This window comes from Arabiibacter massiliensis, from assembly GCF_902386925.1.
Lineage (GTDB): Bacteria > Actinomycetota > Coriobacteriia > Coriobacteriales > Eggerthellaceae > Arabiibacter > Arabiibacter massiliensis.
Genome location: NZ_LR698996.1, coordinates 2560165 through 3020095, shown reverse-complemented (window position 1 = coordinate 3020095; position 459931 = coordinate 2560165). Strand labels below are relative to the sequence as shown.

Here is a 459931-nt window from a genome sequence, read left to right as displayed (position 1 = left end):
GGGCACGATCGCCCCGCCTCGACCACCACCCCGTCGGCGGGCGCGAGCACCGGCAAGCCGTAGCAGTAGTACGAAGTTGGATCGGCCGGGTCGGCGTCGGACGGGCAGCTGCGCCCTTCGTCGTCGAGCACCACGAAGTCGTAGGCGTAGCGCTGGGTGAGCACGTCCCACGAATGCGACGTCTTCTCATCCACGCCGCCGTTGAGCACCGTCCACACTCCTTCAAACGGTAATGCGTACTCGACAAGCGAGGCCCCGGTACGCTTGTCCGGCTCCTTGCCGTCATAGCGCACCGCCATGACCATGAGCCCGCCGATTTGCTTAGCCATCTGGCGATACAGCGCGCCTTTGCCCACGACGCCCCTTTCTCGGCCGCCCTACCGCGGACGGTAGACGGCGCAGTTGTTCGGCGTCTCGTACATCTCCACCTGGGACACGGGCAGCCCCTGCTCCACCAGGCAGTCGCAGAAGTAGCGCGCCAGGTTCTCCGCCGTGGTGCGGAAGGGCAGGTTGAACAGGCTGAATCCCTCGGACTCAAGGGCCGCCAGCGTCGCCGGGGCGAGCGAGCCCTCCTCCACGAGGAATGTGTGGTCCAGCGCCTCGGCCAGATCGCGCACCGCGCGCTTGAACACACCGAAGTCGAGCACCATGTCGCGCATCGTGCCCTCGGCCTGCAGGTCGTCCACCGCGAGGTGCACCACCACGCGCCAGCGGTGCCCGTGCAGGTTCTCGCACTTGCCGTAATAGTCGGTCAGGAAATGGGCCGAGTCGAAGCTGGCCTCGGTTTTCAGTCCGTACATGATGCGCTCCTTCGCCATGCCGTGTTGTTCGCCATCATGATAACACGGGAGCTGCTGCCTCTATCCGCTCGCGGCAATCCTCGCCGCCGCTAGGCCATGGTACCCAGGGGGCATTACTGCGACAACGCAAAGCACCACCGGGTATTTTAGGACGTAGCATGTGTATTACATGCATATATCAACTTTGCTCGAAAAGCGCGCTATACTGCTACCAGCACATCGGAGACGCTGAAGGCTTGCACAGCATCGAAGGCGGCGTCCCGCATTTCCCTTACGTTTCGGCATACCTTCCCCTCGCCGCCCGTCCATCCATCAGGCAGGAAAGGGAAGAAAATGACCGAAGAAAGCAATCTCGAAAGATCCGGCAACTTGGTCGATCCTGCGTTCTATGCGCAGATCGGCGAGATCATGGCGAGCGCCCGCAAACACGCGTACTCAGCGGCGAACTTCGCCATGGTGCAGGCGTACTGGCACATCGGCGAAAGCATCGTGGCCAAGCAGAAGGGGCTCACGCGCGCCGAGTACGGCGCGAAGCTCATCCAGCAGCTGTCGAAGCGCATGACCACCGACTTCGGCAAGGGGTTCACAACCACGAATCTCAAGAACATGCGCCGGTTCTACCTAGCATTCCCAATTGGTCAGACACTGTCTGACCAATTGAGTTGGAGCCACTACTGCGAGCTCATGCGCGTTTCCAAAGAGGACGCCCGCCAGTTCTACCTGGACGAATGCATCAAGGAGAGTTGGAGCGTACGCGAGCTCAAACGTCAGATAAGCTCCTTCGCCTACGAGCGACTCCTCGGCAAGCCGACCCTCGTCGCGCCGCCCGAGGGCGAACGCCAGATATTCGTGTCGAAGTGCCTGCCCAACCTCCCCTCGGAGGAGGAGTTGCGCGTGGAGATCAAGCGCCAGTATGACGCCCTCGAAGGAACGATCGACCCGGACGAGACCGCCTAACCCGCCGCAGCGTCGCCCGCCGTCGAGGTCGAGGACGTTTCGGGCTCGGCGACAGGCGCGACCGCGGAGAGGCGGTTGTACCGGGCAACGTCGGTGCGACGATCCATCATGACGGAGTACACGACCAGCGCCGCCGCCAAGCCGAAACATCCGAACATCGTTACTGCCGAGAAGGCGAACTGGCTGAAAAGCCCGGAGATCAAGCTCGGGACGATCAAGCCTGCCGCCACGAGCAGGACGGCACCGACGACGACGCCTCCTTTCGCGTTGCGCGCCTCGGCTTTCTGGTCGGCAGTGTAGAAGTCATCGACATGAGGATGCTCCTGCCGAAACGCCCGATGTGCCGCGCGCGCCGGCTCCACGAAGAAGAGCGCCACTGCAACCCCGATCGCGAAGCAGATGATGAACGGCAGCGGCGAGGCACCCGGCCCGGTGTACGTGAAGTTGACGCCCACGCCGAAACCTGTGAAAACCGCGGCAACGCCGGCCGCGTAGTCCCATGCGCGGCGACGCATGTGGTCGTCGTAGCCGCATGCGTCGACCTCCGCCAGCCCTTCGGAGACAGCCGGCTCTTCGAGGGTCGCCAACTCCGTGGAATCCGGGGCGGCAAGATCGCCCCGCACGAGGTCGTCGAGCGAGCAGTCGAACAGGTCGCAGATCTTGATGAGCTTGTCCATCTCAGGGTAGCTCTTCTCGGCCTCCCACTTCGCCACCGACTGGCGGCTCACGCCAAGCTGTTGCGCCAGGTCGGCCTGGCTCATGTCCTGCGTGTCGCGCAGATGCTGGAGGTTGTCTCGGAAGCTCATGGGCGTCTCCTCTCGCTTGCGAAGCACCGCTTTCTCGCCTCGCATCATGCACCGAAACCGAGGTTACCTCAACCAACTTCCGGATGCTTTTCGCGCACGTCCGACAACTGGCGGTTGTCATCGCAGGTCGAACGCCTATTTCCCCTTGCGAGCCTTCACTGCGCCGGCGGCCTTCTTGGTCGCGGCGACGGCCCCCTTTCCCGCCGCCTTCACGATGGGGGCCGTTTTCTTCGCGACGAACACGGCGCCCTTGGCGACGCCCTTCACTACCGGCACGGCCTTCTTCGCCACAGTGGCCGTGCCCCGGGCTACGGCCTTCGCCTTCGGAGCAGCAGCCTGCACCGCGTGCGCCACCTTGGGAACCGCTGCCTTCGCCGCGCCGACTGCCTTCGGAGCCGCCTCGCGCACCTGGTCGACGGCCTCTTTCGCGACGCCCTTCGCCGCGCCCTTGGCCCACGGCTCGGCCTCCTGCCGCTTCGCCTCAAGTGTGCTCGAGCTGGAGACGGGCTCGATTTCGATGTACTGCTTTTCCATGGCGCCCTCGCTCTCGATCAACAGACGAGCTCCTCCCGCCCATTATACGGACCTGCGCGGCCTTTGGCGATCTTTAGCATTCGGGCGCATCCACCGGCAACTTGTGACGGTTTTGCGCAGGATTTTGTTGCATTTCCAACAATTATTTGGAGCGGCCAAACATTGCGATCCCCCTGGAGAAGCGCGACCTGGGCAAATGCAACCGTCATTGTCACCCGCTGCAGAAAAGCCCGCGCAGAACCGTCGCAACTTGCATCTTCCAGAGGATTCGGTGGCGCTGCGGGTCGCGACCTCTTATTCGAAGTCGAACATCGCCGTGGTCAGGTAGCGCTCGCCGGTGTCGGGGAGGATGGTCACGATGGTCTTGCCCGCATTCTCCGGACGCTCGGCCAGCTGGCGGGCGGCGGCCACGGCGGCTCCCGACGAGATGCCCACGAGCAGGCCCTCCTTCGTCGCCAGCTCGCGACCGGCTGCGAACGCGTCCTCGTCGGCCACGGCGATCACCTCGTCGTACACCTCGGCATCCAGCGTCTCGGGCACGAAGCCCGCGCCGATGCCCTGGATCTTGTGCGCGCCCGCACGTCCCTCGGAGAGCACCGGCGACGTCTCCGGCTCCACGGCCACCACGCGCACCTGCGGGTTCATGCGCTTGAGGTAGCGCCCCGTGCCGCTCAGCGTGCCGCCCGTGCCCACGCCGGCCACGAACACGTCCACCTCGCCGCCGGCGGCCTCCCAGATCTCGGGGCCCGTGGTGGCCTCGTGCACGGCCGGGTTCGCCGGGTTCGTGAACTGTCCGACGATGAACGAGCCCGGAATCTCGGCCGCCAGCTCTTCCGCGCGCGCGATGGCGCCCGCCATGCCCTTCGCGCCGTCGGTCAGCACGAGCTCGGCCCCGTAGGCGCGCATGAGGTTGCGCCGCTCCACCGACATCGTCTCGGGCATGGCGATGATCAGCCGCATTCCGCGCGCGGCCGCGATGGCCGCGAGGCCGATTCCGGTGTTGCCGGACGTGGGCTCGATGAGCACGGCGCCCTCGTCAATGACGCCGCGGGCCAGCGCGTCGTCGATCATCGCCTTCGCGATGCGGTCCTTCACCGATCCGGCCGGGTTGAACGACTCCACCTTGCCCACGATGCGGGCCTTGAGGCCGTGGTTCTTCTCGTAGTTCGCCAGCTCGACGAGCGGGGTGTTGCCGATCAGCTCGGACACGCTTGCGTGGATGGTCATGGTTCGCCTGCTTTCTCGTCCGCGGCCGCGCACGGGCCGCCTCCCCTGCCGGGGCTCCTGTGTGTTGCGCTAAATCATACTGTTTCGCTATGGTTTGGTCAAGCGTCGGCCGCCCGAGGGAGCGCCCTACGCCCTACGCCGCGATCTCGAAGCCTTCGGCGTCGAGCTCCGGCGCGCCCTCGGCCCGGCGGCGTTCCACCAGGCGGCGCGCGGCGGGGATGGACGCCAGCAGCGCCGCGCCCATGACCACGCTCGCCACGATCACCATGATCCACACCGGCGCGAACGACAGGTACGCGTCGAACATCACGCCCGACGCCACCGCGCCCACGGCCGCGCCCAGCAGCTCGAACGCCGTCACGATGCCCGTCACGGTGCCGAGGTCCTTCTTGCCGTACTCCTTCACCACCATGATGGGCGGCGCCACCGTGCCCATGCACGTGGCGAAGCCGAAGAATAGGCAGGCCAGGATGGGGCCCCAGTCCGTCGCGGGGAACAGCAGCATGACGCCAGCCAGCACCGACGTGATCGTGCCCAGGATGGTGCCCGTCCGCATGCCCCAGCGGTCGTAGATGGCCCCGAGCGCCACCTTCGCCACGATGACCACGGCCAGGTAGAACGACCACACCGAGCCCGCCCACAGCGTGGAATGCCCGCCGGTCACCACCTCGGTGCCGCCCACGGTGACGCTCGTCATGTTGGCGATGGAGTTCGTGATGATGCAGCCGTTCGTGATGCCCATGGCGACGAAGCCCACCACCAAAAGCCAGAACGACATGCTCTTGCGCAGCGCCTTCCATCCCACCGCCACCGTGACCGGCTTGTCGGGCGAGCGGTCGTCCTTCGCCTGCTCGACCTGGCCCGCGCCGTAGGGCTCGAGGCCCTTCTCGCTCGGGCGCGTGCGGAACGCCACCACCGCGAGCGGCAGCGCGGCCACCAGGCACACCACGGCCAGCAGCAGGAACGCCGAGCGCCAGCCGGACGCCTCGATCATGGCGCTCGTGGCCGGCGAGAGGATCACGCCGCCGATGCCCGAGCCCGAAAGCGCGATGGACACTGCCAGCCCGCGCTTCAGCGTGAACCAGTTCGCGATGATCACCGACACCAGAAGGCGCGTGCCGGCGACCACCACCATGCCCGCCACCACGCACAGCGCGTACAGCTGCCACACGGCCGTGATCTGCGACAACCCCACCAGCACCACCGAGCTCGTGAGCACCGTCACCGCGCCCAGCACGCGCGCGGAGCACTTGTCCGTGAGCCGCCCGATCACGAGCGACGCGAACACCGCCACCACCGTGGTGATGGACACGCCCGTGTTGAACTGCCCCACGGTGAGGCCCAGGTCCTCCACGATGTGCGTCTGGAACAGCGGGATGCAGTTCACGAACACCGTGTAGCACGTGGCCATGATCAGCAGGCCGCCGATCACGATCCACCACCCGTAGAAGAACCTCCCCCGCCGCGCCGGCGCCTTCCCCTCAGCCATGCTGCCTCACTTCCCCAACCGGTCGAGATGACGGATGAATCCCACGTAGAACCCCACGCCGCGCTTGAACGCCTCCACGTCCAGCCGCTCGTCGCGCCCGTGGATGCGCGAGCGCGCGTCGCCCGCGAACAGGAAGCCGGCGAAGCGGTACGTGCGCGGGCACACGCGATGGAAGTGCCGCGCGTCGCTGCAGCTCGTCTGCACGTAGGGCGCGATGCCGGCCTCGGGATACGCGCTCGCGATGACGCGGCGCAGGTAGTCGAACGCCGGGTCGCCGTCGAACGGCGCGATGGGCGACGGCTCGCTCACCTCGAACAGCTCGAAGGAGGTGGCGTCGTCGAAGCGCTCCTTGATGCGCGCGAAGGCCGCGCCCACGTCCTCGCCCGGGTCGACACGCACGTTCACCGTGGCCTTGGCCTGGCGCGGGATGACGTTGTGCGCGGGGCTGCCTTCAAGCTGCGTGAGCGCGTAGGTGGTGCGCACCATGGCGGCCGTCTCCGAGCCGCCCTGCATGATGCGCGCGACGAGCGGCCGGAAGAGCCACAGGTTGCCGAACACGAGGCGCAGCCCGAAGCCGCCGCGCGCCGCCAGCTCGCGCAGCATGGCCGCAACCGGCGCGGAGAGCTTCGAGGCCGGCGGGTTCTTCTGCAGCGCGTCGAGGCCGGACACGAGCTTGGCCGTGGCGTCCTGAAGCGAGGGCGTCGCCGCGTGGCCGCCCTCGGCGCTCGTGGCGATGCGCGCGTTGAAGATGCCCTTCTCTGCCACGCCCACCACCGCGAACTGGCCCTTCACGCCGAGCGGCGGGTTGTCGATGACCGCCCCGCCCTCGTCGAGCACCATGTACGGCACGCGGCCGCGCTCCACGAGGCGCTCCACCATATGAGGCGTCGTGTCGCCGCCGTCCTCCTCGGTGTTCGACGAGAACAGGTACACGTCGCGCGGCGGCACGAAGCCCTCGGCCAGCAGCCGCTCGGCCGCCTCGAGGAGCCCCGCCCAGATGCACTTGGTGTCCACCGCGCCGCGCGCGTGCACGTAGCCGTCGGCGATGTCGGCGGCGAAGGGGTCGTGCTCCCATTCCTCGGCGTTCGCGCCCACCACGTCGTGGTGCGCCATGAGCACCACCGGCGCGAGCTCGCGGTCGGCGCCCTTCCACAGAAGCGAGATGCCGTAGCCGTCCACCAGCTCGAGTTCCAGCTCGGCGAACACCCGCGGGTACAGGCGGCGCAGCAGAGGCACGAACTCGTCGAAGGCCGAGCGGTCGGCATCGGGGTTGCGCAGGTCCCACACCGTGGGCACGCGCAGCATCGCGCGGAAGCGCTCGACCGCCGCGTCGTCGCCCATCTCGTCGGAGGGCGGCAGCGGGTCGGACACGGGCGTCGGCTTGAGCCGGACGGCGTTCGCCACGAGCACGGCGGCGAGCGCGGCCACGACGGCGAGGACGATTGCGAGCGCGAGCATGGAAAGCTCCTTTCACGGCGGAAAACCCCGATGCATGCGGCCATTATAGACGTTTCCGCCGCTGCACGGCCGCTCCGGGGAAAAACGCCGGCCGGCAAGGCCCCGCGCTTGCTATCATGCTCGAAAGCAACCGGAGGGAAGGGGAACCCATGACCGCAGAGCACGCGCCCATCGACCGCGAGGCGCTCGCCGCGCGCGCCATAGAGCTGCGCTACCGCAACTTCAACTGCGCCCAGGCGGTGGCCTGCGCGCTCGCGCCGCTCGTCGGAGCCGACGAGGACGTCTGCTTCCGCGCGTCGGAGGCCTTCGGCGGCGGCATGGGCGGGCACACCGAAACCTGCGGCGCCATCTCGGGCGGCGCGCTGGCGCTCGGCCTGGCCAACAGCAACGGCATGGCCGACCCCTCCAGCAAACAGGCCACCTATGCGCTCGTCGCGCGCCTGGTCGCGCGCTTCCGCGAGCAGAACGGCTCCACCATCTGCGCCGACCTGCGCGGCGAGCCCGCCGGAACCCCGCTGCGCAGCTGCGACGGCTGCATCGAGGACGCGCTTGTGTGGACGCTCGACCTCATCGAGGAGCTGCGCGCGAACCCGCGATGAGCTTGTGATAGGATGGAGGCCGAGGCGGCGCCCCTGAGCGCCGCGCGGCAGACCGGGCCCCGCATCGGCTCCGCCCCTCGCGAAAGGACGGCATGCCATGCCCATCAACAAAGCGGTGCTCGCCGCGTTCATGAAGGCCGCCACCCGGCTGCGGCCCGACATCAAGGAATTCTACGAGGCCCAGCGCGTGGCCGAGGACGTGCTCGCTAAGCTCGCCGTGCCCGACCCGCGCTGCCGCATCGACGACGCCGTCGCCCCTATGCCCGACGGCAGCGAGGTGGCCCTGCGCGTGTTCACCCCGCTCGACATCGACTTCTCGCTGGCCGAGGGCCTGAAGGTCACCGAGGACTCGCGCGGCACCATCCTGTTCTTCCACGGCGGCGGCTGGGTGAACGGCACCGTCGACTTCTACGTGGACGCCTGCGCCACCATCGCGCTCAAGCTCGAGCGGCGCGTCGTGTCGGTGGACTACCGGCGCGCGCCGGAGCATCGCTTCCCCACGGCCCCCGAGGACTGCTACGAGGTGGCGCGCCAGCTGTTCGCGGGCGAGCTGCTCGACGACGTGGACCCGGACAACATCGTGCTATTCGGCGACAGCGCGGGCGGCAACCTGGCCGCCGTCGTGTCGCTCATGGCGCGCGATCGCGGGACGTTCCAGCCGCGCACGCAGATGCTCCTCTACCCCGTCACGTACAACGACCACAACCCGCTCACCTCATGGTTCGACTCGGTGCGCGACAACGGCGAGGACTACCTGCTCACCTCACGCGACATCCGCGGCTACATGGAGCTCTACGCCTCCTCTCCCGCCGATCTGGACAACCCCTACTTCGCGCCGCTGCTCATGGACGACCTCTCCCGCCAGCCCCGCACGCTCGTGGTCACCGCCGAATACTGCCCGCTGCGCGACGAGGGCGAGGCGTTCGCCGCCCGGTTGGAGCTGGAAGGCGGCGACGTGCAGTGCTATCGTGTTCTCGACGCCGTGCACGGGTACCTGCTGTACCCCACGGTGTTCAACATTGTGAAGGACACGTACCGCATCTTCAGGCATTTCCTCGATGGAGAGGAGCTGGAGCAGGAAGGCGAACCGGCGTGGCTCGGACTACTTGGTACCGACTAGACAACGTCGGGAAGTTCTACTCGTCGCAGGCGGGAAGCTCCGTCCAGACGGTGTTCCGCTACGCGGCCACGCTTGTCGACGAGGTGGATCCCGAGGCGCTGCAGCGCGCGCTCGAGCGGGCGGCGGAAGCGTTCCCCGGCTTCAACGTGTGCCTGAGAAGCGGCATGTTCTGGCACTACCTCGAGCCGGCGGGCAAGCCCCCCGTCGCCACCCCGGAGAACCTGCCCATCTGCTTCGGGCTGCACGTGCATGCGAAAAGCGTGCTCTTCCGCGTGAGCTTTTACCGCGACCGCGTGAACCTCGAGGTGTCGCACATGGTGTCCGACGGCCGCGGGGCCCTGAGCTTCTTCAAGGCGCTCCTGTACGCCTACGCCCGCGAGCGCTACGGCGTGGAGGGCGTGCCGCTCGAATACGACGGCTCCGACCTGCAGAAATCCGAGGATAGCTTCGACAAATACTACGAGCGCGCCCTGGCCGCCCCCACGAAGGCGCCCGCCGTGTACCGGCTCAAAGGCTGGAAGGACGAGGCCGACCCCACGTTCATGGAGTACCATCTGCCGGTGAGCCGCGCCGTCGAGCTGGCGCGGTCGTGGGAAGTGAGCCTCACCTCGCTCGCGATCACGGCCGTCGTGTGCGCCATCCGCGCCGAGATGCCGCGGCGCGACCGCGGGCGCGCCATCCGCATGGACGTGCCGGTGGATCTGCGCCAGATGTTCCGCTCGAGCACGGTGAAGAACTTCTTCGGGCTCGCGTTCGTGTCCTACGTGCCCGGCGAGGCCGACCTGCCCGCCGACGAGGTGGCCCGCCTTATCCACGCCCAGCTCAAGGAGGCCGTCAAGCCCGAGAATCTCAAGCCCCGCATGAACCGCATGATCGCGCTCGAGAAGAACCCGCTTCTGCGCCTGGCACCGCTGTTCGTGAAGGACGCCATCCTCGAGCTGGCCGACCGCATCTCCGCGCGCGAGACCACCACCACGGTTTCGAACCTCGGCCGCATCGAGCTCGACGGGCGCATCGCCCCCTACGTGCGCGACATGAACCTGCTCACGTCCACCACCGGCCTCAACTTCCTTCTGTGCTCCTACGGCGACGACCTGAGCATCGGCATCTCCACCGTGTTCGCGAACCCCGACGTGGTGAAGAACTTCTGCCGATTCTTCTCCGACCAGGGCATCGAGGGGCGCATCAACATCAACAAGACGAGCGAGGAGGTGGCCGAGGACAGGCTCGAGGCGAAGCTCGAGTCCTCGGTGCGCCGCCTCGGCGGGCAGGCGCCCGTGAGGGACGAGGATGACGGCCGATGAAGCGCTGCGAGAAATGCCGCATCGAGTTCTCGGGCGACCTCGACCGCTGCCCCTTGTGCCAGGCAGAGCTCGCGGGCCGCGCCGAGCCGGCCGTGTTCCCGCGCAACGAGGTACGCAAGTCCGGCACGGTGGCGCTCGCCGTGCTCGCGTTCGCCACGGGGGCCTGCGCGCTCGTCATGCTGTTCGTAGGGAGGATGCTCTCGCTGCCCGGCGACATCGTGGTGGCCACCTGCGCCGCCCTCATCGTGAACTACCTGTTCGTGCGCAACATCCTCACGCACAGCCCCGACTTCTTGCGCGTGGTGGTGCGCTACTTCCTCATCCTGCTCGGCATCGCGGCGGTGTGGTTCGTCGTGACGGGCAACCTGGCCGTCACGACGTTCGTCATCCCCGGCATCTGCCTCGTGGCCATCGTGTTCGACGCGGTGCTCCTGGCGGTGTTCCGCGGCACCTTCGTCACCGGGTACGCGAAGTATCTGCTGTTCGACGTGCTGCTGGGCCTGGCTCCGCTCGCGCTGGCTGCGTTCGGGCTGGTCACCTGGGACGTGCCCGCGCTGGCGAGCGCCCTTGCGGCCAGCGTGTTCCTGCTCGGGCTGCTCGTGTTCACCCGCAAGCAGTTGGTGGCGGAGCTGCGCAAGCTATTCTCAGCGTAGGCCGGAGAGCGGAGCGGCTACAGCACCTCCCAGTAGCCGGTCTTGTCCGAACCGACGCGACGAAGCAGGCCTTTGCCTTTGAGGCCGGCGAGGGCACGCTTTATCGTCCCATCGCCCTTCCCCAACATCTGGCACAGGTCCCTTCTCGTGAGCGATCCGTCGCTGAGCAAGGCGTCACGCACGGATTGCTCGACAGCGCTGAGATTTACTGGGCCATTTACTGGGCCATTTACTGGGCCATTTACTGGGCCATTTACCGGGCCATTTACCGGGCCATCCGCACTCTGTACTGCGCTTTTTTCTGGCCCGAAACGCGACCAGTCCGGGCGGTAGAACGACACCGTCACTCCCTTGCGATGGCTCGCGTACCTCACCTCCACGCCCGCCGCATCGCACTGCTCTTTGATGCGCGGCATGCCCGTGCCGTACTTCTCAATGTCCTTCGCACGGAAGAGCGCCTCGGCGAGCAGCTTGTTGCGACTCTCCGAAAAGGCTATCCTGCCCGAAAGGCAGTCCTCGGGATCCACCCCTTCTGGAAACCGGCCGGGGCTGAACACATCGACGCGATCCGCGAAGATGTCCACCTGCACATCGAGCGCGGAGGTGTAGTCGCGATGGCAGAACGCATTGATGAGCGCTTCGCGCACGGCGTCGGTCGGGATCTCGGGTATCTCGATGCGCTCGGGCGAGCCGTCGAACTCGAACCGCCATTTAATGTTCTTTGCCACGTACAGCATGGCGAAGTCGAGCAGATCGTACAGCGACCCCGCCTCCTGCCGTATGTCGAGGATGGTCGTGCGGGTGGGCGTCGCGAAGATGCCGCACTTGAACATGAAGTGGTCAGACATGCAGAACAGCACGGCCGCCGCATTGGTCAACCGGCCGTCGCGAGCCAGCCCCATGCGCTCGAGCGCATCGCGCTTCCCCTCGTACGCGAACGATATCCGACCCGCAGCGCGCCCCTTCGCCAGATAGCGCTCGAACGTCTTGTCGTCGACATCGTCCAGCGTCTTGGACGAAAGCCGCGCATCCCAAGGATCCTCCCGTTGCAGCCGCTCATTAAAAAACGCCCTCAGCTGGTCGGTCGTCATTCTGCGGTCCTCGTCGGCCACACGCATGCGGTACAGGCCCCCGCTCGCGTAGGGCACATCCCTCCCAGAGAACGTCACTCGGATGCAATCGCGACCGTCGATAACGACCTTGTCCACATCCGGGAAGATGGCGGGCTCGATACGCCGGGCAACGGCTTGGCTGACCTTGCGCAACGTCTCCTCGGTCACTACCTGGCCCACCGCCTCGCCGTTCGCCTTGACGCCGAAGTACAGCGTGCCAGCCCGATGCTTGTTGAGGATAGCGGCGATGGAGTCGGCGGCTGCGTCGAGCTCCGCAGTCGACTTCTTGAATTCGACGCGCTCGGTCTCCAGTCCCAAGTCAGATGGTTTTACATGTCGTTCCATGAACAGCCCCTTCCTTCGAAAGCGGCTGTCCTCCAATCGCTTGGAGTTAGGAACGGTATCCAGCCATACCGAACATTTGTATCTATTTTAACATGCTTGGACAAAGAACGCTAGGGGGAAAATGAGAAAGAATCGCCGACTCGCGCCGTCGTCGGCCCGCAGATTCTCCGACAAGCGCGCAATCGGAACCGAGCATGTCGTACAATTCGGGGAAACGGATTTCGGCCGCACGACGGAAAGAGGATGACATGGCGCACACGGACGACGGCATCACGCTGGGCTTCATCGGATTCGGGAACATGGCTCGCGCCATGGCGCAGGGGCTCGTGAAGTCGGGCGCGTTGCCGGGCGAGCGCATCTGCGCGTGCGCCGCGCACTTCGACAAGCTGCAGGCGAACGCGGAGGCGCTGGGCGTGCGGGCCTGCGAGACGCCGCAGGACGTGGTGGCGAAAAGCGACCTCGTGGTGGTAGCCGTGAAGCCGCATCTCGTGGCGCAGGTGCTCGAGCCGGTGCGCGACGCGCTGGCCGCGCCGGGCAAGGCCGTGATCTCGGTGGCCGCCGGCTGCGGGTTCGACTTCTACGAGGGGGTGCTCGCGCCCGGCACGCATCACCTGAGCACCATCCCCAACACGCCCATCGCCGTGGGCGCAGGCGTCGTGGCCTGCGAGCAGCGCCACTCGCTCTCCGAGGACGAGCTTGCGGCGTTCGAGGACTTGTTCGGCCAGGTGGCGCTCATCGAATGGGTGGACGGCAAGCTGCTGTCCACCGCCAGCTCCGTAGCGGGCTGCGGCCCCGCCTTCGCGGCCATGTTCCTGGAGGCGCTCGGCGATGCGGGCGTGAAGCACGGCCTGCCGCGCGCCACGGCGTACCGCCTGGCCGCCCAGATGATGATGGGCACGGCGAAGCTGCACCTGGAAACGGGCACGCACCCCGGCGCCATGAAGGACGCCGTGTGCTCGCCGGGCGGCACCACCATCAAGGGCGTCGCCTCGCTGGAGAAGGACGCGTTCCGCGGCGCCGTCATCAATGCCATCGACGCCATCCAGGGCTAAACGGCCGACGGCATGGGAGAGCTCGCGCGCATCCTCGTCATCGAGGATGATACCGACATCAATGACGTGGTGGCCACCTCGCTCACGAAGGCGGGCTACGCTTGCACGCAGGCGTTCTCCGGCAGCGAGGCGCGCCTTCTGCTTGCGAACGGCGCCGCTGCGGGCGGGGCGCCGTTCGACCTGGTGATCACCGACCTCATGCTGCCGGGTGCGTCGGGCGAGGACCTCGTGCGCGAGATACGCGCGCGCAGCGACGCGCCCATCATCGTGGTGTCGGCGCGCACCGCGCCGGGCGACAAGGTGGAGCTGCTGAAGCTAGGTGCCGACGACTACCTGGCCAAACCCTTCGACCTGGACGAATTGCATGCGCGCGTGGCCGTGCAGCTGCGCCACGCAGCCCGCGGCACGTCGCGCACCACGGCCACGCTGCGGTTCAAGGACTGGGTGCTCGATACCGAGGCGCGCACGCTTGTGGCCGCCGGAACGCCCGTCAAGCTCACGCGCCTGGAATACGGCATCGTGGAGGCGCTCGTGCGCCGCCCCAAGAAGGTGTTCACGAAGCAGGAGCTGTTCCAGGCCGCATGGAACGAAGAGTGCGTCGTGGAGGAGAAGGCCGTGAACGTGCACATGAGCAACATCCGCGGCAAGCTCAAGCCCACCGGCACCGACGGCTACCTTGAGACGGTGTGGGGCATCGGTTTCAAGCTGGCAGAATGAGTCTAGGTTGTCATCCTGAGCGGAGCGAACGAAGTGAGCGCAGTCGAAGGATCCCGTGCGGTGCAACCGTGAGACTTCCAGCTAACGCCGCGCGGGATCCTTCGACTCCGGCCTGCGGGTCTCCGCTCAGGATGACAACCGGGACGAACTTATCGATTTCTTAACGTTTGCAAGGCGAATTGCTGAACATCCTTTCCGTATCGTGGAGGGCGTGAAGGAAACCACAAGAAGCAACTGCGGAAAGGAGCAAGGACGTGAACGTAGTCGAAGCCTGCGGGCTTACGAAGACCTTCGGCAGCAAGAGAGCCGTCGACCAGTTCGACATGCACGTCGGCCAGGGCGACATCTACGGATTCGTCGGCCGCAACGGAGCCGGCAAGACCACGGTGATGAGGATGCTGGCGGGACTGGCCGCGCCCACCGGCGGCGAGGTGCGCGTGTTCGGCACGTCGCCCCGTGAGGCGGGAACGAGCCAGCGCATCGGCGTGCTCATCGAAGCGCCGGGGCTCTACGGCACCATGAGCGCCGCCGACAACCTCATGATGAAGGCGCTCGCGCTCGGCCTCGTCGACCCCAAGGCCAAGGTGCGCGACCTGCTTTCGTTCGTCGGCCTAAAGGGCGTCGGCTCCAAGAAGACGAAGAACTTCTCCATGGGCATGAAGCAGCGCCTGGGCCTCGCCCTCGCGCTTCTGGGCGACCCCGACCTGCTGCTGCTCGACGAACCGCTCAACGGCCTCGATCCCGAGGGCGCCCGCGAGATTCGCCAGCTCATCGTGCGCCTCGCCGACGAGCGCGGCATCACCGTGGTGGCAAGCTCGCACGTGCTGGAGCAGCTGGGGAAGATGGCCACGCGCTACGGCGTCATCCGCGAGGGCCGCATGGTGCGCGAGATGTCGGCCGCCGAAGTGGAGCAGGAGTGCAGCGACTTCTTGCAGCTGGAAGCCGCGAACCCCACGCTCGCCCTGGCCGTGCTGCAGGAGCGCTTCGCCGGCTTGCGCTTCCAAGCGCTGCCCGACGGCGCTATCCGCATCCACGGCGGCGCAGACGCGGGAGCGGTGGGCGCGGCCCTGAACGAGCAGGGCATCGCCATCCGCAGCCTGTACGCGCACCGGCGCGACTTGGAGGAGTTCTTCGTTGAGATGATGGGGGCTGAGTACCGTGGCTAATATCTTGAGAATGGATCTGTATCGGCTCGTCCACGGCAAATCGCTGTGGATATTCCTCGCCGTCATCGTGGTTTTGGCCGCCGCGGGCGCCGGCACGATGGCCGTGGTCACCGACCCGGCGTTCATCGACTCGCTCAAAGTTGCCTACACCAATAGCGCGCCCGCGAGCGTGAATATCGGCTTCTCCTCCCCCAGCCCGAGCGCGAGCGACCTGGCCGAAGCGGATGCCGCCGTCGCGCTGCTCGCGCAGGGCATGACGGCGGAAGCCCTCATCGGCAACGTGTTCCTGGGAGGCGGCGGCCTATCCTGCCTGTTCGCCGTCTTCGTCGCCATCTTCCTGGCGGCCGAGTTTGAGAGCGGCTTCAGCAAGAACGTGTTCACCGTGCAGCCGAACCGCTTTACGTACCTGGCGGCGCGCACCATCGAGATCCTCATACTGGCCGTGCTGTTCACGGTGCTCATGATCGCGGCAACGTTTGCTACAGCCGCAGTCACCGGGCTTGAGATTGTCTCCACCCCGGCGGGCGACCTCGCTCTCTGGACAGCCCTCGTCACGCTGGCGGCCGCAGGCTTCGGTATGATCACCGCGCTGGCCGTGTGGATCACGCGCAAGATGGCGGCGGGCATCGTCATCGGTATCGTGGTGGGCGCAGGGCTCGTCGGCCTTGCCCTCAAAACCGTACTGGTGCTGTTCCCGAGCGCCCCGCCCCTCACCGACTACACGCTCAGCTCCTGCATGTCCTCGCTCGCCCTCGGCCTCGCCGGCCCTCTGGGCGCGCCGCACATCGCGCTCGTGAGCGTGGCGTTCATCGCCGTCGCCGCCGTGGCGAGCGCCGTCGTGCTGCAGAGGAAGGACATCTAGAACATGGAGATCGCGGTCGCTCTGCTCGTCGTCGCCCTCATCGCCGTCGCCGCGCTGGTCGTGCAGCTGGTTCGCTCGGAGCTGCAGCTGTGCGCCATCGCGAAGTTCCTGGTGAGCCGGGAGTCGGCGAGCAACGCCCGCGTCACCGTGTCTGTGCGCACTCGCGGCTTTGTGCGACTCGCGCAGGCCGTGAACCGCCAGATCGACCGCCACCAGGGCGAGCGCATCGCCGCCGAGGAGGGCAGGCGCGAGCTGCGCCGCGGGCTCACCTACCTCTCGCACGACATCCGCACCCCGCTCGCGGGCGCGCAGGGCTACGCACAGCTGTTGGCTGCGGAGGAGGACGAGGCCGAGCGCGCCCGTTACCTGGACGTGGTGCGCCGCCGCCTGGACGACGTGGAGAGCCTGCTCGACCAGCTGTACGCCTACGCCCAGGTGCAGGACCCCGACCACCGCGTGGAGCGAGAACCCGTGGACGTGAGCCAGGTGCTCGTCGAAGCGCTCGCCTCGCTGTACGGCCAGTTCAAGGAGCGCGGATGGCAGCCTGACATCCAGCTTCTCGACGAGCCTTTCGTGGTCGACTCGAACGCCGACGCGCTCGCCCGCATCTTCCGCAACCTCGCCGTGAACGCGCTGCGCTACGGCTGCGCGCCCCCGCGCATCGTGCAGGAGGGCCGCACGGTCGTGTTCGCGAACCGCGTGGCCGACCCCGAGGGCGTGGACGCCGAGCGCCTGTTCGAGCGCTTCTACCAGGGAGACGCCGCGCGAGGCGGCGGGGGCAGCGGTCTGGGCCTCGCCATCGTCGCCCAGCTGGCCCGCGCCCTGCGCATCGACGTGACCGCCCGCCTCGACGGCGATGTGCTGGCGATAACGCTGCAGTTCCCCTCATGAGGCCGATGGGCCCGCCTCGGAGCCCGACCCGTCGGCCTCGACGCCCTCCTCGAGCAGCCTGACAAGCTCCTCCCTGCTGGGGAGCACCGTTTGATACCTGCTCGCGAACACCTGCTCGTTGTCCTCGGGCAGCGTCATCCGCACGACGGACTGGTTCTTCTCCTTGCACAGCACGATGCCGACCGTCGGCCCCTCCTCGGCGAGCTTGACCCGCCTGTCGTAATAGTTCACATACATCTGCATCTGGCCTATATCCTGATGCGTCAACCTGCCTATCTTCAGATCCACGAGCACGAAGCAACGAAGAATGCGATTGAAGAAGACCAGGTCGACCCAGAAGTGATCGTTTTCGAGCGTGATGCGCACCTGCCTTCCCACGAAAGCGAAGCCCGTGCCCATCTCTAAAAGGAACGCCTGGAGGTTGTCGATGATGCGAGCCTCAAGCTCCTTCTCGGAGTAGGAGGCATGCTCCGGGAATCCGAGGAATTCAAGCACGAACGGATCCTTGACCAGATCACGAGCCGTCCGAACAGACGGTTCGCCTTTCGCAAGCTCCGGGATGCCCCCTTCTCCCCGACTCAGGGCGAAGCGCTCGTACAGGGCGCTATCGAGCTGCCTGCCGAGCTCCGCCAAGCTCCAATTGTTCCGTGCGGCTTCGACCTCGTAGAAATGGCGCTCGTTCAAGTCACCGATGCGCATGAGCTTGAGATAGTGCGACCAGCTGAGGCGGAACACCCGGCCGGTACTTGAGAGGGGAAGGTTTCCGAATTGGCTAAACAGTGTTTCGCCAATTTGATCCTTGGAGTAGACTTGATAAAACTGCCGTATGAGCTTGAGGTTCGGAACGGAGAACCCTCGCCCGAACTCCTTCGTCAGACGTTTCGACAACCCTTCCAGCACGCGCTTCCCATAAGCTGCGCGTCCCTCGCCATGCTGCTCCTCCTCGATGATCATGCGGCCTATCTCGAAATAGGTGTAGACCATCGAGACGTTCACCGCAGCCCGAGCCCGTTCGCGCGCACGAGCAAGCAAATCGGCCACGTCATCGTAAAAGCGATCAAGATTGGCTTCGGCTCCCATGACAGCCCCTTTCTCCAAGAAGCGGCTGTCCTTCGCAAGGCAAAGTTAGGGGAGTCTCCCAACCATATTACCAAACATTTGTTTGTATTATAGGCGTATAGCACTGCAAAAGCAAGCGAAGATTCCGACTTTCTGCCCGTCGTGCTAGCTTGACGAATCGGCCTCCCCCGCGCGCTGCTCGGCCAGCAGGAGGTCGACCATGCGGCCGTAGCTTTGCATGCCGTCGGTCTGGTTGTTGGCTTTGAGGTACGCATCGTTCGCGGCATTGGAGGCCTCTTGCACCGGGCCCTCGTACTGCGCCCAGTGCGCGGTGCGCTCGGCCAGGTCGCGCTGCACGGCGGGCGTGAGGGAGGCCGCTATCTGGGCCGCCGCCTCCGCGTCCGCCTTCCGCAGCGCGCCCAGGGCGTTGTCGTAGGCCAGCAAGAGGCCGCTGTAGCGCATGAGCGCGTCGTCGGATTCCCGGCACGCCAGATACGCGATGAAGTTGGCTTCGTCCTCGCGCATGAAGCCGCACTGGTGCGCCAGCTCGTGCGCCATCGTCCACGGCTCCACGAAGAACGGGTTGTCCACGTTGATGTTCGACTCCATGGTGAAGGGGAAGAACATGCCGCTAATGTTGGCGTACGACATCAGCTTGGAGGCAAGCACCAGCTTGGGCGGCGAGTACAGCGGCCGCTCGAGCACCGGGTAGCGCTCCGCGAGCTTTCGCATGGCCGCCACCGACTCCTGTGCGTAGCGCTCGAACTCCCCCGGCTCGGCGGCGAACAGGTCGGCGTCCTCGCCCAGCAGCGCACGTGCCTCCCCCAGCCCCTCGGCGAGCGTCGCCGTCAGGCGCACGAGCTCCTCCTGCTGCTCGGCCGGATTGGCGCCGGCCTCCGACAAGTCGTAGCCGGTGTAGTGCGTGAAGGTGTAGCGGTAGTAGTTCAGCCCGCAAAGGAACGTGAAAGCGAAGTACACCGTGCAGATGATCGCCACCGCGCCCATGACCCCGCGGTACGCCGCCATGCCGCGCTCGCCCTTGCTCGCGGCCACCTTCCACACGCAGTACGCGACGTATCCCAAACAGAGCAGCACGAACAGCGCCGCCACCCATTCGGCCACCGAGAAGCCCACAAGCGACGGCAGGAACCCCACGACGGATGACACGGCGGGATACACGGCCTGTGCGTACCACTCGGCCACGTCCGGGTTCTGCCGCGCATACATCGTGCACGCGAGCGCGACCAATCCCAAGGGGATGAACAGCATCCGTTTGAGCAAGAGCTTCCTCATGGCCCTCCCTGCGGCCGCGTCGTGCACGAGGCCCCATTATAGCCGAAGCCGAAAGGCGAGCAGCGCGCATCCCGCGAGCCGCCGCCGCGACCCTCGCCGCGCAAGAATGCGAAAGCGGGCAAAGATGGCGCGTCTGCCGAATCGCCCGCCTCGAAGCCCGCTACCGCGCAGGCACCGCCGTGCTGTTCTCCAGCGAGCGCGCGACAGCATACAGCGCGTCCTCCGAGTTCAGCTGAGCCACCGCTCGCGCAGGAAACGCCGCAGCCGCAAGCAGCCCCGCGTCGGCAAGCCCCACCGCCACGCGGGCGAGCAGAGCCGCCGTCTCGAACGGGGGCCCGATGGAGATGCCGGCCGCATGCAGCGTGTCCTCCGCCGCATCGATAGACGGTCGCTCGCGCACTCCCATCTGCGCCATGAGCTCGGCGATCTCCTTCTCCGCCTGCGGCGCCATCTCGCCGTTCTCGGCCGCCACCACCGCATAGCACGCAAGCGCCAGATCCAGCTGCCCCTGCTTCCACAGCGCAAAGGCCAGCCGATAGCGCAGGTAGCTGCACTCCCGACGGTCGACGGCTACGCGCAGGGCCCGGCGCAGCAGCGTCTCCGCTTCGGCAAAGCGATCCTCTTCCATATGCACGACCACCGCGCTCAGATAGCCTGGCTGCGAGGTGGGCGCCATCACTATGCTCGCCTCGGCAGCCGTGAGGGCACGCGGGGCGTCTCCCACCTGCAAGTACAGGCGCGAGAGCGAGTTTTGCGCCGCAAAAGCGGCATCGGACGCCTTGCGGTAACGCGTCTTCGCATCGCCCCCGGTTAGCCCCACCAGCATACGCACGATGGGGTTCGCGCAGTACAGCGGCACGAGCCCGGCCGCGGGGCCGTCGTCGGCCGCGAGGACGTCGGCAGCCGCGGGGCCGTCGGCAGCCGCACGCTGCCGCTCGCGCTCGTCGGCCTGGGCCGCGATGTCCTCCAAAAGCACGATGGACGACAGCGGCGAAGACTCCGCGTCCTTGAGCGCCTCGGGCACGCGCGCAGTCAGATCGGCATCCTCGTCGTGAAGCACGTCCAGCTCGCACGCAAGGTCGGCCCGCAGCTCCTCTGCCAGCGGCGCGGGCAGCGAGCGCTTGTCCTCCCAGAGCGCCAGGCGCCTGTCCCCCAGGCCCGCGTCAAGCGGCGTCGCGGTGCCGAAGAACCCGTTCTCCAGAAACGCCGCCGACCGGTCGGCCGGACTCAGAAGCGCCAGCACCGCCGCCGGGTCGCAGGCCATGGCTTCGGCATCGAGCGCGCCTTCCGCAATGCGGGGCAGCACATCGGCCGCGAACGCAATGCGGTCGAACAGAAGCGACATGCCCGCCGGCTCGTCCAGGCCGCCCGGCCGCACCGTCACATACGCCCGCGCGATGCCGATGCCCGCGCCGAAAGCCGCAGCTGCAAGCGCCGCCGAAAGCCGCAGAGCGTAGGCCGATGCCGCCCAGCCCCGCAGCACGCGCATATCTGTCCATGTGCCCCGCGCAGCATCCCAGCGCACCGCGGGAAACGCCTCAGGCAGCGGTGCGGAGCATTCCACCGAAAGCGTCCCGGCCGCCGCGTCGGCGTCGAAGCGGTACTCCATCCGAAACGGCAGCCGCAGAGCCTCGCACGCCTGCGCGAATCGCGTGCGCACGTCCCATTCCCCGCCGCGTGACCCCTGCGCGCCATACACCTCTCGCAGGGGGTTCTCGCGCTCGCAGCCCCGCATCAGGTCGACCGCCCCCGAGGCGACGTAGCACAGGCACCGCCAGTCCTGCTGCGAGCAGAAAGCCTCGTCGCAGCCAGCGTACAGCGCACCCACCCCGTCGAGCACCTCCATGGCCTCCTGCACGAATATGAGCCGGTTGAGTGCGCTTTCCACCGCAAGCACACACTGACGCTCTTCGGCATCAACCACAGCTTCATCGAAGCGCAGCCACACGAGTCCCGTGGACGACAGCCGCACCACCTCCACACCGGTGCGCGACGCCAGGGAGCGCAGGCGCGCGGAACCTGCCTCCTCCAGCAGGCGCGCGGCGTAGAGCTCGAAGCCCGATACGCCCCCGGGCGCTGCCGAGCGCACGCGGCGCACCAGTATGTCGAGGGAATCGGGCAACGGCGGCCTCAGCAGGCTATCGATCACGTCGGCCGCGCGACCGCCCACGGCCGGCGCGCCCATCGTTTGAGGGATATGGACGAACGCGAGGAACCCCACCGCCATGAACGTGCGCATATCAAGGCTCGCGCCCGCGTAGGGGCCCACATCGCGCGCCGGCTGCTCGAACGTGAAGGTGCCGGTGTGCGGCGAGCGAACGAAGCGCGACACCATGCGCAGCGGAAGGCCCACGCCGCGCGCCTCCACCTGCCCGACGTTCTCGTTATCGGGAAGATGCGAGGCGAGCACCTGCGGCTCACCATCAGGGACAAAGGCGAGCGGCCCGTCGCACGCGTATGCCGCGCCAGCCGCCGTGAGCCACGCCAGGATGCGCCCCGCGCGTCGGCCGGTGAACTCGAACACGTAGCCCCACCCTTCGCCCGGCTGGCGGCACGCGTCCCAGATCACGCCGTACTCCCGGCGCGGGTCCTGTCCGGGAAGGGGCTTCAGCTTCAAGGATTTGCCCAGCAGAGGCAGTTTGAACTCGGCTTGCTCAACCACAGCGTGCTCCCTCCCACAACGGTGCGCGGCACGCCAACGGGCCCCGCGCGTTAGAGAGAAGGATAGCAGAAGCGCCGCCGACGCGAAACGCGCGAAGCACCATCGCAAAGCACCCGCCCGCGGAGTGCGCGCTGCGAGCAGCAGCGAGGCGCCCGCGCGCCCTACAGCCGCGCGAGCACGACGGCCAGCACGGCGGCGAACGCGCCCACCGCAGCCAGCGGCGCGGCGCCGTCGATGAACGAGGGCATCGGTGGCAAGTTGAAATACAGCACGTAGCACACGAGGTTCGCCGCCGTGATGAGCGCTATCACACCCACGATCAGCCAGAACGCCCCGCCGGATACCAGCCCCGCGCCCAGAAGCGCATTCGCCACGGCCAGCTCCAGCGCCGCCCACAGTACGAACAGCAGAAGCTCCGTGGTGACGGGCCGCTGGAAGAAGCGCGCGGTGAGGTAGGCCAGCGCCAGGTAGGCAACGACGCCGCCCACGGCGAACGCCCATCCCGGCGCCGCCCCGCCGACTTGCGGCGCCCCCGCAAGCGCGCCGAGCCCCATCGCCATCAGCGCGATGGCCGCGATACCGAACGCCACCGCGCCCACGATGAAGCCCACGCCCACCGCGTACAGCGCGCCGGTCGCCTTCGGCATGCTCGGGTTGAAGAACACCCACCACCAGGCCAAGTACAGCGCCGCGCACACCGCGAGCGCCGCATGCCCCCACACGAGGGCACCGGGCACCGTTGTCTCCATCGGGGCCATGGCATCGTCCTTCCTCGTCGCGCGCCGGCCGCGCCCTCACCCGGCGCGATCAGGTGCGGCTGCCTTTCCCGCCAGTATACACCGGCAGCCCGGCGGCGACCGACGGGTCCCGCGCGGCCGTTGCCCATCCGGCACCGGCACGCCGCCTGAAGCGCGCTCAGACACCGACGGGCACGAGCATGCGAACGTGCGGCGGCCCCGGGGTCGCCGGGGCCGCCGCACGTCATCGGGAGCAGGGTGGCTGCGCCAAGCCCTACAGCTTGCCCACCAGGTCGATGCCCGGATGCAGCACCTCGGAGCCCGGCACCCAGCGCGCGGGGCACACCGAGTCGCCATGCTCGGCCACGAACTGGCTCGCCTGCACGCGGCGCAAGAGCTCGGCGGCATTGCGGCCGATGTTGCCGGCGTTCACCTCGTAGCATACGATGCGGCCCTCGGGGTTCACCACGAAGCTGCCGCGCTCGGCCACGCCCTCGTCCTCGATGTACACGTCGAAGATGTCGGCCAGCCTATGCGTGGGGTCGGCGAGCATCGGGTACGGCAGGCTCTTGATGTTCTCGGAGGCGTCGTGCCAGGCCTTGTGCGCGAAATGCGTGTCGCACGACACGGAGTAGATCTCGCAGTCGGCGGCTTTGAACTGGTCGTATAGCGCGGCCAGGTCCTCCAGCTCCGTCGGGCACACGAACGTGAAGTCCGCTGGGTAGAAGAAGAACACGCTCCAGTGGCCCAGCACGTCATCCTTCGTAACGGTGGTGAAGCCGTCGTCGTGGAACGCCTGGACGGAGAACTCGTCGATTTCCCTGTTGATCATGGACATGGCGTCGCTCCTTCGCATCGTCGGCGGATGGGAGACCCCTCCGTCTCACTTGTTTTCCGTGGCTTACTTTCTCATATTTGCTACCCTTTGAGTATCATTATTGAACGTCTTCCGATAATCTCCATGGCAGAATCGAGGCGCGGTTCTCCCCTTTTCCACCGCAGGGCAAGAAAGCGCCGTGGACGACCTGGTCACCTTTCGCGCCCCTCTCACCTGGGGTGTAAGATCCGCGCTTGATTTCTGCTAGGTTTCCGCTTGATTCTTGCTGGATCCGCGCTGGAATTCCGCTTGATCCGCACTTGAAACGCGCAAGATTCACGCTGGATCCATGCAAGGTCTGCGAGACAAATCCCCAGGTCAAACATGCTACACTCGGTGAACTTGACTATCCTCTATTTTAGTAATACTATATAGTATTACTAAAGGAAGGACGGGCATGGACGAGATCATCGTGCACCCGCACTCCCTCAAGCACGGGCTCAGCGAAGAAGAGGTCGTGTACGCGTGGAACAACTTCGCAAGAAGAAGGCCCCGCGGCGACGATTACGTGGTGGCCTTGGGCTTCGACAGCAAGGGTCGAGAAGTCGAGCTCGTGGCTGCGGTGTTGGCCGACGGCTCCCTGCTCGTGTTCCACGCGAAGTCGCCCGCGACGAAGAAGTTCAAGGAAGAGCTCGGCTATGCAAGGAGGTAGCGCCATGGAGTACACGCTGAAAAGCGGCGCGACGGTCACCGACGAGGATCTCGAGCACATCGCCGAAGCATTCGGACGCGGCGAGTTCCCGGGGAAACCGGGCAAGCTCGTGGTCGGACGGCCGCGTCTCTCTCCGGAGCCGCTCGAAGTGTTCTCGTTCAAAATCCCGCGCTCCATGGCCCAAACCATCAACCGCGCCGCCGAAGCGGCCGGCAAGAGCCGCTCCAGCTTCCTCCGCGACGCCGCCATGGAAAAAGCCGAGCGCATCCTCGCCGCAAGCTGAGCGAAGCATGCACCCCACGGCATCGAAGGGATTGTACTGAAAACCCTGGGTGAGCGCGACTTCCCCGAGGTCGAAGTGCTCGTCTAGCCCCTCGGCACGCGCAGGACGAACGCGAGCCACGGCGCGCCGTCGCGCTCCTCCGCGCGCGCCTCCAACGTGGCGCCCATGCGCTCCGCCAGATGGCGGGCGATAGTCAGCCCGAGCCCCGAGCTCTCCTGCGTGCGCGCGGCATCCCCCGTATAGTGCGGCTCGAACAGGCGCTCCACCTCAAGCTGCCCTGCATCGTCGACGTCGTTCGCGAAGACGACCGCCACCTCGGCCTCCCCCTCCTCGACCGTCGCCTCGAAGCGCGACCGCGCGTACTTCGCCGCGTTGTGGAGCAGGTTCGCCAGCACCCGCTCCACGGCGTCCGCGTTCGCGCGCGCCTCCACGGCGTGCCGGGGCGCATCCACGCGCACGTCCAGGCCCCGCCCCTCCAGCAGCCGGTACTGCTCGGCCACCTGCTCGCGCACGAGCCGCCCCACATCCACCCGCGCAAGCTCCAGCCGGAAATCCTCGGCCTCGAAGCGCGACAGGTCGTAGAACTGCGCGATGAGCCTCTGCAGCGCATCCGCCTTGCGCCTGATCGTGGCGAGCGAGGCGCGGGCGTCCGCGTCCAGCGCGCCCACGTCCACGAGCGCAAGGTAGCCCTGGATGGAGGTGAGCGGCGTGCGCAGGTCGTGGCTAATGCGCTCCACCTGCGCCTTCAGCTCGGCTTCACGCCGCTCGTACAGCACGGCCTGCCGACGGATGCCCGCAAGCGACGAGTTCACCGTAGCAAGCAGCGCCTCCAAATCGGCGTCGGGACTCGGCAGCCGCACGATGCGGTTCTCCTCCAGACGCTCCACGATCTCGCGCAGCTCGGCGTCGGCTCGGCGAAGCGACCGCTTGAGCAGGAGGTAGCGCACGGCGAGCCAGGCCGCAGCCGCGAGCGCGGCGACCAAGGCAACCGACATCAGCGCGTACGCCACCCCTCCCCCTCTCCTACAGCTCGATCTTGCGGGCGCGCCACACGCCCACGGCCGAAAACGCCGCCAGCCCGACGAACCCCGCGATCAGGCATTTCGCCAAGCCGGCAGGCTCGTTCCACAGAAGCGACGAGCCGGACATGCTCACCACCGCCTCGGTGGCGAAGAAGTTCGGCGGCAGCCAGCCGGCCACGGCGGCGACAGGCTCCACCAGCAAGCCCACCATCCGCAGCGTGTAGGGGATGACAAATAGGACGACCACCCACACCACCAGCGCCGACGACGTGCTCTTGCAGTGGGCGAGCACCGCCGCCATGAGGGCCACCGCAGCCAGCGTGGACGGCAGAGCCGCCGCGACGCCCGCGAGCAGGTCCACGACCGGCGGCAGCGCCGGGCCCTCGAGCAAAAGCACGGCGCTGCCCACGTAGGCGACCAGCACCACGGCCAGGCACACGAGCCCGGCAAGCGACGACACGATGCACCTCCCCGCGAACACCGCCGCGCGCGAGCAGCCGTACGAAAGCGCGTTCTTGAGCGTGCCGTTCTTCCGATCCTCGGCGTAGAGGAACCACACCAGCATCCCGGCAATCAGGAACAGCGAGCTCAGCGACGAGGTCACGATCCCCAAGTTGAAGCGCACCGTGGCGTAGGGGAAGTCGGGGTCGACGAAAGTCATCGCGAACTCAAGCGCGTTCGCCGCGATCGCAAGCAGTGACAAGATGCCCGCGACCAGGTAGACCTCCTTGCCGCGCATGATGCGGTACCACTCGCCTTTCATGTAGTTCAGCATCACGCGGCCCCCTTCTCTCTCATGTCCAGATAATACTGCTCAAGCGACATCGTGCGGCGCTCGAGCCGGCAGACGTCCATGCCATGAGCGCTGGCAAGCCCGCTGTAGGCCTCCGCGCCCGCCTGCGGGTCGAGGATGCGCACGGCGCCGTCAGGGAGCACCTGATAGCGCTCGCCGGGCCGCTCCCGCTCCAAGAGCACGGTGTAGCCAGCGGGATCAGACACGGCGATGTCGATGCAGTCCGCGCATCGCGCGCGCAGCTGCTCGGCGCTCACCTGCTCCATGAGCCGCCCCCGGTTCAAAAACGCGTACACGGTGGCCATCTGCTCGAGCTCGGCCAGATGATGGCTCGATACCACCACGGTGATGCCCTTCTCGCGGTTGAGGCGCAGAAGCAGCGCGCGCATCTCCACGATGCCGCTCGGGTCGAGGCCGCTCGTCGGCTCGTCCAGGATGAGCAGCTCCGGCTCGCCGATGAGCGCCATCGCGAGCCCCAGGCGCTGCCTCATGCCCATCGACAGCTCCTTGCCAAGGCGATCCTTTGCCCAGTCCAGGCCCACTTCCTCGAGCAGCCGGCCCACCGCTTCCCTGCCTGGCACACCCTTTTGGATGCGGCAGCACTCCAGGTTGCGCTCCACGCTCAGGCTCGGATAGAAGCCGGGGCTCTCGATGATGGCGCCCACGCGCGCCCGCTGCCGCTCCAAATCGCGCGGCGTATGCACGCCGAAGAGGCGCATCTCGCCCGCCGAGGGGAACGCCAGCCCGCACAACAGCTTGAACAGGGTGGTCTTGCCCGCGCCGTTGTCGCCCACCAATCCGAAGATATCGCCGCGCCGCACCGTCACGCCCACGTCGTCCAAGGCCGCCACGGATCCGTAGCGCTTCGTCAGCCCGCTCGTCTCGATCACGTTTTCCATCGGGTTCTTCCTCTCTCTCGCCCGATCCTTCGAGACGAACTTTACCCCGCCGACTCGAAATAAGTCCTCAAGAAAGATTAAGGAAAGTATAAAGGTGCGGGAGCCGCATCGAAGCGAAACGCGTCAGCCGTATGACAAGGTACCCGTCCTCTTGTCATGTCATCCTGAGCGGAGCGACCGAAGGGAGCGTAGTCGAAGGATCCCGCGCGGCGTCAGCTGTAAGACGTCCGGCTATCGCCGCACGGGATCCTTCGACTCCGGCCTTCGGCCTCCGCTCAGGATGACAAAGGGACGCACCCTCATGCCAGCTTGAAGCCGATGCCCCAGACGGTCTTGATGTACTCCTCCTCGGCACCCGCCGCAGCCAGCTTCTTGCGGATGTTGCTCACGTGCACGTTCACCGCGTTGTCCTCGCCGTAGTAGCCGCCCTTCCACACCAGCTCGTAAAGGCGCTCGCGCGAGAACACCTTCCCCGGCACCTCCATGAGCGTGCGCAGGATGTCGAACTCGTGCGCCGTGAGCGCCACCTCCGCGCCGTCGAGCGTCACGCTGCGCGAGTCTACGTCCAGCACGAGGCCCCGATGCCGCAGCGGCGCCTCCCCCGCACCGTCCGCGCCGCCTCCACCGCTGCGCCGCAGCACGGCCTCCACGCGCGCGGCCACCTCGTCGGGCTCGAAGGGCTTCACGATGTAGTCGTCGGCCCCCGCCGCCAGCAGGTCCACCTTGTCGGCCAGGCCCGCCTTCGCCGACACCACGATCACCGGCACGTCCAGCCCCCGCTCGCCGCGCATGCGCGCGAGCAGCTCCGGCCCGTCCACCCCCGGCAGCATCAGGTCGAGCAGCACCAGATCGGGCGTCGAGGCCTCCAGCCGCAGCAGCGCCTCCGACCCGGAGAACGCCTGCGCCGCGCGATGCCCCGCGCGCTCCACGATGGCGCGCAGCAGGTTGTTGATGTCCGGGTCGTCCTCGACGACGAGTATCTCGCACATGCCCATGGCCTCCCCTTCCCGCGGGCTACGGACGGTTCGCGTCCGCCGCCTCTTCGTCCGCCTGCGCGTCGGCCGCCTCGACGCGCCCGCACGTCCCCGCGCTCGCGCACCCCGCGCACGCGCCGTCGCATGCCGCCGCCACGCCGCCGCGCCGCCGCACGCGCCGCACGGCGAGGGCCGCCAGCACGATCACCGCAGCCGCCACCGCCAGGCTGGCCGCGCCCGCCGGCCCCGCGCCCAGGGCGAGTCCCGCCCCGCGCACCGCAAGCGCCGCGACCCACGCGACGCCCAACTGCCCGAACGCCATGCCGAGCGCCCACTTCCCGCCCAGCTCGCGCCGCACCGACGCGATGGCCGCGATGCACGGCGTATACAGCAGGCAGAACACCAGCAGGCACAGGGCCGCGAGCGGCGTCAACGCGGCCACGAGGGCCTCGGTCGACCCGAACAGGATGGACAGCGTCGACACCACGCTCTCCTTCGCCATCACGCCCGTCACCAGCGCCGTCGACACGCGCCAATCGCCGAACCCGAGCGGCGCGAACACCGGCGCCACCCATCCGGCCACCACGGCCAGCATGCTGTCGGCCGAGTCGGCCACGACGTTCAGCCCGAAGTCGAACGTCTGCAAGAACCAGATGACGATCGTCGCCAAGAAGATCACCGTGAACGCGCGCTCGAGGAAGTCCTTCGCCTTCTCCCACAGAAGCTGGCCCACGCTGCGCGGGCTCGGCAGGCGGTAGTTCGGCAGCTCCATCACGAACGGCACCGCCTCGCCCGAGAACATCGTCCGGCGCATCAGAAGCGCCACGATCACGCCGGCCACGATGCCCCCGAAGTACAGCCCCACCATCACGAGCGCCCCGCTCTCCGGGAAGAACGCCGCCGTGAAGAACGCGTAGATGGGCAGCTTCGCCGAGCAGCTCATGAACGGCGTGAGCAGGATGGTCATCTTGCGGTCGCGCTCCGAGGGCAGCGTGCGCGACGCCATCACCGCCGGCACCGTGCACCCGAAGCCCACGAGCATCGGCACGATGGAGCGGCCCGACAGCCCGATGCGCCGCAGCAGCCTGTCCATCACGAACGCCACGCGCGCCATGTAACCCGAGTCCTCCAGCAGCGACAGAAAGAAGAACAGCGTCACGATGATGGGCAGAAAGCCCACCACGCTGCCCACGCCGTTGAACACGCCGTCGATCACGAGCGATCGCAGCACCTCGTTCACGTGCGCGGCGGCAAGCGCCCCCGACACCGCGTCGGTGAGCGCGCCTATCCCTAAGTCCAGCATCTCCGAGAGCCACGCGCCCACCACGTTGAACGTCAGCCAGAACACGAGCGCCATGATGGCCACGAACGCCGGGATGGCCGTGAGCGGCCCGGTGAGCACACGGTCGAGCGCCATGCTGCGCGCGTGCTCGCGGCTCTCGCGGGGCTTCACCACCGTGCGCGAGCACACCTTGCCGATGAAGCTGAATCGCATGTCGGCGATGGCGGCGGCGCGGTCGAGCCCTCGCTCGGCCTCCATCTGGCACACGATGTGCTCAAGCGCCTCCTTCTCGTTCTGATCGAGGTCGAGCCGCTCGAGCACCAGCGCGTCGCCTTCGGCCAGCTTGCTCGCGGCGAATCGCGCGGGGATGCCGGCGCGCTCGGCGTGATCCTCGATGAGCGCCATGATGCTGTGCAGGCAGCGGTGCACCGCGCCGCCGTGCTCGTCGGGCGCGCAGAAGTCCTGGCGCACCGGCGGCTCCTGGAAACGCGCCACGTGCAGCGCGTGGTCCACCAGCTCCGCGATGCCCTCGCCCTTCACGGCCGAGATGGGCACCACGGGGATGCCGAGCAGCTTCTCCATCTCGTTCACGTCGATGGTGCCGCCGTTGCCCTCCACCTCGTCCATCATGTTGAGGGCGAGCACCATCGGCATGCCCAGCTCCATGAGCTGCATCGTGAGGTAGAGGTTGCGCTCCACGTTGGTGGCGTCCACGATGTCGATGATGCCGCGCGGCCGCTCGCCCAAGAGGAACCGGCGCGTCACCACCTCCTCGCTCGAGTACGGCGACATGGAGTAGATACCCGGCAGGTCGGTCACCCGCGCCTCGGGATGCCCGCGCACCGTGCCGTCCTTGCGGTCCACCGTGACGCCGGGAAAGTTGCCCACATGCTGGTTCGAGCCGGTGAGCTGGTTGAACAGCGTGGTCTTGCCGCAGTTCTGGTTGCCCACGAGCGCGAAGGTGACGGGCTCGCCCTCGGGCAGCGGGTTCTCCTCGTCCTTGTCGTGGAACTTGCCGCCCTCGCCGAGGCCCGGGTGCGGCACCGGCTTGCGCGACTGCGGGTCGTCGCGCTCCTCCGACGCGTCGCGCACGTCGTCCACCTCGATCTTGCGCGCGTCGGCCACGCGCAGCGTCAGCTCGTAGCCGTGGACGCGCACCTCCACCGGGTCGCCCATGGGCGCGTGCTTCACCATGGTCACCGCAGCGGAGGGGATGATGCCCATGTCAAGGAAGTGCTGGCGCAGCGACCCCTCGCCGCCCACCGAGGTCACCGTGGCAGTCTTGCCGATAGGCAGGTTGTCAAGCGTCGTCAATGCGCATCTCCTCGAGCCTTCGGGCCGGCCCCTCGGCCGCCCGCGCGTCTCGCGTTCCGTTTGTTTCGCCCCTATGGTACCGCGAAACCGCGCCTTTGGCACGAAAAAGTTTCCCAAGGCAAACCTTCTCGAAGGAACCTGCATAAACGCCCCTGCCGAAGTCCGCCCAGGCCGGCACCCTGGGCGAAGGCGGCACCAGCCAAGGGAAAGGGTGTGCACGCGAATCAAGCCCTCGCGACACGAAAACCCTCGTCGTGAAAGGATTTCGGCGATCCGCGCGTGCGCCGGGTTTACGCGAACTGGGAAAACGCCGAGCGCTACTGTTCCGGGAAGCCCGCAGCTGCCCTTTTCCGCCTCCCGAGCCTTTCACGTCGAGGATTTTCGTGTCAGGCAGTCCCGATTCGCGTGCAGGAGGAAGCGGTCGCCGGATTGTACGTCAAGCGGGGAGTCAAAACGGATGTTTTGCGTGAAGCATCCGCAGTGCCCGACTTGAGCGCCGAACCCGCAACAGGGGACACGCTCACAAACAAAGCGGCCGGCCGGGCTCCCCCGACCGGCCGCTTATCGCGAGCCGCCTATTCGGCGTAGTCGTGGATGACCGCCTCGATGTTGTTGCCCTCGGCGTCCAGCACGAACGCGGCGTAGTAGCCCGGATGGTACTCGCGCGGCCCCGGCGCACCGTTGTCCGCACCGCCTGCAGCGAGCGCGGCTTCGTAGAACGCCTGCACCTGCTCGGGCCCGTCCGCGCGCAGCGCCAGATGCGTCGGCACGGCCTCGGCCCCCTCGGGCAGCGGGCTCACCCACACGTCGCCCGGCTCGCCTTCCACGAGCAGCTGCAGGCCGCCGGGGTACTCGATGCCCTTCGCGTAGCCGAGCGGCGTGAGGGCCGCCGCGTAGAACGCCTTCGCGCCTTCGAAGTCCTTCACCTTGATGCTCACGTGGTCGATCACGCCAAGCTCCTTTCCGGGATCCTACCCCTTCTGCGCCTCCAGCTCCTCGAACTCCTCGAGGTTGCCCTCAAGCGGCAGCGGCCCCTCGGCCTCGGCCTCGCCCTCGGACGCCTCGCCGAACACGTACTCGTGCCCCGGCAGCACCATGTTCAGCACGATGCCCACCACCGAGCCCACGGCCAGGCCCGAAAGCGAGATGGTGATGCCGCCCATCGGCACCACGATGGCGCCCGCCGCGCTGTACGCGATGCCCAGCGACAGCACCAGGATGAGCGCCGTGATCAGCACGTTGCGGCTCTTCATGAAGTCGACGTGGTTCTCCACCAGGTTGCGGATGCCCACCGCCGAGATCATGCCGTACAGCACGAGCGACACGCCGCCGATCACGCACGCCGGCATGGCCGCGATGACCGCCGCGAACTTCGGGCAGAACGAGAACGCGATGGCGAAGAGGGCCGCGATGCGGATGACGCGCGGATCGAACACGCGGGTGAGCGCGAGCACGCCCGTGTTCTCGCCGTAGGTGGTGTTGGCCGGCGCGCCGAAGAGCGACGCCAAGATGGTGGCCAAACCGTCGCCCAGCAGCGTGCGATGCAGGCCCGGCTCGGCGATGAAGTTGCGGTTGCACGTGGAGCTGATGGCGGACACGTCGCCGATGTGCTCGATCATCGTGGCGAACGCGAGCGGCATGATGGTGATGATGGCCGTGATGGCCAGCCCCGCGTCGAAGCTCGCCCCGAAGAGGGAGAACGCCGTGTCGCCCCAGGCGAAGGGCAGCCCGATCCACGCCGCCTCGGCCACGCCGGTGAAGTCCACCTGGCCGGTCAGCGCCGCCACGAGGTACGCGCCGATCACGCCCAGGAGGATGGGGATGATCCGCACCATGCCCTTGCCCCAGATGTTAGCCACCACGATGATGGCGATGGCCACGATGGCGATAAGCCAGTTGGTGGACGCGTTGCCGATGGCCGAGCTCGCCAGGATGAGCCCGATGGAGATAACGATGGGCCCGGTCACCACGGGCGGGAAGAAGCGCATGACGCGCGTCGGCCCGAACACGCGGAACAGCGCCGAGAGCACCAGGTACAGAAGCCCCGCGCACGCCACGCCCAGGCAGGCGTAGGGCAGAAGGTCGGCCTCGCCGTTCGGCGCGATGGCCGCGTAGCCCGCGATGAACGCGAACGACGAGCCGAGGAACGCCGGCACCTTGCCCTTCGAGACGAAGTGGAACAGCAGCGTGCCCAGTCCGGCGAACAGAAGCGTCGCCGACACGGACAGGCCGGTCAGCGTCGGCACCAGGATGGTGGCGCCGAACATGGCGAACATGTGCTGCAGGCCGAACACCGCCATCTTGGGCGCGCCGAGCTTGCGGGCGTCGTAGATGGCGTCGGGGCTGTCCTCAGCCCCCATGGTAGGTGTGGTCTTGATCTCGCTCACGTTGGGAATCCCCTTCTCTGTCGAGTCTTGTCGCGGCCCGGCCGCCCGACTCCCAGAGAACCCGGGCAGACCGTTTGTATTGTGCCACAACACGCGCCCGACCGCGCCGTCAATCCCGACGACGCGCCTTCGTTTTCCCCGAACGCCCCTTCGCGGGGCCCTTCGTCGGCGGCCTCCCCTTCGGACCCGCGCCCGCGCCGCCCTCCTTGGCCGGCCGCACGAGGCACTTCGGCCCGTACCCCACCAAGTCCATGCGGCCCGCCCGCCGCAGCGCCTCCAGCACGAGCGCGCGGTTCTTCGGGTCGCGGTACTGGATGAGCGCCCGCTGCAGCGCCTTCTCGTGCGGCGACTTCGGCACGTAGATGGGCTCCATGGTGCGCGGGTCGACGCCGGTTGCGTACATCGCGGTGGACATGCTGCCGGGCGTCGGGTAGAAATCCTGCACCTGCTCGGGGTTGTAGCCGAGGTCTCGGCAGTATTCGGCCAGCTCAACCGCCTCGTCCAGCGTCGAGCCCGGATGCGACGACATCAGGTAGGGCACGAGGAACTGCTTCTTGCCCAGCCGCTCGTTCACGCGCGCGTAGCGCTCGGCGAAGCGCGCGAACACCTGGTTGCGCGGCTTGCCCATCACGGCCAGCACGGCGTCCGACACGTGCTCGGGCGCTACCTTCAGCTGGCCCGACACATGGTGCTCGCACAGCTCGCGCAAGAACTCGTCGCCGTGCGCCTTGTCGGCCAGCACGTAGTCGAAGCGGATGCCCGAGCGCACGAACACCTTCTTCACGCCGGGCAGCTTCCGTAGGCGGCGCAGCAGCGCCAGGTAGTCCGCATGGTCGGCCTCCAGGCGCCGGCAGGGCTCGGGCGCGAGGCAGCGCTTCCCCGGGCACGCGCCGTGCTCCGCCTGCTTGGCGCAGGCGGGCGCGCGGAAGTTCGCCGTCGGGCCGCCCACGTCGTGGATGTAGCCCTTGAACTCGGGATCCTCCGTCACGAGCCGCGCCTCCTCCACGAGCGAGTCGTGGCTGCGCGCCTGCACGATGCGCCCCTGGTGGAACGTGAGCGCGCAGAACGAGCACTCGCCGAAGCAGCCGCGGTTGCTCGTCAGGCTGAACTTGACCTCTTTGATGGCCGGCACGCCGCCGGCACGCTCGTACTTCGGATGGTACGTGCGCATGAACGGCAGCCGGTACACCGCGTCCATCTCGGCCTGGGTAAGCGGGGCGGCCGGCGGGTTCTGCACGATGAACTCATGGTCGGAGTACGGCTCCACCAAACGCTTGCCGGTGAAGGGATCGCTGTTGGCGTACTGCACGGCGAAGCTGCGCGCGTAGGCCAGCCGGTCGGCCTGCAGCTCGGCGAACGAGGGCAGCTCCACGGCGTCGTAGACGTGCTCGAGCGAGCGGGCGCGGTACACGGTGCCGTCGATGAACGTGAGGTCCTCGATGGAGAGCCCCGCATCCAGCGCGTCGGCGATCTCCACGATGGAATGCTCCCCCATGCCGTAGCTCACCAGGTCGGCGCCCGAATCCAGCAGGATGGAGCGCTTGATCTTGTCCGACCAGTAGTCGTAGTGCGCAAGCCGCCGCAGGCTCGCCTCGATGCCGCCGAGCACGATGGGGGCATCCTTGAACGTGCGGCGGATCAGGTTCGAGTACACGACGGCCGCATGGTTCGGCCGCAGCCCCGCCTCGCCGCCGGGCGAGTACGCGTCGGTGCGGCGGCGCTTCTTGGCCACGGTGTAGTGGTTCACCATCGAGTCCATATTGCCGGCCGACACGAGGAACGCGAGCCGCGGCTCGCCGAACACGGCGACGCTCTCCGGGTCGTTCCAATCCGGCTGCGCGATCACGCCCACGCGGTAGCCGTGCGCCTCCAAAAGTCGCGTGATGATGGCAGCCCCGAACGAGGGATGGTCGACGTAGGCGTCCCCCGACACGTACGCGAAGTCGACGCGGTCCCAGCCGCGCGCCAGCATCTCCTCCCGGTCGGTGGGCAGAAACCCGTTCGCCACGCCCGCAGTTCCCCTTCCCACGATCAGCGCTGCACGGGCGGCTGGCCCGGCGGCGGAACCTGCCCGCCGTACATCCCGCCTGCCAGCTCGAAGGGCATCGGATCGTCCTGGCCGCGCCATGACGGCACGCCGAATTGGCGCGTCCAGTATCCCAGGGCGCGCGCAACCATGGCCAGCACGAACACCGACAGCGCCGTCATGAATGCGCCGTATACGGCGACGAGCGAGAACACGATCCCCATGACGGACATCGCCATCATCCAGACGCCCGCGCCCGAGTGGGATCCGCCGACATCGAGGTTGCCGCCCGTCACGATCATGCCCACGACGAGCCCCACGAACACGAGCACCATCACGAGCAGCCACGCCACCAGCCCCGCGCCGACAGCGAGAAGCACCGCCATGCCGAGGATGCGCAGAAGGCCTTGGAAATCATGGCGCATCATGGCCCAGATCCTGCCGAACTGCAGCCCCGGCGCCAGGCGGCCGTAGATGCTCGTGCGCATGGCCCCCACCCAGGAGAACAGGGTGGCCAGAAATATCGCAGCCATGATGAGCAGCGAGAACACCGGCGTCGCCAGGCCCAGCATCGACATGCCGTACCCGTGGTCCGACCAGAACGTGCCGAAGCCCGTCAGCATGCCCCACACCATCTCGAGCGCCCAGGGGATGAGCAGGCAGATGGTCGTGATCAGCAGGGCGAAGAACCCGCGGCTGTACAGCTTGCCGTCCTCGTTGCCGAAGATGCGCGCCGGCAGGGGCGAATGCGCGTCCCACGCGATGTCGCGCGCCCAGCCGAACAGGTAGCCGTACACCACGATCCATCCGAAGATGGGGATGAGGCTCACGAGCGCCAGGATGACGAGCTTGCCCAGCCAGCCGGGCGATCCCTTGATATCGTGCCAAGCGGCGGCGAAGTACCCTGATTGCATGACGACCTTCTTCTCCCGGTTCCTGTGCGTCCACTATATACGCATCCCGCCCGCCCCGCGCCGTTTCGTTGCCGACTCGTCAGGGTGACGTGAAAGGGCCCGCTGCATCCGCAGCGGGCCCCATGCGAAGTTCTTAAAGAACCGCGAGCTACTTGAGGGTGACGGCCGCGCCGGCTTCCTCGAGCTTGGCCTTGATCTCCTCGGCCTTGTCCTTGGCGACGCCCTCCTGGATGGCCTTCGGGGCGCTCTCCACGAGCTCCTTGGCCTCCTTCAGGCCCAGGCTCGTGATCTCGCGGACAACCTTGATGACGGCGATCTTGTTGTCGCCGAAGCCCTCGAGCACCACGTCGAAGTCGGTCTTCTCCTCGGCAGCGGCGCCACCCTCGGCAGGGGCGGCAGCGGCGACGGCCACGGGGGCGGCGGCGGACACGCCGAACGTCTCCTCGATATCCTTCACGAGCTCAGACGCCTCGAGCAGGGACATCTCCTTCAGGGCCTCGATGATCTCTTCGCGGGTAACAGCCATGTTCGTTTCCTTTCAAAGCGGCCGGGGTCTCATCCCAACCTGTTCCTGTTTTCGTTTTCATGCGGCATATCTCATGCCGCGGCGCTGCGGTTTAAGCAGCTTCCTTCTGCTCGGCCACGGCCTTCGTAGCCTGGGCAAGGCCTCTCGGCACGCCGTTGAGGGCGACAGCCAGGCCGCGAGCGACACCGGAGATGGCGCCGGCGATCTGGGCGATGAGCTCCTCGCGCGACGGCAGCGACGCGATGGCCTCCACCTCGGCGGCGGAAACCTGCGAGCCTTCCATCAGGCCGCCCTTGATCTCGAGGTTCTGGTTGGTCTTCGCGAACGTCTTCACGGCCTTCGCGGCAGCGGCGACGTCCTCGCCGGCGAACACGAACGCGCTGGGGCCTTCCAGGATCTCGTCGAGCGTCGGCAGCTCGGACTCCTCGAGCGCGATGTGCATGAGGGTGTTCTTGTACACCTTCAGCGACGCGCCCGCCTCGCGAATATCGTTGCGCAGGTTCTGGATCTCCTTCACCGTCAGGCCGCAGTAGTCCACGACCCACACGGCCGACACGCCGGCCAGATCCTCCTTGATCTTGGCAAGCGTCTCTTGGTTCTTCATGTTGGGCATTTGGTACACCTCCTTTTTCTCAAACTCGGGTTCCGCCCCCTCGTCTGGGATCGTCGCCTGAGAAAAGGAAACGACCCCCGCAGTCCAAGGACAGCGGGGGTCGTCTAAGCGCGAACTTAACAACCACCTCGGCGGGCCGCATCGCTGCGATTAAACCTCATCGGTACCTGCTGTCTTGGGCAGCGGAACTAACTTGCGTCAAACGCCGCCTCTTCCGAAACAGCCTTTACAGTTTAGTGCCGCCGCGCCTGTTGTCAACCGTCTCGCTCAAGAAAACACGCGTTACGCGGCGTTTCCGGCGGCATCGCCCGTCGAATCGGCCGCCTTCGCCGCCTCTTCGGGCGTCGCCTTCGCATCGGCCGACGTCGCGCCGTCGGGGCCCTCCTTCGCCGCGCCGGCCGCCGGAGCCGGCCCCGACAGGATCTCCTGCACGGGGTTCGTCGGCTCGGCCTCCACGTACGTGAACGAGATGGGATCGCCCTCGCGGTATCCGACGATCTCGATGAGGCCCGGCAGCGCGAAGTCGTAGATGCCGCCCGTCTCGGAGAGCGTCACGTAGAAGTGCGAGTTGCCCTCCACCACCGCCTGCGCGATGCTGCGGATCGTGCCCTGCTGCTCGAGCATGCCCACCGGCTCGGAGCCCTCGGCGGCCACGCCGTTGGTGGCCAGAAGCGCCTGGTAGTTCTTCTGGCACTCGGCCACCGTGTTGCCGATGGCCACGTTCTGGTAGCGCTGGATGTCGATCATGGCGAACTGCTTCACCAGGCCCGCGTCGTCTTTCAGGGCCATGAAGTACGTCGGCTGGTTCGACACGTTGATGAGCAGCGGGAACGTGGCCTGGTAGCGCAGGTTCTGCACCTGGCCCTCGGCCGACTGCATGGCCGAGGCCTCGGTGGCGCCGGCCACCGGGTAGAAGTGCGACTCGGCCGTGCGCTGGTTGATGAGCACGAAGCCCACGATGGAGTTGTCCGCCGTGGCCGAGGTCACGCCCGTGTACACCCACACGTCGTCGTCCTTGGCGATGTAGTTGTACCCCAGGTTGCCGTCGGTGCCCGGCGTGGTCTGCACCACGTTGCGCTGCCCGAACACGCTGTTCAGCCAGCCGTCCTTGTACTTGCCCGACCAGTTGTACTGCTCCAGCAGAAGCTCGGTGGGATAGGCGTGGTCAACCCACTGCGGCACGTCCTCGATGGCCAGGTCCTGCGTCTCGCCCGTAGTGGCGTCCACCATCACCACGCGCTGGATGGTGGTGCCGCCGAATAGGCCGATGGTGCGCGACTGCACGGGGCAGATCCACCACGGATGCCCCTCGTCGTCCACCTCGAACGACTTCTGATCGAACATGTAGAACGGGTAGGACAGCTGCACGTGGCGGTCGATGTTGCGCACGAGCGGCTCGGACTCCGAATAGTGGATGGGGCTGTCGCCCAGCTTCACGATCTCGGCGTCCTGCGTGGTCATGTTCACCATCGCGTACGCCGGGATGCCCGCCTCGCGGTTCGTGAACCACTTGAACAGGTCGGCGTAGCCGAGCGGGCTCACGCGCACCGGAGCACTCTGGTAGTTGATCTGGCTGTACAGCGGCGAGATCTCGAACTGGCTCACGAACTCGGGGATCGATCCCATCTCGCGGTTGCCCAGCAGGATGGCCGAGCTGCGGTCGATGACGGGGATCTCGGAGTAGTTCACCTCTTTGATGTCCTCGGCGAAGTTGTCCTCGGTGGTCTGCAGGACGTTGGCGTACTTCTCGGCGTTGCCCGGGAAGATGGACAGCGACATGAGCGCACCGATCACGCCGAGCACGGCCACGGCCACCGGCACGTAGCTCGCGAACTTGAACGCCTTGGCCTTGCCGGCGTTGGGCTCGACCTTGTCCGTGCCCTCCTTGTAGCTGTGCGAGCGGCTCCAGAATACGAGGAACAACGGCAGCAGGATGAAGACGGCCACGAACATCCAGGTGTCGGTGGAGTGGATGTTGATGGGCGGATGGAACCACCAGTACGCCGCCAAGCCGACGACGATGATGACGATGGCGGCCACGATGAGGGCCTTCTTGCCCCATGCCGCCATGCGGTCGGCGAAGGGGATCTCCACGTTCACGTGCGGCGGCTGCTCTCCGCCCCCGCCGCCCTGACGGCCCGCGCCGTCGTGCGGCGCCTCGCGATCGGCGTCGAACCGACCGTCCACGTTGACCCCTGACTGTTTGAGCGCTTCGATCAGCGCATCGAATCCGGATGTCTGTTTCACGGCATCCCTTCCCAAGCGTGCCAATAGTTAAAGTACCCAGTATACGGCAAAGCGCCCGGCTGCTCATCGCAACCGGGCGCCGACGTTACCTCTTCTTTACAAAAGGCCTCGCAGCACGTACGGCAAAATGCCGCCGTGGCGGTAGTACGCGCCTTCCGTGGGGGTGTCCACGCGCACCACGGCCTTGAACGCCACGGTCGAGCCGTCGGCGCGCTCCGCAGTCACGTCCACCTCGCGCGGCTCGGGCAGCCCCGCCGAGAAGTCGATGGGCGCCACCGTGTAGCGCTCGGATCCATCGAGCCCGAGCGTCTCGGCGCTCTCGCCCTCGGCGAACTGCAGCGGCAGGATGCCCATGCCGATGAGGTTGGAGCGATGGATGCGCTCGAAGCTCTCCGCGAACGCAGCGCGAATGCCCAGCAGCGCCGGGCCCTTCGCCGCCCAGTCGCGCGATGAGCCGCTGCCGTACATCTTGCCGGCCACCACCACCAGCGGCACGCCCGCGGCCCCGTAGCCCATGGCCGCGTCGAACAGCGGCCGCACCTCGCCCGTGAGGAAGTCGCGCGTCCAGCCGCCCTTCTTCCCCTCGGCCAGCAGGTTTTGCAGCTTCACGTTGGCGAAGGTGCCGCGCATCATCACTTCGTGGTTGCCGCGACGCGCGCCGTAGGTGTTGAAGTCGGATGGCGCCACGCCGCGCTCCTCCAGATAGCGCGCCGCCGGGGAGTCCGCCGCGATGGAGCCAGCCGGCGAGATGTGGTCGGTGGTGATGAAGTCGCCGAGGCGCGCGAGCGCGCGGGCGCCCTCCACCGGCGCGGGCGCGATGGGCTCGCGCTCCATGCCGTCGAAGTACGGCGCGCGGCGCACGTAGGTGGACGCATCGTCCCAGGCGAACGTGTCGGTGGGCTCGCTGCCGAGCGCCTGCCACGCGGCGTCGCCGTCGTAGAGCCCGCGCGAGCCCTCCGCGTACAGCTCCTCGTTCACGCAGGAGGCCACGAGCGCGTCGATCTCGGCGTCGGTCGGCCAGATGTCGGCCAGATGCACCGGCTCGCCATTCGCATCCGTGCCCAACGCGTCGTGCGTCAGATCCACGTCCATCGTACCCGCCAGCGCGTAGGCCACCACCGTGGCCGGCGCGGCCAGGTAGTTCTGCGACACGTCGGGCGAGATGCGCCCCTCGAAGTTGCGGTTGCCGGAAAGCACGCTCGCCAACTCGATGTCGTCGGCCACGTCGTGCAGCGCGCCCGCGATGGGGCCCGAGTTTCCGATGCAGCTCATGCAGCCGAACCCGCAGGTGTAGAAGCCCAGTTGGCGCAGGCCGTCCAGAAGCCCCGCACGCTCGAGCAGAAGCTCGGTGGCCTTGCTGCCCGGCGCGAGGACGGTCTTCACCCACGGCTTGGGAGAGAGCCCTGCCGCCGCGGCCTTCTTGGCCACCAGGCCGCAGGCCAGCATCATGCGCGGGTCGGTGGCCGTGGTGCAGCTGGTCACCGCCGCGATGGCGAGCGCCCCGTGCGAAAGCGCGTGCGCCTCGCCGCCCAGCTCCACGTCCACCGTCTTCGCGCGGTCGAGCCCGCGCTCGTCGCACACGGCGCGGAAGCGCTCCTGCGCGCCAGCAAGCGGGATGCGGTCATGCGGGCGCGACGGGCCGGCAAGCGAGCGCTCCACCGTACCCAGATCGAGCTCGATCACCTCGGCGTACGTGCGCGCCGGCGCCTCCGGGTCGTGCCAGAAGCCCTGGGCCTTCGCGTACGCCTCCACGAGCGCCACCTGCTCGGCCGAACGCCCGGTCAGACGCAGGTAGGCGAGCGTCGCCTCGTCCACCGGGAACAGCGTGCACGTGCTGCCGTACTCCGGCGTCATGTTGGAGATGCAGGCGCGCTGCGTGGCGTTCAGGCTGGCGAGCCCCGGCCCGAAGCACTCCACGAACGAGCCCACCACGCCCTTCGCGCGCAGCATCTGCGCGAACGTGAGCGCCACGTCCATGGCCGCCACTCCCTCGGCCAGCTCGCCGGTCAGGCGCACGCCCACCACGCGCGGCACGAGCGTGGTGATGGGCTGCCCGAGCGCCGCGGCCTCGGCCTCGATGCCGCCCACGCCCCAGCCCAGAACGCCGATGCCGTTGGCCGTGGGCGTGTGGCTGTCGGTGCCCACGAGCGTGTCGAAGTACGCCACGGGCCGCTCGCCCTCGGCGCGCTCCACGCCCGCCGCGTCGGAGGTCATCGCCACGTGGGCGAACTCCTCGATGTTCAGCTGGTGGCAGATGCCCGCCCCCGGCGGCACGATGCGCACGTTGTCGAAGGACTGCTGCGCCCACTTCAGAAAGTCGTAGCGCTCGCGGTTGCGCGAGAATTCCAGCTCCATGTTGCGCGCGAGCGCGCCGGCGCATCCCGCCTCGTCGGCGATGACCGAGTGGTCGATCACCAGATCGCACGGTATCTGCGGGTTGATCTTGGCCGGGTCGCCGCCGAGCTCGGCACACGCCTCGCGCATCACCGCGAAGTCCACGAACACCGGCACGCCCGTGAAGTCCTGGAACAGCACGCGCGCCGGCGAGAACTCTATCTCGCTGCCCACCTCGCCCGCGTTGCCGGCCTTCACGATGCGCGCCGCCAGCTCCTCGGCCGCCGCTTCGTCGGCCACGTTGCGCAGCACGTTCTCCAACAGCACCGTCAGCGCGTAGGGCAGCGTATCGGACCCCGCCACCGTCGAGACGGGATAATAGGTATAGGCCTTGCCGCCCACCTCGAGCATGTCGGCGAAACGGCTCTCTTCGTTCGTCATCGATACCCCCTAGTTCGTCTTCTCAAGTTCAGCCACAAGCGCGTCGGTGAACGCCGTGCAGCTCGCCGCAGGCGCCGTCGATCCCGTGGCCCTGCGGATGTCGCCCGTCAAACGTGAGCCGTCGGCGTACACGGCACGCACGGCGCGGCGGATGCGCGCGGCGGCCTCAGGCTCCCCCACATGGTCGAGCATCATGGCCGCCGACAGGATCTGCGCCGTCGGATTCGCCTTGTCCTGCCCGGCGATGTCCGGCGCCGAGCCGTGCACGGCCTCGAACACCGCATGCTCCTCGCCGATGTTCGCGCCCGGCGCGATGCCGAGCCCGCCCACGAGGCCGGCCGCCAAATCGCTCGAGATGTCGCCGTACAGGTTCGGGAACACCACGACGTCGAACTGGGCCGGATCGACCACCATGTTCATGCAGAACGCGTCGACGATGCGGTCGTCGAAGCCGACGCGCCCCTCGTACTCCTGGGCGACCTCCCGCGCGACGCGTAGGAACAGGCCGTCGGAGTGCTTCATGATATTCGCCTTGTGCACCGCCGTCACCTTCGATCGGCCGTGCTTCACCGCGTAGTCGAATGCGAAGCGCGCGATGCGCCGCGACCCGGTGATCGACACCGGCTTGATGGAGATGCCCGAGTCGGGGCGCATGGTCCCCGCGCCTTCCGCCTCGCAGAACTCGATGAGCTTGCGCGCGGCCTCCGAGCCCTCGGCGAACTCGATGCCCGCGTACAGATCCTCGGAATTCTCGCGCACGATGACGAGGTCGACATCGTCGTAGCGCCCTCCCGCCCCCGGCAGCGAGATCACGGGGCGCAGGCATGCGTACAGGTCGAGCTGCTGGCGAAGCGCCACGTTCACGCTGCGAAAGCCCGTGCCCACCGGCGTGGTGATGGGGCCCTTGATGGCCACCTTCGTGCGCCTGACCGCCTCGACCGTCGATTCCGGCAGCGGCGTCCCCTGCTCCTCGATGCAGGCGGCTCCGGCCTCGGCCACCACCCAGTCGATGTCGGCGCCCGCGGCAGCGACGACGCGCTGCATGGCAGCGGACGTCTCGATGCCGATGCCGTCGCCGGGAATGAGCGTCACGGTATGCTGTGCCATGCTCCTCCTTCTACCGAAAAAGCGGGCCCGAGGCCCGCGATTCGCTTCCCTTTTACTGCGCCTGCACGTTGTCGAGGATCTGCTGGGCGCGCCGCTTGAGCGCTCCCCTCCCGTTCGAGGCATCGAACGCCATGCGCGCGGCCAGCTCGCTCTTCACCCGAGGCGCCAGCTTCCCCGTGGAGAAATCCACGACCGCTGCCAGCATGTCCTGGAATTCGAGGTCGCCGTGATAGCATTGGATGCCCTCGTCGATGAGAGGCCAGGTCCGCTCGGAGCGGTTCTCGGTCGTCGAGCCCAGCTTGCAGAGGAAGCGCATGGCGGCGAGGCGCACCGGGCCGCTCTCCTCGTCGAAGAGCGCCGTCTCGGCACCGGGAATCGCCTTGTCGCAGGCACGCGAGTCGCTCTCGACGAGCGCGGTCAGGATATCGAGGCATTCCCACCGCGTCTGCGCCTCGGGGCGGTTGAGCGCGTCGATGACGGCAGATGCCTGAGGCACCAGCAGCTCGGGATGGTCTTTCGCGAGGAAGGCGAGCGCGGATGCGGCATTCTGGCGATCGCGCCTCGACGGCCCCGAGAGGGCATCCACCAGCTCCTTGAACTTGCGCTCGTTGCCGAACGCCTCTTCGGCAACGCCCCGTGCTCCCTGCGTCTTCTCGCTCACCAGACCGTTCCTCCGTACTCATGTGGGGAAATGCAGAAAATCTGCTGGGATTATTATACCCTTCGCCCCAGACGCCCCCATGAAGCGCCGCAGAATCAACATGAGGGCCCGAAAGCCCCCTAAACGCGCGAAAGGCCCCCGGGCTCTCTCGAGCCGGGGGCCTCCCTGGCGTTGCATGTAGAAAACGCCCTCCGCGAGCGCGACGCCCTATCCTCCCACGGACTGACTCCGCAGTACTTTCGGCGATGGCGGGCTTAACTTCCGGGTTCGGAATGGGACCGGGTGATCCCCGCCTCCATGGTCGCGCTCGCGGGGGGCGTTCCCCCGCGGCCTCTCTGGGCCGCTCGGGCGGATGCGGGTCCCCCCGCGCCACCCTGGCGGTTGCACAGCGCTTCGACGAGCGATCGCGACGGACCGATATGTAAAAGAATGAATCCAAGAAGAGCTCGGGCTATTAGTACCGCTCGGCTGAGGCGATCGCTCGCCTTGCACCTGCGGCCTATCGACCAGGTGTTCTGCCTGGGCCCTTACCAAAAAGAGGACTCATCTTGGAGACGGCTTCCCACTTAGATGCTTTCAGCGGTTATCCGTGCCGGACGTAGCTAGGCAGCCGTGCCGTTGGTCGACAACTGCTGCACCAGAGGTCCGTCCACCCCGGTCCTCTCGTACTAGGGGCAGACCTCCTCAATCCTCTTGCGCCTGCGGAGGATAGGGACCGAACTGTCTCACGACGTTCTGAACCCAGCTCGCGTACCGCTTTAAATGGCGAACAGCCATACCCTTGGGACCGACTTCAGCCCCAGGATGCGATGAGCCGACATCGAGGTGCCAAACCTTGCCGTCGATGTGGACTCTTGGGCAAGATCAGCCTGTTATCCCCGGAGTACCTTTTATCCGTTGAGCGACGGCCATTCCACTCTGAGCCGCCGGATCACTAGAACCGACTTTCGTCTCTGCTCGGCTTGTGGGCCTCGCAGTCAAGCCCGCTTACACTCTTGCGCTCTCGGGACGATTGCCAACCGTCCTGAGCGGACCTTTGCGCGCCTCCGTTACGTTTTGGGAGGTGAGCGCCCCAGTCAAGCTACCCGCCTGACACGGTCCTCCCGCCGGATCACGGCCGGGAGTTAGATCGCCGGAACGAGGAGCGCGGTATTCCAAGGCCGGCTCCACGGGAACTCGCGCGCCCGCTTCGAGGCCCCCTGCCTATCCTCTACGCGCCGAGCCAACGATCAATGTCAAGCTGCAGTAAAGGTTCACGGGGTCTTTCCGTCCTTCCGCAGGTAATTCGCATCTTCACGAATAATACAATTTCACCGGGTCCATGGTTGAGACAGCGCCCAAATCGTTACGCCATTCGTGCAGGTCGGAACTTACCCGACAAGGAATTTCGCTACCTTAGGACCGTTATAGTTACGGCCGCCGTTTACCGGGGCTTAGTTTCAGAGCTTCGCGTTTCCGCTGACCCATCCACGTAACCTTCCGGCACCGGGCAGGCGTCAGACCCTATACTTCGCCTTGCGGCTTGGCAGAGTCCTGTGTTTTTGATAAACAGTCGCTTGGGCCGTTTCGCTGCGACCCCCGGCCGCTCCGGACGCGAGGTCCTTCACCGCCAGGGGCACTCCTTCTCCCGAAGTTACGGAGTCAATATGCCGAGTTCCTTAACCATGGTTCTCCCGATCGCCTCGGTATGCTCTACCCGCCCACCTGTGTCGGTTTTGGTACGGGCGCCGATGTCGCTCCCTAGAGGTTTTTCTCGGAAGCATGGGCTCGACGGCTTCGGCTGATGCCTTCGTCTCGCGTCTCGGGCTTATGTGCGGAGCTGATTTCCATGCTCCGCGCCCTACGCGCTTTCACGGGGACGTCCAGAACCCCGCCCGTCTACCCTTCTCCGTCACCCCGTCGGTGATGACGCTCCATCGGCGGTACAGGAATGTCCGCCTGTTGTGCATCGGCTACGCCTCTCGGCCTCGCCTTAGCTCCCGACTGACCCTGGGAGGATTAGCCTTGCCCAGGAACCCTTAGGCTTACGGCGGCGGCGTTTCTCGCGCCGCTCTCGTTACTCATGCCAGCATTCTCACTTCCCCGCGCTCCACGGTCGGTCGCCCTTCCGCTTCGCCGCGAGGGGAAAGCTCCCCTACCACTAGAAATCTAGTCCGCCGCTTCGGTACCATGCTTAGCCCCGTGAATTGTCGGCGCATGTCCACTTGACCAGTGAGCTGTTACGCACTCTTTAAATGCATGGCTGCTTCTAAGCCAACATCCTGGTTGTCTAGGCAAACGCACATCCTTTGCCACTCAGCATGGATTTAGGGACCTTAGCGGGCGGTCTGGGCTGTTTCCCTTTCGAGCACACAGCTTAGCCCACATGCTCTGACTCCCGGACTCTGATCCGACGGCATTCGGAGTTTGGTTCGCGTCGGTAGGCGGTGAAGCCCCCTCGACGATCCAGTGCTCTACCGCCGTCGGAGAACGTCCGAGGCTAGCCCTAAAGCTATTTCGGGGAGAACGAGATATCTCCGGGTTTGATTGGCCTTTCACCCCTATCCACGGGTCATCCCCTCCGTTTTCAACCGAAGTGGGTTCGGCCCTCCACGGGGTCTTACCCCCGCTTCAGCCTGCCCATGGATAGCTCACCCGGCTTCGCGTCTGCGGCAAGCGACTCATTCGCCATCTTAAAGGCTCGCTTTCACTGCGGCTCGGTTCAAACCTTAACCTCGCCGCTTACCGCAACTCGCTGGCTCATTCTACAAAAGGCACGCCGTCACCCCGCTGGGGGGCTCCGACTGCTTGTAGGCGCACGGTTTCAGGTACTGTTTCACTCCCCTCTCGGGGTGCTTTTCACCTTTCCCTCACGGTACTGGTTCGCTATCGGTCACAGGAGAGTGTTCAGCCTTGGAGGGTGGTCCCCCCTGCTTCGCACCGGGTTTCACGTGCCCGGCGCTACTCGGGTGCCGTCCTCGGGGTCCGCGCGGTTCAACGTACGGGGCTCTCACCCTGTTCCGCCGGCCTTCCCAGGCCGTTCCGCTACCGCGCGGATTTGTAACCCCGTCCATGGTCTGAGGCCCATGGAGGAGACGGTCCCACAACCCCTCATGCAGCAACGCCCTCAAGCTTACACATGCATGGGTTTGGGCTGGTGCGCTTTCGCTCGCCGCTACTCGCGCAATCTCGGTTGATTTCTCTTCCTCCGGGTACTTAGATGTTTCAGTTCCCCGGGTTGCCTCCTCGCATCCTATTCTATTCAGATGCGGGTGACTGGGCATGACCCCAGCCGGGTTCCCCCATTCGGAGACCTGCGGATCAAAGGGTGTTTGCCCCTCCCCGCAGCTTATCGCAGCTTGCCGCGTCCTTCGTCGACTTCCTGTGCCAAGGCATCCGCCGTGCGCCCTTAACATCTTCTTGGACAGATGTTCTCGGGTATATCCATATCGATGATATCGCGATCGTTTCAGATGCCCCCTCCCCCGAAGGGGAGGGGAGATAGATCTGTTTTCTCGTTGATAACGCTATGCAACTGTCAAGGTGCGCGGCGGGGCGCCTATGCGCCCGCGCCCGGGGCGGGAGCCCCGGGAGCCGGATGCTGAGAGAGCAAGCAGGCCAAGCCTGCCGATGTCGACGGCGGCTTTTCATAAGAATTGGTCTTCTTCCAGGCGAGGGAGCTTCTCGCTCGACCTCGTCGGACACTCATGTGTCTCCCTAGAAAGGAGGTGATCCAGCCGCACCTTCCGGTACGGCTACCTTGTTACGACTTCACCCCCCTTACCCTCCACACCTTCGACGCCTCCGCCCCTTGCGGGTTCGGCCGGCGGCTTCGGGTGCAGACGACTCGGGTGGTGTGACGGGCGGTGTGTACAAGGCCCGGGAACGTATTCACCGCGGCATGCTGATCCGCGATTACTAGCAACTCCGACTTCACGGAGGCGGGTTGCAGCCTCCGATCCGAACTGGGGCCGGCTTTGAGGGATTCGCTTCCTGTCGCCAGGTCGCAGCCCGTTGTACCGGCCATTGTAGCACGTGTGCAGCCCAGGGCATAAAGGGCATGATGACTTGACGTCGTCCCCACCTTCCTCCGGCTTGACGCCGGCAGTCTCCTGTGAGTCCCCAACCTAATGCTGGCAACACAGGACAGGGGTTGCGCTCGTTGCGGGACTTAACCCAACATCTCACGACACGAGCTGACGACAGCCATGCACCACCTGCGCTGGCTCCTCTCGGCCACGGCGTTTCCGCCGCTTCACCAGCATGTCAAGCCCTGGTAAGGTTCTTCGCGTTGCTTCGAATTAAGCCACATGCTCCGCTGCTTGTGCGGGCCCCCGTCAATTCCTTTGAGTTTTAGCCTTGCGGCCGTACTCCCCAGGCGGGATGCTTAATGCGTTAGCTGCGGCACGGAGGGTGCATCCCCCCACACCTAGCATCCATCGTTTACGGCTGGGACTACCAGGGTATCTAATCCTGTTCGCTCCCCCAGCTTTCGCGCCTCAGCGTCAGTTGCGGCCCAGAGGACTGCCTTCGCCATCGGTGTTCTTCCCGATATCTGCGCATTCCACCGCTACACCGGGAATTCCATCCTCCTCTACCGAACTCGAGCCCCCCAGTTCGGAACCCGGCTCCGGGTTGAGCCCGGAGGTTAGAGGTTCCGCTTGAGGGGCCGCCTACGCGCTCTTTACGCCCAATGAATCCGGATAACGCTCGCTCCCTACGTATTACCGCGGCTGCTGGCACGTAGTTAGCCGGAGCTTCTTCTGCAGGTACCGTCGCTATCTTCCCTGCTGAAAGCGGTTTACAACCCGAAGGCCTTCATCCCGCACGCGGCGTTGCTGCGTCAGGGTTGCCCCCATTGCGCAAAATTCCCCACTGCTGCCTCCCGTAGGAGTCTGGGCCGTATCTCAGTCCCAATGTGGCCGGTCGGTCTCTCAACCCGGCTACCCGTCGTCAGCACGGTGGGCCGCTACCCCGCCGTCTACCTGATGGGCCGCGACCCCATCCCCTACCGCCTGGGCTTTCCCGGGCGCCCCATGCGGGGCTCCCGGAGCATCCGGTATTAGCCTCGGTTTCCCAAGGTTGTCCCGGAGTAAGGGGCAGGTTGGTCACGTGTTACTCACCCGTTCGCCACTCTATGTCCATCCGAAGATGGTTTAATCGTTCGACTTGCATGTGTTAGGCACGCCGCCAGCGTTCATCCTGAGCCAGGATCAAACTCTCCGTTGAAAGAGATGCGGCATCTCTGCCGCGCCTGATCTTGGTTTTCCCGCCGGCCGCCGCATACCCTTCAGGTGGGCGCGGCCCCGGCGGATCCGTCATCGAAATCGACGTCTCGCTTGGCTTATTCCTTGCTTCTCAGTATCCGGTTCTCAAGGTTCCCGCGGGGCCCCTCGGGGCCCCTCCGCGGCCGGCCGGAGCCGAACGCGCAAGGAGATATATTACCCTTCCGTTCCCCCGCCGTCAAGAACTTTTTTCAGATTCTTGGAAGGTTTTTTCGGAAGGCTTTCGTCTTCCGCGTCCACTTCTCAGGGAATCGCTTCCCTTTTCGCGAGGTACGGGCCGCGCTCTCCTCAAACGCGGGTTTTGTATATTACCCGTAAGGTGGACGGAGCGCAAGAGTCAATTTTGGAAAAGGACGATCTTTTTTGTCATGAGCCGCGAATGCCCTGGTCGCGCCCTTTATGGGGCGGCGAGTTGTGAAGAGGTGCACGCAGTTGGCCCGCGCGCACCGTAAGAAGCGGGTAAGGCGGGGCTACTGCATGCCGCGCCCGCGACCCGCGCCGTGGCCCTCGCCATGGCCTCGGCCGGAGCCGTGCCCCGCTCCGGCTCCTCCCCCGGATCCCTGCCCGAACGACGGCTCGCCGGAAGCGGCGGCGATGCGGTCGCGCAGCTCGCGCATGGACATCGTTTCGCATTCCTCGAGCGTCACCTCGGGATCGAGCTCCATGAGCTCGAGGGCGGCGCGATAGCGTCCGACGCCCATGCCGGCGGCGTTGGCGGCCTGCCACGTCTCCTCGTCCACCGCATGGCACGACCCGCGGCACGGAAGCTGCTTGAGGCAAGCGTCGCTCTGGGAACGGAGTTCCTCGGCCTGGCGCTCGTCGTCCGACGCCACGTTGATCTCGACGAAGGAACCCTCCTGCGCGTAGGGGGCGAAGGCATCGCTTTGGGTGAGAGCGGCGAGCGCCTCGGCGTACCCGAGGCCCTCGAGGCTCACGCCCTCGAGAAGGGCGCGGCCGTCGTCGTTGAGCGCGCGCGTCTCCACGACGAGGCCGAAGCGGTTCACGCAGAGCTCGACGGAAGGGTTGACGTCGATGCCCACGTACGCCGTGGGCTGCGCGTACGCGGTGAAGCCGCCGATCCCGAGGGCCGCGACGACGAGGCACGCCGCTGCGGCCGCGACCGCCTTCCTGAACGTGAAGGCGCGAAACGCGCCCGAACGGCGGCGGGCGGGATGCTCGGATGCGGCGGGCGGGACGGGCTCTGCCGATTCCTGGGCGGCGGATTCGAGCTGGGCCGCGCGGCAGGCGAGGTAGGCGAGCGTCTCGCGCTTCACCGACTCGGGGGCGACCACCTCGTCGAAGGCCTGGCAGACGCGCTGTTCGAGATCGGTCATGACAGGGCCTCCTTCAGCTGCTTCTTGCCGCGCGCGAGCCATGAGTACACGGTGTTGACGGGTGCCTCCACCATGTCGGCTATCTCGACGGCGCTGTATCCTTCATATAAAGAGAGGTAGAGCGGGGTGCGCGGGGGATCGTCGAGCGCGCGCATGGCGTCGACGACCTCGCTCGAAAAAGACGCCGGCTGGGCTTCCGGGTCGCTTGAGGCGAGGCGCTCGCATCCCGCCTCGTCGAGGGGAGCCGCCTTGCGCGAGGAGGCCTTCAGCATGTCCTTGCACACGTTCGCCGTCACGCGGATGAGCCACGCCTTGCGGTGCTCGTCGTCGTTGAACGTCGTGGAGTCGGCGAGCGCGTACTTGAGGAAGGCATCCTGGAACGCGTCCTGCGCGTCGGCGTGGGAGCGGAAGTACAGTGCGCAGACGCGCCAGACGGCATCTGCGCACCGCTCCATCGTCTCTTCGATATCCTCCGCCGCCCGCATGTTCCCCTCGAAGTCCGGTGATCAGCGGTTCATGCAGCCGTGGCCGCGCCCGTGTCCGTGGCCCATGCCGTTGCCGTTGCCGTATCCGTTGCCCTGCCCGTAGCCGTTGCCGCTGCCGTAGTTGTCGCACACGCCGTTGCCGTCGGCATCCACGTAACCGGGGCACGATCCCGAGGCGTTGCCGCACGCGTCGCACACGCCGTTGCCGTCGGCATCCACGTAACCGGCGCAGCCCTGGCCGCTGCCGTTGCCCGCACCGTTGCCCTGGCCCTGGCCGTAGTTGTCGCACACGCCGTCGTTGTCGGCGTCCACGTAGCCCTGGCCCTGGCCGCCGGGGCAGGCGCCGTTCTCGTAGGAGTCGCACACGCCGTTGCCGTCGGCATCCACGTAGCCGATGCACGCGCCTGCAGCGGCCTTCGCGTACGCGGCCGTCGTATCGCCCACCATTTCCTGCACGCGCGCGCCGTCCATCTGCGGCCCGAAGCTCGAGGAGCCCGCAGCGAACGCGAGCGCCGGCACGGCGACAAGCGCGAGCACCGAGGCAAGCGCGATGGCGATGTACTTCTTCTTCTTCATGGTGGTCCTCCTAGGATCCGTTCGTTTGCTCTTTCACCTTGAACACGAGCGAGCGGGGCGGATCCTTGCAACGATTTCAAAAACTTTTCGATTCGAGCCCGGAAAGGCGTCAGGCGACCCTGCGCGGGCCGCCTGACGGATGCGGCCCGACGTTACACGAGCCTCACGAACTTGCGCTTGCCCACTTGGAGCGTGGCACCTGCGAGCAGCGCCGGATCCACGTTGTAGGACTTCGCGGGAAGCGCCTCGCCGTTCACCTTCACACCACCGCCGTCGATGAGGCGGCGCGCCTCGCCGGCGCTTCCGGCCAGACCCGCGTCGGCGATGAGCTTGGCGAGGTACACCTTGCCCTCGTCGTTGGGCGTGAGGTCGGCCTTGAAGTCGGGGATGTCGCTGGGCGCGGCGTGCTCTTTGAACACGCGGTCGAACTCGGCCTCCGCCGCGGCTGCGGCGGCGTCGCCGTGGTAGGCGGCCACGATGTTTCGCGCCAACGCCCGCTTCACCTTGTTGGGATGCAGCTCGTCGGCGGCCAAGCCGTTCTCGATGGCGTCGATCTCGTCCACCGACAGCGTGGAGGCCAGGCGGTGGTACTTCACCATGAGCTCATCGGGGATGGACATGACCTTGCCGAACATGTCGGCCGGCTCGTCGGTGAGGCCGATGTAGTTGCCGTAGCTCTTCGACATCTTCTGCACGCCGTCGGTGCCTTCGAGCAGGGGAAGCGTGAGGCACACCTGCGGCTCCATGCCCATCTTCTCCATGAGCTCGCGACCGGCCAGCAGGTTGAACAGCTGGTCGGTGCCGCCCAACTCCACGTCGGCCTTGATGACCACCGAGTCGTAGGCCTGCATGACCGGGTAGAGGAACTCGTGCAGGCTGATGGACTGGTTGTTGGCGTAGCGGTTGTGGAAGTCGTCGCGCTCGAGGATGCGGGCCACGGTGAAGTTGCTGGCCACCTTCAGCAGCCCCTCCATGTTGAGGGACAGCAGCCATTCCGAGTTGTAGCGCAGCGTGGTCTTGGCGGGATCGAGGATCTTGAAGGCCTGGTCGACGTAGGTCTGCGCGTTCGCCTTGATCTGCTCGCTCGTGAGCTGCGGGCGCGTTGAGTTGCGGCCGGACGGGTCGCCGATGAGCGCGGTGCCGTCGCCGATGATGAGCGTGACGCCGTGGCCGAGGTCCTGGAACTGGCGCAGCTTGCGCAGCGGCACGGCATGCCCGAGGTGAATGTCGGGGGCCGTGGGGTCCACGCCGAGCTTGATGTTCAGGGGCTCGCCGCGCTTGAGCTTCTCGAGGAGGGCGGCCTCGGGCACGATCTGCGCCGCGCCGGAGGCGATGGTGTGCAGTTGTTCTTCAGGGGACAGCATCGATCTCTCTTTCCTTACTATATATAGTGTAGGGAATTCTACCATAGGAGGCTGTGGCGTGACGGCGTGACGCCCCCTTCGTGACAGAGGGACGGGGTAATTGCCACGCGCTCACTGCACGCCGCGGTAGAGGTGGCCGCTGGTGGTGCCGGGGGTCTTCGCGATGGCGTTGCCGTCGGCGTGGGCGACGTTGCGCGCGCGGACGGCGCGCCGCACGGCCTCGGTCGTCTCCTCCACGTTCATGAGCGTGGTGTCCACCATGAGCATGGTCACGCCGGCGTGCACGAGGTCGGGCATCGCGTGGGCCACGTCGAGCTGCACGCCGTTGTACAGGTGGCTGCGGCCCAGGGCGTCGGTGACGACGGGGAACTCGTAGTCCTTGCGGTCGCGCAGGTAATGCGGGCTCTTGCGGCGCGGGCACGCATCGCAGTTCTCGTCGCAGGGGCCCTGGCTCATAAGCAGGCAGTGCTCGGTGACCATGAGCTCCTGCGCGCCGATGATGGTAAGGCCGAGCTCGACCGGGGAATCCTCGGCGAGGTCGGCGATCTGGCCCAAGGTGAGCTCGGGCGAGAGCCACACGCGCGTCGCGCCCAGCTCGGCTGCAGCCGCGAGGGCGAGCGGATTCGTCACGGGCACATGCGGGCCGAGCTCCGCTTCGCAGCCCATCTCGGCCGCGCGCGCGAGCGCTCCGAGGTTCTCGACGAGCACGGGCTTGCCGGGTCTGACGAAGCGCCACGGATCGAAGTCGAGCGCCTCCTCGCGCGTGCCGGGCACCGGGTCGTGCTCGATCGTGGGCAGCGCGATGACCGCCTGCTTGGGATAGCCGGCCTGCTCGGCGGTGGACGTGCGCTGGCCCGCGATGACGGCCTCGCCCCGCTTGTAGTTGAGCGCGGGCACGTAGATCACGTCCGCCCCGGCGCGCTTCGCGGCGCGGGCGCAGGCGGGGTTCGTGGCCCAAGCGGCTATGCGGCAACCGCGCGGGCGGGCGGGTTGGAGCCTGTCCCTTATAAAACATAGACGCAGAGGCCTTCGTCGGCAGCGTCAGTGGTGTATAAGAGACAGGGCGGGCGGGTTGGAGCTGCGGGCGGGCGGGGACGCGCGGCAGCGCGCGGTTGCGCGCGGGCGCGAGCAGCTTCGCCTCCAGATCGTCGAGCGCGGCGGCGCGCACGCGGTGCAGCTGGGAGAAGCCGATGCCCACGCCCTCGTCGAGCTCGATGTCCAGGCTGGCGAGCTCGAAAGACGTCTGACCGAGGCGATCGATGTGCGCCCGCACGTCCTCGGCCGACACCGGCTTGGTGCGTGCGGCTTCGACGACGTCGCCCTCGGCCGCGCCCGTGACGCCCTGGCGGGAGAACTCGATGCGCAGAGGCTCGCCGATGCGCAGCGTCGCGCGCCCCTTTACGGAAACGCGCGGCAGCCGGGGGTCGTCCTGGAAGGCCGCCTCGGCGCTGCGCACGCGGAACACGCGGTCGCCCTTCCCCACCGGGCGGTCGGGCGAGACGCGCACGTTGCCGTCGCGGTCGCGCGCCGCGTCGGCGAGCGCACAGGCGAAATGGCCCTTGTTCGTCCAGAACTCGAGCACGTCGCCGCTTGCAAGCTCGCGCTCGGGCGCAATGGCGGCCACGCCGTCCTTGACCCATGCGACGCGGCCCACCAGCACGCCCCGGTTGTTCGGCCGGCCGTAGCTCATGATGCCGTTGCCGCGCTCGCCTTCGAGGTAGGCGGTGGTGAAGCCGCGCGAGAACGCCTCGGCCAGGACGCGGCGCTCCTCGTCGGTGGCGCGCACGGAGGCGTCGCGCGTCCAGGCGTCGCCGCCCGCGGCGCGCGCCGCAAGGACGCGGTCGAGCACGGCGCGGTAGACGCCCGTGACGGCGAACACGTACTCGGGCGACTTCATGCGGCCTTCTATCTTGAGCGAAGCCGCGCCCGCTTCCACGAGCTCGGCCACCAAGTCGATGGCGCAGAGGTCCTGCGGAGAGAGCAGGTGGTCGCCCGGCGAGGGCAGGTTCTTGCGCAGCGCCTTGTTGTGCAGCGTGTAGGGCAGCCGGCACGCCTGGGCGCACAGGCCCCGGTTGGCCGAGCGCCCGCCGATGAGCGACGACATGAAGCACTGCCCCGAGTAGCACACGCACAGCGCCCCATGGGCGAACGCCTCCACCTCCATGCCGAGCTCGCCGGCCGTCTGCGCGAGGTGCGCGATCTCGGCGAGGGACAGCTCGCGCGCGAACGTGACGCGGCGCGCGCCGAGCCGGGACGCGGCTTCGATGCCGGCGGCGTTATGGGTGTTCATCTGGGTGGAGATGTGCAGGCGCGCCTCGGGCAGGGCGCGCGAGAGCTCTGCGGCCACGCCGATGTCCTGCACGATGAACGCGTCGGCACCGGCGCGGTAGGCCTGGCGCGCGGTCTCGAGCGCGCGCTCGAGCTCGGAGGGCAGCACGGCCGTGTTGAGCGTCACGTACACGCGCGCGCCGCGCAGATGCGCGTAGTCGCACGCCTCGGCGAGCGTGGCCAGCGTGAAGTTGTCGGCGCCGCGGCGGGCGTTGAACGACTCGAGGCCCAGGTATACCGCGTCGGCACCGGCGCGCACGGCGGCGCGGAGGGCCTCGGCGTTGCCGGCGGGCGCGAGGAGTTCGACATCGTGGGACATGGGGTTAATCACCTCTGTGATGGGAAGACTTTTAACTATGGGCGGATTCCAGGGCTTTTGGGGTTCCTTGTGTACTCCGCCAAGGCAACGATTCGGTTGCAGCGGTATGCTAGTATAATCGAACCATGAAGAATCGGAGAAAACAGCGCGAAAAGCGCACTCACGCAACCAAATGGGCCCTCCTCATCGCCGTGGGGGCACTCTGCTTCGTCGGCTACTGGGGAGTGCAGGGCGTCCTGCACGTCATGGAGGGCTGGACGGAGGACCTGCCGGCCATCGAGGATGTGAACTTCACGAACGACTCACAGGAGTCGGTGATGTACGCCGGCGACGAGTCCACCCTGCTCGCGCAGTTCCAGCTGGAGAAGCGCGAGCCCCTGACCGGCGTCGACCAGGTGAGCGACTACGCGCTCAAGGGCACCGTGGACACCGAGGACGTGCGCTTCTACGAGCACAACGGCGTTGACATCCCCGGCATCGCGCGCGCGGTGGTCAACAACCTGACCGGCGGCGACCTCGAGGGCGCGTCCACCATCACCCAGCAGCTCGTCCGCAACACCATCCTCACCGAGGAGGCCACCGAGATCTCCATCGAGCGCAAGATCCGCGAGGCCGAGCTGGCCATGGAGATGGAGAAGCGGTTCAGCAAGGACGAGATCCTGCTCATGTACATCAACACCATCAACTACGGAGACGGCTGCTACGGCATCGAGGCGGCGGCGCAGAACTACTTCCAAGTGCCGGCGTCCGACCTCACGCTCACGCAGGCGGCCACGCTCGTGGGCATTCCGCAGTCGCCCACCTACCTCAACCCCAAGGAGTATCCCGAGGCCGCCCTCAAGCGCCGCAACACCGTACTCGACCGCATGCTGTCGGCCGGCGATATCACGCAGGAGGAGCACGACGCCGCCCGGGCCGAAGAACTCAACCTGAACCCCGCCGCCGCCGCGCCGGAGGACGGCATCTACGCGTACCCGTACTTCACGAGCCACGCGCAAAAGCTCCTCGCCACCGATCCCGAGAAGTACAACATCTCTGAGAAGAGCCTGTTCGAGGGCGGCTACACCATCTACACCTCGCTCGACGTCTCGATGCAGGTGATGGCGGAGGAAGCGTGCGCCGCCCAGAACGAGCGCATGGTGGGCATGGGCGAGAATCTGGAATCGGCGCTCGTGGCCATGGATCCCTCGACGGGCTTGGTGAAGGCTATCGTCGGCGGCTCCGACTATTACGACGGCGGCCAGTGGAACATCGCCACCCAAGGCGGGCAGCCCTCCGGCTCGACGTTCAAGGCATTCACCCTGGCGGCGGCCATCGAGCAGGGCATCAGCCCCGAGACGAAGATCGACTGCTCCTCCCCCATGGACCGCCCCGGCGCCGAGCCTCTTGAGAACTTCAACGGCAACGACTACGGCATCCAGTCCATCAAGGACGCCACGGCGCTCTCGTCGAACACCGGCTACTACCGCTTGGCCGAACAGGTGACACCGGCCGCAATGAACGAGATGGCCCTGCGGCTGGGCGTGGGCGAGGAGTTCAATCCCAAAAACATCCCCACTGCCACCCTCGGCACGGAGAACACCACGCCCCTCAGCATGGCGGTGGCCTACTCCACTTTGGCCACCGGCGGCATGAAGCACGATCCCATCGTTATCACGAAGATCGTCGACAAGGACGGCACCGTGGTGTACGAGCCCGCCGACACGAGCGAGCGCGTGCTCTCCGAGGAGGTGGCGGGCGCCGTGACGAAGGTGCTGCGCAGCGTGTTCGAGTCAAGCAAGGGCACCGCGAACGGCTTCGGCCCCTCGAACGGGCAGCCTGTAGCCGGTAAGACCGGAACTGTGCAAGCTTTTTGTGGCCATTGGCTCGTGGGATACGCGCCGCAGCTCACCTGCTCGGTATGGCTCGGCAACCGGCAATTCACGCCGAGCGACCCCACCCTGACCGCCAACCAGCTGTGGCAGGACTTCATGTCGCGGGCGCTTGAGGGGACGGAGATCGTCGACTTCCCCGAGACGAAGGATCCTCCGTACAACAACGACTTCAACAAGAAGCAGAGCTCGAAGTACAACAAGGAGGAGAAGAAGGAGCCCTCGGACGCCCCCAACGTCGTGGGCAAGACGCTGAGCGAGGCGCAGAGCATGCTCGGCGGGTTCAAGGCGTCGATGGTCGAGGTGTACTCCGACACCGTGCCCGCCGGAACGGTTGTCAGCCAGAGCGTCTCGGGCGACACGATCATCCTCACCGTGTCGAAGGGCAAGGAGCCCGCGCCCGAGCCCACGCCGACTCCGGAGCCCACGCCCGAGCCGACGCCCGAGCCCACACCGGATCCAAAACCCGAGCCCGAGCCGGAACCCGAGCCGACACCCGATCCCCCGCCTGAGCCGCAGCCGGATCCGGCGACCTGATCGCAGCCTTAAAAAGGGGCGGCGCCATAAACGGCACCGCCCCTTTTTCATCGGGTGGTCGAGGGATCCGGGGAGGGGAATGGGACGATTACCCCGTCCCTTTGTCTCCCTTTGTCTCACTCGTTCTTCTCGACGGCCTTGGCGTCGCCGTCCTTGAGCTTGGCGATGCCGTCGTCGTACTGCTTCTGGATGTCGCCGACGCGCTGGTCGTAGGTGGCCCAGTCGAAGGGCTGGTCGTCGGTGGCGCTGTCGATTTCGGTGTAGAGGTCGACGTAGGCGTTGAGCGCATCCTTGAGCTCGCCCGTGCCGTCAGCGTAATCCTGCTGGATCTCCTTCAGCTCGTCGGGCACCTCGAGCTTGCCCAGCTCGTCGATGGACTTGACGGCGTTGTCAGCCTGCGTGCGCATGCCCACCACGTCGCCGCGCGACACCGCGTCGCTGAAGCTGTCCAGCTTGCCCTGCAAGTCCTCCATGACCTGGTTCACCTGCGTCATGTACTGGCGGTTCGCGGATTGCTGCTGCGAGGCCGCCGAACCCTGCTGCGCGCAGCCGCCCAGCGCCGCCGCCATCAGGACGCCGGCGCACAGCGCCACGGCCATCTTGGCGAATCTCGTATGTTTCATACACGTGCTCCTACCATCGTATCGGTGCGTTCATTTCCATGTTAAGCGGCGCGCGCGGCCCAGGGGGACTGCAACGGCTGACGGCTCCAAAGATCCAGGGAAACGGCATTTGCCGCAGGGGCTCCGCCCCCGCCGGGCGTCTCGGTGCCGCCACCGCCGCCTCCGCCGGGGGTCTCGGTTCCGCCGCCCCCGCCCGGGGTCTCGGTGCCGCCGCCGCCTCCGCCGGGCGTCTCGGTGCCGCCGCCGCCTCCGCCGGGGGTCTCGGTTCCGCCGCCCCCGCCGGGGGTCTCGGTGCCGCCGCCTCCGCCGCCGGGCGTCTCGGTGCCCGTGCCCCCGCCGGGGGTCTCGGTACCGGTGCCGGTGCCGGGGGTCGTGCCGCCGGTGGTTCCGCCCTCGGCGGGCTTCTCCTCGGCGTCATCGTCTTTCGGACTGGATCCCGAATTCGAGCTCGAGCCCGAATTCGAGGAGTTGGACGACCCCGACCAGCCGTACCCGCCGATATGGTACTCGGAGTTGGAGTACTGCTTGTTGTACGAAGGCTCGGCGGCGTACGGGAAGTCCTCCGTCGGCTGGTCGCCGAACACGGCGCCCATGAAGTCGCTGAACGCGCTCGCCACCGTCACGTACGTGGGAAGCGACTGACAGGTGTCGTCGCCGTTGTAGTCGCGGCGGTCGCCCAGCCACAGCGCCACCGACATCTGGGGCGTGATGCCGCAGAACCAGCTGTCCTTGTAATCCTCGGAGGTGCCCGTCTTGGCGGCGACCACTTGGCCGTTCGCGAGCCGCGCATCCTGGCCCGTGCCCTCGGAGCTCTGCACGACGCCCTTCATCACCTCGACGGCGGCGTGCGCCACCTCGGGCGAGACCACCTGCTCGCCCTCCGGATTCGTGTGGTCGACCTCCACCTCGCCGGCGCTGTTGTACACCATCAGGATGGGGGTGGCCTCGTAGTGCATCCCGCCGCTGGCCAGCGTCGCGTACGCCTCGGACATCTCGAGCGGCGTGACCGCCTCAGAGCCGAGCGCGAGCGTGGACTGCGGCTGCAGGTCGCTCTTGATGCCCATGCGGTGCGCCGTCTCGATGACCGTCTCGGGCGTCAGGGCCAAGAACAGGCGCGCGAAACCGGTGTTCGACGAGACGGCGAACGCGCGGGCGATGGAGCGCGTGCCGTAGTTCGTCTTATTGATGTTCTCGACCGACCAGCCGGGGAACTGGGCGGTGGCCGAGCAGTCGACCATCGTCTGGGGCGAGATGCCCTGCTCGATGGACGACACCAGCGTGAACGTCTTGAACGACGATCCGGGCATACGGCCCAGGCCGCCCGTGCCGGTTGCCATGTTCACCTGGTTCGCCTCGTAGTCCTTGCCGCCCACGAGCGCCTTGATGTAGCCCGTACCCGGCTCGACCGCGGCCAGGGCGACCTCGAACACGTCGTCCACCTGGCTCTCCTTATTGGCTGCGGCGGCCTCGGCGGCCTCCTGCATGGCCGGATCGAGGGTGGTGATGATCTTCAGGCCGCCCTGGAGGATCTCGGCCTCGGACACGCCGTAGTCCCGCAGCTTCTCGCGCGCGTAGCTGCTGAAGTAGGGGTACTGCAGGATGCCGTCGTTGGTGGGGATGTTCTCGACGAGCACGAGTTCCTCGGCGTCGGCCGCGTCGTGCTCCTCCTGCGTGATGTAGCCGTTCTCCAGCATGCGGTTGAGCACGAGGGTGCGGCGCGCGAGGCAGTTCTCCATGCTGACGAGCGGGTTGTTGTTGGACGGCGACTGGGGGATGCCCACCAGGGCGGCCGCCTCGCCGAGCGTCAGCTCCGTGGCGTCCTTCGAGAAGTAGCGCTGCGACGCCGCCTGGATGCCGTACGTCGCGTTGCCGTAGTTGATGGTGTTGAGGTACATGCGCAGGATCTCGTCTTTGGAATACTTCTCCTCCAGCTTGACGGAGAGGTAGATCTCACGGAGCTTGCGCTTGATGGAGATGTCGTTCATCTCGTCGGCGAGGATGGTGTTGCGCACGAACTGCTGCGTGATGGTGGACGCGCCCTCGCGGCCCTGGCCGGTGAGCGTGACCACCGCGGCGCGCATGATGCCCCAGAGGTCGTAGCCCCCGTGCTCGTAGAAGCGCTCGTCCTCGGTGGCAACCGTGCCTTCGAGGACGTAGGGGCTCATCTGCTCCAACTCGACCGGCTCGCGGTTCTCCAGCTGGAATTTGGCCAAGAGCGTCGCCTCGTCGTTGGCGTACATCTCGGAGGGCAGCGACGTGTTGAACGCGTCGGCGCCTTCGTAGTCGGGCAGGTCCTGCAGCCACGACGATCCGAGGGCGTAGACGCCCACGACGCCGGAGACGATGACGGCGACGAAGACGGCGAGCACGACGAGAAGCCCGATCTTCGGATGCTTCTTCTTGGCGCTCGGCCTATTTTTTATCGAACGTGAAGCCACGTGACACCTCCAAAAACTTGGCTCATTGTATCATCGGGGGTAAGGCCCTCATGAATCAACATAAGTTTGTTGGAAAATGGTCAAGATGGCAAAAGCCCCGGTCGCAGCCTCAATCGTTCATTGGGGCGGGACCGTGGCAGGGGGCGTCCCCTGCCACGGTCCCTCGCCCTAGAGCGCGGCCTCGTCGGCGGCGAGGCCGGCTTTCGCGAGGGCCAGCTGCTCGGCCACGGCGGCGTTGCCCGTGCCGCCCTCGGTGGTGCGGGCGGCCACGATGGCGCCGAGGTCGAGCGCGGAGGTGATGTCGGCCTCGAAGAGGTCGCTCTCGGCCTGGAAGTCCGCGAGCGCGAGGTCGTCCAGATCGCAGCCGCGCTGCTCGCACAGAAGCACGAGGTGCCCCACCACCTCGTGGGCGCGGCGGAACGGCATGCCCTTCTTCGCCAGGTAGTCGGCCACGTCGGTGGCGGCGAGGTAGCCCTTCTTCGCCTGCTTGAGCATGGCCTCGGGCTTCACCGCCATCGTCTCGATCATGCCGGCGGCGCACACGAGGCAGTCCTCGAGCGTCTTGGCGGCGTCGATGGCGCCCTCCTTGTCCTCCTGGAGGTCCTTGTTGTACGCGAGCGGCAGCGCCTTCATGGTGACGAGCAGCGCCACGAGGTCGCCCACCACGCGCCCGGTCTTTCCGCGGATGAGCTCGGCGAAGTCGGGGTTCTTCTTCTGCGGCATGATGGACGAGCCCGTGGAGAACGCGTCGGAGAGCTCGATGAAGCCGAACTCGGACGAGGACCACAGCACGATCTCCTCGCACAGGCGCGACAGGTGCATGCACGACACGCTGCACGCGTAGGACAGATCGAGCAAAAAGTCGCGGTCGGACACGGCGTCGAGCGAGTTAGGGATCACGCGCGAGAACCCGAGCGCGTCCGCCGTCATCTGGCGATCGAGCGGGTACGTAGTGCCCGCGAGCGCCGCCGAGCCGAGCGGGCTCGCGTCGGCGGCGCGGCGGGCGGCGGCCAGGCGCTCGAAGTCGCGCGCGAGCATCCACACGTAGGCGAGCATATGGTGCGAGAACAGCACCGGCTGGGCGTGCTGCATATGGGTGTAGCCCGGCAGAATGACGTCGAAGTGCGCCTCGGCCTGCTTGATCAGGGCCTCCCGCAGCGCCACGTTCGCGGCCATGAGGTCGGCGCAGCGCTGCTTGGCGAACAGGCGCGTGTCGGTGGCCACCTGGTCGTTGCGGCTGCGGCCCGTGTGCAGGCGCGCCCCGGCATCGCCGATATCGGCGATGAGCGCGCGCTCCACGGACATGTGGATGTCCTCGTCGTTCACATCGAAGGCGAACTCCCCCGCCTCGATGCGCGCCTTGATGCGCTCGAGGCCGCCCACGATGGCGTCGGCATCCGCCGGCGGGATGACGCCCTGCGCCGCCAGCATGCGCGCGTGCGCCTGCGAGCCCGCGATGTCCTGCGCGAAGAGCGCCTTGTCCACCGGCAGCGACGCGCCGAAGCGCTGCGTGAACTCGCTCACGCCCTCGGTGAACCTGCCTGACCAGAGTGCCATGGGGTTTCCTTTCGCTTACGCCAAGACGGCTTCGGCCTCGGCCACCACCTGCTGGCCGAGGGGCGTGACGCCCTCGTACTTGCCCCTCTTGAGCGGGCCCTCCTGCTTCTCCGCGTCGAAGAGCTCGGCCGGCGCGCCTTCCTGCCGGCGGTTCGAGGCCCACGTCTTGCCGGAGAGCGTCTGCAGCTTGATGAAGCCCTTGGCGGCCGTGTGGTCGAACGCGTCGTCCTTGTCGTAGGTGGCCAGCGCGTAGTCGTAGAGCGAGTAGGCGCTCTTCCGGCCCACCACCGTGCACGAGCCCTTGTAGAACTTGAGCCTCACCGTGCCGGACAAGCAGCGCTGCGTGCTCTGCAGGAAGGCGTCGATGGCCTCCTTAAGCGGCGAGAACCACTGGCCGTTGTACACGCACTTCGCCCAGGTCTGCTCCATGTCCAGCTTGCAGTGCAGCACCTCCCGCTCGAGCACGAGGTCCTCGAGCGCCTTGTGCGCCTGGATGAGCGCGAGCGCGCCGGGCGCCTCGTAGCATTCGCGGCTCTTCACACCCACGAGCCGGTTCTCGATCATGTCGATGCGGCCGAAGCCGTGCGTGCCCGCGATCTCGTTCAGGGCGTAGATGATGCCGAGGAAGCTCTTCTGGTTGCCGTCGATCATGTAGGGCAGGCCCCGCGCGAACGTGAGCTCGACGTACTGCGGCTGGTCAGGCGCCTGCATGGGGTCGCTCGTCATCGTGTAGATGTCCGCCGGCGGCTCGGCCCACGGGTCTTCCAGCACGCCGCATTCGATGGCCCGGCCCCACAGGTTGTCGTCGATGGAGTACGGGGACTTCTTGGTGGTGGGCACCTCGATGCCGTGGGCCTGGGCCCATTCCATCTCCTCGGACCGGGTCTTGAGGTCCCATTCGCGCACCGGGGCGAGGATCTCGATCTCGGGATCGAGCATCGTGATGCTGGCCTCGAAGCGCACCTGGTCGTTGCCTTTGCCCGTGCAGCCGTGAGCGATGTACTTCGCGCCGAACTTGTGCGCGGCGTCCACGAGGTGCTTGGAGATGAGCGGCCGCGAGAGCGCGGAGACGAGCGGGTACTTGTTCTCGTACATGGCGTTGGCCGCGAGCGCCTTGGACAGGTACTCCTTGGCGAACGTGTCCCGCATGTCCACGACGATGCAGTCGAGCGCGCCGGACTTGAGCGCCTTCTGCTTGATCTTCTCGAGGCCCTCGTGCTCCTGCCCCACGTCGCCCACCACGGCGATGACGTCGAGGTTCTTCTCCACCTGGAGCCACTTGATGCACACGGAGGTGTCGAGGCCGCCCGAGTACGCGAGGACTGCTTTGTCTTTTTGCTGAGCCATGATGATGGTCCTTCCTTGTTCTGGCTTTTCTCTATGGTTGTGCCCGGGTCTGCGATGCGGGATACGGGTGGGCCTTGGCACCGCACGTCCGGCTGGCGGTATGCGGGTACACGGGTTCCCGTGCGCATCGCGGCTTTTCGCGATGGCGTGAGCGCCGGGCGGCCCTCACGGCTTCATGCTGCGTGGCAGCGTTGGGGGAAAGGAGGGAGAAAAGCGTCCCTCGCGCTAAAATAGACGACTAACGTCGTCGCAGTCGGTCGATGGCGCGCTCAACTTCGACGGCAGCCTCAGGGCTCTCCGCCGCGATCATGATCGTGTTGTCGCCTGCCACCGTGCCGAGCGCTCCGCGCAGGCTGGCCTTATCGAGCGCAGCGGAAACGCCGGCGGCTCCGCCGGAAAACGTCTTCACTACGACCATGTTGCCTGCCACGTGCACCTCTTCGACCAGTTCCGAAACCATGCGCTGCAACCGCATCTCCTCGGGGAGGACGTAGTAGCCCTCGCGCGATTTCACCAGGCCCATGTCCATGATGTCGCGGGAGATCGTGGCTTGAGTGCACTCGTACCCAGCGGCTTGCAGCTGATTTGCGAGATCGCGCTGCGTCTTGACATTGTGCTCGCGAATGATGTCGCGAATGATGTCATGCCGTTGTTGACGTTTCCTCATGCCTCGATACTCTCTGCTCCTCAAGGGAACGATCGCATACGGTTCCGGTCACATCCGCTCGCGTGGCGTATGCAGAATAGCGCAAACACCCCGCGAAAATATGCACTAAATAGTACCTCATGGAACAGCGTTTGCGCACCAGAATTTGGAAAACAACGAAAAGAATTCCGATGAGCGCCCGCGAACGGAAGGCCGACGGGCCCCCAACCTGGGCGAACGGCAGAGGGGTGGAGGGGGCGTGACGAAGGGACGGGGGGTAATGTCACCGATGACGCAGGACGGGGATGATGTCATCAGTGACATCATCCCCGTCCTGCGTCACGCCCCCCACTATGCGGTCAGGATGCGGGATAGGCGGTCGATGAGGGCGTCGACGTGGGATTCCTCGCAGACGAGGGGCGGCAGGAAGCGCAGCGTATGCGGGCCGGTGAAGTTGAGCAGCAGGCCCTCCTCAAGGCCGGCGAGCACGACATCCGGAGCGCTCGCGGACTCGTCGAGCTCGGCCGCCACCATGAGCCCGAGGCCGCGCACCTCCGCCACGTGCGGCAGCTCAGCCAGACGTTCGCGCAGGTAAGCGCCCACGCGCTCGACGCTCTCGGCGTACCCGCCCTGCGAAAGCTCGCGCACCGTCGCCTCGGCCGCGGCAACCGCCAGGCAGCTGCCGCCGAACGTGGAGCCGTGGTCGCCCGGGCCGAACGACGCGGCCACCTCGGCGCGCGCGGCGCACATGCCCATGGGAAATCCCGAGGCGATGCCCTTGGCGATGGTCACCACGTCGGGCGCGATGCCGAAGTGCTGGAAGCCGAAGGGATGCGTGCCGCAGCGGAACATGCCGCACTGGATCTCGTCGCACATGAGCAGCGCCCCGCGCTCGGCGGTGAGGCGGCGGGCGGCCTGCAGGAACTCAGGCAGGCAGGGATGCACGCCGCTCTCGCCCTGCACGCACTCCACCATGACGGCGCACACATCGTCGCCCTGGGTCGCGAACAGCGCCTCGAGCGCCGCGACGTCGTTCAGGGGCGTGCGCACGAAGCCGTCGGGCAAGGGCTGGAAGGCTTCCTGCTTGGCCGGCTGGGCCGTAGCCGCCAGCGTGGCGAGCGTGCGGCCGTGGAAGCTCTTGTCGAGCGTGACGATGACGCGCGGGGCGGCCGCCATCGCGGCGCGCACGGCCGCCTCATCGGCCCCTGCCTCCTCGGCGCGGGCGGCGGCGCGCTTCTTCGCATGCAGGCGGGCCAGCTTGAAGGCGCACTCGTTGGCCTCGGCGCCCGAATTGGCGAAGAAGCTCTGCCACGGCGCGCGCTCCCCTTCCGGCACGCAGGCGTTCAGCAGGTCGGACACCGCGCGGGCCACCTCGCCGCGATGCTCTATATAATAGTAGTTGCTCACGTGCACGAGCGTGCGCGCCTGCTCCTCGAGGGCCGCGACGAGGACGGGATGGCAGTGGCCGAGGCTCGCCGCGCCCACGCCCGATACGAAGTCGAGGTACGTGCGGCCCGCGTCGTCTTCCACCTCCATGCCGCGGCCGCGCACGAGCTCCACGGGCTTGCGCGCGTAGGTTCCCATGAGGTAGGTTGACTCGAGCTCTCGCTGCTCTGCGTAGGACATGGTTCCTCTTTCCTTCTCCGTTTCGATGGCGGGCTACTTGCCGACGAGCCCCATGCCGCTGGCGATGCTGTGCTGGCGGTTCTCCAGAAGCTTCGACGCGAAGTTGCCCAGGGGGTGGGCGTCGAACTTGCACGCCTCGTCCGTGGAGTGCATCGTGGTGCCCACGCCGGTGCTGGTGAGCAGCTCGAGCAGAAGCGAATGCGGCGTGATGCCGTTGATGACGTGCGCGCGGAACACGCCAGCGTCCAGCGCGAGGATGCACGACTTGAGCTTGGGGATCATGCCGGTTGACACGATGTTGTTCTCCACCATGTACTGCGCCTCGAACACCGTGAGGTTGGAGATGAGCGAGTCCTTGTTCTCGAAGTTCTCGTAGAGGCCGTCCACGTCGGTGAGGAACACCACCTTGTGCGCGCCGATGGCCGCGGCGATGTGGCCGGCCACCATGTCGGCGTTCACGTTGTAGAAGCCGCCGTCCTCGCCGAGCGCCACCGACGCCACCACGGGGATGTAGTCGGCGTTCACGAGGTCGTCGAGCAGCGGGCGGTTGATGCGCGTGATGCGGCCCACGCGCCCGAGCTCGGGCGAGGCCTGCTCGGCCACGATGACGCCCGCGTCGGCGCCGGAGACGCCCACGGCGAAGTTGCCGTGCTCGTTCAGGGCCTCCACGAGCTCCTGGTTCACCTTGCCCATGAGCACGGTGCGCACGAGGTCCATGGCCTCGGGCGTGGTGACGCGCTGGCCGTCCCGGAACTCCACGGGCAGCTGCATGTGCTCCATGGCCTCGGTGATGGCCTTGCCGCCGCCGTGCACGATGACGGGGTTCACGCCGACGATCTTGAGCAGCACGATGTCGGCCATGACGTCGGCGCGCAGCTCCTCGTCCACCATGGCCGAGCCGCCGTACTTGATGACGACCGTCTTGCCGGTGATGTTCTTGATCCAGGGAAGCGCTTCGACGAGTATCTCCGCCGCTTTGTGCGAGGCGCCGTTGGGGCGCGTGTCCTTCGCGTATTTCATGATCGATAGTCTCCGTTGATCGTGATGTACTCGTGCGTGAAGTCGCACGTCCATACCGTGGTGGCGGCGTCGCCCGCGCCGAGGTCGATGTCGAGGACGATCTCCGGCCGCTCGAAGCGGCGCAGGGCCTCGTCCTCGTCGAAGGGCACCGTGAGCCCGCCGCGGCACACGGGCAGGCCCATGATGTCGATGGCGGCGTCCCCCTGGCGGAAGGCCGCGCCCGACTTGCCGATGGCCGCCGCGATGCGGCCCCAGTTGGCATCGCGGCCGCAGATGGCGGTCTTGACCAGGGGCGAGTTGGCGACGGCGCGGGCCGCTAGGTCGGCGTCGGCCGGCGTGGCGGCGCCGCTCACGCGCACGGTGACGAGCCGCGTGGCGCCCTCGCCATCGGCGGCCATCTGGCGCGCGAGGTTCTGGCACACGGTGGAAAGCGCCTGCTCGAAGCGCTCGAAGGCGGGCGTGCCGGGCGCGAAGGGGGCCGTGCCGGCGGGCGCGGCGGCGCCGTTCGCGAAGAGGAAGCAGGAGTCGTTCGTGGAGGTGTCGGAGTCCACCGTGACCTTGTTGAAGCTCGCATTCGCCGCGCGAACGAGGGCTTCGTGCAGGTCGTGGGGCAGCACGGGGGCGTCGGTGGCGAGGACGGCGATCATCGTGGCCATGTTCGGCATGATCATGCCCGAGCCCTTGGACATGCCGCCCACCGTGAACGTGCAGCCGTCGCAGCCGATGCCGTCGCCGGAGAACGAGACGGCGGCCTCCTTCGGGCGCGTATCGGTGGTCATGATGGCGCGCGCCGCGTTCGCGCCGCCCTCGGGGGAGAGCGCGGCGACGGCTGCCGGCAGACCCGCCAGGAAGGGATCGAGCGGCAGGTGGACGCCGATGACGCCGGTGGAGGCCACCAGCATCTCCTCGGCGGGGCAGCCCACGGCGTCGGCTGCCAGGCGAGCCGACTCGCGCGCCGCCTCGAGGCCGGGGACGCCCGTGGCCGCGTTCGCGTTGCCGGAGTTCACGATGACCGCGCGCGCGGTGCCGAAGCCCTGGCCGTCCAAGTGCTCGCGCGACACGGTGACGGGCGCGGAGCAGAACACGTTCTGCGTGAACACGGCCGCACACGCGCACGGCTCGTCGGCCGCAACGAGCGCGAAGTCGAGGCGCTGGGGGTCGCGGCGGAAGCCCGCGTGCACGCCGGCGGCCCTGAAGCCGCGCGGGGCGGTCACACCGCCCGGCGCCGGGTCGAGACCGGGGACGCGCTCTTCGGCCTGCGGATCCCGCAGGGGGGCGACCTCGGCTTGAGGCTGCGCTTCGTTCGTCTTGCTTTCGCTCATGGCTGCTTCTTTCTGACTGTTCGCGCGGGCCTACACGGGGACCGCGACGGGATCGAGGCCGGCGGCCTGGGGAAGCCCCCACACCGCGTTCGCGCACTGCACGGCCTGGCTGGCCGCGCCTTTGCCCAGGTTGTCGATCGCGCATACGGCGATGAGCATGCGGGCGCGCTCGTTCACGGCGAGCCCGACGTGCGCGCAGTTCGTGCCGGCCACCGAGGAGGTCTTCGGCATCGCGCCGCCCTCGAGCACGTGCACGAAGGGGGCGTCCTGGTAGAACGCGCGGTAGCGCTCGCGGACGGCGTCCGCGTCGAGGGGCGCGCCAGGGGCGAGCGGGAGGTTCACGGTGGAGAGCAGGCCGCGGTTGAGGGGGGCCAGGTGCGGCGTGAACACGAGGCGGCCCTCGTCCAGGCCGAGGATCTGCGCGATCTCGGGCGTGTGGCGGTGGGTGGCCACGCCGTAGGCCTCGAGGTTCTCGTCGGCGAAGCAGAAGTGCGTGCGCGACGAGGCCTTCTTGCCCGCGCCCGTGACACCCGAGATGGCGTCGACGACGACGGGGGCGTCCGGGTTCACGAGCCCCGCGCGGATGGCGGGCGCGGAGGCGAGCGAGGTGGCAGTAGGATAGCAGCCGGCGCAGGCCACGAGCGCGCCCTCCCCCGCCGCATGGGCGGCGGCCGCGCGGGCGAGGTCGTCGGGGAAGAGCTCGGGCAGGCCGAACGAGGCGCGCGCGAGCAGGTCGGTTGCGGTATGGGGCGTGGCGTACCAGCGCTCGTAGACGGCCGGGTCCTTGAGGCGGAAGTCGGCCGAGAGGTCCACGACCACGGCGCCGCGCGCGACGAGGGGCGGGGCCATCTTGAGGGCCGCCGTATGCGGCACGGCGAGGAAGACGAGGTCGCAGGCGTCGAGCGCCGGGTCGTCGTGCGCGCTGAACGCGAGGTCGGTGGCCCCGGTGAAGCCGGGGTACTCGTCGGCCACGCGGGTGCCGGCCAGCTCGTTGGACGTGACGACCGAGAGCTCCAGGTCGGGATGGCGCAGAGCCAGCCTGGTCAGCTCGATGCCGGCGAATCCAGCCGCGCCGACGATGCCCGTCGTGATGGCCATGCCGATCCCCTCCGTCCAGCCGGCCCTGCAAGGTCGGCGTGCTCGCCTTCGGTTCCACCGCGATTTGTGCGTGCGCACAAATTTATGGCGTTGTTGATGCTGCCGTCCATCCTAATAAAAGCGCGCATGGTTTGACAAGGTCGGATACGAAATAGTTACACGAGGAACAGAGGGCGGGAGGAACCGAGGGGCGAAAGCTACTCGAATCGCTTTTGCCGGACCTTCTTCAAGTAATTCCCCTTGAACGTGCCGATCATGCCGAAGACCTTGTCATCCGTCGGAGTGATCTCTTTCGCCTCGTATTTCAAAGCCGTCAACTCGATGGCGCAAATGAAATCAGCTACCTGGGAAAGCCGGTAGTCCGTCGGACTGCTTTTGCGAAACAGGACTGAGTCCTTCGACAGGGCATAGCCAACGGCATCGCGAAGCGTGCTTGACACGACCTTCTGACCGTCGTCGTAGTAAATTTTCACCACCGCGAACTGCTGAAACGACTCCAAGTGATCGAAGAGGAACGTCACGACGTCCCTGCGCATTCTCGCAGCAAGAGATCCGGGGGTTGCAAACTCCTTTTTCACATAAGCGAACGTTTTGTACTTGATGGGAAGCTTTCTTGCGAAAACGAAGAAAGCAGCCAGCATCCGCTTCCGCTCGTCGAGCTCTATGCCGGCATACTCGTCGTTTCCATTCATAAGCGGGGATGCGTGAAATGGGATGTTCGGCAAACCCCTGTCGGCGAGAACTCGCTCGTACGATTTGATGTGCTGCTCGATGTCGTCGGCTTGATCGTGGAAGACCAGCGTGAGCAGATAATATTTCGAGCCCTTCCCTTCGGTTCCGGACTCGTCGACGAAGAGCGACAGTTCACGCATTCGAACCCCTGAAATAAGTGTGCCGAGGGATAGCCCTCGGCGCTTGGAAGCCCCATTCGATGAATGCGACCATATACTTTATAGCATGTTTCTCAGAATGGGACAACCCCGTGCCCGCGTGGAAACGGGATGTGGTTTCGCGGGGGCGGCGCTTAAGGCGACTGGAAGAGTAGCGTATAAGCGCTATCCTATGCACGAAACGCAACGAAACCGCCTCATACGGCTTCGCACAACCCAGGAGATGCCCATGAACCCCAGCACCGCCGCCGCGAGCGGACAGCCCGCGCGCGAGAGCAACATCGACGCCATCGTCTCGTACTTCGAAGGCGGCATCAAGCCGGCGGGCGGGCCGGGCGAGCTCGGCATCGAGCTGGAGCATATCATCGTGCACGACGATATGAGCCCCGTCTCCTACAGCGGCGAGCGCGGGGTGGCCTGGCTGCTCGACCAGCTGAAAGACGAGTACCCGCACCTCACGCGCGACGTGCACGGCGACCTTTTGGGTGTCTCGCGCCCCGGCGAAGCCGTGACCATCGAGCCCGCCGCGCAGCTGGAGCTGTCCGCCGGGCCGTTCGTGGACCTGAGCACGGCGCGCGCGACGTTCGACGCGTTCGAACAGCGCGTCGGCGAGCTGCTCGAGCCCGCAGGCGAGCGCCTGCTCACGCTGGGCTACCACCCCACGGCGGCCGCACGCGACCTCGAGCTCATCCCGAAGCGCCGCTACCAATTCATGAACCTCTACCTGGGCGAGAAGGACACGTGCGGCCCGTGCATGATGCGCGGCAGCGCGTCTACCCAGGTGTCGATCGACTACACGAGCACGGCCGACTGCCTGCGCAAGCTGCGCCTGGCGTTCGCGCTCGTGCCGGTGCTGTCGCTCATGTGCGACAACTCGCCGGTGTTCGAGGGCAAGCCGCGCAAGCACGAGCTGGTGCGCACGGAGATCTGGCAGCACATGGACAACGACCGCTGCGGGCTGGTGCCGGGCGTGCTGGACCCGCCCTTCGACCTGCGGCGTTACGCCGAGTACATCCTGGACACGGTGGCCATCCTCATCCCGTGCAAGAAGGAGCAGTGGTGCTACTCCGACCGCACGTTCGGCGACATCTACGCCGAGCGCACGATGACGCGCGCGGAGGTGGAGCACGCGCTGTCGATGTTCTTCAACGACGTGCGGCTGAAGACCTACGTGGAGATCCGGCCGGCCGACGCGATGCCCGTGCCGTACGTGATAGCGTACGCGGCGCTGGTGAGAGGGCTGTTCTACGACGCGGCCAGCCTGGACGCGCTCGACGAGCTGTTCGCGGGGGTGGACGAGGCCGCCTACGGCGCCGCCAAGGAGGCGCTCATGGCGCGCGGGTACGACGCGGAGGTGTACGGGCAGCCCGTCGCCGAGCTGTGCGACGCGGTGGTGGCCATCGCCGAGCGCGGCCTGAGCGAGGCGGACCGGCCCTACCTGGAGCCTCTCGCGCGCCTGGTGGCCGAGCGCACGACGCTGGCCACGCTGGCCGAGCGCTCAGGCGCGGTGGCCGGGCGGTAGCGAGCCATGGCCGCGCGCAACGAGGGCCGCATGGTGAAGGTGGCGTACCGCGGGCTCTTCGACGATGGGAGCGTGTTCATCGAGCAGGTGGAACCCCCGATCGAGTTCCCGTGCCTGGACGGATGGATGCCGCCGGCGTTCGTGGAGACGGTGCGCGACATGGCCGTAGGCGAGACGCGTCGCGTGCGCGTGGGCGCCGATGCGGCCTACGAGGCGCGCACCGAGGAGCGCGTGATGGAGGTGGAGCGGGCGAAGATCCCCGCGAGCGTGCCATTGGAAGTGGGCACCGTGATGCACCTGGAGGCGCCCGACGGGCGGACGTGCCCCGCGCGGCTCGTGGAGCTGGACGAGGAGCGAGCGGTGTTCGACCTGAACCACGAGGCCGTGGGGCGGGCGCTGAACTTCGAGATCACGCTGCTGGACGTGAGCGACCTGCCGGGCCGGACGTGTGGTTGACGGACTTGTGGCGACTTGGAGCAAGTTGGCCGCGAGCGAGCGGGCGGGCGGGGCGCTCGGGTAGACTGGGGGCATCGTTTTCCCAATGAAAAGGAGCTCCTCAATGAGCAACGAAGGCAAGAAGGTCAAGGTCCACTACACGGGAACGCTTGACGACGGCTCGAAGTTCGACTCCTCGGTCGACCGCGGCGAGCCCATCGAGTTCACGTGCATGGCCGGCCAGATGATCCCCGGCTTCGACAACGCCGTGAAGGACATGGCGCAGGGCGAGACGAAGACCGTGCGCATCCCCGCCGCCGAGGCCTACGGCGAGCGCGATGAGGGCATGGTGCAGAAGGTGCCGGTGGACCAGATCCCCAACGGCGACCAGCTTCCCGTGGGGCAGACCATCTACATGATGGGCCAGGGCGGCCAGCCCTTCCCCGTGTTCGTGCGCTCCATCGAGGACGGCGTCGCGACGTTCGACATGAACCACGAACTGGCGGGCCAGGATTTGACGTTCGAGATCACGCTGGTCGAGGTTGCGGGCTAGCGAGCGCGAGCTTGCCGCATGTTGAGAGCCGCCCCCGGGGAGCGCCGGGGGCGGCTTTTTTGTTGCAATGGCCTTTCGTGATCATGTCAAATATTATATACTAGTTACAGATATGGTAACTAACTATGGACATATGACACGAAATATCTCGACGCGAATGGCACCCGTGCTCGAACGCCTTGAGCTTGAACGCCCGGAGCTCGTGACCGCCTCCTATCTCGCCTCCATTCTGGAGGAGGCGGGCATCAAATCGCCGGCCAAGGTGGTGGCGGCAAGGCTCCGCGACAGAGGATGGCTCCTCGAGACCGGGCAGCGGGGCGTTTGGGAGTTCGCTCCCGCAGAGGTCGCGGGGCCCTACTCGAGCTTCGATCCACTCTTGCCGTTCGCATCGATGAAAGCCGCGCACCCTGAGGCCGAATGCGCGCTCACCATGCAGACCGCAGCTTGGGCGCTCGGGGTGGCCGACCGCGTTCCCGCACGCATCGAGGCCGCCTTCGCCGACGGCATCCCTACATGGAAAACGCCCAGCGGGGTTCGCGCCCTGTCGTTTCGCTCCAACCTGCCCCTCGCAACGGCCAAAGGATCTCCCTGCCTCGCCCCTGAGGCCATCGTCGTCCACATGGCAGCAAAACCCAGCGCCGTGAGGTCGTGGAGCGGCGCGCTTGAATGGCTTCCCGACGTGACCTGCGAAATGAACGTCGACAAGGCGATCGAGGAGCTCGGAGGACGCCCCTCCTCCGTCGCAGCTCGCACCGGCTACCTTCTGCAGGGTATGAGGCCGGACATCGCGGAGGCCATCCGCAAGGCATATCCCCCGTCGGCGAAAAACCGCTTCGGCCCGCGAGGCGCCGCAGTGCGAAACGACGAGCGGTGGAAGATATCGGACACGCTGCTCCCCTTCGACCCGGCAGAATTGGAGGATGCGAGATGACCGCGAACATCCGGATAGGACACGTCGCGCGACATACGCCGGCGAATGCGGGAGCACAGGGCAGGGAGGCAGCCGTCGTGGACATCGCGCAGGATCTTCTGCTGCGCCACCTGCACTCTTGCGGCTTGCTGGACAGCCTCGCCATAAAAGGCGGAACGGCTATCAGAAAGCTCTACGCGGGACGCGAGGGCCGATTCTCCCTCGATCTCGACTTCGCCGTTGCAGACGCGAGCATCGATCCTGACGAGGCTGCGCTCGCCTTCGTGACAGAGGTCGACGGCCTCGAGATCGAACCATTCAAATATGGGGTGAGCGAGCGGCGCGGCAAATGGTCGGTAACGTTCGCCAGCCCATTTGTCGATGCACCAACCCTCGCAACGAAGCTCGACTTCTCACCGTCTCCGTGGATCTTGCCTGCTGAAAGGGATTGGGTTCCCTTGCCTATCCATGCACAATACGGAGAAGATCCGTTGCCGAGAATCAAGACCCTGCGGCTCGAAGAGAACATTTCTGAAAAGATCGCGCGTCTTAATCGGACGACAACGGCACGCGACCTATACGACCTCAGGTGGATCGCATCCACTCCGAGCGTCGAACGCTTCCTGGACAAGGCGCTTATCCGCAAGCTCTCTGTGCTGAAGATATGGGTAGACACCAACGGTATGCATGCGGGCGCAACGCACTGGAAGCCGGGGCATGCTGGGTCGGTTTTCAAACCCGGTCGATGGCTGCGCGATCGATCGGGGGACGACTTCGACGCGGAGGATATCGGCGCATTGGCGGTTCCCGCTCCCTCCGCGAAAGAACTCTCCGACGCCGTGATGACGGCTTATGCCTTCCTTTCTGACCTCGATGATGATGAAGCCGTCGTTGCCAAGTCTGACGCGAGGGATCGGAGCTTGGTCATACGCATGATATCCGAGTTGCCGAGCCCCGCATTCGATCCAAGAACCCTCTTTTAACCGACCCGAACTCGCGAAAGGCACACCATGATCGAACGACGAGAGTTTTTGGCGTGCCACTGGGAGCCGTATCTTCTTTGCGAGCGCGAGTTCCTGACCCTGCTGGATTACGTCGCCTTAAGGCGATCGAACTTCGGAACATGCTCTGAGAAGATCATTCGCCAGCTCCTCATGACATGCGAGTTGTTCGAGTCGATTGCGAAGGCGATGTACGTCTATCCAGAAGAGCCGAGATTCCCCAACTATGCGAGCAGCCTGATTTCCGACAGCTTGTTCGACTCGGAGGCGGTGATCGAAGTCGTTCGCGGAGCGGAGGCGATCGAGCTGAAGCCGTTCTCCGGAATGACGCCGAGCAGCGCTCCGAAGTGGTGGAGCGACCACAACAAGGTCAAACACGATCGCGCTGCGAATTTCGAGTTTGGCTGTTTCGAGAATGCGCTTAAGGCGCTCGCCGGGTTGTATTACGTGAACCTGCTTTTCGCTAAGCGTATCGGAGACTATTGGCATGGCCAGCTGGCAGACCACTCGGATCCGAATTGCCGCGACGTGCCCAACGACATTTCGAAGCTTTTCGAGACTGGCTCTATTACGACAAGACACGATGTTTGCGGATTCGAAAGCTATGCGATGACTGTCGAAGATGTCGATGCCATGTTTCAATAGACGCTCCACATGCGGATCATTGGCCGCATCCCGCTTCTCAAAGGCACGGTGAGCTATGGTAAGATTTCCGCTTACTGGAGACCTTCGGATTGGACGGGGTGTTGATGGACGAATTCGACTACGAAGAGTACGAGCGACGGTGCGAGGTGCGCAGGCAGGAGAACGCGCGCTACCTCGCTTGGTTCGAGGAGTCGCTTGAGAACGCGGGGCTGGCGGAGAAGACTGTCCGCCGACACCTGGAGAACGTCGAGTTCTACCTGAACGTGTTCCTGCTGAGGTGCGAGCCGCTTGAGATGGAGCAGGGCTGCTTCATGGCGGACGAGTTCCTCGGGGACTTCTTCATCCGCAAGTGCATGTGGTCGACGCCGAGCTCAATCAGGTCGAACGCCGCGAGCTTCAAGAAGTTCTACAAGTGCATGCTCGGACACGGCGCCGTCGAGAAGGAGTCTTACGACTGCCTGATCGAGACGATCCGCGAGGACATGGAGTTCTGGACGGAGGACTGCGGGCAGTTCAACTCGGGCGGGGTAAATCCTTTTTGGTAGGATGACGGAAGAAGCGCGGCCCGTCAGGCAGACGGCCGATCCGACTCCGCCTCCTCCCCGCTCGGAACTGGTTCGTCGTGGCTTTTGCCGTTCTTCGATTCGGCGAACATTTTCGCCTGAGGCTCTCCCATAAACCAGACGAGAAACGCATAGGACGCGCCTTTCGCGCGCTTCATGAGATCTTTGACAGCATCCGCCATCTCCCCGTAGTTCATGTTCCTGAACGCAACGAACACGAGCGTGTATGCCTTCTTCAACTTCAACCCGAGCGATTTTGTCGAACACGCCGATCTCGTCCGAAAACACTGCGAGCAAAAGCTCCCCTTTATCTACGTTGAACAGCCGGTACTTGCGCGTCTCGGCGTCAATCACGCCGCTGCAAAACGACAGCCCGCACAGTATGCCGACACAGGACAGACGCTACGATCCACGCCGTCCCTAGCTGTATCGATTCAGGTGCCATAATCCCTCATCACCAGATCAGAACAAGCCTGTCGTCTTCGAAACTGCACGCTGCTAAATCTACGTTCAACGATGCTCCGGATCCGCCAGACCCCGCCTGGGTCACATCTTTACACCCTTCTGAAGCGCAATGCAAAAAAGCCCGTCTCGACTTCGAACGCGTCAGGTTTCGTCAATCCCTCTTGAACAGATCCCGCGTGTACACCTTGTCCGCCACGTCCGCGAGCTCGTCGCTCCAGCGGTTGGCGACTATCACGCCGCAGCGCTCCTTGAAGGACGCGAGGTCGTGCGTCACCTCGGAGCCGAAGAAATCGGGGGCTTCGAGCGTGGGCTCGTAGACCAGCACGGGCACGCCCTTGGCCTTCACGCGCTTCATGACGCCCTGCACCGAACTCGCGCGGAAGTTGTCCGAACCGGTCTTCATGGTGAGGCGGTAGATGCCCACGAGCGGCTCGTCCAGCGCCGAGGCGCGCTCGAGCACCTGGTCGGCCACGAAGTCCTTGCGGGTGCGGTTGGCCTCCACGACCGCCCCCATGATGTTCTGGGGCACGTCGGCGTAGTTCGCGAGCAGCTGCTTGGTATCCTTGGGCAGACAGTAGCCGCCGTAGCCGAAGGAGGGGTTGTTGTAGTGGGAGCCTACGCGGGGGTCCAGGCACACGCCCTCGATGACGCGCGCGGCGTCCAGGCCCCGCGAGCACGCGTAGGTGTCGAGCTCGTTGAAGTAGGCGACCCTCAGCGCGAGGAAGGTGTTGGCGAAGAGCTTCACGGCCTCGGCCTCGGTGGAGCCCATGACGAGGACCGGGGCGTCGTCCTCGGCCCCCTCGGCGAGGAGCCCCGCGAAGCGCCGGGCGGCTTCCATGGACTCGGGGTCCGACTCGTCGGCGCCCACGATGATGCGGGAGGGGTGGAGGTTGTCGTAGAGCGCGCGGCCCTCGCGCAGGAACTCGGGGCTGAACAGGATGCGGGGATCTCCCAGACGCTCGCGCAGCTGCGAGGTGTAGCCCACGGGGACGGTCGACTTGACGACGATCCACGCCCCCGGGCTCGCGGCGCGGATGGCGGCCACGGCCGCCTCCACGCTCGAGGTGTCGAAGAAGTTCCTCGCCGGGTCGTAGTCGGTGGGGGTGGCCACGACGGCGAAGTCGACGCCCGCGTAGCCCGCCTTGGCGTCGAGCGTCGCCGAGAGCGCGAGCGGGCGCTCCCCCGAGGCAGCCTCGGCGAGCGCCTCCTCGATCTCGGCGTCCCTGATGGGGCTCTCCCATCTGGCGAGCGCCTCGACCTTCGCGGGGACGACGTCCACCGCCACGACCTCGTTGCGCCGAGCCAAGAGCACCGCCAGCGACAGCCCCACGTACCCGGTGCCCGCGACCGCTATCCTCATCATCCTTACCTCTTCCGTTATCAAAGTGCTTACTCAAGACCGAGCTAGACGGTCCTGTTGATGTATCCCTCCGTCGCATTCGCCCTCGGAATGATCTTGCAGGGGCTTCCCAAGACGATGCTGTGCGATGGGACGTCGCAGTTCACATAGCTGTTAGGAGCGATCAGCACGTCCGTCCCGATGCTGACGCTACCGACCACCGTGCTGTTCGCGCCTATCCATACACGGTCCCCAATGCGCGGCGCCCCTTTCCTCTTGCCGCGGTTCTCCTGGCCGATGGTCACGCCCTTATGCAGGTTGCAGTTCCTGCCGATGATCGCCGCAGGGTTGACGGTGATGTTGTAGGCGTGGCCGAGATACAGCCCGCCTCCAATGGTCGCAGAGGCGGGGATCTCCAGCCCGTATTTCCGAAGCATGCGCCTGTGTGCGAGCTTCAGCAAGACGCCCCCACCGTCTTGCAGTCTGCGAAGAATCCAGAGAAAGCGAAGCTCATAGCAAGTCAGCACCCCCCCCCCGTCGCCATATCGCCGCCTGTCCTCGCGGAACGTTCCACTCATGCCTCGCCCCGCTTCCCGCGATACCCCTTGTACCAGCAAGCGAACTCGCGCAGCCCGTCCCCGAGGCGCGTCGAGGGCCTGAAGCCGAAGTCCCGCTCGAGCGCCGAGGTGTCCGCGTACGTCACGGGCACGTCGCCCGGCTGCATGGGGACGAGCTCGCGATGAGCCTCGAAGTCGTAATCCTCAGGCAGGATTCCTTCCTCCACCAGCACGCGCTGCAGCGTGTCCACGAAGTTCAGGAGGCTCTCGGGGCTCGAGTTGCCCACGTTGTACACGCGGTGCGCGGCCAGGGGCAGCCCGTCCACGCCCGTCTTCACCTCGGGCGGGTTCTCCATGACGCGCGCCACGGCCTCCACGACGTCCTCGACGTAGGTGAAGTCCCGCATGCAGTCGCCCATGTTGAAGATCTTGATGGACTCGCCGCGCACGAGCTTCTCGGTGAAGCCGAAGTAGGCCATGTCGGGGCGGCCCATGGGGCCGTAGACCGTGAAGAAGCGAAGCCCCGTCGCGGGGATGGAGTAGAGCTTGGAGTAGGCATGGGCCATGAGCTCGTTGGACTTCTTGGTGGCCGCGTAGAGGGACACCGGCGAGTCCACGCGGTCCTCCTCGGAGAAGGGCACCTTCTCGTTGCCGCCGTAGACGGAGGAGGAGGATGCGTACACGAGGTGCTCGACCGGATGGTGCCTACACGCCTCAAGCACGTTGAAGAACCCGACGAGGTTGGAGTCGACGTAGGCGCGCGGGTTCTCGATGGAGTAGCGCACCCCCGCCTGCGCCGCGAGGTTCACGACGACGTCGGGCCGGACCCGCTCGAAGAGCGCCTCGACTGCGGCCTCGTCGGCGAGGTCGCCCCGCACGAACTCGAACCGCCCGCGGGAAAAGCCGTCGGCTCTCGCATCCTCCGCGCTCCCGCCCGCCGCCTCGGCAAGCATCCGCAGCCGCTCCTCCTTTATGGCGACGTCGTAGTAGTCGTTCACGTTGTCGAGCCCGACCACGCGCGCGTCGGTCTTCTCGAGCAGCCGTTTGCACAGGAACGCGCCGATGAAGCCGGCGGCACCGGTCACAAGAACAGCCCCGCACGTCATTTTTTTCAACGTCTCGCCTTCTTTCTCATATCCACGGAAGCTCATTCAATGTATCCCCCGTTCGCCTTTGCCCAGACACGGTAGCCTACGCCACTGATGTGATAGCCGTCCGACGCGAACAACTCGGTATCGGGCACCCCGTCCGCATCGCAGAAGAGGGGATGCAGGTCGACGAACCCGACCCCCTCGCGCCTGTCGCAGATTTGGCGATAAGCCTTGTTCAGCTCCTGTATTTGCTCCGAATACTTCGATGTTCGCGGGAGCACGCTCTCCAGATAGATTTCCGCCTCCGGCAAGTCATCCACGAGCCTCGAGATGACTTCCTCGACGTTTCCAGCTATGGGATTAACGTCATGACCCCTTGCTATATCGTTCGTTCCGATCATGATGAAAACCTTATCCGGATTAGTCGAGGTCACTGTATCAAGCCTGTTGAGAACACCTTCGGACACGTCGCTGCCGATACCGCGGTTGAGGATACGAGCGTCGGGAAAGAGCTCGCCCCATAGGCCGTACATCGTCAGGGAATCGCCCAGCATGACAACGTCCGACTCCTCAACCAGACTCAGATCGCGGGCTTGCGACACGAACGGCTCAAACCAGGTGTTCTCGTCATGTGAAGCCCCCCCCCCGAGCACAGTTCTGATATCGGTGAACTTGTACACGCCGCAAGCCGCCACAACCAGAACCAGAACCGTGTTCAGCACAAGCGAAACGCGAAGGGCCACGCTCTTCGAACCTTCAAGCCGACCTTCTCCGCATCTCCCATTCGCATGCCTCATCGAACCATTCCTTTCTTGGCGCTTTCGCCATCGCGCCTTCCGAGAGTCCTTTCCGCCAAAAACGCCAGCGGCAGATAGACGATCGAACCGACAAGCACCCTGAAGACCACGTCCCCAAGCGGATCTCCAACGCTCGGCACAAAGGCCAGGACAGCCCCCATCGCGGCCCCGATCAACAGGAACACGGAGGCATGCAAGAGATAGCGCGCAAGGGGTATCTCCCCCTTCACCCTCACCACCTGGTAGATCAGCACGGCAGACTCCGCTCCCACGGAGGCGCACGCAGAGCCCACCGCACCGAAGTCGGGTATCAGCAACAGGTTGAGAGCGACGCTCGCCACAGCTCCGCAGACGGCCGACCACAGGAAGACCGAGTCTCGGGCATTCGGGATAAGATACTGGGTTCTGAGAACGTTACCGAAACCGAGCAGCGGGACGGTGGCCGCAAGGATCGCGAGAACGCGAGCGGATTCCTCGAAGCCGGGGCCGTAGAACACCTGCGTGAACGGCGAGGCGATGGCGGGTATGCCGAACGCGGCGAGCGAAGTGAACACCATAACGCCGCGCAACGTTTTATCGGTATGCGAGCTGGCCCTGTCGGCCTCTCCTTTCGATATCAATGCACTCGCCCTTGGCAGCATAACCGTACCGACGGCCCCCACCAGGGCCACCGGGACCGCCGCTATCTTCGCCGCGTTCTCAAAGAAGCCCACCGCCTCGGCACCGGCCATCGAGCCAAGCATGATCTTGCTCAACACATTGTAAGCGCTGATGGCGATGACGGAAACGAAGAGGATCGCATTCGGCCTCAAATGCGGGGTTATCTCCGAAAACCTCGGGAGGTAAAAGTCGACGAAGCGCCTAAGGAACGGCCAAAGCGCCAGCTGCGACACGAGAGACCCACCGCCTATGATGCCGACATACGTATCCACATCGCCCGAGTCTTTGACGAACACAAAAATGAGCACCGTGGTTGCGACCTTCACCACCGTGTTGCGAACCACCGTGAGCCGGAACCTCTCCATTCCGAAGAAAAACCAGTTGATATCGAACAGAGCGGACAGCACGTAGAGACCTTGAAGCAAAGCGACGGTCGCATCGCCTGCAAAGAGGAGGGAGTACCCCAGGTAGCATCCCCCGGCGACCGCGAAACATGCGGCCTGCATCGCGAAAATGGACCAGAAGGCGCGCGACCGCTCGACCCTGTTATCTTGGCAAGCCGCTATGGTGCGGTTGCCGTAGCTATTGAGGCCGAGCATGACGAAATAGACGAAGTACGTGGCAACCGCGTAAGAGTACGAGTAGACCCCGACCCCCTCCGCGCCCACCACACGCGCAAGATAAGGAGCGGTGATCAACGGCAACAGCAGGATCAGCAGCTGATAGGCGAAGTTGTAAGCGATGTTTGTTTTGAGTTTCGTCAATTTTGCTATTGAACCGATCAGTGCAGTTCGTCGTCAGAGGGTGCTCTCATCCTGATCACCCTTGCAGGTATCCCCCCGACTACAGCATTCTCGGGCACGTCGCTCACGACCACCGAATTAGCGCCGATTATCGCCCCATCCCCGATATGAACGCCGCCGATAATCTTAGCGCCTGCGTATATGATCACGCCGTCACCGACGGTAGGAAACTCGTTGCGATTCTGACCCAACGTGACATTTTGGTAAATCGTGCAGTCATCGCCCAGCGTAACCCCAGCGCCGACGACAACTCCGATATAGTGGGGTATCCGAAGGTTCTTTCCAACGCGAGCCCTCGACGCAAACAGAATGGGATACTTTTTCAAGAGTCGTCTGTGCAGCCATAAAGAGTATTGACCGGTGGTTGCTACGATGTGCCTGACCTTGACAAGAACCTTGAATTCAGGGTCTACAGCATACCGGATCAAGGCCTTTGCTGCAGATTTAAAACTAAAGCAATTCTCAAAAAGGACGCTCAAGAACATTCGTTCCTCCTTGCAGCCTCTTCCGAGTAGACAAATAGATGGGTTGCGAGGCGCAGCCCAAGCCTCTTATTGAAGCTATACGCCATAGCATTCGCTTTTTTCACGAATTCCCCAATTGATGGAATTGACACAATGGGCGTGAAGTATCCTCGCCCCGACACCGCTGCGGAACGCTATTCTTTGAGGAAGGAGGAAAGACATCTGCCCAACGTGAAAATGAGCCAGTCTGTACGGGTTGCTCTTAAAACGACTCAAGGCGTCGTGCGGAACCAAAGAAGTCTTTTCGCTCAACAGGCACTCGGTATATTTTTACCCCCGTACGACAGGATCTCGTCATCACAAAAGCACTTCTCTTGAGTTTCGTGCAAAAATTGCAAGGTCTATCCACTCGCCCAGCTCACACTCTGCCGCGAATGGCTGAAACTGAGCAAATCCTCCCCATGGAAAGAACGTGAGCTCCCCCACTAGAACGATGTCATGACTGATAAAGAGATCCACCCTGAGAAACGGAATGCCCTTGCTCAATTCTTTTGCAATGAGGAGCATTTCATCTAGCTGCTTGGGCTTGCGATGAACGCTCTCGCAAGCCTCGTAACCGCATGTGATTTCAAGGGGATCCCAGCTGCAGCTATAATAATCATTGCAGCGCTTGGAAGGATCGGTCTTGTCCCCATGACAAAAAGCAATGAGCTTGGGCTCACCGTTGAAGCAGAGGAAATCGTACTCGTCAATACCCTCCCACCCATCTGCCGAATCATCAATTTTTGAATCAAAATCGTCGAGAAACTTTTCAGCAAAAACCAACGGCTTCACATCCCTATAGGGCCATTCCCTACCTCCATAGTAATAGTTTTTGGCGAGATGCCTTCCGAGCTCCACCTTTGCGCTCTCTAAATCGAAAGTCGCCTTGTCGGTGCAGATGACTACTCCGCCGCAGTCATGGTTTGTCTTCAGCACGAACTTGTCTGGCAAGCCGAGAAGATCTATACACTCAGGCGAATCCCAAACAGCCAGGTTGGGTACGACGTGCTCGAAACCTACTTTTGAAGCAATAAACTCTTTGGCACGATACTTGTCCACCATTAAGGTATAGAGAGGATTGCGATTATGAAGCTTGAGCCATTGGAGCTTCTCGCTAAAAGTTCGAGGATTGTCAAGATCGAGTTTCCTCCCGAAAATGATGCGGTAACTCAACTGCAGGTGAATTCCGTCAGGAACAAAGCGAGTAAAGCCCTTTGAGGTAGCAAGCAGATATATCTGCGAAGGCTTACAGATGTATTTCAATAATTTGCTGGCAATTTCTTTGATTGTCAAAATGCCCCTCATCTAGCGTATGTGGAAATCTCAAATACTTTTCGAACAATTACTATCCATGTTTCTTTCTATAACCCTTACCATCTCGCCAAATACCAAGTCAGGAGTATAGTTTCGAGAACGATTAAGGCAGTTCATTCTCATTGCCTCAATTTCCACCTCTCCGAACAAAAGCTTCTCCAATGTCTCGAGAAGCAACTCTGGTTTATCGATATCGTAACCAAAACCAGTAACACCGTCCTCAAGCATCTCCGAGTAATGAAGCCATTTACTAGCAACAATCGGCACGCCCGCCGAAAGGGCGTCGATTATCGTGCCCGGCATGCCCTCTCTAGCCCATTTAGTGGGAAAAAGCAGCGCATAATAATCCTTGATCACCTCGACGGATGACTCTGGAGCAACGACTCCCTTGTATTTGGCATAGGGGCAACTTTTTAACGCAAACTCGAACTCATCTTTATAAGCATCGTCAATAGGCCCATAAATATCTAGAGTTGCGAAAGCGGAATCGGATGCGCCGGAAGAACCGTCATGCCGTAAGGAGAATCCCGCTTTTTCATTAAGCTGCGTTATGGCCAACAACGCTTCGCTGATTCCTTTTTTCTCTGTTACTCGACTAAAAGTGCACATTCGATAGGGAGGATGCTCGCTGAACTCCATTTGTTTCACTTCATTCAAACTAACAGGGTGCAGTGTTTTGAAGTTCGGTAGATATTTTGCGTTTGCCAATCCGAGACGAGTCAAGCGTTCTTCTAGCTTTCGGCTTTCAACCCAGTTAACTGCAAAAGAATTCAGATACCTCACATATCGGGGATTTCGCTCGAGCTCGTCAGCGAGCCTGCCTCCAATGAGATTATGGTAGATTCTCTTTTTCATGGTTCTCGCAGCAACGCTCAGGACGGGAAAGAAAACCTTTCGTCCATTCGAAGAAAGGAGGACGATCATATCATCGCAGGCAAAAAGGCAGGAAATGAGATCGGCAATTACCGAAAAGGGCCTCAGCCTGTACTGCCTGGTATCAACACACTTAACAGCCGATGCCCCATACCTGTCTACAAGCAACTTGTAAATGGTTCGCGTCTTAATCGTCTGGCCGTCAAATAGCGTTTCCTCAGGGTCGATGCAACCAATCAATCCTATTGTCATCCTCTTGCTCACTTTCTCAGCTCACCAAAGACGAAATGACAAGTTTTTCCCCTTGTTCTTTTAGAAATTCATCCGTAAAGTACGGCAGAACACCTGAAGCGGGAGTGAAAGTCAATTCTCCAAAATATACGCGCCCCCGAGTTTCGTATAAATCAACCCTTACGAAGTCGAAATCCTCGCTTAGCTTTCTCGATATGCGAACCATCTCATCCAGATTTTCAGGCTTATCAACTTCTGCGGTTAAAGTTCCAGAGGCCAATCCGTCGATTTTTCGCCAATTCAAATCATATAGACCGAGCTTTAATTCCGTAGAGCGATCACAGCACGTTAAAATGAATTCCGGGCTACCATTTATGCAATGTATTTTGTAGTCGACTATTTCGTCTGGCGGGGCTATCAAGTTTTCGCAAATAACACCGCGTTTGATTTTGCGATAATGAGGCTCGAAATATGCACCAACATAGTCTGAGCATAACCAAGTTTTTGCAAGCGAGAAAAGCTCTTCGTTTTTCGTATTGGCCATATCAAGACAAATATGGTTCATTTTGCAACCATGTGTCGCTTTCATTATGAATTGATTTGGGAGACCATCAAAGCTAATATCCGCCTCAGAAAACCACGGATCCGCGCATAGAGGAATCAAGTACTGTCCCATCTCTTTAATCTTGAGATAGTCTCTAACTAGATACTTGTCAGTGCAATCAACTTTAAGACTACTTTGCTCATTGAGCTCAAGCCAGGTGATTTTATCCGCCAAAGATACCGGACGATCCAAATTGAGCCTCCTGCCAAAACGAATTCGAGCATCCATTCGTTTTGCATATGCTTCACCATTTTTAGCGCATACATACTGATAGAAGCAGCAATAGAGTTTTTCAAATACCTCAGTCATGTCTTAGCATCCATATACTAGAAATTGTTCCCATGTGTTCAATATCTCAAGCTGGTGTTTTTCGCAAGCAATGCTTTTTCCTTCGCATGAGAGCGCCTCTGCAAGTTTTCGATCAACTGCTACCGCCATCATCGCTTCCGCTAACGCCCTTCGATTTCCACGCTCAACAAGCAGTCCGCGTCTCCCTTCTCCTGTTAGCAACCTAGCTCCCCCACCAAGGCAGTCGGTTGCAACGCAAGGGATCCCCATCGCCATTGCCTCCATAAGCGAATTTTGCATTCCTTCAAAATCAGAAGAGCTCACAAACATGGCCGCATCGCGTATTTCCGAATGAACATCATCGGAGTATGGATGCAACTTGACTTTGTCCTCCAGCTGCAAGGAATTGATATGCTGCTGCAGCTCAAAGCGCAGCGAGCCATCTCCGAATATGTCCAAACAATAGCCTGGCACTTTTTCGTGAAAAAGATTGAATGCGTCAATAAGGAGCCTCAGATTCTTTTGCGGCTCGAGACGCGCTGCGGTGACTATTCTTTTACTGCAAGGGCCACCATATTCCGGCAACGCAGTCACCAGAGGATTCGGTATAACTTTAGATTTACTTACGATATCAGTCGGGAAAAGCTGTTGAACTTCTTCGGTTTGGAACACTACCCGCGATGCTCGCTCATAATTCTTAACGCACTTTCGAAATTCTCTTTCAGAATAAATACAAGGCGGATAATTCCGCTCGGATGCAACGGTTTGGACTTGCATTCCGCGAGTAACCGCCAGTACGTATTTCATGGGGCGGCCAAGAGCAACAACTATGTCGGGATCAAACTCCGATAGAGCTTTTTTAATCAAATGTAGCCTTTTAAGTATATTGATATGCTTTTGGCCGCATGGCTGGCAACCGTACATCTTTACGCCCTGGCTCAATTCATAAGAACAATGATCTTCGTCTATAGACACGGCGCCCGAACGGTAGCCTTTAGCGTAGAAGTGGTTGCAGAGAATAGACGTAACCCTCTCCGCACCGCCACCTCCAAATTTATTAGCTACGAATAATATTTTCATTGGCATTCAGATTGGCATTCATAGAGCTAAAAAATCGGTCCAAATATTGAAATGTACGGATCGAGAATTGTTCCATATATCTGGTACGCAAGGAAAGGCAAAAGTAAGCAGATCGCACCCATTTTGCCTAAAACAGCTATTCGTGGATCAACCTGCCTTAAACAGACTGGAATAAGAAGGCTGACAAATATCCAAAGATATTCATCAGCTCGCGCCAGAACTTCATTATTTAGCGACACCGAGCAAAAGAGGAGACTTGCAGCTACTCCACACAATGAAAGGTTCGCATTAAATTCTTCAGCCATTTTATCTACATCGAACAGAAGCAGGATCGCAACGAAGATCACTATATGCAAAGTGATGAGATTGCTCCATGAGAAGCTTAATGTAAGCCCCGCTTTTCCAAATACGCCGAGAATCATTTTCAGAACTTCTGGCAGCACAAAAGCGGAAAGCGCACATAACACAACGAACGCAACAAAAATATACGTGAGCTTCCTCTTTGTCATTTTGATCCTAGAAAGCGGATAAAGCAAAGCCGCCAATAGAACGGCCCTATGAAACATCATCGCCAAAAGTATAACCAACATGAATTTGATGGGTTTTCGCTTGACGATATAGACGATGCCGAATAGAAAAATCGATAAAGCGAGCGTCTGTCTTAATATTGAAATCGAGTACCAAAGAAAATTCATGGTACTCAAAATGAACAGAGTAAACCAAGGCGTATCAGAATAACGCAAAGAAAAGTAGCAGAACGAGAACGATGTAACTGCCGCTAGAAGTACAATTAATCCGTGATAGCTAAATCCAAAAGAAGCAAATAGCCAATTTAAAACGACCCATCCGTTTTCGAAGTCGTATGGGTATATCAAATTCGCGTTGTCGAAAATATTGGGATTAAGAGCACCCAGCATTTGAGAAAAAGTGAGGCTTGAGATATATCTGTATCCCGCAGCATAAATCTCAAAGTCGGGCCCATACGATTCGCTTCGAAGGGCAAGAAGCAAAAACAGCTGAATGCCGATAAGCGTTACGCAAACCTTCTTGCTTTTGCTTGATACAATAGGGCCGTAGATTGCAATCAGAGCAGCGTTTATAAGCAGAACATACATTGTCTAATCAACTTTCAATGCGCCACTTTTATTGAAATTCAATTCGAGCAGCTTGTCCACGCCATAACCAACGGATTTGGTTAGTGCCCAAATGACAAAGGCCATTGCCGCTGACGCAATGGAAAGATGCTCTATTTCTCGATAGAGATGCCACTGCCATTTTGGAAGATTGCGTTTGCCGGACGATAGACTACCCTCGCGCACCCGATAATTGGCAACAACTTCCCGAAGACCGTAAACCCTTACGTCATTATCCCGAAGGATGCTTAACCATAATGCGTAATCATTTCGCTTCTTAATGCTGGGTGCGTAGCATTTCCCAAGCATCCGCTGACTATAAATGGCCGTGGAATTCCCTATCGAATCTCCTAGATATAGCAGTCTATGGTACCCAACGCTTCTCGGCGGCCTCTTTACGACACCTTTGCTTGCCCCATCTTCAGAAATAACCGCATACGACGCACAGCTGAATGCGCAGGAATTCTCTTTCATAAATTGAACCTGCATTGAAAGCTTTTCGGGAAGCCAAATGTCATCGCTATCAAGAAATGCAATGTATTCCCCCTGCGCAAGGGAAATCCCCTTATTCCTTGCGTTGCTTGCTCCTGTGTTTTCGGCTAACTCTACTAGACGGATTTTCGAACTCGCGGAACAAAAAGTTTTGGCAATCTCTGCCGAGTTATCGGATGAGCAATCATCGACAACTATCAATTCCCAATTCGGATAGCTTTGCGATAGCACGGATTCAATTGATTCGCTGATATAGGCTTCGCAGTTGTAATTAGGCATAATCACTGAAACAAGGTCGGCGATAGTGTTCATTTTGAATCCCTATCAACGCCCCGCCGGCTCACCACAACGGCCAGCGTCCGGAAGAACACCCGCGCGTCGAAGGCCAGGCTCATGTTGGCCACGTACTCGCCGTCCAGGAACGCCTTCTCCTCGTCGGTGACCAGGTTGCGGCCATTGACCTGGGCCCATCCCGTGAGGCCCGGGCGCACGGCCTCGGCGTTGAGCGGGATGCGCAGATCGATCAGGCGCCGCTCGCGGATGATCACGGGGCGCGGCCCGACCACCGACATGTCGCCCTTGAGGATGTTCGCGAGCTGCGGCAGCTCGTCCAAGGACCACCGCCTGAGGAAGTCGCCCACGGGCGTCATGAACGCGGCCTTGTCCTCGAAGTCCTGAGCGGGCATGTCCGGCGGGGTTTCCAAGAGCATCGTGCGGAACTTCCAGCACTCGAAGCGCCCTCCCGCGCGCCCCCACCGCTCCTGGCGGAAGAGCACGGGCCCCGGCGAGGTGGCCTTCACCGCGACGGCGCAGGCCAGAAGGACGGGCGAGAGCGCGACGATGGCGAGCGCCGCGCAGGCTATGTCGAGCACGCGCTTCGCATGGGCGTAGGACCTGCTCGGGATGCGCGAGAGGGGGAGCCGCACCGACATGCCGGGATGCAGACGCTCTGCGAGCTGCGCCCACTCGCTCTGCGCTTCGGAGCGCACGTGCTCAGATGTCACAGCGGCTTCGACGACAAAGGCCTCGTCCCCGTCGACCGTCATTGCGTTCTCTTCGACGGTCATGCGGCTGCCCTCTTTTGGCGAGGTTTGCGGCGGTTGGGGCGCACGGTTACTCCGTCGGGCTCGACGGAGCGGGCTGGGACGTGCGAGAGGCTGCGATCAACGCCCCCCCCCCCCGTCGGCAGCGTATGCCGGGAGGTTTGTGGCTGACGCCATGCGGGATCCTTCGACTCCGCGCTGTGCGCTCCGCTCAGGATGACAAGGGGGAGCGCTTATCGCTCGCTCAGGATGACAGAGGGGGAGCTTCACCCCTCTCAGGATGACATCCCATGAGAGGCTTCTATTCTTTTTCTGGCCTTCGGCCGACAACGGCTAGTCCTATCTCTACGTTGATGGTTCTGCCGAACATGTCCGTCTCGATGCGCGCGGTTCCCTTGCGGCGGTTGACCTCGGTGATCCAGCCTTCGCGGCCGATCATGGGGCCTTCGGTGACCACCACGTCGTCGCCTACGATCACCGCCTTCGACAGGCTCACCACGCGGTGCTTCTCGGTAGTGAAGGCGTTGATGAGGGCCTTCTCGGTCCGATCGAGGGGAATGAAAGACTTCTCGCTGCCGAGCATGCGGGTGAACGTCGGGATCCTGCCCAAACGCTCGTTCAGCTCGCCCACGCGGCTGGTGACGGCTATCACGTAGCCGGGGAACAGGTTGCGCGTGAGGGTGCGGTACTGCCCGTGGAACTTGCGTTCCACCTGGTAGCGTGGCACGAAGCACTCTTTGAGGACGGGTTTGCCGTCCTGGGAGCGCTCGCCGGCGATCTGGGAGTTGATGAGCTCGCACGCCTTGCCCTCCTGTCCGGAAAGGACCTGGATCACGTACCACATGGAGGACCTCCTCGTTCTTGGGCGGATACGGCTTCGCCATTCGGGCCCTGCGGCCTGCGGCATCGAGAGTATTCATTCCCCTGGTTCCGCTCGGCCCGCCGATGGCACCGCCCGCGCTTCTCAGGATATGTTCGTCGCGGTTCCCCGCCGGCAGCCCAAATACGCCTCTCGCTTTGGGCTGCCGGCGGGGAACCGGGTCGTGCTAGTTCTTCACCGGGACGTTCAGGGCGGCCTGCAGCACGCAGTCGCCCTCGCCCCCTTCGTCGAAACGGAGATACGCCATCCGCTTGTGACGGTTGATCTTTCGCACGCGGCCCTCGCAGCCGCGCAGCGGGCCCCGCTCCACTTGCAGGACGCCGCCCTCGATGCGGCCCTCGCTCGCGCGCAGCACGTGCGCGTCGTCGAGCGCCGACTCGAGCCACGCCTGCACGTTCGGCGAGAGCGGCGCGTAGGTGCGCCCCCGCCTGCCCACGAGCGGCGCCGGGAACGACAGCTGCCCGAGCGCCTTCGACAGCGCTCGCACATCGCGCGTAGCCACGAACACGTACTCGCTGAACATGGGGTGCACGACGATGCGCCAGGCGCCCTCGCGCTTCATGTAGCGCTCGTACTTGGGAACGAAGCAGTCTTCCACCAGGTCGGAGCCGAGGAGCTGACGGCACTTGCCCGCCACCGCGTCCTCGCGCCCCTCGGGCACGTGGATGGCGTACCAGCGAAGGTCGCCGTCCCGCAACGGGCCGTCCGACAGAAAACCCGTCGGCAAGCCCTCGCGCTGCCGTGCCTCCGTTGCCATTACGTCCTCTCTCATGCTCGCTCGCACGCCCGGATGCCGCGACCGCCGGCGCGAACCGCGCCGGCGGTGAAGTGAAAACGTAGACTTTTTGATGCGGATGCCCGATAATCCCGTGTAGGAAAGAAACGGCAGTTCGGATGCAGACATTGAGAGATTCGCGAACGATATCGACGCGAGTCAAAAAGTCTACATTTTGGTGACGAAAATCATACGGATGAGCTCTTCGGCGCGTTTATTGTCATGAACGACGGTCTGCGGTTCGCTCGGCGTCCCTTTTGAGCCATCGATCGAAGGTGCTCACGCACACGTCCAGGTGCCGTGCCGCCTCCTTGCGGGTGATCCGGCCCGACAGGTACGCCTCCTTCACGGGCCGATAGGTGCTGGGGAGCTCGATGGCGGGGCGGCCGAAGCGCACGCCGCGCGCGCGAGCTGCGGCGATGCCCTCCGCCTGACGCTGGCGGATGTTCTCGCGCTCCACTTGGGCCACGTAGCTGAGCAGCTGCAGCATCAGGTCGGCCAGGAAGACGCCCGTGATGCCGTTCTGCTCGTTGCGCGTGTCGAGAAGCGGCATGTCGAGCACGACGACGTGCGCCTCCTTCTCCTTCGTGAGGACGCGCCATTGCTCGAGTATCTCGTTGTAGTTGCGCCCCAGGCGGTCGATGCTCTTCACCACCAGCACATCGCCGGCCCTCAGCCGCGCGAGCAGCCGGCGGTACTGGGGCCGCTCGAAGTCCTTCCCGCTCGATTTGTCGGCGAAAATGCGCGCCTTCTCCACGGGGAAGGCGGCCAGGGCGTCCATCTGCCTCCCGAGGCTCTGGTCCTTCGCCGACACGCGCGCGTATCCGTATACGATTCCTTTTCGCTCCATCGCTCACCCCATCGTTCCTGTCGAGGCAGGCCCTTTCCGGGGCCGCCTCGCCATCGGCTGCCAAAAGAAAGCCGTCGCGGCGCGGAGGCCTGACGGCATGGGGTTAATTATCGCTTGAAGCGCGCGCCGCCAGCTGAGGCTGTGCCGGGCGACGCCGCACGGGATCCATCGACGCGCATTCCGCGTTTGCCTACAGGCGTGGCGATCCCTTCATTCTTCGCAAGTGTTTCATCTTCCAGAGCGCCTCAGGGCTTTTAGACGCGGCATCCGAGCGCGCCGATATAGGAGACGTCGATGTCAACCGAAAGCCGAGGAATCTCAAGCATGAAGAGGTTGATGGCCGTGCCGCCGTGGAGAGCGAGCTTGCCGCGCAAATCGGGGTGGCGATCCATCTCCTCGAGCAAGTCGAAGAGCCGCTCGACTTTGTCTACGACCCTTGGCTGGAACTCGCCAGCATCTAGAGAATCCAAGACTTCACCTCCTCCACGCTCTCCGGAAGCCTCATATTCCACTTTCGGGACCAACCTCTCGTGGCGGTCGAGCCCTTGTCGAGTTTCGACACCACTCCCCTGCTTGCAGCCAGCAGCCTTTCCAGCACCTCGGGACGGACCCTCCATTGCTCGGATTTCGCGTCAAGCAGCCATCCGACCCGTGCCGCCATCGACGCGCTATCCTCTTCGGCGAGCTTCGCAATAAGCGCAACGTCGATATAGGACAGCGCGGAGAGCGAACGCACTGCTTCTTCGATGCCACCCGACCACTCCGGATGCTTAAGACAGTCGAAGATAGTCTGCTCCCTGCTCGTGACGAGCGCGCTGCCGAAAGCGCTTGCCCTTATCCTCCGCGTCAAAACGCCTGCTTCCGCAGCATGCGGAATGTACCTGACGTTTTTGTAGGAGAAGGCGGTCTTTGCCGCATCCGTCCTGAACCGGCATTCGAATCCCACATTGTGGGCAATGCCATGCGCCTCCAAAGCGGAATGATACGAAAGCACGGCGTCGGGGTCGAGAGCGGTCACGACCTCGTATGGGTCGACCCCTGCGCCCTCGAACCTGCCCGCATGCGAAACGAAGAGCCCCCTGCGCACCCGCTCGATCGATCCAGATGCGAGCGCAAGCTTGAGCTGCTGCTTGGCAGACGCCTGTGAATCGGCGCTTCGAAGCAAGTCCTCCATCGTGAACGCATGATGCTCCGATATGTATTCTTTGAACTTCATACTTACAGAGTATAGGGGTAAAGGTAATAAAATACTACCTTTACTAGTTAAATTTGTAAGTAAACTGCAAGTAAGAAGCATGGCGGGCGTCACCAAGCTCCCCTCCTTTTCATGCGGGATCCACCGTATCGCGAGCGCCGCGCCGCCGAAGCCGCCATCAGGCTGCCTCGGCGGGCGGGACTACGGCCAGGAAGCGTCGCCAGAAGTCGCGGCGGGCTTCCTCGTTCAGGGCGCCCACGCGGCGGGCGAGCGCGTCGAAGCGCTCCCCGTCGAAGCGATCGGGCACCTCGAGGCCGAAGGAGCGGGCGCGCAGGGCGCGGTCCTCGGACACGGTGGCCCCCACCGCCTCGGCGTGGGCCGGCGGCGCGTCGTCCTCCGCCAGCAGGAGCGCGGCCCTCCGCTGCGCCTGGCACGCCGTCGCGCGGTCGTATTCGAAGCCGAAGAACGTGAGCTCCCAGAACGCGCTCGCGAGCACCTGGTAGCGTTCCCGGGCGCACCAGGGTCCCGCGAGCTGCACGCGGTACGCGAGCGCCTCCTCCCACGGCGCGAGCGTGTAGGGGCGCTCCTCAGGCAGGGGGCCGCGCCCGCCCGCGAGCGCACGGCGCGCGGCCGAAGCGTCCTCCCCGCTGGCGAGCGCCGCCGACACGCGCCGCTCGATGAGGCCCGAGCCGGCATGCAGCACGAACGCCTCCTCCGGCAGGAGCGCCGACGTGCGGCTCGCCTTCCCCGCCCGCACGTCGCGCATGCAGGAGAGCGCCCGCCAAAGCCGCTTCTCCACCTGCCTGCGGCGCTTCGGCGGCAAACCGGCGAGCTCCCCCGCCATATGCTCCTCCTCGATGACGCGCACGAGCAGGCCGCCGTCGCAGCAGCGCAGAAGCTCCTGCAGCGTGGGCAGCCGCTTCAACGAGAGGTCCTCCCGAGCCCAAAAATCAGAGCAGCACATGGCCCGCCTCCTTCAAAAGCGCGAGCGCCTCGTCGCACGAGAGCGCGGCGATGCAGCGCACGGGGCGGCCGGCGCGCACGTCGAGCGGATCGCACGGGGCGGCGAGCGACTCCGCCGCGGAAAGCGCGACGCGGGCGCCCTCGGGCGAATCGACGGCGCACAGCGGCACGACGTCGATGACGACGAGCGCCTCGGGATGGGAGCAGCAGGGAACGGCGGCAAGCGAGTCAATCATGGCACGACACCTCTTCACAAGGCGTTCCAAAGCTTTGAGGATCTTGCAAGCGTGGTACGGGCGACGTGGAACACCGCCGCCATCTATGGGCTGCCCGACCGCGGATGCGGCGGGATTCAGCGCTTGCACTGGCTCATATGTTTGCGATTAGTATAGCACAGAAGCAGAACGTTTGTTTGGTTTTATTCGAAAAGTTCCAACTTTTCTACGAGCTCGTCGCGCGAGTGCACGTCGAGCTTGCGGTAGATGTGCCTGATGTGCGTCTTCGCCGTGCCGTTGGCGATGAATAGCTCGCGCTCGATGGAGCCCACCGTCTTGTGCTGCGCGAGCAACAGCAGCACCTCTTCCTCACGCGGCGACAGGCCGTGCTGCTTGGCCAGGTCGCTGCAGCGGCTCGCCAGCTCCTGGCGCTTCACTACGGCCGTGTTCGCCGGCGTGTCCGCGCCGCCCAGAAACGCCACGCCCCAGCGGCTCGAAAGCTCGCGCTCCGAGAACAGGATCATCGTGGCGGCCACCACCATCACCACCACGAGCCCGCTCACCACCGCGTCCGACGCCTCGAGCCCCACCGTCGACGAGTTCAAAAACGCCTCCACCTGCCGTCCGACGAGCGAGAACAGCGCCCGCACGCCGCGCTCGAGGCCGAACAGCCACACCGCCGACATGCCCCAGCGATAGCACAGGTTGGCCATGATGAGCATGATGAGGATGGAGAACGCCGTGTACGACGCGCTCGTGCAGAAGTCCGACGCTGCCTGCGTGAGCACGCCGACGTTGGGCAGGATGAGGAACGCCGCCACCATGAGCGGCAGCGCGATGCGGTAGATGAAGGCGAAGTCGAACTTGCCGCCGCGCGCGATGACGCCGAAGAACACGACGGCCGCCACCGCCACCGTGCCGAACGCGGAGTGCGGCCCGAACGTCGACTGGTACATCGACGACTCCTTCAGCCCGTAGGCGAAGGCGTATACGGCCATGAGCAGCACGATCTTCCACGGAAAGGAGAAGCGCGTGGGGTGCGTGCTCGGCAGCTCGTCGCCCGGCAGCGCGCGGAACCCGGCCGCCACCGCGGCGAGCGATGCCACGGGCAGCACGGCCACCACCGCGCCGAGCCACGTCACGGCCATCCCCCGGCACACGTAGATGACGAGCGCCGCCACGATCATGGACGCCGAGTAGTACAGCGCCACGCGGAACGGGTTGAGGCACCCGTACAGCTCCGACCACAGAAGGATGACGATGGCAATGCCCCATCCGCCGAGCGCGACCGCCGGCACCGCGAGCGCGAAGGCGAGCTCGGGCCAGGCGATGGAGGCGAACATGCAGCACGTCGACGCGACGAGCGCCGCACCCGCACCGCCATATAAAGGCTTGCGCGCGAAGTAGGGCCCCGTGCGCTTCGCGAGCGCGGCGCACACGAGCATCGTGGCTATCATGACGAGGTCGAACGCGTCGTGGCCGGCGACGCCCGCTGCGGGGAACTTCACGAACGAGCCCACGAACACGATCTCGATCCAGGCGCGGTAGACGCCCAGCCCCAGAAACGCGAGCGGGATGGCCGGCAGCCACGGGAACAGCGGCCCGGGAGGCCTGGGGCCCTCGTCCTCCGTGCGCGCGGGCTCGGGCGGCGGCGCGTCCTGGACGTCGTGCGGCTCCCGACCCTCTTCCCCTTGCTTCATGCGGGCGATCCCTCCTTGATCGTTTCCGGCGGTTTCATTGTAGCGGAAACGCCTCGCCGCGCAAGGAGCGCGTGGGCGGCCCTTCGCCACGGAACCGTCGTTTCCCCAGCTCACCGATAGGGTGATGCGCGCGGATGATGCAAATCATCCCCCGTTTCGACTCGATGGACGAAAGACAGGCGGCACCGGCGGCGCTAAGGTGCGCTTCGAGGGATCAATAGAAACCGGATCGAAGGAGGACATCATGGGAAAGCATTCCGAAGGCACCGGCATCAGCCGTCGCGACCTGTTCAAGTTCGGAGGCATCGCCGCCGCAGGCGCCGTGGGAGCGGGCGCGCTCGCCTCGTGCGCGCCGCAGGCCGCTTCAGGCGCGGGCGGCTCGGCTGCGGGCGCGCCGGCCGCGGGCGGCGAGACGGGCACGGCGGCGGGGCATCTGCGCGGCGGCCTGCCGAGCTTCCTCGTCAAGCCAGAGCCCATCACCGACATCAAGGAGACGAAGGACTACGACGTGGTGGTCATCGGCGCGGGCGCGTCGGGCGTGCCGGCGGCGCTGTCAGCCTGCGAGGCCGGCGCGAAGGTGGCGCTTCTGCAGAAGGAGAGCCAGGCCATCAGCCAGGGCAACTCCGGCAGCGGCATCGACCTGGCCACGAGCGACCCCGCCGACATCGCGAACCTCGTGTCGCAGCTCATCGTGGACAGCCAGCACCGCCCGGACCGCGAGCTCGTGGAACTGTGGGCGCAGAACTCCGGCGAGGCCGTGAAGTGGGTCATCGAGAAGTCGGCCGAAAGCGGCGCGCCGGTCATCGACCAGGGCAACCAGCAGCACATGCCCCTCATCAACAAGAAGGGCTACCAGATCAACTTCATCACGTCGTTCTTCGGCCCGAAGCCCCTCAACACCGGCGACGGCATGCGCGCGCTGGCCGCCACCGCCGAGAAGGAGGGCGTCGAGATCTTCTACTCCACCCCCGCCGAGCAGCTCGTCACCGACGAGTCCGGCAAGGTGACGGGCGTGGTCGCGAAGGGCGACGGCGGCTACGTGCAGTTCAACGCGTCGAAGGGCGTGATCGTGGCCTGCGGCGACTACCAGAACGACGAGGAGATGCTCTACTACTACCAGCCCGACATGACCAACCTCGAGCCCAAGCAGACCAACAAGACCGGCGACGGCCACAAGATGGTGGTGTGGGCCGGCGGCAAGATCGAGGACCTCGCGCACACCAAGATGCTCCACGACTTCGACGCGGGCCCGGCCTCCATGTGCGACATGCCGTTTCTGGCCGTGAAGAACGCCACGGGCAAGCGCTTCGTGAACGAGACGGTGGAGATGTCGCTCATGAACTGCTACCTGCGCAGCGCCGAGGACGCGGGCCACTACTGCCAGGTGTTCGATAGCAACTACATGACCGCGGCCGCCGAATGGCCCGGCAAGCTGGTGGACCCCGAGGGCCTGAAGGTGTACATGCCCGAGGAGGACGTGAAGCGCGAGGGCGTGTTCGAGGGCCAGATCAACACGTTCAAGGCCGACACGCTGGAAGAGCTGGCCGACAAGCTGGAGATAGCCGACAAGGCCGCGTTCGTGGAAACCGTCAAGCGCTACAACGAGCTGGTGGCCGCCGGCAAGGACGAGGACTTCGGCAAGCCCGCGCAGTACCTCGTGCCCGTGGACACCCCGCCCTTCTACGGCATCCACCGCCACGTGCGCATGAGCGCCATCTGCTCGGGCGTGGACGTGAACGCCAAGCACGAGTGCCTCACGCCGGAAGGCGAGGTCATCGAGAACCTCTACGCCGTGGGCAACTGCTCGGGGCGTTTCTACGGCGGCATCGACTACCCGCTTACCGTGTTCGGCCTGAGCCTGGGCCGCTGCTACACCGAAGGCTACGTGATCGGCAAGATGGTGGCCGAGAAGTAGTCCCTGGCAAAAGCCCCCTCCCTCCCCGGAAACGCCCGGCCCGCAGATCGCGGCGCCGGGCGTTTCGCAAAGCCTTTCCGTGCGCATCTTCGCTCCAAAAACACGCGTCAGCGCGCGAGGCGTGTTTTTGGAGCGAAGATGCGCACCTGGAGGCTTGTCTACCAGCTGAGGAGCTCGTAGCCGTCGTCGGTGACGAGCACTTGCACCTCCCACTGGGCGGTGTCGGAGCCGTCGGCGGTGCGCACGGTCCAGCCGTTGGGGTCGCTCATATCGATGGGCTGGCCGCCGGCGTTCACCATGGGCTCGATGGTGAACACGAGGCCCGGCACGAGCACCATGCCGGTGCCCGCCTCGGCCACGTGGCTCACGAACGGATCCTCGTGGAAGTCGAGGCCGATGCCGTGGCCGCCGAACTCGCGCACCACCGTGAAGCCGCAGCTCTGCGCGTAGGCGTTCACCGCCGCGCCCACATCGCCCAGAAGCCCCCACGGCTTGATGGCGGCGAGGCCGGCTTCCATGGCCTTCTTCGTCTCCTCCACGAGGCGCCGGCGCTCGGGCGACACCTCGCCGATGCAGAACATGCGCGACGAGTCCGAGTAGTAGCCGTCCAGGATGGTGGAGCAGTCCACGTTCACGATGTCGCCCTCGGCGAGCACGTGGTCGTCCGACGGGATGCCGTGGCACACCACCTCGTTCACGGAGGTGCACACGCTGTTGGGGAAGCCCTCGTAGCCCAGGTCGGCGGGGATGCCGCCGTGCTCGACGGTGTAGTCGTGCACCCAGCGGTCCACCTCGCCGGTGGTCGTGCCGACCCCGATGCGCTCGGCCACGTAGTCGAGCACGCCGATGTTGATGGCCGCGCTTTTCTTGATGCCCTCGACGTCGGCCGGCGTCTTCAGCAGGCTGCGCGCGGGCACCTCGAATCCCTGGTCGTAGAGGCCCTGTAGGCGCTCGTCGAAGTCGCGGTGGCACTTCTTGTACTTCTTGCCGCTGCCGCACCAGCATTCGTCGTTGCGGCCGGGGGTGGGTAGTCCGTCGTACATAATAGTATGCTTCCTTTCGCTCGCGGGCTATTGTACCGCGAACTCACGCGTTGTCGTCGGGCTTTCGCGCGGATCGGCGCCGGGCACCATGGTAGACGAGCATCCCCGCGAGCACGAGCGCAGCCGTGACGGCGAACACGATAGCCGTGGCCCGCCAGTCCCCCGCCGCCGCGTAGGACGAGGCGAGCGTGGCGGCCACGACCGATGGCAGCCGCCCCACCGTGGTGACCGCCACGAGGTGCGCAGGGCCCATGCCGGCAAGCGCGGCGAAGTACGCCATGACGTCCTTCGGCAGACCGGGGATGAAGAAGGCCACGAGGATGGCCAGGTCGAAGCGCTGCGACCGCTCGAGGCGCGCGAGCTGAGCGCGCCGCTTCGGCGAGAGGAAGAGCTTGAGCACCTTATCGCCCCAGCGCCGCACGATGAGGATGATGGCGATGCAGCCCACGACGCTGGCCGCGAGGTAGACGAGCGCGCCCTCCCAGAATCCGAACGCGTAGCCCGCCGCCAGCTCGAGCGGCTCGCTCGGCACGATGATCGTGACCTCCTGCAGCACCACGAGCGCTCCCAGCGCGACGGGCGCGAGCGGACCCAGGCGTTCCACCTGCTGCTGGACGAGATGCCCGTCCGTGAGGAAGGCGAGCGCTTCGCGACCGTGCAGCGCGAGCAGGACGACGACGGCAGCGAGGACGGCCGCGAGCACCGCGATGACGACGATGCGCTCCCGCCGCAGCCGCTTCTCGTCGTCCATCGCCCGCCGCCTTTCTTCGCCATGTCGAACCCTGACCCCCGATTGTCATACGAAGCGCGTATGCGAAGGTGGGTATCTGGCAACAAGTGGGCAAGCAAGAGGAAACAAGCGGGTCGGTCAGGGTGCCTGAGCTGAAACCGGTTGGGCAATCCGTTTAGCTCCCCACGCAGAACGCCGCATACAGCGGCACGCTCTTGATCCCGTTTGCAAACCCGAAGTTCTTCGTAGACAGCCTTATAGCCAGCGAAGGTTGATACTTTCTGCGATATGATTCCAAACTGCGCGCGGATACATTGCCTCCCGACTTCACCTCCACCGGTACCGCACCCCCTTCAAGCTGCACCACGAAATCAACCTCGCTCTTGCTCGCTGTCCCCCAATAAAACGGCTCGAGCCCCGCCGCCAGAAACTGCTGCATGACGTAGTTTTCGGCGACCCCCCCTCTGAAACGCGAGCCTTTATCCGAAGCGGGCGCAAGATCTTCCGCATCCAGACCCTGCAACGTCGAGAGAAGCCCCACATCAAGCAAGTAAAGTTTGAAGAAATCATGCTTTGTATACGCCTTCAACGGCTTCTTCCCTTCGCTTACGCGATAGCAAAACGAGACCAATCCCGCCGCATGAAGCCAGTTGATGGGGGCTTCATACTGAAAAGCGCGCGCCGAGGAGGCAATGGTGGCATACTGGAACTTGTGGTTCTCCTTCGCAAGCTGCTCGGGAACGCTGCGCCATACATTGAGTATCTTGGCCGAATCCAGCGGACTTGCATACTTCGTCATATCTGCCAGGTACGCGTCGGCTATCCCCTGCTGAATCGCGCGCACCGCAAGAAGGGAGAACTCCTCGACATAAGACCGCACCGCCTCCGGCAAACCGCCGACCAGCACATACTCACGGTAGCGAGCGAGAGCTTCATCGTGCAGCCCCAAAAGGGCATCCTCGCGATAGGCGCCCCTGATAAGGCCCGCCAGCCGCTCCTCGCCTGCGGCCCAGAGAAACTCCTCGAAATCAAGGGGATGGAGAGGCAGCTGGTCCACTTTCCCCACCGGGAACGAATACTCGTCTCTGCCCAACGCCACGCCAAGCAAGCTCCCTGCCGCAACCACGCAATACTGCGGAGCTCGCTCGCAGAAGTATTTGAGCGAGGTTAAAGCTCGGGGGCAAGCCTGGATTTCGTCGAAGAAGATAAGGGTTGAGCGAGGGTCGATCTCCTTTTTGCCCACAGCTTCAAGCTGGGGAAGAAGCGTCTCGGGAGTAATGTCGCCGTCGAACAAGGCGCACATATTCTTTTGCGCAGAGAAATCGATATACAGGGTGCTTGCGAACTCTTGTCTAGCGAAAGCAAGTACGGAATAGGTCTTACCCACTTGCCGTGCGCCGCTTATGACGAGCGGCTTTCTTGTCGCAGACTCTTTCCAGGCACGCAGCTTCGCGTCTATCTTACGCTTCATGGCACCTCCCCGTCACACAATGCAGATGCACTAAATCGAAAAATCGTTACTATTGTAACGTTTTTTCCGGAAATTTCGTTAAAGTTGCAACGAAATTTCCATTTCTGCACAGAGAAGCGTTCTCTCGGCAGTTTGAGAAGTTGGTCAGCGGGCGGGTTTGGCGAACGCCGGCTCAGCCCTGGCGTTTGGCGCAGCCGATGCCGAGGGCACCGGGGCCCACGTGGCAGGCGATGCTCAGAGGCAGCCGGTCCACGTACACGTCGTCTGTGCCGAAGGCCTCGCGCATCTCGTCGGCGAGGGCGAGCGCGTCGGCCTCGCGGTTGGTGTGCGCCACGTAGAGGTGCACGTTCTCTACGCCGCCGAAGCGCTCGTCCACGTCGCGCGCGAGCGCCTTGATCATGGTGCGCTTCGCGGCCTTCACCGACTTGGCGACGGAGAACGCGTCGAGCTTCTCGCCCTGGATCTGCAGCACGGGCTTGATCTTGAGCACCGAGCCCACAGCCGCGGCCGCCGGCGTGATGCGGCCGCTCTTGCGCAGGTGATCCATCGTGTCCACCATGAGGTAGATGCTGGCGTCGAGCCGCGTCTCCTCGAGCCGCGCGCGGATCTCCTCGGCGGAGCGCCCCTCGCGCGCCCACCGAAGCGCGTCGAGCGCGGCCTCGCGCTGCGTCACCGATATGCGCTGGTTGTCCGCCACCTGCACGCGGCCCTCGAAGTGCTCGGCCAGGCCGCGCGCCGTCTCGCAGGAGCCCGACAGCCCGCTTGACATGGGGATATACACCACCGCGTCGTGCGTTTCCAGCAGGTCGCGCCACCTCACGCCCAGATCGACGATGGAGGGCTGCGAGGTGACGATATTCGCGCCGGCCTCCTGGAGCTCGTAGAAGCGCGCGGCGTCGAGGCTCACGCCCTCGAAGCACTCCTCGCCGTCCACGACGAAGGGCATGGGCACCACGTGCACGCCCAGCCGCGCGGCCTCGTCCGCCATGATGCCGCTGTTCGTGTCCGTTGCGATGGCGATGCGCTCGCTCATGTCCTCCCCCGCTCTCCGCATGAGAAAGCGGCGGGATCCTTCCCACCGCCCGTCCGCGGAGCCGTTGACGCTCCGCACGTTTTCGTCACTCCATTATGACCGAGTGCCGACCCCCGGCATGACGCAGGCTCACGCCGCCCACACCATCTTCACGGACGGGACCCTACTCCACGTACTCGTAGCGTCGCGTTCGGCTTTTCGCGGGCCCGGTGGGCGTCAACCTGCCTTCTTTCACAAGCTCGTTTATGCGCTTGACCACCGTGGCCCTCGAAAGCTTCGTCGCCTCCTGCGCCTCGCGTGCGCTGATAGAACCGTTTTTCCGCGCCAGCTCGAGGATCGACCGCACCGGTTCCGTCAGCGCATCTTCGCTTGCCGCTCGAGCGCGTTTCCCCTCGTTTCGATGCATCGTGAGCGTGAAATAGCCAGGGCGGTCCTCGGGGTCGGGGGGCTCCATTCCGTTGGCTGCAAGCTTCCGCTCGATTTCAAGATACCCGGTTCCCTTGTTTTCCACGACGTACTGAGCCTCTCCGAGCGGGCGGGGATAGGGCGTACTTGCGAGCAGACGCGAGAGGAACTCGTTGCGGCTTGACGACACGCCCAGCGTTCCCAACGTCTCCACCGTCACCGCGCCGTACAGCCCGCCCGGATTGAACACCTCCAGCCGATCGGCGAACATGTTGACCTGGATCTGCGTTCCCCAGGCTTCCGGAGAGTAATCGCGGTGCATGAGCGCGTTCGCAACCGCCTCGCGGACCGCCTCCAAAGGATAATCGGGGACATCGCGCCGGAAGGCCCCTTCTATGACGGCGCCCGTTCGCATGTTGCGCTGCACGGCCGCCACCGCTTCGGCGACCATCACGGGTATGGGACCTATTATCTCGGAGGCGTCGAGGAAGCGCTGGCCCGATTCAGACACTTCTGCCTTTTTCGTTCCAGGATAGAATGCGAAAGAGACGTTGAGCCGCGGGAAGTATTTTTGCGGAAACGTCCCCAGCGCCATCAGGCCGGCAACGGTAGGCCGCAGGGCGCCTTGCCCATCGGGAGCCAGCGCGCGTAGACCGACAAGAGCATCTTCGTCATCAAACTTGCCGAAAACGGCAGGGTGCAGGGCCCTTTCACGTGCAAGAAGCTTCGAGGCCAATTCCGTATCAAGATCGGACGCTTCCGCTTCTTCAACCACAAGGATATCATGCCGCGGCTGTCTGCGCTCTTCAAGCAATCGGTTTATCTCGTAGTGGGTGAGCTTGCGATCACCGTCGCCCGTCCTGATAAATGAGCCGTCGTAGAGACCACGCGCCTTCACATAGCAGGGCTTGTCGAAAGGCGGCAGCTCTTCGACGACCGCCATCACGACGGGAGCCCCATCGCATGAGACGATTTCGATATCCGGACGAAGAGCGGGGACGAGCTTCTCATTGCAAAGGTTGGCAAGAGCGTCTTGGATGCGCTTCGCGTCGAATCCTTGAGCGGGATGAAAGCCCTCTTCTTCCGAAACGCCGAGGATCAGCACGCCGCCTGAGCCGTTGGCAAAAGCCGAAAGCGTTTCGACCGCATCTTTCGGCAACCCGCCAACGGCGCCTTTCACTTCGCAGCGCTGCGTATCCGTACCCGATGCCCTGCAAAGCGCGAGGACCTCGCGGAGTTCGCTCGATTCGTCCATGACTGCCTCTCTTTATCGCCTTAGTGTGGCATGTGAGCAAGAATACTATAAAGATAGAAAGATATCTATAATGATGCAAAGAAAACTATAATGATAGGTAGCATGAAAAATAGAGAAAGCGATACCGTCTTCGCGGCCGCTCGCTAAGGACGCAGGCAGGTGATGAGCACGACCAGAAAGCCGTCGTCGCGGCGGTACGCGTAGCCACCGGGCGTGATGACGGCGCAGAAGGACGGAGGCCCCATGATGCCCTCGTCGATTTTGCTCAAAAGCTTGAGAATGTTCGCAGCTGCCTCGTCGACGAGGCTTGCGCTCATCTTCACCTCAAGCAGGGCGCAGCGACCGTCGTCCAACGCGATGACGCAATCGCAGCCACGACCATCTCCTTGCAACGACTTCAACCCACTGTTTGCAACGTTTTTGACCCACTGTTTGCAATTTTATGAGAGGGTGACAAAAAAGGCCCGCGCTCTTGCGAGGCGCGGGCCCCTGGGGCTCATGCGTTCGAACGGCCTACGCTAGCCGCGCACCTCGGCGCCGGTGGCGGCGCTTACCTTCTGCACGAGGCGGGCGTGCGCCTTGTCCACCTCCTCGCTCGTGAGCGTGCGGTCGGCGGCGCGATACGCCAGCGCGAAGGCCATGGACTTCTTGCCCTTGCCCACGCGCTCCTCGTCGCGATAGACGTCGAACAGGCGCGCCTCCTCCAAGAGCTTGCCGCCCGCCGAGCTCATGCACTGCATGAGCTTCTCGCAGGTCACGCTCTCGTCCACCACGAACGCCACGTCCATGGACACCGCCGGGAACGTGGGCACGTCCACGTACTCGCGCGCGGGGCGGGCGGCGCGCACGAGCGCCTCCACGTCCAGCTCGAACGCCACCACCGGCGCCTGCGCGTCGAAGGCCTCTACGGCCAGCGGGTGCAGCTCGCCCAGCCAGCCGAGCTCGGTGCCGCCCGAGAGCACCGCCGCCGCGCGGCCGGGCTGCAGGTGCGGGGCCTCGTCGGCCGAGAGCGCCTTGAAGCGCAGCTTCGGCAGCGCCAGCTCGCGCGCGAGGTTCTCCACCACGCCCTTGCCGTCGAAGAAGTCGAACGCGGCGGGCGCGACGCTCCACCCCGCGTCACCCATGGCACCAGCCAGCACGCCGGCCAGGCGGCGGCGCTCCTTGGGCTGCTTCTTGCCCTCGTGCGCGAAGAACACGACGCCCTCCTCGTAGAGCTGGACGTTCTTCACGCCGCGGCTCTGGTTGTACGCCACGCTGCGCAGGAGGCCGGGGATGATGCTCTGGCGCATGATGGACTGGTCGGCGTTGAGCGGGTTGATGAGCTCCACCGGCTCGCCCAGGCCCTCGGCCGGCATGCGCAGACGCTCGAGGTCGCCCGGCTCGGCGAACGAGTAGGTCATCGTCTCGTTGAGGCCGCTGGCGCGCATCGTGTCGTTCACGACGTCCTTCACGTGCTCGGCCCGCGTGCGGGTGCCGAAGCGGCCGCGGCCGCCGGGCAGCGTGGCCGGGATGCGGTCCATGCCCCACAGGCGCAGCACCTCCTCGTACAGGTCGATCTCACGCACGAGGTCGGGGCGGAACGTGGGCGCGGTCACAGCCAGCACGTCGGCATCGGCGGTGCCGGCCACCTCGCAGCCGAGGCGCGCGAGGATGTCAGCGACGAAGTCGCGCGGGATGTCGGCGCCCATCATGGCGCAGAAGCGCGGGATACGGAACTCAAGCTCCACCGGCGCGGACGGCAGCGGCCACTCGTCCACGATGCCCGCGTCGTCGCCCGCGGCGGCGCTCACCGTGCCGCCGGCCACCTCAACCATGAGCGCCGCGGCGGCGGCCGAGCGCGCCTCGATACCGTGGTCGTCCACGCCTCGCTCGTAGCGCAGCGAGCTCTCGGAGATGAGGCCCAGGTTGCGGCTCGTGCGGCTCGTGCGCCCGGCTTCGAACGTGGCGGCCTCCAAGAGAATGTTCGTCGTGGCCTCGGTGACCTCGGTGTCCAGACCGCCCATGACGCCCGCGAGCGCCACCGCGCCGAGCTCCGGCGTGGAGATGACGGTCATGTCGGACGTGAGCGCGCGCTTTTCGCCGTCGAGGGTGGTCAGCTGCTCGCCATCGGCGGCCGCGCGGACCACGACGTGCGCGAGGCCATCCGCGTTCGTGAGCTTGTCCAGGTCGAAGGCGTGCAACGGCTGGCCGAACAAAAACAGGATATAGTTCGTCACGTCCACGATGCTGTTGATGGAGCGCTGGCCGATGGCCGCAAGGCGCTCGACCATCCAGTCGGGGCTCGGCCCCACCTTCACGCCGCGGATGACGCGCGCGGTGTAGCGCGGGCAGCGCGCCGGCTCATCGATGGTCACGCGCACGGCCTGGTCCACCGGCACGGCGCTGGTATCGAGCACAAGTTTCGCCGCCATATCGGCGAGCGGGTCGGTCCAGTCGCGCTGGTACATCGCGCCCACTTCGCGCGCGAAGCCGGCCACGGAAAGACAGTCGGGGCGGTTCGGCGTGATCTCCAGGTCGAGCACCGTGTCGGACATCTTGGCGTAGTCGGCGATGGGCATGCCCACCGGCGCGTCCTCGGGCAGCACCCAGATGCCCGCGTGGTCGCCGCCCATGCCCAGCTCGCGCTGCGAGCAGCACATGCCGCTGCTGGCCTGCCCACGCAGCTTCGACTTCTTGATCTTGAAGTCGCCCGGCAGCACCGCGCCCACGGTTGCCACCGGCACCTTGATGCCGGCCGCGATGTTCGGCGCGCCGCACACGATCTGCACCGGCTCGCCCGCGCCCACGTCCACCGACACCACGTGCATATGGTCGCTATCGGGGTGCGGCTCGCACGTGAGCACGTGCCCCACCACCACGCCGTCGAGCGCCGCGCCCGTCTTCTCCACGCCTTCCACGCCCGTCCCCGTCAAATCGAGCCGGTCGCAGAACGCCTTCATGTCCGAGGGGACGTCCACGTACTCGCTCAACCACTTCAAAGAAACTTTCATATCAATTCCTATTCTCTATGCGCGCAGAGCGCATGCTGTTCCAAAACCACTGTCGCGCCTTCGGCGCTTCTTTAGAAGGATCCTTCGACTCGCTCCGCTCGCTCAGGATGACAAGGGCAGTAGCTCCGCTCCGCTCAGGATGACAAGGGCTCGCAGGCTCACCCTCTCCACCAAACCCACGTCTGCCTGAAGCACTCCCAGCAAGCACGTCCTCCCAGGTCGTACCGCGCAACCGCGTCAACCGTGCGAAGGGACGCTTGGCGACGCCCACCAAGCGAGTTCCGCAGCGCAGCGAGGACTGTCCGAGCGACTGGGCGTCGCCAAGCGTCCCGCCCAGCAACCCTAAAACTGCCGCAAAAACCGCATGTCGCCCTCAACCAGCATGCGCAAATCCGGCACGTTGTACTTCAGGCAGGCGATGCGCTCCACCCCCATGCCGAACGCGAACCCGGAATACTCCTCCGGGTCGATGCCCGACATCGAAAGCACGTTGGGATCCACCATGCCGCAGCCGAGGATCTCGGTCCAGCCCGTTCCCTTGCAGAAGCGGCAGCCCTCGCCGTGGCAGATGCCGCAACTCACGTCCACCTCGGCCGACGGCTCCGTGAACGGGAAGAAGTGCGCGCGGAACCGCGTCTTACGCTCGAATCCGAATATCTGCTTGCACAGATAGTCGAGCGTGCCCTTCAGGTCGCCGAACGTGATACCCTTGTCCACCACCAGGCCCTCGATCTGCGTGAACTGCGGCAGGTGCGACGGGTCGGCCACGTCGCGGCGATACACCTTGCCCGGCGCGATCACGTAGATGGGCAGCTCCTGGTCTTCCATCGCGTGCACCTGCACGCCGGAGGTCTGCGTGCGCAGAAGCACGTCGGACTCGCCGCGCACGGCCGCCTTCTCGCCGGAGCGGTCCACCACGTAGAACGTGTCGGCCAGGCTGCGGCTCGGGTGGTCGGCCGGGGCGTTCAGCGCCTCGAAGTTGTAGTAGCACGTCTCCACCTCGGGGCCGGTGGCCACCGAGTAGCCCAGGCCGAGGAAGATCTCGGAGATCTCGTCGGTGATGGCGTTGATGAGGTGGCGCGTGCCCATCTGCTGAGCGCGGCCGGGCAGCGTCACGTCCACGGCCGCTGCGTCGATGGCGGCCTCCAGCTCGGCGGACTCGAGGGCGGCCTTGCGCTCGGCGAGCGCGGCCTCCACCTCCACGCGCACCTCGTTCACCGTCTTGCCCACGGCCGCGCGCTCCTCCTTGGGCACCTGCCCCATGCTGCGCAGGTAGCCCGTGAGCGTGCCGGCCTTGCCAAGCACGGCCACGCGCACCTGGTCGAGCGCAGCGGTGTCGGCCGCCTGTGCTACCGCGGCCAGCGTCTGCTCGCGCAGCGCCGCCAGTTCCTCCACAATTGCCATGTTCGCTTCCGTCCCTTTCGTTCGCCCTTATACGAAAAAGAGCCCTCTCTCGCCCCTGACCTGCGGGATTCGCATCCCTAAGATCCAAGGACGAGAGAAGGCTCTCGCGGTACCACCCTGGTTGACGGCCGCGCGCACGCGGTCCGCCCGCTCGTTTCGCCCTATGACGGGAGCAACCCGGCACGGCCTACTGCACGTCCGCGCTCGCGCGCCCCGCGTTCAACCCTGCTGCTCGGAAGGGAATCGCCGCGCCCGTCGCCCGGGTGCTTTCAGCCGGTGGCACCCGTCTCTGCTGGCGACCGCTCGTCGCGGCGCTGTCTTCGTCATCGCATGTAACGATGCAGTTTAGCACAAAGGACGAGACGAAGACGGTTCTCTTGTCTCGACAAGGCAGGATTTTCGCTCCAAAACCACGCCTCGTCCGCTGAGGCGTGTTTTTGAAGCGAAAATGACGCAGCAGGCCACCCCTCACAGGAAGCGGTAGTTCACGGTGCGCAGGCCCCAGTCGGTGCACGAGGAGTAGCCGAAGGCCTTCCACACGCCGGGCTGCAGGTCGAGCGAGCGGCTGCCGCCGCCCATGCCGCCGCAGTCGTTCACCGTGGCGAACACGGTCATGCCGTTGTAGGAGATCTCCACCGTGCGGCCGTAGTACTGCCAGTACCGCGGCCACGCCATGGGCACGGCCACGCCCATCGAGTTGTCGTCGCACACCGCGCCGGTAGCCGTGGTGCCGGGGTTGGGCGTGTAGGGGTCGGTGGATCCGCCGTAGGCCGACGCGATGCCCGTGGACCAGCCGACGCCGCCCGCGTCGGACGACCCGCCCCCGTCGGGCGCGGGCTCGGGCTTGACCTCCGTCTGCTGGTCGCCGGGGCGCGCCGTGTTGGTGTTCGACTCCTCCACGGCCACCGGCTCGGCCGCCTCGCCCGCCGCAGCCGCCTCCTCGGCCTTGCGGATGAGCTCCTCGAGGCGCGAGGACTGCTCAGCGTGCTCGCCCTGCGCGCTCTCGAGCGAGGTGGATGCCGCCGCCACCGCCTGGTCGGCCTCGGCCTTCTTGGCCTCGAGCTCCTGCAGCTTCTCGTCCTGCGCGTCCTTCTGCGCGTTGAGGTCGGCCACGAGGGCGTCGAAGCGCTCGGTGCGCGCCTTCTGGGCCTCAACTTCGTCAGCTTGGTAGCGCGCCACGGCGTCGAGGTAGGCGAGGTCGCGCAGCAGGTCGCTCAGGCTCTCGGATTCCAGCAGAAGCGCGATCAGGGATTGCACGGAGTCGCCTTTGAGGTACTGGTAGGAGACGCTCCGCGCGAGCGAGGTGCGGCCCTCCAGAACCTCGGCCTGGGCATCCATCGCCTGGGCGGTCGTCTCGTCGATGCGCGCCTGCAGTTCGTCGATCTCCTGCTTGAGCGCCTCGTAATCGGAAGCGGCCGCTCCCGCCTGCGCTTTCGCCCCCTCGAGCTCGGACTGCGCGCCCTCCACGGCGGCCTGGGCCTCCTCGACGGCCGATTGCGCCTCGTCGGCGGCGGCCTGCGCGTCCTCGGCTTCGTCAGCCCAGGCAAGGGGGGCGGCCCCTGCGGCGGGGGCCAAGGCCAGGGCCAGGGCAAGCGCGAGCATGCCGGCCAGAAGCGCCGCCGCAGCCGCGCGCATCGTTCGTTTCGTGCTCATCGACGACGTCATGAGCCCTCGCTTTCCGTTAAAAGCCGATCGCGGGCCGCGCCGAGGGCGGCCGCCAGATCCACGATGAGCTGCCCGTTTTCAGTAAGGTACTCGTCGTCGTAATCGGCGTCGGACATGATGGCCACCACGTACGCGCCGGTGCCGTCGAAGACGACGCCGGCGTCGTTGAGCGCGGCCGTGCTGTATCCGGGCATATCGATCTCGTAGCCGGGCTTCGCGAGCACCTCACGGCCCTCCCCGCCTAGCGCCTCGCGCAGAAACGAGTTCTGCGTGCGCAGAAGCGCGTCCTTGAACCAGGCGGCGTTCGGCGCGTCGCCGGCCAGGTAGGCGCCGGTGTTGAGCCAGAGCTTCGCCAGATCGCGCGGGGTGCACGAAGGGTACCACTCGCCCTCCCAGGCGGCCGCGTCCACATCGGCCTCGGCGCACCACGCCTCGAAGCCCTCGCGGTCGAAGCGCTCGCGCAGAAGCGCATAACCGGTGTTGTCCGAGTGGACGAGGACGTTCTCGATCACCGTGCGCAGATCGTAGAAGCCCAGGTCGTCGAACGCCATGACGCCCGTGCCCTCCATCAGCACGTCCTCGGCGATCTCCTCGTCGAGCGATGCCTCGCCGGCATCGACGGCACCCTGCACCACATAGGAGGCGAACGGCGCCTTGACGGTGCTCGCCGAGAAGAACGCCCCGTCGGCGTTACGGGCGATCCCGCGCTGCGAGGCCAGGTCGTATACCACGAACCCCACCTGGCAGCCCGCCTCGTCGAACGCGGCGACGGCACGTGCGATCTCGGGCGCCTCGTCCTTTGCGAGAACGCGCTCGGTGCCGGCCGCGGCGTCGAATAGGTTGACCTCGTCGGTGGCAGAGGCCCCGTCCAGCGCCGAGCGGGCCTCGTCGGCCACGGTGCGCGGATCGAGCGCGGACAGGCCGGGGCTTTCGGGTTCAGGCTCGGGCTCGACGGGCACGGCGGCCTCGGCGGCGACGGAGGGCTCCTCCGGCGCGGCAGGGCTCAGGACGACCGCGCCACCCAAGGCGAGGGCCACGAGCGCGCAGACGACGGCAGCCGTCGCGGCCGCGGTCTTGGTGGATGCAGGGGCGTTCTTCGCCCTCATCCGTAGTGCGTCCCAGCTCATCGTCATGCCGTCCCCCGGGCGCATGCGCGCCGTACTGTAGATGCTCGCGCGGGCGCGAGCGCGCCTGCCTCTGGGAAAGTATTCCGCATCGGGCGCGCAGCGGCAAGTCCGCGCCGGGGAATCAACATAGGAGAGCCACGGGTCCACACGTGGAGGGCGCGCGGGAGGGCGGGCGCTTCAACGCGTGCTATACTCGATGGATTCCCAGAACGGCGCGACGAGGCGGCGGAAGGAGCAGAACATGGGCGATCCAGCGATACGGGTGCGATGGGCCGAGGTGCGCGACGCCGAGGCGATTTTGCGCGTGTACGCTCCTTATGTGGAGACGCCCGTCACCTTCGAGACGCGGGTCCCCCGCTTGGACGAGTTCGAGGATCGCATGAAGGGCATCGTGCTGGATTACCCCTACCTGGTGGCCGAGGATCACGGCGAGATCGTCGGGTTCGCCTACGCGCACCGCATCGGCGAGCGCGACGCCTACGCATGGAACGCCGAGCTGTCCGTGTACCTGGATCGTGCCCACTGCAAGCGCGGCTGGGGGCGGGCGCTCTCGCAGGCCGTGATAGACCTGCTGGCGCTCCAGGGCGTGCGCAACGTGTTCAGCCTGATAACCGTGCCGAACGCGGCCAGTGTCAAGATGCACGAGAGGCTGGGGTTCACGCACATGGGCACGCAGAGGCGGGCGGGGTACAAATGCGGGGGCTGGCACGACGTCGCCTGGATGCAGAAGCAGCTGGGCGGCTTCGAGGGGGAGCCCCGCAGGCGCTCGACGGTTCAGGAGATCGACTGGACGAAGCGCCAAGCTGCCCTCTTGGAGGCCGAGCGCGCGATAGGCGGCACGGGCGAGCCCATCATGCCGAAGATTAGGGGCCGCAGGGCCCACGCGGGCAGCTAGGCCGGCCATGCAGTCGCAGCGCCTGTTCGAGATCGTATTCCTGCTGATGGAGCGCTCGCCGCGGGCGGCGGGCGAGCTGGCGGCGCGCCTCGAGGTGTCCGAGCGCACGGTGCGCCGCGACGTGGAGGCGCTCTCGGCGGCGGGCGTGCCGGTGTACATGGCGCGCGGCAAGGGCGGCGGCGTGCACCTCATGGACGGCTACGTGCTGGACCGCTCGCTCGTATCCGAGGCGGAGCAGGACGAGATCCTGGCCGCGCTCTCCGCGCTGCGCTCCACCGGCGCGGCCGACGGCGCGCTGCCCGAGCGCATCGCGCGCCTGTTCCAGCGCGAGGGCGCCGACTGGCTGGACATCGACTTCTCGTTTTGGGGAGCGCCGCCCGACTACAAGGAGGCGTTCGGCCTCATGCGCCGCGCCATCGTGGAGCGCCATCCGCTGCGCTTCCGCTACCGCGACGCGGTGGACCGCGCGAGCGAGCGCGTGGTGGAGCCCGCGAAGCTCGTGTTCAAGGAGCGGTCGTGGTACCTGCGCGCGTGGTGCCGCATGCGCGAGGACTGGCGCACGTTCAAGCTCATCCGCATCGTGTGGGAGTCGGTTGAGATGCTGCCCGGCACGTTCGCGCCGCGGCCGCTGCCGCCCGAGATGCCAGAGGGCTTCACCAGCCATGCGCCCGAGCGCCTGGTCATGCTCATCGACGCCGCCGAGGAGGCCCGCGTGCGCGAGGAGTTCGCGCCCAGCACCATAGGCCGCGCACCCGATGGCCGCTTCCGCGTGGAGCTGACCAGCGACCTCACCGACCGCGCGCTGCACTACCTGCTGTCGTTCGGCCCCAGCCTGGAGGTTGTCGAGCCCGCCCGGGCCCGTGAATGGTTGCGAGTCCGCGCCCAGGAGATCGCCCGCGTGTACGACGAGGGCTGAGGGCAGGACCCTACCGAGGCCCCCTCACGCGTTGCGGGGTGTCCTCGTCGGCGCGCAGGCGGCCGATGGGAGTGTTGAGCGGATCGGTGGCCGCCTCGACCGAGGCCAGCAGGCCGAGGATGCGCGCCGTGCGCAGGAAGTTCTCCAGGCTGCCCCGGCCTTCCTTCAGAAGCTTGCGCATCGTGGGCACGGCTATGTCGGCCCGCTCGGCCAGCAGCTCGACGGTGATCCGCTGCTGCCGCCGGGCGAGGTCGAGGTTGGCGGCGATGGTGCGCATCGCGCGGGCCACCGGTATGGGCGCTCTGGAAGCCATAGCTCCTCCGTTTCTTTAACAGAAAGAATTATAGCAGTTAACATACTTAAATGAAAAATTTGTTTTGGTTATGTGCGCGCGGTGCGAGGACCATCTCACTCCTGCGGAAGGAAGCCGCTGCCCAGGGGGTCGTCCGCGTCGATGAGGCAGGTGCCGACGCCGGTGATGAACGCGCGGCCCGAGATGCGCGGGACGATGGCGGGGATGCCGCCCACAGCCGTCTCGCGCTCGACGACGCCGGTGAAGCGCGTGCCGATGAAGCTCTCGCACACGAGCGGCTGGCCGAGGGCTATCTGGCTGCGGCGATGAAGCGCGGCCAGCTTGGCGCTGAGCCCCGTGCCGCAGGGCGAGCGATCCACGGACCCGGCGCCGAACACCACGATGTGCCGCAGGTCGGCGACGGCGGGGTCGGGCGCGGGCTGGGAGAACTCCACGAGGTCAACCGTCGTGATGTCCAGCTCGGGGTGCTTGAGGGGAACCTGCGCGTTCACCGCCTGCCGCACGCGCGCACCCAGCCGCGCGTAGGCGGCCGACGTCGCGGGACCGATGGCGCCGAGCCCCGTATCCGCCGCGTCCACGAGCGCGAAGAAACTGCCACCGAACGCGATGTCGAGCGGCAGGGTGCGCCCATCCACATTCACCTCCACATGCTCGTGGCACAGAAACGACGGCACGTTCTCCAGCGAAACGGATTCCACCTTGCCGCCGCGCACGTGGGCCTGCGCGCGGATGATCCCGGCGGATGCGTCGAGCACCACCTCGCTCGTGCCTTCGCGCGCGGGCATGAGCCCAGCCTCGATGGCCGCCGTGACTACCGCCATGGTGCCGTGACCGCACATGTTCAGGTAGCCGCCCGTGTCCATGAACACGACGCCCACCTGGGCTTCGGGGTGCACCGGCCGGCAAAGGAGAGCGCCGAACATATTGCCATGCCCGCGCGGCTCCAGCATGAGCGCGCGCCGCAGACCGTCGGCATGGGCCTCCATCCAGCGGCGCCTCTCTATCATCGTGGCGCCTTGCGGTTCCGGAAAGCCGCCCACCGCCACACGGCACGGCTCGCCCGCCGCATGCAGGTCCACCACCCGCACCGCCGCCTCGAACCGCCCGAAGTCTATGCTCGCCGTAAAGCCCATCGCGCCCCTCCGTCCGCTCCCCTTGCTCAATGCAGCCTCCGACGATATGCGACGAAGGCGAGCGCCGCCGCTGCTGCGGTGGCAGCAAGGGCGAAGGCGGGCGCGTGGCCGACAGGATCGCCGCTTGCCGGCAAGGCCGTGCCTTTATCGCAAGGAGGCCGGTCGAAGCCAGCTTCTTGGTTTTCAGCAGAAGACGTCCTCACCTCGATGCGCACAGGCGAACCGGCCAGGTAATCGTCGTTTTCGGCCGAACGGGCAAACACCTGGTAGACCGAATCAGGTTGCAGACCCGCGAGCAAGGGGAAGGCCTTCCATTCCTCTATATCCTCCTCGCCACCTGCCGAAATAGCGTATTCGACCGTCTGTGCCGTTCCGGATTCAATCACGGCAGGTGAAAGCTCGACGCTCGTTGAGGACGTGCGCGCAACTTCGAGCTCGCCCACGATGGAGGCGCCATCGCCCTTGCCGACCACCCCAGCTTCTAACGTGCCTGCGACTGGAATATCACTCGCCCCATTCGCGATGTTGGCAAAGCCGATCGCCCTCGGTGCGGAAAGCGTCGTTTTCTCGCTACCCGCCTTGGTGGGCGTTCCTGAGAGCGGAACCGTGACCACGGCGTCGCCCGTGCGCACCGCCTTGCCTGCCTCGATGCCGGACGGCAGGTTGCCAACCTCGAAGCTATCGTCGACAAGACGGTCGGCGTACGCTCCGGCGTCCAGCTCGAATTCGATACGCGCATCGGAGGGAAGCGGTTTTCCCACCTTCGGCGATCCGAGACCGAACGCCGTTGCCTCGATCGACGCCTCTTCGGCTCTGACGCCCGTCGCATGAGAAGGCATGGCGAACTCGTTGCCAACGATAGCCAGGGGCCCTCCCTCGATCGCAATCCAATACAAACCGGCCCCCTCGCGGGGGATGAGGGTCACCTCTGTGCTATCTTTCACGATTCCATCTTGCCAATAGCCCGGATTGTCGAAGCTCGCCTGACCGCCGAGGACGGACAGCCTCGAATAGACGCCGTCAACCGCAGAGCCTTTCCAGAAGGCGTTCGCAATCGTGCAAGGCCCCAGCTCGAGGACGGCGGCTCCGATATCGGCCCCGGAACAGTCGAGGGACGTTGCGCCTTGGACGAGGAGGGAGCCGGTATGGCGTTTGCCCTCGGCTCCGCCTATGGCCGCGCCGCCCTCGCTGGAGGCGCTCACCTGCCCACCTTCGAAGACGACAGTGGCGCCCTCGCCGCTACCCTCTTGGCCCGGGGCGCCGCCGATGCCCGACGCGGCGCCGATACCCGATGTTGCGTCGGTGCCGTGGGCGATCACCGTTCCGCCTGCGACGGTTAACGTCCCGCCCGCGCCGCCTGGAGCCTTATGGTCCCCATCTCCCACGCCCCCGCCGATGCCCGCTCCGCCGTCGACGCCTCCGCTTGCCGTTACCGTCGCCTCGCCGATGTAGACGCTTGCTCCGGCACCGCCGATGCCGCCTCCGCCGATGCCCGCGCCGTATCCTCCTCCGGTCGCGGTCACCCGACCGCCCTCGATGCGCACCGTTCCGCCGTCGCCCCACACACCTCCGCCGATGCCCGCGCCGTCAAGGCCGCCGATTGCGCTCACCTCACCGCCCGTGACGGTCAGGCTGCCTCCGTCGCCGCCGAATCGGCCGTTATTGGGCATTCCTCCGCCGATGCCCGCGCCCATGCCGCCGCCCGTCGCATGCACCGTCCCCCCGGTGATGGTGACCGACCCGCTCGTGCCTTCGGAGTCGAACCCGACGTCTCCCCCACTGCCGATGCCCGCGCCTACGTCCAACGAATCCGGACCGGAGCCCTCGCCTCCGATCGCGGTCACCTTACCGCCGCCGATAAACACCCTTCCCCCGAAGCCGTCGCCGTCTCCGATGTCGAAACCGCCGCCGATGCCGGCGCCGAAATCACGCGCGTCAGCGGTGATGTCGCCGCCGTCGATACGCACCGTTCCGCAGCCACGGCTCTCGCCACCGCCGATCCCCGCGCCGTAGAAGCTTCCGGTTGCCGACAGCGTGCCCACGGCGCCGTTCGTGCCATCTTGACCATGGATGAAGAGGGTCGCGTTCGTCGTGACGCCGATACCGGCATCCCATTTCTGCGCCCTGATCGTGAGCGAGGAGCCGTCGCACAGGATGAGATGCGCGCCCTGCTCGCCATCGGCCACGGTAAGAGCGTGATCCATGGCCACATCGCCTTCGACGTAGTACCAGGCGCCATTCTCAAGCACCGTCGTGCTCTCGACGATCTTCTCGGCGTCCTGCACGGAGATCCGAGCGCCGTCAGCGTCCACGTAATAGCATGCGCCCGCTTCGAGCGCATAGGCCTTCGACAGGCTAGGGGACGCGTACCCGATGGCGAGGAGGATCGCGAGGAAGAGCGCCGCGGCTAGAGGCACGGCCGGGAGACTGCGCAGGAGGGCTCTCGCGTTCATGGGATGCTCCGATTTTCCTTTCGGTTATTGAAACCACCATAGCGCGCGAGAACCTTGCGCACAAGGAAAACCTCGCGCCGGCTCCAGCTGCATTGGCGCTACGGAGGCATTATCTACGTGGAGGATTCGGGGCCCAGTGTAGCTCCCGTGAGCTCAACGCCGAAAGCAAGACCGCTTGCTACTCTGCAAGCGACACCGAAGCTTGGACCCCGACCGCCGCTTTCGCATGCAATCCGAGCAGCGCCCCCGCTGCACGTAAATCCGGGCCACCTGACACGAAAACCTCCGACGTGAAAGGTCTGGAGGCGGAAAGGGGCGGTATCGACTCTCCGAAGTGGCGACCATTCAGCGTTTTCCCAGGTCGCGAAAAATTGACGCCCGCACGACTCGCTGGGATCCTTTCACGTCGGGGATTTTCGTGTAAGCACAGCCGATTTCGCGTGCAGCACCTCCCGAGGTCGGGCGATTGCGCGTCGTAGGGGTTGGTTCAAAAACCTACCGCGAAGTTTCTTCTCAAAACCGGACGTACCTTGTCCGGTTCTGTTCGGTATCGTGGGGTCCGGCCTTGGAAAACCGAGCGAGAGGAACATCATGGAATACGAGATTGTTGAGCTTCCGGCGCGGCGCATCGCGGGCGTTACCGTACGCACGGCCAACGACGCACCCGACTGCGTGGCCAAGATAGGCCAGCTGTGGGCGCGGTTCATGGGCGCGGGCGAGATCGCGCGCGTGCCCCAGCCCGTGAGCGAGCCCTACACGTGCTTCGGCGCGTACTACGGCTACGACATGGCGGGCGGCGGCTATGGCGTCATGGTGGGCTGCGAAACCGCCGGCGACGAGGTGCCCGAGGGCATGGAAGCGCTGGAGGTGGCCGCCGGGCGCTTCGCGAAGTTCGCCATCCGCGGCGGCGACCGCGTGGGCAGCGTGCAGGAGGTATGGAACGCCATCTGGGCCGATGCCGACCTTACCGCACAGCGCGCCTTCACGACGGACTTCGAGGCGTACCTCCCCGGCGAGGACGCCGCCAACGCCGACATCGACATCTTCGTAGCGCTCGCCTAAAGAGGGATACGCGCCGCAAGCAGACAGGCCTGCGGCGCGTATCCCGCCCGCCAGGGCAACAGCCGGTTGCTTGACGGGGCCGGGCGCGCGTGGTTCCATGGAGGGAATCGCCGAATCAACGAGGAAAGGACCTTCCATGGCCATCCAGGAAATGCTCACCGAGCTGCGCGAGCGCAGCGGACTCACGCAAAGCGAGATGGCCGAGCGCCTGCACGTCACCCGCCAGGCCGTCTCGCGCTGGGAGTGCGGCGAGACGCAGCCCGGCATCGACACGCTCAAGCTCATCGCCACCGAATTCAGCGTGCCGGTGGAGGCGCTGCTGGACATGCCGATGCAGAACGTGTGCCAGAGCTGCGGCATGCCGCTTTCCGACCCCGGCCTGCTGGGCACGGAGGCCGACGGAACGCGCAGCGAGCATCACTGCAAGTGGTGCTACGGCAACGGCGCCTACCTGGGGGAATGCACGATGGACGAGATGGTGGAGATCTGCGTGAAGAACATGGCCGGCCCCGACACCCCCTTCACCGAGGACGAGGCGCGCGCCTACATGCAGGGGTTGCTGCCCCAGCTCGACCGCTGGAAAGACGCCGCGAGCGCGTAAGGGGGCGCCATGGGCACCGAGTGGATCGACGCGTACCTGCGCGCAAAGCCCGGATGCGCAAAGGACTGGAAGGCCGAATGGGAATGGTGGCGCTACCAGGTGGGCGGCAGGATGTTCGCCGCCACGCTGCGCCCCGGCTCGGAGTTCGACCCGCTGTACGCGGGCCGCTCGCTGCTCACGCTGAAGTGCGACCCGGTGCTCTCCGAGCGTCTGCGCGCCGACCATGCGGACATCCTGCCGGGCTTCTACGCGGACAAGCGCCTGTGGATCTCGGTCGATCTCGAAGGAGAGGTGCCCGACGACCTGCTGCGCGAGCTCATGGACCACTCGTACAACCTCGTGTTCGCCAAGCTGACGAAGAAGCTGCAGCGCGAGATAGCCGGCGAAGAGGCCTGATGGCAAAGGCTGCGGAAGGAAAGGGGCGCGACGTGGACATCGACGAGCAGCTGGCCCGTACGTGCGAGCAGGCGCAACCCGAGCAGCACGAGTAAGGAGAGCCCCATGGCGTTCGACTTCAAGAAGGAATACAAGGACCTCTACCTGCCCAAAGCGACGCCCACGCTCATCGACGTGCCGCCGATGACGTTCGTCGCCGTATCCGGCTCGGGCAACCCGAACGAGGAGAATGGCGACTACGCCGAGGCGCTCGGGCTTCTGTACGCCTTCTCGTTCACCGTGAAGATGTCGAAGATGGGCAACTGGCAGCCGGAGGGCTACTTCGACTACACGGTGCCGCCGCTCGAGGGCCTGTGGTGGGGCGGCGGCTTCAACGGCGGGCGCATCGAGGACAAGGACGCGCTCAACTGGGTGTCGATGATCCGCCAGCCCGACTTCGTCACGCCAGAGGTGTATCGCTGGGCGGCCGAGCAGGTGGCGGCGAAGAAGCCGGAGCTCGACGTGGGCCGCGCGCGGCTCGTGCGGTTCGCGGAAGGGCCGTGCGCGCAGATCATGCACAAGGGGCCCTACGACGACGAGCCTGCCACGGTGGCGGCGCTGGAGGAGTTCGTGGGCGCGTCGGGGCATGTGAGCGATATCGTCGACCCGGCGAGCGCCGGGGCGCTGATGGACGCGCTCGACGCAGACGGCGGCGTGCCGGCGGTGCGGCTGCACCACGAGATCTACCTGGGCGACCCGCGCCACACAAAGCCGGAGAATCTGAAGACCGTGCTGCGCCACCCCGTGAGGCGCGTGTGAGCAGGGGCGACGCACCCTCCTGCCCCACCGTTCGCGCGCGCTCCATTCTGCAGAAGGTGCGATACGACGGCAATGAGTGGTTCGGCATCGACTACAGCATGAACCTCTACCGCGGCTGCTGCCACGGGTGCATCTACTGCGACAGCCGAAGCGAGTGCTACCGCATTGGCGACTTCGACCGCGTGCACGTGAAGTTCGACGCGCTCGCCATCCTGCGCCGCGAGCTGCGCAGCCGCCGCGTGCGCGGCATCGTGGGCATCGGGGCGATGTCGGACACGTACAACCCCAACGAGCGCAAACTCTGCGTGACGCGCGGGGCGCTCGAGCTTTTGGCGGCATACGGCTTCGGCGTGTCGGTGGACACGAAGAGCACGCTTGTCACGCGCGACATCGACGTGCTGCGCGAGATCGGTGCGGCGGGCGGCGCCGTCGTGAAGATCACCATCACCACGGCCGACGACGAGCTGGCCCGCATCATCGAGCCGCACGCGCCCCTGCCGAGCGAGCGCTTCGCCGCGCTGGCCGAGCTGGCAGCCGCCGGCATCTTCTGCGGCGTGCTGTTCACGCCCACGCTGCCCTGGGTGACCGATGACGATGCCACCGTGCGCGCCGTGGTGGAAAGCGCTGCGGCGGCCGGCGCGCGCTTCGTCCACCACATGACCGGCGTCACCATGCGCGACCGCCAGCGCGACCACTTCCTCGAGCGCATCGCCGCCGTGGATCCCGCGCTGCCCGACCGCTACCGCACCGAATTCGGCGACCGCTACTTCTGTAACTCCCCGCGCGCGGCCGAGAACCGCGCCCTGTTCCGCGCCCTCTGCAAGCAGCACGGCCTCCTCTGGCGCATGAGCGACATCATCAAAGCCTACAAACCCGAACAACTTTTGAGAACGCAGGCAAGCTTGTTCTAGCGCGCGGCATAGTCCCGTAGGGCAAGGGCTCTGCCCTTGCCGCCACTTCAGTGTCCGAGGTGCTTTTGCTTGCGTTTCTGCTGTTTGAGGGCGTATTGGCGCTCGGCTTCGGCTTCGCGGGCGTCTCGGGCACCCGCCTTGCGCTCCTGCTTGCGTTCCTCATAGGCGGCGCTCATGGCCTGCTGCGCCTTCGTGCCGAGGCCCGCGCGCTCCACCTGGCGGCGCGCCTCGCGCTGGCGGCGCTTGGGGTTCGCATGCGACGGTGCCGCACCGGCCTCTTCGGCCTCTACCTGCGCGAACGGAAGCGACGCCCAACGCGCACAGACGAACGCGAGCATCTCCGTATCGGCGGGTTCGACAGCCCCGAACACCACGCGGCAGGCGCCGTAGCGTCCCTCTTCCGCGTCGGTATGCTCGCAGATGCCCACCCAGAATTGGCCGTCGTGAAGCACGGTCAGCGTGGACGACGTGATGACCTGCATGATTGTCCTCCTTGTATGTAGCCGTCACACGGAAATCGGACAACCAAGGAGGCAGGTTACTGACGAAGCGGGCGGCGCGCAGGATGCGCGACGGCGGCTTCGCGCCCGGACTACCGACCGGGCCGTGTTTTCATTTCCGCAGGCCTATGATAGCACGTCGCCTGTGCGATTTTCGAGGGCCGATTTCTGGGGCATGATCGCATTCCTCAGCTCGAAGCGGCGCGACATCCAGTCGGCCCGCGATATCCTCAGGCGCTTGCCCAAACGCTTCGCCAGCACCCGAGCCACCTCGTCGAGTTCCCGCGCGTCGCGCACCTGCGCCCACGTGACCGTAACCACCGTGTACCCCGCGCGGGCGAGCGCGGCGCGGCGCTTCGAATCGCGGGCGATGTCCGTCTCCCCGCCATGGAACGCGTCGCTTTCGTACTCCACCGCAAGCTTCGCCTCAGGCCAGCACAGATCGCAGAAGCAGCGCGCCCGACCCGTCGCCCGGCGTACGTCGTCGGGCATCCTGACCAGGTAGTTGAGCAGCGGCAGCGCGAGGCCGTATCCGCCAAGCACGGTGGAGAGGCACAGCAGCATGGTCAGCACCGACTCCATGGGCGATGCTGAGCCATCCGCCACGAACCGCAAGGCCTCCAGCGCCTGCCTGCTGCCTTTCATCCCGGCGGCCTTCTGCACGTACCGCCGCAAGGCCGCTGCGCTGGTCAGGGGTTTCTCACGTTTTCTGAACCCGTTCGGATGGCTCGCATCAAGCACGTACGTGCCGCACAGCTCGTAGCCCAGAAGGATCAGCTGCACGGACGAAAGCCGCGTAGCCATCTGGAGAAAGCACGCCTCCGTGCGGCTCGCGAAGAGTCCTTCTCCCACGCGCACGAACGACTGCGTGCCGACGGGCGCGTTCCACACATGGCATTCGAGCCCTTGTGACTTCCCGCGCGAAGCAGCATCAGGCACGACGAGCGCCAAGGGCCGCCCGTTGACGCCCGCTGCATCGAGATCGGCCGCGCGCACGTCCTTCCCCGTCGGAACGCGACCCGCGTGCGGGTTCGCACGACAGGCAACGGCGCGCTCAGGGAAGCCTTCGGCGCGAAGGCATTCCAAAGCGGACTCATATCCGATGAAAATGCTCATGGTTAGAGCATATACCGTGCGCTCTACCGCGTCCAGTGAACGTCAGTGCACTTTTTTCAACCCGAAATGGCAATTTGGAGCGCATATGCACCCGAATACTCTCGCCGAGCGGAGCCTGTGAAAAACGATCGACACAAAGCACCTAATGAGAAGCTTGCGGTCTTTTGGAGCTCGTCAAGGCAAGCGAAAATCGAGTGCATATTCGCTCCGTTTTGCCAACCGGGGCGCTTTTTCGTGCACGGAGGCCGAAAAACGCACAACACACGACACGCGATGGCACCGCGCGCGGCGGAACCATCGCCCTCCCCTACACGCCGACGCTCACGGATTCGGGCAGGGTGGAGCCGCCGTCGATGACCACCTGGGTGCCGGTGAGGTAGGAGGACTCGTCGCTGCCGAGGAACGCGGCCAGCTCGCCCACCTCCTCGGGGCGCGCGAGGCGACGCAGCGGGATGGCCTTCGCCATCTCGGTGAGCACGCTTTCGGGGTCGTCGGGGTTCGACTGCACGGCGATGGCCTCGGCCATGGGCGTCACCACGTAGCCGGGCTGGAAGCAGTTCACGCGGATGTTGCGGTCGGCGAACTCCACGGCGAGCGCCTTCGTGAAGCCCACGAGCGCCGCCTTCGAGAGCGCATAGGCGCACTCGCCCGGGTCGGCCACGATGTCGCCCGTCACCGACGAGGTGATGACCACGCTGCCGCCGCCGGCCTCGATCAGGCGCGGCAGCGCCGCGCGCACGGTGTTCCACGCGCCCTTGATGTTGACGTCGATGTGGAAGTCGCGGTCGGCGTCGCTCATGTCCAGGAAGTTGCCCAGCCGGCACACGCCCGCGTTCGCGCACACCACGTGCAGGCCGCCGAACGCGCGCGCCGTCTCGGCCACGGCCGCCTCGAGCGCAGCCGCATCGGTCACGTCGAGCGTGAACGCGAGCGCCTCGGCTCCCGCTTCGCGCAGTTCGGCCGCCACATCCTGCACGCCCGGCGCGATGTCCACAAGCGCCACCTTCGCGCCGTGCTTCGCATACACCCGCGCGATTCCCTCGCCGATGCCCTGCGAGGCCCCGGTGATGAACGCCACCTTGCCGTCGAGCTTGCCCATGGAAATCACCCTTTCGCGATTGGGAACTGGCTTTTCTCGCCGCCATTCTACCATGGAGACGCACAGGAGAGCCGCACTGCGATGCAACATGCGCGCGCCTCAGTGCAACTCGTGCGGGGCCGCCTTGTGCGCCCCCGCACGGTCGGGCATACTGACGGCGTTGGCCAACCGAACCAGCCCCCGACCAAGAAGGCACACCCATGAACGTGACCATCACCGAGAACCCCGCGCTCGACGACATCGAAGTGGCCGTCGCCTGCCCGCGCATCGACGAGCGCGTGCAGCGCATCGTGGCCCTGCTGGGCGCGTTCGACCGCACGCTCACGGGCGAGCGCGACGGTGCGACGTACCGCCTCGACGTCGACGACGTCTGCTACGCCGAAACCGTGGACGGACGCACCTTCCTTTATACAAAGGATGCGGTTTTCGAAACGCCGCTCAAGCTCTACGAGCTGGAGGACAAGCTGGCGGGCACCGAATTCGTCCGCGCGTCGAAGCAGATGCTCGTGAACTTCGACCACGTGGAGGCCATCCGCCCCCCCCTGAACGCACGGCTCCAACTGCTGCTCGACAACGGCGAGTCGGCCGTCGTGTCGCGCCAGTACGCGCCCGCCATCAAACGCAAGCTGGGGCTGTGAGCCGGCGCGCGAGACGCTGGCTCCATCCCTTTACCTTATATTAAGGAGATACCCATGAAGAAGATCGTCGCTCAGGTCGCCGCCACCGCGTGCATTATGTTCACCATCGTCATGCTGTGGTTCACCGCCATGGGCTACCTGTTCGCCGGGCCGAGCTACGGGCTCAACCTGACGCTGAGCGTGTTCGGCGCCGCCTTCGGGATGGCCGCACTCCAAGCGCTCTGGTTCTCCGGCGCCGTGTTCAAGAAGCTCGCCTATCCGGCGCGCATCGCCGGCTTCGGCGCGTGCGGCCTGTCCGTGCTCGCGCTCTGCGCCTGGGGCGGGCAGTGGTTCCCCACCGACAACCCTGGCGCATGGGTCATGTTCGCGATCATGTACCTGTTCATCCTCGCAGGCATCACGGCCGGCTACGGCGTGTACTTCAAGAAGGCGGCCGGCAGCTACGACGAGGCCCTCGAGCGCTACCGCAAGCAGAACCGCCGCTAACCCGCCCTCTCCCCCGAAAGGAACATACTAATGAAAGAGAAGCTCGCCTTCGGCGCGAAGGTCACGGTCGCGCACGTCCTCACCTACACGCTGTGCGGCATGCTGGCCATGACGCTGTTCGACTACCAAAGCACGATCGAGTCCATCGGGATGCGCGGCACCGGCGACCTCATGGTGCAGCTGGCTCCCGTGTTCCAGATCGCGCGCGGCGCGCTGTTCGCCGTCGTGCTGTGGCTCATCCGCCCCGCGTTCATGGAGTGCAGACACGGCTGGCTCGTCGTGTGGGCGGTCGTCGCCATCGTCGGCATCTTCAACACGCCGGCCACCTCGCCCGGCTCCATCGAGGCGTTCATCTACCTCCAGCCTGCGGGCGAGCCCCTGAACACGAGCATCGGCGGCACGCTTGAAATCCTCACGCAGACGCTCCTGTTCAGCCTAGCCGCCACCTGGTGGGTCAAGCGCCCGGCACGGCGAAATCCTCCGACCCGAAGTTCTGATAGTACCGCCCCGTCTCGGCCGTGAAGCGCAGCACGCAGTAGTCGGGGTCGGTCACGCCGAGCGGGTAGTACGTCGTGTCGCCCTCCTGCCAGATGAGCTCCTTCGCCCACGCATCCTCGAGCACCTCCATCGTGCCTTTGAGCATGACACCGCGGAAGAACCGCCGGTCCATGAAGTAGATGCACGCCTGCGGGTGCGCGCGGTAGTGCCGCACCCTCATCGACGAGGTGTTCGTGGTGAAGTAGAACGTGCGGATGCCCTCGCGCCGGCGCGGCGGCAGCATCGCCTTGATCTCGGGGAAGCCCTCCTCGTCAACCGACCCCACGAACGAGGCATTCTGATGGTCGATGAGGTTGCCGATGGTCTGTTCCGGGTCGCGCATCATGAGCGTCCTTCTTTCGGTGCGACGCGCAGCAGCATGAGCGCCTCAGCGTCGCGCAGGATGTCCTCGCTCGTCACATCGATCATGAGCCACCGCCCGAAGCTTCCCTCGGCCGAGCGCTCGTACAAGTCGCGCACGTACGGGTCGCACGCGGACAGCAGCGCCTCGGCCTCGGGCTTCTCTTTCGCACCCACCGATACCATGCACGTGAAGAACCCTTCGCGCGGATACACCGTGCAGAGCGCCCGTCCGCGCGCCTTGTACTTCACGTTCCAGCCCGGTGCGCCGCCGCAGCGGCTGTGCTCGATGCGGGGCGCGGCACCCCAGGTCTCAGCCGTGAACGCCTTGAACACGTCCCAGAGCGGACTCGCGATGTGCGCGTCGATATCGTCCATCGACGGCTCGCGGTCAATGGGGAACAGCTCGTGCCAGTCCATGGGAGTGCACCTTTCCATCGAGGGCCATTGCCGGAAGTATAGCACATCGTAAGCAACGCGAACAGTATAAAAAGAACTGATGTTCTTATGCTCTTTTGATGCACGTTCAAGGGGCTTCGGCAGGCTACACCTCCGACGTGAAACCAGCGGAGGCGCGCCGGCGCGCCCGAGGGCTTTCAGGGACCGCAGCCTATACGAAAACCTCCCTCGTGCGAGAGCCGGGACGGCAAGAGGCGGGCTCCGGCCCCCCTGGGCAGCTCTACCGGAATCCAGGGGGTCGAATGCAGCAAAATCACCGCTCTGAAGCTTTTCGGCGCACCCCCGGGCCTCGCAGGGTCGAATCGCGCGAGGACTGGCGACGTTTTCCCTGGTCGGCGTGTGCTGGCGCTCCCCCGTCGGCCCGCATGAGCTTCAGGGCGGTGATTTTGCTGCATTCGAGGGGCGCAAACGGCGAAGAACCCCGTGCACGCGATTCGGATGCCATGCGGCTGACGCCGCAGGGGACCCAACGAACACGCTCCGCTCGTCGGGATGGCGACCCGAGCGCGCGGCCGCGCTCAGCCGTTTACCGGCGGTTTCGGCACAATGTTTCCGAACTGTCAACCTTTGGCGAGCGACGGGGCACCCTTTTGCCGATGATCTCTGGCGCAGCCGCCGCCGCTCCCGTAGGATAACTTGAACTTCGCAGCCCTCAATCGACCGCATACGAGCCGCGCCCGCGCGGCTAGCCGCGTTCGACGAGGCCGCGAGGCGTCCTGCCCGTCCCAGAACCGCTTCGAGGGGAGTGAGATCGACGATGAACGCTCCATCCGTGCTCTCGCGATTCCGCCGCATGAGAGGCGCCGCCGTCCCCCACCATAAGGACACGGCGGAGCTCGAGACTATCGTCATGCCGCTGCCGAGCGAGATCGTGCTGCCCATGCAGCAGCATATCGGTGCCCTGTGCGAGCCGGTGGTGAAGAAAGGCGACCACGTCGACGTGGGCAGCCTCGTCGGACACGCGCCGCGCGGCCTGTCCGCCGATATCTTCTCCGGCGTCTCGGGCACGGTGAAGGCCATCCAGCCCGTGTACTACTCCTCGGGCAAGACCGACACCACCGTGATCATCGAGACGGACGGCCAGCAGACCGTGGCCGACACCGTCAAGCCGCCCGAGGTGACCGACCGCGCGTCGTTCCTCGCCGCCGTCAAGAAGAGCGGCCTGGTGGGCCTCGGCGGCGCGGGCTTCCCCACCGACATCAAGCTGGCACCGCCCAACCTCGACGAGATCGACCTCTACGTGGTCAACGGCACCGAGTGCGAGCCGTACCTGTCCACCGACTACCGCGAGATGATGGAGAACGCCGAGGACCTGCTGTTCGGCATCCGCGAGACGTGCCGATACCTCGACATCCCCAACGCGCTGATCTGCATCGAGGACAACAAGCCCAAGGCCATCGCCCACCTGCGCGAGCTCACGAAGAACGACCCCGCCATCAAGGTGAAGTCGCTGCCGAGCCGCTACCCGCAGGGCGCGGAGAACGTGCTCGTGTACAACGCCACCGGCCGCGTCGTGCCGCGCGGCAAGCGCCAGACCGACGTGGGCGTCATGCTGAACAACGTGACCACCATGGCCTCCATCGGCCGCTTCCTCAAAACCGGCATGCCGCTGGTGAAGCGCCGCTTCACCGTGTCGGGCGACGCCGTGGAGCGCCCCTGCAACGTGGAGATCGTCATCGGCACGCGCCTGCGCGACGTGATGGAGTTCGCGGGCCTCAAGAAGGAGCCGCGCAAGGTGGTGCTCGGCGGCCCCATGATGGGCAACGCCCAGATCGACATGGACTACCCGGTGATCCGCCAGAACAACGGCGTGCTCGTGTTCAGCGAGGAGGGCATGGCCCAGCCGCCCACCACCGCGTGCATCCGCTGCGGCCGGTGCGCGAACTCCTGCCCCATGCAGCTCTCGCCCATCGGGATCAAGAAGGCCTACACGGTCCAGGACGTCGACAAGCTCGAGTCCCTCATGGCGGACCTCTGCATGGGCTGCGGCACCTGCTCGTTCGTGTGCCCGGCCAAGCAGCCGCTCGCCCAGACGAGCAAGCTCGCGCGCGACTTCATGCGCGCCGAGATGGCGAGGAGGAGATAGATGGAAAAGATGAACCGGCCGCTCGTCCTGTCGTCGGCTCCGCACGTGTTCGACGGCATCTCCACCCAGAAGGTGATGCTGAACGTGCTGATCGCGCTCGTTCCCACGCTCGTCGCCTCGATCGTCATCTTCGGCGTGGACGCGCTTCTGGTGACCGCGGTGACCACGCTCGCGTGCGTGCTGTTCGAGTACCTGTGGTGCCTCCTGCGCAAGGCCCCCCAGACCGTCGGCGACCTGTCCGCCGTGGTCACAGGTCTCTTGCTGGCGTTCAACCTGCCCTCCACCATACCTTTGTATATGGCGGTCATCGGCTCGTTCGTGGCCATCGTGGTGGTGAAGGAGCTGTTCGGCGGCATCGGGCGCAACTTCGTGAACCCCGCCATCGTCGCCCGCATCGTGCTGTCGGTGTCGTTCACCGCGGCCATGACCAACTACGCCGCCCCCAACCCGCTGCTGCCCGGCGCGGCCGCGGTGGACGCCGTGAGCTCGGCGACCCCGCTCGCCACCGGTGCGGCGCAGCTGCCGTTCATGGACCTCTTGTTCGGCGTGCATCCGGGCGTGCTCGGCGAGACGTGCGGGGCGGCCATCCTGCTCGGCCTCATCTGGCTTCTGGCCACGCGCACCATCACGTTCACCATCCCGGGCGTGTACGTGGGCACCGTCATCGTGTGCAGCCTGCTCACCGGCCACGACGTGGCTACGCAGGTGTTCGGCGGCGGCCTTTTGCTGGGCGCCGTGTTCATGGCGACCGACTACGTGGGCTCCCCCACCACGTTCAGGGGGCAGGTCATCTTCGCGGTGGGGCTCGGGCTCATCACCTGCCTCATCCGCTTCTGGGGCAACATGAACGAGGGCGTGGCGTACTCCATCCTGCTCATGAACCTCGTGGTGCCCTACATCGACTCGCTCACGGCCACCACGCCGCTCGGCGGGACGAAGAAGCGCCGCTTCGCACGCGCGAGGAAAGAAGGAGGCGAATAATGGCGACGACGGAGAACACCGCTGCCCGCACCGAGACCGCGTGGACGGGCCTGGCGAAACCGGCCCTCGTCCTGGTGCTGATCTGCGCCATCGTGGGATTTCTGCTGGGAACCGTGGACAACCTCACGCTTCCCACCATCTTGGCCAACCGCGAGGCGCGCGCCCAGGCCACCTACTCGGCCCTCATCCCCGAGGCCGAGGGCTTCGAGGCGCTGCCGTGCGACGTGCCCGGCGTGACCGCGTGCATGGAGGCCGCGGGCGGAGAAGGCTACGCCATCATCGCCCAGTCGAAGGGCTACTCGAGCCAGGTGCCGATGGCCGTTGCCTTCGATGACGCGGGCACCATCACCAGCGTCATCGGCATGAGCAACACCGAGACGCCGGGCCTCGGCACGAAGGTGCAGCTGCCCGACTTCACCGACCAGTTCGTCGGCCGCGCCGCCGAGCCGATGACCATCGACGACATCGACGCCATCACCGGCGCCACCATCTCGTCGAAGGCCGCGCTCGCCGCCATCAACGAGGCCGTCGAGGCCTACCAGACCACGGCCGGCGAGGCGTCCGCGCCCGCCGCCGAACCCGCGACGGAGAAGGGAGCACTCTGATGGCCGACGTCAACGAAAAGCCCTCCATGCTCTCCGTGTTCAGCAAGGGCATCCTCGTGGAGAATCCCTCGCTGCGCCAAATGCTGGGACTCTGCCCCACCCTCGCCGTGACCACCGCCGTCACCAACGGCATCGGCATGGGAGTGGCCACCACGTTCGTGCTCGTGTGCTCGGGCATCGTGGTGTCGCTTCTGCGCAACATCATCCCCACCACCATGCGCCTGCCCGCCTTCATCACGGTGATCGCCGGCTTCGTGACCATCACGATGATGCTGGTGGAAGCGTACTTCCCCGATCTCAACCAGGCGCTCGGCATCTTCCTGCCGCTCATTGTGGTGAACTGCATCGTGCTCGGACGCGCCGAGGTGTTCGCCTCGAAGCACCCGGTGAAGGACGCCGCGCTCGACGGCCTGGGGATGGGCGTGGGCTTCACCATCACGCTCGTCATCATGTCGGCCATCCGCGAGCTTCTGGGCGCGGGCACGCTGCTCGGCTTCCCCATCCTGCTGGGCATCATGGAGCCCATGAGCGTGTTCATCATGCCCCCGGGCGGCTTCGCCGTGCTCGGCGTGCTGGTGGCCATCTCCGTGACCATCGAGATGCGCCGCAAGCGCCGCGTCGGCGAGCCGGAGGAGGAGGCCATCGCGTCGCAGGACGCCGCGTGCGCCGCCTGCCAGATGTGCGACTTGAGCGTGAAGGAGCGTGAGGCATGATGGCCGAGTTCGCCGCAATACTCTTCAGCATGATCCTCGTCAACAACTACGTGCTGGTGAAGTTCCTGGGCATCTGCCCGTTCCTCGGCGTGTCGAAGAAGCTGGACTCGGCCGTGGGCATGGGCTGCGCGGTGACCGTGGTCATGGTGCTGGCCACCGCCGTCACCTGGCCCCTGCAGCAGCTTTTGAACACCCTCGGGCTCGGGTACCTCCAAACGATCGCGTTCATCCTCGTCATCGCCGTGCTCGTACAGGCGCTCGAGATCGTGATCAAGCGCTTCCTCCCCGCGCTGCACGAGGCGCTGGGCGTGTACCTGCCGCTCATCACCACCAACTGCGCGGTGCTCGGCGTCACCATCCTCGCCGTGGACGAGGGCTACAACTACCCGCAGGCGCTCGTGGCGGCGCTCGGCGCGGGCCTCGGATTCTTGCTGGCCATGTGGCTGTTCAGCGGCGTGCGCCGCCGCGTGGACGAGGCCGAGCCGCCCAAGGCGTTCAAGGGCATGCCCATCACGCTCGTGTCCGCGGCGTTCGTGTCTTTGAGCTTCATGTGCTTCGCGGGCGTGGTGGACAACCTGTTCGGCGTGCTGTAGAAAGGGAGGGAAGAGCATGGACACCGTTATCTGGACCGTTCTTCTCATGGCCGCCGTGGGCCTCATCGGCTCGGTGCTGCTGTTGATCGTGTCGAAGAAGCTGGCCATCGGCGAGGACGAGCGCCTCACCTACCTGGCCAGCATCCTGCCGGGCGTGAACTGCGGCGCCTGCGGCTACCCGGGCTGCGAGCAGTACGCCAAGGCGATGCTCGCCGGCGCGCCGCCCAACGCCTGCACCACCGGCGGCAACCGCGTGGCCGAGGCGCTGGCGGCGTTTCTGGGCGTGGAGTCCACGGGCGTCGTGCAGAAGGAGGCGTTCGTCGCGTGCAGGGGCTCGCTCGACCACATCGACCCCCACCTGGAGTTTCAGGGCGTGCCGAGCTGCCGCGTGTACAGCACGCTGTTCTACACGAGCCTATCGTGCCCCTTCGGCTGCCTCGGTTTCGGCGACTGCGCCGACGCGTGCCCCTTCGACGCCATCGTCATGGACAACGGCGTGGCGCGCGTGGACACGGCGGCCTGCACCGGGTGCGGCACGTGCGAGAGCGTCTGCCCGCGCGGCGTCATCTCGCTGATCGGCCAGGGGGATTCCCCTACGGCCGCCATCGTGACCTGCAAGAACACCATGCCGGGCGCGAAGACGCGCAAGGTATGCAACGTGGGCTGCATCGGCTGCCAGAAGTGCGTGAAGGCGTGCCCCACCTCCTCGGTCACCGTGGAGAACAACGTCGCCCGCGTGGAGCCGTCCACGTGCATCGGCTGCGACGCGTGCGCGGAGGCGTGCCCCACCGGCGCGATCTCGAAACTCGTCTTCAGGTGATATGATGGCGTCATGACGCCGACCCTCCGACAGAGACGCAACCTGCGCCCGTCCCGCCCCGCCTGGGCAGGACGGGCGTTTCGCGCGCTCGCGGCATGCGGGCTGGCCGCGGCACTCGCGGGATGCACGGGTCCGGGCGCGTCGGGGGGCGCGGGCGACGCGACGGCGACGAGGACGTTCACGGCGATGGACACGGCGATGACCGTGACGGTGAGCGCCGACGGGCAGGCCGCGGCCGACGAGGCGCTTGCCGCCTGCGTCGCGCGCGTGGAGGAGCTGGACGCGCTTTTGGCGCCCGCCGGCGGCGAAAGCGAGCTCGCGCGACTCAACGCCGCAGGGGGAGCCCCGCAGAACGTAGGCGATGATGTGCGTGCGCTCGTGGAGACCGCGCTCGCCGCCGCGCGCGAGACGGACGGGGCGTTCGACCCCACCGTGTACCCGCTGACCGACGCCTGGGGCTTCACCGACGGCGAGCACCGCACGCCCTCCCCCGACGAGATCGCGGCGCTGCTGCCGCGCGTGGGCTACGGGGCTGCGGCGGTGGACGACGCGGCGGGGACCGTGGCGCTCTCGGGCGGGGCGCAGATCGATGTGGGCGGCGTGGCCAAGGGCTTCGCGGCCGATGAGCTGCGCGCCATCCTCGCCGAGCGCGGGGCTTCCTCGGCCCTGCTCGATTTGGGCGGCAACGTGACGGCGCTCGGCGCGAAGGGCGACGGCAGCCCGTGGCGGGTGGGCGTCGCCGACCCCGCCGCGCCCGACCAGCTGGCCGGGGCGATCGAGCTCGCCGCGGGCGCTACCGTGTCCACTTCGGGCCCCTACCAGCGCTTCTTCACCGACGACGAGGGCGTGGTGCGCCACCACCTCATCGACCCTGCCACCGGCTACCCCGCCGACTCCGACCTCGCATCGGCGAGCGTCATCGGGCCGGACGGGGCGCGCTGCGACGCGCTGTCGACGGCGCTGTTCGTGATGGGCCTCGACGACGCGCTCGCGTTCTGGCGCGCATGCGACGCGCAAGGCGGCGACGCGGCGTTCGAGGCCGTGCTCATCGGCAAGGACGGCTCCGTGCACGTGACCGCGGGGCTCGCCGACGCGTTCGAGCCGGCCGGGGCGTACGCCGACGCGACGACGGTGGAACGATGAGCGCGCAGGCGGATCGCGTGCGGAGGCGGGCGCACCGGGCCGAGGCGGCGTTCGCGGTCGCGGTGGTGCTTGCGGCCGCCGCGCTGTTCGCCGTGCAGGCGGGCACCCTCGTCCAGACGGGGGGAGGCCATCCGACGGCCGTCATCGCGCGCGACGGCGAGGTGATGCAGACCATCGACCTCGCGGCGGTGGAGGAGCCCTTCGAGCTGCGCTTCGAAGATGCGCGCGGGGTCAACGTCGTGCAGGTGGAACCCGGCCGCATCCGCATCGCCGAGGCGGACTGCCCCGATGGCGTGTGCGTGCGCGCGGGCTGGATCGACGCCCCCGGCAAGGTGGCGGCGTGCGTCCCCCATGGGCTCACCATCACGGTGGACGGCCAGGCGGCCGGCGGGGACGGGGAGGAGGCCGAGGGTGGCATCGACGCCGTCACGCGCTGAGCGCAGGGCCGCCCTCCGGGTGAGCCGCTGCGCGCTTTTGGCCGCGCTCGCGCTGGCCATCGCCGCGCTCGAGTCGATGCTGCCCATTCCCGCACCGGTGCCCGGCATGAAGCTGGGGCTCTCGAACATCGTCACCATCCTGGCGGCGTTCTGGCTGGGACCCGTGGAGGCCGTCATCGTGTTCCTCGTGCGCGTCGTGCTGGCCGCCGCGCTCACCGGCCAGCTCGCCGCGCTGCCGTTCAGCCTTGCCGGGGGCGCGCTCGCGCTCGCCGTGACGCTCGCGTTCGCGCGCCTCGCCCCGCCGGCCTACATCCGGCTGTGCTCGATGGCCGCCGCCGTGGCCCACAACGCGGGGCAGATCGGCGTGGCCGTGCTGCTCACCGCCACGCCCGAGATCGCCCTCTACCTGCCCATCCTGATGGTCGCGGGCCTCGCGACGGGATTCGTCACCGGCACCGTCGCCGACGCCGTATTCGCACGCTTGCCGATGGGCGTGACGAAGGGACGGCGTGACGAAGGGACGGGGATATTGTCACGCTCACCGAAGCGATAGGGCCCCGCGAGGCTTTTGAGAGCGTGACGCCGTCCCGTCCCTTTGTCACGCCCTGTCACGTCCATCCCCTTTGCGCCATTCGCCGAAGCAGAACCGCCATGCGCGACGCATCGCCCGCCGCCGACCGCCCTGCCGAACACGGCGGCATCGGCCGTGCTATCATCGGAAATGTAATAGTACCGCGTATCGATAAGGCTTGCCTGGCAAGCTGGCATGAAAGGACGGTCCATGGGCATCTACGTCATCACGGGCGCTTCGAGCGGCATCGGCGCGAAGACGGCCGAGATCCTGCGCGAGCGGGGCCACGAGGTGGTCAACATCGACCTCAAGGACGGCGACATCGAGGCCAACCTGGCCACGAAGGAAGGCCGCGCGGGCGCCATCGCCGAGCTGCACGAGCGCTACCCCGAGGGCATCGACGCCATGATCTGCAACGCGGGCGTGTCGGGCGGCAAGGTGCCCATCTCGCTCATCATCTCGCTCAACTACTTCGGTGCCACCGAGATGGCCAAGGGCGTGCGCGACCTGCTGGAGAAGAAGGGCGGCAGCTGCGTCATCACGTCGTCGAACTCCATCGCGCAGGGCGCGGCCCGCATGGACGTGGCCGGCATGTTGAACAACCACGCCGACGAGGATCGCATTCTTGAACTGGTGAAAGACATCGACCCGGCCGTGGGGCACGTGTACTACGCGTCCACGAAGTATGCGCTGGCCCGTTGGGTGCGCCGCATGAGCTCGGATTGGGGTTCGCGCGGGGTGCGTCTGAACGCCGTGGCCCCCGGCAACGTGCGCACGCCCATGACCGGCAACATGCTGCCCGAGCAGCGCGCCGCCATGGAGGCCATCCCCGTGCCCACGCACTTCGGCGAGGAGCCGCTCATGGACCCGGAGGAGATAGCCAACGTGATGGCGTTCGTGGCCAGCCCCGAGGCCAGCGGCATCAACGGCGTGGTCCTGTTCGTGGACGGCGGCACCGACGCCCTGCTCAATTCCGAGAAAGTCTACTAGGAGGCGACCATGGTCATCAACGATTTCGTCACCGCGATGCAGAGCAAGGACCACAAGGCGCTGGCCGCCTGCTTCGCCGAGGATTGCCGGCTGGTGGATTACTGCCCCTCCAACGCCAAGCGCCAGAACTCGTTTCTGTACGGCCGCAACGCCATCGAGATGTACTACCACAACAAGTTCATGTTCGGCGGCTACGGCATGCTCGACCCGCGCGTGGTGGACGAGCGCACGGTGAACTTCTACGCCGACTACAACGGCATCATCATCCACGCGCTCGCCCAGATCGAGAACTGCAACGACGGCGTGTGCAGCCTCGACGACAGCCTCATCAAGGAGCTGGTCATCCGCCCGGCATAGGAGCTCGCCTTCCCCATCGTATAGCGAAAAGCGCCCTGAGCTTCGAGCTTTGGGCGCTTCCCTTTTGCCGATCGGTCGCTTCACCCGGATCGTGACCGTTCGGTAACGGCGGGGGAACCGGGGGGCGTCGCAGCTCGAAACGCCGTATCGTATACGGACGCGTCCTTCGGATGGAAACTCGGACCGAAGGGCGCACTCTGAGGGCAACCGGCGGGAGGCGCGACGCATGAAGTCGTTTCTGCAGAACATGATGATGAACCTGGCGCGGTGGATGCAGGGGCGCTACGGCAACGACAGCCTCTCGAACGGGCTGGTCGCGCTTGGCATCATCGCCCTCCTGCTGTCGATCATCCCCGGACTCGACCTGCTTTCCTGGCTCTCGTTCGCCTGCCTGGCCGTGGCCATCTTCCGCAGCCTGTCCAAGAACTTCGCCCAACGCCGCAAGGAAAACGAGGCCTACGAGCGCATCATGAAGGGCCCGAAGCGCACGTATGCGCTGGCCAAGAAGGCGTGGACGAACCGCAAAACCACCCGCTACTTCAAGTGCAAGGGTTGCGGCACCGTGCTGTCCGTCCCCCGCGGCAAGGGCACCCTGCGCGTCGTCTGCCCCAAGTGCAAGAAAGAGACGACGCGGAAGTCGTAGGGCGGCGAGCGGGCTTCGACTCTGGCGTCCCTCCTACCCGAACGCGACGAAGGCGACGAGGAACGCGGCCGAGGCAACCCACATGAGGGGCTTCACGTCGCGTGCCTGGCCGCGCACTATCTTGACCAGGCAGTACGAGATGAAGCCGAAGCCGATGCCGTTGGCGATGGAGTATGTGAACGGGATGCCCACGATGGTGACGAACGCCGGGAAGGCCGCGGCGGCGTCGGACCAGTCGATATCGCCGATCTCGCGGATCATCAGGTAGCCCACCACCACGAGCGCGCCGCAGGTGGCCGAGGCGCCCACCATGCCCACGATGGGCGCGAGGAACGCGCAAGCCAGAAACGCCACGCCCACCACCAGGTTCGAGAGTCCCGTGCGCGCACCCGCCGCCGCGCCGGAGGTGGACTCCGCGTAGCAGGTGATGGAGCTGGCGCCGATGAAGCCGCCCGCCGCCGCGGCTGCCGAGTCGACGGCCAGGATGGGGCGCACGTCCTCGATGTCGCCCTGCTCGTCGACGAAGCCCGCCTTGGCGCCCACCGCCATCACGATGCCCATGGTGTCGAAGAAGTCGCTCATGAGCAGGCTGAACACGAACATCAGCAGCACCGGCTGCGCGAGCACCTGCACGATGGCCAGCCCGCCGCCGTCGGGCAGCGCCTGGAACGGCGCCGCGAACGCCGCGAAGTCCAGCGAGAAGTCGAAGCTGGTGGGCAGCGTGGTCACGCCGAGGGGAATGCCCACGACCACGGCACCGGCGATGGAGATGAGCAGCGCCCCCTTCGACCCGCGCACCGTGAGGCCCACCGCCAGCACGATGGACACGATGGCCACCGCCGCGTGCGGCGAGGTGAGGTCGCCCATGGCGATGAGCGTGGAGGGGTCGTCGGCCACGAGACCGCCGCCCTTGAGCCCGATGAACGCCACGAACAGGCCGATGCCGATGCCGATGGCCCGGCGCAGCGCCACGGGAATGGCGTTCATCACGGCCTCGCGCAGACCGCACATGACCAGCACGAAGATGAACACGCCCTCGAGGAAGACGACGCCCATGGCCACGCGCCAGTCGAGCCCCATGCTGCCGCACAGCGTGTAGGCCACGATGGCGTTAATGCCCATGCCCGACGCAAGCGCGATGGGCCGGTTCGCGATCACGCCCATGGCCACGGTCATCACGGCCGCGCCCAGGCACGTGGCCGTGAGCGCCGCATTGAACGGCATGCCGGCCGCCTCCATCATGGCCGGGTTCACCGCCACGATGTAGGCCATGGTCAGAAACGTGGTGAGGCCGCCGACCACCTCGGTGCCTAATGTGCTGCCGCGCTTTTCCACCTTGAAGATGCGCTCGATCGCCTGTCGCATGGAGCCCCTTCGCCTCGTCGATCACGTCTCTCGCAGAGTAGCACAACCAGCGGGGGCGTCGCCATGTTCAACCGGAAGGGAACGGCTAGGCGATCGTGCTGAACCGGGGGGTTTGGCGAAAAATTCAGGTCCTTTGATGGCGCAGCGACTCGCGCAGCTCCCGCTTGAGAAACGCCGGCAACTCGCTTCGCCCTTCCACGCCCAGTTTCGCGCACATGTTGTGGACGTGCGTCTTCACCGTGCCCACCGAGATGAACTCGCGCTCGCTGATCTCGCGGTTGCTCAGGCCCTCGGCGAGCAGCCCCAGCACCTGGGCCTCGCGCTTCGTCAGACCGTAGGTCAGAGCGATCGTTGGCACAAGCTGGGCGCGCGCCGCCCGTTTGCGATCAAGCTTCCCCATCAGCAGATACATCACGCCGAGCAGCATGCAGAAGCACCCGAGCACTTCCATCGGGAGCCTACGTAGAGGAAAGCTCATCTGCAGGATGTCGTGCACGGTCATGACGGTCTCGACCGCCTCGCACGACGCGAACACGACGACGAACGCGACGGTCGCCACGACGGTGCGCCGCCCGAGCGAGCCCCTCCCCTTCGCCAGCCCCCAGAGCGCGAATCCAACGACCCACAACCTCAGCACCGTGGCGAACACGAGCTCCACGGCGATAGACGCCCCGTCGTCGGGCACGAACCAGCTGCAGAACGCTCCGACGCAGCACACGATCCACAGCGGCACCTCTCGCGTGGTGAACGGCCGGCCCACGGCCTCGCCCACGAGCAGGCGGTACAGCACGAGCATGGCGAAGCTGAGCGACGAGTACGCGTACGGCGCGGCGGCGCGCAGGGCGCGGAACGCCTCCTCGAACTCGGGGATGAAGTCGTACATGTAGAGCACCATGATGTCGAGGAAGTACACCCCGAAGAGTAGCGATGCGAACAGGAGGGCGCGCTCGCCGCGCATGCGGTACCGGGACGCGAACGCCCAGCACAAGCACAGGCTCGCGAAGCTGATCGCGATGTTGTAGAAGAACAGAACGTACGCCACGCAGCACCCTTTCCGGTTTCGCATTATACCCGCCCGTTCGACCGGCAAGGCCCTCAACGAGGCTCAAAGGCGGGTTGAGAAAAAATCAACCGCTTGTAATCCACCCTTTACCTGGGATTCTTCCATCAGCCATCGTATAGTCGCACCACGTTGAGCAGGGCGCCGCAAAAGGGCGCCCGCTACGAGGAAGGGAGAACGGACATGGGAACGCAAGGCAATACGCTTTTGACGAGGCGCTCGTTCGTGGCAGGATCGGCCATCGCGGCCCTCGGGCTCATGACGGGCGGACTGGCGGGATGCTCTACGGGCGAGGCCGCGCCGGAACCGGCATCCGCGGAGTCGGCCGCCTCAAGCGAGGCCGCCGACCTCGTATTTAAGAACGGCCACGTGCAGACGATGGTGAGCGAGTCCGACGTCGCTCAGGCGGTGGCCGTGCGCGGCAACACCATCGTGTACGTGGGCGACGACGCGGGCATCGAGGCGCTCATCGGCGACGCGACGAAGGTGATCGACCTCGATGGCGGGTTCCTCTCGCCCGGATTCATGGACGGCCACATCCACGCACCGGCCACCTGGCTCGACCAGCTGTTCAACATCTACCTGGAGGGCCAAACCACTAACGAGGAGTACCTGGCCACCATCGAGAAGTTCGTCAAGGAGCATCCCGACCAGGACGCGTACTTCGGCCGCCCCTTCATGCTGAACGCCTACCAGCTGCCCGACGGCTCCAACCCCGGCCCGAGCAAGGCCGACCTCGACGCCATCTGCCCCGACAAGCCCGTCATGATCACGGACGTGTCCGGCCACTCGGCCTGGGTCAACTCCAAGGCCTTCGAGATGGCAGGCATCGACGCCTCCACGCCCAACCCCGAGGGCGGCGTCATCTACCGCGACGCTGAGGGCAACCCGTCCGGCTGCGTGACCGACACCGCCTACGACCTGGTGCAGGCGGCGGTGCCGGCGACCACCTCTTTCGAGCAGATGGAGCAGGGTCTCGAGAAGTTCATGCACGAGGCCAACTCCTACGGCATCACGGGCATCACCAACATCACGCGCGGCGGCCTGGACATCAACGAGCTGTACCACCGCCTGGACGAGGAGGGCAAGCTCAAGCTGCGCATGCGCATCGTGACCACGATGGATCCCGCCTACACCTACGACGAGGTGCTGGCCGCCATCAAGGGCAGCGCCGGCTACGACTCCGAGATGGTGAGCACCAATACGGTGAAGATCTTCTACGACGGAGTGACCGAGAGCGGCACGGCGGTCATGATCGAGCCCTACCTGGAAGCCGCGGGGCTCGGCGCCGCGTGGCACGGCTCGCCCATCTGGTCGGACGAGGACTTCAACCGCATGGTGAAGGACTTCGACGCCGAGGGGTTGCAGGTGCACGTCCACGCCATCGGCGACGGCGCAGTGAACGGCACCATCAATGCCTACGAGGCAGCGCTCAAGGCGAACGGCGAGCGCGACGCGCGCCACACTATCACGCACGTGTGCGCCATCCAGCACGACGACATCAAGCGCATGGCCGACCTGGGCATCATCGGCGCGCTGCAGTTCCTCTGGATGTACGGCGACCCGCTCTACGAGCTGGAGGCGGCCTACATCGGCGAGGAGCGCGCGCTGGCCATGTACCCGACGAAGGACATGGTGGAGGCCGGCGTGCTCGTGTCCGGCGCCTCCGACGCGCCCGTGACCCCCTACGTGGTGCTCGACGAGATCGAGGTGGGCGTCACGCGCAACAGCCCCTTCCCCGGCGAGGAGGACACCGACATGCACCGCTGGGCCGAGCAGGCGCTCACGCCCTACCAGATGCTTGAGGCCTACACGAAGAACGTGGCGTACCAGAACTTCATGGAGGACCTCATCGGCACCGTGGAGGTAGGCAAGCGCGCCGACCTGGTGGTGCTCGACCAGAACATCCTCGAGGTGGACCCCAAGATGATCTCCCAGTCCACCGTGCTCTATACCGTGTCCGACGGCCGCATCGTCTACGAAGGCTAGCCCCTCCCCCGCGCCCCCGGCGGCCCGCAACGCGCCGCCGGGGGCGTTCTGCACACGTTCGAGCGTTTTCGACACAAAATGCCCCCTCGTGCGAGTCGAGTAAGCCTCTCGAACCACATCGGAAGCGTGCACCTGAAAGGCCCGCTCTACCGACCTGGCCTTTCAGGTGCACAAGCGTCGTGGACCTTCAGAATCCCCTAGACCAGAATTCGCACGAAGGAGCTTTTTGTGCCATTTGGGGAGAATCCGCTGTTAAACCACCATTGACATATACCCGTACCTCTCGCCGATCGTCCACCTGTTGGCGCAGCTCATGAACGGGCGGCTCTCCAGGTGGGTCAGCTGCCGCGTGCAGACGTAGCGCCCCGCCGCCTCGTGGCCGTACAGGAGCTCCCTGCGATCCCTCGCGCTGAAGCGGAACTGCTCGCGCCAGCAGAACCAGTCGAGGTAGCGCTGGAGCCGGCGGTTGGACACGCCGTTGAACCGGCCGACGAAGGACTTGAGCCTCGAGTGCAGGGAGTTGACCATCTCGAGCTCCTTGCTTCCGCGCACCTCGTGGGGCCTGCCCTCGAGCGTCCGGGCGTTGTAGGCCTTCCACCCGTCGGTCACGACCCCGCACGAGGCGGGCAGGCGCGCGCCGAGCACGACCATCACGCTCGCGGAGTCCTCGGCTCCGTCGATGATCTCGCAGAAGCAGTCGCCCAGCTCGCTCGCCCCGCACAGCACGCAGGTTCCCTTGTCGGCCTCGTGCCCGGTGCGGTGGGGCTCCCGCCCCAGCTGAAACCATCCGCTGCGCGAGTGGTCGCCCGGCAGGGACTCGTGAAGATATGTGCCGTCGACCTCGAAGGACTCCCCCCGCAGGGGCAGCAGCCTGCGCCCCATGACCTCGCAGACGCGCATCCTCATGAACCAGGCGGTGTAGAGCGAGGTGCCGACCCTCCTCGCAGTCTCGCGCAGGGGGAGGGCGTCGGCCATGCACGCCGCGAACTCCATCCACGCCGAGGCGGGCAGCTTGGAGCGGCCCAGCAGGGACAGGGTCTTCGCCCCGAAGGTGCGCCCGCACCCCCGGCACAGCCAGCGCTGGCCGGACGAGTCGCTGCCCTTCCTCACGAAGGCGGGGCAGCCGCACCTCGGGCAGCGGTCGGGCTCGAGGCGGTAGCGTGCGGCGAGGTCCTCCGCGATGGCCCTCCTGAGCGCCTCGGCCAGCTCGCGCTTCTCGGCGAGCGGCATCGTCGCGACTTGGTCTATAATCCCCATGGCGGGTCCTTTCCCTCGTGCTTTTTCGACGATCGCATCGTAGGGCAAGGGACCCGCTTCGCATGTCCCGGGAAAGGGACTATGTCAATATTGGTTTAACAGCGGAGGGGAGAATCACGTGCACCAGAGATCGTCATACCCTATCGGAAGCCCAAGCTGCCGCCTGAGTTTGAGCTTCCTCTCGTGATAATGAGACACCCTCACCGGGGAACGCTTCCCAAGGTGCTTCCGGATCGTCTCGGCAATCGCGTCGGTGGCGACCACGCTGTTCAGCTCGTCGTTCGTGATGCCGATGACCGTCCACCCCATAGAGAGAAGGGCGTTCGTCCTCCTCGAGTCCGAAATGCGCTTCTCCTCCCCTTCGTGGCATTCCCGGCTTTGGTACTCCACGTCGAGCTTCGCCTCGGGCCAGCACAGATCGCAGCGAAAGCTCGACTTGCCGGTGAGCGCCCGCGCGGCAGGGCTCGCCAGCACCTCGTAGTTCATGTGCGGGATTCCCGTCCCCAACCCACCGTGCATCATAGGCAGGCCGAAGACGAGGGCGTTTTTGGTCTCGCGACTGGAAGCCGAGCCGTCGGCCGCATAGCGCAAAGCGTGAGCCAGCCTCTTCGCTCCGCGCAACGTCGGATTGCGCGCCGCGAAGTCGGCAAGCGTCCGAACGGAAGCGAGGGACTTCACCTGATAAGCGGGAGGAACGCCGGTGCGACGAGTTTGATACGTGCCGCACGCCTCATAGACGAGCTGCAAAAGCGCCACCATATCATCTGCTTGACCTGCGGAAAGCGCAAGAGCGAGAGCCGCAGCGCTCACGGACGCGCCTCCGCCGAGGCGCAACAGCGACCGGCCATGAAGCTGTGCCGAACACACATGGGTCTCGCATGCACGCGAGGGGTGCCGTCCGGCAGCGTCGGACACCAAGAGGTGCACGGGGCTCTCGATGAGGATGCCGGGATGGGCTGCCTGGAGCTGCTCAACGACTCGTTCGAGCTCGTCAGCGTACGGCGCTTTCCCGGGAAGCGCGCACGCATTGCCTCGCAAGACGGAAAATGCGGCGGGATCCGTCGTGCGCAGGATTTGAAAAGCAGTTCGATGCCCGAAACACACCGACGGGGCGCTCATGCGAACCGCCTCCAGCTTCGCGTGGATTTCGATTGGAAGATGGACGAAGGCATACGACCCCCTTTGAGCCCTGGGCTTCAGAGGATCTTGCGAACGTGGGAGGGGAAACGCGGGCACGGTTTCCGCAATGGGCCGCTTCGAGGAGAAGGGCGTCCGCACTGGCTCTTCGTTGCGGCTATTCTAGCATGCGAAAGCGCCCCGGCGACACAAAATCCCCCTTCGTGACAAAGCTATCGGAGCAGGCTTTCGAGAACGCAGCGACCGCCCTAATGTTTCCCCTGTTCAAGAAGAAGGCTGTGGTGATCGAATGCGCTACGGCTCCCTGATTTCCTCCAAGCCGTTCACACGAGGGGGATTTTTGTGTCGCGCAGGCCGAAAACCGTGCACGCGCCCCTGCTCGGGCGGCGAAACCGGGCGGGGCGCGGGCGCGAATGGCGCTACTCGCCTGCGGGCTGCTGCTGGGTCATGCAGTGGAAGCAGCCGCCGCCCATGAGGATGGCGCGGCCCGGCAGGCCGATGACCTCTCGGTCGGGGAAGACCTCCTGGAGCGTTCTCACCGCCATCGCGTCATGCACCTCGTCGCCGAACTGCGGCACCACGACGCAGCCGTTGCCCAGGAAGTAGTTGATGTAGCTCGCGCCTATGCGGTCGCCCTCTGCGAAAGCGGTGGTGTCCTCCGCCGTGTCGAACGACGCAACCTCCTCGGCGGTGAAGAACAGCGGGTCGGGCAGGTGCAGCTTCGTCACCTTCAACGCACGGCCCCGCGCGTCGGCCTCGCGCGCGAGGATCTCCAAATTCTCGCGCATGAGCCGGTAGTTCTCGTCGGCCTCGTTGTCCGTCCAAGCCAGCAGCACCTCACCCGGACGCACGAAGGAGCACACAAGGTCCACATGTCCCCACACGCTGTCGTAAGCCACGCCGTTCTTGAGCCAGATGACCTTCTCGGCGCCGAGGTACTCCTTGAGGTGTCCCTCCAGCTCGTCCTTGCCCATCTTGTTCTGATTGTGCACCAGCTCCGAGGACTCGGTCACGAGCACCGTACCCTCGCCGTCGCCGAAGATGGCTCCGCCTTCCAGGATGATGGGCGCGCGGTAGCGGTCGACGTTCTCGATTTCGCACACCTTGCGCGCTGCCAGGTCGTCCTGGTCCCAAGGGAAGTAGAATCCCTCCTCAAGGCCGCCCCACGCTTGGAAGAGCCAGTCCACGGCCCTGATCTCGCCGACAGCGTTGCGCAGGAAGGTGGGGCCGATGTCGCGCAGCCAACCGTCGTCACAGGACATCTCGATCACCTTGATGTTGCGATGCTCGGGGATAGCGCAGCGCGCGGTCTTGTACTGCTCGCGCGGCACGCACACGTTCACCTCCTCGAAGCGCGCGATGGCCTTGATGACCTCGACCATGGCGCGCTGCGCGGGCTTGGCGCCGCCGGGCCACACGTCGGTGCGGAACGGCCAGCCGATCCAGCATTTCGTCTGCTTCTCCCACTCGCCGGGAAAGTAGAACCCGTCCTGCTTCGGAGTTGAATCTGCAATGGTGATTGCCACGATGGTTTCCTTCCTGATAGTCTAGATCGCTTCGGCGGCCTCGTCCGGCCCCTGCTCGACCCTCGCGCGCTTCCGCACGAGTCGGCGCTGCATGAGCTCCCCAATGCCCAGTGTCAGCGCCAGCCCGACGAGGATGGGCACGCCGTACGCGGCATCGAAGGGCTGCCCGGGCACCCACACGAACAGCACCATGGCCGCGATTAGCACGATCGTGCACACCACGGAGAGCACCACGCCGCAGGGAGCTTTGAAGGGCCGCTCGACGTCCGGGTCGGCCTTCTTCAGGCGGATGTAGGCGGCGAACATGATGACGTAGGGCATGAAGAAGATGATGGAGCTGAATGCGAGCAGCGTGAAGAACAGGTCGGACGCCGACTCCGCCATGAACCCGTACACCACGATGGTCACCGTGGACACGATGCCCGAGATGACCAGCGCTCCCACGGGCATGCCGCCGCGCTTCGTCTCGCGGCCGAACACGGCGGGAAGCTCGCCGGCCTGCCCCGCCTCGGCGGCGCCGCGGCTGCCCGCGATGCTCCAGGTGATCATCTGCACGAACACGCCGAACAGCAAAAGCACCAGCACGACGTTTGACACCAGCTGTGAGCCGAAGGCCACGCTCGCCACCGTCCCGATGCCGGTGACCAGGTCGAGTTCCTCAAGCGGCACGGTCTGCAGCACGCCCCACGAGGCGAACACGTTCATGGCGATGGCAAGGATCACCACGCCGATCACGGCCTTCGGCAGGTCCCTGCTGGGGTTCTTCATCTCGTGCGCGCTCATGGCCAGCACCTCTAGGCCGCAGCAGCAGTACACGATGACCGGCAGGTACTGAAGCCCCTGGTCGAGCGTGGGCATCATGGTGGCGGCGCTCAACTCGTTGGCGGGCGGGTTGCCCTGGAGCGCCATGGCGACGCCGCACGCGCCCACGGCCAGGAAGATGAGCACCTTGGCCACGCCTCCCAGGTTGACGATCCACTTGCTCTCCGTCATGGGCATCGACGCCACGAACACCGTGATCCACGTGATGCCGATGGACACGGCCACCTGCGCGAGGTAGCCCATCTCCGGGAAGAACGCCCCGCACAGGGCGCCGCTGAACCAGATGAACCCCGACGGCATCCACAGCGCGCAGTTGATCCAGTACAACCACGACAGCCGCCCCGCCCAGCGCGAGCCGAACGCCTTGTCCACCCACCCGTAGATGCCGCCCTTCTCGGGATAGGCACCCGTGAGCTCGGCGGTCACCAGGCCGTTGGGGATGAAGAACACCACGCCGATGATGAGCCACCACACGATGACCGACGGCCCCACCGACGTGTTCGAGATGAGGACGTCGGCGAACAGGATGGCGCAGATGATGCCGCATACGATGTCGAGCCGACCGAGCCCTTTCTCCTTTTCCATGGCGCTGCCCTCCTTACAGGTTCTCGGCTATCCAGGTTTCGATGAGGGCCTTCTGCTGGGCCTTCACCTCGGCCGACGCATGCGGCAGACGCCCGCGCATGAGCTTGACCAGGATGGCCATCTCGCCGTACAGGCGGTTCTCCGCGCCGTCCCACAGAAGCGAGCGCTCGTGGTCCATCACGGCGTCGGTCATCTCGAAGCCGCGCTGGGCGGGCAGGTAGTGCATGAACTCGGCGTGGGCGGGCGCGCAGGCGATGAGATCCTCATTGATCTGGTAGTCGGGGAGGAAGTCGCGCATGCGCTTCTCGCGGTCGGCGTCGAACCCGTCGTACCACATGACCGACGAGTAGATGTAGTCGGCGTCGCGCACGGCCTGCTTGGGGTCGTGCACGATCTCGAACGTGCCGCCGCCTTCCTCGCACGCGCGGCGCGCCGGCGCGTAGAATGCCTCGTCGGCCACGTAGCCCTCCGGGGCGCAGTACACGAAATGCGCGCCGAGGCGCGGCAGGATGTGCGACAGCGCGGTGCCGACGTTCTCGTAGACGGTGGCGTCGCCCACGAACACGAGCGTGACGTCGGAGAGCGCCTTGCCCGTCGGCAGATGCTCGGACATCGTCATCAGGTCGCAGAGGCACTGGCAGGGGTGCAGGTACGTGCCCATGCCGTTGATGACGGGGATGCTCGCATGCTCGGCCAGGCCGGCGATTTCGTCGTCGGCGCACGAGCGGATCTCGATGGCGTCCAAAAGGCGGGACATGACAAGTGCCGTGTCCTTCACCGTCTCCGACTTGCCCAGGTGGATCTCGCCGGGGCGCAGGTACAGGGCATGGCCGCCCAGTTTCGTCATGGCCACCTCGAACGAGATGCGCGTGCGGGTGGACGGCTCGTCGAAGATCATGCCCAGGCTTGCGCCGTCCAGCAGGTGCGGGCACGCGCCCAGCTTGTCGGCGCGCTTGAGCATGCGCCCCAGTTCGATGAGCTCGTACACCTCGTCGTTGGTGAAATCCATCAGGTCCAGGAAGTGCTTCGTCATGGAATCCTCCTTCGTCATGCGGTCTGCGCCCTCGCGCCGACCTCTTTGCTCCGACTGTTCTTCAGCGCGGGCCTCGCTGGTTGTATGGTAGGTTCTGAAGGAACTCGAAGAGCAAGCCCGAATTTTCGCGCGAGCCGAGGGGGCACCACCTGCTACACTTCCGAGTATCCGGCACGCGGAGGGCCGCTTGATGCGCGTGCGAAGTTCAAGTAGGTTGAGGTTTCGGCCCGCCTCCAAGACCGGGAGGGAAAGCCGCCATGAGCGAGTCGAAGGACGAGGGCTACTGGGATTCCCTGAGCATCTCCGAGATAGCCAGGCTGCTGCACGTGCCGCAGTCCACGCTGCGCTACTACGAGGACGAGGGCCTCGTCACACCCGTGCGCACCGAGAGCGGCGGCTGGCGGCAGTACTCGCTGCTGTCGCTGGTGGAGCTGGGCGACATCCTGTTCTACCGCAGCATCGGCATCCCGGTGAAGGACATCAAGGGCCTGATGGAGTCGCCCGTCAAGGAGACGGCGAGCGCCGTGGATCGCGCGATCGCCGACACCGTCGAGCAGATGCAGGGCCTGGGCAAGACGCTTGAGCGCCTTTCGCTCTACAACCGCCGCATTCGCGAGTTCTACATGGTGCAGGCGCGCGGCAGCCGCCTGGTGGACAAGCCCGAGGTTGACGTGCTGTACCCGTTCGGCATGAAGGAGGAATCGTCGCTGCAGGCGTACCTGGACGACCTCGCCACCAGCTACTGCTTTTTCATCGAGGACGCCTCGTCGCCGGACGCGTACGTCGACTGCGCCTCGAAGCCCACCGAGGCGACGGAGTCCGAGCCGGTATGGAAGTCGGGTGGTCACGAGGGACGCTACTACGAGTGCCTCGTGCGCACCGACTACTGCTACGCGCAGAGAAACGACGTCGCGCGCCACGTCGAGCGCATCCGGGCGCTGGGGCTGGAGCCCGGCGCGGTGATCGCGCAGTACCTGACGTTCGACTACTCGGAAGAGGAAGGGAAGCGCTACGACTACTACCACGCCTGGATCGAGGTGCGGTGAGCGACGAAGCCGACATCTTGACGCCCTTCTCTTCGCCTTCCTGCATCGAATTCGACCCGAATGACTCAAAAACCTCCCTCGTGCGAATCCTCCGAGAGGGTCGCAAGGGACTCGTTGACTCAATTTTGCGAAAACCCCAGGTCGCAAATGCTCGCAGCGTGCGGAGATCGTCCGAGGAAAGCTCCATGGTTCGCACGAGGGAGATTTCTGCGTCCGAAACGCAAGAACGCGTGCAGACGCCCCGCCCCGTCGCCCCCAATCGAACGCGACGAAGACGACGAGGAACGCGGCCAAGGCGGCCCACATGCGGATTCGCCTTTTGCATCATCTCGCGATCAGCCTGGCATTTCGGGTACAAGATAACCATGCGCTCGTCGCAGGACAGCTCGCTCTCAAACAGGCCCGCCCACATGTCACGAATGCCGCCAACGACGGAGCCGGAACCCGGCTGGACGCTTTCCCCGGCAGCACTGGAAGTCTTCCGTGTGGTCAAAGCAGAATCCGACTTGACCGTGGCGCAGATTTCCGAACGCACAAGCAGGTCGATCCGAACAGTCGAACGATCGCTCAAAGAGCTTCGAGACGCGGGCTTCATCGCCAGAAGAGGCTCGAACAAAACCGGTAGCTGGATGGTTTTAAGCGATGCGGATGACGGAATAAAATCCTTCATAAGGCCTGATAGATGGAACTTGAAGATAAATGGCGGGATAAATGGCGGGATAAACGAACATCAATACGCAGACGCGGACGGAGCGTCAGCAATGCACGCAGATATTCTACTTGCAACGTATTTGCGTGCACCATAAGCGGCCAGCTCGGGAGGCGCGTGCAAGAGGAACGGCCTTTCGTGGCAGGAATCGACGGAAAATGATCATTCGAGGAGCCCTTGTCGGCCTGCGCCGAGGCGAGCGATTCTGCTTTCCCGCATAGTGCCTGTTCAGGAAGCCGATACATTTTGGCATGTGAAAACAGCCTTGTGCCGATGATCATTTTCCGTCGATTTCTGCCACGAACGAGGGGTTTTCACGCACTGGGGGGGCCGGCACGAACCCAGATGTAAAAGCGCCCCGCCAGCCGAAGCCGGGCGGGGCGCTTGGGGGCGCTCGGAGCTCGCGGCGGCCTTACGCCGTGATGACCGTGCCGGTCTCGCCGCGCAGGCCCGCCGCGGCGCACTCGAGGCTCGTGATGAGGGCCTTGCCGGCCGGGTACTGCTCGACGTACTCGATGCAGGCCTCCACCTTGGGCAGCATCGAGCCGGGGGCGAACTGGCCCTGGGCGATGTACTCCTCGGCCTCGGCGACCGTCATCTCGGAGATCTCGGCCTGGTCGGGCTTGTTGAAGTTCACGCACACCTTCTCCACCGCGGTGAGGATGATGAGCATGTCGGCCTTGAGCTTGCGGGCGAGAAGCGCGCTCGAGCGGTCCTTGTCGATGACCGCCGGCACGCCCTCGTAGGCGCCGTCGACCTCGAACACCGGCACGCCGCCGCCCGTGGAGATGACCACGTAGCCGTCGTTCACCAGGTCGCGCACCGCGTCGAACTCGACGATGCGCACGGGCTTCGGGGAGGCCACGACCTGGCGCCAGCCGCGGCCGGCGTCCTCCTTGTAGGTCCAGCCGGTCTCGGCGGCCTTGGCCTTGGCCTCCTCCTCGGAGAGGAACGCGCCCACGGGCTTGGTGGGGTTCTGGAACGCCGGGTCGTCGGGGTCCACCACGGTCTGCGTGATGACGTTGGCCGTGGAGCGCAGGATGTTTCTGGCCTTGAGCTCGTTCAGGATGGCCTGGGAGAGCTGGTAGCCGATGTAGCCCTGGCTCATGGCGCCGGCCTCGGGGAAGGGCATCTCGGGCGTCTTGCCGTCGTTGGCGCTCGCGTAGGCGAACGCGTTGTTGATCATGCCGACCTGCGGGCCGTTGCCGTGGGAGACCACGACGTTGGTGCCGTCCTCGATCATGTCGACGATGTGCGTCGCCGTGTTCTTCACGAGCTCCAGCTGCTCCTGGGGGGTGTTGCCCAGGGCGTTGCCGCCGAGGGCGATGACGACGGTCTTGCCGTCTCCGAGGGTGTAGGGCATGATGGTCCTCCTTCTGTCGGGGGGGGTGGGATCGAAAAAGGACGGCCCCTGGCGTTCCAGATGGCCGCCGCCTTGGCCCCTCTAGACGAGCCGCTGCGCAGCGGCTCGTCTAGAGGGGCCAAGGCGGCGGCCATCTGGAAAATGCCGAGATGGAGCCGGGTGTCAAGGCCGGTCGAGTTCATCCGGCAAGGGGAAAGCTTCTGGCTGCGGCGCCGGCCGGTCCGGCTGGCGCCGCGCGGGATCCTTCGACTTCGGCCTTCGGCCTCCGCTCAGGATGACAACCTGCAAGCTACTTGCCCGCGGGCTCCTGCTGGGTGATGCAGTGGATGTTGCCGCCGCCGAAGACCACCTGGTCGGTGCGCACGCCCACGGCCTTGTAGGCGCCCTCGCCCCAGGCCTCGTCGAACGCGGCCTGGATCTGCTGCACGGCCAGCGCGTCGTTCTCGTCGCCGTACTGCGGCACGATAACGCCGCCGTTCACGATCAGGAAGTTCATGTAGGACGCGATGAGCGGCTCGTCGGCCACGCGGGGCTCGGCGTACTCCTCGGTGTCGATGGAGTCGCAGGACGCCTGGTCCATGTAGAGCGGCTTCACCGGCATGCAGAGCTTGGTCACCTCGAGCTTGCGGCCCTTGGCGTCCGTCGCGTTGGACAGCGTCTCGTAGGCGGCATGGCACTCGTTGTAGAACGGGTAGTCCGGGTCGTCCGACCAGATGCACATCACCTTGCCGGGCGCGACGATCTGCGCGACGTCGTCGATGTGGCCGTTGGTCTCCTCGGGGTCGATGCCGTCCTTCACCCAGATGACCTTCTCCACGCCCAGGTACTTCTTCAGCTGCTCGTCGCAGTACGCGCGCAGCTCCTCGCTCCACGGCTCGTAATCGGTGGCCGACGCGTTGCGGCCGGGGTCGAGCAGGCACATGTCGGTGGTGATGACCGTGCCCTCGCCGTCCACGTGGATGGAGCCGCCCTCGAGGATGAAGCTCTCGGGGCGGTAGCGGCGGCAGCCGCTCATCTCGGCCATCTTGAGCGCGATCTGCTCGTCCTTGTCCCACGGGAAGTACAGGCCGTTCTCGAACCCGCCGTAGGCGTTGAAGTGCCAGTGCACGGCGCGCTTGTCGCCCTCGCCGTTGACGACCCAGGTGGCGCCGGTGTCGCGCACCCACGCGTCGTCGGTGGTCATCTCGATCACGGTGACGTTCTCGTCGTCCTCGAACACGGCCTTGGCGTTGGCGTAGTCGGCCTGGTTCACGCACATGGTGACGGGCTCGAACTCGGCGATGGCGCGGGCCACGGCGGCGTACTGCTTCTGGGCCGGCTTGGCACCCCACGCCCAGGTGTCGGTGCGGTGCGGCCACGCCATCCAGATGCGGGTCTGCGGCTCGAACTCGCCGGGCATGCGGTAGCCGTCGGCCTTCGGGGTGGACTCGGACTCGTGAATCGTCTTCATGATGCACACCTTTCTGTTTTTGGTTAGCAGTGCACAAATAAGGTTGGAGCAGACAGTGCTTGTTGGAACGATGGTCGCTGGCGCCGCGCGGGATCCTTCGACTCCGCGCCTTCGGCGCTCCGCTCAGGATGACAATCCGGGCGGCGCCAACGCGACAGTGCTTTCTTGCCGTTACGCTACCGGTTGGGGCTCGGGCTCCTCGGCGGCGGGGCTTGCAGCAGCCTCGGCCTCCTCGCCTTCGCCAGCCTCTTCGGCAGCGGCTTCCTCAGCTAGGCGGGCCGTAGCCATCTCAGGCGTCAGACCCCTGTACTCGTCGGTGCGGCCGCGCTTCGACCACAGGCGCACGACCTCGCCCAGCACCACGAACACCAGCACGCCGATGAGCATGGGGATCTTCGACAGCTCCTCCTCCGTGCCGTTGAGCGGCACGATGGTGGCCACGATGGCCAGCACCAGCTCGACGGCGGGGATGATCAGCATCACGTACATGAGGCCGCCCTTGAAGGGGAAGCGGAAGATGCGCTTGCGATCCGGGTCAACCTTGCGCAGCTTCAGGAACGCCGGGAACATGGGGATGTAGCTGATGAGCAGGAACACCACGTTCATGGAGAACAGCATCCAGAAGATACCGTCGGAGATGGCCGGGATGGGGATGAGCTGCAGCATGAGCGCGAGCGACGCCACGATGCCGTTCACGATGGCCGCGCCGGTGGGCATCTCGGTCTTCTTGTTCTCATGCGAGAACACCTTGGGCATATTGCCGTGCTTGGCGGCGTAGTCGGCCACGAAGTTCACGCCGAACGACCAGGAGGCCATGTTGGCGAACAGGGTGACCAGGAAGATGATGCAGATGATCATGAAGATGGGGGACATCTCGCCCACCATGGTGGCCACGGCGTAGATCATGCCGAAGTCGGGGTCGATCTGGTCGGCCGGGATGGCCGCGCCGATGCCGAAGCTGGCGAACAGGTAGATGGCGCCGATGGCCAGGCCGCCCAGCACGATGGCCTTGGGGATGTCGCGCTCGGGGTTCTTCATGGCGCCGGCGAAGGTGCAGATGACCTCGAAGCCCATGAAGTTGAACAGGATGATGGACAGGTACGTGAGCGCGTTGGTGTTGCCCAGGTCGGGCAGGAACGTGGCCGGCGACATGTCGCTCGCGAACCCGTGCGTCACGGCGTACCAGATGCCCAGGCCGCCAACAGCAACGGCGATGAGCACCTTCAGCACGGCGCCGCCGTTGAGGATCCACGCGGAATCGGACACCTTGGAGAAGCTCATGAACACGACGATCCACACGAACGCCAGCTCGATGAGCAGCACCGGCGCCAGCTCGAACTCAACGCCGAACACCATCCCTAAGATGTCCGGGAACAGCGTGGCCAGAGAGGCGATCCACAGCGGGAAGTTGATCCAGTAGTACCAGGCCACGCGGCTGCCCCAGCGGTCGCCGAACGCCTCGCGGATCCAGTCGTACAGACCGCCGTCGGAGTCGTACGTGGTGCCCAGCTCGGCCACCACCATGCCGTAGGGCAGCAGGAACGTGATGATGAGGAAGATCCACCAGAAGAACTGCTGGTTGCCGATAGCGGCGGCGGGGGCCGCGGCCTCGGCCACGAACACGACGCAGATCACGGACAGGATGACGCTGATGAAAGAGAACTTCTTGACTTTATTACCCATTGGTCTCCCCTTCCAGGGGGTCAGCCCCACCGGGTCGCGTCAGCTTGTCGGCGCGGGCCCGGCCCGGTGGGGCGCTTATCGGAAAACGGATCCGGCGGCACAGGGCCGCCGGAGCGGAACCCGTTTTACTTGGCGATCTTGGAGAGCACGGCGTTCATGCGGGCCTCGGCCTCGTCGGCCACGGCGGCGTTCTCCTTGGTCTTGGGGCACAGGTACGCGAGGATGGCGCGGATGGAGTGCTTGCGGTTCTCGGCCTCCACCCAGCACAGCGACCGCTCGGGGTCGTCCATGACCTCGTCCACCACTTCCTCGCCGCGGGTGGCGGGCAGGCAGTGCATGAACTTGGAGTTCGGGCCGGCGAAGTTCATCATGTCCATGGTCACCTGGTACTTGGGGTAGAAGACGTCCATGTAGGACTCGCCGCCCTCTTCCTCGTCGTAGAGGCCGTACCACACGTCGGTGTAGATGAAGTCGGCGCCCTTGATGCTCTCGATGTCGTCGGACACCGTGATGGTGCCGCCGGACACCTTGCAGTTCTCCTCGGCGATGGCCATGATGTCCACCGTCTTGTCGACCACGAGGCCGCCGTCGGTCACCTGATGGCCCTTGGGGCCGAAGTGCACGAAGTCCATGCCCATCTTGGAGGCGATGAACATGAGCGACACGCACACCTGCGTGGCGTCGCCGATGAAGGCCAGCTTGCAGTCCTCGATCTTCTTGCCCTCGGGCAGGTTCTCGATCATGGTGAGCAGGTCGCCGAGCTCCTGGGTGGGGTGGTTGTAGTCGGACATGCCGTTGATGACGGGGGCGGCGGAGTTCGCGGCCAGGCCCACCACGTCGGGATGGCGGTTCACGCGGGCCATGAGAATGTCCACGAGCGAGCCCATGACGCGCGCGGTGTCCTCGAGCGTCTCGTGGCCGCCGAGCTGGATGGTGCCCGGGCCGAAGAACTGCGCGTGGCCGCCGAGGTCGGTCATGGCCGTCTCGAAGGAGATGCGCGTGCGGGTGGACACCTGCTGGAAGATCATGCCGAGCGTCTGGTTCTTGAGGATGAGCGGATAGCGGCCGCCTTCCTTGATCATAGCCTTCATGGAGCGGGCCAGCTCGATCATGTCGAGCAGCTCTTCCTTGGTGAAGTCGTTGGTGTCGATGTAGTCCTTCACAGCCATGCGATTCCTCCTTAACGGATTGTCCGCGGCCGCTTTCCTTTTCACGGCCGCATCTCTTGGGGCACAGCATGCGGCCATAACGGACGCCTGTGAAGGAATAATGAAGATTATTTTGCGGTGAAAAAACCTATACCCGAAATAATCCGGTGTGTTTAGCCTTCCGATCTGGTATTCTTCAAAGGCACGACAAGTTGTTTCCAACCCCGTAACAAGCGCATAATCTCAGAGATAGAATAGCTTCCGACCGACACGGCGGGCCCTGCTGCGAGAAAGCGAGGGGATCTAAACCATGGAGATAGGCTTCTACTTCTACACCATCCTCGTGATGCTCGCCTGCATCGTCGCGGGAGCCGTCTCCCTTTCCGCCTACTTCGTGTCGCGCAAACGCAGCCTCCTTTATATGGTGGCGTTCTTTTTCTTCTACTTCCTCGACATCGCGCTCATCTTCCAGAACGAGTACCTGGGCCAGAACACCGACTTCCCGCTCGACGCGTTCTACGCCATCGACCAGCCGGGGCTGCGGATATTCTTCGCCCTGGGCACCATCGAGGCCATGTGGCTGGTGACGTGCGAGTTCTTCGACGAGAAACGGCTGGCGATGCGCCTCGCGCCGGCCGTGGCGTTCGTGGCGCTCAGCGTGAGCATCGTGGCCTTCATGCCCGAGGGGCAGTACAAGCAGTTCCTGTTCTACACCATGCGCCAGCTGTTCATCTTCTGGTGCCTGAGCTACGCGCTTTTGCGCTACCGCACGGCCACGGACGAGATCGAGAAGACGCGGATGCGCCGCCAGGAGCCCTTGTTCCTGATCACGCTCGTGCTCACGCTGTGCATCGTCGTCGAGGACGTGTTCATGATGCTGGTATGGGACCCCGACCCGGCCTCGTCCACTATGCTGCCCCTCTACCTCTCCGAGCGCAACTTCTCCGAGAACTTCCTGATGCTGGCGTTCGCGTTCTTCAGCCTGCGCGAGTCGGCCGCCACGCTGCGGCTGCGCTTCAAGGAGCCGCCCGTGTCCGAGAACCCCGTGGTGCGCCAGCACATCGACGATTTGCTGCCCGCGTTCTGCGCGCGCCACAAGCTGACGGCGCGCGAACGCGAGATCCTGGAGCTCGTGCTGCTGGGCAAGGACAACCAGAACATCGCGAGCGAGCTGCAGCTGGCCCTGGGCACCGTGAAGGCCCACGTGCACAACATCCTCAAGAAGACCGGCCACCCCAGCCGCCAAGAACTCATCCAGGACTTCTGGAAGGAGTGAGATGGCGTGAGCGAGATCTGGTTCTGCTACACGATGCTGTTCATACTCATGTGCCTGTTCTCGGCGAGTCAGGCGCTGTCGGCCTACTTCGTGTCGCGGCGCGGGTTCTACCTGGGGGTCATGGCGTTCTTTCTCGCGTTCTGCCTGGACACGTCCCTCATCTTCCTGGACGAATACTCGTATCTGAAGCCCGCCACCGCGGAGGGCGTGCTCACGTTCCCCTTCCTGCATCCGTGGATCAAGCTGGCGTTCTCGCTTCTGTTCATCGGCAGCGTGTGGTGGCTCGTGCTGGAGATCGTCGAGCGGCGCACCTGGCGGCGCATCATCGTGCCGTGCGCCGTGTGCGGCGTCGTGCAGGCGGCCGCCGTGCTGTTCGTGCCCGATACGCGCCTGAGCCAGTGGCTGTTCTACAGCGTGCGCGATCTGTGCGTGCTTGCGTCGCTCGGCTACGCGCTCTGGGCGTACCGGCGCCATGCCGACGACGCGCTACGCCGCCACCTCGGACGCTACCGGCGGGCGTATCTGGCATTCGTCGTGCTGGTGGTGCTCGTGTTCGCCGAGGATTCGCTCATGATGTACTGGCTCGCGCCGCTTATTCCCAACGAGACGTTCCTCTACCACCTGAGCGAGCGCAACATCTGCGAGAACGTCGCCGTCATCTTCTGCGCCGTGCTGGCCATCCGCTCGACGGCCGGCGCGCTCGCCGTGCGCTTCCACGAGCCGCCCACGGCCACGAGCACCAACGTCGAACGGCGTGCCCACACCCAGCTCGCGCGCTACGCCGACCGCTGCGGGCTCACCCCGCGCGAGCGCGACGTGCTGGCGCTCATGCTGGAGGGCAAGGACAACCAGAACATCGCGAGCGCGCTCACGCTGTCGCTCGGCACCGTGAAGGCCCACGTGCACAACATCTACCGCAAGGCCGACGTGAGCTCCCGCCAGCAACTCCTCCAAAGCTTCTGGAAAGAAGACTAGAGGGCGGAGAGGGCGAGCCGCCCGAGTGCGACGCCCCATTCCGCTCCCATCCCCCTCTTGCCCTTCGAAACCGGAGGGGCTTACCGCCGCCACGCTCCCTCGTGCAGCTGATTCGCGAATTTCTGTGCAGAAATTGCGGTAAAGGATCAACGCCGCCTCGCGAAGCAGATGCGCTCTGCCATTTTCCCTGTTCGCACGCTTGTTGCACGAGGCGATGCGCGCCTTTTTCCCGCATCTGGGTGCGGGATCGGCCCCGAAATGATCCTTTACCGCAATTTCTGCTCAAAAAACGGCGAATCGACCGCACGGGCTTGGGAGCTGCAAGCCGGCCAACGCAGAGGGCACGATCCGCGCAATGGCCGCCGAAGCTGCTTCACCTCGCTGTCGCGCCTGATCACAAGCCTGCTAACCCTTTCTAACCCCGGTCGGGGCGCTTCCAAACCCTTCTAAACTTGCCCCCTTGCTCGCCCGGCGCGTATGGTCGCGGCAAGGAGGAAACGGCATGGGGCCGTTTCGGAGAAAGGAGGGCAGCGCCAATGGCTGAGGAGGATCGCGAGCTCGCAACCAAGCCGGTGCACGGGCTGTTCGTCAAGTACTCTCTTATCACGCTCATCGGCATGGCCGCTCAGGCCGTCATGGTTATCTTGGAGGGGGTGATCATCGGCAACGGGCTGGGGTCGTTCGGGCTGGCCGTCGTGGGCATCATCATGCCGCTCGAGCTGCTGAACCTGGCGCTGGGCGGCTCGCTCGGCATGGGCGTGGCCACCGTGGCGGGCAACCGCCTGGGCGCGGGCGACGCCGCCGGGGCGCGCAAGGCGTTCTCGCAGGGATTCTGGCTCTCGACGTTCATCATCCTGGCCATCAGCGTGCTCATCTTCATCTTCGCGCCGCAGCTCGCGCTCATGCTGGGCGCGACGCCCGACCTCGTGGACGGCGTGGTCACGTTCATGCGCATCTTCGTGTGCTTCTATCCGTTCTGCATCCTCGGCCAGATGATGTCGTCGGTGCTGCGCGTGGACGAGAAGCCGGCGCTGGCCACCGCCGCCATGTTCGGCTCGGCCGTGCTGGCCGTCGTGTGGCTGTACTGCTCCATCTTCCTGGCAAACATAGGCGTGGCCGGCGCCGCCGTGTACTACGGCATCTCGATCGGCCTGTGGTTCGTCGTGGTGTTCTACTTCCTGTTCAGCAAGAACACGAAGTTCAAGATCAAGCTCGCCGACATGAAGCTTGAGGGCAAGCTCTGCAAGGAGATCCTCGTCATCGGCCTGCCCACGTTCCTCGTGCAGGCGGCGAGCCTCGTGTACACCACCGTCATCAACAACTACCTGGGCGTGCTGGGCGGCGACCTGGAAATCGGCGCGTTCGCCATCCTCAACGGGTACCTCGTGTACATCCTCAATATGATGTGGCTCTGCTCCACCTACGGCGTGCAGCCGCTGGCCAGCGTGAACCACGGCGCGAAGCGTCCCGACCGCCTGAAGACGCTCATCCGCGCCTCCATCGTGGACACCGCCGCGGCCATCGCCGTGATCGCCGGCCTGTTCATCGCGTTCGCCGTGCCCATCTGCACCATCTTCTGCGGCGACGAGCCCGACCTCATCGCGCTGGCCTCGGCCAACACCCTGCCGCTGTGCGTGCTCGCGTGCCTGGGCGCCGCGTCCAACGTGATGTCCGCGTACTTCCAGGCCGTCGACAAGGTGGTCATCGCCACCGTCCTCGGCATGAGCCGCTATCTTATCTTCACCGTTCCCTGTATCATCGTGATGTCGTCGTTCATGGGCATCACGGGCGTGTGGTGGGCACAGCCCGTCGCCGACGTGCTGTGCTTCGCGTTCACCATGGTGTTCGTCGTGCGCGAGGTGCGCCGCCTGAACGGCCTGGCGGCCGAGCCCGCGCAGGCAGCCCCCGTCGAGGAAGGAGCCGTCGCATGAAACCGGCCGATCTCGTCATAAAGAGCACGCGCATCTTTACCGCTACCCCGGGGCAGGACGAGCCCCTGACAGGCGCGGTCGCCGTGGCCGACGGGCGCATCGTGTTCGTGGGCCCCGCCGACGAGGCGCAGGCGTACGCCGGACCCGGCACCGTTGTGGAGGATTGGGGCGATGCGTTCGTATGCCCCGGCTTCCACGACTCCCACCTGCACTTCTTCCCGTCGGCCATGGACCGCTCGCCCTACGTGGTGTTCTGCGAGGGCACCTGCCCCGAGGACTGCGTGGAGGCGCTCAAAGCCGTGGAGGACGCCCGGCCGCGCGGCGAGTTCATGCTGTCGTACGGCTGGTACCACCCGCTGTGGGACAACCCGGTGCTGCCGACGAAGGACATTCTGGACGCAGCCTACCCCGACCGCCCCGTGTGCCTGCAGTCGGGCGATTCCCACACGCTGTGGACGAACTCGAAGGGCCTGGAGAAGTTCGGCATCACGAAGGATTCGGTGCCGCCCGCCGGAGGCATTTACCAGAAGGATGAGAACGGCGAGCTGACCGGCATCATCCAGGAGATGGCGGCCACGAAGCTCATTCCTGCGATGCTCCAGTTCAACGAAGAAGAGACGGCCGCCGGCATCAAGCAGTTCCTGGCCGATCTCAACGCCGAGGGCATCACCAGCGTGTGCGACGTGTCGCTTCTAGCCGTGCCCGGCGGCGACTTCGTGCGCGACGATGTGTACCGCGACCTGCGCGATCGCGGCGAGCTGACCGTGCGCATCAACATGTTCCCCACCGCGCTGGAAGATCTGACGCGCGCCCGGAAGCTGCGCGACGAGTTCGCGGGCGACGACATGCTGCGCTCGCCCGGCCTCAAGCAGTTCTTCGACGGCGTGTCGTCCACGCACACCGCGTGGCTCACCGAGCCGTACGCGAACGCCTACTTCGAGGGCGACTGCGGCGCACCGGTCACCGACCCCGAGCGCATGCGGCGCATCGTGCTGGGCGCGGCCGAGGAGGGCTTCGCCGTGCGCATCCACACCATCGGCGACCGCGCCATCCACGTGGCGCTCGACATCTTCGAGGAGGCGCGCGAGAAGTTCGGCGCGCCGAAGGGCCAAAACGGCCTGGAGCATCTGGAGAACTTCCTGCCCGAGGACATCGCGCGGCTGGCCGAGCTGGACGTGTGCGCCAACTGCCAGCCGCCGCACACGGTGCTCGACCCCAACGGCATCGAGCGCGACCTGGGGCCCGAGCGCGCGCAGTGGATGTGGCCCTACCGCACCTACCTCGAGCGCGGCGTGAAGTTCTCGTTCGGCACCGACTCGCCGGTGGTGGACATCAACTCGCGCGAGGTGATCTACGACGCCGTCACGCGGCAGAGCCCGGCCACGGGCGAGCCGGCGGGCGGCTGGCAGCCCCAGGAGAGGATCTCCGCCGCCGACGCCGTGCGCGCCTACACCCGCGGCAGCGCCATCGCCGCCGGGCGCGGCGACGAGGTGGGCACGCTTGAGCCCGGCAAGCTGGCCGACATGGCCGTGCTGGACGCCGACCTCGTCTCCTGCGCGCCCGAGGACATCCTGAAGGCGCGCGTCCTGGCCACCTACCTGGGCGGACGCAAGGTGCACGAAGCGTAAGCGAGACCCCTCCCCTTCCTTTCAGGCTCCCCCGGCCGGAACCCGGGGGAGCCGCAACGCTCGGGATAAACCTATTTATACCCAACAGGCGCGCTCCCCTTACCCATTTAATCCCCTGCGGCGGGCCGCGGTGCGGTATGGTGCGGGCAGTGAACGCCCCGAGGCGAGGAGGCCGACGGCATGGACGAGCTGCTCATCGAACCGGAACCGACCGAACGCGAGCTGGGAACCGCCCCCATCAAACCGCTCTTCGCCCGCTACGCGGCCATCACCTTCGCGGGCATGCTGGCGCAGATGGTGATGGTGGTGCTTGAGGGGCTCATCATCGGCAACGGCTTGGGACCGCTCGGGCTGGCGGCCGTCACCGTCATCCTGCCGCTCGAGCTTTTGAACCTGGCGCTCGGCGGCGCGCTCGGCATGGGCACAGCGGCCGTCGCCGGGCAGCGCCTCGGCGCGGGCGACGCGGCGGGCGCGCAGAAGGCGTTCAACCAGGGCTTTTGGCTCTCGACGTACGTGCTGGTGGCGCTCTCGGCGGCCATCGCGCTCTTCGCTCCGCAGATAGCGACGCTCCTGGGCGCCACGGCCGACATCCACGATCAGGTGGTCGGCTTCATCCGGCTGCTCATGTGCTTCTACCCGTTCTGCACGCTCGGCCAGCTGCTGTGCGCGCTGCTGCGCACCGACGAGAAGCCCTCGCTGTCGTCGGCCCTGGCCATCATCGCGTCGGCCGTGTCGCTTCTGTGGCTGTACCTGTGCGTGTACGTGCTGCAGCTCGGGTTCGCCGCGGCGGGTGCCTACTACGGCATGAGCACGGGGCTGTGGTTCTTCGCCATCCTGTACTTCCAGTTCAGCAAGAAGTCGGCCTTCAAGGTGAGGCTCCACGGCATGAAGCTGGACCTGCGGCTGTGCCGCGACATCCTGTGGCAGGGCCTGCCGCTGTTCCTCGTGCAGGCCGCGAGCCTCGTGTACACCATCGTCATCAACAACTACCTGGGCTCGCTCGGTGGCGACGGCGACCTGGCGGCGTTCTCCGTCATCAACGGCTACGTCATCTACCTTCTGGACATGCTGTGCCTGAGCGCCACGTACGGCCTGCAGCCCATCGCCAGCTACAACTGCGGCGCGCGGCGCTTCGACCGCCTGCGCGAGCTGGTGAAGGTGAGCCTGGGCGGCACGGTGGCCGTCATGGCGGCGGTGTGCGCGCTGGTCATCGTGTTCGCGGTCCCCATCTCGGCGTTCTTCATCGGCGGGGACGACGCGGGGCTCGTGGAGCTCACGGCGTCGCACTTCCTGCCGCTGCTCGTGTGCGCGCCGCTCGGCTTCATGGCACAGGTGGCCTCGGCGTACTTCCAGGCCGTCGGCCGCGAGCGCGCCTCCATCGTGCTGGGCGTGTGCCGCTACCTCATCTTCGCCATCCCGCTCATCGTGGTGATGGCCGCCGCGTTCGGCCTCACGGGCGTGTGGTGGTCGCAGCCGCCCGCGGACTTCCTGGCCGCCGCCCTGGCCATGGCCCTCGCCTTCCGCGAGACCCGCCGCCTCAAGCGCGCGCAGGCGGAGGAGGTTGCCGCCGCGCCAGCTTAACAATGATCGGCGGCATCATGGACAAAATCGGCCTTCGGGACTGATTTTCCGCTCGAAACCCCTGGGCCGGCTTGTTGCGACCAGGGGTTTCTTCGTTCTTCAGCGGCATCTCCGCGGGAAAATCAGTCCCGAAGGCCGATTTTGTCCATGAGCTTCAACTGCCCCGCGCCGCGGGACGCATCTTCGCTCCAAAAACACGCCTCAGCGCACGAGGCGTGTTTTTGGAGCGAAGATCGGGGGGGATGGGCGGAACGCGGCACGAAGGGGCCGCGACGCACGTCGGCACCGCGGCCCGTCCATCGCGGCGGCTACCCCGCGCTCGGGACCTGCTGGGTGATGCAGTGCACCGACCCGCCGCCCAGCGCGATGGCGTGCGCCGGCACCGGGATGACGCGGTAGCGGTCGCCGACGATCTCGCGCATGCGCGCCGCGGCCTCCTCGTCGGTGTCCAGGTCGTACACCGGGAAGATGATCGCGCCGTTCGTGATGAGGAAGTTCGCGTAGCTCGGCACGGCGAAGTCGCCCTCGCAGCGCCACGTGCCGTCGGGATCCTCCGCCATGCCCTGGGCAGGCGCCAGGTTCTCGGCCTCCTCCTTCGAGAAGCGGAAGGGGTTCGCCGCGGTCAGCTTGTGCACGGTGAGCGGGCGGCCCTGCGCGTCGGTCTGACCGCACAGCGTCTCGTAGCACTCCTTGAACACCTCGTAGTACTCGTTGTCCTCGTCCTCGGCGTAGCAGCACACCACCTCGGCGGGCCCGATGAACGCGCACACGTCGTCCACGTGGCCGTCGGTCTCGCCGTCCTCGCAATCCACGCCCGAGCGCAGCCAGATGACCTTCTGGAAGCCCAGGTAGTCGCGCAGCATGCCCTCGATCTCCTCGCGGGAGAGGTCGGGGTTGCGGTTGGGGTTCAAAAGGCAGCTCTCCGTGGTGATGACCGTGCCCTCGCCGTCGGTGGTGATGGAGCCGCCCTCCAGCACGAACGGCGTGCGGTAGCGATCGTGCCCGGTGGCCTGCAGCATCTTGCGCGCCACCAGGTCGTCCGCGCCGTAGTCGAGCATGCAGCCGTGACAACCGCGCTGCTCGCCGCCCCAGGAGTTGAACTTGAAGTCCACGCCGCGCACCTCGCCCGTGGCGCGGTTCTTCACGTAGATGGCGCCGGTGTCGCGCGCCCAGCAGTCGTTCGAGGACATCTCGTACAGCGTCACGTCCATGTCGGAGAACAGGTCCTCCGCCACCAGGAAGGTGCGCGCGCTCGCCGCCAGGTTCACGTGCGTGCCGGCCTCGTTGATGGCCCGCACGATCTTGCGCTGCGAGGCGCGGGCGGGGAAGCCCCCGTTGTACCAGCTGGTCAGATCCTCGGCCAGGACGAGCCACACGCCGTCCTGCGGCTCGTACTCGGCCGGCATGACGAAGCCGTCTTCGAGGGGGAGCGTCTCCAAAAGTTGTGAGGTCATGATTCGTTCCGTCCGGCGCGCCGGACTTCTCCTTTCTGCGCGAAGCGAAACAAAGCCGGTTAGCAGTGGGTGTAGTCGGAGCCGTGGCGCTTGCGCATCGCCTTGATGGCGTCGACGATCGCCTGCTCCCCGTCGGTGCCGTAGACGGGCGCGTAACCGTCGACGTCGCCCATGAGGTAGGCCAGAAGCCCGCGCTGGGTGTGCAGCCGGTTCTCGGCCTGCTTCCACAGAAGCGAGCCCTCGAAGTCCATGGCGTAGTCGGTCATCTCCTTGCCGCGCAGCGCCGGCAGGTAATGCATGGTCTTCGCGCCCGGGCAGTGCGCCAGCAGCTCCTCGCTCACCTGGAAGCCCTTCTCCACGAACGCGCGCTGGAAGTATTCGAACTCGCTTTCGGACTCCATGCCCTCGTAGCAGAAGCAGCCGGTGTACACGAAGTCGGCGTCCCGCACGGCCTCGGCGGGGTCGTGCGTCTCGATGATGCGCCCGCCGCCCTCCTCGCAGGCTTGGGCGCGCTGGCGACGCGTGAGCTCCAGAAGCTCGGGCGTGTTGGCGGGCTCGTTCACGTTGTACTCCTCGTCGAACGCATGGCCCTCGGGCGTGCCGAGCGCCACGGTGGCCCCGAAGCGCGGCAGGAGCTTCGCCAGGTCGCCTGCGCTCGACTCGTTGAGGTCGTCGGTGCCGATGAATGCTAGCTTGACGTCTTTGAGCTCTTTGCCCTCGGGAAGGTTCTCGATGATGGTGGTGAGGTCGCAGAGGGTCTGCGTGGGGTGGTGCATGTAGTCCATCATGTTGAACACCGGCACCGAACAGTTCGCGGCGAACTCGCCTATCTCGGCGAGGTCCTGCCAGCGGATGGCGACGCCCTCCACCATGCTGGACACCACGCGCGCCGTGTCGCCCACGGTCTCGCGCTTGCCCAGGTGGAGCTCGCCGTGCTCGCCGCCGGTGAGGTAGAGTGCGAATCCGCCGAGCTGCTGCGTCGCCACCTCGAACGAGACGCGGGTGCGGGTGGAGTTGCCGTTGAAGATCATCGCGAGCGACTGGTCGGCCAAAAGCTTCGGCACCTGGCGCTTGCGCGCCGCATCCTTGAGCTGGCGGATGAGGTCCACCATATCGAGCAGCTCGTCGGTCGAGTAGTCCCAGCAGTCCATGAAATTCTTCGTGCGGTCGGTCATCGGTCGTTCCTTTCTTTCGCTTCAGCTTTCGTATGGGGGCCGTTCCGTCACTCCTCCGAAGGGGCCTTGTCCTTGAACATCTTGGGGAACACGAAGTACATCGCGCAGCCCACCAGGATGCACGCGCCTCCGGCCGCCAGGCTCACGAGGTCGGTCGTGACGATGGCGTAGAGGGCCAGCAGGATGGGCACCGCCCCCAGCGCGGCGAACGCCTTGTTGCCCAGCTTGAGGCGGAACGCGTCGCCCCAGTCGCGGCCGGCGTCGCGGAAGCGCAGCACGATGCCGCTCAGGAGGATCAAGACGATAGGCACGAGCAGCAGGATCACGTCGATGATGATGAGATCGGCGAACGATCCGTAGCTCAGGATGCCGGTGATGACGGCCACCGCGATGATGGCGACGTAGGGCGTGTTGTACTTCTTGCTCACCTTCTCGAAACCCTTGAAGAACAGCTTGTCCTCGGCCATGTCGGCCGCGACGCGCGCGCCGAAGCCCACGTAGCTGCCGTAGAGCCCCAGGTTGCCGATGAACCCGGCCACCAGGAACAGCACCATGAGGAAGTTGCCGCCCACGAGGAAGCCCATCTCGACGAAGCTGATGGGGCCCGACGACGACCAGTCCTGCCAGTTGCCCGTCACGGCGAGGCCCATGAACGTGGGCAGGATGTAGGTGATGGCGGCGATGGGCACGGCCCACATGAACGCCTTCGAGATGAGCGGGCCGGCGCCCTCCACCTCGTCGCTGAACGAGTGGATGGACTCATAGCCCATGAACATCCACAGTCCTATCATGAGCGCCGTGTTGATGTCGCCCAGCTCGCCGGGCAGGCCGGCGTCGGCATTGGCGAAGACGGGCACGAAGGGATTGTGCGTCATCTGCGGGATGGCGAAGATCACCGTGAGCACGAACGGCAGCAGGATCATGATGGCCGAGATAGTGGACGAGAACGTGAGCGCCTCGATGCCGCGCAGGTTGAGGATGCAGAACGCCACGACGAACACCAGGCCCAAGAGCCAGCGCTGCTCGGGCGTCAGCATGATGCCGAACGCGATGTTGAGCGCGGCGTTCAGATACTCGATGGAGAGCACCAGGTACACGGCCGTGTCGACGAAGTTCGCCAACGTCATCGACCACCCGGACACGAACGCGGGGAACTTGCCCAGCGCGCGCCTCACCCAGCCGTAGAAGCCGGATTCCTCGGTGTACTTCGCGCCGAGCTCCGTGCAGATGAGCCCGTAGGGATAGGCCCAGATGACCGGGAGGATCAACAGGATGATCAGCGAGATGCCCGGCCCCGCCCCGCCGATCATGTCCTCAAGACCCCAGCTTCCTCCCGATATGAACATGTACATGAGGAAGATCACCGGAAGAAGCCTGATCTTCTTTTTCTTCGGCACTGCTGCCACATCGTCCATACTCCCACCTCTCTTCGATAGCGTCCAAGGCTTTCAACGTGGTGAGACTATAGAGCGCGCCTGCTACTTCCTACCATTACGCGGATGTATGATTTATACTGCTACTCCGATCGAAGTAGATTAGATCACCGAGAAAAGAGCCGCCATGTTCGACGCCATCGCCGCATCCGAGTGGGCCCGCCTGAATGAGATCGTGAAGACCATCTACACGACCAGGCTCGATGCGCTCCTGCCCGCGTTCGTCGAGCAGGCGAAGGAGCTCATCGGCTGCTCGCATTCCATGCACCACTGCTCGATCATGGTGAACGGGTCGCTCGACGCATTCGACTACGCCAGCATCGACCTGCCGCGGAAGGCCCTCGAGGAGTACCAGAACGAGTACGAATCGATCGACTACATCAACTGGTTCGCCGACGAGCCGTCGCCGCGCGTGTTCCGCGACACCGACCTCGTGCCCAACGACTTCCGCGAGAACTCCGAGTTCATGCTGAAGTGGATGGAGCCCTACGGCCTGTTCTACTCCGTCGGGATGACCATCGCGTCGAACGGCAACCCCTACGCGAACGTGTACCTGTTCCGCTCGCGCGAGGAGGGGGATTTCACGCCGAAGGACGTTGAGCTGCTCACCGTGCTCAACGAGCACCTGTGCCTGCGGTTCGGACGCGAGCTGCCGCACGGACACGCGGACAAGCTGGTGGCGGGCGCGTCCGACCCCATCGCGCGCAAGTACCGCCTCACGCAGAAGGAAAGCGACGTGTTGGCCTGCATCGCCGAGGGGCGGCTGCGCTCCACCATCCCCGAGCACCTGTTCATCTCCGAGAACACCTTCAAGAAGCACCTGGCCAACATCTACAAGAAGACGGGCCTCGCGCGCTACGAGGACCTCGTGCTGCTCGTCAGCCGGGACGCGGCTTCGATATGAAGGCTGCGCTCCCCGTCGCGGACGCATCTTCGCTCCAAAAACACGCCTCGTGCGCTGAGGCGTGTTTTTGGAGCGAAGATCGGGGAGACGGGCGGGCCCCGGCGTGCTGTGCGCCGGGGCCCGGTGACGCCTACGCGCGGGCGGGTTCCTGCTGGGTGATGCAGTGGATGTTGCCGCCGCCGTAGGCGACCTCGCGGGTGGAGACGCCCACGACCTCGCGGTCGGGGAACATCTCTCGCACCTGTTCGAGGGCGCGTTCGTCGTACTCGTCGTCGTACTGCGGCACGATGACGCCGCCGTTGACGATGAGGAAGTTCATGTAGCTGGCGATGGCGTAGTCCTCGGTCGTGCGGGGCAGCGTGCCCTCCACCACGTCGACGGCGTCCACCTCCTCCTGCGTCATGAACGTGAGCTCCTTGGGCATGACCAGCTTGTGCACCTTGAGCTGGCGGCCCTTCGCGTCGGTGGCGTTCGACAGCGTGTTGTAGGCGGCGCGGGCGGCCTCGTAGAAGGGGCTCTGTTCGTCGTCGGTCCAGATGCAAGCCACCTCGCCGGGCGCCACGAAGCACGCCACGTCGTCGATGTGGCCGTTCGTCTCGTCGGGGTCGATGCCGTCCTTGATCCAGATGACTTTCTCCACGTTCAGGTACTCGCGCAGGTAGCCCTCGATGTCCTCCTTGGTCAGCTCCGGGTTGCGGCCGGGCGACAGGAGGCACATCTCGGTGGTGATGACCGTGCCCTCGCCGTCCACGTGGATGGAGCCGCCCTCGAGCACGAACGTGTCGGGGCGGTAGCGGTCGGCGCGCGCCAGGTCGGCCACCTTCATGCCGATGAGCGCGTCCTGGTCCCAGGGGAAGTACAGGCCGTCGTACAGCCCGCCCCAGGCGTTGAAGTGCCAGTGCACCGCGCGCACGTCGCCCTCGTCGTTCACCACGAACGTGGGGCCGCAGTCGCGGATCCACGCGTCGTCGGACTCCATCTCGATGACCAGGACATTCTCGTCCTCGGACATCTCGAAGCGCGCGGCCTCGTAGTCCTCCGGCTTCGCGCCAATGATCACGGGCTCGAACTTCGCGATGGCGCGCGCCACGTTGGCGTAGGCCTTCTGCGCGGGCTTCGCGCCGTCACGCCAGTTGTCGGGGCGGTGCGGCCACAGCATCCAGATGCGCTTCTGCGGCTCGAACTCGCCCGGCATGCGGTAGCCGTCGGCGCGCGGGGTGGACTGCTCTTCGTAAATGGTTTCCATGGATGGGTCCTTTCTCGTAGTTTGTCATCCTGAGCGACCGAAGGGTGGCGCGACGCGAAGCTAGTCCCTTTAGGGAAAGGATCCCGTTTGGCGCCAGCCGAAAACGTCACTGCTCGCGCCGCACGGGATCCTTCGACTCCGGCGGCTTCGCCGCCTCCGCTCAGGATGACAGAGGGGCGTCTACACCAAATCCCTCGGCTCGCGGCCGATGAGCTCGGACTCCTCGATCTCGATGCGCTCGGATTCGGGCATCTCCTCGTAGCCGTGCGCGATGTCGAAGGCGTGCGGGTCGCCATGGCTTCCCATGCCGCCGTAGTCGTCCTTGCGACCGCGCGACGACCACACGCGCACGATCTCGCCGAGGATGACGAACGCGATCACGCCGATGAGCATGGGGATCTTGCCCATCTCCTCCTCCGAGCCGTTGAGCGGCACGATGGTGGCGATGATGGCCAGCACGAGCAGCACCACGGGCAGCCACGCCACCACGAGCGCGACGCCCCGGCCGCCCGGCACGCGGAACACGCGCTTGGCGTTCGGGTCGACACGGCGCAGCTTCAGAAACGCCGGGAACATGGGTATGTAGCTGATCAGCAGAAACACGATGTTCATGCTGAAGAAGATCCAGAAGAACCCGTCGAGCCCCGCCATCTCCATGACCGGCGACAGCAGCACGAGCGCGCTCGCCACGATGCCGTTGACGATAGCAGCGCCGGTGGGCATCTGGTTCTTGGCGCTCTCGTGCGCGAACACGCGCGGCATGTTCTTCTTGCGCGCCGCGTGCTCGGCCACGAAGTTCACGCCGAACGACCAGCTGACCATGTTGCCGAACAGCGTGATGAGGAACACCACGGCCACCACGACGAACAGCACGCTGCCGAAGCCCGCCATGATGCCCACGGCGTCCATGATGCCGGAGTCGAGCGAGATGTCGAGCACGGGGATGGCCGCGCCGATTCCGAACGAGCTGAACAGGTACAGCGCCGCGATGGCGATGCCGCCGGCGATGATGGCCTTGGGGATCTCACGCTCAGGATCGCGCATGGAGCCGGCGTAGGTGGTGATCACCTCAAAGCCCATGAAGTTGAACAGGATGATGGACAGATACGTCAGGCTGTTCGTATCGAGCGCCGGCAGGAACGTCTCGGGCGCCATGTCGTTGGCGAAGCCGAAGTTCACGGCGTACCAGATGCCGAGGCCGCCCACCACGAGCGCGATGCCCACTTTGAGCACGGCCGCCAGGTTGAGGATCCACGCCGAGTCCGACACCTTCGAGAAGCTGAGGAACACGACGATCCAGATGAACGCGAGCTCGATGGCGAGCGACGGCAGTAGCCCCAGCTCGAAGCCCGTGATCATGGCGATGGTCTCGGGGAACAAGAACGCGAGCGACGCCATCCACAAGGGGAAGTTGATCCAGTAGTACCAGCTCACGCGGCTGCCCCATTTGTCGCCGAACGCGCGGCGCACCCAGTCGTACAGGCCGCCCTCGTCGTCGTAGGTGGTGCCGAGCTCGCTCACCACCAGACCGTACGGCAACAGAAACGCGATGATGAGGAAGATCCACCAGAAGAACTGGGAGTTGCCGATGGCGGCAGCCGGCGCCGCCGCCTCGGCCACGAACACCACCGTGATGACCGACAGAATGGCGTCGATCAACCGGAAGCGCTTTTGCTTGGTTTCATCCATGAGTTCGCTCCTTATCGTCTTGACGTGCCCGTAGGGCGAGGGCTCTGCCCTCGCCGCCAACCCGCAGCGTCGTGCTTGTTGGGCGGCAAGGGCAGAGCCCTTGCCCTACGGTTCAACGCCTGCTACTCCACCGGCTGCTTGCCGAGGCCTTCCAGCAGGTAGTTCAGCTGGTCGCGGGCGTCGCCGGCTTCCTGTTCGTCCACCTGCGCCTGCGGGCAGAACCACGCGAGCAGGCCGCGGATGGAGTGCTTGCGGTTCTCGGCCTCGTCCCAGCAGATGGACTTCGGGCCGTCGATGACCGCGTCCACCACTTCCTCGCCGCGCGAGGCGGGCAGGCAGTGCATGAACTTGGCGTGCGGGGCGGCCATGTCCATGAGCTCGGGCGTGACCTGGTACGTCGGATAGAAGATGGCCATGCGCTCTTCCTTCGACAGCTCCTTGTCGTAGAGGCCGTACCACACGTCGGTGTACACGAAGTCGGCGTCGCGCATCGCTTCCTCGCGGTTGTCGGTGACGGTCACGGTGCCGCCGGACTCCTCGCAGTTCTTGCGGCCGATGGCCAGCAGGTCCTCGCGGATCTGGTGTCCCTCGGGCCCGTACTGCACGAAGTCCATGCCCATCTTCGAGCAGATGAACATCTCGGACACGCACACCTGGGTGGCGTCGCCCACGAACACCGTCTTGCAGTTCTCGATGCGCTTGCCCTCGGGCAGGTGCTCGATCATGGTGAGGAGGTCGCCCATCTCCTGCGTGGGATGGTTGTAGTCGGACATGCCGTTGATCACGGGCACCTGCGAGTATTTCGCCAGCTCGACAAGGTCCTCGTGGCGGTCGACGCGCGCCATGATGACGTCGAGAAGGCGCCCCATCACGCGCGCGGAGTCCTCGATGCTCTCGTGCCCGCCCAGCTGGATGGTGCCGGGCGCGTAGAACTGCGCGTCGCCGCCGAGGTCGGCCATGGCGCCCTCGAACGACAGGCGCGTGCGGGTGGACACCTGCTGGAAGATCATGCCGAGCGCGCGGTGGCGCAGCAGCTCCGGGTAGTAGCCGGCCTTCACGCAGCGCTTGAGCACGCGCGAGAGCTCGATCATGTCGAGCAGCTGGTCCTTGGTGAAATCGTTGGTGTCGAGAAAATCCTTGGCAGTCATCGCGACAGGCCTCCTTCGAGCCGAATGGTTGATACGAACTGGAACGATTCTGCCGGATGACGCTCTGCCCGCCAGGGAGACGTCCCCGTTTGCAACACCGCCGTTGCCGCGCAATCAACCAAACGTTGCACGACCGGCGTTGGCGTGGGCGACGTGAAAACCTCGCAAAACAACGATTTCAACATTTTGCGAGGTTTACCTGTCAAATTGTCAATTTCAACATTTTGCGAGGTTTGAAGCAAAAGCGCGCTATACTTGTCCCATTCGAGCGGGAAAGGAGCCCTGCAATGTTCGAACGCGATTTCGTGAACACCCTCGCCCAACGGCTAGAAGAACCGCGTCGATTCATCCAAATGGTGATGGGCCCGCGCCAAACGGGTAAATCGACGGCCGCCTCGCAAGCTCTCGCCCGCTTCGATTGCCCCATTGTGGAATTCGCTTTCGATCGTCCGCGCGACAGGCGCCTGCGCAAGCTCGAGGAAGTCTGGGGCGATGCCCGAAAAGTGGCGGAATCGCACGGGGTTGCCATCCTCTCCCTTGACGAAGTCCAGAAAATCCCTCAATGGTCGAGCGGGGTGAAGGCGCTTTGGGACGAGGACACGAGGCACGGCCGGAACATCAAAGTCGTCGTCACCGGCTCCTCTTCTCTCATGCTGCAAAGCGGTTTGAGCGAATCGCTTATGGGGAGGTTCGAAGTTATCCGATCCACTCATTGGAATCTCTGGGAATGCATGCAGGCTTTCGGCTATACGCTGGATGATTTCCTGGCTTTCGGCGGGTATCCCGGCGCAGCCGCTTTGACAGGAGACTCCGTCCGATGGTTCGATTACCTGCATGCGGCGATCATCAATCCGACCATCGAGCAAGACATTTTGGAAATGGAGAACGTACGAAAACCAGCGCTGATGAGGGCCCTGTTCGAAGTGGGGGCCGCGTACTCCGGGCAGGAGATCTCCTATCGCAAGATACTCGGCCAGCTCGACGACCAGGGAAACACCGACACCATCGCGCATTACCTCGAACTCCTTTCGACAGCGGGGCTGCTCACCGGCCTGAAAAAATACTCGGACAAGATCCTGACATCTCGAACAAGCTCGCCGCGCATGCTCGTGCACGACACCTCCCTCATGGTGGCCGCATCGGGAACCCAGGGCGAGACGCTCCTCAGCGAACCCGACAAGCGCGGGCATCTTGTCGAAAGCGCAGTGGGCGCCTACCTTTTGCAGCGCGGGGAGAAGGAGCACTTCGAAGTATTCTGGTGGCGCGAGCGCGATGCCGAAGTCGACTTCGTGATCCAGCAGGGACGCAAGCGAACCGCGATAGAAGTGAAGAGCGGCAGGGCGAAAAGCACGAAGGGGCTCGGTGAGTTCGTAAGAGAATATCCGGGCACCTACAGTTTGATCGTCGGATCGGATGCCTATCCCCTTGAGGACTTCCTTCTTGGGAAAATCCCTTTGTTCCAAGACGCTTAGCCTCCGAAAAAACCGGCGCGGCCGGATTGCAGTACGGCCGCGCCTTGGGCAGCAGTATGGAGGCGGTGCGCGGCGCGGCTCGACAGCGGCGGGAAGTCGTGCGAGAATCGAGAGCGAACCGAAAACGAACCGCGACGAAGGAACTCCCATGAACCTGCCCGGCCTCATCACCGTGCGACCCGATCAAACCGACGAGCTGGACGCCCTCGCAGCCATGGTGGGCGCGTGCTTCCGCGAGGAGATGTGGTACGCCACCTGGCTCGACGTTCCCAGCGTCTCCGAGGAGCGCAAGCTGGCCATCACGCAGGCCGTCATCCGCGCCGACTACGCCGTGACGTCCCCTTACGGCTGCGTGTTCACGCTCGATGATCGCGCGGGGGCCGCGAACGTGTTTCTGCGCAGCGAGCTGCCCGAAGGCGGCTGGGAGCGCTTGGAGGAGAAGTCGGCGCGGTGCATGGCCGCCATGCTCACGCCGGAGGAGGAGGCGGTCCTCGGACCGCGCGCCGAGGCGATGGATCCGCTCTCGGACACGAACTGGCCGCTGGCCCTGGCCGGAGACGACGAGGACTTCATCTACTTCATCTCGGCCGGCGTGGACGCGTCCCGTCGCGGCACGGGCGCGTTCCGTCGCCTGTTCACGCCGTTTCTGGACGAGGCCGACCGGCGCGGGCTGCGCTGCTTCCTCGATTGCTATGCCGACCGGCTGGAGGGGCTCTACGGCCACTACGGCTTCCGCACGGTGGAACGCAAGGGCGCGCCCGGGTTCGACCTGGTGGAGCGCCTCATGGTGCGCGAGCCGCGCGTGTAGGGAGGCCCCATGAAGTCAAGCGAGATCGCGAAGATAGCCGGCTGCACCGTGCGCACGCTGCGCCACTACCACGCTATCGGCCTGCTGCCCGAGCCGCCGCGCGGCGAGAACGGCTACCGCGACTACGGTGCCGAGGACCTCGCGCGCGTGCTGCGGGTGAAGCGGCTCGCGTCGCTCGGGTTCTCGCTCGACCGTATCGGCGAGGTGATCGAGCAGATGGACGCAAGCCCGGCCCACTCGGCCGGGGCGGGAGCCGACGATGCCCTCGATGAGCTCGACCGCGAGCTGGCCGCCCAGATCGAGCGCCTGGAAGAGCAGCGCCGCACCATCGCCCAGCTGAAAGCCGAGCGCCTCGACCCCGACCTGCCCGTGCGGTTCGCGCAAGCGGTGCGGACGCTCATCGACTACAAAGAAGGCGCCATCACCAGCGGCGAGCGCGAAGCGCTGCTTATCACGAGCCACCTCTACACCGAGTCCGACACCGCCGAGCTCGAACGCGTGATGGAGAAAATCAACCAACTCGGCTTGTTCGGGGAGATGAAGGCGATGAGCGATCGGTTCGACGCCTTGCCCGCCGACACGCCGCGCGAGGAGCTGGACCTGCTCGTCGAGGAGGCGCTGGATATGATCGGCCCGCTCATCGACTGCTTCAACTCCGCCAACTGGGAAGACGTGACGAATCCGGAAGACATCGAGCTGGAGCGCTATGTCGACGAGCTGATGCGCAAGGGCTTGAACCCCGCCCAGCTCTACGCGGAAGACCGCCTGGAAGCCGAGATGAAAGCCCGCATCCTCGCCCGCCGGAAGGCCGAATAAAACAGGTTGTCATTCTGAGCGCAGCGACCGAAGGGAGCGGAGTCGAAGGATCCCGTGCGGTGCCAGCAGTGACGCTTCCAGCTATCGCCGCGCGGGATCCTTCGACTCCGCGCCTGACGGCGCTTCGCTCAGGATGACAACAGGCTGTTGCGCGCTCAAAGTGACCTCATCCCCACAATTCCGTCACACTCCCCTTGACCCGGACGTTGCGTCGTAGTTTTTACTTCCTTTCTGACGGAACAGAAAGGAACCTCCCATGCACACGAACACGCGCCCGGCCCGCATCGCGCCGCGCTTCCTCGCCTCGAGCATGCTCTCGCTCCTCGGCAACTCCATCGCAGCCGTGGCGCTGCCCCTCGTCCTTTTGGCCACCACCGGCGACGCGCTGGCCGCCGGCACGCTCGCGCTCATCTGCGCCGTCCCCCAGATGGTCATCGGCGTGGTGGGCGGCGCGGCCCTCGATCGCTTCAACCGCCGCGACATCTCCATCCTCTCCGACCTCGTGTCGGCGGCGAGCGTCGCGCTCATCCCCCTCGTCGACCTGCTGTGGGAGCTCAACTTCGGCTGGTTCGTGGCGCTCGGCCTGCTGGGATCCATCGGCGACATCCCCGGCATGACGGCGCGCGACGCCCTGCTGCCGGCCGTGGTCGCCCGTGACAAGGCCGACCTGCAGCGTTTCATGGGTCTCACGCAGTCGCTCGACTCGCTCACCGCCATCGTGGGGCCGGCCGTCGCCGCGTTCCTCATCGGCACGATGGGCGGCGTGCCGTCGCTGTGGTTCACGGCGGCGTTCTCGTTCGCTGCGGCCATAGTCACCTGCACGGTGCCGCGCTCGGTGGGCGCGGAGGGCCTGCGCCGCGCCGACGGCGGCAAAGCGGACGAGCGCAGCGCCATCGCATCCGCGTTCGGCGCCCTGCGCACCGGCGCGCGCGTGCTCTTCCGCACCGACGGCGTGCTCACAGCCTCCACGCTGCTCTCCTTCGGCATCATCATGGTGATGGGATCGTTCCAGGGGCTTGTGCTGCCGGTGCACTTCACCCTGATCGGCCGGCCGGAGCTGCTGGGCTACGTGCTCTCGGCCATGTCGCTCGGGCTCCTGATCAGCTCGCTCGGCTACGCCGCCCTCGCGCCGCGCCTCTCGCGCCGCACGTGGTACCTGCTCTCGCTTACCGGGATGGCGGCGGGCGTCGCGGTGCTCGGCACGCTGCCGGAGCTCCCCGTCATGCTGCTCGGCGCGGTGCTGCTGGGCGTGAGCGCGGGCCCGGCCTCGGCGCTCCTCGGATTCTTCATGCTCGACCGCATCCCCGAGCAGGACCGCGGCAGCGCGCTCGGCACGCAGAACTCCCTCGTGATGCTGGCCGCGCCGGCGGCCGTATTCGTCACCTCGGCCGGCGTGGCGGCCTTCGGCGAGTCGCCCACGGCATACGTCCTGGTGGCGTGCTGGATCGTCATCACCGTGCTCGCCATGGGCGCGAAGGCGATGCGCCGCCTCGACGACGCCGAGCATGCCATCGTCTCGAGCGAGCGAGGCGAGTCGGCCGACCCCGTGCGTCAATAGCAGGAAGCGCCACGGCTGTCGCCAAACGGGATCCTTCGACTCCGCGGCTTCGCCGCTCCGCTCAGGATGACATGATGCGCGGTTTTCGCCGCTCCGCTCAGGATGACATGATGCGCGGTTTTCGTCGCTCCGCTCAGGATGACGTGATGCGCGGTTTCAGCCCGATGGCGGGCCGGTCGCGCCTTTCCAACGGACGCGAAGGCCCCGGAAAGCCCCGGCGAGGCCCCTCCTATCATGCGGGGGAAACGCCGGGGCGCCGCGTGCGCCCCTTAACCCGAAAGGAGCGCCCTCATGGCTCAAACCGCTTTGGTAACCGGTGCGACAAGCGGCATCGGCGAGGCCCTCTGCCTGCTGTTCGCAAGCGACGGATACGACCTGGTCACCGTGGCCCGCGACAAGGATTCCCTCGAGAAGCAGGCCCGCGACCTTCGCCTGCTTAACATCGACGTGCTACCTGTGGCCTGCGATCTGTCCGACCCCGACGCCGCCCGCACCATCTTCAAGAAGGTCCAGGAGGCCGGCAAGGAAGTCGAGATCCTCGTGAACGACGCGGGCTACTCCCCCGCCGGCCGCTTCGACGAGCTCTCCGTGGCCGACGTCCGCGCGATGATCCAGGTGAGCGTCACGAGCCTCGCCGAGCTGACGAACGTGTTCATGCAGCCCATGCTCGAGCGCGGGCACGGCCGCATCCTCAACATGAGCTCGATGATGGCGAAGACCCCCTGCCCGTACAACGCGCTCTACGGCGCGGCGAAGGTGTTCGTGCTGTCGTTCTCCACCGCGCTCGCCTACGAGCTGAAGGGCACCGGCGTGAGCGTGACCACCGTCTGCCCCGGCGCCACGCGCACGAACTTCCCCAAGAACGCCGGCATCGAGGGCGCGCCCGCGTGGAAGTACTTCTCCATGAGCACCGATGAGACGGCCATCCGCGTCTACCGCGCCCTCATGCGCGGCGAGCTGTGCGCCGTGACCGGCTGGGTGAACAAGGTGGGCGCGCTCTCCGTGCGGTTCATGCCGATGGGCTTCCAGCTGATGGCAGGCGAATGGCTGCTGGGCACGCGCAAGCACCCGCTCGACCGTGAGGGCACCGACGAGGGCGCAAGCGAGCACGAGCACGGCCACGAGGGCAAGGGCGCCGGCAAGAAGAGCGCCTCGCAGTGCTCGATCGGCTGGATGCCCTGGTAGGAGCGGTTGGTTAACTTGACGCGCTATGCCGCCCGTCGCACCTCCCCTACGTGACGGGTGGCATCAAGCGCCCTCTCCCAGCAGCCAGGAAACGACGTTGAGCCCTTGCACGCCATTTCTCGAGACCGGGAAATCGTCAAGCGACAATACATACTTCGGATAATTGTCGCGAATCCCTTCAAGAGCCCTAAACTCCCTATCCCGGACACGATCGTCGGCAAGCAGATAGGTTACCTGATAATACTCAAGCTCTCCTTCTCGACGAGCAATGAAGTCGATTTCCAATTCGCCGACCTTGCCAATAGTGATATCGTACCCACGTCGCTTCAATTCCATATACACGATATTCTCAAGCACTTGATCGATCGCTTCGGAATTACGGTTTCCGATAGCCTGACGCAGACCCTGGTCGACTACATAGTATTTTTCATTGAACTTAAGCGTTCGCTTCCCCACCGCATCCTCACGCGATACACGATAGATCAAGCAAGCCTCTTCAGCGGCGCGCAAGTAACTATAGACAGTGTCAATCGACACCGAACGGCGCTCGCTTTTCAAATAATCGGAAATGCTTTTGGCCGAAAACGAATGCCCGATCTCTTGCAAAACATAGCGCACGATACGCTCCAGCTGATCTGCGTCGCGAAACTCGTTCTTCTGAACGACGTCCTTGAGCAGGATCGTTGAGAACACATCTTGGAGGTATTGAAGCGTTGGTTCTCGCTCGAACGCCAAATCCACTTGAAACGGGAAACCTCCTTGGTCGACGAAGCGAGCGAAAGAAATCTTCTCGTCAATCGGCTCACCCAGCTTTCCATACGCTTCCCTGCATTCGGCGAACGAGAAGGGAAAGACCGGCACGCAAACATAGCGCCCGGTGATATACGTAGCCAGGTCGCTTGAAAGCAGGCGGGCGTTCGACCCAGTGACGTACATGTCAACGTTAAAATCGACCATAAACGACCGGAGCGCTTTTTCCCAACCAGCCACTTCTTGAATCTCATCAAAAAACAAATACTGCTTGCGATCAGGATCAATGTGCGCACTCACATATGAAATCAGCGCCTCAGCGTCCATGAGGGACGCGAATTGCGACGATTCGAAATTGACAGTCAGCATATTCGCCTCAGACACACCACGGAGAGCAAGTTCTTGTTTTATAAGCTTGAGCAGCGTGGATTTGCCCGAGCGCCTTACGCCCACAAGCACTTTGATGATGTTCTTACCAATAAAAGGCTCAATACGCTTCATATACAACGATCTGCTGATCATGGCGATCACCTCACAGTTTCGACTATAGTCGTGACTATACTACACGGAAGCAGTAGTTTCGACTGTAATCGAAAGTTTCACTTATCAGACTAAAAGTTTCGACTGCAATCGAAGTCATGACCGCCAGGCCGTGGAGCCTATCTCGTGCAGCATGAAGTCCTCGCCGTCGAAGCCGATGCGCGTGACGCTCACGTTGGGGATCTTCACCGGGTCGTTCACGCGGTCGGGCTCGAGCAGGTACACGAGCGTGCGCACCACGAACGAGTGCGTCACCACCAGCACGTTGCCGCCGCCCTCCGCGCGAAGGTCGCGGCCCACGCCGCCAAGGAAGCTGCGCAGGCGGGCCTCGATGGCGTCGAAGCGCTCCGCGCGGCCCGAGGTGTCGGCATCCGCGATGACGTCGGCCACCTCGGGCAGCCGGCGGTTGTGCTCCTCGAACGAGAGCGGCGCGCCGAAACCGGAGTCCAGCACGGCATGCAGAAGCGCGCCCGACTCGCCCTCGAAGTCGCCGTAGCACCACTCGCGCAGGCGCGGGTCGAACACCGTGACGAACGGCAGCGTGTCGAACGCCTCGGGCCGCGCGCCGCCGTCGTGGAGCGACGCGAAGCGCGCCAGATCGTCGGACAGCTCGCCGCGAGCGAGGGCGCGGGCTTCCAGGAGGGCGTTCATCGTCTGCACCGCGCGGCCGCTGTCGCTGGAAAACGCGGCCGCGAACTCCACGTCCGCGAGGCCCCGCCCGAGCGCCTCGGCCCCGGCCACGCCCTCGGCCGTGAGCGGCGTGTCGCACCAGCCCTGCACCTTGTTCATGACGTTGAACAGCGTCTGGCCGTGGCGCACCACGTAGAACGTCACTTCGCCGGGACGCGCCTCCGCGGCGCTCATGGGAGCACCTTGCACACGTCCACCCAGGTGCAGGGCGCGGCGCACCGCTCAAGCTCGTCGGGGGTGAGGCGCACCGCGCTCGCCGCGTTGCCGGCGGCCGGGTACACCGCGTCGAAGCGGCGCAGCGACTCGTCCAGGAACACGTCCACTCCGTCGTTGAGCCCGAACGGGCACACGCCGCCGACCGCGTGGCCGATGAGGGGCTCGGCCTCGTCGGCGGAGAGCATCTTCGCCTTGCAGCCGAACTGGGCTTTGAACTTGGGATTGTCGATGCGGGCGTCGCCGGCTGCCACCACGAGCGCCACCCGGTCGCCCACGTGGAACGACAGCGTCTTCGCGATGCGCGCGGGCTCGCAGCCCACTGCCGCAGCCGCTAGCTCCACCGTGGCGCTCGACGCGTCGAACTCGAGCACGCGGTCTTCCATGCCCAGGGCGCGCAGATGCGCCTTCGCCTTGTCGATCGCCACGTCGGCCTCCTTCTGTCACCTGTTCGCTCACCTTAGTATAGCAAACGGGGACGATAAGGCCGGAGGTTGTCATCCTTATATGACCCGAACCGTGTCAAGAGGCAATAAAGGACCGGTCCTTTCCCGTCGGATAAGGATCGGCCCTTCTCTATGAACATCTCCCTGCAAAGCCCGCCGAGCATATGCGCCGTCTTCTTACACGGCGCTTTCTCATACCTTAAATCCGCGGACACCGCGGCAGATCATGCGGCCCGCACTCCAATTGTCCTTTGTTCGGGCTATCCGCCTATGAGAGAGAAAACTAGTCTGAGTACGCGCACGCCACACGACCTTTGGTGCGCAAGGATGACGCGCGGGCTCCCGAACGGACTTAGACGGCGGGCTTGCCAGGGGGGATGCCTCTGTCAGCTCTCCTGCGCCTGGCTGGCGGCCGCCTGAGCCCTCTGGGCGGCACGTCCCACGGCCCACACCTGTCGGGCGAGCTCGGCGGCAGCTGCCACCTTGGCCTTGTTGGAGCCCTTCTTCGCCTCGCAGGTGAGATGGTGGAAGCGCTCGAGCACCCGGCGCGAGGCCTTGCGCGCGCAGGCGAGCACGCCCGGATCGACCTTTTGATCCTTGCGCAGGGCCTTGAAGGCTTCGGTTTGGTGCGAGAGCGTCTGGGTCGCTTCGACGAGGGCGGCCCGGACGTAGTTGTCCCCCGCCTTGTCGATGCGCCCGCGGCTCACCGAATCGTCGCTCGAGGACTCGCAGGGGGTGAGCCCCGCCCACTTGACGACGGCGCCCCCGCCGCCGAAGCGCTCGAAATCGCCGTACTCGGCTGCGAGTGAAAAGGCGCTCTGCACGTCGATCCCCTTCATGGCCGAGAGCGCATCAACCACGGGCTTCCACCTCGGGGTCTGGGCGAGGGCAAGCGTCTGCTTCGAGATGCGCGCAAGGCGCGCCTGCGCCTCGTCCGCACACAAGACCAGGAAGGCAAGCGCGTCTTGTGCCCCGGTTCCTTCCAGACGCACCTTCGAGAGCCACTCGCGCCACTCGCGCGTCCAGGTCGCCTTGAGGTTTCCCGCAGGAGTCCTCTCGTTCCAGATAGCGCCGTGGGTGAGCAAAAGCGAGGTGACGCGCTGCTTGGCGGCTTTGGCGTCGCGCGCGGCGCCAAAGCGCGCCCGGGCGAGGTTGCGCGCGGCCTCGCACTCCGGATCCGGGCACCACACCGCCGAGAGCGTGGAGACGGGGTTCAAAAGCTCGAAGAGCAGCCTTGCGGCGTCACGCCGGTCGTTTTTGTGCAGCTTGTCGTCGGTCGAGCGCGCGATGGACGAGACGGCGATCACGTCGCAGGCGGCGCCGAGTGCGCGCAGCTCCCGGCACAGATGAAAGCCGGTGCACCCCGACTCGTAGGCGGCGTAGAAGGGCTCCTCGAAGTTCGCGCGCATCCAGCCGATTACCTCGGCGGGAGCCGGGCAGCCGCCGAGCTTGGCTATCTTGGTGCGCCCGGTCGCGCAGTCGAAGCCCTTGATGGTGATGGAGCGTGCGTGCACATCCATCCCGAAGATCGAGCGGTACTTGGTGTTGATGGTATACTGCGCCATGAGAAGACCCCTTCCAATGCTTGTGGTACGCCCTTGCGCACCGATGGCCAGATACCTGCAAGTGTAGCGGGGAATAACCCACGATAGAGCCTTCAAGGCCGTCAGTATCTTCGGGGTCTTCTCTCTTTTTCACTCGCAGGTGCATCGGTTCGGGTCATATTGTCTGAGCGGAGCGCGCCGTTTGCCATCCTGAGCGAAGGATGACAACCTGTGCGCTAGTCCTCCCCGAATTTCGCCAGGAAGGCTTGGGTGCGTTGGTGCTGGGGGTGGTTGATCACCTGGTCGGCGGGGCCCTCCTCCACGATCACGCCGCCGTCCATGAACACGATGTGATCCGCCACGTCGCGCGCGAAGCTCATCTCGTGCGTCACGATCACCATGGTCATGTGCTCGGCGGCCAAATCGCGGATGACCTTGAGCACGTCCTTCGTGAGCTCGGGGTCGAGCGCGCTGGTGGGCTCGTCGAAGAATAGCACGTCGGGATCGAGGGCGAGCGCGCGGGCGATGGCCACGCGCTGCTGCATGCCGCCCGACAGCTCGCAGGGCACCATGTCCTCGGTCTCGGAAAGGCCCATCTTCGCCAGCAGGCCGCGCGCCTTCTCCATCGCCTCGTCCTTCGGGCGCTTCTGCACGTGGATGGGCGCGTCGGTGACGTTCTTGAGCACCGTGTAGTGCGGGAACAGGTTGAAGTTCTGGAACACCAGGCCGAAGCGCGTCTTGGCCTCCTTGAGCACGGCCTTGCCCGCGTAGGCGGCGCGGCCGTCGGGCCCGTCCTCGGCCACCACGAGGTCGCCGTAGGCGAGCCGGCCCGCGTCGAGCGTCTCGAGCAGCGTGCAGCAGCGCAGAAGCGTCGACTTGCCGCCGCCGGACGGCCCGATGACGGCCACGACCTCGCCCGGACGCACCGCGAGCGAGATGTCCTTGAGCACCGGGGTGCCGCCGAAGCTCTTCTGCGCGTGCTCCAAGAGCACGACGGGCTGTTGGTTGGTCATGGCGTTCAGCTCCTAGTCGTGGTAGTAATTGAGGCGCTTCTCGATGCGGGTGAGGACGATCTCCACGATGAAGTTGAACACCCAGTAGATCGCGCCGGCCACCACGTAGGGGATCATGCTCACCTGCGAGGCGGCGATGGCCTTGGCCTGGCTGAACATCTCCATGATGCCGAGCACGAACGCAAGCGAAGTGTCCTTCACCAGCGTGATGATCTCGTTGCTCATGGCCGGCAGGATGCGCTTGACCACCTGCGGCAGCACGATCTTCATGAACGTCTGCGCGCGCGAGTAGCCCAGCACCTCGGCCGCCTCGTACTGCCCGCGCGGGATGGACTGGATGCCGCCGCGGTAGATCTCGCCGAAGTAGGCCGCGTAGTTGATGATGAAGCCGATGGAGCACGCCCAATACTTCCAGTCGTTGCCCAGCTGCAAGCCGAACAGGTAGTACGGCCCGAACGAGAGCGCCATGAGCTGCAGCATGAGCGGCGTACCGCGCATGACCGAGATGTAGAACCTCGTGACGAGCGCGACGGGCTTGAACCTGCTCATGCGGCCGAACGCCACCAGCACCCCCAACGGCAGCGAGCCGACGAGCGTGATGAGGAAGATCTGGACGGTGAACACCAGTCCCGACCCCAAAAGCTCCATCATAGTGGCGAATTCCATGGTGCCCCTTCCGCCGTTCTGCCGAACGGCGGAACGGATCGACGCTGCGAAGCGCTGACTTACTACGCCAACCTGCGAAGCCTTAGAGTACCCAGTTGTCGTAGGTGATGCCCTGGTCCTCGTACTTCGCGCAGAGCTCCTTGACGAAGCCTTCCTCGTTGAGCTGCTTGAGGGCGTCGGTCACCTGCTTGGCAAGTTCCGTGTCGCCCTTCTTGAAGCCGACGGCGTAGTTCTCGGGGGCGAGCACGCCCAGCTTCACGTAGGCGTCGGGCTTGGCGGCCATCTGGTAGCTTGCGATGGACAGATCGCACGCCACGGCGTCCACCATGCCGGACTCGAGCTGCATGAACGCGTTATTGTAGTCGCCGATGGTCTGGAGTTCCTTGAACGTGCCGGCGAGCTCCGCCTGCCCCTCGGGATCCTCGAGCACCCCGAGCGCCGCCGAGTCCACCTGCGTGAGCACGATCTTACCGGCGAGGTCCTCGAGCTTCTTGGCGCCAGCGTCCTTCTTTACCACGACCACCTGCTCGTTGTACATATACGGCTCGGAGAACGTGTAGTCGTCCTCGCGGCCCTCCATGGTGAAGCCGTTCCAGATGCAGTTGATGGCGCCGCTGCCGATGAGCGCGTCCTTCGCGTCCCAATCAATAGGCTCGAGCTTGAGGTTCCAACCCATCTTCTCGCAGACGGCCTTCGCCAGCTCCAGGTCGAAGCCCGTGAACTCGCCGTCGTCGCCCACATAGCCGTAGGGCGGATAGCCCTGGTCGAAGCCCACCGTGAGAGTGAAGCCGTCCACGTCGCCGGCGTTGCCGGAGTTCGCAGGCTGGTCGCCGCCGGAGCAGCCGGCCAGCAGCACGGCGGAAAGCGCGAGCATGGCCGCAGCGGCCGCGATCGCGAGCACCTTCTTCTTCATCGTGTCTCCCATCGTCCCTCGCGTCGGCCGCAGGTCCTTCCCGGGAACCGCCGGCCGCTTTTCTACTTTACTGCGCTAAAGCGCCCGCGCCAGTATAGCACAGGATGCCGCCGGCGGGCGACACCTCCCGCGACGGTCGTTCGCGCACGGCGGAAGGCCGGCGTGGCGCTCGCCCGCGCCGATACCTCCCTTCGCTTTCCGCATTGTCGACCGAAACACACGGAAAATGGCGCTGTGGCGTGTGTTTCGGTCGACAATTGCACCCGGAAGGCGGCTATCCGCGCGCGAAAAGGACCCGTGCGCGGGAGGGAGGGCGCACGGGTCGTGGGAGGGAGGAACGGCTGACAGACGGGGCGCTAGCTCTTGGCGATGAGCTCGCGGGCGGCGATGCGGCCGAACACCATGCACTCGGTGATGTTGCCGCTGCCCTGGTACTTCGCGGCCCAGATGGAGCCGAACTCGCCCGACGAGTACAGGTTGGGGATGGGCTCGCCGTCCACGTCGAGGATCTGCGCCTTCTCGTTGCGACGCGGGCCGCCGTCGGTGTTGAGGACCTCGGGGATGCACGGGATGGCATAGAACGGCGGCGTGCTCACCGGGGCCAGCTGGTCGGACGGGCGGTGGAACTGCTCGTCCTTGCCGTTGGCGCACGAGGCGTTCCACACGTTCACGGTGTTCACCAGCTCGTCGGCCGGCACCTCCATGAGCGCGGCCAGCTCCTCGATGGTGTCGGCCGTCAGCGCGTAGCCGTCGGCCACCGCGTCGATCGTCGGGTCGATCTCGGTCTTCTCGGTCTGGTTCTGCAGCGTGTTGTTGGCCACGTCCTTGCCCATGTAGGCGCCGAAGCGCTTGCCCTCGGAGTCGTACACGAACCACTGCTTGTCGGGCAGGGGCAGCATCTTCCACTCGCCGCCGAAGTTCTGATGGCCGTGGCGGCAGCCGTAGTGCAGCGACAGCGGGCCCTCCTCGCCCTTCGTGAACATGGTGGTGCCTTCCCATTCCTGGTAGAAACGGCGGCCGTTCACGCCCACGACGATGCCGAGGGCCTTCTTCAGGCTGCGATACGGCATGGTCTTCTGCCCGTCCAGGCTGATGCCGTTGGACCACGCGCCCGCGAAGCTGTTCATGTGCCACATGCTAGCGCCCAGCTTCGCGCAGATGCGGTGGCCGTCGCCGGTGTTGGTGGACGCGCCCGCCGCGTGCATGCGCTCGAAGGACAGGTAGTCTTGCAGCATCTCGGGGTCGTTCTCGAAGCCGCCGCAGGTCATGACCACGCCCTTGCGCGCCTTGACGTACACCTCCTTGCCCTTGTCGTCGTACACGCCGCCCAGCACGGCCTTCGTGTTTGGATCCTGCACCAGCGCGGTGAGCGGGGCGTTCGTTTTGCGCGTCACCTGGTCGGGGTACTGATCGAGCACCGCGCTCAGGAACTTGCTGATGTGCGTGCGGTCGTCGTCAGCGTTATCCTTCTTGAACTGGCACTTGGAGAACGAACCCGAGTTCTCCAGCTCGAACCACTCGGCCTTGCCGTCGCCCTGGGGCGTGACCTTGACGTCGTCCTCCTTCATGCCCAGAGCGGCAAGCCACTCCCAGTTCTCGGCCGCACCCTGCGCGTAGGTGTCGTAGACGATGGCGGGCGTGGCCGTCATGCCGCCGAGCATGGCTTTCATGTACACGGCGAAAGCATCCGGGTCGTCGGTGATGTGGAACGAGCCGCTGCACACCGGCGAGTTACCGGTGCCGATGGGGATGCCGCCCTTCTCCAGCAGAAGCGTGGTGGCGTCGCCGCCCTCGGTGGCCATCGCGACCGCCGTGGCAAGGCCCGCGGCGCCCGCGCCCACCACCACGACGTCGAACTCCTCGTCCCACTCTATCTGGTCCACCGACAGCGCCTGCGCGTTGGCCTCGTTCTTGGCCTGGGGCGCGCACCCGCCGAGCCCCATGATGGCCGCAGCGCCCAACATGGCCGCGCCGCTCGTCTTGATGAAGTTCCTCCTGGAAAGCTGTTCCCTCGTCGCCATCACAATCCTCCTTATGATCGTTGATCCGGTTGCCGCCCCCGACACCTCCTGTGGGCCGGGGCTGTGCGATGAGCTCAGGTTACGCCGCCACAGACCGGGCGGCCCAGACCCCAACCGGGGCAAAAACGCTGGTGGGGCCCTCGCCCGATTCGGGCGAAATCGCCGGGAGCGCCCTGTTGGCGTCGCGCGCGGGCCCCGTTCGTGCGATAATGGCCGGGCCGGGAGAAGGGATGGAGCATGGACGCGAAGCGGAACAAGGAGGACGTCGGCGGGCGCTCGGTCGCCGGCATGGACATCGCGGCCATGGCCGTGGGGTTCTGCGCCTGGTACACATGCTCGAACTGGGTGAGCGCGCTCACGTACGGGTTCGCGTTCGACCACTGGTGGCTCAACCGCTCGGGCGCCATCATCGCGGCAACCCTCGTGCTCTGCCCGCTTCTGTGGCGCTTCGGCATGCCGCGCAGCGCCCGCGTGCTCGACTGGGCCGCGGCGGCGCTCTACGCGGGAGCCATGTTCGCCCTCTCCGCGCTGCGCGAGGGCGCGGCGCCGGTGGCGGCCGTGGTGGCCGCGCTCGCCGCGTTCGCCGTGGCGCAAACGTGGATGGTGGCCCGGTGGAGCGGCCGCTACGCCTCAGCCACCACGTCCGACGTGGCCAAGGCGCTGATCGCGGCCATCGCGCTGGTGGCGGTGCTGAAGGCCGTCACCACGCTGCTGCCCGAGGCGGCCACCATGACGCTCATGCTGCTGCTCCCCTTCCTGTCGGCCGGCATGCTCGTGTTCCACCACGACGAGGACGCGCGGCGCTCGGACGACGTGTGGTTCTCAAGCCGCTCGTTCGCGCCGTTCGCGCGCATCGTCGCGGCCATGGCGGTGTTCTTCTTCCTGTGGTCCATCCTCAACATGGCGCTCAAGCACGGCACGGGCCACTACAGCTTCGGCTCCGCGGCGACACCCCTCTACACCCTGGCGTCGCAGGCCATCGTACTCGTGTTCTGCCTGGTGGTGTACGCGTGGGTGTTCGTGCGGCGCGGGCGGCTCGACCTCACCACCGTGTGGAAGTTCGCATACGTGCTGATGGCCGTATCGCTGTTCATGTTGGTGGTGCTGGGGATGGCCCAGTTCATCCAGGCGTTCACGGGGGCCGCCGTGGTCATCGCGAAGATGTTTCTGTGGCTGGCGCTGGCCAACGTGGCGCGGCACAGCGCGTTCAAGCCGTTCATGGTGTTCTGCCTGGGCGTGCTGGTGTACTCGGTGCCGGACTGGCTCGGGCGTTGCACCGCGTCGTTTTTGGCGCTGGACTCGCTCGATCCCGTGGTGTCCACCGCCGTGCTCGTGCTTATCGTGATCATGGTGACGTTCTTCCTGCCCGTGCGCTCGCCCGACGTGCAGCACCTGCTGGCCGATCTCAACGGCACCCCTGCGGCCGGCGGGCAGGCGGGCGACCTCCTGGATGCGCGCTGCGCCGTGCTCGGCCGCGCCCACGGCCTGTCGAAGCGCGAGGTAGAGATACTCCAGTACCTGTGCAAAGGCCGGTCGCGCCCCTACATCGCCGAGACGCTGTACCTCTCCGAGAACACCGTGCGCACCCACTCCAAGAACATCTACGTGAAGCTGGGCGTCCACAACCGCCAAGAGCTGCTGGACCTGGCGAGCGAGGGGTGACGGCGGGGGCACGAAACCTCCCATTTCGTGATTACAGAAGCCCCACAAACCTCCCATTTCGTGATTTTGAAGGCATTTTACACTTCCCATTTCGTGATTATTGACTTATTCTATACTTCCCATTTCGTGATCGACACTCACTGCGGAGGTGAAGGATGCTTTTCAAGCGCAAGGCATACGACGACCTGCTCGCCTGGAAACAGGGAAACGGGGAATCGGCCATCCTTATCGAGGGAGCTCGGCGCACCGGCAAAAGCACCCTCGCGGAGCGGTTCGCCCAAGCTGAGTACGAATCGTACCTGCTCATCAACTTCGAAACCGCTCCGCAAGAGGTAAGGGACATCTTCAACGACTACCGCGACAACGTCGACACGTTCTTCAAGTACCTTCTCGCCTATTACGGCGTGCGCCTTGAACGCCGCCGATCGCTGATAATCTTCGACGAGGTGCAGCGGTTTCCCATCGCCCGCAGCTACATCAAGCACCTCGTCGCCGACGGCCGGTTCGACTACATGGAGACCGGCTCGCTCATCTCGATCAAGAAGAACGTCGAGGACATCCTTATCCCCTCCGAGGAAGACAAGATCGACCTTGGCCCCCTCGATTTCGAGGAATTCCTCTGGGCTACGGGCAACACCGCCTTGGCCGACCTGATAGCCGAGTCGTTCGAGTCCGGCCGCGCGCTCCCGAGCCCCCTCCACCGCAAGGCGAGCCAGCTGTGGCGCGAGTATCTGCTGGTTGGAGGCATGCCGCAATCCGTGGCCGCCTACCTCGAGACAGACGATTTCGCGCAGGCGGACAGGGCGAAGCGGCGCATCCTCAACCTCTATCGGGAGGACATCATGAAATTCGGCGGCGAGGACGCCTCCCGCGCCACGGCCGTGTTCGACGCCGTACCGGGTCAGCTTGCCAAGCACGAGAAGAAGTTCACGCTCGCCTCGGCCCGCCCGGGAGCCCGGTACCGCGAGTACGCCGGCGCGTTCTTCTGGCTCGAGGACGCGCGCATGGTGAACCTCTGCCTCAACGTGACCGACCCCAACGTCGGACTCGATCTGTCGGCTGAGCGGTCGAACTTCAAATGCTATCTCGGCGACACGGGGCTACTCTCGACGCTCGCCTTCGGAGACAGGAAGGAGACCCTCGACAGCCTCTACCGCAACGTGCTGTTCGGGAAGATCAGCGTGAACGAGGGGATGCTCGTGGAGAACGCCGTCGCCCAACAGCTCCGCGCCAACGGCCACAAGCTGCGCTTCTACTCCCATCGCAACGACGCCAAAGCCGCCGACACCATGGAAATCGACTTCCTCATAGTCCGGGAATACGCCAATGCAGGGCTCAAGCCTCGCCTCAGCCCGTTGGAGGTGAAGTCGTCGAATCGCTTCAGCACCAGATCACTCGACAAGTTCAAGGCGAAATTCGGGAAGCGCGTGGGGACGGAGCTCGTTTTGATCCCCAAACCTTTCAGCATCGAGGGCGATCGCATGCAGCTTCCCCTTTACATGGGTTTCTGCCTGTAGGAAATATCGAGAGCAGACCGGACACCCCACGCCCTAGAACAGGCAGGACTCGATGATCTCCTTGCGGGAAGGCGGCCCGGTTGGAAGCCGCCTTCCCGTGCGTCTCTTTGAGGTGTTCGTCAGCCGATGAGGCTCATCACCGTCTCGGCCACCACGTCGGCGTGGATGCCGGCGGCCAGGATGAGGAAGCGCAGCTCGCAGCCGCCGATGAGCGCCCCTGCGGCACCGAGGGCCATGAGCGGCGCCAGGCTCTGACCGGCCCCGCCCCGTTTGGCGCTGCGACGGTGCAGCACGAGGCCAGCCACGGCCATGGCCAGCGGAAGCGCCAGCCCGCACGCCACCACCATGCCCCAGAAGCACCCTGCGAGGCCTCCCGGCCTGTCGAAGCGCGAGGTGGAGATACTCCAATACCTGTGCAAGGGCCGGTCGCGCCCCTACATCGCCGAGACGCTGTACCTTTCCGAGAACACCGTGCGCACCCATTCCAAGAACATCTACGTGAAGCTGGGCGTCCACAACCGCCAGGAGCTGCTGGATCTGGCGAGCGAGGGGTGAGGTACCGTGCAAATCGAAGAGTGCGAGCCCGACAAAATCAAGAGTAGATCGGCGGCAAAACGAAGGGTATAATGGCGGCAAAACGAAGGGTAACAAAGCGGAATTTTTTAGACTGAATGGAGGGCTCCTTTATGTACGGAGCTTTGAAGAGCGGCGATTATCGGCCCCGCCTGCTGGATACCCGCATTTCGGAAGACATCGAGCTCTTCGGCGCCGTGTGCATCCAAGGCCCGAAGTACTGTGGGAAAACGTGGACAGGGCGCAGCTTCGCCAATAGCGAAATCTGCATCATGGATCCCGCCGGAGGGTTCCAAAACCGCGAGATGGCAGAACTCTCCCCAAGCCTGGCGCTCGAAGGCGATTCTCCGCGCCTTGTCGACGAGTGGCAGGAGGTGCCTGCCCTGTGGGACGCCGTGCGCGACGAGGTCGATCGAACCAACAAGAAGCGCACGTTCATTCTCACCGGATCGGCCGTCCCTCGCAACCACAAGCCGCGTCACAGCGGCGTCGGACGCATAGAAAAGCTCCGTATGCGCCCCATGTCCCTTCAAGAATCGGGCGATTCCACGGCCGCCGTCTCTCTGTCCCGCCTATTCGAGGGAGAGGCACCGACCGTGAAAGCCCCCGAGACGTCCTTGGAGCTTATCGCCTCGCTCATCGTGCGAGGCGGCTGGCCAGCCTCCATCGGCGCGCCGGACAGGCTCGCCCAGCGCATGCCGAGAAACTACGTCGATACCGTGGCCGAAGATGACCTCTCGCGAGTCGACGAGGTGAAGCGCGATCCTGCGAAGGTGAGAAGACTGCTCCACTCCCTCTCGCGTACCATGGAGCAGGCGACGACGACCAAGACGCTCATCCGGGATATGACCGCCGATGCGGCAAGCGCGCCGCTCTCCTCAGAAACCGTGGACGACTACCTCGGAGCGCTAAAGAAGATATTCATCCTCGAAGAGATTCCAGGCTGGTCCCCGAACCTGAGATCCCCCGCGCGCATCAACAAGAAGCCGAAATACCACTTCATCGACCCCTCCCTTCCGGCAGCGGTGTTGGGCGCGACGTGCAAGGCTCTCGTAGCGGATCTTCGCACATTCGGCTTCCTCTTCGAATCGCTGTGCGTGCGCGACCTCCTCATATACGCGCAGGCTCTTGAGGCGAACGTCTTTTATTACCGCGACAGGGACGGGCTCGAGGCCGACGCCGTCATCGAGATGCCCGACGGGTCATGGGCTGGGATCGAGATAAAGCTCGGGCACAACCAAGCAGACGAGGCGGCCGCCAGCCTACTGCGCGTCAAGAACAAGATCCTGGGAGCGGGCGGCAAGGAGCCGGTATTCCTTGCCGTGGTCGAAGGGCTCGGATCCTTTGCCGGCAAGCGGGACGACGGGGTTCTGGTCGTGCCCATCCGAACGCTCGGAGCCTAGAACAGACAGGACTCGATGATCTCCTTGCCACGGAGCGTCTCTATCCACGTTGCCGGGATGGCGTCGAAGCCATAGACGATGCCGGCGAGCGCGCCCGACACCGCTCCCACCGTGTCGGTGTCGTTGCCGAGGTTGACCGCCGCCAACGTGCACTCTTCGAAGGACGACGTGGTCGCAAGGGCCCACAGCGCCGCCTCGAGCGTGTCGATGACGTAGCCGGTGGAGCGCACGTCCTCGCGCGGCACCTGGTCCATGCGCGGAAGCCGTTCGAAGGGCTCGGCGGCGGGAAGGCTGCGTAGGGCGTCGAGCACGGGACGGCCGGCGGCCAGCTCCTGCGCGAGCCGGACGTAGACGACGCACGCGCGCCGGGAGCGTTCGTGGGCGTGCGTGATGGCGCTCGCCGCTTCGATCTGCTCGTCCGTGACACCGTCGACGAAGGCAAGCGGGACGATGCGCATGAGCGAGCCGTTGCCGTTGTCGCGCTCCCCGTCCAAACCGCGCCCCAGCGAGAGGGAGCGCGAGACGGTCATGCCCACGTCGAACACGTCCCCGTCGACCGCGTAGTCGCCGTTGCGCAACCACGCGCGGAAGCGCTCGCGCATGTCATCGACGTCGACGCCGCCGCACGCGCGGATGCTGTCGCAGGTTGCGAGCGTCATGCTGGTGTCGTCGCTGAACGTGCCCGCCGGCTTGCCGTGCGCCCCGCCGCCGACCATCCCGCCGATGCGGTACGAGTCACGGCCCTGGAACTCCCCCGGCACGCCGAGCGCGTCCCCCACTGCCAGCCCGTAGATTGCGTCCCTCAGCAAGCTTTTCATCGCCACACCTCCTCATCGTGCTATTTCGACCATTGTAGCGCTTGCTGAAAGGGAAATTCTACGCCGCAATCCGCAATGAGCGATTCGCACGAAGGGGCTTTTCGTGCTTCAGAGGCTTTTTCAACTGTGAGCAAGCCAGAGAAACACGGGAAGGCGGCCCGTTGCAGGCCGCCTTCCCTTGCGTTTCTTCTCGAGCGTCTAGCCGATGAGGCTCATCACCGTTTCGGCCACCACGTCGGCGTGGATGCCGGCGGCCAGAATGAGGAAGCGCAGCTCGCACCCTCCGATGAGCGCTCCGGCGGCGCCGAGGGCCATGAGCGGTGCCAGGCCGTGGCCGGTCCCGCCGCCCCGCTTGACGCTGCGGCGGTGCATCGCGAGGCCCGCCACGGCCATGACCAGCGGAAGCGCCAACCCGCACGCCACCACCATGCCCCAGAAGCACCCCGCGAGGCCGCCCGTGGTGAGCAGCTCAGCCGACGCCGCGCCGGTCGCGCCCACGGCCGAGCCCGCATCGCCACCCAGCATGCTGGCCAAAAACGCCGTCAGCACCGCCACCTCCACCACCACGAGCACCACTACGACGCACTCCATGAGCGTACCGGCACGCGGCGCGAGCGGGTCTTTCTTCGCCAGCGCCACCGCCAGAAGCTCCACCAGCGCCACGCCCGTGTCGAACGCCGACACCGTGAACAGCGCAGGCAGCAGCGGCGTGTTCCACAAAGGAACGCTTCCGGCACTCATGAGCAGCATGCCCGTGTACACCGCCACGAACGCACCCAGCGCGATGCCGAGCACCGCCAGCACGCGGCGCAGGGCGATGCCGCGGCGCGCGAACCACTTCCACTTCTTCGCCAGCCACACGCCCACCGGCCGCGTGGCCAAAAGCGCCGACACCGCGAACACCGCCATGGCCGCGAACGCGCCCCACGCGCCGTACGTCATCCACGAAGTGAAATGCCCAAAGCTCTGCCACATGAGTAGGCCGCGCGCCGGCGTGATGAGCTCGGCCAGCAACAGCAGCAGGCCCGCGGCCAGGCTGGCGAGCGCCGCCCACATGGACACGCACACGATGAGGCGGTGCTTGGTGCGGTCGATCAAAAACAGCACCGCCGCCATGATGAACGCGCCCGCGCCCATGCCGCCCAAGAACAGGTAGAGGGCCGGCTGCCAGCTCCACGTCAATTGCAGCATCGCGCTCACCTCCTCTCGCCCAGAACCAGGCACGACGGCCCGTTCGCCTCGGCGATGGGAACCGCCGCGCCGCCCGCCTCGACGGCCAGCTGGTCAAGCGGTCCGTAGCGCAGCGCGTCGAACTTGCACGCCTGCACGCAGTACGGTATCTCGCCCACGGCCACCTCCGCGCCCAGGCAGCAGTCGCATTTGTCCATGGCCACGGAGTCGTAGCGAGGCACCTCGTACGGGCACGCCTGGAAGCAGTACTTGCACCCGATGCAGCGTTCCTTATCCACCGACACGACGCCGCCCTCGCCCTTCGAGATGGCCCCCGCCGGACACACCGCCGCGCAACTGGGCTCGGCGCAGTGCATGCAGGAAGTGGATACGTACGCGTTCATCCCGTATTTGTCCAGGTAGGCGCTCACGCGACGGCGGTCGGACGCGTCGTCGCCCAATTGGTTGCCCGCGCGGCACGCGTCCACGCACAGCTCGCAACCAACGCACCTGGTCATATCCGTCAGGAAGCCGTACTGCACGCCCGCGTTCGAGCCCGCGCTCTCGGCGAAGGCCGGAGCAGGCGCGCCCGCGACCGACCCGGCCATGAGCGCCGAGGCCCCCAGCGCGGCGGTTCCTTGCAGCAGAGTCCGCCGCGTCACCAGCGTTTTCGCATTCATGCTCCCCCCTTTCAATCGATCTCCAACTCAACATGGGCCGCCTTGGGGCTCGCCTCGCCCCGGTCGTTCACGGCCCGGATGCGCATCCGGTAGAAGCCCGGCTGCGGAGGCGTGAATTCGAACGCCCAGGTGAGGTTCTGGTAGTCGGTCGTGCGCTCGGTCGCATACTCCGTCCAATGCTTGCCCTCGTCGAGCGAGAACTGGATGGCGGAGATCGCGTGCCCGAAGTCGTACGCGCATCCCTCGAGCCTCACCGGCTGACCGGACCGTCCGTACACGCGGGGGATCATGCCACTTCGCCGCCCAGAAGCACGCCGACGTTCGGCAGGTTGGCGTACGCCGAGCGCGCCTCTTCGCTGTTCGGGGCGGGAGGCGGCGTCTCGCGCTCCTCCAGCGTGATGACCGCGACGTCGCGAGCGAAGTAGTTCGCCGACGTGGCGCCCAGCCACAGCTGGTTCACGCCGCCGACGCTCTCCGCGAGCGGCGCGCCGTTGATGTCGAACACGAGGGGGCAGTAGCGGCGCTCGAGGTACGACAGCGGCAACGCCACTTCGTAGCCGTCGGCCGACGTGAACACCACGGTGTTGGCACCTTCGGCCGGCTGCGCCATACCGATCATCGCAAGCACCGAGATGCCCGTGACCTCGGCGTTCGCACTCGCCTTGCCGTCGGCGGGGTTGCCTGCGCAAGCGCAGCCCATCAGCACCGACTGCACCTCATCGGTGGCGGCGAGCTCGGAGAACGTGGCGGCGTAGGGGTTCGCCACCGCGCCGACCACCGACACCTCCCAATCCTCAGCCGCGATCGCCGGAGCCACGCCTGTCGGCCGCGCGCCGCACAGGTACTTCGCCGCGCCGAGCGCTGCCTTCAGCTCCTCGTTCGACGACGCTTCGGCCTGCGTGAAGGCGAACTCGCCCTCCACCACGTCCATCGTCACGACGTCGGTCTTCGCGTATGCGGTGCCCGCTTCCTGGCTGGCCGCCTGCTGACTGCCCTGTTGCCCGCTCGCGTCGATGGCAAGCGCCACTCCACCGCCCACGCCCGCCAGCGCCAGCACCGAGCTGGTTCCCACGACCAGCGTCTTCTTCAACGTGCTCATCTGCGCACCTCCTCTGAAAGCGCGCCCGCCTCGCATGCCGCAGCGGGCGCGGCTCGATCGTCTCGTCGTTACTTCGCGTTGAACATGACCTTGATCGGATACGGCGACACCTTCCCCGTATCGGTGACGGCCCGAACCGAGAACACGTAAGAGCCCGCATCCTCCGGCGTGTAGGAGAGCGTCCACCACACGACCTTCGTCTCGTCGGAGCCGGACGTGTCGAACGTGGTCCAGGTCTCGCCGTTGTCGAGGGAGAACTCCACAGCGGTGATCTGCTCGTCGAACGCCTGGGCATAGCCGGTGAATTCGAAAGGCTTGCCCGCCTCGATGATCTGGCCATCATGGAAATTCGTGACGCCGGCGTTCGGCTTGTCGAAGAAGTTCCCCTCGCGATCGGGCATGCCGCTGTAGAAATGCACTTCCTCCTCGGGCACGTTCGCGACGACGATCTCGCTCACGAAGCGCGTGTGGTTGCCGAGGCACCTCAGGTCGGTGTCCCACACCATGACGGGCGCGCCTTCCTGATAAGAAAGGTACTCGCCGTTCATCTTATATACAAGGTATATCTCGCCCTTCCGCGCCCCCTCGACGGGCAAAGCCTGCGTGTAGCCCGACGGAGCCGTGGGATAAATGACGTTCGCGCCCTCCTTCATGCCCGCCTTGTCGAGCACGTAGCTCATCGGGATGCCCGTGATTTCCATGTTGGCGACGAGCTCGCCGCCCGCAGGATTGATGACGCACTGCGCACCCGTGATGAACGTCTCGCTGGGAGCCTCGTCGATCAGCTCGCCCAGGTTAATGGTGACGGGCTTCTCGACTTCGCCGCTCACCGTGATGTCCCATTCGTCGATCAGCCTTTCAGAATCGGGAGTCTCGCCGTTCGAGTCCTTCACCAGGCTTTTCACCTCATCGTCTTCGAGCGTCGCCAGCATCCAGTCGATTTCGGGAAGCTCGGTGAGCGTCTCCTGCTCGTACGAGAAACCGCCCTGCACGTTCTCCACGGAGGTGAACCCGCGCAGCACGTCGTACTTCGCCTCTTCCCACAAACGCATGGTGCCGTTGTCCGTCGCATCATGGCACGACAGGCACGTGCCCTTGAACGAGTCGCGGCTGTGCATGCCGTGGATCAAGCTGCCGAACGAATCGTACAGGTTGCTGTACCCGTCTTCCGAATGGCAGTGGGCGCACTGCATCGGCGTCACATCGGCGCCCAGGTCGTTCGTGATCTTGAGGTGGGGATAGTCCATCTGGTTGTTCACGAGATCCGCCAGACCGTCCTGATGGCACGAGACGCAGCCTCGGTTGTCGGCGTTGAGGTACTGCGTGTTGTACGCCGCAGGCGCGCCGTTCAAGTGGTTGAGCCCGAACTGGTTCGGCGCGGCATCGGGCGTAAGCTGGATGCTCGTGCCGTCTTCGAGCGTGCGAACCTCAGGTGCATACGACTCCACGTCGGACTGGATTTTGTCGATACGCTCCTGGAGCGTGGCGTCGTCGGGCAGATCGCTTTGCGCAACGGCGTTCGGCTGCCCGTTCCCCTCCCCTTCAACGTCCGGAACGCACGCCGCCAGCGACAACCCCATCGCGCAGCACAGCGCCGTCGTCCATATCGCGCGCTTTCGCATTGCCTTCTCCTCTCTCCTTGTTCGTGCACATCCCTTCTGACCGCATAGTATCATATATCATATAGATTTACGATACTTGTCTCACGGTTGTATGATTCTTTTTTGGGAATAGAAGGAGCGGGCATGGCTGGAACCGATCCTTTGAGAAATCTCCATCGTTTGTTCGATTGCGCTGCATGAACCAAACCGTTTAGCATGTACTTATTCGGGCTGGTCGAAAGATCTGGGCCTGACAGGAAGGCGGAGGTATTTCTCCGCCACATTTTTTGTCCTCATTCAGCCCCCCCCAGCGGCGACCCCGCAAGTCACCCAGCAAGTCACCCTGCAAGTGAGAAATCGCTAGAGCGCTGCCAAGGAGCACTCCGAGCGCGCGAAAATGGGAGGTTCGTGGCAGAAAACGCCGTTAGTTGATCATTGCTTTTCGGCTTCTTGACGAGGCTTTGATGTGACGCTTCACTGACCAGGGACGATGCGAGAACGTTGGGAGGGCGCAATCGTGAGAGGGCTGATGCGCGCCCTGCAAATGATCAACTAACGTCAAAAACTGCCACGAGAGAGGGATTCTGGCGCGCGGGCAGCTTTCGGCTGGCGTCGTGCGGGATCCTTAGATTCCACTCGCTGCGCTCGTTTCGCTCTGACAAGAAGCCCCTATCCTTTCGCGAGCTTCTCCAAACCCTCGAAGGCCTCGGACAACGCGCTCGGCACCACCACGAGGCCGCCCTTCTCCTTCACGCTGTCGGAGACGAAGCTCATCGCGCGCAGCTGCAGGGCGGCATCCTCGCGGCCGTAGGTGCGCGCGGCGTCCACGAACATCTCGGAGATTTCCTTTTCCACCTCGGCCAGGATGACGCGCGCGTTGTACTCGCGCTCGGCCCGCGCCTCGGCGGACAGCGCCTCCTGCAAATCGTCGGGTATCTCGATATCGCGGATTTCCACCGACACCACGGTGATGCCCCACTCGTTGGTCTTGCGCTCCAGGATGTCGGCCACCTCGCGGTCAATCTGCTCGCGGCGCGTGCTCAGCTGGGCGATGTTCACGGCGCCCATCACGTCGCGCAACGTGGTCTGCGCCACCCAGTACACCAGCCGCACGAAGTTCTTGACCTCCGAGCAGGCCTTTCCCGCGTCCCACACGGTCCAGAACAGCACGGCGTCCACGTTCACCGGCACGAGGTCGGCCGTGAGCACATGCTCGGCCTTGAACGCGGTGGAGCGCATGCGCATGTCCACCGTGGCCGCCGCGTACTCCACGAGCGGGATCATGAAGATGAGCCCCGGCCCCGCCACGCGGTTGAACTTGCCGAACCGCAGCACCACCGAGCGCTCCCACTCCAGCACCACGTGCATGCAGCTGAACAGCAGGCCGGCGGCCACGAGGCCCGCCACCGCCACGACCGGCGAGCTCAGGAACCACGCCGCGGCGGCGAACGCCGCGAACACCAGCACGGTGACGGCCCAGCGCAGCGCCGTAGCGCCGATGCGGCTCGTGGTGGTTTCGTCGGGCTCCGCCTCCATGGAAATGGCGGCGTCGTCCTCGGTCATCATGGGCATCTCGTCGAAATACGACTTCTTCTCGCTCATCGCTCTCCCCCGTCGTCCTTGAACGGCGCCAGCGCCCCCTCGACCCTGGCCATCGCGTCCGCGTACGCTATCCCCGTCTCGCCCACCACACGCACCAGCTCCTCGATCACCACGTCCACCGGCGAATCGGGCAGCGCGAGCTCCTCCCGGTCGATCTCGGCGATGGTGGAGCGCTTACCGCGGCCCGACAGCACCAGCCCGTCGGTCTCGAGGTCCTGGTACACCTTGTGGATGGTGTTGTAGTTCACGCCCAGCTGGATGGCCAGCTCGCGCACCGTGGGCAGCGTGTCGCCCGGCCGCAGCTGGCCCGAGCGGATGAGGAAGATCATGTGGTTGCGGATTTGAACCCATACGGGAACGCCGGATTTGTCGTTCACCCGCAACGTCTCGAACACGCGCCCCAGCCTTCCTCGAAAAGTATCATTGGGGCGTATGATACCACAAGCGCGCCGCAACGATGAGGGGCTCGCTCAGACGGCGCTCATCGCAGCTGCTTCATCCTCGTCGGCTTGAGGTAGTTTTTCCGGAACGTCCTTTCGCCGCGAAAGAACTCCCTCTCGGAATCGGTGAGCCGCCCCGCATCGAGCTTCGTCGCCAGCAATTCGATAGTGCACACCATGTCCGCAACTTGGAAAAGGCAGTAGTCCGACGGCTGCACGCGCCTTATCTCGACGCAAGAGAGCAGGGTGTTGAACACGGAATTAATAACCCGCGACACCTCTTTTTGGCCATTGTCGTAGTACACGATCACCCTATCGTAAGCCTGGAAGAACTCAAGGTGCTCCACGATCATGGAACCGAGCGATCGAGCCATGCGCCCCACCAATTCATCGCTGTTCGCCACGTCCCTTTTTGAGAAAGCGAGAACCTTGTACTTGACGTCGCAAAAGCGAAAGAACGTGAACAAGGAGTGGAACAGCATTCTCCTCTGAGGCCTCTCGAGGTTTCGGTAATTGCTTTCCCTTCGCACGAGGGGCGCTGTATGGATGGAGTGGGATTGGGGGAAACCCAATTCCACCACACGACGTTTAAGATGATCTATTTCATTGCCGATCGGTTTGTCCTGGTCATGAAACACCAGACCCAGGAGGTAATAAGGGCAGTGGATTTCATAAGGTCCGAAGTCGCCGGACTCGTCGATGAAGATGCTCAGCTCGCGCACTCCACTCACGGAACCCTCCCCTAGACACAAAGATGGCGGGGAAAACGTCCCCGCCCTCGGTTGGACCAGGGCCTCTCGGCCAGCCCATTCACATCTGCATTTATACACTATTTCAGCGTTCGCCGCAAGACCATGGTGCATGCTGGGGGAGCCGTGCGCGCTTTGCGGCAGCTCCCCCGCTCGATCGATTACGCCAGGTCGCCGGCGGCCTTCACCTTCACGCGGTTGGTGTGGCCGGGGTAGTACGCGAGCGGCACGTCCTCGGCGTCGATGATCTCCACCGTGTCGCGGACGGCACCCGCCTCAACGGCGGCCTCGGTCGCGGCCGCGCGCGCGGCGGCCAGGGCCTCCTCGCGCGGGGTGACGTCGTAGTCCACCAGGGCCTCGTAGGTGCCGCTCACCTTGGAGATGGCCGAGCCGATGGCGTTCGCGCAGCCCGCGTGCTCGGGCGCGAGCACCTGCGCGGTGCCGGCCAGATCGTGCGGCAGCACGATGGCGCCGCCGCCCACGAGCGCCACGTCGATGGGCTCGCTCGACACCTTCATCACATCGATGGCGTCCTCCACGAGCTCGCGGATGGCGGCCATCGCGCGCTCGGCCACCTCCTGCGGGATGTCGGCCACGAGCGCGGCGTCCCCCACCGACGCCATCCCCAGGCGCACGGCAACGTCGGTGGCGGTCATGGTGTCGCCGCCGAACACGAGCGCGTGCTCGGTGATGCGGTAGCCCACCGAGTCCGGGCCCACCGTCACGCTGCCGTCGTCGGCCACGCGCACGATGGAGCCGCCGCCCAGGCCGATCGACACCACGTCGGGCATGCGGAAGTTCGTGCGCACGCCGCCGATGGTGACGGCCACGCCGCTCTCGCGCGGGAAGCCGTGGCTCAAAACGCCCAGGTCGGTGGTGGTGCCGCCCACGTCGATGACGATAGCGTCGTCCTGGCGCGTGAGGTAGCTCGCGCCGCGGATGGAGTTCGTCGGCCCGCACGCGATCGTCAAAATGGGATAGCGGCGCGCGTGCTCCATGGTCATGAGCGTGCCGTCGTTCTGCGACAGGTACACCTCCGCGTTCACCACGCCCTTGTCGGCGAGGCTCTGCGCGAAGCCCTCGGTGAAGCGCCGCGCCACGTCGTGGAGCGCCGCGTTCAGGATGGTGGCGTTCTCGCGCTCGATCAGGCCCATCGAGCCGATCTCGCTCGAGATGGACACGTGCACGCCCTCGCCCAGCACCTCGCGCGCGATCTCGGCGGCGCGCAGCTCGTCGTCGCTCCGCACCGTGGAGAACACGCAGGAGATGGCCACGGCCTCCACGCGCCCGCGCACGCCCTCGAAGAACGCGCGGCATGCGGCCTCGTCGAACGCGGCCAGACGCTTGCCGTCGTACTCGAAGCCGCCCTCGATGATGGCCGCGTCCACGCACACCGCAGCGATATCGTCGGCCCAGTCCACCATCGGCGGGATGCCCACCGTGGCCGGCGCGCCGATGCGCAGGATGGCGATGGGCGCGAGCCCCTTGCGCTCCACGATGGCGTTCGTGCACTGCGTGGTTCCCAGCATCGCCTGCCCGATGAGCGCGCGGTCGATGCCGCTCGCCTCCAGCACGGCGTCCACCGCGCCCATGATGCCCGCGTACACGTCCTCGGACGTGGGGTTCTTCACAGCTGCCGCCACGTTCAGATCCTCGTCGATGAGGACCGCGTCGGTGTTCGTGCCTCCCACGTCGATGCCCAGCTTGTACATGCGTTACGCTCCCTTCCGCGCCGAGCGCTCTTCCACGGGGATGTAGTCGGTGTCGATGCCGAAGTAGCGCGGACCCACCAGCTCGATGCCCTTGGGCGTGCGCCACAGGTTAAAGCACTCCAGGCCCACGGCCAGCACGCGCTTGCCGTACTTGAGCGCGTCGGTGGGCACGGGGATGAACGTGTCCGGGTCCACGAGGCAGATGAGGTCGGGCACCGTGGCCAGGATCTCGCCGTCCACCACGCACGACAGGTTCTCGTTCTGGAACTCCACGTAGGCCTGGCTGCCGCGGTCCTCGGCGATGCCGTCGAGCACCACCTTGCCGAAGTTGAACGCCCCGCGCGTCTCGCGCAGCACGTCCACGATCTTGCCCTTGAACAGCTTGTGGCCGCCCGTGAACTTCAGGAAGAACTCCTCGGGCGTGAGGCCCGCCGCGGCCGCCTCGTCCTTGGCCAGGCGGATGGCGCGCCCGATCTCCTCCGAGCGCGTGACGATGCCGTGCACGCCGTAGTTCTTGCACGTGTCGGCGTCCATGCAGAAAAGCGCGATGGTCAGCGTGCCGCCGCAGGTCATGGTGGCGGCGCGGGCGATGTCCTCGGTCCACTTGTTCGTGATGGTGTCCAGGATGCCGGAGTTGCCCTTCTCGTCGATGAACGCCATGGGCGTGGCCGACGCGCCGCCGATGGTGAACGTGACCATCTGCAGCTCCGGGAACGCGCGGCCCATGCCGTCGGCGTCCACCATGGGGATGCCGAGGCGCGCGGCCGCCGCGATGGGCAGCATCGAGTTCACGCCGCCGGCCTCCATGGGCATGGTGGCGTACACGGGCTTGCCGTAGTAGCGCGACACCATGTCGAAGAGCTTGGCGAACTCGTTGGCGCCCACGCCCTTCTCGGCCAGGATGGTGGGGGCACCCATGGACGCGGCCGGCATGATGAACGCGCCGTCGGGCACCTCGTCGGCCGTGATCATCTGCACGGGGCCGCACTCCTTCACGGCGCCGATGGCCGTGAGCTTGCCGATGTAGGGGTCGCCGCCCCCGCCCGCGCCGAGGAGCGCCGCGCCTAAGGCGATGTCCTCGATCTCTTGGATTCCTATCTCTCGCACGTTTTCTCTCCTTTGAACGATGCATGGCTGGTTTCTACCGGGATGTAGGGGATGTCGAAGCCGAAGAACGCCGGGCCGCCGAGCGCGAGGCCCTCCGGCGTGCGCCAGGCCGCGTCGCAGGGCAGCCCGACGAGCAGCACGCGCTTGCCGTAGCGCAGGGCCTCGGTGGTGACGGGCGCGAACGTGTCGGCCTCCACGAGGCACACGAGGTCGGGCACGCTCAGGGCCACGCGGCCGTCCACCTCGGCGTAGAGGTTCTCGTTCTGGAACACCACCGCGCCTTGGCGGCCGCGGTCCTCCCCCGTGCCCTCGAGCACGGCGCGCCCGAAGTTGAAGCCGTCGCGCGTCTCGCGCAGTACGTCGGCGATCTTCGCTTGCAGGAACAGGTGCGCGCCCGACTCGCGCAGGAAGAACTCGCGGGGCGTGCAGCCGCGCGCGTCCTTGGCCGTGCGGATGATGCGGCCCAGGCGCTGCGCGAGGTCAACCGTGTCGCGGACGGCGCACGCCTTCATCTGCGCGCCCGACATCGACGCGCCCAGGTTGATGAGCGCGCCGCCGCAGGCCGTGGTGACGGCGCGGCCGATGGCCTCGGTCCAGTCGTTGTCGATGGTCTCGATGAGGGCGCGGTTGCCCTTCTCGTCCACGAACGCCATGGGCGTGGTGGGCACGCCGGCCATGCAGTACGTGTCCTGTTGCAGGCCGGGGAAGGCGCGGCCCATGCCGTCGACGTTGACCACAGGGATGCCCACGCGCGCCGCCGCGGCGATGGGCACGAGCGAGTTGAGGCCGCCGGCCTCGGCCAGCACGAACGCGTCGATCTTCCGGCCCAGGCGGCGTTCGAGCAGGTCGAGGGCGCGCGCGTACTCGCCGCCGTTCACGCCCTTCTCCAGCACCACGGTGGGCGCGCCCACGCTGCCGATGGACGCCACCGTCCAATCGTCGGGCACCTCGTCGGCGTCGAGCAGGCACACGGGGCCGCATTCGCGCAGGGCCGCCGTCGTCTCGAGCGAGCCCATGTACGGGTCGCCCCCGCCGCCCGCGCCGAGCAGCGCCGATCCGAGCGCGATGTCGGCGATGTCGTCTACATCGATGAGCCGCATGCGGCTTCCCCCTCTCGCTGCTCGCGGTTCGCCACCAGCTTCACGGGGCCCGGATAGGCGGGCAGCTTCGCCAGCTTGTAGGCGAGCACGTACACCGCCATCGAGGCGACGATGCCGTTCACCGGGCCGATGAAGAACGGCATGTCGAGGAACTCGAGGCCCGGGATGAGCGCGAACGTGCCGCCGGTGACGAGCGCCGCCGCGATGCCGGCGATGAGCCCCGCCACGCCCGCGGCCGAGAAGCCCTCCCGCACCTGCACGTTCTGCGGGCGGCCTTTGCGCACGAGCCAGTAATCGGCCACCATGACGCCCGCGAGCGCCGGGCCGCACGCCGAGAGCACGGTGAGGAACGCCTCGAACTGCCCGAGGATGCCGCCCACCGCGAGCGCGATGCCCGCGAGGCCGGAGACGGCCGTGGTCCAGCGCGAGCCGCCCTCGTCGCGACCGAGCATGACGGCGAAGCCGAGGCCGGCCGAGTAGGCGTTGCTCGCGTTCACCGTCCAGGCGCTCAGCACGAGGGCGATAAGGCCCACCGCCGGCAGGCCGACCGAGTTCATGATGCGCGCGATGTCGCCCTCGCCGGTGACGATAGCCAGCGCCGCGCCCGCGAGCAGGGCCACGAGCGCCGCGGGGATGACGCCCACGACGCACGAGAGCACGGCGTCCTTGCGGGTGCGCGCGAAGCGGGCGAAGTCGCCAGCCGTCGCGCCCGCGAACGCGAACAGGCCCACGGCCATGTTGACGCCCGCGATGAAGCCGAGGGCGTCGGCCGGCAGGGGCAGGTAGCCGAGCAGCGGCTCGAGGCTGCCGGCGCGCGCGACGGAGGCGCCCACGCCGTACAGGCAGATGAGCACGAGCAGGGGCGCGGCCACGGAGCTCACCCACTTGAGTCCGTCGAAGCCGATGACGGCCGTGGCCAGCATGAGCGCGCCGAGCGCCGCCGAGCACGCCCACACGGGCGCGGCCAGGCCGAACACGTCGGCCAGCATGAGCGAGAGCGACGCGCCGCACACGGCGGTCTGCACGCCGAACCAGCCGATGGTCACCACGCCCACGATGAGCGACACCAGGTAGCGCGCCCCCGCGCGACCGAGCGCCGGCGCGGCGAGCGAGGCGGTGGGAAGCCCCAGGTCGACCGCCTGCATGCTGACGAAGCACATGTACGCCACGATGAAGCCGAAGCCCGCGAGCGTGGCGAGCGCCGCGCCGGGCAGCGCGAGCCCCAAGCCGAGCGCCGCGCCCACCATGAGCGTGGGGGCGCTGAACATGCCGCCCGCGCGGATGAACGCGATGTCCACCCACCCCTTGCGCTCGGAGGCGTCGATGCGGAGGCCCTCTCCCACCTGGTCGTTCACTTGCCCCTGCACCTCCGCCATGGCCCCGCTTCCTCGTTCGATTTCTTCCGTTTGGATGGTTCGACAGTGTAGCACAACGAGCGGCGGCGACCTCCGCCCGAGCGGCGGACGCGACAACAGTTACCGGGCGATCAGCGAATCCACCTTTTCGGAGGATGCTCCCGCGCGGCCATACCCGAAAGATCGGATGCGCGCGCGACGCGGCCGGAGCATGCTGGGGCCAGCGGCCGATCGCAGGGATCGCAACGCCAGGGAAGACCGGCCGAACCGCACCGAACAGGGAGGATGAGAGACATGAAGAAAACCAATCGTTCCATCGCCAGGGCAACCGACGCGACCGAGGCCGCACGGGGGCTTTCCCGCCGCGGATTCATCGGAGTGGGCGCGGCGGCCGTCGGCGCTGCGGCGCTCGGGTTCGCCGGCTGCGCGCCTCAGGCCGAAGGCGACAAGGCTGCGGCGACGGCGGACGAAGCGAGCGCCCCGGCTGCGGCCGTCGAGGATCCGTGGGCCGGCTTCCGCGCTTCCGACTACGAGGGCAAGGCGACCGAGACGGCAGACGTCGACTTCTGCATCGTCGGCTCCGGAGCGTCGGGCATGGTGGCAGCCGTCGAGGCGGCGCAAAACGGCAAGAAAGTGCTCGTGCTCGAGTCGCAGGACAACCCCGGCGGCAACGGCATGTTCACCGACTGCTGCTTCAGCTTCGGCTCGCCCCAGATGATCGAGGGCTGCAAGAAGTACGACCTCACCGTCACGCCGTCCGAGATCATCCGCAGCGAGATCGAGTTGTACGACTATATGGTGAACCCGCTGCTGTGGGCCGACACCATCGCGCATTCCGCCGACAACACGGCCTGGATGGTGGACAACGGCGTGCGCTTCGCCCCCACCACCGACTACTACTCCGGCACGCTGGGCAAGACGCCCACTGCCCTCATGTGGGAGGACAGCTTCTTCAGCGGCGGCGAGTGCATGATGAAGCCGCTGTTCGCCGCGGCCGAGAAGCTGGACGTGGAGACGCGCGTCAAGACGCGGGCCATGGCGCTCAAGACGGCTGACGACGGAAGCGTGTGCGGCGTGTTCGCCGAGACGAAGGACGGCGTGCTCGAGGTGAACGCGAAGGCAGTCATCCTGGCCGGCGGCGGATGGGCCGCCGACACCGACCTGCTTGCCGAGTACGGCGGCTACGACATGGACATCACGAAAACGTCTTGCGCGCCCGGCTCGGTGGGCGACACGCTCAAGATGGCGGCGGCCATCGGAGGGCGCGAGGAAGCCAAGGCGCGCGGCTATATGTTCGGCAACCTCATCGACGGCATCTCGTCGTACTCGCTGCCGCAATACTTCCCCGCCATCTGGGTGAACGAGGACGGCGACCGCTTCACGAACGAGGATTGCGGCGAGCTGTGCCACGACTACACCGGCACTGCCGTGGGCGCGCAGAACCGCGCGTACATCGTCCTGAACGACGCGATGATCGACGAGGCCGAGGCCCAGGGCAACAAGGATCTGCGCAAGGAGATCGAGGCGGCCACAGGCGGGTCGTCCAAGGCCGTGTTCAAGGGCGAGAACGCCGCCGACCTGGCCAAGCAGGCGGGTTGGACGGGCGACTTCGAGCAGACGCTGGCCACCTACGAGGAGTACGTGGCCAAGCAGTCCGATGACGAGTTCGGCAAGAACCCGAAGTACCTCGCCTCGTTCGGCACGGGGCCGCTGTACGCCCTCATGATCCACCAGGAGATCGCGCTTTCGCTCGGCGGCATCATCACGAACCGCCAGTGGCAGGTGGTGGGCGAGGGCAAGAAGGCCATCCCCAACCTCTATGCCATCGGCGCGGACGGCCAGATGGTGTACCTGGGGTTGTACAACCTCAACACCTCGGGCGGCCACATGGCCACGAACGTGGAATCCGGCCGCTACTCGGTGAAGCACGCGCTGGAGAGCTGCTTCTAGAGACACCCTTCCGCAAGCGCCCCGCGCGCTCCTCCCTCCGCTCCCCGACGGCTCACCCGTCGGGGAGCGCCCTTCATCCGTTGAAGCCATCGAGCAGTTTCAGCAGGTCCTGGCGATTGCTCACACCGGTTTTCTCGTAGATGTGGCCGATATGGGTCTTCACGGTGCTGTGCGCCACGTACAGCTCGTCGGCGACAGCCTGCACGCTGCGGCCGCGCGCGATGAGCGCGAGCACCTCGGCCTCGCGCGCCGACAGGCCGTGCACCTGGGCGAAGCGCTCGCAGCGGGCGGCGGCATCTTTGCCACCGTGCGCTCCAAGCGCTTCGGGCGAGCCTTCCATCAGGCCCTTCCCCGGGATGTCGAACGACCCCGCCAAGATGAGCACGAACACCAGGCCAAGCGCGATGGCGGCGAGCCACGCGCTGGCGGCATCTGCCAGGAACAGCCCCAGGAAGAACGAGGCCAGCAGCGCCGCCTGCAGCACGGCCCCGCCGAAGCCGAAGATGCGCCACGGAGTTTCGCGCGCGGAGAGGCTGATGCGCGCGAACGACGTCATGACGAACATCTCGAACAGAATGGTGCCGGCGAGCACCAGGGCGGACGCGAGCACCTGGTCCTGCGTCCGCGCGAGCGCAAGCGCGATGAGCCCGATGGAGATGATGGGCACCACGAAACGGTGCAGCAGGTTGGAGCAGCGCTCGTGGCGGGCTAGCGCGTAGTCCGCCGCCGCCACGAGCGCGATCACCACCGTGTAGATGGCGTAGATCTGGAACAACGCCGCACCGGACGCTTCTGCCGTGGCGCGGCTGGCCGTTCCCGTGACGAAGCCCACGGGCAGCTCGTACGCGAACAGCCCCAGCACGAACGCCGCCGGGAACAGCGTGCGCAGGGGGATCCTCGCCGCTCGCCGCGCCGGCATCTCGCCTGTGGCGGGCGTGCGCAGCGACGAGGGGATGCCCAGGATGGCCGCACCCGACACCAACGGCAGCGCCAGCAGCGACACCGTGGCCACCACGGCGTCCACCCGGGTGGTGACGAACCAGATGACCGTGCCGCACACGGTTGCCAGCAGGAAGACCGAGCCTGGCACCTTCCGCCCGATGAGGGCGGTGAAGGGCGACATCCAGCACAGGAACAGCAGCGCGCCGCCGCACGACGCCGCCACGCGGCCGACGACGATGCAGACGGGCGGCAGACCGAAGAACACGGCGGCCGTGAGCACCGCCGTCCCCGCCGTGCACAGCGCCGCCGACGCGAAGAACGTGCGCCGGTGTGCGAAGCTCAAGGGCCGCAGCGAGGCCGCGACGACGCAGGCTATCTGCACGATCAGGTAAGACGCATGCACGATAAGCGATGCGAGCCCCGAGCCCAGCGGAGAGGACGACCACACCAGCGGGCTGGAAGTCACGGAGAGCCACCAGGCGTTCGAAGCGCCCAGTCCCAGGCAGAAGAGCGCCGTGCACCGCATGCTGTCCCGCTGATCCACGACCACCCCCTCGCCTCCCGTGCAGAACCCCTCGGCCATTGTACGCTTGCCGTAGCGTCGAGCTGATATGATATCCCGCACCGGGATGAATCGCCCGCAGAGGGAGGAGACGGCGATGGACATCGAGCTGCATTGTCGCGAAGAGGGGGCGGGCGAGCCGCTCATCCTGCTGCACGGCAACGGCGAGGACGGCTCCTACTTCGAGCACCAGATGGCGCGCTTCGCCGGGCGCTTCCGCGTGATCGCGCTCGACACGCGCGGGCACGGGAAGTCTCCGCGGGGCGAGGCGCCGTTTCGCATTCGACAGTTCGCGGACGACCTGCTGGCATTCATGGACGCGCGCGGCATCGAGCGCGCGCACCTGCTGGGGTTCTCGGACGGCGGCAACATCGCGCTCGTGTTCGCGCTCGCGCACCCGGAGCGCGTGGGCAAGCTGGTGCTGAACGGCGCGAACCTCGACGCGCGCGGCGTGAAGCGCACGGTGCAGCTGCCCATCGAGCTGGGCTATCGCATCGCGCGGCTGTTCGCACGCCGGAGCCCTGAGGCGCGACGCAACGCCGAGATGCTCGGCCTCATGGTGAACGACCCGAACATCGACTCCGCCGAGCTGGCCGCCCTCGACGTGCCGACCCTCGTGATAGCCGGCACGAACGACATGATCCGCGAGCCCCACACCCGCCTCATCGCCGCGAGCATCCCCAACGCCCAGCTCGCCTTCGTCGAAGGCGACCACTTCGTCGCCGCCAAGAACCCCGACGCCTTCAACGCCGTCGTGGAGCGCTTCCTCGCGCAGTCCTGACCCGCCGGGGAGCGCACGGAAAATCGATCCACTCAGCCTCGGGAGGGATCTGCACGCGAATCGGGGCCGCTCGACACAAAAACCCTCGACGTGAAAGGTCTGGGAACGGAAAAGGACGGCCATCGGCCCTCCGGAGCGGCGAGCTCTCGGCGTTTCCCCAGTTCACGGAAACCGCCGCCAGCACGGAGCGTCGAAATCCTTTCACGTCGGGGATGCGGCAGGAAGTTGGACCGCCTCGAGGCGGTCCACGACCGATCGAAGCGGCCCCGCAGGGGCCGCGAGGAGGGAGCCGCATGTACACGGAGAGGGAGAAGGTCCGATACGTCGAGATGATGTGGGCCGAGGGGTTCACGCCCTGCGCCGCGTGGCGCAAGTGGGGAGCCCCGTCCAGGACCTCGCTCAGGGAATGGGAGAAGCGGGCGGAGCGGGGCGAGCTGCCCGCCGAGAGGCCCAGGACGGTCGGGCGGGTCGACCACGAGCCCCACGCCCACTACCCCAAGGCGACCGTCGAGGAGGCGGTGCGCCTGCACAAGCTGGGCGAGAAGAGGTCCCACATCGCCCGCCGGCTCGGCATCACCGACGCGGGCGTCGTGACGAGCTGGGTCGCCCGGGACCGAAAGCGCGCTATCATGTCCGAGACGGGCGCGCAGGGCGCGCCGCGCGAGGCGAGGCGAAGGGAGCCCCGGGACATGGCCGAGGCGTCGGGATCGGAAGAGGAGGCCGCGCGGCTGCGCGCCGAGCTGGAGGAGGCGCTCTTCGAGGTCGCCGTCTACAAGGAGCTGGTGCGCGACCCAAAAGCCGAAGGCCCGGCGAGCCTCTCGAAGAGGCGGCTCGTCGCGTTGGGCGAGAGGCTCAGGCGGGAGTGCGGGCTCTCCCTGGCCCGGGTGCTGACTTTCTTCCGGATGCCCAAGAGCACCTACCTCTACCACCGGGCGAGGCTCGATGAGCCCTGCGCGCCGCCGGCGGGATTCGACGAGGCCGTGGCCGGCGCGTTCGCGGAGAGCGGCGGGACGTACGGCTACCGGCGCGTGAGGGCCGAGCTCGAGGGCCGCGGCGTGCGCGCCCCCGAGCTCAAGGTGCGCGGGTCGATGGAGAGGCAGGGCCTGGTCGCCCGCTGCTCCCGCTCGGAGAAGAGGTGGAGCTCCTACGCCGGCGAGATCTCGGACGCCCCGGACAACCTGCTCCTCGGCGCGCGCGGGCGCCACGACTTCTCGGCGGGCGCCCCGAACGAGAAGTGGCTCACCGACATCACCGAGGTCAAGGGGCGCGACGGCAGGCTCTACCTGTCCGTCATCGTGGACTGCTTCGACGGCAGGGCCTCCGCCTGGCGGATCTCGACGAACCCGAACGCCGAGCTCGCCGACTCCACGCTCGCCGACGCGGTCGCCACGCTCGAGGAGGGCGAGCATCCGATCATCCACTCCGACCGCGGCGCGCACTACCGCTGGAAGGGCTGGATCGCGCTGTGCGGGGAGGCGGGGCTCGTCCGCTCGATGTCGCGCAAGGCGCACAGCCCCGACAACGCGGCGTGCGAGGGCTTCTTCGGCCGGGCGAAGGTGGAGAGGCTCCACTCGCTCGTCCGCGCGGGGGCCTCGGTCGCCGAGCTCTCCGAGGCCGTCGCGGAGTACATGGCGTGGTACAATGGGGGCCGCCTCAAGGCGTTCAAGGCGGACGATGGCAGAGCGCGCTACGAGACCATCGACGGCCGCCGCAGAAGGCTCGGGCTCGCAGCCTGAGAAGTCCAAGAATCCCGCCGCACCCCCCGTCGAGGATTTTTGAGCAGAAGCGGCACGATGCGCGTGCGTTAAGCATTTTCGTGGTCACCATTTTTCCTTTTCGATGACCCCGCCAGCCTCCCCCAGCTTCGCGATGCAGCTTTCCAGGAAGTCCATCGTCGCCCACACAACCTGCTGAAGTTCGCCATTGCTGAATTGACTGGGGCATTGCAGCTCGACCCTGTCGTATGTCGTCTCGCGCGCCCATTCAGCCTCGATTCGCTTTCTCCTCGTGCAGCGATTGCCAACATGAGCCTTATGTGGTTCATGTGAGCCGAGTATAGACCATATGCTTTGGCCTATGGATGACGAAACGGTCAAAAAGAAACTGGGAGCCGAGATCAAACGGCAGAGGATCGCCGCCGGGTGGTCGCAGCAGCAGTTCGCCTCCATGCTCGGCATGAACCGCACGCGCCTTCGCGAGATAGAGAACGGCACGGGCAATCCGCAGCTCAGCACGCTGTTCCGTGTGGCCGACGGACTGGGAACCACCCTTCCGATCCTGTTCGGCTCTTTGGAGCGATGCTGATCCGACCCACTCATCACGAATGCCCCGATTCCTCGTGAGGCGCAGGTCGTATCGCTACGCGGCGCCTACTCCGCGTGCTCCACGAGGTCGATGAGCTCTTGCTGGGAGTGGACGTCGAGCTTGGCGTAGATGTGCTTGACGTGGCTTTTCACGGTGTTGCGCGACACCACGTAGTGCTCCATCACGAACTGGCCGTTGCGGCCGCGCGCCAGCATGGCGAAGATCTCGGTCTCGCGCTCGGTCAGGCCGTGCTCCTCCCCCAGGCGGGCGCAGCGCTCCTCGATGCTGGAACCCGGCTCCACCGCCGGCTCGGCAGCGGGCGCCTCCTCGCGCGGCGTCGGCGCGCCCATCCCCACCACGCCGCGAATCGTCTCCGAGAAGCTGAACCTGCGGAAGCCCAGCCACAGGAAGGCCACGAACGCGAACAGCACGACCTCGGCGATGAGCATGGCCGCGTCGCCGTTCGTGCCCACGATGTCGTTGGTGGTGTGCCCCGCCACCGCGCCCACGTCGGTGCCGACGGCGCTCATGAAGCGCACGAGCGCGTAGGTGGGCAGAAGCGCCAGCAGGTTGCGCCGCCCCACCGCCAGCACCACCAGCCACACGAGCATGTCGAAGCAGCGCACTCCGATGCGCAGAAGGGCGTTGGCCGAAGGGAGGTCGTTCAGAAACGTGAACGGCGCGATGATGAAGCCGGCCACCACCAGAAGCACCGAGAACGAGAACAGCTGGTCCTCCTTCTCCGCGCTCTTCGACAGCAGCATCCATGCGGCCACACCCACCAGCACGACCGCCGACACGTCCACGCTGATGGGCGCATGCGACACCTCGTTGAGCGTGAGCCCGTAGCCCGTCGCCACGCTGAACAGCGCGACGCACAAGAACAGCGCGTGCGCGGGCCGCAGGAACGACTCGGGGTTCGAAAGCTCCAAGCTGGCGGGCGACGCGCTGCGGGCCACCTCGTCGAGCTTCGCCCCTCCCCGTCGGTACAGCAGCGCGATGATGACCGCGTAGAAGGCCATCACCTCCACCACGCCCACCTCGAAGCCGACGGGCGGATGCAGCACGCGCACCACCTCGCCGAGCGCCATGCCGCACACCACGGCCGCGAGCGCCGCCTTCGACGACGGCAGCGAAGCGAGCGCGCAGACGATGAGCACCGACGACCAGACGGAGGCCGCGTTCGAGAACAGGAAGCCCGCCACCGTGAGCGGGCCGTTCTGCGAGCCCAGGCCGAACTCCAAGACGAACGCCGCGGTCACCGCGCATCCGAGCGCCGCCATCGTGAGCAGCCGTCGGTCGAGCAGCGCGGGCTTGCGCGTGGCTGCGAGGAAGATCACGAGGAACAGCGCGCCGCCGGTGAGCGTGGATATCTCGCGCGCGATGCCGCAGTACGCAGCCACGCGCGCGTAAAGGCTCGCGTTCAGGATGCCGCCCGCGCAGCCCATGATGGCCAGCGCGACGACGCACGCGAGCACCGCGCCTCCCTGGGCGCTTCCCGCCTCCCGCACGCGTTTCATGGCTTTCCGCACGATCCCCTCCCTCGGTCGCTTGTCGCCATTGTACGCGAAGCGGGCGCGCCGCGCGACGGGGATTGCCCCTCGATCCGCATCCCATCAGGCAAAGCGCGCGCAAATCACCCCGCCGGGGGGAGCGCGCCACCCCTCCCCCGACCCGGCAAAACGCCCCCGGCGGGGTGGTTTCAAGCCCGCCCGGGCCCCGTATGGTGAAACCCGAGGGAGCCGCCGGAGCAACCGGACGGCGAAACGCTTAAAGGAGGATCATCATGGAATCACAGGGAATCTCGCGACGCAGCTTCTTGGGCGGGGCGGCAGGCATCGGCGCGCTGGCCGCGATGGGCCTGGCCGGCTGCGCGCCGAAGGCCGCCGGCACCGCCGAGGCCGAGGCCGCGTCCGACGCGAAGGGTGCCGCTTCCACCGCCGTCGCCGACAACAACGTCGTAGCCGTGGACGACGGCAGCGCCGCCATCACGGTGGACTGGCTGGGCGCCGCGCCCGAGGTGGCCGAGGGCGACATCACCGAGACGAAGGACACCGACCTCTTGATCGTGGGCGCGGGCAACGGCGGCATGATCGCCGGCGCGTACGCGTCCGACCAGAAGATGGACTTCATCCTCTGCGAGAAGGGCTCCGAGGTGGGCGCCACGCGCCACTGGTTCAACGCGGTGGACACCAAGCCCTTCACCGACCAGGGCGTGCACACCGACCGCGCCCGCATCCACGGCGAGTTCGCCCGCTATTCCAGCGGCACGTGCGACCACAGCCTCATCAACATGTGGATGAACGAGAGCAACGACATGTTCGAGTACGTCGACAAGTACATGAGCGCGGCCGGCGCCGTGGTCATCGCCGACGAGTTCGACATGCCGGGCGGCATGGGCGCCACCCCCTTCTACACCCCCTCGGGCGAGCACCACTACGGCAACGCCGAAGGCGGCCGCGAGGGCGTGCCGGTGCGCAACGAGCTGTTCGAGAAGGTCATGAACGACAACGGCTACGAGGTGTCCTACAAGCACGAGCTGGTGAAGCTGGTGAAGGACGACTCCGGCCGCGTGACCGGCGCCATCTTCAAGACCGATGGCGGCTACACGCAGATCAACGCCAAGAAGGGCGTGCTGCTCACCACCGGCGGCTACTCCGCGAACCCGGCGATGCTCTCGGCGCTCTCGCCCATCACCACGGCGTCCGTGACCGCGCTGGGCTACAACCAGAACAACACGGGCGACGGCATCAAGGCGGCGCTCTGGGCGGGCGCGGTGAAGGACATCACGAGCGCGACGATGATCTTCGACCGCGGCCTCGTGGCCCCCGGCACCACCGCCGGCTACACCGAGGAGTCCGTCAAGGCCGGCAATCCCCAGTGGCCCGGCAACGGCCAGTTCAACCCCGGCACGCAGCCCTTCCTCAAGGTGAACCTGCGCGGCGAGCGCTTCACCCTGGAATCCGCCGACTACGACTACCTGCCGCACGCAGCGGCGCAGCAGCCCGGCGGCGTGTACGTGAGCGTGTGGGACGGCAACTTCGGCGACGACGTGCAGCGCTTCCATACGCTGGGCTGCTCGGCCGGCACCCGCATGGGCGTGCTGGGCGCCAAGCGCGAGGACGGCTCCTACGATCTGGACAAATACTTCGAGAAGGAGCTGGCCGACGGCCGTCTGCAGAAGGCCGACACGCTCGACGAGCTGGCCGACAAGCTGGGCCTCGACGCTGACGCCAAGAAGACGTTCCTCGCCACCTGCGAGCGCTACAACGAGCTGTTCGACATGCAGGAGGACGTGGACTTCGGCAAGGAGGCCTACCGCCTCTCCGAGCTGCGCACGCCGCCGTTCTTCGGCGCGACGTTGGGCGGCACGCTGCTCACCACCATCGACGGCATCCGCATCAACGCCGACTGCCAGGCGCTCGGCACCGACTTCCAGCCCATCGAGGGTCTCTACGCGGCCGGCGACTGCTCGGGGTCGCTCTTCAGCGGCAACTACCCCGACCAGATGCACGGCGTGGCCTGCGGCCGCACGATGACCGAGGCCCTGCACGTGGTGAAGCTGCTGGCCGGCAAGTAACCCCCATAAAGGACCCCCCCCCCCCCGCGCGCCCCCGCGCCTCCGCGAGGACCCCCCCGCACCTCCCCCGGGGCGCTTCTCGCATTTTCCTCATGGTGCCCCCGATTGTCGACCCAAACACACGCCACAGACCCGCCATGCGTGTGTTTGGGTCGACAATCGGGGGTTCAGCGCCGCGAGATCTCCCACGAGCCGCTTCGGCGTGACGTCGGGCGGGTACCGCAAGCGGTGCGCCCGCCCGACGCGAGGTTACTTCCGCTCGCCGGACATGGTTTGCTCGACGATGCTGTCCATGACGTCGGCGGTGAGCGTGCCGGCCACGTAGCCGAACACGTTGCCGTCCTTGTCGATCATGAACGTGGTCGGGAACGACCGGACGCCGTAGGCGGCGAACAGCTGGCCTGTCGTGTCCATGAGCACGGGATACGTGATGCCGTACTCGTCGATGAACGCCTTCACCTCGTCCACGGTGCCGTCGCTGTTCTGCGGATGCTCGTCGGTCTTGGGGTTGGCCACGCCGAGCACCACGAGGTCGCCCTCGTTCTTGCCGCGGTCGTTGTACAGCGCCTCGATGTCGGGGATCTCGCGTTGGCACGGCCCGCACCAGGTAGCCCAGAAGTTGAGGAACACCGTCTTGCCCTTGTAGTCGGACAGCTTGTGCTCCACGCCGTTCTGGTCCGTGAGCGCGAGGTCGGCGAGCGGAGCCGGCTGCGCGTCGGGATCGGAATCGGAGGCAGCCCCGGCGGAGGCGGAAGAGTCCTCGTCGTCGGGTGCGGTTGCCTTCGGAGCTCCGCCGGACGTGCCCGCGCCCTGATCGGCCGGCTGCTCCTGCGCGGCCGGCGCGGCGCCGAAGTTCGACAGGTAGCTCGTCACGCCGTTCATCCACCCGGTCACGGTCATGATGCCCATCACGATGAGCAGCGCGCCGCCCACCTTCACCGTGTACTTCACCACGTTGCCGTGCGACTTGAAGAACCGCAGCACCTCGCCCGTGAACAGGCCCACCGCCAGAAACGGCAGCACGAACCCGAGCGTGTACACGCCCACGAGCGCGTACCCCGCGGCCGCCGAGGCGCTCGACGACGCCATGAGCAGCACGCTTGCCAGCACCGGGCCCACGCACGGCGTCCACGCGAAGCTGAACGTGAAGCCCAGCACGAGCGCCACCAGCGGGTTCATGGCGAACTTGCCCAGGTTGAACGGCAGGCGGCGCTCTGTCTCGATGGCGCGCGTCTTGCCGAACGCGCCCAGCATGTACAGGCCGAACGCTGCCATGACGATGCCGGCCACCACCGAGAACACGCGCTGGTTGCCCGTGAAGAACTGCCCGAGCGCCGTGAACCCGAAGCCCAGCAGGAAGAACGCGAAGCTCACGCCCACGACGAAGAACAGCGTGTTCACGAACACCTTCTTGCGCGGGTACTCGATGGTGCCGTCATCGTTCGTTTTCGCCGCGCCGCCGGCCAGGTAGCCCACGTACAGCGGGATGAGCGGCAGCACGCACGGCGAGAAGAAGCTCAAGAGCCCCTGGATGAACACGGTGAGCGCGGGAACGCTCGTCTCAAGTGAGAAGCCCATACGGCCGCCTTACCGCGCGAAGATGCGCTCGTCGATGGATGCGATGGTGATGCCGGCCAGCCGGTCGCGCACGCCCGCGTCCAGGTCGGCGAAGATGTCGTCCATGATGCCCGCCATGCCGGAAGCCACCAGGCATTTCTTGTCGGCGCTGCCGCTGTGCCAGCGCGCCTCGACGAAGCGCACCCCCAGCGCGTCGGCCACGGCGGCCAAGCTGGTGGCGCACGCGTCGGCGGTGAAGCGGTAGCCGCCCTCGTTGCCCTCGCGTCCCTCCACCAGGCCGGCACGCTTGAGCGGTGCCATGATCTTGCGGATGCGCGCGGCGTTCGTGCACACGTTGTCGGCGAGCATCTCGCTCGACACGATGCCCTGGTTGTGGTTGAGGAACACGAGCGCGTGCACCGCCACGATGAAGTCGCTGTTCATGATGACTCTCCTAACTGTTCCGCTTCTTTATACAGTAGTATCTGTACAAATGGAAGGAACAGTTGGCAAAACGCAGCGAAACTCCCGGCGAAGGGCAGAGCGAAGATTAGTTGCACAGCCGTCCCGCCCCTTTGTCACGCGCCTACCGCTTGAGGCTGGAGAGGATGCCGGTGCGCTTGGGCGGGTCGGGCAGGTGGATGAGGCGCGGCTCGAAGTCGAACAGCTCCTCGGTGGACACGGTCGCGCTCACCGTCAGGCAGTTCTTCAGGCACGCGTCGGCGCAGAGGTTGCACTGAACGCAGTCGGCCGCCGAGAACTCGAGAAGGCTCCCCTCGCCGTCCTCGGGCTCAAGCTCGCTCTTCTTGAGCGCGCCCGTGGGGCAGAACACCGTGCACATGCCGCACGCGCTGCACTTCTCCGCGTCGATGCTCACGCTGCCGAACAGCCGCGTGTCGATCTCGGGCACGACGGGCTGGCCGAGCTGGTCCATCGCGTCGAGCACGCGCATGCGGCGCTCGGGGTTGAACTGCGGAAGCGTTCCCGCGTCGGACATCTTCAGCCGCTCGCGCAGCGATGGGCCCCGCGAGCCGTCGTTCTTGAACGCCACCACCTCGACGGTCTTGCCGGCCGCGTCCTTCGCCCGCGAGCGCGCCTGCGTGAAAAACCCGCGCCGCGACGCGCCGAGCAGCTTCTGCCGATCCTCCAGCAGCGCCACCTCGGGAAACTCCGACGCCCGCACCACGCGGATGTCGGAGCCCTGCGTGGCGATGAGGTCGTTCGCCGAGGCCACGACAGCGTCGATGCCGGGCACGTTGGCGCGGAACTTGCAGGTGGCGCACGTTCCGTCCACCAGCACGATGTCGCGCACGCCGCGCGCGGCCAGGCCCAGGAGCACGCTCTCCTCCATGCGGGCGAGGCAGGGCACCTCGGCGTACTTCGTCGGGTCGCCCACGTGCTTCGACGCGATGCGCGCGCACGCGAACACGGCCGCACCGTCCGTGGCCACCACCGCATCGGCCACCGCAGCCGCCAGGTCCTCGTCGAGCGGCTGCAGCGGGATGAGCGCCTCGGTGGGGCAGGCCGTCGTGCACGCGCCGCAGGCCACGCACATCCCCTCGTCGAGTTCGAGCACGTTGTTCGCCGCGAACACGGCGCCAGACGGGCACGCGTCGGCGCACTTTGCGCACGAGGCGTGGCGGTTGCGCACGACCACGCAGCGATCGGGGGCCAAATACACCGCCTTCGTCTCCAGCGCCTCGGCCACTTCCACTATGTCGATGAGGTTAGGCATCGCGAATTCTCTCCTTTACTTCTCGAGGAACGATTCCTCGAGGTTGCGCAGCTCCTCGGGCGTGTTCGCGTTGATGAAGCAGCCGCCCATGGGCTCGGCCTCCAGCACGCGGTCCTGCGTGAACTCGAACACGTCCACGTCGCCGAAGAACGACTGGGCGCGCTTCTCGCCCCGGTCGAGCGCGGCGCGCACGGCGGGCAGGCAGCCCATGCGGCGGTACATGGCATGGAACGGCTCGAAGCCGTGCTTGTTCACCGGCACCACGATGTCGGCACCGGACTCGTTCATGGCAAGCGCTTCGGCCACCACGAGCGACGCCGAGGCGAACACCATGTCGCAGGCCACCACGGCCACGTACGGGTTGCGCGCGGCCTGCAGCGCCGTGTAGAGCCCTTGCAGCGCCCCGCGCACGTCGAAGGCGTCGCACACGAGCTGGATGTTGTACTGCGGGAACTCGGCGTGCAGAAAGGCCAGGTTGTCGGGCTCGTTCGTGGTGATGACCAGGTCGTCGGACACGGGGCCGAGCCGCTCGATGAGGCGGCAGATGAGCGGCCGCCCCGCGAAGGGCACCGTCGCCTTGCTCTGCCCCATGCGCCGGCTCTCGCCGCCCGCCTGGATGACCACGGTCACGCGCGGCCGCACGTAATGGGCCTCGACGAAGTCCGCGAGCCCCGCGATGTCGTCGAGCGCGAACGCGGGCACGTTGTAGAGGTCGGCCGCCTGGCGCGCCTCGGCGATGTCGGTGACGACGGCCACCGTGTCGGACGTGGGCAGCTTGTTGGAGATGTCCACGTGGTCGGGATGCTGCGTCTTGAAGTGATCGCCGGCCGCCTCGCGCGATTCGGCCTGGGCGCGACGGAGCGCCTCGCGGGCCGCGTCGTCGTCCGCCGGCGGTACCTCCCCGCGCGTGAACTGGGTGAAGTCCGTGCCCAGCGGCCAACCGCGGCGCGCGCCCTCGGCGAACACCTCGGCCACGCGGGAGTCGGCCTCGTTGCCGGAGCGCATGAGCTCGATGGTGGGCAGGCCGCTTTTGCGGTAGCCCTCCACGATGACGATGTCGTGGCCGGGCATGCTGCGCACGATGTCGGAGCACTCAACCTCGCCCGACACCGTCTTGATACGCGCCACCTGGCCCGGCGCGGCGATCACCGTCTCAGACGCGCCGGCGGCGCGGTGGCGGTAGGAGTCCTTGCCGGGGTAGTCGATGTCGAAGCCCACGTGGCTGTGGTGCTTCACGCTGCCCACGTCGTGGCCGCGCGCCACGAGCTCGGCGATGAGCTGCTCGATAAGCGTCGTCTTGCCTGAGTTATGCCGGCCCACGATAGCCAGGGCCGGGCTGGGGATGTTGACCATGCGCACCTCGTCCTCGTCCGTTCGGCGCCCAGTATAGCACGAGCCGCCAAGCGCGCAGCGAAGGGCCGGAAGGCGTCTGCTGTGCATGAGATTTGCGCTTGTGCGAGGTGTTTCCTCTGGTTAACTCAAAATGGACGAAATGCCGGTTTGCTGACCTGGTGCTTTGTCTGAGCTGCATTTTGACGCTCCGTCAAACCTCGGCTAACAGCTCGCACAGACGCAAATCTCGTGCAGAAAGCATGCCGAGCCCGGCTCGCCGTTCTGCGAGCCTCCGTCCACCCTCCTACGCTTCGCGCCAGGTGCAGGCGACGTTGTAGTTGCAGAGTTGATGGAAGTGCGGGCAGCGGCTCGTCGAGAACAGATAGGCGCCGCAATCCGCTGCGAGGTTGGCCTTGCCTTTGATCGGGCAATCCTCCACCTCGGGGACGACCGAATCCCTCACCAGCGGGACCGCCCGGAATCCGAGGGCCTCGATCCTCCGCGCCTCCGCTTCGGCCTTCTCCCTCTCGATCCGGAACCGCTCCTCCGCATGTCGCGCCTGGCGGGCCTCCTCCTCGGCGCGCAGAGCGGCTTCGGCGGCCTCGCGCTTCTCGGCTTCCTCGCGTTTGCGTCGCTCGGCCTCCTCGCGCCGGTGCCTCTCCCGCTCGGCGCGCTCGCGCTCCCGCGACTCGGCTTCCGCAGCCAACGCCTTCGCGTTGACGATCCACCGCTTGAAGGCGGGCGAGGCCGTGGCCAGAAGCTCCTCGATGGTGGACCGCTCCTGAATGCGCCGGTAGAGCCGCTCCCTGTCGGCGTGCTTGCCCTCCCGCCGCCTGAGCCAGTCGTAGAGCGCGCGGAGGTCGATCCCCACGAGGTCGAGTCCCGCCTCCCTCACCTGGGAAACCTGCGCGTCGGTGGGCGCATGCGAGGCCCATACGACAAGGCATATCCTCCGGGAAGCGCCAAGGTGCAGCACGATCTCGGGCACGCGCCGCGAGCTCACGGCCTCCTCCGACACGCCCGAGAGCGCGACCGCCACAGGCTTCGCCAACACGAGGGGCGCGTCCTTCTCGAAGTCGTGGCAGCGCAGCTCCGGAAAGGTGAACCGCATCCGCTCGGCGAGGACATCCCTGGCGAGGAGCTGCACCATCGCGTCCACGGCCCACGCGCACGACCTGCCCTTGTGCCTGAAATGGTGGATCAGCTTGCTCCCCTGGACGGCAAGCATCGCGTGGCCGCACGCAGGGCAGACGCATCCGCACGCCTCGCCGTTCGGGACGTCGTCGACGTGGCGCAGCCGCCCCGACGAGTCGAGGGCGCAGGTGATGGGAACGTCGTCGAACGCGTTGGACATGCCCCGCCTTTCGCACCGCCTTGCACCGATGATCGTAGTATAGGCCCGATCGAGCGCGTCGGGAAGCGGCCAGCGCGAGCGCGGCGCACGAGATGTGCGTCTGTGCGAGGTGTTTGATTAAGTTAACTTTTGAAGAAGGAATCGGCGATTGGCTGACCTGGTGCTTTGTGTGAGCCGCATCTTGACGATGCGTCAAGCCTCGGCTAACAGCTCGCACAGGCGCAAATTTCGTGCAACACCCCCTGCGTCGTGGGCGCAGAGCGCAACGAGCCGCCCGGGTGCGGGGTGCGACCGGGCGGCTCGGACTGGCGGGCGCCGCGCCCTCGAGAAGGAGGGGAAGGGCGCGGCGCCCTGGGGGAAGAGGGCCGTTACGCGCCCGCCGCCGCGTTCTGGCCGGCGACGCGGCCGAGGGTCATGGCGGAGAGCACGGTGGCTCCGGCGGCGCAGTTCCACTCGCACACCACGCCTGCGGCGTACAGGCCGGGAATGGGTTCAACGATGGCGTCGGCGCCCATGCCCTTGAGCCGCAGCGCCTGGGCCTGGGCATTCGTCTTGAAGCCGCCCATGGTCACCGAGGTGCTCACCATCACCGACGCCGCGTAGAACGGGCCGGTCATGGGAACGAGGAGCTCGGCGGGACGGCCGAAGTCGTCGTCGCGGCCTGCTTCGCAGAAGCCGTTGTAACGGTCCACCGTGGCCTTCACCTTCGCGCCGTCGAGGCCCACCTGCGCGGCCACCTCCTCCACGGTCTCGCCCGTGGCCCATTCGAGCGGGCGCACGGCCAGCAGGGCCTCGAGCTCGGGCGTGGTGGGAAGCAGCAGGACGACGGGACGCCCCTGCTCGTTCTGCTTGCGCAGGATGGCGCGGTGCCCGTTGGGGTTCTCGTAGGGTGTCTCCTCGTTGAAGAAGCGCTCGCCGTTCGCGTCGAGCCACAGGCCGGGAATGCGCTGGCCGTAGTTGATGTTGATGATGGACGTCTTCGTCTCGAGGCCCGCGAGCGAGCTCATGAGCGGCAGCTCGGACGTGCGGCCGGTGAACGCGCCCACCTCGAACGCCATGGCCACGCCGTCGCCGGTGGCCCCGGGATGCGAGCCGGGCAGCAGGTTGGCGCACTCGGCGTTCATGGTGGCCAGCATGTCGGTGCTGCCGGCGTAGCTGCCGGTGGCCATGACCACGCCCTTGTTCGCCTTGAAGCGCACGGCATCGGACTTCTGCGTCGCCTCGACGCCGATCACGCGGCCTGCGTCGTCCGTGACGAGCTTCGTCGCGCGCGTCTCGAGCAGCGTCTGCACGCCGGCCTTGTCGGCGGCGTCGGCGAGCACCTGCACCATCGCGGCGCCCTTGCCGTCCACCTGGTGGATCACCGGCAGCTCGGTGTAGCCGAAGCGGGGCGCCACCTCGGGCTCGAAGGGAACGCCGAGGTCCTGGAGCCAGTCGATCGTCTCGCCGCCCTTGTCGGCGTTCACGCGCACGACCTCGGGGTCCTTCGGGCCGTACCACTCGGGGTGCGCCATGAACCACGCGTACACGTCGTCGACGGTCGCGTCCACGCCCGCCTCCTTCGCGAGCCGCGAGCCGGCCGCGCCCAGGATGCCGTCGCACAGCACCGAATCGCCGCCGATGGCGTTGCCTTTCTCCAGCAGAAGCACGCTCGCGCCGGCGTTGGCGGCCTCGATGGCAGCCGCGAACCCGCCCGCACCCGCGCCCACCACCACGACGTCGGCCTCCTGCGTCCACGAGCCCGCGTCGGCCCCACCCGATGCGGCGGGCGCGTCAGCGGAGCCCGACGGGCTGCACCCGCCCAGGATTGACGTGGCGGCGAGCCCCATCGATCCGGCAAGCGCGGCGCCGACGAAGTTCCTTCGCGAGATTCTCTCCTCGTTCAACATGATGTTCTCCCTTCCCTCTCCTGCGAGGGCCTCCCCGGGCCCTCAAGGCAGACTATGAGGGCGTTCGTTTTAATTGTCAATATCGAAATAATTGATAATTAAGCGAGCGCGCAAGGAGGGTTGGTCCTGTGTCGAATCTCGCTATAATCGCATGTCAATCGCTTTATCAACCGCCTCTTGACCCTCCGTCGATCCCGGCGTACTATTATTTATCAATCATTGATACTACTGAAAACGGCGGAAGGAGCGGAACATGGGGAAGCGCGCGAAGAACCCGGACGACGTCGCCGAGCGCCTGCTCGCGCTGCTCAAGGATCCCGCCTTCGCCAACCTGCGCCGGCTCGCCGACGAGCATCCGCTGCCGCGCGCCGAGTTCGACGCCATGATCATGCCCGAGGGCCTCACGCGCGACCAGACCTGGGACATCCTGAGCACGCTGCGCCGCCAGACCGCCATCGAGCTGCCGTTCCGCGACGGCGGCGGCCGCACGGGCTGGTTCTCCCCCACCCGCTCCATCCAGGCCGACCTGGACAACGTCAACCGCCGATGCGCCGAGGGCTCGTGGCTCCACGCGGCCGTCACCTCGCGCAACACGACCTACTTTCTCGTGGAGACGCACATCAACGAGGCCATCTCCACCATCCGCGAGGACGGGCTGGACATCGGCTACGAAAAGGCCCGCGAGGTGCTGCTCGACGAGCGGGAGCCGGAGACGAAGGAGGAGCGGCTGCTGCTCAACGGCCATCGCGCCATCTGGGAGCTGGACGAGCATGCCGACGAGCCGTGCACGATCGATCTGCTGCTGCGCATCTACGAGGCCGTATCGGAGGGGGTCGGCGAGCAGACGACGCCCTCGGCCCTGCAGGAGTCGCGCCTCTGGAAGCGCAAGCGCCTGGACACCACGTCCACGCTCGCGCTGGCCGCACGGCTCATCAACCTCGCCGACGACCCCGACACCGAGCACCCGCTGCTGCTCGCGCTCGGCATCCGCCATCTGCTCATGAGCACGCTGCCCCTGCCCTCGTGGAACGGCACGGTGGCGTCGCTGGCCATGAAGCTGCTGTTCAAACGGGCGCATCTGCCGGTGCTCTGCTACGTGCCCGTCACGCAGGCCTGCCGCGACTGGGCGGGCGGCGTCCTGCGCCCGCCCGCCGTGATGGCATCGCTCGAGGACGCGGAGGTGCTGGCCGCCGGCGAGGTGGACTACACTATTTATATGGGCGTGATGACGCGGCTCGTCAGGCAGAAGCTCGACGAGGTTGAAGCCGAGCTCAAGCGCGTTATTCAGCTGGACGAGATGTTCTCTCGCACCATTCGCGAGGACCTCGACCTCAACCACCGCCAGCGCCGCGTGCTGCAGACGGCCCTGAGCGACCCCGACGCCGTCTTCAAGATCGAGTCGCACCAGAAGACGCACCGCGTTGCCTACGCCACGGCGCGCGCCGACCTCATGAAGCTGGCCGACCTGGGGTTCCTCGGCTGCGTGCGCACGAAGCGCGCCTTCGAGTTCCCCGTAACCCCCGGCCTGCGCAAACGCCTGACCAGGGAAGCCGAAGCGAAAGCCTGAGGTGCGGGCGGCACCCCGGCCGCGAACGGCCGGATTCGCGTGCAACGAAAAACGATGGGGGTCGCTTCGCGCGCTTTGAAGGCAAAGGGATGCTACACTGGCAAAACACCCATCGCGCACAGGAGGACGCCATGGCCGTGCCGCGCCAGAACAAGCCGTTGCTCATAGGATCGCTCATCGTATTCGCCGTGCTGGCGACGATCATCGGCCTCGGCATAGCAAGCGTCCTGCGCGTGCTGTCCGAGCCGCCCACCGCCCTGCCGATCGAGCGCGAGGACGTCATGCCCGACTCCGCAGGCCGGATCGCCGTCGTCAACGCCTGGGGTCGCGAGGGAGCGGCGGCACAGGTGCAGCGCCAGCTTGAGAATGCGGGGTTCGCCGACATCGTGACGGCGAACGCGGCCGTCGAGGACATGGCGGAATCGTCCGTGCTCTACCGAAGCGAGGAACACCGGGCCGAGGCCGAGGACATCGCGGAGGCGCTGGGCATCCAGAAGGTCGAGCAGCTGGTGGAGGGGTCTTCCTGGGGGCGCGAGCATGAGATCGTAGTGGTGATCGGGCAGGACCGGTTCGGCACCGTGAGCTAGGGTGCAGATAGGCCGCCGTTACCGAACCGTCAACTTCGCTCTCAGATAGTGCTTGCCGTTTTGCCTGTTCACATGCGTGGCGGTTGTCTGCCGAAAAAATATGTTGTGATTTCGTGGAGAGGGGTCTATAATGATCCCTGCATTTGCAGAGGCTTGATGCTTCGGTAAAGAAAAGGGTTCTGTTTTTTGGAGGGGGCAGAACCCTTCTTCTTCACTTTGGGACGCGCGTCGTCCCATTTTTTGTGCCCTGAGCCGGGTGCCGTGTCGCGCGGGTGCGCCCGCTCTCACGACTGGCCGGAACCGCCCGTCGAGCTCATCATCATGGCATCGCTGCGCGACTGCACGATATGGTTGACCACGATGAACAGGGCCACCAGCTCGTCGGCATGGCCCTCGTCGGCGATCTCCAGGTCGTACACGCCGTGCACCGACACGAGCTTGCGATGCGCCAAAGCCAGCACGCGCTCATCGGCGTCGACCACCTCGAAGTCGAAGGCCAGCACGTTGCCGCGGATCTGCCACCCGAGGTCCGGAACGTCGATGATGTCCTTCATATGGAACAGCTGCTCGCTCAGCTCGAAGCTCTGGCCGCCGGCCATCTCCACGTAGTACACGTGATGCAGCGACACCGCCTTGGCGTGGATGTAGGCCACCTCATTGCCCGCGGCGTCCTCAAGGTAGGTCCTGTCGTGCAGCGTGATCGCCTTGCTTGACGCCCGGTAAACCGGCTGGTCCGCGTCGTCGAGGACCTCCATCTTGTGGTGGATGCTGATCACGTTCGCCTTGATGTGCAGGTTCATGCCCTCTCCTTCTCCCGATGCGCGACGCGGCGCGCGCGTCCTTGCGCCCACTATCGCCGATCATCCTCGTTTATGGGCTGCGAAGTGGCTGATTTCGAAATTCCCTGAATGACTTCCCAGCTTGGACGGCGGGCGAAACGCTTACGATAGAGTTGTTCCGTTAGCAAGCTGAGCGACTGGATCGGGCCTCCGTGAACATAAAGCAGATCAAATACTTCGTATCCACCGTGGAAAGCGGCAGCCTCACCGCTGCGGCGAAGCGCAACTTCGTGACCGTGCAGACCATCTCCAAGGCGATGGGCGATCTGGAAACGGAGCTGGGAGAGAACCTGTTCGTCCGCAAGAGCCACGGAGTGGAGCCCACGCTGTTCGGCAGCGCGTTCTACCGCGAGGCGCGCAAGACCGTGGCCGAGTTCGACAAGCTGGAGGCGTTCAAGCAGGCCGACGACCGGGAGGATCCCTCGCCGCAGAGCGACACGCTGCGGCTCGGCATGGTGGCGCCCGCCTTCTACCGGTTCAGCGACGCGTGCGGCAAGATCGAGGCGTTCGCGAAGCGCTTCATGGGAATCGAGGCCTCCGTGACGCGCACGACGGCGGGCAAGGGCATGGAGGGGCTGCGCACCGGACGGCTCGACGCGCTCATGTCGCTGGGCCCCCTACCGCATAAGGACGTGAACTGCGTGTCGGTGGGGACGATCCCCCTCGGCGTGCTCATGGCCGCCACCCATCCCCTCAGGAACGCCGAAACGGTAAACCTGGACGACCTGCGGCGCTACCCTTTGCTCACGTCGGAGGGATTCAGCCTGATCAATGACGACTTCGTCAGGACATTCCACAAGCTGGGCATCGAGATGGAGCGGAAGAACGTGGGGATGATCGAGGTGATGCGCTTCGTCGTCAAAGACCAGGGGCTCATCTTCGCGGCAGGCATCTCGGCGCTCGGCGGGATGCTCGGCGGGGCGAAGCTCAAGCTGGTCACGCCGTCGGACGCCTACCCCATCCCGTTCTGCCTCACGTCGCTGAAGGGGTGCATGAACCCCTCGTACTTCGCCTTCGAGCACTTCATGAGCAACGGGCTGGCCTCGATCATGAACCGGGCGCTCTCGTAGGCTGCGGAGGCGGGGCGCGGGGCTACAGCGGACGGCGTGCCTCGATGGCGCGGCCGAGGGTGACCTCGTCGGCGAACTCCAAATCGCCGCCCACGGGCAGGCCGCTCGCGGGGCGCGTCACGCGGATGCCGAGCGGCTTGATGAGGCGCGCGAGGTAGGCGGCCGTCGTCTCGCCCTCCACGTTGGGGTTCGTGGCCAGGACGACCTCCTCAACCTCGTCGGACGCGAGGCGCGCCATGAGCTCGGCGATGCGCAGATTGTCCGGGCCGATGCCCTCCATGGGAGAGAGCGCCCCGCCCAGCACGTGGTATACGCCGTGGTACACGGAGGTGCGCTCAATGGGCGGGATGTCGCGCGGCTCGCTGACTACGCAGATGGCGCTCGCGTCGCGCTTGGCAGAGCTGCATATCTCGCACAGGTCGTCCTCGGCGTAGTTGAAGCACCGGCTGCAGAAGCGCACGTGGTCCTTCACCTCGGCGATGGCTTCGGAAAGACGCAGCGCCGTCGCCTTGTCGGCGTTGAGTATCCAGTAGGCGATGCGCTGCGCCGACTTGGGGCCGACGCCGGGCAGGCGCTCGAGCTCGTCGAGGAGCTTCTGGATGGACGGCGCTGCGTACACGGCGATCCTCCTTCGCCCAAGCTACATGAGGCCCGGGATGCTCATGCCGCCGGTCGCTGCGCTCAGGCGCTGCGAGCTCATGTCGGACACGCCGCGCAGGGCTTCGTTCACGGCGGCGGCCACCATGTCCTGGAGCATCTCGACGTCCTCGGGGTCGACCGCCTCGGGGTCGATGGTGATGCTGGCGATGGACATGTCGCCCACGGCCACCGCCTTCACCATGCCGCCGCCGGCCGTGGCCTCGAACGTGAGGTCCTTGATCTCCTCCTGGGCGCGCGCCAGCTCCAGCTGCATCTTCTGGGCCTGCTTCATCATCTTCTTCATGTCCATGGGGTATCTCCTTCTTCGTTGCTCGTTGCGGTCGATCTTGCGAAAGCGCCGGCCGATCCGGCGGGCGCGTGGATCCGGCAGGGGCTATTCTCTCACTTCTTCGACGACGACGCCTTCGCCGAACCCTGCGGCGAGCGCGGCGCGCAGGTCGTCGGGCGACTGGACGCCGGATGGAGCCGGAGGCGTGGCCGCCGTGCGCGCAGCTTGCTCCGGGGCGGGAGCTGCCGCAGGGGCCGCCGGAGTTGGAGGCGTTTGCGCCTGCGGCCGCGCGGGATCCTTCGACTCGCTTCGCTCGCTCAGGATGACAGAGGGGGCTTGCCCGCCCGGGATGACAGAGGGGGCTTGCGCGCTCAGGATGACAGGGGCTGCGGGGGCAGGGACCGGTGCGACGGCGGCCGGCGTTCCTACGCTCGTCACGTGCGCGACAGCGGAGTGGCCGCTCTCGAGGGCCTCCACGCGCTCGGCGAGGGCTGCGAGCGTGAGGTCGGAGTCCGGCCGCACCATGCGCGTGAGCGCAATCTCGAACGACAGGCGCGGGTTCGTGGACGTCTTCAATTCCGCCGACAGGTCGCCCAGCACGGCCAGCAGCCGCGCGAGGCGGTCGGGCCCGAACAGGGGCAGCTCGCTCGCCAGCTGACGGCGCTCGGTGGCGCCCACCTCCAGCGCCACGTCGGCGTCGGTAAGCGACATCACGTAGAGGTTGCGCACGTGCTCGGCCAGATCGCGCGTGAACTGCGCCAGGTCGGCGCCCGTCTCCACGTACTCGGCCGTCCAGCGGAAGCACCCGGCCACGTCGCGCGTGCCGATGGCGCGCATGATCTCAGCCAGGTCGTTCGTGTCCACGCCGCCCAGCATGCGCTCGGCCACTTCCAGCGTCACCTTGCCTTCGCCGAACGCGATGAGCTGCTCGAGCGAGGTGAGCGCGTTGCGCATGCCGCCTTCGGCCCGGTGCGCGATGAGGTCGAGCGCCTCGCCTTCGAACTCAACGTCCTCGGACACGCAGATGGCACCCAGGCGCGACACGATGGCCTCCGACGAGATGCGGCGGAAGTCGAAGCGCTGGCAGCGCGAGTGGATGGTTTCGGGCACCTTCTGCGGATCGGTGGTGGCCAGGATGAACACCACGTGGCTCGGCGGCTCCTCGAGCGTCTTCAGCAGCGCGTTGAACGCGGCCGTCGACAGCATGTGAACCTCGTCGATGATATAGATCTTGTAGCGTCCACGCGTGGGAGCGAACTGCACGCGCCCGATGATCTCCTCGCGCACGTTCTCCACGCCGGTACGGCTCGCGGCGTCCAGCTCGTAGACGTCGGGGTGCTCGCCGTTCGCGATCATCACGCAGTCATCGCACGTGCCGTCGGGCTCGGGCGTGGGCCCGTGTTCGCACAGCAGCGCCTTGGCCAGCAGGCGCGCGGTGGTGGTCTTGCCCGTACCGCGCGGGCCCGTGAACAGGTAGGCGTGGCTCACCTTGTCCTGCTCGATGGCGTTTTTGATGGTGCGCTCGATATGCTCCTGGCCGACGACGTCCTCGAATATCTGCGGCCGGTATTTTCTGTAGAGTGCCTCTGACATGGCGCGTGGCTCCCGCTTTCCCGTGGGCGTTTCAAGTTCTCGCACCTATTATAGAAGAACCGCCCGCCCCGCGCGGCACACCGCCCGAGCCCTCACAGCATCAGCAGCATGGAACGCGCCGCGTCTCCTCCTGCCGCAAGAATCGTTTGGAAATGCAAGTTGTGCCGGTTCTGCGCGCGATTCGCTGCGCAGAACCGGCACAACTTGCATTCCCGAGCGTTATTCGTAGCAGACGCCGCCCTGGCAGTTATTCCGCGTCGCCCTCCGCAGCGGACTGCTTCTTCTTGCGGGAGCTCATGGCGGCCTTCACGGCGCCGATGATGGCGGGCGCCACGCTCACGGCCACGATGCCCAGCACGATGACCTCGAAGTGCTCCTGCACCACCGGGATGCCGCCGAAGAAGTACCCCACCAGCACGAACAGGCTCACCCACGACACGCCGCCCAGGACGTTGAAGAACGTGAACTTGCCGAAGTTCATGTGGCCGGTGCCCGCGATGAACGGGGCGAACGTGCGGAAGAACGGCATGAAGCGCGTGATGACGATGGTGAGGCCGCCGTACTTCGCGAAGAAGTGGTCGAGCTTCTCCATGCGCTCGGGCGTGAGCGCCTTCACCTTGCCGGAGTCGATGATGCGCGCGCCGAAGAACCGCGCGATCCAGTAGTTCGACGTGTTGCCCAGGATGGCGGCCACGTAGAACACGATGAGCGTGGCCCAGATGTTCAGCCCGCCGCCGTCGGCCGAGAACACGCCGGCCGCGAACAGCAGCGAGTCGCCGGGCAGAAACGGGAAGAACACGAGCCCCGTCTCCACGAACACGATGAGGAACAGCGGCGAGTACACCCACACCGGACCGAGTGCGATGATCCAGCCGGCGATCGCCCCACGAGGGTCGGAAAGCAGGTCGACGAAGAAATTGATGATATCCATGCGGGCCCCTTGCCGTTAATACGCGTTGCGCTGGCCTCGCGAGCCAGCGCAACGGAAGTGCCCTGAATAGGCAGGGGCGCTCGTCAGCGGTCCCTTATGGCTGCTTCCTCCCGGACCTGACCAGGTTCGGAACATGTCGCCGCCCCAGCCCATTCAAGGCACTGGTGAAATAACCGAGACGACAGTATACGCGATGCGCTCATCACGCGCGCGCCCAGCGCAGGGGAAGCAACCAAATGTCCACAGGCGGCAGGGTCCTGGGCGGCCTCGGCCGTAACCGGGCCCTGCCGATCGGGACATCGCGTCCTAGCAGTTGCGGTAAGACGATGGATGAAAGAGCCCTTGCCGAGCGACAATACGCAGCAAGCGCTACACTTCCATCGAGAAAGACAGCGGAATGCGGAGGATATGGCTCCAAGGGAAGAGACAAGATGCAGCATGCGGCTGAGGCGCTTTGTTTGCTGTGCGGCCGTCTTGGCGTGCGCGTGCGCGTTAGGGGCGTGCTCTGCGCCTGTCGGAGGCGTTGCGGCCGATCGTGCGACGTTCGGCGAGGTGAGCGAGCCTTCCTTCGAGCCGCCGGTGGAGCCCGTCGCGCCCGCTGCGGAGCCCGCTCCCTACGCGCCAAGTGGCACCGACCTCCTGGCGCTTTCCGGGCAGCGCGAGCCCTTCGCCTTCGCTGCCGCGCCCGGCGATGCCGCGCCGACCCTTTCCCAGGAGACGCTCGTCGCGCTCGACGCCGCGACGCAGGCGATCATCGACCAGGGCGCGGAGGCCGGCTACCTGCTGTTCGACCTCGAGTCTGGACGCGGCGTCGCGGCCAACGTCGACGCGCGCGTGTTCTCGGCAAGCTCCATCAAGGCCCCGTACGCGCTGTTCCTCTGCGAGACGCAGCTCGATGCGGGCGGGATCGAGCCTGCCGAGGAGGCCGACATCCGCGCGCTCATGGAGGCCGCCGTGAGCGAGTCCGATAACGACGCCTACCAGGCCCTGCGCGACCGCTTCGCCGGCCCGGCGTTCGGGGAATGGCTCGACGGCCTGGGCATCGGCGAGGAGTTCAGCCGCGAGCAGTACACCCCCTACTACTCCGCGCGCGAGTCGGCCTTGCTGTGGCTGCGCATGCAGGAGTACCTGAACAGCGGCGCGCCCTCGGCGACGTGGCTCGAAGGGCTTCTGGAGAACGCGCGCGTGTCGTTCATGCGCCACGCCCTGGCCGGCGGCGATGTGAGCGTGCTCAGCAAGGCCGGCTGGCTCGACGGCGAGGAGGACATGGACGGCTTCTGCGACTCGGGCATCGTGACCGAGAACGGGCGCGCCTACCTGCTCACGGTCATGACGTCGCTCCCCTACTCCACCGAGGTCGAATACGATTTCGAGGCCCTTGTCCAGGCCGTCTGGAGCGCTCGAGGGGATATCGCCAGCTGAGCGACGTCGCGTTCCTTCCGCTTTCATATGCGCGAGGGCCCGCCAGAATGCCGGCGGGCCCTCGAAACGTTCTTGCTAGACGCGCGCGCCCGTCAATCCTACAGCGTGCGCAGGCTCACTTCTTTCAGCTGGCGGCCCGTTACGGCGTTCGGGGCGCCGGTCATCGGGTCGCTCGCGCTGCTGGTCTTGGGGAAGGCGATGACGTCGCGGATGGACGCCTTGCCGGCCAGCAGCATGACCAGGCGGTCGAGGCCGAGCGCGATGCCGCCGTGCGGCGGGGCACCCAGCTCGAGGGCATGGATGAGGTGGCCGAACTTCTCGTCGATCTCCTCGTCGGTGAGCCCCAGACGGCGCAGCACGCGGCGCTGCAAGTCGGCCTCGTGGATGCGGATGGTGCCGCCGCCCGCCTCGAAGCCGTCCATGACCAGGTCGTAGGAGTAGCTGCCGCACTCAAGCGGCGCGTCTTCTATCTTGCCCAGATCCTCCACGCGGATCTGCGTGAACGGATGGTGCTCGGCGGCGTACTTCTTCTCGTCCTCGTCGTACTTGAACATGGGGAAGTTCACCACCCAGAGCAATGCATGCCCCTCACGCGGGATGTTCAGCGCGTCGGCCATGTGCAGGCGCAGGGCGGAGAGCACGGCGTTGGCCACCTCGGGCTTATCGGCCGCGAACAGCAGCAGGTCACCCGGCTCGACGTCCATGGCCTGCTTGAGCGCGGCGAACTCCTCGTCGGAGAAGAACTTGATGATGGGGCTCTTCTCGGCGCCGTCGGTGGTGAACGCGATCCAGGCCATGCCCTTCGCGCCGTTGGCAGCCGCGATGTCGGCCAGCTTCTCCACTTCGCCGCGGCTCCAGTCGCCCGCGCCCTTCGCGTTGATGGCCTTCACCACGCCACCGGACTGCGCCACGCTGGAGAACACCTTGAAGCCCGTGTTCTTCACGAGGTCGGTGATGTCGTGCAGCTCCATGCCGAAGCGGGTGTCGGGGCGGTCGTTGCCGAAACGCTCCATGGCCTCGGCGTAGGGCATGCGCGGCAGCGGGAAGTCGTGCTGCACGCCCACGGCGGCCAGCACCTCGGCCATGACGTCCTCCATGAGGCGCAGCACGTCGTCTTCCTCGACGAAGCTCATCTCGATGTCCACCTGGGTGAACTCGGGCTGGCGGTCGGCGCGCAGATCCTCGTCGCGGAAGCACCGCGCGATCTGGTAGTAGCGCTCGACGCCGGCCACCATGAGCATCTGCTTGAACTGCTGGGGGCTCTGCGGCAGCGCGTAGAACTTGCCCGGGTTCGGGCGGCTGGGCACGATGTAGTCGCGCGCGCCCTCGGGCGTGGAGTTGGCCAGGATGGGCGTCTCCACCTCCAGGAAGCCGCGCTCGTTCAGGGCACCGCGCATGGCCTGGGCCACCGTGTGGCGCAGGTGCAGGGCCTCGTACATCTCGGGACGGCGGATGTCCAGATAGCGCCACTTCATGCGCGTGGTCTCGTCGGTCTCGATGCCGTCTTCGATGGCGAACGGCGGGGTCACGCTCGTGTTCAGCACCTCGACGGACTTCGCCAGCACCTCGATCTCGCCCGTGGCCATGTTGGGGTTCACGGCGTCGGCGCCACGCTCGCGCACCGTGCCGGCCACCTTCAGCACGTACTCGCGGCCCAGGTGCTCAGCCTTCGCGAAGTCATCCGCGCTCACGCAGTCGGGGTCGACGACCACCTGCGTATAGCCCGCGCGGTCGCGCAGGTCGATGAAGATGAGACCGCCGTGGTCGCGGTTGTGCCACGCCCAGCCCGTGAGCACGACTTCGCGCCCCACGTCGCCCTGGCGCAGCTCGCCGCACGTCGCGGTATGCATGCAGTATTCGTTCATGAAGTCCGTCATAGTGATGGTTCCTTGCTCCTTGACGCCGCTATCTAGAACCCGCCGCACACGGGCGGCGGGCAATGCTCAAACTGGATTATTGTACTGCAAGAAGCGCGCGCGGGCCGAAACTCGCGCGCCGCTCCATGCAAAATGCGCTGCCGGGGCCTTAGAATTCGGTGTCCGTGAACACGCAGTTCACCCCGTTGTCCAGGCAGAGCTGCTGCAGCTTGCGGTCGAGCGTGAACAGCGTCGCCGCGTTGCGTCGCGCAAGAAGCAGGTAGAACAGGTCATACGAGGAATGCCCCAAGCGAACCGATTCTAGCAAGGCCTCTTCCCACAGCTCCCCGTCGGGAATGAACTCGTCCACGGAGGAAAGGCACGCGCGCCCCATCTCCCGAGCCTTCTCCCTGGTCATATGGCCGCCTCGCACCCTTTTCTCAAGCACATGGGTGACTTCGGCGCAGAAAAGGGCCGGGGAGACAACCTTTTCGCCTTCGAGGAGCAGCGCCTTGAGCGCCTTCCCCTCCTCGGTTCCGACGAGCATGTTGATGGCCGCATTGCAATCGAGGACGATCATGCTAGACCTCCTCGTCGTACGGCATACCGAGAACGTCGCTCATCTGGCGATCACGCTCCCGACGCCCCTCATGCACGAGCTCGACGATCTCATCCGCAGTCGGCTTCGGCCCACCCCACTCAAACCGCTCGATCTCCGAGAACAGCTTCTTGCGCTTCTCGATGCGGGCGGTGCGCTCCTCCTCGGTGTCGAAGTCGAAACGCGGATGCACGGCGCGGTACATCCGCTCGCCGTCCCAGTAATGCGACGACTCCGGATGCGCGAGCATCTGCTCCACGGCCACGATGACCTGCTGCGCCATGCTGCGGTGCTGGCTGGCGGCATAGGCCTTCAACTGCTCGTACAGATCGTCCGGGAAATCACGCACTTGCAATGCCGGCATGGCTACCTCCTTGTTTGCATGTCTCTAACATGTAGCATACATGCATTTTTGAGAGGACGCAAGGGCGCAAGACAAAGTGACGCCGCCTTGGTTCACTTCCCCAATCAGCATCTCGACAGAAAGGGCAAGAATTTGCGGCTGTGGCACAGATCAGGTGCCGTTCGTACGATGCCGCCATTCATCAGGCAACGTTTCCCCAGGTCGCGAATTTCTCAAGCGCGTCACGCGTGCCACAGCCGCAAATTCCCGCCCTTTCGAAAGGCGCGGCAAGAGCGCCTACATGACCCCCGAGCCAAACAGCACCAGGTCGAGCAGCTCTTGCTTGGAGTGGATGTTGAGCTTCTCGTACACGTGTCCGATGTCCCAAATGGGGACTGTCCCCATTTGGGACATCCGGCTTACTCGAGCTCGCTGAAGACGTCTTCCACGGCGGGGGCCGGACTGCCGAAGGGCTCGCCGCCGAAGCGGGCGAGCAGGGCCTTCGCCGCCGCGAGGTTCACGGCGCGCTCCTCGTGGGTCTGCATGTTGCGCACCTTCATCTGGCCGGCGGCCAGCTCGTCGGGGCCGAGCACGACAACCGCGTGCGCACCCAGCTTGTCGGCCAGCTTGAACTGGCTCTTCAGGCTGCGGTGCTGGTGGTCCATCTCGCCGGCGAGGCCCGCGTCGCGCATGGCCTGCACGAGCGAGAACGCCTCCGCGCGCACCGAGTCGTCCACGCAGGCCACGAACACGTCGCAGCGCGCCGCCGGCGGGAACGCGTGACCCGCGGCCTCGAGCGCCAGCACGCAGCGCTCGTAGCCGAGCGCCCAGCCGAAGCCCGGCGTGGGGCGTCCGCCCACCTCCTGGGCCAGCTTGTCGTAGCGCCCGCCGCCGCCGATGGCGTTCTGGCTGCCCATGCCCTCGGTCACCTGCACCTCGAACACCGTGCGCGTGTAGTAGTCGAGCCCGCGCACCAGCTTCGAGTCCTCCACATAGGTGAGCCCCGCGCCATCCAGGTGGGTCTTCACGGCCTCGTAGTGTTCGCGGCAGTCGTCGCACAAATGATCGGTGATCTTCGGCGCGCCCTCCATGACGGCGGCGCAGCCGGGGTTCTTGCAGTCGAACGCGCGCAGCGGGTTGATCTCCGCGCGGCGGTTGCACTCGTCGCAGAGCTCGCCTGCATGCTCGGCCATGTAGGCGCGCACGGCTTCGCGGTACGCCGGGCGGCACGCGTCGCAGCCCATGGAGTTCACCAGCAGGCGCGTGCTCTCCACCGGGATGCCAATGGCCGCGTAGAAGCGCATGAGCATGATGATGCCCTCGGCGTCCACGCTGGGCTCCTCGGCGCCCAAACACTCGATGCCCACCTGGTTGAACTGGCGCTGGCGGCCCTTCTGCGGGCGCTCGGCGCGAAACATCGGACCCGCGTACATGAGCTTCGCGGGAGCGGCCCCCTGGGGCACCAGGTCGTGCTGCACCACGGCGCGCACGACCCCGGCCGTGCCCTCGGGGCGCAGCGACAGGCGGCTCTTGGCCTTCACGGTGCCGCCGCCCAGAAGCGTGGCGAGATTCTGCCCCGAGATGGCGGTGAACATCTCCTTCGACACCACGTCGGTGGCCTCGCCGATGCCGCGCACGAACAGCTCCGTCTGCTCGAACAGCGGCGTCTCGATGGGCGCGTAGCCGTAGCGCCCGAAGATGTCGGCGGCCACGGCCTTGAAATGCGCCCAGAACGCCGCCTCGTCGGGAAGCAGGTCGCGCGTACCTTCGGGGGATTGAATCGCCATGATGGTGCCCTTCGTTCTCGTTGTGCGGAATCCCGTTATTGTAACGCAGAGTCCCCGCTCAGCGGGTCGAAACCTCTAGGGAGCGCATGACGTTCACGAGGGCGTCGTCGGGGCGGTAGCGCAGGCGCAGGGCCAGCAGGTTGCGCGCCACGGGGAAGAGCCCCTCGTCCACCGCCGCAGCGGCGCCCGAGCCCAGCGCTTCGAGCACGTCCTCGGTGGGCGCGACGGGGATGCCGAAGCGCGCGAGCTCGCTGTCCACCTGCGCGCGCTCGACGAGCGCGACGCCCGTCTCCTCCACCAGCTCCTGCAGCTCGGCGGTGGCCTGCAGCGCGATGACCTGCGACACCATGAGCGACTTCAGATAGCACGCCGCCCCCGGCTCGGGCCGGCCCGCCTTCCACAGCACGTAGGCCAGCTGGTAATACGCCATGGAGATGTCGCTTGGCTGCACGGCGATGCGCAGGCCCTCTACCAGCACCTCGGCCGCGTTCTCCATGTCGCCCACCAGCATGTACGCGCGCCCAAGCTGCCGGAAGCCCGCGGCCGTCGCCGGAGCCATCTCCACGGCGCGCAGGCCGAAGCGCTGGGCGTCGTCGGCGCGCTCGAAGGAGTGCTCGAGCAAACGGACGATCTCGAGGTGGCACAGGTAGAACGAATCGGTGGCCATTAGCACGCGCTTGCCGGCGTCGGCGTGCGCGCGCTCGGGAGCCCCTTGGCCGTCGCGGCGCGCGCGGTTGTACAGCATGCGCCCCGCGTAGGAGTCGAACGTGCGGTAGACGGTGGCAGCGCCGTCGGAGAACCCGTCGAGCGCGGCCGCCTCCACCACGGCGTCGATGAGCACGTCGGCCGCCTGGCCGGGGTCGTGCTGGGCGAGCGCGCGGGCGCGGGCGAGCGCGGGCAGGCAGCGGTCGTCGCCGAGGAAGCGGCCCACCACGGCGTTCTGGTCGCCCGCGTCCACCTCGCCCTCCGCGAGCGCGGCCATCAGGCGCGTGCACGCCTCGCGGGCGCGGTCGTCGTCGGCGGCCTCGGCGCGCTCCTGCTCGGCGCGCACGATGCGGATGGCCGCGCTCGCGCTCTCGGCGCGCACCACCTCGTCCGCGAGCCCCTCGGCCCTGCGGCGCAACGCGGTATCGTAGCTGATGCGCAGCTCGGCGCACGATTCGGCTCCCAGCACGTATGCCGCCTCCTCGCCCAGCGCCACCTCGGCGGCCTCGGGCAGATCGACGCGGGACGCCGCCGAGGGCAGCGGCTTCAGCGCGGCGAACGCGTCCGCATCGGCCACGTCGAAGCGGGTGCCGCACGATGCGAACAGGGGCGCGGGGTCGCCTGCGCGCGCGGCGTCGAAGCCCTGCGTCGCCTCGAAGGCGGCGCGGTCGAAGGACGCCCGGTACCAGGCCGGCCGCGTCTCGAGTCCGGGGAACTCACCGGCGGCCGCGCCCTCCGCCTTGGCGGGAGGCTCGACGAACGGGCGCGCGACGACGTCCACCCGCCGCAGCGTCGGCGCGGCCTCGAGGGCCGCAGCCGCGAGCGCAAGGCCGAGGTGCATGGCGTAGCGCCTGGCCTGGGCCTCTCGCGCGGCCTCGTCCGGCTGCGCCCATGAACCCGCGCCCGCGCCCTGCGGCGCATCGGCCCACGCCCACGCCGGCATGAACGGGCCGTCGGGCACCGTGAGCTCGAGCGCGGCCACACCGGCGGCCACGTCCGCATCCACGACAGCATCGATGCGCACGGGCAGGCGCAGCCGCTCGATCGCCCCGCCCATGGCGCAGCGAAACGCCCACTCCCCGCCCTCGGCACCGTCGGGCGCGTCGGAAAGCTCTCCCAGCCGGGGGCGCTGCATGCCCGCGGCCTCTATGAGATAGGCATCCCACCGGGCGCAGTCGATGTCCGTCGCGGCCGGCACGTTCTCGCCGAACGCCTCGCTCACCAGCAGAAAGCGGTTGACGGCCGCCTCGAGGGCCCACACCGTGCGCAGCGGGACGCGCGCGCCCTCATCCTCGACGGCCAGGTAGAACGTGTCGGCATAGCGCGTCGTGCGCACGAGGCGCAGCGCGTCGTCCTTCACGCCGCGCGCGTCGAGTTCGTCGAGGCCCGCCTCGGAGAGCCACTGCGCCAGACAGCGCTCGAGCGCCGGCGGGCGGCACACGGGATCGGACGCGGCTGCGCGCACCTCAGCCGAGACGGTCCGGAACGCGGCAAGCGGCTTCTCGGCTCGCAAAAGGCCGAGCACGTGGCCCAGCCCGCGCTCGGGCACGGCCGGCGCGCCGAGCGCGGGCCGATGGACGAACGCAAGGTACGCGCGCGCCATCACGTCGTTATAGGAGAGCCCGGCGGCGTGCGGGCCGAAGTCGAACCACGAGTCGAACAGCGTGTAGGCGCCGCGCGCGCAACGGTACTGCGCCACCTCCCGCCCCTCGCCGCCTTCGCGCACTTCCACGCAGCCGCGCTCCTCGCCGGGGGTGGGCTGTTCCTCGTAATGCAGGAACAGCAGGTCAGGCTCGCGCGCCGGCGGCGTCTCGAACGGCACGTCGGTCGAGAACGCGCGTCCGTACCGATCGATGTACGCCAAGACGAGCGCGTCGTTCTTGCCGACGAACTCCACCACGTAGATGCCGCCCGTCGCCGGCGTCGGAAGGCCCTTCTCCACCCAGCCGAAGACGGGCGCGGCGGCCGGGGCGGCATCGGACAGCGGCGGCACGGCACCCTCGAGCACCTTGCGCCGAAGTCCGAAGAGCGTGCTTCCCGAGATGCGGCGCACGCCGCTTTGCCCTGATTGCTGTCGCACGAGTGAGTCCTTCCTTTTGCCACGAAGCAGCATAGCATGACCGCGCGGGCGCAGAAAGGGCCGCTGCACGCCACGCCCCCGGATCGCGCGACGGCGGCCGGGGGCGTGGCAGGAGGAGGGGGTGAAGGCGCGCGCCCGTCGGCGCGCGGGATCAGTGATGGTGGTTGCAGGCCTGGTCGGCACCCATGACAGGGGCCTTACCAGCAGCGACGATCTTCGCCGCGTCGCCCACGACGGCGTGCTCGTTGTCGAAGTACACGGTGATGCCCGCCTGGTTGAAGCCCATGAGGGGCCGCATGCCCATGCCGGCCGCCACGATGGCGTCCACGCCGGCGTCGGCCAGCAGATTCACCGGGCGCAGGCAGCCGCCTTCCTCGTGGGGAGGGTTGGCCACTTCGCCCGTTCCCGTGATCTCGCCGTTTGCGATCTCGACCACCGTGAAGCAGTCGCAGTGGCCGAAGTGGCCGGCCCGCTGGGCTTCGAGGCCCGCTGCGCCCATCGTGGGAACCGCCAACTTCATCGTCTCGTTCATTCTTCGCCTTCTTTCTCCGGGGCGCCTTTGCCCCGATTCAGTTGTTGCAGACCGCCTTCCAGCAGGCCCACCAGGAGCCCGTCCAGCCGCTGGCGGTCGCGCAGGGCGTCGAGCCACTGCTCGGCCAGCTCCACGCCCTGCTGCGTGAGCTCGTACTCGCGCCGGCGCGGGCCGGACTCGTCGTCGCACCAGCGCGAGACGACCGCGCCCTCCTCCTCGAGGCGGCGCAGGCTGCGGTACAGGCCGCCCACGTCCACGTCCACCGCGCCGTCCGTCTTCTCGAGGATGGTCTTGCGCATGTCGTAGCCGTAGCCGCCCGCGTGCAGCAACGCCGCGAGCGCTGCCGGCTCCACGAGGGCGCCGCCCCCGCCGCCGCGCCTGCGGCAGCACGGCTTGCGCGGGCCGGGGCCCATGCCCCCCGCCGGGGTGCCGCATTCGCCGTTCGGCATCCGCCTTCGCCTCCTTCGCGCATCTCGCACATATATGCCTTGAACATATATACTCCCCCAGCATGCATGTTGTCAACATATATTCGGTGAACCGGCCGCGCCCAAAACCGATTGTCGACCCAAACACACGCCACAGCGCCGTTATGCGTGTGTTTGGGTCGACAATGGAACACCCATACCGACCCCCTGGTACGTGATGGGAAAGGCGTCTTCCTTCTTTCCGCTTTACGTAAAGCAATTTGCGCGTTATAATGGAATTTGGAGGACAATCGAAGGAGACCCCCATGCCCACAGCGCAGATCAACGCACGCATCGACGCGGACGCGAAAACGGCCGGCGATGCCTCTTTCGCGTCCGCAGGCTACTCCCCCACGCGCGTCGTCAGGCTGGTGTGGGATTTCGCCGGCAGGCATCGGCATGACGCCGCTGCCGTGCGCGAGCTGCTCGAATCACTCGAGGAGAAGGAAGGCGACGACGCGCAGACGGCCGAGCGCATCCGCATCGCCGAATCGGGGCCGGGCATCTACCGGCAAGCGCTCGAGGCGTTGGGGGCTTTCCCCGACCGCGCCGCCGCGCAGCTCGATTACGACGAGCTCCTCGCGCAGGCAAGCTTCGAGAAGATGGCGGAACGGGGGCTTTCATGACGTCCAACGTGGTGGTAGTCGACACGAACGTCTGGCTCGACTACCTCATGGGCGACCGCCCGAACCACGACGACTCATTCGCCTTCATCGTCGAGGCCAAGCGCCGGGAGGTGCCGCTCGTCATTCCCTCGCACGCCCTCAAGGACGTCTTCTTCATCTTCCAGCAGCAGCTCAAGATCGCCGCTAGGGAAACCGGCGACCTCCCGTCCGAGCGGGCCGCCGCGAGCGCTCGGCAGGCCGCCTGGGCCGCCCTCGACCTCATCATGGATCTCGCCGTCGTCGGGCCGTCCGACCAAAGCGATGCTTGGATAGCCGCCAAACAGCGGGCCTTACATTCCGATTACGAGGACAACCTGGTCGTCGCCACAGCGCAAAGGCTCGGCGCCCGCATGCTCGTCACCAACGACGCGAAACTCGTGCTCCACGCCCCCGTCGCCGCCTTGACCGCGGCGGATGCTCTCGCGCAGCTGGCAATCGCATAGCACAGGCGAAGGGACTCGCATGAGCCCCTTCGGCGCGCCTGCACGCTACAGGCGCTCCACCACGAGGTCGCCCATCTGCACGGTGCCCACCACGCGGTCGGCAGGCGTGTCGGAGCCCTTGATGTCGCCGGTGCGCCAGCCCTCGTCGAGGACGGCGGTCACGGCGCGGCGGATGTCGTCGGCGGCCTGCTGCATGTCGAAGCTGTAGCGCAGCATCATCTCCACGGAGAGTATCTGCGCGAGCGGGTTCGCGATGCCCTGCCCCGCGATGTCGGGCGCGCTGCCGTGGCTCGGCTCGTAGAGCGCCACGCCGTCGCCGAGGCTCGCGCTGGCGAGCATCCCGAGCGAGCCCGTGATCTGGGCGGCCTCGTCGGAGAGGATGTCGCCGAACATGTTCTCGGTCACCACCACGTCGAAGTCGGCGGGGCGGTTGATGAGCTGCATGGCCGTGTTGTCCACGAGCAGGTCCTCGAGCTCCACGTCGGCGTACTCCTCGTCGTGGATACGGTGCACGATCTCGCGCCACATGCGGCTCGTCTCCAGCACGTTGGCCTTGTCCACACTGGTCACCTTGCTGCGGCGCTTCCGCGCAGCCTCGAAGGCCTGGCGCGCGATGCGCTCCACCTCGTACTCGCGGTACTCGAGCGTATCGTAGGCGCGCTGGCCGGCAGCGCCTTTCGCGCCGCAGCCCTCTTCGTCGTAGAAGCGCTCGCGACGGCCGAAGTACAGGCCGCCCGTCAGCTCGCGCACGATCATGAGGTCCACGCCGTCGATGACCTCGGGCTTCAACGTGGACGCGCCCGCCAACGCGTTGAATATCTGCACCGGGCGCAGGTTCGTGTACAGGCCGAGCGCCTTGCGGATGCCCAAGAGGCCCTGCTCCGGGCGCGGCTTCGCGGGGTCGGTGGTGTCCCACTTCGGCCCGCCGACGGCCGCCAGCAGCACCGCGTCGGACGCCTCGGCCGCCCGCAGCGTCTCATCCGGCAGCGCCGTGCCCGTCGCGTCGATGGCGCAGCCGCCGATGAGCGCCTCAGTGTAGGAGAACGCCGCGTCGTACTTCGCCCCCACCGCGTCGAGCACCTTGCACCCCTCCGCGATGATCTCCGGCCCGATCCCGTCGCCCGGCAACAGGCAGATCTGATAGTTGGTCATGGCCCTACTCCTTGCCCAGCTTCTCGCGCGTGCGGTTGATGAGGCCGCCGGCTTCGATGATCTCCTTGATGAACGGGGGGAACGGCTGGGCCTGGAAGGTCTGGCCGGTCGTCTCGTCCACGATGACGCCCGCGTCGGCGTCCACGCTCACCACGTCACCGGCCTTGATGGCGTCCACCGCCTCGGGGCACTCCATGATGGCGAGGCCCGTGTTGATGGAGTTGCGGTAGAAGATGCGCGCGAAGCTCTTGGCGATGACCACGTCCACGCCCGCGGCCTTGATGGCGATGGGCGCGTGCTCGCGCGAGCTGCCGCAGCCGAAGTTCTCGTCGGCCACGATGATGTCGCCGGGCTTCACGCGCTCGACGAACGACGTGTCGAGGTCCTCCAAGCAGTGTTTCGCCAGCTCAGCCGGGTCCGACGTGGTCAGATAGCGGGCCGGGATGATGACGTCGGTGTCCACATCGCGCCCGTAGCGATGCGCGGTTCCTTTGAAGTGCATGGTCGATCCTTTCAACATGTCCCAAATGGGGACAGTCCCCATTTGGGACACTAATCCAAATCTTCCGGCAGGGCGATGTGGCCGAGCACGGCGCTCGCGGCGGCGACGGCCGGCGAGGACAGGTAGACCTCGCTCGTGGGGTCGCCCATGCGGCCGACGAAGTTGCGATTCGTGGTGGCGATGGCGCGCTCGCCGGCGGCCAGGATGCCCATGTAGCCGCCGAGGCACGGGCCGCACGTGGGCGTGGACACGGCGCAGTTCGCGTCGAGGAACACGTCCATCAGGCCCTCTTCCATGCACTGGCGGTATACCTGCTGCGTGGCGGGGATCACGATGCAGCGCACGTCGGGGTGGACGGTGCGCCCACGCAGCACCTCGGCCGCCTGGCGCATGTCGGTGATGCGGCCGTTCGTGCAGCTGCCGATGACCGCCTGGTCGATTTTCACGTCGCGCGCCTCGGCCACCGGGCGCGTGTTCGACGGCAGGTGCGGGAAGGCCACCGTCGGCTGGATAGAGGCGGCGTCAATCTCATACACCTTCGCGTAGTGCGCGTCGGGGTCGGAATGGTACTCGGTGTAGGGGCGCTCGGTGCGGCCGTCCATGTAGGCGCGCGTCACGTCGTCCACCTCAATGAGGCCCGCCTTGCCGCCCGCCTCGATGGCCATGTTGGAAATCGACATGCGCTCGTCCATGTCCATGCTGCGGATGGCGCTGCCCGTGAACTCCATCGCGCAGTACAGCGCGCCGTCCACGCCGATCATCCCGATGATGTGCAGGATGACATCCTTGCCGGTGACGCCCGGCGCCAGCTCGCCCTCGATCTTGAACAAGAGCGACTCGGGCACCTTGAACCACGCTTTGCCGGTAGCGTAGCCCACGCCGGCGTCGGTGGAGCCCACGCCCGTGGCGAACGCGCCGAGCGCGCCGTAGGTGCACGTGTGGCTGTCGGCGCCGATGATGAGGTCGCCCGCGCCCACGACGCCCTGCTCGGGCAGCAGCGCGTGCTCGACACCCATGCAGCCCACCTCGTAGTAGTGGGTGATGCCCTGCTCACGCGCGAAGTCGCGCACGATCTTGGCCTGCTCGGCGCTCTTGATGTCCTTGTTGGGCACGTAGTGGTCGGGCACGAGCGCGATCTTCTGGGGGTCGAACACGCGCTCGACGCCGATCTTGCGGAACTCCTTGACGGCGATGGGGGCGGTGACGTCGTTGGACAGCACGAGGTCGAGATCGCATTCGATCAGCTGGCCCGGCTCGACGACGTCCAGCCCCGCATGGGCGGCGAGGATCTTCTCCGCCATGGTCATGGGACGTGGCATGCTTGCTCCTTTTGCTGCAGTGGGTCTCGTGGAAAACGCGGACATTGTACCACTCGCCCGCGCGCGCATGCGGAAGGGCCCCGCAGGGCCCTCCAAAGTCACGCGTATTTCCAGATTTCGTCAGGGGGAGGAGCGACCGCCGAGGCCGTGCGAAGCGACGGCGGTCGCAGGATCGATGCGTTACCAGGTGCCGTAGTACCCGTGGCCGTAGTCCATCATCCCGTACATCGCGGCCGAGATCATGCCGCCGATCATGAGGCCGATCAGGAAACCGAGCACGACCTGGATGGCGAAGCCGATGATGGCGAACTTGAGCGCGTCGCTCTTCACCTGCTGAGCCTTGTCGACGTTCACGAGCCACGCGAGGATGAGGCCGGGAATGCCCATGAGCAGGCCGATCGCAAGCCAGGCGAACTTCATGCCGCCGGTGAGCTGCATGAGCGGCGCGGGCGGGTAGAAGACGGGAGCCTGGGGCTGCGGCTGCGGCGCCGCGTACATCGGCGGCTGCTGCGGCTGCTGCGGCTGGGGCTGCGGCTGGGGCTGCGGAGGCGTCGGCGGAGCGACGGGAGGCTGCTGGAAGCCAGGGTCGACGGGCTGCGGCGGCTGGGGCGCTCCCTGGTCGTTGCGCTGCTCTTCGGTCATGGTGCACCTGCTTTCTGACGTGCGTCTCTGCGGTTCGCGTTCAGTATACGGCGCGCGCCCGCCCCGAGAAACGCCCACCATGGAACCGACACGCAAATACACCATATGGTGTAGGGGCGAGACAAAGGTGAGACAAAGACGATATGCCCATCGAGTGACGGACAGGCAAGGAAGCCCCGCTTGTTATTTCGCTTTGCCTCTTAGGGCACGTGGATTAACATCGGGATGGTCCAACAACCTGGCTGTCAGAGCCACAAACAAGAGAGGGGCTTCCCGATGGGCAAGTATACAACGTATGTGGGCATGGATGTGCATGCGCGTTCAATCGACGCACAGGCAATGAACATCGAGACCGGCGAGCACTTCAGGAAGACCTTCACCGGCTGCCCGAGCGCCGCAGACGTCGCCGAGTGGCTCGGGACACTCCCGCAGCCCGTGTACAGCGCCTACGAGAGCGGCTGCACGGGCTTTTGGATGGCGCGCGAGCTCACCGTGCTCGGCTTCGCCTGCGACGTCATCGCGGTATCCACGCTGCCGAAATCGACCAAGGACAAGCAGCACAAGTGCGACAAGCTCGACGCCAAGGCGATCTTAAGAGAGGTCGCCAACCCCGCCTCCGACTACACGACCGTCTGGATCCCCGATGAGAAGACCGAGGCGGAGCGCGATCTCGTGCGCGCCTACCGCGCCGCGGTCGACGCCGCCAAGCATGCCAAGCAGCGCCTGCTCGCCTTCTTGCAGCGTCACGGACGCGTATGGTGCGAAAAGACGAAGGCCGGCAGGGCCAAGAAAGCCTGGACGCGGGAGTTCGATGCATGGCTCAACAACATAGCATTCCAGGAGATCTCCGCTGAAAAGACCTTCGAGGCCTACAGGCGGCAGGTGAGGGACGCCTGCCGAGAAGTCAAAGAGCTCAAGGCGCTCGTGCGCGAGCTGGCCGGGAGCTCCGAGCACAAGCCCTACATCGACGCGCTCACTTTGCTCAAGGGCATCGAGGTGGAAAACGCGATGCTCGCACGTGTGGAGTTCGGCCTCTTCAGCCGCTTCGACACGGGGCGCAAGACGTCGTGCTGGCTTGGAACGATCCCTTCAAACGGCCCAAGCGGGCCTGTGGCAAGCCACGGCCACATAACGAAGGCCGGCAACAAGCACTTAAGACGAGCGCTTATAGAGGGGTATTCGGGGATCGCCGCATGGAAGTCCGGTCGCAAGGCGGTGCCCGAGGGGATAGGCGTATCGGGCGCCGTGCAGGCGATTGCGGCCAAGGCAAATGCCCGTCTCTATGAGCGCTACACTCACCTTCGAACCTGCGGCGCAAACGCCAACAAGGCCAAGGTCGCCGTCGTAAACGAGCTTGTCCGCTGGATCTGGGTCATAGGATGCGCGATCGAGAAAGAGCAGGCGAATGCGTAGCGCCGACATGCGGCGCATTCTCTAAAGACATCCCATCTGCTTGGAGCACGGACTCGAACAGGCACAGGTAACTCGCGACCGTCCCGCGCATCGAAAACATGCGGACAAAGACTTCCCCGTAAAAGATAAGCGACACTGCCTGACACAGAAGAATCGAAATATGAGCGGCTGCATAGCCGTATTCAAGGATATGAGAGTGAACCCGTTTGAGCGTCCGTATGATCGAGAGCCAAAGCTCCCGCACGCAGGATATGCACATGTCTTAAAGCCTCAAGCAGATTCGATGAGGCCTACCTCAGGAGTAGCTACCTGAGGTAGGCCGACCTATGTCAAAATTCGCACTTGACAACTCGATGGGCATATGAGGGACGGGGAATTTGTCTCCCTTACGAAAGCGCGAGGCAGAGGGCGTCGAGGAGGGTGATGGCGAAGTGCTGGGCGGAGCGGCCCGCGCCGGCATCCTCCCACATCTCGCCGGGAAGCTCCACGGCGATGCGCGAGGGCGAGGCGGCGTCGGCCACGCCGATGGCGGTCTCGAGGCGCAGCGACAGCGACTCCTCGTCCTCGAAGCTCACGCGCGGGACGCTCTCGAGCGTGCGCTCGTCGGGCAGGACGATGTGCACGAGCAGCATGGAATCGTCGGGGGCCACCAACAGCGAGTCGGCGCTCATGATCTTGGAGGCCGGGTTCGTGGCCAGCGCGAGGTTCGACATGCGCGACGCGACGCTGCGCGTGAACTCGTTCGTGCCGAACAGGCACAGCGCGTTGCGCTCGAGCACGTCGGCGGCGCGCGCGAAGCCCAGGTGGTTCGACCCGTGCACGGCCTCCTTGCCCTCCCACGAATGGTGGAGGTTGCGGATGGCGGCGTAGGTGTACGCGCCGGCGATGCCGTCCGAGGGCAGGCCGAGATTCAGCTGGAACTTGCGCAGCGCGAGCTCGGTGAATGCGCCGAAGATGCCGTCGGTCGCACCGCACGCGAAGCCGAGCGCGCCGAGCGCGTGCTGAAGATCGAGCACGTCGCGGCCGTGGAAGTGGGGCATGCGCAGGTAGAGCGTGCGATCGCCCAGCTGGAAGGATGCGTCGACGAGCGCCGACCACACCTTGCCGTCGACCTCGTTGGCCGCCGCGATGCCGCTGCGCTCGCAGAACGCGCGCACCGCCGCCGCAGTGGCGTCGCCGAACTCGCCGTCGATGGCGGAGGGGTCGAGCAGGCCGATGGTGGCGAGCCGCTGCTGCACGTCCTCGACAGCCGGGCCCTTGTCGTTTCGCTTGATGGTTTCCATGAGCGCCATGGTACCTCAACAAGAAAGCGCCGCCCCACGCTGGGACGACGCTTCCACCAAAGCAACAGAGCGAAGGGCGCGCTACTTCAACCTGTTGACGAACCAGTCGGCCATGCTGACCAGCAGGTCGCGGGCGCTTGAGGGGCGTACCATGTCGATCAAGCGGTTCTTCGCGATGCTCGTGAGGTTCTCGGCGTAGTTGCGCGCGTAGTCGACGCTGCCGGACGCCTCCATGATGGCCACGGCCTCGGCGAGCACGGCCTGGTCCTTCTCCTTCGACGAGAGGATCTCGATGAGGCGGTCGCGCTGATCGGAGTGCTGCAGCGCGTGCACCACCACGAGCGTGCGCTTGCCCTCGGTGATGTCGTTGCGGAAGTCCTTCTTCGTGGACTCCTCGTTGCCGATGAGGTTCAAGAGGTCGTCCTGGATCTGGAACGCGAGACCCGTGTCCAGGCCGTAGTTGCGCAGCGCCTCGATCTCGGCCTCGGTGCCGCCGCCGATGATGGCGCCGATGGCCAGCGGCACGGCGCCGGAGTAGTGCGCCGTCTTGTGCGTGGCCATGACCAGGTAGTCCTCCGGCGTGATGTCGTAGCGGCCGTCGCGCGCCCAGCCGATGTCGAGCGCCTGGCCCTCGATGGTGCGGCGCGTCATGTCGATGAGCTCGGTGATCACGCGCACCTTCGTGGCGTCGTCGAGGTTCTCGTCGGACACCACCGTGCCGTTCACCAGCGAAAGCGCGAGGTCGCCGGCGTTGATGGCCAGCCCCATGCCCTCGGTGAGATGCATGCACGGCTCGCCGCGGCGCAGCTCGGCCTCGTCGGCGATGTCGTCGTGGATGAGGGCGGCCGTATGGAAGTGCTCGATGGCCGCAGCGGCGCTCGTGGCGTGCACCATGTCGCCCCCGACCGCGCGGCAGGCCGCGAAGCAGATGAGCGGACGGTGGCGCTTGCCGCCGTTCTGGCTGTAGGCGTACAGCGGGTTGTACAGGTAGCGGTCCATGTCGGGGTGCGACCCGTGCGGGATGTACTCGTTCACCAGGTCGCCCACGCGATCGGCGTAATAGGAGAGGTACTCTTCGAAGGATTGGGGCGGCTCTTTCACCCCGGAGATGATCTGGTTGATGTTATCCATGGCGCTTTCTCGGTCGGCGACAAGTGATCGCCGACCATGGTAGCACAAGAAACCGAAGCGATTTCCTCGTCAAGCATGAGCGGCGCATTTTTCCGCTTTTCTTCGCATGAAGGCCGCAGAATATGCATCGTGCGGCGCGGGCGGCGTGCGATGAGGCTTCGGCGGCCAGCGTCATTTTTTCTTGCGGAATTGGGAAGGCGTCTTACCTGTGTGGCGCTTGAACGCCCGGCTCATGGTTATCGTGTTCGCGAATCCTACCGCTGCGGCTATCTCGTACACCGTCGCATCGGAGCCCTTGAGCAATTCGATGGCCTTGCCGATACGCAACCGATGCAGGTACTCGAGGAAGCCCATGTTCGTGTTGCTTTTGAACAACCTCGTGACGCTCGAGGCGCTCAATCCAAACTCGTCCACGATCCTCTGCGCACAGAAATTCTGATCCGCGTAGTTCTCGTTCAAGAACTCAACGATGCTCTCAAAGCGCTTCGTCGCATCGGTTTCCACGTTGCCAAGGTCGCGCACCTCCTCGATTGCCTCGATCAAATTGGCTTGGAACTCTTTCACATCGCGACTGCTGTTCACTTTACGGTAGACGGCATCGACCTGCTTGCTTGAAGCCGAGTTCATCTGGGGGGCATCGAGGAGGGCAAGGGCGGCCACGCTCTTGAGAAGGGCGAGGTCAGCTTCGCCGTAAGGACTCAACGCCTGGGGGTTCTGACTTTTCAGCGCCCTCAGATTGCGAAGCATGGCGCTCGCAGACAGCTTCGTGACGGATCGCGAGAACTCGTTCACCCGAGCGAAGTACTCGCTGGAAGACCCGACTCCCGCAGCCTCCGAGAAACCAGGATACGTCATGACCACGGCGTAACGCTCCTGCGAAAGACGGTAGGCCGCCATCCGCATGACCTCCTGATACGCGAAAGGCACTTCCGCGAACGAGTCCTTGGGACCGCTGACGTACACGGACAAGGCCGTCCCCTCCCCCATCAACGTCTCCTGCACGGAGAAACAGGCAGCTTCCACGCGGTCGACGAGTTCACGCCGCGCGCGAACCACCACGAGCATCATGCCGTTATCGGCCGTCCCCTCCACGCTTTCGGCGAAAAGCGCAAACGAGGTGCGCAGGATGCCGAGGACATGTTCGTTCAGCTCGGCGCTTGAGCATTGATCCGCCTCCGATTCCGCCTCGAAATCCACGTTCGCGCCGACCACCCAGTAGCTCATTCCCTCCTCATCCGTACCGTCATCGGGCTCGTCCTCACCCGGGCCGCTATAGCCCCTCAGCGTGTTGAGCAGCTGTATCCTGCCGATACGCTCCTGTTGGCTCTCGATGGTCTTCGTCATGGCGGATATCGAGTCGCTGATGACCTCGAATTCGTTCAAAGGCGACTCGGTCGCGCAATCGCCCTGTTTGCGCAGCTGACATACGATTTTGGAGATCTGGCGGTAGAAGCGCCGCGAAGACGCCAGGGCTATAACGACGCTCACGAGCATCAGGACGATCAAGCTGCCGTACATGATGGTGGCGATGTTCTGCTGCGCCCGCGCCACATCGTTGCCCACCACGACGCAAAACGCGGTTTTGGTGTCATCGAACAAAGTGTAGCAAGCGAGATAGGGGGAGCCGCCTCGTTGAAAATGGAGCGCGCCCGTGTCGCTTTCGTTCTCGACCAGATCCTCATAGTCGAGCCCCTCGAAAAGCGACGCGTCGCCCATAACCGCATGGCAATTGCCCAGGCAATCGAAATACGCAGCAGAAGCAGCTGGATCGATCGCCCTGAGCGAAGCGAGAAGGTCGGTTGCCTGAGGTCCCCCTATGCGAAGATACATCAAATACGCTCCATCGAGCAGCACTTGGATCCTCATGGCGGCCATGTTCCCTTGCTCGTCGTTCAGCAGGCAGGTGGTCGACTGCGCCATGTCGGTTTGCAGGTCGGCGAACCGGGGCAAAGCGCTCTGGATGCCGTCGGCAAACCGCTTGACCTCCTCATCTTCGAACGCGTCCCCCGTACTGGTCAGCGTGCGCACCCCGACGGAGAGGAGCACGCGGGTGGGCGATTCCGGAGAAGAATCCACTTCCTCTTGAACCGCCGCAAGCTTTTCCTGCAGTACTGCAACGTCCTTTGCATCCGCTTCATCCGATGCGGCCAATTCTGCTAGCACGCCATCCGACAGCAAGAGGTCGGCGCCCCTCTTCATCACCTCGTAAGTGAGTTGGCTTCTGTTGGGGTTGGTGGAGCAGAGCTTCAAGAGAGAGGCGAAGCTCTGCTCGAGCTGGTTATCGGCTGCCTTCATAGCGCCGCTCAAAGTGCTCACCGCCAACAGCAGCGGGACGGCGCTGAACAAAATCAACAGCACCGGAAGCAAGTAGAACCAAATGCCCTTCGCTTTCCCATGAGCGCGTCGTTCCATTTGAATCCCCTCCTTGAAGGCATTCTACCAGCTGCGAAACACGGGAAAGGCAGCGAGGGAGGAGGAAGGGCAGATCGGATTTTCCACAGCTTCATTTTTTGCATCGCCCCCTATGCCGGCAAATACGATGCGGGGGAAATACTGGCCTCTTGAGGAAAACCCCTCCCGTTTCTAGAGTTGTGCCCGCAGGGAGCGGTTCATCCGACAAGAAGGGATGCCTCATGACACAAGGAACCGGGATGCAAACAAGTAGAAGGACGTTCATCAAAGGGGCCGCCGCCGGTCTCGCAGGGGTTGCCTCGATGGGGCTGCTAAGCTCCTGCCAGCCGACCTCTCCGGACGACGCGAACGCGGATGCCAAAGTCGGATCGAGCGCAACGACTCCGGCCGCCTCGTCCTCAGGCCTTCCCCTCAACGGCTACGCCTCCGGCATCGACTGGTTGGGGGCGAAGCCGGAAATCTCAGATGATATGATCTCCGAGACGAGAACCTACGACGTCGTGGTGATAGGCACGGGCCATGCCGGAACGCAAGTCGCCCTCGCCGCGGCTGAGTCGGGCAAGGTGAGCGTTGGCGTGATCGAGGCTCAAACGGAAGAGGAATTCACCGAGAATGGCAGTGAAATCGGCGTGTTCAATTCGGAGGTGCTCCACGAACGCGACAGGGTGAACTACTCGGACATAGGCGAAGTGGTCAACGAGTACGTGCGCGTGAGCAACGGCAACGCGAAAGCGTCCATCATACGGAAGTACGTCGCCAATTCCGGCGCGATGTTCGACCATTGCTGGGAAGTCCTTCAGAAATCGGAACTCGGGCAGAAAATCTCGGCTCCCGGCTTCATGATCGTGCACACCAGCGTGAACGAGAATGGCGAATTCGATCCGGACATGTACCCCATCGACGAAGGCAACTCTAAAACCTGGGTGGGATGCGCCATGTTCAAAGTGCCCAACGGGAACACGGAGCTCGTTCCCCCTCGAGGCGCCTCCCATCACACCGGCCTCTGGCTCATCAGCTGCCTGATCGACGAAGCCAAAGCGCAGGGAGCGGAGTACCATTTCGGGCATAAGGGCATCGTCCTCGTGCAAGATGACGCGGGCAAAGTGACGGGCGTGATAGCGCAGGACGCCGGCGGGAATTACGTGAAGTTCGAGGCGAACAAGGCCGTTGCCGTCTGCACGGGAGACTTCAGCAACAACGGCGTGATGGTCTGGTCGCTCATCGAGGAGCTGGCCGAATACCAGATGAGGAACGGCAAGACGTTCGAAGACGCCATGGGCAGCTGGGTCGGTCCGTCAGGACGTGACGGCTCCGGGCACAAGATGGCTTGTTGGGCTGGGGGCATGATCGAAGAGTCCCCACGCGCCTGCCAGGACGCCGGCGGCGGCGCGACGGCTCCTTGGGGCTACTCCCCCCTTTTGCAGCTTAACGCCAACGGCGAGCGCTTCATGAACGAAGCCGACTACTATTCGTTGCGTACGACCTGCGCGCGGCAACCCAAGGGACTGATGGCCGTCGTCACAGATTCACAGTACCTGAAGACCATCGTCAAGGCCGGCGTGCACCATGGAGGTCCGGACTTCGCATGGGAGGGATCTTTCAAAGGCCTGACCGAAGGCATGACGACCGCCGGTCAAAACCCTGGGCCCGAGCCGAACATGGTTCCGAGCGCCGTCGTGGGAACGACGCCGGTGGAGGTCTTCTCGGCGAACACGATCGAGGAGCTGGCTGGATACCTGGGATACGAAGGCCAAGCTGCAGAGAACTTCGTGAATTCGGTGAACCACTACAACGAGCTGTGCGAAGCCGGATCGGACTCCGATTTCGGCAAGCGAGCCGACATGATGATCCCCGTGAACCAACCGCCGTTCTACGGGTGCGTGAAGGAGAACAACGGCGAACCCGGCCTGGGTCTGGTAACGCTGTGCGGATTGGTCACTGACGACGAGTTCAACGTGCTGGATGTGGACGGCAACCCCATTCCGGGGCTGTTCGTGGTAGGCAACACGCTGGGAGGGCGCTTCAGCCTCCAATACGCCACGCCTGTAGCCGGTTCGACATTGGGAATGGCTATGACCCACGGACGGCTGCTCGGCAAGCACCTCGCCGAGCTCTGACAAAACCCTCTCTCCCCTCCCAACGTCCCCGCTGCGAGTTCGCTCGCAGCGGGGCGACGTGCGTGCGATGAGGCCTCGGCGGCCCCGCCCTGTTCCAGCCAAAGCGAAACGATGACTTTACAGTCCTGGCGTTTCCGGATACATTCTACATTCTAAGGTGATTCTGATCGCATGCGAACCGGGGAGGGTATCGTGCGAAAAGACGGACTTCGGACGAAGCACGCCTACGTGGAGGCGCTGCTGGAGCTGAGCGAGCGAAAGCCGCTGAAGAAGATCACGGTGAGCGAGCTCATCGAGGCCACCGACACCGCGCACCTCGATCAGAAAGAAGGCGGCCATGCATGAGATGGCTCTTGTCCGCAGCGTCGTGGACATCGTGGTGGAGCGCGCCGAGGCGGCGGGCGTCGACAGCGTCGACGCGGTTTACCTGACCATCGGTTACGGACGCGACATCGTGGAGGACTACTTCGACGGGCTGTTTGCCTTCCTGGCGCGCGGCACCGTCGCCGAGCACGCGGAGCTCGTCATCGAGCGCGTGCCCGTCACCGCGCGGTGCAACGGGTGCGGCTTCGTGTTCCCGCTCGACGTGTTCGACCGCTCCACCTGGGCCTACCCCTCCTGCCACGCCGAGCGGAACTACCAGATCGTCTCCGGCAGGGAGTTCTACATCAGCCACATCGACGTGACCACGTCGAAAGAACTCGCCCGCGCGGCGGGATGAAACGACGACTCGCGCATCTCGTCTGAGCGAGCGAAGCGAGCTGAAGGATCTTCAGCCACGGACGCCCCGCTCGGCTGAAGATCCTTCGGCATGTCAAACGAGGGCTCAGCATCGGATTCTTGAAATCTTGGCCAAAATTTTCGAAATATGTACTTTCGCGACTATGCTAGGTCGAGACAATTTCCAAAACCCCAGGTCGGCATTCGCCCTGATGCGGCAGGACGGGCGAAATCCGGCGTTTACCGGCCCCGGAATACATATATCGAAAATTTTGGCCAAAAATCGCAGATTCGCGTGCATGGCTACCACCCCTGAGGGTAGCCAAGACAGAGGCCAGTGCAGCGGATTCGTCGATTTCTGAGCAAAAATTGCGATAAAATACCAATCTCGCAGCGTCTCGAAACGAGGCTCGAATGTTTCCCCTGCTCAGAAAAGCCGGCCGCAAACAGGCACCTTCCAAGACGGCCTTTTAGGCGAGCAGCCGGCTCTTCAGGTTCCCTTTATCGAAAATTTTGCTCAGAAATCGGGAAATCGGCTGCGCTGACGAGCCGCATTCCTCGAGGAGCGCGGAAATCGATGGTAGGGGCGGCGGGACTCGAACCCGCAAGACCGGAGTCGGAGGATTTTAAGTCCCCTGCGTATGCCAATTCCGCCACGCCCCCGCGTGGATGCCGCCGAAAACGACGACTCGCCTATGGTAGCAAACTTTCGCGCCGTCCGTCGGCGTCAGCGGGCGGCGTCGAGGATGATGCCGTGGAGGATGTCGGACTCGCTCACGGTGAACGAGTCGACGCCGGCCAGATCGAGCACCGTGCGCAGGATGACCATGCCCGCCACGATGACCGGCGCGCGGCCGGGGTCGAGGCCCACGATGCGCTCGCGCTCGGCGAGGGGCGCGCGGCGCAGCTCGTCGTGCACGGCGTCGAGCTCCGGCCGTGTGACCAGGGCCTTGTGCACGCGCGCGGTGTCGTAGACGCGCATGCGCTCGCGGATGGACACCACCGTGGTAGCCGTTCCCGCCACCGCAACCAGTCGCTCGATGGCGAAACCTGAGGCGCGCAGCTCGTCGAAGAACGGGCGCATGCCCTCCTCGGTCCACGCACGGGCCGCCTCGAGCTCCGCGTCGGCCGGCGGGTCGGAGGCCAGGAACTTCTCCGTCACGCGGCGGCAGCCGATGTTGAACGAGTGCGAGCGCGCGGGCTCGCCGCCGGCGCATCCGGCCACGACCTCGGTCGATCCGCCGCCGATGTCCACCACCAGCAGCCGCTCGCCCGCAAAGTCGCACGACGCGCCGGAGAACGAGAGCGCCGCCTCGCGCTGCCCGGGGATCACCGCAAGCCGGACGCCCTGCTCGGCCAGCAGCCGTTCGAACTCCTCCGCGTTGCCCGCGTCGCGGGCGGCCGACGTGGCGATGGCCGTCACCTCGATGGGACGCCCCGGCTCCTCGAAGCCGGCGAGCACGTCCTGGTAGCGCGCCACGGCGTCGAGGACGCGGCGCATGGCCGCGGGCTTGAGCACGCCCGTGGCGTCCACATCCTCGCCGAGGTTGGTGATGGCGTACTCCCGGTCCAGCTCATGCAAACGGCCGGCCCCGTCCACGTCGGCCACCAGCATGCGGCATGTCACCGTGCCGATGTCGATGGCGGCATAGCGGCCGGGGCGCGCGGCGGGGCGCTTCGCGGATGGCTCCATGGGACTCTCCTATTCGACGCCGAACAGCGGATCGAGGAACGGGGAATACCACGTCTCCGGCGTCTCGATGCTGTCGGAGGTGATGTTGGCGCGGAACGTGGGCGCCTCCTCGGGCAGGTCGAGCCCGCGCACGTTCGCCGTCTGCTCGCCCTCCTTCACCCAGCCCAGCTGCTCGTGGGCGCGCGCCTCGATGCCGGAGTCGGTCTGGAGCGCGTTGACGTCGCTTTGCAGCGCGTCGTTGCGATCCGAGAGCGCGGCGTACTCGGCTGCCAGGCGGTCGTGCTCGCGCAGGGCCTGGTAGTACTGCTGCGCGGCCGGGTAGAGGAACGAGCCCGACAGCACGAGGCACACGGCCAGCGCCATGGTGGCGATGAACGCGCGGGACGATTTGAGCGACGCGAGGAAGCCGAGCGGCGTGCGCCTCGTGGGCTGGCCGGACGCCTCGTTCTGCATGCGCGCCGCGTGGCGGTGCTTCGAGCCCATCTCGCCCTTGTAGACGGCGGCGCGGGGGCCGCCCTCGGGCGCGGGGTCGGACGCGGCGGAGTCCTTCGAGCCGAACTGGCGCTCGAACTTCCGCTCGGCCTTGGCCTTGCTGCGGGAGCGCTTGCGCTCGTCGCGGCGCGAGGTCTTCTCGGGAGCGCGCGGCAGCTCGGCGTTCGCGCGCGCGGGGCGCGGAGCCGTCTGAGCTGAGGCGCGCGCGTGGGCTCCCCGGGGAGGCGCCGTCACGTCGTCGTACACGTCGATGAAGCGGCCCGACCCGGCGCGCGGCACGGATTCGGCACGGAAGCTCCTCGTCGGGGAAGCCGGCATGCGGCGCGAAGCGTCCGAGCGGGCCGAAGGGGCCTGACGGAACGGCGATTCGAACACGGGGAAGTCGTCGAGGCGGCGCGCGGCGGAGTCGCGAGACGATGAGCTGGCACGACGCTGCGACGCGACATCGCGACGCGCTTCGTCGAACGAAAGTATATTCGTCTGCCGTGCCAGTGAAATGCGCCCCTTTTGCATCGTGGTTCGTTTAAAGTAGGTGTAATGCAGAAGCTGGCGCTAGCATACCACACCGAGGGCCGCCTCGCCACTGTGCGGCGCGCTCTCGGCAAGGCCGTAAGGGAGCCGTCAAACGGCGCGGATGACCCCGGTAAAACGAACGGCCGTCCGCGCACGGCGCGCGGCTAGAGGTCGAGGCGTTTGATATAAGAACTCCATTTTTCGAACGACTCGTCGCTGATGGCGTGCTCCATGAGGCAGGCTTCCTTCTCGGCCTGCTCCTCGGGAATGCCGAGCGCCCGGGTGAGGAACGTGAACAGCATGTGGTGCCGATCCAGAACGGACGTGCCGTAGGCGTACCCCTCGTCGGTGAGCGTGATGTCACCGTAATAGGGCTGGTCGGCGAGGCCTTTCTCCTTCAGCGAGGACACGGCCTTGTTCACCGAGGCCTTCGACACGCCGAGCTTCGTCGCGACGTCGACCGACCTCACCGACGCCTCCGTCGTGCCGCCGAGCATGACGATGGCCTCGAGGTAGTCCTCGTGCGACATGGACATCTTTTCCACGGAACCCTCCTTTTCGCGCTTGGGCCAATGGTACCACAGGGGCCCTGCGGGAGATGCGGGAGGATGAAAGGAGGAGGCCGGCGAGGGAAGGGGGGGGGATGATCCCTCGCCGGCTTGCTGTGCGCGGTGAACGGCCAGACGAGAGGAGCCTTCACCGCCGGGTCAGCAAAGAAGAGGAGGTGTCCTGCGGTTCCGCTTCCGAGTTTCGCTTGCTGCGGCCCCGCTGACATTTGTTAGTATAGGTTAACACCCGCGCGGCCGTCAATGGAAGTTCACCAAGGTTTACAATTCCTCCATATACGGGAGCGCGGTCGTGCAGAACGCATCTTCGCTCCGAAAACACGCCTCGTGCGCTGAGGCATGTTTTCGGAGCGAAGATCGAGGTCCGACAGCGGTTTCAGCACGGATGTTTCACGTGAAACATCCGTGCTGGACGATCAGAGGCGCTCGAGGTCGGCGGCTATGCGGTCGGCGGCGGCGCAGCCGGAGCAGCCGGCGCACCCTCCCCCGCACGCGCCGCCGTGCGCGTCGTCCTTATGGCAGTCGCAGGTGCCGTTGCGCTTGAGCCGACGCGCAGCCAGGAAGGCGAGCGCCGCCACGAGCGCGCCCACGATCACGGTTGCCGGGGTCATATCCAATGCGAGCATGGTCTTCCTTCCTTTCGGTGCCTTAAGCGGCGTTCGCGTTCGCCTCGGCCTTGAGCGCCTTCGCACGGCCTGAGGCCGCGTAGTCGGGCATGGGGCGGAACAGCTGGAACAGCATGCCGGCCGCCACGACCGCAGCGAGCACGGTCCAGCCGCTGAAGGCGAGCTCGCCGGTGATAAGGCCGCCGAACTGGTAGAGCATGAGCCCCACCGCCCAGCCGAACGCCGTCATGTAGCCGATGGCGAACCAGGTCCACTTCGCGCTCATCATCTGGCGGCGGATGGTGCCGATGGCGGCGAAGCACGGCGCGCACAGAAGGTTGAAGGCGCAGAAGGCCATGATGGCGGGGATGCTGCCGCCGAGCATCGCGGCGAAGGCGGCCCACAGCGTCGGGTCGGTCTCGCCCAGCTCGCCGACGGCGGTCATCACGCCCACGGTGGCCACGACGTTCTCCTTGGCCACGAGGCCCGTGACCGACGTGACGGTGGACTGCCAATCGCCGAAGCCGAGCGGCACGAACAGCCAGGCCAGAGCGTTGCCGAGGCCCGCCATCAGGCTGTGGTCCATGAAGCCTTCCATCTCCGGGTCGAGCATGCCGAAGGCGCCGCCGTAGAACCCGAAGTTGTTGAGGAACCAGATGACGATGGAGCTGAGGAAGATGATGGTTCCGGCCTTCACGATATAGCTCTTCACGCGCTCCCACGTGGACAGGAGCACCGACTTCACCGTGGGCAGGTGGTAGGCGGGCAGCTCCATGACGAACGGCGTGGCCTCGCCGGCGAACATGCGGGTCTTGCGCAGCATGATGCAGCTCACGATGATGGCCGCAAGGCCCAGGAAGTAGAACAGGGGCGCGACCCACCAGGTGGCCTCGTAGTCGCCGCCGGCGATGGCGCCGAACACGAGCGCGATGATGGGCAGCTTGGCGCCGCAGGGGATCATCGTGGTGGTCATGACGGTCATGCGGCGGTCCTTCTCGGACTCGATGGCCTTGGTGGCCATGACGGCGGGCACGCCGCAGCCCGAGGCGATCATCATCGGGATGAAGCTCTTGCCCGACAGGCCGAACTTGCGGAACACGCGGTCCATGATGAACGCCACGCGGGCCAGGTAGCCGCAGTATTCGAGGATGGACAGGAGCAGGAACAGCACGATGAGCTGGGGCACGAAGCCGAACACCGCGCCCACGCCGGCCACGATGCCGTCGAGGACGAGCGCCTGGAGCCAGTCGGCCGTGCCGATGGACGCGAGGAAGTCGCCGAGCACCACCGGGATGCCGGGGACGAACACCTCGCCGTAGAGCCAGCCGTCGCCGAAGAGGCCGTCGTTGGCCCAGTCGGTGACGAGCGTGCCCACCGTGGACACCGAGATGTAGTACACGAGCGTCATCACGATCACGAAGATGGGGATTCCCAGCCAGCGGTTGGTGACCACGCGATCGATCTTCTGGGTGGCGGTCATGCCCCGGGCGGCGCGTTTGACCGTCTGGTCCACCACGTGCGCGATGGCGTCGTAGCGCTCGCCCGTGACGATGCTTTCCGCGTCGTCGTCGAGCCTGTCCTCGAGCGCGGCGCGCAGGGCGTCGATGTCCTCGAGGTCGCTCTCGGGCAGGCGCAGGGCGTCGATGGTGCGCTGTTCGCCCTCGAGCAGCTTGACGGCGAACCAGCGGCGCGCGGCCGGCTTCACGCGGGAGCCGAGGATCTCCTCGATGCGGGCGACGACGTCCTCCACCGCCGCGTCGAAGCGCAGCCGGGGTTCGGGCGCGACGCCGGCCTTCGCGGCATCGCGCGCGGCTTTCACCACCTCGTCGAGGCCCTCGCCCTTGAGCGCGGCCGTCTCCACCACCGGGCAGCCCAGCTGCCGCGACAGCTTCGCCACGTCGATGGTGTCGCCGTTTCTGCGCACGAGGTCCATCATGTTGAGCGCCACCACCACGGGAAGCCCCAGGTCGAGGATCTGCGTGGTGAGGTAGAGGTTGCGCTCGAGGTTCGTCGCGTCCACGAGGTTGACCACCACATCGGGCTCGCCGCCCAGCAGGTAGTCGCGCGTGACGATCTCCTCGGGCGAGTACGGCGAGAGCGAGTACACGCCCGGCAAGTCCGTGATCACCACGTCCTTGTCGCGCGTGTGCTTGCCCTCTTTCTTCTCCACCGTCACGCCCGGCCAGTTGCCAACGTACTGGTTGGCCCCGGTCAGGTCGTTGAACGTCGTCGTCTTGCCGCAGTTCGGGTTGCCGGCAAGCGCAATCCTGATCGCCATGTTCCACCTTCCTAAAAGTTAACTGTTGCTAACTCGATGCCGAATAAAAAGCGCCTGCTCGCGCTGTGAGCCGTCCGGACGGGCCGGACGTTCGCCGCCCCGATGTTTCACGTGAAACATCCGTTCGGTTACGCTATGAGACGAGGATGCTCTCGGCCTCGCTTTTGCGCAGCGAAAGCTCGTAGCCGCGGACGGTGACCTCAAGCGGGTCGCCGAGCGGAGCCACCTTGCGCACGTAGACGTCAGTGCCCTTCGTGATGCCCATGTCCATGATGTGGCGCTTGAGCGCGCCCTCGCCCGCGAGCCGGCGGACGGTGGCCGTCTCGCCGATAGCCACGTCGCGCAGCGTCCTGTCCTGGGTGCCTGCCATGAATCCCTGCCTTTCCGAAACCGAGTGTTTCACGTGAAACATTTGTACGTGCGTATCATGCCGACGCGTTCGCCATGATGCGCGCGGCCACATGGCGATCGATGGCCACCTGAGCGCCCTTGACCTCCACGATGAGGTCGCCGGCCGACTCGGACACCACTTTGACCTGCGCGCCTGCGACGAAACCGAGGTTCTCCAGGTGATGGTGCAGCTCGCCCGAGCCGCGCACCTTCGCGATCACGGCCGACTCGCCGCCGCGCAGAAACGCGAGCGGCATGCAGCGCGTGGCCGGGCGGGCGGCGCCGAGGGCCTCCCTCGCGGTCGATCCCCGGGCGATCGTTGCGTTGTCCATAGCGGCTCCCATCGAGTTAGCTTCATGCAACAAAAAGTATGATAAGGGAAACTTCCGCAAAATGGAAGCCTAGGTTAACATTTTTTTGCCGAAGACGCCTCGCCGCCGGCCCGCCCACCCGTTCGCGCGGCGCGCAGTAGGGTGCGCATCTTATGGTTTTCACCGTTATCGCTACAGTATTTGTGCAAAATATCGTATAATTTCTGCACAAACCTAAGCACAAGGAGGAATGCCATGGTCATGCCCCTACCCGCCATCAGGCCTGTCAGCGATCTTCGCACCGACCTGCCCGGCATCTGCGACGAGGCCCGCGAGACCCAGCAGCCCATCTTCATGACGAAGAACGGGAAGGCATCCCTCGTGGTCATGGACTGCGACGCGTACGAGCGGCAGCGCCAGCACGACCGCTACGTCATGAAGCTGCGCGAGGCGGAGATCGAGGCCCGCTATCACCCCGAAACGGTGTCGCAGGCCCAGCTCGACGAGCGCATGGACAAGGTGTTCGCGACGTGGGGTGTGTGATGGCGGCTTTGAAGCCGGTGTATCGTCCCCGCGCCAGCTACGACATCGAGTCCATCGTCGTGTACATCGGCCAGGTTCTTGATTCCCCGAACGCCGCGCGGGCCTGGTACGAGCAGTTGAAGAACGCCGTGTCCCTGCTGTGCGAGACGCCCGACCTCGGCCGTCCCTTCGAAGACGACCGGCTCGCGCTCAAAGACCGTCGCAGCTTCCTCGTGGGCAAGTACCGGCTGTTCTACTCGTATTCCGCGGATACGCTCACTGTGTGGCGCGTCGTGCACACGACGCAGGACATGGACGACTACGCGCTCGTCGACCTCGTCGATTGAGGGCGCGCCGCGCGGGGAATTCTCCCGCCGGGGCAATTCGCGGCATAGTATACTGGGAGCAGATAATCAAGCGGTGGGATTTCGAGCAGAAAGCGCAGGACAAGGCTTTGAACCTCTACATCGACACGCGGGGCGCGGGCACCCGCCCGGTCACGTTCACGGAAGCCGTCGTCGACGGGCTGGCGGAAGGCGGCGGGCTGTACGTGCCCGAGAGCGTTCCCGAGCTCGGGCTCGACGAGATCGCGGCGCTCGCGCAGCTGCCCTACGCCGAGCGCGCGGCGGCCATCTACCAGGCCTTCGACGTCGACCTGCCCGCCGAAACGGTGGACGCCCTCATGGCGCAAGCCTACGGCGGGAACTTCGACGACGAGCGCATCTGCCCCATCACCACGCTCAACGCCACCACCCACGTGCTGGAGCTGTGGCACGGCCCCACGAGCGCGTTCAAGGACATGGCGCTGCAGTGCCTGCCGCGATTCTTCTCCGCCAGCGCGGCTCAGCTGCGCGAGCAGGGCAAGCTCGACCACGAGTTCATGATCCTCGTGGCCACCTCGGGCGACACGGGCAAGGCGGCGCTCGAGGGCTTCCGCGACGTGGACGGCGTGGCCATCGGCGTGATGTACCCCGACGGCGGCGTGAGCGACATCCAGTTCAGGCAGATGGCCACGCAGCGCGGGCGCAACGTGCAGGTGTGGGGCGTGCGCGGCAACTTCGACGACTGCCAGACCGGCGCGAAGAACGTGTTCGGCGACGAGGCCTTCGCGAAGAAGCTGCAAGCCGAGCACGGCGTGGCGCTCTCCAGCGCGAACTCCATCAACTGGGGACGGCTCATGCCGCAGATCGTGTACTACGTGTCGGCCTACGCGCAGCTCGTGGCCGACGGGAAGCTGGGCCTGGGCGACGAGCTGGACGTATGCGTGCCCACCGGCAACTTCGGCAACATCCTGGCCGCCTACTACGCCAAGCGCATGGGTGTGCCGCTGGGCATGCTCTTCTGCGCCAGCAACGAGAACCGCGTGCTCACCGACTTCATCAACACCGGCACCTATGACATAAGCGAGCGCGACTTCGTGCTCACGCCATCGCCGTCCATGGACATCCTCGTGTCGTCGAACCTTGAGCGCCAGCTGTTCGAGCTGACGGGCCGCGACGCCGAGGCCATCGCCGGCTGGATGGCCGACCTGCGTGAGCAGCGCCGTTTCCGCGTGGACGAGGGCACGTATCGCCAGATGCGCGGGCTGTTCGCCGCCGACTCCGTGGACAACGCCGCGTGCCTGGGCACCATCAAGCGCGTGCTCGACGAGCACGGCTACCTGCTGGACCCGCACACGGCCGTGGCCTACCAAGCCGCCGAGAACCTGCGGGGCGAGAACCCCGTGCTGGTGGTGAGCACCGCGCACTGGGCGAAGTTCGGCGACAACGTGTACCGCGCTCTGCACGGCATCGCGCCGGGCGAGCCCCTGCCGGCCGACGTGGCCGCGCTCTCGGGCTGCGCGCTGAACGAGCTCGTCGCCGAGGAGGCGGGCAAGCGCGACATCCCGCGCGGCCTGGCCGAGCTCGATGCGCTGCCCGTGCGCTTCACCGAGATCATCGATGGCGGCACCGACGACATCGAGGCGGCGGCCATGCGCTTCCTCGCCACCCTGGACGACTGACGCGCGGCGTCCTGCCGCCGGAAAAGGACGGAAACCATGAGCGAACTCGAGAACCTCAAACCCACCATCAGGCTTTCCATCATGAACCCCGGCTCCGAGAGCGGGTCGCTGTTCGGGCGCGGCATCGCGAGCCTGTGCCTGGGCGTGCGCGAGTCCGGCTCGCTCAACGCGGCGGCGAAGGGCATGGGCATGGCCTACAGCAAGGCCTGGCGCATCATCAAGGAGACGGAGGCGGCGCTCGGCATGCAGTTGCTCAACCGCGACGGCGCGCACGGCAGCGAGCTCACCGAGGACGGCGGCAAGCTGCTCGACGCGTACCTCGCCATCGAGGAGCGTCTGCAGCACGAAGCCGAGGAGGAGTTCGCGAATCTGCTCAAGTGAGCGGGGGCTTGACGCCGTCCCGTCCCTCTGTCACGCCCCCCCTTTGTCTCACGCGCGGTAGTAGGCTATGGCCAGCTGAGTGCGGTTCTTGAGGGCGAGCTTCTGCAAGATGGCGCTGATGTGGTTGCGCACGGTGCCCTCGCTCAGGTAGAGGCGCGCGGAGATCTCCTTGTTGTCCAGGCCCTCGGCCACCAGCTCCACGATGGCGCGCTCTCGCTCGGTGAGGGCTTCGAGACGCGCGGGTTCGGGAGCGGCCGGAGAGCCGCCGCGCATGAGGGCGTCCACGCGGCCGAGCACTTCCCCACCGAGCACGCTCTGACCGGCCATGACCGAGCGCAGCGCCGGCGCGATGGTGGCCACCTCCTGCTTGATGAGGTAGCCCTTCGCCCCCAGGCGCAGCGCGCGCACGATGTACTCGTCGTCGGAGAACGTGGTGAGAAACACGATGCGCGCCTGCGGATGCGCGGCCAGGATGCGCTCGGCCGCGTCGAGGCCGCCCGTGTTCGGCATCTGGATGTCCATGAGCAGCACGTCGGGGCGCTCGCGCTCGTAGAGGGCGCACGCCTCCTCGCCGCTGTGGCCCTCCCCCGCCACGAGCACGTCGGGCTCGGCGCCTAGAATGGTAGCCAGCGACGTGGTGACGAACGGGTCGTCGTCCACGAGGCACACGCGGATGGGCTCGGCGGAAGCTGCGGGCGATTCGCTCATGCGGGGTCCCCTTTCGGAACGGTGACGAACACCCTGAAGCCGTGGTCGAAATCGATGCGGCACCGGCCGCCGAGGGCGCGGGCGCGGTCGGCCATGGTGGAAAGGCCGATGCCGCGACGGGCGCGGGGCGCGTCGCCCAGCACGTCGGACGGCGGCGCGACGGTGCCGTTGTCGTGGACGACCAGGCGGAAGAACGCCGGGTAGGACGCCACCGACACGGACGCACGGGTCGCGTCGCCGTGGCGCGCGGCGTTGGAGAGCGCCTCGCGCACGATGGCGATGAAGCAGGCGCCCACGTCGGCCGGCACGTCGTCGGCGCGGAAATCGACGTCCACGGCCAGCGCGCCGCACGAGCGCGCGACGTCGCGGATCTGCGTCTCCAGGTCGAACGCGTCGTCGTGCAGGTCGTGCACGCTGGTGCGCACCGTGCTCATGGCCTCGTGCAGCGTGCCCCCCACCTGCGCCAACTCGGCGCGCACCTGCTCATCGTCGCGATGCACCACCTGCAGCGCCTCCACCTGCATGATGGAGCGCGTGAGCAGATGCCCCACGTTGTCGTGGATCTCGCGCGCGATGCGGCCGCGCTCGGCCAGCGTGGCCAGGCGCACCTCCAAATCCTGCCGCTCGCGCAGGCCGCGGTTCTTCTCTTCTAAAGCGAGCGACGTCTCCTGTACGTCGTCGCGCAGCCGGCGGTAGGCGGCCAGCTCGTGCTGGGTGCGACGCGCGCGGAACGACAGCAGGAAGGACACGGCGCATACGAGCACGACGAGCAGCGAGGCCGCAAAGGGAAGCCGCGCGAAGGCGGCGAGCAGCGGAAGCGCCCAGCATGCGCGCACGGCCGGATGGTCGTCGCGCACGAGGTCGTACACCGCGAGGGGCAGAAACGCCACGAAGGCCGGCCACGCGAGCGCGGCGAGCGCGAAGGCGAGCGCCGGCAGCGATGCGAAGCGCGGCGGCAGGACCTCGCCGAGCGCCGCCGCGCCCACGGCAACGAGCAGCGCCACCAGCAGCGCGACGCTCCACGGCAGCACGAGGAAGCTCGCCAGACAGCATGCGAGCACGATGGCCTTGTCGACGATTCTCTCCATGGGGGCCATGGTAGCAGGTCGCGCGCAAGCGCACACGCCGCACGCGGTGAATCCGTGACATTTGTCATGCCGTGGGGCGCAAGCCGATGACGGCGGGCACTGGCGCGGCCGCTGCGCACGGGGCATCATGGAGGCATCATCGAGGAGAAGGACGGGAGATTCCCCATGCAAGACATCATCGCAGTGGACAACCTGGTGAAGCGCTACGGCGACGTGGTGGCGCTCGACCACTTCGGCCTGCACATCGCGCCGGGCGAGGTGTTCGGCCTTCTGGGCCCCAACGGCTCGGGCAAGACCACGGCCATCAACTGCATGCTGCAGCTGCTCACCTACGACAAGGGCGCCATCCGCCTGTTCGGCGAGGACATGAAGCCGTCGCGCTACGACCTGAAGCGCCGCATCGGCGTGGTGCCGCAGAACGTGGCGGTGTTCGAGGAGCTTACCGTGCGCGGCAACATCGACTACTTCTGCGCGCTGTACGTGGAGGACAAGCGCGAGCGACAGGAGCTCGTGGAGGAGGCCATCGCGTTCGTGGGGCTCGAGGATTTCACGAAGTTCCGCCCGCGCAAGCTCTCCGGCGGCCTGCTGCGCCGGCTGAACATCGCGTGCGGCATTGCGCACAAGCCCGAGCTCATCTTCTTCGATGAGCCCACGGTGGCCGTCGACCCGCAGAGCCGCAACTCCATTCTGGAGGGCATCCTGCGGCTGAACGCGCAGGGCTCCACCATCGTGTACACGAGCCACTACATGGAGGAGGTGGAGGACATCTGCACGCGCATCATGATCATGGACGCGGGGCGGGCGCTCGCCACCGGCACGAACGACGAGCTGAAGGCCATGATAGGCACCGGCGAGCGCATCCGCGTGGAGGTGGACGCGTGCGACGACGAGGCGCTGGCCGCCCTGCGCGCGCTGCCGTGCGTGCTGGGCGCCTCCTTCGACGGGACCATGTTGGAGGCCGACTGCGGCAACGGCGCGCACAACGTGGCCGACGTGCTGGGCGTGCTGGCGGCGCGCGGCGTGGCAACGGGGCGCATCTACGCCGAGCCGCCCACCTTGAACGACGTGTTCCTCGAGATCACCGGCAAAGCGCTTCGGGATTAGGAGGGCCAGCCATGTGGAACGCATTCAGGGGAGCGCTTGCGGTGCTCACGCGCAAATCTGAGCTGCTGGTGTGGGCGCTCATCTTCCCCATCATCCTCACCACGCTGTTCATGTTCATGTTCGCGAACCTGGACGAGTCAACGGCGTTCGAGCCCGTGTCCACGGCCGTGGTGGCCGACGACGCCTACCGGGCCGACGAGGCGTTCTCCGCCATGGTGGACGAGCTGGCCGCGACGGGAGACGACCAACTGCTCGACGTGCACGAGTTCGCCAGCGCCGACGAGGCACGCGCGGCGCTCGACGCCGGCGAGGTGGTAGGCGTGCTGTCCGTGGACGGCGAGGGAGTGCCGCAGCTGGCGGTTTCGCCCGCCACCGACAACATGGGCGCCAAGCAGATAGGGCGCACCATCTTGAACACGGTGGCCGACACCTACGTGCGCAACGCCGAGCTGCTTGAGGGCATCGCGCACGACAACCCGATGGCGCTGGCCGACCCCGACCTGGTGGAACGCGCGCTCACGTCCGGCGACGCCACTGCGGAGGTGTCGCTCACCCACAACACCCCCTCGCAGTCGGTGCGGTTCTACTACGCGCTTCTGGGCATGGCGTGCCTGTTCTGCGCCCAGATTGGCCTGCTGTCCATCTGCGAGGCGCAGCCGAACCTCTCGGCGCTGGGCGCGCGGCGGGCCGTGGGCGCCGTGAGCCGCGGCAAGACGCTCGCGGCCACGCTCATGGCAAGCTGGGTGCTGGCGATGGCGTGTTTGCTGGTGGCGCTTCTGTACATGCGCTTCACGGCGGGCATCGATTTTGCCGGCCGCGAGGTTGCCTGCATCGGTGCCATCGCGGTGTGCGCGCTGTTCGCCACGGCGCTCGGCACGTTTCTGGGATCGCTTCCGAAGGTGGGCCTCGGCGTGAAGACGGGCCTGCTCACCGGGCTGACCTGTCTGCTGTCGCTGTTCGCAGGCCTCTACGGCGAGCCGGTGATGCAGATGGCCGACCAGCTGGCGCGCGACTTCCCGCTTCTGGCCTCGCTCAACCCCGCGAAGGTGGTCACCGACACGTTCTACAGCCTGTACTACTACGATTCCCTGGGGCCCTTCATCGATAAGATCGGCCTTCTGCTGGTCATGACCGCCGTCGTGTTCGCCGTGTCCGTCCTGTTCATAAGGAGGCAGCGCTATGCAAGTCTTTAAAACCGCCCTGCGCGTGGTGCTCACGCACCCCGTGTACGTGGTCGTGTACGTGGGATTTTTGAGCATGCTCGGGCTGTTCGTGGCCATGGGCGTGACCTCGGGCGCGGATGCGGGGCGCTACGAGGCGGCGAAGGCCCCGTTCGCCGTCATAGACCGGGACGGCAGCGCGCTCTCCGAGCACCTGGCCGCGTTTTTGGGCGAGCACGGGGACCCGGTGGAGGTGGCCGACGACCCCTTCGCCCTGCAAGATGCGGTGGCCACGGGGCAGACGAGGTGCGTGCTGATAGTGCCCGAGGGTTACGAGCAGGCCTTCTTCGAGGCGGCGCGCTCGGGCGGGGACCTGCCCGCCATCGAGGTCGCGTACAGCTACGGCACGATGACCGGCACCCTGCTGGACCAGCAGGCCAACCAGTACCTGGCCTTGGTGCAGGCGGCATCCGCGCTCGATGCGGACGCCTCCGTGTCCGACGTGCTGGCGCGCGCCGACGAAGCCGCGGCTCAGTCGATCGAGGTCGAGACGGTTCAGACCAAGGACGGCGCCATACCGGCCGACCGCTTCGCCTTCTACCTGCAGTGGTGCGCCTACACGCTGACGGCGTCCATCATCGTGTGCGTGAGCCTGCTCATGGGCGCGTTCAACCGCACCGACGTGCTGCGGCGCACGCAGGTGGGCCCCCTGTCCAGCGTGCGGCTGGGCCTGTGGAAGGCGGCCGCCAGCTTTCTGGTGACTGTGGCGGTATGGGCGGTGACCTGCACAATCGGGCTGGCGGCGTTCGGGTACACGCTGGAGGGCGTGCCCGGCGGCGCGGTGGCGCTCATGCTGGCGGGGGCGTTCGCGCTGTCGCTCATGCCGCTGGCCGTGGGCTTTCTGCTGGGGCAGCTGGGCGTGGGCGAGGCGACGGCCAACGCGGTGGGCAACATCGGCGGCATGGTGATGACGTTCATGGGCGGGGCCTGGATCAGCCTGGACCTGCTGGGCGCCGAGATACAGACGGCGGCGAAGTTCTTCCCCACGTACTGGTACACCCAGGCCATCACCCAGAGCGCGCATTTGACCGAGGTGTCGTGGGAGACCGCCGCGCCCATCCTGGGCGAGCTGGGCATCGTCGTACTGTTCGCGGCCGTCATCTTCGCCGTGGCGCTGGCGGCAGGCCGCGTGCGCATGCGCTCGGCCGAGGCCGGAGGCAACGCCGCCGCCAGCATGACGGGCGCGTAGTAGCCGTAGCGCTCGCCGAAGACCGGCCCTCGCCTGGACGCTACAGCTGTTCGGCGAGGGCCTTTTTCTTGGGGCGGCCGGGCTTGGGCGGGTTGGCCTGGCGCTCGCGGATGCTCCAGAGGTAGACGTAGCTGTCGCGGCCGATCTTCTTGGAGGCCAGCTGGCCCGAGCACACCATCTGCCGCACCCGCGCGTCGCTCACGCCGAGCTCGATCGCGGCCATCCGCGTGGTAAGCAGTCCGCGCTCCGTGCTCACGTCGACCGAGATGGCCACCAGCAAGCCCTCGTGCTCTTCGGGGTACGTCGGCTGAGGGAGGGGCTTGTCCAGCTGGAGGTAGTCGTCGATTATGAGCCAAAGGGCGTCGGCGCCCATCTCCACGGCCTCGGCAACATCCCTCCCCTCCGTCACCTGGTTGAAATCGTTGAGGTACGTGCAATAACCTCCAAGCTCGTCCTCGATGACAAGCGCTGGATAGGTGTAGCGCATTTCGGCTCCTTCCTCCTGCTACGAGACTGCGATGCCGTCGTAGGAGGGGGTGCGCCAACGCAGGTAGGCCGTAGTGTTGCAGGTGAGCCGGGCCGTGCGCTGAGCGACACCGTGCGCTGCAGCATCGGCGTAGGCACCCTGCTCGCACGCGGCTTCGCGCACGCGGCCGCGCTCCTCGAACCAGACGGGAGCGCCGCGATCGAAGACCGCGAGATCGCCATGGCGAAGCTCCCGCTTCGGGGGCAGCACATCCCCCTCGCCCGCCGGTTCGGTCAGGTTTTCGTCGAGATAGCACTCTCTTCCTTCCTTGAGCAGGCACGACGTTTCCGCCTGCGCGTAGACGAGCTTCACGCGGTTGAAGGCGAACAGATCGAGCGGCTCGGAGACGACGCTTCCGTCGGCGAAGCGCACCGAGCAGGCCGCGTCGACGAACCAGCCCTCGACGCCCGCGCATTCCGGCTTCGCCGCCGCGTCCCAGGCCTCCTGCGGGACCGAGAACGCCTCGCCCCGGCGCACCGTCGCCTCGAAGCACGGCTCGGCATCGCCGTCGGCGAAGAAGCGCACGTCGACCATGGGAAGGAGCACCTCGAGCGCGCCGGTCACCGCCTGCCCCCGGTACTTGACGTTCGCCGTCCAACGGGTCCACGCCGTCACGACGCAGACGATGAACGCGCCGGCGTCGGCCTCCCCCACCTGATACGAGTTGTCGGTGGAAGCGGCCCTGACCACGTCCCCGCCCTCCCATTGCGCGAAGTCGGGGCCGGGGTCGGACGGAAAGCGCAGGAACTCGTACTTGTAGAACATGCCGTCGGTGCCCGGATAGTTGTACGGAACGCACGCTGCGTTGGGGTCCTCGGCCACGCCCACCACCGCCCCCGGCTCGATCGCCCCCGAAGCCTCCAAACGAAGCGGCCCTCCGTCGCGGGTTTTGAAGACCGGTTCCTCGATCAGCCAATGCTGGTTGGGATTGTCCCAGTCGTCGAAGCAGTTCCACTGGGATATGTCCGTCCCGTTGTCGGGCCCGCCCCCGTTGAGATCGAGCGCGCACCCGCTGCACTCCGCCACGATCAGGTGGTAGCCGGTGCCCAGGTCGTGCACGTAGAACGACTGCGCCTTGGTGGTGTTCCCGTCGTAGATCTGCGCGGTGTCGTCGTCGAACCAGTCGCCGCCTTTGATGTCGAGCTGCCTGTAGACGTCCCCGATATGCACGGGGACGAACCGCGTGTGGCCGTAGTCGCTTTCGAGCGCGATCCAATGCTGGTTGGTGAAATCCGAAAGCCGCCAGCCGAAGACGTTGGAGCCGCTCTCGACGCCCCCGCCGGCGACGTCCATGTACAGGTGCGGGGCCGCCTCCGGGCGCATGGTCACGATCTTGCCGTGCCACGAGGCGTCGTCGACGAGCGCGTGGGCGGGAACGATCTGGCCCGCCTCCGCCGTGATGTCGATGCCGTTGGCGTGGTCCGGGCTGTCGCACCATGCGTTCACCACGGCGTACGCCGTCCAGTCATACGCACGCCGCTCGATGCGGTGGACGTCGGTCACATAGGGGCCGTGGTAGGAGCTTGAATCGTAGGTGGTGTCGTAGAAGCCCCTCTTGCTCGAAAGGCGGTCGCCGGACATGCCGTCCATGATGTAGGTCCACACGTGCGTGTCGGGATAGTCGGTGAACCAGGTGGGCGACCACACCCCTCCGTTCGCGTAGTAGGATTTCACGGACATCTCGAGGTAAAGCTCCGTCATGCGGCCCACGGTGGCGTCGCAGCGGACGGACAGCCACACCTTGTCGTCCGAGGAATACCCCCAGCCCGAGTCGTAGCCGAAATTGTTGCCCGGATAGGCGCTCATGTACTCAGGCGCCCACCGCCGGTACCTTCCCCAAACCCTGCCTCGGCCACCTCAGATGGATATAAGAGACAGCCACGCGAGCGCCGCAGCAGCGCCCGCACCGAGGAAGGCCCGCCGCGTGATCGCCGTGCGCCGGCCGTCGGGCCGGGACGTTCCCTCGTTTCCCATCAGGTCCTCCTCACGCCATCGTGTCGTTCAGGAAATGGAGCAGGTCGACCACGGTCGGCACTACGACGAGGGCCACCGTCGGCGGCAGGAAGCATGCGGACAGCACGATGTCGAGCTTCGTCGGCATCTTCCTGATGCGCTCGAGCACGGCGGCCTGGGCCGTCTCGCGCGCGAGCGCGGCTTGGGCCGTGAGGCCCTCGGCGACGGACGACCCCTGGTTGACCGCCTGGATCAGCTGCGCGGCGAACGCCCCCACGTCATGGCTGCGGCATCGCTCGGCAAGGTTCTCGAGCGCCGTCTCGCGCGCATGTCCGAGCAGGTTCACCTCCTGGTCGACGAGGAGAAGCTCCTCCGAGAGCGCTCCATCGATGCTTGCCGCGACCTCTCTGAAACACTGCTCGAGCGGAGATCCCGCGGCGATGGCGATGGCAAGCAGCTCCATGGCGTCGGGTAGGCTCGCCTCGATGGCGCGGCGGCGCCTCTTCTCCCGCCGGGCAAGCTCGACCTGCGGAAGCTTCCATCCGAGGAAGGCTCCCAAGCCGAGCGCCGCAGCCGCCTCGGGCGCCGGTGCCGGGCGCAGCGAGGCCGCCGCCAGAAACGCGCATGCCGCGCATCCCGCCGCGGATAGCACGCGCAGGCTCCTCCAGGTTTCGGGAAGCAACGGCACGCCGGAGCGGGCCAGCTGCTCACGGCACGCATCGGCCTCGGCGCGTGCGAAGGGGGCGACGCGCTCGAGCGTCGCCGAGACGGCATCCAGTGCGCGTTTCGTGAGGCCGCCGGCGCGCGAGGGCCCTTCGCGCCGCTGCGGGGCGCTCGGCGCGGACGCGAGCCGCGAGGGCGGTGCCGCGTAGCGCGCCAGAACGTCGTAGACCGCGAGCCCAGCGAGCAGCGCCGCCGCAGCGAGCGCGAAAGGCATGATCGTCGAAGCGTCCATCGCTCACCGCGCCTTTCCGTCGGCGGCGGGCCGCGTGCCGCGCATCCCGCGCGGGCGCCTCAAGCTCGGGTCGTCCAAGGCGGTGATCGAGCGGCAGGCGATAAGGCCGACCACCTCGAGCACGGCGGCCGCGCCCGCCACCGCCCACCCGAGCGGCTCGGCGGCGTAGAAGCGCGCGAAGTCGGCGTTCGTCGCGTACATGATGAGGAAGATGCCCGGCATGGACAGCGCCACGAACCACTTGGCGAGACGCGTGCCCGCCAGCTCCGTCTTGAGCTCGCGCGATGCCTTCAGGCGCGCGCCCGCGTGCGCGGCCACCATGTCGAGCACCGGCGCCACCGACCCGCCGAACCGCTGCTGCATCCTCGTGGCCGAGGCGAGCGCCCTCACGTCGGGGCTTCCCGTACGCCGGGCCATGTCCTCGAGCGAGGTGGCGAGCGGGGTGCCGTAGGTCACATCGGCCACGACGCGCGTCAGCTCGCCGCGCAGCGGATCCTCCGAGCGCGAGCAGGCGAGCCGCAGGGCCCGCTCGATGGTGAGCGAGCTGCGAACGCTCGCCGCGAGCTGCGGCAGCATCCGGACGAACTGCATGTCGAACTCCTCTTTCCTCTTCCTCCTCGCGGAGCCCTCGCGGCCCGCGAGGACCGCGCCGACCGCGGCGGCCATGACGGCGCCGGCGAGCGGGCGGCCGGTCAGAGCGGCTCCGAGCGCGAACGCCACGATGGCCGCGGCGAGCGTCCTCGCCGCGCGAACCGCGGGAGACGGGCCGGAAGAGGCGCCCCTCGCGGCTCGCGGGCGCTTCGCGCGTTCCCGTTCGGCCCGCTCAAGCGCCGCAGCCCTCCCCGAATCGAACAGAGCTCGATCGCCGAGCGCCTCCTCGCGCTGCGCGGCGCGCTCCTGCCGCAGCAGCACCCACGCCCGCAACGCGAGCGCGCAGCCCGCCGCCACCAGCAACGTCGGGATCACCACGCCGACAGCAACCATGAACTCGCCTCCTCAGCTTCCGAAGAACCAGGCCGGATCGAAGCGCACTCCCGCCTCGCGCATCCTCTCCTTGATGCGCTGCGGCTGCACCCCGCACGACCTCCACGCGCCCACGATCCAACCGTCAGGGTCCACGCCCTCGATGTCGAAGGAGAACAGCTCCGCTCGCGGGATGACGGTGCCGCCCTCCGGCAACGGGTCGACCGACACCACGCTCGTCACCTTGCGAGTGCCGTCGCGTAGGCGTTCGACATGCACGATGAGGCCCCCTTGCAGCGATTCCGCGATCTGCTGCGCCACCACCTCGCGGCTCAGGTCGCCGTCGGCATAGCCCACCATGGTGCGCAGCCTGCTCAAGGCGTTGGCCGGATCGTTCGCATGGATGGTGGTCATGGATCCGGGGTGGTCGGTCTGCATGGCCTGCAGCATGTCGTACGCCTCCGCACCGCGGCACTCCCCCACGATGATGCGGTCCGGCCGACGGCGAAGCGACAAGGCCACGAGGTCGCGCATGCTCACCGCGCCCTCGCCCTCCACGTTGGCCTCGCGCGTCTGCATCCGCTCGACGTGCGCCGCCCGCAGCCGCAGCTCGGGCGTGTCCTCGATCGTGATGACGCGCTCGCCTGCGGGGATGAACCCGGAGAGCGCCCCGAGCAGCGTGGTCTTGCCCGATCCCGTGCCGCCCGACACCACGATGGGGCAGCGCGCCTGCACCGCCGCGCAGAGGAACTCGGCCACGACAGGGGGAAGCGCGCCCGCGTCCAGCAGGTCCTCCATCCCCAGCATGCCGTCGGAGAACGTGCGCAGGTTGAGCGCGGGGCCATCGGGGGCGATGGGCGGCACCACGTACGTGGCGCGCGCCCGCCCCCCGGGCAGCATCGCGCATCCCATGGCGTGCGTCTCGTCGCAGCGCATGCCCGCCTGCTCGGCGATCTTGTTGATGATGCGGCGCAGGTGGTCGGCATCGTCGAAGACGACATCGGGCCGGTACTCGATGAGCCCTGCGCGCTCCACGTACACGACCGGCGCGAAGAAGGGCAGCGCGGGGTCGCGCGCATCCACGCCTCCCCCGTTGACCATGATCTCGGTGACGGAAGGATCTTCGAGCAGGGGCTGGAGGGGGCCGTAGCGGAGGAAGTCGTCGACGATGCAGCGGGCGAGCGGCTCCACCTCGTAGGGCCGCAGGTCCACGCCGAGCTCGAGGGCGACCTGCCCCACCAAGCCCCCGATGAGGGACTCCACCTTCGATGGATCGGCCTGCTCCGACCGCAGCCTGAGCGACGCCTCCTCCCGGACCGCCGTCTTGAGCGCGCGCTCGAGCGCCTTATCCATGGGACTCCCCCTCCGCCGCGACGTCGGCGAGCGCCACGAGCACGAAGCTCACCTTGCCCGCGTACTGGGCCTCCCGCACGGCGTCGGCCTCCTCGGGCGACACCGCCAGCGTGATCGCGCCCGTCGCGGCCGCCAGGTCGTCCTGTCCGAAGCCCGTCGACAGCACGAGCGCCCGCTCGCAGACGGTCCGCAGCAGCGCCTCGCCCGTCCCCGACGTCTCGGCGGCCACGACGCGCACCGCGTCATAGGGCCTGACCTGGCCGGCAAGCCCCGTCTCGGCATCCACGGACACCGTCACGGCCTCCTGCCCGGCCTCCAGCGCGGCGGCCAGACGACCCCCCTGCCCCGCCCCCGCGACGAAGCCCTCCACTATCTGGGCCCCGGCGGGTATGTCCACGGTCGCCCTGCCGCCCACGACGGCTCCGCCCGCATCGAGCGCGCCCTCCGAGCGGAACGCGCGCGGCACGTCCACCAGCGAAAGCGACTCCTCCGCCACCACCGCGCCCGCCGGTATCGCCGAAGCGGCCACGACCGTCGGCGCCATGCCGGAGGCGATCGCGTCCTCGGCTGCCCGCGCGGAGGCGACGGCCCAGGTGCCGTACCCGACGGATACCACGGCCACCGCGACCGAGGCGGCCGCGACGAGGGCGAGCGCCTTCGCCCGGCCCGCCGCGCGCCCTTGCGGAGACGCTACAGGGGAAGGCCGGTCCTCCGAAGAGGAGGCGCCCGTCCCCGCTCGCGTTCCGGAAGCGCCCGACGCCGCGCCAGAGACATGCGGGCGGCGCGCTTGGCCCGTGCCTCCCCCTCGGGCGGCGCGCGCCGCGAAGCCTCCGCCCCGCGCGGCTCCCCCGCCTTCGCCGACACCCCTCATAAAAGCCTCCCTTCCTCCGCTTCCGATCCCGCCGACAAGGCCGCGCGGGCCTGCTCGCCCATCTCTGCCGGAAACTCGTCGAGCGAGGCGAGCGGCGTGAACGCCGCAGCACCCGCTCCCGCGCCCGCCGGCAGCTCGAACCTCCCGCATATCCTCTCGTTGGGCCGCCACACGCGCTCTTCGGCGTACGGCACGGCCGCCACCACGCGATGCGAGGCGACCGCGATGGCTTCGACGCCGAATCCGCGCGCGAACACCGTGGGGAGGTCCTCCGTCACCTGCAACCCGATCACCCAGAGCCGCTCGTCGGCGGGGACGGCTCCCTCGGGAGCCTCGTAGAACCACGCCTCTATCCGCCCGCCGCAGCCCGCGCCCCGGATGGCCCGGATCGCGCGCTCGGCAACGAGGCGGCCCGGATCGTCGGCGTTCTTGGCTTTGAAGGCGAAGGACGCCTCCATGCACGCCGCCCGCGCGTCGTCGAGCGCGTTCTCCTGCCGCGCCTTCGCCGCCGAGGCGAGCCCCTGGTCGACGGCGATGGCCAGGACGGCGAACAGCACGAGCGACGCCACCACGGCGAGCGGGGCCATATTCCCCCGCTCCGCCGCCCCTGGGCCGGGCCCTTTCTTCCTCATGGGCGATCCACCTCCACTTCGACGACGCGCCCCTCCACGATAGCGGCCCTCACCTCGCGCGAGAGCTCCTGGCCCGACAGGCCCGGTACCTGCACGAACGACGGCAGCTCGTAGCGCACGCGATAGGAGAGGGCCACGGAGACGGTGCGCTCCTCAAGGGCCCCGTCGCCCGTATCGCCCGCGCTGCGCCGTTCTTCGCGCCGCCATCGGACGTCGCTCACTTGGAGCGCGGCCTCCCGCAGCTGCGACGACGCTCCGAGTATCTCGGACTTCACGAACCCCTCCTTGTCGACGGCCCGCTCCAAGCCGGACACGTCGAGCTGCCGGCATGCGCGCGTGATCTCCGAGGAGAGCCGGCTCGCGGCGAACGTCATGGTGCCCAGCTGGATGACGGAGAACACGACGAGCAGAAGCAGCGGCAGCGCCACCACGAACTGCACGATCTCGCCGCCTTGCTCCTTGCCGCTCACCATGCTCCCCCTTCCACCGTCTCGTCCCTCTCGCCTGCAGCCGACGCCGCGTATGCGAACCCCCCGTCGCCCCGCCCCTCCGCCACGGCGATCAGGGCGCCTGCCGGAGTCAGGTACGACCCCTCCAGCTCCAGGTCGACGCGCACCGTACGCCGGGCGGTCCGCGAGGGCCGCTCCTCGAACGCGCCTTCGTCCGCGTCGTAGAGGCGGTGCACGTACGGCTCCTCCTCGAGCTCCCCCACATGCGCGGCCACCGCGAGCCGAAGTCCCTCCGCAGCGAGCGAGGGGGACGCCGCGAGCGCCGCCTCCCTCGCCGTCTGCTCCGCTTCGCCGGAACCGGCCGAGCAGACGGCGCGACACGCCGCATGCGCCGCATCCTCGAGCGCCATGCCCAAGAACACCGACCGCCCCAGATCCACGACCGCGAATAGGAATGCGAGCAGAATCGGCAGCGCCAGCAGAAACGACACGACGCTGCTTCCCCGCTCGCCGCAGGCGGGTCGAAGCATTCGGCCCTCCTTACAGCGTAGGGCCGGCTGTGACCGACCTGAACATCTCCCCGATCGATGTGCCGGCGCTCTTGATGACGGTCGCGATGTTGCCTTGCAGCGCCATGAGCGCCGCCCCGAGCCCCACCGCGAAGCCCAGCACGATGACCGTCTGCACGATCTCCGATCCGCCCTCTTCCTCGCCTCGCACGACTATCGCGCGCAGCTTGGCCGCCTCTCCCATGACCCTCTCGCCGATCTTCTCCATGATCCGTTCCTTTCGTTCGCCTTTCCCGCCCCCTGCTCGGAGGGCGGGCCTTCCACGATCCTTCGCCTTGCAAGCGCGCCTCAGCCCCGTCAGGCGCATACCGGTACAACGGCCAGCCATAGCGCCAGGAACGGCGCCATGGGGATTCCTCCCCTCCATGCGAGCCTTCCCGCCGCCAACCCCGCGAGCGAGAACGCCGCCGCGCACCCGTAGCAGACGAGAAGCCCGAACGGCGCGGCCGGCCCGCTGGCAAGCGAGAGCGCCGCCATGCACCGCACGTCGCCATGGCCCACGGGAACGCCCCCGCCTCGTCCGAGCAGCCGGTTCGCCGCCGCGCAGCCCGCTACCACGACCGCCGCGATCAGGGCGCCTGCGGCGAGGGCGCGCACGCCTCCCGTCCCGAGCTGAAACGCCGCGCCGCCGACGGCCAGCGCCAGGCACGTCTCAAGCGGGATGATGCGCGCCTGCACATCGCACGCCACGGCCACGGCCATGGCCGCCCCGCACGCCAGGAGCGCCGCGCAGACGGCCGCCGGCAGCCCGCAGAGGGCCGCCGCCCCGAACCACCCCGCGCAGCCGAGGGCGCAGGCGGCGTGCCCCCACGGCCCGGGCGCGAACGCGCATCGCGCCCGCTGCTCGGCCTCGCTGCGGGCGGCGCCGGACTCGTCCGCCTTCAGGCCCGCCTCCGCCAAGGCGCGCACCCGTTCCCGGGCGAGCGTCCCGGCGCGGGCCATCGCCAGCGCGTCGTCCCGCCAGATCGCGAGCGCGCCCTCCTCGCCCCTCCCTCCCGCGAGCGGTTCGGGGCGCTCCTCCCGAAACGCCCGGTAGGCGCCGTACGAATCCCACCACCACGACACCGACCGCTCGTAGGAGCGCCTCAGCAGGGCGTTCGCCGCCCAGGGGACGAAGAGCCGCCCCGCCGCGCCGCCCGCCACCGCGTAGGCGAGCGCGAGCGCCGCCGTCACGACCCCTCCGCCGCCGTCGCCCTGAGGCGCGGACGCTCCTCCACCCGCGCATGGACGCCGCGGCCGGGATGGGCGGAGGCGTCCGGGGCTGCGCTCGGCTTCAGGCTGACGACGAGCTCCTCGATCCCCGCGTCCCCGATGCGGGCCGTCCGCACGGGCGAGCCGGAAGCCCCTTCGATGGGAGAGAACCCCGGAAACTCGAAGCGCACGACCCACCCCCTCTCGTCGATGCGCGCGGCCCCGGCCGGCTCCCCGCGCATGACGGGAACGGCGTGCACCGTCTCCGGCACGGCCCGCGCGCCCTGGAACGGGCAGGGAGCCGGCCGGGGCGCGCCGGACGCGCGGATCGGCGCAGCCTCCCGCACCTTCGCCAGCCCCTCTTCGAGGGCCGCGCCCGCAGGCGGCGCCGGCCGGGGAACCGGGACGGGACGCGGCTCGTCCGCGAAGCGGTGCAGGCAGCCGAAGCACACCTCGGCGTCATCGAACGCCCGCGCATGGCAGATCGGGCAGGTTTTCATCGCTCCTCCTTCATAGGGACGACGCCCACGCGATCGCCCTCCTCGAACCACGGCGTCGCGCACGACGAGAACCGCTCGATCACGGCGGCCGCTCCCTTGTGGCGGAGCCGCCGAAACGGGCCCACGTTGCGATAGGACGCGAGCACGCCCCCGGCCTCGTCGACGAACGCCACGTCTATGCGATGCGCCATGCCCGCCGTATGCACGTCGTTGCACGGCACGAGCAGAAGCGACGCGTCGCCCGGCCGCGAGAACAGCAGCCCCCGGCCCTTCCGCGATAGGCGCGTCGCCATCTCCAGCAAGGCGGCCGCGTCGGCCGGATCCTGCGGCCGCTTCCCAGCCCCTCCCGCGCGCCGCCTCGTCGGCTTGCGGCGCGCCGGGGACGCGCCCTCCTCCCGCTTGGGCCCCGAAACGGCCGCCGGCTTCCTCTCTTTTCGATCTTCCATGCACCTCAGCTCCTCTCATCTGCGGGCGCCCCGCATTGCACGACCACGCTCGCGCCTCCTCCTACCTGCACGCAGCTGACGAACAGCCACCTGTGCCGCCCTTCCCCCTTTACGAACGTCCCGCACGACGGCACGCCGCTCTCCACGCCCTCCCACCCCTTCGCGGCAAGCTCCTCTGCGATGGCAGCGAACGACGCGGCCGCATCCTCCTCCGTCGAGAAGCCCACGATCCCCGCCCGGCCGTCGACGCGCGCCTCCGTCCGCCTCGCAAGGGAGAGCGCCTCCTCTTCGAAGCCCTCGGGAAGCGCCTCCCCGGCTGCGCCCTCGGCTGCGTCGGCTTCCCAGAGCGCCGGCGACGCGGCCTCCCGCAGCACGCCCGAGGAGGCGATCCTTCCCGCTTCGCCTGCCGCGACGGCTGCGATGACGGCAAGCGCGATCAGGACGAATGCGCGTGCCGGCCTCCACCCGCCTGCCGGGCCGGCCCGCCCGGACGCGCTCACAGGAGCACCCCCGGCTTGTAGCAGTCGACCGCCATCTCCGTTCGATGCGCGAGCGAAGGCAGCGCCACGCCGAACACCTCCTGCTTGAGCCCCAGCCCGAACAGCGTGGGCGAAAGCTCGAGCGTGCCCTCAAAGACGACATGGCCGCCCTCGCCGCCGCGCACGGCCACCGACACCCGCTCGAAATCCCGGTCGAAAGCGGCGCCGAGCGACGACTCGACCTGGGCCGCGCCCTGCTCGATCCCCTGCCCGTAGGCCGGAGACGTCGCATGGACGCGCACCGCCTCGCGAAACGCGTTGTCGAACGCGCCGCATTCCGAAAGGAAGAGAAGCGCGTTCACCGCCACTACGGCCACGGCGACGAGCACGGGGAACGCTACCGCGAGCTCCACCGTCATCTGGCCGCGCTCCCAGGCCCGCTTGCGCATCACTCCCATACCCTCACCCCCGTCACCTGCGCGTACACCGATCTCAGGCCGTCGGCCAGCCGGCCCACCAGGTCCACCGCCGCCTCTTTGGCGGCCGGCGGGAGCGCCAGCTCGATGGGGATGGCGGGCCCGCCGTCGCCTAACAGCCGCACCTCGGCGATCACGATGCGGCCGTCGACGGCGTCGATGGCCTCCACCGCGCCCCCTTCGACCAGCCCCACGATCGACGCGAATACGTCGTTCGAGGCGAGCGGATGGGCCACGGCCTGGCCCTTGAGCGCGAGCAGCTGCGCCGAGAACGCCCCGTCGTCCGCCTCGGCCACGTGCGCCGAGTTCACCAAGGCGGGCTTCAGCGCGTCGAGGTCGGCCGGCTCGAGCCCGGCCGCCGCCACCGCGCCCTCGAGCGCGTCCGACGCCCACGCGCCCAGCCCGCTGGCCCCGGCGAGCGGAAGGCCGTCCAAGGCCGACGACACGGCGCCCGCGAGCGCATCCTGCCCCTCGGCGTAGGCCTCGAGCAGCCCCGACCAGCAATCGAGCACGATGCCGAGGGCGCCGACCGCAGCACCTCCCTGGTCGGCGAGCCCGTCGAGCAGCGACGACACCACCGAGCCGCCTTCTCCCGAGGGGTCGGCCACGAGCGTCGCCGCCGACACGGCCGCGCGCGTGCCGAGCGTACCCGCAGAACGGACGAAGGGACTCTCCCAACCCCGCGCCCCGTCCGTCGCGCCTGTGGACGCGACGAGCGCCACCACGCCGAGCGCCCCGGGAGGGCGCGCGTCGATGCGCATGCCGGCCGCTTCGCCGAAGGCCTCCCCCACGCGGTCGAACAGGCCTCCCGCGCGTTCGCGCACTTCCGCTGCGAGCGGGTCGAGCTCGTCGCGCGCCTTCCGGTACTCCTCGGCCGCCTCGGCCACCTTCCCATAGTGGTACTCGAAGCCGTTCTCGATGGACGTGGAGGCCGCAGCCACCTTGCCCATGCTGGCGGCCGTGAAGCCGCACGCCGGGCACGTCGGGCCCGATCCAGCCTCCATCTGGGCGATGGATCCGAGCCGCGCCGCCCCTGCGGCCTCCGGGCATCCTTCCCATGCGTGCATGACCTCCCTTCCCTCCTCGTCGACGGACACCGGGTACGCCTCCTCGGTGTAGAGCCTCGTCCCCCGCATCTCGTCGGTGTTCCTCGGCAGGCGCGGGAACAGCGCGTCGAACGACTCGGCGCTCTCGCGGACGTACCCGCGGCCCATCTCCTCGACCGCGAACCCGTAGAACCTCGTGCGCAGCCTCGAGCGCGCCTGCTCCTCCACCGAGCCCCCCTCCGGACGCTCGACCGCCAGGCGCCGCGGGTAATACGCCTGCGCCCGCTTGAGCGCCACCGAGAACGACCAGGCGTCGACGCTCCTGAACAGCGGATTGTCCGAGCCCTCCATCCCCGCGAGCGTGCGCGCCCGCTCGTACATGCAGTACGTCGGCGCCGCGCCGCAGTCGTGCTCGAACGCGCGCCGCTTGGCCTCGTTCGCGCGCTCGGCGGCCTCCTCGGCCTCCTCCGCGGCCTGCCGGACGGCCTCGGCGCTCCCGTCCACCTCGTCCTCGAGGGCTGCAGCGGCGGCGTTCGAGCCCACCTTTATCTCCTCGCCCTCGGCGGGGGCGAGCACGGCGAGCGCCAGGTACCCCGCCGACCCGTCGCCGTTGGCCGACGCCACCGAGGCCGCGTTCGCCGCCGCCAGGAACGGCAGCGCGCGCTGCAGCTTGTTGAGGCCGGCGGCGGCCTTCTCCGCGAACGAGTTGCGGGCGCGGGCGATGTCGCGTCCGGCCGAGAGCAGCGTCTCGGATGCCGCGGCCGTGGCAGGCGTGCAGAGCGCGGCCACCCCGAGCCCGGTCGCCGCGAGGCTCGTCAACGACAGCGACAGCACCGCCGCGTCCGCCACCCTCACGACGATCATGAACTCGGCCACCGCGTTCTCGGCCGCGAGCGCCGCGGCGTCGGCCACGTTCTGCACCTTCGAGGACGCCGCGCCTATGCGCTGCACCTGCCCGGCCGAGAACACAAGCGAGAGCGTGACCAGCAGCGCGAGCACCATGCCCGCCGTGGTGAGGCCCTCCTCGTCGCGGAACGGATCCCGCCTCGTCATTCGCTCAGCCATGCCCCCACCCATCCCGCCGGGCCGCCGCCCGGCGCGCTTGCCGTCCAGCCCGGCTGGACCTCCTGCTCCGCCTCCACCTCGATGCGGAAGTTGCCCCCGGCGTCCACGATGCCGAGAAGCCCCGCCGCCGCGCCTATCAGAGGAAGCGGCCGGGCCTCGTTCGAGATGGACGCGCGCACCGTGCCCGATCCCTCGTCGCCCTCCAAGCGCACCTCCCACGAGCAGCGGCCCTCGTGCACATGGAAGCACGCGACCGGCGGCACCGATCCCAGCCGATGGCGCACGAACGCCTCGCAGCTCGCCGCCATGTCCCCCGCCGCGTCCGTCTTCGTAGCCAGCAGGCGGCATGCCTCCGCGGCCGCGGCGTTCATCACCATCCGGTCGTACAGGAGGATGCCCGGCTGCACGAGCAGTAGAAGCCCCACGAGCAGCACGGGGATGAGAAACGCCGCCTCCACGGTGGCCTGTCCGCCGCACGCGTACCCGCCTCCCGCACGAGGCCTTCTCAAAGCCATGGCTCCTCCCTCCCCCGCCTCGCTCCGCCATCAGTACAAGAACACGTCCGCCGTCGAACCCGGCGCCGCCAGCTGCACATGGTGCGACGCCGCCGACAGCGCGTGCTCCACGAGCATGCCGCCTTCAAGCCCCCGCCACAGGGCGCCAAGCGCCACGAGCATCGCGACGAATGCCACCGTGACGAGGGCGAACTCCACCGTCCCCTGCCCGCCCTCGCCGCCGTGCGCCGCAGCGCGCGCTACAGGCCGTTGATACCGTCGGCGATGGCGTTCCACAGCTCCTGCAGCTTCGGGCGGAACACCGTGATCGCGATGATGGCGATCACGACGAGCACCCCCACCAGGATGGCGTACTCCGTCGTGCCCTGCCCGTCCTCGCGCCGGAGAGCCCGCCCCGCCCGGCACGTCGCCCTCGCCAGCCACATCCGATACGCTTCCATGCGCATGCCTCCTCATCGTTAGAAACCTTCCATCAGCTCGAGCAGCACCGGCCCGAGCACCAGCAGAAGCATCGCCGGCAGGATGAGCGTGCCCGTGGGCACCATCATCTTGACCGGCGCCTTCGCCACGCGCTCCTCCACATGCGCCCGATGGACCGAGCGCGCCTCCACAGCCGCCGCCTCGAGCGCCTCGGCCAGCTGCGCGCCGAAGCGCAGCGAGCGCACGACGTTCTCCACCACGCGGGCGAAAAGGGGCGAGTCGTACGACGCCGCCAAACGGCGCAGCGCCTCCTCCCGCGTGGCCAGGCCCGACGACCAGGCGCGCGAGGCGGCCGCGCACTCGTCCGCGAAAACCGTGGAGAAGTGCCCGGCGTACAGCTGAAAGCCGCGATCGAACGACAGCCCGCTGCGCAGTCCGAGCGCCACCACCTCCAGCATCTCCGAGAGATCCCGCTCGAGGCCCAGGGCGCGGGCGCGCTCGAGCCGCTTGACCGCCCTCGGAAGCGCCATCGCGCCGACGGCGCAGCCGACGACCGCCCCCAGCGCGCCGAGCTCGTTGGAGAGCACCGCTCCCGCGAGCGCGCCGACGGCCCCGCAGGCCAGGGCGAGCTTCGCGGCCGCGTCGACGAACCCGCCGGGCGACACCTCCCCCGCAAGCCCCGCCCGCGGCGCGTGCGCGCCGAGCCAGCGCGCGACGCGGGCGAACGTCCGGCCGCGGACGAACGGCAGGCCCGACGCCCCCAGCGAAAGCCCGCGCGAGCAGTCCACCGCGAACCGGACGACCCTCCCGTCGAGCCCCGGGGCCGCAACGCCCTCCTCGCGCACGCCCGTCGAGCGTCTGAGATCCCTCCTTCGCCGCGCCGAGCGCCTGCGTGCCTGCCAGGATGCGCCTACGCATGCCCCCAGCCCGGCCGCCGACGCCGCCGCCCCTACGAGCAAAAGCGACGCCTCCGAAAACGCCATCATGCCCCCACCTCCACCGCCAGCATGCGGCGCACCGCCAGCACGCCCGCCGCCTGCATCCCAAGCGCCAGCCCGAGCAGCGCCAGCCCCGTCGCGCTCGAGAAGAACGGCGCGAGGAAGTCTTCGCTCACCAGCGAGAACACCGCTATGAGCGCGAACGGCATCACGCTGACGATGCGGGCCGAGAGCTTGGCCTGAGCCGTCTGCACCTTGAGCGAGCGCCGAAGCTCGATCTCTCCCTTCACCGAGTCGCGCGCGGCGTCGAGCACCCGGGAGAGGCTGCCGCCCGCCTCGTGCTGGACGTCGAGCGCCACTGCCACGAACGCGAGCTCGGGCACATCCGCCCCCTCCCGAAGCGCCTCGAGCGCCTCGCTCGCGCCCTGACCCGTCTCCAAACGGCGCGCTGCCCGCTCGAACAGCCCCTTCAACGGCCCCGTCGCCTCGCGCGCCGCCTGCTGCAGCGTCTGGAGCAGCGACAGCCCCGACTGGAAGCACACCCCCATCGAACGCAGCGCGTCGGGCACGGCGTCGCGCAGCTCGTCGCGCCGGCGGTCCTCCATCCCGCGCAGACGCACGACGCCTACCGCGGCGACGCAGACGGCCACGGCGGCCCCGGCCGCGAGCGAGCCCGCGACGAATCCCGCAAGCGCTGCCGTGCCGAGCAGCGAGGCCGCGACCAGGGACGCCAGGGGCTCCTCCTCCGTCGCGAACCCGCGCGAGCGCGCAGCCTGCACGGCCTGGCGCACGAGGGCGGCGACGCGCCCGGAGCGCATGAGGAGGCGCGCGAGCGGCATCGTCCACGCCACGCCGTTGCGCAGCCGCCACGCGAGGCGTCCCGAGGCCGGCCCGCCCGCGCCGTCGATGCGGGGCGGCCTTCGCGCGCTCCCCATCGCCGAGGCGGCGAGCAGCGATCCGCATCCGAACGCCGCGACGGCGCTCAGGCAGCCAAGCAGCATTCCCGTTTCCATCGGCGCACCTCCTCCTCTTCCGCCACATGGAGCTTCGGCAGGTCATCAACCCATTCCGGGGGCGCCACCCAGACCCCTGCGGCATCGCCCGATTCGCGTTTGTACAGCGTTCTGGCCGTGCAGGCCCGCCGCTTCGCGTCGAAGGAAAGCTCGGCCACCTCCGACACGAAGCGCGCGCCGCCGAGCGAGCGCGCCGTCTGGACGACGGCGTCGAAGGCGCTCGCCACGTTCGACTCGATCACGTCAACCGGCAGGTCGGCCGCGTAGCGGACCATCGTCGTGAGGCGCGACACCACGTCGGCCGGCGAGTTCGCATGCAGCGTGGTGAGCGAGCCGTCGTGGCCCGTGTTCATCGCCTGCAGCATGTCGAGCGCCTCGGCGCCGCGGCACTCGCCCACCACGATGCGGTCGGGGCGCATGCGCAACGCGTTGATCACGAGCTCGCGGATGGCCACCTCGCCCACCCCCTCGGCGTTGCGCGGGCGCGCCTCGAGCCTCACGACGTGCGGATGCTCCAAGAAGCGCAGCTCGGCGGAGTCCTCGATCGTGATGATGCGCTCGTCGTGCGGAAGCACGCAGGAGAGGGCGTTGAGCAGGGTGGTCTTGCCGCTGCCCGTGCCTCCCGACACCGCGATGCTCTTGCGGGCGCGCACCGCCCACACGAGGAAGCGCTTCACCGAGGCATCGAACGAGCCGGACGCCATCATGTCGTCGAGCGTCATCACGCGCGCGGCGAACTTGCGGATGGTGAGCAGCGGCCCGTCGAGGGCGAGCGGCGGCAGCACCACGTGCACGCGATGGCCCTGGGGCAGGCGCGCGTTCGCCATGGGCGAGGCCTCGTCGACGCGCCGGCCCAGAGGACCGAGCATGCGGTCGATGAGGGCGCGCAGCTGGCCGGTGTCGGCGAAGCACGCGTCTGCCCGGAACAGGCGTCCACCGCGCTCGTAGTACACGTCGTGCGGGCCGTTCACCATGATCTCGGTCACGGAGTCGTCGACGAGCAGCCCTTCGAGGGGGCCGAAGCCGAACACCGTGTCCACGAGCTCGTCGACGAGCCGCTGTCGCTCGCCGTGCGGAACCTCCGCCCACACGGCGTCCTCGAACGCCTGGCGGCAGGCGCCCCTGAGCTCGCCGCGCGCCCGCGCAGGGCTCTCGGCCATCATGAGGGCGATGTCGTCCACCGACACGAACGCCTTGATCTGGCGTTTGAGCGCCTCGAGGTCGCAGGGGCGCGCGGCCGTCTCCGTCGGCGCGGCGCCGGCGGCGGCCCGGGCGCGGCTCATCAAAGACATTGCTCCTCCCTTCCCCGTTTCCGCGGCTTGCCCGACTTGAGCAAGCGAAGGCCCGGCCTACGCCGTGACGGCGCGCCATCCCAGGCTGGGCGGCCGGCCGCGTTCGGCAGCGACTCGCGCAGGAGCTCCTCCACGCTCAGGCACAGCGCGTTGCGCGATTCCATCAAATCGAGCGGCTGGCCGGCGCCGAGCATCTCCTCCACCTCGCCGCCCCCGTCCGCGAGCTCGAACACATGGGCCCCGCCGAGCGCGCACGAGACGTCGATGGAGGTGAATAGCGCATTCTTGGCGCACCAGTTCACGGCGTACGAGAACGGCCCCGTCGCGATGCCGCACCGGGCGCACAGATCGAGCGCGTGCCGGCACGCCCGCAGCGACGAGGCGCGCTGATCGACCAGGAACAGCGCCTTCGTGCTGCGCTCCAAGAGCACCGCATGCTGCTCGGCCCAGGCCGCGCCCGTGTTGGCGACGATCACCTCGAAGCGCCGCGCCAGCCGATCGAGCAGCTCGGAGGCCTGCTCCACCACGCGCTCGGCGTCCTCGAGCCGCTTCGGGGCGGCCAGGAGCGCCGGCATGCGGCCGTCGGGCGCAAGCGACTCGATGCGCGCGGGCACCGCCAGAAGCTCGTCGACAGACAGCGCGCCCTGCATGCCCATCATGTGGGCCATATCGCCGAACTGCAGGTCGAAGTCGAGCAGCAGCGTCTTGAAGCCGAGCGCCTGCGCCGTGAGCGCGGCGAGCGCCGCCACCGTGCTCTTGCCCGCGCCGCCGCTTCCGCTGACCACGGGCATGAGGAACGCCGAGGACTCCCCGCGCGCCGTCGCGGCGCAGGGCGCCTCGCGGGTCAGGGAGGCCGCTGCAGGCGCTCCGCGGTACGCGACCGCGACGCGCGGGCGCTCGGGCTGCACGACCGGCGCAGCGGGAGCGCAGGGTGCCGGCGCTCCTTGCGCCTCGAACCGCGCGCCGCCCGCAGCCGCCGCATGCTGGCGCTTGCGCTGCACATAGCGGTCGAGGAACGCCTGGCGGCTGAGCGAGGCGTCGATGCCCGCCGCATTCGCCCTGCTCATGAGCGACCCCGTTCCATCGAACGACAGCAGGCACACGCGCCGGTCCGCCCGATCGCGCTTGAGCGACGCCGCCAGGTTGATGGGCTCGATGTCGTCGCTCGAAGCCACCCACACCTCGTCGACCGCCTGATCAGCGCAGAGGAACCGGCGCGCCTCCTCCCCGGTGGAGAACAGCCGCAGCCACTCCTGCGCCGCAAGGTTCTCGCCCGCCAGCCCGATCGCCTCCGGGTGCCGCAAGCTGGTCATGTCGGCGCACAGCGCCACGGAAGCGGTCATCTCGCATCCTCCTGTCCTTCATCGTTTGCCGAAGGCGCGTGAGCGGCCCCCTCGCCGGGAAGCGAGAAGTACAGATCGGTCCCCTGGGCGGCGGCCACCACCTCCTGCACGCGCTCGGGCTCGACGGCCAGCGTGATCCAGGACACTTTCGCGTCGGAGGACGTCTCGCCCGACGACGTGCTCGTGGCCAGCACGAGCACGTCGCTGGCCAGCAGGTCGGTGGACGTGCCGCCGGTGGCGTACATGTCCACCCGCGATCCCGCGGCCACCGCTCCGCCCACCGCCTGCACGTCCTTCGCCGGCACGCTGACGGCGACCAGCCCCTCGGGCGGCTCCACCTGCGTGCTCGCATCCTGGAACCTGCGCATCGACAGGACCTCGTCCGCGAGGATCGCCGAGGACGCGGACTTTCCCAGCACCTCGTCCGCCGAGCTCACCGCCTGCGCCGGCAGCAGGTCCGCCACCCACAGCCGCGTTTCGATCAAGCCCGCGTCCACCGTCTCCCCCGGAGCGATGTCGCGCTTGGCGACGCACACTTCCAGCTGCTCGCCCCCGTACCGGGCGAGCGCCTCGGCGCGCGCGGCCTCTGCCTCGCCCCGCACGCCCTGCAGGTACGCGACCACGCACACGGCGCACACCACGCCGCATACCGCGCCCGCCACCGTCGTCCTCTTCCGTTTCATAGCTCGGTTCCCCCTTTTTCGTCCTGCTACCAGTATGACCAGCCGATCCAGCGGATTCATGGCGCACGACGACACGAAAGACCGCCCCGTTCTTTCGCGGATCCAGCGCAAATCACGCCTCGATCCAGCGCGGATCAAGCGGAAATCAAGCGCGGTTCCAGCAGAAATCAAGCGGAAATCAAGCGCGAGGAAAGACGAAAATCCATAAGCCCAGGTAGAAAGGATTTCCACAGCGAAGTTCGTTGCGCGGCGCGCGCCAGTATGCGAGAATGGAAAACCGCCGAAAGGCGTGTGGAAAACGGGCGATTGGCGCAGCGGGAGCGCAGGTCCCTTACAAGGACAAGGTCACTGGTTCAAATCCGGTATCGCCCACCAGACAGCATCCGAGGCCGGACATCGCGTCCGGCCTCGTCTCGTCTGCGCCGAAACCGGGGGGCGGAGCCTTTCGAGCTCCCGGCTGAATTTTTGCACGCAATGGACGATTCCACAGGGCGAAATGTCGCTTTGAGGGCACCCGCGCGAGGGCGCGCGAGGGAAGCCCCAGGTCGAAATGCCACCTCAGCAGCATCAATCCGTCCATTGCGCGCATTTTTTTTCGCAAGAGGCCCCGAAACCACGCCCGTAGCCCCTGTGGGGAACTGGCGCTCCGGCAAAGCGGCAGGAATTTGCGGCTGTGGCACGGATCAGGCTGAATTCGGGCGGTGCGGGCGACCAGCCGCCGACGTTTCCCCAGGTCGCGAATTTCGCGAACGCGCCGCGCGTGCCACAGCCGCAAATTCCTGCCGCGACCGGGAAGCCGCGCCGCGGAGCCCCCTGCGGGGGCGGCTCGTCGTCTGCAAGGGGGTTGGGGGAGACGAACCGCGCCCGCAGGGGGCTCCGGATGTCCCAAATGGGGACAGTCCCCATTTGGGACACCTTTTTGGCATAAAAGGGGACTGTCCCCTTTTATGCCATTTAGCGAAATCCCTAGTAGAACATGAAGACCGAGAGGCCGAGGTTGTAGAAGGCCACTCGCAGGCAGACCGCGCCGATCAGGGAGGCGATGACGGCGACTGCGCCCCAGAGCTTCCAGTTGGCGGACTTGCGGCCGACGATGGCGGCGACCAGGGGCACGATCGCGCCGACGACTACCGCGCCTCCCCAGAGCAGGGGCGCTTGGCCTCCGACGGTGGCGGCCGCGTCGGCCATGGCCTTGGTGGGATGCGTCGGGTCGAAGTAGAAGCCCACCTCGGCGAAGGAGCCGCCGGACGCCTGGAGGAAGGCGGCGAAGGCGATTGCCGCCGCGGCCGCGAGGGCCGCGCCGATCAGCGCGGGGAGCGCGACGGGCTTCGCATCATCGCCCTTGAGCGACATGATGACGGCCATCGTGCACGGGCCGAGGACGCAGGCATTCCCGATGACGTAGAGGATCCAGAGGACGCTGTCCCACGCAGGTCGGGCGGCCATCGTGTACGAGTGCGCCATCACGGCGACCAGCACCACGCACACCGCTATCGACACGCCGGCCAGCCACTTCGGCACGCTCGCGCCGTCGGAGGACTTGCGCATCATGACCAGGTACGCCACCGCGACCACGGCCAGCACCACGATGGCGATCAATTCCTGCGTGATGCCGCTCGTCAAGTGCCCGAACCCGTTGAAGATCCTCTCCCAGTGCTCCAGGTGGAAGAACACCGCCACGCCGCCGACGACCAGCAGCACCGCCGACGCCGCCCACGCCGTCATCTGCGACTTCTTACCCGCACCGCGCAGCGCCATCAGCGCCTGAGTCCCGAACAGCCCCGCGCTCCACGCCACCAGCGTGGTGAACACGATCAAAGGCCACTGCAGCTCCATTACGCCTCCCCTCCCATCCAGTCGTGATCCCTCAGGATGTACATGAGCGCGGGCTCGTTGCCCACGTTCGGCAGCGTGTGCACGTCGGCATCCGAGAACGGCAGGCAGAAGTCGCCCAGCACGATGCGCTCCGTGCCGTTCTCCGCGCCCTCGAACGTCTCGATGCCCGCGTCCAAGTCGCCGAAGAACCGCGCCATGCCGCCGCACTGAGACACGCACTGGGGCAGCTCCCCCTGCGCGATCTTCTGCTCGCAGAGGGTGCACTTCTCCACCACGCGCTCCTCTTCATTCAAATACCGCACGTTATACGGGCAGGCCATCGCGCAGAACTGGCAGCCGATGCACTTCGACTTGTCGATCTGCACCGTCCCGTCCTCAAGCTTGTGCGACGCGCCCGTGGGGCACACCTTCACGCACTCGGGCTCCTTGCAGTGCTGGCACTGCACCGGCAGGAAGTACAGGTAGGACGCCGGATCGCCTTCCTGCGACCCTTGAATGGACGCATTCGGCCCGATGCGCAGCACCTTGTTCCAGTAGCTGCCGATGGGCACGTTGTTCACCGCCTTGCACGCCACCGAGCACGACAGGCAGCCCACGCACCGGTTCAAATCGGTGACGATCGAATACTGCGTCATGATCTACTCCCTCCCCTCGTACGTCGGCAACCATTCCTTGAGGCGCGGGTCGTCGGGCGTGTGGATGATCTCCACGCCGTTGTGGTCGCACGGCACCGGGTTGCCGAACGGCGAGTTCTCCGGCGTCGCCTTGTATATCTTGCCCAGGTAGGCGCGCAGGTTCGACGCGCCGCAATGCGGGTCGCGCGCCCAGTTGTCGATGAGGTGATTCACGGCGCACAGCTCGTGGCCCGACCCCGACTGCTTGAACTCGGGGAACCACCACTGATGCTCGCAGTTGATGGTGCCGGGGCGGATGCCGTAGTACAGGTCGGCCACCTCGCGGATCTTGCCCCACGGCGTCTCGATCCACACCCAATCGCCCTGCTCGATGCCGTACTCGGCCGCGTCCTCAGGGTTGATCTCCACGCGCGGCACCGGCCACTGCTCGCGGCACCACGGCAGCTGTCGATGCTCGCTGTGGAAGTACACCGGGATGCGCCGCCCCGTCGTGATGATGAGCGGGTACTCCTTGTACATCTCCGGATCGCTCACCGGGCTGTGTGGCGGCTCCACGTAGGTGGGCAGGTTCCACTGCCCGTCGGGATGGTACGACTCCATCACCGTCGACCATATCTCGATCTTCTTCGTGGGCGTGTAGAAGCCGGGCAGCTTGTCGCCCTGCGAGCCCACGAACCCGCCCGCGTTGCGCGTGCGCATGCCGCCGGTCTCGTAGCGGCGGTACGTGCCCCACAGCTCCGGCTCGGTTTCCTTGCAGTCCCACCAGCCGTGCTCCTGGAAGCGCTCTTCGAACACCTTCCAGCCCTTCGGCTCGAAGCCCGCCACCGACATGTCCAGCATCTCCTCCACGCTGGGGTACTCGGGGTAGCCGGGGATCACGTTGTACGGCAGGCCCTTGTACTCGTACAGCATGCGGATGATCTCGCCGTCGAACTTGGCCTCGCCGGGCGGGTCGATGCACTTCACCGTGGCGCCCATCGCGCCGGACGCGCCCTGCGACGAGCGCGGGCTCGACAGCTCCAGGAAGTGGGCCGCCGGCAGCACGATGTCGCACAGGCCGCCGCCGGGCGTGTGCCAGAGGTTGGCCTCCACGTAGAAGTCCAGCTTCTTGAGCGCTTCCCACGTTGTGGTGGTGTTGCACTGGTTCATGAAGTTGCCCGACGAGTTGAACGCGCCCACCACCGGGTACGGCTCGCCCGTGAGCACGGCGTTCCACGTGGCGGTCGCGTCGGCCCACATGCCCCACCAGTACAGAAGCGGGATGTCCTCGCGGCCGAGGATCTTCTCCATCTGCCCGGGCGAGAGCATGGGCATGCCGGATCCGTTGTTGGCGAAGCCCATCTGACCGCCCTCGATGGGCGCGCGCGTGGAGGCGCGCTGGCCGGCGGGCGTGTCGTAGTTGCCCGTGATGGCCGTGAGGTAGTCGAGCGCGCGCACGTTCTGGATGGCGGTGTTGGCGTGCTCGGTGGCCAGCATGTACTGGATGCCGCCGTTGCCGTAGCCCTTCTCGGGATGCAGGCGCGTGCCGTACGCGAGCGCCGCCGCGCGGATCTGGTCGGCGGGGACGCCGGTGATCTCGGCCGCGGTGTCGGGGTCGTACTCGGCGCAGCGCTCGGCGTACTTCTGGAACACCGGCTCCACCTTGTGCACGGAGCCGTCCTTGAGCGTGACCTCGAACTCGCCGAACAGCGCCGGATCGATCTCGGGGTCGAACGGCGTGGGATCGATGACGAACCCTTGGTGCAGGCCCGGGGCCAGGTTCTCCTGCTGCGCCTCACGGCCGGCCGTGGGCTTCGTCCACTGTTCGCCTTCCCAGAAGCCCGTCTCGGCGTCGAAGTACGTGAGCTTGCCCGCCAGCTGGTCCCACACCATGAAGCGCTTCGGGCTGCCGCCCTCCACCAGGTCGGACTCCTTCAGCAGACGCGTCTTCAGCTCGAAGGGCGTCATGACGATGGGCGACGGCTCCGTCCAACCGGTGGGCTCCATGTCCTCGCACACGAGGAAGGGGGCGTTCGTCCACTTCTTCGTGAACAAATCGTCGTACAGCTCGTTCTCGATGACCACGTTCGACCAGGCCAGCGCCATGGCTCCGTCGGTGCCGGGGCGCAGGTGCAGCTGGAAGTCGGCCTCCTTGCCCATGTTCGTCTCGCGCGGGTCCACGCAGATGTGCGTGTTCGCACGCGTGGCCACGTCCACGGTGGTGCGGCAGCTATCGTCGTAGTTGGACATCTCCGACGCGCCGCCCCAGGCCACGTACACGTCGGGGTGCGCCACGGTCTCCATCCAGCTGTCGGCGAAGCTCGACACCATGAGCGTGGCCATGTGGCGCGGGCCCTTGCAGATCTGCCACGCCTGCACGATGTTGGGCGAGTCCCACAGATACATGCCGTTCGACGCGCCGAACATGCACCACACGCGCGACGTGCCGCACATGCCGAACAGGCTCTCGCCGCCGTAGCGCGCCTGCAACTCGTCGAACTTCGACACGATGGTGGTCATCGCTTCATCCCAGCTGATGCGCACCCAGCCAGGGTCGTCCGATTCCTTGTCGTTCGTGCGCTTCATCGGGTAATGCAGGCGGTCGGGGTGGTACGCCGCCTGGATGGCCGACTGCGATTTCGTGCAGCAGTTGCCCATCGACTGGAACGCCGTCGGGTCGCCCTCCATGCGGATGACCTTGCCATCCTGCACCACGGCGATGACGCCGCACTCCATCTTGCCGCATCCGCGACAGCCGGTGCGCACGCGCTTGACCGCCGACTCGCCCGATGCCGGCGCGTCGGTCTCGGCGAGCGCCGCAGCCGGGGACGCGATCGTCGCTGCAGCGGCCGTTGCCGCTCCCAGCTTCAGAAACGTCCTGCGGGATACTGAGAACCTTCCCATGCTCTCCTCCTCTTCGATCCGCATGTTCCCGCGCGCAGCCCGAAGGCGGCGCGCGCAGGAGGCGCCGTCAGCGCGAAAACGCGTCGGCCCGCCCCTCCTCGCCTTCCAGCATAGGCCGCGCCCCCTGCATGCGGAAATAACGATCAGGCACATGATCGGCCTCGACAATTCCAATCGAACCCCTTACCATTCCCGGGCGTTATCGGCCTATGCCGTTCGGGCATCGCTGAGCTGTCCGCAAGCGCTGGACGCGCAAGGGGTGGTAGAATGCACGCAGGGGGTGGGGATTCCCATGAACATCGACCAATGCAGGGAGTTCATCGAGCTGGCGCAATGCCTCAACTTCACCGAGGCCGCGCGCAGCCTCAACATCACGCAGCCCGCGCTGAGCAAGCACGTGCTGTCGCTTGAGCGAGAGTTCGGCGCCGACCTGCTCGACCGCAGCCGCAAGGGCGTGCAGCTCACCGAGGCCGGCCGCACGCTGTTCGAGAGCGCCGGCATCATCGTCAACGCCTACGACAACGCGCAGCAGGTCATCGACGCCCTCAAGGCGAAGAGCCCCGTGCGCATCGCCGGGCATATGGAGGATTCCGACGTCGCCTCCCTCGCCTCGCTCGCCACGATGATCGCCCGCGAGCGCCATCACGTGACGACCGTGTTCGAACGCGCCAGCGACGACCCTTTCGACCTGCTGGAAAGCGGGGAGATCGACCTGTTCGTAGGCTACACCCTGCCAGAGAGGATAGCCGAGCGCCACCTGGCGTCGCGGCCGTTTCTGGACATCCGGCTCGTGGCCATCGTGGGCACGTACCACGGGTTCGCCGCGCAGACGTCCATTGCATGGGACGACCTGCGCAACGAGACGCTCGTGCAGTTCGTGAGCGACAAGACGAACCCGGCCTGGGAGCAGATCGAGGCCATCTGCGCGCGGCACGGCTTCGCCCCGAAGACGCGCCCCGTATCGTCGCTCAACGACGTGGAGTTCTTCAGCACGCCTTTGCGCGGCAGCGTGCTCGTGTGGAAGAAGACGCAGAGGCAGATCGGCCTTCTGATGGAGACGGGCCAGCGCGCCTGCATCCCGCTGGTGGACGACGACGCGAAGCTGGTCGCCTACGCCGTGTACCGCCCGGAGAACGAGGAGCGCCTGCGCGAGTTCTTCGAGGCCGTCGACGAGGCGAAGGATCTGATGCGGAACCGCAAGGACCGCCGCGAAGCGTAGCGGGACCGAAGCGGGAAAACGGGGCTCCCGGCTGAATTTTTGCGCGCAATGGACGATTCCGCAGGGCGAGATGCCGCTTTAAGGATGTCCCCGCGAGGGCGCGCAAGGGAAACCCCAGGTCGAAATGCCACCTCAGCAGCATCAATCCGTCCATTGCGCGCATTTTTTTTCGCAAGAGGCCCCGAAGACGCGCCCGGAGCCCCCTGCGGGGGCGGCTCGTCGTCTGCAAGGGGGTTGGGGGAGACGAACCGCGCCCGCAGGGGGCTCCGGATGTCCCAAATGGGGACAGTCCCCATTTGGGACATCGAGGGATTTTGGCATAAAAGGGGACAGTCCCCTTTTATGCCATTCAGCGAAATCCCTAGTAGAACATGAAGACCGAGAGGCCGAGGTTGTAGAAGGCGACGCGGAGGCAGACCGCGCCGATCAGGGCGGCGACCACCGCGACGGAGCCCCAGAGCTTCCAGTTGCCCGAGCGCTTGCCCATGAAGGCGGCGACCAGGGGGACGATCGCGCCGACGACCACGGCACCGCCCCAGAGGAGGGGCGCCTGGCCCGCCACCGTCGCGGCGGCGTCGGCCATGGCCTTGGTGGGATGCGTCGGGTCGAAGTAGAAGCCGACTTCGGCGAAGGAGCCGCCGGACGCTTGGAGGAAGGCGGCGAACGCCACGGCTGTGACGGCCGCGATCGCGGTGCCGATCAGGGCCGGGAGCGCGACGGGCACCACGTCGTCGCCCTTGAGCGACATGATGACGGCCATCGTCGCGGGCCCCAGCACGCAGGCGTTGCCGATCACATAGAGGATCCAGAGCACGCTGTCCCACGCCGGCCTAGCCGCCATCGTGTACGAGTGCGCCATCACGGCGACCAGCACCACGCACACCGCGATCGACACGCCGGCCAGCCACTTGGGCACGCTCGCGCCGTCGTCGGACTTCCGCATCATGACCAGGTACACCACCGCGACCACGGCCAGCACCACGATGGCTATCAGCTCCTGGGTAATGCCGCTCGTCAGGTGCCCGAACCCGTTGAAGATCCTCTCCCAGTGCTCCAGGTGGAAGAACACCGCCACGCCGCCGACGGCCAGCAGCACGGCCGACGCCACCCACGCCGTCATCTGCGACTTCTTACCCGCGCCAACCAGCGCCATCAAGCTCTGGCTCGCAAAGAGTCCCGCGCTCCACGCCACCAGCGTGGTGAAAACAATCAAAGGCCACTGCAGTTCCATTATTCATCGCCTCCTTGCCACTTCATGTCGCGCAGGATGTAGCGGAACGTCGGCTTGTTCCCCACGTCGGGCAGATGATGCACCGCCTCGTCCGAGAACTCCTCCAGGAAGCTGCCGATGGTCTCGCCGCGCGGCCCCGCGAAATCGCGGATGTCGCCGTCCGCATCGCCGAACCAGCGCGCCATGCCGCAGCACTGCGACACGCACTGGGGCAGCTCGCCCTGCGAGATCTTCTGCTCGCACAGCGTGCACTTCTCCACCACGCGCTCCTCTTCGTTCAGGTAGCGCACCCCGTACGGGCAGGCCATCGCGCAGAACTGACAGCCGATGCACTTGCTCTTGTCGATCTGCACGGTGCCGTCCTCAAGCTTGTGCGAGGCGCCCGTCGGGCACACCTTCACGCACTCGGGATCGGCGCAGTGCTGGCACTGCACGTTCAGGAAGTACAGCTCCACGTCGGGCCACTGGCCGCTCCCGCCCTCTTTGGGGTTCGGGCCGATGCGCAGCGTCTTGTTCCAAAAGCTCCCGGTCGGCACGCCGTTGACTACCTTGCATGCCACCGAGCACGCCAGGCAGCCCACGCACCGATCCAGATCGGTGACGATCGCATATTGAGTCATAAGTCCCCTCCTCCCTTAGAAGTTGTCCGGATGGATACCGGCCGCGCCGATTTCCCACAGCTTCAGGCGCGGATCCGTCGAGTCGTGGATGATCTCGGTGCCGTCGTTGCCGCACGGGATGGGGTTGCCGAACGGCGAGTTCTCCGGCGTGGCCTTGTACACGCGCACCGGGTACGTGCGCACATTCGACGAGCCGTTGTACTTGTCCTGCGTCTTGCGGTCGGTGATGCAGTTGATGCACGACAGCTCGTAGCCCTTGTCGGCCTGCGCGAGCTCCGGGTACCACCACTGGTGCTCGGCGTTGATCATGCCCGGCTTGATGCCGTAGTACAAATCGGCCGTCTGGCGCACCTTGCCCCACGGGCTCTCGATCCACACCCAGTCGCCCTGCTCGATGCCCAGCTCGGCGGCCGTTTCCGGATTGATCTCCATGCGCGGCACGGGCCAGAGCTCGCGGCACCACGGCAGCTGCCGGTGCTCGCTGTGGAAGTACACGGGAATGCGCCGCCCGGTGATGCACGTGATGGGGTACTCCTTGTACGTCTCCGCGTCAGCCACCGGGCCGTGCTTGGGCTCGGCGTAGTACGGCAGCGCCTCGCTCGTGAAGCCGGGTGCCAGCTCCGGGCCGTCCGTCCCCTCGGGGAAGAACGACTCGATGGACGTGCACCAGAACTCCTGCTTCATCGTGGGCGTGGGGAAGCCGGGCTTGTTGATGTTGAGCTGCGCCGGCTGCTGATGCGGCGCCGGGCGGTACGCCTGGCCCACCTCGTAGCGGCGGTACGTTCCCCAGTCCTCGGGGATCTCGCGCTTCATGTTCCACCAACCGTGCTCCTGGAACGCGGCCTCGAGCTCGTTCCAGTCCTTGTAAGGCGCGCAGCCCTGCTTGCAGCACTGCACCGTGAGGTTCTCCACCTCGAGGTCGACGCCGGGCACGTTCTCGAGCCACGGATCGTCGCCGTCGAAGGCCGGCACGCCGAAATACTTGGACAGCTCCATGAAGTACAGAGGATCGCTCTTGCACTCCCCCGGCGGGTCGACCGCCTTCACGCACAGGCCGAAGCCGCCGGATGCGCCCTGGGCGATGCGGTAGGCGTTGATCTCGGTCCAGTGGCACACGGGCAGCAGGATGTCGGCCGCGCCTGACGTGGGCGAATGCCAGAGGTTCGCCTCGAACAGGAAGTCGAGCATGTTGAGCGCTTCCCAGTTGTACTTCGCGTTGCCCATGTTCATGTGGTCGCCGGAGCCGATCATGCCGCCGTGGATCTCGTAGGGCGCGTCGGGCTCCTTGTGCGCGCACTCCATAGCGGCGTTGGCGTCGCACCACACGCCGTACCAGTACAGAAGCGGCATCTTCTCGTTGCCCGCCATCTTGAGCGAGAGGTCGGGCGAGGGCATGAACGCGAACGCGCCCATCGACGGCAGCATGGAGCACGGACCGGACTGCTCGGTCCAGCCGCTCGTGGCGCCGCGCTGGCCGCCCGGCGTGTCGATGGCGCCCACCATCGCGCAGGCCGCCATGATGGCGCGGCAGTTCTGCGTCGAGTTGCCCGCGTGCTCCACGCCCAGGCCGTAGTTGATGCCGCCGTTGGGGATGCGCGGGTCGTCGCGCGTGGCCCACTCCACCACCGCGTCCTCGATGAGCTGGGCGTCCACGCCCGTGATCTCGGACACGCGCGCGGGCGTGAACTCTTGCAGGTACTCGGCCCACAGATCCCACGCGGGGCGTCCCTTATGCGTGCTGCCGTCCTTGAGCTTCACGTCGAACTCGCCGTAGAGCGCCGGATCGATGAGCGGGTCGAACTCGGACAGGTCGGCGATCCAGCCCGCCACCTTCGACTCGTCGTCATGCAGCCGCGATACGTCCTGGGTGAAGCCGGAGGTCTGCTTCTTCCACGTCTCGCCCTCCCAGTGCGCGTCCTCCGGATCGGCCTGCCAGTACGTCCAACGGTTGTTCAGCTGGTCGAACACGAGGTAGCGCTTCGGATTGCCCTCGCCTTCCACCTCCCAGTCCACCATGGACGGGTCGATGTCGGCCTCGGTGAGCAGGCGCGTGCGGTAGGCGTAGGGGCCCTTGGTGTTCTGCACGGCCTCGGTGTAGCCGGTGGGCTCCATATCGGGCACCACGACGAACGGCGCGTTCGACCAGCGCTTCACGAACTGCCAGTCCACCAGGTCGTGCTCGAGGATAATGTGGCACCACCCGAGCGCCATGGCGTTGTCGGTGCCGGGGCGCAGGTTCAGCCAGTATTTCGCCGTGCGGCCGAGGTTCGACATGCGCGGGTCGACCACGATGAACGCGTCGGCCTGACGAGCCACATCGGTGACCAGGCGCGACGAGTCGTCGTAGTTCGAGATGGACGGGTCGGTGGCCCACTGCACGTACTTCGTCGAGTGGTTGATCACCTCGCTCCACGACCACGCCTGCACGTTGTCCAGACGCGACGAGAAGTGGCGCGGCCCCTTGCACACCTGGTAGGCGGCCACGATGTTGGGTGTGCCGAACAGCTCGAGCGCCATGCCGGCGTCGGACTGCATGCACCACTGGCGGCCCGTGCCGCACCAGGTGAACAGGCTCTGCGCGCCGTACTTCTCGCGGATCTGCATGATGTTGTCGGCGATGGTCTGGTACGCCTCGTCCCAGCTGATGCGCACCCAGCCGGGGTTCTCGTCGCCCTTGGGGTTCGTGCGCTTCATGGGATGCTTGATGCGGTCGGGGTGGTAGGCCGCCTGGATGGACGCCTGCCCTTTGCTACAATGGTTGCCCATGGTGTTGAAGCACGACTCGTCGCCTTCAGTGCGGATGACCTTGCCGTCCTGCACGTACACCCACACGCCGCATTCCACCTTGCCGCAGCCGCGGCAGCACGAGCGGATCTTCTTGATGCCCTGGCCGCCGCCCTCCTGCTGCTGCGCGCTTTCGGCGAGCGCCTGCGCGGGATTCGCCCCGACGCCGAGCGCCGCCGCCGTGCCGACGACCGCCGCCAGCTCGGTGAACGAGCGCCGCGTCATGGTGAGCTTCCCCATATGCCCTCCTTCTCTCCGGTTGTCCTTGTCCGTGAATCGAGCATACCGGGCGTGCGAGGTGTGAGGAAATAACGTCTGGGGAGATCGTGCGACCGGTGATGCGAATAAGGCATATCGTTATTCCGTTTCCCCTGCCTGGCTCCCAGTGTTTCGGCGACGCGATGCGGCGTGGTACCATACGGGCGGGGAAACGCTCGCATGGGCAGGGGGAACGCAGATGAACATAGACACCTACCGCGAATTCATCACGCTGGCGCGCTGCCTGAACTTCACGCAGGCAGCCGAGGAGCTGCACATGACGCAGCCGGCGCTGAGCAAGCACATCGCCGCGCTCGAACGCGAGTTCGACGCCGAGCTGCTCATCCGCGACCGGCGCACCGTGCAGCTGAGCGAGGCCGGCCGCATCCTGTTCGGCTGCGCGCTCGAGATGGTCGACGCCTACGACCGCGCGCAGGCCGCCATCGCCACCGTCGTGCGCGAGAAGCCCATCCGCGTGGACGGCATCCTCTACGACAACACGGTTTCCAGCATCATCTCGTTGTCCACGGTGCTGCTCAACGATCAGCGCCACGTGCCCATCGTGTTCGAGCACCACGAGAACCAGCCGCTGTTCGACCTGTTGGAGTCGGACGAGATAGACGTCGTGTTCGCCTACCTTGAGGAGCATGCGCTCGCCGAGCGGGGGCTCGTGTTCCAACCCCTCGTGCAGACGCAGTTCGTGGCCGTCGTCGACCGCAACCATCCCCTCGCCGAGCGAAGTGAGCTGCATATGGAGGATCTCGCCGACGAGACGCTCATCCAGTTCTTCGACGAGTACTCCATCTCGGGATGGCGGCGCATCGAGCAGGTGTGCCACGCACACGGCTTCGATCCGAAGAAGCGCCCCATCCTGGGAAGGGCCGTGACGAGCTACGCCACCACCGCGCCCGAAGGCGGCGTCCTTATCCTGCAGAAGGATCTGCGCCAGCTGAAGTTCCTCGAGGACGTGAACCAGACGGTGAGCATCCCCATCGCCGATGAGGACGCGAACTTCATCATCTACTATATTTACAAGCACGAGAACGAAGAGCGGTTGCGCCCCCTGCTGAGCGCCCTGGAGGAGTCGCGCGAGATCATCATGAGCCACCGCCGAGGCGAGGAGTAAGCGAGCGGGCTCCCCCCCCCCTCGTCATCCTGAGCGGAGCGACCAAAGGGAGCGGAGTCGAAGGATCCCATGCGGCGCCAGCCGGAAGCGTCACGGCTGGCATAGCGGGGCTGAAGCGGGAAAGCGCTCCGGCATAGCGGCAGGAATTTGCGGCTGTGGCACGGATCAGGCGGAATTCGGGCGGTGCGGGCGACCAACCGCCGACGTTTCCCCAGGTCGCGAATTTCGCGAACGCGCCGCGCGTGCCACAGCCGCAAATTCTTGCCGCGACCGGGAAGCGCTAATGCTGTCGCCGCATGGGATCCTTCGACTCCGCGCTGACGCGCTCCGCTCAGGATGACATCTCCCTACGAGCCCAGCATGATCCTGATGATCTCGTCGTTGGTGGCGCGCATGCCGTCGCGGCCGAGACGGGCGATGGAGTCGATGGTGTTCTCCACGCCCTTCTTCACGATGCCGTCGCCGCCGTAGAACTGCTGGCCATCGCGGTACATCACATAGCCGAGGATGCCGGCGTTCACCGAGAACGCGATCTTGCCGGCGCACGAGGGCTTCGCGCCGTCGCACACCATGCCGGCCACGATGGAGAGCGCGTTCACCACGGCGTGGCATGCCTCCTTGTAGCCGCCGCCGTCCAGGTACGCGATGCCGGCGCCCGCCGCCGCGCCCGCGCACACCGCGCCGCAGAACGCGGAGAGCCGCCCGATGCCCGTCTTCTGGTGGATGGCCACGAGGTTGGACAGCGCGAGCGCGCGCAGCAGCTGCTCCTCGGTCGACCCCAGGTGGCGCGCGTACTCGATGAGCGGCACCGACACGGTGATGCCCTGGTTGCCGCTGCCCGAGTTGATGACCACCGGCAGCTCGCAGCCGCTCATGCGCGCGTCGGACGCTGCCGCGGCGCATGCGCACGCGCGCACTTTGATGTCGTCGCCGTAGGCGCCCAGCATGACGCTGCCGATGTTCGCGCCCCAGTCGCCGGCCAGGCCCTCGCGCGCGATGGCGTCGTTGCAGGCGATCTGCCGCTCGAGCAGCCCGCGCACGTCGTCCAAGTCCACGGTGGTGGCGAAGTCCCAGATGCCGGCCATCGTGAGCACACTGCGATCCGTGAGCCCTTCCGCCGTGCCCGCCTCGGAGGCCAGCGGCGCGTCGAGCAGCACCTCGCCGTCGCGCTCCTCGCGTACGATGTTGGTGTGGTAGTCGGCGATGCGCACGAGCGCCTCGTGTTGCCCGGAGGCGCCGGCCACGCGCACGACTACGTCGAAGTCCACCGCGTCGTCCGTGCGCGCCACCTCGATGGACGCCCGCGCCAGGTAGCCGGCGATGGCGCGCACCTCATCCGGTCCCACCTCGGCGATGACCTCCAGCTTGCGCTCGGGACGCCCCGCCACGATGCCGGCCGCCGCTGCGGCTTCGATGCCCTTGAGGCCGCCCGTATGCGGCACGACCACGCTCTTCGCGTTCTTGATGATGCTGCCGCTGGCCGCCACGCTCACGCGCGCGGGCTCGGTACCCAGAAGCTCGCGCGCCCGCGCCGCTGCCAGCGCGATGGCGATGGGCTCGGTGCACCCCATGGCCGCGATGAGCTCCTCCTCCAGGATGGCGACGTACTGCCCGTACCGCTCGTCCGTTCTGTCCACGCAGCCCTCCTTTGCCCGTCTGCCGCACGCAACGAACCATGATAGCACCCCGGCTGCGGGAAGCGGGCGACCGATGCGCAGGGCGGCGCTGCATCCCGCGTCGGCCGGCGCCCTGCGATGACGAAAGTGCGGACAGGCAGATATCCCATTTGGGGATGTCCCATTTGGGGACTGTCCCCAAATGGGACAAAACGGGGATCGGCTTCGTTAGGTAACCGTTCGGTAAACTCGGTGGAGATTCGGCCTTTTCAGGCGGTGAAAGGGCGAGAATCAACCATGATTGACGAAACACCAACCTTTACGCAACACCTGCGCGCCCGAAGCGCGCTGAAAGGCGCACCATGCTCCAGCTGCTGAATATCTGCAAGTCCTACACCACCGCCGACTTCACGCAAGTGGCGCTCGACAACGTGTCGGTGTCGTTTCGCGACAACGAGTTCGTGGCCATCCTCGGCCCCTCCGGCTCGGGCAAGACCACGCTCCTGAACATCGTGGGCGGCCTCGACCACTACGATTCGGGCAACCTCATCATCGACGGCATCTCGACCGAGCAGTACCGCGACAAGGACTGGGACGCCTACCGCAACAACCGCATCGGCTTCGTGTTCCAAAGCTACAACCTCATCCCCCATCAGACGGTGCTCGCCAACGTGGAGCTAGCTCTCACGCTGTCGGGCGTGTCGCGCGCCGAGCGCCACGAGCGCGCCGTCAACGCGCTCGAGCGCGTGGGCCTGGGCGAGCACGTGAACAAGAAGCCGAGCCAGCTCTCCGGCGGGCAGATGCAGCGCGTGGCCATCGCGCGCGCCCTCATCAACGACCCCGAGATACTGCTGGCCGACGAGCCCACCGGCGCCCTCGATTCCAAGACGTCCGTGCAGATCATGGACCTGCTCACCGAGATTGCCAACGACCGCCTGGTCATCATGGTCACGCACAACCCGGAGCTGGCCGAACAATACGCCACCCGCATCGTGAACCTCTCCGACGGCATTATCCGCAGCGACACCGACCCCTACGAGCCCACGGCCGAGGACATGCGCCTCAGCGAGAAGCCGGTGCAGCGCACGAAGATGTCGTTTCTCACGGCACTCGCGCTGTCGTTCAAGAACCTCATGACGAAGAAGGGCCGCACGCTCATGACGGCGTTCGCGGGTTCCATCGGCATCATCGGCATCGCAGCCATCCTGGCGCTGGCCAACGGCGTGAACAACTACATCAAGTCCGTGGAGGAAGAAACGCTCTCCGAGTACCCGCTGCAAATCCAGAGCACCGGCTTCGACATGACGTCCATGATGTTCGGCGCGGCTGGCGAAGGTGCCAAGGCCGCGAGCGGCGAGGACAAGGGCGAGGGCTCCGCGCACGTGGTGGAAATGGTGTCCAACATGGTGTCGAGCATCGGCAGCAACGACCTGGCGTCGCTCAAAGAGTACCTGGACAGCGGCCAAAGCGGCATCGAGCAGTACACGAACGCCATCGAGTACACCTACAGCGTGGCGCCGCAAATATTCAGCTCCAACACCGAGAACCTGCGCCAGGTGAACCCGGACAAGTCGTTCTCGGCGCTGGGCCTGGGCTCGTCCGCCAGCTCGAACAGCCTCATGTCCATGTCCATGAGCACCGACACGTTCTACGAGATGCCGAGCGACCCCGGCCTCTACCAGAACCAGTACGACGTGAAGGCCGGCCGCTGGCCCGAGAGCCCCACCGAGGTGGTGCTCGTGCTCACCGGCAACGGCGGCATCAGCGACTTCATGCTGTACACGCTCGGGTTGCGCGACCCCGCCGAGCTGGACGACATGGTGAAGAAGTTCGCCGCCGAAGAGGAGGTGACCGCGCCTTCCGACTTGGAGGACCCCTCCTACGAGGATATCCTGGACGTGTCGTTCAAGCTGGTGAACGCCGCCGACTACTACCAGCGCGACGACGAGTTCAACGTGTGGAAGGACAAGACCGACGACGCCGACTACATGCGCAAGCTGGTGGCCGGCGGCGAGGACGTGCGCGTGGTGGGCGTGGTGCAGCCGCGCGAGGACGCCAGCGCAACCATGCTGAGCACGGGGCTGAACTACCCGGCCTCGCTGACCGCGCACGTGATCGACCAGGCCGCGAGCAGCGCCATCGTGAAGGACCAGCTGGCGCACCCGGACGTGAACGTGTTCACCGGCAAGTCCTTCGACGAGGAGGAGCAGGACGGCGAGGACGGCTTCGGCATGGAGTCGCTGTTCACCATCGACGGCGATGCCATCCAGGCCGCGTTCACCATCGACGAGAGCGCGCTGACCAGCGGACTTTCCGGCATGTCGCTCGATCTGTCGGGGCTGTCGCTGGACATGGGATCGCTGCCGGCGTTCGACAGCTCGGGCATCTCCATCGATCCGGGCAGCATCGACATGGGCCAGTACCTCGATTTCAGCGACATCAAGCTGGACATGGGCGACGTGCAACCCAGCATGAACTCCGAGAAGGTCAAAGCGGTCATGAACGAACTCATGGCGGGCTTCTGGCCCTGGTACACCCAATGGGAGGGTTTCGATCCTTCCGACCCCACCAATATTCAGAAGGGTGCAGAAGCCTATCTCGCTCTTGACGAGGTTCAGAAGAAAATCGCCGACGCCATCACCGGCTCCATCGACATGACCGCAGCCACCGAGGCGCTCCAGGCCCAGCTTGAGCAGCAGATCTCCGCGAAGATGCAGGCCGCTGTGCCCGCCATGGCGCAGGCGCTGCAAGGCCAGCTGCAAGCGTCGATCTCCACGGCCATGAGCTCGTACCTGCAAAACGTTATGGGCGCGTATATGCAGCAGATGTCGGCCGCCGTGGAGGCGCAGGTGTCTGCCGCCATGCAGCAGTCGATGAGCCAGATAGCCGCCAACATGTCCAGCGCCATGAGCATCGACGAGGACAAGTTCAAGGACGCCTTCCAGATGAGCATGACCGAGGAGGAGCTCGGCGAGCTCATGATGTCGCTCATGAGCACCGAGGAGGCAAGCTACGATAACAACCTGAAGAAACTCGGGTACGCCGACCCCGCCAAGCCGGGCGGCATCGACATCTACCCCATCGACTTCGAGAGCAAAGAGCAGGTCATCGGCATACTCGACGCCTACAACGACCGCATGACCGCCGACGGCCAGGACGACAAGGTGATCACCTACACCGACTTCGTGGGCACGCTCATGTCCTCGGTCACCGACATCGTGAACATGATCAGCTACGTGCTGGTGGCGTTCGTGGCCATCTCGCTCGTGGTGTCGTCCATCATGATCGGCGTCATCACCTACATCAGCGTGCTCGAGCGCAAGAAGGAGATCGGCATCCTGCGCTCCATCGGCGCGAGCAAGGGCGACATCAGCCGTGTGTTCAACGCCGAGACCATCATCGTGGGCTTCACGGCCGGCATCATCGGCATCGGCGTGACCGCGCTCGCGTGCATCCCGGCAAACGCCATCGTCTACTCGCTGTTCGACGTGGCGAACGTGGCGTCGCTGCCCTGGCAGGCGGCCCTTGTGCTGGTGGGCATCAGCGTGCTGCTCACGTTCCTCGCCGGCCTCATCCCCTCGAGCGCCGCCGCCCGCGAAGACCCCGTGGAAGCGCTGAGGAGCGAGTGATTTCACAGCGAACTCGAGCTGCTTTGTGGACATTGTGCGAATCGGGCGCAAGCCATCAATTACCCCCTTGCGCGGCATTGCGCGAGGGGGTATTCTACTTATTGAGATTGATTCTCAATAAGAGAAACAAGGGCACACAAGGCAACGTAAGACGAGAAGGAGTATGCACAGATGAAGCTTCGCGACGCTATCCCCACCGCTGACAACTGCACGAACATGAACGGCTTCGGCACCTGCGAGGTCGGCACCACGCTTGAGAACCTGAAGGCCGCCATCTCCGGCGAGACCGGCGCCTCCGCCAAGTACGCCGCCTTCGCTAAGGCCGCCAAGGAGCAGGGCTACGACCAGATCGCCCGCCTGTTCGAGGCCACCAGCGCCGCCGAGCAGATCCACATCGGCCTCGAGTACGCGCTCGTCGCCGAGATGGAGCCCGGTTTCGAGAAGCCGGCCGCCCCTGAGGCCGAGGGCGCTCAGACCGACCTGAACCTCATCTCCGGCGCTCAGGGCGAGATCTTCGAGACCTCCGACATGTACCCGGCGTTCATCGCGAAGGCCCAGGAGGAGGGCAACGCCAAGGCCGTGCAGGTGTTCACCCGCGCCAAGCTGGCCGAGTCCGTGCATGCCGAGCGCTACCTGGCCGCCTACAACGACCTGGACGCCGCCGACGACGACACGTTCTACCTGTGCCCCATCTGCGGCTACATCCACAAGGGCGAGGATTTCGAGAAGTGCCCCATCTGCTTCTGCCCGAAGGCCTCCTTCACCGCGTTCTAAGCCGCTCGTCCCCGTTGCTTGCTGAAACGGCCGCCCCGCCCGGGCGGCCGTTTTGCGTGCGCGGCGCTGGCCGCATCGGTGTTTCACGTGAAACATTCGTTCGCGCACGCGCTGTTGCGCTATCATGGGGACCCACACGAAAGAAGGCATCCATGAACATAACCTCCCCTACCGTTGAAGGCATCCTCGCGCACAACCGCGCGTTCGTCGAGCGCGGCGAGTACGAGCGCTACGCCACCGACAAGTACCCCGACAAAAAGCTGGCCATCGTGTCATGCATGGACACGCGCCTCACCGAGCTTCTGGCGGCGGCGCTCGGCCTGAAGAACGGCGACGCGAAGATCATCAAAGTGGCGGGCGCCGAGGTGGCGCACCCCTTCGGCAGCGTGATGCGCTCGCTGCTGATAGCCGTGTGCGAGCTGGGCGTGGAGGACGTCATGATCGTGGCGCACACGAATTGCGGCGCGCAGCACATGAGCGGCAAGGAGATGGTGGCGAACATGGAGCGCCTGGGCGTGAGCGCCGAGCGCATCGAGTTCGCGCGGCACTGCGGCATCGACTTCGACAAATGGCTCGCGGGCTTCGGCGACACCGAGGAGGCCGTGCGCAAGAGCGTCGACATGGTACGCAACCACCCCGTCATGCCACCGCGCGTGCGCGTGAGCGGCTACGTGATGGACTCCATCACCGGCGAGCTCGCGCAGGTGTGCTGAAACAGTTTTAGCCGAGAGCGACTTTGCGCGCTTCCGCAGCTTCCTCAGCAAGGCGCTTGCGCTTCGCCTCCTGGTAGGCCTTTTCGGCGTTTCGGTAGGCCCTCGCCTCAAGTTCAGGCGGGACATCGGGAATCTCGTCGAAGTCGTAGATGTTGTTCGTGTCGTCCATGACCATGTAGAGCTTCTCTTCCATTAGCGCATGCACCTCCAATCGAATGATTTTTTGGCTTTTGGATCATTGAGCACCATTCGCAGTGCTTTCACTTCAGCGTAATCGCCCATCACGTCTTTGAAATCATTGTAATGACTCTCCAACTTGCTGGCAATGCCGACGTCCCTCACGGCAACCCACCACACGCTGGCGTCGTGGCCGACGATTACCGAAGCGACTATGCAAGAGTAGGAGGCCGCCGTATGAACATCGCGGTAGGAGGGCGGCTTGCTGGCCGGATGGTTGTGAACGAGGATCACGCCGTCAGGGCAGGCGAGAGCCCTTTCCAGCTCACCAGCGTTGAACCCTGTTTTTCCTCGGACCGGCGGGCGTCCCAAGTTGTCGGCCACGAGCTCGCCGGTCCGGGCGTTCACCGCGGCCATATGCTCGCACTCGGCGTTGTTCGTCGCGCTCAAGATACGGCCGGTCTGCTCGTAGATGCTCTGACAAACTTTTCGAGGAGCGGGCATGGATTCGAACGCGTCGTGAAAGCTCTTCGTGTTCACCGCAGGTGAAACCGAGAAGCTGGTAACGCTCCCGTGCATCGGCACCAAAGATTCGTCGCACTTCAAAACAACTCCCTACATGAAAGGATTGTCGACATCCTTCCAGTGTAACGAGCCTATCTAGCGCATACATGGCGTGCGACCAGCGAAAATGCGCTCGATTCTTGCATGGATCCAGCGGAAACACCACGTGCTTCCATCGCGAATCAAGCGGGATTCAAGCGCATTTCAAGCGGAAATCAAGCGAGTTCCCAGCACCCCAGGTCAGAGGCTAGCTAGAACGCGTGTCACGCCCACTTGTGGGTGACGCCGCGGGCGTCGGCGAGGGCTTCGGCGCCCCATTGGGCGAACAGGCCGTCGTGGTAGGTGTCGGGGCGGTAGGTCCTCGCCTGACCGTAGCCGTCGATCACCTGGATGGCGTTCAGCATGTGCTGCGCGATGAACGCGGGGTCGTCGGCCTCCTGGGCACTGGCGGGAAGCTGGTTCCACACGTAAGCGAGCGGGCGGCCGTACTTGTCGGTAACACTGGTGTCGTACTGGAGCCACAGCGTGTCACCCTTCCCCACCAGGCTCTTCATGTGGTCGGACGCCTGCACGCCCTCCTCGCAGTTGCGCTCTTCCTCGGGAGCGACGCTCTCGGGCGTGTCCAGACCCACGAAGCGCACCGACTCGTGGCTGCCGTCGGGCATCTCCACCGCCAGCGTGTCGCCGTCCACCACGTGGCGCACCGTCACCTGGTCGAACGTGGCCGGATCCAGATGCCCCCGCTGCGTGGACGACCCCCGGGCCGCATCGCGCTCGGCTGCCTGGCGCGCGGCATCGGACACGGCAGCGCCCGCACCGCCGCCGTCCGCAGAAGCTGCCGGCGACCCGTCCTCGGCGGGCGGGGTCAGTGCGGGCAGCTGCGAGCCGACCCACACCACCCCCGCCAGCACGAGCGCCAGCAGAAGTCCCAGCACCTTGCCCGTGGGCCCGTTGCCGGAGGCCTTCACCGCATCGCCCAGAGCGCGCTGCACGTTCTTGTCCCGCAGAAGCGAGGAAAGCTTGTCCGCCATGCGCCCTACGCCCCCGCTCCTGCGCTCATCAGCACTTTCCCGCTCATCGTCTCGATACGCACGCCGAGCACCCGTCCGTCGGCCACCTCCATCTTCCCCACGCAACGCGGGAAATCGCCACGCGGGCGAAACACCGCGCCGGGACACAGGAAGTAGTCGGCCGGCCGCGCATCCTTGCCGCACAGCAGCTCGGGCACGTGGGTGTGGCCGTGCACGCACACCTGCGGGATGGGATCGCCCGCCGCCAGGCCCGCGCAGCCGTTGAAGCCGATGCGCACGTCGCGCGGGTAGTGCGCCACCAGGAAACGCACGCCGTCGATGACCGGATGCGCGAACCGCCCCACCTTCGAGCCGTACTCGTCGAAGTCGTTGTTGCCGAGCACCGCCGTGGTGGGCGCGAGCGCCTCCAGCGCGTGCAGGATGTCGGGCCCGCCGATGTCGCCCGCGTGGATGATGTGGTCGACGTCGGCCATGGCGGCCAGCGCCTCGTCGGACAGGCGCCCGTGCGTGTCGGATATGAGGCCGATGACGGTCATGGTGCGTCCTTTCTACGTCAACGCACCAGTATAGAGCATCGTTTCCTACCTCAAGCACTCGTTTACCCACGCGATGAAGTTGCCCGTCGAGTCGCCGCTCGTTCGGCCGTTTGACGAACGGCTTTCGGCGGCGTTTCGCTTCTCGCCCTGGTCGCGAACGCCAGGGGCGGAAGTTGCTTCCCCCTGTAGCATTCGCTTTGAAGGCGTCGGCGATCGGCAAGCCGACAAAGTTGACAGAACCGTAACTTTTAGCACTCTCAACTTGACAGTGCTAATATACGGAAGTATAACATGAGCGTACACAGGAAATCGGATAGAGAGGGACGCAGGTTTTCTCTCACAAACCTGCTCCCCACGACGAAACGGAGATGATCAGAATGGCAATGATGGTACCCATGCGGAGGAGCCGCAACCTGCTGAGCGAGCTCATGTCCGACCCGTTCGACGCGTTCTTGGACGCCGCCACCGCCCCCATCCAGGGCATGCAGAAGATGGCGCCCACGCTCATGCGCACGGACATCAAGGAGACGGACGCCGGCTTCGAGCTGACCATCGATCTGCCGGGCTTCAAGAAGGAGGACGTGAACGCCGAGCTCAAGGACGGCTACCTCACCATCGACGCGCAGACGCAGTCCGAGACCGAGGACAAGGACGAGAAGGGCACCTATGTGCGCAAGGAGCGCTTCAGCGGCAAGTGCAGCCGCACGTTCTACGTGGGCGAGGACATCGAGGAAGACGACATCAAGGCGAAGTTCGAGGACGGCGTGCTGAAGATCGCCGTGCCGAAGAAGCAGGAGCAGCCCAAGCTGGAAGAGAAGAAGACCATCGCCATCGAGGGCTAGATTAGCGAGGCAACCCCGCCGCGCACTGGGGCGCGGCGGGGCGGGAATAGACGGCACCGCGCATCATAGGGCAGGCCGCGGCAGAAGGTAGCGAGAGCGACTTTGAGCGGCCGATGCGCGAAGGGAAGGCGACCGAGAGGCCGCCTTCCCGCATGCTGGAGGGATTCCCGTTTTACAGGTCGCCGGCCACGAGGCGCGCGACGTGGCGGCCTTGCACGGACGAGCGGCCCGAAGCGCAGCCCACGAGATACTCGGGGTAGTTGCCGCTGAAGAAGCTGCCGGACACGTCGCCAGCCGCGAACAGGCCCTCGATCACCTGGTCGTCGGCGCCGAGCACGTGGCAGTCCTTGTCGATGCGCAGGCCGTCGAGCGTGGTGAGCAGCGACCCGCCGAACCAGCAGCCGTAGAACGGCGGCGTGCGCAAGGCGCTCAGGCGGTAGGCCTCCTTGCCGAAATCGTCGTCCTTCTGCGCGTCGAACTGCGCGTTGTAGCGCTCGGCCTGCGCGAGGAAGCTCTTCTTGGCCTCGCCCTCGAAGCCCAACTTGCCCGCCAGCTCGTCCAGCGTGTCGGCCTTCTGCATGACGCCCTGCTCGAGCGCCACCTTGCAGAACTCCTCGATAGGCATCCCTGCGGCCATCATCTGGTTGGCGAACGCCGAGCAGCCGATGGTGGAGAAGCGCAGGATGTCCTCAGGCGCGTTCGCGTCGAACACCTGGCACCACACGCCGCCCGGCTGCTGGCCCGCTTGGAAGCACACGAAGTCGTAGGGCGTCGACTCGTTGCAGAAGCGCACGCCGTTGCGGTTCACCTTCATGAACGGCTGGCTGCCGATGTTCTCCTGGAAGATGGTGCCCGGAAGCGCCGCCTTCTCTCCTTCGCCCACGTAGCCGGCATCCACGCCGGGGGCCACGGCACCGCGGTCGAAGATCATCGGCGACGGGTCAGGGTCCTTCACGCCGCCCGCCCAGAGTCCCGCGCGCAGGCCCAAGCCGTCGTCGTTGATGGCGTAGCTCGACGAGGTGCTGCACCCGAGCGCGGCGGGCTGCAACGCGCTCATCATGACGGGATTGGCCGGGTAGCCGCCGGTGGCGAGCAGCGTGCTCTCGGCGTTGACCTGCACGAGGCCTTCGTCGGTGTCGAAGACGGCGCCGGATACTTTGCCGCCGTCGCACACGAGCTTCACCAGCGTGTGCTTGAAGCGGATCTGGTTGCCCGCCTCCTCGATGGCGGTGCGCAGCACGTCGTTGCGCATCGGCGGCGCATAGGGCGTGAGCCACACGTGCTGGAGCACCGGCAGGTAGTAGTCGGTGCCGCCGGTGGCGTGCGCCGGGGGCATGTCCACCACCAGCTGCTTGCCGGCGGCCTGCATCTTGGCGTCGATCCAGTCCAGCAGCTCGGCGCTCTCGTCGATCCACACCTTGACGACGTCCTGGCGGCACTTGCCGGAAGCGTAGCGCGTCAGCTCGTTGAGCAGTTTCAGCGGGTCGGCCTCGCCGCCCTGGGCGAGCGCGGGCTTCGAGTTCACGATGCCCAGGTACTCGCGCGTCTCCTGCACCGAGTCGTTCTTCTCGGCCAGGATGAAGTCGAGTCCCAGGTCGCTCGCCGTACCGGCCGCGCACATGCCCGCCGTGCCCGCGCCGATGATGAGGAGCTTCGTGTCCTCGGTGCGCACGATGTCGCCCTCGGCCACCGCCGGCTCGGCGCCGAGCCACGCAGGCGCGCCGTCGGAGGCTTGGGCGGCCTCCTCCGCGGACGCCTTCGCGGAGCCCTGCCCCTGCGGCGAGCAGCCTGCCAGGCCCATGACGGATCCGGCAGCCGCAAGCGCGCCCAATCCCAAGAAGCCCCTTCGCGACATCCCGGTGCTCTTCGTCGTGTCGTTCAGCATGATCCCTCCAATCGCATCCGACGGCCCCTTCGGCCGCCGCGTTTGACGGGCCCCACGCTACGCCGTGCGGACGCGCTTGGCTTCACCCCGAGGACGCGAAGTTCTTTTTGCATGCTCGAACAGGCGATTCGCGCCGGCCCATCCCCTATCTCGCCTTCTGGGGGTGAGGCCCGCCGGAGAGAATTTCGCCGACGGGCGATGCGCCGGCGCAGGACTTCGAGTACACTTGATCGCAGCGGAAGGAGGAGGACATGCGCGACGACGCACCGGGCGCGACCCGCGACGACAACCCGTCGGGCTGGCGGTTCGGCGCGGCCGACGTCGCCGCCTGCGCGTCGCTCGCCTTGCTGCTGATCTCGGCGTTCATCCTCAACGCCTACCTGTTCCCCAGCCTTGCCGCCCTCTTCCCCGCCGGGCGCGAGATCTCCACCTACTGCGGCGCGGCGTTCTCGGTGCTGGTGGCCGTGCTGGCGTACCGACGTCCTGCGGCCATGCGCGAAGGCGCCTGGTCGGTCGCCTGCCTTGCGCTGTTCGCGGGCGGGCTCGCCCTCCTCTACGTCGGCCTGGCCGCGGGAAGCCCCGTGCTCGTGGCGCTCGGCAGCCCCTTCGGCGGCATCGGCGCCGTATGGTTCTCGGTGCTTGCGGGCCTTGCGCTCATCAAGCGCGGGCCCAAGCGCAGCATGGTGATCATCCCCACGGCGTTCGTGGCGAAGTACGCGGTGCAGTTCGGGCTGACCGCGCTCGGAGGCGTGCTGCCGCTCGCGGCCGCGCTCGTGCTGTACTTCATCTGCACGGCACCCGCCTACCTGCTCATCCGCCCGCACGTGCACGGCATAATAGAAACCATCCGCGCAAGCGAGTCGCCCACGGTGCTCGACGCGACGAACCCCTCGTCGTTCCTGCCGTTCTCGAGCCTTGTGTACGTGTCCATCTTCCTGTTCAACGCCGCCTGCGGCTTCGCGTTCGCCAGCCAGGGCGAGGCGCTCTCGCAGACGGCGACGCTCGTCTCGTTCGCGCCGGTGGTCGTGGTGTTCTTCGTGGTGGTGGCCGCGCGGGCGCGCCTGTCGGCCGACGCGCTGTATCAGGCGTCCGCGCTGCTCGTATTCGCGGGGTTCCTGCTCGCGCCGCTCGCTCTGGCAGGCGGCGCGGCCGCCGACCGCCACGCCTCGAGCGCGCTTCTGTACGCGGGCTCGGACAGTTTCAGCGTGCTCACGTACTACCTCATCGCGGCCGTGGGCGCGCGCAACCCCGTGGGCGCGCTCTCCACCTCGGCGTTCGCGTTCGCGGCGAACTGGCTGGGCATCGGATGCGGCGCGCTCGTGGCGCAGGGCATCGGCGGCCTGGGCGCACACGAGCTCGCGCCGCTTCTGTGGGCGTCGGCGCTGGTGACGTTTTTGTTCATGCTGTTCAACTTCGTGGTGATGCGCGGCTTCAGCTTCGAGGAGACCATCCAGGGGGTGAAGCCGGCGCACATCGCCGCAGCGGGAGCCGCGGCGGTTGGCGAAGACGAGCCGTCACCCACCCTCGACGACGCCTGCGAAGCCGCCATCGCCCGCTTCGCGCTCACGCCGCGCGAGGGCGACGTGCTGCGCCTGCTCGCGCGCGGGCGCACGAGCCCCGTCATCCAGGAGAAGCTGTTCCTGTCGCACAACACCGTGAAGACGCACGTGCGCCACATCTACGCGAAAATGGGCATCCACTCCCAGCAGGAGCTCATCGACATCGTGGAGACCGAAGCCCTGTCGTCCTGATCGAGCGAAGCGAGCCGAAGGATGACAATGACCGCCGATCAAGTCACGTTTTTGCCGCTCTGAAGCTTTTGGAGGGCGGATCCGAGCGCTCCCCTATAAGCGACCTGGGAAAACGCACGCGTGTTTTGCTTGGCACGCGAGCAGGCCGCCCGACGACCGTCCAAAAAGCTTCAGAGCGGCCAAAACTGTGACTTCGAGGGCTCGTTTTCCGTATGAACCGCCGGAAACGTCCTATGCTTGCACCTGCGGGGTGCCGGGGAGGATGCAGCGATGGCCGTGAGTGTTGTCGCAGCTGCCGCACGAGACGCAGCGGGGCTGGTAGGCGGGATCGGCCGCCCAGCGGAGCGGCAGGTCGGGCTCGCAGATGAGCGGGCGGCACAAGCCGAAGCCGGCGATACCGTCCTCGCGCGCGAGGCGCTCCATGGCCGCGACGCTGCGGTTGCCGCCGGTCAGGATCGCCGGCACGCCTGCCTCGCGCACGAGGCGACGCGCGTAGGCGGCGAAGAACGGCTCGCCGGCGAAGTCCCGCACGCGGCAGTTCCGCCACGCGCCGCTCGCCTCGATGGCCGTCGCGCCGGCTTCCGCGAACAGGCGCGCCGCCGCCAGGCTGTCGTCCTCGGTGAGGCCGCCCTCCACGCCGTCCGAGCTGTTCAGCTTCACAAGTATGGGGAACTCTCCGCCTACTTCGCGCCGGATGGCCGCGAGCACCTCCGCCCCGAGGCGCACGCGGTTCTCGATGCCCCCGCCGTACTCGTCAGTGCGCAGGTTGAGGTGCGGGCTCAAAAACTGGCTGAGCAGGTAGCCGTGCGCCGCGTGCAGCTCCACGCCGTCGAACCCGGCTTCCTGGGCGCGCCGGGCAGCCGCGGCGAACGCCTCGACCAGCATGCGCAGGTCCTCCGCCGTCGCCTCCACCGGCACGACGCCCGTCTTCGGGCTCGCCACCGCCGAGGGTCCCAGGATGCGCGCGCTCGGGGGATCGAGCTTCGTGGCCGAGCCGCCGTACACGATCTGCGAGATCATGCGCACATCGCGAGCGTGCGCAGCGGCCACGAGCGAGCGGTACTCCGGCACGAACGAGTCGTCGTAGATGCCGAGCATGCGCGGGTTCGGCTGCTCGTCGCGCGTGACGGAGGCGTAGCTCACGATGATCGTGCCCACTCCGCTTGCGGCCAGCTCGTCGTAGATGCCGGCAAGCTCCGGCGTGAGATGCCCGTCCTCAGTCGCCAGCCGCTCATAGGTGGCCGCCCGCACCAGCCGGTTCTTCGCCCGTAGGCTTCCGATGCGCATCTCCTCGAACACCTCGTTCATGGCTTGCCTCCCTCATCGCACGCTTCCAAGCCATGATAGCGCAACGCTTCCCGCGCATCGCGCGGCGAAGTAGGCCGAAAAACTTTGCGGCGCGGGAACATTCCGTTCGCCTGCCGCATGTTATGGTGCAGAGAGGATGATGCCCGTGAACGAACATACCCGGCCGGAGGCGTTCCTCGAACACGCCATGGCGCAGTGGGGGCCGACGGTGTACCGGCTCGCGCTCAACCAGACGCGCTCGCCGCAGGACGCGGACGACGTCGCCCAAGACGTGTTCCTGCGCCTGCACAAGGACCGCACGGCCTTCCAAGACGACGAGCACTTGAAGGCGTGGCTCATTCGCACCACCATCAACCGCTGCAACGAGCTGCGCCGCTCGGCATGGGCGCGCCGCGTGGTGCCCACCGAGGATGCCGGCCTCGAGCGGGCGATGACGTGCACGCCTCCCGCCGCGCGCCTCATGGAGAGCGATGTGTGGGACGCCGTCGGCCGCCTTCCCGATGGCATGCGCCTCATCGTGCACCTGCACTACTTCGAGGGGTACCCGCTCGACGAAGTGGCACGCATGACGCGCTGCAATCCCGCCACCGTGAGAACCCGCTTGCACCGCGCCCGCAAGCGCCTGAAGCTCGATCTGGAAGAGGAGGCCCGACATGAAGCCGTCGAACCTGCGTGAGTACAACGACCTGATGGGTCGCGTGGAGCTGCCCGGCCACGTGCACGACGCCGTGCTGCGCGAGGTCCGGCGCACGGAGGAGCCGCGCGCTGCCGCACGGCCGCGACGCAAGCGGGCGCGCATGGTTGCTGCCGGAGGATGTGCGGTGGCGTTGGCCGTCGCGGTGACAGTGGGGCTGAACATTTCGGGGCTTCTTACGAGCGCACTCGAACCTGCCCCGGAGAATTCGACGGCAAGCGCTCCGGCGGGCGGCAACTTCTTCGCGCTCGCCGCCTACGCGGCGGAGAACCCCGAACAAGAGCCCGGCAAGACCGTGGAGCTGAGCCTGGGCGCGTTCCACCCTTCGGGTGCAGGCGGCACTCAGGATCAGAGGATCGCGGCCTTCAATTTCGACATGGCCTGCACGGGCGACAATATCGCCTCGATCGTCTACGAACTCGAAGGAGACGGGCTTTACTTCGAATGGTACGACGGAGAGCAGTTCCTGCGCGCGCACGGCGTCTATGACGACGACGATCCCGCCGTGGAGGAGGGCTACACGATAGAGGACAGCACCACGTTCTCCGTGGACTACGACGAGCAGGACCTCGACGAGCGCGACATCGAGTGCCGGGTGCTCGTGCCGGTAACCCTTGAGGGCGACCTGCTGGAATTGGAAAAGCATAAGTACGCGATCGTCGACGACTACGAAGAAATCGAGCAGTTGAACAACCAGTCCATGCCCATGCTCTTCGCCCAGGCCGCCGACAAGCTAGCGCAGTCGACGTTCACGATGACAGCCACGTTCGAAGACGGCACCAAGCAGACGAAAAAGTACACCATCGCACCGGTGACCGACTTCGAGGCGCTCTACCGAGATTACTGGGAAAGCAAAGGCGCGGTGTCCCTCCCAGCCCTGTTCACCATCACCGAAAACGTCGCCGCCTAACGAAGACGGCCTGCGATTTTTCTGATCGCAGGCCGTTTCGACTCTCTCTGTGCGTCGTTCCTTACTTCGCGACGATGTTCACCAGGCGGCCGGGGACGACGACCACCTTCTTCACATCCTTGCCCTCGAGCGCCTTCTCCACGGCGGCGAGGCCGGCGGCCTTCACGTCGTCCTCCGCAGCGTCGGCGGCCACCATGATCTTGGCCTTCACCTTGCCGTTCACCTGCACGGCCAGCTCCACCTCGTCGGCCTTGGCTTGCTCGGGGTCGAACTCGGGCCACGGCTGCACGTGCACGGAGCCTTCGCGGCCCAGCACATCGTGCCACAGCTCCTCGGCCCAGTGCGGCGCGATGGGGGCCATGAGCTTCACGATGACCTCGGCCACCTCGGGGTCGATGGCGCGGGAGCCCTCGCAGGCCGCGCGCTCGTCGGGCGAGCACTTGCGCAGGTAGTCGGCCGCCGCGTTGCACAGCTCCATGATGGCGGCGATGGCGGTGTTGAAGTTGTTGCGGTCGAAGTCGTCGACCACCTTGCCCGCCACGCGGTGCCGCTCGCGCACGAGCTTCTTCAGCGCCTCGACGCCCTCGGCCTCGCTCGCGCCCGGCTGGTAGAGCGTCTCGTCGCCGGCCTTGCCGGCGAGGTCGTTCACGATGCGCCACGCACGGTTCATGAACTTGTAGATGCCGGCGAGTCCCCCCTCGTCCCACAGGAGGTCCTTGTCGGGCGGGGCCATGAACAGGATGTACGCGCGTACGGCGTCCGCGCCGTACTCGGCGATCATGTCCTCGGGGGCGATGACGTTGCCCTTCGACTTGCTCATCGTCTCGCCGTGCTCGTCCTTCACCATGCCCTGGCACAGAAGGTTCGCGAACGGCTCGTCGAAGTCCACCATGCCCAGATCGCGCAGCACCTTCGTGAAGAAGCGGCTGTACAAGAGGTGCAGGATGGCGTGCTCGATGCCGCCGATGTACTGGTCCACCGGCAGCCAGCGGTTCGCCTTCTCGGGCGCGAAGGGCAGCTCGTCGTTGTGCGGGTCGGTGTAGCGCAGGTAGTACCAGCTGGAGCACGTGAACGTGTCCATGGTGTCCGTCTCGCGCTTGGCCGGGCCGCCGCACACGGGGCAGGTGGTGTTCACGAACGCCTCGTGCGTGGCCAGCGTCTCGCCCGCAGCCAGGTCGATGTCCTCGGGCAGGCGCACCGGCAGGTCGCTTTCGGGCACGGGCACCAGGCCGCACTCCGGGCAGTGGATGGCCGGGATGGGGTTGCCCCAGTAGCGCTGGCGGCTGATGAGCCAGTCGCGCAGGCGGAACTCCACCTTCGTGCGGCCCTTGCCGGCGGCTTCGAGGTCGGCGATGATGGCGTCCACGGCCGGGCTGTGCTTGCCGCCCACCATGCCGGTGTACTTGCCGGACTGCACGAGGATGCCCTCGGCGTCGTAGGCGGCCTCCCAGTCAACCGTGGTCACGCGACGCTCCTGAACGCCGTTGAGCTGGGGATACAGCGGGTCATCCTCACCGAGGATGATGGGGATGATGGGCAGGTCGTACTTGCGCGCGAACTCGAAGTCGCGCTGGTCGCCGCAGGGCACGGCCATGACCGCGCCGGTGCCGTAGTCGCTCACGATGTAGTCGGCCACCCACACGGGCACCTTTTCGTTGTTTATGGGGTTCACCATGTAGCGCCCGGTGAACGCGCCATGCTTCTCGCGGTCGCCCTGCGCGCGCTCCACGGCACTCACCTTGGCGGCGGCCTCCACCACCTCGCGCACGCCGGCTTCGTACTCGGTGCCGGCCACGAGGTCCATGAGGCCCTTGTACTCGGGCGCCAGCAGGAAGAACGAGCAGCCGAACAAGGTGTCTGGGCGCGTGGTGAACACGGTGATGAGGTCGTCCTCGGTCGGCTCGGCCGGCGCCTCGCCGTCGGGCCCGCACAGCGTGAACGTGACTTCCGCGCCCTCGGAGCGGCCGATCCAGTTGGCCTGCATCTGCTTGACGCGCTCGGGCCAGCCGTCCAGCTGGTCGAGGTCGTCCAGCAGCTCCTGCGCGTAGTCGGTGATCTTGAGGTACCACTGGGTGAGGTCGCGCTTCTCCACCGTGCCGTGGCAGCGCCAGCACTCGCCCTCCGTCACCTGCTCGTTGGCGAGCACGGTCTCGCAGTTGGGGCACCAGTTCACCGGGCTGTTGCGGCGTTCCACCAGGCCGCGCTTCCACATCTGGAGGAAAATCCACTGGCCCCAGCGGTAGTATTCGGGGTCGCACGCCACCACGGTGCGGTCCCAGTCGTAGCTGAAGCCCATGCGCTTGAACGATGCCTTCTGCGTGTCGATGTTGGCGTAGGTCCAGGCGGCGGGGTGGCTGTTGTGCTTGATGGCCGCGTTCTCCGCCGGCAGGCCGAACGCGTCCCAGCCCATGGGGTGCAGCACGTCGAAGCCGCGCATCTTGGAGTAGCGCGCGATGACGTCGCCGATGGAGTAGTTGCGCACATGCCCCATGTGGATGTCGCCCGAGGGGTACGGGAACATCTCGAGCACGTAGCGCTTCGGCTTGGAGGCGTCCTCGGTCACTTTGTTGAGGTCAGCGTCGGCCCACGCTTTCTGCCAGCGGGGCTCGATCTCATGCGGGTTGTAAGGTTTCATGGCGGTGTCTTTCCTTGGACGAGCGGGGCGAATCGTAATTGCCTATTGTAGCAGGTGTGGCAAGCGCGCAGGAGGTTATTCGCCGGCGTCGTCGGGCAATCGGTACACACGGGCGCGGCTCTGCCCTTCGGAAACGATGAGGCCACCCTCGACCATTCCGGAGAGAATCGCTCGGGTGCGTGGTGTGCTCATATCGAGATGTTCAGCTATGGCACCGGTTCCCAAACCACCCTCGATCCTTAGGAGCTTCAATATCTCCGCTTGCTTCGCGCGCGTTATCCCGCCAGTTTTTGCCGCTTGTTTTTGCCGCTTGTTTTTGCCGCTTGCTTTTGCCGCTTGCTTTTCCTTCTTAAGCGGCAAAGCGAGAGTCGTTCTGTCGGGGTCGAACGTCTCCTCGTACTTCGGCGGCTCGTACCCGCACGAAGTCCAACCGTCGTGTATTTTGGGAAGCCCGCTTCCCGCCCGCTCGCCGATTTCGACGAACGAGAATATTTTCAGCATGGTCGCGTTCCGAGGGTCGGACACTCCTCCGACAAGTGCCTTGTCGACATCGACTCGGAAACCACCTGGATTCGCAAGCTCGATCCTATCGGGCGTCCAAAGCGCAACGAGGCCGCGTCTTCCATAATAGTCGGAGTTCGTCAGGCAATTCACCAGAGCCTCACGCAACGCCTTGTGAGCAGGCGTGTCGTCGATCCTCGATATCCCCTCCAGCTTGAAAGGCACTTTCAACGCCTGAGCAAGCTTCGGATACACGCGGAAGTAAAAGTCGTACGCGTTGCCCGACCACTGCCCGCCTTGCGACGTGATACGATCCTCCCACCGCAAGGCGGGATCGCGTTGCTCGCGGTAGTCGAGGAAGTAATTCGGAAACTCAGACGTTATGCGCCAATCCTGCCCGAACATCAATACTCCAGCGCCCGTGGGTCGCACGACGCCATCATCCGTCCGGCACGCGGCGCCGATGCGGCACAGGAATTCGTCGTTGGGAAGGTTCGACCAGATATGGTTCTCGTTGAACTGCTTGTACCGGTTGCGGTAGCGGCGCAGGGTGTCTTCGTCCAGTTCGTCTATCTTCATATGCTCGACCACGCGGCTATCCATGGACTCGTCGGCCGCATCGCGCATCATCGCCCGAATCGTCTCGTACGTGCAGTGGTAGTCGCCCGTGTGGTTGCGCCGATAGGTGCCGGTAAGCGGATTGTAGTCGATGAACACCGGCTTGAGTCGCCGATCCGCACGCGGCACCTTCACCGCTATGACGCGCTTACCCTCGAGCTCCACCGCCTCGACGTCGTCGTCGACAAGGATGTTGGCGCTCACCTTGCGCGGATTGTTGACGGCGTTCCAAAAGTCGTCGAGCAGTTTCTCAACATTGGAGACGCCTGATACGGTTAAGCGCCGGCCCCGCTCCTCGACCCCAAGCAAGATGAGCCCTCCCATGGTGTTGGCGAACGCCGAGTACGTTTCCCAAAGACTCCGAGGCAGATTGAACCCCGCCGCTTTGGCCTCCAGCCGATCATTCTCTTGATACCGCGAGATATCGAGCACATCCACGCGCCTCCCCCTTCCGCGAAGCGACACGGACTACTCGGTGCCTTCGGCACGTCGCTGATTTCTTCAATTCAGTATAGCATATTATGCGTACATTTGTTTGTTCTTTTTGAAGAAAAGGAAGAAATTTGAACGAGCTCAAGCTCTCACGAACACGAGGCATTCCCCCGTCGAGCGCCCTTCATCGAAAGCATGGCCGAGCACGTCGAAGGCGCGCAGGTCGTCGACGTGGCGCACGTCGTTCTCGGCGCACCAGCGTACCATCGAGCCGCGGGCGGCCTTCGCGGCGGTCGAGCGCTGCACGAGGCGGCCGCGCGCGTCTATCGTGCCGAACAGGCAGGTGACCACCTCAACGCCGCAGCGCTCGGCATGCGGCAGAACCGCTTTCGCGTACTCGACGGAGGCCAGGTTCACCACCACGCTCGTCTCCTCCGCGAGCGCGCGGCACAGGCGGTCGCCCCAGAAGCCGTACAGATCGCGCGTGCCTCCCACCGCCAGCTTCGCCTGCATCTCCAGCCGGTACGGCACCACGCCGTCGAGCGGGCGCAGCACACCGTAGAAGCCGGACAGGATGCGCAGATGCTCCTGCAGGTAGTCGAGCTGCTGGGCCGTCATCACCTGCGGCGCAAGGTGCTGGTACTGGATGCCCTCGTAGGCCAGCACAGCCGGCGTGAGCGCGCCCTCGGCCCGCACGTCCATCGTGCGGAAGCGCTCGAAGTTGAGCTCGGCCAGCGCGTCGCTGCACCCCCAGAGCGCCTTCGCCTCTTTGTAGGCAAGCGTCCGCACCGCCTCGGCCAGCCGCGCCGCGTCGTCGACGAACCGCGGCAGCTCGCGCCACGCAAAGGCGTCGTCCACCACGTTCATCTTCTTGGCTGGGGAGATCACGAAGCGCATTGGCGGCACCACCGTTCAGTAGAAGTTGTCGTTGTAGAATAGCAGGAGACGAAGGGATCGCGCGCCCCGAGGGGCGGCATCATGGAGAAGCCCAAAGAATCGACGCCAACCGACAACGCCGTACCGCTCGTCATGAGCGAGCGGAAATTCAAAGAACTCGTGCAGGCGATTTTCAACGAGCGATCCGGAGGATTCGACGGTCGTCGCAAGCAGAGAAGCCGTGCCGGCTTTGCGCCAGCGAATGGACAAACGCGGCCTTTGAGATATTTGAGTCGACTCGACCCTGCTTATCGCTCTTTTCCGCCTCCGCTTCCGCTCAGACACTGCAACTTTCCTCCTTGACACCCGGGGGCGGCCACCCTATCATGCTTGGTGGGGAGTCCGCCCGAGAGCGCATGAGCGCGATCGATGCGGACGTTGTTTGCAAAAGTGGGAACCTCAGGGGTGAGGTTCGCGATGCCGTGCGCATCGTAGACTGGCAAGCAACGTCTGACGAGGGGCGGAACATGACTCACGATTCCACGAATTTCAATCTCTCTCTTGAACCCGATTACGACGAGTTCGATCCACTGGAGGACTTCGAAGACGAGGCCGAAGAAGGCCAAGCCGACGAGTTCCTCGCCACGGTGAGCCCGGCCGAGGACGCGCTGGCTCGCGAGGCCGCCGAGGCCCCCGCCGCACCCGCCGCCGACGAGCGTCCGGCCGAGGAGCGCACCGCCGACCTGCTCAAAGCCATGGCCCCGCGCCGCAAGGTGCTGCTGGGCATCCTCGCCTACTGCGACGCCCCTCAGCCCGTGGCCGACGTGAACGCGCACGTCGACGAGCTGCAGGAGAACAACTTCTCCGTCTACACCGCCGCCAACCTGTGCACGCTGCTCGAACGCGCCGGGGCCCTCGCGCGCGTCACGCCCGACGGCGAGCCCGCCGAGGACATCGAGGTGGAGCCCGAGGTGGTGGTGGTCGACGGCGTCGAGTACCTCGAGGCGCGCGAGCCTGTGCAGATCTGCTGGGTGGCCACCGAGGCCGGCCGCGACGCGCTCGAAGCCGACAAGCCGCTTGAGCGCCTGCGCGCGCTGCTCGAAGAAGACGCCGCCTACCAGGTGATCTACAAGCGCATCCTCACGCTGTGCGCGGCCGAGGGCGGCGCGAAGACCCCCGACATCAACGCCGCGGTGGACGACGACCCGCTCGTGCAGAAGCCGCGCTTCTACGCCCCGCACTTCATCGACAAGCTGGAGAAATGCGACGCACTGGCCTGGAAGAAGGCGTGGATCATCACCGAGATCGGCCAGGCGGGCCTCGACATGCTCGCTGACGTGGCCGACGAACCCGCCGCCGATGCGGACGCCGGCACCGCAACCCCCGAATCCCCCGCCGAGAAGGAGTAACCCATGGCCGATACCAACACCGCCCCCGAAACCGCCGCCGACGAGGCGACGATGGACGACTTCATCAAGCTCAACGAGCAGCGCGCCGCCACGTACGGCCTGCTCTCGCGCCTGTTCCGCGTCGAGATCGACGAGCCCCTGCTCGAGGAGCTGCGCGGCATGCGCTTCCCCGCCAGCACCGGCAACAAGGACGTGGACGAGGGCTACCGCCTGTTCGCGAAGTACCTGAGCAACACCTGGGACAACAGCGTGACCGACCTGGCCGTGGACTACGTGCGCGTGTTCATCGGCCACGGCGTGGACGCCTTCAGCGCCGCCTACCCCTTCGAGAGCGTCTACACGTCCGAGAAGCGCCTGCTCATGCAGGAGGCGCGCGACGAGGTGCTGGCCATCTATCGCAGCGCGGGCCTGGACAAGCAGGACAGCTGGAAGGAGGGCGAGGACCACGTCGCCCTCGAGCTGGAATTCGAGCAGATCCTCATCGGCCGCACCGTCGAGGCGCTCAAGCGCGGCGACGAGGACGAGGCCGCGGCCCTGCTCGCCACGCAGAAGAACTTCCTCGACGACCACCTGGCCGCCTGGGTGCCCATGATGACCGCCGACATGAAGCGCTTCGCCGGCACGGACCTCTACCGGGGCCTCGCGCACCTGACGGAGGGCTTCCTGGCCACCGACCAGGCATTTCTCGAGGATGTTCTGACGGAAGAAGAGTAAAGGGAGGAGCAGCGCTGGGGAGGGCTGCGAAGACCGGGCGCAAGCGAAAGAAGGAGCGATGGAGAACAACGAAGAGCGCGTGGACTCGCCCGACGTCCACGCGAAGCGAACCGAGGAGAAGACCTACGCCGGCATGACGCGGCGCACCCTGTGTTTGGGCGTGGGCGGCGCGGCGGTGATGCTGGGGCTCGGCGGGCTCAAGTACGTCGGGTCGCAGTCGATCATCCGGCCGCCGGGCGGCCAGGACGAGGAGCGCCTGGTGTCGGCGTGCATCCGCTGCGAGAAGTGCTACGAGATCTGCCCGCGCGACGTCATCGCGCCCGCGCACCTCGAGGACGGCGTGGTGAACATGCGCACGCCCACGTTCGACTTCTCGGCCGACTGGTGCGACTGGTGCGCCGACGAGAACGGCGGCGAGCCCCTGTGCGTGAAGGCCTGCCCCACCGAGGCGCTGAAGCTGCCCGAGGACGCCACCGCCGAGAACACCATCATCGGCAAGGCCGTCATCAACGAGGACTGGTGCCTGGCGTACAAGCTGATCGGCTGCCGGTTCTGCTACGACGCCTGCCCCTACGAGGCCATGGAGCTGGACGAGAACAACCGCCCCGTGGTGATTTACGACACGTGCAACGGCTGCGGCGCGTGCGAGAGCGTGTGCGTGTCGCTGCAGAACGGGTCCATCTCGTCCGGTGCCACGGCGCGCGCCATCGTCGTGCAGCCGCTCGACGCGGTGGAAGGGTAAGGTGGCGACGATGAAGAAGATTAACTCCAAAACGCTGCGGACCATCACCGCGACCGCCGTCGTGCTCATCGTCACGGTGGGCTTCATCACGAACCTTGGCATCGGCACCGTGTCGGCACCGGGCATCTGGGACATCTCCATCCTGTGCCCGCTCGGCGCTTTGGGAACGATGCTCGCTTCCAAGATGATGGTGCCGCGCGCCGTGGTGTCGCTCGTGATCATGGTGCTGCTCATCGTGGTGTTCGCCCGCGCGTTCTGCGGGTGGATGTGCCCCGTGCCCCTCGTGCAGAAGCTGCGCGGGCTGTTCGCGAAGCGCACGCCCGAGGAGGCGCAGGGAGAGGGGGGCGCGATCGAGCCGCTTTCCGCCTCCGAGGCCGCCGCGCTCAAGACGTCGTGCTCGAAGGGCGGCGAGGGCGGCTGCGCCTCGTGCGCGTCCAAGCGCGGCGCGGCCCCCGACGCGCGCCACTTCGTGCTGGGCGGCGCGCTGCTCTCAACGGCTGTGTTCGGGTTCCCGGTGTTCTGCCTCGTGTGCCCCATCGGCCTCACCTTCGCCACCATCCTGCTGGTCATCAACCTGTTCGCGCACGGCGACGTGACCTGGTCCATCATCGTGGTGCCGGCGCTTCTGGCCGCCGAGGTGCTGTTGTTTAGGAAGTGGTGCCACAAGCTGTGCCCGCTCTCGGCGTTCATGAGCCTCATCGCCAAGGCGAACAAGACGTTCGTGCCCGTCATCGACGACTCGAAGTGCCTCGAAACGTCGAAGGGCGCCACGTGCGGCCTGTGCGGAAGCGCGTGCGGCGAGGGCATCGACCCGCGCCATCCGCAGCTCTCCGAGGCCGCGTGGAGCGAGTGCACGAAGTGCCGCGCGTGCGTGGACGCGTGCCCCGCGAGCGCCATCACCATGCCGCTGCTGCCGAAGAAGCGCGGCCGCGACGCCGAGCCGGTCGCACTGCCGGTTGATGGCACCGGCGTGGCGGCCGAAGCGGCGCTCGAGGCGAGCGAGGTGGATGCCGCCCGCTCGTGATCGCCCCTCCCGGCGGGCGGGCCGCGGCTGCATGCGACCCGCCCGCCTCACCGGATTCCGCCCCCGGGCGGTTCCGGGCAAAAGGCGGCTTGGCAAGGGCTTTGGGGGACGAGCCGCCTTCTGCCCGGAAGCAGCACTCCTTCCCCCTCCCTCCCCAAATCGGAGGGGTGCTGCTTCCGCTCAACTGCAATGAACAGGAAGGATCGACGATATGACTGCTGCAACCGATACGCTCCATGCGACCCGCATCGTCGGCGGCGTCGGCACCGGTAAGACCGAGGCGCTCGTCCAGCGCGTGGCCGACCTGGTGTCCGGCGGCGTCGCGCCGGCCGACGTGCGCGCGTTCTGCGCCACGCCCTCTGCGACCCGTGCCTTCGCCGCGCGTCTGCGCGAAGCGCTGGGAGAAGCCGCCGGCGAGGTGCGCGCGGGCACGCCGCGCGCGTTCGCGCTCGAGGTGCTCGGCGACGAGGCGGCCGTGCACGCGACCGGCCGCGAGCCGCGCCTGCTGGCGGATTTCGAGGAAAAGTTCCTGCTCGAGGACATGAAGGTGAGCGGGCTGCGCCCCAAGCGCCTGCGCGAGATGCTCAAGTTCTTCCACCGCTCGTGGACCGAGATGGCCGACGACGACGAGGGCTGGCTGCTGCCCGGCGAGGAGGCCGAGACGCACGCGCTGCTGAAGGCGAACCTGGCCCTCACGCGCTCGATCGTTGAGCCCGAGGCGGCGAACCTGGCCGTGCGCTTCCTGCGCGCGAACGAGGGCGCACGGGCCGCGCACGGCGCCGCGCACGTGGTGGCCGACGACTGGCAGTGCCTGAGCCGCGCGTCGCAGCTTTTGTGCGAGCTGGCGGCGGCGGAGTCCATCGCCGTGGCGGGCGACGCGGGCGCGTGCGTGGAGACGTTCGACTCCTACCCGTACGCGGCGGGCTTGGACGAGTTCGTCGAGCGCCATCCGCAAGCCGAGCTGGTGGAGCTGACTGAGCGCCGTCGCGAGGGCCGCGCGGAAGAGCTTGCGGCCGTCAACCCGGCGGCCGAGTTCGCCCAGGTGGCGGACGTGGTGGCGACCGAGCTCGCGGCAGGAGCGGACGCCGCGCGCGTGATGGTGGCCGTGCCGAACGGCGTGTGGGCGAAGAACGTGGTGGCGGCGCTCGCGGCGCGCGGCGTGGCCGCCGAGGCGCTGCCGGACGCGCAGCCCGTCCGCGGCGACATCCGCGACAACGAGCGCTGCCAGGCGGCGCGCCTCATGACGGCACTCGCGGTGGCGGCCGACCCGGACGACGCGCTGGCCTGGCGCTGCTGGTGCGGCTACGGCGACTACTTGGTGAACAGCGCCGCCTTCGCCAACCTGCGCGCCTACGCCGAGGAGGCTGGAACGGGGCTGGTGCAGGCCCTTGAGAGCCTGGCCAGCGACCCGGAGGCAGCGGCGGGCGTCATCGGCGCGGCGCGCGTGGCCGAGGCCTACCGTGCGGGCCTCGCGCTCATCGAGCAGACGCAAGGGCTGGCCGGACGCGCGCTTCTCGACGAGCTCGCGCGCGCGACGGGCGCGGACGCGGTGCCGCCGGCCGTCGTCCAGCTCTGCGAGGGCGGCGAGACCGCCCAGGAGATGGCGCGCCTCGCCCGCGAGCGGCTCCTCTTCCCCACCCTGCGCGACGAAGCGGCCGTGGCCGTCGTCCCCTACGACTGCATGATCGGCCTCTCTCCCGAGGTGCTGGTTGTGGCCGGGTTCGTGAACGGCTTCATCCCCTGCCGCGACTACTTCGACGCCGCGGTCACCCCGCTCGACAAGCAGGAGAAGATGCACGCCGTCGACACCCGCCGCGTCTACGCCCTCGCCGGCAAGGCCGGCCGCCGCCTCGTGCTGTCATATTTCACGTCGACCGACCTCGAGACCGCCGGCGCCCTCAAACTCAAGATCGACCGCATCAAGCTCAAGAACGGCGTCCGTACCTGCACCATCTCCCCCAGCGACTTCCTCCCCGAAGTGTCCCAAACGGGGACAGTCCCCATTTGGGACACTTCGGCATAAAAGGGGACCGTCCCTATTTACGCCATTCCATGCGGCGGCCCCTGCTTGAGCGGGGGCCGCTTTGCTTCGGCGTCACCATGCGTCGGAAAGCAGGAAGTCCGCCACATGCATAGTGTGCACGCCCTCGTAGTTCCCCTCCCACGAGGCATCGGCGGTCACCGCGAACTTGGGGTAGCCGTCGGGAACGGCGAGGAGGTTCCCGTACTCGCGCTCGCGCGTCTCCTTGAGCTCCAGAGAACGCGCAACCTGGATGTACAGCTTTTCCCCTTGCCTTTCGGCAACGAAGTCGATCTCGGCTGACCCCAGCTTGCCCACGAACACTGCGTACCCGCGGCGCCGGAGCTCCAGGTACACGACGTTCTCCAGCATCGACGCCACCGATGTCGGCGAATAGCCAAGCTGTGAGTACTTCAACGCGGAATCGGCCACGAAGTATTTCTCCTGCGTTTTCAGGACCTCTTTGCCCCGAATGTCGAAGCGAGGGCACCGATACAGGAGAAACGCCTGCTCCAGGAACGAAAGGTACGAGTACACCGTTTCCGTGCTGATCGAGCGCTGCTGGCTTTTGAGGTAGTCCGACACCGATTTAGCCGAAAACGTCTTACCCGCGTTCTCCAAGGCGAAACGCGCGATGCGCTCAAGCTGCTCGGTTTTGCGAATGTCGTGACGCTGGACGATGTCCTTGAGCACGATCGAGGCGTAAATGTCCCCCACGACCGCATGAGCTTGATCCTCCCCCATGCCGTTAGCGCTCACGAGGGGGAATCCGCCTCTGCGAAGATAGTCGGGAAACGCCTCGCGGCCCGAACGCGTGACGCCTCGATCCTGCTCGAACGACAGGAACTCGCGAAAAGACAGAGGGTATACCGGCACGCTCACGTATCGCCCCGTCAAGTAGGTCGATATCTCCGAAGCGAGCAAGCGCGAATTCGAGCCGGTGACGTACAGATCGACATCGAAATCCACCATCAAACTGTTCAGGACTTTTTCCCACGAAGGAACCTCCTGCACTTCGTCGAGAAACAGGTACACCCTCCCCGACTCTTCGCCCAGACGCCGGGAGATCATGCGGTAGTAATCCGCCTCGGTATGAAGATCGACGTAACGCAGAGAATCGAAGCTGTATCGCACGATGCGGCTCTCCGGCACTCCCCGCTTCCTGAGCATCTCCATGACCATGAGCAAGATGGTCGATTTTCCCGAGCGACGCACGCCGGAAAGAACCTTCACCAAAGGAGCGTCAATGTACGGCGCAATAGCCTCGGTGTACAAGGGCCGGTCTATCATCACGCGCCTCCATCCAGTCGTAGATAGATTTCTAGTATAACCGGAAAAACTATGAAAGACTTGGACTTTTTCTGGATGCGATGGAAAAGCTAGAACGCAGAACCTGAGCCAACATGACATGATATGTCCCAAATGGGGACTGTCCCCATTTGGGACAGGGGCCGCCGCAATTCTCACCAGCGAATTCAGTTGGACTAGTCCTTTTATGACGCGGGAAGATCATCACGCGGCGCGGCGGAAACAGAACAGGAAAGGTCGCGCATGCCGCACCCCCTTCCGAACGAAGTTGAAGAGGCTTCCAGCGCTTGACAAAATCGCCGACTCAGCGGATAACCTTAAGGTGTCGAAACTTCGAGGAAGGGGACCTGTCATGGCCAACCGCATCGTTCTCAACACCGTATCCCACCACGGGTCGGGCGCCATCAAGGAGCTGCCGGGCATCCTTGCGGCACGTGGCTGCAAGAAGGCGCTCGTGTGCACCGACGCGTCGCTCGTGAAGTTCGGCGTGACGGCCAAGGCCACCGATGAGCTGGACGCGGCCGGCATTGCCTACGAGGTGTTCTCCGACGTGAAGCCCAACCCCACCATCGAGAACGTGCAGGCGGGCGTGGAGGCTTATCAGCAGGCTGGGGCCGATTGCATCGTGGCCATCGGTGGCGGCTCGGCCATGGACACGGCGAAGGCCGTGGGCATCATCGCGAACAACCCCGAGTTCGCCGACGTGCGCAGCTTGGAGGGCGTGGCCGACACGAAGAACCACGCCGTGTTCACCGTGGCCGTGCCCACCACTGCCGGAACCGCGGCCGAGGTCACCATCAACTACGTGATAACCGACGTCGAGCGCACGCGCAAGTTCGTGTGCGTGGACGTGAACGACATCCCCGAGGTGGCCATCGTCGATCCCGACATGATGGCGTCGATGCCGGCGAGTCTCGCGGCCGCCACGGGCATGGACGCGCTCACGCACGCCATCGAGGGCTACACCACGAAGGGCGCCTGGGCCATGACCGACATGTTCCACCTGGAGGCCATCCGCCTGATTTCGGCCAACCTGCGCGGCGCCGTGGCCAAGGAGGAGGCCGGCATGGAGGGCATGGCGCTCGCGCAGTACATCGCGGGCATGGGCTTCTCCAACGTGGGGCTCGGCATCGCGCACTCCATGGCGCACACGCTCGGCGCGCTCTACGACACGCCGCACGGCGTGGCCTGCGCCATGATGCTGCCCATCGTGATGGAGTTCAACGCGCCCGAGACGGGCGAGAAGTTCCGCGAGATCGCGCGCGCCATGGGCGTTGTGGGTGTGGACGCCATGGACGAGGCCGAGTACCGCGCGGCCGCCATCGACGCCGTGCGGAAGCTGTCGACCGACGTGGGAATCCCCACCACCGTGGAGGCCATGAAGGCCGATGACCTGGACTTCCTGGCGAAGTCGGCCGCGCAGGACGCCTGCGCCCCCGGCAACCCGCGTGAGGCCAGCGTGGCCGACCTGCGCGAGCTGTTCACCAAGGTGATGCCGGCGTAGAGGGCTGCGACACGAAGAACGCAAGACGGATCCCCGCCGCGCGAACGCGGCGGGGATCCGAGGAGAGGGAAGGGCTGTCCGAGAAGCGCTTACGCGCCGGCGATCTCCTTGGCCACGTAGACGCCGGAGCCGAGCGCGAGGCCCACCGAGGCGCCCTCGTTGGTGTAGTAGGGCATGCTGTAGACGCTGCCCTGGTCGACGCCGGCCACGTACAGGCCGGGGATCGGGTGGTTGCCCTGATCCATGGCGCGCAGGTGGCTGTCAACCTTCACGCCGCCGTTCGTGCCCCACGCGCTCGGCACGTACTCGAACACGTAGAACGGCGCGGCGGCCACGGGCTTGAGGAACGGCGCCGACTTGCCGAAGTCCTCGTCCACCCCGGAGGCGCAGTACGCGTTGTACTTCTCCACCGTGGCCTCGAGGTTGTCGAGCCCGTACTTCTCGGCGATCTCGGAGAGGCTCTCGGCCTTGAGCGCCCAGCCCTCGTCGATGGCCTGCTGCAAGTGGGCCTCGGCGTTCTCGGGCGTGGTCTTGTAGAAGTCGACCATGGGGCCCGACACCCAGCTTGCCGGTTGCCCGAGGTAGGCGAAGATGCCGTCGCCCTTCACGGCCTCGTAGTAGTCGGAGTCCATGATGCAGTACGCCTTGCCGGCGCGCAGCAGCGCCTCGCCGCCCACGGCCAGCGGGAACTGCGCCACCTTCTCCTCGTTGATGAAGCGCTCGCCCGCGGTGTCGGTGTACAGGCCGCCGAACAGCCAGTACCCGTAATGCTCGTTCACATTGTGCCAGTCCTCCGTGAAGGGGCGGCCGGTCGTCGCGGCCGAGACAGCGCCGCACTCGTTGCCGAGCACCGCGAAGTTGCGGTCCCACGCGCCGCCCGCATCGAGCACCATGTTGATGCCCGCGCCGTCGGAGAGCGTGTTGCCGAGCGAGAACAGCTTCGTGTTGAAGCGGTCGAGCTGCATCTCCGCGTTGCCGAGGAAGCCGCCCGAGCACACCACGACGTTCGGGGCCATCACGTCGACGCCCTTGTCGGTCTGCACGCCGACCGCCGCGCCGCCCTCCATGATGATCTTCTGCGCCGCCGTTCCGAACAGGAACTCGCCGCCGGCAGCCTCGATGGCTCCCACGATGGGGGTCACGCGCTCCTCGCCGCCCGTCATGAACATGTGGCGGCCGCGGAAGCCCACGCCGTAGGTGTCGGGGATGAGCTGCATGGGAATGCCCAGGTCGAGCATCGTGTTGATAGCCTCGCCCGTGTTCGCCAGCGTGTTGCGCAGAAGCGCGCCGTTCACGCTGCCGCGCGCGAAGTCGTTCATGTAGCCGAAGATGGTGTCGAGGGTGACCGTGGCGCCCTCCTGCTCCTGCAGCTTCGTCTCGCAGGCGGTGGGGCCGCCGCACATGCTGAAGTTCGACATCGCGGCCGAAGGCGCGCGCTCGATGATGACGACGCGCTTGCCCGCCTGCGCCAGCTTGAGGCCGGCCATGAGGCCCGCCGCGCCCGCGCCCACGATGGCGACGTCGCACTCCTTCTTCTCCGAGCCCTCCTTGCGCGGAATGCCGCCCGCCACCGCCTGCTGCTCGGCCGGCTCGGCCGCATCGGCCGCCGCAGCCGCCGGTGCGGGCGCGCCGCCCTGCTGGGGCGCGCAGCCGGCGAGCCCCGCCCCTGCCGCCAAGGTGCCCATGGCCGCCAAACCCAGAAACGCGCGACGATCCATCGAAGTGTCCATATCCGTCCTCCCTTTCCTTGTTTGCTCGCATGGCGGCGCGCCGTGCGCCGTCGGCGACCATCCTAGGCGCGCGAGCGGCGGCGCGCCATCGCATCAAAGGGAGGTTTTCGCTTGCTGCCAGGGGATTCTCCGATAAAATCACGTGTTATAGGTGATGCCGCCTCATGCCGCGTGCGCTAACCTCGAGCCTGTCGAAAGGAACGACCATGCCCGCATCCCCCGCATCCGACGCCCCAAGCGGCTCGCTCGACCGCTTGGCTGCGCGGCTCGAACCGCCGTTCCCGCTGCGCCTCCTAGGCTTCGGGCTGGTGTACGCGTGGAGCACGTGCGTGTGGGACACGGAGGCCATCGCGGGGCCGGCGGGCGGGCTCTCGGCCTCGCCGGGCGCCACCTGGCTGCTCTCGGCCGTCATCACGCCAATCGCGTTCCTGGTGTTCGCGCTGGCCGCCCGCAAACGCGATATGCTGGCGAGCCGCGCGCTCGCCGTCGCCGGGCCCGCGCTCTCGTTTGCGGGCACCCTGCTCGTGGCGCTCGAGCCGCTGGCCCCGGAAGCGCTGCGGGGCGCGGCGACCGTGCTGGGGGCGGTGTGCACCGGCATCGGGCCCGTGGCGCTCATCCTCTTGTGGATCAACCTGTACGCGCGGCTCGACCTGGAGCTCATAGAGTCGGCGGTGCCCGCCTCGTTCGCGATGACGCTGGTCATCACGCTGTTCGTGCCCACCTTGAGCGATGCGCTGTCGGTCGCGGTGGTCAGCCTGCTGCCCGTGGCCTCCGGCGCGCTCTACCTGCTCTCGCGCCGCAGCTACACGGGCGGCGAGCTGCCCGCAGGGGATCCACCCGCGGACGAGCGGGCCGCCGCGCGTCTGCGGCCGGGCACGGTCGCGCGCATGTTCGCCCTGCTGCTGGCGTCGTACAGCGTGGGCTGCCTGCTGCCCTCCATCCACCCCGCCGGCGCGCCCGCGCTGCTGCACGAGCCGTGGACGGCGTCGCTCGGCACGCTGTTCGCCATCGCGCTCTCGGTTTCCATCGTGCTGTTCTCGCGGCGCATCGACCTCGATTCGCTCTATCGGTGGATCATCGCGCCGTTCGCGCTGGCCATCATCTTCGCGGCGTTTCCGAACGAGGCCTGCCTGGCGCTCTCGGGCATCCTGGGCAACGCCACGTTCACGGGCCTGGAAATCATCATGATCATCTACTTCGTGCGGCTGGCGAACCGGGCGGGCAAGACGCCGACGCTGCTGATCGGCCTGGGGGAATGCGCCGCCTACACCGGCGTGCTCATCGGCTTCGGCGGCGGCGCGCTGGCGAAGCAGGCCATCGCAGCGGGCGCGCTCGACCCTAAGACGGCCGCGCTCGCGCTGGTGGGCGCGTTCATCTGCTCGACGCTGCTCGTGCCACGGCGGGACGTGGCGTGGTCGGAAGGCGCGCCGACGCCCGTCATCGCGGCGAGCGAGGTTGAGGGCGTCGTCGTCGCGCCCGCACCCGAGTCCGAATCCTTCGAGGCCCGCTGCGCGCGCATCGCCGCCGACCGGGGCCTTTCCGCGCGCGAGGCCGAGATCTTCCAGCTGCTCGCCCAGGGGAGGAGCCAGCCCTACATCCGCGACATGCTCTACCTGTCGAAGAACACCGTGTCCACCCACACCCGCCACATCTACCGCAAGCTCGACGTCCACAGCAAGCAAGAGCTCCTCGACCTGCTGGAAGAGTAGGCGGCGACATTGTTTCACGTGAACACTTGTGCTGAAAGCTCGGCGGTAACGGGCGAATCTGCGGGGGCGAAACGCCGCGCTTATCATCGGCTAGGGGTGCTGTCAAAAAGCAAAAGCAACGTTCTTGAAAGGAGCCCCCTGCGGGGGCGGCTCGTCGTCTGCAAGGGGGTTTGGGGGAGACGAACCGCGCCCGCAGGGGGCTCCGGATGTCCCAAATGGGGACAGTCCCCATTTGGGACACCTTCTTGGCATAAAAGGGGACTGTCCCCTTTTATGCCATTTTCAACGCTAGTAGAACATGAAGACGCTGAGGCCCAGGTTGTAGAAGGCGACGCGGAGGCAGACCGCGCCGATCAGGGCGGCGACCACCGCGGCGGAGCCCCAGAGCTTCCAGTTGGCGGACTTGCGGCCGACGAAGGCGGCGACCAGGGGCACGATCGCGCCGACGACCACGGCACCGCCCCAGAGGAGGGGCGCCTGGCCCGCGACCGTCGCGGCCGCGTCGGCCATGGCCTTGGTCGGGTGGGTCGGGTCGAAGTAGAAGCCCACCTCGGCGAAGGAGCCGCCAGAGGCCTGGAGGAAGGCGGCGAACGCCACAGCGGTGACGGCCGCGATCGCCGTGCCGACGAGGGCCGGAAGCGCCACGGGCTTGACGTCGTCGCCCTTGAGCGACATGATGACGGCCATCGCGCACGGGCCGAGGACGCAGGCGTTGCCGAGGACGTACAGGATCCAGAGCACGCTGTCCCAGGCAGGCCTCGCGGCCATGGTGTAGCTATGCGCCATGACGGCTACGAGGATCACGCACGCCGCGATCGACACGCCGGCCAGCCACTTCGGAACCGAGGCCCCATCAGAAGATTTCCGCATCATGACCAGGTACACCACGGCCACGACGGCCAGCACCACGATGGCGATCAGCTCCTGGGTAATGCCGGACGTCAGATGCCCGAACCCGTTGAAGATCCTCTCCCAGTGCTCGAGATGGAAGAACACCGCCACGCCGCCGACGGCCAGCAGCACCGCAGACGCAACCCACGCCGTCATCTGCGACTTCTTCCCCGCTCCGACCAGCGCCATCAGGCTCTGGCTCGCAAAGAGCCCCGCCGACCACGCCACCAAGGTCGTGAACACGATCAAAGGCCATTGCAATTCCATGGCTACTCATCTCCCTTCCAGTCGCGGTTGCGCAGGATGAACGCGAACTCGGGGCCGTTGCCCACGTCGGGCAGATGGTGCAGGTCGGTGGCCTCGTCGAAGGGCTGCGCCAGCTCGCCGAGCGTCACGCGGTTGCCCGTGTACAGGTTGTCGTAGGAGCGGTCCACGTCGTAGCCCACGGCCGGCGCCTCGAACGACTCGATGCCCTTCTCCTTATCGCCGAAGAACCTCGCGCGCCCGCCGCACTGGATGACGCACTGCGGGAGCCCGCCCTGCCCCACGATCTGCTCGCAGAGCGTGCACTTCTCCACCACGCGCTCCTCCTCGTTCAGATAGCGCACGTTGTAGGGGCAGGCCATCGCGCAGAACTGGCAGCCGATGCACTTGGACTTGTCGATCTGCACGGTGCCGTCGGGCATCTTCTGCGAGGCGCCGGTCGGGCACACCTTCACGCACTCGGGGTCGGCGCAGTGCTGGCACTGCACGGGCAGGTAGTACATCTCCACGTCGTTGGACGCCTTCGCGCCCTCCTTCAGCGAGGGCCCGATGCGCAGCACCTTGTTCCAGTACGACCCGATGGGCACGTTGTTCACGGCCTTGCACGCCACCATGCAGGCGAGGCAGCCGACGCACCGGTTCAAATCGGTGACGATCGCATACTGCGTCATGGTTTACGCCTCCTCTCGAATCTCGTAGTTGGGCAGCCATTCCTTCAGCCGCGGGTCGGACGCGTCGTAGATGATCTCGGTGCCGTCCTCCGGCGCGCAGGGGATCACCTTGCCGTCTGGGCAGTTCTCGGGCGTGGCCTTGTAGATCTTCACCGGCACGCCGCGCATGTGGTGCGAGCTGATGAACTTGTCCTGGCCGTGCGGGTCCCAGATGCACTCGATGTTGGCCAGCATGCAGCCGTGCGTGGGCGCGGGAAGCTCCGGGAACCACCACGCGTGCTCGGCGTTGGCCCAGCCCTTCGCGATGCCGTGGTAGAGGTCCACGCACTGGCGCACCTTGCCCCACTCGGTCTCGATCCAGGCCCAGTCGCCCTGCTCGAGGCCCAGCTCAGCGGCGTCCTCGGGGTTCATCTCCAGACGCGGCGCCGGCCAGAGCTCGCGGCACCACGGCAGCTGCCGGTGCTCGCTGTGGAAGTACACGGGGATGCGGCGGCCGGTGGTGAGGACGATCGGGTACTCCTCGAGGTCGATCACGCCTCCATCGGCCGAAGACGCGGGCGGCTCGTAGTTGGGCATCATCTCTTTGACGACGTCGAACTTGCCCGGCTCGAACTCGTTGGCCATGTCGATGCAGAACGTCTCGAACGCCATCGACCAGAACTCCACGAGCGCGTTGGGCGTCGGGCAGCCGAAGTTGTTCACCGGCTGGCCCTTCTCGTCCACCGACCACGGAGTGGCCGTGCAGGCGTCCTTGCCCATGCGCATCCAGCCCGTCTCGAAGCGGCGGTACGTTCCCCAGCGGTCGGGCTCGATCTCCTTGGCGTTGATCCAGCCGTTCTCCTGGAAGTCCTGCTTGAAGTCCTCGAAGTGCTCCCATTTGCAACCCGGGTACGGCGTGTTGAAGCCGGTCTTCTCGTTGTGGGCCTGGAACCAGTCCTCCAGGCGCTCGTCGTGATGGTACGCACCGGGGCCGTCGCCCTTGATGTTCATCCAGGTGCCGTTGGGGTTGCCCTGCTTCTCGAGCGCCTCGAAGATCAGGCGGTTGATGTCGTAGTCGAACTTCGTGTCGCTCGGCGGCTCCACGGCGCGCTGCGTGAGACCGATGCCGCCCGACGCGCCCTGGCTCACGCGGATGTTGTTGATCTCGATCCAATGCTGGCACGGCAGCAGGATGTCGGCCATCTCGGTGCCGGGGTGATGGAACATGTTGATGTCCACCCAGAAGTCGAGCGTGGCCAGGGCTTCCCACGCCATCGTGGCGTTGGACATGTTCATGAACGAGCCAGACTCGTTGATGCCGCCCTTGAGCGGATACGGCTCGCCGGTGAGGCACGCCTCCCACAGGCAGGTGGCGTCGGCCCATTCGTTGTAATACGGCAGGATGGGGAACTTCTCGCCGCCCACCATGTTGCTGAGCACCTCGCGGCGGTCGGGGATGTTCGTGGGCTCCAGCTTCACGTCGGTCAGGTAGAACGGCGGGCACTGCGGCTCGCCCGTGATGGCCTCCATGCCCTTGAGCGTCCACTTCACCTCCTGCGGCATGTTGGCGCCGGGCGCAGCGGTGGCCTGCTCGTCCACCGGCGTGCGGGTGAGGCCGCGGTTGCCGGCGGGGCCGTCGAAGTTGCCGGTCATATACGACAGGTGCAGCACCGCGCGCACGGTCTGCGTGCAGTTGCCCACCTGGTCGGGGGCGAGGTTCAGGTGGATGCCGCCGTTGCCGTAGGTCTGGCCGGCGGGGCGCGTCGCCCACACGAGGCACGCCTCCTCCACGAGCGCGGGGTCGAGGCCCGTCTTCTCCTGGCACCACTCGGGCGTGCACTCGGCCACGGATTCCTCGAGGTAGGCCCACACGGGCTTGGCCGTATGCTTCGTGCCGTCGACAAGCGTCACCTCGTGCGTGCCCTTCATATCGAAGTCGATGCCGGCTTCCTCCAGCTCCCAGTAGGACAGGGGCGGCAGGTAGCCCTCCTGCGACGTGCCCTTGTACACCACTTCCATCTGGTCGCGCGTGGGGGCCGTGTGGTTGCAGCCCTCCCACTGGGTGGCGTCGGCGTCCCAGTACACGAGGCCGCCCGCGCCATCGTTGGCCTTCTTGTTCCACGCGTAGAACTTGTGCGGGCTGCCGCCTTCCTTGAGGTCGCTCTCCTTGAGCAGGCGCGTCTTGAGCTTCGTGCCGATGAGGTCCTGAAGCGGCGGCACCTGGACGGGCGAGGACAGGTCGATGTAGCGGCCGCCCGTGGGCTCCATGTCCTCCACCACCAGCAGCGACGCGTCGGTCCAGCGCTTAACGAACTCCCAGTCCACCAGGTCGTGCTTGATGATGATGTGCTGCCAGCACAGCGCCAGCGCCCCGTCGGTGCCGGGCTTGAGGTTCAGCCAGTAGTCGGCCTCCTTGCCCGAGCCGGACAGGCGCGGGTCGATGCAGATGTGTACGTCGGCCGAGGTCATCTTGTCAACCAGGTTGCGGCACGAGTCGTCGTAGTTCGAGTTCTCGGGCGCGGTGCCCCACTGCACGTACACGCGCGGCCCGTCGCGCAGCGCCATCCACGGCGCGCCGTCCACCGAGCTGATCCAGCCCATCAAACGGCGCGGGCCCTTGCAGATCTCGGACGCCACGTGCGCGTTCGGGGTGTCGAACAGCCACTTGTAGAACGCGTAGGGCCCGTACACCCACTGGCGCGACGTGCCCGCCATGTTGAAGATGGCCTGGCCGCCGTTCTTGTCGATGATCTCCTGGAACTTCTCGCCGATGGTCTGCATCGCCTCGTCCCACGTGATGCGCTGCCAGCCCGGGTCCTCGCCCTTGGGGCGGGTGCGCTTCATGGGGTGGTAGATGCGGTCGGGGGTGGTACGCCGCCTGGATGGACGACTGCGACTTGGCGCAGCAGTTGCCGCTCGACTGGAACGACGACTGGTCGCCCTCCACCTTCACGGCGCGCCCGTTCTGCACGGTCACCCACACGCCGCACTCCATCTTGCCGCAGCCGCGGCAGCAGGTGCGCACGCGCTTGACGTCGTCGCCCTTGGCGGGCGCGGCGGCGTCCTCGGCGAGCGCCGCGTGCGGAGCGGCGGCCGCGCAGACGATGGCCGCGCCGGTCATGGCGGAGAGCTTCGCGAACGCTCGACGCGTCAGGTTGAGCTTGCCCATTCCTCCTCCTTCTTCCGTCTCGTTTCCTGGGGAGGGCGGCCCCCTGCCGCCTTCCCGGATGCCCTCCAGTGTGGCCCGCCGGCGGGCGGCGCGCATCATGCGTTTCTGCGAAAACTTTCGCCACGGGGCGCGCGGAGCATCATGCGTTTCCCATGATTTTGGCGAAATGCCTGGTGGGCAGAATGCGGGCGCGAGGCGGTTGACTCGCCGCCGAAGCCGTGCCGGTGCGCTGCCGAGGGGTATAATGGGCGTTCGAGGGCGGGATCTTGAGGGGGAATTCTCGTGGAGCAGCCATCGCCGTTCGCCATCGCGCGGGAGCGCCTGAGCCAGACGCGGCCGCGCAGCCTGCTGAACCTGCGCATGCTGGGGTTCGCGATGGCGCGCGCGTGGGTGTACCTGATGTTCCTGGGAACCGCCGCCAGCTCGATGACCTGGAACGGCCAGACGGTGCCGAGCATCGCCTACCTCGGATCCACCGTCATGCTGTGCGCGACGCTGCTGGCGAGCGCTGTGTGGCACGAGCGCTTCGCCGTGCTCATCGGGCGGCCGTCGTTCCGCGCGCTCGGGCCCGTGCTCATCGTGGCTGGCACGCTCGCGTTGGCCTCGGCCACGCTGCCGGGAGCCCCCGAGGTCGCGCTCTGCCTGGCCGGCGCGCTGCTCACCGGCGTGGGGTCGGGCATCATCGACCTCGGCTACGGCGAGCTCTACCGCAACCTCGACCCGCGGCGCACCTCGTTCGAGGCGCCGCTCGCCTTCTTCATCGCGGCCGCGCTGTTCCCCGTGGTGCTGGGACTGCCCTCGGTGGCGGCGTGCATCGTGTGCGCGCTTCTGCCCGCGGTATCGGGATGGATCCTGTTCGTGAAGATGAAGGCCTGGTCGCCCGCGCGCGAGCCAGCCGTGAAGCCCTTCGCCATCCATCTGGGCACGTTCTCGTGGAAGATCGGCATCTGCGCGTGCCTCATCGGGCTGGCCGACGGCGTGGTGCGCGCGGTGTTCATGACGTCCATCGGCGCGTCGGCCGAGAGCTTCTACCGCTTCCCGCTGCTGTGGTCGAGTCTGCTCACGATGGCCATCATCTACGGGTGCGTCCTGTTCTCGCGCGAGACGGGGCTGCGGCCGGTGTACCGCTCGGTGATGCTGGTGATGGCCGTGTTCTTCATGCTGCTGCCCGTGTTCACCGGCTACTCGGAGATCGAGAGCACCATCGCGCTCACGGGCTACGGCACGTTCAACGTGCTCATCTGGATACTGCTCGCGGACATCTCGTTCACCTACCGGCTGTCGTCGCACATGGTGTTCGGCATCGGCTGGGGCATGGTGACGCTCGGCGTGCTGTTGGGCTCGGCCGCCGGCCAGGCCGTATGCGCGTTCGCGCCGTTTCAGCCGCAGACGCTCAGCCTGATCGCGCTGCTGGCCACGCTGGCCATCCTCATCTCGTATATGTTCGTGTTCAACGAGAGCGACCTCATCGCGCTGGCGAAGGGCGACGAGGACAAGGAGGGCGCCGCCGAGCCGAAGCGCCAGCGGTTCCAGGACCGCTGCAAGGAGGTGGCCGGCGAGTACGGCCTGTCGCCGAAGGAGACCGAGATCATGATCCTGTTCGCGAAGGGCCGCTCGAGCACCCGCATCCAGGAGGAGCTCTACCTGTCGCGCGGCACCGTGACCACGCACCTGCGCCACATCTACCAGAAGCTCGACGTCCACAGCAAGCAGGAGCTCCTGGACGTGATCGAGGCCCGCGAGGATCGCCGGGCATAGCGCACGGAGGTACTGCCAGTCGCTCCAACCAAGTGGCAGGAATGTGCGGCTGTGGCACGGATCGGACGGGATTCGGGCCTCTCGGACGACCAGCCGCCGACGTTTTCCCAGGTCGCGAATTTCGCGAATGCGCCGCGCGTGCCACAGCCGCAAATTCCTGCCGCAACCGGGGGAGTCAAAATGTCCCAAATGGGGACTGTCCCCATTTGGGACAGGGGACGCGCAGGCGCGCACGGGAAATATCCCAAGACAAACCTACACCAAGGCACTACAATGGGGGGCATCGGGCCCGAGAACAGGAGAACCCCATGCCGGCCACCCGTGGCAAGGAGCCGTCGAAGAGCGGCCACACGTATGTAATCAACCGCGACTACGACGTGGTGTACATGGATCGCGCCGCGCGCACGGTCTTTCCCGGCGGGCGCATCGGCGAGAAGTGCTACGTCTGCTTCCGTGGCAACGCCGAGCCCTGCGCCGACTGCACCTGGAAGGCGGACCAAGGATGCCACGCCGCGCAAAGCGTCATCTACAGCGCCCGCCACGACCAGTGGTACGAGATCACCTGCCTCGAGCTGGACTGGTTCGACCAGGGCCCCTGCGTGCTGTTCTCGGGCTGCCCCATCGACGAGCACAGCCGCGGCCTGTTCGCCGCGCTGAGCGAGCCCTCCTCCTACGACGAGCTGTTCGAGCTCAACCTCACCGACGACGCGTACAAGGTGCTCTACCACGAGCCGGGCAAGTACGCCATCCCGCCGCTCGAAGGCCGCCTGGCCGACCTGCACGACGAGGTGGCCGCCCACTTGATCCACCCGGAGGACCGCGCGCGCTTCGAGGAGCTATGGGACCTGACCACGCTCATCGAGCGCCTCGACGCGGCGGGAGGCTCGCTGCACGGGGAGTTCCGCAAGAAGCTCGCCTCGGGGGACTGGACCTGGGCGCGGCAGTCCATCGTGCCGGTGAAGCGCGGGACGGGCGGCGAGGCGGTGGTCATGTGCTTCGTCTCCGACGTGGACCAAGACGTGCGCGAGCGCGACCGGCACGCCGAGGCGTCGCAGATCCAGCTTTTGCGGGAGCGCGACCAGCTCACAGGGCTCTACAACGCCTCGACGTTCTACGACAAGGCGGAGGCCTTCACGGCCGCCCGCCCCGACGCCCGCTTCGAGGCCCTGTACATCGACATCGAGCACTTCAAGATCTACAACGAATGGCACGGGCGCGAAGCCGGCGACGCCATCCTGCGGGCCATCGCCAGGCGGCTGGAGCGCGCTGCGCAACGGTTCGGCGGCATCGCCGGTTACCTGGGCGGCGATGACTTCGCGCTCATCGTGCCGCTCGGCACCATCACGGAAGAACTCGTCGAGCGGGAGCTCAAGAAGCCGCCCTTCGACACCGAGGACACCATCGGCTTCCAACCCGCGCTCGGCGTGTGCGCGATCGCCGCAGGCCAGTCGGTGGTCACCGCCTGCGACCACGCCATGATCGCCATGAACTCGGTGAAGGCCTCCTACGCCAAGCAGGTGGCGCGGTACCGCACATCCATGGCCGAGGAGCTCGAGAGCGAGGCGAAGATCCTGCTCGAGGTGAAGCAGGCGCTCAAGAACCGCGAGTTCATCCTGTACTTCCAGCCGCAGTGCAGCACGCGCACCGGCCGCGTGGTGGGGCTCGAGGCGCTCATCCGCTGGCAGCATCCCGAGCGCGGCCTGGTGATGCCCGGCGAGTTCATCCCCGTGCTCGAGCGCAACGGCTTCATCGCGAGCCTCGATCTGTATGCGTGGGACGAGGCGTGCCGGCACATCCGCTCGTGGATCGACCAGGGCGGCCGGCCCATCCCCGTGTCGGTGAACATCTCGCGCGCCGACCTGTACGCCATCGACGTCGTGGACACCCTCGAGGAGCTGGTCACGCGCTACGGGCTGGACCGCTCGCTGCTGGAGCTCGAGATCACGGAGAGCGCCTACGCGGAGGACGAGAAGATGGCCGAGGCGGTGAACCGGCTCAAGGAGCTCGGCTTCACCATCCTCATGGACGACTTCGGCAGCGGATACTCGTCCCTCAACATGCTCAAGAGCATCAACGTGGACATCATCAAGATCGACATGGGGTTCCTCAGCCGCGAGCGCGACGCGCAGCGCGGCGAGAGCATCCTGGAGGCCATCGTGTCCATGGCGCGCCTCATGGACCTGCGCATCATCGCCGAGGGCGCGGAGACCGCCGAACAGGTGGAATTCCTGCGCAACATCGGCTGCGACTACGCGCAGGGGTACTACTTCCACCGGCCCATGGACCGGGAATCGCTCGAGGAGCTGCTCACGGTGGAGGGCGTCATCGATTACCGCGGAGTGCTGAGCCCCGCGATCGAGATGATCGACATGGACGTGCTCGTGCACGAGGACGAGATGAGCCGCGCCATCATCGACAACCTGATCGGCGGCATGGCCGTGTACGCCGTGCACGACGACCATTTCGAGATCATGCAGGTGAACAACGAATACTACCGCGTGACCGGCTGCAACCCGGTGGACCTCAAGGAGCGCCAGACCGTCATCTGGAAGCAGGTGCACCCCGACGACCTGCCCGCCGTCATGGAGCTGTTCCGCCAGGCCGAGCTGCACCCGGTGTCGGGCGCGGAGGGCGTCGTGCGCCGCTACCGCCTGTCGGGCGAGCTCATGTGGCTGAAGATGCGCGTGTTCTTCCTCAGCCGCCAAGAGGATCGGCGCCTGTTCTACGCCGCGGTGGAGGACGCGACCGACCGGCAGCGCCGCGAGATGGCCTCGCTCAGCGTTGTGAGCGACAAGGGGCGCATCTTCGAGCTGCTCAGCGCCCGGTCGGCGCACCATTGGTGCGTCAACCTCACGCGCGGCGCATTCCTCGACGCCGACGACCGCGCGCTGCTCGAGCGGCGCCTGGGCATGCGCTTCCAGGATTGGGGGCGCTTCGACGTGCGGGAGACGATCCGCTCCTTCGTGAGCCCCGACGAGCGGGACGCGCAGGCGGTCGAAGCGCTGCTCGACCCGCAGCGCATGCTGGAGGACTTCGAGAACGGCGTGAGCTCGCGCATGGTGGAGTACCGGCAGCGCACGGACGCCGACGCGGAGGAGCCGGGCGAGCGATGGACCGAGCTGCGCTACCACCTCATGCGCTTCCCGGAGCGCCCCGATGTGTACGCCTACCTCTACGTGATGGACATCGACGAGCGCAAGCGCCGCGAACTCAGCCTGCAAAAACGCGCCGAGCACGACGCGCTCACCGGCCTGCTCAATCGCGACACGGGCTCGGCGCGCCTGCTCAGCCTGTTCGCCCGCGCCGCGGAGAACAACATCGCCGGGGCCTTCGTCATCGTCGATCTGGACGACTTCAAGAGCATCAACGACCGCTACGGGCACCTGTGCGGCGACTCGGTGCTCTCGGGCATCGGCAAGCACTTGAAGGCCGCCTTCCGCAAGGGCGACCTCATCTGCCGCTGGGGCGGCGACGAGTTCATCGTGTACTGCGAGGACATCTCCGCCGACGATATCAGGCACCGGGTGGCCGCGCTCTGCGGGAACCGCTGGCACGCCGCCGCCTCGGGCGGGAAGACCGTGGAGCTGTCGGTGTCGGCCGGCATCGCCATGGTTCCCGAGAACGGCGTGGACTTCACCACCGTATACGACCGCGCCGACACCGCCCTCTACGAGGCCAAGAAGGAAGGCAAAGCCCGCTTCCGCATGCACGGGGTGTGAGGGTGTGACAAAGGGACGGGGTAATCGTCACCGATGACGCAGGATGACGCAGGACGGGGGTAATGTCATCAGTGACGATTACCCCCGTCCCTTTGTCACACCCCTAGGCCGACGGTCATGTGCATCATGTAGAACGAGAAGCGCATGATGAAGATGCCGGCCAGCACGAAGAGGGTGGCGACGACGGCGCGGCGCACGGTGAGGCGCGCGCTCCCGAACAGCGCGACGGCGTCCAGGCCGATGCCCGCCAGGCCCAGCACGCCGAACGCGGCGATCATGATGCCGTTGGTGGGCACGAGCTCCGCCGCCGTGACGAACGAGTTCTCGATGGAGGGCAAATCGGCGCTTTGCAAGCCGAACACCACCACGTTGGCCGCAAGCGCCGCACCCGCCAGCACGAGCAACGCCCTCCCCCATCGGCCGCGCACCGGCTCGAAGCCCGCCGCCGACAGGCCCGCAAGCGCCAGCACCGGCCCGCCTGCCAGGCCGTTCAGCACGAGGTTCACCGGCACGTACACCGTGTACCACGACACGATGGTCTCGGCCGCGTACGCGAAACCCACCGCCACCACGAACACCGCGCCGGCCGCCATCGTCACGGCCAGCCACACGCGCTGCACGCCCGGGCGCGCGTGCTCGGCGAACGAGTACAGCCAGTACAGCCCCGCGAGCGCCAGGAACACCACCGCGAAGAACACCTCGGTGGAAAGCGGGCTGCGCCCCACGCCCAGAAACACGTAGAGCGCGTTCGCCGGATTGCCGAGGTGGGTGGCCGAGGCCACGAGCCCCACCATGGACACGACGAGCGGCACGCCCAGAAACGCGTTCAACCGCTGCCGCATGGCCGCGTCGAGGCGCGGGGAGAGCGCGGGCAGGCCCATGAGGATGAACGCCACCACGCCCGACGGCGCGAGCGTGGTGAACAGGACGAGCGTGATCTCGCCGAGCGCGGTGTCGAAGCCCGTGGCCACGTGCGCGCCCTAGCGGTAAAAGCGCGGGACGGCCACCTCGAGCCCGAGCGCCTCGCGGACGCCCTCGAGCGAGGAGCGGGTGAGGCGCGCGAGCCCCTCGTAGAAGGGGTGCCCCGCCGCCTCGGCCAGCTGGTCCAGGAAGTGCGGAGCCCAGGTGAGCAGGTGCAGGCGCAGGTACTCGGCGAGGTCGGCCGGCTGCTCGCGGGCGATCCAGGCCATGAGCGCCAGCATGAGCCCGATGTGGTCCTCGGGCGTCTTCTCGTCCACCGTGCGCGCCACCCCGTGCGCGCGCATCCAAGCGCGCAGCTCCAGGGTGGACGCGCCGAACACCACGCACTCGCGGTCGGTGTACACTGAGCCCCAGGGCGGGGCCGGCTTGGGCGCGGGGCCCACGAACAGGCGCCGGTACTCCCACACGAGCGCGTCGTCTTCGACGCCCGCCGCGAGCCCGCGCACCATCATCCCCAGGCACTCCCGCGCGACGGCAGGCTCCGCGAAGGGCCACTCCGCTGCGGCCGCATCCGCGTCGAGCGCCGCCATCGCCGCGAAGGCCTCCCCCGCTTCGCCCTTCACCGGGTCGTTCAGATAGAACGGCGCCAGCGCGTCGCCCACGAAGGCCACGGCCTCCAAAGTCTCGTCGTCGTATTCGGCAACCATAGCTCTCTCCCTCACTGGACTTCGAGCGGATTCTCGATCCGCCCGTCCTTCGATCCCGCCGCCCGCGCGTCGGCGCAGGGGCGCACGAACAGGTTCGGCACCGTGACCGCCGCCTCGGGCAGGGGCGCGACGTTCGCGCGCTCGCCCCGCTTCGCCATCTCGTCGGCCGGCCCGAAGGCGAGCGCCCGAGCCGGGCACGCCTCCACGCACACCGGCGCGCCACCTGCTGCCACGCGGTCGGCGCAGCCGTCGCACTTGACGGAATGCCCCTTCTCGCGGTCGACCTTCGGCGCGTCGTAGGGGCACGACAGGTGGCAGTACCCGCAGCCGATGCACATCCGCGCATCCACGCGCACGAGCCCGGTGCCCGGCTCCTTGTGCATGGCCTCGGTGGGGCACACCTTCACGCAGGCGGGGTCGTCGCAGTGGCAGCACGACAGCGCCACGTAGTAGCCGAAGCACGTGGAGGTACAGCAGCCCTGCGCGTCCTTCGTCGTCTCGCCGCCCGCGTACTCGTACACGCGGCGGTACGTCGTGCCCACCTTCAAGTCATAGGCGTCCTTGCAGGCCAGCTCGCACGTCTTGCAGCCGCTGCACCGCGTCATATCGAAGAAGAATGCCTGTTGGGCCATGTGCGAACCCCCTCTCGCCCGATGCGCCGTCCGCCCTGCAAAAGCGAAGGCGGAGCACGCCTATTCTAGCGCACCCCGCCTTCGTTCATGGCGCATCGGTGGTTTTCACAAGCCTCACATCGCAGACTCGCTCGCTCGCCGATGCGCCCTTGCCCTCGTCAGAGGCCCTACATGGCCTCGAGCGGGTTGGCCACCTCGACCGAGCCCACCGGCTGAGCGTCGGCGGACGCCTTGATGAAGAAGTTCGGCGTGGTCTCGGACGCGTCGGGCAGCGGAGCGATGTTGGCGCGCTCGCCCATCTTGCCCATCTCGTCGGCCGTGCCGAAGTCGAGGGCGCGCGAGGGGCAGGCCTCCACGCACACCGGCTTCAGGCCGGCGGCCACGCGGTCGGCGCATCCGTGGCACTTGACCGACTTCTTCGCCTCCTCGTCCACCTTCGGCGCACCGTAGGGGCACGTCAGCGAGCAGGTGCCGCAGCCGATGCACTTCTCGCGATCCGACGTGACCATGCCCGTCTCCGGATCCTTCGAGATGGCGCCCTGCGGGCACTTCGCCATGCACACGGGCATGTCGCAGTGGTTGCACGACACGGACACCGGGTAGCTCACGCAGGTCGTGGTGACCGCGCCGTCGGCATCGCGCACGGTCTCGCCGAGCGTGGCCTCGAGCACCTTGCGGAACGTCAGCCCCACGCCCAGATCGTTGAAATCCTTGCACGACATCTCGCAGGTTTTGCAACCGGTGCAGCGCGTGCCGTCAAAGTAGAATGCCATTTGAGACATGATTATCTTCCTTCCCTAAGCTCGCTGCTTACGCCTTCGTCACCTGGCAGATGTTCGTGTGCTGCGGGTTGCCCTTCGACAGCGGCGAGGGGCGCTGGGTGGTGAGCGTGTTGATGCTGCCGCCCTTGTCCACGCCGCCCTTGCGATCGCCGTCGTACCAGGCACCCTGCGAGACGGCCACCGTGCCGGGCACCACGCGCGGCGTGACCTTGGCCAGAAGCTCGATCTCGCCGAACTGGTTCTTCACATGCACCGTGTCGCCCTGCTTGATGCCGCGGTCCTTGGCGTCGGCCGGGTTGATCCAGGCCTCCTGCGGGTTGACTTCCTTGAGCTCGGGGATGAAGCCCCACGAGGAGTGGATGCGGCCGCGGTAGTGGAAGCCGTTGAGCGCAAGCGGGTACTCGTCGGTCGTGGTCTCCACGCCGAACCACTCGGGCAGGTAGACGGGGAGCGGAGGAAGCGTGTCCATGCCGGCCAGCGTGTCGCCGTCCTGCAGCTCCCAACCCTCGGTGAACTGCAGCAGCTTCTCGCTGAAGATCTCGATCTTGCCGGACGGAGTCTCCAGCGGGTTGGTCGCGGGATCCTCGCGGAACTTCTGCATGGAGATCTTCTTCTTGCCGGGACGCACGTACACGCCCATCTCCATGGCCTCCTCGTAGGTGGGAAGCTCGGAGTCCTTCTCGCGGGACTGCTCGTAGAGTTCCTTGATCCAGTCCTCCTCGGTCTTGCCCTCGGTGAACGCGTCCTTCACGCCCAGCTTGTCGGCCATGAGTTCGCACATCTCGTAGGCGGTCTTGCGCTCGAACTTCGGCGTGGTGGCCGCCGTGCCGGCGATCATGTAGCCGTTGTCGCCGCCGGTGCCGATCATGGACAGCTGCTCGAAGCGGAACAGGTCGGGCAGGATCACGTCGGAGTACATGATGGAGTCGCACATCACAGTGTCGACGCCCAGGATGAACTCGCACTTGGTGTCGTCGGCCAGGATCTCGTGGGCCCTGTTGATGTCGGAGTGCTGGTTGGTCAGGCAGTTGCCTGCGTAGTTGACCATGTACTTGATGCCCACAGACAGCGCATCGGCACCCTTGACGCCCGCGTTCTTCGAGGTCAACTCCGTGCCGTGGTCGATGGCGTCGGTGTAGAGGAAGCACGGGATGGAGGTCTTCACCGGGTTCTCGCCGCGCGGCAGGCTGCTGAGCGACACGCCGTTGGAGCCTTCGCGGGTGCCGTTGCTCGTACCCTCGAGGCCGATCTGGCCGACGAGGCACGGCAGCGTCATGATGGACCAGGCGGTCCACTCGCCGTTGCTGCGGCGCTGCGGGCCCCAGCCCTGGTTCACGTACAGCGGATGCGTGGTGGCGATCTCCTCGGCCAGCTCGCTGATGCGGGCGGCCGGGATGCCGGTGATCTTGGCGGCCCACTCGGGGGTCTTCTCCACCATGTCGTAGCCCTCGCCCATGATGTAGGCGCGGTAGGACATGTTCTTGCCCTGGTAGGCCTCGGGCATGGTCTCCTCGTCGAAGCCCACGCAATAGGTGTGCAGGAACTCGAGGTCCACCTGGTCGTTGGCGATGAGCTCATGCGCGATGCCGGCGACGAGCGCGGCGTCGGTGCCCGGGTTGATGGGGATCCACTGGTCGGAGTGGCCCATGGCCGAGTCGCTCATGCGGGGATCGATGAGGTAGATCTTCGCGCCGGTCTTCTCGCGCAGGTGCGCCCAGTCGTAGTGCGACACGGCGCCGCCCTGGCGGGTCTCCACCGGGCTCGAGCCGAACACGAGCACAAGCGCGGCGTCCTCGGCGGCAGACAGCGTGGAGCCGCCATTGTTCTTGGCGCCGTACATGTAGGGCGTGATGCAGCTGATCTGCGCCGTGGAGTAGCTGTTGTAGAAGCCCAGGTAGCCGCCCATCAGGCCCAGCAGACGGTAGAACGGGCGCGACGTGGAAGCCGAAACGCCAGTGGCGTAGGGGATGTACACGGCCTCGTTGCCGTACTTCTCGATGACCTCCTGCAGCTTGGTCGTGGCGATCTCGACCGCCTCGTCCCAGCTGATCTGCTCGTACTTGCCCTCGCCGCGCTTGGAACCCTCGGCGCGCTTCAGGGGGTAGTTGATGCGGTCGGGGCTGTTCATCCAGCGGCGGTAGCTGCGGCCGCGCAGGCAGGCGCGGGGCTGCGGGTCGTCGAAGCTGGCGTCGGGGCTGGTGAAGGTGTCCACCCACACCACCTCGTCGTCCTTCACGTGGAACTTCAGGCTGCAGCGGCCCGGGCAGTTGATGGCGCAGTGGCCCCACGTCGTGGTCTCCTCGGCGCCCACGGTGTTGGCGCCCGTGACGGCCATGTCCTCGGCGGCGCCTTCCGTCGCGCCCTCCGGGGCGGCCTCCTCCTTCGGAGCGCAGCCGAACAGCGCGCCGCTTCCGAACGCGGCAGCACCCAGGCCGGCCAGCGCCGAACCCTTGACGAACGTGCGGCGGGAAACGCCTTGGTCCATCGTCTTCGTCATGGTCCCTCCCTCTCATCTTCTCTTCGTCCTCTGCCCGCCTTCCCCAGCGGGCTCGCCCATTGTGGCACTGCGTGGCCGCCGCTTGTCACATGAAATATGCGAATTTCGAGAAGTCCCAGGTCAGATGCGTCACCATCGGCAGCGGGTGACACGGTGCCCGCTGCGCTTCGGCCCGCGCTTCGGGTATACTGCTCTCGTGGAACCATGAGCAGACCGCACCGCGAGGGAGCCCCTTGGACATCGAGAACATCGCACGCGTGCTCAAGCCGAACGTGACGACGCTCGGCTACGCGCTGTTTCTTGCCATCAACGCCGCGGGCGTCTGGGGCGGCGTGTTCCCGTTCCTTCCCATGGAGTTCCAGACGCGCGAGATCGTGTTCTGGTTCTTCCTCGCGCAGTCCGTGGTGTTCTCGCTCAGCTACTTCGCGAGCGCGCTGGGAGTGTACTTCCTGCCCGGGCCCACGCGCGCGTTCATCGTGCGGCTGGCCACCCTCCCCTACTTCCTCGGCTGGTGCTGCCTCATCGCGGCCATCTACCTGGACGCGTGGGCGCTTCCGCTCGTGGTTGCGGGAGGCGGGCTTCTGGGGCTCGGGTCGGCCGGCTTCTACATGCTGTGGCAGCGGCTGTTCGCCAGCCAAGATTCCGACAACGGCAACCGCGAGCTCATCTTGGGCACGGCGTACGCGGCGGTGCTGTACTTCTCGCTCTACCTCATCCCCCAGGCGGTGACGGCGTTTCTCATCCCGCTCGTGTTCCTGCCGCTGTTCGGCCTGACCATCGCGCTCAAAAGCCGCGAGATCGACCTCGATCAGGCCATGCTGCAAGACGTGCCGCGCGAGCACCCGCGCGTGTACCGCCGCCTGATCGAGGACTACTGGCGAAGCGCTCTGTGCGTGGGGGCACTCGGGTTCTGCACCGGCATCATGCGGGCGCTCGCCATCGCCGAGCCTGCGGTGGGCTCGCTCGTGAACGTGCTGTCGATGGCCGGCTCGCTCACGGCGGCCGTGGCGGTGCTCGTGCTCTGGCAGTTCAAGAACCTGCGCCTCAACGTAGTGGCGGCCTACCGCGTGTTCTTCCCCGTGATCATCACCGGCTTTCTGGTGCTGCCGTTTCTGCCGGAGGGGTACGCGCGCTGGCTCGCGGCCATCCTGTACGCCGCCTACAGCGCGGCCATCATGCTCATGATGATCCAGTGCGCGCAGGCATCGCGCGACCGCGGCATCAACCCCGTGTTCATCTACGGGTTCTTCGGCGGCATCGTGTACGTGCTGCACGACGTGGGGTTCATGAGCGGCTCGCTGGCCGAAGGCATCATGATCATGGACATCGCGCCGCTCGCCGTGGTGTCGCTCGTGGCCGTGTACCTGCTCGGGCTCATGTACTTCATCGGGCAGGGCGGGTTCGGGCGCATCCTCAAGGGAGACGGCGCGGGCGCGGCGGCCAGCATCGAGCTCGTAGCGCTGCGGCCGCGCGAACCCAAGCGCCCGGCGGAGCCTGCGGCGGAGGCGAGCGCGGAGGAGCAGGCCGAGGCCGCGTCGCGTAAGAAGCCGAAGCGCCGGGAGCGCCCCGCGCGGCCGGCCGAGGAGCACGTGTTCCAGGATCGCATCTCCAAGCAGGCCGCCCTCCTGCAGCGCCACTACCGCCTGAGCGCGCGCGAGACGGAGGTCATGGAGCTTATCGCGCGCGGCAACACCGTGGCGCGCATCGCCGAGGACCTCGTGGTGTCGGAGAACACCATCCGCACGCACGCCAAGCGCATCTACGCGAAGCTCGACATCCACAAGAAGCAGGAGCTGCTCGACCTCATCGAATCGTTCGACCCGCGCGACCTGGAGGAATAGGAAGGGGCTCCCGACCATGGACGGCCGGGAGCCCCTTGATGCACACGAGGCGGTCGGGCCGCCGCTTACACCTGCAGCGCGTAGAACAGCACGCGCGACACGATGAGCGCGACGAGCACCGCCGCGTTGCTGCCCACGAGCCAGGCCACCGTGGAGCGTTCGGCCGCGCGGTCGCGATCATACAGGTCGGTCGCGCCGTACACGGGCATGGCCGCCGCGGCGCCCGCCGTCCGGCCGAGCGGGGCCGCCGAGCGCACGTCCGAGAACGCGCCGCGCAGGCACCCGAGCGCCACGACGAAGCCGATGAGCGCGATGGCCAGGTACACCCACGCGCCGGGTAGGATGTCGGCGCCGGCGAAGAACGCGCTGACCATGGCCTGGGCGTTCATCAGCTGCACCGTGACGGCGAAGATGGCCACCACCGTGCCGATGAGGGCCGTGACGAGCGAGAACGTGGCGAAGCTCGTGCCCCGCGTCTCGCGCATGGCGCCTGCGGCGGCGATGACGAGCGCGCCGAGCGGCACGCCGCTCGCCAGGCAGAAGCCCGCGAACCCGAGCGGCACGATGCCGGAAGCCCAGGTGGCCACGTCGGAGGTCATGTACACGATGCCGATGGACACCGCGTAGGCCACGGCGAGCACGCTCATGATAGCCGCCGCGCCCTTGCGCACGCCGTACGACATGACGCCCGCCATCGCGACGATCCAGTACACCACCGCCGCGATGGCGAACACCGCGGCCATGACCACGGCGAACGTGAACGCGCCGGAGTCGACGCCTTGGAGCACGAACAGCCCCGCCTGCGGCGAGTTGAAGAACACGAGGGCCAGCACCACGCCCACCGTCAGGATGACGATGGGGAGCAGCGTCCAGCGGTCGATGCGCCGCAGCGCCTCGGGCGAGAAGTCCGTGGTGAGGAACGCGTTCGAGAGTCCCGCGAACGCGCCCGATGCCATCGGCGCGATGGCGGTGAACAAAAGCAGCGGCAGCTGCGCGAATACCAGATCCATGAGCATCAACCTCCTCGGGAGCGCGCGCTCCCACGATGGGCCTTGTCGTTATCAGGCCTATCGTAGGGAAGCGCCCGCCCGCCGCAGCCGGCCGCGCCAGGATGTTCAGCAACGCGTTTTCGCCCCGACGCCCGCGCGACACGGGAAAGTGCGCGGCGCCGAGCCGCATTGTCGACCGAAACACACGCATCAGAGCCCTGTGGCGTGTGTTTCGGTCGACAATCAACCTTCGCAGCCCCGATCTTCGCTCCGAAACCACGCCTCAGCGCACGAGGCGTGCTTTCGGAGCGAAGATCAGTCACCGCATGCTAAGCGGTCTTCCGCCGGATCTCGCCGACAAGGAACGCGGCGCAGCCGGAAAGCCGCGCCGCCCGATCACGCCAGTATAGCGCGCCCTTACGCGTCGAAGCCCGGCTCGTCGTCGAACAGCACGTGGAAGATGTACTTGGTGATGGTGGCGCGGCGCACCACGCCCACCAGCACGCCGCTCTCGTCAACCACGGGCACCTTCTTGAAGCGCTTCTTCGCCAGCACGTCGGCCACGGTGCCGATGTACTGGTCGGGCGTGGCGCAGAGCACCTTGGTGGTGGCCAGCTCCATGACGTTGCGGTCGCGCAGGGCGCGGGCCTTGTCCTCGAACGATTCGTTGTCGTAGAGCAGCATCGATGAGTAGCCGCTGAAGATGGAGCGCGTCTTCTGCTCGGAGACGGCCTTCATGATGTCGCCGTCGCTGATGAACCCCACCACGTGGCGCTCCTCGTCGACCACCGTGAGGCCGCTCGTGCCCAGCTCGTTGAACAGCTGCACCACCTCGCCCAGCGTCTGGTCGTAGCGGCACGTGTAGGCGTCGTCTTCCATGATGTCTTTGATGGGTCGCTTCATTGCGATTCCTTTCCTTATGCGTTGCGACCGGCGGCGGTTGCGGAGGCGTCGGCCGCGGGAGTGGCCACGGCACCCTGCGCGCCGGTCGTCGTCTCGTCGTCGGCCAGGCCGGACGTATCGGACACGAGCTCGATGGTGGAGGCGCCCACCGTGCGCACCGGCTTCTTCTTATTGTGGACCTTGAGGATGGCCAGCGCCAGCGCCACGGCGGCAATGGCGGCCGAGATGCCGTAAGCCACGTCGATTCCCGCCGCGGTGGACTGCACGGGGCCGGCGGCGGCATTGGCCGAGGTCACCATCGTCATAATGGTGACGATGAGCGCCGTGGAGATGGCGCCGCCCACCTGCCGCCCGGTGTTGGAGATGGCGTTGCCGTGCGCGATCTGGCTGTTCTCAAGCGAGTTCAGGCCCCACGTGGTGATGGGCATGTTCGCCAGCGTGAGCCCGCACGACTGGATGACGTAGGCGCACACCAGATACCAGATGGCCGTGGTGGAACCCACGAACGCGAGCGCCAGCATCGACCCGAAGAGCCCGGTCAGGCCCACAACGGCGATGACGCGCGGCCCGAACTTGTCGAACAGCATGCCGCTCACGGGGCTGAGGAAGATGGTGCACACCGCGCCCGGCGTCATGAGGATGCCGGTCTCGAACGCGGTGAGTCCCAGCACGTTCTGCAGGTAGATGGGCAGGATGACGCTGCCCACGGACAGCGCCGAGTTGATGACCGTCACGATGATGGCCGAGTACGCGAAGGTGGGGCGCTTCAGCACGCGCAGCTGCAGCAGCGGCTCGTCGATGGAGAGCTGCCGGCGGACGAACCACACGAGCGCCGCCATGCCCGCGATGATGGGCACGATGACCAGCGGGCTCGCCCACCCCATGGTGCTCGCGCTGGAGAAGCCGTACAGGAGGCCGCCGAACGCCACGGTGGACAGCAGGATGGAGGGCACGTCGAGGTGCGGGCGCTTGAGCTCGCCCACGTTCGCCAGCAGAAAGAAGCTCACTGCCAGCACGATCACCGCCAGCGGCAGCATGGAGCCGAACATGGCGCGCCAGCCCATGGCGTCGATGAGCGCGCCGGCCACCACGGGGCCGGCCGCCGGGGCGCAGCTCATCACGATGCCGGACATGCCCATGGCCGTGCCGCGCTTCTCGGGCGGGAAGATGAGCATGGGCACCACGGCCACCAGCGGCAGCTGCACGCCCGCGCCCGCCGCCTGCAGCACGCGGCCCACGATGAGCACCTCGAAGCTGGGAGCCACCGCGCAGAGCGCCGTGCCTGCGATGAACGAGAGCATGGACGCGAAGAAGAGCTTGCGCGTGGGGAAACGGTCGATGAGGAATCCGCTGATGGGAACCATGATGCCGTTCACCAAGAGGTAGATGGACGTCACCCACTGCGCCGTGCCGGCCGCGATGGAGAACGTCTCCATGAGCTTGGGCAGCGCGGGCGAGAGCACGGTCTGGTTGAGGATGGCGAGGAACGCGCCGGCCAGCACCACGCCGATGATGGTGATCTCCTTGCGGGTGGCCTTGTGCTGGGTGGATACGAGTTGCTGTTCGTTCAAGGTGGGGTCAGCCTCCTTCTTGCGAGCGCCGAGGACCGTCCGGCCGCGCAGCGCCCGAAGGCGGCGCAGACCGCGAAGACGGCAATCGAACGGCCGTCGGCTAGGTTTTCTGATTTCGCGCCCCGGGGGGGCGCAGGGGGGGGTTGGCGGAACCGCGAACGGCCCACCGGATGAGGCGCGGAAGCGCTCAGGAGCGCGCCGCTATACCCTCATGCAGGACAGCGGCGTGTCGAGCAGCGCCACGGCGGCGTGCTGCGAACTCACAAGCTCCCCTTCCACACGGCAGGCGCCGCCGAACCGGGCGTGCGCGAGCGCACCGCGTCGGTGAGCCGGTAGGGCAGCTGGCGCCGGTTGGCATAGCATTCGTATGTGAGGGAGAACAACCGCATGGCGCATCAGTATAGGCCAGTCGAAAACCCCCGTACCTCCGAGAAAGTGAGCCGATTCAAACGATTTCCACAGTTACGGCAAGACGTCAAAGCCCCTTGTACAGCCTTGCAGGAGGAACGTCCAAGGCGTGAGCAAGATCCTCCGCTACGCTCAACTCGGCATCGTAGAGCCCCGATTCAATCATCTGAACAAGCGTCAACGGAAGCCCTGACAGGTTCGATAGATCACTCTGAGACAGACCGCGAACCTCACGAGCCTCGGCAACATTCAATCCGAACGCCCTCAAGGTGCGAGAACGCCTTTCATCTTCCAAATCTCCCATGCTTAGCTCCACATAAAGACTCAAATATTGAACATCATTTTAGTGTACTACACGTAGCCTGTCGGCATGGTCAAAACAGACAACAGAGTGGTTATCGGCATGCGCATCAAAGAGCTGCGGGCAATGAACGGATTGACGCAAGACAAGCTCGCAGCCATGGCGGGGACCAGCAGGGGTACGCTCTCCTCCATCGAACGAGGAGAGCGCGGCTACAGCGTCGACGTGCTGCATCGCATCGTCGAAGCGCTCGGCGTGACGTACGTTGAATTCTTCGAAGGAGTCGACGGAGCCGAAACCCTTTTGAAGCGCAGCGGACAAAAGCGAAGCGAGAAGAGCTGAGCCCCCGCCTCCACCTCCAGCAGATGACGGGATTTTGCAAACCGCCGAGCGTTTCTTTGTAGTCCCCTTTTGCACGAATACAAGCAAACTATGGCGATCGACGACAACCAGCCTGGCAGTCCTCGGCTATCCTCCTGTTTCCAGACAAGCAGATCGTCGTATGCCCTGATGAATATTTCTCAACCTCCGCAGCGAGCGTCGATCACGAAATGGGAAGTATCGGTGTCATTCAGACCCGGGTCTTTACTGATTAAAGCGCGGTTCAACCCGCCCTGTAGGTCGTTTTAGGGATTTTGCAAACCTGAAATTTGGCAGTTCATGGGATTTTGCAAACCCCAAAACCGGTCTATTTAGGGATTTTGCAAACCATAAGTTTTATGATTATATATTGAGGCTAGGACAAGTGTCAGCACGCCGGGTCATCGATCGACGCCGTCGAGCAGCTCCGCCATCGTGACGTTCAAGCCCTCTGCTATCCTGCTCAGCTTATCGAAGCTCACGTTGAACTTCCCCGCCTCGATGCCGAGAAGGCAGCCTCGATCCATACCAACCATAAGCGCGAACTGCTCCTGCGTGAGGCGATTGCCCTTCCTGCACACTTGAATGTTGCGCCCGAGCCTCTTTCTTTTCTCCTCGATGTCCATGAACGCATCGTAGGAGAGCACTTTGATTTGTATGTAGGATATATTCCACTTTTACTACGATCTTTCAAAGCGAGGGTGTAAAACACGAAGTAAGAGCAATGGCCCGGCAGAGAGAGAAGGGGGGGGGGCGATCGCTTCGGAGGACCAGTGCAGCAGAATGCCCGAAAACTGAGCAAAAATTGCGGTAAAAATCATTGGTGGAGCGCTTCTGCGGAGCTGCTTCGCGACGCTCTTGCATCGGGGCAGGTGAGAATGGGGCTCTTTTGAGAATCATCGAGCGCAACTCGAGGAAACCGGCGGGTTTAGGTGCGAATCGGACCTTTGGGCGAAATCTACCGCAATTTTTGCTCAGATTTCGGGAATTTCGTTGCACTGCCGCTGGACGGCATCGCATCGGGGGCGTCCCTTGCGGTTCGAGCAGCCCAAAGGGGGCTCGAACCGCAAGGGGAACAGCGTTCTTACGCTTTGCGCACCTCCACCCAGAGGTCGAATTGGGCGGAGCCGCCGCCGATGGGGTCGCAGAGGCCGCCGCCTCCGGTCACGGCGGCGTCGTCGGGCAACAGCTCGTTCATGCGGAAGCCCCGGCCGCGGCCGCCGGCGAAGCCCGTCTTCTGCTTGCCGGGCTCGTCGCCGTCGAGGATGCCCTCCTCTTCCAGGTAGTCGGGCGCCGGTCCCACCTGCTGGCCGTCGATGGTGACCGCTTGCGCGCCGTAGCCCTTGTGGCCGAACGAGTAGCTCGAGCCCACCACGCCGGGGCGGATGCCCTCGGTCACGCGCACGTGCCCGGCCATCGTACCCACAGGCCCCTCGATGTCCACGGCGTCGCCGTTGACCAGCCCGCGCGCCTCGGCGTCGGACGGGTGCATCCACACGAAGTTCTCCGTGGTCGTCTCGCGCAGCCAGGGCGCTGCGATGGTGCGGTGCGAGCCGTTCGTGCGCGCCTTCCAGTTCACGAACGCGAGCGGGCGCTCGGCCGGCTGCTCCACCGGCGTGCCGTCGGCCAGCGCCACGGGCGCGGGGTGCGCGAGGCCGTCGAAGTTCTCCCCGGTGAGCGCGTTCTTGAGCGAGGCGGTCTTCGGATCGTAGAACGCGCACAGCCCGCCGTAGCGCGTCTTAATGAGCTCGCCCTCATAGCCGTCGCCCTTCGCGGGGTCGGCCGAGGCGAAGCGCCCGCCGCGGTTGAGCACGTACACCACCTTCGGCCACTCCTCCTCCGTGACGGCCGCCTTCCACGCCGCCAGGTCGAACGCCTCGCCCAGCGCACGCGTCCGGGCGCGCTCGAACAGCGCGAGCTCCTCGGCGTCGGCGTCGGGCACGGGCTCCTTGCCCGCGTAGGCGATGTTCGCGGCCATCTTCAGCCAGTAGTCGTACTCGTTCGCGAGCGCCGCCGCACCGCCGGCGCCGTCCTTGCCCACGGGCACCGCGCCCTCGCCCACACCCGGCAGGCCGAGGCGCGCCATGAGGTCGAGGTACACGTCCTCCACCGAGCGCGGGCCCTCGTACGCGCGCACAGCCGGCTGCCCGAACTGGATGAGCTGGTACTGCTGGTTGGGGTAGATGCTCTCCTGGCTGAACCGCTCGAGGTAGATCTTGTCGGGCAGCACGAAGTCGGCGTAGCGCGACGTGTCGCCTATCTCCACGTCGAACGACACGAGCAGGTTGATCTTCTCCGGATCGCCCAGCACGTCGGCCATCCTATCGCCGCCCGGCGTGGAGTCCACGAGCGAATGGCGGTGGATGAACAGCGCGCCCAGGTGGTCGTACACGTAGCCGGCACGCAGCGCAGGCACGATCTCGTGCGACAGGTTGCCCGGCAGCGGGTACCACGGGCGCGGCGCGGGATAGCCGTCCTGCTTGAAGTAGCTGGTCTTCTCGTACTCCACCTTCTGCCGCGTGACGGGGATGCCCCAGCCCGCGTGCGCATCGGGCACCGTCTTCAGGTCGTAGCGTCCCGTGAACGGGGCGAACTTCGCGCCCGCCGCCAGGTGTCCGCCCTTCCAGTCGTGGTTGCCGATGAGGAAGTTGAGGTAGCCCGCCGCGCGCACGGCGTCGAAGCCGTTGGCGTGCATGGCGGGGCCGCGGTAGCTCATGACGCAGGCGCGCTTGCCGTGGCTCGTGAACTCGCGCGCCACGTCCGCCACCACGGCGGGGTCGATGCCCGCCTCTGCCGCGTACTCGTCCAGCGTGCGCTCGGCCACGCGCTCTTTGAGCAGGGAGAACACGCTCCTCACGCGCGCGGGCTTGCCCTTGATCTCGATCTCGGCGTCCACCTCGAGGTCGGCCGGGCCCTCTGCGGCGTCGGCAGCCGTCAGCTCGCCTTCCACGAACACGAACCGCGCGTCGTCCTTGAGCGCCTCGCCGTCCGCACGTCCCAGCAGCTTCGCCGTGACCACGGGGGCGTTCGGCAGATCCACCGCCACGAGGTGCGTCGCATCCGACCAGGTGGGCTCGCCGATGGCCGCGGCCGCCTTCTTGCCCGGCGCACGCAGGTAGGCCTCGTCGTAGCGCCCGTTGTCGATGATCCACGACATCATGGCGAAGGCCAGCTCCGCGTCCTTGCCGGGAATCACCGGCAGCCACACGTCGGCCTTCGACGCGCTGCGTCCCTGGCGCGGGTCAACCACGTACAGCTTCATGCCGCGTTCGCGCGCCACGGACAGACGCGGGGCCAGCCACGACGGCCCCTTGTTCGCGGTCATGGGCTCGGTGCCCCAGATGATGAGGCACTCGCAATGGTCCAGGTCGGCGTACATGCGCTTGTGCTTCGTGGTGGGGTGCGTGCGCACGTTGGCCATGACGCCGGTCATGCCGCACACGCCGCCGTGGTTGAAGTTGTTGACGGAGCCGAAGCCGTTCTGCGTGAGGCGGTCGCCGATGAGGAACATGCGGTCGCCGCCCGCCGAGCAGAACAGGTTGGACTTCGGGCCCAGGTCGGGGTGCTTCGTGTCGATGAGCGTGTCGGCCCACTTCGCGTCGAACGCGTCCTGGGTCATCTCGCCGGACTCCACGAGCGCCACATCGGCCTCCACCTGCTTCTTCGGCGCGAAGGCGTACCACTCGGCGATGCCGGGCGTGCCGAGCGCGAGCGAGCCGTTCACGATCTCGTCGAGTGCGGTGTCCCAGTCCACCGTCTCCCACTCGTCGCTGCCGCGCGCGCCCACGCGGCGCAGCGGCTTCGTGATGCGGAACCTGTCGTGCGCGAGCTGGATGCCCGACTGGCCCTTGAGGCAGATCATGCCGCCGTTGGTTGCGCGGCACTCGCGGGCCATGCCGTCGCCGGGGGCAAGCGCTTCCTCGGGCCGCGTGCCATAGGGAACCGGCGCGTAAGGCTGCGAGTTGAGCGGCGAGTACGGGTTGCCCGCTATCTTGCGCACGAGCGAGGTGGCGCCCTCGTTGGCCGCGACCCCGTCGGCCGCGTCGGCCACGCGCACCTTGATGGTGCAGTACGAGTTGCAGTTGTTGCACATGGACAGGATGACGTCGTCGGCCGCGTACGCGCCGGTTGCGTCGCCGCGCCCGTGCGGCGCGTCGGCCATGGGGTCGGTCGCGGCCATGTAGGCGGCGAGCCCTCCCCCGCCCACGAGCGCTCCGGCGGCCACCGCCGCGCCCGCGCCCACCACGGCCCGCCGCGACGGCGTGCCGAACACGGGGGAACCTTCCTTACGCTGCCGATCCATCGCGCACCTCCCTGCTCGCAACCGCGCCGCTGTAGACGGCTTCCTCAACCGGCGCGCCCTCGGCCGCACCCACGCGCTCGAGCGGCAGCAGCCGCACGGCCAGCCCGTAGGCGCCCACGGCCAGCCCCAGCACGAACAGCGCCACCAGAAGCTCGCCCGATGTGGGCACATATGCGGGAGTCGGCATGCCGGCCAGAAGCGGCACGGAGAACCCGGCCACCACCAGCACGTAGCGCAGCGCGAGCACGCCCAGCAGAGCAGCGATCGACGCGCCCACGGCCCAGGCCCCGCCGTCGCGCGCTTCCCGCGAGCGCAGCGCGCCCACGGCCAAAAGCACGGCGGGCAGCACCATCCCCACGCCCACCTCGCCTATCCAGAACAGCGGAGCGAGCGGGCCGGCCACCATCGTCTGCACGGCCAGCACCGTATCGGGGTTGCCCGACAAGAGCGCCGGCGCCACCTGGAAGAACACGCAGAACGCGAGCGCGAAGAGCGACGCCGCCAGCACGCCCGCCAGCCCCGCCAGCGTGCGCGCGTCGGGCCGGGCCCCGCGCAGCCGCGCGAGCAGCCGGTAGGCCACGATGAGGAACGCCGCCGCCGTCACCACAGCCATCACATAGAACAGCACCGACGTGATGCCGCCTTCCCACAGGCCCCGTGTTTTCACCGCGGCGAAAAACATGCCCGTGCCGCCCGGAGGCCCCACGAACGACGTGGCCACGCCCACGCCGGCCAGCACGCGGATGGCCAGGTTCACGTTGCCGCGCCGCCGCAGCGCGTCCACGGCGTCCGCGCCAGCGCCCTCCGCCAGCTTCCCGCGCCGGTCGTTCCACAGCACCAGCACGAACTGCACCACGGCCACGGCCATGAAGAACATATACGCCTTGATCTCCCAGGCCAGAGGCGACGACCAGTGGAAGAACAGCACCGTGCCCAGCGAGTGTCGGATGGAGCCCAGATCCAGCCCGATGAAAATCATCGACACCGCGAGCGACACCACGGAAAGCCCCAGCGCCAGCCGCGCCACCGGCATGAACCGCTCCAGGCGCAGCAGGTACGCGAGCGCCGAGATCAAATACAGCCCGCCTGCCAGCCCGGAGAACCAGATGTACACCACCACCCACAAGCCCCAGGGCACGGCGTTGGTGGCGCCGGCCATCCCCAGGCCGTTCGCCAGACGGTCGAACATCGAAAGCGCCCCCGCAACCAGCAGCACGCCCACGATAAGCGCCCACACGAGCGTCGCGCGGCGCGAGAACGGCTCGCCCAGCCCGAACCTGCGGCGGCGGCCGGAACCCTGCGCATCAACAGCAGCCATGGCTCTCACCTCACTTCAAGTAGTAGACGGACGGGGCGGTTCCCAGCTCCTCGCGCAGGCGGAACGCCCGCGGCGAGGCGGCCAGGCGCGCCACCTTGGAGTCGGGGTCGTTCAAATCGCCGAAGTAGCGCGCGTCGCCGATGCACGTCTCGCAGCACGCCGGCGCCTCGCCCTCGGCGATGCGGTGCGCGCAGAACGTGCACTTGCGCACGGTGCCGTACGTGCCCACGTACTTGCCGCGCGCGCCCCGGTCCACGCCGTACTCGGGCGCGGTCACCTGGTCGGCCGCCTGCACCTCGGCCGCATAGGACGACCCCTCGTCGGCCGAGCGCGCGCCGTAGGGGCACGCGGCGATGCAGTACTTGCACCCGATGCAGCGGTCGGCGTCGATGACCACGATGCCGTCCTCGCCGCGATACGTGGCGCTCACCGGGCACACGCTCACGCACGCCGGGTTCTCGCACTGCATGCACGGCCGCGGCACCGCCTGGATGCGCATGTTGGGGAACGTGCCCTCCTCCTGCTCGAGCACCACGTTGTACGACACGCCGGGAGGCGTGCGGTTCTCGGCCTTGCACGCCACGGTGCACGAGTCGCACCCGACGCATTTCGCCAGGTCGATGACCATGCCCCAGTGCGGGACGCGGGAGCCTTCCATAGATTGCACCTCGATTCGTCTGAGATCGCGCGCTTCGTCTCTATTCGCGCGCCGCCCAACTTTACGACCGTCCGGCCCCAGGTCGCCCATCCGTCAAGCAAGCGTGCCCATTCCGACGGCGAGCTGAAACCTTTCGCCGTTCACCCGGCGAAACGCCCCGCTCCTTGCAGCGAAGCAAAAGCGGGCGCCGCGCTCGACAAGGGGGAAGGCGCGGCGCCCAGAAGGGGGGAAGCGGCTCCGCCGGGGAAGGCCGGCGGGCCGAAGCGCGTTCCGCCAAGGGGGAAGCGGAACGCGCCGAGTCGGTTACATGAACAGGATGGGAAGCGCGGAGAGGATGACCAGCAGGCGCAGCAGGAAGCCGCCCACCAGCACGCCCGCCTCGCCGATGACGCTCACCACGAGCGAGGTGGTGGACGTCTCCACGCGCTTGGCGATGAACACCGGGTAGCCTTCGATCATGAACGGCACCACGAGGCCCAGAAGCACGATGCCGCCCCAGAACGCCGGCGCGTAGAGCCCGGCCACGAGGGAGTGCACCGACGCCGCGCCCTCCACGCTGCCCGCGCTCACGATGAGCAGCATGGTGAACAGCACCACGAGCTCGATGGCAGAGAGGATGACGTGCGACTTCTTGATGAGCCACATGTGCTCGAAGCGCTCGCGATCGACGAAGAGCCCCACGAGCGACGTGGCCGCAAGCCCCGCCGACAGCGCCGACACCACGAACAGGATGGGCAGGATGGCGTTGTTCCACAGCGGGAACGCCTTCACGACGCCCAGCAGGAAGCCGGTGTAGGCCGCCACCGCGAACGCGAACACGATGCCGATCCAGGTGAGCCACTTCGGCACGGGCTTCTTCAGGATCTCAAGCAGCGCCGCCACCAGGGCCACCGGCATGTAGATGCAGATGAAGTACACGCCCAGCGTCATGACGGAGCCCGGGTTCATCACCAGGTAGAAGAAGCGCAGCGGGTTCATGAGGCCCGCCTCGGCGTCCAGCATGAGCATGAGCAGGCCGATTCCCAAGAAGATGGGCGCGATGATGCGGCCGGCCACGCGCATCTTGACGCTTTCAGGGTACTTGGCTTCCACGAACGCGGACGTCAGGAAGGCTCCCGCCGACGCGCCGGCCAGAAACAGGTACCATGCGATCATAGGTCCCCAAACCATGGTTCATCACCTCACGTAAAAGATCTTGGATTCGGTCAGATTGCCTGCGATGGGCTGCGCGTGGTACTTCGCGATGGCCTGGTTGATCTCGCTCTCGGGATCGTCCAGGTCGCCGAACACACGCGCGCCGGAGATGCAGGTTCCCACGCATGCGGGCGGGTTGCCCGGGTTCTCGCCGTCCCAGCAGAAGCGGCACTTCTCCACGACGCCGGTCTTCTCCTGGACGATGCGGGCCTGGTAAGGGCACGCGGCCATGCAGTACTTGCAGCCGATGCACTTGTTCTCGTCCACCAGCACCACGCCGGAATCGGTGATGTAGGTGGCGTGCGTGGGGCACACCTTCTCGCAGGGAGCGTCCTCGCAGTGCATGCACTGCACGGGGACGATCTCGTTGTACACGTGGGGGAACTCGCCCGTCTCGCGCTCCTCGTAGCGGATGAACGCCTCGGTGGGCTCCAGGTGGTTCTTCATCTGGCAAGCCAGGCGGCAGGCCGAGCAGCCGACGCACTTCTTGGTGTTGATGAGCATTCCGTAGCGTGTCATGTTACGCCTCCACCTTCTTCACCGTGACGGCGACTTCCTGGCTCATCATCGAGCCGACGCCGGGTTCAATGTCGAACGGGATAAAGTCCGTCAGAGCGATGCCGTACTGATAGGCCCGGGACTGGTAGGACGAATCTCCGCCGTAGTGCGTGGGCAGGAACACCGTGCCGGGCTTGAGGCGCTGCGTCACGCGCACCTCCACCTGGCCGGTGTGCTCGCTCGACGACACCTCCACCATGTCGCCCGTCTGCACGCCCAGCTGCTCGGCGTCCTTGGCGGCCATCCAGAGGCGCTCCATGTGGTACTCGCGCGAGATAGCGTTCAGGGCCTCGATGTTCTGGGTCATGGTGTGCGAGTGGATGCCCTGCTTGCCGCCCACGATGTAGAACTCGCCTTCCTTCGGCGTCACCTTACGCGGCACGTAGCCGATGAGCGCGTTCAGGCCGGCCTCGCCCACCTTGTCGGTCTTGAACTCGAACTTGCCGGAAGCCGTCTTGAACTTCGGCGCGCCGTATTCGAACTTCGGATCGGGCAGCTCCACCACGCCGTCCTTCTTGATGGCGTCGAGCGTCACGCCCACGGTGGCCAGCTGAGCCTCGGCCCACTCCTCGGCGGTGAACTGGAAGTACTCGCCCACTCCGCACGCCTCGGCCAGGCCGTTGAAGATCTCGTCGCAGGTCTTCGTCTCGGGATGCACCTTGTCGATGGACACGGTGCGCATGCCCACGAAGTGCTTCTTGCCGCCCACGAACTCGGGCAGCTCCAGGCGCTCGAGGTAGGTGACCTCGGGCAGCACGTAGTGGGACTGGAGCGCCGTCTCGGACATCTGCACGTCGATGGTCACCACGAGCTCGGCCTTCTGCAGGGCCTCGGTCCACTTCTTCGGCTGCGCGTAGCCCTTCGCGGCGTTGGAGTTGTAGAAGAACAGGCCCTTCATGGATCCGTCGAGCGCAGCCTGGAGCGCGGCCAGGTTCGTGCCGGCGCTGTCGAGGGCGAGCGGGTACTCCTTGTTGCCCACGCGCGGCTTCTCCGGCTTGGCCGGATCGGCGAAGCGGGCGTCCTCGATCTTGCCGGCCTTCGGCGATGAGGTGATGAGCGCCCCGCCCTTGGCGCCCCAGGCGCCCAGAAGCGCGTTCACGGCGGTGATGACGCGGGCCGTCTCGAAGGAGTTGGCGTACGAGCAGCCGATGACGGCGCGCCAGCTGGCCTCGATGGACGCGGCGGGCGCGGCCTTAGCCATGGCACGGGCCAGCTCCTCGATGCGCTCGGCAGGCACGTCGCAGATCTTCTCGGCCCAGGCGGGGGTGTACTCCTTCACCTCGGCGGCGAACTCCTCGAAGCCCATGGTGTTGTTCTCGACGAACTCGTGGTCGTAGAGGTCCTCCTCGATGAGCACGTTGGCCATGCCCAGGAGCAGCGCGATGTCGGTGCCGGGCGTGATGGGCACCCAGTCGCTGGCGAAGATGCCGGAGTTGTTCAGGCGCGGGTCGACGATGACGATGCGCGTGCCGTGCTCGGCGGCGTCGGCCAGGCTCTGCACCGACGAGGGGCGGATGCCGTCGCCGTAGCTGCGGCCGATGAACATGACCATCTTCGCGTTGCCGAAGTCGGTGGAGAAGTTGGACGCGCCGATGGTGAGCTGGTAGGCGCTTTCCTTCGACAGGTTGCACGACGAGGAGTGCGCGTACACGTTGGCCGAGCCGAGCGCATACATGAAGCGCTTGGAATACTGCTTGCCGGACGGGCGCGGGTCCTGGATGATGCCGAGGGCCTCGGGGCCGCTCTTGGCGATGATGTCCTTGACCTTGGCGCCGATCTCGGAGAACGCCGTGTCCCAGTCGATGGGCTCGAACGAGCCGTCATCCTTGCGGCGCATGGGCTGCGTCAGGCGCTCGTCGGAGTACGCCATCTGAGCCAGGCCGTGGCCGCGGCCGCAGATGCGGCCCTTGGCGTAGGGATGCTTCTCGTTGCCCTGGACGGTCCACAGCTTGCCGTCCACCGTCTTGGCCACAAGGCCGCACTTGCTGGAGCAGCCGTTGCACAGCGACGGCGCCTCCTGCACGTTCGCCGGTTCGGCCGCTGCGGCGCGCTCGGCTTGCCACGATCCCATCGAGATGGATCCCGCGGCGCAGGCGAGCGCGGCCGTCGCGGCCGAACCCTTGAGGAACGTTCTACGCGATACCGTTGTCTCCCTCATTCCTTTCCTCCCTTTTCGTCTTGCGTTCTTGCTTCACCTAGGAAAGGGCGCTTGCTTGCAGCGGCGAGCGCCCGGTAGGTCATACGGCGACGCGCGTCTTATGCGCGTCGGTGGCGGTGGCGGCGACGTCCGCGACGAGGCGGCCCGCCAGGGCGACGAGCGCCCGCAGGAAGGCGGCGCCCCGCTCAAGGGCCGCTTGGCGGTCGGGTGCCATGTCCTCGCACCGCGCGATCCGCTCCGCCCTATCGACGAGGGCGGCGTCGTACTCGCCGAGCCAGTCGAAGTGGTCGCGCGCCACGTCGCGCGCCGCAGCCTCGTTGCCCGCCATCAGGAACATGGCCAGAAGCTCCAGTTCGAGCGTCAGGTGGTCGGGCATGGACGCGAAGGCGGCGGGCACCTCGATGGCGAGCGCCTGGTACACGTCCTTCATATGCTGCGCGGAGTCGCCCAGGTACAGCCCGCGCGTCGCGCCGTACGCGTTGCCGGCCAACGCGGACCACGGCTTGTACAGCGACTCCACCGGCATCGCCGCGAAGGGCATGCCCGACATCAGAAGCTCGTTTTGGAACGTCGAGCGCTCCTCCCATGAGGGGAGCGCGAGCGCCTCGTGCTGCTCGCTGCCCGGGACGCCCGCCGCCTCGCGCACATGCTGCCAAGCCGCGTTTTGCAGCACGTAGCCGTAATCCTCATCATTCAGGTGGGAAAACAGCGGCGCTATGAGCGATAATATGAAAGCTGTATGCGAGGCTGTATGCACGGTTCGTCCTTTCTCGACGTGGCCATCCTAGGCTCGTCGGGGAAACGCCGGGTAATCAGTTTCTGGTGATTTACGTGTTTTGCCTGATGGGATATAGTTTCACCCTGAGGGCTTGGAGTTGGCGACGGGAGATGCGCCCGTCGGGGGGAAAGGGAAGGAACATGGGCACACAGCTGTCGGCCGCACGCGACCGTCGCAGCATGCGCATGGTATGGAAGACGCTACGGCTGCGGCATGTGGGCCTCGCCTTCTTCTGGGCGTGCAGCATGCTCACGTTCCGCAGCTCCATCCTGCTCTCCGGGTCCGCGAACACCCCGGAGCTCGAGACGCTCGTCGTGCTCGTCTCGTTCGTGGCCAACATGACCGTGCTGTTCGCCATCGCCGCCTTCATGGAGCACGATCCGGCCGTGTTCGACCGGCTTCCCGGATGGCTGTTCTGCGCGCTCATCATGGCAGGCATCGTCGTGCTCAGCCTGGCCGGGCTCGTTGCCGACGGGGCGGCGATGATCGCGCTTCTGGTGGGCGGCTCGGTGCTTTCCGGCGTCGGCTACGGCTACTACTGGGGAAGCTGGGCGGAGTACCTGGGGCGCATGCATCCCTCGCGCACGTCGTTCTACGTGCCGATGGCGTTTCTGCTCACGGCCGCGCTGTTCCTGGCTGTCTCGCTGGCCACGGAGCAGGAGGGCGTGCCGCCGCTTCTGCTCATGCTGCCGCTGCCCGTCCTGTCGCTTATCTGCCTGCGGCGCTGCCACGCCGAGGTGCCCGACGGGAGCTACGCCCGCATCGCCGACTCGAAGCGCTATCTGACGGCGCTCGCCTCGCTCGTCACGCTCATCGTGGCCAGCCTCGTGCTGTCGCTTCTGTTCGGCCTCGTGTGGGAGATGACCGTGCTGTCGGTGGGATCGGTGAACGAGGCCCATCAGGCGCCGCTCGTGGCCAACCTCGTGGTGGCGGCGGGGCTCATCGGGCTCGTGCTGTACGCGCACAAGCGGCTGGATCTGGCGCTCGTGTACCGCGTCATCGTGCCCGTCATCGTCATCCTGTTCGCGGTGATGCCGTTTTTCTGGGAGACGAGCCCCATCGTGCTCAACGCCGTGATGAGCGCGAGCTACGGGGCGTTCGACGTGATCATCTGGTACATGGTGGCCTCGAGCGCCTACGACTTCGCGGTGTCGGGCTTCGTCATCGGCGGCATCGTGCGCGCGCTGTCCATCCTGGCGCGGCTTCTAGGCATCGGCATCGGGTATCTGCTCATGCTCATCCCGGAGAGCCCGTCGCTGCTGATCGTGGGCGTGTCGGTGGGCGCGGTGTACGTGCTGGCCATGCTGGGGTTGTTCTACAGCATGCGGCGCAAGCACGGGGTCAAGATCGAGCCGGAGCCGGAAGTGGAGCCGGAAGTGGAAGCGGAGGCGGAAGCGGTCGAGGCGGCCCCCGAGCCGCCCGCGGTGCCCGCCGCGACGGGCGACGAGGCCATCTTCGAGATGATCGCCGAGGACTTCAGCCTCACGCGCCGCGAGGCCGAGCTTCTGCCCTTCATCGCGCGCGGCCGCTCGGCGCGCGTCATCGCCGACGCCCTGTTCGTGTCCGAGAACACCATCCGCACCCACACCCGCCGCATCCTCGAGAAGACCGACCTCCACTCCAAGCAAGAAGTCATCGACCTCATCGAGAAGTACCGCTGACGGCTCGGGGCCGAGGGGGCGCTGCGAGCCCCCATCATTGTCGCCCCAAAAACACGCTTTTGGCTCTCGAGGCGTGTTTTTGGGGCGACAATGCGCGCAAAACGGGCGCCGCGGAGGGGGTGCGGCGCCCGTGGGGGCAGTGCGGGTATGTCGCTCGGAGGCGCTACAGGTACATCACCGGGAGCGCGGCCAGGATCACCAGGAGGCGCAGGACGAAGCCGCCCACCAGGACGCCGGCCTCGCCGATGACGCTCACCACCATGGAGGTCATGGACGTCTCGACGCGTTTCGTGATGAACACCGGGTAGCCCTCGATGATGAACGGCGCCACGAGGCCCAGCAGCACGAGCCCGCCCCAGAACGCCGGGGCGTACTGCCCCACGAGGAGCGCGTGCACCGACGCCGCGCCCTCAACGCTGCCCGCGCTCACGATGAGGAGCATGGTGAACAGCACCACCATCTCGATGGCCGACAGGATGACGTGCGACTTCTTGATGAGCCACATCTGCTCGAAGCGCTCGCGGTCCACGATCAGGCCCACCAGCGATGTGGCGGCCAGGCCGGCCGACAGCGCCGACACCACGAACAGGATGGGCAGAATGGCGTTGTTCCACAGCGGGAAGGCCTTCACCACGCCCAGCAGGAAGCCGGTGTAGGCCGCCACGGCGAACGCGAACACGATGCCGATCCACGTGAGCCACTTCGGCACGGGCTTCTTCAGGATCTCGAGCAGCGCCGACACGAGCGCCACCGGCATGAACACGCAGATGAAGTACACGCCCAGCGTCATGACCGAGCCCGGGTTCATGACCAGGAAGAAGAAGCGCAGCGGGTTGTGCAGCCCCGCCTCGGCGTCCAGCATGAGCATGACCAGGCCGATGCCCAGAAACACCGGGGCGATGATGCGGCCGGCCACACGCATCTTCACGCTGTCAGGATACTTCGCCTCAACGAAAGCCGAGGTCAGGAAGGCACCCGCCGACGCGCCGGCCAGAAACAGGTACCATGCGATCATAGGTCCCCAAACCATGGTTCATCACCTCACGTAGTAGATCTTGGATTCGGTCAGGTCGCCCGCGAGAGGCTGGGCGTTCGTGCGGGCGATCTCGCGCGAGATGTCGCTCTCGGGATCGTCCAGGTCGCCGAACACGCGCGCGCCGGAGATGCAGGTTCCCACGCATGCCGGCGGGTTGCCCGGGTTCTCGCCATCCCAGCAGAAGCGGCACTTCTCGATGACGCCGGTCTTCTCGATCTGGATGCGCACGCCGTAGGGGCACGCCGCCATGCAATACTTGCAGCCGATGCACTTCTCCTCTTCCACCAGCACCACGCCGGAATCGGTGGTATAGGTGGCGTGCGTGGGGCACACCTGCTGGCAGGGGGCGTTCTCGCAGTGCATGCACTGGACGGGCACCGTCTCGGCGTACACGCTGGGGTACTTGCCCTGCTCGATTTCCTTGTAGCTGATGAACGCCTCTTCAGGCTCCAGCTTGTTGGTCATCTGGCACGCCATGCGGCAGGCGTAGCAGCCGACGCACTTCTTGGTGTTGATGAGCATTCCGTAGCGGGTCATGTTACGCCTCCACCTTCCTCACCGTGACGGCCACTTCCTGGCTCATGGTGGCACCCGTGCCCGGCTCCATGTGGAACGGCACGAAATCGGTCATGTTCAGGCCGAACTCGAACGCGCGGCTCTGGTACGGCGACGATCCGCCGTAGTGCGTGGGCAAATACACCACGCCGGGACGCATGCGCTCGGTCACGCGCGCCGCCACCTGGCCGGTATGCTCGCTCGACGAGAGCTCTATCATGTCGCCGTCCTTAACGCCCAGCTCGTCCGCATCCTGCGCGGAGATCCAAGCGCGCTCCAGGCCGTACTCGCGCGAGATGGCGTTCATGCTGGCGATGTTCTGCGTCATGGTGTGCGAGTGGATGCCCTGCTTGCCGCCGATGAGGTAGAACTCGCCCTCCTTGGGCTCCACCAGGCGCGGCACCCAGCCGATGGTCGGATTGAGGCCGGCCTTGCCCACGGCCTCCGAGGTGAACTGGAACTTCTCAGTGGGCGTCTTGAACTTGGGGGCCTTGTATTCAAAGCCGGGGTCGGGCAGCTCCACGATGCCCTTCTCCTTCAGCTCGTCCAGGCTCACGCCCACGGTGGCCAGCTGCGCCTCGGCAAGCTCCTCAACCGTGAACGGGAAGAACTGGCCCACGCCGCACGCCTCGGCAAGCCCGACGAAGATCTCGTCGCACGACTTCGTCTCGGGGTGGATGCGGTCGAGCACCTGCGTGCGCATGGCCACGAAGTGCTTCTTGCCGCCGATGAACTCCGGCAGCTCCATGCGCTCCAGGTAGCTGCACTCGGGCAGCACGTAGTCGGAGGCCATCGCCGTCTCGGACATGTGCACGTCGATGGTCACCACCAGGTCGGTCTTCTCCAGGCCCTCGCGCCACACCTTCGGCTGAGCATAGCCCTGCACGGCGTTAGAGTTGTAGAAGAATACGCCCTTCATGGTGCCGTCGAGCGCCGCCTGCAGCACGGCCAGGTTCGTGCCCATGCCGCTGGGAGCCAGCGGGTAGTCCGCATCGCCCACGCGCTTGGCCTCGGGCTTCGGGATCTTGGGGAACTTCTGCGGATCGACATCGCCCGCCTTCGGCGAGGACGTGATGAGCGCACCGCCCTTCGCGCCCCAGCTGCCCAGAAGCGCGTTCACCGCCGCCACCGCACGCGCGGTGTCGAACGAGTTCTGGTACGAGCAGCCGAACGCCGCACGCCAGGAAGCCTCGATGGCAGCTGCCGGAGCGGCTTTCGCAAGCGCGCGGGCAAGCTCCTCGATGGTGGCCGCCGGCACGCCGCACTGCTGCTCGGCCCACGCGGGGGTGTACTCCTTGGCCTGCGCCGCGAATTCCTCGAAGCCCACCGTGTTCTGCTCGACGAACTCGTGGCTGTAGAGGTCCTCTTCGATGAGCACGTTGCAGATGCCCAGCAGAAACGCCAGGTCGGTGCCGGGCTTGATGGACACCCAGTCGGTGGCGAAGATGCCGGTGTTGTTCAGGCGCGGGTCCACGATGACGATGCGCGTGCCCTTGTCGGCCGCGGCGGCCAGGCTCTGCACCGACGAAGGACGGATGCCGTCGCCGTAGCTGCGGCCGATGAACACCACCATCTTCGAGCTGCCGAAGTCCACCGAGAAGTTGCCGGCGCCGATGGTCTGCGCGAAGCCGCTTTCCTTGGAGGCGTTGCACGCCGCGCCGTGCGTGTAGATGTTGGCCGAGCCGAGCGCGTTGATGAAGAACTTGGAGTATTGCTTGCCCGACGGGCGCGGATCCTGCACGATGGCGAGGGCCTCGGGGCCGTTCTGCGCCAGGATGTCCTTCACTTTGGCGCCGATCTCGGAGAAGGCCGTGTCCCAGTCGATGGCCTCGAACGAGCCGTCGGCCGTGCGGCGCATGGGCTGGGTGAGGCGCTCGTCGGAGTAGGCGATTTGCGCCACCCCGTGGCCGCGACCGCAGATGGTGCCCTTGGCGTAGGGGTGCGAGTCGCTGCCGCGCAGCGTGAACAGCTGGCCGCCCAGCGTGGTGGCCACCAGGCCGCACTTGCTGGAGCAGCCGTTGCACAGCGACGCGCCCTCCTTGCGCTCGTAGGAGCCCTCGGCGTGGGCCGTTTCGGCCTGCCAGGCGCCCAGAGAGCTTGCGCCGACGCCCGTCGCGGCCAGCGCCGCAGTGGCCGCCGACCCCTTGAGGAACGTCCTCCGTGTTACGGATGAGTTCATTTCGCTTCCTTCCTTTCCTCCCTTGATGGTGCCGTCTGCGCCCCGTCCGGCGTCGGCGCGCCCTGCCCCGCGAGCCGCGCGAGCCCGGCCGCGAGCGCGACATGCGCGCGCACCTGGCCGATGCCGCGCGCCAAGGCGGCGCGCCCCTCCTCGTCATACGCCGGAGCCGAGGCCGCCTGCTCCGCGCGCTCTGCGAGCGCCGCGTCGTAGGCGTCGAGCCAGTCGAAGTGATCCTGCGCGAGACGGCGGGCCGCCTCGTCGTTGCCCGCCTCCACATACAGCGCCAGCAGCTCGCAGAGAAGAGACAGGTGGTCGGGCATCGCCGCGAAGCGCTCGGGCACCTCCACCTGGAGCGCGTCGTAGAGCGACTGCACGTGGCGCGCCGCGTCGCCCAGGTACAGCCCGCGCGAGCCGCCGAACTGCGAACCCGGCAGGGACGTCCACGGCTTGTACAGCGACTCCACCGGCATGGCCGCCAGCGGCATGCCCGGCGTGAGCACCTCGCGCTCCACCACACGGCGCGCCGCAGAGTCCACCGGATCGGGGACGGGAAGGCCGTGCGCGGCAAGCAAGCGCCGAGCGTCCTCGGGCATGCCGGCGGCGTCGGCCTCCGGCGCGTCGTCAGCGAATCCGGTTGAGAACACCGGAGCGCACGCCAGTAATCCTATCAGTATGGTATCATTTGGCACGCCGGCCATCGCAGCCCCCTTTCTTCGACGCGGAAAATGCTATGACGGGGGTGTCGCGCAAGTATCATCAATTATTGATGATTTGAATGTTTGCGCTGATGGTAAGCTTTTACTGACATCGAGGGAACGACGCGCCGCCCGATGGGAAGCGGGCGCGCTCAAGACGAGGAGGGGGCCGTTGATGCCCGAACGCCCTTCGCGAACACGCGATCGACGCAGCATGCGCATGGTGTGGAAGACGTTGCGCGTGCGCCATCTCGGGCTGGCGTTCTTCTGGGCGTGCAGCATGCTCACGTTCCGCAGCTCCATCCTGCTTTCGGGGCCCTTCGACACCACCGGGCACCAGACGCTCGTGGTTATCGTGTCGTTCGTGGCCAACATGACCACCCTGTTCCTCGTGGCTTCGCGCATGGAGCGCACCCCCGCGTTCTACGACCGGCTGCCCGCGCCCGCGTTCACGGCGTGCATCATGGCGGGACTCGGGCTGCTGGCCGGCTCGGGCGCGGCCGCAAGCGCGGGCCTGCCCGAGGTGCCGGCGCTCGCGATGCTTCTGGCGGGCGCGGTGCTGACGGGCGTGGGCTTCGGCTACTTCTGGGGAAGCTGGGCGGAATGCCTCGGGCGCATGCACCCCTCGCGCACGTCGTTCTACCTGCCGGCGGTGCTGCTGCTCACGGCGCTGCTGTTCGTGGCGTTCTCGTTCTGCTCCGAGGAGCTGGGGGCGCCCGCGCTCGCGCTCATGCTGCCCCTGCCCGTGCTGTCGCAGCTGTGCCTGGCGCGCTGCAACCGCGAGGTGCCGGCCGACCGCGCGGCGCCCTCCCCCGATCCGCAGCGGTACCGGACCGCGCTCGGCTCGCTCGTGAGCCTGATCCTGGCGAGCCTCGTGCTGTCGTGCCTGTTCGGGTTCGTGTGGCAGATGACGGTGATCTCGGTGGACTCCGCCTACGAGGCGCACCGGCTGCCGCTCGTCGCCAACGTGGCGGCGGCGCTCGCGCTCATCGGGCTCGTGCTGTTCGCCCGGCGGCGCATCGATCTGGCGCTCACGTTCAAGGTGATCGTGCCCATCCTCGTGGTGCTGTTCGCGCTCATGCCGGTGTTCTGGACCACCAACCCCGTGGAGCTCAATGTGGTGATGAGCGCCTGCTACGGCGTGTTCGACGTGATCATCTGGTACATGGTGACCTCGACCGCCTACGACCTGGCCGTCTCCGGCTTCGTGGTGGGCGGCATCGTGCGCGGCGTGTCCATCATCGCACGGCTGGTGGGCATCGGCATCGGCTATGTGGTCATGCTCATTCCGGAGAGCCCGTCCCTCCTGGTCATCGGCGTGTCGGTGGGTGCGGTGTACGTGCTTGCCATGCTCGCGCTGCTGCATCACGCGCGGCATCGGTTCTCGTTTCTGCACTTTGGCGGGGCCCGGGCGAAGGAGGAGGAGCTGGCGGCGGCGCCTGCCGAACCCAAGGAGGAGCCCCCGCCTGTCCCGGAGGCCGCCGCAGAGCCCGACGGCGACGTGCTCGACCAGATAGCCGGCTACTACGGGCTCACGCGGCGCGAGGCCGAGGTGCTGCCGTACCTGGCGCGCGGACGCTCGGCCAAGGTGATCGCCGAGGCGCTGTTTGTGTCGGAGAGCACCGTGCGCACGCACACCAGGCGTATACTTGAGAAGACGGCCCTGCACTCGAAGCAGGACCTGATCGATCTCATCGAAAGGTACGTGTAGCCATGGACGAGCTGGCGGTGGGCATCATACGGGTCATCACGCAGGAGCAGGAGCGGGTGGAGGCGCACGGGCGGCTCATCGAGCGGATGTTCCCGCAGGTGCGCGCCGTGTCGCGCTGCATCCCCGACCAGCCCGAGGGCGTGCACGACGCCGCCACCAAGCGCGCGGCCGTGCCGAAGGTGGTGGCGCTCGCGCGCGAGCTGGAGGCGTCGGGCGTGGACGGCATCGTCGTGAGCTGCGCCGACGACCCCGGCGTGGCCGAGGCGCGCGCCGTCGCGGGTGTGCCGGTGGTGGGAGCCGGCGAGAGCATGGCCGCGGCGGCGGCCGCGTTGGCGGACGGGCCCGTGGGCGTCATCGGCATCACGCCCGACGCGCCGGAGGCATTCGCGCGCATCCTGGGCGAGCGCCTGCTGGCGAACGTCGTGCCGGAAGGCGTGCGCGACACGCGCGACCTGCTTGGGGCTGCGGGGCAGGCCGCCGCGCTCGACGCCGCGCGCGACCTGCGCGATGCGGGCGCCGCCGTCATCGCGCTCGCCTGCACCGGCTTCTCCACCATCAACCTGGCCCCCGCCCTCCAGCAAGCCGCCGGCATCCCCGTGCTCGACCCCGTAACCTGCGAAGCCGAAGCCCTCCTGCGCGTGATGTCCGGATGCTTGTGGCAGGATTTTTCGGCTGTGGCAGAGCGGGCGGCCCGGCGCGAAAACCGACCTGGGGAAACGTCGCGCGACACCCGCAAAAGGCGGCCGTAGGGCCAAAATCTGTGCCACAGCCGAAAAATCCTGCCGCATCGAGCCTGGATCTGCCGGCTCAGCCCTCCGTGACGTCGCCGGATTGGTCCAGGCTGATAGGGTCGCCGACGAACGTCGAGGGCACCTGGAAGAGCGTCTTGAAGAAGTCCTTCGTGCGCGCGGGGATCTCGCGGATGTCGTACTGCAGCTGGTTGGCGTAGGCGCGGTAGTCGCTCGGCACGCCGAGGCATTCGACGCCCAGGCCCTGCGCCGCGTAGAGCGCCCGGTACAGGTGGTAGGTCTGCGTGGCCACCACGATGCGATCCGCGCCGAACACGTGCTTGGCGCGGTACATGCTCTCGTAGGTGGAGAAGCCCGCGTGGTCGCAGAAGACGTCCTCGCTCGGCACGCCCTGCGAGACGGCGTAGTCCTTCATCGCCTTCACCTCGTTGTACGACACGGTGGAGTTGTCGCCGCTCATGATGAGCTTGGGCGCCACGCCGCGCTCGTACAGCGCGATGCCGTCGTCGAGGCGGTCCTTCAAGATTCCCGAGGGCGTACCGTCGGCGAGCACCGATGCGCCCAGCACCACGATGGCGTCCGCGTCGAAGCCCTCGGCCGCCTGCGGCTCCACGATGAGGTCCTTCGCGGTGGCGATCGTCACGATGTTCGTCACTGCGAACACCGCCGCGACCGCGACCACGCACCCGAGCGCAACACCCAGCATCGTCTTCAACCAACCTTGTTTCCTGTTCTTCGCCATAGGGGTCGATGATAGCAAACGGGGGACGCCTCGAAGCCCGCCCGGCAGCTTCGCCACCGAAACTCGAAGGGGATTCCACGCAAATCGCAGGAGCGCCGCGCGCGTGCTATGCTTTCCGGTGACACCGGCGCTAGTATGGTCTCATTCCCGAGGAAGGAGCGTTATGGACGACAGCACGAAGCGCGCGATCGAGACGCTGCGCACCTGGATCGACAAGGCCCCCGCCGCCGGGATGGTGTTCTTCGGCGGCGCGGGCGTGTCCACCGAGAGCGGCATCCCCGATTTCCGCAGCCCCGACGGGCTGTACGCGCAGAAATACCCCTACCCGCCCGAGCAGATGATCTCGCGCAGCTTCTTCGACGCGCACCCGGCGGAATTCTTCGACTTCTACTGCGACCGCATGCTGGCGCTCGACGCGCGGCCGAACCGCGCGCACGAGAAGCTGGCTGAGCTCGAGCGCGCCGGCACGTGCGCGGCCGTGGTCACGCAGAACATCGACGGCCTGCACCAGAAGGCCGGCAGCGAGCGCGTGTTCGAGCTGCACGGCAGCGTGCTGCGCAACTTCTGCATGCGCTGCGGCGCGGCGTTCTCCGTGGAGGAGCTGCTGGAATTGCGCGCGCAGGCCGACGACGGCGTGCCGCGCTGCCCCGCCTGCGGCGGTATCGTGAAGCCGGACGTGGTTCTGTACGAGGAGCCGCTCGACGAGCGCACCATGCAGGGGGCCGTTGACGCCATCGCCTCGGCGGGCTTGCTGGTGGTGGCGGGCACGTCGCTTTCGGTGTATCCGGCCGCCGGGCTCATCGACTTCTTCCACGGCTCGCACCTCGTCATCGTGAACCGCACGCCCACCCCGCGCGACCGCCAAGCCGACCTCTGCATCGCCGCCAACGTCGGCGAGGTCTTCGACTTCTAACCTGCCCGCAGATGCTTCACGTGAAGCATCCTGAAAAGAAGGAGCCTCCATGCCCACCGATATTCCCCAACTCGCCGACGTCCGCCAGGTGTCGGACGGGTGGATTAAGAAGTACATCCTCGTCTACACGATGCCCGACGGCTCGGCCTACGAATACGAGAGCGCCTCGCGCAAGGGCATCGACGCCTACCGCGCCGAGCTCGAGGCCCACGCGCGCGGCGAGCGGGCGGCGGCCGATGCCGTGTGCATCGTCGGCCAGACGCCCGACGGGAAGCTGCTGCTCATCCGCGAGTTCCGCTATCCGCTGAACAGCTGGTGCATCGCGTTTCCCGCCGGGCTCGTGGACGACGGCGAGGATCTGACCGCCTGCGTCGACCGCGAACTGCGCGAGGAGACGGGCTACGCCCTGCGCGCCGACCTGGGCGCGGCCGCGCTTGAGCCGTTGCCGCAGGCGGGCTTCTCGTCCACCGGCCTCACCGACGAGACGGTGCACGTGGTGTTCGCCCAGGTGGAGAAGGTGGCCGACGCCCAGCCCGAGCCGTCCGAGCTCATCGAGCCGTTTCTGCTGGCCATCGAGGACGTCCCCCGCTTCCTCGCGGAGAACACGACGCCCATCGGCACCCGCGCCCAACTCGTCCTGGAAGCCTTCGCCCGCCGGCACTAGCAAAGGCGCGTGACAAAGGGACGGGACGCCCCCCAGCCTCATGCGCGGTTGATCACCTGGATCTGGAGGCCCTCCATGACGTCGAGGGTCTTCTCGTTGAGGGCGTCGTCGAAGGAGGCGGTGCAGGCCGCGTCCACGATGACGGGCACCTCGGGGCATGCCGTCTTGGCCACGACGGCGTTCGAGATGACGCAGATGTTGGACACGAGGCCCACCACCTCGATGCTCTCGAACGGCGGAAGCCCCAGCTCGTCGACGGCGCGCTTGGCCGTGAGCAGCCACTCGAACAGCTCGCTCGAGCCGAACGTGGGCTTCTTGAACACCGCGGTCGCATGCTCGGCGAGCTGCGCCACCTCGCCGTACAGCTCGTGGCCCGGCGTGCCGTCGATGCAGTGCTCCACGGGGAGGTTGCGCCCCTCCTGCGTCTCAAGGTAGTCGCGCCGATGCGTGTCGAGCGTGAACACCACCTCGTCGAACCGGTCGTAGTACGCGCGGATCTTGTCCGCGATAGGCCGCTCGAGCTTCTCCGCCCCCGGAAAGCCCAGTGCGCCGTCCACGAAATCGTTCTGGAAATCCACTACCACGAGCAGCCGTTTCATCGCTTCTCCTTAATCGAGCTCGGCCATCTGGGCGCGGGCCTTGTCCATCTGCGCGTCCACGTCGATACCGACGATGTCGAGCCCCTCGGCCGCCACGAACCGCGTCTCCGGGATGCCGAACATCTTGGCGATGCCGCAGAAGTAGTCGTAGCCGAAGTTCGCGCCCTCCACGAAGCCGCCGCACGTGGTGATATAGGTGAGGCGGCGCGCCTTGCAGATGCCCTCGCAGCGCGCGTCTTCGGTGTAGTGGAACGCGAGGTCGCACACGCTCACATGCTCCAGGTACACTTTGAGCGCCGCAGGGAACGACAGATCCCAGTACGGCGCGCCGATCACGATGTCCTCAGCCTCCGCGAACTGGCGCGACAGCGCGAAGATGGGGTCGTCCCACTCGCGCGCGGTCTGCTTCTCCACGCGGTAGGCCACCATCTCGGCGTCGAAGGGCTTGAGGCGAAGCTCGGCCAGGTTCACCTCGACGACGTCGTCACCGCGCGCAGCCAGGTACTCGCGGCAGAGGGCCAGCGTGCGCGAGACCTCGCCGCGCAGGCATGCGTTCACGAACAGGGTGGTCATGGATGTGCTCCTATCGATGTCGGCTCCGTGCTTCGATAGGCATCATACCGCAAACGCGGCGCGGGGTCAGGCGAACCTGAGCGCGTGCGTGAAGCCGGCCCAGCTGAGGGGGTCGGTGTCGCGCACGAAGGCACCAAAGGTGGGCGCGTGGACGAAATGCGTGCCGCCGGCGCTGCAGGCGATGCCCACGTGGCCGTTGTACCCGTCGCCGTAGCTTACCCACAAGACGTCGCCGGGCTGGGCCTCGGACACGGGGATGCGCGCGGCCGCGGCATGGTACTGCGCCTCGGTCTGATGGGGCACCGCTATGCCCACCTGCGCGTACGCCCAGGTGACAAGCCCCGAGCAATCGAAGGCATCGGGGCCTTCCGCCGCCCACACGTAGGGGCAGCCGATGCGCGAGAGCGCGTAGTCCACGACGGAGCCCTGCGAGGGGATGCTGGACACCGGACCCGTGCTATAGGCGTAGGAGCTGCGCGCGGCCGCCGCGGCCGTGGCGGCGCGCGCGGCCTCCTGCTCCTGCTCGAGCAGGGCCTGCGCCTCGGCGTCGAGCTGCTGGACCGTCGCCTCGAGCGTGGCGATGGACTCCTCCACCTCCTGCTTGATGCGGGCGGCCTCGTCGGCCTTCTCCGCGGCGATGCGTTCCTGCTCCTCGAGCTCCGCCTTGGCCGCCTCCACCTCGGCGCGTAGGTCCTTCGTCTCCTGCACCATGTCGGCGTCCTGCTCGTTGATGTTCTTGAGCAGGTCCCAGTTCGTGGCGAACTCCTCGAACGTCGTCGCGCCCAGCACGAGGTCGAGGGCGGTGGATCGGTCGGTGCGGTACATGCTACGGGCGCGCTGCGCGAGGCGCTCCTGCAAATCGGCGATCTTGGCGTTGGCCTCGTCGATGCGCGCCTGCGCGTCGGCCACGGCCTGAACGGCCGCGTCGTGCTCGTCGAGCGCCTTGTAGTAGCCGTCGGAGGCGACCTCCAGCTCGTCTTGCATCGTGAGGATGCGCGAGCGGACGGCTTCGGCCTCGGCCAGCTTATCGGCGGACGTGGGCTCCGCGAAGGCGAGCCCCGGCCGCAGCAGGGTCGCGACGCCGAGCGCCGCCGTCCCCGCGATGAACGTGCGGCGATCGACGCCGCGCGCGGTGTGTGACATGTGCGGACCTCCTTGCGATCGGCGCTCGTTCGGCGACCAACCCGCCGCTCTCCTCCCTTTGAGCTGGGGTTTAGTGCACCTGCACCAATCAACGGTTGCCCTATGACTATATCACGCGCGGGCAACGCGCGCCGCAATCTCCACGCTTCGCACGTAGCCGCAGGTGGTTTGGGCGGCGTATCAGCAGGAGCCGCCCGCCCCGCCCTCGCCAAGACGGTACCCCATTCCCCACACCGTCTGGATGCAGACGGGCTCGCTCGGGTTGTCCTCCAGCTTCTCGCGCAGCTTGCGAATGTAGACGGGGATGCTGATCTGCGTGCCGACGTACTCCTCGCCCCACACCGCCCTCACCAGGTCGTCGCGGTCGAACACCTCGCCCGGATGCTCCGCGAGCACCGCGAGGATGCGCGACTCCTTCGGGGTCAGCTCCACCTTCTCCCCGGCTACGAGAGCCTCGCCGCGCACCACATCGATTTCCACGTCGCCCACGACGACCGTCCGCCGCGCCGGGGTGCGCTCGCCCGCCAGTTCCCGCGAGCGTCGCAGCAGCGCTCCCACACGCAACGCGAGTTCCTCGCCGCTGAAGGGCTTCACCAGGTAGTCATCGGCGCCCATGCGGTATCCCACGCGTTTGTCGACGATATCGCCCTTCGCCGTGAGCATGAGTACTGGCGTGGCCTTGTCCTTCGCGCGGATGCGCTCGCACACCTCGAACCCGTCCACCTTCGGCATCATGACATCGAGGATCACCAGGTCGGGGCGCTCCTCTTCGTAGCGTTCCAGGGCATCCGCCCCATCGACCGCCTCCAGGCAGCGAAAGCCCGCCTCCTCGAGCAAGCGGGCCGTGGCTGTTCGCAGGCTCTGATCGTCATCCGCCAGCAGCACCATCGACTCTTCGGCGTGCGTCGTCATATGCCCTCATCCTCCTCGCTGCGCGCGGGCATGGGCAGCACTACCGTGAACGTGCTGCCACGCCCCTGCTCGCTTTCCGCTTTGACCCAGCCGCCGGTCATCTCGGCATAGCGCTTCACGATGGAAAGCCCCAGGCCCGTTCCGCCCTCGCCCGACACTTCCGAGCCGGGCGCGCTGACAAAGCGGTCGAACACCGTGGCCAGCCGATCCTCAGGGATGCCCGCGCCCGTGTCCTGCACCTCCACCGTCAACACCCCTTCCCCGTACGACAGACGAAGCGACACCGAGCCGCCTTCGCCCGTGAAGCGCAGCGCGTTGCTCACCAGGTTGAGGATCACCCGGCGCAGCATCTCGCGGTCGGTGCGCACGATGGGCGTGCCCGGCGCGATGCTGGCCGCGAGCGACACGCCGCGCCGTTTCGCTAGCGGGCCCGCCGTGGATTTCACGAGCCCCACCACGTCGTACACGTCCAGGTCCTCCTCGGCCAGCGCCAGGCTGCCCTCGTCCATCTTGGCCGTGTCCAACAGGTTGTTGATCATGGAAAGCAGCACGTGGCTGTTCGTCTCGATCTCCTCTACCAGCTCGCGGTCGACGTCCCGGTCGGCGTGGCCGCCGCGCTTCCACAGCTCGGTGAACGCGAGTATGGATGAGAGCGGCGTCTTCAGCTCGTGCGTGATGATGCTGAGGAAGTTCGACTGCGATTCCGCATCGCGGCGCAGCATGTCGTTCTCCGATATGATGGGTGCGGTCACCCACCGGCGCAGGCCCCAGAACAGCACCGCCGTCACCGCCGCCATGAGCACGCAGAAAAACGTCACGGTGCCCGCCAGGTCGGCGTTCGACTCCGCCACGATGGCGTCCATGGGAAGCACGATGCTCACCGCGCCCGCCAGGTCGTCCAGACGCATGCCCTCTTTCAAAAAGCCCGTCGCATCCTTCTCGCCGGCGGGCTCGCCGTGGCATTCCAGGCAGTTGCGCTCCGCCCGCAACGCCGACACGTAGCGGAACGCCTGGGCTCCTTCATATTCCTGCATGCCGTAGTGCTCGGTGACGCTTTCGTGCGCGAACGCGTCCAGCGCCGCTTGCTCGAACTCGTCCGGCTCGTCGGTGCCGCTGCGCGGGTCCTCGCGCACGTAGCGGATAACGTAGTCGGTGCGGTCGGTGAAGCGCTTGGCGATGCTCTTGCCCGCCACCGAGCAGTACACGCCTTTAAAATCGAAGGTGCCGTCCGTGTAGTTGATGCGGTCCTGGATGGAGTCGACGTAGTCCCAGGAGGAGTCCATCTGGGCGCTCAGCACACGCGCCTCGGCCAGCGCGCGGCGTTCGTTCTCGGCCGACTCGGCGTGTGTCGACCAGGCGAGGTACACGCCGAAGACGACCACGCCCGCGAGCCCCACCAGGACGGCGAACCGCGCCCACAGCTGCATATGCGACCGCCGAGCCTTCATCGCCCTCCCCTTCCCTCGATGTGGGGCCATCATAGCACGGCGCCCGGCCCCACCGGGGAGCCGGGCGCCGTTGCGGCGAAGATCACGCGAACAGCGCGATGGCCTCGTCCATCATCACGGTCGCGCGCTCGATGTAGGACACGATGTCCTCGGGATTGTGGGCTACTTTCTGTCCCTTGAAATCCCCGCCCCCGTCGGCGTAGCGCACGTACCAGGTAGCGCGCGTGAAGATGTCGCGTGCCTGCTGGAGCGTCGCCTCGTTTATCACGCCGGATGCAGCGGCGTCGGCGATGAGCGACTTCAGCTGCGTCTGCTTCTCGGCGAACGCGGCCTCGAGGTCGGCTGCCTCCTGCTGCGCGGCGTGCACGAACTCGATCATCTGATCCGCCGACTCGATCCCCTGAGCCTTATGGCAGGTGAGGCAGTACTCGAGCGCCTCGGGATTCTCGAGCGGAGAGGATGAGGCGTTGTGCGAGGTGAACGCCTCGCCGCCTTCCGAGGTCTTGGTGGGCATATGGCAGTCGATGCAGGCCATGCCCAGACTCTCGTGGACGCTGCCCTGGAAAACCTCCACCTCCGGGTGGTTCGCCTGGAAGGAGGCGATGCCCGTCTTCTCGTCCACGTTCATCACATAGCCGTCCTCAAGCGCTGCCTTCATCAGGCTGTCGGGGTCGGTTCCATACCGATAGGGATCGACGCCTTTCGGATCGACCTCGCCGTCCTGCATCTTCTGCATCAGGCCGCCGCGCGTGTACACGGCTCCGTAGAAGTTGTGGCACTGGCCGCACACGGCCTGCTCTTGAGGAAGGCCGTCCAGCAAGGTGCCGCCGAACGCAGTGGCCGCCATGCCGTTGTAGTGCAGCTCTCCTCCGGGAGTGCCGTCCACGTGGCACAAACCGCAGTCCCACCAGTCCACGGAATCGCCGTACTGCTCCCAGGGCTGGCTGAACGCGTCGAGGCCCATCTCGTTGTACAGGTCGGTTCCGGTAGTGGACTTGCACGCCATGCACGCCGTGCCGAACTTGTCCACGCCGTTCGCCATCGCAGGAACGTTCTTGTACAGCATCGAGTGGCTGTGCACCTTGCCGTCCCACGACTCCACCTCGTCAAGACCGTCGAAGAAGGAGCCAACCTGCAAAGGATACTCGCCCTGCCACTGCTCCCAGCTCTTGTCGGATGTCTGTACGACAGCACCAGCCGCCGGTTCCCCGCCCGATTTCCCGCCGGTCAGATCGCCGTCGTTGGCCTTAGGCGCGCATGCGGCGCAGGCTAGGGCAAGCGCCATCGCCGAACCCACGAGAACTGGCTTCTTCCATTTCGCTGCCATGTTCACCCCCATCTCCTCGTCCCCCGCCTTCACAGCGGGCTTTTCTCTGCCTCCATTGTAAGAAGGCGAGGAAGCACGCGGCAAATAGCGTTTGATTGCGAAATCTTGTGTTTTCGCAATACTTCCGTGAGAGCATCCGCGAGCGAACCTAACCGGCATCCCCGATGCCATCGGGTGCCTCGAGGGGTTCCATGTCGAGGTGCAGCGTTTGCTCCACCACCTTCATGAGGGCCTCGTCGGTGATGGCGGGGTTGATCTTCACGAGGCCCACCAGCCCGAAGATCACCACGCAGAACATCTCGTACACGAATTCGATCTCCATCTGATGGTACGCTGCGTACTCGGCCACGATGTTGTCGTTGATGCAGTCCACCGTCTCGCGCACGGCGCGCACGTCGAACGCGTCGCGCACGCCCAGCTCCTCCAGCACGGCTATCATGGGGCGCTGGTTGCCCTCGGCGTCGTAGAGCGCGCGGCGAAACGCGGCGATGCACGTGCGCAGCGACCCCGGCGTGTCGCCGAAGCGGCGCGACTCGTTCCACACGATGACGCTCTCCACCAGGTCTTCCACGTAGTCGTCCAGCACGGCGTCGATGACGGCCTGCTTGTTCTCGAAATAGTAGTACACCAGCTCGCGCGTGACGCCGGCCTCGGCGGCCACGTCCTTCACCGTGGTCTTCGCCACGCCCTGCCGCTCGAACAGCACGCGCGCGGCCAGCATGATGTCGCCGGCCGGCCCCGTGAGGCGGCGGCTCTCGGTGAGCGCGCGCCCGCATTCGCGCCGCGCGGGCGCGTACCTGGTCTGCCTGGTGCCCAGCCGCATGGCATCTCCCCTTGCTCCGAAGCGCGCATGGACGCGCGCAGGGTGGTCCTGCTCGCGTCCATTATACGGGAGATGCGCGGCGTCGGTCATGGGGTGCGCCTAGCGGTTTTCCTCCACGACCCGCCGATACGCCTTCGTGTCGGCGTACAGCTCGTCCTTGAGCGGGCTCAGCTTGCGCTGGCGGATGCGGCGGAACTGGTAGGCGGCCAGCGCCACGTTCGACGCGAGCGCCAGCAGGCTGACCACGAAGAACGCCGCAGGGTTGTGCGTGGTGGGGATGGGCGCCAGCACGTCGGCGAACTGCGGCACCGTCATCACGAACATGATCCACAGCCCCAGCGTCTGTGCGCGATGCTGCAGCCACGCGCCCTTCTTGATGAAGAACGTGGGGATGGTGCACGCGAGCAAGAGCGCCAGGCCGCAGTACGCCGAGTGGTCGGAGATGCAGTTGTACGTGTAGGCGAAGTTCCGCAGGTCGTAGGCGATGATCCACGCCCAGATCATGTCGGGCCAGATCATGTCGCGCGCGGAGTCCTTCGAGATGAAGATGCCGAACCAGCCGCAGATGGTGACGATGTTCAGGATGCCGGCGATGCCGTTCATGATGTTCCACGGCCCGGAGATGGTCCACAGGTTCTCGACCACGCCGCCCTGCCACAGGCCGAAGCCGAACACCTGGAAGTCGCGGACGACGGCCTCGGCGATGTTGACGGCCAGGATGAGCGGCGGGAAGCAGAGCGCCCAGCGCTTCTCGTACAGGTGGTGCACCTGGCCGTCCGCGCCGCGCCACTTCACGAAGCGCAGCGCGATGAAGCCGAGGCAGCCCGCCAGCGCCGAGTACGTCTTCACCCAGTTGAACCACGTGCCCGTGCCGTAGGGGTTGCCCGGCGCGGCCGTGGTGGGCCACACGAAGATGGTGAGCACCGCGGGCACCACCGCGAACAGCGTGATGCCCGCCCACAGCTTCACGCGTCCCAGCTCGTTGAACGCCATGAGCGCGAACAGGATGAACAGCCAGATTGCCCAGTACAGCGGATCTTCGGCCTGATACAGAATGCCCATGAGGATCGCCCCCTTCTGCGCGTCCCTGCGAGGATGGGCCCCTCGCCCGCCGCGCGCCTGCCCGCAGTATACGAAGCCCACGCGCGCGAAGTCTTTCACACAGGCGGGCGGTTTGTGAAAGACAGTACTTTACTATATAAATTTTCAATATTCTTCTGTAAATTTGTATAGTGCAAGGAAACAAGGTACAATGCCCTCATGAAGAACTTCGACGAAACACTCCTCGAGAGGTTCGGCTACGACAAGCCGATCTTGCCGGAAGACGTCATATCCCTATTCCCGGACGTGACACGTGCCGCCGTGTACCAGAACATCGATGCTTCCATGGAGCGGGGGTTCCTCGAGAGGTACAAGAGAGGCGTCTACTACATCGCTCAGGACGGCATCTTCGGCAAGACCACGCCAAGCGCCGAAGACGTCGTGGAGCGCAAGTACATCACCGACGGGGACGACGTGTACGGCTACTACTCGGGCCTTACCCTCGAGAACAAGGTGGGCGTGTCCACCCAGGTGCCGGCGGTGCTCGAGATCACCACTAACAAATCGAGCAGATGGATCAGGGAGGTGAAGCCGTTCGGAGGTTGGCGAAAGATAGTTATCAGGAAGCCCCGAACCGAAGTGAGCAGAAGCAACGTCGACGCCCTCATGTTCCTCGACCTCATCACCCGCCGGCCGCCGTCCTCGATGGACAGCTACGAGCTCCGCGCGTTGAAAGCCCTTGCCGCCAAAGCCGGACGCGACAAAGTGGCCGAGTGCGCCGCATGCTATCCGGGAAAGACTTCGAAGATGCTGTTGGAAAGCGAGGCGTGCGGTGTATTTGCATGAGGATCCGAACGTGCTGAGCCAATCGATCAAGGCCGCATCCAATGTGCTCGGCCTGAGCGAGGGCTACGTGCTTAAGGACTACTACGCGGTGACGATGCTCCGCGAGGTCACACAACGGAATTCCGACCTCGTGTTCAAGGGTGGCACTTGCCTATCAAAATGCTACGGGGTCATCCATCGTTTTTCGGAGGACGTGGATCTCGGGATACCTTACGAGCATGCGACCGAAAGTATGCGCAAGAGGATAAAGAGGGCGGTCGTCGAGAGCGCGGAGCAGCTCGGCCTCGAAATCCCCAACTTGGATGAAACCCGCAGCCGGCGCGAGTACAATCGCTACGAAATCGCACTTCCCGAAACCGATGACATGCTGTTGTTCGAAACAGCCGTGATGACTCCTGCCTCCCCTTATCGAGAACGGCCGATCCAAACCTTCATCGGGCAATTCGCAAGCGAGCACGACCGGGGCGAGTTCGTCGAGCAATACGGCCTCGAGCAGTTCACCGTCAAGGCAAACTCCCTCGACCGCACGTTCGTGGACAAGACGTTCGCGTTGTGCGACTACTACCTCATGGGCGGGCATGCCATCTATCGGCAATCCCGGCATGTCTACGACCTCTTCAAGCTGCTCGACCATGTTCGCTTGGACGAAAAGCTGCTCTCCTTGTTTTCCGAGGTTCGATCCCAACGGGAGCCGAGCGAGCGCTGCCTCTCCGCGAAAAGCGGCGTTGACCTTGCCGCGCTGCTCGGCGAGATCGCGCTTAAGGATGTTTACCGAAGCGATTACGTGAACGTCACGACTCCCCTTCTGTACGAGGACGTCCCGTATGAAAGCGCCATGACTTCGATCCATCGCATCGAGGAGTTCCTTGCTTGACGAGTGCCGGCATGGGGGCAGACGAGCGCTGCACGCGAAGTCTTTCACACGGACGGGCGGTTTGTGAAAGAAGCGGTACGGGCGGCGATGTTAGACTGACGGCGTCAACGCCGCCGGCCTCGCATGCCGCTCCACGGCAGCTGCCGCTTCACCGGGGGAAAGGGGATTCCCATGACCGTGCCCGTTTGGATCACGCCCGTGTCGATGGTTGTGTACACCGTGCTGCCATGCTGCTCACCGAGTTCATGCGACGGCATTACCGCACGTCGATGTGGGTGTGGGTGGTGTCGCTCGTCACCATTCCGCTGTGGATCGCCAACATCCCCGGCGACGATTGGTTCCGCTGGGCCAAGAACCTCTCCGTCATCCTGCCGCTCATCTTCGCCGGCGTGGGCCGCATCGCCGCTGTGGAGCAGAAGGACACGCCGTTTTGGCGCACCATGCGCAAGCGTTGGGTGCGCTGGACGCTGTACGGCATCGTGTTCTGCAACATCGCCGAGGCCACGCTGCGCGACGTGCAGATGAGCAACATGATGAACGCGCTCGCCGGCTTCATCCTGTGCGTCACCATGCCGTTCGGCGACAAGTTCTGGAAGTACGACACCTCGAGCCACGGCGAGATCCTCTCCTACACCGTGCCCATGTGGAACTTCCTCTACACCACGTGGAACGCGTGCTTCGCGTACGCCGAGGGGCATGAGTTCTTCGCGTCGACCTGCTGCATCCTGGCGGCGGCCGAGCTGTACCCCATCGTCATGCGCCGGCCCGAGCTCTACATCACCGGGCGCATCTACACGCTGGGCGCGCATCTGCTGCTGCGCAGCTGCTTCCCGGCGCTGTTCCCCACCATCATGAACAGCGCCGCGTGGTTCAATCCCGACTTCATGGCGGGATGGGGCCTGTTCAACGGCATCATCGGCATCCCGTTCGTGTTCTGGTACTGCTACCAGCTGCACACGGGCCGCGCCGACGTGAGCTTCCGCCGCGGCAAGGCGCGTGAGGCCTACCTGGAAGGACGCGCGAACGGCACGATCGACGAGTACGGCGACCCCGTGGCGCTGCCGGCAAGCGGCCCGAAAGCCCCCGCGCTCTCGGACGAGGACGCCGCCCCCGTGACGGGGTAGCGCCTCCTGCGCCACGAATTCCTTGCGAAAACGCATCGAGCGACGGTTTTGCGCAGGTTCTCAACGGCCCACAAATCCCCTGCCGGGCGTTTGACCAGGTCGCAAAGCGACGGCTCGGCCTGCATGGGTCAAACCATGCGAAAACGGCCTCCCAACGCGCGCAAAACCGTCGCTCGTTGCAGAAATCAAGGTTTTGCGTGGCAGGGACGGGTTGCAGACGCCCCCTTGTCATCCTGAGCGGAGCGCGCTAGCGCGGAGTCGAAGGATCTTCGATCAGGGGGGATATCCGTCGTTGAAGATCCTTCGACTCGCTTCGCTCGCTCAGGATGACAAGGAGGGGGTTACCGGCGCTTCTTGTCGGCGTCGTCGAGGGCGTTCAGGGCGGCGTTGTAGCCGCCGGCGCCGTAGCTGAGGCACTTCGAGACGCGGGCGATGGTGGTGGCCGAGGCGCCGGTGGCCTCCTCGATGGCGGCGTAGGACTTGCCGGCGTCCAGCTGGCGCGCCACGGCCAAACGCTGCGACGTCTCCTTGATCTCGCGGATGGTGAACAAGTCCTCCAACAGGGAGAATATGGTGTCCTCGTCGTCGAGCGCGGCGAACACGCGCAGCAGGTCCTCGACTTCGGGCGTTCTGAGATCGCTCATGTCACTCCCCTATCCGCATGAGGCCGTACTCGATGGAATCGACGAGCGCGTTCCACGAGGCCTCGATGATGTTCTCCGACACGCCCACGGTGCCCCAGCTGCCGCGGGGGTCGCGCGTGGTGATGACGACGCGCGTGATGGCGTCGGTGCCCACGTTCTCGTCGAGGATGCGCACCTTGTAGTCCACCAGCTCGATGTCGGCCACCTTGGGGAAGAACGCCGTGATGGCCATGCGCAGCGCGTTGTCGAGGGCGCCGACCGGGCCCGCGCCCTCGCCCGTGGCCACGAAGCGCTGGTCGCCGACGTGGATCTTGATGGTGGCCTCGCTCATGGCGTCCTTGGCGAGCGCGCCGGTGTCCTCATGGTCGTCCACGATGACGCGGAAACTCTCCAGCGTGAAGTGCGGCCGATACGCGCCCAGGTGGCGCTGCAGCAGCAGGGCGAGCGAGCCGTCGGCCGTCTCGTAGGAGTAGCCCAGCGCCTCGCGCGCCTTGATGTCGTCGAGGATGGCCTGCGTCTTCTCCGGGTGCTCGGCCAGGTCGATGCCGAGACCCTGCGCCTTCGCCACGAGCGACGCCTTGCCGGCCAGCTCGCTCACCAGCATGCGCTGCGTGTTGCCCACGCTCTCGGGGCGCGCGTGCTCGTAGGCTTCGGGGAAGCGCGCGATGGCGCTCGCGTGCAGGCCGCCCTTGTGCGCGAACGCCGACGCGCCCGTGTAGGGATGGTGCGCCGGCACCGACATGTTGCAGGTCTCGGCCACGAACTGCGACACGCTGGTGAGCTCGCGCAGGTTGTCGGGGCCCACGGTGGTGCGGCCCATCTTGAGCTCGAGGTTGGCGATGACGGTGAGCAGGTCGGTGTTGCCCACGCGCTCGCCGAAACCGTTCACCGTGCCCTGCACCTGCACCGCGCCCGCGCGCACGGCGGCCAGCGTGTTGGCCACGGCGCAGCCCGAGTCGTTGTGGCAGTGGATGCCCAGCTGCTGGCCGGGCAGCTCGCGCGCGACGGCGGCCACGATCTCGGCCACCTCGTGCGGCAGCGCGCCGCCGTTCGTCTCGCAGAGGTCGATGGAGTCGGCGCCGGCCTCGCTCGCCGCGCGCACGCAGGCGAGCGCGTAGTCGGGGTTGGCTTTGTAGCCGTCGAAGAAGTGCTCGGCGTCGAACACCACCTCGAGCCCTTGTTCCTTGAGAAAGGCCACCGAGTCGGCGATCATGCGCAGGTTCTCGTCGAGCGTGGTGAGCAGCGCGCGCGTGACCTGGGCGTCCCACGTCTTGCCCACGATGGTGGCGATGGGCGCGCCGCTGGCCACGAGGTCGCGCAGGCCCTGGTCGTCGGCGGCCGCCACGTCCTTCTTGCACGTGGAGCCGAAGGCCGCGATGCGCGCGTGGCGCAGCGGCATCTGGCGCACGCGCTGGAAGAACGCGATGTCCTTGGGATTCGACGCGGGGAAGCCGCCCTCGATGACGTCGATGCCGAACGCGTCGAGCCGCTCGACGATGCGCAGCTTGTCCTCAAGCGACAGCGTGATGCCCTCGCACTGCTCTCCGTCGCGCAGCGTGCTGTCGTACGTGAGGATCTTGGTCAAAACGCATCCTTTCGAGGTCATGGAGAAGGGCAGCCTGTCATCCCGAGCGAGCGAAAGCCCCTTCTTTGTCATCCGAGCGAGCGGAGCCCTCCTTTTGTCATCCTGAGCGAGCGGAGCCCTCCTTTTGTCATCCTGAGCGAGCGAAGCGAGTCGAAGGATCTTCAACAACGTACGCTCCGCTCGGCCGAAGATCCTTCGACTCCGCGCTGGCGCGCTCCGCTCAGGATGACAAGCAGGGGCGCCGCGCGCTCCGCTCAGGATGACAAGCAGGGACGCCGCGCGCTCCGCTCAGGATGACAAGGTCGCTAGATTTCAGCGAGCCACTCGGCGTAGTCTTCGATGTTGCCGTAGGCCACGTCGAAGAAGCGCTCCTGGAGGGCGCGGGTGATCTCGCCGGGCTTGCCGATGACGCGGCCGTCGACGCTGCCGATGGGCGTGAGCTCGGCGGCCGAGCCGGTCATGAACACCTCGTCGGCGATGTAGAGGTCGCTGCGCGTGAGGCTCTCCTCGATGGCGGGGATCTCCAGGTCGTCGGCCAGGCAGAGCACCGTGTCGCGCGTGATGCCCTCGAGCAGGCCGTCGGACAAAGGCGGCGTCGAAAGCACGCCGTCGCGCACGACGAACAGGTTCTCGCCGGTGCCCTCGCACACGAGGCCGGCCTCGTTCAGCATGATGGCCTCGGCGTACCCGTGCTCCTTGGCCTCGAGCTTCGCCAGGATGGAGTTCATGTAGGACGCCGTGCTCTTCACCGCGGGCGGGATGGCGTTGTTCGAGCGCTGGCGCCACGACGACACGCCCACGGCCACGCCGTTCTCCAGCGCGTCGGCGCCCAGGTAGCTCTCCCACGGCCACGCGGCGATGGCCACGTCGGTGGTGGATCCGGTGGGGTCGACGCCCATCACGCCGTAGCCGCGGAACACGATGGGGCGGATGTAGCACGACGGCAGGTTGTTCTTGCGGATGACCTCCACGGTGGCGTCGCACAGCTCGTCCACCGAGTACGGCAGGTCGATGCAGGCGATCTTGCAGCTGCGGTGCAGGCGCTCCATGTGGTCGCGCAGGCGGAAGACGTAGCTCTTCTTCGTGTCGGGGTTCTGGTAGCAGCGGATGCCCTCGAACACGCCGGAGCCGTAATGCAGCGAGTGCGACAGGACGTGCGTGGTGGCCTCGGCCCAGGGCACGAGCTCCCCGTTCTTCCAGATGTACTCGACTTCCTCGATACCTGCCATGGCGCATCCTTCCGCTCAAACGATCAGTCGCCCGCCATTGTACTCCAATCGGCTAAAGCGCAGAAGGAAACCGTCCCGACCGGACAAAATTCACGGTCGGGATGCGCTCGTCGTTCGAGGTGTCATCCTGAGCGAGCGAAGCGAGTCGAAGGATCCCTTGCGGCGACAGCCGGAAGCGTCACTGCTGGCGCCGCACGGGATCCTTCGACTCCGCGCTGGCGCGCTCCGCTCAGGATGACATCATGCGCGTTTTCGTCGCCAGACAGCTTCTACAGCAGCAGGTCGTCCACCTTCTCGTAGGTGCCGATGCGGTAGCTTTCCACGGCGTTGCCCTTCACCACGTACAGGGTGTCGTCGATGTACACGCCGCGCGTGCCCGTCCAGCCGCTGCCGTTCACTTCCTCGGCCATGAGCTGGGCAAACCCGGCTTCGTCGGCGTAATCGAACACGTAGTAGGTTTCGCGATCGGCGTAGCCCGAGAAGCCGATCAGGTTGCGCTCGACGCTCACGAGCACCGCGCGGTATTCGTGGAACACGTCGGAGCCGTAGGCGCCCTCGATGAGGAAGGTGTCGGCCTCCTTCACGTCCGTCGGGTCGGACACGTCGAACATGGTCACCTTCATGCCGTTGGTGACGCCGCTCTTCTCGTCCACGTCCATGCCGATGCCCAAGAGCTTGCCCTCGCCGTAGGGATGCAGGTACTCCGAGAAGCCGGGGATCTTCAAGCTGCCGATGATCTGCGGGTTCGTCGGGTCGCTGAGGTCGACCGTGAACAGCGGGTCGGTCTCGCGGAAGGTGACGAAGTACGCGGTGTCGCCGAAGAACCGCGCGGAGTACACCCGCTCGTCCTCGGCGAGGCCCGTGATGGAGCCCACCTCCTCGAGGTTGCCGTCCAGCACGTGCACCTCGTTGGTGGAGGTTTGCTGCTTGGCGTCGGCGTCCCAGCTGCTCACCGTGGTGACGAGGCGCAGCATGCCCTCGTGCTCGTCGATGCTGAAGCTGTCGTTCAGGGTGCCGCTCACCTTCGTCTGCGCCACGCCCTCCAGCTGGCCGTCGTGGTAGGAAATCTTGCGAACCGTGATGCGGCCCTGGTCGGCGCCGCCGTCGCCGTCGCGCGCCACGCTCATGCGCCACTTGTTCTCGTACACGTAGATGTTCTCCGCGCTCACGTACAGGGAGTTCGAGTCGGTGAGCACCGCCTTCTGATCGACCGTCTGCGTGGGGTCGTCTACGGAGACCGAGGCGATGACCAGGTACTGGCTCGCGCCCGCCAACGGGGGCAGGTAGATGTCCTGGCACGCCACCATCTGGCCGGCCACGCGGGGGATGTAGGGCTCGATGTCGTCGCCCTCCTCGCTGTAGGGGACGACGTAGGTGCTGAACAGGTAGAGGTGGCCGTCCGCGAGGCGCGAGGACTGGTACCAGCCGCTCTGCGTCACCGTGCCGAGCAGCTTCGGGTTCTGCACGTCGGACACGTCGAAGGTTTCCAGCTGCACCTCGGAGCCGTTGTACACCTCGTATCCGTCTTTGTCGGTGCTGGTCAGCGACACGTTTGACAGCACGAGCGCCTTGCCGTCGCGCACGTAGAACTCAGATATCTGGCCTTGGTTGCCCGAGAAGATGCTGCCCACCTTCCTCATGGCGTCGTCCGTCGCGTCCACGACCGCTATCTCGGTCGCGTTGTCCTGGAGGATGAAGAGGTGCTCGCCGTCGGTCTTGACGATGTCGGCCTCGTCGACGCCCTCCGTGCGCACGTTGGTGTCGGAGTGGCCGCCGCCCGCTGCGGCAGCGGGAGCCGCGTTCGACGGAGACGCCGTGTCCTGCGCGGAGGTCGCCGCTCTCTCCTCCGCCCCCGCCGAGGGCGCGGACTCGAGGAGCATGACGCCGCCGTCGGCCCCGTAGAGGCGCTCCTGCTCTGCCTTGTAGTCGTCGAAGCACTGTTTCACCTGGTCGTAGCTTTCCGCCGAGGCGATGCCGGCGTCCACCGGCGCGTCGGGGTCGACCGCGGGCTCCAACGCGCCGCTGCCGAGCGGGAACAGCCCGGGATCGTCGCCGCCGCTCGGGCCTCCCTGCGCGTCCAAGATGGCGCGGCCCGCCACGAGCCCCACGCCGGCCACCAGCACGAGGCACGCCGCGATGCCCCAGGGAAGCGCCCGCTTGCGCCAGCCGGACGGCGCGCGGCGCTTGCTTGCAGCCGCGGCTGCGACCTGCGCGTTCTCGCGGGCCTGCTCGCGCTCGAGCAGCCGCTCCACCGCCTCCGGCCGGAGAGACTCGGGCACGGCGACGTCGCGCGTCGCCTCGTCGATCGCCCGCATGATGTCGTTCTCGTTCTGCGTCGTCATCGCGCCACATCCTTCAAGACCGCGCCCATCTTCTCCAGCGCCCTTTTGCGCTTCGAGCGCACCGTGCTTGCGTTGAGCTGGAGCGCCTCGCCGATCTCCGCGCTCGTGTAGCCGCCGAACACCGAGAGCGACACGATGAGCCGCTCCTCCTCGCTGACCACGGAGAACGCCAGGCGCACGTCCTCGCGCAGGTCGTCCGCCGCGCCCTCCGGCAGCGGGCGCCCGTCGAAGGCGGCCGACGGCTCGTGGACGGCGGCGAGGTCGGCCATCGGCTGCACCCGGGAGGCGCCCTTCAGCTTCCGGCGGCACACGTTGGCCAGGATGGCGAACATCCACGGCTTGAAGGCGTCGTCGCGTCTCAGCTGGTGGCGCTGCCGGAAGCCGGCGAGAACCGCCTCGCTCACCGCGTCCTCCGCGTCGTGGGCCCGCCCCATCATGCAGAGCGCGAACCGGTACAGGTCGTGATAGACCGTACCGTAGCGACTCGCGAACATGCGCGCATCCATGATCAGCCGTGCCCCTCTCCAAGACGTCTTTGCTATAAGAGTACGCGAACGGCGCGAGTGTTGCATCGATTTTCGGAAATGGAAGAAAAAGTTGCCGGGAACCGAGATGGAAAGAACTTCCTTTTCCTATGCGCCAGGTACCAGATTGCGGAACAGCAATAGGTTCGCAATCGCCTCTCAAACGCCAAACCACAGTTCGTCGATACAATGGGTCCAGCACCGGGAGCGTATGAAAAAGCAAGGAAGAGAGGGGGATTTCATGAAGCACTGCACTAACAAGAAGCGACCGATCAAACTCGGCATCGCGGTTACCGTGGTGGCGGCGCTGTCGGCGATGACTCTTGCAACCGCCAGCTGCGCCCCGAGCAGCCTGAACGAATCCGAGCAAGGGGGCAAAGCAGACGCGACGTATCAAGACTGGGTCGCCGCATATCCCGACCAGTACGCATCGTTCCTCACCGACAAATGGCGTGACGGAGGCGGCGGATACAAGACGGACGGCCAATACAACCACACGCATTCGATGCTGCGGCAGAACATGGAAGACATGTTCGAGACCATCGAAGTCGACCAACCCGGCTACATGAAGCTGTCGTGCATAGCATGCAAGTCGAGCGCCTACAACGACATCTACGAGAAGTACGGCGAGCAGACCTTCGAGCTGGGCTTGGGAGAGATCAACCTGGACGAGGTGATGGAATCGGCCTGGGATTGCGAGACTTGCCACGAGAGCATCGACGATTTGACCCTGAGGCCGGGCATTTCGACGTGGGACGAGCTTTCGGAGGGGGCGTTCGACAACCAGGCGCCTGAAACCCTAGTGTGCGCCCAATGCCACAACAGTTGGGGCAACATCGTGAAGTTCGCCGCAGGCGACGAGCGCGGGCTCACGATCCAGGATTACCATCCCTACCAGTACGGCTACGACGCCGACGCCCTGTACAAGGAGTATGCCGAGGATGGATCGACGCGCGTTCAGTTCGACGAGAACGGCCTGGTCCTCGTCAACACGACCACCTACGACATCGAGAACTTCGCCGGAAGCGTGCATCAAAACCTGGGGATGACCTGCGCGAGCTGCCACATGCCCACCCAGGAGAACGGGAACAAGGAGGAATATACTTCCCACAACGCCTCCGGTTCGGTCCTCGAGAACGTGACGGCCCTCGAGTATTGCCTAACCTGCCATGAGGCGCAGGGCATCGAGTCTACCGACGAGATGGTGGAGTACGTGCATGCCGCGCAGAGCAACTTCGCCGACAAGAAGGCGGAAGTCGATGCCATGCTGGCGCAGCTGAAAGAGACCCTCCTGACGGTCATCGAAGATGGGTCGGTCGATGAGGCGACGCTTGACCAGGCGCGCGACAAATACAATCTCGCCACCTATTATGTGAGCTACGCGGCTTCGTATGTGCACGGCAGGGACGGCGTCAAGATCGCCCACAATCCCGAAGGCATGATAAACTACGTCGAACGAGCTCGGAACATGGCGCAAGAGTCTATCGACCTTCTTGCTTAGGAGGTAACGAGGGAGGGCTCCCTCGCTGCTCGAAAGGCCGGTGGACGGAGTTCGCCGGCCTTTCATCATGCTTGCTCACGGGGATCGAAGAAGGGGGAAACGACCGTGAAGAAGGCTTCGGCGCGCCTTGGGTTCCTGCTGTCGATCTCGATCGTTCTCGTGGCAATCGCCTACGTCGTCGGCAGCTTCCTTTCCTATCAGCATATTTACGAGAACCAAGTGCTTGAAGTGGCGCGGTCGCTGCGCATGGCCATGCAGGCGTCCTGGAACTACGTGGACGACTCCCAAGATCTCATCAACTACAATTCCGATGGTTCGTACGACTTCAAGGGGGTCTACTGCTCCGTTGCCGGAAAGAGTATTGCCCAGCGATTCACGATGCAGTCGAACTCCTACGGGGTGCGCTACGTGAGATACGATCCGCGCTCAGGCACCGACCATCCCGATGATTTCGAGTCAAGGGCGCTCGACCAGTTCGTCGGAGGAGGCGACTCGGAGTACTACGCGTTTTCGCCGGAGGGGAGCGAGGGGGCTTTCCGCTATGTGTACGAGCTCGAGATAACGACAGGATGCCTCGAGTGCCATGGCGAGCCTCGAGGCGAGAAGGACGTAACTGGGTTCAAAAAAGAAGGCATGAAGCTGGGCGATGTCGCCGGGGCGGTGAGCATCTCCATCCCCCTGGACACGTACGAGCAGGAACGATCTGCACGACTTGTCCAGACAGGCCTCTTCTTCGCACTCCTCATGGTGTTCCTCGGCCTTTTGGTGCGCCATGGAGTCAACTCATGGATCACGAGGCCGCTCGAAGAGAAGGCAGAGAGGCATCAAAGGGAAAGCGAGGAGAAGTCGAACTTTCTCACTATGATGAGCCACGAATTGAGAACTCCCCTTTCATCCATCGTCGCCTTCGCGGATATGTGGGAAAAGGATCTGGGCAGCGACGAAAAAGCCGGAAGCGACGACATAAGCACCGTCGCCGTTCATGAGATCAAGGAGAACAGCCAGGTGCTGTTGGGAATGATCAACAACACCATCGATCTTGCGCGCCTGGAGGCGGGGCGCTATGAGCTCTGCCATGAGGAGGGCGATCTGGCCGACGTGGTCAACGCCGCCCTTGCCTCGACGAAGCATTTGGCCCAAAAGAAAGGCATCACGCTGTCAACTTCGGTTCCCGAGGACACGCCGATCGTGGTGAGCGATTGGGAGGCGGTGCGGAAAATACTGGTGAACCTGATTGCCAACGCCTTGAAATTCACCGAGGAGGGAGGACGGGTCGACGTCGGCGTCCGCTACGACGCGCATGATGGGTTGTGCATCCTCGAAGTAAGCGATACGGGCAGAGGCATTCCCGAAGAGGATTTCGAGCGGATATTCGAGCGATTCTCGCAATCATCCCAACCTGCCGACTCTCGCACGGGAAGCGGCCTTGGCTTGGCTTTGGTGAAGAACCTTGCCGAAATGCTCGGCGGATCGGTTTCAGTAAAAAGCGCGTTGGGAGTGGGAAGCGTGTTCACCGTCACCTTCCCCGTGAAAGCATGAGGTGCAGAGTGCATACGATCTTGATAGCCGACGACCAAGAGAACATCAGGACTATACTGAAAACCATCCTTGAAAGGAACGATTATCTTTGCATCGAAGCAAAGGATGGCAGGGAGGCCCTCAGCTTATCCAGCTCCGTCGACCCCGATCTGATCATCCTCGACATTATGATGCCAGGATTGGACGGATTCGACGTATGCGAGCGAGTGCGCTCGGTCAATGCACATGTTCCCGTCCTCTTCCTTTCAGCCAAAGCGGACATGGTCGACAAGAGGATCGGTTATCGGCTGGGAGCAGACGATTACATGACCAAGCCGTTCAACGAAGAGGAGCTGCTGCTGAGAGTGGGAGCGCTGCTTCGCAGGGCGGATCAGACAAAAGGCGACGCCGCCGACAGCTCGCATGTCGAAGAGGGCCGATCCGCCCTGAAAGTCGGGGATCTGGTGGTAGACCTGCTGCGATGCCAGGCTTCCTTGCATGGTTCGCCCATCTCCCTCACCCCCACCGAGTTCAAGCTTCTCGCCGTGTTCGCAAGCAACCCGGATATCGTGCTGACGAAAGAGGATCTCATCGAGCAGGTGTGGGGAGAAAACTACCTGGGAGACACGATCAGCATACCCGCCCACATACGCCACATCCGATCTAAGATAGAAGAGGATCCCTCGATGCCCACCCATATCGAAACTATCTGGGGATTCGGGTACCGCCTGAACAGCTCGCCGAAAGATTAGAAAGCCCGGGAAGTGCGGGCGCGATAATCGTTCCGCATTCGGAATAGTTTTTGCGGCGTGCTATTTTCAAAAGTATTCCGCATTCATTCGACCGCGCCTGGATGATCGACGAGCGGTCGGTGCGCGAGCGGGCTGCGGCGCCGCGAGCGACGGGACGGCCGAAGATGGGCGAGAAGGATCCGCGCAACCTGGTGGAGCTCACGCTGATGAACCGCAACCACGCCGTGCTCGACTTCGTGTACAACCGGCGCACGCGCGAGACGGCCGACATCGTGCCCCGCGAGGGGATCGCCTGGAAGCCGCTCGGCATCGGCCTGCGCGAGCTCGGCCCCAACCGCTACGACCTCGCCGCGTGGCTCGCCGCGCGCTCCATCCCCGACCTGCGCCCGCGCCTCGCCCCCCTGCTGCGCGAGCTCGCGGCCCGACACGGCTCCGACCTCATGCTGGGATCCTGGGGGCTCAACCTGTCGGACCAGTACTGGCTCAAGCCCCGGGGCATCGAAGTCGATTGGTACGACATCAACTACTTCGAGAACGGCTACGAGGAGGCGCTCGGCGAATCCCTCCTCGACGGGACGGCGTTTCCCGCGGGAGCTTCCGCAGATGCCCGCTTCGCCCGCTCCCCCGACACGGCGACGCCCGGCATGCTGGCGAAAGCCTGGATGCGGAGGGATGGGACGGACTGCCTGATGAAAGGCGGCACCGGCAACGAGAACCGCGAGCCGTACGTCGAGCTGCTGGCCACGAAGCTGCTCTCGAGGCTGCTTGACGAGGGCGAATATGTCTCGTACGAGATCGTCGAGCGCGGCGGTCGGGCGTACTCGTCGTGCCCCACGTTCGTCACGGAGGGAACGGAGCTCATCCCCGCCGCCGACGTCCTCACCGCGTTCGGAGTCACCGAGGAGCGTGACCCCCATCGCGGATACCTCGACGCGGCGCGCGAGCTCGGCGTGTCGGAAATCGGCCGGGCGGTGAGCAAGATGATCGTCGCCGACCACCTCATGGCCAACTTCGACCGGCACACATACAACTTCGGCCTGCTGCGCGACGTCGAATCCCTCGACGGCTACCGGGTGGCCCCCCTCTTCGACCACGGCTGCGGGTTCTACAGCAGCGCGACCACGGCCGAGCTGGAACATGGCCGCTACCTGCGGGAATCCCACCCGTTCAGGCCCTACCCCTCGCAGCAGCTCGCGCTTGTGGACGACCTCTCATGGTACGACCCCTCGCGCCTCGACGGCTTCCTCGACGACATCGCCGACGTGCTGGGCGCGAACCCGCATCTGGACGGACGGTTCATAGAGGCCGTGTAGCGCCAGACCGCCAAGCAGGTCGAGACCGTGAACGACCTAGCCGCCGAGCGCCGGATGGTGCTTCCCGGGATGTAGGACCGGCAGCTGCTTCTTATCGAAATGAGAAATCAGGTCCTCTCTGCGACTTTTCTCTTCCAAAGAACGAATCGATGCCCCCGAAGTACCATTTCGAACTGGGGCTTCTCTCGTGACGTCATGCAAGAGCGTCCAAAACACCCCGCCTCCTCCCCGAGATTCGTTCTTTGGAAGAGAAAAGTTGCAAGGCAGCCCTCCGACCCACGCAACCGCTCGCTGCTTGCATGGGAATTCCCGATTTCTGTGCAAAAATTGCGATAAAGGATCTCCGACGGCCGTCTGGGACGGGCTTCGACGCCTGCGCGCCAGCTATCGAAAAACAGCCTCGTCGTTGACCTGCGAAAACGCCGAGACCGGCTCCCGCACGGAGGGCAGGTTGGTACTTTATCGCAATTTTTGCTCAGAAATCGGGAATTCCGTCGCACGGGGGGCCTTCAGCTACCCGAAGAGGTAGCGGCATCGGAATCACGAGATCCGCTTACAGCCTCTCGTCGTTGACCAGGTAGTGCCAGACGGCTTTGCCGAGGATGCGCACCTGGGGGGCGTCGGGGTCGGCGGCATCGATGGAGCGGTCGCGATGCGCGGGGTTGGTGCTCTCGGGGTGCAGCACGATGGTGTCGCCGGCGAAGAAGATGCGCTTCATGGTGGCGTCGTCGCCGTTCACGGTGACGGCCACGATGTCGCCGCTGCGCACCTCGGCGCTCCGGTCGAAGTAGACGAGCGAGCCGTCGGGCATGATCTTGTCCATCGAGTCGCCCGAGGCCTTGAGGAAGAACCCGTCGGGGTGGCTTTCGGCGATGGGCGGGATCACGTACGCCTCGTCGTAGACCGGGAGCATCTCGAGCGCGTCGCCTGCGGAGATGTTCCCGTACACGGGCGCGGTGAGCGACGTGACCGCGTAGCGCACCTCCCCCGCCACGGCGCGCGGCGGCTCCTCGCCGAGCACGACGCCCTTGCTGACGCCGAAATGCTCGGCGATGCGCTGCACCACGCCCATGCGCGGCACGGAGCGGCCGTTCTCCCACTGCGACACCGCCATGGCGGAGACCCCGGCCACCTTGCCGAATTCCTCCTGCGTCAAACCGTGCTCCTGTCGAAGCTGCCTGATGCCGTCGCTCACGCCCATGGCGGTTCCTTCCGTTCGTCGATGGCTATAGTTTACTATAATTTATCTTTACATCTACTATAAATTTAATTATAGTTCTCGCCGAGGAGAGCAATAGTTGTAGTTTAACCTATACCTTCTCCCTGCATGCGCAGAACGGCATTCGAAGCACGAAAGGATCCGACCATGGCACATCCCACATCCCGCGCCCATCACCACGACGACCGCCCCTGGGGCGAAGCCGACCTCCGCTTCCTCGAGAACGCGGCAGGGAAGCTCTCCGCCGCCTCGGTGGCCGCGGCGCTCGCCCGCACCGAGGACTCCGTCGAGCGCACGGCGCGCGCGTTGGGAACGACCCTCGCCCCGCCCGTCCGCGAGCTCGCCTGGTGCGACCGCTGCGCCACGTGGCGCACGAGCGTGAGCGCGCGCACCGGGTGGTGCCGCGTCTGCTCGCTGCGCGACCGCATCGTCGGCCGCGAGGAGGCCTGCGCGGAAGCCCTCGCCGCCATGGCGCCGCAGGATCGGCGAACTTACGAGGACACCGAGGCCGAGCGCGGCTCCAAGCGCCTGCCGCCCGCGCCCCGCATGCGCCTCGTCTCCCCCTCCGCCGCAGGCCGCACCGATGAGGAAGCCGCATACCTCGCGGCCATGGAGGAATGGGAGCACCAGGTGCTGAAGCTGCGCTACGACGCGGTCAAGACGCGCCTGCGCCGCATGCGCGAGAAGACGGGCGCGAACCCCCGGAAAGGCGCCGGACGGAACGCGGTGACACCTTCGGCATCCTGTTCTTGCTGCGAAACGCCGGCCCCTTCGGACGCCGGCCGCGCGGCACCCGGACATCCCTCGACTAAGAAGAAAGGAGGTGAGTGACATGGCAGACGCCCTCGCAGGACAGGCCGACGTCGCCGCCCGCGTGTTCGACGCGGTCGCGCAGATCGTCGCCGGCATCCCCGAGGCGAAGGGCTGCGCCTACGAGCACGCCCCCGCGAACGCGGCCGACCTGCCCTGCGTCGTGATGCGCACGCTCGACGGCGGCCCGCGCGAGCGCCGCTACCTGGACGGCAGCTGCGTCAGGCGGTACCGCTTCGCCCTCATGCTGCGCGCGCCGGCCCCGGACGGCCCGGCGAGCCTCGACGCCCGCGCCCTGCTCGAGCGCATCGCCCAGGCCGTCGAGCAGGCGGCCCTCGACCTCGGCGCCGGCCGCGCCTCGTGGGGCGCGCATCCGGACACCCTGCCGTGCGGCATCGCCCTCGGCGAAGGATTCGCCGACTGGCAGGTCGAATTCACCCTGAGATACAAAACCAACTGACGAAAGGAACCGCACATGAGCGAGAACACCGTGCCCGTCTGGGGCAACGAGCTTGAGTACTACCTGAACACCGGCACCGTCGCCGAGCCCGCCTGGACAAAGGTGACCGAGCTGCTCACCTGGGAGCCCACCTCCGAGCCCAAGACCTACGAGCCGGCGTGGCTGGACCGCAAGGTGTCGCCCGTGTTCGTGCAGGGCCGCACGTGCTCCATCAACTGGACGAAGGACACCGTGAAAGGCGGCGCGCTGGAGGCCTGGGTCATGGAGCACCGCAACGAGACCGACGTCGCCTGCGAGGTGTGCCGCGTGTTCACCTGGCTGGGCACAGCCGCGGCGCAGACCGCCGACAAGGCCGCCTTCCTGTTCAACCCCGCCGATCCGAGCAACGCCAACGCCGGCCAGCCCGTGGTGACGGGCGGCACGCTGAACATGGCCGACGACGGCTGGGCCGAAGGCACGTGGAACCCCTCCACCAAGGCCTTCGCCGTCGGCGGGGCCGCCGCGTAGGCGCGACGCGACCAGGCAACCGACACACGACCTCAGGAGGATGACATGGGATTCGAGTTTTCAAGCCACGTGGTGAACGTGGAGATCTGCGGCAAGCCGTACGCCATCAACATGGGCGACGCCGACATGCTGGACAAGGTGGAGCGGTGGAGCGCCAAGCTCGCCGAGACGGAGTACGGCAGCCTGAGCGAAGGTCGCCTGAAGGCGCTCGCCACCGACGTGCGCAACTACCTGGTGGCCCTTTTGGGCGAGGAGCAGTTCGAGGAGGTGTTCGCCGGGAGGGCGTTCGACTTCCTGGACGGGTTGGAGCTGTTCGCCTACCTGTACTCGGAGATCGCGAAGAGCCGCGTGGACGCCTCGTTCAAGGCCACGCTCGGGAAGTACCTGCCCGACCTGGACTGGCGCGAAGCCGAAGCGTGAGGCCATGGATCCCAACATCCTCCTGGAGCAGGCGCCGTCGGCCGTCACGGTCGGCGGGGCCTGCGTCCCCTTGAGCACGTCGCATCGCACCGGCATCCAGGTGATGCGCCTGGTGGACGACCCGTCCGTGGGCGACGAGGAAAAGGCCCGCGCGCTTTTGTTCCTCTACTTCGGGCGCGTCGAGGGCCGCACCGGGAGCCTCGCGCTGCCCGATGCCGTGGCCGAGCTTCCCCAGGAGGCGCTCGAAGCGGCGCTCGCGTTCTTCAACCTGAACGAGCCGCGGCCGCCCGACGTTTCCGGCGCGCGTCCGCCCGCCGGCACGCGCGTGTTCGACTGGGATTGGGACGCCGGCCGCGTGATCGCCGACTTCCAGCGGGAGTACGCCCTCGATTTGACGGACGGCGGCCTGCGCCTGCACTGGTGGCGCTTCTGGTCGCTGTTCCGCAACCTGGGCGAATCGTCGCTCACGATGCAGGCCGTCAGCGTGCGCGGGGCGGTGCCCGACGAGAAGAAGATGGGCCGCGAGGCCGTGGAGACCCTCATGAAGCGCAAGTGCGCCCTCATGCTGCCCGCCCGCACCCCGGAAGAAGCCCAGCAGTTGACCAACCTGCGCTACCGCTGGGCGCTGCAAGTGTGAATAATCTTTGCGCCCTTGCGCGCGGCCGCCGGCCTTCCTCGGGACGCGGCGGCCGCGCCGTGGCCGCATGGCATCGCCCGAGGCGGCCGTTCAGCCTCGGGCGATGGAGAACGCGACGATCACGTAGATCAGCGCTGCGAGCGCGATGCCGAGGACGATCAGGATTTTCGTGCTCAGCTCGGCCTGCTTGCGCTCGTAGTCCTCCACCGCCTCGGGCGGGAGGCTCGCCTTGAGCTTCTCGAGCGCCGCGAGCGCCTCGTCCTCTTTCGAGGTGTCGGCTTGCACGGCGGCGAGGGCGGCCTCGGCCTCCTGGATGGCGCTCGTGTCCGAGCGCGCCTCTTCGAGCTCGCGCTGCAGCCGGTCGAGCGCCGCCTTGCGAGCGCGCGCGGCCTCCTCGGCGTTCGCAGCGGCCTTGTTGACCGCAGCGGCGAAGTTCCGAGCGGCCTGCTCGTCGTCGGGCTCGCCTTCCACCACGATGCTCCCGGCGGGGGACTCTATCACGAGGAACGGCCGCCACAGATCCTCCGGCTGCCCGTCGCGCCCGGAAGCAGAGCGCGGCCGGATCTCGACCCTCGCCTCAAGCCCCTTGCCGAGCGGCACGACGACGCCTTTGCCCGCCACCTTGTCTGCGTAGAGGGAAACGGACTTGTACGAGCCGAGCCTCCGATCCGCGTCCTTCTCGGCCTCCCTCACTTCCTTTTCAGCGGCTTTGATGCGCCGCTCCTGCGCCTCTTTCGCATCGCGCACCGCAGATTCGGCGCGCTTGACCGCAGACCTGTGCGAGGACTTGGCCTCGTAGACGTCGGATTCCGCGCGCCTCAGATCGTCCTCGTAGCTCCCAACCGCATCCGGCTCCATCGCATCCCCCTTACAGAAGCGCCCACGAGAATATGACGACGAACGCGATGCCGAGCACGACGAGGACGAGCGTCGTCACGATCGCGATGACGCGGTGGCGCAGCAGGCGGCTTTGCCTGGCATCCTCGATCGCGGCGAGCTCCTCTTCCGGCGTGCGGGCGAGCACGTCGTCGAGGTGGCGCTGGGCCGCCCACACGGCGGCCGTGTCGTAGTAGGCGGTCTCGTAGGCCGCGCGCGCCGCGTCGAGCTCGCGCGTGTCGGCCCGTGCGCGCGCGAGCTCGCGCTCCAGCCGGGCGAACTCTTCGGCCTCGGACGGCCCCGCCCCTCCGGTTTTCGCGGCGGTGTTCATAACCAGCGCCGCGAACGCGCGTGCCGCGCCCTCCTCGTCCGGGTCGCCCATGGCGGTGATCCTCATCCCGTTGGGGAAGTCGATGGTGATGGAGAGGGTTCGCGTGTCCGGCCCGGAGCTCGGCTTGCTCCCCGCCGTCGTGACGGTCGAATGGACGCCGCGGACGAGCGGGGCCGTCGTCTCCCCGTCCGACACGCGATCCGGGTACAGCGTGATGCCCTCGTACGTGGACAGGCCGTTGACGAACACGTCCTCGGCTTCCGCGACCAGCTCCTCAAGCGCCCGGATGCGCTCCCAATAGCCCTGCTCCGCCTGCTGCATAGCGGCGAACGTCGCGTTCACGGCGTTCGCATGGTAGGCGCTCGCCGCCGCGAGGTTCTGCTCGGCCCAAAGCAGGTCTTCGGCATAGCCCATGGACGCCTCCCTTTCCTTGTTAGCTGAGCACCATCGCGACAATGGCCGCAACGATGGCGATAACGACGATGACAGCGATCAGCACCATGATCAAACCAGACTTTGCGCCTTCTCGCTCGTAAGCCATAACTTCATGAGCCGGGGCACTGGCTCTCAAATCGGCAAACTCTTTCTCGGCAGACTCGATCGCAGAAGCGTCGACTCTAGCTTCTTTCAGCGCCTCTTCCGCCACGCTCACCGCGAGTTTCGCTTGAGCTATGTCTTCGAGCACGCCGGGATCCTCGCGCATCTCCGCCAAAGCAGATTGGGCCTCTTCGATTGTTGAGGTGTCCGCCACAAAAGCTTTTCGCTCCTGCCTGAGCTCGCAGATTTTCGCGTCTCTCTCAGCTATCACGGAAGGGTAATCGACGATGGCTTGCTCGATCTTGCGAGCGAAGGCGCGCACGGCCTCTTCTTCTTTTGGATCGAACTCGACCATGATGCATCCGTCAAATGAACTCACCACGAGGAAAAGCTCCTTGCAGTCTTTGATGACGCCGAACCTGCCCGCAGGGTACTCGCCTCCTCTTGCGTCCACCTCGACGCGTGTCGACTGATCGAATTTTATCTTCGATCCTTTTCCAGACACACTATCGGCATAAAGGGCGACTCCTTTGAAAGTCCCGAGCTTTTTCCTAGGCGATCGATTCGCTTCCTCTATCTTGGCATCAAGGTCATCGATATGCCTTTTGCGCGCCCGCTCGAGAACGAGGATCTTTCGCTCGGCGTCCCGAACCAGTTGCGCATGATTCCTTTTGATGTCTTCGAGATCCCTCTCAGCCCATTTCAGAGCCCTTTCAGCATCTCGGATCGCTGACTGGTAAGCAATTTTCGCGTCCAGAATCTTCTCTTCAGCTGCCCTCGCCTCTTCCCGATAACCCATAAACCCAGTCCTTTCTTTGATGAAGCGAGTGACACCTTCGCGATGATAGACCCATCGCTTCGGCCATCGAAAATCCGGAGTACGAATTGCCCCATTGTAACAAGCTGAGCAAAGGAGGAGCGCATGCATTTCGTAAATCAAAAAGAGGAGGTGCGTGGCATATGGCTGACGCCAAGGCAACCATTGAAGCAACCCTTGACGCTTCTCGCTACAAAGCCTCATTGGAAGCCATTGTACAAGCCACTGAGAAGCAGGCTGAAGCTATAAGGTCTTCTTTAGCAACGTTGGGAGATTTAAACGACGCTATTGACCTTATCCAGAAAATCGGAGGTGCCTGGGCAAGTTTAACCATCCCTGTCCAACAGGCTGCACAGACCATCACAAGCAACATGACCTCCCTTATCAAATTTCTGGGTGGGACAGTTGCGTCTTCTCTTTCTGTCTTCGGTCGCGACATGGCAAAAACTTTTCAGCTAGCAGCAGAAAAGGCAGGCAACAACATCGGCGCGCTTAAACTCTCCCTTACGAAAGCTTTCTCGGAGGTTGGAAAGGCCGTGGCAGACAACGTCCCCGCCATCGTCGCACCTTTCGAAAGCCTCTTCAAAAAAGCTGAAGGAAAGGTAACCTCCGCGATCACCAAACTCACGAAAAAGGTCAATGAGAAGATGGAGGACGTTACCGACTTCACCGAAAAGGTTGGCGGCCAGATCGCGTCCAAGGCGACAGAGGCCAGCGGAAAGCTCGCTGATGCCTTTGAGGGGTTTAAAGAAGCCATTGCACCGAGGATGAGCAGCATTGCAGCAAAGATCAAGGAGTTCGTCTCGCCCATCGGCAAGGCGTTCGGCAGCATGGCAAGCGCCATCCAATCCGCTGCCGCAAAGTCGGTCGGCGCGGCAAAGGCATTCGCGTCCAAGCTCGTTGACGCGGTGGGCGGTTTCGCGAGCTCCATCGGCTCCGGCGTGTCTGCCATGTCCTCGAAGGTGAAGGAGTTCGTCTCGCCCATCGGCAAGGCGTTCGACAGCATCGTCGATTCGGTGAAGAACGCAGCGAGCAACGTTGCGGGCGCGATAAAAGGGTTCGTAAAACCCATCGCAACGACGCTGAAAGCTGGTATTGGATCTGCGGTCGACAACGCCACGAACACCTTCAAAGAGAAGTTTTCGGGTGCTTTCGAGGGTGTCGGCGAAAAGGCTTCTGCCGCTTTGGGCGGCATCGGGTCGGCGGCAGGCGGCATGGCGAAAGGGATAGCAGGGGCATCGGTCGGAGTGGCGGCCATGGCTGCCGGGCTTCTCGGGCTCGGCATGTCGGCGCAAAACCTCGAGGGCGGCTTCGCCGAGATGGCCAGTAACGCCATCGGGAGTATCACGCAACTCACCGAAACGCTTCCCATCGTCGCCTCGCAGATAGCCGCCGTGCTGCCGCAGTTCGCTATGCAGCTGGTGTCGGCCATGCCGGCGTTCATGGATGCGCTCACCAGTGCGTTCAGCCAGATCGTCAACGTCATCCCCGAAGTGCTTCCATTGCTCACCGACGGCTTGGCAGGACTGGTCGCCGACCTCGGTGCCGCTATGGTCGAGCTTGCCCCCGCGCTCGTCGAGGCGGGCGTTCTGCTGCTCACCTCACTTGCGGAGGCGTTCTCGGAAGTCTTGCCGCTCCTCTCAGAGCAGCTTCCTGCGCTCATCGAGGGCCTGTGCGCGGCGCTCATTGAGAACATGCCGGCTTTGCTCGAGTCGGGGTTGCAGTTCTTCCTGGCTCTCGGGCAGGCGTTGGTAGAGGTGCTGCCGCTGCTGCTGGAGCAGTTGCCCACCTTCATCGAGGGGCTGGTGGGAGCACTCGTCACGTTCCTCCCGCAGCTCATCGAAGGCGGCGTTCAGCTGTTCACCGCGCTCGTAGAAGCGCTTCCGCTCATAATCCCAGCGCTTGTGGCGATGGTGCCGACTGTCGTGCAGGCGGTGTGCGATATGCTGCCGACGCTCGTACCCGTGCTCGTCATGGCCGCCATCCAGCTGTTCATGGCGCTCGTTGAGGCGTTGCCGTTGATAATCCCGCAGTTGATCGCGGCGGTTCCCACGGTCATCAACGCAGTGGTCAACATGCTTCCCACGCTCATCCCGGTATTGCTGGCTGCGGCATTCACGCTGTTCACCGCCATCGTTCAGGCTGTGCCCCGAATCCTTTCCTCGTTGCTCTCGGCGCTTCGATCGCTCATTCAAAGCGGGACCTCCGCCGTCGGGTCCATGGCTTCGAACATGGCGAATGCCGGATGGCAATTGATTTGCGGCGTCGTCGACGGCGTCAAGCGAGGCGCGCAGCAGGTCATCGACGCCATCGGCGGCGTCATCAACGACGCTATCGGATGGGCGAAGTCGCTCCTCGGCATCGCTTCCCCCTCGAAGGTGTTCCGCTCCATCGGCGGGTACGTGTCCGAGGGCTTCGCGGAGGGCATCGCGGCCAAGGCCGGCGAGGCCGTGAGCGCGATGCGCGACTTGGCGAGCGACGTCGTGGACGCGGCGCGCGCGGACCTGCCGGCCATCGAGATACCCGTCGGCCTGGACGCGCGCAAGCTCTCGGGGCGCGCGCTCGACGGCTTCATCGGGGGCTTCGGCTTCTCCTCGGCGTTCGCCGCCGCGGCGGCCGCGCCCGTCACGAACAATTACTACACGATCGAGAAGGTGGACCTGTCGGGCAGCCCGGCGGCCGCCAAGGCGGCGGACACGCTGTGGAGCGGCGTGCGCCGGCAGATGAGAATGGGGGCGATGTGACATGCAATGGTCGGGAGCGAACCAACCCTACGGCGACCAGCGCGCGCTGTACGCGGGCGTCGAAGCGTGGGTCAGCCGCACCACCGACACGCAGGTGTGGGTGTCGGTGCGCGGCGTGGCCACCTCGGGATCGGGGTGGGAGGCGGCCTACCAGTACGGCGTGTACAACTACGTGGGCTACTACTACGAGTCGGGAGGCTACGCGCTGGCCTCCGACAGCGCGAGCGGCGTGCTGAACGGCACCTCCTGGGTGGCCGACTACACCCGCGAGTTCGGGCCGTTCGACCGTCGAAGCGCGGCGTACTCGCTCAAGTTCTTCAGCTGGGTGCGCGGCACCACGGTGAGCGGCTACGGCGCATGGGCCGGCAGCGCCGAGGCGCAGCAGTGGGTGACCATCCCCGCGCTGCCCGTGTACGCGCCCGCCGCGCCCACCGGCGTGTCCAACACGCGTCAGAGCGACAACCGCAACGTCGTGAGCTGGACGAACCATCCCGACGCGACGCATCCCTACGACGCGGTGAAGGTGGAGCGCGCGGTGGACGGCGGCAGCTGGTCGCAGATAGCCAGCCTGTCGGGATCCGCCACCTCCTACGCCGACGCCTCCATCTCGCCCAACCACGCCTACGCCTACCGCGTGCGCGCGGCCAACGGGGCCGGCCACAGCGCCTACGCCACGAGCGCGACCACGTACAACACGCCGGCCGCGCCCACGGGCGTGACGGCTGCGCGCTCGGCCGAGACCACCGTCGCCCTGTCCATCGAGAACCCCGCCCTCACCGCCACGGCGCTCGAGCTGCAGCGTTCCTCCGACGCGAGCGCCTGGACCACCGTGAAGACGGTGGAGGGATCCGCCGTGGCCGAGGCGCAGGACGCCCCCGGAGGCGGCACGTTCTATTACCGCGCGCGGAACACCCGCGGCTCGCTGGCCTCAGCGTGGTCGCCCGCGTCCAACAAGGTGGTGACCATCGTCGCCCCCGCCGCGCCCACGCCCGTCGCCCCGGCCTCGGGCATGGTGGTGCCCAAGTCGCAGGAGAGCGTGGCGTTCTCGTGGCGGCACAACCCCATCGACGGCTCGGAGCAGACGGCCGCCCAGGTGCAGCACAGCGTCGACGGCGGCAGCACGTGGACGACGGTGCAGGCGGAGGGCGAGGCGCAGCAGAAGAGCGTCGCCAACGCCTGGCCGGTGAACGCCACCGTGTCGTGGCGCGTGCGGACGAAGGGAGCCCATGCCGACTACGGCGCGTGGTCGAGCGTGCAGGCGTTCCGCGTGTGCCAGGTGCCCACGGTGGTCATCTCGACGCCCGCCGCCGACGGCGCCGTGATCGACGACGTGCCGGTGCGCATCGCTTGGACCTACGCCGACGAGTCCGGGACGCAGCAGCGCGCCACCCTTTCCATCTCCGACGCGCAGGGCGCGACGCTGTGGAGCGCCGTCGTGCAGGGCGACGCCGCCTCGGTGTCCGTCAGCTCGGCCGAACTGCTGCCCGAGAACAACGCGATCTTCTCCATCGCGCTCACGGCGTACTCGACCTCGGGGCTCTCGACGTCGGCCACGCGCACGTTCGCGACCGACTACGAGGAGCCGCCCGCGCCCGAGGTGCGCCTCGAGGTCGACTCGGCGAACGGCCGCGTGGCAGCCACCGTGTTCGAGGGAACGGCTGCGGAAAGCGCGCCCCGCACCGTGTCGCTCGGCCTGTTCCGCGACCGCATCGACGGAACGCTTTTGTGCCTGGCCGACCGCGTGCCGTCGGGCACGGGCGTGACCGACCCCTACCCGCCGCTCGACCGCGCGCTGCGCTATACGGCAGTGGCGTACACGGAGAACGGCCTGACCGCGCGGACGGAGGCTTCGGCCGTCGTGCCGTCCGGCGGCGCGGCGTTCGTCAACTTCGGGGCGCACGGGCTGGCCGACGTGGCCAAGGTGGCCATGGACCTGGAGTGGAGCACCGACGTGGAGGTGGACAGCGAGATCGTGGAGACCGAGGGCGACGCCGATCCGCTCGTGTTCTTCGGCACGGCGAAGCGGGCCTCGTGCAGCGTCTCCGGCAACGTGTGGCGGACGCCTGAGGCCGTCCCCGAGGGATGGGGCGACGCGGCGTGCACGGCCCCGGCGTTCGAACGGCTGGCCGAGGACGACGGCGTGAAGGTGGTGCGCTTCCCCCGGGGGCCGGTGATGGCGGTGCATGCCACGTGCAAGGTGTCCGCCTCTGCGGCGAACGGCCTGGTGTCGGCGGTGGAGCTGAACGGAAGGAGGGTGAGGGCCCATGGATTGGTTCTGTAGCGGGCGGGTGGATTCGTTCCGCTTCGTGCGCGTGTCGCTCGCCACGTGGCGCGAGCTGGAGGAGGTCGCCGGCATCACCGGCGGCACGCTCGAGCGCAACGGGCAGACGGCCCTCAAGGCGTCCGGGTCGCTCGACTACGTGCTGGCTCCCGCCGCGGGCAACGACCTGGTGCGCGTGTACTCCGACAGCCTCGACCCGGCCACGGGCGAGCGGGCGACCATCGCGCACGGCACGTATCTGGTCTCGACGCCGTCGAGCACCTTCCGCGGCTCGGTCGAGGAGGGGACGGCCGACCTCTACAGCGTGCTGCACGTGCTTGAGGAGGACGCCTTCGAGGCGCCGCTCGTCCTGCCCGCGGGCACGAACGCGGTGGCGCGGGCCGCGGACATCGTGCGCGGGGCGGGGCTGCCGGCGGTGGCCTCCCCCTCCGCGGCCGTCCTGAGCGCCGACGCGGTGTTCGACGAGCGGGACGCCAGCAAGCTCGACGTGGTGAACTGGCTGCTCGACCTGGCCGGATTCGAGAGCGCCGGGTGCGACGGCTACGGAAACGTGCTGCTTGCGCCTTACGTGGATCCCGCCGCGAAGTCGCCCACCGTCGTGCTGCACGACGACGAGGGCGCCTGCGTGTACCGCAGCGGCGTCGTCCGCGAGTACGACGCCTTCGACGTGCCGAACGTGGTGACGGTGACGCGCAGCAACGCCTCGGGCGAGCCGCTTTCGGCCACCGCGGTGAACGACGATCCGGCGAGCGCGTTCTCCACCGTGTCGCGCGGCCGCCGCATCGTGCGCAAGGAGACGGTGTCGGACGCCGCCGACCTTGCCGCGCTCCACGCGAAGGCGCGGTCGCTGCTTGCCGCCAAGACGGCCGCCGTCGAGGGCTTCGAAGTGACGCATGCGTTTCTGCCCTTCGAGATGGGGGCCGTGTGCGACTTCGCCTACCGCAAGGCGGGCATCGCGCGCGACGACCTGATGGCGGTGCGGCAGACCATGAAGCTGCGCCCCGGCATGGAATGCACCACCCGGTTTCTCCGTTTCGCAAGGAGGTAGATTGATGGACGCGTATGAAATCGCAAAGCTCGTGGCGAACCAGGATCCGGCGAACCCCGTGCGGCTGCGCTTCGGCGTCGTGGCGTCGATGGGCGAGGAGGCGCTTTTGGTGGTGCCCGACGGAGAGGCCGTCGCCGTGCCCGCCGTGAGGTGCTGCCATCCCGCCGTCGGCGATCGCGTGGTGGTCGTGGCCGACGCCTCTGAGTGGCTCGCCGTGGCCGCAGTGGGCGGCGATCATGTGGACACAAGCGAGCTGTCGCGCTTGCAAGCGAGGGTTGCAGAGCTCGAGCACGACACCGGCTGGGTGAATATATATTACGTGAACACCGCCAACTCTAAGATCGACATCAAAGCAAGGCGCGTCGGCAGAACCGTTACGGTGACAGGGGTATCGGGCAACTACTACAACGTGGGAGAAAGCACCTACCACGAGGTGACAAGGCTCGACGAGGAATTCAGGCCGAGTTACACCGTGCCTTTCACGTTCAATTTCATGGGAGGCGACCCGGCAGGGCAGTCATCGTACATCGAGCCCGACGGTCTCATTCGCATGTACGCGGTCGGCTCAAATCGAACTTACTGGAACTTCTCGGTTTCGTACGTCGTGTAACTGACAGGAGCGTTGTTATGGACGCATTTGAAATTGCCAGGCTTTTCGCCCTCCAAGGCGATGCCGATTCGTGCCGGCTGCGCTTCGGGACGGTCGAGTCAATCGAACGCGACACCTTGATGGCCGTGCCCGACGGGGAGGCCGCAGCGGTGCCCGCCGTACGCTGCTGCCATCCCGCCCCTGGAAGCAGAGTGGTGCTCGCAGTATGCGGCACAACGTGGCTCGCCATCTCGGCGATCGGCGGAGACAGCCCTTGCCCTGTGTATATGGACGACATTTGGATCACGTTCTCCAACGACGATCCCCACGATCGCTGGCCGGGGACAAGGTGGGAAAAGCTGCATGACCGCATGCTCCTGGCAAGCGGAAAGCGGGACATCGGCGATGCAGGCGGCGAAGAGGAGCATACGCTGACGAAAGCAGAGATGCCCAGCCATGCTCACGCGCTCATCGGGTATTGGAGGGTGCCAAACAGCGGAGACTTTCAGGTTGCATCGTATCGGGGTATCGCTTCCGATCCGCCAACCACTGAAGAGGATTCGTCGGTGCGCTACAACGGAGGCAGCCAGCCACACAACAACATGCCGCCCTACACCGTCGTGCACATGTGGAGGAGGGTTGCCTGACTCGATGAAACGCCCACACAATCAAGAAGGGGGATGATCGCCTATGGACCCCTGCACGGAACGTCTAGCTCACAGCCAGCATCTCGGACGGCTCGATGCACGGGTGCTCGAGCTTGAGGAGGACTGCAAGGAGCTTTCCAAGTTCACCGAGCGCATCACCGTGCTCGTGGACAAGTACGACGAGAAGCTCGACGACCACGACGCGCGGCTGGCCGCGCTCGAATCGGTTCCGGCACGGCGCTGGGAGACGGTCGCGAATTACGCGTTGACCGCTGCGCTCGGCGCCGCTGCCGGGATCATGTTCGCCCATTTCGGACTTTAAGGAGCTCACATGAACGACAACCTGAAACAGTGGCTGCGCGCCGCAGCCGTACGCGCTGCGAAAACCGCAGCTCAGGCAGCTATCGGCGTGATCGGCGCCTCGACGGCCCTCGGCCAGGTCGACTGGGCGCTGGCCGCCTCGGGCGCGGTGTTGGCGGCCGTCGTCTCGTTGCTGACGAGCGTGGCCGGCATTCCCGAAGTCGACCGCGGGTCGAGCCTTCCGTCGCTCGCGAAGGGAGGCGAATGATGGCCGCGCCGAACGAAGTGGCCACGCGTATCATGGAGCACCTCGTCGCCCACGACGGCAACGGCGGGCACGGCTACACCCAAGGATCGAACCGTTGGGGCAACGCAGCGGTGGAGTCCATCGAAGTCGACGGGGTGCGCTACGCCTTCGCCGGCGGCGACCGCGACTGCTCGTCGGGCGTGATCAGCGCCTACGAGGCCGCCGGCGTCGACTGCGGCGGTGCCACCTACACGGGCAACATGCGCGAGCGCATGTGCGCAGCCGGCAACTTCGCCTGGATGCCGATGAGCTACGTCGCCCAGCGCGGGGACGTGTACCTCAATGAGCGCAGCCACACGGCCATGTGCCGCACGGCCGTGCCCGATGTGCTCATGCAGTTTTCGATCAACGAGAACGGCGGCATCGTGGGCGGGCGCGAGGGCGACCAGACCGGCCGCGAGTCGAACGTGCGCGCCTACTACGACTACCCCTGGGACGGCATCCTGCGCTACGTGGGCGAGGGTGGTTCGCCGACAGCGGGCACGACGAGCGCCACCGTTCCCGACCTGCGTTATCGCGCCTGCTCGCAGGCGAACGGCTGGCTGGCCGAGATGGTGAACCATTGGGACTCCGGCGGCTCGGACGACGATTACGCCGGCGACGGCTCGCCGATGGTGTACCTCGCGGTGGACATGCCCGGGTGGTACCAGGCCCGCACGCAGGCGAGCGGATGGCTGCCGCCGGTGCGGGGCTACGACATCGACGACCTGGAGCGGGGCTGCGCAGGGGACGGCTCCCCCATCACCGGCGTGCGCTGCTACTACGAGACGCAGAACCCTGCGGCCACCGGCTGGCTCGGCATCGAGTACGCCGTGGCAAACGTGGGCGGAGGTTTCTTCGCACCGATGATCGACCTTGCGGACACGTCCGGCTACGGAGACGACTTCGCCGGCAACGGCGGTGCCATCAGCGCCTTCCGCGCGCGTCTCGTGCGGGTGTAGGAAAAGAAGAATTGGCTGGGCCACCAGGATTCGAACCTGGATAGCTGGTACCAAAAACCAGAGTCCTGCCGTTGGACGATGGCCCAGTCACGAAGGTGGGCGCGCCGGGCATCCCTCAGCCCGCGACGCGCCCACCGATTTTACCCGGAAACCCAGGTGTTGGCAATGAGAAGATGCCGGCGCTCCGCCTACTTCTTCTGCATCTCCACTGTGGTGGTGGTCCCCAAAGCGCTGAGCTCATAGCTGAGCACGCCTTTCTCGTAAGTGAACGTCTTGGTGTCGTCGGACGAGGCCAGAAGCGCGCCGTCGGTCTGCTCGTGGTCGTTCACGGAGTCCCATGCGTAGCTCTCGGTCGCCTCGGTCGGCGCCTCGTAGGTGCCCACCCAGTAAATCGACGTCGTCTTGCCGCCGTCGGTCACCCAATCCACGGTGATGACGCCGTCCTCGATAGTGGCCACATGGTAGCTGTCCTCGGAGTTCTTGTTCGACTGCTCCCAGCTGCCGGTGAGGTCGAGCGGCTGCTTCTGCTCCTGCTCCTGGGCAGCGGGCTGGCCCTCGCCGCCCGCTTGCGGCTCGGGCGCTTCCGATGCGCATCCGGCAAGCGCGGCAGTCAAAGCGACTCCGCAGCTCAACAGCGCTATTTTCTTGAAACCGATCATATCCGTCCCTTCCCTCGGATCTGACTTTGTCCCTTGAGTATAACCGGGCGAGTTCGATGCGCAGGTGACGTTTCTGTAAAGTCTTGCGATTTGATGGGAATGGAGCGACGAGCGTCCGGCACCGTAGAAAAGGCCGGGCAGCGTGTGCTGTCCCGGCCTGTGCTTTCGTGGTGGGCCGTGAGGGAGTCGAACCCGCGACCTTGGGATTAAAAGTCCCCTGCTCTACCAGCTGAGCTAACGGCCCACGTCGTTTGATGCGCAAGCATTCATTTTAGCCGCGCGCGGATGGCCGGTCAATGATTATTGTCGACGCGCGCCCGATTCATCCGATTCGCTTTTGCGCATTGGGAGACGTTTCCCGTGCGATTCGTGCGCCCCTCGCGGCGATTGCCAGGCGCAGCAAGAACGTAACCTCCGATCGGCGCAGATCGCAGTACAATTAAAGAACACCATCACACCGGGGAAAGGCAGGTTGCATCATGTGGTGCTCGAAAATGCTCGTCGCCTACGACGGGTCGGCCCCTTCGCGCAGGGCGCTCGAGCTCGCCCGCGCCATCGGGGCGCAGGACGAGGGCATCGAGCTCGTGTTCGTCCACGTCGTGAAGCTCTACGGCATGGGCACCGGCGCGGAGTCCGTCATCTTCGACGAGGCGAACAGAGTGCTCGCCGAACTGGAGGCCCTCTCCGATGAGGTGCCGAACAAGGCGCACGCCCACCTGCTGAAGGGCACCTCCCCCGCCGACTTGCTGCTCAAGTGCGCGCGCGACGAGGGATGCGACCTCATCGTCATGGGCAGCCGCGGGCAGGGCGGCGTCAAGGGCTTCCTCGGCAGCGTGAGCTACGCGGTGGTGCAGGGCTCCCCCATCGCCGTGCTCATCGCGAAGGACGCGCCGCGCGAACAGGGATCCGAGGCGATGGCCTAGCATGTCTGCGCAAGCGAAGGCGAAACTCTGGACGAAGGACTTCACGCTCGGCACGGCCGTGAACTTCCTGCTCATGGTGAATTATTACGGGCTCATGGTGGTAGTGGCCGACTTCGCCATGAAAACCTACGGCGCGCCTCCCTCGGTGGCGGGCCTCGCGGCGAGCATCTTCATCATCGGGGCGCTCGTGGCGCGCTTCCTCGCCGGCGGCCTCATGGACCGCATCGGCCGCAAGCGCCTGCTGGTGGCCGGTGCCGTGTTCGAGGTGGCGTTCTCGGTGCTCTACCTGGCCAACCTGGGGATCGCCGCCCTGTTCGCTCTGCGCCTCGCGCACGGCATCGCCTACGGCGCGTGTTCCACCACCATCGGCACCATCGTCACGGCCCTTGTGCCCGACAGCCGCAAGGGCGAGGGCGTGGGATACTACATGCTGTCGGTCACGCTCGGCGCTGCCGTCGGCCCCTTCCTCGGGATGTTCCTCACGCATAACGCCGGGTTCTTCGTGCTGTTCACCGTGGCGGCGGGCGTGGCGGCGCTCGGCCTTTTGGCGGCGGCCGCCCTGCGCGTGCCGAAACCGGCCGCCCCGCGCGCGACCGTGGATGCGAAGGCGCGCGGCATCGCCCGGGCCGAACGGGACGAGCGCGCCGGCGGCTTCCGTGTGCCGCGCCCTCGCCTCGGGTCCTACCTGGAGCGCAGCGTCATTCCCATCGGCATCGTGTGCGCGCTCTTGTTCTTCTGCTACTCGAGCCTGCTCACGTTCCTCACGCCGTTCGCGGCCGAGCGCGGGCTGGAGGCCCCTGCGAGCGTGTTCTTCGTCGTGTACGCCATCGCCACGTTCGTCACGCGGCCGTTCACGGGCAAGCTCTTCGACCGCAAGGGCGACCGCGTGGTCATGATCCCGGCGTTCGTGGCGTTCATCTGCGGAATGGCGCTGCTGGCCACGGTGCACCGGCCGCCCGCCATGCTCATCTCGGCGGCGCTGCTGGGCTTCGGCGTGGGCACCGTGCAGGCGAGCGGGCTGGCGCTGGCCGTGCGCATCGCCCCCGACGACCGGCTGAGCCTGGCGAACTCGACGTTCTACATCCTGCTGGACACGGGCGTGGGCGTGGGGCCGCTGCTGTTGGGCCTGGTGCAGCCGCTATGGGGCTACGCGGGCCTGTTCACCGCCATGGCGGGCGTGGCCGCCGTCGCGCTGGCCGCCTACCTCTTCGTCAGCCGTAGGCGCGGGGCCATGCGCCGGCAGCTGGCCGAGGCCGAGAGGCGCTAGGCCGGCGGCTCCTGCTGCACGAGGTCGATGAGCTCCTGCTGGGAATGGACGTCCAGCTTTGCGTAGATGTTGGCCACGTGCGTCTTCACCGTGTTGCGCGACAGCACGAGCTTCTCCTGGATGAAGGGGCCGTTGCGGCCGTGCGCCAGAAGCTCCAAGAGCTCCGTCTCGCGCGGCGTGAGGCGGCAGCGCTTCGCCAGGGCCGCGCTCTGCTCTTGCAGGCCGGCCGACGCGGGGGCCGCCGCCACGGCAGGCGGCTCCTCCACGCCGTCGATGGTGGCCTGGAAGCTGAAGTTCTTGAGCGCCGTCAGGTTCACGCCCACGAACAGGAACAAGACGATAGCCAGCGCCACGGCCACGACGAAGGGGTCGGGCGTCGCGTTCACCCCGTGCCCGATGGTGGCGCCCAAAAGCAGGCCCGCCGACGACGACGCCTTTCCCCAGGCGAACACCGCCAGCGCGTTGGCCTTGTTGCGCGCGCCGATGGAGGCGAGCGCGAACCACATGAGCGCGTCGAAGCACTCGCTGCCCGCGTACAACAGGCCGTTCGCCAGCGCGCCGATGGACGCCCCGGCCGCCGAGAGCACCGTGGCCGACAGGAAGCCCGCCACTACGAACAGCGCCGCCGCCCCGTAGAGCGCGTCGGCCTTCGGCAGCCGGGGCGCGAACACCATGGCGAACACGAACGCGAGGGGCACCACGGACCAGAACGTCTGCTGGGGGTTGCCGTCCACCGAGCCGAACGTGAGCGCGAACCCGTAAGCGATGCGGAACACGAAGATGGAGATGAACAGCCCGTGCGCGAACGGCAGGTACGACGCCGGGTGCGTGACGGACGCCTCCACCGGCGGCACGCTCGCGCGCATGACGCCCAGCATGTCGAGCGCGAGCGGGCGGCACGCCGCATACGCCAAGAACGGCAGCACGGCCACCGCGATGAGGCCCACGGTGTCGTCGACGGCCCCGAACGGGATGCGCAGCGCGTAGCTCAGCACGAGCGCCGAGGCCACGCACAGCATGCACGAGCGCCCGCTCAGCTTGCAGAGCGAGATGCCGGTGAGCACGACGAACCAGCGCGTGGACACCGAGCGGAGCAGCGAGCCGGCCAAGAGCACGAGCGGCTGCTGCTGGAAGATGCCGAGCAGGATGATGCCGAACGACAGGGCGAACCCCACCATGCTCGCCGTGGTGAGCAGCTGCTCGTTGAAGTCCTTCGGGCGGCGCAGCGCCCAGACGGCCAGAATCACGAGCACCGCCACGCCGATCAGCGACGACGCGTCGCGCGCGGCGGGCAGCACGTCGTTGTACAGCGGGTAGAGCCGCGCGTTCACCAGCCAGGTGCCGAACACCTCGGCGGCGAGGGCCACCGTGCAGCGCGCCCAGGCGAGCGAGACGAGGGAGCGGAGCGCGGGCTTTTCGGCGGAAGTTTCCATGGGGTTCAGCCTAACGCACTTCACCCGCTTCTGACAAGGCAAAACCGGCATTCTGGTACCAGAGGGGTGAGGGGATTTCCGAGCTTGGAAGCATCGAAATGGTGCCTGCGCGGTGATGACCGGGGCGCGGCGGGGGCGCATGATGAGGCCCAAGCCCCGCAGGGAACCGGGGCGAAGCAGCAATCCTTTAGGAGGGAACCACCATGAAGACCATCACCGAGAGCAAGCTTTCCCGCCGCAACTTCCTGACCGGGGCCGCCGCCACCGGAGCGCTCGCCGCGTTCGGGCTTGCCGGCTGCGCGCCGCAGGCCAAGGCCGAGTCCGCCTCCGACGCCTCCGGCAGCGCCCCCGCGAACGCGAAGGCCGACGCCTCCGCCGGCTCCGCCTCCGCCGGCTGGCTGGGCAGCGCGCCCGAGATCGCCGCGGGCGATATCAAGGAGACGAAGACCACCGAGCTTCTGATCATCGGCGCGGGCAACGGCGGCATGGCCGCAGCCGCCACGGCGGCCGACCTGGGCCTCGACTTCACCATCTGCGAGAAGTCCGGCTCGGTGCAGCGCACGCGCCACTGGTTCGGCGCCATCAACACCAAGTACACCGAGGCCGCCGGCGCGCACGTGGATACCGCCCAGCTGCTCAACGAGTTCACGCGCTACGCCTCCGGCCAGGCCGACCAGCGCGTCGTGCGCGTGTGGATCGACGAGAGCGCCGAGGTTACCGACTGGCTCGACCCCATCCTCACCTCCGCGGGCATGACCTGCGCCTTCGACAACGACATCGACCACGAGACGGGCGGCACGAGCTTCGCGCTGTTCCCGATGGAGCACTACTACTCCGGCAAGGACTCCGCCGGCGAGGCCCTCGAGCGCAACAAGGTGCTGCTGGCCTACATCAACGACAAGGGCTACGACGTCACGTACAACCACTCGCTGGCCAAGCTCGTGCAGGACGATTCCGGCAAGGTGACCGGCGCCGTGTTCGAGACGCCCGAAGGCTACGTGCAGATCGACGCCGAGAAGGGCGTGCTGCTCACCACCGGCGGCTACACCAGCAACGCCGACATGCTGCGCGCGTGCAACCCGATGGTCGACCGCTGCGTGACGCTGCAGTACGGCTCGCCGAACAACGTGGGCGACGGCATCAAGGCGGCGCTGTGGGCCGGCGCGCAGAAGGATGCCGTCGGCGCGCCCATGATCTTCGACCGCGGCGCCGTGAAGCCGGGCGAGGACGCCGGCATCGTGAGCGCGCCGGGCGAGGTGGCCACGTTCATCGGCACCGACAAGCAGTTCAACCTGGGCTCGCAGCCGCTCATGAAGGTGGCGCGCGACGGCAAGCGCTTCGTGAACGAGTCCACCCCCTACGACTTCTGCTGCTTCGCGGCGGCGGGCAACGAGGGCGGCGTGTTCTGCCAGGTGTTCGACTCCAACCTGAAGGAGGACGTGAAGCGCTTCAGCACCATCGGCTGCTCGCGCCAGACCCAGCAGCTGCTAGCCAAGCAGGCAGACGCGCCGCTCGACGAGATCTACGCCGACCAGCTGGAGAAGGGCACCATGGTGAAGGCCGACACCATCGAGGAGCTGGCCGACAAGCTTGGCTTCTCCGGCGAAGCCAAGGAGGCCTTCCTGGCCGAGGTGGAGAAGTACAACGGCTTCTACGACGCGCAGGCCGACGCCGACTTCGGCAAGGAGCCCTACCGCCTGAGCGCGCTGCGCGAGGCACCGTTCTACGGCTGCTGGTACGGCGGATCGCTGCTGACCACGGTCGACGGCATCCGCATCAACGCCGACATGCAGGCGCTCGACCCGAACAACCAGGTGATCGAGGGCCTCTACGCCGCCGGCGATTGCTCGGGCAGCATGTTCGCCAACAACTACCCCGAGTACATCGTGGGCTGCGCCTGCGGCCGCACCATCACCTTCGCCCGCCACGCCGTGCGCCACATGGCCGGCGACCTGGCGTAGCGCCCGCGCGAACCCCGACGCCTCCCTCCCTCCGAACGCCCCGCCGCGCGCAACCGCGGCGGGGCGTCTCTGCGTTGCCAAAGCCCCATCTTCGCTCCTAAAACACGCCTCGTGCGCTGAGGCGTGTTTTAGGAGCGAAGATGGGGGCGAAAGAGCGGAAGCCCCTACCCCTCGGCGGGGGCGAATGTGTCCTTGTCGGGGGCGAAGGACTGCATGGCCTCGATGGTGCGGGCGAAGAGTTCGTCCAGCTCCCAGCCGAGCATCTCGGCGCCCGAGCGGATGACGTCGCGGTTCACGCCGGCGGCGAAGCGCTTGTCCTTGAACTTCTTCTTGAGCGACTTCACCTCGAAGTCCATGACGCTCTTGCTGGGGCGCATGACGATGGCCGCGCCGATGAGGCCCGTCAGCTCCTCGGTGGCGAACAGGATCTTCTCCATCTGCAGCTCAGGCTTGGGCAGCTCGGGGTTGAAGTCGGAGGTGTGGCTCTGGATGGCGCGGATGAGCTCGGGCGAGCCGCCGGCGGCCTCGATGAGCGGCGTGGCGTACAGCGTGTGCTTCTCCGGCTCGTCGTCGTGCTCTTCCCAGTCCAGGTCGTGTAGCAGGCCCACGATGCCCCAGAACTCCTCGTTATCCGGGTCGAACTCGCGCGCGAAGTAGCGCATGGTCTGCTCCACCGTCTCAGCGTGCTCGATGTGGAACGGATCCTTGTTGTGCTCCTGCAGCAGCGCGAACGCCTCGTCGCGCGTCATGCCGGCTTCTAACGTGGCCATGGGCGATGCTCCTCTCGTTTTGCGGTCTCGTCATACTATAGCCGTGCGAGCGCACCGAAGGCCAGAGGCAGCGCGGCATTCTTCTTCGGATTCCGAAGAAGATTCAGCAATATTGCACCCGCCGTGCTGCACCAAGCTTCACAGCGGCCATTTTGTCACACTTCAAAAAACCTGTATTGAACAGGCACTTCTCGACATTTTTCCTGATCACAGTCTTGCACAAAAATGACCGCTGTGAAGCTCTGCGCAGTTTTCGCGCAAGCAACCTAGAACACGATGCCCAGCGCGTTCGCGATGAGGCCCCAGGCCACCCCGGTGGCGTACAGGCCCCCGATGATGGCGAGGTTCTGCTTCCAGTGGCGGTTCGTGCGCACGAGCACGAGCAGGCCCACGCCCGCGCTCACCAGGAGTCCCGCCAGCATCGCGCCCGAGCCCAGCACGCCGCTCACGTACAGCTGCGCGATGACGATGCTGGCCGCGCAGTTGGGCACGAGGCCCACGAGCGCCGAGCCGAACACCGAGAGCACCGGGTTCGCGCTGAGGAACTCGCCGAGCACGTCCTCCCCCACCACTTCCAGCACGCCGTTCAGCACGATGGTGATGGCGAAGATGAACAGCGTCACCTGCACCGTGTGCCTGAGCGCGCTCTTGAGGATGCCGCCCTCGCCGTCGTGGCAGTGGCAATGGTCCTGCTCGCACAGGTCGTGGATGTGCAGCGGCGCGTCAATGCGGCGCGCGAGGCGCAAGGCCGCGTCCACGATGAAGCCCATCACCATGCCGATGACGATCTTCGCGCCGAGGATCTTGAGGATCACATCGAGCGGCACCTGCTCGGCGATGAGGATGGGCAGCATCTCGTCCGACGTGGACAAAAACACGGCGAACAGCGTGCCGAGCGTGATGACGCGCCCGGCCCAGAGCGTGGCCGCCACGGCCGAGAACCCGCACTGCGGCACGACGCCCACCACCGCGCCCACGATGGGCCCCGCGGCCCCGGCGCGCTGCACGGCCGCCTGCGCCTTGCCGCCGGTCTTGTGCTCGAGCCACTCCATGGCCAGGTAGGTGACGAACAGGAACGGGATGAGGTAGAGGGTGTCCGCGACCGAATGCTCCAGTACGTGCCCCGCTATGTGCAAGAATTCTTCCATGGGTCGCTATTGTAGTCCAACGCGCGCTCGCCGGACCCGTCGTAGCCGAACGGTCATCATATGCGGAAAGTCGCGCCTTGGCGCCTCGAGGCTAGCGCCGGGATCCGGGCTTGATCGAGTCGATGTCCTTGTCGAGGTCGACCAGGTCCGCCACGCCCACGTCGAGCGCCGTCGCGATCCGGTAGAGGCCGTCCACGCCGACGGCCACCTTGCCCTTCTCGATGCGCGAGATGTACGCTCCGTCGCTCGCGCCGCCGATCATCTGGGCGAGCTTCGCCTGCGAAAGCCTCTGCGCCTCGCGGCACGCGCGCACCCTCGCGCCGACTGCTTGTCTGAACTCGATAGGTTCCATGCAGCTAGGGTATTCGCTACAATCGTCAGATGCTGGACTGATCGATCATTTTCCGAGAACGGAGTGCGGAGGCATGGACGACTCGCGCAGAAGCACCGAGAAGCTCCTGGCCCTGATGGAGCGCAGCGGTAAGACCTTCGCCGATCTGGAGGCCGCCGGCGTCGTGCGTCCCGCGCAGCTGAGGCTGCTTGAAAACGGGCGGTTCGGCGGACTGCGCACGACGACGCTCATCGAGCTGTCCGATTTCCTAGGATGCGGCGTGGCCGACGTCGTGGCCGCGATAGAACGCGACTAGGCGCGCACCTCGGCGAATGGAGGGGGCGAACGTATCGGCAGGGGCGGCGCGACGGCCGCCCCTGCCGGAGGAGGGCGGCGGGCCATCGGGAGAGAGGCCCGCCGTCATGGAGTCGCCGGCGCCGCAGAAGACGGCGCGGCGCGGAGTGGTCGTCAGCCGATGAGGGCCATCGCCTCGTCGACGGCGGCTTCAGCCTTGTCCAGCGTCTCTTCGGTGAGCTCGCTGTTGTGCGCGCCCTCGCTGTTCTCCGTCATGACGAAGTCCCAGTAGAACTGCGCCGTGCGATGCAGGTCGCGCACCGCGTCAAGGCTCTCGCCCGCAAGCGAGCCGTCCGCGATGGCGGCCTCGGTCGCGTCGATGAGGCCCTCGATGCGCGCGGCCACAGCGTGCTCGCGCTCGACCGTCTTCTCCTGGATGGCGGCCACCTCGGCCTTGATGTCGGCGTGGCAGTTCGCGCAGTCGTTGGCGATGAGGTCGTCGTTCTCAAGCGGGCTCACCCACAGGTGGCTCTTGTACTCGTTGCCGTTCTCGTCCACCGACGGCGCCATGTGGCAGTCGGAGCAGCTGTAGCCGCGCTGCGCCATGGGCGACATCTCGCCGCCGTAGTTCGTCTCGAACTCAGGATGCTGCACCTTGATCATCTCGGCGCCGGTGCGCGGGTTCACGTGGTCGACGTACCCCAGCTCGTTGTGGTTCGCCAGGATAGCGTCGGGCGTGGCCTCGGCGAGGCTCTTCCACGGGTTGTCGGCGGCCTTGTTCTCGCCGGGGAAGAAATACTCGTTGTGGCACTGGCCGCACGACATGGCACCGGCGGGCAGGCCGGCCGCCGCGTCGCCCACGTTGTCGATGAAGAACTGGCGCGTGGCCACCGCCCCGTTGTCGCGCGGACTGTCCACGTGGCAGTCGGCGCAGCTGATAGGCTCGCTCACCTGGGCCAGGATGTCGTCGAACGGTGCCTTGTTGAGCGTGGGATCGGCGCTCTGCATGCGAATGAACTCGGAGGACTTGCAGGTGAGGCAGCTGGCGAGCTGCGGATCGCGCGGCGTTTCGGAAACGTCCTTGAGCGCGTAGGTGTGCCCGTTGGGCTCGTGGTAGGCCTCGGCGTACGACGCGCCCTCCCACAGCACCTTGATCTCGGGATAGTCCTCGCTCACCTCCTTGCCGCCGGTGTTTTCGCCGTTCTGCTGGTAGGTGGCGTACTCGTTGGGGTAGACCGCCTCCCACTGGTCGGCCGTGACGATGCCGTTCTCATTCGGCGCGGGCAGGCGGACGTCGAGCGCAGGACCGTCCTCCCGGGCCGGGTTGTCGTTCATCGTGGGCGCGCACGCCGCGAGGCCCACCGCGAGCACGCCCGCACAGGTCGCGGCGATCCATACGCCCAGGGTCTTCTTTCTCGTTCTGGTTGCCATCAACTCCCTTTCTCGCATTCGATAGGCGCAAAAGCGGGGCCGGGAGGGTCGCCGAACGCCGCTTCGCGACTCGCTGGGCATCGAGCAGGGAGGAGGAGAGATCGCTGCGCGGCGGGTCGCGAAGCGGGCGGCGGCATCGGGTCGCGCGCTTTCGCTGCACCCGTTATACCGGGACGGGCGGTCGGCATCCGTTGTTTTTCTAACGGAACGGGAAGCCCCCGCGCGAACGGACGAAAACGCCCCGCGACCGCCCTCCCCTTTCGGCGAACGGCCCGTGACAAAGGGACGGGACGGCGTCACGGCCGCCCCCCAGGAGATCGCCCAGCGCAGCTGAATCCCCGAACGCGGAGCGGGGCGACCGTCTGGCCGCCCCGCTCTCGAAAAGCTTTCTTATGCGTGCGATGAAAGCCGCGAGGCTTACATCATGCCGCCCATGCCGCCGCCACCGGCCATGGCCGCCAGGGCCGCCGGATCGGGATCCTTGGGGATCTCGTTGATGGTGGCCTCGGTGATGAGGATGAGGGCCGCCACGGAAGCCGCGGACTGCAGCGCCGTGCGGGTCACCTTCACCGGGTCGTTCACGCCCATCTTGATCATGTTGCCGTACTCGCCGTTGGCGCAGTTCAGGCCTTCGCCCTTCTTCATGCCCTTCACGTGCTCCACCACGACGCTACCCTCGAAGCCGGCGTTCTGCGCGATGGCGCGCATCGGGGCCTCAAGCGCCTTGCGGATGATGGCAACGCCCACTTCCTCGTCCTTGTCGGCGGCCTTCACCTTCTTGAGCGCGGGCAGCGCGTCCACGAGCGCCACGCCGCCGCCGGCGACGATGCCCTCTTCCACAGCCGCGCGGGTGGCCTGCAGGGCGTCCTCGATGCGGGACTTCTTCTCCTTGAGCTCGGACTCGGTGGCAGCGCCCACCTTGAGCACGGCCACGCCGCCGGACAGCTTCGCCAGGCGCTCCTGCAGCTTCTCGCGGTCGAAGTCGGAATCGACGCGCTCGAGCTCGGCGCGGATCTGATGGATGCGGTCCTCGATGGCCTTCTTGTCGCCGGCACCGTCCACGATGAGGGCGGTGTCCTTGGTCACCTTGACCGTCTTGGCATGGCCCAGCATGTCGATGCGGGCATCGGCCATGGTCATGCCGAAATCCTTGTCGATCACCTGCGCGCCCGTGACAGCCGCGATGTCCTCGAGGATGCGCTTGCGGCGGTCGCCGAAGCCGGGGGCCTTGATGGCCACGCAGTTGAACGTGCCGCGCAGCTTGTTCAGCAGGATGGTGGCCAGCGCCTCGCCCTCGACGTCTTCCGCGACGATGAACAGCGGGCGGCCGGACTTCATGATCTCCTCCAGCAGCGGCACCATGTCCTGGATGTTGGTGACCTTCTGGTCGGTGAGCAGGATGTAGGGGTCGTTGAGCACGGCCTCCATCTTCTCCATGTCGGTGGCCATGTACGGCGAGATGTAGCCGCGCTCGTACTGCATGCCCTCCACGATGTCCATTTCCAGGCCGAAGGTCTGGCTCTCCTCAACGGAGATGGCACCGTCGTTGCCCACCGCGCTCATGGCCTCGGCGATGGCGTTGCCGATCTCGGCGTCGCCGGCGGAGATGGTGCCGACGTTGGCGATCTGGTCCTTCGTGGACACCGGCGTGGCGTCCTTCTTGATGGCCTCGACGATGGCGTCGGTGGCCTTCTGGATGCCGCGGCGGATGCCGAGCGCGTCGGCGCCGGCGGTCACGTTGCGCAGGCCCTCGGACACGATGACGTCGGCCAACAGCGTGGCGGTGGTGGTGCCGTCGCCGGCCACGTCATTCGTCTTCACGGCCACCTCGCGCACCAGCTGGGCGCCCATGTTCTCGACCGGATCCTCCAGCTCGACTTCCTTGGCCACGGTCACGCCGTCGTTGGTGATGACGGGCGCGCCGTAGGACTTCTCCAGCGCCACGTAGCGGCCCTTGGGGCCGAGCGTCACCTTCACGGCGTCGGCCAGCTTGCTCACGCCGGCAGCGAGCGCGCTGCGGGCATCGGCCTCGAACTTGATATCTTTAGCCATTGCGGATGCTTCCTTTCGTAATGCGGAATCGGCACGTTGGGGTTAGGCGAACACGGCGTACAGGTCGTCGGCACGCAGGATGAGGACGTCCTCGCCCTCCACGTTGATCTCGGTTCCGCCGTACTTGCCGTACACGACCTTGTCGCCCACCTTCACCGGGACGGGAACCAGGTTGCCGTCCTTGTCGGTCTTGCCGTCGCCCACGGCCAGCACGGTGCCGCTCTGGGGCTTCTCCTTCGCCTCGGTGGCCAGGTACAGGCCCGAAGCCGTCGTCTCCTCGGCCTCGTCGGCCTTGACGATGACGCGATCACCCAGAGGTTTCAAATTCATAACGCTGCCTTCCTTTCGTCCGACCATTGTACGAAACTGGTTATCGCACGTTTGCTATTTAACCACTCGTTCGTGGTGACTGCTAGCACTCCGTGGTAACGAGTGCTAAGCACTGCGTAATCATAGCATCATCGCCCCCCAATGCAAGCGGTTTCGAGGAAATCTGAGCGCCCATCGCTGAGATTTGACGCAATCGTCAAACGATCGCCACAATTGCCGACGAGGCCCCGAGCGAAGCCCGCGCGCCCTCGGCGCTTAGCGCAGACCCGGCTTCACGAGGCCGCCCTCGTAGGCGCGCACCACGAGCTGGGCGCGGTCGTGGGCGTCGAGCTTCGCCATGATGCGCGCGAGGTGGGTTTTCACCGTGGCCGGCGAGATGAACAGGTCGGATCCTATCTCCTCGTTCGTCAGGCCGCGCGCCACCAGCACGAGGATCTCGCGCTCGCGGTCGGTGAGCGCGGCGAACGAGCCCGTGCGCGGCCCGGCCGCCAGGCTGGCCGGGCGCGAGGCCACGAACGTCTCGATGAGCCGGCGCGTGATGGAGGGCTCGATGAGCGCGTCGCCCTGCGCCACCACGCGTACGGCGGCCACGATCTCGTCGGGCTCGGCGTCCTTCAGCAAAAAGCCGCTCGCGCCCGCGGCTAACGCGTCGTAGACGTATTCGTCCAGGTCGAACGTCGTGAGGATGAGCACGCGCACGCCCTCGAGCTCCGCGTCGGCGCGGATGGCGCGCGTGGCCTCGATGCCATTCATGCGCGGCATGCGGATGTCCATGAGCACCACGTCGGGACGCAGCCGCCGCGCGAGCTCCACGGCCTCCCCGCCGTCGCGGGCCTCGCCGACCACCTCGATGCCGTCGTAGGACATGAGGATGAGCTTGAACCCGCTGCGCACGAGGTCCTGATCATCCGCCACCAGCACGCGCACCTTGCTCTCCATCCGCTACGCCTCCGTTCCCCTCACCGGGATGCTCGCCACCACGCGGAACCCGCCGCCCGCCTTCGCGCCCGCCGAGAACGCGCCGCCCAGCAGGTGCACGCGCTCGGCCATGCCCTCGATGCCGTGGCCGCCGCCCGCGCGGAGCGCGTCGCCCTCGCAGCCGCGCCCGTCGTCCTCCACGACGAGCCGCGCCTGGCCGTCCTCGAGCGCGACGCGGATGGCCGCCGAGCGCGCCCCCGCGTGGCGTACGATGTTGGTAGCCGCCTCGCGGGCGATGCCGAACAGCGCCATGTCCACGTGCGCCGGCACGCGCGCGCGATCGTAGGAGGACTCGTCGAGCGCGGCGTCGATGCCGGCGCCGCGCAGGTAGGAAGCCAGGTCGGCCAGCCGGTCGGTGCCGGCGGTGGGCGAGGTCTCCGCTTCGTCGCCGCAGCGCAGCACGCCGATCATGCTGCGGATGTCATCGAGCGCGCCCTTCGCGGTGGCGCGCACCGTGGCGATAGCCTCCTTGGCCGCCGCCGGGTCGCGGTCGATGAGCCGCTCGGCTGCCGCGGCCTGGATGCTCACGGCCGACAGCGAGTGCGCCGTGATGTCGTGCACCTCGCGCGCGATGCGCACGCGCTCCTCCTCCACGCGACGGGCGGCCTCCTCCTCGCGCGAGCGCTCGGCCTCGGTGGCGCGCTCCTCCACGGCCTGGACGTAGGCGCGGTGCACGCGGTAGGCGTAGCCGGCGAACGCGGCGGCCACCACGAGCGCGATGTTCTGGAAGCGCGTGAAGAACGCGAGGCTGGCCGTGCGCGAGGGCGCGTCGGCGAACAAAAGCCCGATCACGGCCACGGCCGCCCCCACGACCGCCTCGGCGCGGCCGCGCTCGTGGGCGATGGTGTAGAGCGCCACCACCGGTCCGACGATGGTAAGCGAGAAGCCGCTGAACGAGTTCTGCAAACTCAGGAACGCGACGAAGCAGAAGGCGAACACCGGCCACGGGTAGCGCCGCCGCACGATGAGCGGCAGCGTGGTGAGGGCGAGCGCCACGAACACCTGCACATTGGGCACGACGTTCACCATGCCGAGGTACTGGCGCAGCGCGAGGTCGGGGATGACGATGTTCGATGCCGCCAGCATGAGCTGCCCGCAGCCGAACAGAAACGCCACGGCCGTCACCGCGACGTCCACCGCCCAGTCCTTCGCCGTCATCGGCCGGTTGTTCACCAGAAAGTTTTCCATGCCCCCATACTAAGCCAGCCGCCCGCCCCGCGCCATACTCCATCGGGTGTAGGGGTGAGACAAAGGGACGGGGCAGGGTGACAAAGGGCCGGGGTAATGTCACGTTCTCGGGAGGCTTGCGGCTTGCAGACGCGCCGGGGAACGTGACAATATCCCTTTGTCACCCTCAAAATGGCATAAAAGGGGACTGTCCCCTTTTATGCCAAATACTCCTTCACGGCGGTGGCGGCTTCGCGGCCGCTGTTCACTTGGTTGCCGAAGGCGGTGCCGGGCATGTTGATGGTGTACACGTTGCGGTAGAGCATGTTGCCGTCGTTGCCGATGGCGTAGAGGCCCTCGATGGGGTCGCGGTCGCCGTCGAGCACGCGACGCTCTTTGTCGGTGGTGATGCCGCCGACGGAGAAGAAGTAGCTGTACGAGAGCTTGGCCAGGTAGAACGGCGCGTTCTCGATGACCACCATGAGCTCGGCGGGCTTGCCGAAGTCGGTGTCGGCCCCGGCCGCGCACAGCTCGTTGTAGTGGTCAACCGTGGCCTTGAGCGCGTCGGCGTCAAGGTCGAACTTCCCCGCCAGCTCCTCGATGGTGTCGCCGCGGTAGAGGCTGTCGCCGTCGTTTTTGGACACGGCGTCGTCGAACATCTTCTTCGCGTCGTCGTCTTTGCCGAAGAACCGATCGAAGATGCCCTGGTCGAACACCACGTAGTTCTCCTTGTTCGACTTGCCGGGGATGCACTGGAGCACCAGGTTGTCGTCGGCGAGGTTCTCGCGCGAGTAGCGCTGGCACGCCTCGTTCACCCACAGCACCGGGCCGCCCGCCGCGATGCCGAAGTAGCCGTTGATGGGGTTCTCGGCCGCGTCGTGGAAGTCGATGGGCGGGAAGGCCTGGATGGCGTAGAGGATGGACTGGGCCGACTGCGCCATGAAGTTGCGCGCGCCCTGGTCCATGGCCAGGCGGTAGCCGTCGCCGGCGGCGTTGGGCGAACCCACGATGTGGATGCCGTCGGTGTCCCAGCCCTGCTCGGCGATGACCTCGGCGTTGCCGCCGAAGCCGCCGGTGGCCAGCACCACGGCGCGCGCGTTGTACTGCACGACGCCCTCGTCGCCCTCGGCGTAGGCCCCGGTCACCTTCTTGTCGCCGTCGCGCATGATGCCGTTCACGGTGGTGTTGAGGTGCACCTCCGCCCCCAGCTCGTCGAGGCGCGCCTTCATGGGATCGACGTAGCCCACCTGGGCTTTCCCGTCCTGGAACCAGTGGAACGTGGGGAACAGGCCGCCGTAGTAGTCATCCACGTTGCCGGCGTACAGCACGCCCTGCTCCTGGCACCACTCGATGTTCTCGGCCGACTTGTTCACCAGGTCGAGCCACAGATCGCCGTTCTGGCGGTGCTGGCCGCGCGTGAGCTCGGCCTCGATGATCTCGGCGGGCTCGATCTCGATGCCCTGCTCGCGCTGCAGCGTCGAGTTGACCGCGAACATGCCCTCGACGAAGCTGGCGTTGCCGCCCACCTGTGAGCCCTTCTCCACCAGGATGAACTTCGTGCCGTCGAGCGCTGCCTGCACCGCGCACGCCAGCCCGCTGCCGCCCGCGCCCACGATGAGCAGGTCGGTGTCGTAGGTCTTGTCGACGTTGGCCGGGGCAGGGCTGCCGAGCACCGCGTCGCCGTTCGTGCCCGTGCCGGTGCCGCCGGCGTCGCCCTGGCCCGTGGCCTGGGGCTCCTGCGCGCACGCGGTCAAACCGCCCGCCAGCGCCAGCGCGCCCGTGGCGCATGCGCCGGCCAAAAACGCGCGGCGCGACACGCCGGAGTTGCTCGCATCTTCGTTCATGGGGAAGACCTCGCTTCCTTGTCCGGAGCCGCTCGTCGCGGACGAGGGACGCCCGCCGCGGCTTTCGCGAATAGGTACGAGATCATTCTTCCATGGGGGTGTCGAGGCCCGGTTCCCGCCCCTTTGCACCTTGGCAACCGGCCGACAACGCAGAGCTCAGCGCGGCGGCGGCTAGCCTTGCGCGTCCTCCTCGTCGAGGGACGCGGCTACCGCCTGGCCAACCAGCTGGCCGAACGCCCCGTTCGCCGCCAGGCCGTCGGGGCTGCCCGCAGCCGCCGACCCGCAGCAGAACACGCCCGGGATGGCCGCGCCCGCCGCGTTCAGCACGCGGCCCTCGCCGTCGGTCTTCACGCCGCCGCGCGACTTGTAGCGCACGGGGAACTGCTTGAGCGCGTAGAAGGGGCCTTCAAGCGGGCGTAGGCTCAGCACACGGCCGAAGTCGTCGTCCTTGCCCGCCTTCACCAGCTCGTTGTAGCGGTCGATCGTGGCCGCGAGGGCGTCGCCCGGCAGCCCCGTCGCCTCGGCGAGCTCTTCCGCAGTGTCGCACGGGCCCGCGAAGCGCTTCGCGTTCTGGCTGGTCAGCTGCGCGATACTGCGCGATTGGCCGCTCTCGGCCAGCTGCTTGTCGAACACCGTCCACCAAAAGCCCCGCTCGCCGGCGAAGCAGGCGTTCGCCACCGCGCCGGATCCGTCCTCGCGGGCGAAGCGAGCGCCCAGCGCGTCCACGGCCACCACCGGTCCGAACAGGCTCCACGCCGCCGCCTGCGGCAGGTCGCTCGTGAGCGGCGCCGCTTTGTCCATGCCGGAGAGCTGGCCGCCCGCCGCCGCGCACAGAAGCTGGCCCTCGCCCATGGACGCCACGGTGTAGCAGCCGACGCGCTCGTAGTCGGGCGTGTAGGCGTGCACGAGCGGCTGGCTGCTGGCGAACCCGCCGGTGGCCACCACGACGCGCCGCGCACGCACGTCGGTCACCGTCCCCCCGCTCACGGCCGCGAACCGCACGCCGCACACGGAGCCGTCCGCTGCGAGGATGAAGGCTTCGGCCCGCAAGCCGGTGGAGAACAGCGCCCCCTTCTCCGACAGCCCGTCGCGCAGAGGGACCATCGCGCTCTCCATGTCGCCGAGACCGTTCTTCGGCAGCAGGATCGAGCCGTTCTCGCCGTCGCGCGCATAGGTCGCAGGGTCGGCGAACTGCGCGCCGTACTCGTCAACCAGGTGGTCGACCCAGGCGGGCGCCGCCTCGAACAGGCGCTTGGCGAAGTCGAGATCGGTCACGCCGGCGGCCTCGAGCTCCTTCTTGCGCGCGCCCCATTCGGAGGCGGCATCGGCCTTGATACCCGCAGCGCGCTGCACGCCGCTGCCCGCCACGCGCATCACGCCGTTCGACGTGAAACTCTCCCCGCCCAGAAGGTCGAGCTTGTCCGCCACCATGACGGAACGCTTGGCCTCGAGGGGCGCCATGGCGGCCGAGAGCCCGGCGATGCCGCTGCCCACCACGAGCACGTCCACGTCCGAGGAGAACGAGACAGCCGGCTGGCCCATGACGCTCGCATCCTCGGCCTTGCCGCCGACAACGCTCGCATCGAGGGGGTTCGCCGGCAGCTGGCCCGATTCGCACGAACCGAGGACGCCCCCGGCGGCGAGGGCGGCGGTCGATATGCCGGCGAGTTTGAAGAACGAGCGGCGCTCCATGGCGTGCGGCTCCTTTTGAGCGAGGGCGGTCGTGCGGATCCCGATCTGAGCAGAGTATAGTGACGCCCCCGCCGCGCACGAGGGCGGCAGGGGCGTTCGCCACGCAATCTTCGCAGGAGTAGTGCGGCTGCCGTCCCGCTCCTTACCCGTAGAACTCCACGTCGGGCGACGGGGGCTCCAAGGCGCGCTTGAAGGCGGTGGCGCGGACGGTGCGCAGCACGCGCTCCACGTCGCGCTCGGCGAACCCGGCTCGCACCAGGCCTTCCGCATCCAGGCCCTGCTCGATGTGCGCGAACAGCAGCTTGTCCAGCGTGTCGTAGTCGATGCCCATGCTCTTCTCGTCCTCCTGGTCGGGCGAGAGCTCGGCGCTCGGCGGCTTCGCGAACACGCGCTCGGGGATGGGCGGCTGCGCGCCCTCGGCCTCCGCGCGCTCGTTGCGCCAGCGCGCCACGGCGTACACGTCGCTCTTGTACAGGCCGCCGATGGGGGCGAACGCGCCGGCCGTGTCGCCGTAGAGCGTGGAGTAGCCCATCATGGCCTCGCTCTTGTTGCCCGTGTTCACCAGCATCCAGCCGTGCGCATTCGACAGCGCCATGAGGCACACCATGCGGCAGCGCGCCTGCGTGTTCTCGGCCGCGAGGCCCTTGAGCTCGCCGCCGCACGCCCGCGCGAGCACGCGCTCGAAGGCCTCGAACGGCTCGCAGATGGACACGACCTCCGCGCGGATCCCCAGATTGTCGGCCAGTTCGCGCGCGTCCTCCACCGAATGCTCGCTCGAGTAGGGGCCCGGCAGCAGCACGCCGTGCACCCGCTCCGCGCCGAACGCGTCTGCGCACATCGCCGCCACCAGGGTCGAGTCCATGCCGCCCGACAGCCCTATCACCACGTCGGTGAACCCTGCGCCCTCCGCGAACTCCTTGAGCGCGCCAACGCACGCGTCGTACTTCTCGCCCGTCTTCATACGCCGATCCTTTCGCTCGCCCAGCCGCTGCCCCCAGTGTAGGCGCGTCCTGTTTCCACCCGGTTGCGGATTACTGAATGGCGCGGATGCGCTCGGCCAGCCACTCGGCCCACGCCTCCACGCCCTCGCCCGTCGTGGCCGCGATGGGGAAGATGGGCGCGGCCGGATTGAGCTGGCGCACCGCGCGCTCGAACTCGTCGCGGTCGAAGTTGAACACGGGCATGGTGTCCACCTTGTTGAGCACCACGGCCTCGGCCGCCTGGAACACGCCCGGGTACTTGAGCGGCTTGTCGTGGCCTTCGGGCACAGAGAGTATCATCACCTTGAGGTTCTCGCCCAGGTCGAAGTCGGTGGGGCACACGAGGTTGCCCACGTTCTCCACGATGATGAGGTCCAACCGCGCGAGGTCGAGCACGTCGATGGCGCGCTTGATCATGGCGCCCTCCAGGTGGCACGCGCCGCCCGTGTTGATCTGCACGGCGGCGATGCCTTGCGCCTTGATCTTCTCGGCGTCCACCTTGCTGGCGATGTCGCCCTCGATGACGGCGATGTTAAACTCGTCGCGCAGCGCGTCGATGGTGGCGAGGATCGTAGACGTCTTGCCGGAGCCGGGGCTGGCCAAAAGATCGAGCACGAACACGCGGTTCTCAGCGAAGCGCTGCCGCAGCTCGGCGGCGATCTCCTCGTTCTTCTGCAAGATGGGTTGCTTCAGGTCTATCTGCATGGCTGCTCCTCGGCCTCCTCGCCGTCGGGGATGTCCACCTCGATGCTGTCGATCTGCAGCTCGCGGCCGGCGATGAGCTCGGTGGCGAAGCTGCCGCATTCGGGGCACAGCATGTGGAAGCGGTCGTGCTCGTATTCCGCGCCGCACTCGAGGCAGCGGCTCTTCGGCCTGACCATCGTTATCTCGAGCTCGGCGCCCTCGCACAGCGTGCCGTCGGTGAGCACCTCGAACGCGAACTCGAGCGCGTCGGCGATGGCCTCGGTCATCTCGCCCACCGACAGGCTCACCTTGAGCACCCGCGTGGCGCCGGCCTGCTCGGCCGAGGCGGTGACCGCGTCCATCACGCCGGTCATGATTCCCAGTTCGTGCATGACGCTCCTTCCTTTGTTCGCGATCATGGTAGCCCAACCGCGCCGGTCACGCCCGCCTCGTTGAGCAAACGGCACGCACGCCTCCGCCGAAAGCTGCGCTCGCGGGCCCCGTTCGCGAAACGGCCCGCCGCGATGCGACGGGCCGTGCCAAAGCGAGCGGGATGCGGGGCCTTACTTCTTGGCCTTCGCCTTCTTGAGCGCGAGCTCCTCGGCGGCCTCCTCGGCTTCCTCGGCCGCGATCTCGGCGTTCTGCTTCTTGATGCGACCAGACAGGACGATGCGCGCGATGAGCAGGCTGCCCTCGTAGAGCGCGATCATGGCCGCGAACATCAGCAGCATGGTGACCGGCGAGGCATCGGGCGTGGCCATGGCCGAGATGACCATGAGCACCACGTACACCATCCGCCAACTGCCGCGCAGCTTCTTATACGGCACCACGTCGAAGATGACTAGGTAGAACACCACAAGCGGCAGCTCGAACGCCACGCCGAAGCCGATCTCGAACTTCACGATGGTGTCGATGTAGGTTGACATGCGCGGCGCCACCGTACCGAAACCCGCAGCTTGGTCGGTGAGCCACTGGAACGCAGGATTCAGGATAATGAGGTAGCAGAAGATCGTGCCGAACACGAACAGCGCGACGGCCGCACCGAACGTGGGGACGAACCACTTGCGCTCGCTCGGCTTCAGAGCCGGCAGAAAGAACGCGAGAATCTGCCACAAGATGACAGGGGCGCATGCGACGAGCGAGGCCCAGACAGACACTTTGAAGCGGGTCGAGAAACCCTCGAATGGATCAAGGGCCAAGGTGGATGCAAAGCCCTGAGCGTCCTGGGGAAGGAACTCGGCGATGGGTTGCAACAGGAAATGGCCGATCGTCTCCGAGGCCATGTAAAAGACGACGACAGCTACAGCCAGGCAGGCGATAATGCGCACGAGGCGCATGCGCAGCTCGCCCAGGTGGTCGAAAAGGGGCATACGTGCCGGTCCGATGGGCATGGCTTACTCCCCCTTCTCGTTCTGGGCCGCGGCCTTGGCGGCCTCTTCGGCGGCTTTCTTGTTGGCCGCGCGCGTGGCGGCGGCCTTCTTCGCGGCGGCGGAGCGGGCGGCGGCCTTCTCGGCTTCGGTCTTCGCCGCAGCGGGCTTGGGTGCGGGCTTCTTCGCCGCGGCCGGCTTGGGCGCCGCAGGCTTGGCGGTCGGCTTGGACACCGCAGGCTTCGTCGTCGCAGGCTTGGCCGCGGGCTTCGTGCCGTACAGCTCGTCGGCCGAGGGCTTCGGCTTCGCGGCTGCCGTCTCGGCGGGCTTCGCGGCAGGCTCTTCGGCAGCCGGCTTCTCGAATGAGCCGTCGGGCTTCGCCACCGGCTTCGCGGCGGCAGCAGCCGTGCCGGCGGCAGCGGCGGTCGTCGTCGCGGCAGCGGCCTTCTTCTCCTCGGCGGCCTTCTTGGCGGCGCGCTCCTTGTCGTACTTCGCCTTGCGCTCGGAGAAGCTCTCGGTCTTCTCCTGCTTCTTCTCGTCGCCCGCCACCTTCGACAGGGCCTCGAGCGGGTTCTTGAAGGGCTCGTCGGAGGTGGGGTCGTAGACTTCCGTCTTGATGACCTTGTTCATCTCCTCTTGAGCGCTTCTGAATTTATTGATGGCCTTCCCCAGCGTCTTCGCCATTGCGGGCAGTTTGTCGGGCCCGACAATAAGGAACCCGAACAGCAGGATGAGGAAGAACTCGAATGGGCCGATTCCAAACAAAGCAAACCCCTTTGTGCGGTTTCTCTACTCTCCACCGCGCCCCGTGCGCGGCAACGATTTATAGTATCACAACCACGCGCGGGCAAGCTGAACGAGCTTCCTTTACAGAAAAAGCATGGCGAGACGGCAAGGCCCGGCAGGGGGCGTCGTTGGCGTGCGGTGTCAGCAGGAGCGTCTCCAGTTGGCACCGCACGGGATCCTTCGACTCCGGCCTTCGGCCTCCGCTCAGGATGACAAAGGCTAGCTGCCCAAGAACGCGAGGGCCACGGTGGGGATGCCGAGGGCCAGCACGAGGATGATGCACACCACGATGGTGAAGATCTTCTTCGTCCTGGCCGCCGCCTCGCGACGCTCCTTCTCCTTGAGTTCCCGCTCCTGCGCCGCCTTGATGCGCGCGCTCTTCTGCTGTGCCGTCAGTTTCTGATTCGTTCCCATGTTCTACACCCTCAGCTTGCCGCGGATCTCGATGACGCGGGCGATGTTCTTGGCAACCTCCACGCCCACGTTCCACTTGCTCTTCTCGTACAGCGTGACGCCGTCCACCATGGTCATGAGGATGTCTGCACCGCTGCACGTGTTCACCACCGCCGACACGGGGTCGGTGGTGGGCGTCTGATGCGAGCCGGACAGGTCCACCGCGATGATGTCGGCGCATTTGCCGATGTCGAGCGAGCCTATCTTGTCGTCCAGCTTGAGCGCGCGGGCGCCCCCGATGGTGGCCATCTCCAGCATGGTGGCCGAGTCGAGGAACGTGCCCACGTTCACCGCGCGCTGCACGAGCATGCCGATGCGCATCTCGGTGAGCATGTCGGTGGAGTCAGTGGCCGCCGGCGAGTCGGTGCCCAGGCCCAGGCGCAGGCCGGCACGCATGAACTCGTTGATGGGGGCCACGCCCATGCCCAGCTGCGCGTTGCAGCGCGGGCACACGGCCACGGACACGTCGTACTCCTTGAGCTTCTGGATGTCCTTGTCGTCCACGTGCACGCAGTGGATGGCCAGCACGTTGTCGGACTCGAAGGCACCCCAGTTCAGCGCATAGCGCACGGGCGTCGTGCCCGTGGGCAGCCACGGCGGGATCTCCACGAAGCCGCGCTTCTCGTCCATGCGCTGCACCGAGAAGGGCGACGAGCCGTACTTGATGAAGTTGTACTCCTCGCGGTTGCCGGCCATGTGCATGGCCACGGGCACGTTCTCGCGGCGGGCGAACTCGGTCACCTTGCCGAACACGGACGGATGGCACACGTACATGGCGGCCGGCGCCACGCCGATGGTGATGCGCGACGAGTCCACTTCCTCGCGCCAGTGCATGATGTCGTTCTCGGCCACGCGCATGGCGTAGTCGACGCGGCGCTTGTCCATGGCGCCCACCTCGCGGTAGATGACGCTGCGCATGCCGAGCTTCTGCGTGGCGGTGCAGGCCGCGCCCGTGGTGGTGATGTCGGCCACCGTGGTGATGCCGCTGGAGAGCGCCTCGAGGCCGCCGAGGATGGCGGAGTCGTACCAGTCGCCCACGTCCATCTTCGCGCTCTTCTCCAGGATGGAGGTGATCCACGTGGTGTAGGGCACGTCGTGCACGATGCCGCGCATGACGGAGTTCTCCAGGTGCGTGTGCAGGTCCACCAGGCCCGGCATGAGGGCGGCTTGGCCGTAGTCGACGATCTCCTCGTCGGGATAGCGCAGCTTGAGCATGTCGGTGGTGCCGATGTCGCGGATGATGCCATCGCGGACGAGCACCGCGCCGTTCTTGAACGGCTCCGACGTGATGGGAAGAATGTATTGTGCGCACAGTAGCATACCGCTCCGCCTTTTCTCCCGAATCTCGTTCATTTCGTGTGGGCCGTATCATAGCATTCCCGGCCGCCTCTCCTCCAAAGACACAGAGGGCAATCGGTGGGGGCGCTGACGAACTGGCGCGGGGAGCAGCGCGCGAAACGCACGGACGAAGCTGTGGAAAAACCGGGCGGCGGGAATTCGGGCGGGGCATCGCGGAAAGCAGCGCTATACTTCGGCCTATGCAAACGCTTGACATGACATACATCCACGCGCCCGCCACGTACGACTTCCGCGAGCGCTCCATCATGTACGGGCCCGTGTCCGACATGGTGCCCTCCACGCCCATCTTCGAGATGTACCCGCTCGGGCTCACGACGCTCTGCGAGTACCTCGAGCGCCACGGGCTGCGCGCGCGCATCTACAACCTGGCGTCGATGATGCTGCACAAGAAGAACTTCGACGTGGAGCGGAACCTGGCCGCGCTCGACTCGCACATGTTCGGCATCGATCTGCACTGGATGCCGCACTGCCACGGCTCCATCGAGGTGGCGAAGATTTTGAAGCGCCTGCACCCGCACGTGCCGGTGTCGTTCGGCGGGCTGTCGGCGAGCATCTTCCACGAGGACCTCATCGCCTACGACTGCGTCGACTACGTGTTCCGCGGCGACTCCACCGAGGAGCCCATGCGCATGCTCATCGATCGCGTGTCGCGCGCGGCGCGCACGCACACGCCGGTGGGCGATCTGTCGGACATCCCGAACCTCACGTGGAAGGACGCCTCGGGGGCCGTCCGCATCAACCCCTTGAGCTGGGTGCCCGACGACATGGACGCCATCTCGCTCGACTACGCCTACCCCATGAAGGGCGTGCTGCGCCACCACGACATGACCAGCTACCTGCCCATGAAGGGCTGGCTCTCCTACCCCGTGACGGCCAGCCTCACCTGCCGCGGCTGCGCGCGCAACTGCGCCACCTGCGGCGGCAGCGCCTACGCGTTCAAGAACCACTTCGGCCGCCGGCGCGTGGCGTGGCGCGACCCGAAGCTTCTGATCCGCGACATCGAGAACGTGCAGAACCACGTGTGGGGGCCCATCTTCGTGCTGAACGACTTTCTGCAGGCGGGCGAGGAGTACACGCACGAGTTCATCACCGGGCTCAAGGGCAAGGTGCACAACCCTATCGGCTTCGAGTTCTTCGGCCCGCCGCCGGGGGGCGACGAGTTCTACCAGCTGCTCGACGACAACCTGGGCAACTGGTCGGTGGAGATCTCGGCCGAGAGCCACGATGACGACGTGCGCAAGGCCTTCGGCAAGGGCCACTACAAGATGGCCGAGCTTGAGGAGACCATCGTCGACGCGCTGAGCCACCCCAACTGCGAGCGGTTCGACCTATACTTCATGACCGGCATCCCGCAGCAGACCGCCGCGAGCGTGCGCGAGACAGGCGCCTACGTGCAGCATCTCTACGAGCGCGTCGGGTACGACCCGCGGCTCGTGGTGCTGACCTCGCCGATGGCGCCGTTTCTGGACGTGGGGTCCATCGCGTTCGACAACCCGGAGAAGTACGGCTACAAGCTGCGCGCCCGCACGTTCGAGGAGCACCGCGAGCGCATGATCCTGCCCTCGTGGAAGCACATCATGAACTACGAGAGCGACTACATGAGCGTGGACGAGATGGTGGACGCCACCTACGACGCGGCGCTGGACGTGAACCGCATCAAGGGCGAGCACGGCATCCTGGACGCGGGGATGGCAGCCGCCACCGACAAGCGCATCCGCGAGGCGCGCGAGCAGATGAACCGCCTGGACGACGTGCTGTACAACGGTACCGGCCGCATCGATGCGCGCCTGGGGGCGCTGAAAGCCGAGTTCGAGCGGCTCTCCGAGAACACCGTGGCCGAAAAGTCGGAGCTGAACTGGGCCTTCGACGTGAAGCCGACGCATGCGAAACACCTGGCGAAGCTGTGGCTGGCCAACGAGCCGGCCAACGCGCTGGCGAAGCTGACCGGCAAGTGGCGACCCGCCGCGAGCGACTTCGAGTATCCGGACCAGACTACCGGCGAGCTCTCCCCCGCCTGGAACGCCGACGGCACGCCCAACTGCACGTTCAAAGGCATGGCCGTGGACGGCATGGGCGACGGGCGGGCGCTCGCCGACGAGAGCGGCGCGCAGGTGGCCGCATTCGGCAGCGTGGTGGCCCCCGGATTCTCGGAGGCGAACACGAACGAGGCTTTCGACGCCGCGAACGCCCAGCTCGAGGCCGGACGCGCGGGTACGGGTGTGGAGGCCGGGCGCTACGCCGCCATCCGCGCCGAGGCCGCGCGCACCGTCGAGCGCGACCCGCTGCTCGAGCAGATGATGGCCGAGGAGCGCGAGCGCGCCGAGGCTCTAGCGCGCGGAGAGGTGGCGCGCACCGTGCCGCGCGACGCCGGCGGCCTGCAAGGAGCCGGCGGCGCCAAGGGCGCCCGTGAGGCCCGCAAGCTGGGAGAGCTGCGCGATAGGAAGGCGGAGTAAGGAACGCGTCGGCGCTGCGCAGCAATCCCCTGTTCGGCGCAGCGCACGAGAATTCCGGTTTCGTGGCAGGTTTCGGCGGAAATCCGCCTTTTTAACGGCAACGGAAGCACGGCTCGTTGTTGGAGCGAACCCTGCTTTCGCATTTCCCCTGTTCACCGGCGAGGACTTTTTCATTGCCCACGCAATCCCCTTCCGATAAACGCAGATTTCCGTCGATTTCTGCCACGAACTCGCGTTCTCCACGCACTCGCCCCGCAGCCCCCGCCTCCTCATTAGCAAATGGGTAAGAATAGGAGAGCACGCATGCGGTTCGCGGTGCCGCAGCGGGCCGACCATCTGCGGAGAACCTGCGAGATAGTGACCGACTTCTCGAGGCGTCGCGCTATACTGGGGCTTCACGAAACCGAAGCCACGTTTACCTGATGGAGTGCCACCTGTGAGCATCGACACCGCCACCGGCAAGGAAGCGCCTGCGGACCTCTCGTCCGCGCGCGTGAAAGAAATCTTCTCGGCCATCGCGAAGAAATACGAGCGGTTCAACGCCGTTTCGAGCTTCGGCGCGTACAAGGCGTGGCTCGCCGGCATGATGCGCCAGGCCCCCATCGGCCCGGACGACGACGTGCTCGACATCGCGGGGGGCACGGGCGACGTGACGTTCACCGTGGCGCGCGCGAAGCGGCCGGCCCACATCCAGTGCACCGATCTGGTGGACGAGATGCTCGACGTGGCGCGCATGCACTACGCCGAGGGCAAGGCGGGCGGGGTGCCGGTGGACTTCGAGGTGGTGGACGCGCAGGACATCCCCTACGAGGACGCCAGCTACGACGCGATCACCATGGCCTACGGCATCCGCAACATGCCCGAGCGCGACCGGGCGCTCGCCGAGATGTTCCGCGTGCTCAAGCCCGGCGGCTCGCTCGTGTGCCTGGAATTCAGCACGCCGCCGAACGCCATGTGGCGTGCGCTGTACGGGTTCTATTTGAAGCACCTCATCCCGTTCTGGGGCGGGCTCATCACGGGCGACCGCGAGGGGTTCGTGTACCTGGCGCGCTCGATCAGGGCGTTCCCCGACCAGCAGGGTCTGGCCGCCATGATGGAGAAGGCCGGCTTCGAGGATGTGACCTGGAAAAACTACACCGGCGGCATCGCCGCCGTGCACGTGGCGAGGAAACCGGAATAACCGGGCGCGGCCGATTATTGAAGGAACCACTGCCACGCGGGTACCTGCTCTACACGCCTCCCTTCCCGTTTGTAAGTCGTCTTCTCTCCTTGCCCGACGATGAGCGTCGCCTGCTCGAGCCCTTGCTCGCCCATCGCCTCCCACAAAGCTCTAAGCTCGCGATCGAGTGTCTTCGGGTCGTCGACGCGTGTTGCCACTTGCCAGAGGCAGCTCGCATCTCCGTCCAGCACGTCGCCGACCACGAAATCGACTTCGTAGCCATGTTCTTTCGTCCGAAGCGACGCGATGCCCTCCCGGCGAAGCCCTATCGTTCTTCGACGAAGTTCGAGGTACACCGCATTTTCAAGTCGTTGACCGGCATCGTTCGTGTTTGCACGGGCATTGGCGAGAGCCAATCCGGGATCGATCGCGTACACCTTGGGCGAAGTCGTGCTGCTCTCGGCAAGGGAGAACGCACGCTCCTTCATCAAGAAAAGAAGGTAAGCCTCCTCGAAGTACTCGAGCAAGTCGCTCAAAAGCTCGCGGCTCGTCGTCACGCCCGCAGACCGAAAGTCGCCTTCGGTCTTCCTTACGGAAAACTGCCTTCCGTTGGAGCTGAGGGCGCGCTGCGCGAACAAGGTCGCGACGCGAGGTCGTTTCAGATCGTGGCGCTCCACGACGTCGCGCAGAACCACCCGCTGCACATAGGATTGCAGCAGCATGATCGCTTGAGGCGAAGAGACGCCTTGAGCCGCCGGGAAACCTCCTCGCTCCAGATAGGAGGAGAAGAGCCGCTCGAAGCGGGCGTGCTGCGCGGAGGTGAACACCCCCCGTTCGGAGTCGTCGTCCAGCAAGCCCTCGATACGGCAGATCTCGCGGAACGAGTAAGGCAGCAGTTCGAAATCGAGCGCGCGACCTCGAAATTCCGTGGCGATCTCCGACGAGAGCATCTTCGAGGAAGAACCGCTGACGTACAGAGTCGCTTTACGGGTATCCACTATCCGACGGAGCCAAGCTCCCCAGCCCGCCATCTCTTGCATTTCGTCGAAGAAGAAGTAGGCACCTTGTTCGAGCGCGTCGGGATGAAGGTAATAAAATGTTTCCATCACCTCGTCGCCCGTCCGAGGGGTCACCGGGGAGAGGCGCTCGTCTTCGAAATTGAAGTAGCACATACGGTCGGGGGACACGCCGCTTCGCAGGAGGGCGCCCATCTCCTGGAGCAGGCGGTAGCTCTTGCCGCATCGCCGCATACCCGCGACCACTTTCACCAGGTTGCCCGCTCGCGGCTGCAGAGGAGCTCCCAGATCAAGGTCGCGCCGGTAGATGGGGCGGTAATCGTCGAGAGAGAAATCGCGAAGCGTCTGAAGGATGATCTCATTCATAGGCGCCACCTAAGCAAACGGGTCTGATGTTCTTTACAGAGTATCACAAATTGGCAAAGTAACCTTGCCAATTTTCTATAAATTGGCAAGGTTACTTTGCCAATTTGTTTACTTATATAGTGTGAGTTTGTAAATCAGGGCTCCTTGGGCTGGTCATGCCATGATTTTCTTGCACGTCAAAAATGTCCATTTACATACATATGTTCGTGTGTTACTATAGTTTTGTTGAAACGAGCCAGTGCAAGCGCTGCGCATCATGCGCAGTCCGAAGAGGCGAAGGCGTTCCCCTTCTGCCTGACGCAACGCTTGCAAGATCCTCGAAACCAGGGAACGAACGGGCACGCCCGCGATGGATTGTGCCCAAAGGTAGGAGGATGTATGGCATACGTCACGTACGAGCACACCCGCATCGTCGCCGTTGAAGGAGGTGAGAACATGGCAGAGTTCCAGCCGGATCCGTTTCTGACCTCCCTCGGCATGTCGATCGACGAGCAGCGCGCCTACGACGCCTGGTGCAACGCCGTCGTGGACGCCTCCGAGGCTGAGATCGAGCGCACGGGGATCACGTACACGCTCGACGAGGTATTCGAGCAGGCCCATGAGGAGATCGAGCGCCTCAAGCGCGAGTACCCTCGCGAGGAGTGGGGGCGGCCATGTTCCCAGTAGTCGCTTCTCCGCGCTTTTCCGTCAACGTCCGACGCATTTCTCAGCGGCTGTACTTTGCCGAGGTGGACGACCCGGACGAGGGCCTGAAAGCGAGCTTGCTGGCCGCGCTTGCCACGGTGCGCATGTTCCCCGAAGCTTATCCACGCACAGGAGTTGCGCAACGTCGATTCACTTTCGAGTACCGTTCCGCACCCTATACGGTGCTGTATGCGTTCGACGGCGAGTTGATCACGCTGCACGACATCCACTTCTCGCGCTCGGCGCGCGCCGCGCATTGGCTGACTGAGTAGAGCCTCAGCCCGCCGGATCTCTCTTGCAAGAGGATCCGGCGGGCGCGGTCATCCGATGATCTCGGCAACGGACTTGATGTCTTCGATGCGGAACAGGCGCTGCGTCGCACCCTTGGCACCGAACGGGGCCGGGCTCTCGATGAGCACCCACACGTCATCCGAATCGATGACGATACCGCGGCCGTCTGCGGTCGGCGACCCCGCTTCGGCGAAGATGCGCCCCGGCTCCCAAAGGGTGAACGAGCACGCCCGGAGGCGCAGGTCGCGCAATTGGGATGCGACAAGGGCGGCGTTCTTCACGCGCTCGCGGTCGTAGCGCTCGGAAAGGCTCTCCCCGGAAGGCGCGTTCTTCTTGGGCAGCCTGCTCAGCACGAAGCCAAGCTGGATGATGACGATGACCAAAAGGAGCTCTATCATGAGACCGCCTCCTCGCGCGACGACGCACCCGGGCCTTCGTCCTCGTCCGGCCAGAGCAGCATGCTGTCGATGAGGCTGACATCGATGAGGCGCACCGCCGTCTCCTTCTTCGACCACGGGGATCCGATACCCAGCTCGTGCTCGACGCGAAGCCAGTCGTCACTGACGCTCAACACGCGCGCCTTTTCGGGCATCGAAGTGGATTTCAGCATATCAACCACGTCGTAGGAGGTGCGGTAGCAGATGCGGCACTCCTTCCCCTCCAGGCGCTTCAGCACATGCAGATCGTGCGAACCGTCGTCGTCGGACGAGGCATCCTCAAGCGCCACCACCTCCACTTCGTCGGCAACGAGGTCGTCCAGACTCACGCCGTACAAACGCGCCAACGCGCTCGCCTTGTCGAACGCCGGCGCTCCCTGGTCGCACTCCCAGTTGGACACCGTCTGGCGCGTCACGCCGAGCGCCGCCGCCACCTGTTGCTGGCTCATCCCCTGCTTCTTCCGCAGCTTCACAAGCTTCTCGCCCAGCATAGGCTTCCTCCTAATCGCGCGCATCTTGAAACGCCCGTCTGATCGAATGAATGTTTCACGTGAAACATCTCGGTGCGGCGGGGTTGCTATTCGATATTCTCCCTGATGATCACGGCGAGGCATAGCAAATTTTGCCGGCAATTCGGCAAAATCGCTTGGCAGGGAAGGCAGGGGCTTGGCTACTCCACCCTCATCATGCGGTAGCCGACGCCGACGTGGGTTTGGATGTAGAGGGGGTTGGCGGGATCGGGCTCGATCTTCTTGCGGAGCGTCGCCATGAACACGCGCAGCGACGAGCGGTCGGACGCGAGCGCGCTGCCCCACACCTCCTTGAGCAGGTAGTTGTGCGTGAGCACCTTGCCGGTGTTGCGTGCGAGCAGGCAGAGCAGCTTGTACTCCGAAGGCGTGAGGTGCACTTCCTCGCCGCCGCGCGTCACGCAGCTGGCGGCGTAGTCGATGCGCAGCTCGCCGTTCTCGTAGACGGCCTCCTCGGGACCGCCCTGCATCGCGCGCTCGCGCTCCAACCGCCGCAGGGCCACGCGCACGCGCGCGAGCAGCTCCTCCACGGAAAACGGCTTCACCAGGTAGTCGTCGGCGCCGGCGTCGAGCGCGGCCACCTTGTCGGCGTCCTCCAGGCGCGCGGACAGCACGATCACCGGTAGCGACGACCACTCGCGCAGCGTGCGAATGACGTCCACGCCGTCGCCGTCAGGCAGACCGAGATCGAGGATGGCCAGGTCGGGCGGCTGCGACGACAGCTCGAGCAGCGCCTGGGCCACCGACTTCGCCTCGCGCACCGCGTAGCCGTGCACGCCGAGCGTCGTCGTGACCAGGCGGCGCACCGCCGCGTCGTCTTCAACCACGAGTATCCGGTATCCCTCAGCCACAGGACTCCTTCTTCATCGCCTCGCCCACCACGTCGACAACCTCCACGGCGGGCAGCGTGAACCAGAACTCGCTGCCGTGCGGATCCACGTTGCGTGCGCCAATCGAGCCGCCGTGCACTTCCACGATGGAACGGCACAGCGACAGGCCCAGGCCCATGCCGCGCTTGAAGTCGCCGCTCTTCCCGCCGGGCTTGCCGGTGGAGCCATTGTAGAACATGTCGAACAAATGCCCGCGGTCCTCCTCCGAAACTCCGGGGCCCTCGTCGGTCACCGCGATGCGCACGAGCGGGTCGAGCGCCGTGCCCGCCCGGCGGGCCGTCACGCCGATGCGCCCCTCGGACGGCGTGTAGGCGATCGCGTTGTTCACGAGGTTGATGACCACCTGCACGATCAGGCGCGCGTCCACGTTCACCATGAGCAGCTCGTCCTCCAACTCCACGACCACCTGGCGCGTCGCGGCCCGGCGGTCGACATGCTGCAGCGCCTCGTGCACGATGTCGGCAACCAGCTCGGGCTGCACGGCCAGCTGCATGGTGCCGTTGTCGATGCGCGTGATGGACAGCAGGTTCTCCACGAGCGTGATGAGCCAGCGCGCGTCGTCGTGGATGTCGCGGTACATGCGTCGCCGCAGGTCGGGTTCGAGCGCCTCCTCGCTGTGCAGCAGCATGTCGGCGTCGCCCGAGATGCTGGTGAGCGGCGTGCGCAAATCGTGCGAGATGGTGCGCAGCAGGTTCGAGCGCAGCGTCTCCTTCTCCACGCGCAGCTCCATGCGGCGGCGCTCGTCGGCGAAGGCGATCTGCTCGGAGGTCTGCCCGCACTCGTCGATGATCATGAGCAGGAGGTTCTTCTCGAACGCGCCGAAGTCGTCGTCCTCCCCCTCGTCCATCACGATGCCCGCCACGCCGAACACCGCGCCTTTCGAGCGGATGGGCAGGTACAGGCAGCGCGCATCGACGAGCGTGTCGGTGGTGGCGCCGGCCCGCTCGTTGTTCGACGCCACCCAGGCCGCCACGGCCGCCTCCGACGGCGACACAAGCGCGGCCGACGACGCGTCGCCGCCCTCGGTGCCGGGCGCGTCGTGCACCTCGGGAGTCAGAAGCCGCCCCGCGTCGTCGAGCCGGTACATCACCACGGGGCGGTTCAGCAGCTTGATGATCTGCTCGGCCGTCAGGCGGAAGCACGCGTCCACATCCTTCGCGCCCTGCAGCTTGCGGCTGGACTCCAGCAGCACCTCCATGCGGTAGGCGCGCCGCGCCGTGGCCTCGGCCTGGCGCTTCATGCGCACGGCGAGCGACGAGGCCACCAGCGTCCCCACAAGCAGGAAGCCGAAGATGAACGGGTAGTTTATGCCGTAGGCGTTGAACGTGAAGCGCGGCACGGTGAAGAAGAAGTTGTACGCCACCGTGCTGGCGAGCGCCACCACCACGGCGTAGAAGAACCCGTCGGCGCGCGTGGCGATGAGCAGCGCCACGATCAGGTACAGCACGAGGATCACCGAGCCGGAAAGCCCCAGCTCGTAGATGACCATGCCCACGGCGGTGGCGATGGCCGCGGCCGCGAGCGCCTTCCACACGTCGCCCATCGTGGGATGCAGCCCCTGGGCCTCGCGCAAGCGTCCGTACTGTGCCGGCAGATCCTTGGTGGGAACCACGTCCACCACCGCTCCGTGCACGAGCCGCACAAGGCGGTTCACCAGGCCCTCCCGGCCGAGCGCGAGGGTGCGCAGGCCCGTGGCGTTGCCCACGACGATGTGGGTGACGCCCGCCGTCTCGGCGTACTGCGCGATCTGCTGCGCGATGTCGTCGCCGAACAGCGTTACCACGTGCGCGCCCAGCTCCTCGGCCAGGTCGATGTTGGCGCGCAGCCGCCCGCGCTGCGCGTTGTCGAAGCGCTTGCTCTGGGATGACTCCACCACCACGGCCGTGAACGTGCCGTGGTAGGACTCGGCCATGTTGGCGGCCGCACGCACGGCCTTCACGTTGCCGGGGTCGTGGGTCACGTACACAAGCACGTCCTCGCCCGCCTCCACGCGCCTGCCGGCCGAGGTGCTCTCGGCGCGGCGCGTGAGCCGGTCGGCCATGCGGCGCAGGGCGATCTCGCGCAGCGCCGCCAGGTTCTTCTGCGAGAAGAAGTTGCCGAGCGCCGTGCGGGCGCGGTCGGGCAGGTAGATCTTGCCCGCCTCGAGCCGCTCGATGAGGTCGTCGGGCTCGATGTCCACGAGCTCCACCGACGCCGCCTCGTCGAACACGCGGTCGGGAATGCGCTCGGCCACCGTGACGTGCGTGATGGCGGCGATCTTGTCGTTGAGACCCTCGAGGTGCTGCACGTTGACGGTGGTGAACACGTTGATGCCCGCGCGCAGCAGCTCCTCCACGTCCTGGTAGCGCTTGCGATGGCGGCTGCTGGGGGCGTTGCTGTGGGCGAATTCGTCCACGAGCACGATCTGGGGGCGCCGTTCGAGCACGGCGTCGAGGTCGAACTCGCGCAGCACGATGCCGCGATGCTTCACTTCGAGGGGCGGTATCTGCTCGAGGCCCTCCACGAGGGCCATGGTGTCGGCGCGCGTGTGCGGCTCGATGTAGCCCACCACCACGTCGAAGCCCTTTTCGAGCACGGCGTGGGCTTCCTCGAGCATGGCGTACGTCTTGCCGACGCCCGCCGCATACCCGAAGAACACCTTGAGCTTGCCGCGCGTGTCGCCTTCGGCTGCCTCGGCCTCCTCGATCTGCTTGAGGATGGCGTCGGGGTCGCGCCTGGCCTCGAATTCGCCCGCAGTATCGGTCATACCCGTCCTTTCATACCGCCGCCATCATAGCATGGAGCTCCGTCGTCCTGGACGGAGCTCCAAAGGTGCGGAGCCTGCTACAGGATGCCATCCAGCATGAGGTTCACCTTGAGCACGTTCACGCGCGCGTCGCCCAAGATGCCGAACTGCGGCCGCTCGGTGCACTTCTCGATGATCTCGCGGATCTCGGCCTCGCTCTTGCCCGTGTTCTTCGCCAGACGCGCCACCTGGTACTCGGCGGCCGCCGGCGAGATGTGCGGGTCGAAGCCGCTGCCGGAGTTCGTCACGAGGTCGCTCGGGATGGCGCGGTCGCCCTTCTCAGGATGGGCCTCGCGGATCTGATCGATGCGCTCCTGCACCGCGGCCTCGAAGTCCTCGCCAGCGGGGCTCAGGTTGGACGGGCCGTACCACAGCACGTCGTTGCCCTCGTCGTCCGTGAACGTGCCGGTGCTCGGGCTCATCAGGCGGCCCCACATGTGCTTCTCGTCGGTGAACTGCTGGGCCACCAGCTCGCTTCCGTACTTTGTGCCATCGACCTCGATGATGGAGCCGTTGGCCTGGTGGGGGAAGAAGAGCTGCGCGATGCCGGTGACCACCGCGGTATACAGCACGCCGCACAGCACCGTGGTCACGAGGAAAAACAGCCCCGCGCTCACCCACGTCTTCGCTTGCTTCATAATGATGCTTCCTTTCTTCGGAGCCGTTTACGCCACGCCGAGCGCCGTCAGGCCCATGTCGAACAGCTTGATGGCCACGAAGGGCAGGACGATGCCGCCCAGGCCGTACACCAGCAGGTTGCGCGAGAGCAGGCTCTGCGACGTGGCCTCGCGGTACTTCACGCCCTTGAGCGCGAGCGGTATGAGCGCCACGATGATGACCGCGTTGTAGATGATCGCCGACATGATGGCCGTCGTCGGGCTCGTGAGGCGCATGATGTTGAGCGCCTCGAGAGCCGGGTAGAGCGGCACGAACAGCGCGGGCACGATGGCGAAATACTTGGCCAGGTCGTTCGCGATGGAGAACGTGGTCAGGCTGCCGCGCGTCATGAGCAGCTGCTTGCCGATGCGCACGATGTCGATGAGCTTGGTGGGGCTCGAATCGAGGTCCACCATGTTGCCGGCCTCCTTGGCCGCCTGGGTGCCGCTGTTCATGGCCACGGCCACGTCGGCCTGCGCGAGCGCCGGGGCGTCGTTGGTGCCGTCGCCCGTCATGGCCACCATGTGCCCTTCGGCCTGGTACTGACGGATGGCCGCGAGCTTCGTTTCGGGCGTCGCCTCGGCGATGAAGTCGTCCACGCCCGCTTCGGCGGCGATGGCGGCGGCCGTCATGGGGTTGTCGCCCGTGATCATGACCGTCTTGATGCCCATCGTGCGCAGGTCGGCGAAGTTCTCCTTGATGCCCTGCTTGACGATGTCCTTCAGATAGATGACGCCCAGAATACGATGATCGCGAGCAACAAGCAGCGGAGTGCCGCCTGCGCGGGAGACATCCTCAACGACGCTGGCGCACTGAGCGCTGTACGTGCCGCCGTGCGACTCCACATAATCCTTGACGGCATCGGCCGCCCCCTTCCGGATCTCGTGGCCCTCGAAGTCCACGCCGCTCATGCGCGTCTGCGCTGTGAACGGGATCGACACCATGCCGGCACCCGAAAGCTCGCGGGCGCGGATGTTGAAGCGCTCCTTGGCCAGCACAACGACGCTGCGGCCCTCGGGCGTCTCGTCGGTAAGGCTCGCCAGCTGCGCCGCGTCGGCCACCTCGCGCTCGTCGGCGCCGTCCACCGGGATGAACTCGGCCGCCTGGCGGTTGCCGAGCGTGATGGTCCCCGTCTTGTCGAGCAGAAGCACGTCCACGTCACCCGCCGCCTCCACGGCGCGGCCGCTCATGGCCAGCACGTTCGCCTGGTTGAGGCGGCTCATGCCGGCGATGCCGATGGCGGAGAGCAAGGCGCCGATGGTGGTGGGCGCCAGGCACACGAACAGCGCCACGAGCGAGGTGATGGTGGTGGGATTGCTTATGCCCGCCTGCCCGGCCCCGAAGCCGCTGAACGCGAACAGCGACACCGACACGATGAGGAACACGATGGTGAGCGCCACCAGCAGTATCTCGAGCGCGATCTCGTTGGGCGTCTTCTTGCGCGCCGCCGACTCCACCATGGCGATCATCTGGTCGAGGAAGCTGTGGCCCGCGTCGGCCGTGACGCGCACCACCAGCCAGTCGGAGAGCACCGTGGTACCGCCGGTAACGGCCGAGCGATCGCCGCCCGCCTCGCGGATGACCGGGGCGGACTCGCCGGTGATGGCGCTCTCGTCCACCGAGGCCGCGCCCATCACGATCTCGCCGTCGGCGGGAATCTGCTCGCCGGCCGCCACGAAGAACAGGTCGCGCTTCTTGAGGAGCGCCGAGTTCATCTCCTCCGCCTGGATGCGGAAGAACTCCGCCGGGTCGTCGGAGCGGGACCCCTTGGCCACCAGCCCCTCGTTGAGCTTGTGGGCCTCCACATCGCGCTTGGCGGCGCGCAGGCTGTCGGCCTGCGCCTTGCCGCGGCCCTCGGCGAGCGCCTCCGCGAAGTTCGCGAACAGCACCGTGAGCCACAGCACGATGGAGATGGCCAGTATGAAGCCGGGCTGCGCGTCGGCGATGCCGAACAGCGACAGCACGAACAGGATCAGCGTGAGCGCCGCCGAGAGGAACACCATCAGCATGACGGGGTTCTTCGCCTGCTCGCGGGGGCTGAGCTTCGCGAACGCGTCGAGCACCGCGCGCTTCGCGAGCGAGCTTAGAGCCGTGTTTTTCATAGCAGTCGTCGTCATCTTTCTCTCACCCGCCTTTCTACAGCGCCATCATCAGATGCTCGGCGACCGGGCCCAGTGCAAGGGCCGGGAACATCGTGAGCGCTCCGATGAGCAGCACCATCAAGACCAGCAGGAACACGAACAGGGCGTTGGACGTGGACAGCGTGCCGGCGCTCACGGCCACCTTAGGCCGCGTGCACAGGCTGCCGGCCAGCACGAGCGTCGCCGCGATAGGCACGAAGCGGTTCGCGAGCATCTCGAGTCCCAGCACCACGTTGATCATGGGCGTGTTGGCGTTGAAGCCGGCGAAGGCCGATCCGTTGTTGCCGCCGGCCGACGTGGCAGCGTAAAGCACCTCGGAGAAGCCGTGGGCGCCCGGGTTGTTCAGGCTGTCCACCGTGGCCGGGTCGAGGCTCATCACGCATGCGCCCACCAGGATGAGCAGCGGCGTGGTGATGCAGAGCACCACCGCCATGCGCATCTCCTTGGGGCCTATCTTCTTGCCCAGGTACTCAGGCGTGCGGCCCACCATGAGGCCTGCGATGAACACCGTGAGAATCACGAAGCCGAGCATGCCGTACAGACCGCAGCCCACGCCGCCGAACACCACTTCGCCAAGCGCCATCAGGATGATGGGCACCATGCCGCCGAGCGGCGTGAAGCTATCGTGCATGGCATTCACCGAGCCGTTGGAGGCGGCGGTGGTGAACGCGGCCCAGAGCGTTGAGTCGGTGACGCCGAAGCGCGTCTCCTTGCCCTCCATGTTGCCGCCGGACTGGCCGTCCAAGCCCATGTACACCTGGCCGTCGGCCGCAAGCTGCGGCGTACCCATCTGCTCGAACACGGCGATGGTCACCAGCGCCCCTAGAAGCAGGATGAACATAGCCGCGAACACGGCGCGTCCCTGGCGGCGGTCGGCCACGAAGCGCCCGAAGCTGAACACGCAGGCCACGGGGATGAGCAGCAGCGACAGGCACTGGATGAGGTTGGTGAGCGGCGTGGGGTTCTCAAGCGCGCTGGCCGAGTTCACGCCGTTGTAGCCGCCGCCGTTCGTGCCGAGCTGCTTGATGGCAACCTGGCTGGCCTGCGGGCCCATGGGCACCGTGGCCTGGTCGATCGTCTCGACGGCCGCCGGGTCGTCGGCGTCCACGATGGTGCCCTCTTCGTCCACGCCTACCGGCTCGAGCAGCTGCACCGTCTCGTAGTCGCTCAGGTTCTGCGGGGAGCCCTGCTGCACGTCGACGATGGCCACCACCAGCGACAGCGGCAGCAACACGAACAGCGTGGCGCGCGTCACGTCCACGAAGAAGTTGCCCAGGCCCAGATGGCCCTCGCTCACCAGGCCGCGGAACAGCGCGAACAGCACGGCCAGGCCCACGGCGGGCGTCACGAAGTTCTGCACCGTGAGGCCGATGGCCTGCGAGAAGTAGCTGAGCGCGCTCTCGCCGCTGTAGGCCTGCCAGTTCGTGTTGGTGACGAAGCTGATGGCCGTGTTGAAGGCGAGGTCCCAGCTCATGCCGTCGATGCCCTCGGGATTGAACGGCAGCGCGCCCTGCAGCATGAGGATGGCGAACAGGCCCACCAGGCAGATGGCGGAGAACGCAAGTGCGCTGGCCAGGTACTTCTTCCAGCCCATGTCCTCGGACTTGTCCACGCGGATGCAGCGGTAGACCACGTTCTCGACGGGCACGAGCACGCGCGAGAGCCCGGCGATCTTGCCGCCCGCCATCACCTTGTTGATATACGCGGACAGCGGGATGGCGAGCGCCACCAGCAGCGCCAGGTAGATGCCGTATTCAAGGAGTTCGTCCATCATCGCTCATCACCTCCCCGAAGGAGCACGGAGAACAGATAGAGCGCGACGATCACGCTCAATCCTCCCACGATTCCGGTTACGATTCCCATCGTCTTCCTTTCTTTCGATTACGCACTTGCCTCGCATCCAGAATAGGAAGAAGCGCATGAGCGCGACATTAAGACGGCCCCCGCGAGCGTTAATATGGCATTAAGACGACCCGTTTGTCAGGAATCCCCCTCCTGATTCGTATTGGAAGTGAAGCAACGTTGCCGACCGGACAAGCAGAAGGGCACCCATGCACAAGGACACGAGAGAGCGAAACGAGGACGAGGCCAGGCGGCTGGTGGAGGCGTACGCCGACCTCATCCTGCGCCTGAGCTTCACCTACCTGAAGTCCACATACGACGCCGAGGACATCTGCCAGACGGTGCTGCTCAAGCTGTTGCAGCGCGAGGCGGCCTTCGACTCGCCGGCGCACGAGAAGGCGTGGGTGATCCGCGCCACGGCGAACGCCTGCAAGGACGTGCTGCGCAGCAGCAGGCGGCGCACCTCGGTTCCGCTCGAGGCCGCGCCCGACGTGGCCGCCCCCGAGCCGCCCGAGTCGCCGGTGCTCGACGAGGTGATGGCGCTGCCGCGGAAGTACCGCGAGGCCATCTACCTGCACTATTACGAAGGATACTCCGTGCGCGAGATCGCCGAGCTCACCGGGCGCAGCGAGGCCGCCGTGGCGGCCCACCTGAGCCGCGGGCGCGGAAAGCTCCGCACGACGTTGGAAGGAGCCTGTTGTGAACAGGGACTATAACAACACGATGGACGCCCTGAGGTTCTCCCCCGAGACGAAGGCGCGCATGGCGGCCAACCTGGCGGCGGCGCAGGAGCAGACGGATCCGCGCACTGCCCCCGAGGTGCGTGCCGTGCGCGGAGGCAAGCGTCGCTGGCGCTTCGCGGCGGTCGCGGCCGCAGCTGCGGTGCTCGTCGTGGGCGTGGGCGGCGGCGCGTATGCAACGGGCGCGCTCATGGGCGTGGGAAACGTGTTCGACGACCTGTTCGGCGGGCCGCCGGCGCAGACGGAGGTCGTGGATAAGATCGGCCGGCCCCTGGGTGCGAGCGCCACGTCGGGCGGCGTGACCATCACCGCCGAGGCCATCGTCGGCGACAAGGCGAACTACGCCATCGTGTTCAGCGTGGCCAAGGACGACGGCACGCCGTTCGAGGGCGTGGAGGAGCTGGAAACCGGCGTGCTGCTCCTGGGGTTCGCAGACGCCGCCAGCGTGCATGTGGACGGCGTGACATCGGCTGGCGGCAGCAGCCACTTCTACGACGCGGACCCCGCCGACAACGCCATCCAGTACGTGGAGCAGATGTCGGTCACCTCCTTGGGCGACAGCATCATCGGACGCACGGCCCGCGTGCATTTCAAGGATCTCTGCCGCTACGTCGGCGGCAGCGAGCGGCAGGTCATCGCCGAGGGCACGTGGGACATGAAGTTCACCGTGGACTACGAGGACACCTCCGTTGCCCTTCCCGCCGGCCAGAGCTTCGAGATGAACGGCATGGAGGCCACGCTCGACTCGGCCAGCCTCTCGCCGCTCGCCCTCACGCTCAAGTACACGGTGCACGAGCCTGTGAACTGGGAAAAGCAGGAGAACGGACGCCTATCGGAACATAACAGCGCGCAACAGGACCGCTTCTTGGAGTTCCCCATCGCCATCAACCTGAAAGACGGCACCACCATCGACGCCTCGAACTCGGGAGGCGGCTGGAACGCAGACGAAAGCGCCACCGCCTGCCACAAGAACTGCATGTTCGACGAGTTCCTGAACCTCGACGAGGTGGCCTCCGTAACCATCGGCGACATAGAGATTCCGCTGCCGTAAGCCCTGCAAGGGCCGCCGGGGAGCCCGCCCCGGCGGCCGGATCTCACGTTGCACGCGAATCGGGCCCACCTGGCACAAAAATCCCCGACGTGAAAGGCTCGGAGGCGGAAAAGGGCGGCCGTCGGCTCCCCGGAGCAAAGGGCCCGCAGCGTTTTTCCAGGTCGCAAAAAGTCAGTGCCCGCGCGGCCTGCCAGTATCCTTTCACGTCGGGGATTTTTGTGTCAGGCGGGCCCGATTTGCGTGCAGCTCCTCTGATTTGGGTCGCTCCTCACGCTTCCAGCAACCAGACAGAGGACCTATCGGTTTCAGCCACGCTATGGCGAATCCCGATATCGGCATTCGCCATTGGCGTGACAAAGGGACGGGACGACGTCACGCGCTCAGTACGGTTCGTCGAGGTTGGCGTGGGCTTGGGCATCGGCGTCGAGGCCGAAGAAGCGGCCTTGGCGGTAGCGGTCGAGGGCCACGAGGGCGATCATGCCGGCGTTGTCGCCGCAGGCGCTCAAGGGAGGCAGCACGAGGCGCACGCCCATGCGGTCGCAGAGCTCGCGGTACGCGTCGCGCAGCACGGGGTTCGCCGCCACGCCGCCGCCGAGGCAGAACGTGGGCGCGCCGGTCTGCTCGAGCGCCATCTGCGCCTTCTTCACCTGCACGTCGACGACGGCCTGCTGGAAGCTCGCGCACACGTCGGCCACGTTCACCTCGCGGCCGGCGGCGCGCTCGTTGTTGAGGTAGGTGACCACGGCCGTCTTCAGGCCCGAGAGCGAGAAGCGCAGATCGCCCGAGTGCATCATGGCGCGCGGGAACGCGATGGCGTCCGGGTCGCCCTCCTTGGCGTGGCGCGAGATGACGGGGCCGCCGGGATACCCCAGACCGAGCGCCTTCGCCACCTTGTCGAACGCCTCGCCCACCGCGTCGTCGATGGTGGCGCCGAGCGTCTCGTAGTCGCCCCAATCGCGCACGTGCACGAGCAGCGTGTTGCCGCCCGACACGAGCGACACCACCGCCGGCGGCGCAAAGTCGGGCGCGCCGATCTTGTTGGCGTACAGGTGCCCCTCCAGGTGGTGCACGCCGATGAAGGGCAAGCCGTGCGCCCACGCCGCGCCCTTGGCGAACGCCACGCCCACCACGAGCGCGCCCACGAGTCCCGGCGCGTAGGTGACCGCGACGGCATCGAGGTCTCCCCAGCTCAGACACGGCACGCCGAGCGCAGTCGCCGCCACATCGAAGCACTCGTCGCACACGCCGCAGATGGCCTCGATGTGCTTGCGGCTGGCTATCTCGGGCACCACGCCGCCGAAGCGCGCGTGGAAGTCCACCTGCGAGGCCACCACGTCGGCCACCAGGTTGCCCTCGCCGTCCACGATGGCAGCGGCCGTCTCGTCGCAGGACGACTCGATGGCCAGGATGAGGGGACGAAGCAAATTGTCATCCTGAGCGGAGGCGCGCGCCGGAGTCGAAGGATCCCGTGCGGCGTCAGCGGAAAGCGTCACGGCTGACGCCGCGCGGGATCCTTCGACTCGCTTCGCTCGCTCAGGATGACAAAGCTCGCCCACTTTGAGCCCCATGCCGGCCACGTCGTGCTGCGCGAGCGGCAGTGGGCCCTCCAGGATGAGCGCGTCCTCACCGTCCGAGTAGTAGCGCGGGCGCGTGCCGAGCGCGCGGAAGCCGAGTGCCTGGTAGAACGCCCGCGCGCCCGCGTTGCCCGCGCGCACCTCGAGCGTGCACGCCGACGCGCCCAAATCGCGCGCGTCGGCCGCCACGCGGGCCAGCAGCCCGCGCGCGATGCCGCGCCGGCGCGCCGCCGGGTCCACCCCCACCTTGAGGATCTGCACCTGCCCGTCGACGATCCACCCGCCGGCGTAGCCGAGCAGCCGCCCGCCATCGTAGGCGGCCCACCACGTGCGGTCCTCTCGCGGCAGCTCGTCGGCCACCAGCGCGGCGCTCCACGCGTCCGAACCCATCACCTGCGCCTCAAGCGCGGCCACCGCCTCGGCATGCGCGGCGTCGAGGGGCTTGTACGTCACGCCGTCCGCATCGGGCCGCGCGTTCAGGATGGCCGCGTCGTGCATGCTCGCGCGCTGGTCGCGGCGCACGGACACATCCTGCACGCCCGTGACCAGGTTCTTAGGATCGTTCTTCGCCAGACGGATGCGCTCGTTCTCCTCGGCGTCGGAAAGCCGCGTGTACACCGGCAGCGCGAACGCGGGATCGTGCCGCGCCGCGTCGAGGGGGTCGGCCGCGCCCGCGCGCCACGCGGCCTGCAGCGCCAGAAAAAGCCCCCGCCCCGTCGGCGTCCACAGCTCCTCGGCCAGCGCCCCGCCGCACGGCGCGAACAGCTCGCCGTACTTGCGCAGCGCGTCGCCCGCCACCCGGCGCTCGATCCCGTCGGCCGCAAGCTCCTCCGCCGCCGCCTCGGCCTTGAGCACCCGGTCGGCCTCGAGCCGCTCGGCGCCCTCTTCGTCCAGCAGGTAGCGCACGGGATACACTTCCTTGCGCATGGCGTCGGCCACCACGGCCAGCGGCCCGCGCTCGCCCGCCGCCTGCGCGCCCCACGCCACGGCGTCGAGCGACGACACGCCCACGAGCCCCACGCCGAGCGCCGAGGCGACGCCCTTCGCCGTGGCCATGGCGATGCGCACGCCCGTGAACGACCCGGGCCCGCGCCCCACGACCACGCATGCGATGTCCGCGCGCGCGACGCCGAGTTTCGCGAGCGCCGCGTCGATGCGCGGCAGGAGCTGGGTGTTCGACGCGCGGCGCGCCTCGGCCTCCACCGACGCGAGCACCTCCACCGTGCGCGCGTCGGGATGGAGCGCGCCCACGCCGATGGCGATCACCTCGTTGGCCGTGTCGAAAGCGAGCACGCAACGTGCTCGGGCAGGCACCCCCTCGGGGCGCGGGGAAAATTCGCTCACGCAGTCCCTCCCGCGCATTTCATCAGCCGCGACTTCGAGTCGTTCGCCCATACCGTGAGCAGCCGGCGCGCGCGGTCGCCAAAGGCGTGGACCCGCACGACGCGGTTGCCCTCGGCATCCACGGTGACCACCACGTCGAGATAGCCGTACGGCAGCGCGTCGGGGAACTTCTCGCCCCACTCGACGAACGACGCGCCGTCGGCGTCGAGCGTCTCGTAGAAGCCGATGTCCTCGAGCTCGTCGATGTCGTCGAGGCGGTACAGGTCGAAATGGTGCAGCGGCAGCGTGCCCTCCGGATAGCTCAGCAGGATGTTGAACGTGGGGCTCGTCACCGGGGCGCGCACGCCGAGGCCGGCCG

411 protein-coding genes, 4 tRNA genes, 3 rRNA genes, 1 other RNA gene, 2 pseudogenes and 1 other annotated feature (2 of these 422 running past the window's edge) are annotated in these 459931 nt (G+C 66.3%); of the genes and pseudogenes, 140 read left to right on the top strand and 281 right to left on the bottom strand.

Annotation, left to right across the window (positions count from 1 at the left end):
- Together FX134_RS12945 and FX134_RS12940 are read right to left on the bottom strand one after the other, a co-directional pair.
- Positions 1-329 carry the 5' portion of a M23 family metallopeptidase gene (locus tag FX134_RS12945; RefSeq protein ID WP_143412203.1) on the bottom strand. It extends 409 nt beyond the left edge of the window, so only the first 329 of its 738 coding nucleotides appear in the window; it begins with the start codon at positions 327-329; the stop codon falls past the left edge of the window.
- A gap of 48 nt (positions 330-377) precedes the next feature.
- Positions 378-800: a 6-pyruvoyl trahydropterin synthase family protein gene (locus tag FX134_RS12940; RefSeq protein WP_080804073.1), complete on the bottom strand. Its 423-nt coding sequence runs from the start codon at positions 798-800 to the stop codon at positions 378-380.
- A gap of 333 nt (positions 801-1133) precedes the next feature.
- Between FX134_RS12940 and FX134_RS12935 the strand changes: the two genes are divergently transcribed.
- A complete protein-coding gene (locus FX134_RS12935; protein ID WP_080802753.1) occupies positions 1134-1757 on the top strand; it encodes a DUF1016 N-terminal domain-containing protein in 624 nt (207 codons plus the stop codon).
- Here FX134_RS12935 and FX134_RS12930 read toward each other — a convergent pair.
- From FX134_RS12930 to FX134_RS12910, 5 genes are all read right to left on the bottom strand, one after another.
- Positions 1754-2563, bottom strand: a complete 810-nt coding sequence (locus FX134_RS12930; RefSeq protein ID WP_080802751.1) for a helix-turn-helix transcriptional regulator — start codon at positions 2561-2563, stop codon at positions 1754-1756. The genes FX134_RS12935 and FX134_RS12930 overlap by 4 nt on opposite strands.
- Before the next feature lie 135 nt (positions 2564-2698).
- Positions 2699-3118 carry a hypothetical protein gene (locus FX134_RS12925; protein ID WP_080802748.1) on the bottom strand — a complete coding sequence of 140 codons (420 nt, stop codon included), beginning with the start codon at positions 3116-3118 and terminating at the stop codon, positions 2699-2701.
- Positions 3119-3391: 273 nt separating this feature from the next.
- Positions 3392-4324, bottom strand: a complete 933-nt coding sequence (cysK, locus tag FX134_RS12920) for a cysteine synthase A (protein WP_080802744.1) — start codon at positions 4322-4324, stop codon at positions 3392-3394.
- A gap of 133 nt (positions 4325-4457) precedes the next feature.
- A complete protein-coding gene (locus FX134_RS12915; RefSeq protein ID WP_080802739.1) occupies positions 4458-5813 on the bottom strand; it encodes an MFS transporter in 1356 nt (451 codons plus the stop codon).
- A 6-nt stretch (positions 5814-5819) separates the two neighbouring features.
- Positions 5820-7271, bottom strand: coding sequence for a M20/M25/M40 family metallo-hydrolase (locus FX134_RS12910; protein WP_080802735.1), 1452 nt, complete (start codon positions 7269-7271; stop codon positions 5820-5822).
- A 149-nt stretch (positions 7272-7420) separates the two neighbouring features.
- Between FX134_RS12910 and FX134_RS12905 the strand changes: the two genes are divergently transcribed.
- From FX134_RS12905 to FX134_RS12890, 4 genes are all read left to right on the top strand, one after another.
- Positions 7421-7870: a C-GCAxxG-C-C family protein gene (locus FX134_RS12905; protein ID WP_080802731.1), complete on the top strand. Its 450-nt coding sequence runs from the start codon at positions 7421-7423 to the stop codon at positions 7868-7870.
- Positions 7871-7967: 97 nt separating this feature from the next.
- Positions 7968-8990: an alpha/beta hydrolase gene (locus tag FX134_RS12900; RefSeq protein ID WP_080802728.1), complete on the top strand. Its 1023-nt coding sequence runs from the start codon at positions 7968-7970 to the stop codon at positions 8988-8990.
- On the top strand, positions 8963-10294 hold the full coding sequence (locus FX134_RS12895; RefSeq protein WP_080802724.1) for an alcohol acetyltransferase: 1332 nt from the start codon (positions 8963-8965) through the stop codon (positions 10292-10294). The genes FX134_RS12900 and FX134_RS12895 overlap by 28 nt, the downstream gene beginning before the upstream one ends.
- Complete coding sequence (locus FX134_RS12890; protein WP_080802721.1) at positions 10291-10947, top strand: DUF6320 domain-containing protein; 657 nt, start codon at positions 10291-10293, stop codon at positions 10945-10947. Before FX134_RS12895 ends, FX134_RS12890 begins: the two co-directional genes overlap by 4 nt.
- Before the next feature lie 17 nt (positions 10948-10964).
- On the opposite strand, the gene FX134_RS12885 is transcribed toward FX134_RS12890, so the two are convergent.
- Positions 10965-12404: an ATP-binding protein gene (locus tag FX134_RS12885; protein ID WP_080802718.1), complete on the bottom strand. Its 1440-nt coding sequence runs from the start codon at positions 12402-12404 to the stop codon at positions 10965-10967.
- A gap of 248 nt (positions 12405-12652) precedes the next feature.
- On the opposite strand from FX134_RS12885, the gene proC reads away from it, so the two are divergent.
- From proC to FX134_RS12860, 5 genes are all read left to right on the top strand, one after another.
- Positions 12653-13456 (top strand): pyrroline-5-carboxylate reductase, encoded by an 804-nt coding sequence (proC, locus tag FX134_RS12880; RefSeq protein ID WP_080802716.1) that lies wholly within the window; start codon positions 12653-12655, stop codon positions 13454-13456.
- 12 nt (positions 13457-13468) lie between these two features.
- Positions 13469-14173, top strand: a complete 705-nt coding sequence (locus FX134_RS12875; RefSeq protein WP_080802713.1) for a response regulator transcription factor — start codon at positions 13469-13471, stop codon at positions 14171-14173.
- Between the two features lie 254 nt (positions 14174-14427).
- Positions 14428-15339, top strand: a complete 912-nt coding sequence (locus FX134_RS12870) for an ATP-binding cassette domain-containing protein (RefSeq protein ID WP_172623488.1) — start codon at positions 14428-14430, stop codon at positions 15337-15339.
- Positions 15332-16201: an ABC transporter permease gene (locus tag FX134_RS12865; protein WP_232050957.1), complete on the top strand. Its 870-nt coding sequence runs from the start codon at positions 15332-15334 to the stop codon at positions 16199-16201. The genes FX134_RS12870 and FX134_RS12865 overlap by 8 nt, the downstream gene beginning before the upstream one ends.
- 3 nt (positions 16202-16204) lie before the next feature.
- A complete protein-coding gene (locus tag FX134_RS12860) occupies positions 16205-17092 on the top strand; it encodes a sensor histidine kinase (protein ID WP_080802708.1) in 888 nt (295 codons plus the stop codon).
- Here FX134_RS12860 and FX134_RS12855 read toward each other — a convergent pair.
- The 5 genes from FX134_RS12855 to ahpC all read right to left on the bottom strand — a co-directional run bounded on the left by FX134_RS12855 (position 17087) and on the right by ahpC (position 23681).
- Entirely contained in the window at positions 17087-18172 is a 1086-nt protein-coding gene (locus FX134_RS12855; protein ID WP_080802706.1) for a PDDEXK nuclease domain-containing protein, read from the bottom strand. The two genes, FX134_RS12860 and FX134_RS12855, sit on opposite strands and share 6 nt — an antisense overlap.
- A 144-nt stretch (positions 18173-18316) precedes the next feature.
- Entirely contained in the window at positions 18317-19444 is a 1128-nt protein-coding gene (locus FX134_RS12850) for a DUF3810 domain-containing protein (protein WP_080802704.1), read from the bottom strand.
- A gap of 160 nt (positions 19445-19604) precedes the next feature.
- On the bottom strand, positions 19605-22106 hold the full coding sequence (locus FX134_RS12845; protein WP_080802699.1) for a tetratricopeptide repeat protein: 2502 nt from the start codon (positions 22104-22106) through the stop codon (positions 19605-19607).
- Positions 22107-22267: 161 nt separating this feature from the next.
- Positions 22268-22864, bottom strand: coding sequence for a hypothetical protein (locus FX134_RS12840; protein WP_232050956.1), 597 nt, complete (start codon positions 22862-22864; stop codon positions 22268-22270).
- 253 nt (positions 22865-23117) lie between these two features.
- Positions 23118-23681 (bottom strand): alkyl hydroperoxide reductase subunit C, encoded by a 564-nt coding sequence (ahpC, locus tag FX134_RS12835; protein ID WP_080802696.1) that lies wholly within the window; start codon positions 23679-23681, stop codon positions 23118-23120.
- Positions 23682-24117: 436 nt separating this feature from the next.
- Between ahpC and FX134_RS12830 the strand changes: the two genes are divergently transcribed.
- Together FX134_RS12830 and FX134_RS12825 are read left to right on the top strand one after the other, a co-directional pair.
- The gene (locus FX134_RS12830; RefSeq protein ID WP_080802694.1) at positions 24118-24372 is read left to right on the top strand and encodes a hypothetical protein; all 255 of its coding nucleotides are present in this window, start codon (positions 24118-24120) and stop codon (positions 24370-24372) included.
- Positions 24373-24376: 4 nt separating this feature from the next.
- The gene (locus tag FX134_RS12825; protein WP_172623487.1) at positions 24377-24655 is read left to right on the top strand and encodes a ribbon-helix-helix protein, CopG family; all 279 of its coding nucleotides are present in this window, start codon (positions 24377-24379) and stop codon (positions 24653-24655) included.
- Between the two features lie 83 nt (positions 24656-24738).
- Here FX134_RS12825 and FX134_RS12820 read toward each other — a convergent pair whose 3' ends face one another.
- The 24 genes and pseudogenes from FX134_RS12820 to FX134_RS14890 all read right to left on the bottom strand — a co-directional run.
- Positions 24739-25665 (bottom strand): sensor histidine kinase, encoded by a 927-nt coding sequence (locus tag FX134_RS12820; protein WP_232050955.1) that lies wholly within the window; start codon positions 25663-25665, stop codon positions 24739-24741.
- Between the two features lie 13 nt (positions 25666-25678).
- Positions 25679-26452, bottom strand: a complete 774-nt coding sequence (locus FX134_RS12815) for an ABC transporter permease subunit (RefSeq protein WP_232050954.1) — start codon at positions 26450-26452, stop codon at positions 25679-25681.
- Positions 26452-27369 (bottom strand): ABC transporter ATP-binding protein, encoded by a 918-nt coding sequence (locus FX134_RS12810; RefSeq protein ID WP_080802680.1) that lies wholly within the window; start codon positions 27367-27369, stop codon positions 26452-26454. Before FX134_RS12810 ends, FX134_RS12815 begins: the two co-directional genes overlap by 1 nt.
- Before the next feature lie 299 nt (positions 27370-27668).
- Positions 27669-28358 carry a response regulator transcription factor gene (locus tag FX134_RS12805; RefSeq protein WP_232050953.1) on the bottom strand — a complete coding sequence of 230 codons (690 nt, stop codon included), beginning with the start codon at positions 28356-28358 and terminating at the stop codon, positions 27669-27671.
- A gap of 25 nt (positions 28359-28383) precedes the next feature.
- Positions 28384-30939, bottom strand: a complete 2556-nt coding sequence (gene feoB, locus FX134_RS12800; RefSeq protein ID WP_080802670.1) for a ferrous iron transport protein B — start codon at positions 30937-30939, stop codon at positions 28384-28386.
- Between the two features lie 575 nt (positions 30940-31514).
- On the bottom strand, positions 31515-31889 hold the full coding sequence (locus FX134_RS12795) for a VOC family protein (RefSeq protein ID WP_080802667.1): 375 nt from the start codon (positions 31887-31889) through the stop codon (positions 31515-31517).
- Between the two features lie 21 nt (positions 31890-31910).
- On the bottom strand, positions 31911-33326 hold the full coding sequence (locus FX134_RS12790; RefSeq protein ID WP_080802664.1) for a uracil-xanthine permease family protein: 1416 nt from the start codon (positions 33324-33326) through the stop codon (positions 31911-31913).
- 109 nt (positions 33327-33435) lie between these two features.
- The gene (locus FX134_RS12785; protein ID WP_087881579.1) at positions 33436-35334 is read right to left on the bottom strand and encodes a YgiQ family radical SAM protein; all 1899 of its coding nucleotides are present in this window, start codon (positions 35332-35334) and stop codon (positions 33436-33438) included.
- Between the two features lie 23 nt (positions 35335-35357).
- Positions 35358-36266 carry a DUF4013 domain-containing protein gene (locus FX134_RS12780; protein ID WP_080802658.1) on the bottom strand — a complete coding sequence of 303 codons (909 nt, stop codon included), beginning with the start codon at positions 36264-36266 and terminating at the stop codon, positions 35358-35360.
- 148 nt (positions 36267-36414) lie between these two features.
- Positions 36415-36792, bottom strand: coding sequence for a 50S ribosomal protein L7/L12 (rplL, locus tag FX134_RS12775; protein ID WP_080802655.1), 378 nt, complete (start codon positions 36790-36792; stop codon positions 36415-36417).
- Positions 36793-36883: 91 nt separating this feature from the next.
- A complete protein-coding gene (gene rplJ, locus FX134_RS12770; protein ID WP_080802652.1) occupies positions 36884-37405 on the bottom strand; it encodes a 50S ribosomal protein L10 in 522 nt (173 codons plus the stop codon).
- Positions 37406-37461: 56 nt separating this feature from the next.
- Positions 37462-37603 (bottom strand) — a sequence feature (ribosomal protein L10 leader region).
- Positions 37604-37687: 84 nt separating this feature from the next.
- Positions 37688-39652 (bottom strand): putative periplasmic lipoprotein, encoded by a 1965-nt coding sequence (locus FX134_RS12765; RefSeq protein WP_080802649.1) that lies wholly within the window; start codon positions 39650-39652, stop codon positions 37688-37690.
- Between the two features lie 96 nt (positions 39653-39748).
- A complete protein-coding gene (gene acnA / locus FX134_RS12760; RefSeq protein ID WP_080802644.1) occupies positions 39749-42427 on the bottom strand; it encodes an aconitate hydratase AcnA in 2679 nt (892 codons plus the stop codon).
- 9 nt (positions 42428-42436) lie between these two features.
- Complete coding sequence (locus FX134_RS12755) at positions 42437-43534, bottom strand: isocitrate/isopropylmalate dehydrogenase family protein (RefSeq protein WP_080802638.1); 1098 nt, start codon at positions 43532-43534, stop codon at positions 42437-42439.
- A 52-nt stretch (positions 43535-43586) separates the two neighbouring features.
- Positions 43587-44195 carry a hypothetical protein gene (locus FX134_RS12750; RefSeq protein ID WP_080802635.1) on the bottom strand — a complete coding sequence of 203 codons (609 nt, stop codon included), beginning with the start codon at positions 44193-44195 and terminating at the stop codon, positions 43587-43589.
- Between the two features lie 194 nt (positions 44196-44389).
- A 5S ribosomal RNA gene (rrf, locus tag FX134_RS12745) occupies positions 44390-44504 on the bottom strand.
- A gap of 125 nt (positions 44505-44629) precedes the next feature.
- Positions 44630-47597, bottom strand: a 23S ribosomal RNA gene (locus FX134_RS12740).
- A 298-nt stretch (positions 47598-47895) separates the two neighbouring features.
- Positions 47896-49403 (bottom strand): 16S ribosomal RNA (locus tag FX134_RS12735).
- Together the 16S, 23S and 5S rRNA genes form the textbook arrangement of a ribosomal RNA operon.
- 526 nt (positions 49404-49929) lie before the next feature.
- Positions 49930-50793, bottom strand: coding sequence for an anti-sigma-I factor RsgI family protein (locus FX134_RS12730; RefSeq protein WP_080802633.1), 864 nt, complete (start codon positions 50791-50793; stop codon positions 49930-49932).
- Entirely contained in the window at positions 50790-51278 is a 489-nt protein-coding gene (locus tag FX134_RS12725; protein ID WP_080802631.1) for an RNA polymerase sigma factor, read from the bottom strand. The genes FX134_RS12730 and FX134_RS12725 overlap by 4 nt, the downstream gene beginning before the upstream one ends.
- A gap of 21 nt (positions 51279-51299) precedes the next feature.
- On the bottom strand, positions 51300-51854 hold the full coding sequence (locus FX134_RS12720; protein ID WP_143412202.1) for a hypothetical protein: 555 nt from the start codon (positions 51852-51854) through the stop codon (positions 51300-51302).
- A 152-nt stretch (positions 51855-52006) separates the two neighbouring features.
- Entirely contained in the window at positions 52007-53218 is a 1212-nt protein-coding gene (tyrS, locus tag FX134_RS12715) for a tyrosine--tRNA ligase (protein WP_080802629.1), read from the bottom strand.
- A 111-nt stretch (positions 53219-53329) separates the two neighbouring features.
- Entirely contained in the window at positions 53330-54124 is a 795-nt protein-coding gene (locus FX134_RS14895; protein WP_232050952.1) for a U32 family peptidase, read from the bottom strand.
- 283 nt (positions 54125-54407) lie between these two features.
- A pseudogene (locus FX134_RS14890) lies at positions 54408-55865 on the bottom strand (peptidase U32 family protein); the annotation flags it as partial.
- Positions 55866-56056: 191 nt separating this feature from the next.
- Between FX134_RS14890 and FX134_RS12705 the strand changes: the two are divergent.
- On the top strand, positions 56057-58273 hold the full coding sequence (locus FX134_RS12705; RefSeq protein ID WP_232050951.1) for a transglycosylase domain-containing protein: 2217 nt from the start codon (positions 56057-56059) through the stop codon (positions 58271-58273).
- 116 nt (positions 58274-58389) lie between these two features.
- Here FX134_RS12705 and FX134_RS12700 read toward each other — a convergent pair whose 3' ends face one another.
- The 10 genes from FX134_RS12700 to FX134_RS12655 all read right to left on the bottom strand — a co-directional run bounded on the left by FX134_RS12700 (position 58390) and on the right by FX134_RS12655 (position 70822).
- On the bottom strand, positions 58390-58896 hold the full coding sequence (locus tag FX134_RS12700) for a hypothetical protein (protein WP_080802624.1): 507 nt from the start codon (positions 58894-58896) through the stop codon (positions 58390-58392).
- Positions 58897-58937: 41 nt separating this feature from the next.
- Positions 58938-61334 carry a transglycosylase domain-containing protein gene (locus FX134_RS12695; RefSeq protein ID WP_080802622.1) on the bottom strand — a complete coding sequence of 799 codons (2397 nt, stop codon included), beginning with the start codon at positions 61332-61334 and terminating at the stop codon, positions 58938-58940.
- 168 nt (positions 61335-61502) lie between these two features.
- Positions 61503-62891, bottom strand: a complete 1389-nt coding sequence (gene argH, locus FX134_RS12690; protein ID WP_080802619.1) for an argininosuccinate lyase — start codon at positions 62889-62891, stop codon at positions 61503-61505.
- A 15-nt stretch (positions 62892-62906) separates the two neighbouring features.
- Positions 62907-64238 (bottom strand): argininosuccinate synthase, encoded by a 1332-nt coding sequence (locus tag FX134_RS12685; protein WP_080802613.1) that lies wholly within the window; start codon positions 64236-64238, stop codon positions 62907-62909.
- A gap of 238 nt (positions 64239-64476) precedes the next feature.
- Complete coding sequence (locus FX134_RS12680) at positions 64477-64905, bottom strand: arginine repressor (RefSeq protein WP_009305040.1); 429 nt, start codon at positions 64903-64905, stop codon at positions 64477-64479.
- Between the two features lie 330 nt (positions 64906-65235).
- A complete protein-coding gene (locus FX134_RS12675) occupies positions 65236-66510 on the bottom strand; it encodes an aminotransferase class III-fold pyridoxal phosphate-dependent enzyme (protein ID WP_080802610.1) in 1275 nt (424 codons plus the stop codon).
- A 33-nt stretch (positions 66511-66543) separates the two neighbouring features.
- Positions 66544-67530 (bottom strand): acetylglutamate kinase, encoded by a 987-nt coding sequence (gene argB / locus FX134_RS12670; RefSeq protein WP_080802607.1) that lies wholly within the window; start codon positions 67528-67530, stop codon positions 66544-66546.
- Positions 67527-68852 (bottom strand): bifunctional glutamate N-acetyltransferase/amino-acid acetyltransferase ArgJ, encoded by a 1326-nt coding sequence (gene argJ, locus FX134_RS12665; protein WP_080802605.1) that lies wholly within the window; start codon positions 68850-68852, stop codon positions 67527-67529. Before argJ ends, argB begins: the two co-directional genes overlap by 4 nt.
- A gap of 30 nt (positions 68853-68882) precedes the next feature.
- Positions 68883-69950, bottom strand: coding sequence for an N-acetyl-gamma-glutamyl-phosphate reductase (argC, locus tag FX134_RS12660; RefSeq protein ID WP_080802601.1), 1068 nt, complete (start codon positions 69948-69950; stop codon positions 68883-68885).
- A gap of 197 nt (positions 69951-70147) precedes the next feature.
- Positions 70148-70822, bottom strand: a complete 675-nt coding sequence (locus FX134_RS12655; RefSeq protein ID WP_080802598.1) for a DUF3800 domain-containing protein — start codon at positions 70820-70822, stop codon at positions 70148-70150.
- Between the two features lie 247 nt (positions 70823-71069).
- On the opposite strand from FX134_RS12655, the gene FX134_RS12650 reads away from it, so the two are divergent.
- The 7 genes from FX134_RS12650 (at position 71070) to FX134_RS12620 (ending at position 76451) form a co-directional block, all read left to right on the top strand.
- A complete protein-coding gene (locus FX134_RS12650) occupies positions 71070-72362 on the top strand; it encodes a glutamate-cysteine ligase family protein (RefSeq protein ID WP_080804063.1) in 1293 nt (430 codons plus the stop codon).
- A gap of 6 nt (positions 72363-72368) precedes the next feature.
- Positions 72369-72818 carry an FKBP-type peptidyl-prolyl cis-trans isomerase gene (locus tag FX134_RS12645; RefSeq protein WP_232050950.1) on the top strand — a complete coding sequence of 150 codons (450 nt, stop codon included), beginning with the start codon at positions 72369-72371 and terminating at the stop codon, positions 72816-72818.
- A 103-nt stretch (positions 72819-72921) separates the two neighbouring features.
- Entirely contained in the window at positions 72922-73350 is a 429-nt protein-coding gene (locus FX134_RS12640; RefSeq protein WP_080802595.1) for an FKBP-type peptidyl-prolyl cis-trans isomerase, read from the top strand.
- A gap of 67 nt (positions 73351-73417) precedes the next feature.
- On the top strand, positions 73418-74281 hold the full coding sequence (locus FX134_RS12635) for a type IV toxin-antitoxin system AbiEi family antitoxin (protein WP_080802592.1): 864 nt from the start codon (positions 73418-73420) through the stop codon (positions 74279-74281).
- Entirely contained in the window at positions 74278-75243 is a 966-nt protein-coding gene (locus tag FX134_RS12630; protein WP_172623486.1) for a nucleotidyl transferase AbiEii/AbiGii toxin family protein, read from the top strand. The genes FX134_RS12635 and FX134_RS12630 overlap by 4 nt, the downstream gene beginning before the upstream one ends.
- 27 nt (positions 75244-75270) lie before the next feature.
- Positions 75271-75906 carry a hypothetical protein gene (locus FX134_RS12625; protein WP_080802586.1) on the top strand — a complete coding sequence of 212 codons (636 nt, stop codon included), beginning with the start codon at positions 75271-75273 and terminating at the stop codon, positions 75904-75906.
- 104 nt (positions 75907-76010) lie between these two features.
- Positions 76011-76451, top strand: a complete 441-nt coding sequence (locus FX134_RS12620) for a hypothetical protein (RefSeq protein ID WP_080802584.1) — start codon at positions 76011-76013, stop codon at positions 76449-76451.
- A 23-nt stretch (positions 76452-76474) separates the two neighbouring features.
- On the opposite strand, the gene FX134_RS12615 is transcribed toward FX134_RS12620, so the two are convergent.
- The 22 genes from FX134_RS12615 to FX134_RS12515 all read right to left on the bottom strand — a co-directional run bounded on the left by FX134_RS12615 (position 76475) and on the right by FX134_RS12515 (position 96323).
- Positions 76475-76708, bottom strand: coding sequence for a hypothetical protein (locus FX134_RS12615; protein WP_172623485.1), 234 nt, complete (start codon positions 76706-76708; stop codon positions 76475-76477).
- A gap of 377 nt (positions 76709-77085) precedes the next feature.
- Positions 77086-78297 carry a nucleotide sugar dehydrogenase gene (locus FX134_RS12610; protein ID WP_232050949.1) on the bottom strand — a complete coding sequence of 404 codons (1212 nt, stop codon included), beginning with the start codon at positions 78295-78297 and terminating at the stop codon, positions 77086-77088.
- A gap of 41 nt (positions 78298-78338) precedes the next feature.
- A complete protein-coding gene (locus tag FX134_RS12605; protein ID WP_197735982.1) occupies positions 78339-78734 on the bottom strand; it encodes a serine O-acetyltransferase in 396 nt (131 codons plus the stop codon).
- A 113-nt stretch (positions 78735-78847) separates the two neighbouring features.
- Positions 78848-79936 carry an NAD-dependent epimerase/dehydratase family protein gene (locus tag FX134_RS12600; protein WP_080802576.1) on the bottom strand — a complete coding sequence of 363 codons (1089 nt, stop codon included), beginning with the start codon at positions 79934-79936 and terminating at the stop codon, positions 78848-78850.
- A gap of 41 nt (positions 79937-79977) precedes the next feature.
- Complete coding sequence (locus tag FX134_RS12595; protein ID WP_080802573.1) at positions 79978-80718, bottom strand: GDSL-type esterase/lipase family protein; 741 nt, start codon at positions 80716-80718, stop codon at positions 79978-79980.
- Complete coding sequence (locus FX134_RS12590; RefSeq protein ID WP_172623484.1) at positions 80715-82142, bottom strand: flippase; 1428 nt, start codon at positions 82140-82142, stop codon at positions 80715-80717. The genes FX134_RS12595 and FX134_RS12590 overlap by 4 nt, the downstream gene beginning before the upstream one ends.
- 17 nt (positions 82143-82159) lie before the next feature.
- Positions 82160-82666, bottom strand: coding sequence for a serine O-acetyltransferase (locus FX134_RS14980; RefSeq protein ID WP_080802568.1), 507 nt, complete (start codon positions 82664-82666; stop codon positions 82160-82162).
- Between the two features lie 336 nt (positions 82667-83002).
- On the bottom strand, positions 83003-83980 hold the full coding sequence (locus FX134_RS12580; protein ID WP_172623483.1) for an ATP-grasp fold amidoligase family protein: 978 nt from the start codon (positions 83978-83980) through the stop codon (positions 83003-83005).
- A 30-nt stretch (positions 83981-84010) separates the two neighbouring features.
- Positions 84011-85126: a glycosyltransferase gene (locus FX134_RS12575; RefSeq protein ID WP_080802560.1), complete on the bottom strand. Its 1116-nt coding sequence runs from the start codon at positions 85124-85126 to the stop codon at positions 84011-84013.
- Between the two features lie 16 nt (positions 85127-85142).
- Entirely contained in the window at positions 85143-86018 is an 876-nt protein-coding gene (locus tag FX134_RS12570; RefSeq protein WP_080802557.1) for an ATP-grasp fold amidoligase family protein, read from the bottom strand.
- A 3-nt stretch (positions 86019-86021) separates the two neighbouring features.
- Positions 86022-86972: a glycosyltransferase gene (locus tag FX134_RS12565; protein ID WP_172623482.1), complete on the bottom strand. Its 951-nt coding sequence runs from the start codon at positions 86970-86972 to the stop codon at positions 86022-86024.
- A 131-nt stretch (positions 86973-87103) separates the two neighbouring features.
- Positions 87104-88192 (bottom strand): EpsG family protein, encoded by a 1089-nt coding sequence (locus FX134_RS12560; RefSeq protein WP_080802549.1) that lies wholly within the window; start codon positions 88190-88192, stop codon positions 87104-87106.
- A 3-nt stretch (positions 88193-88195) separates the two neighbouring features.
- A complete protein-coding gene (locus FX134_RS12555; RefSeq protein WP_080802546.1) occupies positions 88196-89014 on the bottom strand; it encodes a glycosyltransferase family 2 protein in 819 nt (272 codons plus the stop codon).
- On the bottom strand, positions 89011-89769 hold the full coding sequence (locus tag FX134_RS12550; protein ID WP_087881578.1) for a sugar transferase: 759 nt from the start codon (positions 89767-89769) through the stop codon (positions 89011-89013). Before FX134_RS12550 ends, FX134_RS12555 begins: the two co-directional genes overlap by 4 nt.
- Positions 89770-90046: 277 nt before the next feature.
- Positions 90047-90589 (bottom strand): antiterminator LoaP, encoded by a 543-nt coding sequence (gene loaP, locus FX134_RS12545; RefSeq protein WP_080802543.1) that lies wholly within the window; start codon positions 90587-90589, stop codon positions 90047-90049.
- A 202-nt stretch (positions 90590-90791) separates the two neighbouring features.
- A complete protein-coding gene (locus FX134_RS12540; protein ID WP_172623481.1) occupies positions 90792-91382 on the bottom strand; it encodes a transcription termination/antitermination NusG family protein in 591 nt (196 codons plus the stop codon).
- Between the two features lie 238 nt (positions 91383-91620).
- Entirely contained in the window at positions 91621-92250 is a 630-nt protein-coding gene (locus tag FX134_RS12535) for a recombinase family protein (RefSeq protein WP_080802536.1), read from the bottom strand.
- Positions 92251-92504: 254 nt separating this feature from the next.
- Positions 92505-92720, bottom strand: coding sequence for a nucleotidyl transferase AbiEii/AbiGii toxin family protein (locus FX134_RS14630; protein WP_172623480.1), 216 nt, complete (start codon positions 92718-92720; stop codon positions 92505-92507).
- Positions 92708-93466 (bottom strand): type IV toxin-antitoxin system AbiEi family antitoxin domain-containing protein, encoded by a 759-nt coding sequence (locus FX134_RS14625; RefSeq protein ID WP_172623479.1) that lies wholly within the window; start codon positions 93464-93466, stop codon positions 92708-92710. The genes FX134_RS14630 and FX134_RS14625 overlap by 13 nt, the downstream gene beginning before the upstream one ends.
- 157 nt (positions 93467-93623) lie before the next feature.
- Complete coding sequence (locus FX134_RS12525; RefSeq protein ID WP_080802527.1) at positions 93624-94409, bottom strand: hypothetical protein; 786 nt, start codon at positions 94407-94409, stop codon at positions 93624-93626.
- On the bottom strand, positions 94396-94644 hold the full coding sequence (locus FX134_RS12520; protein ID WP_080802524.1) for a hypothetical protein: 249 nt from the start codon (positions 94642-94644) through the stop codon (positions 94396-94398). Before FX134_RS12520 ends, FX134_RS12525 begins: the two co-directional genes overlap by 14 nt.
- 182 nt (positions 94645-94826) lie before the next feature.
- Entirely contained in the window at positions 94827-96323 is a 1497-nt protein-coding gene (locus FX134_RS12515) for a helix-turn-helix transcriptional regulator (RefSeq protein WP_080802521.1), read from the bottom strand.
- A gap of 244 nt (positions 96324-96567) precedes the next feature.
- Here FX134_RS12515 and FX134_RS12510 point away from each other — a divergent pair, with 244 nt between their 5' ends.
- Positions 96568-98238 carry an FAD-dependent oxidoreductase gene (locus tag FX134_RS12510; protein ID WP_080802518.1) on the top strand — a complete coding sequence of 557 codons (1671 nt, stop codon included), beginning with the start codon at positions 96568-96570 and terminating at the stop codon, positions 98236-98238.
- Between the two features lie 158 nt (positions 98239-98396).
- On the opposite strand, the gene FX134_RS12505 is transcribed toward FX134_RS12510, so the two are convergent.
- From FX134_RS12505 to FX134_RS12460, 10 genes are all read right to left on the bottom strand, one after another.
- A complete protein-coding gene (locus tag FX134_RS12505; RefSeq protein WP_080802513.1) occupies positions 98397-99281 on the bottom strand; it encodes a methionyl aminopeptidase in 885 nt (294 codons plus the stop codon).
- A gap of 43 nt (positions 99282-99324) precedes the next feature.
- Positions 99325-100032: a TVP38/TMEM64 family protein gene (locus tag FX134_RS12500; protein ID WP_080802510.1), complete on the bottom strand. Its 708-nt coding sequence runs from the start codon at positions 100030-100032 to the stop codon at positions 99325-99327.
- Positions 100033-100186: 154 nt separating this feature from the next.
- Positions 100187-101482: an ATP-binding protein gene (locus FX134_RS12495; RefSeq protein WP_080802507.1), complete on the bottom strand. Its 1296-nt coding sequence runs from the start codon at positions 101480-101482 to the stop codon at positions 100187-100189.
- A gap of 172 nt (positions 101483-101654) precedes the next feature.
- Positions 101655-102515, bottom strand: a complete 861-nt coding sequence (locus FX134_RS12490; protein WP_080802504.1) for a DegV family protein — start codon at positions 102513-102515, stop codon at positions 101655-101657.
- 163 nt (positions 102516-102678) lie between these two features.
- Positions 102679-104175 (bottom strand): ATP-binding protein, encoded by a 1497-nt coding sequence (locus tag FX134_RS12485; protein WP_080802501.1) that lies wholly within the window; start codon positions 104173-104175, stop codon positions 102679-102681.
- A gap of 143 nt (positions 104176-104318) precedes the next feature.
- Positions 104319-104492 carry a NagC family transcriptional regulator gene (locus FX134_RS12480; RefSeq protein ID WP_143412201.1) on the bottom strand — a complete coding sequence of 58 codons (174 nt, stop codon included), beginning with the start codon at positions 104490-104492 and terminating at the stop codon, positions 104319-104321.
- 201 nt (positions 104493-104693) lie between these two features.
- Positions 104694-107165 carry a phenylalanine--tRNA ligase subunit beta gene (gene pheT, locus FX134_RS12475; protein ID WP_080802495.1) on the bottom strand — a complete coding sequence of 824 codons (2472 nt, stop codon included), beginning with the start codon at positions 107163-107165 and terminating at the stop codon, positions 104694-104696.
- A 342-nt stretch (positions 107166-107507) separates the two neighbouring features.
- The gene (pheS, locus tag FX134_RS12470) at positions 107508-108569 is read right to left on the bottom strand and encodes a phenylalanine--tRNA ligase subunit alpha (protein WP_080802493.1); all 1062 of its coding nucleotides are present in this window, start codon (positions 108567-108569) and stop codon (positions 107508-107510) included.
- Between the two features lie 468 nt (positions 108570-109037).
- Positions 109038-110234 carry a coiled-coil domain-containing protein gene (locus FX134_RS12465; RefSeq protein ID WP_232050948.1) on the bottom strand — a complete coding sequence of 399 codons (1197 nt, stop codon included), beginning with the start codon at positions 110232-110234 and terminating at the stop codon, positions 109038-109040.
- Complete coding sequence (locus FX134_RS12460; protein ID WP_080802485.1) at positions 110231-111340, bottom strand: serine hydrolase; 1110 nt, start codon at positions 111338-111340, stop codon at positions 110231-110233. Before FX134_RS12460 ends, FX134_RS12465 begins: the two co-directional genes overlap by 4 nt.
- 262 nt (positions 111341-111602) lie before the next feature.
- Between FX134_RS12460 and FX134_RS12455 the strand changes: the two genes are divergently transcribed.
- A complete protein-coding gene (locus FX134_RS12455) occupies positions 111603-112256 on the top strand; it encodes a GNAT family N-acetyltransferase (protein ID WP_172623478.1) in 654 nt (217 codons plus the stop codon).
- 7 nt (positions 112257-112263) lie between these two features.
- Positions 112264-113172, top strand: a complete 909-nt coding sequence (locus FX134_RS12450; protein WP_080802479.1) for a helix-turn-helix transcriptional regulator — start codon at positions 112264-112266, stop codon at positions 113170-113172.
- A 10-nt stretch (positions 113173-113182) separates the two neighbouring features.
- On the opposite strand, the gene FX134_RS12445 is transcribed toward FX134_RS12450, so the two are convergent.
- The 3 genes from FX134_RS12445 to FX134_RS14975 all read right to left on the bottom strand — a co-directional run bounded on the left by FX134_RS12445 (position 113183) and on the right by FX134_RS14975 (position 117071).
- The gene (locus tag FX134_RS12445) at positions 113183-113485 is read right to left on the bottom strand and encodes a hypothetical protein (protein ID WP_080802476.1); all 303 of its coding nucleotides are present in this window, start codon (positions 113483-113485) and stop codon (positions 113183-113185) included.
- A gap of 95 nt (positions 113486-113580) precedes the next feature.
- A complete protein-coding gene (locus FX134_RS12440) occupies positions 113581-114618 on the bottom strand; it encodes a proline racemase family protein (RefSeq protein WP_080802473.1) in 1038 nt (345 codons plus the stop codon).
- Positions 114619-114644: 26 nt separating this feature from the next.
- A complete protein-coding gene (locus FX134_RS14975) occupies positions 114645-117071 on the bottom strand; it encodes a hypothetical protein (RefSeq protein WP_080802470.1) in 2427 nt (808 codons plus the stop codon).
- Between the two features lie 591 nt (positions 117072-117662).
- On the opposite strand from FX134_RS14975, the gene FX134_RS12430 reads away from it, so the two are divergent.
- From FX134_RS12430 to FX134_RS12410, 5 genes are all read left to right on the top strand, one after another.
- Positions 117663-118133: a GyrI-like domain-containing protein gene (locus FX134_RS12430; protein ID WP_080802467.1), complete on the top strand. Its 471-nt coding sequence runs from the start codon at positions 117663-117665 to the stop codon at positions 118131-118133.
- A gap of 136 nt (positions 118134-118269) precedes the next feature.
- Positions 118270-118734: a zinc ribbon domain-containing protein gene (locus tag FX134_RS12425; RefSeq protein ID WP_080802464.1), complete on the top strand. Its 465-nt coding sequence runs from the start codon at positions 118270-118272 to the stop codon at positions 118732-118734.
- Between the two features lie 9 nt (positions 118735-118743).
- The gene (locus tag FX134_RS12420; RefSeq protein WP_080802462.1) at positions 118744-119130 is read left to right on the top strand and encodes an MmcQ/YjbR family DNA-binding protein; all 387 of its coding nucleotides are present in this window, start codon (positions 118744-118746) and stop codon (positions 119128-119130) included.
- A 105-nt stretch (positions 119131-119235) separates the two neighbouring features.
- On the top strand, positions 119236-119928 hold the full coding sequence (locus FX134_RS12415) for a GyrI-like domain-containing protein (RefSeq protein ID WP_080802459.1): 693 nt from the start codon (positions 119236-119238) through the stop codon (positions 119926-119928).
- A complete protein-coding gene (locus FX134_RS12410; protein ID WP_080802456.1) occupies positions 119925-120839 on the top strand; it encodes an SPL family radical SAM protein in 915 nt (304 codons plus the stop codon). Before FX134_RS12415 ends, FX134_RS12410 begins: the two co-directional genes overlap by 4 nt.
- A 47-nt stretch (positions 120840-120886) precedes the next feature.
- On the opposite strand, the gene FX134_RS12405 is transcribed toward FX134_RS12410, so the two are convergent.
- The 3 genes from FX134_RS12405 to ucpA form a co-directional block, all read right to left on the bottom strand.
- The gene (locus FX134_RS12405; protein ID WP_080802453.1) at positions 120887-121321 is read right to left on the bottom strand and encodes a YjdF family protein; all 435 of its coding nucleotides are present in this window, start codon (positions 121319-121321) and stop codon (positions 120887-120889) included.
- Between the two features lie 144 nt (positions 121322-121465).
- On the bottom strand, positions 121466-122455 hold the full coding sequence (locus FX134_RS12400; RefSeq protein ID WP_172623477.1) for a PDDEXK family nuclease: 990 nt from the start codon (positions 122453-122455) through the stop codon (positions 121466-121468).
- Between the two features lie 307 nt (positions 122456-122762).
- Positions 122763-123554, bottom strand: coding sequence for an SDR family oxidoreductase UcpA (gene ucpA, locus FX134_RS12395; protein ID WP_080802450.1), 792 nt, complete (start codon positions 123552-123554; stop codon positions 122763-122765).
- Between the two features lie 200 nt (positions 123555-123754).
- Here ucpA and FX134_RS12390 point away from each other — a divergent pair, with 200 nt between their 5' ends.
- From FX134_RS12390 to FX134_RS12380, 3 genes are read left to right on the top strand one after another with little or no spacing between them, the layout of a single operon-like run.
- On the top strand, positions 123755-124192 hold the full coding sequence (locus tag FX134_RS12390) for a LytTR family DNA-binding domain-containing protein (protein WP_080802447.1): 438 nt from the start codon (positions 123755-123757) through the stop codon (positions 124190-124192).
- A gap of 54 nt (positions 124193-124246) precedes the next feature.
- Positions 124247-124678: a hypothetical protein gene (locus tag FX134_RS12385; protein ID WP_080802445.1), complete on the top strand. Its 432-nt coding sequence runs from the start codon at positions 124247-124249 to the stop codon at positions 124676-124678.
- A 30-nt stretch (positions 124679-124708) separates the two neighbouring features.
- Positions 124709-125200 carry a hypothetical protein gene (locus tag FX134_RS12380; RefSeq protein WP_080802440.1) on the top strand — a complete coding sequence of 164 codons (492 nt, stop codon included), beginning with the start codon at positions 124709-124711 and terminating at the stop codon, positions 125198-125200.
- On the opposite strand, the gene FX134_RS12375 is transcribed toward FX134_RS12380, so the two are convergent.
- Both FX134_RS12375 and FX134_RS12370 read right to left on the bottom strand, forming a co-directional pair.
- Positions 125133-125558, bottom strand: a complete 426-nt coding sequence (locus FX134_RS12375) for a pyridoxamine 5'-phosphate oxidase family protein (RefSeq protein WP_232050947.1) — start codon at positions 125556-125558, stop codon at positions 125133-125135. The genes FX134_RS12380 and FX134_RS12375 overlap by 68 nt on opposite strands.
- The gene (locus FX134_RS12370) at positions 125558-125995 is read right to left on the bottom strand and encodes a DUF3788 domain-containing protein (protein WP_080802436.1); all 438 of its coding nucleotides are present in this window, start codon (positions 125993-125995) and stop codon (positions 125558-125560) included. Before FX134_RS12370 ends, FX134_RS12375 begins: the two co-directional genes overlap by 1 nt.
- 796 nt (positions 125996-126791) lie before the next feature.
- On the opposite strand from FX134_RS12370, the gene rsxC reads away from it, so the two are divergent.
- The 12 genes from rsxC to FX134_RS12310 all read left to right on the top strand — a co-directional run bounded on the left by rsxC (position 126792) and on the right by FX134_RS12310 (position 135973).
- Complete coding sequence (rsxC, locus tag FX134_RS12365; RefSeq protein WP_080802433.1) at positions 126792-128120, top strand: electron transport complex subunit RsxC; 1329 nt, start codon at positions 126792-126794, stop codon at positions 128118-128120.
- A complete protein-coding gene (locus FX134_RS12360; protein ID WP_080802431.1) occupies positions 128121-129101 on the top strand; it encodes an RnfABCDGE type electron transport complex subunit D in 981 nt (326 codons plus the stop codon).
- Positions 129101-129706, top strand: a complete 606-nt coding sequence (locus FX134_RS12355) for an FMN-binding protein (RefSeq protein WP_080802428.1) — start codon at positions 129101-129103, stop codon at positions 129704-129706. Before FX134_RS12360 ends, FX134_RS12355 begins: the two co-directional genes overlap by 1 nt.
- A complete protein-coding gene (gene rsxE, locus FX134_RS12350; protein WP_080802425.1) occupies positions 129706-130419 on the top strand; it encodes an electron transport complex subunit RsxE in 714 nt (237 codons plus the stop codon). The genes FX134_RS12355 and rsxE overlap by 1 nt, the downstream gene beginning before the upstream one ends.
- The gene (locus FX134_RS12345; protein ID WP_172623476.1) at positions 130416-131012 is read left to right on the top strand and encodes an electron transport complex protein RnfA; all 597 of its coding nucleotides are present in this window, start codon (positions 130416-130418) and stop codon (positions 131010-131012) included. Before rsxE ends, FX134_RS12345 begins: the two co-directional genes overlap by 4 nt.
- A gap of 16 nt (positions 131013-131028) precedes the next feature.
- On the top strand, positions 131029-131832 hold the full coding sequence (locus FX134_RS12340; protein WP_080802422.1) for an RnfABCDGE type electron transport complex subunit B: 804 nt from the start codon (positions 131029-131031) through the stop codon (positions 131830-131832).
- Between the two features lie 186 nt (positions 131833-132018).
- Positions 132019-132975 carry an FAD:protein FMN transferase gene (locus FX134_RS12335; protein ID WP_232050946.1) on the top strand — a complete coding sequence of 319 codons (957 nt, stop codon included), beginning with the start codon at positions 132019-132021 and terminating at the stop codon, positions 132973-132975.
- Entirely contained in the window at positions 132972-133412 is a 441-nt protein-coding gene (locus FX134_RS12330; protein ID WP_232050945.1) for a NusG domain II-containing protein, read from the top strand. Before FX134_RS12335 ends, FX134_RS12330 begins: the two co-directional genes overlap by 4 nt.
- A complete protein-coding gene (locus tag FX134_RS12325) occupies positions 133387-133965 on the top strand; it encodes a Gx transporter family protein (RefSeq protein WP_080802417.1) in 579 nt (192 codons plus the stop codon). Before FX134_RS12330 ends, FX134_RS12325 begins: the two co-directional genes overlap by 26 nt.
- Before the next feature lie 228 nt (positions 133966-134193).
- Positions 134194-134973, top strand: coding sequence for an SDR family oxidoreductase (locus FX134_RS12320; protein ID WP_080802414.1), 780 nt, complete (start codon positions 134194-134196; stop codon positions 134971-134973).
- Positions 134974-134982: 9 nt separating this feature from the next.
- Positions 134983-135330, top strand: coding sequence for a nuclear transport factor 2-like protein (locus FX134_RS12315; protein WP_080802412.1), 348 nt, complete (start codon positions 134983-134985; stop codon positions 135328-135330).
- Between the two features lie 226 nt (positions 135331-135556).
- A complete protein-coding gene (locus tag FX134_RS12310) occupies positions 135557-135973 on the top strand; it encodes a zinc ribbon domain-containing protein (protein ID WP_080802409.1) in 417 nt (138 codons plus the stop codon).
- A gap of 33 nt (positions 135974-136006) precedes the next feature.
- Here the strand turns inward: FX134_RS12310 and FX134_RS12305 are convergent, their stop codons facing one another.
- Positions 136007-137338: an NCS2 family permease gene (locus FX134_RS12305; protein ID WP_080802407.1), complete on the bottom strand. Its 1332-nt coding sequence runs from the start codon at positions 137336-137338 to the stop codon at positions 136007-136009.
- A 124-nt stretch (positions 137339-137462) separates the two neighbouring features.
- Entirely contained in the window at positions 137463-138380 is a 918-nt protein-coding gene (locus FX134_RS12300; protein WP_197735981.1) for a helix-turn-helix transcriptional regulator, read from the bottom strand.
- Positions 138381-138581: 201 nt separating this feature from the next.
- Here FX134_RS12300 and FX134_RS12295 point away from each other — a divergent pair, with 201 nt between their 5' ends.
- Complete coding sequence (locus FX134_RS12295) at positions 138582-140387, top strand: amidohydrolase (RefSeq protein ID WP_080802402.1); 1806 nt, start codon at positions 138582-138584, stop codon at positions 140385-140387.
- Positions 140388-140639: 252 nt separating this feature from the next.
- Here FX134_RS12295 and FX134_RS12290 read toward each other — a convergent pair whose 3' ends face one another.
- From FX134_RS12290 to argF, 5 genes are all read right to left on the bottom strand, one after another.
- Complete coding sequence (locus FX134_RS12290) at positions 140640-141644, bottom strand: IS1595 family transposase (protein WP_080802399.1); 1005 nt, start codon at positions 141642-141644, stop codon at positions 140640-140642.
- Between the two features lie 114 nt (positions 141645-141758).
- Positions 141759-142403 (bottom strand): DUF559 domain-containing protein, encoded by a 645-nt coding sequence (locus FX134_RS14865; protein WP_232050944.1) that lies wholly within the window; start codon positions 142401-142403, stop codon positions 141759-141761.
- A gap of 797 nt (positions 142404-143200) precedes the next feature.
- Positions 143201-144307 (bottom strand): agmatine deiminase, encoded by a 1107-nt coding sequence (aguA, locus tag FX134_RS12280; protein ID WP_197735980.1) that lies wholly within the window; start codon positions 144305-144307, stop codon positions 143201-143203.
- A 21-nt stretch (positions 144308-144328) separates the two neighbouring features.
- On the bottom strand, positions 144329-145714 hold the full coding sequence (locus FX134_RS12275) for an APC family permease (RefSeq protein WP_080802396.1): 1386 nt from the start codon (positions 145712-145714) through the stop codon (positions 144329-144331).
- Positions 145715-145727: 13 nt separating this feature from the next.
- Positions 145728-146747, bottom strand: coding sequence for an ornithine carbamoyltransferase (gene argF / locus FX134_RS12270; RefSeq protein ID WP_080802393.1), 1020 nt, complete (start codon positions 146745-146747; stop codon positions 145728-145730).
- A 257-nt stretch (positions 146748-147004) separates the two neighbouring features.
- On the opposite strand from argF, the gene FX134_RS12265 reads away from it, so the two are divergent.
- Positions 147005-147793, top strand: a complete 789-nt coding sequence (locus FX134_RS12265; protein ID WP_080802391.1) for a MerR family transcriptional regulator — start codon at positions 147005-147007, stop codon at positions 147791-147793.
- A 410-nt stretch (positions 147794-148203) separates the two neighbouring features.
- Complete coding sequence (locus FX134_RS12260) at positions 148204-148599, top strand: helix-turn-helix domain-containing protein (protein ID WP_172623475.1); 396 nt, start codon at positions 148204-148206, stop codon at positions 148597-148599.
- A 315-nt stretch (positions 148600-148914) separates the two neighbouring features.
- On the opposite strand, the gene arcC is transcribed toward FX134_RS12260, so the two are convergent.
- The 4 genes from arcC to ptcA (FX134_RS12240) form a co-directional block, all read right to left on the bottom strand.
- Positions 148915-149865, bottom strand: a complete 951-nt coding sequence (arcC, locus tag FX134_RS12255) for a carbamate kinase (RefSeq protein ID WP_080802388.1) — start codon at positions 149863-149865, stop codon at positions 148915-148917.
- Between the two features lie 289 nt (positions 149866-150154).
- Complete coding sequence (aguA, locus tag FX134_RS12250; protein WP_080802386.1) at positions 150155-151315, bottom strand: agmatine deiminase; 1161 nt, start codon at positions 151313-151315, stop codon at positions 150155-150157.
- 171 nt (positions 151316-151486) lie between these two features.
- A complete protein-coding gene (locus FX134_RS12245; RefSeq protein WP_080802384.1) occupies positions 151487-152998 on the bottom strand; it encodes an APC family permease in 1512 nt (503 codons plus the stop codon).
- A 125-nt stretch (positions 152999-153123) separates the two neighbouring features.
- Positions 153124-154167, bottom strand: a complete 1044-nt coding sequence (gene ptcA, locus FX134_RS12240; RefSeq protein WP_080802380.1) for a putrescine carbamoyltransferase — start codon at positions 154165-154167, stop codon at positions 153124-153126.
- Between the two features lie 289 nt (positions 154168-154456).
- Between ptcA (FX134_RS12240) and FX134_RS12235 the strand changes: the two genes are divergently transcribed.
- From FX134_RS12235 to FX134_RS12215, 5 genes are all read left to right on the top strand, one after another.
- Complete coding sequence (locus tag FX134_RS12235) at positions 154457-155422, top strand: helix-turn-helix transcriptional regulator (RefSeq protein WP_080802378.1); 966 nt, start codon at positions 154457-154459, stop codon at positions 155420-155422.
- Between the two features lie 6 nt (positions 155423-155428).
- A complete protein-coding gene (locus tag FX134_RS12230; RefSeq protein WP_080802375.1) occupies positions 155429-156397 on the top strand; it encodes a helix-turn-helix transcriptional regulator in 969 nt (322 codons plus the stop codon).
- A gap of 536 nt (positions 156398-156933) precedes the next feature.
- The gene (locus tag FX134_RS12225) at positions 156934-158328 is read left to right on the top strand and encodes an MATE family efflux transporter (RefSeq protein WP_080802373.1); all 1395 of its coding nucleotides are present in this window, start codon (positions 156934-156936) and stop codon (positions 158326-158328) included.
- Complete coding sequence (locus FX134_RS12220) at positions 158325-159956, top strand: amidohydrolase (protein WP_080802370.1); 1632 nt, start codon at positions 158325-158327, stop codon at positions 159954-159956. The genes FX134_RS12225 and FX134_RS12220 overlap by 4 nt, the downstream gene beginning before the upstream one ends.
- A gap of 180 nt (positions 159957-160136) precedes the next feature.
- Positions 160137-161537 (top strand): MATE family efflux transporter, encoded by a 1401-nt coding sequence (locus tag FX134_RS12215; RefSeq protein ID WP_080802367.1) that lies wholly within the window; start codon positions 160137-160139, stop codon positions 161535-161537.
- 308 nt (positions 161538-161845) lie between these two features.
- Here the strand turns inward: FX134_RS12215 and FX134_RS12210 are convergent, their stop codons facing one another.
- The 3 genes from FX134_RS12210 to FX134_RS12200 are packed head-to-tail and all read right to left on the bottom strand — an operon-like array spanning position 161846 to position 165581.
- Positions 161846-162991: an agmatine deiminase family protein gene (locus tag FX134_RS12210; RefSeq protein WP_080802365.1), complete on the bottom strand. Its 1146-nt coding sequence runs from the start codon at positions 162989-162991 to the stop codon at positions 161846-161848.
- 59 nt (positions 162992-163050) lie between these two features.
- A complete protein-coding gene (locus FX134_RS12205; protein ID WP_080802363.1) occupies positions 163051-164166 on the bottom strand; it encodes an ornithine carbamoyltransferase in 1116 nt (371 codons plus the stop codon).
- Positions 164167-164213: 47 nt separating this feature from the next.
- Positions 164214-165581, bottom strand: a complete 1368-nt coding sequence (locus FX134_RS12200) for an APC family permease (protein ID WP_080802362.1) — start codon at positions 165579-165581, stop codon at positions 164214-164216.
- 145 nt (positions 165582-165726) lie between these two features.
- Here FX134_RS12200 and FX134_RS12195 point away from each other — a divergent pair, with 145 nt between their 5' ends.
- The gene (locus tag FX134_RS12195) at positions 165727-166503 is read left to right on the top strand and encodes a helix-turn-helix transcriptional regulator (RefSeq protein WP_080802359.1); all 777 of its coding nucleotides are present in this window, start codon (positions 165727-165729) and stop codon (positions 166501-166503) included.
- A gap of 130 nt (positions 166504-166633) precedes the next feature.
- On the opposite strand, the gene aguA (FX134_RS12190) is transcribed toward FX134_RS12195, so the two are convergent.
- From aguA (FX134_RS12190) to ptcA (FX134_RS12180), 3 genes are all read right to left on the bottom strand, one after another.
- Positions 166634-167749: an agmatine deiminase gene (gene aguA / locus FX134_RS12190; protein WP_080802357.1), complete on the bottom strand. Its 1116-nt coding sequence runs from the start codon at positions 167747-167749 to the stop codon at positions 166634-166636.
- Positions 167750-167929: 180 nt separating this feature from the next.
- Positions 167930-169438 (bottom strand): APC family permease, encoded by a 1509-nt coding sequence (locus tag FX134_RS12185; RefSeq protein ID WP_080802354.1) that lies wholly within the window; start codon positions 169436-169438, stop codon positions 167930-167932.
- Between the two features lie 122 nt (positions 169439-169560).
- A complete protein-coding gene (ptcA, locus tag FX134_RS12180) occupies positions 169561-170586 on the bottom strand; it encodes a putrescine carbamoyltransferase (RefSeq protein ID WP_080802352.1) in 1026 nt (341 codons plus the stop codon).
- Positions 170587-170873: 287 nt separating this feature from the next.
- On the opposite strand from ptcA (FX134_RS12180), the gene FX134_RS12175 reads away from it, so the two are divergent.
- The 5 genes from FX134_RS12175 to FX134_RS12155 all read left to right on the top strand — a co-directional run bounded on the left by FX134_RS12175 (position 170874) and on the right by FX134_RS12155 (position 176425).
- Positions 170874-172058, top strand: a complete 1185-nt coding sequence (locus FX134_RS12175) for an ATP-binding protein (protein ID WP_080802350.1) — start codon at positions 170874-170876, stop codon at positions 172056-172058.
- A gap of 148 nt (positions 172059-172206) precedes the next feature.
- The gene (locus FX134_RS12170; protein WP_080802347.1) at positions 172207-172866 is read left to right on the top strand and encodes a GNAT family N-acetyltransferase; all 660 of its coding nucleotides are present in this window, start codon (positions 172207-172209) and stop codon (positions 172864-172866) included.
- A gap of 9 nt (positions 172867-172875) precedes the next feature.
- Positions 172876-173682, top strand: a complete 807-nt coding sequence (locus FX134_RS12165) for a MerR family transcriptional regulator (RefSeq protein WP_080802344.1) — start codon at positions 172876-172878, stop codon at positions 173680-173682.
- Between the two features lie 256 nt (positions 173683-173938).
- A complete protein-coding gene (locus FX134_RS12160) occupies positions 173939-175240 on the top strand; it encodes an MFS transporter (RefSeq protein WP_080802341.1) in 1302 nt (433 codons plus the stop codon).
- Between the two features lie 291 nt (positions 175241-175531).
- Positions 175532-176425, top strand: coding sequence for an SDR family NAD(P)-dependent oxidoreductase (locus FX134_RS12155; RefSeq protein WP_080802338.1), 894 nt, complete (start codon positions 175532-175534; stop codon positions 176423-176425).
- Positions 176426-176488: 63 nt separating this feature from the next.
- Here FX134_RS12155 and FX134_RS12150 read toward each other — a convergent pair whose 3' ends face one another.
- The 8 genes from FX134_RS12150 to FX134_RS12115 all read right to left on the bottom strand — a co-directional run bounded on the left by FX134_RS12150 (position 176489) and on the right by FX134_RS12115 (position 185221).
- A complete protein-coding gene (locus tag FX134_RS12150; RefSeq protein WP_080804044.1) occupies positions 176489-177697 on the bottom strand; it encodes an ATP-binding protein in 1209 nt (402 codons plus the stop codon).
- Positions 177698-177811: 114 nt separating this feature from the next.
- Positions 177812-178579, bottom strand: coding sequence for a histidine phosphatase family protein (locus tag FX134_RS12145; protein ID WP_080802335.1), 768 nt, complete (start codon positions 178577-178579; stop codon positions 177812-177814).
- Positions 178576-179046, bottom strand: coding sequence for a YbaK/EbsC family protein (locus FX134_RS12140; RefSeq protein WP_080802334.1), 471 nt, complete (start codon positions 179044-179046; stop codon positions 178576-178578). Before FX134_RS12140 ends, FX134_RS12145 begins: the two co-directional genes overlap by 4 nt.
- A 404-nt stretch (positions 179047-179450) precedes the next feature.
- A complete protein-coding gene (locus tag FX134_RS12135; protein ID WP_080798323.1) occupies positions 179451-180629 on the bottom strand; it encodes an IS110 family RNA-guided transposase in 1179 nt (392 codons plus the stop codon).
- 215 nt (positions 180630-180844) lie between these two features.
- Complete coding sequence (locus FX134_RS12130) at positions 180845-181621, bottom strand: amino acid ABC transporter ATP-binding protein (RefSeq protein WP_080802332.1); 777 nt, start codon at positions 181619-181621, stop codon at positions 180845-180847.
- Positions 181622-181633: 12 nt separating this feature from the next.
- Positions 181634-182287 carry an amino acid ABC transporter permease gene (locus FX134_RS12125; protein ID WP_080802330.1) on the bottom strand — a complete coding sequence of 218 codons (654 nt, stop codon included), beginning with the start codon at positions 182285-182287 and terminating at the stop codon, positions 181634-181636.
- 82 nt (positions 182288-182369) lie between these two features.
- On the bottom strand, positions 182370-183200 hold the full coding sequence (locus tag FX134_RS12120) for a transporter substrate-binding domain-containing protein (protein WP_080804042.1): 831 nt from the start codon (positions 183198-183200) through the stop codon (positions 182370-182372).
- A 356-nt stretch (positions 183201-183556) separates the two neighbouring features.
- Complete coding sequence (locus FX134_RS12115) at positions 183557-185221, bottom strand: FAD-binding protein (protein WP_080802325.1); 1665 nt, start codon at positions 185219-185221, stop codon at positions 183557-183559.
- Positions 185222-185458: 237 nt separating this feature from the next.
- Here FX134_RS12115 and FX134_RS12110 point away from each other — a divergent pair, with 237 nt between their 5' ends.
- Together FX134_RS12110 and FX134_RS12105 are read left to right on the top strand one after the other, a co-directional pair.
- Positions 185459-186883, top strand: coding sequence for a helix-turn-helix transcriptional regulator (locus FX134_RS12110; protein WP_080802322.1), 1425 nt, complete (start codon positions 185459-185461; stop codon positions 186881-186883).
- 155 nt (positions 186884-187038) lie between these two features.
- Complete coding sequence (locus tag FX134_RS12105) at positions 187039-188400, top strand: ATP-binding protein (RefSeq protein WP_080802320.1); 1362 nt, start codon at positions 187039-187041, stop codon at positions 188398-188400.
- A 119-nt stretch (positions 188401-188519) separates the two neighbouring features.
- On the opposite strand, the gene FX134_RS12100 is transcribed toward FX134_RS12105, so the two are convergent.
- The gene (locus FX134_RS12100) at positions 188520-188747 is read right to left on the bottom strand and encodes a hypothetical protein (protein WP_080802319.1); all 228 of its coding nucleotides are present in this window, start codon (positions 188745-188747) and stop codon (positions 188520-188522) included.
- On the opposite strand from FX134_RS12100, the gene FX134_RS12095 reads away from it, so the two are divergent.
- Together FX134_RS12095 and FX134_RS12090 are read left to right on the top strand one after the other, a co-directional pair.
- Entirely contained in the window at positions 188746-188955 is a 210-nt protein-coding gene (locus FX134_RS12095) for a response regulator transcription factor (RefSeq protein WP_407641840.1), read from the top strand. The genes FX134_RS12100 and FX134_RS12095 overlap by 2 nt on opposite strands.
- A gap of 131 nt (positions 188956-189086) precedes the next feature.
- Positions 189087-190376 carry an ATP-binding protein gene (locus tag FX134_RS12090; RefSeq protein ID WP_172623474.1) on the top strand — a complete coding sequence of 430 codons (1290 nt, stop codon included), beginning with the start codon at positions 189087-189089 and terminating at the stop codon, positions 190374-190376.
- Here the strand turns inward: FX134_RS12090 and FX134_RS12085 are convergent.
- The 13 genes from FX134_RS12085 to FX134_RS12025 form a co-directional block, all read right to left on the bottom strand.
- Positions 190373-191194 carry an ADP-ribosylglycohydrolase family protein gene (locus tag FX134_RS12085; RefSeq protein WP_080802311.1) on the bottom strand — a complete coding sequence of 274 codons (822 nt, stop codon included), beginning with the start codon at positions 191192-191194 and terminating at the stop codon, positions 190373-190375. The genes FX134_RS12090 and FX134_RS12085 overlap by 4 nt on opposite strands.
- 198 nt (positions 191195-191392) lie before the next feature.
- On the bottom strand, positions 191393-192385 hold the full coding sequence (gene nrfD, locus FX134_RS12080) for an NrfD/PsrC family molybdoenzyme membrane anchor subunit (protein ID WP_080802308.1): 993 nt from the start codon (positions 192383-192385) through the stop codon (positions 191393-191395).
- A 5-nt stretch (positions 192386-192390) separates the two neighbouring features.
- On the bottom strand, positions 192391-193044 hold the full coding sequence (locus tag FX134_RS12075; protein WP_080802305.1) for a 4Fe-4S dicluster domain-containing protein: 654 nt from the start codon (positions 193042-193044) through the stop codon (positions 192391-192393).
- An 11-nt stretch (positions 193045-193055) separates the two neighbouring features.
- Positions 193056-193334 carry a molybdopterin-binding protein gene (locus FX134_RS12070; protein ID WP_143412199.1) on the bottom strand — a complete coding sequence of 93 codons (279 nt, stop codon included), beginning with the start codon at positions 193332-193334 and terminating at the stop codon, positions 193056-193058.
- On the bottom strand, positions 193331-194143 hold the full coding sequence (locus FX134_RS12065) for a molybdopterin-dependent oxidoreductase (RefSeq protein ID WP_172623473.1): 813 nt from the start codon (positions 194141-194143) through the stop codon (positions 193331-193333). Before FX134_RS12065 ends, FX134_RS12070 begins: the two co-directional genes overlap by 4 nt.
- A gap of 68 nt (positions 194144-194211) precedes the next feature.
- Complete coding sequence (locus tag FX134_RS12060) at positions 194212-195765, bottom strand: molybdopterin-dependent oxidoreductase (RefSeq protein ID WP_172623472.1); 1554 nt, start codon at positions 195763-195765, stop codon at positions 194212-194214.
- 648 nt (positions 195766-196413) lie between these two features.
- On the bottom strand, positions 196414-197346 hold the full coding sequence (locus FX134_RS12055) for a slipin family protein (RefSeq protein ID WP_080802291.1): 933 nt from the start codon (positions 197344-197346) through the stop codon (positions 196414-196416).
- Positions 197343-197741, bottom strand: a complete 399-nt coding sequence (locus tag FX134_RS12050; RefSeq protein ID WP_080802284.1) for a GntR family transcriptional regulator — start codon at positions 197739-197741, stop codon at positions 197343-197345. The genes FX134_RS12055 and FX134_RS12050 overlap by 4 nt, the downstream gene beginning before the upstream one ends.
- A gap of 86 nt (positions 197742-197827) precedes the next feature.
- Positions 197828-198517, bottom strand: coding sequence for a DUF3800 domain-containing protein (locus FX134_RS12045; protein ID WP_143412198.1), 690 nt, complete (start codon positions 198515-198517; stop codon positions 197828-197830).
- 179 nt (positions 198518-198696) lie between these two features.
- Positions 198697-200247, bottom strand: coding sequence for a hydantoinase/oxoprolinase family protein (locus FX134_RS12040; protein ID WP_080802274.1), 1551 nt, complete (start codon positions 200245-200247; stop codon positions 198697-198699).
- A 3-nt stretch (positions 200248-200250) separates the two neighbouring features.
- Positions 200251-201354 (bottom strand): DUF917 domain-containing protein, encoded by a 1104-nt coding sequence (locus FX134_RS12035; protein WP_080802271.1) that lies wholly within the window; start codon positions 201352-201354, stop codon positions 200251-200253.
- Entirely contained in the window at positions 201342-202454 is a 1113-nt protein-coding gene (locus tag FX134_RS12030; RefSeq protein ID WP_080802269.1) for a DUF917 domain-containing protein, read from the bottom strand. Before FX134_RS12030 ends, FX134_RS12035 begins: the two co-directional genes overlap by 13 nt.
- Positions 202436-203830 carry a cytosine permease gene (locus FX134_RS12025; RefSeq protein WP_080802266.1) on the bottom strand — a complete coding sequence of 465 codons (1395 nt, stop codon included), beginning with the start codon at positions 203828-203830 and terminating at the stop codon, positions 202436-202438. Before FX134_RS12025 ends, FX134_RS12030 begins: the two co-directional genes overlap by 19 nt.
- A 273-nt stretch (positions 203831-204103) precedes the next feature.
- Here FX134_RS12025 and FX134_RS12020 point away from each other — a divergent pair, with 273 nt between their 5' ends.
- Positions 204104-205759, top strand: a complete 1656-nt coding sequence (locus FX134_RS12020) for an FAD-binding protein (RefSeq protein ID WP_172623471.1) — start codon at positions 204104-204106, stop codon at positions 205757-205759.
- A gap of 73 nt (positions 205760-205832) precedes the next feature.
- Here the strand turns inward: FX134_RS12020 and FX134_RS15025 are convergent, their stop codons facing one another.
- Positions 205833-207245, bottom strand: a complete 1413-nt coding sequence (locus FX134_RS15025) for a LuxR C-terminal-related transcriptional regulator (protein ID WP_143412197.1) — start codon at positions 207243-207245, stop codon at positions 205833-205835.
- Positions 207246-207360: 115 nt separating this feature from the next.
- Between FX134_RS15025 and FX134_RS12010 the strand changes: the two genes are divergently transcribed.
- The 3 genes from FX134_RS12010 (at position 207361) to FX134_RS12000 (ending at position 210348) form a co-directional block, all read left to right on the top strand.
- Complete coding sequence (locus tag FX134_RS12010; RefSeq protein WP_080802256.1) at positions 207361-208044, top strand: alpha/beta fold hydrolase; 684 nt, start codon at positions 207361-207363, stop codon at positions 208042-208044.
- 293 nt (positions 208045-208337) lie between these two features.
- A complete protein-coding gene (locus FX134_RS12005) occupies positions 208338-209780 on the top strand; it encodes an IS3 family transposase (RefSeq protein ID WP_080802254.1) in 1443 nt (480 codons plus the stop codon).
- A gap of 340 nt (positions 209781-210120) precedes the next feature.
- Positions 210121-210348, top strand: coding sequence for a helix-turn-helix domain-containing protein (locus FX134_RS12000; protein ID WP_172623470.1), 228 nt, complete (start codon positions 210121-210123; stop codon positions 210346-210348).
- A gap of 65 nt (positions 210349-210413) precedes the next feature.
- On the opposite strand, the gene FX134_RS11995 is transcribed toward FX134_RS12000, so the two are convergent.
- Complete coding sequence (locus tag FX134_RS11995) at positions 210414-211868, bottom strand: helix-turn-helix transcriptional regulator (protein ID WP_143412196.1); 1455 nt, start codon at positions 211866-211868, stop codon at positions 210414-210416.
- 266 nt (positions 211869-212134) lie between these two features.
- On the opposite strand from FX134_RS11995, the gene FX134_RS11990 reads away from it, so the two are divergent.
- Complete coding sequence (locus FX134_RS11990; protein WP_080802246.1) at positions 212135-213928, top strand: FAD-binding protein; 1794 nt, start codon at positions 212135-212137, stop codon at positions 213926-213928.
- A 249-nt stretch (positions 213929-214177) separates the two neighbouring features.
- Here the strand turns inward: FX134_RS11990 and FX134_RS11985 are convergent, their stop codons facing one another.
- The 6 genes from FX134_RS11985 to FX134_RS11960 all read right to left on the bottom strand — a co-directional run bounded on the left by FX134_RS11985 (position 214178) and on the right by FX134_RS11960 (position 221795).
- Positions 214178-215506, bottom strand: a complete 1329-nt coding sequence (locus FX134_RS11985; protein WP_080802242.1) for a redoxin domain-containing protein — start codon at positions 215504-215506, stop codon at positions 214178-214180.
- A gap of 9 nt (positions 215507-215515) precedes the next feature.
- Entirely contained in the window at positions 215516-215929 is a 414-nt protein-coding gene (locus tag FX134_RS11980; protein WP_080802238.1) for an RrF2 family transcriptional regulator, read from the bottom strand.
- Between the two features lie 142 nt (positions 215930-216071).
- Entirely contained in the window at positions 216072-217220 is a 1149-nt protein-coding gene (locus FX134_RS11975; protein ID WP_080802235.1) for a 4Fe-4S binding protein, read from the bottom strand.
- Positions 217221-217235: 15 nt separating this feature from the next.
- Positions 217236-218573 (bottom strand): molybdopterin-guanine dinucleotide biosynthesis protein B, encoded by a 1338-nt coding sequence (mobB, locus tag FX134_RS11970; protein ID WP_080802233.1) that lies wholly within the window; start codon positions 218571-218573, stop codon positions 217236-217238.
- 283 nt (positions 218574-218856) lie between these two features.
- Entirely contained in the window at positions 218857-219906 is a 1050-nt protein-coding gene (locus tag FX134_RS11965) for a competence protein CoiA family protein (RefSeq protein WP_080802230.1), read from the bottom strand.
- A 368-nt stretch (positions 219907-220274) separates the two neighbouring features.
- The gene (locus tag FX134_RS11960; RefSeq protein ID WP_080802227.1) at positions 220275-221795 is read right to left on the bottom strand and encodes an FAD-dependent oxidoreductase; all 1521 of its coding nucleotides are present in this window, start codon (positions 221793-221795) and stop codon (positions 220275-220277) included.
- A 253-nt stretch (positions 221796-222048) separates the two neighbouring features.
- Here FX134_RS11960 and FX134_RS11955 point away from each other — a divergent pair, with 253 nt between their 5' ends.
- Both FX134_RS11955 and FX134_RS11950 read left to right on the top strand, forming a co-directional pair.
- The gene (locus tag FX134_RS11955; RefSeq protein WP_080802225.1) at positions 222049-223362 is read left to right on the top strand and encodes a Fic family protein; all 1314 of its coding nucleotides are present in this window, start codon (positions 222049-222051) and stop codon (positions 223360-223362) included.
- 89 nt (positions 223363-223451) lie between these two features.
- Positions 223452-223949: a LytR C-terminal domain-containing protein gene (locus tag FX134_RS11950; protein ID WP_080802222.1), complete on the top strand. Its 498-nt coding sequence runs from the start codon at positions 223452-223454 to the stop codon at positions 223947-223949.
- A gap of 284 nt (positions 223950-224233) precedes the next feature.
- On the opposite strand, the gene FX134_RS11945 is transcribed toward FX134_RS11950, so the two are convergent.
- On the bottom strand, positions 224234-224749 hold the full coding sequence (locus tag FX134_RS11945; RefSeq protein ID WP_080802220.1) for an LURP-one-related/scramblase family protein: 516 nt from the start codon (positions 224747-224749) through the stop codon (positions 224234-224236).
- Positions 224750-224940: 191 nt separating this feature from the next.
- Here FX134_RS11945 and FX134_RS11940 point away from each other — a divergent pair, with 191 nt between their 5' ends.
- A complete protein-coding gene (locus FX134_RS11940; protein WP_080802217.1) occupies positions 224941-225858 on the top strand; it encodes a LysR family transcriptional regulator in 918 nt (305 codons plus the stop codon).
- Between the two features lie 22 nt (positions 225859-225880).
- On the opposite strand, the gene recR is transcribed toward FX134_RS11940, so the two are convergent.
- The 5 genes from recR to ffs form a co-directional block, all read right to left on the bottom strand.
- Entirely contained in the window at positions 225881-226477 is a 597-nt protein-coding gene (recR, locus tag FX134_RS11935) for a recombination mediator RecR (protein WP_080802214.1), read from the bottom strand.
- 21 nt (positions 226478-226498) lie between these two features.
- The gene (locus FX134_RS11930) at positions 226499-226807 is read right to left on the bottom strand and encodes a YbaB/EbfC family nucleoid-associated protein (RefSeq protein ID WP_080802212.1); all 309 of its coding nucleotides are present in this window, start codon (positions 226805-226807) and stop codon (positions 226499-226501) included.
- Between the two features lie 84 nt (positions 226808-226891).
- A complete protein-coding gene (gene dnaX / locus FX134_RS11925) occupies positions 226892-228379 on the bottom strand; it encodes a DNA polymerase III subunit gamma/tau (protein WP_232050943.1) in 1488 nt (495 codons plus the stop codon).
- Between the two features lie 247 nt (positions 228380-228626).
- Complete coding sequence (locus tag FX134_RS11920) at positions 228627-229310, bottom strand: VTT domain-containing protein (RefSeq protein WP_080802209.1); 684 nt, start codon at positions 229308-229310, stop codon at positions 228627-228629.
- Positions 229311-229370: 60 nt separating this feature from the next.
- Positions 229371-229466, bottom strand: an RNA gene (ffs, locus tag FX134_RS11915) — signal recognition particle sRNA small type.
- A gap of 396 nt (positions 229467-229862) precedes the next feature.
- Here ffs and FX134_RS11910 point away from each other — a divergent pair.
- Complete coding sequence (locus tag FX134_RS11910; RefSeq protein WP_143412195.1) at positions 229863-230732, top strand: serine hydrolase; 870 nt, start codon at positions 229863-229865, stop codon at positions 230730-230732.
- Between the two features lie 98 nt (positions 230733-230830).
- Here FX134_RS11910 and aspS read toward each other — a convergent pair whose 3' ends face one another.
- The 7 genes from aspS to FX134_RS11875 all read right to left on the bottom strand — a co-directional run bounded on the left by aspS (position 230831) and on the right by FX134_RS11875 (position 239082).
- Positions 230831-232609: an aspartate--tRNA ligase gene (aspS, locus tag FX134_RS11905; protein WP_080802204.1), complete on the bottom strand. Its 1779-nt coding sequence runs from the start codon at positions 232607-232609 to the stop codon at positions 230831-230833.
- 148 nt (positions 232610-232757) lie between these two features.
- Positions 232758-233168: a type II toxin-antitoxin system VapC family toxin gene (locus tag FX134_RS11900; RefSeq protein WP_080802201.1), complete on the bottom strand. Its 411-nt coding sequence runs from the start codon at positions 233166-233168 to the stop codon at positions 232758-232760.
- Between the two features lies 1 nt (position 233169).
- Positions 233170-233550, bottom strand: a complete 381-nt coding sequence (locus FX134_RS11895) for a FitA-like ribbon-helix-helix domain-containing protein (protein ID WP_080802200.1) — start codon at positions 233548-233550, stop codon at positions 233170-233172.
- A 398-nt stretch (positions 233551-233948) separates the two neighbouring features.
- Positions 233949-235316: a histidine--tRNA ligase gene (gene hisS / locus FX134_RS11890; RefSeq protein WP_080802199.1), complete on the bottom strand. Its 1368-nt coding sequence runs from the start codon at positions 235314-235316 to the stop codon at positions 233949-233951.
- A 58-nt stretch (positions 235317-235374) separates the two neighbouring features.
- Positions 235375-238101 carry a hypothetical protein gene (locus tag FX134_RS11885; protein WP_232050942.1) on the bottom strand — a complete coding sequence of 909 codons (2727 nt, stop codon included), beginning with the start codon at positions 238099-238101 and terminating at the stop codon, positions 235375-235377.
- 151 nt (positions 238102-238252) lie between these two features.
- Entirely contained in the window at positions 238253-238633 is a 381-nt protein-coding gene (locus tag FX134_RS11880; RefSeq protein ID WP_080802193.1) for a NifB/NifX family molybdenum-iron cluster-binding protein, read from the bottom strand.
- On the bottom strand, positions 238630-239082 hold the full coding sequence (locus tag FX134_RS11875) for a PadR family transcriptional regulator (protein WP_080802190.1): 453 nt from the start codon (positions 239080-239082) through the stop codon (positions 238630-238632). The genes FX134_RS11880 and FX134_RS11875 overlap by 4 nt, the downstream gene beginning before the upstream one ends.
- Positions 239083-239366: 284 nt before the next feature.
- Here FX134_RS11875 and FX134_RS11870 point away from each other — a divergent pair, with 284 nt between their 5' ends.
- Positions 239367-239726, top strand: coding sequence for a hypothetical protein (locus FX134_RS11870; RefSeq protein WP_080802183.1), 360 nt, complete (start codon positions 239367-239369; stop codon positions 239724-239726).
- Complete coding sequence (locus FX134_RS11865) at positions 239723-240208, top strand: type II toxin-antitoxin system VapC family toxin (RefSeq protein WP_080802180.1); 486 nt, start codon at positions 239723-239725, stop codon at positions 240206-240208. Before FX134_RS11870 ends, FX134_RS11865 begins: the two co-directional genes overlap by 4 nt.
- Positions 240209-240253: 45 nt before the next feature.
- Here the strand turns inward: FX134_RS11865 and leuB are convergent, their stop codons facing one another.
- The 4 genes from leuB to FX134_RS11845 all read right to left on the bottom strand — a co-directional run bounded on the left by leuB (position 240254) and on the right by FX134_RS11845 (position 243823).
- Positions 240254-241360 (bottom strand): 3-isopropylmalate dehydrogenase, encoded by a 1107-nt coding sequence (gene leuB / locus FX134_RS11860; RefSeq protein WP_080802178.1) that lies wholly within the window; start codon positions 241358-241360, stop codon positions 240254-240256.
- A gap of 4 nt (positions 241361-241364) precedes the next feature.
- Positions 241365-241862: a 3-isopropylmalate dehydratase small subunit gene (locus FX134_RS11855; protein ID WP_080802175.1), complete on the bottom strand. Its 498-nt coding sequence runs from the start codon at positions 241860-241862 to the stop codon at positions 241365-241367.
- Between the two features lie 50 nt (positions 241863-241912).
- A complete protein-coding gene (leuC, locus tag FX134_RS11850) occupies positions 241913-243181 on the bottom strand; it encodes a 3-isopropylmalate dehydratase large subunit (protein ID WP_080802173.1) in 1269 nt (422 codons plus the stop codon).
- A 180-nt stretch (positions 243182-243361) separates the two neighbouring features.
- Entirely contained in the window at positions 243362-243823 is a 462-nt protein-coding gene (locus FX134_RS11845; protein WP_080802170.1) for a spore coat protein SP96, read from the bottom strand.
- 225 nt (positions 243824-244048) lie between these two features.
- Between FX134_RS11845 and FX134_RS11840 the strand changes: the two genes are divergently transcribed.
- Positions 244049-245236, top strand: a complete 1188-nt coding sequence (locus tag FX134_RS11840; protein ID WP_080802166.1) for an IS110 family RNA-guided transposase — start codon at positions 244049-244051, stop codon at positions 245234-245236.
- Between the two features lie 386 nt (positions 245237-245622).
- Here FX134_RS11840 and FX134_RS11835 read toward each other — a convergent pair whose 3' ends face one another.
- The 3 genes from FX134_RS11835 to FX134_RS11825 all read right to left on the bottom strand — a co-directional run bounded on the left by FX134_RS11835 (position 245623) and on the right by FX134_RS11825 (position 250062).
- Positions 245623-246528 (bottom strand): peptidoglycan-binding domain-containing protein, encoded by a 906-nt coding sequence (locus FX134_RS11835; protein ID WP_080802164.1) that lies wholly within the window; start codon positions 246526-246528, stop codon positions 245623-245625.
- Between the two features lie 72 nt (positions 246529-246600).
- A complete protein-coding gene (locus FX134_RS11830; protein ID WP_080802163.1) occupies positions 246601-247650 on the bottom strand; it encodes a polyprenyl synthetase family protein in 1050 nt (349 codons plus the stop codon).
- Positions 247651-247821: 171 nt separating this feature from the next.
- A complete protein-coding gene (locus tag FX134_RS11825) occupies positions 247822-250062 on the bottom strand; it encodes a helix-turn-helix domain-containing protein (protein ID WP_080802161.1) in 2241 nt (746 codons plus the stop codon).
- Positions 250063-250283: 221 nt separating this feature from the next.
- Between FX134_RS11825 and FX134_RS11820 the strand changes: the two genes are divergently transcribed.
- The 3 genes from FX134_RS11820 to FX134_RS11815 all read left to right on the top strand — a co-directional run bounded on the left by FX134_RS11820 (position 250284) and on the right by FX134_RS11815 (position 252900).
- On the top strand, positions 250284-252179 hold the full coding sequence (locus tag FX134_RS11820; protein WP_080802160.1) for an FAD-binding protein: 1896 nt from the start codon (positions 250284-250286) through the stop codon (positions 252177-252179).
- Between the two features lie 171 nt (positions 252180-252350).
- Positions 252351-252524 carry a hypothetical protein gene (locus tag FX134_RS14615; RefSeq protein WP_172623468.1) on the top strand — a complete coding sequence of 58 codons (174 nt, stop codon included), beginning with the start codon at positions 252351-252353 and terminating at the stop codon, positions 252522-252524.
- A complete protein-coding gene (locus FX134_RS11815; RefSeq protein WP_080802157.1) occupies positions 252517-252900 on the top strand; it encodes a hydrogenase maturation nickel metallochaperone HypA/HybF in 384 nt (127 codons plus the stop codon). The genes FX134_RS14615 and FX134_RS11815 overlap by 8 nt, the downstream gene beginning before the upstream one ends.
- 577 nt (positions 252901-253477) lie before the next feature.
- On the opposite strand, the gene FX134_RS11810 is transcribed toward FX134_RS11815, so the two are convergent.
- From FX134_RS11810 to FX134_RS11775, 8 genes are all read right to left on the bottom strand, one after another.
- Positions 253478-253562 (bottom strand) — tRNA-Leu (locus FX134_RS11810).
- A gap of 64 nt (positions 253563-253626) precedes the next feature.
- A complete protein-coding gene (locus tag FX134_RS11805) occupies positions 253627-254592 on the bottom strand; it encodes a Ppx/GppA phosphatase family protein (protein ID WP_080802153.1) in 966 nt (321 codons plus the stop codon).
- Between the two features lie 9 nt (positions 254593-254601).
- Positions 254602-255402, bottom strand: coding sequence for an FtsB family cell division protein (locus FX134_RS11800; protein ID WP_232050940.1), 801 nt, complete (start codon positions 255400-255402; stop codon positions 254602-254604).
- A gap of 359 nt (positions 255403-255761) precedes the next feature.
- On the bottom strand, positions 255762-256142 hold the full coding sequence (locus FX134_RS11795; RefSeq protein WP_080802146.1) for a metal-dependent transcriptional regulator: 381 nt from the start codon (positions 256140-256142) through the stop codon (positions 255762-255764).
- A gap of 437 nt (positions 256143-256579) precedes the next feature.
- The gene (locus FX134_RS11790) at positions 256580-256789 is read right to left on the bottom strand and encodes a hypothetical protein (protein ID WP_080802141.1); all 210 of its coding nucleotides are present in this window, start codon (positions 256787-256789) and stop codon (positions 256580-256582) included.
- Positions 256790-256811: 22 nt separating this feature from the next.
- Positions 256812-259046: a ferrous iron transport protein B gene (feoB, locus tag FX134_RS11785; RefSeq protein WP_080802137.1), complete on the bottom strand. Its 2235-nt coding sequence runs from the start codon at positions 259044-259046 to the stop codon at positions 256812-256814.
- A 133-nt stretch (positions 259047-259179) separates the two neighbouring features.
- Positions 259180-259416 (bottom strand): FeoA family protein, encoded by a 237-nt coding sequence (locus FX134_RS11780; RefSeq protein ID WP_080802130.1) that lies wholly within the window; start codon positions 259414-259416, stop codon positions 259180-259182.
- Positions 259417-259471: 55 nt separating this feature from the next.
- Entirely contained in the window at positions 259472-259768 is a 297-nt protein-coding gene (locus FX134_RS11775) for a FeoA family protein (protein WP_232050939.1), read from the bottom strand.
- A 234-nt stretch (positions 259769-260002) separates the two neighbouring features.
- Between FX134_RS11775 and FX134_RS11770 the strand changes: the two genes are divergently transcribed.
- From FX134_RS11770 to FX134_RS11755, 4 genes are all read left to right on the top strand, one after another.
- On the top strand, positions 260003-260290 hold the full coding sequence (locus tag FX134_RS11770) for a type II toxin-antitoxin system Phd/YefM family antitoxin (RefSeq protein WP_080802127.1): 288 nt from the start codon (positions 260003-260005) through the stop codon (positions 260288-260290).
- Entirely contained in the window at positions 260290-260616 is a 327-nt protein-coding gene (locus FX134_RS11765; protein ID WP_080802124.1) for a type II toxin-antitoxin system RelE/ParE family toxin, read from the top strand. Before FX134_RS11770 ends, FX134_RS11765 begins: the two co-directional genes overlap by 1 nt.
- Before the next feature lie 107 nt (positions 260617-260723).
- Positions 260724-262271, top strand: coding sequence for a threonine synthase (thrC, locus tag FX134_RS11760; protein WP_232050938.1), 1548 nt, complete (start codon positions 260724-260726; stop codon positions 262269-262271).
- 36 nt (positions 262272-262307) lie between these two features.
- Positions 262308-262652 (top strand): winged helix-turn-helix domain-containing protein, encoded by a 345-nt coding sequence (locus FX134_RS11755; RefSeq protein WP_080802122.1) that lies wholly within the window; start codon positions 262308-262310, stop codon positions 262650-262652.
- A 48-nt stretch (positions 262653-262700) separates the two neighbouring features.
- Here the strand turns inward: FX134_RS11755 and FX134_RS11750 are convergent, their stop codons facing one another.
- Positions 262701-263360: a response regulator gene (locus FX134_RS11750; protein ID WP_080802119.1), complete on the bottom strand. Its 660-nt coding sequence runs from the start codon at positions 263358-263360 to the stop codon at positions 262701-262703.
- Positions 263357-264448 carry a sensor histidine kinase gene (locus tag FX134_RS11745; protein WP_080802117.1) on the bottom strand — a complete coding sequence of 364 codons (1092 nt, stop codon included), beginning with the start codon at positions 264446-264448 and terminating at the stop codon, positions 263357-263359. Before FX134_RS11745 ends, FX134_RS11750 begins: the two co-directional genes overlap by 4 nt.
- 165 nt (positions 264449-264613) lie before the next feature.
- Here FX134_RS11745 and FX134_RS11740 point away from each other — a divergent pair, with 165 nt between their 5' ends.
- From FX134_RS11740 to FX134_RS11730, 3 genes are read left to right on the top strand one after another with little or no spacing between them, the layout of a single operon-like run.
- Positions 264614-265552, top strand: a complete 939-nt coding sequence (locus FX134_RS11740) for an ABC transporter ATP-binding protein (RefSeq protein ID WP_080802114.1) — start codon at positions 264614-264616, stop codon at positions 265550-265552.
- A gap of 11 nt (positions 265553-265563) precedes the next feature.
- On the top strand, positions 265564-266745 hold the full coding sequence (locus FX134_RS11735) for an ABC transporter permease (RefSeq protein ID WP_080802109.1): 1182 nt from the start codon (positions 265564-265566) through the stop codon (positions 266743-266745).
- Positions 266732-267961: an ABC transporter permease gene (locus FX134_RS11730; protein ID WP_080802107.1), complete on the top strand. Its 1230-nt coding sequence runs from the start codon at positions 266732-266734 to the stop codon at positions 267959-267961. The genes FX134_RS11735 and FX134_RS11730 overlap by 14 nt, the downstream gene beginning before the upstream one ends.
- Before the next feature lie 40 nt (positions 267962-268001).
- On the opposite strand, the gene FX134_RS11725 is transcribed toward FX134_RS11730, so the two are convergent.
- The 25 genes from FX134_RS11725 to cpaB (FX134_RS11605) all read right to left on the bottom strand — a co-directional run bounded on the left by FX134_RS11725 (position 268002) and on the right by cpaB (FX134_RS11605) (position 287639).
- Entirely contained in the window at positions 268002-268448 is a 447-nt protein-coding gene (locus tag FX134_RS11725) for a type II toxin-antitoxin system HicB family antitoxin (RefSeq protein WP_080802105.1), read from the bottom strand.
- An 18-nt stretch (positions 268449-268466) separates the two neighbouring features.
- Positions 268467-270293, bottom strand: coding sequence for an RICIN domain-containing protein (locus FX134_RS11720; protein ID WP_080802103.1), 1827 nt, complete (start codon positions 270291-270293; stop codon positions 268467-268469).
- Positions 270294-270344: 51 nt separating this feature from the next.
- Positions 270345-270461, bottom strand: a complete 117-nt coding sequence (locus FX134_RS11715; protein ID WP_143412194.1) for a twin-arginine translocation signal domain-containing protein — start codon at positions 270459-270461, stop codon at positions 270345-270347.
- A gap of 10 nt (positions 270462-270471) precedes the next feature.
- Positions 270472-271395 carry a type II secretion system F family protein gene (locus FX134_RS11710; RefSeq protein WP_080802100.1) on the bottom strand — a complete coding sequence of 308 codons (924 nt, stop codon included), beginning with the start codon at positions 271393-271395 and terminating at the stop codon, positions 270472-270474.
- Positions 271396-271398: 3 nt separating this feature from the next.
- Positions 271399-272379, bottom strand: coding sequence for a type II secretion system F family protein (locus FX134_RS11705; RefSeq protein WP_080802095.1), 981 nt, complete (start codon positions 272377-272379; stop codon positions 271399-271401).
- A gap of 12 nt (positions 272380-272391) precedes the next feature.
- The gene (locus FX134_RS11700) at positions 272392-273711 is read right to left on the bottom strand and encodes a CpaF family protein (RefSeq protein ID WP_080802090.1); all 1320 of its coding nucleotides are present in this window, start codon (positions 273709-273711) and stop codon (positions 272392-272394) included.
- Positions 273704-274582, bottom strand: coding sequence for a Flp pilus assembly protein CpaB (gene cpaB / locus FX134_RS11695; protein ID WP_080802085.1), 879 nt, complete (start codon positions 274580-274582; stop codon positions 273704-273706). Before cpaB (FX134_RS11695) ends, FX134_RS11700 begins: the two co-directional genes overlap by 8 nt.
- Positions 274579-275169 (bottom strand): hypothetical protein, encoded by a 591-nt coding sequence (locus FX134_RS11690; protein ID WP_232050937.1) that lies wholly within the window; start codon positions 275167-275169, stop codon positions 274579-274581. The genes cpaB (FX134_RS11695) and FX134_RS11690 overlap by 4 nt, the downstream gene beginning before the upstream one ends.
- 41 nt (positions 275170-275210) lie before the next feature.
- Complete coding sequence (locus tag FX134_RS11685; protein WP_080802078.1) at positions 275211-275687, bottom strand: TadE/TadG family type IV pilus assembly protein; 477 nt, start codon at positions 275685-275687, stop codon at positions 275211-275213.
- A complete protein-coding gene (locus tag FX134_RS11680; RefSeq protein WP_232050936.1) occupies positions 275681-276193 on the bottom strand; it encodes a TadE/TadG family type IV pilus assembly protein in 513 nt (170 codons plus the stop codon). Before FX134_RS11680 ends, FX134_RS11685 begins: the two co-directional genes overlap by 7 nt.
- Before the next feature lie 10 nt (positions 276194-276203).
- Positions 276204-276440 (bottom strand): hypothetical protein, encoded by a 237-nt coding sequence (locus tag FX134_RS11675; protein ID WP_080802075.1) that lies wholly within the window; start codon positions 276438-276440, stop codon positions 276204-276206.
- 89 nt (positions 276441-276529) lie between these two features.
- Positions 276530-277405: a prepilin peptidase gene (locus tag FX134_RS11670; RefSeq protein WP_080804035.1), complete on the bottom strand. Its 876-nt coding sequence runs from the start codon at positions 277403-277405 to the stop codon at positions 276530-276532.
- The gene (locus tag FX134_RS14610; protein ID WP_087881572.1) at positions 277402-277923 is read right to left on the bottom strand and encodes a hypothetical protein; all 522 of its coding nucleotides are present in this window, start codon (positions 277921-277923) and stop codon (positions 277402-277404) included. Before FX134_RS14610 ends, FX134_RS11670 begins: the two co-directional genes overlap by 4 nt.
- Positions 277920-278369 (bottom strand): DUF192 domain-containing protein, encoded by a 450-nt coding sequence (locus tag FX134_RS11660; protein ID WP_143412192.1) that lies wholly within the window; start codon positions 278367-278369, stop codon positions 277920-277922. Before FX134_RS11660 ends, FX134_RS14610 begins: the two co-directional genes overlap by 4 nt.
- A 5-nt stretch (positions 278370-278374) precedes the next feature.
- A complete protein-coding gene (locus FX134_RS11655) occupies positions 278375-278743 on the bottom strand; it encodes a hypothetical protein (RefSeq protein WP_232050935.1) in 369 nt (122 codons plus the stop codon).
- Between the two features lie 122 nt (positions 278744-278865).
- A complete protein-coding gene (locus FX134_RS11650) occupies positions 278866-279306 on the bottom strand; it encodes a hypothetical protein (RefSeq protein ID WP_232050934.1) in 441 nt (146 codons plus the stop codon).
- On the bottom strand, positions 279297-281435 hold the full coding sequence (locus FX134_RS11645; protein WP_232050933.1) for a molybdenum cofactor biosynthesis enzyme: 2139 nt from the start codon (positions 281433-281435) through the stop codon (positions 279297-279299). The genes FX134_RS11650 and FX134_RS11645 overlap by 10 nt, the downstream gene beginning before the upstream one ends.
- Complete coding sequence (locus FX134_RS11640; RefSeq protein ID WP_080802069.1) at positions 281420-281950, bottom strand: TadE/TadG family type IV pilus assembly protein; 531 nt, start codon at positions 281948-281950, stop codon at positions 281420-281422. Before FX134_RS11640 ends, FX134_RS11645 begins: the two co-directional genes overlap by 16 nt.
- Before the next feature lie 30 nt (positions 281951-281980).
- Complete coding sequence (locus FX134_RS11635; RefSeq protein WP_080802067.1) at positions 281981-282226, bottom strand: hypothetical protein; 246 nt, start codon at positions 282224-282226, stop codon at positions 281981-281983.
- Positions 282190-282390: a Flp family type IVb pilin gene (locus tag FX134_RS11630; protein ID WP_080804027.1), complete on the bottom strand. Its 201-nt coding sequence runs from the start codon at positions 282388-282390 to the stop codon at positions 282190-282192. Before FX134_RS11630 ends, FX134_RS11635 begins: the two co-directional genes overlap by 37 nt.
- An 18-nt stretch (positions 282391-282408) precedes the next feature.
- The gene (locus FX134_RS11625) at positions 282409-283356 is read right to left on the bottom strand and encodes a type II secretion system F family protein (protein ID WP_087881570.1); all 948 of its coding nucleotides are present in this window, start codon (positions 283354-283356) and stop codon (positions 282409-282411) included.
- On the bottom strand, positions 283353-284321 hold the full coding sequence (locus tag FX134_RS11620) for a type II secretion system F family protein (protein ID WP_080802064.1): 969 nt from the start codon (positions 284319-284321) through the stop codon (positions 283353-283355). Before FX134_RS11620 ends, FX134_RS11625 begins: the two co-directional genes overlap by 4 nt.
- Complete coding sequence (locus FX134_RS11615; RefSeq protein ID WP_080802058.1) at positions 284291-285613, bottom strand: CpaF family protein; 1323 nt, start codon at positions 285611-285613, stop codon at positions 284291-284293. Before FX134_RS11615 ends, FX134_RS11620 begins: the two co-directional genes overlap by 31 nt.
- Positions 285604-286956 (bottom strand): AAA family ATPase, encoded by a 1353-nt coding sequence (locus FX134_RS11610; RefSeq protein ID WP_080802055.1) that lies wholly within the window; start codon positions 286954-286956, stop codon positions 285604-285606. Before FX134_RS11610 ends, FX134_RS11615 begins: the two co-directional genes overlap by 10 nt.
- Positions 286953-287639: a Flp pilus assembly protein CpaB gene (cpaB, locus tag FX134_RS11605; protein WP_080802053.1), complete on the bottom strand. Its 687-nt coding sequence runs from the start codon at positions 287637-287639 to the stop codon at positions 286953-286955. The genes FX134_RS11610 and cpaB (FX134_RS11605) overlap by 4 nt, the downstream gene beginning before the upstream one ends.
- A 300-nt stretch (positions 287640-287939) precedes the next feature.
- Between cpaB (FX134_RS11605) and FX134_RS11600 the strand changes: the two genes are divergently transcribed.
- A tRNA-Val gene (locus FX134_RS11600) sits at positions 287940-288014 on the top strand.
- A gap of 591 nt (positions 288015-288605) precedes the next feature.
- Here the strand turns inward: FX134_RS11600 and FX134_RS11595 are convergent.
- Genes FX134_RS11595 through FX134_RS11585 form a run of 3 tightly spaced genes read right to left on the bottom strand, consistent with a single transcriptional unit; the run spans position 288606 to position 292993 of the window.
- Positions 288606-289475: a dimethyl sulfoxide reductase anchor subunit family protein gene (locus FX134_RS11595; RefSeq protein ID WP_080802048.1), complete on the bottom strand. Its 870-nt coding sequence runs from the start codon at positions 289473-289475 to the stop codon at positions 288606-288608.
- Entirely contained in the window at positions 289475-290110 is a 636-nt protein-coding gene (locus FX134_RS11590) for a 4Fe-4S dicluster domain-containing protein (RefSeq protein ID WP_080802045.1), read from the bottom strand. The genes FX134_RS11595 and FX134_RS11590 overlap by 1 nt, the downstream gene beginning before the upstream one ends.
- 3 nt (positions 290111-290113) lie before the next feature.
- Positions 290114-292993 carry a molybdopterin-containing oxidoreductase family protein gene (locus FX134_RS11585; RefSeq protein ID WP_080802042.1) on the bottom strand — a complete coding sequence of 960 codons (2880 nt, stop codon included), beginning with the start codon at positions 292991-292993 and terminating at the stop codon, positions 290114-290116.
- A 292-nt stretch (positions 292994-293285) separates the two neighbouring features.
- Here FX134_RS11585 and FX134_RS11580 point away from each other — a divergent pair, with 292 nt between their 5' ends.
- The gene (locus FX134_RS11580) at positions 293286-294212 is read left to right on the top strand and encodes a LysR family transcriptional regulator (protein WP_080802040.1); all 927 of its coding nucleotides are present in this window, start codon (positions 293286-293288) and stop codon (positions 294210-294212) included.
- 361 nt (positions 294213-294573) lie between these two features.
- Here the strand turns inward: FX134_RS11580 and FX134_RS11575 are convergent, their stop codons facing one another.
- The 3 genes from FX134_RS11575 to FX134_RS11565 are packed head-to-tail and all read right to left on the bottom strand — an operon-like array spanning position 294574 to position 299087.
- Positions 294574-295443: a dimethyl sulfoxide reductase anchor subunit family protein gene (locus tag FX134_RS11575; protein WP_080802037.1), complete on the bottom strand. Its 870-nt coding sequence runs from the start codon at positions 295441-295443 to the stop codon at positions 294574-294576.
- On the bottom strand, positions 295443-296063 hold the full coding sequence (locus FX134_RS11570) for a 4Fe-4S dicluster domain-containing protein (protein ID WP_080802034.1): 621 nt from the start codon (positions 296061-296063) through the stop codon (positions 295443-295445). The genes FX134_RS11575 and FX134_RS11570 overlap by 1 nt, the downstream gene beginning before the upstream one ends.
- Before the next feature lie 15 nt (positions 296064-296078).
- Entirely contained in the window at positions 296079-299087 is a 3009-nt protein-coding gene (locus tag FX134_RS11565; RefSeq protein ID WP_080802031.1) for a molybdopterin-containing oxidoreductase family protein, read from the bottom strand.
- 217 nt (positions 299088-299304) lie between these two features.
- Between FX134_RS11565 and FX134_RS11560 the strand changes: the two genes are divergently transcribed.
- Positions 299305-300231, top strand: coding sequence for a LysR family transcriptional regulator (locus FX134_RS11560; RefSeq protein ID WP_080802028.1), 927 nt, complete (start codon positions 299305-299307; stop codon positions 300229-300231).
- A gap of 347 nt (positions 300232-300578) precedes the next feature.
- Here the strand turns inward: FX134_RS11560 and FX134_RS11555 are convergent, their stop codons facing one another.
- Positions 300579-301868, bottom strand: coding sequence for an L-cysteine desulfidase family protein (locus tag FX134_RS11555; RefSeq protein ID WP_080802025.1), 1290 nt, complete (start codon positions 301866-301868; stop codon positions 300579-300581).
- A 341-nt stretch (positions 301869-302209) separates the two neighbouring features.
- Here FX134_RS11555 and FX134_RS11550 point away from each other — a divergent pair, with 341 nt between their 5' ends.
- From FX134_RS11550 to FX134_RS11540, 3 genes are all read left to right on the top strand, one after another.
- A complete protein-coding gene (locus FX134_RS11550) occupies positions 302210-305476 on the top strand; it encodes an ATP-binding cassette domain-containing protein (protein WP_080802022.1) in 3267 nt (1088 codons plus the stop codon).
- Positions 305477-305647: 171 nt separating this feature from the next.
- Positions 305648-306250, top strand: a complete 603-nt coding sequence (gene ngr, locus FX134_RS11545; RefSeq protein WP_080802019.1) for a nigerythrin — start codon at positions 305648-305650, stop codon at positions 306248-306250.
- A gap of 152 nt (positions 306251-306402) precedes the next feature.
- Positions 306403-306963 (top strand): beta-class carbonic anhydrase, encoded by a 561-nt coding sequence (locus FX134_RS11540; protein ID WP_080802016.1) that lies wholly within the window; start codon positions 306403-306405, stop codon positions 306961-306963.
- A 7-nt stretch (positions 306964-306970) separates the two neighbouring features.
- Here the strand turns inward: FX134_RS11540 and FX134_RS11535 are convergent, their stop codons facing one another.
- The 4 genes from FX134_RS11535 to FX134_RS11520 all read right to left on the bottom strand — a co-directional run bounded on the left by FX134_RS11535 (position 306971) and on the right by FX134_RS11520 (position 309271).
- Positions 306971-307156 carry a hypothetical protein gene (locus FX134_RS11535; protein WP_080802014.1) on the bottom strand — a complete coding sequence of 62 codons (186 nt, stop codon included), beginning with the start codon at positions 307154-307156 and terminating at the stop codon, positions 306971-306973.
- Positions 307156-307746, bottom strand: coding sequence for a hypothetical protein (locus tag FX134_RS11530; RefSeq protein ID WP_080802011.1), 591 nt, complete (start codon positions 307744-307746; stop codon positions 307156-307158). Before FX134_RS11530 ends, FX134_RS11535 begins: the two co-directional genes overlap by 1 nt.
- A gap of 221 nt (positions 307747-307967) precedes the next feature.
- Complete coding sequence (locus FX134_RS11525) at positions 307968-308735, bottom strand: thermonuclease family protein (RefSeq protein ID WP_080802008.1); 768 nt, start codon at positions 308733-308735, stop codon at positions 307968-307970.
- 5 nt (positions 308736-308740) lie between these two features.
- The gene (locus FX134_RS11520) at positions 308741-309271 is read right to left on the bottom strand and encodes a metallophosphoesterase family protein (protein WP_080802006.1); all 531 of its coding nucleotides are present in this window, start codon (positions 309269-309271) and stop codon (positions 308741-308743) included.
- A gap of 377 nt (positions 309272-309648) precedes the next feature.
- On the opposite strand from FX134_RS11520, the gene FX134_RS11515 reads away from it, so the two are divergent.
- Positions 309649-310113, top strand: coding sequence for an Hsp20/alpha crystallin family protein (locus FX134_RS11515; RefSeq protein WP_080802003.1), 465 nt, complete (start codon positions 309649-309651; stop codon positions 310111-310113).
- Between the two features lie 172 nt (positions 310114-310285).
- On the opposite strand, the gene FX134_RS11510 is transcribed toward FX134_RS11515, so the two are convergent.
- On the bottom strand, positions 310286-311998 hold the full coding sequence (locus tag FX134_RS11510) for an FAD-binding protein (RefSeq protein ID WP_080801999.1): 1713 nt from the start codon (positions 311996-311998) through the stop codon (positions 310286-310288).
- A gap of 251 nt (positions 311999-312249) precedes the next feature.
- On the opposite strand from FX134_RS11510, the gene FX134_RS11505 reads away from it, so the two are divergent.
- On the top strand, positions 312250-313749 hold the full coding sequence (locus FX134_RS11505; RefSeq protein ID WP_080801996.1) for a response regulator transcription factor: 1500 nt from the start codon (positions 312250-312252) through the stop codon (positions 313747-313749).
- A gap of 231 nt (positions 313750-313980) precedes the next feature.
- Here FX134_RS11505 and FX134_RS11500 read toward each other — a convergent pair whose 3' ends face one another.
- Positions 313981-315057 carry an NADH:flavin oxidoreductase gene (locus tag FX134_RS11500; protein WP_080801992.1) on the bottom strand — a complete coding sequence of 359 codons (1077 nt, stop codon included), beginning with the start codon at positions 315055-315057 and terminating at the stop codon, positions 313981-313983.
- A 139-nt stretch (positions 315058-315196) separates the two neighbouring features.
- Here FX134_RS11500 and FX134_RS11495 point away from each other — a divergent pair, with 139 nt between their 5' ends.
- Positions 315197-315733 carry an RNA polymerase sigma factor gene (locus tag FX134_RS11495; RefSeq protein ID WP_232050932.1) on the top strand — a complete coding sequence of 179 codons (537 nt, stop codon included), beginning with the start codon at positions 315197-315199 and terminating at the stop codon, positions 315731-315733.
- Entirely contained in the window at positions 315711-316661 is a 951-nt protein-coding gene (locus FX134_RS11490; RefSeq protein ID WP_080801986.1) for a hypothetical protein, read from the top strand. The genes FX134_RS11495 and FX134_RS11490 overlap by 23 nt, the downstream gene beginning before the upstream one ends.
- Before the next feature lie 61 nt (positions 316662-316722).
- On the opposite strand, the gene leuS is transcribed toward FX134_RS11490, so the two are convergent.
- The 3 genes from leuS to yaaA form a co-directional block, all read right to left on the bottom strand.
- The gene (gene leuS / locus FX134_RS11485; RefSeq protein WP_080801983.1) at positions 316723-319296 is read right to left on the bottom strand and encodes a leucine--tRNA ligase; all 2574 of its coding nucleotides are present in this window, start codon (positions 319294-319296) and stop codon (positions 316723-316725) included.
- A 75-nt stretch (positions 319297-319371) separates the two neighbouring features.
- On the bottom strand, positions 319372-320853 hold the full coding sequence (locus FX134_RS11480; RefSeq protein WP_080801980.1) for an RNA-binding domain-containing protein: 1482 nt from the start codon (positions 320851-320853) through the stop codon (positions 319372-319374).
- Positions 320854-320988: 135 nt separating this feature from the next.
- Positions 320989-321744, bottom strand: coding sequence for a peroxide stress protein YaaA (gene yaaA, locus FX134_RS11475; protein WP_080801977.1), 756 nt, complete (start codon positions 321742-321744; stop codon positions 320989-320991).
- Between the two features lie 81 nt (positions 321745-321825).
- Here yaaA and FX134_RS11470 point away from each other — a divergent pair, with 81 nt between their 5' ends.
- The 6 genes from FX134_RS11470 to FX134_RS11445 all read left to right on the top strand — a co-directional run bounded on the left by FX134_RS11470 (position 321826) and on the right by FX134_RS11445 (position 327635).
- A complete protein-coding gene (locus FX134_RS11470; RefSeq protein ID WP_143412191.1) occupies positions 321826-322086 on the top strand; it encodes a hypothetical protein in 261 nt (86 codons plus the stop codon).
- Between the two features lie 164 nt (positions 322087-322250).
- Positions 322251-323132 carry a hypothetical protein gene (locus FX134_RS14970; RefSeq protein WP_080801974.1) on the top strand — a complete coding sequence of 294 codons (882 nt, stop codon included), beginning with the start codon at positions 322251-322253 and terminating at the stop codon, positions 323130-323132.
- Positions 323133-323135: 3 nt separating this feature from the next.
- Positions 323136-323846, top strand: a complete 711-nt coding sequence (locus tag FX134_RS11460) for a TorD/DmsD family molecular chaperone (RefSeq protein WP_080801971.1) — start codon at positions 323136-323138, stop codon at positions 323844-323846.
- Positions 323847-323904: 58 nt separating this feature from the next.
- Positions 323905-324588: a 4Fe-4S dicluster domain-containing protein gene (locus FX134_RS11455; protein WP_080801969.1), complete on the top strand. Its 684-nt coding sequence runs from the start codon at positions 323905-323907 to the stop codon at positions 324586-324588.
- Between the two features lie 10 nt (positions 324589-324598).
- Entirely contained in the window at positions 324599-325612 is a 1014-nt protein-coding gene (locus FX134_RS11450; RefSeq protein ID WP_080804024.1) for a 4Fe-4S binding protein, read from the top strand.
- A gap of 211 nt (positions 325613-325823) precedes the next feature.
- Positions 325824-327635: a UvrD-helicase domain-containing protein gene (locus FX134_RS11445; RefSeq protein WP_080801966.1), complete on the top strand. Its 1812-nt coding sequence runs from the start codon at positions 325824-325826 to the stop codon at positions 327633-327635.
- Between the two features lie 72 nt (positions 327636-327707).
- On the opposite strand, the gene FX134_RS11440 is transcribed toward FX134_RS11445, so the two are convergent.
- Positions 327708-328922, bottom strand: a complete 1215-nt coding sequence (locus FX134_RS11440) for an ATP-binding protein (RefSeq protein WP_080801963.1) — start codon at positions 328920-328922, stop codon at positions 327708-327710.
- Positions 328923-329292: 370 nt separating this feature from the next.
- Between FX134_RS11440 and fucO the strand changes: the two genes are divergently transcribed.
- Positions 329293-330444 carry a lactaldehyde reductase gene (gene fucO / locus FX134_RS11435; RefSeq protein ID WP_080801961.1) on the top strand — a complete coding sequence of 384 codons (1152 nt, stop codon included), beginning with the start codon at positions 329293-329295 and terminating at the stop codon, positions 330442-330444.
- A gap of 89 nt (positions 330445-330533) precedes the next feature.
- Here fucO and FX134_RS11430 read toward each other — a convergent pair whose 3' ends face one another.
- A complete protein-coding gene (locus tag FX134_RS11430; protein WP_080801958.1) occupies positions 330534-332174 on the bottom strand; it encodes an FAD-dependent oxidoreductase in 1641 nt (546 codons plus the stop codon).
- A gap of 206 nt (positions 332175-332380) precedes the next feature.
- Here FX134_RS11430 and FX134_RS11425 point away from each other — a divergent pair, with 206 nt between their 5' ends.
- Positions 332381-333883, top strand: a complete 1503-nt coding sequence (locus FX134_RS11425; protein ID WP_080801955.1) for a helix-turn-helix transcriptional regulator — start codon at positions 332381-332383, stop codon at positions 333881-333883.
- 288 nt (positions 333884-334171) lie between these two features.
- Here the strand turns inward: FX134_RS11425 and FX134_RS11420 are convergent, their stop codons facing one another.
- From FX134_RS11420 to FX134_RS14850, 4 genes and pseudogenes are all read right to left on the bottom strand, one after another.
- On the bottom strand, positions 334172-335041 hold the full coding sequence (locus FX134_RS11420; protein WP_080801952.1) for a dimethyl sulfoxide reductase anchor subunit family protein: 870 nt from the start codon (positions 335039-335041) through the stop codon (positions 334172-334174).
- A gap of 2 nt (positions 335042-335043) precedes the next feature.
- On the bottom strand, positions 335044-335709 hold the full coding sequence (locus FX134_RS11415) for a 4Fe-4S dicluster domain-containing protein (protein WP_080801949.1): 666 nt from the start codon (positions 335707-335709) through the stop codon (positions 335044-335046).
- A 3-nt stretch (positions 335710-335712) separates the two neighbouring features.
- Positions 335713-338532: a molybdopterin-dependent oxidoreductase gene (locus tag FX134_RS11410; RefSeq protein ID WP_232050931.1), complete on the bottom strand. Its 2820-nt coding sequence runs from the start codon at positions 338530-338532 to the stop codon at positions 335713-335715.
- 82 nt (positions 338533-338614) lie between these two features.
- Positions 338615-338683, bottom strand: a pseudogene (locus FX134_RS14850) (hypothetical protein); the annotation flags it as partial.
- A 456-nt stretch (positions 338684-339139) separates the two neighbouring features.
- Here FX134_RS14850 and FX134_RS11405 point away from each other — a divergent pair.
- Both FX134_RS11405 and FX134_RS11400 read left to right on the top strand, forming a co-directional pair.
- Positions 339140-340615 (top strand): LuxR C-terminal-related transcriptional regulator, encoded by a 1476-nt coding sequence (locus FX134_RS11405; protein ID WP_232050930.1) that lies wholly within the window; start codon positions 339140-339142, stop codon positions 340613-340615.
- Between the two features lie 308 nt (positions 340616-340923).
- The gene (locus tag FX134_RS11400) at positions 340924-344334 is read left to right on the top strand and encodes an EAL domain-containing protein (protein WP_080801946.1); all 3411 of its coding nucleotides are present in this window, start codon (positions 340924-340926) and stop codon (positions 344332-344334) included.
- Positions 344335-344429: 95 nt separating this feature from the next.
- Here the strand turns inward: FX134_RS11400 and FX134_RS11395 are convergent, their stop codons facing one another.
- The 5 genes from FX134_RS11395 to FX134_RS11375 all read right to left on the bottom strand — a co-directional run bounded on the left by FX134_RS11395 (position 344430) and on the right by FX134_RS11375 (position 349873).
- Positions 344430-345305: a dimethyl sulfoxide reductase anchor subunit family protein gene (locus tag FX134_RS11395; protein ID WP_080801944.1), complete on the bottom strand. Its 876-nt coding sequence runs from the start codon at positions 345303-345305 to the stop codon at positions 344430-344432.
- Positions 345306-345314: 9 nt separating this feature from the next.
- Entirely contained in the window at positions 345315-345962 is a 648-nt protein-coding gene (gene dmsD / locus FX134_RS11390; RefSeq protein WP_080801941.1) for a Tat proofreading chaperone DmsD, read from the bottom strand.
- Positions 345963-345973: 11 nt separating this feature from the next.
- Positions 345974-346594: a 4Fe-4S dicluster domain-containing protein gene (locus FX134_RS11385; RefSeq protein WP_080801938.1), complete on the bottom strand. Its 621-nt coding sequence runs from the start codon at positions 346592-346594 to the stop codon at positions 345974-345976.
- 167 nt (positions 346595-346761) lie between these two features.
- Positions 346762-347376 carry a 4Fe-4S dicluster domain-containing protein gene (locus FX134_RS11380; RefSeq protein WP_080801936.1) on the bottom strand — a complete coding sequence of 205 codons (615 nt, stop codon included), beginning with the start codon at positions 347374-347376 and terminating at the stop codon, positions 346762-346764.
- 28 nt (positions 347377-347404) lie between these two features.
- Positions 347405-349873: a DMSO/selenate family reductase complex A subunit gene (locus FX134_RS11375; RefSeq protein ID WP_087881568.1), complete on the bottom strand. Its 2469-nt coding sequence runs from the start codon at positions 349871-349873 to the stop codon at positions 347405-347407.
- Positions 349874-350223: 350 nt separating this feature from the next.
- Between FX134_RS11375 and FX134_RS11370 the strand changes: the two genes are divergently transcribed.
- Positions 350224-351714 (top strand): helix-turn-helix transcriptional regulator, encoded by a 1491-nt coding sequence (locus FX134_RS11370; RefSeq protein WP_232051003.1) that lies wholly within the window; start codon positions 350224-350226, stop codon positions 351712-351714.
- 65 nt (positions 351715-351779) lie between these two features.
- On the opposite strand, the gene FX134_RS11365 is transcribed toward FX134_RS11370, so the two are convergent.
- From FX134_RS11365 to FX134_RS11350, 4 genes are all read right to left on the bottom strand, one after another.
- Positions 351780-352724, bottom strand: a complete 945-nt coding sequence (locus tag FX134_RS11365; RefSeq protein ID WP_080804019.1) for a DmsC/YnfH family molybdoenzyme membrane anchor subunit — start codon at positions 352722-352724, stop codon at positions 351780-351782.
- 396 nt (positions 352725-353120) lie between these two features.
- Positions 353121-353606, bottom strand: a complete 486-nt coding sequence (locus FX134_RS11360; RefSeq protein ID WP_080801932.1) for a CBS domain-containing protein — start codon at positions 353604-353606, stop codon at positions 353121-353123.
- Positions 353607-353620: 14 nt separating this feature from the next.
- On the bottom strand, positions 353621-355177 hold the full coding sequence (locus FX134_RS11355) for a DHA2 family efflux MFS transporter permease subunit (RefSeq protein ID WP_087881567.1): 1557 nt from the start codon (positions 355175-355177) through the stop codon (positions 353621-353623).
- A gap of 475 nt (positions 355178-355652) precedes the next feature.
- Positions 355653-355889, bottom strand: coding sequence for a helix-turn-helix domain-containing protein (locus tag FX134_RS11350; protein WP_080801926.1), 237 nt, complete (start codon positions 355887-355889; stop codon positions 355653-355655).
- Between the two features lie 99 nt (positions 355890-355988).
- On the opposite strand from FX134_RS11350, the gene FX134_RS11345 reads away from it, so the two are divergent.
- Positions 355989-356228 (top strand): helix-turn-helix domain-containing protein, encoded by a 240-nt coding sequence (locus FX134_RS11345; protein WP_172623466.1) that lies wholly within the window; start codon positions 355989-355991, stop codon positions 356226-356228.
- A 419-nt stretch (positions 356229-356647) separates the two neighbouring features.
- Here FX134_RS11345 and FX134_RS11340 read toward each other — a convergent pair whose 3' ends face one another.
- The 8 genes from FX134_RS11340 to FX134_RS11305 form a co-directional block, all read right to left on the bottom strand.
- The gene (locus FX134_RS11340) at positions 356648-356872 is read right to left on the bottom strand and encodes a helix-turn-helix domain-containing protein (protein ID WP_143412190.1); all 225 of its coding nucleotides are present in this window, start codon (positions 356870-356872) and stop codon (positions 356648-356650) included.
- A 458-nt stretch (positions 356873-357330) separates the two neighbouring features.
- A complete protein-coding gene (locus FX134_RS11335; RefSeq protein ID WP_080801917.1) occupies positions 357331-360549 on the bottom strand; it encodes a molybdopterin dinucleotide binding domain-containing protein in 3219 nt (1072 codons plus the stop codon).
- A complete protein-coding gene (gene nrfD / locus FX134_RS11330) occupies positions 360533-361867 on the bottom strand; it encodes an NrfD/PsrC family molybdoenzyme membrane anchor subunit (RefSeq protein ID WP_080801915.1) in 1335 nt (444 codons plus the stop codon). Before nrfD (FX134_RS11330) ends, FX134_RS11335 begins: the two co-directional genes overlap by 17 nt.
- Positions 361868-361877: 10 nt before the next feature.
- Positions 361878-362525: a 4Fe-4S dicluster domain-containing protein gene (locus FX134_RS11325; protein WP_080801911.1), complete on the bottom strand. Its 648-nt coding sequence runs from the start codon at positions 362523-362525 to the stop codon at positions 361878-361880.
- A 303-nt stretch (positions 362526-362828) separates the two neighbouring features.
- Entirely contained in the window at positions 362829-363695 is an 867-nt protein-coding gene (gene nrfD, locus FX134_RS11320) for an NrfD/PsrC family molybdoenzyme membrane anchor subunit (protein ID WP_080801908.1), read from the bottom strand.
- A 6-nt stretch (positions 363696-363701) separates the two neighbouring features.
- Positions 363702-364238: a 4Fe-4S dicluster domain-containing protein gene (locus FX134_RS11315; RefSeq protein WP_080801905.1), complete on the bottom strand. Its 537-nt coding sequence runs from the start codon at positions 364236-364238 to the stop codon at positions 363702-363704.
- Between the two features lies 1 nt (position 364239).
- Positions 364240-366435 (bottom strand): molybdopterin-containing oxidoreductase family protein, encoded by a 2196-nt coding sequence (locus tag FX134_RS11310; RefSeq protein ID WP_080801901.1) that lies wholly within the window; start codon positions 366433-366435, stop codon positions 364240-364242.
- Between the two features lie 79 nt (positions 366436-366514).
- Positions 366515-367108, bottom strand: a complete 594-nt coding sequence (locus tag FX134_RS11305) for a molecular chaperone TorD family protein (protein ID WP_232050929.1) — start codon at positions 367106-367108, stop codon at positions 366515-366517.
- Between the two features lie 245 nt (positions 367109-367353).
- Between FX134_RS11305 and FX134_RS11300 the strand changes: the two genes are divergently transcribed.
- On the top strand, positions 367354-368874 hold the full coding sequence (locus FX134_RS11300; protein WP_080801895.1) for a helix-turn-helix transcriptional regulator: 1521 nt from the start codon (positions 367354-367356) through the stop codon (positions 368872-368874).
- Positions 368875-369037: 163 nt separating this feature from the next.
- On the opposite strand, the gene nrfD (FX134_RS11295) is transcribed toward FX134_RS11300, so the two are convergent.
- From nrfD (FX134_RS11295) to FX134_RS11280, 4 genes are read right to left on the bottom strand one after another with little or no spacing between them, the layout of a single operon-like run.
- Positions 369038-369904, bottom strand: a complete 867-nt coding sequence (nrfD, locus tag FX134_RS11295; protein ID WP_080801892.1) for an NrfD/PsrC family molybdoenzyme membrane anchor subunit — start codon at positions 369902-369904, stop codon at positions 369038-369040.
- 6 nt (positions 369905-369910) lie between these two features.
- Positions 369911-370447, bottom strand: coding sequence for a 4Fe-4S dicluster domain-containing protein (locus tag FX134_RS11290; RefSeq protein WP_080801889.1), 537 nt, complete (start codon positions 370445-370447; stop codon positions 369911-369913).
- 1 nt (position 370448) lies between these two features.
- Complete coding sequence (locus FX134_RS11285; protein WP_080801886.1) at positions 370449-372644, bottom strand: molybdopterin-containing oxidoreductase family protein; 2196 nt, start codon at positions 372642-372644, stop codon at positions 370449-370451.
- On the bottom strand, positions 372641-373342 hold the full coding sequence (locus FX134_RS11280) for a molecular chaperone TorD family protein (RefSeq protein ID WP_080801884.1): 702 nt from the start codon (positions 373340-373342) through the stop codon (positions 372641-372643). The genes FX134_RS11285 and FX134_RS11280 overlap by 4 nt, the downstream gene beginning before the upstream one ends.
- Before the next feature lie 217 nt (positions 373343-373559).
- Between FX134_RS11280 and FX134_RS15020 the strand changes: the two genes are divergently transcribed.
- Complete coding sequence (locus tag FX134_RS15020; RefSeq protein WP_325063575.1) at positions 373560-375050, top strand: helix-turn-helix transcriptional regulator; 1491 nt, start codon at positions 373560-373562, stop codon at positions 375048-375050.
- Positions 375051-375052: 2 nt separating this feature from the next.
- A complete protein-coding gene (locus FX134_RS11270; protein ID WP_080801878.1) occupies positions 375053-375799 on the top strand; it encodes an aspartate/glutamate racemase family protein in 747 nt (248 codons plus the stop codon).
- A gap of 58 nt (positions 375800-375857) precedes the next feature.
- On the opposite strand, the gene FX134_RS11265 is transcribed toward FX134_RS11270, so the two are convergent.
- Positions 375858-376505, bottom strand: a complete 648-nt coding sequence (locus tag FX134_RS11265) for a SanA/YdcF family protein (RefSeq protein WP_080801875.1) — start codon at positions 376503-376505, stop codon at positions 375858-375860.
- Positions 376506-376704: 199 nt separating this feature from the next.
- On the opposite strand from FX134_RS11265, the gene FX134_RS11260 reads away from it, so the two are divergent.
- The gene (locus FX134_RS11260) at positions 376705-377454 is read left to right on the top strand and encodes an NAD-dependent protein deacylase (protein ID WP_080801872.1); all 750 of its coding nucleotides are present in this window, start codon (positions 376705-376707) and stop codon (positions 377452-377454) included.
- Positions 377455-377503: 49 nt separating this feature from the next.
- A complete protein-coding gene (locus FX134_RS11255) occupies positions 377504-378118 on the top strand; it encodes an NUDIX hydrolase (protein ID WP_080801869.1) in 615 nt (204 codons plus the stop codon).
- A 38-nt stretch (positions 378119-378156) separates the two neighbouring features.
- Here the strand turns inward: FX134_RS11255 and FX134_RS11250 are convergent, their stop codons facing one another.
- The 8 genes from FX134_RS11250 to FX134_RS11215 all read right to left on the bottom strand — a co-directional run bounded on the left by FX134_RS11250 (position 378157) and on the right by FX134_RS11215 (position 386005).
- Entirely contained in the window at positions 378157-378717 is a 561-nt protein-coding gene (locus tag FX134_RS11250; RefSeq protein ID WP_080801866.1) for a cysteine hydrolase family protein, read from the bottom strand.
- Positions 378718-378726: 9 nt separating this feature from the next.
- Positions 378727-379290, bottom strand: a complete 564-nt coding sequence (locus FX134_RS11245; protein ID WP_080801864.1) for an NAD(P)H-dependent oxidoreductase — start codon at positions 379288-379290, stop codon at positions 378727-378729.
- Positions 379291-379356: 66 nt separating this feature from the next.
- Positions 379357-380433, bottom strand: a complete 1077-nt coding sequence (locus FX134_RS11240) for a C40 family peptidase (protein ID WP_080801861.1) — start codon at positions 380431-380433, stop codon at positions 379357-379359.
- A 180-nt stretch (positions 380434-380613) separates the two neighbouring features.
- The gene (locus FX134_RS11235; RefSeq protein ID WP_197735979.1) at positions 380614-381345 is read right to left on the bottom strand and encodes a response regulator transcription factor; all 732 of its coding nucleotides are present in this window, start codon (positions 381343-381345) and stop codon (positions 380614-380616) included.
- Complete coding sequence (locus FX134_RS11230; protein WP_172623465.1) at positions 381342-382793, bottom strand: ATP-binding protein; 1452 nt, start codon at positions 382791-382793, stop codon at positions 381342-381344. The genes FX134_RS11235 and FX134_RS11230 overlap by 4 nt, the downstream gene beginning before the upstream one ends.
- Before the next feature lie 82 nt (positions 382794-382875).
- Entirely contained in the window at positions 382876-384120 is a 1245-nt protein-coding gene (locus FX134_RS11225) for an ammonia-forming cytochrome c nitrite reductase subunit c552 (RefSeq protein WP_172623464.1), read from the bottom strand.
- Between the two features lie 148 nt (positions 384121-384268).
- Positions 384269-384943 carry a TetR/AcrR family transcriptional regulator gene (locus tag FX134_RS11220; protein ID WP_080801857.1) on the bottom strand — a complete coding sequence of 225 codons (675 nt, stop codon included), beginning with the start codon at positions 384941-384943 and terminating at the stop codon, positions 384269-384271.
- 99 nt (positions 384944-385042) lie between these two features.
- Complete coding sequence (locus FX134_RS11215) at positions 385043-386005, bottom strand: DUF5692 family protein (RefSeq protein WP_080801854.1); 963 nt, start codon at positions 386003-386005, stop codon at positions 385043-385045.
- 198 nt (positions 386006-386203) lie between these two features.
- Here FX134_RS11215 and FX134_RS11210 point away from each other — a divergent pair, with 198 nt between their 5' ends.
- The 3 genes from FX134_RS11210 to FX134_RS11200 all read left to right on the top strand — a co-directional run bounded on the left by FX134_RS11210 (position 386204) and on the right by FX134_RS11200 (position 388828).
- The gene (locus FX134_RS11210; RefSeq protein ID WP_080801851.1) at positions 386204-386830 is read left to right on the top strand and encodes a DUF6088 family protein; all 627 of its coding nucleotides are present in this window, start codon (positions 386204-386206) and stop codon (positions 386828-386830) included.
- Positions 386831-386840: 10 nt separating this feature from the next.
- Positions 386841-387704, top strand: a complete 864-nt coding sequence (locus FX134_RS11205) for a nucleotidyl transferase AbiEii/AbiGii toxin family protein (protein WP_232050928.1) — start codon at positions 386841-386843, stop codon at positions 387702-387704.
- Positions 387705-387931: 227 nt separating this feature from the next.
- Positions 387932-388828 carry a hypothetical protein gene (locus tag FX134_RS11200; RefSeq protein WP_232050927.1) on the top strand — a complete coding sequence of 299 codons (897 nt, stop codon included), beginning with the start codon at positions 387932-387934 and terminating at the stop codon, positions 388826-388828.
- Positions 388829-389169: 341 nt separating this feature from the next.
- Here the strand turns inward: FX134_RS11200 and FX134_RS11195 are convergent, their stop codons facing one another.
- The 5 genes from FX134_RS11195 to FX134_RS11175 form a co-directional block, all read right to left on the bottom strand.
- The gene (locus tag FX134_RS11195) at positions 389170-389472 is read right to left on the bottom strand and encodes a YerC/YecD family TrpR-related protein (RefSeq protein WP_080801842.1); all 303 of its coding nucleotides are present in this window, start codon (positions 389470-389472) and stop codon (positions 389170-389172) included.
- A 1-nt stretch (position 389473) separates the two neighbouring features.
- Entirely contained in the window at positions 389474-391057 is a 1584-nt protein-coding gene (cimA, locus tag FX134_RS11190) for a citramalate synthase (protein ID WP_080801840.1), read from the bottom strand.
- A gap of 305 nt (positions 391058-391362) precedes the next feature.
- A complete protein-coding gene (locus FX134_RS11185) occupies positions 391363-392286 on the bottom strand; it encodes a branched-chain amino acid transaminase (protein ID WP_080801836.1) in 924 nt (307 codons plus the stop codon).
- A gap of 269 nt (positions 392287-392555) precedes the next feature.
- Entirely contained in the window at positions 392556-394628 is a 2073-nt protein-coding gene (locus tag FX134_RS11180; RefSeq protein ID WP_080801834.1) for a beta-propeller domain-containing protein, read from the bottom strand.
- Entirely contained in the window at positions 394625-395134 is a 510-nt protein-coding gene (locus tag FX134_RS11175; protein WP_080801831.1) for an RNA polymerase sigma factor, read from the bottom strand. Before FX134_RS11175 ends, FX134_RS11180 begins: the two co-directional genes overlap by 4 nt.
- Positions 395135-395393: 259 nt before the next feature.
- Between FX134_RS11175 and FX134_RS11170 the strand changes: the two genes are divergently transcribed.
- From FX134_RS11170 to FX134_RS11155, 4 genes are all read left to right on the top strand, one after another.
- Positions 395394-396653, top strand: coding sequence for an ammonia-forming cytochrome c nitrite reductase subunit c552 (locus FX134_RS11170; protein ID WP_172623463.1), 1260 nt, complete (start codon positions 395394-395396; stop codon positions 396651-396653).
- A 105-nt stretch (positions 396654-396758) separates the two neighbouring features.
- On the top strand, positions 396759-398192 hold the full coding sequence (locus tag FX134_RS11165; RefSeq protein ID WP_080801826.1) for an ATP-binding protein: 1434 nt from the start codon (positions 396759-396761) through the stop codon (positions 398190-398192).
- Between the two features lie 8 nt (positions 398193-398200).
- Positions 398201-398923 (top strand): response regulator transcription factor, encoded by a 723-nt coding sequence (locus FX134_RS11160; RefSeq protein ID WP_172623462.1) that lies wholly within the window; start codon positions 398201-398203, stop codon positions 398921-398923.
- 101 nt (positions 398924-399024) lie between these two features.
- Entirely contained in the window at positions 399025-400236 is a 1212-nt protein-coding gene (locus tag FX134_RS11155; RefSeq protein ID WP_232050926.1) for a HipA domain-containing protein, read from the top strand.
- Between the two features lie 553 nt (positions 400237-400789).
- Here the strand turns inward: FX134_RS11155 and FX134_RS11150 are convergent.
- Positions 400790-401437 carry a LexA family protein gene (locus FX134_RS11150; RefSeq protein WP_080801821.1) on the bottom strand — a complete coding sequence of 216 codons (648 nt, stop codon included), beginning with the start codon at positions 401435-401437 and terminating at the stop codon, positions 400790-400792.
- Between the two features lie 165 nt (positions 401438-401602).
- On the opposite strand from FX134_RS11150, the gene FX134_RS11145 reads away from it, so the two are divergent.
- Genes FX134_RS11145 through FX134_RS11125 form a run of 5 tightly spaced genes read left to right on the top strand, consistent with a single transcriptional unit; the run spans position 401603 to position 404289 of the window.
- Positions 401603-402286, top strand: a complete 684-nt coding sequence (locus FX134_RS11145; RefSeq protein ID WP_080801818.1) for a hypothetical protein — start codon at positions 401603-401605, stop codon at positions 402284-402286.
- 1 nt (position 402287) lies between these two features.
- Positions 402288-402725, top strand: a complete 438-nt coding sequence (locus FX134_RS11140) for a hypothetical protein (RefSeq protein ID WP_080801815.1) — start codon at positions 402288-402290, stop codon at positions 402723-402725.
- A gap of 15 nt (positions 402726-402740) precedes the next feature.
- Complete coding sequence (locus tag FX134_RS11135) at positions 402741-403232, top strand: hypothetical protein (RefSeq protein WP_080801813.1); 492 nt, start codon at positions 402741-402743, stop codon at positions 403230-403232.
- A gap of 45 nt (positions 403233-403277) precedes the next feature.
- Positions 403278-403652, top strand: a complete 375-nt coding sequence (locus FX134_RS11130; protein WP_080801811.1) for a hypothetical protein — start codon at positions 403278-403280, stop codon at positions 403650-403652.
- A gap of 4 nt (positions 403653-403656) precedes the next feature.
- Entirely contained in the window at positions 403657-404289 is a 633-nt protein-coding gene (locus tag FX134_RS11125; RefSeq protein WP_080801808.1) for a Gp15 family bacteriophage protein, read from the top strand.
- A 90-nt stretch (positions 404290-404379) separates the two neighbouring features.
- Here the strand turns inward: FX134_RS11125 and FX134_RS11120 are convergent, their stop codons facing one another.
- From FX134_RS11120 to FX134_RS11110, 3 genes are read right to left on the bottom strand one after another with little or no spacing between them, the layout of a single operon-like run.
- A complete protein-coding gene (locus FX134_RS11120; RefSeq protein WP_080801805.1) occupies positions 404380-405147 on the bottom strand; it encodes a hypothetical protein in 768 nt (255 codons plus the stop codon).
- A gap of 10 nt (positions 405148-405157) precedes the next feature.
- Positions 405158-405910 (bottom strand): hypothetical protein, encoded by a 753-nt coding sequence (locus FX134_RS11115; protein ID WP_080801802.1) that lies wholly within the window; start codon positions 405908-405910, stop codon positions 405158-405160.
- Between the two features lie 19 nt (positions 405911-405929).
- Positions 405930-406832, bottom strand: coding sequence for a hypothetical protein (locus tag FX134_RS11110; RefSeq protein ID WP_080801800.1), 903 nt, complete (start codon positions 406830-406832; stop codon positions 405930-405932).
- 161 nt (positions 406833-406993) lie between these two features.
- Here FX134_RS11110 and FX134_RS11105 point away from each other — a divergent pair, with 161 nt between their 5' ends.
- Genes FX134_RS11105 through FX134_RS11070 form a run of 8 tightly spaced genes read left to right on the top strand, consistent with a single transcriptional unit; the run spans position 406994 to position 415707 of the window.
- Positions 406994-409594: a hypothetical protein gene (locus FX134_RS11105; RefSeq protein WP_080801797.1), complete on the top strand. Its 2601-nt coding sequence runs from the start codon at positions 406994-406996 to the stop codon at positions 409592-409594.
- Between the two features lies 1 nt (position 409595).
- Positions 409596-411875, top strand: coding sequence for a fibronectin type III domain-containing protein (locus FX134_RS11100; protein WP_080801795.1), 2280 nt, complete (start codon positions 409596-409598; stop codon positions 411873-411875).
- Entirely contained in the window at positions 411859-412923 is a 1065-nt protein-coding gene (locus tag FX134_RS11095; RefSeq protein ID WP_143412189.1) for a hypothetical protein, read from the top strand. Before FX134_RS11100 ends, FX134_RS11095 begins: the two co-directional genes overlap by 17 nt.
- A 4-nt stretch (positions 412924-412927) precedes the next feature.
- Entirely contained in the window at positions 412928-413533 is a 606-nt protein-coding gene (locus tag FX134_RS11090; RefSeq protein WP_080801790.1) for a hypothetical protein, read from the top strand.
- 17 nt (positions 413534-413550) lie between these two features.
- Positions 413551-414159 carry a phage baseplate protein gene (locus tag FX134_RS11085; RefSeq protein WP_080801785.1) on the top strand — a complete coding sequence of 203 codons (609 nt, stop codon included), beginning with the start codon at positions 413551-413553 and terminating at the stop codon, positions 414157-414159.
- 43 nt (positions 414160-414202) lie between these two features.
- Entirely contained in the window at positions 414203-414481 is a 279-nt protein-coding gene (locus tag FX134_RS11080) for a hypothetical protein (RefSeq protein ID WP_143412188.1), read from the top strand.
- Between the two features lie 9 nt (positions 414482-414490).
- A complete protein-coding gene (locus FX134_RS11075) occupies positions 414491-414727 on the top strand; it encodes a holin (protein WP_080801778.1) in 237 nt (78 codons plus the stop codon).
- Entirely contained in the window at positions 414727-415707 is a 981-nt protein-coding gene (locus FX134_RS11070) for an endolysin-like domain-containing protein (protein ID WP_143412187.1), read from the top strand. The genes FX134_RS11075 and FX134_RS11070 overlap by 1 nt, the downstream gene beginning before the upstream one ends.
- Positions 415708-415719: 12 nt before the next feature.
- On the opposite strand, the gene FX134_RS11065 is transcribed toward FX134_RS11070, so the two are convergent.
- From FX134_RS11065 to FX134_RS11055, 3 genes are all read right to left on the bottom strand, one after another.
- Positions 415720-415793, bottom strand: a tRNA-Gln gene (locus FX134_RS11065).
- Between the two features lie 102 nt (positions 415794-415895).
- The gene (locus tag FX134_RS11060; RefSeq protein WP_080801773.1) at positions 415896-416366 is read right to left on the bottom strand and encodes a hypothetical protein; all 471 of its coding nucleotides are present in this window, start codon (positions 416364-416366) and stop codon (positions 415896-415898) included.
- A 168-nt stretch (positions 416367-416534) separates the two neighbouring features.
- A tRNA-Lys gene (locus FX134_RS11055) sits at positions 416535-416610 on the bottom strand.
- A gap of 235 nt (positions 416611-416845) precedes the next feature.
- On the opposite strand from FX134_RS11055, the gene FX134_RS11050 reads away from it, so the two are divergent.
- Together FX134_RS11050 and FX134_RS11045 are read left to right on the top strand one after the other, a co-directional pair.
- Positions 416846-417289 (top strand): universal stress protein, encoded by a 444-nt coding sequence (locus FX134_RS11050; RefSeq protein ID WP_080801770.1) that lies wholly within the window; start codon positions 416846-416848, stop codon positions 417287-417289.
- 1 nt (position 417290) lies between these two features.
- A complete protein-coding gene (locus tag FX134_RS11045; RefSeq protein ID WP_080801768.1) occupies positions 417291-418556 on the top strand; it encodes an MFS transporter in 1266 nt (421 codons plus the stop codon).
- On the opposite strand, the gene FX134_RS11040 is transcribed toward FX134_RS11045, so the two are convergent.
- The gene (locus FX134_RS11040; RefSeq protein WP_080801766.1) at positions 418553-419989 is read right to left on the bottom strand and encodes a helix-turn-helix transcriptional regulator; all 1437 of its coding nucleotides are present in this window, start codon (positions 419987-419989) and stop codon (positions 418553-418555) included. The two genes, FX134_RS11045 and FX134_RS11040, sit on opposite strands and share 4 nt — an antisense overlap.
- A gap of 203 nt (positions 419990-420192) precedes the next feature.
- Here FX134_RS11040 and FX134_RS11035 point away from each other — a divergent pair, with 203 nt between their 5' ends.
- Entirely contained in the window at positions 420193-421950 is a 1758-nt protein-coding gene (locus FX134_RS11035) for an FAD-binding protein (protein WP_080801763.1), read from the top strand.
- Between the two features lie 164 nt (positions 421951-422114).
- Here the strand turns inward: FX134_RS11035 and FX134_RS11030 are convergent, their stop codons facing one another.
- The 3 genes from FX134_RS11030 to FX134_RS11020 all read right to left on the bottom strand — a co-directional run bounded on the left by FX134_RS11030 (position 422115) and on the right by FX134_RS11020 (position 424220).
- Positions 422115-422720 carry an HD family phosphohydrolase gene (locus FX134_RS11030; RefSeq protein WP_080801759.1) on the bottom strand — a complete coding sequence of 202 codons (606 nt, stop codon included), beginning with the start codon at positions 422718-422720 and terminating at the stop codon, positions 422115-422117.
- A 266-nt stretch (positions 422721-422986) separates the two neighbouring features.
- The gene (locus tag FX134_RS11025) at positions 422987-423868 is read right to left on the bottom strand and encodes a putative manganese transporter (RefSeq protein ID WP_080801756.1); all 882 of its coding nucleotides are present in this window, start codon (positions 423866-423868) and stop codon (positions 422987-422989) included.
- A 91-nt stretch (positions 423869-423959) separates the two neighbouring features.
- Positions 423960-424220 (bottom strand): helix-turn-helix domain-containing protein, encoded by a 261-nt coding sequence (locus FX134_RS11020; protein ID WP_080801752.1) that lies wholly within the window; start codon positions 424218-424220, stop codon positions 423960-423962.
- A gap of 73 nt (positions 424221-424293) precedes the next feature.
- Here FX134_RS11020 and FX134_RS11015 point away from each other — a divergent pair, with 73 nt between their 5' ends.
- Positions 424294-424515, top strand: a complete 222-nt coding sequence (locus FX134_RS11015; RefSeq protein WP_080801749.1) for a helix-turn-helix domain-containing protein — start codon at positions 424294-424296, stop codon at positions 424513-424515.
- Positions 424516-424667: 152 nt separating this feature from the next.
- On the opposite strand, the gene FX134_RS11010 is transcribed toward FX134_RS11015, so the two are convergent.
- From FX134_RS11010 to FX134_RS10945, 14 genes are all read right to left on the bottom strand, one after another.
- Positions 424668-425924 carry an ammonia-forming cytochrome c nitrite reductase subunit c552 gene (locus FX134_RS11010; protein ID WP_172623461.1) on the bottom strand — a complete coding sequence of 419 codons (1257 nt, stop codon included), beginning with the start codon at positions 425922-425924 and terminating at the stop codon, positions 424668-424670.
- Between the two features lie 417 nt (positions 425925-426341).
- The gene (gene groL / locus FX134_RS11005; protein WP_080801742.1) at positions 426342-427976 is read right to left on the bottom strand and encodes a chaperonin GroEL; all 1635 of its coding nucleotides are present in this window, start codon (positions 427974-427976) and stop codon (positions 426342-426344) included.
- Positions 427977-428018: 42 nt separating this feature from the next.
- A complete protein-coding gene (locus FX134_RS11000) occupies positions 428019-428306 on the bottom strand; it encodes a co-chaperone GroES (protein WP_080801739.1) in 288 nt (95 codons plus the stop codon).
- A 255-nt stretch (positions 428307-428561) separates the two neighbouring features.
- Positions 428562-429245, bottom strand: coding sequence for a response regulator transcription factor (locus FX134_RS10995; RefSeq protein WP_080801735.1), 684 nt, complete (start codon positions 429243-429245; stop codon positions 428562-428564).
- Between the two features lie 3 nt (positions 429246-429248).
- The gene (locus tag FX134_RS10990) at positions 429249-430472 is read right to left on the bottom strand and encodes a sensor histidine kinase (RefSeq protein WP_080801728.1); all 1224 of its coding nucleotides are present in this window, start codon (positions 430470-430472) and stop codon (positions 429249-429251) included.
- Between the two features lie 197 nt (positions 430473-430669).
- Positions 430670-432295: an FAD-dependent oxidoreductase gene (locus tag FX134_RS10985; RefSeq protein WP_080801726.1), complete on the bottom strand. Its 1626-nt coding sequence runs from the start codon at positions 432293-432295 to the stop codon at positions 430670-430672.
- A gap of 171 nt (positions 432296-432466) precedes the next feature.
- Positions 432467-433987, bottom strand: coding sequence for an FAD-dependent oxidoreductase (locus tag FX134_RS10980; RefSeq protein ID WP_080801723.1), 1521 nt, complete (start codon positions 433985-433987; stop codon positions 432467-432469).
- Positions 433988-434129: 142 nt separating this feature from the next.
- Complete coding sequence (gene nadE / locus FX134_RS10975) at positions 434130-434948, bottom strand: NAD(+) synthase (protein WP_080801720.1); 819 nt, start codon at positions 434946-434948, stop codon at positions 434130-434132.
- A 70-nt stretch (positions 434949-435018) separates the two neighbouring features.
- Positions 435019-435672 (bottom strand): hydrogenase nickel incorporation protein HypB, encoded by a 654-nt coding sequence (gene hypB / locus FX134_RS10970; RefSeq protein WP_080801717.1) that lies wholly within the window; start codon positions 435670-435672, stop codon positions 435019-435021.
- Entirely contained in the window at positions 435663-436043 is a 381-nt protein-coding gene (gene hypA / locus FX134_RS10965; RefSeq protein ID WP_080801713.1) for a hydrogenase maturation nickel metallochaperone HypA, read from the bottom strand. Before hypA ends, hypB begins: the two co-directional genes overlap by 10 nt.
- A 171-nt stretch (positions 436044-436214) precedes the next feature.
- Positions 436215-437042 carry a twin-arginine translocase subunit TatC gene (gene tatC, locus FX134_RS10960; RefSeq protein ID WP_080801710.1) on the bottom strand — a complete coding sequence of 276 codons (828 nt, stop codon included), beginning with the start codon at positions 437040-437042 and terminating at the stop codon, positions 436215-436217.
- Positions 437043-437045: 3 nt separating this feature from the next.
- On the bottom strand, positions 437046-437783 hold the full coding sequence (locus tag FX134_RS15015) for a twin-arginine translocase TatA/TatE family subunit (protein WP_080801707.1): 738 nt from the start codon (positions 437781-437783) through the stop codon (positions 437046-437048).
- A gap of 240 nt (positions 437784-438023) precedes the next feature.
- Positions 438024-438218: a CASC3 protein CASC3 gene (locus FX134_RS10950; RefSeq protein ID WP_080801703.1), complete on the bottom strand. Its 195-nt coding sequence runs from the start codon at positions 438216-438218 to the stop codon at positions 438024-438026.
- 3 nt (positions 438219-438221) lie between these two features.
- A complete protein-coding gene (locus FX134_RS10945; RefSeq protein ID WP_080801700.1) occupies positions 438222-439577 on the bottom strand; it encodes an amidohydrolase family protein in 1356 nt (451 codons plus the stop codon).
- Between the two features lie 233 nt (positions 439578-439810).
- Between FX134_RS10945 and FX134_RS10940 the strand changes: the two genes are divergently transcribed.
- Together FX134_RS10940 and FX134_RS10935 are read left to right on the top strand one after the other, a co-directional pair.
- On the top strand, positions 439811-442069 hold the full coding sequence (locus FX134_RS10940; RefSeq protein ID WP_172623460.1) for a TIGR04190 family B12-binding domain/radical SAM domain protein: 2259 nt from the start codon (positions 439811-439813) through the stop codon (positions 442067-442069).
- 436 nt (positions 442070-442505) lie between these two features.
- The gene (locus FX134_RS10935; protein ID WP_080801694.1) at positions 442506-443249 is read left to right on the top strand and encodes a class I SAM-dependent methyltransferase; all 744 of its coding nucleotides are present in this window, start codon (positions 442506-442508) and stop codon (positions 443247-443249) included.
- Between the two features lie 14 nt (positions 443250-443263).
- Here the strand turns inward: FX134_RS10935 and FX134_RS10930 are convergent, their stop codons facing one another.
- Entirely contained in the window at positions 443264-444610 is a 1347-nt protein-coding gene (locus tag FX134_RS10930; RefSeq protein WP_080801692.1) for an ATP-binding protein, read from the bottom strand.
- Between the two features lie 378 nt (positions 444611-444988).
- Here FX134_RS10930 and FX134_RS10925 point away from each other — a divergent pair, with 378 nt between their 5' ends.
- Both FX134_RS10925 and FX134_RS10920 read left to right on the top strand, forming a co-directional pair.
- Positions 444989-445276: a GMP synthase gene (locus tag FX134_RS10925; RefSeq protein WP_232050925.1), complete on the top strand. Its 288-nt coding sequence runs from the start codon at positions 444989-444991 to the stop codon at positions 445274-445276.
- A complete protein-coding gene (locus FX134_RS10920; RefSeq protein WP_080801689.1) occupies positions 445264-445566 on the top strand; it encodes a DNA-directed RNA polymerase subunit beta in 303 nt (100 codons plus the stop codon). The genes FX134_RS10925 and FX134_RS10920 overlap by 13 nt, the downstream gene beginning before the upstream one ends.
- 48 nt (positions 445567-445614) lie before the next feature.
- Here the strand turns inward: FX134_RS10920 and FX134_RS10915 are convergent, their stop codons facing one another.
- From FX134_RS10915 to kdpA, 7 genes are all read right to left on the bottom strand, one after another.
- On the bottom strand, positions 445615-445983 hold the full coding sequence (locus tag FX134_RS10915; RefSeq protein WP_080801686.1) for a hypothetical protein: 369 nt from the start codon (positions 445981-445983) through the stop codon (positions 445615-445617).
- Positions 445980-446513 (bottom strand): helix-turn-helix transcriptional regulator, encoded by a 534-nt coding sequence (locus FX134_RS10910; protein WP_080801683.1) that lies wholly within the window; start codon positions 446511-446513, stop codon positions 445980-445982. Before FX134_RS10910 ends, FX134_RS10915 begins: the two co-directional genes overlap by 4 nt.
- A 179-nt stretch (positions 446514-446692) precedes the next feature.
- Positions 446693-447400: a response regulator gene (locus FX134_RS10905; RefSeq protein ID WP_080801680.1), complete on the bottom strand. Its 708-nt coding sequence runs from the start codon at positions 447398-447400 to the stop codon at positions 446693-446695.
- Entirely contained in the window at positions 447393-450185 is a 2793-nt protein-coding gene (locus FX134_RS10900) for a sensor histidine kinase (RefSeq protein WP_080801677.1), read from the bottom strand. The genes FX134_RS10905 and FX134_RS10900 overlap by 8 nt, the downstream gene beginning before the upstream one ends.
- A 77-nt stretch (positions 450186-450262) precedes the next feature.
- On the bottom strand, positions 450263-450862 hold the full coding sequence (gene kdpC / locus FX134_RS10895; RefSeq protein ID WP_080801674.1) for a potassium-transporting ATPase subunit KdpC: 600 nt from the start codon (positions 450860-450862) through the stop codon (positions 450263-450265).
- A 27-nt stretch (positions 450863-450889) separates the two neighbouring features.
- Positions 450890-452998 (bottom strand): potassium-transporting ATPase subunit KdpB, encoded by a 2109-nt coding sequence (kdpB, locus tag FX134_RS10890; RefSeq protein ID WP_080801671.1) that lies wholly within the window; start codon positions 452996-452998, stop codon positions 450890-450892.
- A gap of 19 nt (positions 452999-453017) precedes the next feature.
- Positions 453018-454796, bottom strand: coding sequence for a potassium-transporting ATPase subunit KdpA (gene kdpA, locus FX134_RS10885; protein ID WP_080801668.1), 1779 nt, complete (start codon positions 454794-454796; stop codon positions 453018-453020).
- A 277-nt stretch (positions 454797-455073) separates the two neighbouring features.
- Between kdpA and FX134_RS10880 the strand changes: the two genes are divergently transcribed.
- Both FX134_RS10880 and FX134_RS10875 read left to right on the top strand, forming a co-directional pair.
- Positions 455074-455580 (top strand): RNA polymerase sigma factor, encoded by a 507-nt coding sequence (locus FX134_RS10880; RefSeq protein ID WP_080801662.1) that lies wholly within the window; start codon positions 455074-455076, stop codon positions 455578-455580.
- Positions 455564-456655, top strand: coding sequence for a DUF4179 domain-containing protein (locus FX134_RS10875; protein ID WP_143412186.1), 1092 nt, complete (start codon positions 455564-455566; stop codon positions 456653-456655). Before FX134_RS10880 ends, FX134_RS10875 begins: the two co-directional genes overlap by 17 nt.
- 380 nt (positions 456656-457035) lie before the next feature.
- On the opposite strand, the gene tsaD is transcribed toward FX134_RS10875, so the two are convergent.
- Entirely contained in the window at positions 457036-459591 is a 2556-nt protein-coding gene (tsaD, locus tag FX134_RS10870) for a tRNA (adenosine(37)-N6)-threonylcarbamoyltransferase complex transferase subunit TsaD (protein WP_407641833.1), read from the bottom strand.
- Positions 459570-459931, bottom strand: partial view of a tRNA (adenosine(37)-N6)-threonylcarbamoyltransferase complex ATPase subunit type 1 TsaE gene (gene tsaE / locus FX134_RS10865; protein WP_232050924.1) — the 3' portion only. The gene runs 154 nt beyond the window's last position; the window shows 362 of its 516 coding nt (coding positions 155-516); its start codon lies off the right edge, out of view — the gene reads right to left on this strand; the stop codon is at positions 459570-459572. Before tsaE ends, tsaD begins: the two co-directional genes overlap by 22 nt.

Bases quoted from the DNA above. Each gene is read 5' to 3' on its own strand.
- FX134_RS12940 (WP_080804073.1), bottom strand. From the start codon at position 800: ATGTACGGACTGAAAACCGAGGCCAGCTTCGACTCGGCCCATTTCCTG.
- FX134_RS12935 (WP_080802753.1), top strand. From the start codon at position 1,134: ATGACCGAAGAAAGCAATCTCGAAAGATCCGGCAACTTGGTCGATCCT.
- FX134_RS12930 (WP_080802751.1), bottom strand. From the start codon at position 2,563: ATGAGCTTCCGAGACAACCTCCAGCATCTGCGCGACACGCAGGACATG.
- cysK (WP_080802744.1), bottom strand. From the start codon at position 4,324: ATGACCATCCACGCAAGCGTGTCCGAGCTGATCGGCAACACCCCGCTC.
- FX134_RS12915 (WP_080802739.1), bottom strand. From the start codon at position 5,813: ATGGCTGAGGGGAAGGCGCCGGCGCGGCGGGGGAGGTTCTTCTACGGG.
- FX134_RS12910 (WP_080802735.1), bottom strand. From the start codon at position 7,271: ATGCTCGCGCTCGCAATCGTCCTCGCCGTCGTGGCCGCGCTCGCCGCC.
- FX134_RS12905 (WP_080802731.1), top strand. From the start codon at position 7,421: ATGACCGCAGAGCACGCGCCCATCGACCGCGAGGCGCTCGCCGCGCGC.
- FX134_RS12900 (WP_080802728.1), top strand. From the start codon at position 7,968: ATGCCCATCAACAAAGCGGTGCTCGCCGCGTTCATGAAGGCCGCCACC.
- FX134_RS12890 (WP_080802721.1), top strand. From the start codon at position 10,291: ATGAAGCGCTGCGAGAAATGCCGCATCGAGTTCTCGGGCGACCTCGAC.
- FX134_RS12885 (WP_080802718.1), bottom strand. From the start codon at position 12,404: ATGGAACGACATGTAAAACCATCTGACTTGGGACTGGAGACCGAGCGC.
- proC (WP_080802716.1), top strand. From the start codon at position 12,653: ATGGCGCACACGGACGACGGCATCACGCTGGGCTTCATCGGATTCGGG.
- FX134_RS12875 (WP_080802713.1), top strand. From the start codon at position 13,469: ATGGGAGAGCTCGCGCGCATCCTCGTCATCGAGGATGATACCGACATC.
- FX134_RS12860 (WP_080802708.1), top strand. From the start codon at position 16,205: ATGGAGATCGCGGTCGCTCTGCTCGTCGTCGCCCTCATCGCCGTCGCC.
- FX134_RS12855 (WP_080802706.1), bottom strand. From the start codon at position 18,172: ATGGGAGCCGAAGCCAATCTTGATCGCTTTTACGATGACGTGGCCGAT.
- FX134_RS12850 (WP_080802704.1), bottom strand. From the start codon at position 19,444: ATGAGGAAGCTCTTGCTCAAACGGATGCTGTTCATCCCCTTGGGATTG.
- FX134_RS12840 (WP_232050956.1), bottom strand. From the start codon at position 22,864: ATGGCCCCGATGGAGACAACGGTGCCCGGTGCCCTCGTGTGGGGGCAT.
- ahpC (WP_080802696.1), bottom strand. From the start codon at position 23,681: ATGTCCATGATCAACAGGGAAATCGACGAGTTCTCCGTCCAGGCGTTC.
- FX134_RS12830 (WP_080802694.1), top strand. From the start codon at position 24,118: ATGGACGAGATCATCGTGCACCCGCACTCCCTCAAGCACGGGCTCAGC.
- FX134_RS12825 (WP_172623487.1), top strand. From the start codon at position 24,377: ATGGAGTACACGCTGAAAAGCGGCGCGACGGTCACCGACGAGGATCTC.
- FX134_RS12815 (WP_232050954.1), bottom strand. From the start codon at position 26,452: ATGCTGAACTACATGAAAGGCGAGTGGTACCGCATCATGCGCGGCAAG.
- FX134_RS12810 (WP_080802680.1), bottom strand. From the start codon at position 27,369: ATGGAAAACGTGATCGAGACGAGCGGGCTGACGAAGCGCTACGGATCC.
- FX134_RS12805 (WP_232050953.1), bottom strand. From the start codon at position 28,358: ATGTGCGAGATACTCGTCGTCGAGGACGACCCGGACATCAACAACCTG.
- FX134_RS12780 (WP_080802658.1), bottom strand. From the start codon at position 36,266: ATGCAATCAGGGTACTTCGCCGCCGCTTGGCACGATATCAAGGGATCG.
- rplL (WP_080802655.1), bottom strand. From the start codon at position 36,792: ATGGCTGTTACCCGCGAAGAGATCATCGAGGCCCTGAAGGAGATGTCC.
- rplJ (WP_080802652.1), bottom strand. From the start codon at position 37,405: ATGCCCAACATGAAGAACCAAGAGACGCTTGCCAAGATCAAGGAGGAT.
- acnA (WP_080802644.1), bottom strand. From the start codon at position 42,427: ATGACGAACGAAGAGAGCCGTTTCGCCGACATGCTCGAGGTGGGCGGC.
- FX134_RS12755 (WP_080802638.1), bottom strand. From the start codon at position 43,534: ATGGCACAGCATACCGTGACGCTCATTCCCGGCGACGGCATCGGCATC.
- FX134_RS12730 (WP_080802633.1), bottom strand. From the start codon at position 50,793: ATGACCGATCTCGAACAGCGCGTCTGCCAGGCCTTCGACGAGGTGGTC.
- FX134_RS12725 (WP_080802631.1), bottom strand. From the start codon at position 51,278: ATGCGGGCGGCGGAGGATATCGAAGAGACGATGGAGCGGTGCGCAGAT.
- FX134_RS12720 (WP_143412202.1), bottom strand. From the start codon at position 51,854: ATGAAGAAGAAGAAGTACATCGCCATCGCGCTTGCCTCGGTGCTCGCG.
- tyrS (WP_080802629.1), bottom strand. From the start codon at position 53,218: ATGCTGTCCCCTGAAGAACAACTGCACACCATCGCCTCCGGCGCGGCG.
- FX134_RS12700 (WP_080802624.1), bottom strand. From the start codon at position 58,896: ATGAAACATACGAGATTCGCCAAGATGGCCGTGGCGCTGTGCGCCGGC.
- argH (WP_080802619.1), bottom strand. From the start codon at position 62,891: ATGGCACTCTGGTCAGGCAGGTTCACCGAGGGCGTGAGCGAGTTCACG.
- FX134_RS12685 (WP_080802613.1), bottom strand. From the start codon at position 64,238: ATGGCTCAGCAAAAAGACAAAGCAGTCCTCGCGTACTCGGGCGGCCTC.
- FX134_RS12680 (WP_009305040.1), bottom strand. From the start codon at position 64,905: ATGAGGAAACGTCAACAACGGCATGACATCATTCGCGACATCATTCGC.
- FX134_RS12675 (WP_080802610.1), bottom strand. From the start codon at position 66,510: ATGTCCTACGCAGAGCAGCGAGAGCTCGAGTCAACCTACCTCATGGGA.
- argB (WP_080802607.1), bottom strand. From the start codon at position 67,530: ATGAAATACGCGAAGGACACGCGCCCCAACGGCGCCTCGCACAAAGCG.
- argJ (WP_080802605.1), bottom strand. From the start codon at position 68,852: ATGAGCGAAAGCAAGACGAACGAAGCGCAGCCTCAAGCCGAGGTCGCC.
- argC (WP_080802601.1), bottom strand. From the start codon at position 69,950: ATGGCCATCACGACGGGCATCGTCGGCGCGGCTGGATTCGCCGGCATC.
- FX134_RS12655 (WP_080802598.1), bottom strand. From the start codon at position 70,822: ATGCGTGAACTGTCGCTCTTCGTCGACGAGTCCGGAACCGAAGGGAAG.
- FX134_RS12650 (WP_080804063.1), top strand. From the start codon at position 71,070: ATGAACCCCAGCACCGCCGCCGCGAGCGGACAGCCCGCGCGCGAGAGC.
- FX134_RS12645 (WP_232050950.1), top strand. From the start codon at position 72,369: ATGGCCGCGCGCAACGAGGGCCGCATGGTGAAGGTGGCGTACCGCGGG.
- FX134_RS12640 (WP_080802595.1), top strand. From the start codon at position 72,922: ATGAGCAACGAAGGCAAGAAGGTCAAGGTCCACTACACGGGAACGCTT.
- FX134_RS12635 (WP_080802592.1), top strand. From the start codon at position 73,418: ATGGCCTTTCGTGATCATGTCAAATATTATATACTAGTTACAGATATG.
- FX134_RS12630 (WP_172623486.1), top strand. From the start codon at position 74,278: ATGACCGCGAACATCCGGATAGGACACGTCGCGCGACATACGCCGGCG.
- FX134_RS12625 (WP_080802586.1), top strand. From the start codon at position 75,271: ATGATCGAACGACGAGAGTTTTTGGCGTGCCACTGGGAGCCGTATCTT.
- FX134_RS12620 (WP_080802584.1), top strand. From the start codon at position 76,011: ATGGACGAATTCGACTACGAAGAGTACGAGCGACGGTGCGAGGTGCGC.
- FX134_RS12610 (WP_232050949.1), bottom strand. From the start codon at position 78,297: ATGATGAGGATAGCGGTCGCGGGCACCGGGTACGTGGGGCTGTCGCTG.
- FX134_RS12600 (WP_080802576.1), bottom strand. From the start codon at position 79,936: ATGACGTGCGGGGCTGTTCTTGTGACCGGTGCCGCCGGCTTCATCGGC.
- FX134_RS12595 (WP_080802573.1), bottom strand. From the start codon at position 80,718: ATGAGGCATGCGAATGGGAGATGCGGAGAAGGTCGGCTTGAAGGTTCG.
- FX134_RS14980 (WP_080802568.1), bottom strand. From the start codon at position 82,666: ATGTTCTTGAGCGTCCTTTTTGAGAATTGCTTTAGTTTTAAATCTGCA.
- FX134_RS12575 (WP_080802560.1), bottom strand. From the start codon at position 85,126: ATGACAATAGGATTGATTGGTTGCATCGACCCTGAGGAAACGCTATTT.
- FX134_RS12570 (WP_080802557.1), bottom strand. From the start codon at position 86,018: ATGACTGAGGTATTTGAAAAACTCTATTGCTGCTTCTATCAGTATGTA.
- FX134_RS12560 (WP_080802549.1), bottom strand. From the start codon at position 88,192: ATGTATGTTCTGCTTATAAACGCTGCTCTGATTGCAATCTACGGCCCT.
- FX134_RS12555 (WP_080802546.1), bottom strand. From the start codon at position 89,014: ATGAACACTATCGCCGACCTTGTTTCAGTGATTATGCCTAATTACAAC.
- FX134_RS12550 (WP_087881578.1), bottom strand. From the start codon at position 89,769: ATGACCGTCGAAGAGAACGCAATGACGGTCGACGGGGACGAGGCCTTT.
- loaP (WP_080802543.1), bottom strand. From the start codon at position 90,589: ATGTGGTACGTGATCCAGGTCCTTTCCGGACAGGAGGGCAAGGCGTGC.
- FX134_RS12540 (WP_172623481.1), bottom strand. From the start codon at position 91,382: ATGGCAACGGAGGCACGGCAGCGCGAGGGCTTGCCGACGGGTTTTCTG.
- FX134_RS12535 (WP_080802536.1), bottom strand. From the start codon at position 92,250: ATGGAGCGAAAAGGAATCGTATACGGATACGCGCGCGTGTCGGCGAAG.
- FX134_RS14625 (WP_172623479.1), bottom strand. From the start codon at position 93,466: ATGAAGTTCAAAGAATACATATCGGAGCATCATGCGTTCACGATGGAG.
- FX134_RS12525 (WP_080802527.1), bottom strand. From the start codon at position 94,409: ATGTGCTGCTCTGATTTTTGGGCTCGGGAGGACCTCTCGTTGAAGCGG.
- FX134_RS12520 (WP_080802524.1), bottom strand. From the start codon at position 94,644: ATGATTGACTCGCTTGCCGCCGTTCCCTGCTGCTCCCATCCCGAGGCG.
- FX134_RS12515 (WP_080802521.1), bottom strand. From the start codon at position 96,323: ATGAAGCAAGGGGAAGAGGGTCGGGAGCCGCACGACGTCCAGGACGCG.
- FX134_RS12510 (WP_080802518.1), top strand. From the start codon at position 96,568: ATGGGAAAGCATTCCGAAGGCACCGGCATCAGCCGTCGCGACCTGTTC.
- FX134_RS12505 (WP_080802513.1), bottom strand. From the start codon at position 99,281: ATGTACGACGGACTACCCACCCCCGGCCGCAACGACGAATGCTGGTGC.
- FX134_RS12500 (WP_080802510.1), bottom strand. From the start codon at position 100,032: ATGGACGACGAGAAGCGGCTGCGGCGGGAGCGCATCGTCGTCATCGCG.
- FX134_RS12495 (WP_080802507.1), bottom strand. From the start codon at position 101,482: ATGAAGCGTAAGATAGACGCGAAGCTGCGTGCCTGGAAAGAGTCTGCG.
- FX134_RS12490 (WP_080802504.1), bottom strand. From the start codon at position 102,515: ATGAGCGAGCGCATCGCCATCGCAACGGACACGAACAGCGGCATCATG.
- FX134_RS12485 (WP_080802501.1), bottom strand. From the start codon at position 104,175: ATGGACGAATCGAGCGAACTCCGCGAGGTCCTCGCGCTTTGCAGGGCA.
- FX134_RS12480 (WP_143412201.1), bottom strand. From the start codon at position 104,492: ATGAGCGCAAGCCTCGTCGACGAGGCAGCTGCGAACATTCTCAAGCTT.
- pheT (WP_080802495.1), bottom strand. From the start codon at position 107,165: ATGAAAGTTTCTTTGAAGTGGTTGAGCGAGTACGTGGACGTCCCCTCG.
- pheS (WP_080802493.1), bottom strand. From the start codon at position 108,569: ATGGCAATTGTGGAGGAACTGGCGGCGCTGCGCGAGCAGACGCTGGCC.
- FX134_RS12465 (WP_232050948.1), bottom strand. From the start codon at position 110,234: ATGACGTCGTCGATGAGCACGAAACGAACGATGCGCGCGGCTGCGGCG.
- FX134_RS12460 (WP_080802485.1), bottom strand. From the start codon at position 111,340: ATGAGGGCGAAGAACGCCCCTGCATCCACCAAGACCGCGGCCGCGACG.
- FX134_RS12455 (WP_172623478.1), top strand. From the start codon at position 111,603: ATGGGCGATCCAGCGATACGGGTGCGATGGGCCGAGGTGCGCGACGCC.
- FX134_RS12450 (WP_080802479.1), top strand. From the start codon at position 112,264: ATGCAGTCGCAGCGCCTGTTCGAGATCGTATTCCTGCTGATGGAGCGC.
- FX134_RS12445 (WP_080802476.1), bottom strand. From the start codon at position 113,485: ATGGCTTCCAGAGCGCCCATACCGGTGGCCCGCGCGATGCGCACCATC.
- FX134_RS12440 (WP_080802473.1), bottom strand. From the start codon at position 114,618: ATGGGCTTTACGGCGAGCATAGACTTCGGGCGGTTCGAGGCGGCGGTG.
- FX134_RS14975 (WP_080802470.1), bottom strand. From the start codon at position 117,071: ATGAACGCGAGAGCCCTCCTGCGCAGTCTCCCGGCCGTGCCTCTAGCC.
- FX134_RS12430 (WP_080802467.1), top strand. From the start codon at position 117,663: ATGGAATACGAGATTGTTGAGCTTCCGGCGCGGCGCATCGCGGGCGTT.
- FX134_RS12425 (WP_080802464.1), top strand. From the start codon at position 118,270: ATGGCCATCCAGGAAATGCTCACCGAGCTGCGCGAGCGCAGCGGACTC.
- FX134_RS12420 (WP_080802462.1), top strand. From the start codon at position 118,744: ATGGGCACCGAGTGGATCGACGCGTACCTGCGCGCAAAGCCCGGATGC.
- FX134_RS12415 (WP_080802459.1), top strand. From the start codon at position 119,236: ATGGCGTTCGACTTCAAGAAGGAATACAAGGACCTCTACCTGCCCAAA.
- FX134_RS12405 (WP_080802453.1), bottom strand. From the start codon at position 121,321: ATGCAGGTCATCACGTCGTCCACGCTGACCGTGCTTCACGACGGCCAA.
- FX134_RS12400 (WP_172623477.1), bottom strand. From the start codon at position 122,455: ATGAGCATTTTCATCGGATATGAGTCCGCTTTGGAATGCCTTCGCGCC.
- ucpA (WP_080802450.1), bottom strand. From the start codon at position 123,554: ATGGGCAAGCTCGACGGCAAGGTGGCGTTCATCACCGGGGCCTCGCAG.
- FX134_RS12390 (WP_080802447.1), top strand. From the start codon at position 123,755: ATGAACGTGACCATCACCGAGAACCCCGCGCTCGACGACATCGAAGTG.
- FX134_RS12385 (WP_080802445.1), top strand. From the start codon at position 124,247: ATGAAGAAGATCGTCGCTCAGGTCGCCGCCACCGCGTGCATTATGTTC.
- FX134_RS12380 (WP_080802440.1), top strand. From the start codon at position 124,709: ATGAAAGAGAAGCTCGCCTTCGGCGCGAAGGTCACGGTCGCGCACGTC.
- FX134_RS12375 (WP_232050947.1), bottom strand. From the start codon at position 125,558: ATGCGCGACCCGGAACAGACCATCGGCAACCTCATCGACCATCAGAAT.
- FX134_RS12370 (WP_080802436.1), bottom strand. From the start codon at position 125,995: ATGGACTGGCACGAGCTGTTCCCCATTGACCGCGAGCCGTCGATGGAC.
- rsxC (WP_080802433.1), top strand. From the start codon at position 126,792: ATGAACGCTCCATCCGTGCTCTCGCGATTCCGCCGCATGAGAGGCGCC.
- FX134_RS12360 (WP_080802431.1), top strand. From the start codon at position 128,121: ATGGAAAAGATGAACCGGCCGCTCGTCCTGTCGTCGGCTCCGCACGTG.
- FX134_RS12355 (WP_080802428.1), top strand. From the start codon at position 129,101: ATGGCGACGACGGAGAACACCGCTGCCCGCACCGAGACCGCGTGGACG.
- rsxE (WP_080802425.1), top strand. From the start codon at position 129,706: ATGGCCGACGTCAACGAAAAGCCCTCCATGCTCTCCGTGTTCAGCAAG.
- FX134_RS12345 (WP_172623476.1), top strand. From the start codon at position 130,416: ATGATGGCCGAGTTCGCCGCAATACTCTTCAGCATGATCCTCGTCAAC.
- FX134_RS12340 (WP_080802422.1), top strand. From the start codon at position 131,029: ATGGACACCGTTATCTGGACCGTTCTTCTCATGGCCGCCGTGGGCCTC.
- FX134_RS12335 (WP_232050946.1), top strand. From the start codon at position 132,019: ATGGACACGGCGATGACCGTGACGGTGAGCGCCGACGGGCAGGCCGCG.
- FX134_RS12330 (WP_232050945.1), top strand. From the start codon at position 132,972: ATGAGCGCGCAGGCGGATCGCGTGCGGAGGCGGGCGCACCGGGCCGAG.
- FX134_RS12320 (WP_080802414.1), top strand. From the start codon at position 134,194: ATGGGCATCTACGTCATCACGGGCGCTTCGAGCGGCATCGGCGCGAAG.
- FX134_RS12315 (WP_080802412.1), top strand. From the start codon at position 134,983: ATGGTCATCAACGATTTCGTCACCGCGATGCAGAGCAAGGACCACAAG.
- FX134_RS12310 (WP_080802409.1), top strand. From the start codon at position 135,557: ATGAAGTCGTTTCTGCAGAACATGATGATGAACCTGGCGCGGTGGATG.
- FX134_RS12305 (WP_080802407.1), bottom strand. From the start codon at position 137,338: ATGCGACAGGCGATCGAGCGCATCTTCAAGGTGGAAAAGCGCGGCAGC.
- FX134_RS12295 (WP_080802402.1), top strand. From the start codon at position 138,582: ATGGGAACGCAAGGCAATACGCTTTTGACGAGGCGCTCGTTCGTGGCA.
- FX134_RS12290 (WP_080802399.1), bottom strand. From the start codon at position 141,644: ATGGGGATTATAGACCAAGTCGCGACGATGCCGCTCGCCGAGAAGCGC.
- FX134_RS14865 (WP_232050944.1), bottom strand. From the start codon at position 142,403: ATGGTGGCGCTTTTGCAGCTCGTCTATGAGGCGTGCGGCACGTATCAA.
- FX134_RS12275 (WP_080802396.1), bottom strand. From the start codon at position 145,714: ATGGAAAAGGAGAAAGGGCTCGGTCGGCTCGACATCGTATGCGGCATC.
- argF (WP_080802393.1), bottom strand. From the start codon at position 146,747: ATGACGAAGCACTTCCTGGACCTGATGGATTTCACCAACGACGAGGTG.
- FX134_RS12265 (WP_080802391.1), top strand. From the start codon at position 147,005: ATGAGCGAGTCGAAGGACGAGGGCTACTGGGATTCCCTGAGCATCTCC.
- FX134_RS12260 (WP_172623475.1), top strand. From the start codon at position 148,204: ATGTCACGAATGCCGCCAACGACGGAGCCGGAACCCGGCTGGACGCTT.
- arcC (WP_080802388.1), bottom strand. From the start codon at position 149,865: ATGCCCTACACCCTCGGAGACGGCAAGACCGTCGTCATCGCCCTCGGC.
- aguA (WP_080802386.1), bottom strand. From the start codon at position 151,315: ATGAAGACGATTCACGAGTCCGAGTCCACCCCGAAGGCCGACGGCTAC.
- FX134_RS12245 (WP_080802384.1), bottom strand. From the start codon at position 152,998: ATGGGTAATAAAGTCAAGAAGTTCTCTTTCATCAGCGTCATCCTGTCC.
- ptcA (WP_080802380.1), bottom strand. From the start codon at position 154,167: ATGGCTGTGAAGGACTACATCGACACCAACGACTTCACCAAGGAAGAG.
- FX134_RS12235 (WP_080802378.1), top strand. From the start codon at position 154,457: ATGGAGATAGGCTTCTACTTCTACACCATCCTCGTGATGCTCGCCTGC.
- FX134_RS12225 (WP_080802373.1), top strand. From the start codon at position 156,934: ATGGCTGAGGAGGATCGCGAGCTCGCAACCAAGCCGGTGCACGGGCTG.
- FX134_RS12220 (WP_080802370.1), top strand. From the start codon at position 158,325: ATGAAACCGGCCGATCTCGTCATAAAGAGCACGCGCATCTTTACCGCT.
- FX134_RS12215 (WP_080802367.1), top strand. From the start codon at position 160,137: ATGGACGAGCTGCTCATCGAACCGGAACCGACCGAACGCGAGCTGGGA.
- FX134_RS12210 (WP_080802365.1), bottom strand. From the start codon at position 162,991: ATGACCTCACAACTTTTGGAGACGCTCCCCCTCGAAGACGGCTTCGTC.
- FX134_RS12205 (WP_080802363.1), bottom strand. From the start codon at position 164,166: ATGACCGACCGCACGAAGAATTTCATGGACTGCTGGGACTACTCGACC.
- FX134_RS12200 (WP_080802362.1), bottom strand. From the start codon at position 165,581: ATGGACGATGTGGCAGCAGTGCCGAAGAAAAAGAAGATCAGGCTTCTT.
- FX134_RS12195 (WP_080802359.1), top strand. From the start codon at position 165,727: ATGTTCGACGCCATCGCCGCATCCGAGTGGGCCCGCCTGAATGAGATC.
- aguA (WP_080802357.1), bottom strand. From the start codon at position 167,749: ATGGAAACCATTTACGAAGAGCAGTCCACCCCGCGCGCCGACGGCTAC.
- FX134_RS12185 (WP_080802354.1), bottom strand. From the start codon at position 169,438: ATGGATGAAACCAAGCAAAAGCGCTTCCGGTTGATCGACGCCATTCTG.
- ptcA (WP_080802352.1), bottom strand. From the start codon at position 170,586: ATGACTGCCAAGGATTTTCTCGACACCAACGATTTCACCAAGGACCAG.
- FX134_RS12175 (WP_080802350.1), top strand. From the start codon at position 170,874: ATGTTCGAACGCGATTTCGTGAACACCCTCGCCCAACGGCTAGAAGAA.
- FX134_RS12170 (WP_080802347.1), top strand. From the start codon at position 172,207: ATGAACCTGCCCGGCCTCATCACCGTGCGACCCGATCAAACCGACGAG.
- FX134_RS12165 (WP_080802344.1), top strand. From the start codon at position 172,876: ATGAAGTCAAGCGAGATCGCGAAGATAGCCGGCTGCACCGTGCGCACG.
- FX134_RS12160 (WP_080802341.1), top strand. From the start codon at position 173,939: ATGCACACGAACACGCGCCCGGCCCGCATCGCGCCGCGCTTCCTCGCC.
- FX134_RS12155 (WP_080802338.1), top strand. From the start codon at position 175,532: ATGGCTCAAACCGCTTTGGTAACCGGTGCGACAAGCGGCATCGGCGAG.
- FX134_RS12150 (WP_080804044.1), bottom strand. From the start codon at position 177,697: ATGATCAGCAGATCGTTGTATATGAAGCGTATTGAGCCTTTTATTGGT.
- FX134_RS12145 (WP_080802335.1), bottom strand. From the start codon at position 178,579: ATGAGCGCCGCGGAGGCGCGTCCCGGCGAAGTGACGTTCTACGTGGTG.
- FX134_RS12135 (WP_080798323.1), bottom strand. From the start codon at position 180,629: ATGGCGCAGTATACCATCAACACCAAGTACCGCTCGATCTTCGGGATG.
- FX134_RS12130 (WP_080802332.1), bottom strand. From the start codon at position 181,621: ATGACCAACCAACAGCCCGTCGTGCTCTTGGAGCACGCGCAGAAGAGC.
- FX134_RS12125 (WP_080802330.1), bottom strand. From the start codon at position 182,287: ATGGAATTCGCCACTATGATGGAGCTTTTGGGGTCGGGACTGGTGTTC.
- FX134_RS12120 (WP_080804042.1), bottom strand. From the start codon at position 183,200: ATGAAGAAGAAGGTGCTCGCGATCGCGGCCGCTGCGGCCATGCTCGCG.
- FX134_RS12115 (WP_080802325.1), bottom strand. From the start codon at position 185,221: ATGGCGACGAGGGAACAGCTTTCCAGGAGGAACTTCATCAAGACGAGC.
- FX134_RS12110 (WP_080802322.1), top strand. From the start codon at position 185,459: ATGGACGCGAAGCGGAACAAGGAGGACGTCGGCGGGCGCTCGGTCGCC.
- FX134_RS12105 (WP_080802320.1), top strand. From the start codon at position 187,039: ATGCTTTTCAAGCGCAAGGCATACGACGACCTGCTCGCCTGGAAACAG.
- FX134_RS12095 (WP_407641840.1), top strand. From the start codon at position 188,746: ATGCCCCAGAAGCACCCTGCGAGGCCTCCCGGCCTGTCGAAGCGCGAG.
- FX134_RS12100 (WP_080802319.1), bottom strand. From the start codon at position 188,747: ATGGTGGTGGCGTGCGGGCTGGCGCTTCCGCTGGCCATGGCCGTGGCT.
- FX134_RS12090 (WP_172623474.1), top strand. From the start codon at position 189,087: ATGTACGGAGCTTTGAAGAGCGGCGATTATCGGCCCCGCCTGCTGGAT.
- FX134_RS12085 (WP_080802311.1), bottom strand. From the start codon at position 191,194: ATGAAAAGCTTGCTGAGGGACGCAATCTACGGGCTGGCAGTGGGGGAC.
- nrfD (WP_080802308.1), bottom strand. From the start codon at position 192,385: ATGCTGCAATTGACGTGGAGCTGGCAGCCGGCCCTCTACCTGTTCTTG.
- FX134_RS12075 (WP_080802305.1), bottom strand. From the start codon at position 193,044: ATGAATGCGAAAACGCTGGTGACGCGGCGGACTCTGCTGCAAGGAACC.
- FX134_RS12070 (WP_143412199.1), bottom strand. From the start codon at position 193,334: ATGATCCCCCGCGTGTACGGACGGTCCGGTCAGCCGGTGAGGCTCGAG.
- FX134_RS12065 (WP_172623473.1), bottom strand. From the start codon at position 194,143: ATGAGCACGTTGAAGAAGACGCTGGTCGTGGGAACCAGCTCGGTGCTG.
- FX134_RS12060 (WP_172623472.1), bottom strand. From the start codon at position 195,765: ATGCGAAAGCGCGCGATATGGACGACGGCGCTGTGCTGCGCGATGGGG.
- FX134_RS12055 (WP_080802291.1), bottom strand. From the start codon at position 197,346: ATGAGCGAGAAGAAGTCGTATTTCGACGAGATGCCCATGATGACCGAG.
- FX134_RS12040 (WP_080802274.1), bottom strand. From the start codon at position 200,247: ATGTACAAGCTGGGCATCGACGTGGGAGGCACGAACACCGACGCGGTC.
- FX134_RS12030 (WP_080802269.1), bottom strand. From the start codon at position 202,454: ATGCGGCTCATCGATGTAGACGACATCGCCGACATCGCGCTCGGATCG.
- FX134_RS12025 (WP_080802266.1), bottom strand. From the start codon at position 203,830: ATGGCGGAGGTGCAGGGGCAAGTGAACGACCAGGTGGGAGAGGGCCTC.
- FX134_RS12020 (WP_172623471.1), top strand. From the start codon at position 204,104: ATGAAGAAAACCAATCGTTCCATCGCCAGGGCAACCGACGCGACCGAG.
- FX134_RS12010 (WP_080802256.1), top strand. From the start codon at position 207,361: ATGGACATCGAGCTGCATTGTCGCGAAGAGGGGGCGGGCGAGCCGCTC.
- FX134_RS12005 (WP_080802254.1), top strand. From the start codon at position 208,338: ATGTACACGGAGAGGGAGAAGGTCCGATACGTCGAGATGATGTGGGCC.
- FX134_RS12000 (WP_172623470.1), top strand. From the start codon at position 210,121: ATGGATGACGAAACGGTCAAAAAGAAACTGGGAGCCGAGATCAAACGG.
- FX134_RS11995 (WP_143412196.1), bottom strand. From the start codon at position 211,868: ATGAAACGCGTGCGGGAGGCGGGAAGCGCCCAGGGAGGCGCGGTGCTC.
- FX134_RS11990 (WP_080802246.1), top strand. From the start codon at position 212,135: ATGGAATCACAGGGAATCTCGCGACGCAGCTTCTTGGGCGGGGCGGCA.
- FX134_RS11985 (WP_080802242.1), bottom strand. From the start codon at position 215,506: ATGGGCTTCTCACTTGAGACGAGCGTTCCCGCGCTCACCGTGTTCATC.
- FX134_RS11980 (WP_080802238.1), bottom strand. From the start codon at position 215,929: ATGAACAGCGACTTCATCGTGGCGGTGCACGCGCTCGTGTTCCTCAAC.
- FX134_RS11975 (WP_080802235.1), bottom strand. From the start codon at position 217,220: ATGCCTAACCTCATCGACATAGTGGAAGTGGCCGAGGCGCTGGAGACG.
- mobB (WP_080802233.1), bottom strand. From the start codon at position 218,573: ATGGTCAACATCCCCAGCCCGGCCCTGGCTATCGTGGGCCGGCATAAC.
- FX134_RS11965 (WP_080802230.1), bottom strand. From the start codon at position 219,906: ATGTCCAACGCGTTCGACGACGTTCCCATCACCTGCGCCCTCGACTCG.
- FX134_RS11960 (WP_080802227.1), bottom strand. From the start codon at position 221,795: ATGTTGAACGAGGAGAGAATCTCGCGAAGGAACTTCGTCGGCGCCGCG.
- FX134_RS11955 (WP_080802225.1), top strand. From the start codon at position 222,049: ATGGGGAAGCGCGCGAAGAACCCGGACGACGTCGCCGAGCGCCTGCTC.
- FX134_RS11950 (WP_080802222.1), top strand. From the start codon at position 223,452: ATGCTACACTGGCAAAACACCCATCGCGCACAGGAGGACGCCATGGCC.
- FX134_RS11945 (WP_080802220.1), bottom strand. From the start codon at position 224,749: ATGAACCTGCACATCAAGGCGAACGTGATCAGCATCCACCACAAGATG.
- FX134_RS11930 (WP_080802212.1), bottom strand. From the start codon at position 226,807: ATGGACATGAAGAAGATGATGAAGCAGGCCCAGAAGATGCAGCTGGAG.
- dnaX (WP_232050943.1), bottom strand. From the start codon at position 228,379: ATGTCAGAGGCACTCTACAGAAAATACCGGCCGCAGATATTCGAGGAC.
- FX134_RS11920 (WP_080802209.1), bottom strand. From the start codon at position 229,310: ATGGATATCATCAATTTCTTCGTCGACCTGCTTTCCGACCCTCGTGGG.
- aspS (WP_080802204.1), bottom strand. From the start codon at position 232,609: ATGACGGACTTCATGAACGAATACTGCATGCATACCGCGACGTGCGGC.
- FX134_RS11900 (WP_080802201.1), bottom strand. From the start codon at position 233,168: ATGATCGTCCTCGATTGCAATGCGGCCATCAACATGCTCGTCGGAACC.
- FX134_RS11895 (WP_080802200.1), bottom strand. From the start codon at position 233,550: ATGCCGGCATTGCAAGTGCGTGATTTCCCGGACGATCTGTACGAGCAG.
- hisS (WP_080802199.1), bottom strand. From the start codon at position 235,316: ATGGCGATTCAATCCCCCGAAGGTACGCGCGACCTGCTTCCCGACGAG.
- FX134_RS11880 (WP_080802193.1), bottom strand. From the start codon at position 238,633: ATGAACGAGACGATGAAGTTGGCGGTTCCCACGATGGGCGCAGCGGGC.
- FX134_RS11875 (WP_080802190.1), bottom strand. From the start codon at position 239,082: ATGCCGAACGGCGAATGCGGCACCCCGGCGGGGGGCATGGGCCCCGGC.
- FX134_RS11870 (WP_080802183.1), top strand. From the start codon at position 239,367: ATGCCCACAGCGCAGATCAACGCACGCATCGACGCGGACGCGAAAACG.
- FX134_RS11865 (WP_080802180.1), top strand. From the start codon at position 239,723: ATGACGTCCAACGTGGTGGTAGTCGACACGAACGTCTGGCTCGACTAC.
- leuB (WP_080802178.1), bottom strand. From the start codon at position 241,360: ATGACCAACTATCAGATCTGCCTGTTGCCGGGCGACGGGATCGGGCCG.
- FX134_RS11855 (WP_080802175.1), bottom strand. From the start codon at position 241,862: ATGCACTTCAAAGGAACCGCGCATCGCTACGGGCGCGATGTGGACACC.
- leuC (WP_080802173.1), bottom strand. From the start codon at position 243,181: ATGCCACGTCCCATGACCATGGCGGAGAAGATCCTCGCCGCCCATGCG.
- FX134_RS11845 (WP_080802170.1), bottom strand. From the start codon at position 243,823: ATGACCGAAGAGCAGCGCAACGACCAGGGAGCGCCCCAGCCGCCGCAG.
- FX134_RS11840 (WP_080802166.1), top strand. From the start codon at position 244,049: ATGGTCCAACAACCTGGCTGTCAGAGCCACAAACAAGAGAGGGGCTTC.
- FX134_RS11835 (WP_080802164.1), bottom strand. From the start codon at position 246,528: ATGGCGCTCATGGAAACCATCAAGCGAAACGACAAGGGCCCGGCTGTC.
- FX134_RS11830 (WP_080802163.1), bottom strand. From the start codon at position 247,650: ATGGATAACATCAACCAGATCATCTCCGGGGTGAAAGAGCCGCCCCAA.
- FX134_RS11825 (WP_080802161.1), bottom strand. From the start codon at position 250,062: ATGGAACGACGCGCTCATGGGAAAGCGAAGGGCATTTGGTTCTACTTG.
- FX134_RS11820 (WP_080802160.1), top strand. From the start codon at position 250,284: ATGACACAAGGAACCGGGATGCAAACAAGTAGAAGGACGTTCATCAAA.
- FX134_RS14615 (WP_172623468.1), top strand. From the start codon at position 252,351: ATGCGAACCGGGGAGGGTATCGTGCGAAAAGACGGACTTCGGACGAAG.
- FX134_RS11815 (WP_080802157.1), top strand. From the start codon at position 252,517: ATGCATGAGATGGCTCTTGTCCGCAGCGTCGTGGACATCGTGGTGGAG.
- FX134_RS11805 (WP_080802153.1), bottom strand. From the start codon at position 254,592: ATGGAGCCATCCGCGAAGCGCCCCGCCGCGCGCCCCGGCCGCTATGCC.
- FX134_RS11800 (WP_232050940.1), bottom strand. From the start codon at position 255,402: ATGCCGGCTTCCCCGACGAGGAGCTTCCGTGCCGAATCCGTGCCGCGC.
- FX134_RS11790 (WP_080802141.1), bottom strand. From the start codon at position 256,789: ATGCTCGCATTGGATATGACCCCGGCAACCGTGATCGTGGGCGCGCTC.
- feoB (WP_080802137.1), bottom strand. From the start codon at position 259,046: ATGGCGATCAGGATTGCGCTTGCCGGCAACCCGAACTGCGGCAAGACG.
- FX134_RS11780 (WP_080802130.1), bottom strand. From the start codon at position 259,416: ATGGCAGGCACCCAGGACAGGACGCTGCGCGACGTGGCTATCGGCGAG.
- FX134_RS11775 (WP_232050939.1), bottom strand. From the start codon at position 259,768: ATGGACAACGCAACGATCGCCCGGGGATCGACCGCGAGGGAGGCCCTC.
- FX134_RS11770 (WP_080802127.1), top strand. From the start codon at position 260,003: ATGGTCATGCCCCTACCCGCCATCAGGCCTGTCAGCGATCTTCGCACC.
- FX134_RS11765 (WP_080802124.1), top strand. From the start codon at position 260,290: ATGGCGGCTTTGAAGCCGGTGTATCGTCCCCGCGCCAGCTACGACATC.
- FX134_RS11755 (WP_080802122.1), top strand. From the start codon at position 262,308: ATGAGCGAACTCGAGAACCTCAAACCCACCATCAGGCTTTCCATCATG.
- FX134_RS11750 (WP_080802119.1), bottom strand. From the start codon at position 263,360: ATGAGCGAATCGCCCGCAGCTTCCGCCGAGCCCATCCGCGTGTGCCTC.
- FX134_RS11745 (WP_080802117.1), bottom strand. From the start codon at position 264,448: ATGGAGAGAATCGTCGACAAGGCCATCGTGCTCGCATGCTGTCTGGCG.
- FX134_RS11740 (WP_080802114.1), top strand. From the start codon at position 264,614: ATGCAAGACATCATCGCAGTGGACAACCTGGTGAAGCGCTACGGCGAC.
- FX134_RS11735 (WP_080802109.1), top strand. From the start codon at position 265,564: ATGTGGAACGCATTCAGGGGAGCGCTTGCGGTGCTCACGCGCAAATCT.
- FX134_RS11730 (WP_080802107.1), top strand. From the start codon at position 266,732: ATGCAAGTCTTTAAAACCGCCCTGCGCGTGGTGCTCACGCACCCCGTG.
- FX134_RS11725 (WP_080802105.1), bottom strand. From the start codon at position 268,448: ATGCGCTACACCTATCCAGCGCTTGTCATCGAGGACGAGCTTGGAGGT.
- FX134_RS11720 (WP_080802103.1), bottom strand. From the start codon at position 270,293: ATGAGCGCCTATCCGGGCAACAATTTCGGCTACGACTCGGGCTGGGGG.
- FX134_RS11715 (WP_143412194.1), bottom strand. From the start codon at position 270,461: ATGGGAAACGAGGGAACGTCCCGGCCCGACGGCCGGCGCACGGCGATC.
- FX134_RS11710 (WP_080802100.1), bottom strand. From the start codon at position 271,395: ATGGACGCTTCGACGATCATGCCTTTCGCGCTCGCTGCGGCGGCGCTG.
- FX134_RS11705 (WP_080802095.1), bottom strand. From the start codon at position 272,379: ATGGTTGCTGTCGGCGTGGTGATCCCGACGTTGCTGGTGGCGGCGGGC.
- FX134_RS11700 (WP_080802090.1), bottom strand. From the start codon at position 273,711: ATGGATAAGGCGCTCGAGCGCGCGCTCAAGACGGCGGTCCGGGAGGAG.
- cpaB (WP_080802085.1), bottom strand. From the start codon at position 274,582: ATGAGGGGTGTCGGCGAAGGCGGGGGAGCCGCGCGGGGCGGAGGCTTC.
- FX134_RS11690 (WP_232050937.1), bottom strand. From the start codon at position 275,169: ATGGCCCCGCTCGCCGTGGTGGCGTCGCTCGTGCTGTTCGCCGTCCTG.
- FX134_RS11685 (WP_080802078.1), bottom strand. From the start codon at position 275,687: ATGGTGAGCGGCAAGGAGCAAGGCGGCGAGATCGTGCAGTTCGTGGTG.
- FX134_RS11680 (WP_232050936.1), bottom strand. From the start codon at position 276,193: ATGCTTCGACCCGCCTGCGGCGAGCGGGGAAGCAGCGTCGTGTCGTTT.
- FX134_RS11675 (WP_080802075.1), bottom strand. From the start codon at position 276,440: ATGGAGAAGATCGGCGAGAGGGTCATGGGAGAGGCGGCCAAGCTGCGC.
- FX134_RS14610 (WP_087881572.1), bottom strand. From the start codon at position 277,923: ATGAAAACCTGCCCGATCTGCCATGCGCGGGCGTTCGATGACGCCGAG.
- FX134_RS11660 (WP_143412192.1), bottom strand. From the start codon at position 278,369: ATGGAAGATCGAAAAGAGAGGAAGCCGGCGGCCGTTTCGGGGCCCAAG.
- FX134_RS11650 (WP_232050934.1), bottom strand. From the start codon at position 279,306: ATGGGAGTGATGCGCAAGCGGGCCTGGGAGCGCGGCCAGATGACGGTG.
- FX134_RS11645 (WP_232050933.1), bottom strand. From the start codon at position 281,435: ATGGCTGAGCGAATGACGAGGCGGGATCCGTTCCGCGACGAGGAGGGC.
- FX134_RS11640 (WP_080802069.1), bottom strand. From the start codon at position 281,950: ATGGCTTTGAGAAGGCCTCGTGCGGGAGGCGGGTACGCGTGCGGCGGA.
- FX134_RS11630 (WP_080804027.1), bottom strand. From the start codon at position 282,390: ATGGAAGCGTATCGGATGTGGCTGGCGAGGGCGACGTGCCGGGCGGGG.
- FX134_RS11625 (WP_087881570.1), bottom strand. From the start codon at position 283,356: ATGATGGCGTTTTCGGAGGCGTCGCTTTTGCTCGTAGGGGCGGCGGCG.
- FX134_RS11620 (WP_080802064.1), bottom strand. From the start codon at position 284,321: ATGGAAACGGGAATGCTGCTTGGCTGCCTGAGCGCCGTCGCGGCGTTC.
- FX134_RS11615 (WP_080802058.1), bottom strand. From the start codon at position 285,613: ATGTCTTTGATGAGCCGCGCCCGGGCCGCCGCCGGCGCCGCGCCGACG.
- FX134_RS11610 (WP_080802055.1), bottom strand. From the start codon at position 286,956: ATGACCGCTTCCGTGGCGCTGTGCGCCGACATGACCAGCTTGCGGCAC.
- cpaB (WP_080802053.1), bottom strand. From the start codon at position 287,639: ATGAAACGGAAGAGGACGACGGTGGCGGGCGCGGTATGCGGCGTGGTG.
- FX134_RS11595 (WP_080802048.1), bottom strand. From the start codon at position 289,475: ATGGAGCTGCAGTGGCCTTTGATCGTGTTCACCACGCTGGTGGCGTGG.
- FX134_RS11590 (WP_080802045.1), bottom strand. From the start codon at position 290,110: ATGACGCAGTATTCGATCGTCACCGATTTGAACCGGTGCGTGGGCTGC.
- FX134_RS11585 (WP_080802042.1), bottom strand. From the start codon at position 292,993: ATGGGAAGGTTCTCAGTATCCCGCAGGACGTTTCTGAAGCTGGGAGCG.
- FX134_RS11580 (WP_080802040.1), top strand. From the start codon at position 293,286: ATGAACATCGACCAATGCAGGGAGTTCATCGAGCTGGCGCAATGCCTC.
- FX134_RS11575 (WP_080802037.1), bottom strand. From the start codon at position 295,443: ATGGAACTGCAGTGGCCTTTGATTGTTTTCACCACGCTGGTGGCGTGG.
- FX134_RS11570 (WP_080802034.1), bottom strand. From the start codon at position 296,063: ATGACTCAATATGCGATCGTCACCGATCTGGATCGGTGCGTGGGCTGC.
- FX134_RS11565 (WP_080802031.1), bottom strand. From the start codon at position 299,087: ATGGGGAAGCTCACCATGACGCGGCGCTCGTTCACCGAGCTGGCGGCG.
- FX134_RS11560 (WP_080802028.1), top strand. From the start codon at position 299,305: ATGAACATAGACACCTACCGCGAATTCATCACGCTGGCGCGCTGCCTG.
- FX134_RS11550 (WP_080802022.1), top strand. From the start codon at position 302,210: ATGCTCCAGCTGCTGAATATCTGCAAGTCCTACACCACCGCCGACTTC.
- ngr (WP_080802019.1), top strand. From the start codon at position 305,648: ATGAAGCTTCGCGACGCTATCCCCACCGCTGACAACTGCACGAACATG.
- FX134_RS11540 (WP_080802016.1), top strand. From the start codon at position 306,403: ATGAACATAACCTCCCCTACCGTTGAAGGCATCCTCGCGCACAACCGC.
- FX134_RS11535 (WP_080802014.1), bottom strand. From the start codon at position 307,156: ATGGAAGAGAAGCTCTACATGGTCATGGACGACACGAACAACATCTAC.
- FX134_RS11525 (WP_080802008.1), bottom strand. From the start codon at position 308,735: ATGGCGGACAAGCTTTCCTCGCTTCTGCGGGACAAGAACGTGCAGCGC.
- FX134_RS11520 (WP_080802006.1), bottom strand. From the start codon at position 309,271: ATGACCGTCATCGGCCTCATATCCGACACGCACGGGCGCCTGTCCGAC.
- FX134_RS11515 (WP_080802003.1), top strand. From the start codon at position 309,649: ATGGCAATGATGGTACCCATGCGGAGGAGCCGCAACCTGCTGAGCGAG.
- FX134_RS11510 (WP_080801999.1), bottom strand. From the start codon at position 311,998: ATGCTGAACGACACGACGAAGAGCACCGGGATGTCGCGAAGGGGCTTC.
- FX134_RS11505 (WP_080801996.1), top strand. From the start codon at position 312,250: ATGCGCGACGACGCACCGGGCGCGACCCGCGACGACAACCCGTCGGGC.
- FX134_RS11500 (WP_080801992.1), bottom strand. From the start codon at position 315,057: ATGAACGAGGTGTTCGAGGAGATGCGCATCGGAAGCCTACGGGCGAAG.
- FX134_RS11495 (WP_232050932.1), top strand. From the start codon at position 315,197: ATGCCCGTGAACGAACATACCCGGCCGGAGGCGTTCCTCGAACACGCC.
- FX134_RS11490 (WP_080801986.1), top strand. From the start codon at position 315,711: ATGAAGCCGTCGAACCTGCGTGAGTACAACGACCTGATGGGTCGCGTG.
- leuS (WP_080801983.1), bottom strand. From the start codon at position 319,296: ATGAAACCTTACAACCCGCATGAGATCGAGCCCCGCTGGCAGAAAGCG.
- yaaA (WP_080801977.1), bottom strand. From the start codon at position 321,744: ATGCGCTTCGTGATCTCCCCAGCCAAGAAGATGAACGTGGTGGACGAC.
- FX134_RS11470 (WP_143412191.1), top strand. From the start codon at position 321,826: ATGGAGAAGCCCAAAGAATCGACGCCAACCGACAACGCCGTACCGCTC.
- FX134_RS14970 (WP_080801974.1), top strand. From the start codon at position 322,251: ATGACTCACGATTCCACGAATTTCAATCTCTCTCTTGAACCCGATTAC.
- FX134_RS11460 (WP_080801971.1), top strand. From the start codon at position 323,136: ATGGCCGATACCAACACCGCCCCCGAAACCGCCGCCGACGAGGCGACG.
- FX134_RS11455 (WP_080801969.1), top strand. From the start codon at position 323,905: ATGGAGAACAACGAAGAGCGCGTGGACTCGCCCGACGTCCACGCGAAG.
- FX134_RS11450 (WP_080804024.1), top strand. From the start codon at position 324,599: ATGAAGAAGATTAACTCCAAAACGCTGCGGACCATCACCGCGACCGCC.
- FX134_RS11445 (WP_080801966.1), top strand. From the start codon at position 325,824: ATGACTGCTGCAACCGATACGCTCCATGCGACCCGCATCGTCGGCGGC.
- FX134_RS11440 (WP_080801963.1), bottom strand. From the start codon at position 328,922: ATGATAGACCGGCCCTTGTACACCGAGGCTATTGCGCCGTACATTGAC.
- fucO (WP_080801961.1), top strand. From the start codon at position 329,293: ATGGCCAACCGCATCGTTCTCAACACCGTATCCCACCACGGGTCGGGC.
- FX134_RS11430 (WP_080801958.1), bottom strand. From the start codon at position 332,174: ATGGACACTTCGATGGATCGTCGCGCGTTTCTGGGTTTGGCGGCCATG.
- FX134_RS11425 (WP_080801955.1), top strand. From the start codon at position 332,381: ATGCCCGCATCCCCCGCATCCGACGCCCCAAGCGGCTCGCTCGACCGC.
- FX134_RS11420 (WP_080801952.1), bottom strand. From the start codon at position 335,041: ATGGAATTGCAATGGCCTTTGATCGTGTTCACGACCTTGGTGGCGTGG.
- FX134_RS11415 (WP_080801949.1), bottom strand. From the start codon at position 335,709: ATGACGCAGTATGCGATCGTCACCGATTTGAACCGGTGCGTCGGCTGC.
- FX134_RS11410 (WP_232050931.1), bottom strand. From the start codon at position 338,532: ATGAAGCGCACCCGCCCCAAGGGCGAGGACCCGGGCTGGCAGCGCATC.
- FX134_RS11400 (WP_080801946.1), top strand. From the start codon at position 340,924: ATGCCGGCCACCCGTGGCAAGGAGCCGTCGAAGAGCGGCCACACGTAT.
- dmsD (WP_080801941.1), bottom strand. From the start codon at position 345,962: ATGGTTGCCGAATACGACGACGAGACTTTGGAGGCCGTGGCCTTCGTG.
- FX134_RS11385 (WP_080801938.1), bottom strand. From the start codon at position 346,594: ATGGCCCAACAGGCATTCTTCTTCGATATGACGCGGTGCAGCGGCTGC.
- FX134_RS11380 (WP_080801936.1), bottom strand. From the start codon at position 347,376: ATGTCTCAAATGGCATTCTACTTTGACGGCACGCGCTGCACCGGTTGC.
- FX134_RS11375 (WP_087881568.1), bottom strand. From the start codon at position 349,873: ATGACGAAGACGATGGACCAAGGCGTTTCCCGCCGCACGTTCGTCAAG.
- FX134_RS11370 (WP_232051003.1), top strand. From the start codon at position 350,224: ATGGAGTTCCAGACGCGCGAGATCGTGTTCTGGTTCTTCCTCGCGCAG.
- FX134_RS11365 (WP_080804019.1), bottom strand. From the start codon at position 352,724: ATGGATCTGGTATTCGCGCAGCTGCCGCTGCTTTTGTTCACCGCCATC.
- FX134_RS11360 (WP_080801932.1), bottom strand. From the start codon at position 353,606: ATGAAGCGACCCATCAAAGACATCATGGAAGACGACGCCTACACGTGC.
- FX134_RS11350 (WP_080801926.1), bottom strand. From the start codon at position 355,889: ATGGGAGATTTGGAAGATGAAAGGCGTTCTCGCACCTTGAGGGCGTTC.
- FX134_RS11345 (WP_172623466.1), top strand. From the start codon at position 355,989: ATGCGCATCAAAGAGCTGCGGGCAATGAACGGATTGACGCAAGACAAG.
- FX134_RS11340 (WP_143412190.1), bottom strand. From the start codon at position 356,872: ATGGACATCGAGGAGAAAAGAAAGAGGCTCGGGCGCAACATTCAAGTG.
- FX134_RS11335 (WP_080801917.1), bottom strand. From the start codon at position 360,549: ATGGATCGGCAGCGTAAGGAAGGTTCCCCCGTGTTCGGCACGCCGTCG.
- nrfD (WP_080801915.1), bottom strand. From the start codon at position 361,867: ATGGCTGCTGTTGATGCGCAGGGTTCCGGCCGCCGCCGCAGGTTCGGG.
- FX134_RS11325 (WP_080801911.1), bottom strand. From the start codon at position 362,525: ATGGAAGGCTCCCGCGTCCCGCACTGGGGCATGGTCATCGACCTGGCG.
- nrfD (WP_080801908.1), bottom strand. From the start codon at position 363,695: ATGGTTTGGGGACCTATGATCGCATGGTACCTGTTTCTGGCCGGCGCG.
- FX134_RS11315 (WP_080801905.1), bottom strand. From the start codon at position 364,238: ATGACACGCTACGGAATGCTCATCAACACCAAGAAGTGCGTCGGCTGC.
- FX134_RS11310 (WP_080801901.1), bottom strand. From the start codon at position 366,435: ATGAGGGAGACAACGGTATCGCGTAGAACGTTCCTCAAGGGTTCGGCC.
- FX134_RS11300 (WP_080801895.1), top strand. From the start codon at position 367,354: ATGGGCACACAGCTGTCGGCCGCACGCGACCGTCGCAGCATGCGCATG.
- nrfD (WP_080801892.1), bottom strand. From the start codon at position 369,904: ATGGTTTGGGGACCTATGATCGCATGGTACCTGTTTCTGGCCGGCGCG.
- FX134_RS11290 (WP_080801889.1), bottom strand. From the start codon at position 370,447: ATGACCCGCTACGGAATGCTCATCAACACCAAGAAGTGCGTCGGCTGC.
- FX134_RS11285 (WP_080801886.1), bottom strand. From the start codon at position 372,644: ATGAACTCATCCGTAACACGGAGGACGTTCCTCAAGGGGTCGGCGGCC.
- FX134_RS11280 (WP_080801884.1), bottom strand. From the start codon at position 373,342: ATGGCCGGCGTGCCAAATGATACCATACTGATAGGATTACTGGCGTGC.
- FX134_RS15020 (WP_325063575.1), top strand. From the start codon at position 373,560: ATGGTGTGGAAGACGTTGCGCGTGCGCCATCTCGGGCTGGCGTTCTTC.
- FX134_RS11270 (WP_080801878.1), top strand. From the start codon at position 375,053: ATGGACGAGCTGGCGGTGGGCATCATACGGGTCATCACGCAGGAGCAG.
- FX134_RS11265 (WP_080801875.1), bottom strand. From the start codon at position 376,505: ATGCTGGGTGTTGCGCTCGGGTGCGTGGTCGCGGTCGCGGCGGTGTTC.
- FX134_RS11260 (WP_080801872.1), top strand. From the start codon at position 376,705: ATGGACGACAGCACGAAGCGCGCGATCGAGACGCTGCGCACCTGGATC.
- FX134_RS11255 (WP_080801869.1), top strand. From the start codon at position 377,504: ATGCCCACCGATATTCCCCAACTCGCCGACGTCCGCCAGGTGTCGGAC.
- FX134_RS11250 (WP_080801866.1), bottom strand. From the start codon at position 378,717: ATGAAACGGCTGCTCGTGGTAGTGGATTTCCAGAACGATTTCGTGGAC.
- FX134_RS11245 (WP_080801864.1), bottom strand. From the start codon at position 379,290: ATGACCACCCTGTTCGTGAACGCATGCCTGCGCGGCGAGGTCTCGCGC.
- FX134_RS11240 (WP_080801861.1), bottom strand. From the start codon at position 380,433: ATGTCACACACCGCGCGCGGCGTCGATCGCCGCACGTTCATCGCGGGG.
- FX134_RS11235 (WP_197735979.1), bottom strand. From the start codon at position 381,345: ATGACGACGCACGCCGAAGAGTCGATGGTGCTGCTGGCGGATGACGAT.
- FX134_RS11230 (WP_172623465.1), bottom strand. From the start codon at position 382,793: ATGAAGGCTCGGCGGTCGCATATGCAGCTGTGGGCGCGGTTCGCCGTC.
- FX134_RS11225 (WP_172623464.1), bottom strand. From the start codon at position 384,120: ATGGCAGCGAAATGGAAGAAGCCAGTTCTCGTGGGTTCGGCGATGGCG.
- FX134_RS11220 (WP_080801857.1), bottom strand. From the start codon at position 384,943: ATGCGGCTGGGCACCAGGCAGACCAGGTACGCGCCCGCGCGGCGCGAA.
- FX134_RS11215 (WP_080801854.1), bottom strand. From the start codon at position 386,005: ATGGGCATTCTGTATCAGGCCGAAGATCCGCTGTACTGGGCAATCTGG.
- FX134_RS11210 (WP_080801851.1), top strand. From the start codon at position 386,204: ATGAAGAACTTCGACGAAACACTCCTCGAGAGGTTCGGCTACGACAAG.
- FX134_RS11200 (WP_232050927.1), top strand. From the start codon at position 387,932: ATGCTGCTCACCGAGTTCATGCGACGGCATTACCGCACGTCGATGTGG.
- FX134_RS11195 (WP_080801842.1), bottom strand. From the start codon at position 389,472: ATGAGCGATCTCAGAACGCCCGAAGTCGAGGACCTGCTGCGCGTGTTC.
- FX134_RS11185 (WP_080801836.1), bottom strand. From the start codon at position 392,286: ATGGCAGGTATCGAGGAAGTCGAGTACATCTGGAAGAACGGGGAGCTC.
- FX134_RS11180 (WP_080801834.1), bottom strand. From the start codon at position 394,628: ATGACGACGCAGAACGAGAACGACATCATGCGGGCGATCGACGAGGCG.
- FX134_RS11175 (WP_080801831.1), bottom strand. From the start codon at position 395,134: ATGGATGCGCGCATGTTCGCGAGTCGCTACGGTACGGTCTATCACGAC.
- FX134_RS11170 (WP_172623463.1), top strand. From the start codon at position 395,394: ATGAAGCACTGCACTAACAAGAAGCGACCGATCAAACTCGGCATCGCG.
- FX134_RS11155 (WP_232050926.1), top strand. From the start codon at position 399,025: ATGATCGACGAGCGGTCGGTGCGCGAGCGGGCTGCGGCGCCGCGAGCG.
- FX134_RS11150 (WP_080801821.1), bottom strand. From the start codon at position 401,437: ATGGGCGTGAGCGACGGCATCAGGCAGCTTCGACAGGAGCACGGTTTG.
- FX134_RS11145 (WP_080801818.1), top strand. From the start codon at position 401,603: ATGGCACATCCCACATCCCGCGCCCATCACCACGACGACCGCCCCTGG.
- FX134_RS11140 (WP_080801815.1), top strand. From the start codon at position 402,288: ATGGCAGACGCCCTCGCAGGACAGGCCGACGTCGCCGCCCGCGTGTTC.
- FX134_RS11135 (WP_080801813.1), top strand. From the start codon at position 402,741: ATGAGCGAGAACACCGTGCCCGTCTGGGGCAACGAGCTTGAGTACTAC.
- FX134_RS11130 (WP_080801811.1), top strand. From the start codon at position 403,278: ATGGGATTCGAGTTTTCAAGCCACGTGGTGAACGTGGAGATCTGCGGC.
- FX134_RS11125 (WP_080801808.1), top strand. From the start codon at position 403,657: ATGGATCCCAACATCCTCCTGGAGCAGGCGCCGTCGGCCGTCACGGTC.
- FX134_RS11120 (WP_080801805.1), bottom strand. From the start codon at position 405,147: ATGGAGCCGGATGCGGTTGGGAGCTACGAGGACGATCTGAGGCGCGCG.
- FX134_RS11115 (WP_080801802.1), bottom strand. From the start codon at position 405,910: ATGGGCTATGCCGAAGACCTGCTTTGGGCCGAGCAGAACCTCGCGGCG.
- FX134_RS11110 (WP_080801800.1), bottom strand. From the start codon at position 406,832: ATGGGTTATCGGGAAGAGGCGAGGGCAGCTGAAGAGAAGATTCTGGAC.
- FX134_RS11105 (WP_080801797.1), top strand. From the start codon at position 406,994: ATGGCTGACGCCAAGGCAACCATTGAAGCAACCCTTGACGCTTCTCGC.
- FX134_RS11100 (WP_080801795.1), top strand. From the start codon at position 409,596: ATGCAATGGTCGGGAGCGAACCAACCCTACGGCGACCAGCGCGCGCTG.
- FX134_RS11095 (WP_143412189.1), top strand. From the start codon at position 411,859: ATGGATTGGTTCTGTAGCGGGCGGGTGGATTCGTTCCGCTTCGTGCGC.
- FX134_RS11090 (WP_080801790.1), top strand. From the start codon at position 412,928: ATGGACGCGTATGAAATCGCAAAGCTCGTGGCGAACCAGGATCCGGCG.
- FX134_RS11085 (WP_080801785.1), top strand. From the start codon at position 413,551: ATGGACGCATTTGAAATTGCCAGGCTTTTCGCCCTCCAAGGCGATGCC.
- FX134_RS11080 (WP_143412188.1), top strand. From the start codon at position 414,203: ATGGACCCCTGCACGGAACGTCTAGCTCACAGCCAGCATCTCGGACGG.
- FX134_RS11075 (WP_080801778.1), top strand. From the start codon at position 414,491: ATGAACGACAACCTGAAACAGTGGCTGCGCGCCGCAGCCGTACGCGCT.
- FX134_RS11070 (WP_143412187.1), top strand. From the start codon at position 414,727: ATGGCCGCGCCGAACGAAGTGGCCACGCGTATCATGGAGCACCTCGTC.
- FX134_RS11060 (WP_080801773.1), bottom strand. From the start codon at position 416,366: ATGATCGGTTTCAAGAAAATAGCGCTGTTGAGCTGCGGAGTCGCTTTG.
- FX134_RS11050 (WP_080801770.1), top strand. From the start codon at position 416,846: ATGTGGTGCTCGAAAATGCTCGTCGCCTACGACGGGTCGGCCCCTTCG.
- FX134_RS11045 (WP_080801768.1), top strand. From the start codon at position 417,291: ATGTCTGCGCAAGCGAAGGCGAAACTCTGGACGAAGGACTTCACGCTC.
- FX134_RS11040 (WP_080801766.1), bottom strand. From the start codon at position 419,989: ATGGAAACTTCCGCCGAAAAGCCCGCGCTCCGCTCCCTCGTCTCGCTC.
- FX134_RS11035 (WP_080801763.1), top strand. From the start codon at position 420,193: ATGAAGACCATCACCGAGAGCAAGCTTTCCCGCCGCAACTTCCTGACC.
- FX134_RS11030 (WP_080801759.1), bottom strand. From the start codon at position 422,720: ATGGCCACGTTAGAAGCCGGCATGACGCGCGACGAGGCGTTCGCGCTG.
- FX134_RS11025 (WP_080801756.1), bottom strand. From the start codon at position 423,868: ATGGAAGAATTCTTGCACATAGCGGGGCACGTACTGGAGCATTCGGTC.
- FX134_RS11020 (WP_080801752.1), bottom strand. From the start codon at position 424,220: ATGGAACCTATCGAGTTCAGACAAGCAGTCGGCGCGAGGGTGCGCGCG.
- FX134_RS11015 (WP_080801749.1), top strand. From the start codon at position 424,294: ATGGACGACTCGCGCAGAAGCACCGAGAAGCTCCTGGCCCTGATGGAG.
- FX134_RS11010 (WP_172623461.1), bottom strand. From the start codon at position 425,924: ATGGCAACCAGAACGAGAAAGAAGACCCTGGGCGTATGGATCGCCGCG.
- groL (WP_080801742.1), bottom strand. From the start codon at position 427,976: ATGGCTAAAGATATCAAGTTCGAGGCCGATGCCCGCAGCGCGCTCGCT.
- FX134_RS11000 (WP_080801739.1), bottom strand. From the start codon at position 428,306: ATGAATTTGAAACCTCTGGGTGATCGCGTCATCGTCAAGGCCGACGAG.
- FX134_RS10995 (WP_080801735.1), bottom strand. From the start codon at position 429,245: ATGGAGAGCAAGGTGCGCGTGCTGGTGGCGGATGATCAGGACCTCGTG.
- FX134_RS10990 (WP_080801728.1), bottom strand. From the start codon at position 430,472: ATGGAAAACTTTCTGGTGAACAACCGGCCGATGACGGCGAAGGACTGG.
- FX134_RS10985 (WP_080801726.1), bottom strand. From the start codon at position 432,295: ATGAACGAAGATGCGAGCAACTCCGGCGTGTCGCGCCGCGCGTTTTTG.
- FX134_RS10980 (WP_080801723.1), bottom strand. From the start codon at position 433,987: ATGGAGCGCCGCTCGTTCTTCAAACTCGCCGGCATATCGACCGCCGCC.
- nadE (WP_080801720.1), bottom strand. From the start codon at position 434,948: ATGAAGACGGGCGAGAAGTACGACGCGTGCGTTGGCGCGCTCAAGGAG.
- hypB (WP_080801717.1), bottom strand. From the start codon at position 435,672: ATGCAGATAGACCTGAAGCAACCCATCTTGCAGAAGAACGAGGAGATC.
- hypA (WP_080801713.1), bottom strand. From the start codon at position 436,043: ATGCACGAACTGGGAATCATGACCGGCGTGATGGACGCGGTCACCGCC.
- tatC (WP_080801710.1), bottom strand. From the start codon at position 437,042: ATGCCCATCGGACCGGCACGTATGCCCCTTTTCGACCACCTGGGCGAG.
- FX134_RS10950 (WP_080801703.1), bottom strand. From the start codon at position 438,218: ATGGGAACGAATCAGAAACTGACGGCACAGCAGAAGAGCGCGCGCATC.
- FX134_RS10945 (WP_080801700.1), bottom strand. From the start codon at position 439,577: ATGCTACTGTGCGCACAATACATTCTTCCCATCACGTCGGAGCCGTTC.
- FX134_RS10940 (WP_172623460.1), top strand. From the start codon at position 439,811: ATGACATACATCCACGCGCCCGCCACGTACGACTTCCGCGAGCGCTCC.
- FX134_RS10930 (WP_080801692.1), bottom strand. From the start codon at position 444,610: ATGAATGAGATCATCCTTCAGACGCTTCGCGATTTCTCTCTCGACGAT.
- FX134_RS10925 (WP_232050925.1), top strand. From the start codon at position 444,989: ATGGCATACGTCACGTACGAGCACACCCGCATCGTCGCCGTTGAAGGA.
- FX134_RS10920 (WP_080801689.1), top strand. From the start codon at position 445,264: ATGTTCCCAGTAGTCGCTTCTCCGCGCTTTTCCGTCAACGTCCGACGC.
- FX134_RS10915 (WP_080801686.1), bottom strand. From the start codon at position 445,983: ATGATAGAGCTCCTTTTGGTCATCGTCATCATCCAGCTTGGCTTCGTG.
- FX134_RS10910 (WP_080801683.1), bottom strand. From the start codon at position 446,513: ATGCTGGGCGAGAAGCTTGTGAAGCTGCGGAAGAAGCAGGGGATGAGC.
- FX134_RS10900 (WP_080801677.1), bottom strand. From the start codon at position 450,185: ATGACCGATACTGCGGGCGAATTCGAGGCCAGGCGCGACCCCGACGCC.
- kdpC (WP_080801674.1), bottom strand. From the start codon at position 450,862: ATGAAGCAAGCGAAGACGTGGGTGAGCGCGGGGCTGTTTTTCCTCGTG.
- kdpB (WP_080801671.1), bottom strand. From the start codon at position 452,998: ATGACGACGACTGCTATGAAAAACACGGCTCTAAGCTCGCTCGCGAAG.
- kdpA (WP_080801668.1), bottom strand. From the start codon at position 454,796: ATGATGGACGAACTCCTTGAATACGGCATCTACCTGGCGCTGCTGGTG.
- FX134_RS10880 (WP_080801662.1), top strand. From the start codon at position 455,074: ATGCACAAGGACACGAGAGAGCGAAACGAGGACGAGGCCAGGCGGCTG.
- tsaD (WP_407641833.1), bottom strand. From the start codon at position 459,591: ATGCGCGGGAGGGACTGCGTGAGCGAATTTTCCCCGCGCCCCGAGGGG.